Source organism: Brucella sp. BE17, assembly GCF_039545455.1.
In the GTDB taxonomy this organism is placed as follows: Bacteria; Pseudomonadota; Alphaproteobacteria; order Rhizobiales; family Rhizobiaceae; genus Brucella.
The window spans coordinates 1,144,616-1,601,285 of sequence record NZ_CP154467.1 but is presented as its reverse complement, the minus strand read 5'-3'; the positions used below and the strand labels follow the sequence as shown (position 1 = coordinate 1,601,285).

The window sequence follows — 456,670 nt, the reverse complement described above, 5'->3', positions numbered from 1 at the left end:
CCCAAATGAGGATTTAGGCTTATATAGGCCCTAATTCGAAGGTGAAAAGACACCGTTAAGATTGTGGGTTGTCCCGGCCTTAAAGTTGGGAATTTCACCTAAACGTTGAGAGCAAGATATTTGCATGTCTGGCTTTCACGAAAAAAGGCAGGCTGCTGAATGACTATTGCGACCGCTCACGAAGGAACGCCAACACCGATCGCCAAAGTGCGCGATACGCGCATTGATGTGTTTCGTGCTTTGGCTTTGTTGACGATTTTCGTCAATCATGTGCCCGGTACCATCTACGAGCATTTCACGCACAAGAACCTTGGATTTTCAGATTCCGCGGAAGCCTTCGTTCTGATCTCCGGCATGGCGATCGCACTTGCCTATAGCAACAAGTTTGCACCGGGCAACCAGCTCGTGCTTTCCATGAAGATGTGGCGGCGTGCCGGTGTGCTTTACACGGCACACCTGATGACGACGCTTGCGACAATCGCCATTTTTGCGGCTGCAGCCATCTTTCTTAAGCACTCCGAGCTGCTCACGCAGATCAATATCGGTCCGCTCGTCAAACAGCCGGTCGAAGCGCTGTTCGGTCTTGTCACTCTGGGACATCAGCTCGGTTATAACAACATCCTGTCGATGTATGCTGTGACGCTGATCCTTACACCCATGCTGCTTGTTCTGGCGCGTATCAGCCTGCCATTGATGCTGGGTGTTTCAGGCACCGTGTGGTTCTTGTCCGGTCTTTATCATGTTGCCCCAATCAATTATCCGACTGAAGGCGTGTGGTTCCTGAACCCGTTGTCGTGGCAGTTTCTGTTTGCCATCGGTATTGCAGGCGTCATCCATGTCCGTCGTGGTGGTGAACTGCCCAAGCATCCCCTGCTGATTGCACTCGCTGTGGTTTATCTGGTGCTGTCGCTTGCCTGGGTACGCCTGCCATTATGGCATATCGATGCCTCAATGGGCCTGCCGATGATCCTGACCGGCTTCGACAAGACGTTTTTGTCGGCTCCGCGTCTGCTTCATGTTCTTGCAATGGCTTATCTGATTGCCATCGTGCCGACATTATCCAACTTGGCCCGCACGGCACCTGAAAACCCGCTGGCCATCTTAGGCAAGCATTCCTTGCCAGTGTTTATCGCGGGCACACTTCTGGCGATGGTTGCGCAGGTCATGAAGCTCATCAACCCCGGCGGTCTGCCCTATGATACGCTGCTGATATCCACTGGCATCGTCATGCAGTTTGCCCTTGCCTATTACCTTGAATGGTTGCCGACGATTGGCTGGGGCAAGAAGCCGGTCGCCAAGCCAGCGGTTCCGGCGAGCGAACCTGTCAAACTGCCTGTAGGCACTGGTCTGCGAGCGATTGCTCAAAATGCTTAGAAAAGCCGCCTTCGGGCGGCTTTTTTTGCAGTGCAACTATTTTTAAGAGCAAGAATCAGAAGCAAATTAACCATTTATTAATGTTAAGAATGTTAAACCTTTTGGCATCCAGTTCGGCTGGATTCTTACCGAGTGGTTTTACCGCTCTGTTTGACGCCTCCCTGTTAAACTCCTGAGAGCCGCCTTTGCGGCTCTTTTTTTGTGATTTTTTGGAGTTTTCTCGGCAATATGGAACCGTCCGCTGTCCAGCTCGTTCTGGGATAAGCGGTGCAGGTCGTTAACCCAATATTAAACATGATCTTGCGCAGCGGTGCATGAAAGTGCAGTTTCCCGTGGACGCATCAGGCTCGGCTATTCCGTCTGGGGCACTTGCGTGATCGTATTGCGTTTCGACAGATCTTCCCGGTTTCGGGTTAGCAGAATGATCGCCAAATTTTTGGCGACGCAGGGTGTAAGAACAGTGGTTAGCGAACAGCGTCAGATGCCGGATAATATGATCAGTCTCGTCGATCACAGGCTTTTTTCCGACAGCTTCAAGCCGGTCTATGTTAGAGGCATGGATATGGTGGAGGAAGCCGCGTGCTATCTCGACGGCGAGGGACGTGAGCAGGCCCGCAATCTTTCACCGGTTGCGGCCGCACTTTATGCGCAAGAGTCGATGCGTTTGACAACGCGACTGATGCAGATCGCATCCTGGCTGCTGCTCCAGCGCGCCGCCCGCAATGGAGAAATGCCTACCCACAAGATCGCAGCCGAGAAAGCCAAGGTTCGCCTGGACATGCCGTCGGCAGGCGATAGCGTGCCCGGCTGGAATGAACTGCCTCAGGCCTTTATCCAGCTTGTTGAACGCTCGATGGAGTTGCAGGCGCAGATAAGCCGCATGGAAATGAATTCGTCTGATCGGATCGCTCCCATGCAGGATGCCGCGAACGGCAATCCGGTTTCCGACCAGATCGTCTTGCTTAAAACAGCTTTTGGCGCCTCCTGACAAGCCATTCTAATTCTTTGAATTTTCCAGAACAGGAGGCTATGTTTCTCTTTTGTTCACATTTGTGCTGTCAAGTAATCCTGTCTGAGGATAGGGTTTACGGATGAAAGAAACGATTCGCATCATTGGTATCGATCCCGGCCTGCGCCGTACCGGCTGGGGGGTGGTCGAGTCGCTTGGCAATTCGCTGCATTTCGTGGCGTCGGGAACTGTGACGTCGAATGCCGAAATGGATTTGGCCTCACGACTTTGCCAGTTGCATGAAGGCCTTTCCAAAATTCTGCACGATCACATGCCGCATGAAGCAGCGGTCGAGCATACATTCGTCAACAAGGATGCGACTGCGACGCTCAAGCTTGGGCAGGCGCGCGGTATTGCGTTGCTTGCGCCCGCGCAGGCAGGGCTGCCCGTTGCCGAATATGCACCCAATGCGGTCAAGAAGGCGGTCATCGGGGTGGGGCATGGCGAAAAGCAGCAAATCCATATGATGGTGAAGGTTTTGATGCCGCGCGCAACCTTTGATACGAGCGATGCCGCTGACGCGCTGGCTATTGCCATTTGTCATGCGCATCATCGGCAAAGCATTGTCAGTGAGCGCCGCATACAGGCATTATTAGCGGGGTAGTCTCCAATGATCGGCAAGCTAAAGGGTGTGATCGACGAAATCGCCGATGATCATGCCATTATCGATGTGCACGGCGTCGGTTATGTCGCTTTTTGCTCGGCGCGCACACTCGGTAATCTCGGCGGCATAGGTGAAGCAGCCGTTTTGTTCATCGAGACATATGTGCGTGAAGATATGATCCGCCTTTATGGTTTTGCCACCCAGCTTGAGCGCGAATGGTTCCGCCTGTTGCAAAATGTGCAGGGCGTGGGCGCCAAGGTGGCACTCGCGGTGCTTGGCACCTTGTCCCCGCCGGAACTTGCCAATGCGATCGCGCTGCGTGATCTGGCTATGGTTTCGCGTGCGCCTGGCGTCGGTAAAAAAGTGGCCGAGCGCATCGTCACCGAACTTAAGAACAAGGCCCCGGCCTTTGCGGGTGAAGCGAGCGGAACAATAGGCCTCAAGCAGGAGCTTGGCGCCGGCGCTGCTTCCGCACCTGTGGCGGATGCGGTGTCAGCCCTTGCCAATCTTGGGTATTCGCGCGATCAGGCTGCAAATGCTGTGGCTGCTGCTCTCAGGGAAGCGGGTGACGATGCCGATTCGGCAAAGCTTATTCGTCTCGGTCTCAAGGAACTGTCGCGGTAATGAGCTTGTATGAATGTGATGTTCATGCGAGGAGAAAAGCATGAGCGACCGCAACCCTCTCATTGATGCCGATAAGCGCGCTGACGAAGACACAACGCTGCGTCCGCAGACACTCGACGATTTTGTCGGACAGGCGGCGGCGCGCGCCAATCTGAAAGTCTTCATAGAAGCTGCCAAGGTGCGTGGCGAAGCGCTCGACCATGTGCTTTTCGTCGGCCCTCCCGGATTGGGTAAGACGACGCTGGCGCAGATCATGGCCAAGGAGCTCGGCGTCAATTTCCGCTCGACTTCGGGGCCGGTTATTGCCAAGGCAGGCGATCTCGCAGCTCTTCTGACCAATCTTGAAGACCGGGATGTGCTGTTTATCGATGAAATTCATCGCCTGAGCCCGGCTGTCGAAGAAATCCTCTACCCGGCTATGGAGGATTTTCAGCTTGATCTGATCATTGGAGAAGGACCGGCGGCACGTTCGGTCAAGATCGACCTCGCCAAATTCACGCTTGTCGCAGCGACAACCCGGCTGGGTCTTTTGACCACGCCTTTGCGTGACCGTTTTGGTATTCCTGTGCGTCTCAATTTCTATACGGTCGAGGAGCTTGAATATATCGTGCGCCGCGGCGCGCGCATCATGCAAATGGGTATTTCGGCCGATGGTGCGCTGGAGGTGGCGCGGCGCTCACGCGGCACGCCGCGTATTGCGGGCCGTCTGTTGCGCCGCGTGCGCGATTTCGCGCTGGTGGCGGGGGCCGATATCATCGACCGCAAAATCGCCGATGAAGCTCTGTCTCGATTGGAAGTGGATAATCGCGGGCTTGATCAGCTTGACCGGCGTTATCTCAATATGATCACGCGCAATTTCGGCGGCGGGCCGGTGGGAATTGAAACCATTGCCGCAGGTCTTTCCGAGCCGCGGGACGCTATCGAGGATATTATCGAACCCTATCTCATCCAGCAGGGCTTTTTACAGCGCACACCGCGCGGGCGTGTGCTCACAGCCGTTGCCTGGCAGCATTTGGGATTGCCAGCACCTGCTGAAATCATGCAGCAATCGCAATATGGCCTGTTTACGGGAGAAGATTGACGATGGCGTATCCACAGATCGCGGGTGAAATGAAAGACGGGGTGCACCGTCTTTTTGCGCGCATCTATTACGCGGACACGGACTTTTCCGGCTTTGTCTATCATGGGCGGTATCTCGAATTCTATGAGCGGGGCAGGACCGATTTTCTACGACTTCAGGACGTTCACCATATCGAGCTTGCCGAGGGCGCGCTGGGTGAGGAAATGGTCTGGGTCGTCCGCCGCATGGAGATCGATTATAAATCGCCGGCAAAAATGGACGACCTGATCCTGATCGAAACGAAGGTCAGCGAGATCCGCGGTGCGCGGGTCATCATGGCGCAGGAAATCACCTGCGACGAGCGCTTGCTGTCGCAAGCCCGCGTTGAGGCGGTGATGATCACCAAGGATGGTCATCCACGTCGCATACCTGACGAATGGCGTGCTGCCTTTACCAGAGGCACTTGAATAGACAAGCCTCATATTAAACTGGGTGTTTGTGTTTGTCTGCACGGTTGCTAACGTATCTTTAACCATAATATTCTAATGATCACGCTGACGGAATCGGTTGAAAGGCCGGATTTAAGCGCAGCGCCTTCCTTTCACCAAAATTAACCGTAACAAGCAGCGGGGATTTTTAAAATGAAATCCGGCAGCGGCGGTTGCGGTGTGAAGACTTGACCGCCTGTCGGGTGGGCGATGGCTTCATGAGAAAAGCTGTGCAAGTTTGAAACGTCTGTTCTCAAGACGTGGAATAACGGATTTGCGACGCCGCCCGGTCCTGAAGCCGGGCGTTTGGATTCGAGGACGGTATATCGATGGAAAATGTTGCGTTAGCGGCTCCTGCTGCCGATGTCACGCTCTGGGGCCTGTTCATGCAGGCTGGCTGGGTCGTCAAGCTGGTCATGATAGGTCTTCTGGTGGCGTCTGTCTGGACCTGGGCTATCGTTGTCGACAAGGTGATTGCTTACGGGCGCGCTCGCCGCGCCATTGATCGCTTCGAGCAGGCGTTCTGGTCGGGGCAATCGCTGGAAGAACTCTACCGTAATCTGAATGAGCGTCGCACGACCGGCATGGCCTCGATCTTTATGGCCGCCATGCGCGAATGGAAAAAATCCTTTGAAAAAGGAGCGCGCTCGCCAATCGGGCTTCAGATGCGTATCGACAAGGCCATGGATGTGGCACTGGCGCGTGAAGGCGGCAAGCTTGAATCGCGGCTTGGCTTTCTGGCCACGATCGGTTCGGCGGCTCCCTTTATCGGTCTGTTCGGTACGGTTGTCGGCATCATGACCTCGTTTCAGGCGATTGCGGCTTCGAAAAACACCAATCTTGCCGTCGTGGCGCCGGGTATTGCCGAAGCGCTGCTCGCAACGGCCATCGGTCTTTTGGCCGCTATTCCAGCCGTTATTGCCTATAACAAGCTCTCGGCGGACGCGGGCAAGATCAATGGTCGGCTTGAAGGTTTTGCGGATGAGTTTTCCGCCATACTGTCGCGCCAAATTGATGAGAAGCTGACGCCGCGTAACTAAGCTTCATGCAGCAATTACACGGATTGAGTTTTCGGGAATCTTGAAATGGGTATGTCGGTCGGAAATCAGGGAATGCGTTCAGGGGGTCGCCGCAGGCGTGGCCGCAAAAACGCGCTCATGAGCGAAATCAACGTGACGCCATTCGTCGACGTCATGCTGGTCCTGCTCATCATCTTTATGGTTTCGGCACCGTTGCTGACGGTTGGGGTTCCGATTGATCTGCCCGATACGCAGGCCAAGGCCATGAATGCCGACACGCAGCCGATTACTGTTTCGGTCAATGGCGAAGGCAAGATTTATTTGCAGGAAACCGAAATTCCGATTGATGAGGTGGTGCCGAAATTACAGGCCATCGCCAAGACGGGTTATGAAGAGCGCATTTTCGTGCGCGGTGACAGGGCTGCCGATTACGGCACTGTCATGAAGGTCATGGCCCGCATTTCCGCCGCCGGTTTTAAAAATATCGGCCTTGTGACCCTTCAGGAGCAGGATAGCTGACGCCATCATGAAGGCTGGCCTGACATCTTCTGTAGCCCTCCATACCGTGGTTATCGCGCTAGGGCTGTTTTCGTTCTCCTCGCCGAAGGCTTTCGACGTGCAGGATTCGGAGTCGTTTCCGGTCGATATCGTGCCCATTGAATCGATCACGCAGGTCCAGCAGGGCGACAAAAAGGCACCGATGAAAGAAAAACCGGCACCGGTGCCGACAAATCGACCGCAGAATGTGCCAGATGCGCAAGAATTTGGAGATCAGGATATCGACAGCAAGGCGCCCAATACCCCTGATCAAAAGGCCAAGCCCGTGGAGGCTGCGGAAGAGCCTAAGGCGCAGCCGGAGCCGGTGAAAACACCAGAACCCACGCCTGAGCCCAAGCCGCAGGAAAAACCACAGGACAAGCCAACGCCTGTTCCGGCGACCGAAGTGCAGACCAAACCGGAAGAAAAGCAGGACGTGAAGCCTGATCCCGTAGCTGAAGCCATTGAAAAACAGGCTGAAGCACCGGATCAGGATATGCCAAAGTTGCCGGACAATGTTCCTGCACCCCAGGCAAAGCCCAAGCCGCCACAGGCCCAGACCGCCAAGACGCCGGATCGCAAGCCAACTGATGAGAAAAAACCGAACAAGACTGCCTCGCAGACATCACAATCGAAGAATGATGCGATTGCTGACGAGGTGAAAGATCTGCTCAATCGGCAAAAGCCTTCGGGCGGTGGCGCGAAGCGCTCCACCGATCAGGCGTCCCTTGGCGGCAAGAAGAATACCGGCGGAAACAAACTCAGCCAGAGCGAGATGGATGCCTTGCGTGGCGCGATTGAAAAATGCTGGATCAAGCCAGCCGGTGTGGAGGATATGCCGGGGTTGACGGTTACGATAAAGATGAAGCTCAATCAGGATGGCAGCATTCAAGGTGATCCGCAGGTTACGGCTGGCGGTGGTGGTTCGGGCGTTCCCCGCGCGGTCGCGGAAAGTGCAAGGCGTGCGGTCTTGAAATGCGCACCTTATAATCTGCCCGTCGACAAATATGATTCATGGTCGGAAGTGATTGCCAATTTCGACCCCAGTCAAACCTACTGAAGTCAAACCTACTGACTGTTTCCCGGTCATCAACGAACAATGCCAGGACAAAAGAGGTCCCAAGAGATATGAGAATCGGCATCATGAAAACAAAGTTCTGGACAGTCCTTTCGGCTTTCGCCTGTATGATCGCCGCAAGCCTCGTCGCCACCCTGCCAGCACGCGCTGTGGTGGAGATCAACATCAACAAGGGTGTGGTTGAGCCTCTGCCGATTGCGATTACCGATTTCCTTTCGGCGGATCAGCTTGGGGCCAATATCACCTCGGTAATTGCCGCCGATCTTGAGCGCTCGGGTCTTTTCGCACCGATCAACAAAAGCGCGTTCATTGAAAAGATTTCCAATCCCGATGCGTCGCCGCGTTTCGAGGACTGGAAGGTCATCAATGCGCAGGCGCTGGTCACAGGCCGCATCACCAAGCAGCCGGATGGCAGGCTCAAGGCGGAATTCCGTTTGTGGGATACCTTTGCCGGTCAGCAGCTCATCGGCCAGCAGTTTTTTACCACGCCCGATAACTGGCGGCGTGTCGCCCACATCATTGCCGACGCTATCTATGAGCGTTTGACCGGCGAAAAAGGCTATTTCGATACCCGTATCGTTTTTGTCGATGAATCCGGTCCCGCCCAGAAGCGCGTCAAGCGTCTCGCTATCATGGATCAGGACGGTGCCAATATCCGCTACATTTCCGATGGCCGCAGCATGTCCTTGACGCCGCGCTTTTCGCCGAACCGGCAGGAAGTGACCTATATGTCGTTTGAAGGCGGATCGCCGAAAGTCTATTTGCTGCAGCTCGAAACCGGGCAGCGCGAACTGGTCGGTAATTTCCCGGGCATGACGATTGCGCCGCGCTTTTCGCCTGATGGGCAGAAGGTTGTGATGAGCCTGCTTCAGGATGACGGCAGCGCCAATATCTACACGATGGATCTGCGCAATCGCACGACGACACGCCTCACCAGCAGTCAGGCCATCGATACCGGCGCATCCTATTCGCCGGATGGCTCGCAAATTGTATTCACATCGGATCGCGGCGGACGTCCGCAGCTTTACGTCATGGGTGCTGATGGTTCCAGTCCACGTCGTATTTCGTCGGGTGACGGCAGCTATTCCACGCCGGTCTGGTCGCCACGCGGCGATCTGATCGCTTTCACCAAACAGTCGCAGGGTCAGTTCTCGATTGGTGTCATGAAAACCGATGGTACCGGAGAACGTCTGCTGACTTCCGGCTTCCATAATGAAGGTCCGACATGGTCACCGAACGGGCGCGTTCTGATGTTCTTCCGCAAGGCGGCAGGTGCTGGTGGTCCGAGACTTGTAACAATCGATCTCACGGGTCGTAACGAACGCCAGATACAGACACCGAATTTCGCATCTGATCCGGCTTGGTCGCCCCTTCTCGAATAGGTTTCAGGCTTATAACAAGAGTTGAAGGCGCGGAGCTCTGACTTCGCGCCTTTTTTGACAATTTGTCACAAATAAAGCGGAAAAGCCGTGATTCTGCCGCATTTTGCCAGCAAGGGCTACAGCCAGAATTGCTGTCGGAAGACGTCTGGCGATAATTGGTGGCAAGCCAATATTAACCATACTTCTTGAGCCGACATTAACCTCGATATGATTATTGGGGGTTAGCAGGAACATTCAATCTTAAGGAGCCTCGGCCCATGCGCCGCATCCAGTCGCTTGCACGTAGCCCGATCGCTATTGCCCTTTTCATGTCGCTCGCCGTTGCCGGTTGCGCATCGAAGAAAAACCTTCCCAACAATGCCGGTGATCTGGGCCTTAGTGGTGCAGCAACGCCTGGCTCGTCGCAGGATTTCACAGTCAACGTTGGAGATCGCATTTTCTTTGATCTTGATTCGTCTCTGATCCGTGCCGACGCTCAGCAGACGCTGTCCAAGCAGGCGCAGTGGCTGCAACGCTATCCGCAATATTCGATTACTGTCGAAGGCCATGCGGATGAACGCGGTACGCGTGAATACAACCTGGCTCTTGGCCAGCGCCGCGCTGCCGCAACCCGTGACTTCCTCGCATCGCGCGGTGTGCCCACCAACCGTATGCGGACGATTTCTTACGGGAACGAACGTCCGATTGCGGTTTGCGATGCAGATTCATGCTGGTCGCAGAATCGCCGCGCTATCACCGTTCTCAACGGTGCGGGCAGCTGATCGCGTTTTCGCATTGACGAAAACGCAACAGCAATTTCGGAAAAACGGCCTTTGGGCCGTTTTTTTGTTTTTACACAGCGCAGATGCCGGTTTTGACAAACTTTGGCCGAACTCGGCGGTCTCATAGAAAAAAACGCCTCGCTTGTTTCAAGACGCAGGAGTAGTTGCGGAGGAAGCGAAAGCTGGAACGTTTTTACAGCTAAAACCGCTTCGCACTTTTGCTGGAAATGCTCTAAGAGGGATCAGGCGGCGCAGCATGAGTTGTTCAATAAGCGTTCATGCGCGACGTGGATCATCCTGTTTATTAAAAAGCCAACGGGGCAGATAGGGAATGAGGAAACCAATGAGGAAAGTGACACTGGCGATTGCCATGCTGCCGCTTTTGACGGTTGCTCCGGCTATGGCGGCATCCGTTTCTTCCCAGCAAGGGGGCGTTCAACTGGCTCAGGCAGGCGATGCTTCCATGAACCAGTTTACGCAACAGGTCTGCAATCTTGCACACCAGAACGCGCAATCCTATTCGCGGATATTGCAGCTGCGAGATCGGCTCATTAAAATTGAGCGCGATAACGAAGCGCGATTTCTAGTTTTAGAGAAAGACATCGGCGGCGCGTCGAGCCGGGTCAATGTGGGATCAACGGCAATCCTTGATGACGTCATGCAGGGCGGCGGCGGCGGTGGGCAGAATGGTGCTTATCAGAGCCCCGGTATGATGCAGGAACTGGTTCGCAATCTGACCGGCAAGGTTGAGGATGTGGATGCCCAGATTGCCTTCACCAATGACCAGTTGCAGAAGACCCAGGAAGACAACGAATTCCGCTTTGAGGAGCTGGAGAAGAAAAAAGGTGTGACCTCGCAGGGCCCAAGCGGCGCAGGACAGTTCGCGTCGGCTGCAGAACCAGCGGGTGCAAATCTTTGTGCACAGGGCATGGCGAACCCGGCTGATGTGGTCGCAACACTTGGTATGCGCGTGGAGGCGATGAATTTCCAGATCCTCGAACTGCAGGATCAAATGCAGAAACTGCAGGAAAACTATGAACGACGCTTTGAGGCACTTGAAACGGGAAAGCGCGCTGATGCAGGCGCGCGTCCCATTGAAGAAGCGGGCGGGAGCGATCAGGCTCTCGCCAGTTCCGGCGCCCCACAGGGCGCCGATTCCGTTGCTATTGGTTCTGGGACTGCTGCGCAGGGTGAATCCGCAGGTGGTGAACCACCGCACACGCTCGGCTCTATCCGCTTTGATACCAATGGCAATGTAATCGGCGAAACTATGAATTCTGCACCCGGTTCCAACGCGTCCAGCGGGCAGACAGGGGTGGGACAGAGAACAGGGCAGGACAATACATCCGTTGCTTCGCTGCCAACTGTCGATAATCCGAAAACACTCTACGAAGCCTCTTATCAGTATTTGATGTCAGGGGATTACAAGGCCGCAGAATCCGGCTTTCGCCAGCACGTAAAGCAATATCCGGCAGATCCGCAAACGGCGGAAGCCCGTTTCTGGCTCGGCGAATCGCTTTACGGGCAGGGGCGTTACTCCGAAGCGGCTACCGTTTTCATCGACACTCAACGCGATTATCCCGATTCGCGTCGCGCAGCAGAGAACATGTTCAAGCTGGGCATGACGCTGGAAAAAATGGACAATCATGATGTCGCCTGCGCGACTTTCCAGCAGATTCCGCAGCGCTATCCCAAAGCGGCTCCTGCCATACTCAAACGCGTTTCAGAAGAACGTGCTCGTGTGAAGTGCTGATTGCGGGGTAAATTCGTGGGGCTTTCCCCGATAGATATTTTCCAGCCATTCGAAATGGAAGGCGCGAAAGCGATTATTGCTGCGGTATCCGGCGGCAGTGATTCGCTGGCGATGCTGTTCTTGTTGAAGGACTATCTGGCAAGTCTGGAACATCCGCCTTCGCTTATAGCTGTGACGGTGGACCATCGCCTGCGCGAGGAATCAACGCGCGAGGCGGAAAATGTGGGTGTCCTGTGCGATAAGCATGGCATCGCTCACCGGATCGTCACCTGGAACGATCCCAAGCCCTCAAAGGGACTCTTGGCTGGCGCGCGCAATGCACGATATCGCCTGCTGATGGAGGCAGCACGCGAGGCTGGCGCACAAATCATTGTCACCGGCCATACGCAGGACGATCAGATTGAGACATTCTTGATGCGCAAGGAGCGCAGTCACCACGCTGAAGCAAGAGGGCTTGCCGCGATGGCCGCACGCTCCTGGCTCGAAGGCATGCGACTTGAGGACTCGGCCGAACTGATCCGGCCACTGCTGAGCGTGTCGCGGCAGGCTTTGCGTGAGGTGTTGCAGAAAAAGGCCATTTCGTGGATTGACGACCCAAGCAACAGCAACACCGATTATGAGCGTCCGCGTGTGCGACTGGGTGGCGCTGCTAAAGCGGATGGACAGATTGTTCTTGCGCAGATCGCACTGGCGCGCGCCGCACGCAAACGGGATAATGCCGCGCTGGTCGCGGCTCTGGCTGACCCGAACAGCCTTCGCATAGATGATTGCGGGGCTATGGAAATCGATCCCGCGATCTATGCGGCTTTACCGGAGACGGTTCAGGCGCTTTTTTCGGGCGTGGTCACATCCGTTGCAGGTGGACGGCGTTTTCTGCCAGGGCACGCCGAGCGTTTGCGGATTGCCCGCCTTCTCGCAGGCGAGGGGAAGACGGAAAAATTAACGATGCTTGGTGCGTTGATTGCGCAGGGCAAAGCTGATCTTCCACACCGGTTTGGCAGAGAAAGGCGAAATCTCCCGGTCAATCCGCTTAACGCGGATAAAACTTGCATATGGGATGGACGCTTCCGCTTACGAAATACTGGAAAGATATCTTATGAGGTTGCCGCGCCCGGTCGCCAGGTGATTGCAGACTTTCTTTCCGCGCATGGCGGTGAGGCGTTAGGCTCCCGGCAGCGCGAAGCGCTTCTTGTTCTGCCCGCGCTTTTTAAAAATGATAAACTGGCTGCTTTGCCATTTTGGCCGCTAAGCGGTATTCCCGAAGGTGTGACAATAGAACGGCACTTTGCGCTCTTCGATCATGTTTTACCGGGGTATGATTTCGCACTTGCTGCGGCAGTCGAGGAACGTATTGGACGTGAATGCGGCCCGATTGTCTGATTTTTGTAAACCAAGCAGCAAGAATCGCCAATGTGGTGCGTTCCGTGCCTTGGCAACGCCCTTCTTCGCTCTTATGTTAGGTCGAAATATCGTTCCGTCTCTTTGGAACGACAGTCGTATCGATTGGACCCGTTATGAATCCGAACTATCGCAACTTCGCCCTATGGGCGATCATTGCCCTGCTCCTGATCGCGCTGTTCAACCTGTTCCAGAGTCCGGGGCAGCGCGCTAATTCCCGCGAAGTCTCCTATTCGCAGTTTATTGACGACGTATCGAACGGTCGCGTGAAATCGGTGACGATCACCGGGGAGCGGATCAGCGGCACCTATGCCGATAACGGATCGACGTTCCAGACCTATTCACCCGGCGATACCGGCCTCGTGTCGCGGCTTGAAGAGAAAAAGATCGCCATCACCGCACGCCCTGAAAGCGACGGTTCGAGTTCGCTGATCGGCATTCTACTTTCATGGCTGCCGATGATCCTGATTCTGGGTGTGTGGATTTTCTTCATGCGTCAGATGCAGGGTGGTTCGCGTGGTGCCATGGGCTTTGGCAAGTCCAAGGCCAAGCTTTTGACCGAAGCGCATGGCCGTGTGACGTTTCAGGATGTTGCGGGCGTAGAGGAAGCCAAGCAAGATTTGGAAGAAATCGTCGAATTCCTGCGCGATCCGCAGAAATTCCAGCGTCTGGGTGGCAAGATTCCGCGTGGCGTTCTGCTCGTAGGCCCTCCCGGAACCGGTAAGACGCTTCTTGCGCGTTCAGTCGCGGGCGAAGCCAATGTGCCTTTCTTCACTATTTCCGGCTCGGATTTCGTGGAAATGTTCGTCGGTGTCGGCGCCAGTCGTGTGCGCGACATGTTTGAACAGGCCAAGAAGAACGCGCCTTGCATCATCTTCATTGATGAAATCGATGCCGTGGGTCGTCATCGTGGTGCCGGTCTTGGCGGTGGCAATGACGAGCGCGAACAGACACTCAACCAGCTGCTGGTCGAGATGGATGGGTTCGAGGCCAATGAATCGATCATTCTGATCGCAGCCACCAACCGTCCTGACGTTCTCGATCCTGCGCTCTTGCGTCCAGGCCGTTTCGACCGTCAGGTTGTGGTGCCGAATCCGGATATCGTTGGTCGCGAACAGATCCTCAAAGTGCATGTGCGCAATGTGCCACTCGCTCCCAATGTCGACCTCAGGGTTGTCGCACGCGGCACACCGGGGTTCTCCGGTGCCGATCTTGCCAATCTCGTCAATGAGGCGGCCCTTATGGCAGCACGTCGCAACAAGCGCATCGTTACCATGCAGGAGTTCGAAGACGCCAAGGACAAGATTATGATGGGTGCGGAACGCCGCTCCGCCATGACGCAGGAAGAAAAGGCCAATACGGCCTATCACGAAGCAGGTCACGCGATTGTTGCGATCAATGTGCCGAAATCTGATCCTGTCCATAAGGCGACGATCATTCCGCGTGGTCGTGCGCTCGGCATGGTGATGCAGCTTCCAGAGGGCGATCGTTATTCCGCCTCTTACACCTGGATGGTTTCGCGCCTTGCGATCATGATGGGCGGTCGTGTTGCGGAGGAGCTGAAATTTGGCAAGGAGAACATAACCTCCGGTGCATCCTCTGATATTCAGCAGGCGACCAAGCTTGCGCGTTCCATGGTTACGCAGTGGGGCTTTTCCGACAAGCTCGGTCGCGTCGCCTATGGTGATAATCAGGAAGAGGTTTTCCTTGGCCATTCCGTTTCTCGTACGCAGAATGTGTCGGAAGAAACCGCACAGATCATCGATGCCGAAGTGCGTCGCCTGATCGACGAGGCTTACGCCGAAGCAACCCGCGTCCTGACCGAGAAGAAGGATGACTGGATTGCGTTGGCAGAGGGCCTTCTGGAATATGAAACGTTGAGCGGCGACGAAATCAAGGAGCTGATTGCAGGCAATAAGCCTTCCCGCGATCAGGGCAATGATACGCCTTCACGTGGTTCAGGTGTTCCCAAAGCCGGTAAGCCGCGCAAGCGCAAGACTGGTGATCAGGGTGGTGAGCCCGGTATGGAGCCCAATCCGCAGCCGCAATAAGTGGATGTGCGGAACTGAAATTGGAGAAGCCGGGTATCATGCCCGGCTTTTTCTTGTGCAAGAGTGTAAGGTTTGCGCACGCAAAGCTTGATTAACGATTTCAGCGCATCATGAAAATCGAAGTGGTTTCCCATGTCCCGGCCTAAAAGTTGAAATTGCAAGGGACATGCGTTTTAGGATATGAGAGCGCAAACTGATAAGATACGCGTTCTTCAGGTTAGAGAATAATAAACTATACCGGGTGTTTTCAGTAAAAGTTTTGTACCTGGTAATGCAGAGAATGAAACAGATGGAGCGGTTCCGTTAATTGAAGATCGGAAAAACCGCTCTGGTGCATGCATTGGCACTCAATCACTATCTGCGATTGTTGCGCCGGGATTTCATGTGCGGCATATATTAGACGGCGCGGAAATTACGGCATGGCTCAACGTAAGGCTAAGAATATGACACGGAAATATTTTGGAACCGACGGTATTCGCGGGCAGGCGAACAGTTTTCCCATGACGCCAGATATTGCCATGAAGGTCGGTATGGCCGTCGGTCATATTTTCCGTAATTCAGGCCAGACCTCGCGTGTGGTGATTGGCAAGGATACACGCCGTTCGGGCTATATGCTTGAAAACGCACTTGTCGCGGGTTTTACAGCTGCTGGTATGGACGTTTTTTTGCTAGGACCCATTCCGACGCCCGCTGTCGCGATGCTTTGCCGCTCCTTGCGCGCCGATATCGGCGTGATGATTTCGGCGTCACATAATCCGTTCTACGATAATGGCATCAAATTGTTTGGTCCTGATGGTTTCAAGCTCTCCGATGCGCTTGAACAGGAAATCGAACGGCGGATCGAAGGCGATCTGTCGTCGCTGCTGGCAAGCCATGGTGCAATCGGCAAGGCCAAGCGCGTTGACGGTGATATTTATCGCTATATCGAATTCGCCAAGCGCACACTGCCACGAAATATATCACTGGCGGGCCTCAGGATCGTGATCGACTGTGCAAATGGGGCGGGCTACAAGGTGGCGCCCGCAGCCCTTTGGGAATTGGGTGCGGAAGTTATCACCATTAACGACGAGCCGAACGGTATCAATATCAATGAGGATTGCGGCTCAACCCATCCGATTGGCCTCATGAAAAAGGTGCATGAAGTGCGCGCCGATGTCGGTATCGCACTGGACGGCGATGCGGACCGTGTGCTGCTGGTCGATGAAACGGGAACCGTGATTGATGGCGACCAGTTGATGGCGGTGATTGCCGAATCCTGGGCAAAGTCGGATCGTCTGACGGGTGGTGGTATCGTTGCAACCATCATGTCCAATCTTGGCCTTGAACGTTTTCTGGCTGATCATCACCTGACACTTGCCCGCACCAAAGTCGGCGACCGCTATGTTGTCGAGCACATGCGTGAGCATGGTTTCAATGTCGGCGGTGAACAATCCGGCCATATCGTGCTGTCGGATTTTGCCACGACAGGCGACGGATTGATCTCTGCCTTGCAGATTTTGGCCGTCGTGCAGGAAATTGGAAAGCCGCTGAGTGAAGTCTGTCGGCGTTTCGAGCCGGTGCCGCAGCTTTTGAAAAACGTTCGTACCAGTGGCGGTAAGCCGCTTGAAAACAAGAACGTCAAGAGCGCCATCGACGAGGCGCAGGAGCGTCTGGGTAAGCAAGGACGGCTGGTCATTCGCCCTTCGGGGACTGAACCGCTCATCCGCGTCATGGCCGAGGGCGATGATCGGGCACTGGTGGAGAAGGTCGTTAACGATATCGTGGATGTGATCTCGTCGATACGCACCGCTGCCTGATCGGGTGGTCAGAGATAGAATAAAAAACAGCGCGGTTTTCCCCGCGCTGTTTTCGTTTGTAGATACGATATGCTTCATTCCATGGGTTAAAAAACATGGTTAATTTATATTTAACTTCTTCAACATAGGCTCGCCCGAAAGCCGACGAAATTGCGCTACGGAACGGGACGAGTAATGAACGGAATTATGAAAATTGCCTTTGCCGGTGTCGTGGCATCGATTGTTGCCATGTCGCAGCAGGCACTCGCTTCTGATCTACTCGACGAGGCTTCGGTGCCCGAGGTCGTGATGGCGCCCAAGGCAATCAGCGGATGGTACCTGCGCGGTGACCTTGGCTATGATATTTCGACGAAAGGCGGGATCAAAGCGGTTGATACTGCCGATAATCGCGTTGCGCGCAGCTTCGATCTGGACAAGGGTCTGGCTCCGTCGATCGGTGTCGGTTATCACTTCAACGATTATCTGCGTGCAGACGTAACGGCGGGCTATTCGCGTCAGGATGTTAATGGTTTCCCGGCCAAGCTGCGCAGTTGGGACGTTATGGCCAACGCTTATGTCGATATCGGCAATCTGGCCGGCGTTACGCCGTATCTTGGTGCCGGGTTGGGTGTCGCCAATGTCCGCTACTCAATTGACAGCAGCTATGGCGACATCAAGTCGGATGACGATTACCGTTTCGCATGGGCGTTGATGGCGGGCATTGCAGTCGATCTGACTGAAAATGTCAAACTTGACCTTGGCTATCGTTATGGCGTCATTAATGGCGGTAATGTTGCCAGCGGCGGTGGCGTAACGCTGAGCGACAAAGACATCAAATCGCACCAGTTGCGCGCCGGTCTGCGCGTCGCCACCTGGTAGGTTTCGTTCTTTTTTGCACCGCCATGTCGTTCGGTCGTGTTTAAGAAATAAATACGCAAAGTCATCTTGTGAAAATTTTGCTTTTCGATATCTTCATCAGCGGGCCACGCCTCCCCAACGAGGCGCGTGCTATCTGTGAGGATAGGAAACAAAATGACGACGATTGCCAAGCCGGCCACGCGCCCGGCTACCCCTAATTTTTCATCTGGTCCCTGTGCAAAACGCCCCGGCTGGTCGCTTGATGCGCTTGCCGATACTCCGCTTGGCCGCTCGCATCGTGCGAAAATCGGCAAGACCAAGCTGAAAGAAGCCATCGACCTTACTCGCGAAATTCTCGGCGTTCCTGCCGATTACCGCATCGGCATCGTGCCTGCATCCGATACGGGCGCGGTCGAGATGGCGCTGTGGTCACTGCTCGGCGCACGCGGTGTTGATATGGTCGCGTGGGAAAGCTTTGGCTCGGGCTGGGTCACAGATGTGATAAAACAGCTCAAGCTCGATGATGTTCGCCAGTTTGAAGCGCCCTATGGAGAGTTGGTTGATTTCTCCAAAGTTGATTTCGACCGTGATGTCGTCTTCACATGGAATGGCACGACATCGGGCGTGCGTGTTCCCAATGCGGATTTCATTCCGGCAACGCGTGAAGGCCTGACGATTTGCGACGCAACATCGGCGGCTTTTGCGCAGCGCCTTGATTTTGCCAAGCTCGATGTTGTCACCTTCTCTTGGCAAAAAGTGCTGGGCGGTGAAGGCGCCCATGGAATTCTGATCCTCAGCCCACGTGCGGTCGAGCGTCTGGAAAGCTACAAGCCAGCATGGCCGCTGCCCAAAATTTTCCGCATGACGAAGGGCGGCAAGCTGATCGAAGGTATTTTTGTCGGTGAAACCATCAACACGCCTTCGATGCTCTGTGTCGAAGATTATCTCGACGCGCTGAGCTGGGCGCGTTCGGTTGGCGGTCTGGATGGTCTGGTAGGCCGCGCGGATACAAATTTTGCCGTTCTCGACGCCTTTATCCAGAAGACGCCATGGATTGCCAATCTGGCGCAAAGGCCTGAAACGCGCTCCAATACATCCGTGTGTCTCACAATCGTCGACCCTGAAGTGACAGCACTCTCTGCCGATCAACAGGCGGCTTTTGCCAAAGCAATCGTTACAGTGCTCGATAAGGAAGGCGTTGCCTATGACATCGGCGCTTATCGCGATGCACCGTCTGGCTTGCGTATTTGGGCAGGCGCTACGGTCGAGGCTTCTGACCTTGAAGCGCTGACCCATTGGCTTGAATGGGCATTTCAGACTGAGAAGGCAGCGCTCAAAGCTGCTGCCTGAATTCATTTTATGAATGAACCATGCGTGTGTTGGGACGCGCGTGGTTTATGATTTCCCCTTTGTTTTGCAGCATTTTCAGCAAGCGGTACACATGACCGATATGCTGGAATTGCCAGGCACTGAACAGATTGAAGGAGGCCTTGATGGCACCTCGTGTTCTCGTATCCGACAAGCTTTCACCCACTGCCGTCCAGATTTTCAAGGATCGCGGCGTTGATGTCGATTATCTGCCGGATCTCGGCAAGGACAAGGAAAAGCTTCTCGAAGTGATTGGCCAGTATGACGGTCTGGCGATCCGTTCGGCCACAAAAGTTACCGAAAAACTGATTGCCAGCGCCAAAAATCTGAAAGTTGTCGGACGTGCCGGGATCGGCGTCGATAATGTTGATATTCCGGCCGCATCGCGCCGCGGTATCATTGTCATGAATACGCCCTTCGGCAATTCGATCACCACGGCAGAGCATGCCATCGCATTGATGTTTGCGGTTGCACGCCAACTTCCTGAAGCTGACACGTCTACGCGCGCCGGAAAGTGGGAAAAGAACCGCTTCATGGGCGTTGAAATCACCGGAAAGACGCTCGGGATCATTGGCTGCGGTAATATCGGTGCCGTGGTGGCGACGCGGGCGATTGGCCTTAAAATGAATGTGGTGGCGTTCGATCCCTTCCTTTCAGAAGCTCGCGCCCAGGAACTTGGCGTGGAAAAGGTCGAACTGGATGATCTTCTGGCACGCGCCGATTTCATCACGCTTCATACGCCGCTGACCGACAAGACGCGCAATATCATCAATGCGGAAAACCTCGCCAAGACCAAACCGGGCGTTCGAATTGTCAATTGCGCACGCGGCGGCCTGATCGTCGAGAAAGATCTGGTGGAAGCGCTTAAGTCCGGTCATGTGGCCGGTGCCGGTATCGATGTTTACGAAACCGAGCCAGCGACCGAAAACGAGCTTTTCTTGCTGCCCAATGTCGTTTGCACGCCGCATCTGGGCGCTTCGACCTCTGAAGCACAGGAAAATGTAGCACTTCAGGTTGCCGAGCAGATGTCGGATTACCTGATCAAGGGGGCCGTTTCCAATGCCATCAACATGCCGTCGATTACGGCGGAAGAGGCACCGCGTTTGCGACCTTTCGTCAAGCTCGCCGAAGTTCTGGGTGCTTTTGTCGGTCAGGTGACGGACGAGCCTATCCAGGAAGTGGAGGTGCTTTTTGACGGGGCGACTGCCACGATGAACACACGCGCACTTTTGAGTGCAGCCCTTGCTGGACTTATTCGACCGCAGGTGGCGGATGTCAACATGGTGTCGGCTCCCATCATGGTCAAGGAACGCGGCATCATCGTCTCTGAAGTCAAGCGTGATAAATCGGGCATTTTCGACGGTTATATCAAGCTAACGGTCAAAACCCCGTTGCGTGAGCGTTCCATAGCCGGAACCTGTTTCTCTGATGGCAAGCCGCGCTTCATCCAGATCAAGGGTATCAATCTTGACGCCGAAGTCGGCCCGCATATGCTTTATGTGACCAATGTCGATATTCCGGGCATGATCGGTTTGCTGGGCACGATCTGCGGCAAGCATAATGTCAACATCGCGAATTTCTCTCTGGGACGTGACCGTGCGGGTGGGGATGCGATTGCCATGCTTTATGTGGATGAGCGAATTCCACAAGCAGCTCTTGACGAATTGATTGCTCAGGACGCAATCAATGCGGCAACACCCCTAGAGTTTCCTGTCGGAGAAGCGTGAGACATGACATCGGAGATAGTACAGGCTGAATGGCGGCCCATGCACGCAAGTGATATAGCGGGTGTGTTGGCCGTGGCTGGGCTTGTACATCCCGATTTTTTTGAAGAAGAGGCGGTCTTTCTTGACCGCCTCAGCCTTTATCCGGCGGGTTGTTTCGTCTATACCAGCAAGGATGACATTCTCGGCTATGCTATCAGCCATCCGTGGAAACTAGATACCTTGCCAGCGCTCAACAGTGTTCTGGGAAAATTTCCGGAAGGCTGCAACACCTATTACATCCATGATATTGCGCTGTTGCCTGTGGCCCGTTCTGGCGGCGTTGCAACGCGTGTCCTTACGCTTATGGCAGAACAGGCGGAGGCTGACGGTTTTCTCACCATGGCATTGGTTGCGGTCAATAATTCAGGTGGCTTCTGGGAGAAGAAGGGCTTTGTCATCCGCGATCTGCCGGAGCTTGAGACGAAGCTGAAAAGCTATTCGGACGACGCCCGTTACATGGTTCGGACGGGATAGCCGTTTCATCTGATTAAAAATCACTGTTTTTTTGCACGAAAGAGTCGCGCATAAGCGATTCACTCGGTATAGAGACGAGGGATCAGCACCCCGTTGACCGAACGGCGCGCTCGCGATCCTTGGACTGTTAACACGGCTTGGAACGTCTCCTGTTGAAGCAGGCGCGTTTTAATTCTTTCGTTTTTACGCCGACCGAGGAGTTTTCTTAAATGGCTAATGTGGTTGTCGTCGGGTCGCAATGGGGCGACGAGGGCAAGGGTAAGATTGTGGACTGGCTGTCCGAGCGTGCCGATGTCATCGTGCGCTATCAGGGCGGTCACAATGCCGGTCATACGCTTGTCATTGATGGCGTCAGCTACAAGCTTTCGCTGCTGCCTTCGGGTCTTGTGCGCGGCAAGCTCAGCGTGATCGGCAATGGTGTGGTGGTCGACCCGCATCATTTCGTGGCCGAAGTTGAAAAGCTGCGCGGGCAGGGGATCGAAATTTCCCCCGATATTCTGCGTATTGCGGAAAACGCGCCGCTGATTCTGTCTGTCCATCGCGAGCTTGATGCCATGCGCGAAGGCTCGACATCGGGCCTGAAAATCGGCACGACCAAGCGCGGCATTGGCCCCGCTTATGAAGACAAGGTTGGTCGTCGCGCCATCCGTGTCATCGATCTGGCGGAACCCGAAACATTAAAGCCCAAGATCGAACGCCTGCTGACGCATCACAATCTGCTGCGCCGCGGCATGGGCCTTGAAGAAATCGCGGTCGATACCATTCTGACCGAACTGACATCGGTCGCTGACCAGATACTCCCTTATATCGATCAGGTCTGGCGTGTGCTCGATGAGCGCCGCAAGGCCGGTGACCGTATCCTTTTTGAAGGTGCGCAAGGTGCGCTTCTCGACAACGACCACGGCACTTATCCTTTCGTGACCTCCTCCAATACGGTGGCTGGTCAAGCGGCTGCCGGTTCAGGTCTCGGACCTACGGCAATCGGCTATGTGCTTGGCATCACCAAAGCCTATACGACGCGTGTGGGCGAGGGACCGTTCCCGACTGAACTTGACGATGAAATCGGCGTATTTCTTGGCACAAAGGGACATGAATTCGGCGTGGTGACAGGCCGCAAGCGTCGTTGCGGCTGGTTCGATGCGGTGATCGTGCGTCAGACAGTCCGTACATCGGGGATCAACGGCATCGCGCTGACCAAGCTTGACGTGCTCGACGGTCTGGAAGAAATCAAGATTTGTGTCGCTTACGAACTCGATGGCAAGCGCATTGACTATCTGCCATCTTCCATGGGCGCACAGGCACGCGTAAAGCCGATCTATGAAACATTGCCAGGCTGGTCGGAAACGACGGCTGGGGCGCGTTCCTGGAACGATTTGCCTGCGCAAGCGGTCAAGTATGTCCGCCATATCGAAGAACTGATCGGCGCACCGGTGGCCATGCTGTCAACCAGCCCTGAGCGCGAGGATACCATTCTCGTCACCGATCCATTCCACGACTGATCGTTCTGTGATGCATGAACACCCGGTTCGCCAGATGGTGGATCGGGTGTTTTTTATTGATAGCCTGACAGTTCATTTTGAAAGACTTTGCCTAATCTCTGTGTTCGCCTTTGATTTTCCTTGATTATTGTGATTATTGAGACATGTATTCCATCTGATACTCGCGGAAAACTGGGTAAGACGGCATGGCGGATTTTGTAGCGGTACTGAAAAAGACGATTGACGCGCAGGCGGACAAGTCGCCCGAGTTGCGTCAGCGCGTCTATGCCAAGGCGCGCGCCACGATCGAGCAGAAGCTCGTTACGGCGAATGCTTCACAGGCAGTGGCAGTCCGCCAGCGCGACCTTCTCGAAGATGCTATTGAGCAAGTGGAGGCGTTTTATGCGCCGCTCGCTCCAGTCGTAGAGGAGCCTCCTGAAGACGCGCTTGAGGATTTTCTTCGAGATACAAGCGCACACGCCGATGATCGGTCTTGGCAAGATGTCAATGAGCGTGCCAGACTTTCGGATGAATCCAACCATGAGCGCTATGATCCTGCGCTCGATGAGGAGGATGATTCATCCATAGGTTCCGAACGCGGGGATGATAGCAAGTTCGACCGCGCAAAGGAAAAAGCCGAAGCCCGGCGTAGCGAGTATATCGAGCGCGCTACAACGAAGGAAAAAGGTTCCTATAAGGGACTGATTGCTGGCGTTGTGGCGCTTCTGGTCCTGGCTGGCATTGGCTTTGGCATATGGGCGAACAAGGAAAAGCTGCAGGAAATGGCTTCAAGCCTTGGCCGCAGCGATGCGCCCTCTACCTCTGGCGACACACCCGCCAATACGGACAAGGACAATAGCGCAACGCAGCCTGCGGAAAACGCGGAAAACAATGCGCCCGGCGACGATACGCAGACGCCCGCACCACAGCCTGATGACGAGCAGAAACTGACACAACGTCTTATGCCGGACGGCAGCGAGGTTGATGATGGTCCTGCCGGAGAAGCTCAATCGCTCGGCGAAGGCAAGTCGACAGCGGCTTCCACATCGGCGGGTTCTGCCGCTCCGGCAGCACCTGGCAACCAGAGCGCGGATCAGCAACCGGTGGCACAGGGCCAGCAGGCGTTGCTTTATGAAGAGCGTGGCGGAACCGAACAGGGTTCGGTTGAACGCGGCACTGTTGAATGGTCGGTCATTCAGGAAAGCCCTGGTGACGGCCAGCCGGACGAACCTGCAGTGCGTGGGAGCATCACTCTGCCAACCAGTAAGTTGCAGCTCAAAATGACGGTGCGCAAGAATACCGATCAGTCCATTCCAGCCAGCCATCTCATTGAAATGGTCTTTATCCCGCCAGAAGATTTTTCGGGCGGTGTAATAGACAATGTTCAGCGTATTACATTCAAGGATACGGAGCAGGCGACGGGCAATCCATTGATTGCAGTGCCCTCGAAGATTGCGGATAATTTCTTTATTATCTGGCTCAACGATGCCCGTACCGCGCAGGATACCAACCTGTCGCTCATGCGCCGTCTGCAATGGATTGATATTCCAGTTTCCTACCGCAATGGACGCCGGGCGCTCATCAGTCTTGAAAAAGGTGCGCCGGGCGAAAAAGCATTCACTGATGTACTCGGGGCAAATTGATCTGACCATCCGATGAGAATTGAAAAGGCCGCTTCAAGCGGCCTTTTGCTTGCATTGATGCTGCTTGCAAAAATTATTCTCTTCTTGGAAAGACTTTGATTGCTGCTGCGCAATCTTCTGCTGATAGTCGAGATCAGGGCGTAATCGCGAAGTGAGAACGGTGGTAGCGCTGCTTAAAATAACGGCGACCGTGAGCTCATCCATGAGACTAACCTTGAGGTTGCGTAAACATATCCCATTGCCTAGGGATTTTTTCTAAAGTTATTTTGTAGGTTTTCGGTGAGAAAGCAGTGCGTATTTCTTGTCAATTCATGTAGCCGGCAAAGGCGCTCTCGCACCAATATGATTAAAAAGTACCGTTTAACGCAATCGGTTCTTATAGCCGATGAGAAAGACATTGATTTTCATAACTAACCGCTATTTATCAATTCAAGGCGGGAAAAGGAGAGGTTTTTCTATGAAAGTCAGTCTGCTTATTTCTCTAAGTTGCGCTCTGGTCTTTGCTTTTCAAGCCAATGCGGCTGATCACCAGGTGAAGATGCTCAATAAGGGAGAGAAGGGCGCTATGGTCTTCGAACCGGATTTCATAAAGGCGGAAGTCGGTGACACGGTGACTTTTGTGCCGACCGACAAGGGCCATGATGCTCAGAGCATCAAAGGAATGCTTCCGGAGGGTGTTGAACCATTCAAGGGCAAGATCAACCAGGAGGTGACAGTTACCGTGGATAAGGAAGGTGTTTACGGCGTCAAATGCGCACCGCACTACGGTATGGGGATGGTGGCATTGATTGTTGCAGGACAGCCTGCGAACCTTGAAACGGCAAAGGCTGTCAAGCACCCCGGCAAGGCCAAAAAAGTGTTCGAAGAACTCTATAGCCAGGCTGAAGCGCAATAGCGGAAAGGAGGAGGACATGGTTGATAAACTGAATGTGGACGCATTGCCAGATGTTGCTTTCGATAAGGATAGTAAGCTAACTCGCCGCAAGGTTCTGATCGGATCGGCGGGGCTCGCAGCGGCATCCGCCACTTTCGCGGCCACGCCGGCTTTGGCACAACACGACCATTCTGCCGCGACGGCTAAGGGGATGACCTCCCCGTCAGGAAGTCTTAGCAACCGCGTTTATGCGGTGGTGGATGGCGTAACCGATATTGCACGCAAGCCGACCGATATTCCGCCGCCGATCACCCGGCGTCAGCCTGAAACCGTAACTGTTGAACTTGAAACCATTGAATTGGAAGCACGGCTCGATGGTCGCACGACGTATCGTTACTGGACTTTCAATGGCACTGTGCCTGGCCCTTTCGTCCGTGTTCGTGTCGGCGATACCGTAAAGGTTTCGCTGAAGAACGATGAAAGCAGCACCATGATGCATAATGTGGATTTTCATGCTGTGACCGGTCCTGGTGGTGGTGCAGAAGCCACGACGGCTGCGCCCGGTGAAACCAAACGCTTCACGTTCAAGGCTATGAATCCCGGTCTCTATGTCTATCATTGCGCGGTACCGCCGGTCGCCATGCACATTTCGAGTGGCATGTATGGGATGATCCTCGTAGAGCCTGAAGACGGATTACCCGAGGTCGACCATGAATTCTATGTCATGCAGGGAGAAATCTATACCGAGGAGGAATTCGGATCCTCGGGCCTTCTGACCGAAAGTTATGAAAAGCTGCTGAATGAACGCCCTGAGTATTTCGTACTCAACGGTCATGTCGGCGCGTTGACCGATCACTATCCGATGAAAGCAAAAGTCGGTGAGACGGTCCGTATCTATTTCGGCGTAGGTGGTCCGAACTTCCAGTCGTCTTTCCATGTCATCGGCGAAATCTTTGACAGGGTCTATCAATTTGGATCATTGACCTCGCCACCGCTCACTGATGTGCAGACCGTAACTGTACCAGCTGGCGGCGCGACGGCGGTTGAATTCAAAGTCGAAGTGCCTGGAAAATATGTGCTGGTCGATCACGCTCTATCGAGAGTGGAACGGGGGCTTGCTGGGTTTCTGATTGTTGAAGGCGACGAAAACCCGGATATCTTCAAAGTGGATGAAGAATGAAGCTTTAAATTATGCAGAAAGGCGCGTAGAATCGCGCCTTTCACAACAGTTTTGCTTTATGCATGTATGTCTGAAACAACGTTCAATGCTTTTTGCTGCTTGAACGCAGCCGCCTTGACGGCCTCCTGTACTTTTTCAAAAGCACGCACTTCGATCTGGCGCACACGTTCACGACTGATGCCGAATTCGCCGGACAGGTCTTCCAGTGTCATCGGGTCTTCTGCGAGGCGACGCGCTTTGAAGATACGGCGCTCGCGGTCGTTGAGCGTATCCATCGCCTGTTCCAGCATGGAACGGCGGTTCTCCAGCTCATCCTGCTCAATAAGCGTCTGCTCCTGAGACGAACTGTCATCGACCAGCCAATCCTGCCATTCTCCTGATTCGCCTTCGCTGGCGCGCAGGGGCGCATTGAGCGAGGCATCACCCGACAGCCGGCGGTTCATGGAAACCACTTCGTCCTCGCTCACATTGAGCTTGGTGGCAATCTGCTTGACTTGATCAGGGTTGAGATCGCCATCGTCCAGCGCCTGAATTTTGCTCTTCATTTTGCGCAGATTGAAGAACAGGCGCTTCTGATTGGCGGTTGTGCCCATCTTCACAAGGCTCCACGAACGCAGGACATATTCCTGGATCGAAGCCTTGATCCACCACATGGCATAGGTGGCAAGGCGGAAACCACGTTCTGGTTCAAACCGCTTGACGGCTTGCATCAAGCCGACATTGCCTTCGGAAATAACCTCGCCGATCGGCAAGCCATAGCCACGATATCCCATCGCGATCTTGGCGACCAGACGCAAGTGGCTTGTCACCAGCCGATGGGCGGCTTTCGGATCGGTATGTTCATGATAACGCTTGGCCAGCATATATTCTTCCTGCGGCTCAAGCATCGGAAAACGGCGGATTTCTTCCAGATAACGGGTGAGACCCCCGTCTCCGGATGTAATGCTGGGAAGTTTCATCTGGGCCATAGAGCACCCTCCTTGATTAATTTCAGGCTCCCATCTGGCGAACCTGTCGCGTTGGCTGCCTCCTGCACATCCTCACGCGAGTACACTTATATAAGCATCATTTTGGCGAAAACACGGTTAAACAACCTGTGAAACAATCTGTCACTACAATGTGAACGATCTGTTTTGTCATAAGTCACAGAAACGTCTTTGCCGCTTTACTGAGAAGCCGGATGACTATCGCTTATACAGGCGTTTTATTGGAGTTGGAAAACCTGCCAGCTTACACATCATATAGAGTGGCTGCGAAAACTTTCCACAAGGTGGTTCATATCCGCGGGAAGCGGTGATTGGAAGCGCATCAATTCTCCCGTTGCCGGATGCGTGAACGCTAAAAGCCTCGCATGCAGTGCCTGTCTGGGGAAATTCTGTACTGCCTCTTTCAACGGTTCCGGCAATTTGTTGGCCTTGGTCTTGTAAGAACCGCCATAATCCATGTCGCCGACAAGCGGATGGCCGAGATGCGCCATATGGACGCGAATTTGATGGGTGCGGCCTGTTTCAAGACGGCATTCCACCAGTGAAGCAATTGCTGTCGCATCTGCGCGCGCGCCGTATTTCTCCAGCGTTGTATAATGGGTCACAGCATGGCGCGCATCCTCGCGTTCTTCACGAACGACTGCCTGTTTGGTGCGGTCGCGATGCGAACGGCCAAGGTGCGCGTCAATCGTTCCCTGCGGGCGCTCCGTCATACCCCAGACGAGTGCGAGATAGGTGCGTTCCAGTTCGCCCGTGCGGCCATGATCGGCAAACTGATCGCTCAGGTGCCTGTGCGATCGGTCGTTCTTGGCAACGACGAGTACGCCACTTGTGTCCTTGTCGAGCCGGTGAACGATGCCCGGGCGGCGTACACCGCCAATGCCGGACAAGCTATCGCCACAATGATATATGAGGGCATTGACCAGCGTTCCCGTCCAGTTACCGTTTCCGGGGTGAACGACAAGCCCCGACGGTTTGTCGATAACAATGAGATCATCGTCCTCATAGAGGATGTTGAGCGCGATGTTTTCGCCTTGCGGTTCGGCTTGCTCAGGCTCGGGCAGCACGATGGTGATTTTCATGCCTTCGCGCAGCTTCTGCCTGGTTTCGCGGGCGGGTATGCCGTCGACGGTCACATGGCCTTCGGCAATCAGGGATTGGATACGACTGCGGGAGAGTTCCGGCCCCAATGCTGCGGCTAACCACTGGTCTAGTCTTTTACCAGCAGCGTCGGGGGCGGCGATTAGCTCTTTCAATTGTCTCTTCCCTTCGTTATCACCCAAGCGCGGGCGCATGAACCGGAGTTATTCGATGCAGGATCCACATTATCCACGATATCAGAATCAAGACGATTCGACGTATCAGGATTATCAGCAGGGCTATTATCAAGACCAGCCGTCCGAGCCACCGCTCGATCCTGCAATGGAACGTGTGCGACGCAAGATGATCCGGCTTCTGGCAGTTTCCATCGGCGTGATGCTGATTGGTCTTATGGCGGTGCTTGTCGCCGTTGTCTACAAGATCAATCGCGCTCCAGATGAGACACCAGTGGAAGAAGCGCGTACAGACATTCCGGGGCAAACTGCTGCACAGCCCGTGAAGCCGGAGCCGCCAAAACTTATCGAGTCGCAACTTAATCTTTTGCCGGGAACACGGCTTTTGTCGCAAAGCATTTCCGGAGACCACCTTTCCCTGGAAACCTTGTTGCCCGATGGCGGCACTGAACTCGTCATTTACGATTACCGGGAATCGCGCATCATCGGACGCATCAAGATGGGCAGTGTCGAATAATTGCGGCTATTTTTTTGGCTTGGTTCAGGCCGTTTGTTTGCGAGAGAGGATTGCGCTTTATGACAAAGGCGCCTATATGAGCGCTCTCGCAACGCGTTTGCGCCCATCGTCTAGCGGTTAGGACGGCGCCCTCTCACGGCGCAAACAGGGGTTCGATTCCCCTTGGGCGTACCATTGTCCTACCCATTTTCATGTATGCTGGCGAAGACACTTTGATGAGTAGTTTCCAAGTGCTGTTTCGATTCCATCGACACAGCTTTGACGATGGCGTAACTGACGGGGTAAGCGCCAGAATTTCGAAGAGTGTTGGGGAGATCGAGGTGGTTCTAGTTGCAAATATTTGCAACTGGCGTCAGGAAGATGCATAATCTGTTTATGTCTACAATGCAGAAAAAGCCCGATTATGAGCAGGAGTTGCGTCAGGCAGGGGTCCGCATCACGCGGCCGCGCCGGATCATTCTTAATATACTGACTGAAACGGAAGACCATCCCGATGCGTTAGAGATTTTCCGGCGTGCAGTTCAAATCGATGGTAGTATTTCTCTCTCCACAGTCTACCGCACCATGAAGCTGCTGGAAGAGCTCGGGGCCATTCATCGGCATGCCTTTGCCGGAGGCCCGTCGCGCTTTGAGCAGGCAAGCGGGGCACATCACGACCATATTATCGATATGGAGTCAGGGGATGTGGTGGAGTTTCGGTCCGATAAGATTGAAAAACTTCAGGAAGAAATTGCACGTTCGCTGGGTTACGAAATCATTCATCATCGCCTTGAGCTTTATTGCAGGAAAATAACATCCTGACAAAGCTCTGCGGTCGGTGTTCGCAAACCCGCTTACAGATCAAACTGTTCGGCCGGGATCGTGAGCGAATAGACAGCACCGCTGCTATCAAGTTGATATTCCGCATCGCCGCTCACCGCAGCCGGAACAATGCGCTGCAAAACAGCACTGCCAAAGCGCGGGTCATGTTCTGGAATTTCGGATGAAATCGGATTTGTTTCTTCCCAGCGGAACAACAGCCATTCCGTATTGTCCTCGCGCTGCTCGACCGTGGTGGAAATTTTAACATGGCCGCGCGGCGTGGAAAGTCCGCCAAACGACGTGGCATTAACGACAAGTTCGTGTAGTGCCAGCCCTATATGCAGGGCTGCGCCAGGAAACAGATAGGGATTATCGCCTTCCACACTGATACGTCTGTCGTTGAGGCCAATATATTTTTCGAGCTGCGAATGAACGAGTTCGCGAAACAGTGCACCGCGCCAGTTGGAATCGGTCACCAGATCCTGAGAATAGGACAAAGACTGGATACGACCGCGAAACTTGGGCAGGAAATCATCAATCGTATCGGTGAAACGCGCTGTCTGTGCAGCGATGCTCTGCACTATTGCCAGCAGATTCTTTGAGCGGTGGCTAACTTCACGTAACAGCGTTTTCAACACCTGTTCGCGGCGCTTTAATTCGCTGATTTCGAGAATGGTTGTTACCAGACCAAGCACATTGTCATTGGCATCCCTATCGCAGTCGATATGGAGATCAAGCCAGCGGACTTTTTTGCCGTCGCTGATCGGTAATTCCATATTCTGTGCGTTTTGGGTCGTCAGAGCCTCAACCTTGATAGCTTTAAGTTTTGCCAGCAAAGGTGAAGCGATGAAATCATCATCGATCCCGTCCGCTTTCCACTGGTCCTGCCAGTAAGACGGAATATTCTCACCCCAAGCGTAAACCATATCGGGCTTTTGGTAGAGCACACAGACATTGCTGTTGCGCACGGCTCGAAGCAGCGCTCTTAGACGGGCCGCGTCTGGCTTTGCTTCTCGCGATGACTGGTTCGATGCGCTCATGTCGGTCTCGATAATTAAGATTGCAAAGCTGTAGAACGGATTGAGCTCTGACTTTCATATGAAAACAACCGTCGCGCTCCTGACGCGCGACGGTCTTTTTTAATGACTTCGAATTCAGTGCGAAGTCGTAAATCCTTTAAGCCTTGCGAATTGCAGAAGCGATAAGCGATACGACCAGAAGGGCCAGAAAAACGAAGAACAGAATTTGGGCAATTCCGGCTGAGGCTCCGGCAATGCCGCCAAAACCCAAAGCACCTGCTACCAAAGCAACGACCAGAAATACCAGCGCATAATAAAGCATGTTCGATCTCCTCTTTTATATATGCAAAATAAACGCCCTTGACCGGCATTCGGTTCCTGCTGAAACATGAAAAGAGAAGATTTACAGTCTGCATTCTATTAGCGACTCACGAAAAACAGCGCCTTTCCGGAATTATACTTTCCAAAAAGACGCCAAAGTTTCATAAATTTGGTTACGCTGCAATCTGCGATGTTTCCTCGAAGAACAATGCCTGACTTATGAGCGCTTTAACCATGTCTGGATTGAAGGGCTTGGTAACGAGGAATGTCGGTTCCGGTCTCTCGCCGGTAAGAAGGCGCTCGGGAAAAGCCGTAATGAAGATGACCGGGATCGTATCCTGCTGCAAAATTTCATTAACGGCATCGATCCCAGAGCTTCCCTGGGCAAGCTGGATATCAGCCAGAACCATGCGCGGCTTTTCTTTCTTATAGAGTTCCAGCGCCTCATCCTTGGTGCGCGCGATACCGACGACCTCGTGGCCGAGGCTCTCCACCATCTGTTCAATATCCATGGCGATAAGCGGCTCGTCTTCGATGATCATCAGACGCGTTGCAACCTGACGCGAAATTTCCGTCGATGCGGAGGCAAGAAGGCGATTGAGCTCAGGTTCGTCGAGGTCAAGAATTTCCGCGGTTTCCTTTTCGCTGAAGCCTTCTACGGCCACGAGCAGAAAGGCCTGCCGGGGCAGGGGAGAAATATGAGAGAGATTGCGGGTTGCGCGCTGCTCCCAGGCAATCTCCGATGTCTGTTCAGGAATCTGAATAGACGCGGTCTTATGCAATTCACAAAACAGACGATAAAGGCCAATGCGATCCGACGAGCTTGCCGGGAAAATACTGACATCTGCGATGAGAGCTTCGAGTACCGCTGCCACATAAGCATCGCCGGATCCCTGAGAGCCTGTGAGGACACGAGAAAAGCGACGAAGATAGGGAAGATGGGGCGCGATACGCGTGGATAACGTCATGATAGCAACTCCTCAATTGCCGCTTTGTTTTATTCCAACTCTTAATGATGCGTTATATACGTTTCATGAGGATGTCGGACACACAGAAAACTGCGTTTTGGCGCGGCATTATGCTTATCAACGGGCGTCGGTGAAAAAAGTTCCATTCTGTAGGATATTTTTGGAACTTTTTTGAACGTGGTGCATTTGGCTCCACAGACACGGTAACAACAAGGACAAGGCTTCCAGCCTAGAACAATCCAGTATGACCCATAAAAACAACCTTCATATGAATGGCGCCGGACCATCCCGGCGGATTCAGAAGGATATTTTAGGACCCAATTGCGAAGTCGGTTTCAAGCTCAGAGCCTTGTACACGTCGATACAAGATGAAACTGTGCCGGACCGCTTTCTGGACCTTCTCGAAAAGCTTGATCAGGCTGAACAGGAGAGTATGCGTGGACAAAGTACCCGCTCCGTCGGCTGACGGTAATGCGCAGTTCAAGCGCGAGCTTTTGGCTGCGTTGCCTAGTTTGCGTGCGTTCGCCGTGTCGCTGAGTGGTCAGCATGACAAGGCCGACGATCTCGTGCAGGACGCTATCATGAAAGCCTGGGCTAAGCAGGAGTCCTTCGAGATGGGCACCAATATGAAGGCTTGGCTTTTCACCATCCTGCGTAACGAATTCTACTCACAGATGCGCAAGCGTGGACGCGAGGTTCAAGACACGGATGGTATTTTCAGCGACCAGCTTGCCGTGCATCCATCGCAATACGGCGCACTCGACCTTCAGGATTTTCGTGCGGCACTTGAACAGCTTCCAGACGATCAGCGCGAAGCGATCATTTTGATCGGGGCATCAGGTTTTGCTTACGAAGAGGCCGCTGAAATTTGCGGTTGTGCGGTTGGTACGATCAAAAGCCGCGTGAGTCGCGCACGGACACGTTTGCAAGAAATTTTGAAGATCGAAGGCGAAAGCGATTACGGACCAGATGCTGACTCGTCGCGCGTGACTTTGAGAAGCTTCGCATGATGATGCTGCTTTGTCCGCTACCGTACACAACGCGGCCGGCATCTCTTTTGAGCAAATATTTTAGCTTTCGTTAAAGTTTTCTGCTTTAGTGGACCAATCTTGTGTTCAGTTGTGCGCTTTGCGCGTGCAGCTGAACGCGACTTTCGAGAATCCACTGGAAACGCAAGCTTACTAGTGGTTTTATAGGCTTTGGCATCTGCTCTGGGCGAACCCGCTATGGGGGAGCAAATGTTGATTAAAACCATTGGTGACTTGTGCCGCTGATATCCCCTGTCGGCGGAAGTCAGTTTATGGGGCGCATATTGCCTTCAGCCTTGTCGCAGAAATTTTTCCAGTCCTCATTGAGACCGATTGCCGTTATTGCGTCGCTCGGACTGGTCTTGTTATCGGCGTTGATGACGATGTTTCTTTCATCGAGCGTCAACCATCAGATCGTCGACATCTCCCGCAATTATGCATTGCGCCAGCAGGTCGACAAGGTTGCGCGGCTCGCCAGCAATATAGAAATGAGCAGGCGCGGTTATCTTCTGACCCTGGATGAAGCACAGCTCGAACTGTATCGTAATTCCGTTCTTGCCGCAGACCAGATGCTCACCGAATTCGAATCCCTTGTGGGGTCCAGTCCCTTGCAGGACGCGCGCGTGAAACAGATACGCGCGCTGATCGAGGGGCAACAGGAGGAAGTGCGCGAGACGACAGAGGTGGTTTCTCGCGGAAATGTCGATGCGGCATTGGCGAAAGTGCGAGACGGTAATGCCGGTCGCCTGATGGATCGCCTTTCGCAAACGGTTGCGCAATTTATCGAGGTTGAAGAGCAGCATCTTGCTCAACGGAATGCGCGCATCAATCGTATGCGTTACTGGATGGTTGCGGCTTCGATCGTTGCCTTGGCATCTGCTGCCATGCTGGCGTTCTTGTTGTTCACGCGGGTTCAGCGTTATGTGAGAATGATGATCGAGGGGCAAACGGCGCTTCGCTCGGAAAATGAAATCCTGGAGTTGCGTGTTCAGGAGCGAACCGCAGAACTGGAAGAAGAACGACGCATCGCCGAGCACGAGCGCCATCGGGTGGAACTTCTTTTGCAGGACACTAATCATCGGATCGGCAATTCGCTTGCGACAGTCTCATCGTTGCTGGGCTTGCAGATGCGACAGGCCAGCAGCGAAGATGCTCGTGCAGCCCTTTCGGCGGCACGAGACAGGGTTCAGACTGTTTCAACGGCCCATCGGCGTTTGCGGCTCGGCGAGGATATGGAGACCGCGCATGTTGATGAGTTTCTGACTTCGGTGATTGATGATATCCTCGAGGCCGTTGGCAATGATCGAAAATTCGAGATCGTTACGGATTTTGCCTCTCTGGATCTCAAAGCGCGCGATGTCACGACAATCGGCATTATCGTCGGCGAGCTCGTCACCAATGCCATCAAACATGCCTTCAAGGGCCGCGCGCAAGGGCATATTTTTGTTCGTCTGCAGAATGGCCCCGATGACGTACCAGTCCTGGTCGTAGAAGATGACGGCATTGGCTGGGGCGGGAAAGATGATGCCAAGGCGTCCCAGAAAAATGGCCTTGGCATGCTTGTTGTCAAGCAGCTTTGCATGCAATTTGGCGAAGAACCGATTTACACGCATGCCGGAAGCGGTTCTGGCACATGTGTTACAGTTCGACTTGCATCGCTGGTCGAGGATACAGATGGCGCTTCTCGCTCGAGCGAGGAAAAGGCCGAAGAGTAGTTCATTTAAAAACGATAAGATATTTTTCTAACTATGCCCCGGAAAATTTCCGGGGCATATATTTAAGTCTACCAAAGAACGCTCGTAAAAGTCAGAGTGATCACAGTTTGCGTGAGCGTTTCTTTTTGCCCAAGAGAGAGACCAGTGCGATACCTGCCAGTGGCAGGGCTGCAGCAAGGATGGGACGCTTGAGGATGGACGGAACCGTGGCGACCGCCGCAGTCGCCATGAGCGCCGATTTATCGGCTTCGATGCGTTGCTTGCGTTTTCTTTCTTCCGCAGCGTCCTGAATTTTCAAAACGGCCAGAATGATCAAAGCCATGATCAAGGCAACGGCTGCAAGAATAAGAGCCGCGAGCGGACCGTCATAAGTCCGCTCCAGCGCCAGAAAGGCCGCCACACAGAGGAAAGTCGCGGCTATCAGGCCGAAAACGGCTATTACGGCTCCAAATATAACGGTTCTCTTAGTGCGGTGAGCAGCGAATTTCACTTGCTCACCAGCAACAGCCGACAATAAAGGGATGAGAGCTTTTAGCATGACACGCCTCAGCGGCGTGTGAGGAGAGCGAGAAGATAGCCGATGCCCAAAGCCGTTGCGAGAGAAGCGACGGGTCGCTCACGAACTTTTTCCACGAGCTGAGCTTCCAGATCTTGCGCTTTTCCACACAGCTCATCGACGATGTCACCGCCTTGCTGATAAGCGCTTTGATAGGTTTGGGTGGCACTGCGCTTTGCATCGCGCACGGTCTGTGAACCGAGATCACCAAGAGTTGCGGCAATGGCTGCGATATCTTCTCGCAACTGCTCGACCTGCGCCTGCAGATCCTGAGGCGTTGAATCGGTGAGGGTTTCTTCGATCTTTTTTTCCAGATTGCCTGTCTTGGTGGATGCTCGCGCCATATCGGGTCTCCTGTCACGTAACGGATGATCGTGCTGTTAACGCGTTATAAGCCTAATGGTTGCACGCAACTGCTAATCCGGCAACTGCTAGCGCTGTTTCATCCTTCATATGGTAAATGAGACTGGTCCCAATAAAGGGCAGAATCTGTGCCCTCAAGCAAAAACCAGATAGATCAGCACACAAATAGCCAGAAATGCCAGTCCTAGATAAGTGACCCTGAAAGAGGAGGGGGCTGAAGGCAGCGGGTCGTCATTGCCTGCCATAGCCGTTCTGGCGGCATGTTCCAGCGCTTGAATTTCTTTGAGCGTCATGTGCTGGTTCCTCCACAGAAACTCGCCCGCCCTGAGCCGATAATCTGATGAAGGTATGAGGTCCGATTTGCCATTATTTTGCAACAGCTATTTATGCCGGGTTGATTGGAGCTTTCGGTTTTGAACCCAGAAAAATGCAATCCTGATCAAACATGACTTGCGTAATCATATTATTGGGAGTTAAGAAGGGCCCGAAAAGCGAGCTCGGCAGCTGCGCAATGGGTTGTCGCGGACGCCCGAGTTGAACAATCAAAAGGCGATCAAAATGACTGGTTTTTGTCGGAAAGGCTCCATGGCTGCGGCGATGAGCGTAGTATTGCTGAGCTTTGGGCTGGGTTTCGCCCCGGCAATGGCCCAGAATGCGGCTCCAGAGCCGGCGCAGCCTTCCACGCAAGCGCCTGTTGCGCAACGGCCAGCCGAGCAGACGCCGACGGGTCAGGCCCCGGCCACCCAGCCTGCTCCGTCGCCGGTTCCCGCCCAGACGGGTGGTGAAGCCGAGCAATCGCCGGTGCTACAGCAGCAGAGCCCCGCAGTGCCGGTTCAGGCCGTCGGTGAGGAAAGAGATGCGACCTTACCACAGGACCTTTCTCCGTGGGGCATGTTCATGGCCGCAGATTGGGTGGTGAAGACTGTAATGATCGGTCTGGCCCTTGCGTCACTTGCGACATGGACCGTGTGGATTGCCAAATCGCTCGAACTTTCCGGTGCGCGCCGTCGTGCGCGCAAGGCTCTCAAAATCATCGGTCACTCCGCCACGCTCTCGGATGCGGTCAGTGCACTGGATGGGGTCAAGGGTCCGGGTGCCATTATGGTGCGGGCTGCCGAAGATGAAGTGCGTCTTTCCAGTCCTGCGGTTGCGCGTTCGGGCGGTGAAGGCGTCAAGGAGCGTGTCTCCTCGCGTCTCACGCGCATTGAAGCCAAGGCAGGTCGCAACTTGTCCAGAGGTACGGGGGTTCTGGCGACGATCGGTTCCGTTGCTCCCTTCGTCGGTCTTTTCGGTACCGTGTGGGGCATCATGAACTCGTTCATCAATATCAGTGAGGCGCAGACGACCAACCTTGCTGTGGTCGCGCCTGGTATTGCGGAAGCCCTGCTTGCGACCGCGATTGGTCTTGTTGCCGCTATCCCCGCCGTCGTAATCTATAATGCTTTTGCACGCGGGATTACCGGTTACCGCTCGTTGTTGGCTGATGCTTCCGCAGGTGTCGAGCGGCTGGTCAGCCGCGATCTGGATTTCAGTAAAGCGGGCGTGCACGAAAGCGCGCTGCATGCAGCGGAGTAGGAGCCATGGCTGGTAAGGTTCGTGAAGGCGGCGGTGACGATCTCGAACTCAATCACGAGATCAACGTAACGCCCTTTATCGATGTGATGCTTGTGTTGCTGATCATCTTCATGGTTGCAGCACCCTTGGCGACCGTCGATGTGAAGGTCGATCTGCCTGCCTCGACAGCTGCACCTCAGCCGCGTCCTGACAAACCGCTTTATGTGACGCTGAAAAGCGATCTCAGTCTCAATGTCGGCAATGACATGGTCGTGCGCGAAAATCTTGGCAGCTTCCTTGATGGGGCATCGGAAAAAAACAAGGAAGCCCGCATTTTTCTGCGCGCCGACAAGAATGTCGGCTATGGCGAGCTTATGCGCGTCATGAACTTGTTGCGTGAGGCTGGATATCTGAAGATCGCGTTGGTAGGGTTGGAAACAGTTGGTGCAGACACGCCGCCCGGAGCAGCTGATCGGCCTGGGCCCACGCCTGCTGGAGCCGGTCAATGATACAATTGCCGCCCGATCACCCGCCTATCAAGGTTGCTTCTCCTGATGCGCCCCAGTCTTCCTTCTGGCGGGATACAGGCCGCTGGCTTTGCGCTGGTATTCTCGTTCTGTCGGCTCATGCTGCGGGCGCCTATGTTATTCACGTAACGCAGGATCAGGACCAACCGGACGGCGGTGAAGTTGCGGCGATGGTTGTCGAGCTTGCGCCGGAGCCAACGGCTCCTCTAGAAGAGCAGGCATCCGAGAGCGCTCAGCCTGAAACCGCTGAAGTACCGGAAGAAGAAATTGAGCCCGAACCTGAGCCGACACCGCCTGAGCCGGAAGAGGTGACGCCGCCCGAACCCGAAGAGCCGGAAGAGATTGTCCCTGACGTTGTTGAAACTGAAAAGGCTGAAGTTGCGGTACCCAAGCCGGTAGAAAAGCCTGAACCTAAACCGGAGCCGAAGCCCAAGCCGAAGAAGGTGGAAAAGCCCAAGCCGAAAAAGGCCGAGAAGGCGCGAGAGACCCGGCAGGCAAGTGCACCGCGCATTGATGCCAACGACGGGGCCAAAGCTGCCGCTAATCGGCGTGGCCAGAACAATTCGGCATCAGCGGGTGTGAGTTCAGCCAAATGGAGTTCGAAACTGCAATCGCATATGGCGCGCAGTGTCCGCTATTTGAAGCGCAGGAAACGTGATGCCAAAGGACGGGTGCTTGTCAACTTTGTCGTCGACCCTTCAGGAAATGTGCTCTCTGCTCGGGTCGCCAGCTCGTCCGGTGATGCCACCGTCGATCAGTTGGCGGTAGAAGCGGCACGCCGTGCTTCGCCGGTGCCCGCACCGCCGCCTGCTATTGCTAAAGCACGAATGGCAGTCACCTTGCCTCTTTCGTTTGAATGAATGCTGCTAAGAAAGCCGGCTTTTTCTTGGTCTTTCAAGGCAAAAAATATTGCGCTTTTATTCCGAGGATAGGGCCACGGCTGGCAGAAGGCGTGAAGCCTTTCGTGCTGGCAGGAAGCCGAAGACAAGCCCCGTGGCGAAGGCACAGGCAAATGCCAGCAATACCGGGCCGACACTGTAACCGATGGCAAGCCCGGCCCAACCGGCGAGTGCTGCGGCGCCAAGTCCCAGTGCCACGCCAAATGCGCCACCGATCGCCGATACTGTGACGGCTTCTGTAATGAACTGCAGAAGAATGTCACGTCGTCGAGCGCCTGTCGCCATCCGTACGCCAATTTCGCGCGTGCGTTCGGTAACGCTTACAAGCATGATGTTCATCACGCCAATCCCACCGACAAGAAGCGATATGGCTGCAACCGAGCCTAGAAAAACGGTGAGCGTATTCCCCATGGCAGTGGCATCCTCGCGGATAGATGACATGTTCGTAATCATCGTATCGTTCTGTCTGTGGCGCTGATCGAGAAGCTTCTGGATTTGTTCCTGAGTCGTGTTGATAAGATCAGAGTCCTTCACTTGAACCGTAATGGTTCGGACGTATTTCTGTCCGAACAGGCGCAGATTACCCGTCGAAAGCGGCACAATTACCACATCGTCCTGATCTGATCCGCCAAAACCTGCTCCCTTGGCCTCTAGTGTCCCGATGATCTGGAACGGGATTTTATGAATGAGAATATGTTGTCCAACCGGATTGGAGCCATCGGGAAAAAGCGTCTTCACCACCGTGGCCCCAAGAACTGCAACGGGCGCATAGGCGGACATGTCGCTTTGGGTTATGAAATCGCCGGAAGCAAGTTTCCATGACTTGGCTTGCGAAAAAGCGGGCACTGTTCCGTTGGCCTGGGACTGGTAATCGATATTGCCGCGGCGCAACGTAACCGTTCCGGTGACTTCTGGCACTGCGGATTTGATATTGGGAAGTTCCAGAATGGCGTCAGCATCTTCGGGTACCAGGGTTGCAATACTTCCCGTTCCCCGGAAGCCCGCCATTGCGGGACGCACGAGAATGAGATCGGTGCCCATGGCGTTGATACGGTCGAGAATGGAATTCTGGGCACCGGTTCCGATCGCAAGCATCGTCACCACGGAGCTGACGCCGATAATGATGCCAAGCAGGGTCAGCACGGTGCGGAAAATATTGGCCTTTAATGCCCGCATGGCCATTTTTACCGCTTCCGATACATCGGTTATACTGGCTGCATGCGTGTCGTCCTGCTGCAAGCGGCGGGGCGCTTCCATGTCGGGGACGGCGCGCTTGACCGTGTCGGATAAAATCTGCCCGTCCCTGATCTCGATCAGACGGTCGGCGCGTTCGGCCACTTCGCGTGCATGCGTGATCAGGATGATGGTGTGACCTTGCTGATGCATGGAACGCAACAGCTCCATCACGTCTTCGCCGCTCTGGCTGTCAAGCGCGCCGGTGGGCTCGTCAGCAAGGATGATGCGGCCACCATTCATAAGAGCGCGCGCAATGGAAACACGCTGCTGCTGACCGCCCGATAGTTGATTGGGGCGATGGTCGAGACGGTCGCCAAGCTTGAGCGATTTCAATAGTTCGGCGGCACGCTGATGGCGCTCAGAGGACGATAGACCGGCATAAATGGCCGGAACTTCAACATTTTCCTGCGCGGTCGAGGTCGCAATCAGATTGTAGCTCTGGAATACAAAGCCAAAAGTGCGCCTGCGTAAACCTGCCAGCGCATCGGCGTCGAGCGTCGATACATCTTCACCGTCGATAAGGTAATGACCACCGCTCGGGCTGTCGAGGCAACCCAGAATGTTCATCAGCGTCGACTTGCCCGAACCCGAGGCCCCCATGATGGCCACGAATTCTCCGGCCTCAATATCGAGTGTAATGCCGTGGAGAACCTCTACGGCAAGATCGCCGTTGTGGTAGGTCTTGCGGATGTCTTCAAGCCTGATCAGCGGCGTATGGTGCGTGGTTGTGGTCATCAGAAAAACGGCCCGCCACGTCGTCCACGGGCATTGGCGCCTGTTGCCGTATCCGATGCACTGGTCACGATGACCTTGTCGCCTTCCTGCAATCCCTTTTTGATTTCCGCCTGAACGCGGCTACGCACGCCTATTTCGACCGAACGCTCGCTCACGACGCCATTGTCGTTGACCACCCGCACGACGGTTTCGGTCTTGTCGGATTGCGCACTGCGTTCGTGTTTTTCGCTCAAGGCGGATACGGGCACAAGCAGAACATTTTTTGCGGAATCGATGACGAAATAGACCTGCGCACTCATGTTGAGCATTAATTCGCGGGTCGGGTTAGGCACATCGAAAAGTGCGTAATAAAGCACGACGTTATTTTCGGTCTCAGGCGTCGGTTTGATCTGGCGGAGAGTGCCTGTAAAGCGTTTGTCTGGTTGTCCAAGCAGGGTGAAATAGACCGACATGTCGGGCTTCAGCCTCGAAATATCGGCTTCGGAAACCTGTGCCTCCACGGTCATGGTAGTAAGATCGGCAACGGTCACGATGGTTGGAGCGCTTTGAACGGCATTGAGCGTTTCGCCTTCCTTGGCGCTCTGGTCGACGACCGTTCCGTCCATGGGGCTGTAAATCTTCGTGTAACCAAGATCCACCATGTCACTGGAAAGCTGGGCTTCTTGTTGGCGTATCTGCGCACCGAGCGCCTTCACATCTGCTTCGGCGATGGCAAGGTCGGCATCGGCCTGATCGACCGTTGCCTGTGACACGCCACGGGTGGCGAGCAGCGACTTCTGGCGTTTAGCATTGAGTTTTTTCAATGTCAGTTGAGCATCCTTGCTGAGAAGCTGCGCTTTCAGATTATCGAGCTGCGCGTTGGCGATTTCGATTTTTTTCTCAAAGGGCGATGCATCGATTTCAGCTAGCTGCTGCCCCTGCTTGACCTGATCACCGACTTCGACCTTGACGCTTTTCAACTGGCCCGAAACCTGCGCGCCGACATTGATGCTGCGAAGCGCGCTGAGCGTGCCCACTGCTGTGATGGCGTTTTCGATATCACCACGCGTGACCGGTTCCGCAAGATAGTTGCTTTTTTCGGTTCCCGCGGTCCGCACATCGTAAAAATACCAGACAGAGCTACCAGCAATTACGAGAATAAGAATCCAAAGCCACCACCGGCGAGATTTACCGGAATGCTTTCGCAAAGGCGCTGCCTGCTGACCCTTTTCGGTCGAATTCAATGTTTTAAGCAACGGACAACCTCTGCAATTCGAAAAGTTTCAAGACGCGCTATTACTAGGCTGACTGACGAAAATCACCATTAGCAAATCGGTACAAGCAAGAAATCGTTTCTACCAAACCCGCACAGCGATAAAGCGCATTTGTGGTATGTAAATGTCTACAACGAGGATTTCATCTTAAATATTTGTCATGAAATGAAGAAACTGCCTGCAGTTCCGCAATAGAGACGCAAGATTTTGGGAGGTTTATTTGATTGTTTCTTGAAATCTGAAAAAAGCCGGTGTGAACCGGCTTTTTATTTTAGAGCGCTATTTTCGGTCACGCTGTTCCGGTCGAGCCAAACCCACCGGCTCCGCGTTCCGTATCTGTAATCGTCGTGCGCTCTTCGATTAAGGCTTGCACGACGGGCGCAAAAACAGCCTGTGCAATCCGCATGCCGCGCTCTATGCGGAAATCGTCTTCTCCAAGATTGATGAGCAGGATTTTCACCTCCCCACGATAATCGGAATCGATCGTTCCGGGTGTATTGAGGCAGGTGATGCCGCTTTTGAAGGCGAGGCCGGAGCGCGGGCGTATCTGGACCTCATAGCCTTGCGGAATTTCAAAGATGAGACCGGTCGGCACCAGTGTGCGCCGACCCGGCAGGAGCACGATCTGCCGGTCTTCGGCTACTGCCGCGCGCAAATCCATACCTGCTGAGCCGGATGTTTCATAAGCAGGTAATTCAAGGCCGTTAGCATGTTCCAGACGAATAATGCCAAGCGCGGGAGCAGATACTGCTGTCATGAGAGGGCCTTTCCTGTTGGGAATTTCATTGGCAACGCTCATACGCGAAAACGCTTCAAAGGTGTACCGCCTATTTGCCGATTTGCAAACGATAGTCGGTTCATATGATGCTTATACGCTTAAATGTCTCCATATAGCGGAATGGCTGTCGTCTCCTTGATTTCCTCCATGACAAAAGAAGCTGATACATCGGAAAGCGGAACGCTGGCTATTAGCCGCTGATAGAGACGGTCATAGGCTTTGACGTCGCTGACGCGCGCTTTCAGCACATAGTCGAGATCTCCGGTCATGCGGTAGACGCCGATGATTTCAGGAAAACGGTGCATGGCGTTGCGAAATACCGTGAGCCAGTCGGGATCATGGCTGGATGTTCGCACCAGAATGAACACGGAAAGACCGCAACCCGCCATCTCAGCATCCACCAGTGCGACACGTGCCTTGATGACGCCATCGTCTTCCATCCGCTTGACCCGTCGCCAGCAGGCGTTACGCGACAGGGTGACACGCTCGGAAAGAGAATCGACGGAAAGCGTACCGTCTTTTTGCAGTTCGACAAGAATTTTACGGTCTATATCGTCAATAATGTTGGTCATATAGGGATATTTGTCCCAATTAAATACAATATTCAAGAATAATTTGAGATTTCATTTGTTCTGGTTTTGCTAACATGGAGGCATGGTGGGCCTATAGCAGCGAACTGAATAAATTTTCAAATGTGATGGGAGAATATTTTATGACCAAAAATATCAGCCGACTTTTTACAGAGCATCCGGCTTCGGTGGATGAGACCTATTTCGAGCACATGCTTTTCGCCGGTCGGTTCTCGTTGAAGCTATTCCTTGCGGCTTTTGCCGCTTTGATTCATGCTATCCTGCCGTTTCTATTCGAAAAAACGGCGAGCGGCATGGTGCGCGAGCTTTATGAGCGCACGCATAACCGGGGTCGGTGAGAAGAGGGTGCTAGGTATTCAATCCCGGCATCTGGTGGATCATATTCTGCCTGATACGCTGCGGGACCGTTTGCGCAATGGTCCCGCCATGCGCGAAAAGATGCCGTCTTTTCGAATGATCGCGTGAAAAAATGCCATTATGATGTGCCCTGCGATCAGTGCAGCAAGCAGCCACGACAATGTGCTATGCAGCGCGTTGGCGGGAGCAATCAGCCATACGCGCTCTTCACCGGTCGCTGGGATCAACGGCAGACCCCAGGGATTCCAGCCTTTGCCATTGCCATATGCCCGTAACAGGGCAAGTGTCGGGATCGCGAACATCAAAAGATAGAGAGCTATATGGCCAGCACGTGCGGCCAAGCCTATTGTTCCGTTTTCGTGAGGCGGGCGTTTGGTTCGGTTGATCCATGCCCACACGGCACGCAGGATGACGAGCAGGAATACCAGAAGTCCAACAGTGCCATGATAAGGTCCGAAGCTGGTGACGGTCTTTACCCATTCCGCCGGGCCAAAACCCTTCCACAATAAGATCGAGAAAAACTGCCAGATCAGCAAATAGGCCATGCCCCAATGCATTGCTCGGCTGATAAGTCCATAGCGCTGGGGTGTATCCAGCCAGTACGCGTCATCATGCTTTGCGTATCGAGCAGTCTTTTTGTGCATCTGGTCCTTGGCCATAAGATCCCAACGTATTTGCGCAACCAGCACTCAATTATCGCGTCATCACCAGCCAGTGATACCGAACGCGATATCTAATTTTTATAACTAGAAAGGATTTTTAATAAAACTGGAGCGGGCGAAGGGATTCGAACCCTCGACCCCAACCTTGGCAAGGTTGTGCTCTACCCCTGAGCTACACCCGCTCGCGCCAGTCTTTCCGGAGACAAATCATCTCTGTCAGGCAGGCGGTATATGAACCAACGCGTTGTAGATTGCAACAGAGAAACTGCGCTCGGACATAAGATTTTTTATCCCTGTGGATGAGGGTAAGTCTCGGTCGACTATTCAACGTTTGAGCCGCGACGCGCTGATCAGGGAAGCGAGCAAGGCAAAGCCTGAAGCGATAAGCAGCATGGAGGGTATCCCTGCTACCCCCCATTTTGCCATCAAGAGAGCGACAAAAGCCGCACCAAGCGATTGCCCCAGCAGCCGCGCAGTGCCGAGCATACCACTTCCAGCCCCGCTGCGGGAGCGAGGAGTGGACGCCATGATCAAGCGATTGTTGGGGGGCTGAAACAGCCCGAAACCAATGCCGCAGATGGCCATGCGCCAGCTAATATCGGCAATCGTCGGCTGGGGAGGCAGCATACCCATCAATGCCAGGCCGGTCGCAAAGGTTATGAGTCCCAAGAGCCCAAGAATCGCTGGTGAGTGTTTATCGGATAACTTGCCGGAAAGCGGCGCCACCAGTGCCAGCGCAATGGGCCAGGGCATCATGAGAAAGCCGACCTCGATGGGCTTGAAACCGAATACGGTTTGAAACAGAAACGGCAGGGAGATGAATGCCATCATTTGTGCCAGAAACGACATGATCGAGGTGCACAATGACAGCGTGAACACCGGAATGCGCAGCAGATCGAGCGGCAGCAGCGGTTCGGGCATGCGCAAGGATCGGCGGGTAAGCCAGATTCCAGCCCCAAGACATAAAACGGCTTGAAGCAAGACAATGCCATAGCCTTCATCGCTGCCAGCGCTGTCGATTGTCGTCACCAGAAGCCCGATCATGAGAGCGCTCAATATCGCGCTGACGATATCGAATTTGCGTTGAGAACGATCATTTTCCGGTAGGCTCACGATACCCATGGCAACCGCGGCAACGCCTAAGGGAATGTTGATCGCAAACAGCCACGGCCAGGTGAACCATGACAAGATAACACCGGCAAGTGTTGGTCCGATCGTTGAGGACAGGGCGACGACAAGGGCGTTAACACCGATTGCCGTGCCGAATTTTGCTTGAGGAACTATATAGCGTAAAAGTGCTGTATTGACACTCATAAGCCCAGCCGCTCCGAACCCCTGTACGATGCGGGCAAGGGTGAGTACTTCCAGTGAGCGTGCAAACACGCAGGCGATCGAAGCGACGGTGAACAGGGAAACACCCAAAAGATACACGCGGCGATAGCCGTAAATCTCACCAAGAACCGCAAGTGGCAGCAGGCTGATCACGATTGCGAGCTGATACCCATTCACGATCCAGATGGAGGCGGCGGGACCTGCGGAAAAATGAGCGGCGATTGTCGGCAAGGCGACACTGGCGATTGTCCCGTCCACAACCGCCAATGTCAAACCCACCATCAGGGTCGCCCAAGCCCAGTAAATACGCGGCTTCGGCAATCCATCGAGCGCTGCGGATGGACCTTTTTGAATAGCAATTTCGTGCTTCATTTCACCAACCGGTAATGACATAAGGTGCAGAACGGACCGGATGCTCTGTATAGGAAACGTTGTCACGAACCTTGCCCCGAATGTAAAGGTCTCAAAACCTTGGAACCTATAATTATTCCCTGTCAGCTGTTAAAAGCGTGCGAAGCAACTGAAACGGTGGCGGTTACATTAGAGTATACAGGAGTGAGGGGAGCTATGGGCCATCTGCTGAACGCGACGCTTGTGACAGCGATCATGCTGGCATCCATCAATGGTGTCTTTGCAAAAGATACGCTGATCGTCGGCGAAGTGCTGGAACCGCCGGGGCTGGACCCGACCGCCAATGCTGCCGCCGGCATACGGCAGGTGACCTATGCCAATCTCTATGAAGGCCTGGTGCGGATTGCCGAGGATGGAACGGTAAAACCGCTGCTGGCTGAAAGCTGGACCGTATCCGATGACAAGCTGACTTACCGGTTCAAACTGCAGGAAGGCGTCCAGTTCCACGATGGTACGCCCTTTGATTGCGCGGTTGTGAAATTTTCCTATGAGCGTGCTGTGGCCTCCGATTCCACCAATGCGCAAAAAGGCCTGTTTGAACCGATTGCCACTACGCAATGTCCCGATGCGACAACGGCTGTTATCACGCTGAAACGACCGGCTTCAAACTTCCTGTTTAATATGGGCTGGGGCGACGCGGTGATGATTGCGCCACAATCGGCAGCAACCAACAAGACCAAACCGATCGGCACGGGGCCGTTTCGTTTCAAGCGTTGGGTGCAGGGAGACCGGGTCGAGCTGGAGCGCAATCCCGATTATTGGGGTGAACCTGCAAAACTCTCCGCTGTCACGTTTCGTTTTGTAAGCGATCCAACAGCTGCGGCAGCAGCGATGCTTGCCGGTGACATTGATGCCTTCCCCATGTTTCAGGCGCCTGAACTCATCAATCGTTTCAGGAATGACGATAAATTGCATGTCGAAGTGGGCGATAGCGCAGGCAAGGTCTTGCTGGCGCTCAACAATGCCAAAGCGCCCTTTAATAATATCAAGGTACGGCAGGCTCTTGCCCACGCCATCGACACAAAGGCGCTGATTGACGGCACTTATTCGGGCGTTGGCACGCCCATCGGCTCGCATTATGCACCGGTCGATCCAGGCTTTATCGATCTTGCGCAAACCTATCCCTATGATCCTGCCAAGGCAAAAAAGCTTTTGCAGGAAGCAGGGGTTGCATCTGGAACCCGCATCACCGTCACATTGCCACCGCCGGTTTATGCGCGGCGCGGTGGCGAGATCATTGCGGCCATGTTGGCGGAAGTGGGTATTCAGGTCAATCTGGTGCCGATTGAATTCGCGCAATGGCTCGATCAGGTATTCAAACGTTCCGATTATGACGCCACGATCATCGCGCATACCGAGGCACGCGACCTCGATATCTATGCGCGGGACAGCTATTACTTCAATTATGACAACGCCGACTATAAGGCGCTCTACAAGGCCTATGCAGAAGCAGGGAGCGACGAAGAGCAATTGCAGCTTGTCAAAAAACTGCAGGAGAAGCTCGCTGCAGACACGCCTAATATTTTTCTTTATGCGCTACCGAAAATCGGCGTCTGGAATAAAAAAGTCAAAGGTCTGTGGAAGAACATGCCGATCCCGGCGGATGACCTGACACAAGCCTATTGGGAGTAGGTCGCCTTGCTGGCTTACATATCCGCTCGCCTGATCTCGCTTCTACTGACCACACTCGCGGCATCCCTCATCGTCTTTTTACTGATGCAGCTTTTGCCAGGAGATCCGGCAGCGGTTATGCTCGGCATGAATGCCGAGCCTGAAACACTTGCCGCCCTCCATCGGCAGCTTGGCCTTGATCAACCTTTGTGGTGGCGCTATCTCGAATGGATCGGCGGTTTCCTCAAAGGTGATTTCGGCACGAGCTATACTTATTCCGTGCCGATCAGCGACTTGCTTGGTCCCCGTATCATGGTCACGCTGCCGCTCGCACTTTTGTCCATGTTGCTTTCGATCGCAGTCGCCATTCCGCTTGGTGTCTATGCAGCTTCAAGGCGCGGCAGAGTGGGTGATCTGCTTTCCATGGGCGTGGCGCAGGTCGGGGTCGCTATCCCCAATTTCTGGCTCGGACTGCTGCTCATCCTGCTGTTCGCATTGCAACTTGGCTGGTTTCCGGCTTCGGGTTTCGCAGGCTGGGAGGGTGGATTCTGGAACGGTCTACGCTCTCTGGTTTTGCCCGCCTTGGCGCTCGCCTTGCCGCTTGCCGCCATTCTTGCCCGCGTTACGCGTTCCTCCGTCATCGAGACACTCGGTGAGGATTTCGTGCGAACTGCGCGGGCCAAGGGGCTGACCCGCAAGGCGGCACTGTGGCGTCATGCCGTCCCCAATGCGCTGATCCCGGTCGTCACCATCATCGGGTTGCAATTCTCGTTTCTTCTGGCCGGAACCATCATCATCGAGAATGTCTTTAATCTGCCGGGCACCGGGCGTCTGGTGTTTCAGGCCATCGCGCAGCGTGATCTTATGACTGTGCAATCGCTGGTAACGCTGCTGGCCGCTTGCGTGATCGCGGTCAATTTCATCATCGATCTCATCTATGGTTTTCTCGACCCGCGTCTTTCGGCAAAGGCGGCGCGATGAACCGCAATCTCACCCTTGGCACATGCATTACGGCACTATTGACCGTTATGGCGCTGGTTTCTCTCGTCTGGACGCCGTGGTCGCCGACCGCAATGAATTTTGCCGACAAGTTGCAGGGACCGGGCCTAGGCCATCTTTTTGGCACCGACAGTTTTGGTCGCGATGTTTTTTCCATGATCATGGTCGGCGCACGCAATACGCTTGCGGTATCGGTGATTGCCGTTCTGGTCGGTGCCGGGATCGGTATTCCGCTGGGTGCGATTGCGGCGGCACGTGGCGGTTATGTGGATGGGTTTGTCATGCGCATGACAGATCTGGCCTTTGCCTTTCCGGCCCTTTTGACCGCCGTCATCATCACGGCGATTTTCGGCCCCGGTGCGATCAATGCGATGATTGCCATTGGTATTTTCAACATTCCGGTCTTCGCGCGTGTCACGCGTGGCGCAGCCCTTGGCATATGGCAGCGTGATTATGTGCTGGCGGCACGCTGTGCCGGGCGCAGCGACGCTGCCATAACGGTGTCGCATGTCCTGCCCAATATCAATCACGTGCTGATTGTGCAGATGACGATCCAGTTTGCACTGGCAATTGTTGCCGAAGCGGGGCTCTCCTATGTCGGACTGGGAACACAGCCGCCCGCTCCAAGCTGGGGCAAGATGCTCAACGATGCCCAGACCTTTATTTACGATGCGCCGTGGCTTGCGCTCTTCCCCGGTCTTGCCATCACCTTTGCCGTTTTGGGCCTCAACATGCTGGGCGATGGTTTGCGCGACATTCTCGACCCGCGATTGCGGAGGCAAGGATGAGCGCACCTCTTCTTGAATTGGCAGATCTGTCGGTAGCACTTCATTCCGCGGCTCGCTCCGTCGATATCCTGTCGGGCATCACGCTGACGCTTGATCGCGGCGAGCGTCTCGGCATCGTGGGTCCGTCCGGCAGCGGCAAATCCATGGCGGCACTGGCCGTGATGGGGCTGTTGCCTGAAACAATGCGCGCAAGCGGAAATCTTTGCTTTGAGGGCGAAAACCTCATCACCCTGCCGGAGACCAAGCTTTGTACCTTACGTGGACGGCGCATGGCGATGATCTTTCAGGAGCCGATGACGGCGCTTAATCCGGTCAAAAGCATCGGTGCCCAGATTACAGAAGGACGCCGTCTGCATCTTGGCGAAAGCCGTGCCAATGCCGAGCGCGAGGCGCGACGTCTGCTGGACCGTGTCGGGCTGCCCGCGCCGCGCTTTGATCTTGATCTTTATCCGCATCAACTGTCCGGCGGGCAGCGCCAGCGCGTGATGATTGCCATGGCCATTGCCTGTGCGCCCGATCTGTTGATTGCCGACGAACCGACTACAGCGCTTGATGTGACGGTGCAGGCACAAATTCTGACGCTTCTCGATGAATTGATCGAGGAGACGGGCATGGCGCTGATGCTGATCAGCCATGATCTTGGTGTTGTGTCGCGCATGACGGAGCGTGTCGCCGTCATGGAGCAAGGACGTATCGTCAAGGCGGGTGAAACAAAGACCGTCATGCGCGAACTGGCGCAGCCTCAAACACATGACTTGCCGCCGTCAGAACATTTTGCAACCAAGCCCATTTTGCAAGTAAAAAACCTTGTGCGCGATTATCCATTGCCGCGCACATCGCTGTTTGCCCGACAGCAGAAAGTCAGGGCATTGCATGGCATCAATCTGGAGATCGCCCAAGGCGAGAGTGTTGGCATTGTGGGCGAAAGCGGTTCTGGCAAATCGACGCTGGCGCGTGCCATCATGGGGCTTGAAAAGCCGCAAGCGGGACAGGTTCTGATTGCCGGACAGGACATTTATACCTTGAGCCGTGAAGGATTGCGCACGGCCCGTAAAGGCTTTCAGGCGATCTTTCAGGACCCTTACGGTTCGCTCGATCCGCGTCACAAGGTCGGTCGTATCCTTGCTGAGCCGGTCGTCTCATTAGAACCGCAAACAAGCGCTTTGGAACGCGGTGCCCGGATTTACGAGGTGCTTGAAGCGGTGGGGTTGCCAAAAGAAGCCGCGCAAAAATACCCGCATGAGTTTTCCGGCGGGCAACGCCAGCGCATTGCAATTGCGCGTGCGCTCATCACCCGTCCCGCACTGATTATTGCCGATGAACCCGTCTCGGCGCTTGATGCATCCATTCAGGCGCAGGTTCTCGAACTGATGCTGGAACTGCGCAAGAAATTCGGCCTCAGCTATCTTTTCATCAGCCATGATCTTGGCGTCGTGCACACTGTCACCGACCGTGTAGCCGTCCTATATCAAGGCCTTATTGTCGAGGAAGGGCCGACGGCACAGGTTTTCGACCATCCGCAACATGCCTATACAAAGGCATTAATAAATGCGGTACTGAAGCCCGTTTAGGTGCGCGGACGAACGGGAGCACGTTCCTTGTAGCGTTCCATGGCGGTCAGTTTCTGGATCAGCGGTTCCGCATCGCGCCAGCCGTAAATCTCGGTGCGAAGATATTCAAGCTCGGCCTCAAGTTCGTCTTCACCTACTTCGGTCCACCATGATTTGGGGCGTCCGTCATTACCGTCCGACCAGCGATAGCCGCGGGCTTTGAGATGATCTTTCATCTCGAACGGGCTGTTTTCGGCATAGATGCGCAGGCGCGATTTCTGGCTGGCTTTCAGCAATTCGGCAAAAGGCGTTGTCTTACCCGATTGTTCTTTCAAAACCGCCAGCAAGGCTTGGCAATCATCTTCGGCGCGATGGCCATTATGGAAATAGCCGCTCTGCCCGATCAGATAGCCAAGTTTGGCACCTTCAAAACCACGCGCGGTCCAGTCCACTTCCTTGACTGAGCAAGCCCATGGCTTGTTGGCAAAGACGGGTGAAAAACGCTCCAGAAAAGGCCTGTCGAAGCCGGCATTATGCGCAATGATGATATCGGCTTCACCGATCAGCCTTTCCAGTTCTTCTCTTGGGATCGTTTGTCCCTTTACCATGTCATCGGTAATGCCGGTGATGCGGGTGATTTCTGCGGGAATGGGTTTTGATGGTTGCTGTAAAGCGCCAAAGGTCGCACAAACATCGCCAATGCTGCCGTCATCGGCATAGCAAAAGACAACAGCGCCAATTTCGATAATTTCTTCCTGCGAGGGATTAAGCCCGGTGGTTTCCGTGTCGATCACTATGCCAAGACGCGGAAAGGCCACTCGGTCGGGATCAGCAACAGTTGGCGGCGGATCAAGACGCTGCAAGATACGATAACATCCGCTATCTTTAAGGCGCCTGACCATCTCCGCTTCATCGGGAACGACCACTCTGCCTTGTTCGGAGCGTGGTTTCTGGCGCGGGCGATGCACGCTTGCTCGTCCTTCCCTCTCCTCGGCGGGAGGGGCAAAAAGGTCGAACTGCTGGCGCATCAAACTTCTCCAGATGGGGGCTGTACCAAGACAGGATGACATTTAGCCTGTTTGAGACCAAGCGTTCATTCGCATTAGTAACAGGTAATGCAGTGAAACAGGATCAGTGCAATTTTGCACCGGGTCTTGGTTTGTAAGGATTTGGTTACCATAATTCGTCATTCTGATGTCAAGGTTTTGAGCCTCTTCCTTGCTATCGGCTTTTGCAGAAGAAACAGAACCGCGTTCCAGTACGGTTGGTATCATGGCGTTTGCAACAGATATGTATGATTATGCGGCTCCACGCAGCAAGAGCATCGGGCTTCCATTTGGATGGCAAGGTTTTGCGCGGTTTTTAGCTTTGCTTCTGGCGGCAATCCTTACGGCGAGCTGGATCATGGCAGCGCTCGGAACACTGGAAGCGATCATTCCGGCCTATGCGCCTATTGTCCCGGTTATGCGTCGCCTGCCGCTAGCGCTAGGTCAACAGAAACACGCGCCGTCACAATCGATACGGCAGAGTTTTATCAATGCATATACGGCGCAATCCGCCTATTCCAATCTCGACTGGCGCCGCAGGTTCGCGGCAGAGGACAGGCCGATTATCACAGATATTGGCCCTCAATCGGTGATCGAAGTCACGCCAATCGCTGATATTTTGGGTGAAAAACTGGCTGCACTCAAAGCGACGGCTCTGGCTTACGTAACCATTCTACAAGATGCTGAACCAGTCCGTCTTGCATCAGCCGAACATTCAGTGCCGCTTCCGGAATTGGCGCCCGAACGGGAAACGAAAGCTACCGTCGCCGATTTCTCCCGTGACGAAGAATTTTTGCCTGAAGACGTTCCGCTGCCCGCAAGAAAGCCTGTTATCGCCGTCCCGCGCAAACAGGCTCCGTCCAGATTTGCCTATGCGCCGCAAACGGCTGAAACGGATAGCCCCGGTCGCCGCCTGTTTGGAACTTCCCATGCGCATGCGTATGGGAATCGTGTGGCTGTTTACGATATTGCCGCAGCAACCGTTTATATGCCGAACGGTGAACGGCTGGAAGCGCATTCCGGGCTTGGCGCCATGCGCGACAACCCGAATTATACGAAGCAGAAAAACCGTGGACCGACACCGCCCCATACCTATAATCTGCGCATGCGTGAGGCGCTCTTTCATGGCGTGGAGGCTATTCGCCTGACACCGATCGACGGCAACAACCGCTATAATCGTGATGGGTTGCTAGCGCACACTTATATGCTGCGACGGCGTGGCGATTCCAACGGCTGCGTAGTGTTTCGCGATTATGCCCGCTTCCTGCGTGCCTTCAAACGCGGTGACGTGAAGCAGCTTGTCGTGGTGCCGCACATGCCTGCGCAAAACTCTGCGCGCATTGCATCGCTTTTCTAAATATTCTGAGCGAACATCAAATGGCGGAGAGAGCGGGATTCGAACCCGCGATACGGTTCCCCGTATACACACTTTCCAGGCGTGCGCCTTCAACCACTCGGCCACCTCTCCGTTTTATATTTTGCAGGGAGACCGCATCCGGCGGTGATTTCTATCTGCAAACGAGATACCATTTTCTAACAGGCGCTGGTTGGTCGCCAATCAATGGTCGCGGCGCGCAATATAGCCAGAATACACTCCGGATCAACCGATATTTGCAAGTTTTTCAATCAAATATCTTTCTTGAGTTTCTTTTGGATGAAAGTCTGGCCAATTGTTTGTTTTTAAACACTTTTAATGCGGAACTTTTTCTTTTTGCGATTTTGAAGGGCACGCTCGTCTTGTGATATGATGTCAATCTGCCGGTACCGGCAGGCGAGTAGAGCGGAATAGGCAAGAATGGCTAGGAGAAGCGAGGCTTGAGCAGAGAATCATGATCCAAATTATTTTGCGGGTTTGCGCGATTATTTTTCTGATGCTGTCTGTCGTGTTTGCCGTACTCGACGGTGCACGTTCGATCGGTGCGGCGCAGCCCGTCAGTCGGTCTCTGCTGTTCATCTGGTCGAACTATAATCCTGAATCCGTTGCCGATGCACAAACGTTGACAGCGCACTATATAGGAGAGGGTGCTTGGGAAAAGATCCTCGTCCCGGTGCTGGCGCAGCCCGGCTGGTTCGTTTTCGGGGTGCTTGCATTATTGTTCTATATAGCGGGATATCGGCGTAAGCGGCCTCTGGGACGCTTTACCGCCTGACAATCCAGCCTCAGGAGTTATCGCCCATGCCTTTTTTCGACACCTATCGCAAAAAGATCGAAATGCCGACGGCTGACGATGCATTACCGGGACGTGCGAAGCCTGTTGCGATCCCGGCTGGCCATTTCGTCACCGGTCACCCACTCGAAGGTCCATGGCCGGATGGCTTTAAAACAATCCTGTTCGGTATGGGGTGTTTCTGGGGTGCTGAACGGATGTTTTGGGAGATGCCTGGCGTCTATGTAACCGCGGTCGGTTATGCTGGCGGTATAACACCCAACCCGACCTATGAAGAAACGTGCACGGGGTTGACGGGGCACGCCGAAGTCGTGCTCGTGGTTTATGATCCCAAGCGGGTCGATCTCAATGAATTGCTGATGCTTTTCTGGGAAGAACACGATCCCACTCAGGGTATGCGTCAGGGCAACGATATCGGTACGACCTATCGTTCGGTCATTTATACTTTTAACGATGCAGATCGTGGCGTGGTCGAAAAAAGTCATGAAGTCTACGCCAAGGCCCTAGCTGCAAAGGGGCTTGGACCGATCACCACCGAAATTGCCGATGCGCCGGAGTTTTATTACGCCGAGGATTATCATCAGCAATATCTTGCAAAAAACCCGAACGGTTATTGCGGATTGCGGGGCACAGGAGTGAGTTGCCCCATGCCGCGTGCGCAATGAGTAATCTGAATCATTTTAAGCGATTGAGGGCCATGATCGCGCGCTTAGCGCGCGTTTCATTGTTTTATCGTGCGATCTGCTTTCTTAGGATCAGCATTCCGGCATTCTCATCGTTGAGTTCCTCAAAATCATGCCAGCCGACTTGTCGGTAAAGATCCGGTTTTTCGGTGTAGAGATAGGCTTCCTTGTAGCCCAAGGCTGCGGCCGCGGCCTCGATTTCGCCAACCAGCTTTTTGGCAATGCCTTTGCCGCGATGCGCGGGGCTGACGAAGACGCTTGCTATCCATGGTGTCAGATGAGGATGGGTTTCCAGATCATTGTCAATGAGCAGTGCAAGTCCGGCTGCTTCCCCGTTCCAGAGCGCTATGCGTGCAGCTTGCCGATCAGCGGATTGAATGAGTTTTTCAAAAGCCAGCAGGACTGTATCCCGGTCCATGCCGCTCGATGCACCCCATTCGCCATGGTTCCAGTTAGCACAGATCGGGATGAGATCAGGCCGGGTGGCCAGATCAATAATTTTGAGCATCGGATCACCAGTGAGGTGGCTTGGTGACAGGCACGTCCGGTGCGGCCTGTTCTTCAAGAAGCAAAAATTGGTCAGTGAGGGCGTTCAGCTTCTTGGAAAGCTGGTCGATTGTTTTCCATTGCTGCGCGAGCACGGAAGACAATTCATCGATGGTTTTTTCCTGTTCGACGATCCGGATTTCAAGCTCGGTAAGACGTTCTTCCTTGTTCATGGTGTCAGGTCCGTTCGTGCGAGGGTTGGAACAGAAAAAGGCGGCTGTTACTTCGTGCCGTACATACGGTCGCCCGCATCCCCAAGGCCCGGTACGATATAGCCTTTCTCGTCGAGACGATCATCGATTGAAGCGGTAAATATATCGACATCGGGATGGGCCTTCGTGAAGCGCTCTACGCCTTCAGGTGAAGCCAGCAGGCAGAGGAAACGGATATTGGTTGCGCCGCGCTCTTTTAGCTTGTCGATTGCCGCAATGGCCGAATTAGCGGTAGCCAACATCGGGTCGACCACGATGATGAGGCGATTGACGATGTCTTCGGGCGCTTTGAAATAATATTCGATGGGCTGAAGCGTGTCATGATCACGATAAAGGCCGATATGGGCAACGCGAGCCGCGGGCACCAGATCGAGCATGCCTTCCAGCAGACCGTTGCCTGCACGCAGGATGGAGGCGAAAACAAGTTTCTTGCCTTCGAGAATGGGGGCTTCCATTTCTACCAGCGGCGTTTGGATGGTGGTTGTGGTGAGTTCGAGATCACGTGTTACTTCATAGCAGAGCAGCAGCGATATTTCCTTCAATAGCCGGCGAAAGCTGCCGGTCGAGGTTTCGCGCTTGCGCATAATTGTGAGCTTGTGCTGGACAAGGGGATGGCTGACGACTGTAACGCCCATGATCTTTCCACTTTTCTTTTTATCGCTTTAGCCTTGGCGGCAGAGTGCGCCCCCCGAAAACGGATAAGGAAACGCATCGGAAAAAGCGTGGCAGGCGCACGCGTATTTTTATGTTTCTTCGATCATTTTTATGCCAAACGCAAGCCGGTGCATCACGGCACGCCGTCATAAATGCGTCGATATACACAAAAGGGGTAGTGGTAACAGCTTTGTGCCATTATCGTCTTCGTCAATATAGAGTGTGCCAATTAGAGAGCAGGCTTGTATCATAGGGTACAAGCTTTATATGGATGACTGAAATCATCGTCGTAAAAATTAAAAGCAGGATGAGCTATGAGCCAGCAAAAAGGCAATGCGGACCGGGTGGGCGCAGAAGGCGGCATGGAGCACTCATTCGGCTTTCGAGCGGTGAACGAGACTGAAAAGCAAAACCTGGTCAATGATGTTTTCCATAAGGTCGCCAAGCGTTACGACGTGATGAACGATCTGATGTCGGCGGGCATGCACCGCGTCTGGAAAGATGCGATGATTGCCTGGCTTGCGCCCTCCAAACGGGCGGGCTGGACATCGCTTGATGTTGCGGGCGGCACGGGCGATATTGCGTTTCGCATCGTCGAAGCCTCCGGGCAGCAGGCGCATGTGACGGTTCTCGATATTAATGGCTCGATGCTTGGTGTGGGACGCGAGAGAGCCGTCAAGAAGGGCCTCCTCGATAATCTCGAATTTGTCGAGGCTAATGCCGAAAGTCTGCCATTCGAGGATAACAGCTTCGACGCCTATACGATTGCTTTCGGTATCCGCAACGTGCCGCATATCGACAAGGCTCTATCTGAAGCCTGGCGAGTTTTGAAACCCGGCGGGCGCTTTTTGTGCCTCGAGTTCTCCGAGGTCGAACTGCCGATCCTCGACAAGGTTTATGATCAATGGTCGTTTCATGCCATTCCGCGCATCGGCAAGATGATTACGGGGGATGCCGATTCCTACAGTTATCTGGTCGAATCCATTCGCAAATTTCCTAAACAGCAGGATTTTGCCAGAATGATCGAGACGGCGGGATTTGATCGCGTAAGCTATCGTAATTTTACGGGCGGTATTGCAGCACTTCATTCGGGTTGGAAGCTTTGAGCATAGCTATGTTGATTGTGAGTGAAAGCGCGCCTGAATGAGCAATATTTTTGCCACGTTCCGGCTGATGCGGGCCGGATGGATTTTGACCCGCGAAGGCGTGATAAGCGCGCTTCCGGCTGAGGGGCTTTCCGGTCCTGCTGAGCTGGGCCATAAAATGGCTGGCCTTTTGGCGCGTCCGCGTGCAAAGCATATGCAGCGTTCGGAGCGTATGTCGCGGGCGATGAACAAGCTTGGTCCGTCTTATGTCAAGCTCGGCCAGTTTCTGGCAACCCGTCCCGATATCGTCGGTCGTGATGTTGCCGCCGATCTGGAACTCCTGCAGGACCGTCTTGATTTTTTCCCGCAGGCTGATGCCGTGCAGACGGTCGAGGGGTCGCTTGGTCGGACAATCGATGATCTGTTCGCACATTTCGGCACACCCATTGCCGCCGCCTCGATGGCGCAAGTGCATCCGGCTGACGTGATCAAGGATGGCGTACCACGCAAAGTGGCGGTCAAGGTAATCCGGCCCGGTGTGCGTCAGCGTTTTGCGCGTGATCTGGAAAGTTTTTATATGGTCGCGCGGATGCAGGAGCATTATGTGCCTTTTGCACGCAGGCTACGTCCGGTCGAGATGGTTGATACTCTCGCGCAGAGCACGCGTATTGAAATGGACTTGCGGCTTGAAGCCGCCGCCTTGTCGGAAATCGCCGAGAACATCAAGGATGATACGGGCTTCCGCGTTCCAACGGTTGACTGGGAGCGGACGGGTCGCGATGTGCTTACGCTTGAGTGGATTGACGGCGTCAAGATGTCGGATATTGCGGGGCTTGCGGCTGCCGGTTTCGATCTGAAGAAACTAGCCGAAACGCTGATCCAGTCTTTCCTGCGCCATACATTGCGCGATGGTTTTTTCCATGCCGATATGCATCCGGGTAATCTCTTCGTCGATCATCAGGGTATGATCGTTGCGGTTGATTTCGGTATTACCGGTCGGCTCAACAAGCAGCAGCGGCGGTTTCTGGCTGAAATCCTCTATGGCTTCATCACACGCGATTACAGGCGGGTGGCAGAGGTACATTTCGAGGCGGGTTATGTGCCGCATACCCATGATGTGGCAAGTTTTGCGCAGGCAATCCGCGCCATTGGCGAACCCATTCACGGCCAGCCTGCCGAAACCATCTCCATGGCCAAGCTTCTGACGTTGCTTTTCGAGGTGACGGAGCTTTTCGATATGCAGACGCGTCCGGAACTCTTGATGCTTCAGAAAACCATGGTGGTGGTTGAAGGGGTTTCACGAACGCTCGATCCGCATTTCAATATGTGGAAAGCGGCGGAACCCGTGGTTGGTGACTGGATCGCCAAAAATCTCGGTCCGCAGGGCATGCTGCTCGATGCGAAAGACAGCGCCTATGCGCTGTTGCATTTTACCCGCAAGACGCCGGAACTGGTGGCGCGGGTGGATCGCGCTTCTGCGGCGCTCGACGAAATGGCTGATAAGGGGTTGCGTTTCGATGCGGCGACTGCCGAAGCAATTGGGCGTGCGGAAGCGCGGCATTCGCGTTGGGGTCGCATTGCGCAGATTGTGATTGCAATTTCGCTCGCGGCAATAGCGATAAAGCTTTATATCGAGCTTTGAATTTACTCGATTTTCAACAAAAGAGTGACAATTCACGTTAAAGGTGATTTCAATGATTGCACTTTAAATATTAGGTGCAATCAAATGGCCAGTCTTACCATCCGCAATCTCGATGATGCCGCGAAAGAACGGCTGCGTATTCGCGCCGCGCAAAACGGGCGCTCCATGGAAGAAGAGGCGCGGCTTCTTCTGGCTGGTCTGGACCATACACCGAAGCGGGTTGCAGTTACTACAGCGTCGGCGGGGACGCTAAACGGTAAGCGCATTCTCTTGATCATCGGCGGCGGGATTGCCGCCTACAAGGTGCCCGATCTTATTCGCCGCTTGCGCGAGCGTGGCGCACATGTGCTCCCGGTTATGACGGCTGCGGCACAGCAGTTTGTGACGCCGCTGACAATTGGGGCTGTTTCGGCAAGTCATGTTTATACCGATCTTTTCTCGCGCGAGGACGAGCAGGATGTTGGGCATATCAGGCTTGCCCGCGATGCTGATCTCATCGTCGTCGCGCCCGCTACCGCCGATCTGATGGCCAAGATGGCGCATGGTCTGGCCGGTGATCTTGCAAGTGCTGTGTTGCTCGCCCGCAAGGTGCCCGTACTGCTTGTGCCTGCCATGAACCCGGCAATGTGGGACAATCCGGCCACCAGACGCAATCGCCTGACGCTTGAAAGAGATGCCGTGCTCTTTACTGGACCGGAGAAGGGGGAAATGGCCGAAAGTGGTGAGGCAGGCACGGGGCGCATGAGTGAACCGCTAACAATTGTTGCAGCAATCGAAAACCTGCTTGCACCGCAGGCTCGTCCGCTTTCAGGTAAGACCATCGTTATGACATCGGGGCCGACCCATGAGCCAATCGATCCGGTGCGCTACATTGCCAATCGGTCGTCGGGCAAGCAGGGGCATGCCATTGCAAACGCCCTTGCTCGGCTGGGTGCCACGGTACATCTTGTATCAGGGCCGGTTGCAATTCCTGATCCTGAAGGCGTTAACGTCATCCACGTCGAGACGGCGCGAGACATGCAGGCGGCGGTGGAAAAGCATCTTCCGGCTGATGCGGCGGTTATGGTCGCAGCCGTTGCCGACTGGCGCACGTCCAATGCGGCAGATCACAAGATCAAGAAAAAGCCAGGCGAGGATGCGCCCACACTTTCCATGGTCGAGAACCCGGATATTCTCGCAGGCGTCGGCCACAGTGACAAGCGTCCCCGTCTCGTGGTGGGCTTTGCCGCCGAAACGCAGGATCTGCTGGCAAATGCTGCGCGCAAGCTTGAGAAGAAAGGCGCCGACTGGATTGTCGCCAATGATGTATCGGGCGACGTCATGGGTGGCGACAAAAACCGGGTACGCATTCTCAGCCACTCTGGAACCGAAGAATGGCCTGAAATGAACAAGGCAGATGTTGCACAAAGGCTGGCGGAGAAAATCGCCGCAAGCTTGCTGGGAGGTCAGGCTTTGTCGCGAACCTGATAGTCCTTGATCGCGGCAAAGCGGATATCCGGCCAGCGCTCGGCCTCATAGTTCAATGAGAAACCGTTCTGGGCCAGAAACACCGGGTCATTGTCGAGATCATGGGCGATGTCGGCGCGATGAGAGGCCATGAAGCGGTCGAGTTCGACCGGATCGTCGGCTGAAATCCAGCGACATACGGAAAAGCGCGACAATTCAAAGCCGACAGGGAGAGAATATTCGATTTTGAGACGCTCGGTCAGAACGTCGATCTGAAGTGCTCCGACCACGCCGACAATGGACGGTGAGCCATCATCGGGCACAAAAAGCTGCACCACGCCTTCTTCCGCCATCTGTTGCAGCGCCTCGCGCAGCTTCTTGGCTTTCATGGCGTCGTCCAGACGCACACGGCGCAGGATTTCAGGCGCAAAATTTGGCACACCACGGAACAGGATCTCCTCGCCCTCGGTTAGCGTGTCGCCTATGCGCAGCGTGCCATGGTTGGGGATGCCGACCACGTCACCAGCAAAGGCTTCATCGGCGATCTGGCGCGAGCGGGCAAAGAAGAATTGCGGTGCCGACAAGCTCATCGGCTTTCCCGTGCGCACCAACTTGGCTTTCATGCCGCGCGATAATTTTCCTGAACAGACGCGCAGAAAGGCGATACGGTCGCGATGGTTCGGGTCCATATTGGCCTGAATCTTGAAAACGAAGCCTGTCATCTTGTCTTCGTCCGGGGTCACCATGCGAATATCGGCCTGCTGTTCGCGTGGTGCTGGGCCAAAATCGCAGAACGCCTCGATCAGGTCTCGCACACCGAAATTCTTGAGCGCCGAGCCGAAATAAACTGGCGTCATATGACCTTCGCGAAAGGCCTCCAGATCAAAAGTACGGCAGACGCCCTGTGCGAGCTCCGTGCTTTCAAGCCATGCCGAGCGTTCGTTTTCGGGCAGGAGTTTTGCAGCCTCTTCAGGTCCACTGACCTTGGTCGGTTGCTCTTCCGCATCCTTCTGGCGCATAGAGCTGTTATGCAGATCAAAGGTGCCGGCAAAGCTTTTGCCAGAACCGATGGGCCATGTGATGGGGGCCGTATCGAGCGCCAGTTTTTCCTCAATCTCGTCGAGAATTTCCAGCGGGTCGCGTGCTTCGCGGTCCATCTTGTTGATGAAGGTAACAATAGGAATGTCGCGCATGCGGCAGACTTCAAAGAGCTTCAGCGTACGCGGCTCGATACCCTTGGCAGCGTCGATGACCATAACGGCGCTGTCGACTGCCGTCAGCGTGCGGTAGGTATCGTCGGCAAAATCTTCGTGGCCCGGTGTGTCGAGCAGATTGAAGATGCAGTCCTTGTATTCAAACGTCATCACCGAGGTGACGACGGAAATGCCGCGATCACGCTCGATGTTCATCCAGTCCGAGCGGGTCTGGATGCGGTCCTTTTTAGCTTTCACTTCGCCGGCCAGCTGAATGGCACCGCCGAATAGCAGCAGCTTTTCGGTCAAGGTCGTCTTACCGGCGTCCGGGTGCGCGATGATCGCGAAGGTTCGGCGCTTGGAAACGGGATTGTCAGCGGGCATGAAGAAACTCGTATTGGCGAAGGGACAGGTGGCACGGTTGCGTGCACCGAGATTTGCGCACGATCTAGCAGCACTTGGCCAAAAGGTCGAGTTTAAATGCAAACGCGGCACGTGATGCGCCGCTTCGCTTTTTTAAAATTGATTAGCGGCCCTTGATACCAAGGCCGACAGCTATAAACGCCCAGCCCTGGAAAATCAGGTCGACGGCGAGGAAGATTCCAAGAATGAACAGGCTGTTGACCGGCCATTGTGCGGCAATCAGCAAACCTGCAAGGACGGTAATCACACCTGTGGCAACGATCCAGCCCCAGCCTGAGGCGGGTTTCGATTTGAAGCCGAGCCAGATGCGAAATGCGCCGGAGCCAAGCAGGGCTGCGGCCAGAAGGAAGGTGAGGACGCCCGCCGTAAGAATAGGGTTGACGAAGGCAACGATGCCCGCTGCCGTATAAAGCAGGCCACTCAACAGCCAGAAGAAAAAGCTGCCCCAGCTTTTTACGCCAAAAGAGTGGATGATCTCGATGACGCCAGCAATCAGCATCATGATGCCGACATAATAAACCGAAACTACGGTGGCAAGAACAAGATTGCCGAAAGCGATTCCACCGAGAATGAGAAGGGCTACACCGAGCGCAACGAACCATCCCCATTTCCTGGAGAGTTCAGCCGGTATGACAGAATTTTCAAGAGCTTTGTTCACGGTTGCCATGTGAGTGTTCCTCAGATGTTCCAAATCTTGGTACACTATAAGCCATAACACGCATTTGACCAGAGCTTGAGCGCGCGGGCAATGCACGCATTATTTGACTTGCAATACGCTTCTTCGTGATCCCATATCTTGGCGTCACGCTGTTTTTATTTTTAGTGGATTGCGTTTGAGATTTGAACCCCACATGCCACGACAAACCGTTCAAATGTCAAATCAAAAAAAACCGCCGGAAGCATAAGTTTGCCGGTGATTTGAATGATCTCACGGCTACAACGCTTTTAGTCGCCTAGCCGCATTGTTGGAAAAGTGTCGATGTTCGATCTGGTATCCCATTATTGGCCGCATATTCTGGCCGCCCTGTCGATCGTTCTGGGTGCGCTGGCGGCTATTCATGCGACGATGACGAAGGATGAAGTCAGAACGGCGCTCGGCTGGGTTGGTGTGATCGTTCTGTCGCCGATCATCGGGGCCGTGGTCTATGCCATTGCTGGCGTCAACCGCATCCGCCGCTCATCGCTTAGCGAGCAGCGCGCCATGGGTCATATCGCGCTCTATCACCTGTCGCATTTCGATACGACCAATGATCTCGTACGCGCTGCCTTCGGGCGGCAGTTTGGCGCGATGAAGATTTTAGGCGATGCCGTCAGCTTGTATGATTTCACCAGCGGTAATCGCATCGAAATGCTGGAGAGCGGAGACGAAGCCTATGCGGCGATGCTGGATGCCATCGGCAAGGCTGAACGGAGCATTCTGCTCGAAACCTATATTTTCGACCGCGACGTAATCGGCGAGAAGTTTGCGGAAGCGCTGGGTGAGGCGGTGAAACGCGGCGTAGAGGTGCGTGTTCTGGTCGATGCCGTTGGTGCGCGTTATTCCTATCCGAGCATTGTCAGCCTGCTCAGGGAAAAAGGCGTGATCGTTGATGTCTTCAACGGCAACATCATCATAGGTCTCAAGCTTCCCTATGCCAATCTGCGCACGCACCGCAAGATACTCGTGGTTGATGGTCGCCATGGCTTTACGGGTGGCATGAATATTCGCGGTGGTTTTGTCCGGGAGATTGCTGGTGATGCGGTCGCCTTCGACACACATTTCATGTTGGAGGGCCCGGCTATCGCCGATCTTTTTCATCTCGCCTCCGAGGATTGGCGCTTTGCGACCGGTGAATTGCTGGGAGGGGAGGCCTGGAGCATCGCGCCGCCGGAAAACCCGCCCGGCACCGGCACGCTGGTGCGCGTCATCGGATCGGGGCCGGACAAGAATATCGAGACCAACCAGCGTATGATGATGGGGGCATTTTCGATTGCCGAGCAGCATATCCTGATCATGACGCCTTATCTTTTGCCCGACCGCGAACTGATCAGCGCGCTGGTGACAGCTGCGCGCCGTGGCGTGTCGGTGGATATCGTCGTGCCGGGCGTCAATAATCTCAAGCTTGTGGATCGCGCAATGCGCGCGCAGTTCGATCAGCTCTTGAAGGACGGCTGCCGTATCTGGCGGGCGGGCGGTGCCTTCAATCATTCCAAGCTCATGACCATCGACGGCGCCTGGTCTTATGTTGGCTCATCCAATATCGACCCGCGTTCGCTCAGGCTGAATTTCGAGGTCGATCTGGAAATCCTCGACCGCGACGTGGCGCGGCAGGTGGAAGAGCGGATTGGCAAGGTGATCGAAGGTAGCCGCGAGGTCAACCTCGCGCGCCTGAAGAAGCGCTCCTTTCTGGTGCGCCTCATCGACCGCATCATCTGGCTCGGCTCGCCCTATCTCTGAAGCCGAAATTTAGGATCCGGTCTTGCTCTCAGCCTCCTGCATATGCAGGCTTTCGAGAAGGTCCGTTGCAGATTTCAGATCCAGGTGCGCTTTAAGCGGCAGATGGTCGGAAGCTACGCGCGCCAGTGGTGTATTATGCACCTCGACTGCGGTAACCAAATTGTTTGGCGCGCCCAAAACCCGATCCAGCGCGAAGACCGGAAAGCGTGAGGGAAAGCTCGGCACTGCAGTCGCAACGTGATCGAATGTTGGCTTGAGAGCTGCGAGTGAAGACCGTTTGCCGATGCGCCATTCGTTGAGATCGCCGATCAGCAATGTTGGCAGGGTGTCTGCTTCCTGCAAGGCGGAAAGAATTGTTTCGGCCTGTTGCTCGCGCGAGCGCTTCAATAAGCCGAGATGGGCGGCGATAATACGCAGGGGTCCGGCGGGAAATTGCAAGTCTGCCACCAGTGCACCGCGCGGCTCGACGCCGGGCAGTTTGAGTTGCCGGACCGAGCGCACCATTCCTTCGCGAAACAGCAACACATTGCCGTGCCAGCCATGGCCCTTGGGCGTGGTTGCGGTAATCGGGACGGGGAGGAGGCCGTGACGGCGTTCCAGAAGGCCGAGGTCGAGAAGACCGGTGCGCTCGCCAAAGCGTTTGTCGGCCTCCTGAAGAGCCACGACATCGGCGTCTAGTTCGCTGATTACGTCGGCGATGCGCTGCGGGTCGAACTGCTTGTCGATGCCGACGCATTTATGGACATTATAGGAAGCGATCACAATATCGCCGCCCGAAGTATCGGTATCGAGCGGCCTGAACCCCGGTCTGTTGCGGATCGCTGTCAGAATCGATCGCGAAAGCCGGTTGGGTTCCTTTTTCTTGAGCACTCTGGTCATCCCGTTGCATCATCGTTCATACAGATTACAGGCATCCGCTGCGAACGGAAACCGCAGAATATCCCAAATCTACATCGCAATTATTATAGAGAAAGGTCGGTGTATAACCTGGGAAATATTCCTTGATTGATAAAACGTCTCACGCGGTTTCGAGGTTCCACCCAAATATTGTTTGTCGTGACGCAGTTCATCGTGCTCAGCGTGAAAGGTGCGGCCAAATAAGGCGCTCTAACCGCCGCGCTGTTCGAACCCGTCGGCATTGCCTTCGTCCACCTTGGCTCGCAGATAGCGCTTCAGCCGGGTTATTTCGCTGTCCGTCCAGCCCGCAGGTTCGGTGATCTTTTGCCAGGCTTCCAGATAATGCTCCGGTGCGTAGACATGGCCATAGCCCATGGGGGCTGTGTCGGCCAGCGCCATGTCGATGGTGAGTTGCAGCCCCGTCACGATGGGATACCAGCGCAGTTCCCCAGCGACGTCCGGTCCACGCGGGGCTTTCATCCAGTCGGGTTCACGGTAGAAAATACTGCTGTCGAAGAAGGTAATCGCATCACTGGCATATTGAAGATAGATGGTACGCATGGTGCCCCAATGCGTCCCATTTCCCGGTGCTTCGCCGTTCTGGTTCATGAAGCGAACGAAGGACCCGTCGCGCACCACCGGCAGCCATTGTGGTGAGCTTGGCTTGCGGCTTGCGCTCAGCGAGCGCCATAACGGGCTTGGAAAAGGTGGACCGCTCCACAAGGCGCCGTTGAGCGGCGCATCCAGTATCTCGAAAAGCGATACGGAATTCTGTGAATTGAATGCGCCGAGGCTCAAGCCGTGTAAATAGATTTTCGGCCTTTTTTCGGCGGGTAGCTCCTTCCAGCGCTCATAGACGGTTTCAAACAGGGCACGTGCTGAATCCGCGCCATATTCGGGCTGAAACAGTAGCGACAACGGACTGTTGAGATAGGAATACTGCATGGCGATGCTGGCGACATCCCCGTCATGGAGGAATTCGAGCCCGGTCATGGCGGAGGGGTCGACCCATCCGGTGCCGGTCGGCACGATGATGACCAGAACTGCGCGCTCGAAACCTCTCTGTCGTTCCAGTTCCGCTAGCGCGTGTTTTGCTCTTTCTCTGGGATCGTCGCTGACATTGAGCCCGACATAAACGCGGACAGGATCGATTGCATTCCGGCTTGTGAAGGCGGAAATCTCACCTCTTTCTGGCGCGGAGGCAATGAACTCGCGGCCAGCCCGGCCCAGATCCTGCCAGTCGATGAGCGATGCGGTGCTGCCGGTTTTTTCCGGTGCCGATGGTTTCATACGGTCAGCTTCAATCAGTGCATCATAGCGCTTGAAAGAGGCATCAAGCGATTGAAACGCCGTTTTGACAAGCAATCCGTTGGCGATATTCCAGACGATGAAGAGCGTTATCAATGCGCCAAAAACGGTGGCGACCCGCCGTGGTACGAGGATATGCAACTTCGATGACAGATATCGGGCCAGGCTGAGCAACAGGCGGGCGAGGATCAGCAGCGCCAAGAAAAGTGCTGTCGCTATGGCGGTCAGGGTGACCGGATAAGCGGAGGCGACCGGCGGCATCTGCATGGCAGCACGCACGGCATTTTGCCAGTCGGCGGAAGATGCAAGAGCTGCAATGGCGATTGCAAGACAGATGCCGCCTGTTACGGTTTTCAGGGCAATTTTTTGGCGGTGTGGCAATGTCGGCAGTTCAAGATAGCGCCATAATGCAGTGCACAGAACGCCAATACCGTAGCCGATAGCAAAGAGCAGTCCGCAGAGTAGACCTTGTACCAGCGGCGTTCTTGGAATGAGGCTCGGTGTAAGCGCCATGGCGAAGAACAAGGTGCCAAATGCCAGTCCTGTGGCGCAGAATGACGCCTTGCGGTTAAGAAAAGCGATAGCAGGACTGTACATGATATCTGCTCCAGCGAGGGATTTGGGTAACCTCGGATATAATGCAGCACGAATGGAGTAAAGACCGCCTATAAAGTCACTCTCAGGCCGGTTGCCAGAGGGTATCGCGGTTTTCCTGCCATCCCTGCTTGTGCAGCAAGGGCATGTCGCCTTCAAATTCCGGCCAGCCGATACAAAGATAAAGGCTGAAACGCCAGCTTGTCGGTACGTTGAATAATTCTTTCATGGCATCGGGGTCGAGAATGGAAACCATGCCGACGCCAAGTCCGAATATTCTCGCCGCAAGGTTGAGATTCTGCACTGCCATGGCTGTACTGTGTTCGAGCGTGGCGGCCATCGACTGGCGCCCGAGCCCATGACCTTCGAGCGGCTCCATCTCGGTGAAGATCGCAAGCTGCAAAGGCGCTTTTGCAATGCCTTCGAGCTTCAAGGAGCGATATTGTTCGGCGCGCGCCTCCTGATAGATCGCGGCGGCTTCAAGATTGGCGTTGCGGAAAATATCATGCACGGCGTGGCGCTTTTCTGTGCTTTCAGCACAAAATACCCGCCATGGCCTCGCATTTCCGACCGAGGGGGCATAATCCATCGCTTTTCGCAAAGCACGGACCATGTCTTCTGGGACCGCCTTATCCCGGAAGTGACGCACGTCGCGCCGCCAGCGTAGTAATTCGAAAAATGTTTCACGTTCAGCGGAGGAAAAATGCATCATAAGACCGGTGGTAATCAAATTGCGAGGACAGTTTTTAAAGCGGATTGCTTTAAACTTTTCGTTTTTCGCATGACCTTCTCCCTTTGAAACGGGCTTTAGCGACTGGGCAGCGGCGGAAAGATAGCGGATCCAGATCTGTCGCGTTCAATAGGAATTCTACGCATCTCAAGCACTTTGTGCTTGTTGATGTCATATTTTATCCCAATTGCCACATTGCCTTTCAGACACCGCTTGCCATCGCGAACCTCCACAGTGCATGCCAGTAAATAGGTGCGTATCATATCGACCCGTTGAGGGTCGAGCTGCGTATCCCAGAGTATTGCCGATGTTTCAAGCATTGGCTTATCTGCCTGCTTTTGTAAAAAGCCGGTGGCTTCATTTTTGATTGTTTCCATAATCTTTTGTTCAAATTTATGGAAAGGCTCGAACCGTAAAGCGCCGTTCTCAACATTCTCGCCATCCAGCCTGAAGACCATGGAATAGGCTGGCCTGTTTTGCAAAAAACCAGGTACCGAATTCTCAAACGTCAAGGGAATTGGTTTTGTAGGTTTCTGTTGGGTGTCATTGCTCGCTATGATGATCCTGATATTGGAGCGTTCGTTCCACCACTGTGTTTTATAATTATCCGTACGGAATTGCGCGACACATTGGTTCAGCTTGTCGAAAACCCTATTCTGGTTTTCGTTGTTTAGCGGCTCCTGTACAATGGGAACGAGATGTGCCTTTCCACCGAACCAATTGACGGCCAGAACTGGAATGCCGCAGGCTGTAAAAGTCCTATCAAGCGCCTTGAGTTCGGCGCCGAGGTCTATACCGCTCACATAGGCCATCCGCAGCCGTTTCTCGCATGGCGCGTCTAGCCTGCAATCGGCGGGGTTACGATCCATCGCCAGCCGGATTCGGGTGACAGGGTCGCCCTTGACTGAAAATATCACATCGTAATGGGCTTTCTGCAGATACGTGGCATAGAGCTCGAGCTGACCGGGATAAATCGCCTCAGCCAGTTCCACGGCCGCCTTTTCCGCTTCCGCGCGTCCATTGCCACAGCCGGCCAGAAGCAGCAAACCCAGCAGCAAGAGCACGCTATAAAAGAGACGCGGGATCATTGCAGCTCTTTCAGATGGACGTTGCCTCACGGAGACCAAACAGCTTCAATCATTTGGAGCGCCAGGAAAGATTGCAAATTCCAGCAGAGGATGAGGCTGTCAATTTGATCTGATCGTTGCCATCGGACCAATCCGTAATTTCGATCGTCCCCCCGACGGCCGTCGTTTTGCCCGCTCCATGTGTTGATACCACATGCTGTTTTAAATCCTTGCAATCAGACGCAGCTACGGGATTGATGAGAGCAAATGCCAGTCGTTTTTGTTTATCGAACAGAAGTGAAACGGAAGTCTCGATACCACCCAGACCATAATTCGCTTTGACCAGTGGCGCATAGTCTGCGCCATGATCCGTATAAATCTCGTTGGCACGTGGCTTATAAGGTTTTGCATTGGGCACGACAGACAAGACCTCTTTCGGGGACATGCCCCATCGTGTCTTTTCCCATGCGGCATGGGCATTAGTTGCCCCGCAAATCGCAACAAGCGAAGCCAACGCGGCAATCATTTTTGCTCTCATTTCGGCACCGTGTCCTCTTGTCAAATCAATAGGTCCTGATCCTTAAAAAGCTTCTGGCTAAATGCCTGCAAGTTGCTTGTACTTTCGTTCAAAGGCATCCATCGCATCGATATTGCTGTTGATTTCGTCGACCGTTCTACCCATTGCAACGCTCGCATTTTTAGGATTGCACTCTTGCGCAGTTGAAAGTTTGCGCTTTTCGGCTTCCGCAAGAATTTCGCCGCTTTCTTCTTTTGTAAAATAATCGGGAATTGCCAGGGCTACTTCCGTATTCACCCGATAGCGTCCTGCGTGGCAGTGATCAGCGTATCCCATATGGAATTGCGTTAGACGGATCAGGTCGACCTTTTTTGACCAAACCGCATTTTTATAGCCTTCTGCAGTCTGGGTTGTAACAAAGACCTTTCCATCCATATTCACGCCGGGACCGGCATACTTCAATACAGGAAGATTTCGGTCGGGATTGATCCATTCCCAAGGATCTATGCGCACCAAATCGAATGCGGCTGCGATCTGGACCACGCCTAATATTCCCGCAGCTGCCCCCAGCCCCATGCGCATTGTGTTGTCAGAACTGGATGATCTCAGAACGGAAATTGCCATTCCGATTGCAATCACACCCAAAATAACGCCGAGAATATTAAAACGGCTGTCTGTGGTGAGTGCGCCGTTGATTTGAACTGTTTTCTGCGAGCCTAGGAAAACAAAAAACGGAATGATGGCGAGAATGATAGCGAGGATAGGCTTTTTCAGATGGCGCATACGGTTTTCTTTGCAAGGATAATGATCGTGCGGTCAGTGAAGCTGGCTGTGGAGCAGTGAGATGAGATAAGGGCAAATCACTATTCATGCGCGCGATGCTGTATGTAGAAACGGGAGATTAATTTACGGGCAGATACCCTGTCTCTGCAGTCGTTTACGGTAAGCCATGCCCTCTTTGCGTGCATAAGCAACGGCAGCTTCTCTTCCTTCCCTCTTCATGATGCGCGTGGCTCTGGCCTCTATGCGCTGGCGCTCAGAACGCGGCATGGAATCGGCTGAGCATCTGGGCTGAGCTGCTTGCTGGCGCTTGTGAGTTTTTCTTTTAGGTCCCATCCTTTTCCTGTTTTGATGGTCCTGCAAACGGTTCCAGCGCTGGGAGTCTAGATGGCGATCAAGGGTATTTGTGTCGTAAGCCCAAACATTCGTAGCGGGCATTAACAAGGTTAAGACCGTCAATACAGTTACGCTCAAATTCGTAAATCTCATTGTCGAATTCCTCCAATAGCAGAATACGAAGTGTTGGCCTTCGTAAAACCTAGGTACATCATCCGTATAGTCTTATGATCAGGCCAGTCGAGGTTTATGAAATTTGGACGCCTCCCGTTGCGCCAAGCTTGGTCAAATTTTTTAATTCCCCAAAAAAAGCTTTATTGAGCACTGTCTATACTGTGCACGGCAGCGTCTCGTGTGTCGGACTGAGCGGCAATTGCGGTCAGTTCTTTAGAGAAAGCAAATCCCGCGCCTCTCTTGACAAAAACTCTCCATCCTTCCGTTTCTCCAAGGCGAAATTGAATGAGAAGCAGTTGAGGCGACCCCGTATCGCGTTGATACGTGAAGGCGTCTGTAATCACTCCTGCGACGTCGGCTTCCTTTCTGGAAATTTCCAACTGTCGCTGAATGTTTCCCTCGATGAGATAAATCGCTGTTGTGTCCTCCGTGTTAATGACACCGAGGTGAAGGTCTCCGAAATCGTAGCGGGCGAGTACCGGCTGTGCATCAGGTTCAGCCGTTCGTGGAACTGGTGAGGGTCGTACCCCCATACGTGATTCAGAGTGAGCGGTGTGCTGATCGGCAAGCGGCTCAGATTTTTGGCGCGCGACACTCGTTGATGATTGTTCCATGGAAGGAGCAGGAGGGACGGCTGGATCGCGTAATGCCGGCAAGGCAACGATCAGCGCAACAGCCACCGCACAAACACCCGCAGTTGCCGGAATGATGCGATTGGTATGATGGGCAAACCACAGCCCGATTTTTCGCCATGGGTTTGAATGTGATGACGCTTTCTCGCGCAATCTGTGCTCGGAAAATGCCTCCACGCTTTGGCGCACGTCGTCTTCCATCTTCCGAGTATCCGGCGTCGGATCAGGAATTCTGGACAGTCTCTGGAAGGGATTCTGTTCCGTGCGGATCATAGCAGTTCTTTCAGCAGTTTACGCGCCTTATGGATATGCCAAGAAACGGTCACCTCTTTGCATTGCATGATTTTTGCCGCTTCTGCGTGGCTCAATTCTTCCGCATAGACCAGAAGTATGGCGTCTCGTTGTTTTTCCGGCAATTCACGTACTTTTCGCCATATATCATTTAACTGTAACAAATCCTCCTGATCCGGCTCCATGATATCAGGTGATATGATCGCCGCTCTTGTAACAAGCCTTTGGCGACGTTGGTGGCTGCGTTGAAAATCGCGAACCGCATTCAATGTGACACGGTAGAGCCAGCTTGAAAAACTCGCCCGGCCATCAAAACTCTCGATTATTGTCGCCAGCCGCATACAGATAGATTGCGTCACATCTTCGGCATCGCTTTTATTCCCGAGCCAGCGAAACGCCGTCTTGAGAATAAAAGGGTAATAGGAACGCACCAATTGCTCGAACGCTGCGACATCACCTGTCTTGGCTTGCTTCACGAGCGCGTCATTCTCCCGTCGCTGTGCAACAGCGCCGCTTGCCACCGAGTTATTACTGCTTGGAGCATCTATATTATGAATGCTCACTCCCCTTCCGTGAACGATGACCACGCAACCAATAGCGCGAACAATTGGTATATAATATCAATTGCCTCGTCCAGAGTGCTATTTAAGCGTCCACTTGCCCGGCGGTCTTGAATGTCGAGCGTTCAAAAGTGAATATCATTTCTTGTCGAGCCAATACGCTGTGCCACGGATGATGAGGGTATCGGGTAACGCCTCGTCTGCGCTGTCAGGAACCGCGAGAAAGTGCCTTTCGATTTCACCATCGCGTTCAAGCATCAAGGCAAAATCCTCAAAACGGTAATTCGCTTTAACATTCTTGTCGTTACTACCGTTGACGATAATGTAACTCGTCGCAACATTGCCAGCCACGAAACCGCTACGATGATAGGTGAGCCTTCCGTCGTCAGAAAAGACATAACTGCGATCCTGTCTGTGTCCGCCCATGCCCACCTGGAGATAATAATAACGAGCTTTCAGGTTCTGCATGGACATGGGACGCAGTTTTTGTGGCTTTTTGAGCTGAAACGTCGACCCCTTAGCCTCGCCGCCGGTGTGAGTAAGCGTGATCGCGCCATCGGTTTCTTCCCATGTGAACCAGCGCTCAGGCTCGCGCTCTTTTGAACGGTTTACGGCAAGATCGGTAAAGGGGAAGCTCCATTCGTGATGATAGGCACTGCCATCGGAAAGAAGAATATAGATCGCCTCCTGACGATCGATATAGCCGTTGCCGAAGCCGTCCAGGCGATTGTCGAAGCTGGCTTCGTACAGGACACGGTCGACAGAATTCAGATTAATACCCTGGTTCGGCCCGGCATAAGCTTCACTCTCCTCCATAGGGCGGGGCATCAACCCGGCAACGTCATTTTCGTCCAGAAAAGGTCGACCCGTTTCCTCAATCGTGAACACACTGCATTTGCGCAGCGTCAGTTTTCCGCCTTTGCGCGTGTCGTGAATGGACCTTGGCGTACCGAGTACTACGCGCTCTTGGCCGACGGCCTGTACCATTTTTGCCTTATGCTCGTCGCTGACGAATGTATCGCACTCCACCTTGAAAGATGATTGCTGATCATCGCGCCATTCACGCAACTCATCATCCTTCGTGACCCGACCATACAAAAGCTGCATTCCATCCGCGATAAGCCAATCGCGTGCATGACTTTCGCGTGCACTGCTGAGCTCACGATAACGCCTCGCACCTTCCTTGCTGCCGATCTCAGCCATTTTTGCTTCCAGTCGCGCAGATAACGCTGCAATGCGAAGGATGCTGATCTCATCCGCTGACTTCTGTTTCGGTACAATTTCCGGTGCGTCAGCAATATCAATGCCAAGTTTCGATGCACTAACGATAAGTCGGCGCACTGGCCTCTCGACCGAAAACTGGCTGTCCTCTTTGAACACTTTCATGAGATCGTCGCATTGCTGGGGGCTTTTCGCGATTTCCTTTGCGATAACACCCGCCAGTTTGTCCCTCTCGCGGCTGATCTGCACAGCGATGTCGGGAATACGCGCCTGAATTCCTTTCATAAGCCGGTCATAGTTCGATTTGGAATTGGCATAAGACCAACCGGCGAGAACATCGCGACGCTCTGATTTGCTCGAGGGATATTTCATATCGCACTGTTCGGCATAAAGCTGCGCGGCGTTGAATGCGCCGACAACTTTACCGAGGTCGGCGTTAAAATCAGTCAGCTGATCGGCTTGAGCTGGAAAAGCAATAAACAGCATAAGTCCAAAAGCAAAAGAGCGCCATTTCATGGACAGTTACCCAGAATTTTGTCGATACGCAGGGTTTGACCGTTGAACCATCCCGCCACGGCCAGACATCCATGCTCCGACCAGACATCGCGCAACCGTTTGGCGTCTGTCTCAGATGCAACAAGTGCGGGCAAATCGCTACCGCTCCATAGCAGCCTCCGGGGTTCGCGCGCGGTGTCATCAAGATCGACGATGCCGCGCCAGGGGCAGGGCTGTTTCATGCAATGAATATTTGTTTTCCCAACAGCAAGGTGCATCGCACCAGGGTCGCTTTTATCCGCGGCAAACACCGGTCCATGAAACAGCAAGCATAGGGTGACAGATAGGATGCGAGTAGGGCGCAGCATGTTCAAGGCTCCCTCAACGATTTTCCAGACCATTTTCTGTTCTCTGGCGACGGATCTCTTCACGATTGGAATCCACATGCGTGCGCAGTTTAACGAGACCCGCACGGACCTCTTTAATGGTTGTGGCGTGTGTGCGTTTATCGACAAGGGTGTTGGGATTGCTTTCGTCCCAGTCCAGAGCCCAATCGATTGCAGCGATCCATTCATCGGGGTCGCCAGCGACATATTCATTGACCGGGCGGCCGACCTGTTCTGTCAGGGCGCCGAACAGGGGCATTTCACTGTTGCCAGCGCTTTGCTTTGTTGCCGTGATGAAAACGCGATAACGAAGCTGTCCCGCATACATCCAGTTGGCTGCTTCCTGCCCTTTGCCTTCGGCAAGCAGTCTTGCGGCCAGAACGTAAAGTGCGGCCGGGTGGATTTCCGGTGCGCGCGTGACGATCTGCTGATTGCTGAGTTTGTTCAAGTCAGACGTTTGAGCCCCGCCGGATTGAGAAAAATACAGGCCGATGATAATCGACGAAGCCAGCGTCAAACGTTTCATGAAACTTAACCTCCCGAATGATCTATCAATGAGACGGTCGACAGGCGACGATCCTTGGCAAGAGACAAAAAAGATGAATGTCCCTTCAAATGATGATGACCAAGGTATCGTAACCGCGAGGCGTCGAATGAATATTCATTGTGGGAAGTCTATCATGCGAAGTCTTGCCTGCCAGTTTTTTATCTGCGTTTTTGGCACATATGTCCTGCTCACTGGTTATGCTGCCGCGCAAACCGGTTCGGAGGGAACTGACATCATGTTCAAGCGCATATTTACGGGATTTCGCAAGCAGGCTCACGGCGCTGAAAAAGCTGAACCTTCGCTTACCAAATTACAGACAGACATTGTCCGCGCCATCGTTGCTGATCGGACAGATCTTCATGATTTTGATTGGGAGGATCGCGACTGGATTTACATCGCGGTCAATCACGAATTGCTCGTGGACTCGGGGGCACGATCGAGCACGCAGACGGCCATATTGGCACAAAAACCGGGTGGGTTGCTAGAAGACCTCAGCTTTCGCCTGAGCATGGCGACAAAGCAAAAATTCCGTGCCTTACAGGAAGCAATGCAGAACAAAGATAAGGAGCCCTGGACGATTGTCGATATCACGATCGAGCGTGATGGACGATATGATTTTGTCTTCGCTTATGATCCTCCCCCCCGGATCAATGGCGACCTTCTCTACAGTCCCCTTACAGGCCTGCTGGAACGCTTCAAAGCGGAAAGAGGAGTTAAATGAGGCTTTGATGCCTCTGGTATCGAATATCAGTGCCGGGGGGGGGAGACCAAAACCCTGTTTTTGCTTATGTCATAGGGCAGCATTCCCGCCGGGATTTCAATCTGTGTCAAATTGGAGCGCAGACATGGAATGGATACGCTGTACGTCCGTTACAGCATTGACCTTGGCGATCGACACCAAGATATATTCCATAATTTTTGCCAAGGAATGCCAATCCGGCTCACGTCTTACGGGTATCGCTTTCAAGGAAAGGACCGGAAGATGAAACGTCAACTGTCTCGTAAAATCGTGGTTGGTACACTTGTCATACTGCCGCTCGGATTAGGTTTTCTTGGCTATACAGCGCTGACGCGGGCCCCCATTTTCATTGAGAGCCAACGAACAAACAAAAACGCGCTGCTTCCGTCTGAGCCGACTGTTGACGCCGCAGCAACCTCAGTGCTGCCTCCGGCACCAACCGGGACCGCGAGAATAAGCGACGGATCGTTTCGTGAGCGCAGTTCATTTCAGTCTCCGGCAGGTGACAAGTTCGCACATTTCGATGCCAACGGTATTTACCGTGTCGCGGAGAACCCGGTTTCCACATTTTCGATCGATGTCGATACCGCATCCTATTCCTATGTCCGCCAGGCTTTGATGATGGGCGAGACCCCCGCACCGGAAGCCGTGCGCGTGGAAGAATTAATCAATTATTTCGATTACGATTACGGCGTACCACCTGAAGGCGGCGCTCCGTTCTCGTCCAATGTCACAGTCACGCCGTCACCGTGGAATCTGAATAACCGTCTTGTCCATATTGGCATCAAGAGCCAGCGGATGGAAATGGCAAACGTAGCACCGGCCAATCTGGTATTTCTCATCGATACGTCAGGATCCATGAATGCGCCGAACAAACTGCCGCTTTTAAAGCGTGCCTTTGGCCTGCTCATTAACGAAATGCGACCGCAAGACAAGATCTCCATCGTTACCTATGCAGGTTCGGCGGGTGTTGCGCTTGAACCTACCTCAGCCGCTGAAAAAGCAAAGATCCTTGCGGCTCTCGATGCCTTGACGCCTGGTGGATCAACGGCAGGCGCAGAAGGCATAATGACAGCATACCGATTGGCGGAACAGGCTTTCATAAAGGGCGGAACAAATCGCATCCTCCTGGCAACCGACGGCGATTTTAACGTAGGAATATCGGAACCGGGCGGATTAGAACGTCTTGTCGAGGGAAAACGCCGTGCCGGTGTTTTCCTGTCGATCCTTGGATTTGGTCGAGGCAATTACAATGACGCGGGAATGCAGGCGCTGGCTCAGGCAGGTAATGGAAACGCAGCTTATATCGATTCCTTTTCCGAGGCACGAAAGGTGTTGGTAGAGGAGATTGGCTCCACGCTGCTGACCATCGCCAAGGATGTCAAGGTACAGGTCGAATTCAACCCGCAAGCCGTGTCGGAATACCGGCTGATCGGCTATGAAACGCGTTTGCTGGATCGGGAGGATTTTAACAACGACGCGGTAGATGCCGGGGATATCGGTGCAGGCCACAGCGTCACAGCGCTCTATGAAATCACGCCCAAAGGTGCACCCGGAGGTATGGATCCGCTTCGATATGAACAGCCGTCTCCTTCTGCTTCCGCGCGCAACGACAAGGAGCTTGGTTTCGTCAAAATCCGTTACAAAGCACCTGATGGAGATGTCAGTTCACTGATTGAGACGCCGATAGAGGCCGCGGCTCAACTTCCTTCTCTTGAGGCAGCTTCAGAGGATACCCGCTTTGCCGTCGCTGTCGCCGCCTTTGGGCAGAAATTGCGCAAGTCTACTTATCTGGAGAAAATGGACTGGCGGGCTATCAAAACATTGGCCCAATCAGCACGCGGAGAGGATTTGAGCGGACGTCGCGCTGAACTCCTTCAACTCATTAACACGGCTAGCCAAATTGGAGGCTAGAGACGGCTATGTGCTGTTAACCAGACTGAAAGCATACATTCGCGCGGCGGCAAGAGATTGGAGGCCCCGTCGCGCTGATATTCAGGCGAAGGTGCAGTCCGAGCGATATTACGGCATGTCTCCCAAAACGCGGCCTCTGAAGTGACTAAAATTAAATCTGGAAATAATGCGAGGGGGCTCGTACCCCCAAAGGGGAGGGCCAATACCTCTAAATTGCCGTTGCGAGGCGTTTTAACCCTGTCTCAGCCCTTTTGGAAGTCCTCTGATCGTCTGTGTTTTCTGGTGTTCTCAACGCGAAAAACACGCTTTGCGTGAGAGACAGTTGCTTGTAAAAGCTCGGAGGATGATTTTAACCAGCAATTATACTGTTTGAGTTTTTGTTCAGAGCTGGTTTTAAGCGGCGGGAGAGATTGGATCGAGAAGGGCTTTTGGTAGGTTCAAATTGAGCTGATAAGAATAGGGATAGAGAGCCGGGGCGTGTTCTGGTGTATTTGCGCGAATGAACATACTTATACCAGAGGAGGTTGGGTGCTCACATTCAAGCGAATAGGCATACCCGGCGCAATATCGTCTTCGGCTAAAGCGTGAACCTTACCAGGTATCAGACCGTTTGCGATGCCTTCGTAGCATTTCCAGCTCTGACCGAAAGAGCTTTTCGCCTTGGCTTTGGCAGAAGTCCCTCGCGCTGAGCCTTCTTTTTAGCTTCCTTGCGCGCTCGACTAATCGCCGCTTCTTTTTCACGATTGCGTTTTTCCGACGGCTTCTCGTAAGCACGACGTGCTTTCATCTCACGGAAGACGCCTTCCCGCTGCAATTTCTTCTTTAGGACGCGAAGCGCCTGATCAACATTGTTATCTCGGACAAGTACCTGCAATTGATCTCCTCCTGGTTCAGTTAGCGACTTGATCGCGCGCAATCCTGGCCGCCTTCAAGCGTTCGGTCTTGGCGTCAATCGCTGTTTTCTCTTGGATTAGAATGGCTTTCGCTGTCTTGTCCGTGGCAGCTTTTTTGGCTTCCATGCGTGACAGGTTTGGTTTGAAAAGCGTATCTTTGGTGAGTATCAAATTCATAATGAACTCTCCTTTTTAGTATTTAAGAGGGTCTTCGTGTCCGCCTGCGGATTTTAGATAAGCCACCTGCTGACCGTATCAGTACATTTGATAGCTTGGACCACTCGCTTGAGAGCATTATCGAAACGCCATGAGCATCGGGAACATCGGGCTGCTTCACCTCCAAGGCGTCTTTCTGTCGTATAATGCTGATGATATGCGAAGAATGATCTCTAGGGGTTGTCATATGAGCCTCTATGTTGTTACCGCTCCCTATATTGAGCGTTTTAATTAAAAAAGGTCGGGCATACCCGACCTTTCAACCGTCTCAACAATCAGTGCCAGTACATCCGTGGTCAAAGATCAGAGACAATTCCATTAAGCAGCTTGCAGATTGCAGGCCGACATCTTGCCAGACTTCATGTCACGCTCAAGATCGTAACCAATCTTCTGACCTTCAACGATTTCACGCATTCCAGCACGTTCGACGGCAGAAATGTGGACGAAAGCGTCAGCGCCGCCATTGTCCGGCTGGATGAAGCCGAAGCCCTTGGTGGAATTAAACCATTTAACTATGCCTGTGGTCATAACAAACCCTTTCATAGCAATAAAGATAACCGAATGCGAAAGCATACGGATGTGTAAAACGATTTTTTAAAGGGAGTGTTCGTTCAGCGTACGGTGCCAAATGTACAATAAGCAAAGCTCAGCAAGAAAATATCGATAGGTAATATTTATATAATTATACCGTCCTTGTCAAGGATTATGTGAAATAATATTATTTAAGGCAATAAATCCATATTATAACAGTATCATTTCTTCAGTTTTATAAATAAATTTCAGTAGGGTGCCGCATGAGCCTGCTCAGCCGTGAATTTATGGCGCGCCAAACGGCGAAGTGGCTGACGGGAAGGGAGACACGGATGAGTGCCCACCGGCTATCACCCCTGACATGAAATTCTTTAAAACCACTCGAGATTGATGCTCAAGGGAACCCGATAGCGGCTTCATGCGTGAAGTTACGTAACCCGCTTGTGACATCATAAGCTGCAAAACTTGATTGTTGTCATGAAAGTCGACGGTATGAACATTGGAAGACATAAAAGGTCTCCTTTTAATTTAAGGGAATGCGCAAATTAACTTGAGCCACAGGCACCGGTCTTGATTTCGGCCGACAATCAATGACAAGTTGCTAAGGAAGCAATGGCACACAAACCAACGACTAAACTTAATTGAAGGTGCTGGTATTCTATCGCTCTGTTAAATGAGCTTATCCGTTATGCTTAGAAGCAAGCGTATTTTCTGCTTCAGCCAGACGATTAAGATGCTCTTCGAAGCTGAGATTGCTCTTGGGTAGCGACGAGTCAAGCAAGTGTCGAAGCGTGGTGCCAAGTGGATAGAGTGTCGTGTTATCATTTCCGTGCACTGGTTTATTAAGTGCTTGTTTGACGGAATGAGAAATTATTTTCTTATATGGCACAACGACTCCCTTCAGATGCTCCACCGATAAACGCCAGGTTTCGTTGATTGTTCCATATTATAGACGTTTTAAGCCGCTCACCTTGGCAAGGCTAAGTTGATCTCAGACATTACCAGGCCGCCATATTCCGGATCGAGGCGCAAAGCGTAGCGTCTCATCGTATCAGTTTGATGCCATTGCGTCAGAACTTGGCCGCATCTTCCCGAACCGAGAGCCGGAGTTGCGCTTTTCGAAAACAGCCTTCAGCTTTTCCGATTGTGCTGCCCGTTTCATCGTAGGCAAGCCTTCAGAATTTTGCGGTTGGCAACAGATGTCTTTGACGCCGATCATGGAACAGGAGTGACGACCCTGAAATTCGATTTTCCCCGGTCTTCCAATTAATGCATGATGATCGCGGTTGTTCCTGACACCGCAGTCAGCGTTGCGGTTGGTGCGTTATCTCGCCCAAGGAAATAAACTTGGACAAATGCGATAAATAGTTGTTTTCTATCTCGCAATTCCATGTGGGCAGCCAACGCCATTCTGCTCCAGTTCCTCCAGACAAGTACATTTGCTGCAGATTGACTTGGAGAAAACTTGGAATAACCGATGGGATACGGCAGTGGAGGGAAAATGCCGGAACATTTATTTGTGCGGTTTGGTGGTGAAGGACAGGACGCAACTGATAAAAATGCGATGCTGCAGCGTATCCGTGCATATGACTGGATGCAATCTCCGCTCGGGCCAATTGAAAGTTGGCCTGATGAGCTGAAATCGGCCGTTCGGTTAATCCTTCTTTCGAGCTCAGCGATGGCAGTCTTGGCGGGTCGAGAGGGGATTGTTATCCAGAATGATGCCGTCGTCGGTATGCTGGGTGAGCGCTTCAGTTTGGCGCTTGGTCAACCTGTCGCGAACGTTTTGCCTGTAGCAGGCGATTTCTTTCGTAATGCGATTGCTGAATGCTATGAGGGCAAAGGCGTAAGCTTCCGTGACCAGCCCGTCAAATTAAAGCGCAACGGTCTTCTGGATACTGCATGGTTCAGTATCGGGCTTACCCCCATCGCCAATATCGCCGGCGACATATATGGCGTGCTGGTGGTTGCAAGCGACACCACAGAACGCATGCGCGCTCACAACGCGATTGAGCGCTCACATCAGCGCATGGAACTCGCACTGGATGCGGGGGGAATTGTGGCGACCTGGAAGCTGGATGGACGTAACGCCCGCCTAAAGAACCTGCAGAGCGTATTTCAAGGAATGTCAGGATTTTCTCAAGCGAATGAAGAGCGCTTTAACAGCACAAATAATCTTGCCGCGTCGGTTCATCCAGAAGATCATAATCGTTTACTCAGTGATCTTAATCATGCAATCGGGACAGGGACAGAATATCGGTGTCGCTACCGCGCAGTGACACCTGATGGGGGGATGCGTTGGCTTGTCATTTCGGGTCGTCCGGTCAGAAATGAACAGGGGCGGATAATCCAATATGCAGGTATTGTTTCTGATATTACCGAGCAGGTGGAAACGGCTACGGCCCTCGAGCAAAGCAATTTGCGGTTCGATATTCTTGCAGAGTCTATCCCTCAGATAATCTGGAGCACAGATGCGTCAGGTAAGCATGATTATTTCAACAAGAGGTGGAGCGAATTTACGAACCTGAAGCCGGAAGATATTGATCTGACCATGTGGCATGAACTTGTTCATCCCGATGATCGGGCTCGGGTTGCTGAAGCTTGGCAAGAGTGTCTGGCGACTGGGAAGAACTACGATATTGATTATCGTTTCCGCTATAAAGACGGCTCTTATCGCTGGCTCTGGGTTGTGGCACTTCCCCTGAAAGACCGGGAGGGGAAAATTGTTCGTTGGTATGGCACATCGTCGGATATCGACGAGCCCAAGCAATTGGAAGAACAGCGAGAACTGGTGTCCCATGAACTTGATCATCGGATCAAGAACCTGTTTGCACTTGTTAACGGGCTCGTCAGCCTGTCGGCTCGGGACCTCCCTGAACATATGCCGCTTGCGGACACGATACGCAGCCGTCTTGATGCCTTGCACCGTGCTCACGGATTGATCCGCAGCAACTCTGAAAGAAAAACAATTGCGCTTAAGGACCTCCTTAGGCAACTGCTCGCGCCTTATCATAATGACGAGAACGGGCCCATAACGATCACTGGAGAAGACTTCGAGCTAGATGCAGGCTCTACCACATCCATTGCACTGATATTCCATGAACTCATAACCAATGCGGCGAAATACGGAGCCCTGTCACGATCCGATGGAGGTTTGTTCGTCAACTTGGAAAAAGATGAGGAGCATCAGATCATCGAATGGGTGGAGAAGGTCAATCAACAGGTGATCGCTGCGAGTGAAGAGGGGTTCGGTTCTCGCCTGCTCAAGACGATCATTAAAAGCCAGTTGCGGGGCCGAATAGCGCAGGATTTTTTACCTGACGGATTGGCGATACGCCTCGAAATTCCCCACTCCGTTCTGCTGTCTTCGGACCGCTAAATCGCTTGCTAAAGCGCGATCATCGTTTTGATGTCGTCCTGCCACCCTTCTGCATGGGTATTGTCAATCACACGCACGACTTTGTCCGATGAAGCTTGCTCGCAATCGCGCGGGCAATGGATATATAGTGCCGTGGAAGATTGGCGTCGTATTTCTTACACGTGATATACAGGAATGAGATAAATGGTCGTCGATGTCAGGTTGCCTGAAAAAAAGCTTGTCACGCTGGCTGTCGATTTTTTGTCATCAAGGGGATTGAACGAACCACAGGTCCATTCCTTGGTTGGAATACTGATAGATACTCAGCGCGATGGTAGCCGGTCTCACGGGTTGCAGCGGTTACCGGGAACACTTGATACGATGGCGCATCCGCAGTTCAACAAGAATGCCGATCCCCGTCCCGAAAGCATCTCGCCAGCCTTTGTGCGCATTGACGCTCAGTTCGGTTTTTCGTGCCTGGCCGCTGAAAGAGGCATTGTGGCATTGATCGAGAAAGCCCGGCATCTCGGTATAGCTTTGCTTGCTGTCAATAACGGTTTCCACTCGACCGCGCTGTGGCCACTTGTTGAACGTATAGCGCAAGCCGGACTTGTAGGCCTTTCGATGAATCCCACCCATTCGTGGGTCGCGCCGGCGGGCGGAACGAAAGGATTGTTGGGGACCAATCCAATCGCGTTCGCATGGCCCCGACATGACAAAAATCCTTATGTATTTGACTTTGCAACGACGGAGGCCGCTCGGGCGGATATTGCGATGTATCGCTCTGCCGGCAAGGAAATACCGGACAGTTGGGGCGTGAATAGCAACGGTCAACCCACAACCGATCCGGCAGAGGTGTTGGCCGGAGCAATGCTTCCGTTCGGTGGATACAAAGGCTCGGCAATCGCGACCATGATTGAACTGCTCGCCGGTCCCATGATTGGGGATAGAACGAGCCAAATGTCTAAGGAGTTTGACCAGGGGGCTGATGCCGCTCCTTGCCATGGGGAACTGTTTTTGGCTTTCTCGCCGGAGATTTTAGGCGGAGCAAACGGTGATGCGCAGGCAGAAAAACTATTTGCTGGCTTTGCCGCTCAATCAGCGCGCGTTCCAGGTGAGAGACGCTATAAAATCCGGGAGCAAAGTGCGCGCGACGGCATAGCTGTTTCGAAAGAACTATTAGAACGTATTCAGGGTTTAATGGCCTAGGATTGCTATTGTAGTAAGGCTTTTAGCTGAGGTGGATGCGTTGCGGCAAGCAACCGACCATTATCCATGCCCTTAATTTAGGCTGCGCCAACCTCTCCAAGCCAAACAGAATAGTGTCCGGGATATTTGAAGAAAACGGGTCTCGTTCCACTACTGTCTTAGAGTCATTTGCGAGCAAAGCCGCGCCATTAAGCCGCCAAGTCAAAAATCAGCAAGGACTTCAGCGACGACCGTCAACTTGGTTATCATCTGTATCATCGTACTTTTTCTCGTAGGCCATGATGATGATGGCGGATGCAGTGGCCGCGCCTCCAAAAAGCGTCGCAAGAGGCGCGAGGATTAAAAAAACTGGCAAAACCGGATTGGCAGCACGTGCAATTCTGGTGCCAAGATCACCTATATCGCATGATATCAATGCAGTGCCGATAGCGGTACCAATAATCATCCCGCCGAGCGCATGAAGAGCGATATATCGCAGCATCGTCCAATGATCGGTTCTTGCTTCGATTGGCGTTAGTCGTGGCCTGCGACCACCAGTGCCGGATTTTACCGTCATGGACGGACGGTGCTTGTTCGCTGCTTTCGTGGACTGTAAAAAGCGGCGATCTCTATCGTAGACAATACTGGTGGGTCCGGTCGAGTTCTGCCTAGTCACTGCCTAACTCCAATTACAATTCATTCACACAACGGCACAGCGCTAGGCTTGGTTCCGAAAGTCGAATCTCAGGCTGATCGTGATCAGAAAGGAATATCAGACATTTCTCGACAGATTGAACACCAATGAAACCTTTTGGGTCCCGGCGAGTTGATATGCAGCGATATCCATCGCGCGGAAAAATATACGATAGCTGTTCCAACGGAGGGTTTTCCAGCATGAACTCAATTATTTACTTGGTCGGACTTGTCGTAATCGTCCTCTTTATCCTCTCTTTTCTGGGATTGCGCTAATGGTTGAGCAAGATATTGTACAAAGCACCCCCGACCGTGGCTATGTTGACTGGGCAGCCATTTTTGCTGGTGCAACCGTGGCAGCAGGCGTGGCTATTGTCTTGACGACCTTTGCTGGTGGCCTAGGCCTCAACTCGGTCTCTATCGATGAGGGCGGTGAAATCAGTGTCGTGTGGATGGTCGTTACGGCGCTGTTCGTGATCATATCGATGGTCGCTTCTTATATGTTGGGCGGTTACATTACCGGTCGCATGCGCCGCCCTGCAGGAACTGCCACAAGAGACGAAACCACTGTGCGTGATGGTTTGAACGGTCTGGTGGTTTGGGGTTTGGGTACGCTTGCTTCTGGGCTTATGGCCGCGAGCTTGCTTTCGGGTGGCGCGAAAGCAGTCGGTAATGCAGCTCAGACCGCCGTCGAAGCTACTGGCACTGTTATTGGTGCGACCGCGCAGGGTGCAGGGCAGCTCGCAGGTGGGGTGATATCTGGCGCGGGTTCGGCTGTAGGAGGCGTCGCACAAGGTGCCGGTCAGGCAGCAGCTCCTTCCGTTGAGCAGATGCTGCCTGAGGGTCTGAAAAACAATCCTTTGGACTATTTTACGGACACCCTGTTTAGAGCTGATAATCAAACGCCGAATGCATCTGATGTTGCTTCTTCTCAGCGCCAGGTTACAGGCATCTTAGCCAACCTTTTGCGCACGGGAGAAATTTCTGACTCAGACCGAACCTGGATCAGCAACGAGGTTTCGGTTCGCACCGGCTTAAGCCCTGAAGAGGCACGGACGCGTACCGATGAGGCGGTCCAACGTGTTCAGGCAACGCGAGAAGAGGCTCAAAAGAAAGTCGACGAAGCGGAGAAAGCGATCGCAGACCTGAAGACACAGGCGGAGAATACGGCAAAAGAAGCCAAGGAAAAAGCTGCTGACATTGCGGAAAAAACACGTATTGCCGGAATTCTGACGGCATTTCTGCTTGCAGCTTCGGCTCTTGTTGCTGCAGTCGCCGCCTATATCGGTGCCGTTCATGGTGGACGCCACCGTGATGAAGGGCGTATCTGGGGTGGTTTGGCCTATCGAAAGTAAGACCCCCATCAGTCAAGAATGAAGAAGCCCGGCGAGAACCGGGCTTCTTTTGTCTTTAATAAGCAAAATATTGCTTAGCTGTATGGTGAATTGCATATTGCACGCTGACCGACACGGGGGACATAAGTGTTATCCGAAGCGCGGTAAGTTCGATATCGGGATGAACACCATTGATAGTGGCGGTTATCCATACCGCGGGCTGCCGGTCCTTGATTGCTCATCGCGCCACCAATCACAGCACCAGCTCCAAATGCTGCCAATGGATACCACCATCCGTCTGAATGGCGCTTGTAGCCCCGACGATGATTCCTATAACCGCGATGGCCATTGTGCCAGCCATCATGACGTGAGCGTTTATAGTGGCCGCGCCGATTATCGAAGTTTTTTCTTCTATGCTGTACCTGCTGGACTTGCGTCATATCGGTCATCGCCGAAACTGATTGGTTGCCGGGCATGGCAGCAACGGGTGATATCGAGACCGAAGCTATTGCAAAGCTAACAGCTGCTACCCAAGATCGTTTAAAAGACATCGGTTCCTCCTGGTGTCATTCCGTAAAGTGAAATTCTAAATGGCACGAAGCTGCTATGCAGCCTCGTGCTGTCGTTAGTAACCTCGCGTGAGGCTAAGTTGAGGGACGTGCCGGACAGGTAGGGCGCTCGTCTGCCGTTTCGTTGGCCGCAAGAAGAAACCGGAAAAATTCCTGCGTTCACCATCCCTGTCATGTCCGGTTGACACGACGCGCCACCTCATAGCCTTAACCCTGAACAAGGAAGTTTTGTTCCTTGCTTACTCACACATCAGTGCCGGTCAGAAAGTACTTTTTTCGCAGTGAGATTACCTAAACCGGAGAAGCACCCATACTTGGCCGGCTTCGCAATGTATCGAACGAAACGAACTCGGTGGGCATATGCCGCTTTTCTTTGACCGATATCGGCTTGATTGGAACATAAGCAAAAGCGTGTCGTTAATGATTGGAACAGGAGAAAATCTATGACCGACACAGACCCGCAAAAAGCCTGGAAGATTGCAGAAGCAAACCGCGTTTGCTTTTATGGATGGAATGGAAATCAAGTCCCGATGTCCCCCATCGTGCGAAAGGATGAAGGGGTTATCTATTTTCTGGCCGACGCAAGCAGCGATAAGGTCACCGATCTGAGCAGTCCCGCAGAGGTGCAGCTGACATTTTCCGACCAACCCGCAAATGACTATCTGCTGGTTGTGGGCAACGCACAGATATCGAACGACAGAGCGAAAATTAAAGAACTCTGGACGCCATTCGCTAAAGCCTGGTGGGATTCAGAAACTGATCCCAACATCCGTCTGATCGTCGTTTCACCCGCGCATGCCGAATTCTGGGATGGACCTGGAAAGATAACCGCCACAGCGAAAATGCTTTTTGCTGCCGTGACCGGTAATCGTCCAGATATGGGCGAAAATCGGGAAACCGGAATGTAATGTGCCTTATATGGATACGGACATATTAATGCGCGCCATGACGCGCATTAATATTAGCGATGTCCATGCCACATAAGATGGCAGGCCGTAGAAAATGCGGACATAACGCACACGGCAAGGCAACTGTCAGAGAATAATTTCGATAACCGGAACATTTGCGCGGCCGAAACCATTGCACCTTCCAAGCCATTTAAAAGGACAAGATTCATGCCAGAACTGGTTTCGAAATATTCTTTGAATAGAGCCGCAGGCTTCCTCCTGAACGGCGATCCAGAAGAGCCACAGGAGCGTCCCGATATCGAGCCCGAAAAGCCGCCGGAAGAGCCTACTAATATTCCGGTTCCGGAGAAAGAACCATTCAGTCCGGACGAACCCGAGCAACTTCCGCCACTACCGATCCCGGAACATCCATCGCCCGGGCCCTCCGATCCTGATCGGCCTGCGATGTAACGCCGATCCTATGTTGGGCTAGGATAACTGCTTGAGCGGTTTTTCGGCAGGCCTTCCCATTTCGGCTTCTGGCCGGTCGGCCCCAGGCTTTGGGGTGTTCTTGGTCATCCCGCAGCTTCCTGTCTCCAAACTCGCCGAACTTTGCGAGGAGCAGATGGTTTGTATACTTGTGAAAGCTTTTAGCCTGCCGCCGGTTCCATATAGAGATCAAAAGACAGGAGAAATGCAATGAAATCCAAGCTTCTCAGCGAAACCGACGCGCAGCGCACCTATGTCGTTGTGCTGGATCCCGGCGAGGAAGTGGCTTCGACCCTGACAGGCTTTGTGCGTGCGCAACAACTCACTGCCGCCTCCGTCAGTGCCATCGGTGCCTTCCGTCGGGCAACGCTCGGGTTCTTCGATCTGGAAAGTCAAGAATACGAGCATATTCCGGTCGAGGAACAGAGCGAGGTTTTAAGCCTGCTTGGTGATTGCGCACTTGATGAAAAGGGTATTCCGGGCCTGCATCTTCATGCGGTTCTGGGCTTGCGCAATGGTGAGACGCGAGGCGGGCATCTGATTGAAGCGACCGTAACCCCGACGCTTGAAGTCATTATTCGAGAGAATGTAAATACCATGCGGCGGACACTTCGGCCTGAATTCGGCATCGCCTTGATCGATCCTGGCCAATAATTGGCCGTAAACGGGTTGATACCGCGCGAACATATCGCTTGAGCCGGAGTTTTCCTGATACGCGAAATTTCAACAATTCATGTCAGCGATGATACGGAGCAGCGCTCAATGGCACCACGCGCAAACTGGAAAGGCCCGTTGAAAATCGGTCAGATTCTGTGCCCTATTCCCCTTTATATGGCCGCCTCTACATTAGAACGTGTTTCTTCATCTTCTCAATCGCAAGACCGGAAACGCTCTTAGCCATGAACCAGTCGATAGCAAGGCGCGTCCGTCCGTGCCGCGTGAAGAACAGGCGAATGAAAGCCTATGAACTCTCATCGGGGAAGTGTGAGCTTTGACCACGAGGAAATTGCCGCTGCCATTTCCATCCCGCTTGTTTGGGACGAACTGTCACCGGCCACCGACTCCACACGTTTCGCTATCCTCAAAACGCCAATACGCGCTTGAAAGAGATCCACGGCGGTGAGCCGACGCTCTATTCCCATTTTCAGACGGTATCAGAGAATGGGCTTACCGCCCGTGACGGCAATCGTGGCACCCGAAGTATAACTCGAAATCGGGTCGGCAAGCATCACATAGGCGGAGGCAAGTTCGGCAGGCTGGCCGGGTCTATTCATCGGGGTCTGTGTGCCGAAACTTTCCACCGCATCCTCCGGAAGCGTGGAAGGTATCAGCGGCGTCCAAATCGGTCCCGGCGCCACTGAATTGGCACGGATGCCCTTTTCGGCGAGCATTTGCGCAAGCCCGGCAGTGAAATTCTGGATAGCGCCCTTGGTGGTCGCATAGGCCAGAAGGCTCGGATTAGGCATGTCTGAGTTGATCGACGCCGTATTGATAATGGAGGCACCAGGTTTGAGGTGCGGAAGCGCCGCCTTGGTAAGATAGAACATGGCGTGGATATTAACGCGGAAGGTGAGATCCCACTCTTCGTCTGAAATGTCTTCCAGCTCGGCGAAACTCGCCTGATGCGCGGCATTGTTAACCAGAATATCAATGCCGCCCAGTTCGCTCACCGCACGTTCAGCTATCTCGCGACAAGTGGCTGGGTGTTGTATGTCGCACTTCATGAGCACGGCCTTGCGTCCTTCAGCCTCAATAAGTGCCTTGGTCTCTATCGCGTCGCTATCTTCTTCGAGATAAACGATGAGGATATCCGCCCCTTCGCGCGCATAGGCGATGGCGACCGCGCGACCGATGCCACTATCGCCGCCAGTAATGATGGCCTTTCGCCCTTCAAGCCTGCCCGAGCCCTTATAGGTTTGTTCGCCATGATCAGGCCGTGGGTCCATTTTTTCCGTCAGTCCTGGCCTGGGCTGATGGGGCGTGTCGAAAGGTGGGGTGGGAAAGGTCTTGTCCATCTTCGTCTCCTCTTTCGTTAGATTGGGGTGTTCGCTTTGATGAAGACCTAACCCGGAACGTTGCCGGATGTTCCAGCTTTGCACTCGAAGCTCTGCATTTTTATTGCTTGATGTGGTCGGGCAGGGAAAAGCGCTTCAGCGAGTAGCAAAACATCGCTGCGCTTGGATTTCAGAATAAATCCGGCAAAATTCTACGTGTCACCCTTCGGGTACTCGGCAGGGGATCTAAGATGAAGAGCGGTGGAGAGGAACTCGTTGTCGATTAAAGCTGCCGTTTACTTCGCCCGCGAGATACGGCTGCGAAGCGTTGACGGCGGACTGTGGATAGATAAGCGCCATTGCTAGCAACGCTTTCTGCAAAAACGGTCAGAAAGCACGTCATACCAACAACCGTGACAACAAAAAAGCCCGCTTGCGCGGGCTTTTTGGGGTGCTTCTGGACCTTGGTAGTGGTCTGAAGACTTGTAAATGGTGCAGAAGAGGACTATTCATTGTCTGCTAAATAATTGTTTAAAAAGCATTATTATGTTTTGATTTTTCCATTGTACCAACAAATATACCAACATTTTGAAATGTGCCAGATATTTGCCTGAAATAAAATTGAACGTCCGCTTTATGTAAAGCTGCGGCATTATGTACAAGATGTTATAAACAATATCGGCGAAGTGCGTCTGGAGGGCGTTGCACCTTGAACGTAAAGCTTGCCACATACTGATTATAACGGTGTAGCGAGATGGTTCCACTCAATTCGCGACGTGTGTCGGCTCTGCGCAATTTCCGCCAAGCAAACCAGTGTGGCGTTTTCTGAAAGCAGCCCTTCGCCTTCTGAGGCAGAATGTCCAACTCGGGGCGGGTAGCCGACAGTCCGCTTCTGGGTCGACGAATTGTAATAGTAGCCATTTCAGGTGGGGCGTAACACTTCGACAGCAACGCGCCTGCATTCCAGACTTACAAGCCGATCACGTACCTAACAACACAACAAAAGACTGAGGTCAGGAGACTATGGCGGCGACAGGCGTAGGTACGGGAACGGAGTGCACCTTTGCATTGTGGTGCTCAATCACCTCGGCAATCGCATCTAGCAGTGGTTCAAACCCGCCGAAATTGACGGTTGCTTTGTTCGCGGCGACTACCTTTGTCGCGAAGACCTTCTTGCCATAGAATTTGCTGCCGTCCTTGTCGGCATTGGTATCGTTGAATTGTTTGCCATCGTAAATTGTCTTGAGAAGCGCCTCGTCGAAAAGCCTCTCAATAGGGGTCTCATCCATACCTTTCTTTGGAATGGGCACCACATAAAGATTTAATCCAAGGTGATACCAAGACTGAGAGCCCATTGCCTTCTTGCTCTTGCTTTCAACTGCTTTGAAGAGATCCTTAGATCCCACATCAGAGTCTGCGATGATGATGAGCGGCTGTTTCCCGCCGCTTTTGAATTTTCTGACACGGCCGGCGTACGTGTTTACAAGTTTCAACAACTCGCCGGTACCTCCACTCAATTGCTGCAGCGCCGCTGAGGTTTTGGTGTACTTGAAAAGTTTAACCTTCAGGTTTCCGGTAGGGTTTGTGAGGGTCGGGTATTTTGGTGCGAGAGCTTGGAGTGCAGACTTGATATAGATATTGTCTGTCACTCCCTCGCATAAAAGTACCGGGCGCTCATTTCCATAGAGGTCTACGTAGTCCGCAAACTTCTCGAAAAGCTTTGAGCTGGCCCACAGCTTGCCACCCTTCGGTTTTTCTTCGACATCTTCTGATGACGGTTTGCCAGCAGGACCTCTTCCACGGACCTGATAGATGTACGCGAGGCGGCCACGAAGCTTATTACGTGCCAAAGGCTGTTTCACGCCGTTGGCCATTATGAAGCATTCTCCATCCATAAACAGATGGTGGCACATGGCCGCAACGGTGGCGTAATAGTCGGAAGGGATATTCACTTTTTGGTTGACAATAACACCCGTTACTTCTTGCCGTGAGTAGTCGAATTGCATGCGGGTTTTGACACTGTTCAGTTCGAAACCAGCTCGTTTGATTGCCTTTACAAGTTTCGCACCAGCTTCCCATGAGTTGACACTTCCGGCCTTGCGCAACCCTATGGCCGCCGGGAAAGTTTTCTCGGAGGTCGAGAAGGTTATATCGTCGGCATACCGGGTATAGGTGCAATTATAACGGTGGGCGAGTTCGTTGAGCCGGATGTCCAGAACGTTGGCAATGAGGTTGGAGATGACTGGTGAACACGGACTCCCTTGAGGCAACTGGTTGTCATGGCAGGCAGCCTGCGCAAGGAGGGTGGCCATGTAAGGCTTTAGCTCGAAATCCTTGTGTTTGATGAAGAAGCCCCGTACGCGGCCGAAGTTTATTGTCGGAAAAAAATCCTTTAAATCCACGTTGAAGACGAATCTTCTCCCACGGTGGTTTTCCCCATTTGTCATAATGGAGAGCTTCTTCTTAAAGCCATGCGCGAGTATGCAATCCCGTTGCTTCGTCCGGCTCTTTTCGAGAATTTGCTCGATTTCGAGCAAGTCCGTTGCAAGACGTGTCTGAATAGCCTTGAGCGCCGGATGCGGCGCTTTGATCGTGCGAACGCCTCCATTCCGTTTAGGCACAGTAAATTCAGTGTACTTTGGAGGCTGGGGAGCTTTATCAAGCTTATATAGCGCGTATGAGATGTGAGATGGTTTCAACTCAAGAAGCTTCGCAAGGTCGGTAATATCTTCCGCCTTCTTATACTTCTCCAGCTTTTCGGAAAGGACTGTCATAGTGTGGCTTGCGGATACTCCTACGCGATTTAGCGTATTGTTGACGATATCATCATATTCTTGCCGGCTCTCTGTAGGTAGCGTTGAGGCCGTATTGCTTTCACCTGTGAAGAACCCCCACAGTAAAATCTATCCGCAAGCCGCCCTTCAGTAGACAGAATAGCAAGGATAACACAAGCGGTTTCAGCACTGATCTACGGTAAGTTTCTCTCTATCGGCTATAGGGCGCGGCGCGTCACGAAGATGTCAGCGGTACCGAATCCTTTGGAAAAAGTAGATTCGCACGGTCAAAGGGTCGTCGTATTCTTCGAAAGACTTCAGCAGGGCGGATGGCAGCCATTGCTTTCTGGACCTCGGTCCAGGTCTTCCTCGCGAATTAAAGAACGACAGTTTTCGGGCGTCGCGTGGAACTAGCCGAATGACCGAAACGGGAAGGCGTATGCCGAAAGCGGTCTGACGTAACTGTGATCTGACATAGCTACATGAAGCTCAGGCTAGGGCGGCTCACGTAGCGAAGCACTAGCATCAGGCCGAGGTATCATTCAGGAAAGAAGCGAATGCCTGGGAGTTCTGTAGACACCCCAGACGCTTGTTGTTACGCTGATGACTTATCCGACGCTCACCCAGTTTGAAAGCGGACCTAATGCCTATCCCGCCAGAAAATGAGTTACTCGACTTGTTGCGGAATCAAACAATCTCAGCGCTGACGATTGACACCAATATTTTCGACGAGAAAGGCCTCCAGCTTAGCGCCGCCCCGCTTGCAACTGTCGCGATCCTCAACAGCAGGCCGTTCGATTTCCTACTGTCTGGAACCGTGGCCAAAGAGATTCTTGGCCATCTGGAGAAAAGAGCCGAAGATGCCCTCCGTACTGCTCGCAAGGCGATCGGAGAGGCTCTCTTTGCATTTGAAACGGCCCAGCCCACCAGAGATCAGTTGCTGGATCAAATCACTGGGACGCAGACCGCTAATGCAGCAGCTCAGGCGCGGTTGGCGCAATACGTTCAGGACACCGGATGTGAAATTCTTTCGGATGAGGACCTAGTCACGACCAAGGAAATATTTGACGGCTACTTCAGTGGGCAAGCGCCGTTTGGTACGGGCAAGAAGAAAGACGAATTCCCCGACGCTTTGGCGCTTCATGCTTTGGAGGCGACTGCCAGTGTACGCGAAACATCATTCTTGGTCGTGTCCAAAGACGGTGACTGGCGAAAATTCTGTGAACAATCGCAGCGCCTCTATCTCGTTCCGGAAATCGAAACAGCGCTGGCGCTCCTCAATGATCCACCGCTCGTAGTCAGGCAGTCGATTTTGGGCTGGCTTGCAGCAGATAGCGATGGTCGTGCTGAAATCCGGAACGAACTAGAAGGCGTGGTCACCAATCTTGATGTCGATGTGAACGGATATGCAACGTCAGGTGAAATGGAGGCCATTCCCTATGGCCCTGAGTTACGAAATGTCGAGTGGGCAGACAATGCCGATGTCGACATCATCGAGACCAGCGAGCCCGATGGGCAAGGTGTTGTAACCGCTGTCCTGAGTCTGCCTCTCCAGATCGACTTGCGCATTCATGTCGATCTGAATTTCTCTGTTTGGGACAGCATCGATCGGGAATCAATCAGCATGGGCGGACGAACGGTCGAAGTGGACGAAACGCATGATATTCGCGCTACGGTCACGGTCAGGTTGCACGATCTGGGAGGCGAGGATCAGGAGATCGAATTCGAGTCATGTGAAATCGACCTGAACAACATCGACCTTGAACTTGGCGATGTCGAAGTGTTTGAGCCCGAGGACTACTATGATGATCACGACGTGCGATAGAGCGGACGGGCTGGAAAAGGCCCCAATTTGCCGTCTAGCGGGACGGAACGAAGGACGGCTTCGCGTCTACTGTGGCCGTTGAGCCCTTAACTTGAATCTCCTGAAAGCGGACAATTACTACTGACTAGGGCAGTTCGCGGTTGGTGCCTCTAGCATAGAGGTGGCTCCGGAAACATGTTTCGGCGATTTCCCTACTCGAAAACAGTAAACCCTGCAACGGCCTCCCCATCGGCGGGGTCGTATACCACTGCCACCGCATGCCTCGCACGGGTGAGACCGACATAGAGTTTTGCGCGGGTTTCGGCCTTCAACTGCGATTGGCCATTCTTCAGCCAGTCCATCATTTCTTTGGTGGGATAAATAATGACGCGGTCGAAACCTAGGCCCTTTGACCGTCCAAACGTTAGCACCGGCAGATCGGGAGATGCGATCTTAACGTTCGAGCTCCATCGGAGCTGCACAGGTCGCCTTGTCTCGAGATAACGGGGCAAATCCTTTCGCCGGACGATGAAAAGACCTGCATCAACAGGGGTTGGTTGCCTACAGTCGGGGCATTTGCAAGCGGTCATAGCAGCTAATTTTGGATAGAGCTTCGACGACACTTCGCAGATAGCGGTGCTATTTCGGTGAGATGTCATGAGGCTGGTAACATCAATATCGCAGGTTACCCTTCGGGGAAGCTCCGCCCGAATGAAGTCGGCAATGCCGCCATCCCTGTACTTCTTAAGGCGAGCCTCCAGATGAGTCACATAGGTGACTTGACGGGGATCACCCACCATGACGACGTCGGCGCGGCTTTGGAAGAGCGCTACCAAAATGTCGAGGTCGTGGCCTGCCAGATCTTGCACCTCATCTACGAAAATAAAGGGATAGATACGGGAAAGCCGCTCGATGACAGCACCGTCAGATGCCTCGTTACACCTTATCATCAGCCTCGACAATTTGTCTGAATACACGCGATTTCGACCGTCGAAGTAGCAGCGTCTGAAATCTTCCTCACCCCAATACATGGGACGGCCTTGCCGGTCGCGCCCGCGAAAACCGGATCTCTGCGAAACCAGAAGCATGCCAGCGACATCCCAATCGAACAGCTTGCCTTGAAAGGGCTTGATGCCGTGCTCGATCAGCAGACTGAACCAGGTCTGGATACGCACGTTACGCGGAACGGAGCCATTGATTTCGAAAAATTTGCGCCGGATCTCTTCTTCGTTCGATTCCGTGTAGGTGGTGATGAGGACTCGTTTTTGTTCAACCGCAAGCGCCTGCCTGACGAGGTAGGTGGTCTTCCCCGAGCCTGCGGCGGCAATGACGAGCTTATTCGGTCCCATCATTAGGCGATCGCATCCAGAATATATTTCGGATAATTGATTTTCGCCTTCGCCGAGAAAATGGCCAGCGCGCACTCGGTCTTGTTGTTCTTCATATAACGATGAAGGTTATCGAGATCATGCTTGGTACCGAACAGCCTGTTGAAAGTCTCAACACTATTGGATTTGACCAGCTTCGGCTCAAGGGTGTTATAGTTGAAAGGCTTGCCGCCGAGATCCAAGTCGCCCTTATCCACCACAGGGTCATAACAGATTGTGATATGATCGACGTCCTTGTATTTGGCGTACTTCCTTTCAAGCGCAACAGTATCCCCGTCGTTGTCGGTTACGACCACAACGGGGATTTTCAGCGCCCTCGCCAGTTCGAGAAAACGCAGGAACGAAAGGCCGACCGAGATGACGTCAATCTCGTCATCGATCGGCAATTTTCCCCCGTAGGTATCCATGTAGGCCCGTTGGACAACCAACTCGTCCGCATCGCCCTCTACAAGGATCGACTTCTGCGACAACACGAGACGCAGCGTGTCATAGCCAGGCAGCTTATGGAAAAAGTCGCTCGCGTCCAGATCTTTGATCCGTGTGACCTTCGCTTCCCGTAACAGGATCAGATGGTCCAGTCCAAGTTTGTTCGCGACGAAGCTGCTATGCGTGGTGATGATGACCTGCTTGCCGCTATTGTCGGTACTGATATCGCTGATGAGCTGGTTGAGCTTCGAGTGCGAGAGGTGGTTTTCCGGTTCTTCGATCAGCAAAACGGTGGCTTCGCTATTCTTTTTGCTGCTCAGCGCGAGCCGCGTTTTGATGATGCACTGCTCACCCTTGCCTATATAGTGGAAGGGCACATCCTCAATATAAGTCATGAGGCTGTTTTCCCAGGCGTTATGAGACGACATATCGACCGAGATGCTGACCTTTTTTCGGCTGATCTTCGCCGCCTCCGCTAATCTTTCATTAATTGCGCTCACATTGCCGTCGGCCTTGAAAGCGTCTTTCAGCTTGCGGTGGGCTTGGGATATCGCAACTCGTTCCTTGTCGTCCAAAAACTCTCTGACGATGCGGGAGATGTACATATCCGACCCGCTCTGCACACGCATGCTAGTTGAATCTATGAAGGCCGACTTGACAGGGATGGTGCGTGCCATTGCCGGTTGGCGGGAGAATTCCGACCATTGTACCTGATAGAATTCCAAGGGTATCGAGTTGATCTCTTTGCCCTTCAGCAACTCGGTATAGGCGCCGTCGTATTTCTTATCGAACTCGATTGAGAAAAGGAGGCCACGCGCCTTGTCGTTCTTCTCGGAGTTGCAGTTTCCACGAAGTTCTTCCAGTGCATCGCCATCACCGTCAAGAAATAGCTCAATCTGTATCTCCGGCGGTTGTAGTGGGGCTTTCGTGGTGAGGCTCTCCAGATACGCCCGCTCGATATTCCTGTTAAAGAGATAGGGAGATAGTTCATTGCGAAGATATTTCCCATTCAGCATGCCCGTCAGGCATAGATGGATCGCTTCGAGCAGTGTGGATTTTCCGGCCTCATTGTTGCCAACGATGATATTGACACCCTGATTGAAATCAACCTCGAACCAACCTTCAAAGCATTTGAAATTCTTGATTTTGACCTTTTCGATATACATCGCTCACCCCACTTCCGCGAGGTAACCATAGCTTGTTCCAAAAAAATCGGCGAGCCAAAATGAGCGATTATTGTGCATTGATTGCGACCGGTCTAATGCCAGTACCTGTCGGTACTCTTATATTCCATGCGATCAGCATCGCCGGCCTTGGGCCGAAATCGGAGCGCGGCACCAGATTTTTTGATGTCTGCTTTTGCCTATCGATAACCGGACATCGGACTGTCTGCCTGCGCCCCCCCTAAGTAGACAAACTCGAATATGAACGCAGAGGGCTGGTCGGTCGTGGCGCAAAGCAGATATTCTAACAAACGGTGCGTCTTGGATAAATCATGAGGGACGACCATTCATATAGCAATTCAAATTGGAGCGAGTCGTTTAAGCGGACTTTTTAACTATTCGCTGCGACTGCACATCATAATAACACTCATGCAGCATTCCATTTTGAATGAGTTTGGCTGCTTGGCTCACATGTTCTGGCAACACGTAAAACCATTCGCGTGGACGGATTTTTTTGCCGAATCGGTCTGTAACAAATAAATCAGCAGGCCTCGCAGCTTCGAAAAAGCGATGTAGCAACTCCTCGACTTTAGAACGCGCAAGGTTTTTAAGTTCATAAGTTGCAACGAGCTCAACCGGTGCCATCAGGAATGTCGGATCATTGCGTGCATCGGCTAGGCGTCTTTTGACATCCTGCGATGTGACCCCGATTTTGTATAAAATGTTGCTGACTTCAGCTATTGCCGGATCTTTCGAAAGGCTCCTTGCAACGTAGATTGTGCCAGAAATGTCAGGGCTGTCTGATTGCCACTTTTTATCGAGCGGCCCAAGGCCTTCGCGTTGGATGACACGGGCAGTCTTGTCCTCATTTAGCGATTTGCGGAATGAAGACATCAGCGGATCGCTTTCTGTACCATTAGAGAATATTATCCGCAGACGATGATCGCGTGATCCACCTCGCGATGTCATTTCTGTCTTTTCAGCAATATAGGCGAGCAACCCATTGCGAATGAAAAAATCGCCCTCAAAGGGTTCGATGATTGCTCGGTCTTCCACAATAGTGGCAACGCGCTTTCCGCTGTCGAGGGCTTCCTGTATCTCTTCAAAACGATCTGCAAAACTGGCAAAATCCCGGCATGGGCGATTTTCGGCTCGGTGGTCAGGCACATTGCGCATAGCCGCAGGGGTTATATTGCGGATTGAGAGATGATCTGCATCCACGTCAATGCCATCCTCACCGAAAATATCATCAAGTGAAGCCGGAATTTCATCGGCTGCTACGTCATCGCGCCAGCTAAGAGTTCGTTCCGTTTTTCTTAGATTGAAACTTTGCAGCAAGCCATGCGTATCGGCTGCATGCATCGCCTCTGTCGGATTGGCTGAAATCTTTTCCCAGATCGTGCCAAGTCGCATTTCATAATGATCATCTGCATTGCCATCAGGAAGACGGCGATGGCTTTCGAAGAAAGCGTTGGTTTGATGGACGATTGCGACGTTGCGCTCATCATCTGTGGATTGACCAGCGCGTGCTTTAGAGCGGACATCGAGTAGACCGAATTCATCAGGCTCATTAAAAATGTCATCAAGACTAGGGCGTGGTGACATGGTTTAGTTCACCATTTGGGCGCGTAAAGCTTCAGCTTTTTTGGCTTTTAACCAGGCAAGCGCTTCAGCCATTCTCTTTTCGAGAGCATCAGCAGAATGTACGTTTGGTTCACGGCCCTCAATCGCCCGAAAACGCTTTATCCGTGGCCATAAGGTGCGCGCTTCGTCGTCAGTCATCTGAATGCGCTGGGCAACCATTGCAGACTGGATGTGCTGCAAGATTGACGCATCGAGCGCCTTAGAAGCAATCTCGAAGCGTTCTTTGAATGTGTTGACACTGTCGATCAAATCAATGTCAAGTTCCTGCACATTGATAAATTTCTTCACCAGCCTCAAGAGCGTGTTCGGCGATGCGTCGTTGTCGTCATTATCACGACCAGCGCTATCATAATCGACCGATGTTTCTGCAAAGCCCTGTTCGGCTTCCCGGCGTGTCAGCGTTAAAATATTCATGCGCGCTGCAAGATCTTGGCGAATGGCTTCGGTCTCATCTGCATTCAGGTCGGGATAGCTGTGTTCGATGATTTCGGTCAGCACCATTTGGTTGGCGACTTCGGGCGCAACATCCGGTGCAACTGTGCGTCGATCCATCGCCTGACAGGCTTTGGCAACCAGCTCATGCATGTCTTTTTCACAAATATCGCGTGCGCGATCTGTAGGTGGCTCCATCAAGCCCTTGATGCCGATGGTAACTGTGCCCTGACCATCAACGCTGATCGGATCGCGTATGTCACCATCTTCGCGACGATAGAATTTGAAATTCGGAGCCAATACTTGCTCCATTAAGAGAGCGCCTGATATGGCCTTGAGCATATCGTTGACGGCATCTGCAACAAGGCCGGTTTCAACGCCGGGTTCTGCAACCAGATTGGTGAAGCGCGCAGTTAGTTTGCCCGGCGCATCGCGTGTGGCGCGCCCGATAATCTGGATAATCTCGGTCAGCGATGCACGATAGCCAATGGTCAGGGCATGCTCACACCAGACCCAGTCAAAGCCCTCTTTGGCCATGCCCAGCGCAATGATTACATCCACCTTTTCACGGTCGGCTTTATCGTCACGTTTGCCGTCTTTTGCTTTTATTTCACGCGATAGTGCGGCTTTGACGATATCGCGCTCTGGCCCGTCATCGACCAGATCGGCGATTTTCAGGACGCGCCCGTCTGTTGTTTCAACCAGATCAAAGCCCGTCTCCGGTTCACGGCCAATATGTTTGCCGATCAGATCGAGAATGCGCCCCACCTCGCCATACTTATCATCAAAAGCTTCAGCTGATCCGCGATGCGGAATATGAATAATGGTTTTGAGATCAGTATCGAGCACTTCAGGCAAACCATTGATATAGTTTCCTTTATAGAAACTATAATTAATGCCGAGCGATTTTAGGAACTCATAGCCGTCCAACTGTTCATAATAGGAATAGGTGACGGTGGTGAACTTGTCTTCATCCTCTGGACGCAACACCGGAACCGCATCGCCACGAAAGTAAGAGCCAGTCATGGCCATGACATGCGCTTGCTCGCGCGTGATCAAACGGCGCAGAATTTCACCAAGACGGTTATTGTCAGCGGCAGAAACATGATGGAATTCATCAATAGCGATGAAAACATTGTCGAAGGCTTCAATACCTTGTTCTTTGTCAATGGCATCAAAACCAAAGCGGAAGGTCGCATGGGTGCAGATCAGCACTTTCGCATCGGATGCCAAAAAGTCTTGAAATGCCTTTACCTTCTGGCTGGTGCTGCCGTCTTCCGTGCCACTCAGACACAGGTTCCAGCGCGGCTCGACTTCCCAGTCGGCATCGAAGCCGTAAGACGTAAGATCGGTTGAGCGAAACGAGCTGCCAATAGAGGTTTCCGGTACGCAGACAATCGTCTTTGCCAGTCCCTGATGGTTCATCTTATCAAGTGCGACAAACATCAAGGCGCGACTTTTGCCAGCGGCGGGTGGCGCTTTCAAAAGCAGAAACTGCGCGCCGCGCGCCGCGTAGGCGCGTTCCTGCATCGGTCTCTGTCCCAGCGCATTGGTTGTTTTCGATGCACCCGTGCGGCCATAGGCCATGCTTACAACTTCAACCATGATTTACGCCCCCCTTGGTCTTTTTCTCTACTCGAGCTGAATAGAGCTTGAACAGCTTTTCCAGCCGCTCGGTATCGCTGCGGAATGGCCGCCCAATATACATGGTCTCCAGCAGCTCATCATTGGTCTTGTGAACGGCACGCAGATCGTCTGGCATTTTGTCGGGATCATAAAGATCGGCAATGGTTTTGGGATGATGCTGATAGCGGGTTCTTAATATCTGCCGCGCTGAGGCTGTAAGTTGCTCAAGCTGTTCTGCGGAAAATTTGGGCACTGGAAATGTGTTCCAGCCTAAAGTGTTGGAATAGCGGAAATCGGATTTCAGTTTTCCGCAAACGGTTGCGATCCATACCAGATGCAGGCGCGAAGCAATCAGTGCAATACACCAATCCGGCGCGTCATAGAGGACTTGGTTTAGGTTTGATGAAATCACATCAGCTTCGACGCGAACAACCGGCAGATAGGGCCGGCGTTCAGAAGTAACGCTTGGAACAAGAATGGCGTGGTTTCTTGGAGCCATGTGTTCCCTAAATTGATGAGGACGTTCGGCTAGTTCAACGCCCCCCGGGTCTTTCATGGCCAGTCGCGCAATACGTGTGGCTTTAATACGTTGATTAACAGCAGGTAACGAACGAGCCAATTCTAACTCTTCGTCGCTGATCCAAATGCAATAGCGTTCAATACCTCTTACGACTTCCTGTGATCCCATGAAACGGCGAATGAACCGCTCTGCTGTCGGGTTCTCTAATAAAATACGGTTTCTTTGCTCGGTATTAAGAATGAGTTCTCCGCCATCAACCGGTTTATTCCCATAATTCATATGGGGTAACCCAAAATAGTTTCTACTCGATTTTTCGACGTAAATTGTGGGGCCTTCGAGGAGGTATGGATTGATGTTAACTACTTTAGTTGAGAGTTCTTCATCGAACAGCATTTTTGTGGCAGCGGAACGGTTACGCAACCCAATGATTGAACAAATTACGGCAGCATTTGCTGAAGCATTGTTGCGCCATTTGAAATTGCGATGAGCAAAGCCAATTTCAAGATCAGTTTTGAGAATATGGGGCCAAAGTGCGGGGACAGACTGCCCCTGGCAAATGGAATTAGTTGATACCAAAGCAGCTTTAGCATTGCGCCCGCGAATATAGCGAGACGCCTTAAAAAACCACGCAGATACAAAATCAAATGCGGCAAAGTTTTTAATATGCTTGGCGAAAACAGAAGCTAGATTGGCCTTTTGCTCTTTCGATTGAAAGGTCGAACCCAAAAACGGAGGATTACCAGCGATATAGACCTCTTCACCGTCTTGTGGTGGTGGGCAAACTTGATCCCAATCTCGGCGTAGTGCGTTATCCTGCACAATATTACCGCCGTCACGAAGAGGCAGTAGAGCGGGCATACGGCCAAATACATCTCTAAACCGCGCATTAGCCTGATATTCTGCAATGAACAGAGCCAACTTTGCGGTTTCAGCGGCAAAATCAGTTATTTCAATGCCATAGAAATTTGAGAGTGGGACCGACGACCACAATTCATTCTGCTTGTTGCCAGTGATCTTTTCAATTTTTTGCAGGATGTGTATCTCTCGCTCACGCAACTCGCGGTATGCAACAACAAGAAAGTTTCCTGAACCACAGGCAGGGTCAAACACTTTTATATGCGCCAGCCGCTGCAATAAGGCACGAAGGGCAGGCAACTTGTCATTGGCCTTTTCAATCGCATCATCCAGATCGTCTAGAAACAACGGACCCAGTACCTTCATGATGTTTGGCACCGAGGTATAATGCATGCCCAACTCGGATCGCGCAGAAGGATCGGCGATTGACTGGATCATCGAGCCGAAAATATCTGGATTGATGAGTTTCCAATCCAGATCGCACGCATCGCGCAGGTAGCGGAATGAGAGCGGATCAAAATGTGGTGCATCAATGTGCCCAGCAAAGAGTCCACCGTTCACATACTCAAAATCGGCTACCCAGCCAGGCAATTCCTTGCGCTGGTCTTTTGGTAGGTTCATCGCGGAGAACGCGCTAATTATTGTCGAATGCGCGTGTTCGCCCTTATTGCCACTGTAGGAAAACACAGCGTGGGAAAACTGGTTTTCGCTGAATATGCCAACATCTTCGGAAAACAGGCAGAAGATCAGCCGCGTCATGAATAGGTTCATATCATGGCGGCGCTCATCTGCTGCCCATTCCGGGTTAGCACGCGTTAATGTGTCGTAGAGCTTGGCAAGTTTTCCTGCCGCTTTGACATCAACTGGATTTTCTTCGGCAGGCTTATAGCGATCCTTGCCCGCAGCTGGCAGAAAGAAACCAAAATGAAGCCCCAGCTCGGAAAATGGGCAATGCAGTGTGTCACCGCTTTTGGGGTGCCCTGCGGCAATGGTTTCGCCATCGGTCGCAATTAAAATAGCTGGCTTTGCGGATACGGTCTTTTTGCTGTCGCGTAAGGCATCCAGCGCTTCGCTGACCTTGCCTTGGTCAGCCGGGGCAAAATGGAATTTGCGATTGAGAAGAACACCACCCGGCAAATCCGATTTATTGGTCGTTGTCCGCAGCTTTGAGATCGTTGCTTTGGCATTGTCCGTCGCTTCAGCAAAAGCAAAGCCGAACTCTGCTGGATTAAATGGCGCACTGGCAATTTGATCGAGCGCATCGGCAATTTCGGTGGGATTCATCATAGTAAGTCGCATGCCCCGTGTTTCACCAATTTATGGCTGAACCGTTTGCGACAATCAACTATTGAGCAAGTTATTGTTTAAAGCTGATATTAAATTATAAGAGCAGAAACAAAGGGTTTGGATAGTTGCGGGAGAGCGAAATTGCGGAAATTCATTATCGAAGCTGACGGATTCCCGGATTTGCCAGGAATGATGCTGGTTGTTGTTGAAGCGCTTAAGTCGCTCGGAGGCTCTGCGTCCATTCAAGAACTTGATGAGCAGGTTGTTGAGTTAGAAGCAATTTCCGAAGATGAGCAGTCTTTGATGATGCCAAATGGCCAGTATCGAAGGTTGAATTATTATCTCGCATGGGCGCGCACGTATCTCAAACGCGGCAAAGCGTTGGAGAATTCATCGCGTGGAGTCTGGGCGCTGACCGAACTGGGTGAAAAAATCACCACGCTTGTGCAAACCCAGCAAATTCATAAGCAGGTCAACGCTGAAGAGCGGGAACGTGCGCGACTGAAACGACTGGCCGATAAGGACAAGAATGGCGCGGTGTTGGCGGCACCCGCTACCATGGATATCAGCACAGATATTGATGAAATTGTCGATGCGGATTGGCGCGCGGAATTATTGAATGCACTATTGAAGATCGAACCGGAGGCTTTTGAACGGCTGTCGCAAAGATTATTGCGTGAGGCTGGTTTCGTCAAAGTTGAGGTGAGAGGTAAAACCGGCGATGGCGGCATAGATGGAGTCGGCGTTCTTCGCGTGAACCTTGTTTCCTTTCAAGTCTATTTTCAGTGCAAGCGCTGGAAAGGCAGTGTCGGTGCGAAAGATATCCGCGATTTTCGCGGTGCATTGCAGGGTAGGGCTGACAAGGGGCTATTTATCACGACTGGTAATTTCACCTTTCAGGCGTCAGATGAAGCAACACGTGATGGTGCCATTGCCATTGACCTGATTGATGGTGAGCGTCTCTGCGATTTGCTCAAACAATATGAGCTAGGCGTAAAAACGGAGACAGTAGAGAAAGTCATCGTTTCGGCAGACTGGTTTAAAGGACTGTAATAGCTTTATGCCGTAATAATGTTAGTCCTTTCGGGAGATGTACTTAACAGCATTTCCTGATTTTCCTTGAGAATTGCCATTTCAAGATCAGTCAGCGGAAATTCTTCGATAAACCGACGATCTTCATAAGCATCTTTCAAATCAATATCATCAGGAAAGCGGCCAGCTTTAATTATTTCTTCCCACTCGCGATCAACGACGTAATAGAACTTATCATCCTCTGCACCACCATTAGCGAAAAACAAATAGCCTCGTGCGAAATTCTCGTGAAAGGCAATGTCATGAACAAGTTTTTGCAGGGAGCTGATTAAAGCAGAGCGGCTTATCTTTATTGAAATTATGGAAAGCAGATTTCGCGCATTTGAATCAAATTCACAATGAAGCTTCAATGTTTCATCTGCATCATATGTCCATAAGCAATTTTTATGATCTGATACATAAACAGCCGGATAGCCGCCTGCAATTAATGAGGTAACGAAATCGGAAAGCTTTTGCAGGTCGTCGTTGAAATCATCAATGATAGTTTCAAATATGGCGTCTTGATCGTGGACCTCAATCGCAATTGAACCTGTGGTAATTTGTTTAAGCTTGAACATTTTTTAGCTCATAGTGAGAGACCAGCATTTTTTGGGGCATTTTCAGATATTAATATCATCGTATCGATCGGTCGAGATGTACGCAATTATCAACAATTCTAAAATGACCGGGCGGTGTCAGCCGGTTTTTAGGGCCAGTTTTGCCAACATAGCTTCGATCTTATCCAGCCTGTCCTCTCGATTTTCTATTGTTGGAACACTCTGAGGATTTAATCCAAGGATGATTTCGGACTGCCGGCCGCTGGCAACAGTGCCGTAGCTGGTAAATGTCGTGAGTACGCCTTCGTGTCCCAAGTTCTGGCTCCATGCTTTGAATTCTTCGGGCGTCCGACAGACGCGCTCGCCCAGCTGGGCAAGTGTGTTTCTTATACTGTGCGGATTGGCATATGGAAGTTTGGCAGCTTCAAATGCGACTTTGAATATTCTGCGTATAGGAGCAGCAGAATGCCAATGGTTGCGCGTTAGACCTGATGGCGCGAAGAGGCCATTTGAGTTCGTTGTCACCTCAGTTGAGGGAAAAATGGGATCGTCCGGACCAAAATGGTAATTGGTTTGCAGGTGCTTAATCCATTCGCGTACAACCGTGTTAACAGCATCGCCGACAGGAAAGAAATAGCTGGTGAAAGTTTTCCGATTTTTTGTGGCGACTTCACGGGCATCTTGGAACACTGAACTGTCAGTTAAATTCACGTGCTTTAATTTCATTGAAGCGATGGCGCTATCTCGTGCTCCCGTTTGCAACGTGAAAGCGATAAGAGCTCTGTCTCGAAGCTCTACATCGGTGGTTGTCGGCATCATGCCAATGACGTGCAAAACCTGCTCTATGGTGGGGGTACGTTTTTCTCGACGAGCAGTTGCAATGCGGCTGTCATTGGCGGATGGGTTGAAATACTCAGCATCAGAATATTTCAGTTTTGCGCGGTAGCCATGCTGACCAGCGAGCCAAATGAAGAACGTCCGTAATGCCATCAGTCGCGAATGGATGGTTGACTTCGATAATGGCAGTTTGGATGTGGCGTTAATTTTATCATTCAGATGCTGTTTGAAGGCTTTCGCACGCTCAATGTGAAACAAAACAAAATCACGGTAATTGGTAAATCGTTCAAACTCAGCGATAGCAGCAGCGGCTTTGTCGACGCTGCTTGATTGCATGCGTTTTGACTCCTCTAGATAGAGAAAATAATCGCGCTTTACGCGCTCGTTTTTCGGATTGGTTTTCTTCATAATTTGAGCCCTTACGAACCGGAAGTTTCAACAGGGGAAATGTTTATGGATTAGGCCTAAATGGCCTTGGGGAAATTGATCGTGATTTTTCCCGCGATTTCATCGATTTGAGCCAATGAAATATTTTTGTAAGTAGTTGTCTTACAGGTAGGGCATTGGGCTTTCAGCTGACCGCTGAGAGAAGTCATAGGCAGATATTCCGCAACAAACTGACTTGCAGGCTGTGGTTTCTTGCACTTGAAACAGTAGAGCTCGATAAGTTCACATGGCCGCTGGGGGATACGTTTGTTTTTGAGGAATTCGACCAGATGCTTTCCTTGTATGAGGAAAGGGCGCTGGTCGTTCAACACAGGCAAGCCTTTGACGATCCAATTACGGATCGTCTTTTTGGACACGTGCAACTTTCGGCTAATTTCGCCGTAGGTATAGTTGCGATGCATGCGGAGGCTGCGGTGATTGTAACGGCGAGACATTAGCGGACTCCCTTTTGAATGAGAGCGTGAATGTCTTCTGCACGCCAGACCGTTATTTTGGGGCCGAGTTTTAAGGGCTTAGGGAAGCGCCCATCTTTTACGCCTGCCCACCAAGTAGACTTGCTGACAGGGATTAGGCCGCGTGGTGCGATAATTTGGTTCAATCGGACAAAGCCGGTAGTCGGGAAACTCTGGATCTCGTTCATCGTTTGGCCTCGTAGGGTGAAGGATGAACGAGACCTAATTTGTGCAGAATATTTATTGTCCGAATTCAGAAAGAAAATTCCGATTTCGGAAAAAATAGGACCTAACTATTTGATTTAATTTCATCTACGATTTCTGCCGCTTTTGATAAGTGGCTTTTTATCGTAGCGACATCCATGCTTAAACCTACTCGTTCAAGCTCCGTCAGGATCATGGAGGGAGATGACGAGTTGCGCTTATCAGGATCGAATTTATATCGTGATACGGCGATAGCGTAGAGAATTTTATATAATGATGTGTCTGCGCGTGCAGTGGCGGCCTTATGTTGGTTGCCGGACGTCTGGGCTTGAAGTTTATCCGCAATCTCCGCGCTAATCGGTTTGCTTTCCGCCGATGAATAGGGAGCAGCGGTTTTTATTAATGTGGATATTTCTGCCGACAATAAGATGTTTTTTGTTTTCGCCCATGCGGCGAAACGATCCGGTGGCATTTTTGGCATTATTTGGCGAGCTTGCTGTGCTCGGCGACAAATCTCAGTTCGTTGCGTTATATTTTGGTAAGTAGCTCCTGGAATTCGGTGGCGAAATTTCCGCAAGTTTTCCGGTGTTGCTTTTGTTGGACAAAGATCAAACGAAAGGGCAATAAACTCATTGATGGTCCAATGTTCTAAGTTGCACCAAAATGCTATGTCATCGCTGGCAAGTTTCCATTGTTCGAGTATGGCTTGAGGTTGGTCAACCTCTCTGAAAAAATTGGGAAAGCCGAGGCCATCGTATGCGTCGCTGTCGCGATCACGGTCGCCTTGCTCATAATGATTTTTAGCGGCAGCGTGGGTCTTATGAAGCTCAACTTCAGACAGGTTTAGCAGCGCAAGCCGCCTATTCGCCCTGTCCCTCTTGTCTGCCGCTCCTAGAAAAGCACCGAGTCCGGGGCCTAGGCTGGCACGGGCTGGGAATTCCCAGTTTAAGATGTCTTGAATCATTTTGTCTCGGTAGTTGTCGTCAAATAAGCTCAAAATGATGTAACTCCCTGTTTGGAGGATAAAGCAAAACCTTGAATTTTTTCGCTCCACCATTCCATCATCTTGATCCGTTCTTCCCAGTAGAGGGAGCGGTGGTAAGCTCGGCGCACTTCGTCAGCACCAACATGTGCAAGTTCTGCTTCAATGGCATCCGCAGACCAGAGATTACTTTCATTGAGCAAGCTTGATGCGCTGGCTCGGAAGCCATGGGACGTTGCCTCATCAGCTGTAAAGCCCATGCGTCGTAATGCGCTGTTCAGCGTATTTTCGCTCATTGGGCGATGCCGGGAATGAACGCCTGGAAAGGCAAGATCTGTGTAACCGGAATATTGTTTAAGCTCGGACAATAATTCTCTGACTAGCGGGCTCAGGTATTTTTTGTGTTCGCGACGCATTTTCATCCGCGATGCGGGGATTGTCCAAACATTCTTATCAAGATCGAATTCTTTCCAGCATGCTTGTCGTAGTTCGCCTGGGCGCGGAAACATCAGCGCCATCAATTTAAGGGCAATACGCGTCTCTGGGTTTCCTTCATATTCCCATATGGATCGTATTAGGCCGGTGAATTTATCTTTCTCAGTGATTGCGGCTCTATGCGTGACAGTGGGAGCAATCAGAGCGCCGCGCAGTCCAAATGTAGGGTCATTGTCCGCGCGTGCAGTAGCGATGGCATAGCGGAAGACTTGACTGATGGTGGATCGAAGTCGGCGGGCGGTTTCGTAATTACCTTTCGCCTCAACCTTCTTGAGTGCTAGCAGAATTTCGGGCGCTTTAATTTCATGGATTGGTTTTTGACCAAAGTCGGCCTTAGCCATATCCAGAAGCCATTTCTTCTTGGTGAGCGTGACTGCAGCTTTACCTTCACATTCCAATTTTTCTACGAATTCATCGGCGACATGGGTGAAGGTGATTGCAGACTGAATGAGGCGCTGCAACTTATCTGATTTGAGTTTCTCGCCAGGGTCGATTTGTTGTGTCAGCAATTCGCGGGCTTCATCACGTTTGGTGCGTGCATCGCGCAAACTCACCAAAGGGTATGATCCGAGCGATAACGTCTTTTGTTTCCCCTGGAATCGGTAGGCGTATCGCCAGAGTTTTGAACCGTTAGGCTGTACCAACAAAAACAGGCCATTGGCGTCGCTGTATTTTCTTGCGCTAACACCTTGTTTTAAAGCCTTAATTGCCGTGTCGGTCAGCGCCATTGTTGGTATCACTTTTCCAGAATTTGTTGGTATTGGGCTCGATACCAACAAATGTACCAACAAATTTCTCGGATGCAATCGGACGACGTCAGACTGTAAGATACAAAAAAGCCCGCTTACGCGGGCTTTTTGGGATGCTTCTGGACCTTGGTAGTGGTCTGAAGACTTGGAAATGGTGCCCAGAAGAGGACTCGAACCTCCACGCCCTTGCGAGCGCCAGCACCTGAAGCTGGTGCGTCTACCAATTCCGCCATCTGGGCGACGAGGACCCATCTAAGGGGTCGGCCTGTCTGTGTCAATCGTGATTTGGAAATTCAGCCAGCTTTTTTTCAGACTATGCCATTTGCCGTTCTGAAACGGTGAAGGGCGCATCACTGCGCCCATTCAACATCGCTCAAGCTTCCAGAATTTCCTTGGATTCGACGCTTGAATCGGCATTGATCTTGTAGATGATCGGAACGCCGGTATTGAGTTCCTGCTTGAGTATCTGTTCGGGTGTCAGTCCGTCGAGTGCCATGATGAGCGCACGAAGCGAATTGCCATGGGCGGCGACCAGAACCGTTTCACCGCGCAGCACATGTGGCTGGATTGTGTGCAGATAATAGGGCCAGACGCGCGCGCCCGTATCTTTCAGGCTTTCGCCGCCCGGGGGCGGGACGTCGTAGGAGCGACGCCAGATGTGCACCTGTTCCTCGCCCCATTTGGCGCGAGCATCGTCCTTGTTGAGACCGGAAAGATCACCGTAATCGCGCTCGTTCAAAGCCTGATCGCGAATGGTTTCAAGATCGGATTGGCCAAGCTCATCCAGAATATGCTGGCAGGTCGTCTGCGCACGTGACAATACGGAAGTATAGGCAATATCGAATTTGAGACCCGCAGCCTTGAGGCGCTGGCCTGCGGCCTTGGCTTCCGCGTGCCCCTGTTCGGTCAGGCCCGGATCACGCCAGCCGGTGAACAGGTTTTTCAGGTTCCATTCGCTTTGACCGTGACGGACCAGGACGAGGGTGCGGGACATAGGCGATGCTCCATTATGAGGGTTGGAAACGGGATATTGAAATTATTCGGTCAGACCCAGCACATCGCGCATGGAGTAAAGGCCGGGCTTTTTGCCGTATGCCCAAAGGGCGGCCTTCACGGCCCCACGTGCGAAAACCGTGCGGTCTTCGGCATGATGCGAGAGAACGACACGTTCGCCGGGGCCAGCCAGTATGACAGAGTGATCGCCGATGACAGAGCCGCCGCGCAAAGTGGCAAAACCGATTGTTCCTGCTTCGCGCGCCCCGGTATAGCCGTCACGCACGCGCACGCTTTTTTCAGCAAGGTTTATGGCACGGCCTTCGGCTGCCGCCTCGCCCAAAAGAAGGGCGGTACCTGATGGCGCGTCGACCTTGTGCCTGTGATGCATTTCGAGCACCTCGATGTCGAAATCCTGCGGGTCGAGTGCTGCAGCCGCCTTTTCGATCAGCACTGAAAGAAGATTAACGCCAAGGCTCATATTGCCTGACTTGACGATTGTCGCATGGCGGGCTGCGGCAAGGATTTTTTCATCATCTTGCGTGGAACAGCCCGTAGTGCCGATGACATGAACGATGCGGGCCTGCGCAGCATAACCTGCAAAGGCAACGCTTGCGGCTGGAGTGGTAAAATCGAGAATGCCTTCGGCTTTTGCAAAAACCGGCAGAGGATCGTCGGTAATGGACACGCCAAGCGTGCCAAGACCTGCGATCTCGCCTGCATCCCTGCCCAAAAACGGAGAACCGGCGCGTTCGATGGCACCGACAAGTTTTGCGCCATCCATTTCTATAACACAACGGATGAGGGTCTGGCCCATGCGCCCGCCGGCACCCACCACGACAAGACCCATGTCGCTGTGGCTATTATGCGTTTCAGCGCTCATTGGCGTCTCCTGCGGCTATTCTTTCGTTGATATTTGCGTCATCGCCGCTTTGCAGGCGATAAAAGCGGGCATAGACACCATTTGGAATGTCGATCAGCGTATCGTGGCGACCTTCTTCCACTACGCGGCCGGCTTCCATGACTACGATACGATCGGCATTGACGATGGTCGAAAGACGATGCGCAATAACGATGGTCGTGCGGCCCTTCATAATGGTTTCAAGCGCCTGCTGCACCCGCTTTTCCGATTCATTGTCGAGCGCGGATGTCGCTTCGTCGAGGAGCAGAACCGGTGCGTTGCGCACGATGGCGCGCGCAATGGAAATGCGCTGGCGCTGGCCACCCGAAAGTGTGGCACCGTTTTCGCCGACCGGGGTGTCGTAGCCCTGTGGCTGTTGCAGGATAAAATCATGCGCATTGGCAAGCCTGGTTGCGCTGATGACTTCCTCATCACTCGCATCGGGGCGACCATAGCGGATGTTATCTGCAATGGTGCCTTCAAACAGGTAAGGCTGCTGGGAGACATAGGCCACCGAATGACGCAGCGACGCCTTGGTGACTTTTGAAATATCCTGCCCGTCATAGAGGATGGTGCCCTGGTCCAGATCGTAAAAACGCTGGATCAGGCCGATCAGCGTTGATTTTCCGGCACCCGATGCGCCAATGATTGCGGTCGTCTCACCCGCTTTGGCAACAAAGGACACATCATGCAGGACAGGCGATAATTCGCTATAGGAAAAATGTAATCCTTCGAAGCGGATTTCGCCTTTGTCGGGCTTCAAGGCCGGGGCATCAGGAGCGTCACCTTGGTGCGGTACGATATCCAGCACTTCATAGATCATGCGCGCATTGACCAAGGCCCTTTCAAGCCCGACCTGAAGGCGGGCAAGGCGGCGAGCCGGATCATAGGCAAGCAAAAGTGCAGTGATGAAGGCGAATGTCGCGCCGGGTGGCTGTTGTTCGAGAATGGCGCGATAGCCACTATAGGCAAGCACGCCCGAGACGGCAAACCCGGCGAGGATTTCCGAAATCGGTGTGGTGCGTTCGGAGACTTTGGCGATCTTGTTGCTGCGGCCCTCCGACTGGTCGATCAGATTGCCAATCTTGGCGCGCAACTGCTCTTCCATCGTAAAAGCCTTGACGATGGTGATGCCCTGCACGGCTTCCTGCATGGCACCCAGAAGGTGCGAGTTGAGATGCACGAGATCGCGTGTCACCGAGCGAATGCGACGCGAAATATAGGCGACCGCCAGTATGAGCGGCGGGCCGATCAGGAAGATCGCGGTCGAAAGCAGCGGGTCCATATAGAACATCATCGCGACAAGGCCGACGAGCGAGATAAAGTCGCGGGCAATCGACGAGATTGTCATGTTGAGCAGATCGCGAATGCCGGAAACGTTCTGGTTGATCTGCGCTGCCAAGTGGCCGGAACGATTGTCGTTATAGAAATCGAGGCCCAGCTTCATGAGATGATCGAATATACGCTTTTGATAACGTGCGACCAGATTATTGCCGATCTTGGCCAGTTCCACCGCCTGCACATAGCCGGAAAGCCCGCGCAGGATAAACACAGCCAGAATCGACCCGCATATGATCCAGATCAGTCCGAGCTGCTGCTCGTAGAAAATCTTGTCGATCATCGGCTTCATCATATAAGCGAGCGCACCATTGGAGCCACCAACGATGAGTGAAGCGACGATGGCGATAAAATAGTTCTTTTTATATTCGCCGATGTTTTCCGATAGCATGCGGCGGATGACGCGCGTTGCCTCGCCGCCATCAATCTTCTTGTTTTTTTTCCTGAAGAAACTCACGTGCTAAAGCGCTTTTTTGTCTGTTGGCCCGCCGGTTAGCGCGGGGCGATCATTGAAATATGCGTTTCTATAGCGCTATCCGACAAGCTTGACCATCCTCAAGACTTTTGAGGATGCTTATCGCCCGCTGCGCCAGCGTCTGCCTTCGGTTGCGACTTCAAAGCGTTGGGGTGTGCGGGCAAATGCCGAAAGACCGCTAAGGGCTGCAAGCGGATAGGTGATCACATGAACCGGAATATCACGCATGATGACATTGTGCGGGGCCTTGTCCTCGAATGCGGCACGAAATACGCCGGATTTGAGCGCAGGCAAAATACGTTGCGGGATGCCACCTGAAAGATAGACCCCGCCATGCGCCATGAACACCAGCGCCATGTCACCGGCGAGGCGGCCGAGATAGGTGGCAAACAGTTCCAGCGTTTCGCGCGCCTGCGCATTGCTGCCGTCAAGACCGGCGGCCGTGATATCAGGCGGCGTTTGCAATGTGGGTGTAACGTTGTCGGCGGTGCAGATTGCCACGTAAAGATTGTGCAAACCACGGCCGCTCAGGATCTGCTCGCCTGCGACACGGCCTTCCATCGTCTCGATATGTGGGAAAATCTCGCAATCGCGTTGAGAGCGCGGACCAATATCCACATGACCGCCTTCGCCGGGAACCGGAACCCATGCCCTGCTTGTATAAACAAGGCCTGCAACGCCAAGGCCGGTACCCGGTCCAAGAACGACACGGGTTGCGTTTGGAGCATCTGCTTTGCCGCCGATCTGCTCCATATGCTCGCCATCAAGGGCGACGACTGCAAGCGCCTGTGCCTCGAAATCGTTGAGCACGGTAACGTCTTCGAAACCAAGCTCTTCAATCATATTCTTGGGGCGCACGATCCAGTCGCAATTGGTCAGGTCGATCTCGTCGCTCTCAACCGGGCCTGCAACCGCCAGAATGACCGAGCGCGGCTTGATCGGGCTATTGCTGAGAATAGCACTTTGAATTGCTTCATCGATCGTGGCGTAATCGGCCGTCTGCAGCACAGCAAATTCGTGCGGTTCCGCATTGGCATCCGCAAGGACAAGAAAACGGGCATTGGTGCCGCCGATATCGCCGACGAGAACTGGAAACTGGAAATCATGTCCGGCATCGATGGTCGTTTGCATTCTTCTTCCACGTCATTGATAAAGCCCGAGACATTTATCACAGGCGGATTATGAAACTTAATGATTAATCGAGAGCTTTTATCAGCTTTTCCGCAGTGGCGCGGTTGAGCGCCATGGGTATGTCATAAACGCTGCCAAGCCTCGTCAGCGCTTTGACATCGACATCGTGCGGCAGGGGCGACATCGGATCGATGAAGAAAATCAATGTCTCGACTGTGCCTTCCGCAATCATGGCACCGATCTGCTGATCACCGCCCAAGGGGCCGCTTTTGACGCGGTGGATATTAAGCGAGGGACAAGCTTCCTGAATAAGACCGCCGGTGGTGCCCGTAGCAACGATGTCATAGCGTGACAGGGCCTTTTCGTGCGCACGGGCAAAAGCTACCATATCGTCTTTTTTCTGGTCATGGGCGATCAAAGCAATGCGCAGGCGTTCCGTCATGAAGTTGATAACCTTGTTATTTTCTGTCTTTGCAGTGGCCATAGAATTAAATCGTTATAAGTTCTGAGCCAAGACACAGTTTTATCGCAAGACGCTTTTTCATTGCCCGCCATAGGTGACTTCGGCGAGTGAATTGGGGGCAGGGGCGTTGAGCACCGTGCTGCATGCCTTGGGCAAATCGGACACCATGACCGGACGTGGTTTTTTTGGCGGTTCCGTGAACGGTTTGGCTGGTTTCCATGGCTCATCCGTAAACCACCAGGCAAGCGACTTGTCGCAGCCGTCGCCCGCTGCGACCTTTGGTTGCGGCTTACAGTTGGGCGATCCCGGCAAGCAGGAAAGCCGCACATGGAAATGATAGTGATGCCCCCAATAAGGGCGCACCTTGCCAAGCCAGCCGCGGTTCCCTTTGACCGTGTCGCAAAGTTCTTTCTTGATGCCGGGATGCACGAAGATGCGCTCGACCTCCGGGTAGCTTGCAGCGTTTTTCAGCAAAGCCGTGCGACTGGGCGTCCATTTGTTTGGATCGACGAAAAGAGTATCTTTCTTCAACATCGAGACAGCAGATACACTTTCACGTTCCGCATCGCTAAAGCGTTTCTTCGGCATCGGCGTCAACCATATATCGGCATCGAGACCGACCTGATGCGAGGCATGTCCCGTCAGCATAGGCCCACCGCGCGGTTGCGAAATGTCGCCGACCAGCAGGCCCGGCCAGCCGTCTTTCGCGGCGTCTTGTGACAGCTTTTCCAAAAGGCCGATCAGGCGCGGATGGCCCCAGCGGCGGTTGCGCGAAAGCCGCATCACCTGCCAGTTTGGACCGTCGACAGGCATGGCGACAGCGCCGGTAAGGCAACCCTTGGAATAAAACCCGATAGCCTGCGGTGGCGTTACGGAGGGCAGTTTTTTGCCTCCGAAAGCTTGTTTGGCGGGGACATCCTGTGCAAGGGCTTCAGGCGCGATCATCGCGCCCAGGCAGGCCGCAAGAATAAGGCGCGGCCAGAATCGTAATTTCGATACAGGTGCCATCGGCAATTCCTCGAAACAGGTACGCCCGAATCATTCGGGCAGAATGCCGGAATTATGCTTTGCAATCCGTCATACGGCAATCATCGCCAATTCTCATTGCGCCACATGGCGGAAAAAGCCGTGCGATAATCGGGATAAATGAACTCGTAGCCGAGCGCTTGAATACGGTTGTTGGAAACCCGCTTATTCTCCCCATAAAAAGACCGCGCCATGGGGTTCATGTCAGCGTCGTCAAACGGGATTTCCGGCGGTGGCGTCACACCCATGATGTTGGCTGCGAAACTGACCACATCCTGCGGGGGAGCGGGTTCGTCATCGGTGATGTTGAAGATACCGCCAGTGGTTGTTCCTGCGAGAAGGCGCAAAGTGCGCGCAATATCTTCGACATGAATGCGGTTGAAAACCTGATCGGGCTTGATAATGCGGCGTGCCGTGCCGCGTTCCAGATTGATGAAAGCGTTGCGGCCTGGCCCATAAATGCCCGAAAGTCTGAGGATAGCCAACGGTGTGCCATGCGTCTCGCACAAAAGCGTCCACGCCTGCTCGGCTGCCAGACGTTCAAGGCTGCGGCGTGACGTAGGCTTGCAATGGGCTGTTTCATCGACCCATTCGCCGTTGTGATCGCCATAAACACCGACAGTTGAAAGATAACCAATCCAGCGAATGGTGTTGTCCGGACGCTGCAAGGCCTTTTCAACCAGCGCAAGGGAAGGGTCGCCCTTCTCGCCGGGGGAAATCGAGATCACAACATGGGTGGATTTGATGAGTTGGTCGAGAAGATCGGGCGAAGAGGCTTCCTCATTGAAAAACAGCGGGGATATGCCGGCTTGTTCGAGTGCTGGAAAATTCTGCTCGTTGCGTGTGGTGCCCGCAATATCTTGGGCTTCTCCCACCATCAGACGTGCAAAAGCTTTTGCCGAATATCCGGCCCCGAACAGAAATATGCGCATATCAGCTTGTCTCCATGCTCCACTCGGAGAGCACCGTAGCATCCTCTTCCGTCAAGGCCAGTCGTTTTTGCAGCCGCATGACTGCCATTGGGTCGGCCAGTTGCCTGAGCGCCCAGATTGCGGTTCCCCGTACTACAGGTGCCGCATCTTCCAGCAAGTTTTCGATGATGGGCAGAAGCGTTTTATCGTTGGAATTGCCCGCAGCGATCAGCACATTACGGATGAAACGATCGCGCCCTATCCGCTTGACAGGGGAGCCGGAAAATAACGCGCGAAAGGCGGGATCATCAAGTGTGAGCAGATCGGCAAGATGTGGCGCTTTGAGATCCTCACGGGCTTTCAACTTCAATTCGCTGGCCACTTGCGCGAACTTGTTCCATGGGCACACGGAAAGGCAATCGTCGCAACCATAGATGCGGTTGCCCATCGATTTGCGGAATTCAGGCGGGATCGGGCCTTTGTTCTCAATGGTGAGATAGGAAATGCAGCGTGCGGCATCAATCCGGTAAGGTGCTGGAAAAGCTTTGGTCGGGCAGGCATCTAGACAGGCGCGGCAGGACCCGCAATGATCACGATCAGGCTGGTCAGGCGGAATTTCCGCCGTGGTGAATATTGAACCCAGAAACAGCCACGCACCCAGTTCCCGGCTCACCAGATTGGTGTGCTTTCCTTGCCAGCCAAGGCCAGCGGCTTCAGCCAGCGGCTTTTCCATTACTGGGGCGGTATCGACGAAAACCTTGACATCCTGTCCGGCACGCGCAGCAAAACGGCTTGCCATATGTTTAAGCTTACCCTTGATGATGTCGTGATAATCGCGGTTTTGCGCATAGACAGATATGGCGGCGCGGTCTTTCTGCTCAAGGACTGCCAGCGGATTGACGTCCGGTCCATAATTCATCGCCAGCATCATGATGGAGCGTACTTCTGGCCATAACACGCTGGGATTGGCGCGACGCTCTTCCGTCTCCTCCATCCAGAGCATATCGGCGTGATGGCCCTCGGCGATGTATTGGCGTAGCCTTTTCGGCGCTTGCGGTATGGCGTCGGGCGTGGTGAAGGCGACCGCATCGAAACCCACAGCTTTTGCCTCCTCGATCAGGAAGCGCTTGAGCCGGAGTTCTTTGGGTTCAGAAGTCGAGATCGCCATAATGGGCCACCGGGGACAGTCCCCGTACACGGTCGTTGAGGAGCGGACGGAAAGCAGGACGCGATTTCATGCGCGCATACCAGTCACGCGCGGCTTTTATTTCAGCCCAGTCGATTTCACCCAGATAATCGAGCACTGAAATGGCTGCGGCTGCAGCCATATCGGCATAACTTGGATGAGCGCCCCCCAGCCAGTCACGGCTCGCTGCCAGCCAGTCAATATATTTCATATGCTGGCGGATATTGGTGCGGGCGGCGCGGATGGCGGTGGAATCGGGCGAACTGCCGCCCATTTCGGCCGCCATTTGCAGCTTGAAGACGCGTTCGCGTGCAAGATGCCGCGTAACCTCGTTTTCGAGCTTGATCAGGAACCAGTCGACCAGACGGCGCACTTCGGCGCGTTCCATCGGGCTTTCGGGCAACAGACGACGACTGCGCTTCAACGCGCCACGTGTCTCGTCGAGATATTCGGCAATCACCGTTGCACCGACCACCGGCAGGTCGCGTTCAGCCAACAGAACCGGCAGGGTCGCTGCCGGATTGAGGGTCAAAAACTCCTTACGCCGCGCCCATGGCCGTTCTTCGATCAATTCCGCCTCCACGGCATATTCGCCGAGGATAAGCCGCACATAGCGTGAGCCTGTGGACATGGGATGATGAAAAAGCGTTAGCATGATTGACGCGCTACTCTTGACTGCAAACTGTTATTGATGAACCAAAATGCCTGTTGCTGGTATTTGCACCTGCGGCAGGCTATCTCTGTTATCTGGTCCTGTTTTCTGGCGATTCGCGCCATCTCAACGGAATATTTAGTTTATAGGGACTATGCCTGCACGAGACAAGCAATCGCTGGGCAATCGCTGGACGGGGCGGTTTTTCACGTTCTCATGCTTAATGTTTCGTCAACACATGCCGTCGCCACACCGCACATCTTTCAAGGCTCTGACTTTATGGAAATTTATAATCTTCTGGAAGCCGCTTTTCTGGGTCTCATCGAAGGTTTGACGGAGTTCATCCCCGTTTCCTCAACGGGCCATCTGCTGTTGATCGGTCACTTTTTGGGGTTTGATTCGACCGGTAAGACCTTTGAAGTCCTCATTCAGCTTGGCGCAATTCTGGCTATCCTCACCGTCTATTCGGCGAAATTGCTAAAAATCCTCAGTGATTTTCCGCGTGATGCGCACACGCGGCGCTTCGTTTTCGGTATCCTGGTCGCATTTCTGCCTGCCGCTGTCATCGGCGCTCTGGCGCATGGCTTTATCAAGAGCGTGCTGTTCGAAACCCCGATGCTGGTCTGCATCATGCTGATCCTCGGCGGTTTCATTCTGTTGTGGGTCGATCAGCTCGATCTGAAACCGCGTTATCGCGACGTGATGGACTACCCGTTGCCCATGTGTCTTGCCATCGGCTTCGTACAGTGCCTTGCCATGATACCGGGTGTCTCGCGTTCGGGTTCCACCATCGTCGGCGCACTTTTGATGGGGGCGGACAAGCGCTCTGCGGCGGAATTCTCGTTTTTCCTCGCCATGCCGACCATGGCGGGCGCCTTCACCTACGACCTTTATAAAAGCCGCAACATCCTGTCGCTTAATGATGGCGCATTGATCGCGGTTGGTTTTGTCATGGCGTTTATTTCGGGCGTTTTCGTGGTGCGTTATCTCCTGGATTACGTGTCGCGCCACGGTTTCAAGCTGTTTGCATGGTGGCGGCTGATCGTCGGTGCCGTCGGCCTTGCAGCGTTACTGGTCTGGGGGTGAGAAGCGGTCCGCGTATCGAACAAAAAGTCAACGATTTGGCTTTTTGAGCGACGAACGCCCGGAGCGAAAGCGGAGGGCATGGGAGAGTAGCGCCAAATAGCAAAGGGGCCTTTCGGCCCCTTTCATTTCAATTATGCAAATCCGGTTTTGGTATATTGTCCGGCGACACGATAGCGCCAGAGATAAGCAGGCAGAACAGCGTCCACCCCTTCCGGCGTAATGCCTATGCCCTGTAATGTGCGGCCTTCCTTGACGGCCGCGGCAGACACCACATTATCGTCTTTCAAGAGCTTAACCTGGTCGGTGGTGATAAGAGGGTTCGGCAAAAGGCCAAGGACAGAAGCCTGCAAGCGCCCCACCCACCATGGCATGGAGATGATCAGGCGCTTGCGTCCGATCACGCGCAGCATATCCTGCATCCAGTTTTTGAACGGCTGCACATCGGGGCCGCCAAGTTCATAGGTTGCGCCTTTTGCAAGCGTGCCGTCAACGGCGCGGGCAACGGCCTCTGCAACATCGCCGACATAGACCGGCTGCAATTTCGTCTCGCCGCCGCCAATTACCGGCAGGAACGGAGACAGCCGGGCCAGATTGGCGAAGCGATTGAAGAAGCGGTCTTCATGGCCGAAAATGATTGACGGACGCAGAATTACAGAATCCGGCAGCACGGAACGAACCGCATTTTCCCCCTCGGCCTTCGTACGGGCATAGGCGGAAGGCGAGTTCGCATCGGCTGCGAGCGACGACAAATGTGTGAGCGGCACGCCTGCCGCTTTGGCGGCTTCGGCCACGTTTTTCGCGCCCAGAACCTGCACGGTGTTGAAACGCTGACGACCGCTTTCAGACAGAATGCCGACGAGATTGACCACATGGTCAGAACCCTTGACGACACGCTCAATAGAGCCGCGATGGCGGATATTGGCCTGCACCATCTGGATCTGTCCGACATTGCCCAGTGGCGCCATATAATAGGCAACTTCCGGCTTGCGCACAGCAACGCGCACGCGATAGCCGCGCTTGGTGAGGCTGGCTACGACCGCGCGTCCGACAAAGCCGGAGCCGCCGAAAACGGTGACCAGTTTTGGCTTGTTATGGACTTCGTTCGGTTCGGTCTTCATCCTTGTCTCCTGCATGGAAGTGGGAAACGCAGCCGCTTTTGTTTCGCATGCGACGTGTCCTTATTGAGCGGTGATTTATCGCCTTTTTTCGACAAGGCAAAGGGGACTTGTTGTCACGACTGCGACAAAGGCCGCTTTTCCCATATTAAATGTGCAATAGCGCTTTGAGTTTTTGCAGCTTACTGTTAAATCGCGCGCATGAGCACACCATTAGATCACATTCGCAATTTTTCGATTGTCGCCCATATCGATCATGGCAAATCGACGCTGGCTGACCGCCTCATTCAATTGACCGGCGGGGTGGACACGCGCGAGCTAAAGGATCAGATGCTCGACTCGATGGATATCGAGCGCGAGCGCGGCATCACCATCAAGGCCCAGACCGTACGCCTCAACTACAAGGCGCAAAACGGCGAGGACTATGTGCTGAACCTGATCGACACGCCCGGCCACGTCGATTTCGCCTATGAAGTCTCGCGTTCGCTGGCTGCCTGCGAGGGCTCGCTTCTGGTCGTGGATGCCTCACAGGGCGTGGAAGCGCAGACGCTCGCCAATGTCTATCAGGCGATAGACAATAATCATGAAATCGTGGTGGTCTTGAACAAGATCGACCTTCCTGCCGCTGAACCCGAGCGTGTGAAAGGTCAGATCGAGGAAGTGATCGGCATCGATGCGTCCGATGCGGTGGAAATTTCCGCCAAGACGGGGTTGGGCATCGAGGGTGTGCTGGAAGCCATCGTTAACAAGCTGCCAGCGCCAAAAGAAGGCGACCGCTCGGCACCACTGAAAGCCATGCTGGTCGATAGCTGGTATGATAGCTATCTCGGTGTGATCGTTCTGGTACGCATTATCGATGGTGTCCTGAAAAAGGGCCAGACCATTCGCATGATGGGGACTGGCGCGAGATATCCGGTTGAGCGCACGGGTGTGTTTACGCCCAAAATGGTACAGGTGGATGAGCTGGGTCCGGGCGAGCTTGGTTTCATCACCGCGTCCATCAAGGAAGTGGCTGATACGCGCGTTGGTGATACAATCACCGAAGACCGTCGCCCGACGCAAAATATGCTGCCTGGCTTCAAGCCCGCGCAGCCAGTGGTGTTCTGTGGTCTGTTCCCGGTTGATGCTGCGGATTTTGAAGATTTGCGCGGTGCCATGGGCAAGCTGCGGCTCAACGACGCCTCGTTCTCGTTTGAAATGGAAACCTCGGCCGCACTCGGTTTTGGTTTCCGTTGTGGTTTTCTGGGGCTGTTGCATCTTGAAATCATTCAGGAGCGGCTGGAACGCGAGTTCAATCTCGATCTCATCACGACTGCTCCTTCGGTCGTCTATCATCTCAATATGCTGGATGGCACAAAGAAGGAGCTGCACAACCCTGCCGATATGCCGGATGTGGTCAAGATTACGGCAATCGAGGAGCCTTGGATCAAGGCGACCATCATGACGCCGGATGATTATCTGGGCGCGATCATGAAGCTCTGTCAGGAGCGGCGCGGCATTCAGGTGGATCTGACTTATGTCGGTCCGCGAGCCATGATCACTTATGAACTGCCGCTCAATGAAGTGGTGTTTGATTTTTATGACCGTCTGAAATCGATCTCCAAGGGCTATGCCTCGTTCGACTATAATCTATCGGAATATCGTGAGGGCGATCTGGTCAAGATGTCGATCCTCGTCAATGACGAGCCGGTCGATGCGCTTTCCATGCTGGTGCACCGCACGGCTGCGGAAAAGCGCGGTCGCGTGCTGTGCGAAAAGCTGAAAGAGCTGATCCCGCAGCATATGTTCAAGATTCCTATCCAGGCAGCCATCGGCGGTCGCATCGTGGCGCGTGAAACGATCTCGGCACTGCGCAAGGACGTGACGGCAAAATGTTATGGCGGCGACGTATCGCGCAAGCGCAAGCTTCTGGAAAAGCAGAAGGAAGGCAAAAAGCGCATGCGCCAGTTCGGCAAGGTCGAAATCCCGCAGGAGGCCTTTATTCAGGCGCTCAAGATGGGCGATGATTGAGTCTCTTATCCCTTTATTGGTCCTTCCCCGCTTCTCTTGAAAAGCGGGGGAGGTGTTTTTAAAGGCAGGTTTAATAAGCTTCTTGTCTACGATAAATGCAGGCGTGCAGGCAGTCGCGCAAGCTGACACATCTCCATCGAATAGGGCGAAAGCCACCGCATTTGCGGTAAATATCGCAGAAGATGAGCCAAGATTTGTTGCCAGCCTGAAACGTTCTAAAATAGGGTGAAAATGTCTTTCAAGGATACCCGATGATAGAATATCCCCGCATTTCCATCACCTACTGCACGCAATGCAACTGGATGCTGCGCGCCGCGTGGATGGCGCAGGAACTGTTGCAGACATTCGGGCAGGATGTGGCCGAAGTGGCCTTGCGCCCCGGGACCGGTGGGATTTTTGAAATCCGTGTGCATATTGCTGATGATAGCGAGGAGCTTATCTGGGAGCGCAAGCGCGATGGCGGTTTCCCGGAAGCCAAGATTTTGAAACAGCGTGTGCGCGATCTCGTCTGGCCGGAACGCGATCTGGGCCATTCGGAGAATAAGCCCAAATCTGAATAGAGCATTGGCCCAAAAATCGGCTATGATTTTTGGGCCGATGCTTAGATAAAAAAGCTTAAAGCGCTGTGCATTCGAAAGGACGTACGGCGTTTTAAGCGATCAATCCTCGTCCACCACACGTAGGTGCAATTGACTGGCGGGGTTTTCCGCTTGTTTGCTCTGAGGCGCGTCCGTATCGGGGGCCGGCCCAAACTCCAGCGCTTCGATCTTTGCGCCGCGCCTGGTTACCTTGTTTGATGACACCAGAATATCGTCGATATCCTTGTTAGCCTGCACAAAATGCGTTTGCAGCTTGCGCACACGTTCATCGAGGCGGCCTACATCTTCCATCAAGCGGATGACTTCGCCCTGAATGACATGTGCCTGTTCGCGCATACGAGCATCCTTCAAGATTGCCTGAATGACCTGAATGGACAACATCAGAAGCGATGGTGAGACGATGACGATCCTTGCGCGGTGCGCACGTTGGATCAGTGCTTCGAAATGCTCATGAATATCGGCAAAAATAGACTCGGACGGAACAAACAAAAAAGCTGTGTCCTGCGTTTCGCCGGGTATCAGATATTTGTCGGAGACATCCTTGATATGCACCTCCATGTCACGGCGGAATTGTGTGACGGCGGGTTTTTTGGCTTCCGGGTGCTCGGCTTCGCGCATGGCGTTCCATGCCTCGAGTGGAAATTTTGCGTCGATCACCAGAGACGGCGCTTTGTTGGGCATGCGCACAAGGCAATCGGGCCGGGTGCTGTTTGAGAGCGTCGCCTGAAATTCATAGGCCCCTTGCGGCAGGCCATCGGCGATGATGGCTTCCATGCGCGACTGGCCGAACGCGCCGCGTGTCTGCTTGTTGGCGAGGATTGCCTGTAACTGCACGACCTGGCCTGCAAGCGACTGGATATTGTTCTGCGCCGTGTCGATGACGGCGAGACGCTCCTGCAGCTTGGCAAGATTTTCATGGGTCGAGCGGGTCTGCTCTGTCATGGTCTGGCCGATGCGATGCGTCATGCCATCCAGCCGTTCGCGGATCGACTGATTGAGCTCAGCCTGCCGCGAGCCGAACACTTCGGCCATGGTCTGCATGCGGCCCTGCATTTCGGCCTGTGCTTTCAAAATCTCGGCCATGCGGTGTTCGGCGTCCTGTGCCCGGTCTTCGGCCTGCGCTTCTGCAACGGCGCGCAATCGTGCCGAACGTGCAGCAGCGATCAGAAATAGCGCGAGGCAGAGCACAACCACAACAATGCCTGTGAGAAGAATGTTCCCCAGAGAAATCGATGTGGCGCCAAGCTGCAAAAGTGGTTCGTTGAGAAGATTCTGATTTTCCATAGTCCAAGCTTAGCTGATTCGTATCGTCATGGTGAGATCAAAACAAGAACATAATATAAACTGCAATTGACGACTCTTTTACAAGCGATTACGTGAAGCCTATGTCTTTAAAACCGCTTGTCTATCTTCCTGATCCTTTGCTGCGCGAGGTTTCCAAACCGGTCGAGCAGTTTGATGCGCATTTGCGAAAATTTGCAAAGGATATGCTGGAGACCATGTATGAGGCCCCCGGTATCGGTCTTGCAGCGATACAGGTTGCCGAACCCATTCGTCTTCTGACGATCGACCTTGCCAAGGAAGACCAGGAAAAATCTCCTTTCATTTTCGTCAATCCGGTGATCGTGAGTTCTTCGGACGAGCTCAGCCTTTATGAAGAGGGCTGTCTGTCGATCCCCGATTATTATGCGGAAGTGGAACGGCCAGCCCGGATCAAGGTCGAGTATTTCGATGTAGAGGGCAAGCCGCAGACAATGGAAGCGGACGGGCTGATGGCAACGTGTCTGCAACATGAGGTCGATCACCTCAACGGCGTTCTCTTCATCGACCATATTTCCAAATTGAAACGCGATATGGTCATCAAGAAATTCAAGAAGCTTGCCAAGGAACGTGGCGGCACACGGCAGGTGCTTTGATGTCTTTGCGTATTGTCTTCATGGGTACACCGGATTTTTCGGTGCCAATCCTGACCGCCATCATCGGGCAGGGCTATGATGTCGTGGCTGTCTACACGCAGCCGCCACGTCCCGCAGGACGCCGCGGGCTGGAACTGACCAAATCGCCCGTGCACGAAAAGGCAGAGGAATTCGGCATCCCGGTTTTTACGCCCAAGAGCCTCAAGGGTGCGGAAGAACAAGATGTTTTTGCAAGCCTCGAAGCTGATGTGGCGATTGTCGTTGCCTACGGGCTGTTATTGCCCACAGCCATTTTAGAGACGCCGAGGCTTGGTTGCTATAATGGCCATGCTTCGCTGCTGCCGCGCTGGCGTGGTGCCGCGCCCATTCAGCGTGCCATTATGGCGGGCGATGATGAGAGCGGCATCATGATCATGAAAATGGATGAGGGACTCGATACCGGGCCTGTCGCCATGGCGGAGAAGGTTGCGATTACACCGGATATGACGGCGGGCGAATTGCATGATCGGCTCAGCATGATCGGTGCCGATCTGATGGTGCGTGCACTGGGTGCCCTTGAACGCGAAAGTTTGGCGTTGCAACCACAGTCGGAAGATGGCGTGCTCTATGCCGCCAAGATCGACAAGGCTGAAGCCCGCATCGACTGGTCAAAACCTGCAAAGGACGTGCATAACACCATTCGCGGCCTCTCCCCATTTCCGGGTGCCTGGTGCGAGATGGAAATCAACGGCACGGTCGAGCGGGTGAAATTACTACGCTCCACACTTGCTGAAGGGCAAGGCGCACCCGGTCAAGTTCTTGACGACAAGCTGACCATTGCCGGTGGCGATGGTGCCGTGCGGCTCGTTATGTTACAACGTTCAGGCGGCAAGCCCTTGGCTGCACAGGAATTTCTGCGCGGTGCGCAAAATTTGAAGGTTCTCTAGGCGGTGCCGCGTTACAGGCTGACGGTTGAATATGACGGCACGCCCTATGCGGGCTGGCAGCGTCAGGAAAACGGCCATACTGTGCAAGGCGCCATCGAGCAGGCGTTCAAGAAATTCTGCGGCGAGGATTTGGCACTGGGCGCTGCCGGTCGCACCGATGCGGGCGTGCATGCGCTTGCACAGGTCGTGCATGTCGATCTAGACAAAGACTGGGCGGCAAGCAAGATACGCGATGCGCTCAATGCGCATCTCATCATGGCGCAGGAACGCGTCAGCATTCTGAATGTGGAAAAGACCACGGACGGTTTTGACGCGCGGTTTTGCGCCACGGCCCGGCATTATCTTTATCGCATCCATAACCGCCGTTCGCCGCTGACCATCGATTATCAGCGTGCATGGTGGGTACAGAAGCGGCTTGATCACGCGGCAATGCACGAGGCCGCACAGCTCCTGCTCGGCGAACATGATTTCACGACCTTTCGCGCCACGCAATGTCAGGCCAAAAGCCCGATCAAAACGCTCGACCGGCTCGATATCACGCGCCATGGCGACTTTATCGAAATGCGCGTTTCAGCCCGTTCTTTCCTGCATAATCAGGTGCGCTCCTTTGCTGGCAGCCTGATGGAAGTGGGCATCGGACGCTGGAGCGCGGATGATCTGCAAAAAGCCCTTGAAGCGCGTGACCGCAAGGCCTGCGGTCAGGTAGCACCGCCTTACGGGCTTTATCTGGTCAGTGTGGATTACGCGTTTCCGTATAATAATTAATAGGAACGCGCCTCAAAGCCGATGCCGAGCATTTGTTGCAGCATGACTGTGATGAAGAGAGAGCCGAAGAAGACACAGGCAAAGAACGGCGCAACATAAAAATGCGGCCGTTGCAGCACCACATTGGTCAAGCGATAGCTCAGTACAATCGAAACGCCGAACATGATAAAAGCAAACAGCGTGGCGAGATCGAAGCGCCCCGGAAAGAAAAGCTGCAATAGCGTTATCGGTGCGAACGCCCATGCAATCAATGCGCTACCCCAGTTTGTGGCAATCACATAGGCAGCATAGCGTTTGGCAATGCCGATGCGCTGGGACAACAGTCCGATGACAATGAGCGGGACGATCCATGCCAGGATATCGACAAAGGCTGCGCGGGTAACGAACGCAAAGCGGATACCCGCACCGTCACGACCGGCGGTCATGTCCGCAGAATAAGCGACCCAGTTGGCAAAAAGCGGCGGCAGAGCCACGAGAACGGCATAAAAGGAAGCCCAGAAATCATCGGCGGAAATATCAAGATAATCAAGGCCGTTCTTCTGGCCGAGCATCATCTTCCAGACGCCGTGAAAATATCGAAAAATATCATCCAGGTTCGGCATGGTGGCCCTTACCCAAAGAAGTCCGCGATAAAGCGTTCGTAAATCTGCGTCAGTTCTTCGAGATCATCAAGTGCGACACGTTCATCGACCATATGCATGGTTTGCCCGACAAGACCGAACTCCACCACCGGGCAATAATCCTTAATGAAGCGTGCATCTGACGTGCCGCCCGAAGTCGAACGTTCGGGGTGTTTGCCTGTGACAGCTTTGATGGATGTGCTCAATGTGCCGATCAGTTTTTCGTTGCTGGTGAGAAAAACGTGGCTTGGATTTTCCCGCCATGTCAATTCATAGGCAATGGGCTTTTCACGACCGGGACGCAGGCGATTGTCGTGGCAGGCTTTGTCTAACCGCGCCCGGATTTCAGTTTCAAGGCTTTGCGCGGACCATGTGTCATTGAACCGGATGTTAAATGAGGCACTCGCCTTGTTCGGAATGACATTGGTCGCCTTATTGCCGACATCGATTGTGGTGACTTCCAGATTGGTCGCCTGAAAATCGGCTGTGCCCTCGTCAAGGATCGGATGAAGCAGGCTTCCGATGAGGGTGGTGATGCCACGCACCGGATTGTCGGCCAGATGCGGATAGGCAGCATGGCCCTGAACGCCATAAACGGTAATGGTGCCTGAAAGCGAACCGCGGCGACCGATCTTGATTGCGTCGCCAAGCTTGTCGGGATTGGTGGGTTCACCTAGAATAGACGCGTCCCAGCTTTCACCACGCGACTTTGCCCATTCAAGCAGCTTGGATGTGCCGTTGATAGCCGGACCTTCCTCATCGCCGGTGATCAGAAACGAGATATTGCCGTTCAAAGCCTCATGTTTCTCGACATAGCGCGCGACAGCGGCTACGAAACAGGCAATACCGCCCTTCATGTCGACCGCACCGCGGCCATACATGACACCATCTTCAATGGCTGCCGAAAAAGGCGGGTGTTTCCAGTCCGCTTCGTTGCCGGGGGGAACGACATCGGTATGGCCTGCAAACATCAGATGGGGGCCATTGCCGGATTTGCGCGCATAGAGATTTTCAATGTCCGGTGTGTCCGTGTCACGAAATACCGGACGCTCAACCGCAAAGCCCATAGGCCTCAGCATAGCTTCCAGGGCGTTCAACGCGCCGCCTTCAACAGGCGTTACGGAAGGACAGCGAATGAGTGTCGCGAGATTTTCGGCAGGATTAACAGGCAAACGCATGATGTGGGGCTTCTGACGGTGAGAATCGCTTTTGACCAAGATTAGATCGGCGCGCGTCAGGATGAAACCCGAAACCGTCCAGCAATTGTACGTGCGCCGAAAATGCCTTGACCAGAGGGGTGTTGTCATCGTTAGATAAAAAATAAGTGATAGCGAGATCCGGAAAACGGGCCGTTCAGAGGGAAAGTTCAAGAAATGGGAAAATCTGCATGCGTTCTGTCACCATAGCGTTAGTAGGACTGGTCGCGGCGTTGGGTGCAGCGACTGCTCCCGTGCGCGCTGCACAGTGGAGTGAGGCAGGCAGCCCAACAAGCATTCCTTATGGACATAAGGACTACTGCGCGAGAAACCCGCGTGATTGCCGTCCACATGCTGTAGTACCACCGTTCAAGCTTACGCCGCAGCGTCTTGCGTTGCTGCAAAGCGTCAACAGCGCCGTCAATGCCCGCATCAAGGCGGTTTCTGATCAGGAGAATTACGGCAAGCGGGACTACTGGACCATTCCAGCAAACGGAAAAGGCGATTGTGAGGATTATGTGCTGATGAAACGGGCCAAGCTAATGGCACGTGGTATTGCGCCCTCGCAGCTTCTCATAACTATGGTGCAGGCTCGTGAAGCCCATGTGGTGCTGAGCGTGCGTACTGACCATGGCGACTATATTCTTGACAATATGCGCACTGAGGTGTTGCCAGTAGAACAAACATCCTATCGCTACATCAAGATGCAATCGCCTGCTCATTCTGGTCAATGGGTTTCTATTGCCGGGCGTTCGATGGCAGTTGCAAAGCGGTGATGGATTTCAACTGCACATTATGAACCGCCTTACAACGAGCATCGTTTGGGCTGCCATGGCGCGCATCAGCTAAAAAAACCGTCATTGTTCACTTTTATTATACAGTAATCTCGCACAGACTGTTCGTCGATCTTGAACAAACGATGCTATGTAACGCCCGCGTGAACGCTTAAAATCAAATTAAATAATTGATTTAATTATATAAAATAATTCATTTCATTTGTTTTCAAAAAAATGGCGAGCACAAAAGCGTGAATTACAAAACATTTTCGTGACTGGAACTTTTACCCGGTGTCTCCCATTTGAGGTGTATCGGAACGACGAATTTATGAAACGCCGCTCCTGCATCACTTCAGCATTCTCCCAGCGATGATGGTCATCGCGATGCCGGAAATGCCTTTAAAGGAGATAGGAAATGAAAAAGATTGTTTTTGCTGCTGCCGCTCTTGCCATGACTGCCGGTGCTGCGTTTGCTGAAAACCCTCATGTGGGTGAACCGGCCGACCTTTATGCGAATGACCGTACCCCTGTGGCTTCGCAGAAGGTAGATTATACAGCCCCTGCTTCGATTGGCTCGACCTATCATGACGGTTCGGCAAATCGCTTTGGCGACGCCAATCAGGGTTAATTGGTTCCCTATAAATCTCACGAAGCACTGAAATGTCCGGATGGTTCCTCCCAGCCATCCAGCATGAATATAGAAGGAATATGAAAATGAAAAAGTTTGTTCTTGCCGCTTTTGCCGTCGCTCTGAGTGCCGGTGCAGCCTATGCTGAAAATCCTTATGTCGGCCAGCCTGAATCCCAGGTTGTTCAGGACAAGGCGTTCAACACGCCGGGAACCGGCCCCATCGCTGGCACGCAAAGCAATGTCGACTATCGTGCAACTGCCACGATCCAGTCTGGTTCGGCTTATCAGGATGGTTCGGCCAATCGCTTCGGCGATGCCTCACCGTCCAGCCATCGCAACTAAGCGGACGGCTTTGTTAAGATCAAAAGGCGAAGCATTCTGTGCTTCGCCTTTTGTTTGTTGTTTTAGCTTTAATCGGATCAATCACGCAGCAATTCATTGATCGAGGTTTTCGAACGGGTCTTTTCGTCCACGCGCTTGACGATCACCGCGCAATAAAGGCTTGGTCCCTGTTCACCGTTAGGAAAAGGCTTGCCCGGCATGGTACCTGCGACCACCACCGAATAGGGCGGCACTTCGCCATAGAAGACATCACCCGTTGCGCGGTCGACAATTTTGGTCGATTTGCCGATGAAAACACCCATGCCAAGCACCGCGCCTTCGCGCACGATGCAGCCTTCGACGACTTCGGAGCGCGCACCGATAAAGCAATTGTCCTCAATGATGGTGGGGCCTGCCTGCATTGGCTCCAGAACACCACCAATGCCGACGCCGCCAGACAGGTGCACATTTTTGCCGATCTGCGCGCAGGAACCGACTGTTGCCCAGGTATCGACCATGGTGCCTTCATCAACATAGGCGCCAAGATTGACAAAGGAGGGCATCAGGATAGCGTTGGGCGCAATATAGGCTGAGTGGCGCACGACAGCATTGGGTACAGCACGAAATCCTGCTTTCTCGAATTCGTTGGCCGTCCAGCCTTCAAATTTGGAAGGCACCTTGTCCCACCAGGAGGATTGCCCCGGTCCGCCCTTGATGACTTCCATCGGGTTGAGCCGGAAGGAGAGTAAAACAGCCTTTTTCAGCCATTGATTAACATGCCAGTTGCCGTCTTCTTTTTTTTCTGCGACACGGGCCTCACCACGGTCGAGCAAAATGAGCGACTGTTCAACGGCGTCGCGGATTTCTCCGCGCGTTGCCGTATTAACGCCATCGCGTTCGTCAAAAGCCTTGTCTATGGTGCTTTCAAGGGCGGCGAGGTCTGGCTTTTTCATGTGGCAATCTCCATGAGAGGGAAGTGGATGGTTGATATGGATCATCCATCTGTCATGAAAGTGATTAAGCGAAGGCATCATAAGGGTCAATCTTGAACATGGCTTCATCATGGCTTGAATATGTTTGAGACAGATTAAGGTTTTCGTCCGAGAATGGGCGGGTTAATTCATTGCAAGGAGCAGGACAGAGCATGAACCCGATGGAGAAGTCTGGCTGGACACCGTTTCCTCATTCAGAGGAAGCCATCAAACAGGCCAAAACCGTACCGCAGACACCGCAGACCGAAGCTCCTGCCTATCGCCTCGCCTTTACGGACGATGATTTTCTGACACGCCGCGACTTACGCGCCGTGCGGTTGCAGCTCGAACTTTTAAAGCCGGAAATGATTCTGGCCGACCGTGGTATCAAGTCGACGGTTGTCATGTTTGGTGGTGCGCGTATCCCGGAGCCGGGCGGCGAAGCCTGGGCGGCCAAGAACGAGGTGCAGAAAAAGAACCTCGAAGCCAATGCGCATTATTATGAGGAAGCACGCAAATTCGCGCGGCTATGCTCAGAATATTCGGCGACCACCTATTATCGCGAATTCATCGTGGTGACGGGCGGTGGGCCGGGGGTTATGGAAGCAGGCAACCGCGGTGCCGCCGATGTTGGCGCGCCGACGATCGGGCTGAACATTGTGCTGCCGCACGAGCAGGCACCGAACCCCTATGTCACGCCTGATCTGTGCTTCAATTTCCATTATTTCGCGATCCGCAAGATGCACTTCCTCATGCGCGCCAAAGCGCTTTGCGTCTTTCCTGGCGGGTTCGGCACTATGGACGAGTTGTTTGAGGCAATGACGCTGATCCAGACCAACCGGATGGAGCGTATGCCTCTTATCCTGTTTGGCAAAGAGTTCTGGACCAAGGCGATCAATATCGAGTTTCTTGCCGAGCAGGGAACCATATCGCCTGCCGATATTGAAATGCTGAACTTTGTCGAGACCGCTGAAGAGGCATGGGAGCAGATCAAGGATTTTTATAAGCTCTAGAGCGTAATCCGACCTTCGTTAAACGAGGATCGATAAAATTATGCTTAAAATAGAGGTACTTGAGACGCGCCGATTTGATGGAATCAAATCGGCGCTATAAGCGGATCAAAACTATAAGGGAGATAACTCTACCTTCGGTTCAGCTCCTGAAACTGGAGAGTTTTTGCCCATAACACGCGTCAAAACTCATTTATCACAGAGGCTGCCCCGTTCCCCATAGAGGGAAAAGTGGCTTTGCGCCTTAATGTCAATACACGATTACCACGTCAGTCGCGGATATGATGTGACTATGCTTTAGGGGGCAAATATTTTTATTGTCAAATTTAATAAAAAATTTATAATAATTATTAGGGGCAGTAATGGGGAATATTAGGATTTTCTTACAATATAAAATAAAGTAGATTCTGGATTTATCTCCTGAATTAAACTTAGACGCTTGTTTCGAAGGCCAAAAAGGCTTTCCGAGCGCGTGTGCGTACAAATAATCAATGCAATGATGACATCTGCAAACTGGTGCGGTGGCGATTTGAACAAAGCCGCTGCACAGTTTTTGCCGCTTATTTTTACATTCTAACAACCACGTCAAAACAGGAGCAGAAATCAGTCCGGAACTGATCTTCCCGATTGGAGCGCTTGCCGAAAATTGGGAGCCGGTTTTGATATAGAGACATGCTTAAAAACAAAAACTTAAAGCGGGTTTGCTGAATACTGTAAATGACGCGCGCTTTAGACGTTTTACTTTTGGCTTGTAAATATCCGAAAGGGGAGAGATCCAGATGATAATCAGGGCGGGGGCCTTGTTGTTACTAACGAATTTAGCACTGCCGTGTCAGTCTTTCGCGCAAGGGGTCGAGCACTTCAGTTCAACAATAATTTTGGGTGATTTCGATCAGTATGGAGGGATGCTGAGCGACACTGGCCATGGGACTGTGGCCATTGGCAACTCAAGGCTGATGGGTGGAAGCATTTACGCAACATCGCGCAAGGTGGATGCTGGAACATCGGCGGTCCTTGCGGGGCCGCAGGGTGGCCGTTCGTTCGCCAAGGCTGTTTCGGCAGACGGCACCTTTATTGTCGGCGAAGCGCAGGTCGGCAATACGTTTCATGCCACGGCCTGGAATACGGAAACTTTGGAGCCGCTTGATCTTGGCACATTGGGTGGTGGCAGTTCAGTAGCGCTGGCACTAACCCATGACGGCTCGGTTATCGTTGGAGAGGCAAGCCTGTCAAACGGCTTCAGTCACGCGGTATCTTGGACAAAAGGTTCCACGACGCCGCTTGATCTTGGCACACTCGGCGGTGCCAGCTCTTCGGCGCAGGCACTGTCAGCCAATGGAAAGGTGATCGTTGGTAAAGCCGATCTTGCTTCCGGTTATTATCATGCCGCGTCATGGGCCAACGGTTCGACAACAGCAACTGACCTTGGAACATTGGGCGGCAGCGTTTCTGAAACCCGCGCAATATCGGCGGACGGGCGTGTCATCGTGGGGCAGGCGCAGACGGGCGCAGGAGATATGCACGCGGCGTCCTGGATTGGCGGTGCGGTGATAGCGACCGATTTGGGGACTTTGGGTGGCAGCGTTTCTGAAACCCGTGCGATATCGGCAAATGGGCGTGTCATCGTGGGGCAGGCGCAGACGGGCGCAGGAGATATGCACGCGGCGTCCTGGGTTGACGGTGCGGTGATAGCGAATGATCTGGGCACCTTGGGTGGCACCTATTCGGATGCGATCACGGTGTCTGCAGACGGGTCGGTTATTGCGGGCACGGCTTATACGGCGGTCGGGGATTCTCATGCAGCTGCTTGGCGAAGTGGCACAACGTTACCGACTGATCTTGGCACACTTGGCGGCGTCTACTCGGATGTTGCTTCAATATCCGCGGATGGATCGATTATCGTGGGCTCCGCACAGAAGAGTGACGGTAGCAGTCACGCGGTCTTCTGGGCGGGCGAGGCAACCGCGCCGACCGAACTGGGTAGTCTTGGGGGATTAACATCTTCTGTTTCTGCTATATCGGCGGACGGGGCGGTCGTGGTTGGAACCATAACAACGCCTTCAAACGAAACCCATGCGACGATATGGAAGTTGCTGGCGTCTGCCCCTCCGCCGTCATCCCCACCCCTTTCTCCGCCGGATGTAACACCACCTCCACCGGATGCGACGATTCCGCAACCTCAACCTGAGCCTCAACCTCAACCAACCGCGCCTGATGCGCCTTTGCAGCCGCTGCCCTCATCCCCGTCGTCGCAGCAGCCTGATGCGGGTTCTGTTCCGCGCCCGGTGGGTATCGACCTCAACAACACCGCCGAGACCTTGGCAAGCCTTGCCAATGATACATTTTCGGTCATCGAATCCCAACGCAGAGGACTGGATCGCCTGCAAAGATCATGTGATGTCGCGAAGGCTGGCGAGAGCTGTTATTCCGTGTCAGTCGATGTCGGGCGAGCGGGCGATACCACGGACGCGCTTGGCTGGATTGCTGCCGCGCATGCCTTTACTGATAATTTTCTGGCAGGCGTTACCGTGGCCCATTCCGTCTCGCGTGATCTTCCCGGCGATTTTGATCGCAACAACACCAATATCGGCGGCGGTATCCATGCTCGATGGCAGGGCAAGACCGCAACAGGAAACTGGTATCTGCGCGGCGCCATTGCCGCAAACCGTTATGATGTAACGCGTAAACGCCGGATTCTCGGCTACACAGAAGCTGGAACAGGAGAAAGTACGATTACCGGCTGGGGCGCGTCGCTGGAACTGGGGCAATCTTTCGACTTCGCAAATCAGGCGACACTTAGCTATTACGGTGGTCTGCGCTATAGCGATCTCAAAATGGATGGCTATACGGAGACCGGGGTGCATTTTCCATTCAGCTACTCGAATGTGACATCCGAACGCACAACCGCTTATCTTGGTGCTAATTACGCCGTGCCGTTAACAGAACGTGTGCGATGGGCCGTTAATGCGGAAATCGAGCAGGACATTAGCTATACGGACCCTGCTGTTGTCGCTGCTGCCGATTACATTGGAGCGTTGCGCTTTGAATCGGATGCGGCCCATACACGCGGCAGTGCTTCAACGACGCTTTCCTATCGGTTCAGCGATGGGGTCAGTATCGGCATCACGCCTTATCTTACGCGTACGCTAAACCGGGACACGGCTTATGGTGCAGTGATTGATGTGTCGGGGAAATTCTAAAGTATCTCCAGCAACAGTATGAAGCGTCTACGCAGGGAAATCAGTCCAGTGGACTGATTTCTGTTCCTGCTTCGATGCGTGAGGATAATACGATAAAACGAATAGATAAGGCGTTTCAGGCGTTCCCGTTAAACCTGATCCGCTCTAAGTGGAGACCTATTCCTTAGACGTTGCCTCGGCTCTTGTTTCTTCTTCCGCATCGTAAGGGCGGGGGCGGTGCACCAGCGTCACCAGCACGACCGAGATGATCATCAGAAGATACCATGAGCCGAGCTTGCTCATCGAAACCAGTTCCCAGCCATTGCGCTGGTTGGGATAAAGCCATGCCCTCGACCATGTGCCGATATTCTCGGCAATCCAGATGAAGAGCGATGTCAGCAGAAAAGCGATCAGCAGCGGCATCTTGTGGCGAAAGCGAAACACCCGGTAATGCATGGACGTGCGCCAGTAGAGCGCAAAAGTGAGCGCGAACAGTGCCCAGCGAAGATCCCAGACGAAATGATGCGCGAAGAAATTGATATAAATCGCGGTGGCCAGAAATACTGTCGTCCACAATGGCGGATAATGATTGAGCCTGATATCAAAAATACGGTTGATGCGCGCCATATAGGAACCCACAGCCGCATACATGAAGCCCGAAAACAGCGGTACGCCGCCAATGCGAAAGAAGCTTTCCTCCGGATAGACCCATGATCCGGCATGTGTTTTGAATATTTCCATGGCCGTGCCGACCACATGGAAGACGATAATGACCTTGGCCTCGCTCCAGGCTTCCAGTTTGAAGACGAGCATTGCAAGCTGGATGACGAGTGCTGACAGAAAGAGAAAATCATAGCGTGCGATGATGCCTGCACCACCATCCGGCCACACCCAGCGGGTAGCAATGATCAAGGCCAGCATGGCTCCGCCGAACAGGCAGGCCCAAGCCTGTTTGAGACCAAAAACCAGAAACTCGATCAGACTGTCGGCGATACGTCCTCGCGGAAGACGGGCTAGTATGCGGTGGGCTACCGCATCGATACGCCGCTCAAGCCCGGTGAAATGCCGATTCGTCTGCAAGGATGGTTTCCAGAAACTGTGTCAGATTATCGGTCACAAAATCGACCTGATCGGTAAATTTCGGATCGCTTTCCCATATTTCTGAAAATGTTGGCTCAAAATTGTTCGGGACCACCAGAACGGTTTTCATGCCGAGAGCTTTAGGCACCACGAGATTGCGCGCCAGATCCTCGAACATGACGGCGTTTTGCGCATTGATCCCGAAAGCATCCAGAAAACGATCATATGTCAGGCGCTCGGGCTTTGGCAGGAGACCGGCTGCGACGATATCGAAAATATCGTCGAAATCATCCAGAATTCCAAGCTGGCGTGCAGCGCGTTCCGCGTGCCCACGGTCGCCATTGGTGAAGATGAAGCGACGTCCCGGCAATGCCTTGATGGCTTCTGCCAATGCCGGATCAGGTTTCAACCATGAATAATCGATGTCATGGACTTTTTGCAGGAAATCATCCGGGTCGATATTGTGACATTCCATAAGACCTTTCAACGTGGTGCCATAATCGAGATAGAACTTTTTCTGGATGCGGCGCGCTTCCTCACGCGGCAATTGCAGCAGGTTTTCGACATAGGCGGTCATGCGCACATCGATCTGCGAAAACAGATTGACAGCATGCGGATAAAGCGTGTTGTCGAGATCGAACACCCAGTCCGTCACATGTGAGAAATGGGCCGAAAAATGGTCTTTGCAGGCAAGATTTGTCATGGTTTGCTTATGGCATGACGAACTGTCGTGAGGAAATGGAATTTTGCTTTGGCGCGCAATGGACTTGAGGTCAGGCACGTGATAGCGGCGGCATATGGAACTCTGGATACCCATCACCATCGCCGCCGCCTTCATGCAGAACCTGCGTTCGGCGCTGCAAAAGCATCTGCAATCATCGCTCGGCACGCGTGGCGCAAGTTTTGTACGTTTTGGCTACGGGTTTCCGCTGGCGATCCTTTATGTGCTGGTGCTTAACCAGTTCGTGGGCCTGCCGTTTCCGTCGCTGAATACCATATTCGCTTTCTGGGCGGTGATCGGCGGGCTGGCACAGATTTTTGCGACCATGCTTTTGGTCTATCTGTTTTCATTGCGCAATTTTGCCGTCGGTACCGCCTATTCGAAGACCGAGCCGGTGCAGGCGGCGATTTTCGGTTTCGTGCTCTTGGGCGAGCGCATCACCTTTGGCGCAGTGATTGCGATCATCGTGGGCGTTCTGGGCGTTATGCTGATTTCAGTTGCACGCACCACGCTTTCATGGCGCAACATTTTCGTGTCTTTGACGGGGAAGACCGCGCTGATTGGCATTGCATCTGGCGCAGTCTTTGGTGTGTCGGCGGTTGCCTATCGCAGCGCGTCCCTGTCTCTTGATGGATATGGGGCTCTTGATGGATCAGGCCCGATCATGAATGCTGCGGTCACACTCGCGTGTGTTACCACGTTCCAGACCATTTTCATGCTCGTGTGGATGGCATGGAAAGATGCGGGCGAAATCGTTCAGGTGCTCAAAAGCTGACGCACCTCGGCGCTGGTCGGCATTTCTGGCGTTCTGGGGTCTGCCTGCTGGTTCACTGCCATGAGCCTGCAACAGGTTGCCTATGTGCGTGCACTTGGCCAGATCGAACTGGTCTTCACCTTCATGGCATCGTGGTTTTTGTTCCACGAGCGGGTCAACCGGACAGAGGTGGCCGGTTGCCTGCTGATCGTCTGCGGAATTTTTGGCCTGCTGTTTTTGTAAAACGGCTCATGGCACGATGAGCGTGCTTTTTTGCTTTATGGCACGATGAGCGTGCCGGCACCATGTTCGGTGAAAAGCTCCAGCAGAACCGAATGCGGAGTCTTGCCATTGAGGATGACCACGCCTTCCACGCCACGTCGGATGGCGTCGATGCAGGTTTCCACCTTCGGGATCATGCCGCCGGAAATCGTGCCGTCTTTGATCAGCGCTTGTGCATCGGTAACCGACAATTCCTTGATGAGGTTCTTGTCCTTGTCCAGAACACCCGGCACATCGGTCAGGAACAGAAGGCGGGTCGCCGCAAGCGCGCCTGCGATAGCGCCAGCAAAAGTATCGGCATTGATATTATAGGTATGGCCGTCACGGCCCGGTGCGACGGGCGCGATCACCGGGATCATTTCTGAGCGTGAGAGAAGATCGAGAAGCGTGCGGTCGACTTCCGCCGGTTCGCCCACAAAGCCCAGATCAAGCACTTTTTCGATGTTGGAATCGGGATCGACCACCGTCTTGTGTGCCTTTTGCGCAAAGACCATGTTGCCGTCCTTGCCGCACAGGCCGATGGCCCATTCGCCTTCGGCATTGATGAGGGCGACGATCTCCTTGTTGATGGAACCGGCCAGCACCATTTCCACCACTTCGACGGTCTTTTCGTCGGTGACGCGCAATCCGCCCTCGAAGCGTGATTCGATGCCAAGCTTTGTCAGCATGGCCTGTATCTGCGGTCCGCCACCATGCACGACGATCGGATTGATGCCGGACTGTTTTAAAAGCGCGATATCGCGGGCGAAAGCCTTGCCCAGTTCCGGGTTACCCATGGCGTGACCGCCATATTTGACAACGACGTGCTTGTTTTCATAGCGCTGCATATAGGGCAGGGCCGCAGAAAGAAGTTGCGCTTGCATTTCGGGATTTTCCAAGGTCGTCATCGCGGGCTCCGGGCTTGCGACAGGGGCGTATTGGAATGGCTTTGTAGGCAAAATGATCGGCGCTGTAAAAGGTTTTCTGTTTTAAAACTATGCTGCCACTCATTGCCAAAGCTATGTCGTCAGAGGAAGCGTCAGCCTTCTTTCACCACCAGAGCAATTGCTGCACGCAAATCGTCAAGGCCAAGACCTTTTTCCGATGAGGTGGCGATAATGCCGGGAAAACAGGCGGCACGGCGCATGGTGAGCTTGTGCGTCTCTGCCATAAGAGGGGCGATGCCTGCGGCTTTGATCTTGTCGATCTTGGTCAGCACGATCTGGTAGGAGACGGCGGCCTTGTCGAGCAGATCCAGCACTTCGGCGTCATTTTTCTTAATGCCGTGGCGTGAATCGATCAGCACATAAACGCGGCGCAGCGTCGTGCGCCCGCGCAAATAATCGAACACCAGCCGTGTCCAGGCATCGACGTGCGCCTTGGGTGCCTCGGCAAAGCCATAGCCGGGCATGTCGACCAGCGCCAAAGGGGGAAGGTCGTCTTTTTCGCCGGAATAGCCATCGGGAACAAAATAATTAAGTTCCTGTGTGCGGCCCGGTGTGTTGGAGGTGCGAGCCAGCCCTTTTTTGTTGACCAGCGCATTGATGAGCGAAGATTTTCCGACATTGGAGCGTCCGGCAAAGGCGATTTCCACCGGGCCTTCGGGGGGCAGGAACTGCATCGACGGCACGCCGCGGATAAAAATCCACGATTTCTTAAACAATGCGCGACCTTCCGCAACGAGAGCCGCCTGTGCTGCCCGCGTTGCATCCGCTGCTGCCTGTGCGGCATCGATCGCCGCCTGTTTCTTGTTCTGATCGCTCATTGCTCGTTCCGGTCACTATGTTGAAAGACACGCATCAATGGTATGGGCGCACTTGTCAACATGAGGCTATAAAAAACCCCGCCTGAGCGGGGTTTTGGTTGTTATTTCTGTTTCTCGGTTTCTTTTGGCTTTCGCTTGAGGAGATCGCGAAGATTGTCCCAGAGCTCGATCTTCACGCCCTGACGCTTCATGATGATGCCTTGCTGGGTGATCGAAAGCAGGTTGTTCCATGCCCAGTAGATCACCAGACCAGCCGGGAACGACGCCAGCATGAAGGTGAAGATGATCGGCATCCAAGTGAAGATCGCAGCCTGCGTTGGATCGGGTGGTGTCGGGTTCATACGCATCTGCAGGAACATGGTAATGCCCATCAATAGCGGCCAAACGCCGATCATCAGGAAGGCCGGAACGCCGAAGGGCAGAAGGCCGAACAGGTTGAAGATCGAGGTCGGATCGGGGGCTGCCAGATCCTGAATCCAGCCGAAGAACGGCGCATGGCGCATTTCGATGGTGACGTAAAGCACCTTGTAGAGCGCGAAGAATACCGGAATCTGCACCAGCACCGGCCAGCAACCCGCTAGGGGATTGATCTTTTCCTCCTTGTAGAGCTGCATCATGGCTTGTTGCTGCTTTACTTTGTCATCCGCGTGTTTCTCACGGATTTCCATCATTTTCGGCTGCACCAGCTTCATGCGCGCCATCGACTTGTAGGACTTGTTGGCGAGCGGGAAGAACAGCCCCTTGAGAAGGACGGTAACGACCAGAATGGCCACGCCGAAATTACCGGCGAATTTGTAAATCCAGTCGATGAGATAGAACATCGGCTTGGTGATGAAGTAGAACCAGCCCCAGTCGATCAGAAGGTCGAACTGCTTGATGCCAAGCCTGTTCTGATAATCCTGAATCTGCGTGACGACCTTGGCACCGGCAAAGACGTGGTTCTTGAGCGTCTGCGACTGGCCGGGTTCGATGGTCATCGGAGCGCCGAGGAAGTCGGATTGATAACGCGGACGGTCATTGGTGAAGTGCGAGAAACGCGCCGTGAACTTTTCGTCTTGTGGCGGCACAAGCGTTGCAGCCCAGTACTTGTCTGTGATGCCGAGCCAACCGCCATTCACGTCTTTGAACGAAATATCCTTGTCGTCTTCGACCTTGGAATATTTGATTTCCTGCAGGCCATCCTGTCCCATGACGCCGATCAGGCCCTCATGCAGCACGTAAGTTGCGCTGGCGTGTTCTGGTTGGTTAAAGCGGGTCACGCGGCCATAAGAGGCGAGCGAGATCGCGGTGCCTGCATTGTTGGTGATGGTGTCATCGACCGAGAACATATAAGCGTCATCAACCGAGATCACGCGCTGGAAAGTGATGTTCTTGTCGTTGGTATAGGTGAGCGTCACCGGCGTGGATGGTGTAAGCTTGTCGTTGCCTTCAACACTCCACACGGTGGTTGGACCGGGTACGACACCGGTGGTATCGTTGCCGGTAAAGCCAAGCTCAACGAAATAGCCCTGCTTGAGCGCGGAAGGCGCCAGCAGTTCGATATTGGGCGACTTGTCGTCGACAGTCTCGTGGTAATTCTTGAGGAACAGATCATCAAGACGCGCGCCGGTCAGGTTGATCGAGCCGCGCAGAGACGGCGTGTCGATATCGATGCGCTGCGTCTGGGCAACCGCTGCCTCGCGGGAAAGGGTGCCGCCTGCAACGCCGTCACTTTGGCCCGGAATATTTCCCGAAACTGCGGGCGACTGTGGAGTATCGCTGCTCTGACCGCCTTGTGCTGCCTGATTTTGCTGGGCTAGGCGCTGCTGTTCTTCAATGCGCGCCTGTTCCTGCTGGGCTTGCGTTTTCGGCCCCAGATAGAAGACTTGCCACAGCGTCAATATAAGAATGGACAGGGCAATGGTGATGAAGAAGTTACGATTTTTTTCCATTGACGGGTCCTGATTCCGGTCTTTTTGTTCCGCGGCTTCTTTCGTCTTTCCGATCGTCTTTCGCCGCAATGCGGCGGGAGAGTTCTTCGGTCAGTCGCGAGAAGGGCGCTGTGAGAGCTTTTTCGCGCGCAACAATCACATAGTCGGTTGAAGGCGCCATGTCATGCCCTGCGTGACAACGAACCGCTTCTCTCAGCCTGCGGCGGATGCGGTTGCGTATCACGGCATTGCCGTTTTTCTTGGTGACGGTAAAGCCAGCGCGGGGTTTGTCGCCAATTTTGGCAATTGCCGATTCTTCTTGCGTCCGCTCCCGGACTTCGAGAAGAAACAGCGGGCCACGCCGCTTTTCGCCGTTCCTGACAGTCAAAAACTCCGCTCTCTTGCGAAGGCGGAGTATTTGTTTATGCGATTTCATTTCATCATCACCGCGCTGCTGCGCGGGACAATCAAGCGGAAAGCCGCTTGCGACCGCGTGCACGGCGAGCGGCTAAGACCTTGCGGCCGCCGGTGGTTGCCATGCGCGAACGGAAACCGTGACGACGCTTGCGGACGAGCTTGGATGGTTGATAAGTGCGCTTCATTTTTTTTTAATACCGCGGTGTGCGGCCCTTCTTGGTTCTGTTTTTCTTTCAAGCATGATTTTAACCGAAAACCGGTTCCCACTTTTCGGGATCATGCTCTATTGAACAGGAGCTGGTTCTTCCGCACGAGCAGACAGCACAAAACTATCCGCAAAGCTGTGCGGCGAACGTGACGCGGCTTATAGGGCGAGGGGAAAAAAGAGTCAATGCTCTGGATCTTGTATCATTGACTTGTCCAAGTTAGGCAAAACGGCATTGCCAAAACGCCTGGTGGCTTTCATAACAGGCCGCATCTTTCCAAGTGGCAAATCGTCAAGCTGCATAATCCAGAGGAGTTCCCCATGAGCATTCGTCGTATCGGCACCGGCCCGCGTATGAGCCAGGCTGTCATTCACGGCAACACCGTTTATCTCGCCGGACAGGTCGGCAAGCCCGGCGACAGCGTGACCGAGCAGACCAAGGCTGTTCTGGTCGAGGTGGACCGCTGGCTTGCGGAAGCGGGTTCAGACAAGTCAAAAGTTCTTCAGGCAATCATCTGGCTGGCCGACATGAAGGACTTTGGCGAGATGAATGCTGTCTGGGACGCATGGGTCGACCCGACAAACACACCAGCGCGTGCGACCGGCGAGGCAGCGCTTGCAACGCCTGAGCACAAGGTCGAGATCATCATCACCGCTGCGATCTGATCGGTATCTGCCTGTAAAAGCCCGTATAGAGCGATCTATGCGGGCTTTTTTTATTATTCACGAATGCGCTGCGAATAACCTTCACGTCCGCCAGCTTGCGCCTTGGCGTCGATGGAAGCGCGCTTTTCCACTTCTTCCAAGGTTCCGTTTTGCTCGATCCATTGATGGTCGTAGAGGTAGCCCGGCAGATAGCCGGACAAAAGAATACGGTGGTCGAACGGCAAGCCGGGATCGAGAATGCGCGCCATATTAAAGATAATGGTCGTGCAATTTGTGGTCAGCGTGTTGTAAAATTTCGGTTTTGCGGCAAGCTCGTTACCGATCTCCACATAGGAGAGAAACATTTCTCTGGCCCCTGCCAAAGAGACATCAATGCGATAGCGATAAACGTCTTCCTTGCGGACATTGGTGCGCAAATAAATGATGTCTTCTTCTTCGGCGGCGATCATCGCCAGTTCGAACTCGCGGAAAAATCCGCCAATGGACGAGAAGACTTCATGATGCTCGCGGCGAATTTCACCGGAAAAGACCACATGGTGACCATCTTCAAAACCGAATGAGACCAGCGTGTGGGCGATCGCCGGGCCTGACCAGTAGGAAAGATAGACATCGACTGATGTGATCTTGCTCAGATCGTAGGTTTTCTCGTTCCAGATTTCGGTCGCTTCGTCCGTAGTGCGCCATTTAAAATCACGGACATTGGAAAGCGTTACGATATCACCGTTGATTGTGCCGGTTACGGTACGTGACACATCGGGCGCCCAGATGCGGCCCAGCGAAGGGCGGATCGTCGACCACCAGCCAAGAATGACCAGCGCGAGCAGGCAGAAGAACAGCCGTTTGCGCCAGCAATGGAAGCGGCGTTCGCCTGCAATCACCCAGAGCGCCACAAGCACCAGAAGTGTAATGAAGGATTTGCGCATGGCATCGCCAAAGGGCAACTGATACCATATGGCGAAGCTGGCCCAGATGGTGAAGATCAGAACGAATAATATAAAGACAAGTTTGCCTGTGATACGAACGGGTTTTGATTGAAAAAAAGAAGATAGGAACATTTCGTATTCGCCCGTACCGCTTGCTAAAATTGAAATGAATGCGAAAGCGTAACGATACTGACATGATTTGCCTGCTCATGTCATCGGCTATTGGTAAAAACGATAAAGTCATCCTGATATATTAGAAATAATAAAAACTGCGCTGCGTATAAGGGCGTTAATTCGCCTCGCTTCTGGTCGATAATGCAGCTGATGGTCGGGTGCTGCGCAAAATGCTGCGTGCCAACCGCCAAAGGAGCAGAAGCGCAACGATTGCGGCATAGATAAGCGGTTCGGCAGGCCAACTTTTGACCGACATGATAAAGTGGATCGCTCCGCCCGCCGCCGCTACATAGATGAGCTTGTGTAAGGTGATCCAGCGTCGACCAAGTTTACGGATCGACCAATTGTTGGAGGTGATTGCGAGCGGCAGCAAAAGCATCAGGCTCGCCATGCCGATGGTGATAAACGGTCTGCGGGTGATGTCGGTTATAATGGTTGCAATATCAAGTGCTTGATCGAGCACCATATAGGTCGCAAAATGCAGAAACGCGTAATAGAAGGCAAGAAGGCCCAAAGCGCGGCGATAGCGCAAAAGACCGATGCCGGTGAGATTGCGAATGGGAGTTATCAATAGCGTCAGAATAAGAAGACGAAGGGCCCAGAGGCCGAGCGTATGCTCGAATGTCTTGACCGGATCGGCACCGAGGCCACCTGTCGCGCCAAGATAAAAGGTCCAAATGGCCGGAACAAGCCCTACTGCATAAAGCAGCCAGACTTTCCACGCGCCGCGCCGGCGAGATTTTCCTGCGCGCGCTTTTACCATCAATAATTCGCCCTCAGATCCATTCCGCTATAAAGGGATGCGACCTCTTCTCCATAGCCGTTGAAGGGCAGGGTGGGGCGGCGAGCAGAACTGAAAAAGCTGCTTTCGCCGATTCGCCTCTCACTGGCCTGACTCCAGCGGGGATGGTCGACCTCAGGATTGACGTTGGCATAGAATCCATATTCGTTTGCGGCCTGAAGGTTCCACGATGTCGGCGGTTGTTTTTCGACAAAGCTGATGCGGGTAATGGCCTTGATGCCCTTGAAACCATATTTCCATGGTACGACAAGCCGGATCGGTGCGCCATTGGCATTGGGCAGCGTTTCGCCATAAAGCCCGACCGCGAGAATGGTCAACGGGTGGCGGGCTTCATCGAGCCTGAGCCCTTCGACATAGGGCCAGTCCAGTGCCTGAAAAAGACCGGTCTGGCCGGGCATTTCTTCCGGGCGCTTGAGGCCGGTAAAGGAGACATATTTGGCCGACCCCAGTGGCTCGACCTTATCCAACAGGGTTGCAAGCGAAAATCCGATCCATGGAATAACCATCGACCATGCCTCGACGCAGCGCATGCGATAGATGCGCTCTTCAAGCGGCATTTGCGTGATCAGATCGTTGAAATCGAAAGTTTTCGGCTCTTTGACCAGACCATCAATGGTGAGCGTCCACGGCAAGGGCGTGTAATGGCCCGAATTGGAAGAGGGATCGCTTTTGTCCGTGCCGAATTCATAGAAATTATTATAGCTGGTAACCGCATCCTTTGGCGTAAGCTCTTCATCCACCCTGTAAGCGGAGGATGCAGCTTTCAAGGGAGCAGCCACAGCGGAAGAGGCTGCCAAGCCCGCCGCAAACGTCGCGGCTCCGGCCAAGAATTCGCGTCGGCGCAGATAGGTGGTCTTGGGCGTTACCCCATCAGAAGTCAGATAAGCTGATGACAGTTGGCTGAGTTTGAAACTGCGCATGATTTGACCCCCTTGGTGGATTAAGGACCAATTTTGACCCTTGATCACGACGAAAACGTGGATTTGCTGCCGTTTGATGCATTGCTCACGCTTAATTGATGCAGATACGATGTGTAACGTAATTGTAACACGGTGTAATTTTTTGTGTATCCTGCCATATTCTCGCTCAATCTGTCCTGTTAAGAGACCTGCATTCACCGAGCGGGCAGCTGGCTACAGGCTGCCGTCAAACCTTCGTTAACGTCTCATTGTCTAAGTTGGGAACATGGTAAAGAAAATGCTTATTGCCGCTTTTGCGGCTGCATTCGCGCTTTCGGTATGTCCGGCATCGGCGGGGAGCCAACCTGTTGCTGTCAAGATTCAGGCGCGGGCGTTGGATGGCATTGCGGCTTCCATGAAGGAAGAGGGAGCTCCGCGGCGGGGGGAAGGTATAATCATGCGCGAGAAGAAGACCGAAAAGACCATTACGCCGGAACAGAATTTTTCACGCAGCCGGCAGTTCATTCATCGATTCTACACACCGGAAAATGTCTCCGATGAATTGGTTATCCTGCTGCACGGCTCGGGCGGTAATGAAACCAGTCTGGTTCCTATGGCCAGCAAAGTATGGCCGCGCGCGACTTTGCTTGGTATCCGCGGTCGTGTGCTGCAGGACGGTGGCACCCGTTGGTACAAACGGATTACTGCGGTCAAGTTCGATCAGAAAGATGTCAAGCTTGAGGCCAGCGCTTTTGTGACCTTCCTCACACGTCTCGCCGACCAGAACGATCTAGATCTGACAAAAGCGACTTTCGTCGGCTATTCCAACGGTGCCAATCTTCTGGGTGCAACTATGATACTGCATCCCGATCTGGTTAAACGTGCCGTTTTGATGCGCTCGATGCCTGTTCTCGATGATGCGCCGACTGCCAATCTCGGCAAGGCAAAAGTGCTGACGGTTTCGGGCGAAAATGACAAGCTTTATTCGCCCTTTGCGCCTGCGCTCTCGTCGCTTCTTCGTAACAGCGGTGCACAGGTTGAGGCCCGCATGATCCAGGCCGATCACATTCTCGGTGACACGGATGTCGCCACACTTAAGGAGTGGGTAGCGGCAACGGGTGCGAAAACGCCGCCGGATGTTACGATGAAACGTCCTTGAGACCGGTAAAAATTTCTGAAAAAACTTGCCGCTTTCAGTTTCTGATGTCCACGACGCCGCAATCGCCGACTTCAGAACCAAAAGCAAGACGGTGTCCCTGATCGTCCCACCCCATGCTGGCAATAGCACCCTTGCCGGGGCGACGCAGCAGGACTTCCTTACTGTCGGCAAAACGAACCAGTAGAATCATGCCATCATTATAGCCGATGGCCACGATATCCTCGACCGGGTGACAGGCGACCGCTGTCACCATACTGTCGCCGCGTAGCCCCAGTTCCAGCGGCGCCTTGCCCATCGGGCCGTCCTTGCCGGCAAAAGGCCAGACGATAGCTGCTGGCGCACCCGATGTTGCGAGCCACTTGGCCTTGGCACTCCATGACCAATCTTTTACTTTCGCCGGATAGCCGGTCATGCGCATATGGCGTGCGTCTTCCAGACGCCAGCCATGCAAGGCGTTTTCCTGCATCGAGGTGACGAGAAAGCGCCCGTCCGGGGAGAAGGCGATGCCGATATGCGCGCCCTTCCATTCAAGTTCTGCGGGCTTTGCCGCAGTGCCCGTCCAGATCAGGGTTGCACCATTATAGCGGGCAATGGCGAGGCGCTGGCCTTTCGGCGCAAAGGCAATGCCTTCGACGCTGCGCTCCTGCGCGAATTCCTGTTGCCTGCCATCGGATGTCAACACCCAGGCCGAACGCCCAGAGGCAAAGCCGATGGTGCCGCCGGGACCGCTTGCAACCGCCGTCATCCATTTGCGCGGAATTTTCGCAAGCTCGGTGACTGTTCCAGCCGCATCGATGCGGCAGACTCGCCCATCCTCACCCCCGGTGATGAGCGTCTTGCCGTCTAAGGCGAGGCAGGCGCTCAGCAGACCGTCATGCGCCGACGAACTCTGATGGCCGTCATCGAGACGATGGATCGTGCCATCGGCGAGGGCGAAAAATGGCGTGTCGCCGATGAAGCGCACATAGAGACAATGACCATCAAGGTCGAATGGAGCAACTGTAGGCATTGGTATCCGGTATTATTTCGTTCAGGCTTGGCAATTTTCGAAACCGGCTTTCAGCGCAGTCGCGTCAAGTTCTCGTCCGATGAAGACAAGACGGCTTTCATGTTTCTCGTCGTCCTTCCAGGCACGTTGGTGATCACCTTCGATGATCATGTGTACGCCCTGCACCACGTAGCGATCCGGGTCATCTTTGAACGCGATTATGCCCTTGAGGCGCAAGATGTTGGGTCCCTGCGTCTGGGTGATATTCTGAATCCACGGGAAGAATTTTGCCGCGTCTATTTCGCCAGCTCGAAGCGAGACCGATTTGACCGTCACATCGTGGATCGGCGAGGCATGATCGTGGTGATGGTGCTCGTGGTCGCAATCGGGACCGCACTCATGGTCATGATGGTGATGATCGTGCCCGTGATGATCATGAGCATGGTGGTCATGATCATGATCGCAATCCGGTCCGCAGACATGGTCTGGATGATCGTGATCCAGGAAATGCGGATCATTGTCGAGAACGCGCTTCAAGTCAAAGGCACCGCGGTCCAGCACTTTGTCCAGCGGGATTGCCGCACGTTCGGTGCGATGGATGATGGCATGCGGATTGATGGCGCGCACGGTCGCTTCCACGCCAGCCAGTTCCTCGGGCGTCACAAGGTCGGTTTTGTTGAGAAGAACAACATCGGCAAAGGCGATCTGATCTTCCGCTTCGCGGCTGTCTTTGAGGCGCAGCGGCAGGTGCTTGGCATCGACAAGGGCGACAACGGCGTCAAGGCCGGTCTTGGCGCGCACATCGTCATCCATGAAGAAGGTCTGTGCGACCGGAACGGGATCAGCAAGGCCGGTGGTTTCTACGACGATCGCATCGAAACGACCCGGACGGCGCATCAGTCCTTCCACCACGCGGATGAGATCGCCGCGCACGGTGCAGCAGATGCAGCCATTGTTCATTTCGTAGATTTCTTCGTCTGATTCGACGATCAGATCGTTGTCGATGCCGATCTCGCCGAATTCATTGACGATGACCGCATAACGCTTGCCATGGTTTTCGGTCAGGATTCGGTTGAGGAGTGTGGTCTTCCCCGAGCCCAGATATCCGGTCAGAACGGTAACAGGAATGCGGCCGGCTTCAGTGGTCGCTGTTGCCTCAGCTTGGCTCATTGCGGGTGCCTCTTGCAGTTGTGGTCCCTGATTGATTAGAGCATGTCTCCCAAAAATGGGAACCGGTTTTTGGGATAAAGACATGCGTAAAAACGAAAACTTAAAACGTGTTTCCTGAATACCATTGAATGCAACACGCTTTAACGGGTGAAACGGGACCTCGGACAGGACAATTCATATAAGGGAACGCGCCAGCGAATGCTACATGCAATGCTATAATATTACATGCTGCTGGATCACATTCACGCCATTGCCTTTGCATCCATACCGCTCAATCTTGCAAGATCAAAGCGATCGACGTCATGCAGAAGATCGATGAAGCCGGAAACCGCATGCCCTATAAGCTTTTCGCCCGCTTGCGCGGTGGCGCGTGCGGCGTTACCCGCAACACCTTCCGGGTTCAGATCATGCATCTTCCAGCCGAATGCATGAGGGCCATAGGCGCGCAGATACTTGAACTCATGGCAGAATTGCGATTGCGCGTTGGAGAAATCGCACGCCTTCGTCATATCCACAAGATCGGGCCGCAATGCCAGCATGGCTGACGTTTCTATGAAGCCACCATGGATGTCGAGGGCTTTTTCCTCCGGCGAAATCAGCCCCTCCGGCAGGCCGAAACGCGTCCAGCTCGTCGCCACCACAAGCATATTGAGCCGGGCGCGCAATTCCGTTGCCACAATGGTCATGAGCGGTGAATTGCCGCCATGGGCATTGAGCATCACCAGTTTGCGGATGCCGCCGGCATGCAGGTTTTCTCCGATACCGATCCATTGATTGACGGCTTCGGAAAATGCGAGTGTCTGTGTTCCTTCGCTGTCCATGTGCTCAATGGAATAGCCAACGGGTTGAGCGGGCATAAAATTGACATTCAGTTCGCTTTGGAAGCCATCATGCCCGCTGGAAAGCGCGTCCCTGACGCGTTCTGCAATGCCTTCGGCGATGATCGTATCGGTCTCGAACGGCAGATGGGGACCGTGCTGTTCATGTGCGCCGAGTGGAAGGACGACAATCATATCTCGGTTGCGCTCACGCAGGTTGGTCATGGTTTCCTCGCTGTTTTTCATTTGTGAAAGAGCCTAGCGCCGGTTCCGCGGCGAGGCAACCCGATGCAAATTGGGTCTGGACCGGATGACGGCATGACTTTTGTCATCTTGTTGTTTCATAAGTCGGACAACATTTTACATTACAAACAATGCTGAAAGTGTCGATGGAACGACCAAATGAAGTCGCAACAAGGGGCGATGGGCGATGAACAAGGATAATAAGGTGGCTGTGCTTTACCGACTGCAATCCGTGGCGCGGCTAACGAGAACAGTGCTGGCGACACGGCTTCTGCAACAGGGGCTTTACGCCGGGCAGGATGCGGTCATGCTGCAGCTGGCGGCCGATGATGGCCTTTCCCCCGGTGTTCTGGCGCAGCGCCTCGGCGTGCGTCCACCGACCATCACCAAGACCATTGCCCGTTTGCAGGGACAGGGTTTTGTCACCAAACGCGCATCGGAAACCGATCAGCGTCAGTCGCATGTCTATCTCACCCAGCTCGGTCTGGAGACGATCAGGGCCATCGAGAAATCCATTCGCAAGACGGAAAAGGATATGCTCAAGGGTCTCGACAAGAAGGAACGCAAGGCGTTGCTGAAGATGCTGGGGCGTGTGGAAGGTAATCTTGCGCTGCGTGGCCTGTCGCGACTGGTCGATGATGCGACCATTGATACAGACGACGATGAGGTTGAATAGCGCATCGCGGTGCCAGCTTGCCAAAAATACTTTCAATTCAATAATTGCAATGGCATAACCCTTCGAGTGATGGGGATGACGCGCTGTTCGATTTTGACGCGTCTTCCATCTATAGATCGTTTGGGGAGGCGTTTTGGCCCAGAAAATCAAGCTATCGACCATCGCCGACGCGCTCGGCGTTTCGACGGCAACCGTCTCGCTTGCGTTGCGTGACAGCCCGCTTGTGGCCGACCAGACGCGCGACAAGATCAAGGAACACGCCCGGGCAATCGGTTATATCTATAATCGCCGGGCCGCCAGTCTGCGCACGTCGCGATCAGGTATTATCGGGGTTGTCGTTCACGACATCATGAATCCGTTCTTCGCGGAAATCCTGAAATCGATCGAATCAGAGCTTGACCGCTCGCGCCAGACATTCCTTCTTTCCAACCATTATGATCAGCTTGAAAAGCAGCGAACCTTCATGGACACGCTCCTGCAGCTTGGTGCGGACGGGGTGATCATGTCGCCAGCCATCGGGACGCCGCCGGAGGATATCAAGCTTGCCGAGGACAACGGGCTGCCGGTCGTTTTCATTGCGCGCAGTGTTGAAGGCGTTCATGCGCCGGTTTTCCGTGGCGATGATGCTTACGGTATCGGGCTTGCCACCAATCATCTGATATCGCTGGGGCACACGCGTATTGCCATGATCGGTGGCACCGACCAAACATCGACCGGACGCGACCGTTATCACGGTTATGTCCAGGCGATGGAAAAGGCCGGGCTCGATGTGCGCGCCGACTGGCGCATTGCCGGGCCGCGTACCAAACACGCAGGGTTTGAGGTTGCGCCACAGTTTCTGGCCTTGAAAGACAAGCCGACAGCGGCAGTATGCTGGAACGATCTGACAGCCATTGGTCTGATGAACGGTATTGCCCGCGCCGGACTGGTGCCGGGCGAGGATATTTCGGTGACCGGCTACGACGATCTGGAGGAGGCGGCGATCGCGACACCGGCACTGACCACGGTCTGGAACGGTCAGCGCGAAGTGGGGCGGCGCGCGGCACGTGCGCTTCTCGATCAGTTGAATGGCATCGACGTGGCTTCCAAGCAGGAGTTGATCAAGCCGGAACTGCACATAAGGCAATCGACATCAAAACCCAAACACGCCTGATGAATTCGGTGATGATTGCGTCTTGCGCACGTCGCCATTTGTAGAACATGCCGGAGGATGATGATCATGACCAAGCGCAATGCGACCGTTCTGGTGGTCGGTAATTTCGACGATTACGCCGTCGAGCGATTGTCGCGGGAGTTTTTGGTCGAGAGGATCGCGCGCGGCGATGCCGCACTTTTGGATGCGGTCTGGGCTGGAAATGTTCGCGGTATTGCCAGTATGTCGACCATCAATGCCGGATTTATTGATGCCTTGCCTAATCTGGAAGTTATCGGCAATTTCGGTGTCGGCTATGACGTTGTCGATGCCAGCCACGCCGCCAGCCACAATGTCATGGTTACCAACACGCCTGATGTGTTGACGGATGAGGTAGCCGACACTGCTATCGGCCTGCTGATTGATACGGTGCGTGAACTGACAAAGTCTGAAGCGTATCTGCGCGCCGGGCGCTGGGAGAAGGAGGGTCGTTATCCGCTCTCCAGATTGTCGCTGCGCGGGCGCAGCGTCGGGATTTTCGGTCTGGGTCGCATTGGCAAGGCCGTTGCCCACCGCGTCGAGGCGTTCGGTCTGCCGGTGGCCTATTACAATCGACGCAAGGCCGATGGCGTTGCTTATGATTATTATCCAAGTCTTCTGGACCTTGCCAAGGCGGTCGACACGCTCATTCTGGTGGCACCTGGCGGGGCGGAAACGGCGCGTGCCGTCAATGCAAAAGTGCTGGAGGCGCTTGGCCCTGACGGTGTGCTGATCAATGTCGGGCGCGGGACGCTGGTCGATGATGAGGCGCTGATCGCCGCCCTGAATAACGGTACTATTGCGGCAGCTGGTCTTGATGTCTTCACCAATGAGCCGTCGGTGCTACAGGGTCTTTTGGATGCGCCCAATACGGTGTTGCTACCGCATATCGCCTCCGCATCGCACAAAACCCGTCAGGCCATGGCGGATCTGGTGATCGACAACCTCATTTCATGGTTCGATACAGGAAAGGCCATCACGCCGGTGCCTGAGACGGTACATGTAAAGCGATAGGTTCAGCTCTTCCGCTCTGCCTTGTGTTTGCGTACGGCTTTGCCAAATGCTTCGAAGATTTTACGCGAGGGGGCATCGGTTGCAGCCCAATATTCCGGGTGCCACTGAACGCCGACGACAAACCCTTTTGCATCGGTGACGGAGACCGCTTCGACCGTACCGTCTTTTGCGACAGCTTCCACGGCAAGACGCGGCGCGAGCCGGTCGATTGCCTGACGGTGAACGGAATTCACTTCTACGCTTTCTTGCTTGAGGATTTGTCCCAGGCAGGAAGTGGGCTTGATTGTCACCGGATGCTGGATGGCGAAGCGTTCGTGCTGTTTGTCTGATTGCGGGGCACGGTGATCCATTCGTCCCTCCAGCGCCTGGATCTCGGTGGCAAGTGTACCGCCGAGCGCAACGTTGAGTTCCTGAATGCCCCGACAGATGGCCAGCAGCGGCACGCCCTTCTCGATAGCCGCGCGAATCAATGGCAGTGATGTGGCGTCACGGGCATCGTCATAGGGTTCGAATGCCGGATTTGGCTCCACGCCGTAAAGGGCTGGATTGACGTTCGATTTCGCACCGGTGACCAAAACGCCGTCCACAGCGTCGAGAATGGCATCGAAATCGATCCTGTTACCGAAGCTGGGCACGAGAAGCGGTGTCACGTCGGCAACGTCGATGGCGGCTTCCAGATATTGATCTGGTGCTGCGTGCCAGGTGTAGTTTTCAAATCGTTGTACGTCGGTGGGCACGGCAATGAGGGGAAGAGGCTTCGGCATTGTTTCATATCTACCGGTTGGTGCTGGTCATTATCGATCCTTATCGCTGTGTTGTAGAAGGCGCAATCGGCAATGATTATCGTGTTTTTGCTTTTGTGCGGGTTCAAATCATAAAAGGGAAGCTCTACTAAGACACATATGCAGGAACGCTACGGGAATGCCACCGGAACGCCATTGAGGGGATTTATGGCTGACAATGAGATTTTTTCCGTCCGTGACAAGGTTATAGCGGTAACCGGCGGTTCGTCGGGGCTCGGCCTGCGCATGGTTCATGTTCTGGCCGGTCATGGCGCACGGGTCGTATCGATTTCGCGCACGCAGGCAGGCGAAAGCCTGTGTCCGTCGGGCGGCGAGGTGTTGGAAATCATGGCGGATGTTACCCGCCCGGACGAGATCGTCACAGCATTTGATGAAGCGGAAAGCCGCTTTGGCCCTGTTTCCATGCTGTTCAACAATGCTGGCGTCGCGCATATGGCGCGCGCCATAGATACCACGCGCGACATGCTTGACCATATGTTCGAGGTGAACGTAGCTGGTGCCTTTTTCGTGGCACAGGAAGCAGCGCGCCGCATGATCGCAAACGGCAAGGGCGGTGCTGTTGTCAATACGACCAGTATTCTGGGCGAGCGTCCGCAGAAGGGGGCCGCCGTCTATGCCATGACCAAAGCCTGCATTGCCCAGATGACGAAGGCACTGGCGCTGGAATGGGCGCAGCATGATATCCGCGTCAATGCCATCGCGCCGGGCTGGTTTCCGACGCGAATCAACGAGGAACAGTTGAGCGGCCCGGCAGCAGGTTATTTCAAGGGCCGCAATCCTCTGCGCCGTCTGGGTGAACCCAACGACCTGGACGGTGTCGTTCTGATGCTGGCGTCAGATGCGAGCCGTTATATGACTGGTACAATCGTAACGGTTGATGGCGGCCATAGCCTTTAAAGCTTTTGCTCCTAAACATTTAAATCTGGCACGGGCGACGAATTCATCGTAATAAGAAATTATGCCGCTACGTGCGGGGAGAGGAATGCCGCGACAAAAGATTTCCCGAAAAATTGGGTTTTGTCGTGCATGTATTGAAGATTGGAGATGTTTTCGCTTAACATGGCAATGTTGGTGGAAACCGAGGGTGGAAGACAATGGCAGAACATCATACGACGGCGCAGGCTGAGCTTGGTGCACCGATGGATTATTCCGAGCATGAGAAAACCTATGCAGGGTTCACGGTGCTGGTCAAATGGGGCACGGTGTCACTTGTTGCGCTCATGACTGCCATGGCTTTCGGCTTTTTCGTTGGTGGTTTTTTCTCCGCAGCCATTGTGTTCGTTCTCGTTTGTGTCGCTGCCTGGTTCATTCTTTAGGGTGCCGTGCGTTCTTTTGGACGCACAAAGGTCGCTCTAAGCTGTTGAATCTATGCATTGTGTTTCCAAAAATCTGATTTTTGGATCTATGCGGTAGAGCAATCGTAGCTCACGTCGAGATAGACTGAACCGGAAATAATCCGCGTGATGTGATCGAATGCCTTGGTATGGTTTGACCGTACTGAGGGTTTGTGCGTGCCTGTATCGCAGTTTTCAAGGGCATCTTTGCTGAGGCCCAAATGCAATTATGCCAAATGCCAAGTATGCCAAACGAAAAGATGAAAGGGAAACCAGATTGGCCCAGACGCTATTCATCCCGAAAGAGAGTGATCCAAGCGAAACCCGCGTTGCGGCGTCGCCGGAGACGGTGAAGAAATTTGCAGCACTCGGTTTCGATATCGTGGTCGAGAAGGATGCGGGTGAAAAATCGCGGATTCCCGATGCCGAATTTGTCGCTGCAGGTGCACGTATCGGCACGCTGGCGGATGCGGGATCGGCAGACATCGTGCTCAAGGTACGCCGTCCGGGCAACGCGGAAATAAAAACCTATAAATCAGGTTCTGCCCTTTTTGCCATGCTCGATCCTTACGGCCATGAGGACGCGGTGGCGTCTCTGGCGAAGGCGGGAATATCAGCTTTCACGATGGAATTCATGCCGCGCATCACGCGCGCGCAGGTGATGGACGTCTTGTCATCGCAGGCCAATCTCGCCGGTTATCAGGCTGTGATTGACGCGGCGCAAGTCTATGACCGCGCCATGCCGATGATGATGACCGCAGCAGGCACCGTTCCTGCTGCGCGTGTTTTCGTGATGGGCGCAGGCGTTGCTGGACTTCAGGCGATTGCTACTGCGCGGCGGCTCGGTGCGGTGGTGACGGCGACCGACGTGCGCCCGGCGGCCAAGGAACAGGTCGCCTCGCTTGGCGCCAAGTTCATCGCGGTCGAGGACGAGGAATTCAAGGCGGCGGAAACCTCAGGCGGTTATGCCAAGGAAATGTCGCAGGATTATCAGGCGAAGCAGGCGGCGCTGGTTGCCGACCATATCGCCAAGCAGGACATCGTGATCACGACCGCACTCATTCCGGGACGCCCGGCACCGCGTCTCATCTCAAAGGACATGGTTGCGTCGATGCGACCGGGTTCAGTGGTGGTCGATCTCGCCGTCGAACGCGGCGGCAATGTCGAAGGTGCTGTTGCCGGTCAGGTTGCCGATGTGAACGGGGTGCGGATCGTCGGCTATCTCAACGTGCCGGGTCGGATCGCTGCGACCGCTTCACAGCTTTATGCGCGCAATCTTTACGCTTTCCTCGAAACGCTCACCGACAAGGATGCGAAAGCGCTTAGAATTGACCCTGAAGAGGAACTGGTAAAGGCAACTTTGCTTACTCATCAGGGTGCAATCATTCATCCAGCCTTTGTCAGCGTGTCGTCAGCGTCTGATGCTAATGGTGCAAAACCGGCCAAGCCGACAATAAAGCCAAAAGCGGCAGCTCCGAAAGCAGCGAAACCAAAAGCCGTTCGCAAAAAGCCTACGGCGACGGCAAAAGCGCCCAAAATTTCCCCGAAATCTCCTGTTGATGGAGGAGAGGCATAATGGCTGAAACAAATTTCGAAAAAGCTCTGGACAGTCTCGATAGGGCTGCTGAGGCCGTGCGCCAGGCGGCTGAGAATTCAAGCGGTCTTGGTGATGCTGCCGCTGCCGCCGTTCATACGGCGAGCGGCGGTGTGATCGATCCGTTTATCTTTCGCTTTGCTATTTTCATTCTGGCGATTTTCGTGGGCTATTATGTGGTGTGGTCAGTGACGCCGGCGCTGCACACGCCGCTTATGGCCGTCACCAATGCCATTTCCTCGGTGATTGTGGTCGGAGCACTTCTGGCCGTTGGCCTTTCGCTTTCCGGCTGGGCAACGGGGTTCGGTTTCATCGCGCTCATTCTGGCAAGTGTGAATATTTTCGGTGGCTTTCTGGTCACCCAGCGCATGCTCGCCATGTACAGAAAGAAGGACGGACGATGACTGTTCTTGCAAGATTTTTCGTTCTCGTCCTGCTATTGGCCGCGCCGGTCAGCGCAGCGCAAGCCCGCGATGTGACGGCTGAGGAGAAGCAGAAGCTCGAAGCCACCATCGCCTCCTTTGACAAGGCAATGCGTAATGAGGATTACGAAAGCATCACAGACACGATCCCGCCGCGTGTGCTGGAGTTCATTGCCAAGCAGGCCAATGTTGATGTCGATACGCTGCGCGGCGTTGTTATCCAGCAGACGAAGGCGGCGCTTGGGTCGGTAAAGCTGGAAGATTTCGGCATGGATACTGCCGCGACCAAATTTGAAACCCTTTCGAACGGCGAACCCTTTGCGCTCATTCCGACCAAAACGGTCATGAACAGCGAGGAAACCGGCAAGATAGTCGCCAAAGCGGATACGCTTGCCGTCCTGGATGGTGGCAACTGGTATATGGTGCGGGTCAGCGAGGTTCAGCAGCTTGCGATCCTGCGCAAGGCCTATCCCGAATTTGCTTCCGTTGAATTTTCGAACAGCACGATGGAGGCTGTAGAATAGTATGTCCGTCAATTTAGCAGCCTTTCTCTATCTCGTCTCCGGCGTCCTTTTCATTCTGGCGCTGCGCGGACTCTCTCATCCGACCACCAGCCGTCAGGGCAATACTTACGGTATGATCGGTATGGCGATTTCCATCGTCACCACGTTGTTGCTGGCGCGCCCGAGCTTCGGCGGACTGGTGCTGATCCTGATCGGTATCGGCATTGGCGGTGGTATTGGTGCTGTCATCGCGCGACGCATCGCCATGACGGCGATGCCGCAGCTCGTCGCCGCCTTCCACTCTTTGATCGGTCTGGCCGCCGTTCTGGTGGCGGCTGCCGCAATCTATTCGCCGCATTCCTTCGGGATTGGCGAGATCGGGCAGATTCACGCCCAGGCGCTCATAGAAATGTCGCTTGGCGTCGCTATCGGCTCGATCACCTTTACCGGCTCGATCATCGCCTTCCTGAAGCTTGATGGCCGCATGTCGGGCAAGCCGATCATGTTGCCTTCGCGCCATATCATCAATGCCGGGCTGGCGGCGGCAATCGTCCTTCTCGTCGTCGTTCTGGTCAATACCGAAAGCCATTTCGTCTTCTGGCTGATCGTGGCCCTATCGCTCATTCTCGGCGTCTTGATCATTGTGCCGATCGGTGGTGCGGATATGCCGGTCGTTGTCTCAATGCTCAATTCCTATTCGGGCTGGGCTGCGGCGGGCATCGGTTTCACGTTGGGCAATCTGGCATTAATCATTACCGGCGCACTGGTTGGCTCGTCGGGCGCCATCCTTTCTTACATCATGTGCAAGGGGATGAACCGGTCGTTCATTTCAGTCATTCTTGGCGGGTTTGGCGGCGACACATCGGCCGTCAGCAGTGGCGAAGTCGAACAACGTCCGGTCAAGCAGGGCTCTGCCGACGATGCCGCCTTCATTATGAAGAACGCGTCAAAGGTTATCATTGTGCCGGGCTATGGCATGGCGGTTGCACAGGCGCAGCATGCACTGCGTGAAATGGCCGACAAGCTGAAAGCTGAAGGCGTGGAAATAAAATATGCGATCCATCCCGTCGCGGGTCGTATGCCGGGCCATATGAACGTGCTTCTGGCCGAGGCCAATGTGCCTTATGATGAGGTGTTCGAGCTTGAAGACATCAATTCGGAATTCGCGACAGCCGATGTGGCATTTGTGATTGGTGCCAATGACGTAACCAATCCGGCGGCAAAGACCGACCCGAAATCGCCGATCTTTGGCATGCCGATTCTCGATGTCGATAAGGCTGGAACGGTTTTGTTCATCAAGCGTGGCATGGGGTCGGGCTATGCAGGCGTGGAGAACGAATTGTTCTTCCGCGACAACACCATGATGCTTTTCGCTGACGCCAAGAAGATGGTGGAGAATATCGTCAAGGCTCTCGATCACTAGAGCGATCAAGGTTTAGACGGAAACGTCTGAACCGCTCTATCGATTTGTTTTATCGCATTATCCTACGCAAAACCGCTTCGCACTTTTGCTGGGAATGCACTAATAAAAGGCCGGCTTCACGCCGGCCTTTTATTTTCTTAAATGATCTGGAATCAGCCGTAGACCATCTTGTCTTGCAGGGCGCGCAGTTCGGCGATTTTTGAACCGGACGGCGGGGCCGCATTGGCATAGGTGATGAGCTCACCCTTTTTGATCGGTGCCTTGACGGTGCCATTCTGCAGTAGCCCGCAAGGAATTGCATCGGCTGCACGGGCTTCCGGTGTCGTCATGATCCATGAGCGGTAGCAATACTGCCCAATGGCGTCGAGCTGTTCGCCGGGTTGCATGTCTTTCTTGGCAACCGCACAGACTTCAGCGACCGGCTTTGGCAAAGGCACCATATCTGTCTTGCCATGGAGCACCACGCGGGCAACCGTCAGCGGTACTTCGAGCGATGTGAGGTGATAGGGGCGGTGGAAGGTAAAATAGGGACCTTTGCCGATTTTAAGATCTTCCAGACGCTCGTTGAGGCGGGGATGATCCATTTTTGCCACGACGAAGACGCCGGGTGATACACCCTTGCCGATGGAATAATCCACCACACCGCTTTTATTGAGCACGCCGCCGTCTGCTTGGGGAATAAGTGTGCTGCTCAACTGGTCGATGGAAGCGCGTGGACCATGCATGCCTGCGATATCCGGCACAAGGCCAGTGGCGTTGGCGATGGCTGCCATTTCCACCATGGTCTTTGAGCCGTCGATGAATTCCACCAAGAGCCGCACATTCATGTTCCGGCGGTCGGCTTCTTGCGCGTAGTCATCTGGAACGGCATCAAAATTGAGTGGATTGTTCTTGCCCTTGCCGGCTGAAACGATTTCATAGCCAAGCGTCGAGACGAATTCGATCAGTTCCATGCATGATGATGGCTCATCACCGGCGCCGAGTGAATAGACGACGCCCTGTTTGTCTGCCTGTGCTTTCAGATAAGGGCCGATGGTCACATCGGCTTCGACATTCATCATGACGAGATGCTTGCCGTTTTCGATGGCCTTGATGCCGGTTGCAGCGCCCACCTCGGGTATGCCGGTCGCATCGATGATCACATCGATCAGTGGATTGGAGAGAATAAGATCATTATCGCCCGTGACCGCGATCTTGCCGGATTCGATTGCCGCCGTCATGGCGCCCTCGTTTTCGGCTTCCTTCGCATTATCGTCCTGGCCATAGGCAGTGCGCACAGCTTTGAACGTGTTTTGAACGCGCCGCGCGGAGAGTGCGCCGACTTCGATGCCGGGCATGCGGGCGACTTGCGTGACGATGTCTGTGCCCATCTCTCCGGCACCGATCAGTCCGATGCGGATCGGTTTGCCGGTTTGCGCGCGCTCGTGTAAATCACGTGCCAGTCCGACCAATGCCACATTTGTCGCCATAAAATTCTCCGCAAAATTCGTTCACCGTCATTCGGCGGTAATCTGTCACGCTTGTGTTGAATTGGATGCGTAATAGACGAACAGTCTCTATATGAACCTAGACGGGTGCGCACCCGAAAACTGCGCGACATATATGCATTCCACCGGAGCCTTCATGACGAACATATCCCCTTTCGATCTGGTTATCTTTGACTGCGACGGCGTGCTCGTCGATAGCGAGCCGCTTTCCTGTCAGGCCTTCGAGCAGGTTTATACCAATCACGGTATGACGCTGCCGGAGGGGACCGTGGCCAAGGGCATCGGCATGAAGATTGCCGATATCGTGAAAATGATCGAAGATATGACCGGTCACCGGCTGCCCGATGGGGCCGAAGCCGACTTCTGGCCGATCACGCGGGATCTGTTTGCGCAGGGCTTGCAACCAACGCTGGGGATTGCAGATTTTCTCGAGCAATTGCCGTTGAAGCGCTGCGTGGGTTCATCCTCGCATCCAGACCGCATTGCCTTTAGTCTGAAAAAGACCGGTATCGACCATTATTTCGGTGAGGCTGTCTATTCGTCTTCCATGGTGAAGCGCGGCAAGCCTGCACCAGACCTGTTTTTGTTTGCTGCGGAAAAAATGGGTGTCGATCCGGCGCGTTGCTTGGTGATCGAAGATTCGCCCTTTGGCGTTGAAGGTGCTGTGGCAGCCGGTATGACGGCTTTTGGTTATATCGGCGGCGGACATACCTATCCAGGCCACTCCGAGCGTCTTGCCGACAAAGGAGCGAGCCGTGTTGCTGCACATTGGCGTGAAATCGCGCAAGGGATAGGACTTGCCGATGCGGCCTGAACGGTTAAAGAGAGTATGGAGAGAACAGCAACAGGGAAAAGCCGACGCATGAAAGATCCCATTACGCTCGACCAGTTGCGCGCTGCAATAGGTACAGAGATCGGATGTTCGCAGTGGCGCGAAGTCACGCAGGCGATGATCAACCAGTTCGCCGATGCGACGGATGATCACCAGTTTATCCATGTCGATCCAGAGCGGGCGGCGACTGAAACGCCGTTTGGTGGCACCATCGCACATGGCTTCCTGACGCTTTCTCTGCTTTCGACGCTGGCTTATGACGCCTTGCCGATGCTTGAGGGGGCTACGATGGGAATCAATTACGGATTCGACAAGGTACGCTTTCTATCGCCGGTCAAGACCGGTGCGCGGGTGCGCGGGCGTTTCAAATTGGCCAATGCCGATATCCGCCCCTCGGGCCGTGTGGTCAATTATTACGATGTGACTCTGGAGATTGAAAACGCGCTCAAGCCCGCCTTGACGGCGACCTGGCTGACCATTGCGGTCATTGAACCGCCGGAAGAATGAGGAACCACCGGAAGAATGAGCTATTTCACATCGAATAGCCGTGAATCTTCTATCTTGCGGTGGACAGGTGGTGCTGTTTCTGGTAATAGCCAGCACCAATTTGCAGCGTTTGAGTTGCGAAGCTTGGGAGCCTTAGGGCGTTGCTTGGCCGGTTTGACCGGCTGATAGCGTTTAAAGACCCCCGAATGGCCTCAGGCTTATCCGAAATTCTAACCGATACGGGAATACACGTGCAGGTACTCGTCCGCGATAATAATGTTGATCAGGCTCTCCGCGCTCTCAAGAAAAAGATGCAGCGTGAAGGTATCTTCCGCGAAATGAAGATGCGTGGCCATTATGAAAAGCCATCTGAAAAGCGCGCCCGCGAAAAGGCAGAAGCCGTTCGTCGCGCCCGCAAGCTGGCTCGCAAGCGCGCACAGCGTGAAGGTCTTGTTGCCGGCGGCCGTAGCGCGCCCGCTCGCTGATCGACTTAAACGAATAAGGCGTCGTCCTGATGATGTCTTTGCTTTCCGGTGCGGCTTCTGGCCTGCGCCGGATTTTGCATTTGTGGAATTGATTATTAATAGTTGGCACAGGCGAAAAACCAAAAACTTAAAGCGTGTCTTCTGAATACGATAAAATGCAACACGCTTTAGAATAGCCATCTTTTATGCGGCCTGTTCTATGATACTGTTCTTTTGCCGCCTTCTGCCCGTTATCATTCGGCAATTCAGAAGTGTAGTGCATGATTGAAAAGAAACGGAGCAACTGCGCTGCCGTTTCGATGGACTAAAAGGAACGCTGCCGTTGTCAACACGCTTTGAGGTGATTCAACCCCCTGAAACGATTGCTTCAGGATATGACACAGTGAGTGGAGTACGTATCGCGCGTCATGGTCTGATCATAGCGGGTTCGCTTCTGGCATTGAGCCTGGCTGGTTGTCAGAGTTCCAACATGTCGGCTTTAAGCTCAGTTGATCGGGCGCAGGGTTCCACTGAAAATATCAGTTCGCTCAGCAGCGTCATCCAGAGCAACCCTCGTGACCCGGAAGGTTATAACGTTCGCGGTTCCGCTTATGGCCGTGCCGGACGCAACAAGGAAGCGATTCGCGACTTCGACCAGGCGATCGCACTCAAGCCGGATTTCTATCAGGCTTATGCCAATCGCGCGCTTGTTTATCGTGCCCTTGGCGACAGCACCAGAGCGGCGCAGGATTATAGCAAGGCGATCCAGATCAATCCGCAATATGACGGTGCCTATATCGGTCGTGGCAATGTGTACAGACAGGCCGGGCGTCTCGATCAGGCGTTGAGTGATTTCAATCAGGCTATTGCGTTGCAGACCACGGATGGTCGTGCCTATCATAATCGCGGCCTGATCTATCAAGCCAAGGGGCAGCACAAGCAGGCTATCGAGGATTTTTCGAGGGCCATTTCGCTGAACTCGTCGGCACCTGAACCCTATAATGGCCGTGGCATTTCCTATGTGGCGCTCAACGACTATGACAATGCTTTCGACGATTTCAATACGGCCATCACGCTCAATCAGAATCTGGCGGAAAGCTGGGCTAATCAGGCGCTTGTCTATGAGCATCGTGGCGACAAAGCGAAGGCGTCGACATCCTATGCGCGTGCCGTGCAGCTGGATCCAAAATACCAGCCTGCCAGGGACGGTCTGGCGCGTGTGCGCGGCTAAGTGAAAGATTATAACCGCTTTTTTTATGTGGCAATAACGTCTCCTGTTTTAGTAAAAGCGGCTATTGCATTTAAATGCAGTGGCCGCTTTTCTTTATCACGATGCGATATATATTTATTATATGTCTGTGTTTGATCACATCGCTTTCAAAGTCAGCAATATCGGGCGCAGCCGTTCATTCTATGAAAGCTGCATGCCTAAACTTGGATTGAGTTTGATTGCCCGCTCTAGCAGTGGTTTCTTCATCAATGGCGGAAAAAGGGCGCCCGTGCCGTTTATGTTTGTTTCGCAGTCGGCACATGGCAATGCTTCAGCTGACATGAAACCGGGTAATCATTTGCATCTGATGTTTGCTGCGACAAGTCGCGAGGCTGTTCAAGACTTCTTTGAGGCGGCTATGAAGGCAGGCGGCACGGATAGTAGCAGGCCCGGCTATCAAGGGGCCGAAGAGATGGGCTATTATGCTGCCCTTGTCCATGATCCCGATGGCAACACGCTGGAAGCGGGTTTTCGTGAGAGAAAGCGTTAATTTACGGTCTTATCTTAGCTTTCAGGCGCGTAGATTGCGCTTGTCGAGATGGCTGACCAGGCGATCGCCGATCCACTGGATGCCGCAGACCATGATAATGAGAACCACGACCACCGCAAACATGATCTGTGTTTCAAAACGCTGATAGCCATAACGGATGGCGAGGTCGCCCAAGCCTCCGCCACCGATGGCTCCGGCCATTGCAGAAGCGCCGATAAGCGTGATGATGGTGACCGTGAATCCCGCAATGATGCCCGGAAGCGCTTCGGGTACCAGCACGTCGCGTATGATGGTCCAGCGGCTTGCGCCCATTGAACGGGCGGCTTCGACCAGCCCATGGTCGACTTCACGCAGAGAGACCTCGGCAATACGCGCATAATAGGGAATGGCGGCAATTGAGAGCGGCACGATAGAAGCCCATGTACCAATCGAGGTACCGACGATAAAGCGCGTGACCGGAATGAGCGCCACCAGAAGGATGATGAACGGCACGGAGCGAAAGCCGTTGATGATCGCGCCCAGAATGGAATTGACGGTCAGGTTCTGCGCCAGCCCTCCGCGCTCGGTCATGATCATGATGAGCGCGAGCGGCAGACCGACGACAAGCGATATCAGGCTTGAAAAGCCGGTCATGATCATGGTTTCCCAAAATGACTTCCAGAGAAGATTGAGCATGGCATCAGACATAGCCGAGCACCTCCATGGCATCCGTATGGGTATTGAGATAGCCAATGGCGGCTTCAAGCTTCGTTTGGTCTGTTGCGGGCAGGCCTATGAAAAGTGTGCCGACCGGCTCACCCTGAATGGTGTCCATGCCACCATGGATGAGCTGCGGTGCGACGCCGGTGGCGGTTGTGACGTCGCTGAAGAATGCGCCTTTTGCCGCCGCACCCGACAATTTTACCTTGAGAATGGCAAGCTCACCGTCGTTCTCTTTGAGGCGCTCGCGCCAGACGAGCGGCAGTTCCGGTGTCAGCACCTGCAACATGCTCTGCGTGACAGGGGATTGTGGATTGGCAAAGACTTTCCAGACCGGGCCTTCTTCTGCAATCGCACCGCGATCAAGCACGATAACCCGATCGGCGATGCGGCGGATCACGTCCATTTCATGCGTGATGAGTAGAATGGTGAGGCCAAGCTTGGTGTTGATGTCCTTGAGCAGTTCCAGAATAGACTGCGTTGTTTCGGGGTCGAGCGCCGAGGTCGCTTCGTCCGAGAGCAGAACAGCGGGTTCGGCGGCGAGCGCGCGCGCTATGCCCACGCGCTGCTTCTGCCCGCCCGAAAGCTGTGCCGGATAATGGTTTGCTTTATCGGAAAGACCGACAAGATCGAGAAGTTCTGCGATACGTTTTGCGCGTTCGAGCTTCGATTTGCCCGCGATCTTAAGCGGCAAACCAATATTTCCAGCAACGGTTTTTGCAGAAAGCAGGTTGAAGTGCTGGAAAACCATGCCGATGCGGCGGCGAACGGGGCGCAACTCCGTTTCAGTGAGCCCCGTGATCTCATGGCCTTCAATGCGGATCATACCCGAATCGGGCTTTTCAAGGCCGTTGACGCAGCGGATCAGTGTGGATTTTCCAGCGCCACTGCGGCCAATAATGCCAAGAATTTCTCCGCGCGCCACAGAAAGCGATACACCGCTGATCGCTGCCGTTTCGCCAAACATGCGCTGCACGTCCTGCATTTCGACGAGGGGCGCGGATGCGGCGGATGACGGTTCAGTGCTCACGGTTGTTTCTTCTGTGTGTTGATATGCCGGTTTGAACAGCGGCTACCGGTTTCAATACGGTTTCAGGAAAAGATTAAGGCGGCCAAGGCAAGCGCCAAACCGTTGGCGATGCTTTTGGGCAATTTTTGTCGGCACGTCAATAAAAGTCGCGCCGGAAAGTGGTTCCCGGCGCGGTCTTTCATTCGTTTCGATTGTTTATTTCCAGGCCGGAATGCCCGTACCCTTATAGGCGCGGTCGAGTTCGGCCTTCACAGCATCGTTCTGGAAAGAAGCGACAAGCTTCTTCACCCAATCCGCATCCGCATCTTCCGTGCGCACGGCGATGAAGTTGTTGTAGGGATTGTTTTCGTTCGATTCCCAGCCGATGGCTTCTTCCTTTTTAAGGCCCGCTTTGGCAGCCCAGTCATTATTGACGATTGCCGCATCAAGATCGTCAATGGAACGGCCAACGACACCGGCGTCGAGTTCCTTGATTTCGATCTTCTTGGGGTTCTCGGCAATATCGATAGGCGTTGCCAGAATGCCTGCATCGGGCTTAAGCTTGATCAGCCCCTTTTCCTCCAGCACGCGCAGCGCACGGCCTTCGTTGGATGGATCATTGGGAATGCCGACAACAGCCCCTTCCTTCAATTCATCAAGGCTTTTATGCTTGCGTGAATAAATGCCGATCGGCCAGACGGCAGTGTAACCGGCGACGCTGATTTTGTAGCCGTGCTGCTTGATCTGCTCATCGAGAAACGGCTTGTGCTGGAAAGCGTTGGCGTCGATTTCCTTGCGCTCAAGCGCCTCATTGGGCTGGTTATAATCGTTGAAGGTGACGCGCTCGATAATGAGGCCCTGCTTCTTGGCTTCCTCGGCAACGATTTTCCAGACGTCTTCGTCCTCACCGCCCATGATGCCGACCTTGAGGGTTTTGTCTTCTGCGTGGCTCGGTGCGGGCGCAAAACTGATGGTGAGCGCTGCGGCGGTGAAGACGAGAGCTTTTAAGCCAGCGCGGCGGGTCAGCGTGTAACGGGAAAGGACTGACGACATGTTTGTTTTCCTTGTTCAATGATATGGAAAGCCGGTCCCGGATGTGATCCCCGTTGCAATCAACGAGATGATCTTTCTCCCCAGCCCTCCTTAAAGCCGATCATTCCTGTTTGTCAGAGAATAAACAAGGAAAATTATTTCACAAAACCGCGCATAAACACATCTTAAATTGCGTTCGCGTAAACAAGAGCGAATTGTCATTTCCACATTGTGTGCCAATCCAAGCTGCCTGAAGAGGTTTTACATATTGTAGATAAGCCCCTTCTGCGAACTGGTGCTTATTGCTTCTTTTTTGCCAGTCCTTGCTCACGCATCTCGCTCAACGACATTTTAGGAGACAGTGCTTCGGGATCAATGCGAATTTCAATCAGCGCAGGCTTGCCCGAATGTTCGCACCGCTCAAAGGCGGGTGCGAAATCACCGGTGTTTTCGACGGTTTCGCCGTGCAACCCATAGGCGCGCGCGAGGCTTGCAAAGTCTGGGTTGGCAAGGTCGGTTCCCGATACGCGACCGGGATAATTGCGCTCCTGATGCATGCGGATGGTGCCGTACATACCGTTATTGATGACGATAAAGATGGCGTTGGCGCCATATTGTGCGGCGGTCGCTAGTTCCTGTCCGTTCATGAGAAAACAGCCGTCACCGGCAAAAGCCACTACCGTGCGTTTGGGATCGGTGAGTTTTGCCGCAACGGCTGCGGGCACGCCGTACCCCATCGAACCGTTGGTCGGTGCCAATTGACTGCGATAGGTGCGATACTGATAGAAGCGGTGCGGCCATGCCGAGTAATTGCCTGCACCATTGGTGATGATGGCGTCACTTGGCAAATGTTCGCGCAGCCATGCCATGATCTCTCCCATCTGGACAGGCCCAGGAATCGTCGGCGTTTCTATATTGGCGCGATAATCGGCATTGACGCTTGCAGCCCATGCTTTTGCGCGGGGATCTGAAAGAGCTGGCAGGGTTGCGCTTGCGCGCGCAAAGGCGGGCATGCTGGCATTGATCGGAAGGTCGGCATGATAGACGCGGCCCAGTTCTTCCGCGCCGGGATGAATATGGATGAGCTTTTGTTTTGGTACCGGAATATCTATGAGTTCATAGCCCTGTGTGGTCATTTCGCCCAGACGAGCACCGACCACCACCAGAAGATCGGCATCGCGCACGCGCTGTGCCAGTTTTGGGCTGATTGAGGTGCCCATTTCACCGGCATAAAGCGGATGCGTATTGTCGAACATGTCCTGACAGCGGATCGAGGTCGCGACCGGCAGATGCATGTTTTCTGCGAATGTCTGTAAATTTGCGACCGCTTCGCTGTTCCAGCCGCCACCGCCGACAATCATCAGCGGGCGTTCGGCTTTCTCGATGCGGTTTGCCATATCCTGTAATTGCTCTGCACCGGGATGCATCTCGACAAGCTTATAGGCGGGGGCATCGTCAACCGTTGCATATGCGCTCAGCATGTCTTCGGGCAGCGCCACCACGACCGGGCCGGGGCGTCCATTGACGGCGCGATGAAAGGCTTGGGAAACAAGTTCGGGAATACGTGCCGCATCATCAATCTGTACAACCCATTTGGCCATCTGGCCGAACATTCGACGGTAATCAATTTCCTGAAAAGCCTCGCGCTCGACCTGATCGCTCGCCACCTGCCCGATGAACAACAGCATGGGTGTCGAATCCTGAAAGGCGGTATGCACACCGATGGATGCATTGGTCGCGCCCGGTCCACGCGTGACGAAGCAGATGCCGGGTTTTCCGGTCATCTTGCCATAAGCTTCGGCCATATAGGCGGCACCGCCCTCCTGACGGCAGACGATCAGGTCGATTTCATCGTGAACATCGTAAAAGGCGTCGAGCGCTGCCAGATAACTTTCGCCCGGAACACAGAAAACGCGTTTCACGCCGTGAATGCGTAATGCATCCACCAAAACCTGACCACCGTGGCGCGAATTGGATTGGCTTGTCATCGGGCCGGATTCTCCCATGTTAGTATGATTAGCATGTTGATATCGTGACTATATGCATATGAGCACGGAGCACACATAATGACCAAATCAGATGATCTTATGTTGCAAAGGTATGGCGGGAGGGGCCAATGACTAGGGTGGATAAAGGTAAAATATATGTCGGGATCGGCGGCTGGGCCTATGAGCCGTGGGATGAAAGCTTTTATCCAGAAAAACTCGCCAAAAAGCGTCAGCTCGAATATGCATCAGGCAAGCTCACCTCCATTGAGGTCAATTCAACCTATTATGGTCCGCAGAAACCGCAGACTTTCGCACGATGGCGTGATGAAACGCCTGACGGCTTTGTGTTTTCGCTCAAAGCGCCGCGCTTTTCCACCAATCGCCGCGTGTTGGCAGAAGCAGGTGCCAGCATCGAAAAGTTTCTGACTGGCGGGGTGACAGAACTCAAGGAAAAGCTCGGCGTCATCAACTGGCAGTTCATGGCAACCAAGAAATTTGATCCAGTTGATTTCGAGGCATTTTTGAAATTGCTGCCCAAATCCGTCGATGGCATTGATCTGCGTCATGCTGTCGAAGTGCGCCATGACAGTTTCAATTCAACGAATTTCATCGCCTTGCTGCGAAAATATGGTGTGGCGGTGGTGATCGCCGGTGACAGTGATTTTCCGCAATTTGCCGATATGACTGCGCCTTTCGCCTATCTGCGTATCATGGGTACGACGCAGCGCGAATCGAAAGGCTATAATGATGAACGGCTTGATCAGTGGGCAAAGCGTGCTCATGCGATTGCCGTCGGTCACGTACCCGATAGCATGAAAAGTTTGACGCCGCCCATTCCCGATAACGTCGCACGCGACGTCTTTCTCTATATCATCAGCGGTTACAAGGCGCATAATCCGCAAGCCGCGATGACCCTGATCGACCGGATTGCGTAGAGTGAAACTCCTGCCTCAGATTGCTTCGCGGATGCGTTCGACGCCAACCTGGATGACGCTTTCCATAGCCGCACGCGCTTTTTGCGGATTACGCGATGCAATAGCATGGGCAATGCGCAAATGATTGGCGGCACATTCTGCAATGCCTTCCCGTGATGCGGCAGGCGATGACAGTTTGAACGAAATCGCCAGGGCAGCTTCGATCAGACCGCTGACGGAGCGCATGAACGGGTTGCCCGACATGCGAGCGATTGCGAGATGGAATTCCAGATCGACATTGGCAATCGATTCGGGCGTGTGATCCGGATTATCGAATTTTTCTGCCAGTGCATAAAGTTCGACAAATTCATCGCTGCTGGCGCGCTCTGCAGCCGCTGCGGCTGCTGCAGGTTCCAGCGCCATACGCATCTCAGCCAGATGATCGACGAAATCCTCGTCAAAGCCTGCTTCAAAACGCCATGTCAGGACATCGGGGTCAAAGAAATTCCAGCTTTCATGACCCAGAACCCGGGTGCCAACCTTGGCCTTGGGTTCAATCAGCCGCTTGGCGGCCAGTGTCTTCATTGCTTCACGCAAAACCGTGCGCGAAACCCCGAAGCGCAGCGACAATTCATTATCGCCGGGAAGGATCGAATCTTCCGCAATCGTTCCTGCGACAATCCCGCGCCCCAGATCACCCACGACAATGGCGTGGCTGTTATGCCGCTTGCGCCCGGTTATCGCTGTCTCCAGTAGTCCCAATTCAGGCCTCCCTCATGCGTTGCCGAGCTATTCTCAAATCGGAAAACCACACAAGTCCCCGCTGTAGCGCAATGAACAGGAAGAGCAATATGCCGATTGCAATTTTTGTCCACCATGAAGACAGGGTTCCGTCAAAAACAATATAGGTTTGTATCAGCCCCTGGATCAAAATACCGACGAAAGTTCCGGCCACAAGCCCGGCGCCACCGGTCAAAAGCGTGCCGCCGATGACGACCGAGGCAATGGCGTCGAGTTCAACGCCCACCGTTGCCAGTGAATAGCCCGACGAGGTGTAGAGCGTATAGACGATGCCCGCGAGGCCCGAAAGAAGCCCCGACATCGTGTAAATACCGATGGTGGTGCGCGCGATTGGAACCCCCATCAGTTCTGCTGATTGCGCATTGCCGCCCAGCGCATAGATGTTGGCCCCAAAACGCGTGCGATGCGCGATGATGCCGCCAATGATGAAGATCGCCAGCATCAGCATGGCGATGAAAGTCAGCCGCCCGCCGCCGGGCAGGCGGAAATACAATCCCTGCAATGTGTTGAAGAAAGGATGGGAGATCGGCACGGATTGCGTCGAAATCAGGAAGGCGGCGCCACGCGCCAGAAACATGCCCGCAAGCGTTGCTACAAAAGGCGGGATACCAAGATAATGGATCATCATGCCCATCCATGCCCCAAAAAGGGCGGCAATCACCAGAATGAGCGCGAAGGCGATGAGCGGATGCAGGCCGAGCTGGCCGACGGTTACGGCGACGAAAACGCTGGTGAAGGCAATCACCGAGCCGACCGAGAGATCAATGCCGCCCGACAGGATCACGAATGTCATACCCACCGCCGCGATGCCGAGAAAAGCGTTGTCGGTCAAAAGATTGCCAATCACCCGCGTCGAGAGCATGTTTGGAAACTGGATGACGCAGAGCGCGTAGGCGAGCAGAAAAATTGCCACCGTGGTGAGAAACGGCAAATTGCGAAGCACTCTCATGATCGTGCTCCCGTCTGTTTTTTGCGCTCGAAGCGCAGGAAGGTGATGAGGTGTACCAGAGCTGGCGACTGGAAGGTCAAAACGATGATGATAATGCCTGCCTTGATGATCAGGTTGAATTCCGGCGGAAAGCCAGCCATCAGAATGCCGGTATTGATCGACTGGATGATGAGCGCTCCCAGCAAGGAAGCCATGATCGAGAAGCGTCCGCCATTCAGCGATGTGCCGCCAATGACGACCGCGAGAATAGCGTCGAGTTCAAGCCACAGACCGGCATTATTGGCATCGGCACCCCGGATGTCGGCAGTGGCGATCAGTCCTGCAAGTGCTGCTCCCAGTCCTGACACGGCATAGACGCTGAACAAAAGAAACCGCGCCTTGACACCTGCCAGCATTGCCGCTCGGCGGTTGATGCCGGTAGCCTCGATCAGAAAACCGAGCGCTGTGGAACGCACGATCAGTCCCACGGCAAGCCCTGCAAAAATCCAGATCAGTACAGGGAGAGGCATGCCTAAGAATGATCCGGAACCCAGCGCTGCAAAGGAATCATTGTTGAAGGTGAGGATCACGCCTTCGGTGATCAACTGCGCAATACCGCGTCCGGCCACCATCAGGATAAGCGTTGCGATGATCGGTTGAATGTCGAAGACGGCAACGAGAAAGCCGTTCCACAACCCGCATAAAAGCCCCGTGCCGAGGGCCACGGGAATGATAATAGCGAGCGGATAGCCTGCGACGATGAGCGAGGCTGCCGTCGCACCGCTGATCGCCATGACCGCGCCGACCGAAAGGTCGATGCCGCGTGTGGCGATGACCAATGTCATGCCGATGGCGAGGATTGCAACGGGTGCCGCACGCACGAGAATATCGATCAGACTGCCGTAGAGGCGCCCATTCTGGAACGATATATTCAAAAAGCCTGGCGAGATGATGGTGTTTGCTGCCAGAATGAGCGCTAGCGCTGCGAGTTGCGGGCTTAGCCTTTTCAGTTTTCTACCAATAGATGTCATCATGCAGCGGCCTCATTTGCGGGGCCGGTTTCGGCAATTGCGCGCACGATATTGTCGGCGGTGATTTGTGTGCCGTTAAGTTCCGCGATGTGGCGGCGATCGGAAAGCACCACCACACGATTGGCAACGGCGGCCAGTTCCTCGAATTCCGAGGAGATGATGACCAGCGACATGCCTTGCGCGCAGAGTTCCCCGATGAGTTTGAGGATTTCTGCATGGGCGCCGATATCGATGCCGCGCGTCGGCTCATCGAGAATGAGCAGGCGCGGATCGGTGGCAAGCCAGCGCGCCAGAATGGCCTTCTGCTGATTGCCGCCCGACAGAAGCTTGATGGGTTTGTCGGGATCGGGCGGACGGATGTCGAGTGTCTTGATATAACGTTCTGCCAATGTGGCCTTTTCGCGTGCGGACAAGGGTTTCGACCAGCCGCGCTTGGCCTGGACTGCGAGCGCAATATTTTCGGCGACCGAAAAATCGCCGATGATGCCATCGCTCTTGCGCTCTTCGGGGCAGAAGGCAAAGCGCTCGGCAATGGCGGTTACGGGTGAGGAAAGCTTTATCGCCTTACCGTCCACGGTGAGGCTGCCGGCGTCGGCATCATCCACACCGAACATCAAAAGTGCGGTTTCGGTGCGGCCTGAACCGAGTAAGCCCGCAACGCCGATGGCTTCGCCTGGTTTGATGGCAAGATCAAAGGGCGCAACGCTACCCTTTTTGCCAAAGCCTGAAAAATGGATAGGGGCGGTTGAATTGTCGCTGACCTCTTCGGTCAGTTGCCGACTGACCGTTTCCTGCAATTGATGCCCAAGCATCATAGAAATGAGATCGGTGCGCGGCAGGTCCGAAAGATGACGGCTGCCGACAAGCTTTCCATTGCGCAACACGGTTACGCAATCAGCAATCGCGTAAACCTGTTCGAGAAAATGCGTGATAATGATGATGCCAAGCCCTTGCGCTTTTAGTTGCTGCAAAATGCCAAACAGCATCTTGACTTCGCGCGCATCCAGACTTGCGGTTGGCTCGTCGAGCACCAGTACCTTGCCGGAAAGATCGACCGCACGTGCAATGGCAATGATTTGGCGGATGGCGACGGAATAGGCCGACAAGGGTGCGCCGACATCGATATCGAGACCATAACGCGCCAGCAGGACGGTTGCGTCTTTTTCCATGCTGGAGCGGTCGATAAGACCGAACCGACGTGGCTGTCGTCCGAGATAGAGGTTTTCGGCAACGCTCAGGTTTTCAAGCAGATTGACTTCCTGATAAACCGTGCCGATGCCAAGCGCCTGCGCTTCGGCGACCGATGAGGGCGCAATTGGCTGGCCGTTGAGCACAATGGAACCGTCAAAGCCATGATAGGCACCGGTCAATATCTTGATGAGTGTTGATTTTCCCGCGCCGTTCTCGCCGAGAAGCGCGTGAATTTGTCCGCGAGAAAGCGCGAAATCGACGTGATCGAGTGCTGTCACGCCTAAAAAGGATTTGGTAATCGAGCGGGCTTCAAGAAGTGACGCAGGCTCGATCGGTCGAACGCCTGTTTCCGGGCGTGCCATGGCAGTCTCCGGTTCAATAGTGTCAGTATGACTTGCTGGGATCATCCGGGCTGCACTATGCAGCTCGGATGAAAGAAGATCAGTAACCCCAGATCAGTAACCCCCAGATCAGTAACCGAGGCCTTTTTTGGCTTCGTACACGGCCTTGGGATCGTCAGCTTGCGTATAAAGCTTGGATTCCGTCTGGATCCACTTCGGTGGAACGGTTTCCTTGTCCTTGAACGCCTCAATGGCGTCGAATGCCGGTCCGGCCATATTCGGCGTCAGTTCCACCGTAGCGTTGGCCTCGCCATCCGCCATGGCCTGAAAAATATCCGGCACCGCATCGATGGACACGATTTTGATGTCGGTTCCGGGCTTGAGGCCCGCTTCCTTGATGGCCTGAATGGCACCAACGGCCATATCGTCATTATGCGCATAGACTGCGCAGATTTCCTTGCCGCCGCCTTCGGCCTTGATGAAGCTTTCCATGACTTCCTTACCCTTGGTGCGGGTGAAGTCCCCGGTCTGCGAGCGGGTGATCTTGATGTTGTCGTGGTCCTTGATCGCGTCCTCAAAGCCCTTTTTGCGATTAATCGCTGGCGACGAGCCGGTTGTACCCTGCAATTCGACCACGTTGCAGGCTTTATCGCCCACATCCTTGATCAGCCAGTCGCCTGCAACCTTGCCTTCATGGACCTGATCCGAAGTGACGGCGGTCAGATAAAGCTCTTCCGACGCATCGATCTGACGATCAAGCAGCACAACCGGAATTTCTGCTTCCTGAGCTTCTTTCAAAACCGCATCCCAGCCGGTTGCGACCACGGGTGCGATCAGAATGGCATCGACGCCCTGCGCGATGAAGCCGCGTACGGCCTTGATCTGGTTTTCCTGCTTTTGCTGCCCATCGGCAAATTTCAGCGTATGACCGCGTTTTTCGGCTTCCTGCCGGGTGATACTGGTTTCAGCGGCGCGCCAGCCCGATTCAGAGCCGACCTGCGAAAAGCCAACCGTCAGCGAAGCGGCGGATGCGCTGGAAATCAGGGTAAGCGTGAGAGCGGCCGTCAGGGCCGTCAGACGGTATTTCATGATGTTTCCTCCCAAAAAGGCCCTCCCGGCCTTCACGTTTATGAAGCATATAATATTACTTTATGGCAAGCATATTTCGTCTTCATCCCAAAATTCAAGGGTGCGACAAACGTGCATTTTTTCGAATTGTATAGAAGTATCAAATATTTAATATGGGCGCTACGGTCGTTTTCGACGGGTCGTAGTGAATGGGCTGTTCGCCTTGCTTGACAAAATGATGCTTGGCAAAATAGTCATATTAATGAAAATAGGCAGCCGAGAACAAACGTGTGTTTTCGCGCGGCTATAAGAATGCTCCGCATGGATTTTGCGGAAAATGGGAGGCTCAATGCTACGTCTGATCCAATTCCGCGATGTCAGCGGAGAAATGCTTGTGGCTGCCTGCGATGATGAGGGCGCGGCACACATCGTCAAGGGTGTAACGACGACCTACGAGTTGGCATGGGCAGCCATTTCGGCAAGAATCAGTCTTGCCGAGCAGGTCGAGCGCACGGGCTTGGGCGAAGCCGTCGATATCGATGCAGCCCTTGCGGAGGGTCGCGTCGGTTTGCCGATCACGCATACAGATCCCGCACATCTGATCGTTGCAGGCACCGGCCTCACGCATCTGGGTTCGGCCGATGGGCGCGATAAGATGCATAAGGCGGCTCAGGCTGCTGAAAAGCCGACCGATTCCATGCGCATGTTTTTGATGGGCGTTGAGGGCGGGAAGCCGAAACCCGGCGAGAGCGGTGTGCAGCCAGAATGGTTTTATAAGGGTGACGGCTCGGCGCTGGTCGCATCGGGCGGCGAACTCGTTTCACCCTCCTTTGCAGAGGATGGCGGCGAGGAGCCGGAACTGGCCGGTATTTATCTGATCGGCCCGGATGGCACGCCGTACCGGCTCGGCTTTTGTCTCGCCAACGAGTTTTCCGATCATGTGACGGAAAAGCAGAATTATCTCTGGCTCGCCCATTCCAAGCTGCGACAGGCCTCACTTGGCGTCGAACTTTATACCGGCGAATTGCCGGATCATGTCGAAGGCATCTCACGCATCCGTCGTGGTGGCGAAGTGATTTTTGAAAAGCCGTTCCTGTCCGGCGAAGCGAACATGTCGCATACGATTGCCAATCTCGAACATCATCATTTCAAATATGCGTTGTTCCGGCGTCCGGGCGATATTCATGTGCATTTCTTCGGTACAGCTACTCTGTCCTTCTCCGAAAATGTGAAGACTGAAGCGGGTGACCAGTTCGAGATTTCCGCAAAGCCGTTCCGTTACTCGCTGATCAACCGGCTGGCACAAGCGTCTGCGGAAAAAATCGCTGTGAAGGCGCTGTAGAGATGACGGCGCAATCCAACATCGCTCTTGCCATTGTTGGTCTTGGCAAGATCGCGCGTGACCAGCATCTGCCGTCGATTGAAGCCGTAGACGGAATTGAATTGAAAGCCATTGCCAGCCGCAATGCCGGACTGGACGGTCTCCCGTCTTTTCACGATATCGATCAATTGCTTGCAAGCGATGTGGTCATCGATGCTGTGTCGTTGTGCACCCCACCACAGGGGCGGTTTCAGCAGGCCTATGCGGCTTTGCAAGCGCGTAAACATGTCATGCTGGAAAAACCGCCCGGTTCCACCATTTCGGAAGTGCAGGCGCTTGAGCGGCTGGCCAAAAAACAGGGCGTAACACTGTATACAACGTGGCATTCGCGGGAAGCCGCAGCGGTGGAACCGGCGCGGGAATTTTTGAAACAGGCAAGACTAAAGTCCGTTGCGGTTTCGTGGAAAGAGGATGTGCGTCATTGGCATCCGGGCCAGCAATGGATCTGGGAGCCGGGCGGTCTTGGGGTGTTCGATCCGGGAATCAATGCGCTTTCTATCGTCACGCATATCTTGCCGGAGCGGTTTTTTCTCACCAAATCAGACCTTTATTTCCCTGCAAACCGCGCTGCCCCTATCGCTGCCGACCTGGCATTTGAGACGGAAGACGGGGTGCCGGTGTCGTTTGAGCTCGACTGGCGTCAGACTGGCCCTCAGACATGGGATATTCGTGTCGAGACCGATAAGGGAACGGTTCTGCTCAGCCATGGCGGTAGCCGGTTGAGCATTGCGGGAACCGAGACAATGGCGGAGCCGGACCGTGAATATCGTCGTCTATACCAGCACTTCGTCAAACTTGTAGCCGAAGGGCGAAGCGATGTTGATCTGGCGCCACTGACCCATGTGGCGGATGCTTTTCTGCTGGGACAGCGCCATGTAGTCGAAGCGTTTGAAGATTAGGAAATGGAGCCGGTGAATGGCTTGCTACCCAAACAGGACAGTGAAATGAATAAGCCCGTAGCTCCGAAGACGCAAAAATTTCGTTCGCGCGCCTGGTTCGACAATCCCGACAATGTCGATATGACGGCCCTCTATCTTGAGCGCTATATGAATTATGGTCTTAGTCAGGAAGAGCTTCAATCGGGGCGTCCGATCATCGGCATCGCGCAGACTGGCTCCGATCTTTCGCCTTGCAACCGCCACCATCTTGAACTTGCCAACCGTGTGCGTGAAGGTGTGCGCGAAGCAGGCGGCATCGTGATCGAGTTTCCGGTGCACCCCATTCAGGAAACCGGCAAGCGCCCGACCGCCGGACTTGACCGCAACCTTGCCTATCTTGGTCTTGTCGAAGTGCTTTACGGCTATCCGCTTGACGGTGTGGTGTTGACGATCGGTTGCGACAAGACCACGCCCGCATGTCTTATGGCGGCGGCAACCGTCAATATTCCCGCCATAGCGCTCTCGGTCGGGCCGATGCTCAATGGCTGGTTTAGGGGCGAGCGCACGGGATCCGGCACTATCGTCTGGAAGGCGCGCGAGCTGCTTGCCAAGGGTGAGATCGATTACGCGGGCTTTATAAAACTGGTCGCATCGTCCGCACCATCGACCGGTTATTGCAACACGATGGGTACAGCATCAACGATGAATTCCCTGGCCGAAGCACTTGGTATGCAATTGCCGGGTTCTGCGGCCATTCCAGCACCCTATCGCGACCGTCAGGAGACTTCCTATCTCACCGGCAAGCGGATTGTCGAAATGGTCTATGAGGATTTAAAACCCTCCGATATCCTGACGAAGGAAGCCTTTATCAACGCGATCCGGGTCAATTCGGCAATTGGCGGTTCGACCAATGCGCCGATCCATCTGAATGCGCTTGCGCGTCACGTGGGCGTTGAACTGACTGTGGATGACTGGCAGAAATATGGTGAGGAAATCCCGCTTCTGGTCAATCTCCAGCCAGCAGGCGAATATCTTGGCGAAGACTATTATCACGCAGGTGGCGTGCCAGCGGTTGTCAACCAGCTGATGGGGCAGGGGCTTATCCACGAGGATGCCATTACCGTCAACGGCAAGTCGATTGGCGAAAACTGCAAGGGTGCTACCATCGAGGACAGCAATGTCATCAAGACATATGATGAGCCGATGAAGAAACATGCGGGTTTCCGCGTGCTTCGCGGCAATCTTTTCTCGTCTGCGATCATGAAACTGAGCGTCATTTCGGAGGAATTTCGCAACCGGTATCTCTCTGACGAAAAAGACCCAAATGCCTTTGAGGGTAAGGCTGTCGTTTTCGACGGGCCGGAAGATTATCATCACCGCATCGACGATCCGTCGCTGGAAATCGACGAACATACGGTTTTGTTCATGCGTGGCGCGGGTCCTATCGGTTATCCAGGGGCGGCGGAAGTGGTCAATATGCGCGCGCCCGATTATCTTTTGAAAAAGGGCATCAACTCGCTGCCCTGCATCGGTGATGGTCGCCAATCAGGCACGTCTGGTTCGCCCTCGATCCTCAATGCCTCACCTGAGGCGGCTGCTGGCGGTGGGCTGGCGATCCTCAAAACCGGGGACCGCGTGCGCATCGATATCGGGCGGGGTACGGCGGATATCCTGATTTCGGATGAAGAACTCAGCGAGCGCCGCAAGGCACTGGAGGCTTCAGGCGGGTTCAAATATCCCGAGAGCCAGACGCCTTGGCAGGAAATACAGCGTGCAGTCGTGGGCCAGATGGAATCGGGTGCGGTGCTGGAAAATGCGGTCAAATATCAAGATATTGCGCATACGCGCGGCCTGCCGCGGGATAACCACTGATGGCATCTCACGTGCCATTTGCGGCCGTCGCGGACTGGGGTACGACCCGGTTCCGCCTCTGGTTGCTGGATGCGGACGGTCATGTGCTGGGCGAAAGTCGCGGCGATGACGGGCTCATCCATGCAAGGGAAGCCGGTTTCGAGACGGTTCTGGAGCGGCATCTGGCAGTCGTTGGTGCAAAGGACAATTTGCCGGTGGTGATTTGCGGCATGGCAGGATCGCGCACCGGCTGGATCGAAGCGCCCTATATGAACCTGCCAGCGGGATTGGAAGGCATTGTCGGTGCGGCGAGGCCTGTGCCTGCACGTCGTCATGTTATCATGTTACCCGGCGTGGCGCGGACGGATAAAAATGCGCCCGACGTGATGCGCGGCGAGGAAACCAAGCTTCTGGGGCTGGTACATCGCGGCACGCGCGATGCAGTTGTCGTGATGCCCGGAACGCACGCCAAATGGGTGTGGCTTGCCGATGGAAAGCTCCACGATTACCGCTCCTTCATGACCGGCGAATTGTTTGCGCTCTTGAAAGACAAGTCGGTTCTTTCCGGTGCGCTGGAAGGCGCAAGTGCGGTCGACCCGAAAAGTGCTGCTTTTAGCGCTGGCGTCAAAACTTCTCTTGAGGCGCCGGAGCTGATTGCCAATGCGCTGTTTGGCGTGCGGGCTGGCTGGCTGGTGCATGATTTTACACCGGACGATCAGCTCGCGCGTCTCTCTGGTCTGTTGATCGGGCTGGAAGTGGCAGGCGGGCGAAAACTCTTTGGCGCGCCGCAAGAAATGCTGCTCCTGTCCGATGATGTCATGGGTGCGCTCTATGCGAGCGCCCTTGAGATTGCAGGTCTCAAGGTGACACGCATTCAAGCCGACGAACTGGTGCGGGACGGATTGTTCATGGCCGCGAAATATGCCTTCGCGCGAGGTGCATCATGAGCGATCAAATCGCATGGCCAAAACTGCGCTATCCGCTGGTGGCGATCCTGCGCGGTATCCGTCCGCAAGAAGTACGAGCAATTGTTGGCGCGTTGATCGAGACGGGTTTCGAGGCTATCGAAATACCGCTTAATTCGCCTGATCCGTTTGTGTCGATTGAGCAGGCGGTCAAGCTTTCGCCCGATAATGTGCTGATTGGTGCCGGTACGGTTTTGAACGTCAAGGATGTGGAGCGGCTTAATGATGTCGGCGGCAGACTTCTGGTCAGCCCCAATGTCGAACCGGATGTCATAAGCCGCGCGGCCACGCACGGTATGGTGACGATGCCTGGCGTGTTGACGCCGACGGAAGCCTTTACGGCCATCCGTGCGGGTGCATCGGCGCTCAAGTTCTTTCCGGCAAGCGTGCTCGGGGCTGATGGTATCAAGGCAATGAGTGCTGTGCTTCCCAAGGATGTGCCGCTGGGTGCTGTGGGCGGTGTGTCGGAAGCTGGTTTTAAAACCTATCGCGATGCGGGCGTGAGCTGCTTTGGGTTGGGTTCCAGCCTTTACAAGGCAGGATTTAGTGCAGCCGAAGTGCGTGAGCGGGCGAAACGCTCCGTTGACGCGTGGGACAGGATTGCGGGCTAGAGCATCGGCCTAAAAATCGGTTACGCTTTTTGGAAAGCACGATGCGTAGATAAAATACTTAGAGCGCTATGCGCCGAAAACGACGCATAGCGCTCTAAGGTCCGCTTGGAGGAATTCCGCAGGGCCATGACGGCGGGGGCGGAAATATTGGAGAGCGATGGGCGAACAACCCGCGCAATTTGGGAGTGATACAATGGCAGGCATAAAATCATTAACGCTGGCTGTCGCCATGGCGGCCTTCGCCTTTACCGGCCTTGCACAGGCGCAGGAAAAAGGTCTGGTCGGCGTGGCGATGCCGACAAAATCCTCGGCACGTTGGATTGCCGATGGCGACAACATGGTCAAGGTGTTGCAGGAGCGCGGTTACAAGACCGATCTGCAATATGCCGAGGACGATGTGCCCAATCAGTTGGCGCAGATCGAAAACATGGTCACCAAGGGTGCCAAGGTTCTGGTCGTGGCCTCTATCGACGGCACCACGCTTTCTGACGTTCTGGCAAAAGCCAATGAGGAAGGCATCAAGGTCATTGCCTATGACCGCCTGATCCGCGATACGCCGAATGTTTCCTATTATGCGACTTTCGACAATTTTCAGGTCGGCGTGTTGCAGGCGCAGTCGATTGAAACGGCGCTTGATCTGAAAAACAAGGAAGGCCCGTTCAACATCGAACTGTTCGGCGGCTCGCCCGACGATAACAACGCCTATTTCTTCTATAATGGCGCGATGTCGGTGCTCCAGCCCTATATAGACAGCGGCAAGGTGGTCGTCGCCAGCGGCCAGACCGGCATGGACAAGGTCGCAACGCTTCGTTGGGATGGTGCAACCGCGCAGGCGCGCATGGATTCGATCCTCTCCGCCTATTATTCCGACAAGAGGCTCGATGGCGTTCTGTCGCCTTATGACGGCATCTCCATCGGCATTCTCTCTTCGCTGAAGGGCGTTGGCTATGGCAGCGGCGACATGCCAATGCCGGCCGTTTCCGGTCAGGATGCGGAAGTGCCGTCCGTCAAGTCGATCCTGGCTGGCGAACAGACCGCAACCATCTTCAAGGATACCCGTGAACTTGCCAAAGTCACCGTCGACATGGTCGACGCGCTGATGACCGGCAAGGAACCGAAAGTCAACGACACCAAGACCTATGACAATGGCGTCAAGGTGGTGCCGTCTTATCTGTTGAAGCCGGTCATCGTCGACAAGTCGAACTGGAAGGAAGTTCTGGTCGATAGTGGTTACTACAAGGAAAGCGAAATCCAGTAATTTCAGCCAATCCGGGCGTGGGTCGGGCGTATGATGCGTCCTGTGCCCGGATGATTTTCTGCATGCCATTGCCTTTAATTTGGGCCAGAAACTGGCCCCGAACCCGGTCTTCGACCGGGGAAGGTATGGAAATTGACAGCGTTGTCTTTTGAAGTGTTGGCATCGCGGAATTGTCACGGGAGCGAGTGATGAGTTTAGCCAATCCTGTTCCGATTGCGGATCGAGACGGCCTGCCGGAGAACAGCCGGAGGCCCATTCTCGAAATGCGTGGGATCAGCAAATCCTTTGGTGTCGTGAAAGCGCTGAGCGATGTGAATTTCACGGTGATGCCGGGAGAGATTCACGCCTTTGTCGGTGAGAACGGTGCCGGTAAATCGACGCTTATGAAGGTGCTGTCGGGTGTTTACCCCCATGGAAGCTATGAGGGATCGATCTTCTTCGACGGGGAAGAGCGGCAGTTTCGCGACATCAACGATTCTGAGGCGCAGGGCATCGTCATCATCCATCAGGAACTGGCACTTGTGCCTCTGATGTCGATTGCCGAGAACATCTTTCTGGTTAATCCGCCCGGCACCTATGGCGTTATAGACCGTGGCGAAGTCTATCAACGCACGAAGGCACTGCTTGCAAAGGTCGGACTGAACGAATTCCCCGATACGCTGGTAACCGATATCGGTATCGGCAAACAACAGCTCGTCGAGATCGCCAAGGCGCTGTCCAAGCGTGTCCGGCTTCTGATCCTGGACGAGCCGACCGCAAGCCTTAATGAAACCGATAGCGCAGCTCTTCTGGCACTGCTTAAGGAATTCCGTGCGCAGGGGATCACTTCGATCCTTATTTCGCACAAGCTCAATGAAATTCGCGAAGTGGCCGACAAGATAACCGTGCTGCGCGATGGGCGTACAGTTGCGACGCTTGATTGCCATGAGGGCGAAGTCGAAGAAGACGATATCATCCGCAAGATGGTCGACCGCGATCTGGAAAGCCGTTTCCCGAAACGCGACCCAAAGATCGGTGATGTGATTTTTGAGGTCGAGGACTGGTCAGTCTATCATCCACTGCATCCCGAACGCCATGCAGTCAAGAATGTGTCGTTTAAGGCCAGGGCTGGTGAGATCGTCGGCATTGCAGGTCTTATGGGAGCGGGGAGGACCGAGTTCGCCATGAGCCTTTTTGGGCATTCTTGGGGCACCAAAATTACCGGTACTGCGAAAATTAATGACAAGGCGGCGGATATTTCCACGGTTGCGCGCGCCATCGCTTCGGGGCTTGCCTATGTCACGGAGGACCGTAAGAAGCTGGGCCTGGTTCTTGGTGATAATATCTCGCGCAATATTTCGCTGGCGCATCTTCCCGGCATCAGCCCCAAAGGCATTATCGACAATATCCGTGAAATGAAGGTCGCCAATTCCTATCGCGAGCAGATGAGCATCCGCTGCCATAACGTTTATCAGGAAGCGGGTACGCTTTCGGGCGGCAACCAGCAAAAGGTCGTGCTGTCGAAATGGCTTTTTACCGAGCCGGACGTGCTGATCCTCGACGAGCCTACCCGCGGCATCGACGTGGGGGCGAAATACGACATCTATACAATCATCAATTCACTGGCGGAAAGCGGCAAGGGCGTGGTGGTCATTTCCTCGGAAATGCCAGAACTGATAGGCATCTGCGACCGCATCGTCGTCATGCATGAAGGCGCTTTCGTGGGCGAAGTGTCGGGTGAAGAAGCGACACAGGAGAACATCATGCGTGCCATCATGCGCAATAAGGGAAAACAACAATGAGCGACAGCGCCATAAAGAACGAACAATCGTCAACCGGCATGCGGCGTTACCTGAAGAACAATCTGCGTGAATCCGGGATGCTGCTTTCGTTGATCGCCATCGTGGTCTTTTTCCAGATCGTGACGGGCGGAGTGTTGTTACGGCCGCTCAATATCACCAATATCGTTTTGCAGAACAGCTATATCGTCATCATGGCGCTGGGCATGCTGCTGATCATCGTGACGGGCCATATCGATCTTTCGGTCGGCTCTGTCTGCGGTTTTATCGGGGCGCTGGCGGCAGTAATGATCGTGAAACTCGGCATACCCTTTCCGGTTGCAGCCCTGCTCTGCCTGATCGTGGGAGGGGTGATTGGTGGGACGCAAGGATTCTTCGTCGCCTATTGGAAGATTCCGTCCTTCATCGTCACGCTGGCGGGAATGCTGGTGTTCAAGGGGTTGATGCTCGCCGTGTTGGGGGGGCAGTCGGTGGGACCGTTTCCCCCGGTTTTCCAGAAGCTTTCTTCAGGCTTCATTCCCGAACTGATCGGCAACTCCAGTGGCATATATATCTCCTCGCTCATTCTTGGTGTCGCTCTGGCCGGTTTTCTTGTCTGGCAGAGCACGCGCTCGCGGGCTCGTCATATCGCCCATGATATGGAAACCGAGCCGTTTCCCCTGTTCGTAATTAAAAACATTCTGTTTTTTGCCGGTATCGCTTATCTGGCACTGCTGATTTCTTCGCATCGTGGCATGCCAAATGTTCTCATCATCATGGCGGTGCTGATCGCAGCTTATGCTTTTCTCACCAACCGCACCGTCATCGGGCGCCAGATCTATGCTGTGGGCGGCAATCGTCACGCGGCGAAACTGTCGGGCGTGAAGACCGAGCAACTGACCTTTCTGGCTTTCGTCAATATGGGTGTGCTGGCAGCGTTGGCCGGTCTGGTCTTTGCCGCGCGCCTCAACACCGCGACGCCTAAGGCTGGCCTTGGTTTTGAGCTGGATGTGATCGCGGCCTGCTTCATCGGTGGCGCTTCCGCTTATGGCGGTGTCGGGCGTGTGACGGGCGCTGTCATTGGCGCGCTTATCATGGGTGTGATGAACAACGGTATGTCGATGCTCGGGATTGGCATCGATTATCAGCAGGTCATCAAAGGGATCGTTCTTTTGGGGGCCGTCTGTATCGACGTCTATAACCAGAAACGTTAAGGCATGTCTCCCAAAAGTGGGGACCGGTTTTGGGATAAAGAAGTACATAAAAACAAAAAGTTGTACTGAACAGGCTTCGCCTGAGGGGGCAAGGGCGGGGCCCGGGGCCGCGCTGGAAGAAATTCCGGCGCGGCCTTGTCTTTTGATTGATCAGATTGCCGTGCGGCGGGCGTGCTCAAGATAGATGTCACGCAGACGCGGTGCGACCGGCCCGGGCTGGCCGGTACCGATGGTCTTGTCGTCAATAACGGTGACGGGTGTCGCGAAGTTGCCCGCGCTCGTTATGAAGGCCTCCTTTGCACCATAGGCTTCATCAATGGTGAAGGCGCGTTCTTCCAGTTTCAGGTCTGTCTGCGCAATCAGTTGCAACAGTGACTGGCGCGTGCAGCCGGGAAGAATGGCATTGCTGTTGGGGCGGGTGACGACCACGTCATCCTGCGTTACGATATAGGCAGTTGAAGACGCACCCTCGGTTACGAAACCGTCCTCGATCAGCCAGGCATCGTCGTAGCCCGCATTTTTGGCGATTTCCTTGGCAAGCGCCTGCGGCAGCAGGCAGACGGTCTTGATGTCGCGACGTTTCCAGCGCAGATCGGGCAGCGAGAGAATGCGGATCCCGTCATCGACACCCGGTTTTTGTAAAAGGGATGTGACCTGTGTGAACAGGATGATTGAGGGTTTGACTCCTTTTGTCGGGATAAAGTCACGGTCACGTCCGTCGCCGCGTGTGATCTGGAGATAGATGACGCCTTCAACGAGATTGTTGCGGTGGATCAGCTCGCGTTCGATGCCAACAATTTCTTCCGTGCTCATCGGCATGGCGATGCCGATTTCGCCGGTTGAGCGACGCAGACGCGCCATGTGCGGTTCGCTGTCGATGAGCTTGCCATCGAGCACAGCGGTTACTTCATAGATGCCATCACCGAAAAGAAAACCCCGGTCGAAGATGGAAATGCGCGCATCGCGCGCGGCGACATACTCGCCATTAACATAGACGATGCGATTTTCGAGGTCTTCTGCTGAAACGGCCATGGTGGGAACAATCCTGAAATGAGAAAGGCTGCGATGGTAGAGCGCATCCCGAAAAGTGTGAAACGGTTTTCGGACAAGATGCGCGCCAAATCAAATAATTAGAGCACTTCTTATTCTTTCATTGCCGTCGTTTCCAGAAATCTTCTCAAAGCCCACAAAAAAGCCGCCGCAAAAAATGCGGCGGCAAGTGGCAGCCCATAGGGGGCAATCAGGCTGCGCGTTTGAGAGCGTCGCCGATCATCGAGATGATCGTGTCGATCTGTTCCTTTTCAATGATCAGCGGTGGCGAAAGTGCAATCACGTCACCGGTGACACGGATCAGCAGACCCTTCTGGAAACAATCGACGAAAATATCATAGGCGCGGGCACCGGGAGCACCGTCACGCGATGACAGTTCAATAGCTCCGACAAGACCAAGATTGCGAATATCGATGACATTCGGCGCGTCTTTGAGCGAGTGTAATGCTTCCTGCCAATGATCGGCAAGTTCGGCTCCGCGCGTCAAAAGCCCTTCCTCGGCGTAGATTTCGAGCGTTGCAAGCCCAGCGGCGGAAGCAACCGGATGGCCGGAATAGGTATAGCCATGGAACAGTTCGATAGCGTTTTCAGGTCCTGTCATCAGGCCGTCATGCACCTTGCGGCTGGCAAAGACCGCACCCATCGGAATGGCGCCGTTGGTAAGACCTTTGGCCGTCGTGACAAGATCGGGAACGACACCGAAATAATCCGTTGCAAACGGTGTGCCAAGACGGCCAAATCCGGTGATGACTTCATCAAAAATCAGCAGGATGCCGTGCTTGTCGGCGGTGGCGCGGAGCTTTTCGAGATAGCCCTTGGGCGGCAGCACAACGCCAGCAGACCCGGACATGGGCTCAACAATGACAGCGGCAATCTTTTCGGCGCCATGCAGTTGCACAAGGCGTTCGAGATCGTCGGCCAGCTCGATGCCGTGCGCGGGCAAGCCCTTGGAAAAGGCGTTGCGTTCCATGTCGAGGGTGTGGCGCAGGTGATCGGCAGGAATTTGCGGGAAGACGCGTCGGTTATTGATGAGGCCGCCCACGGAAATGCCGCCAAAACCAACGCCGTGATAGCCTTTCTCACGACCCAGAACCATTGTGCGGGTGCCCTGACCGATGGCGCGCTGATAAGCAATGGCAATTTTGAGCGCCGTATCAACTGATTCCGAGCCGGAATTGGTAAAGAATACGCGGTCCAGTTTGTTATCCGCACTACCCGGTGCAACGGCTGCGAGCTTTTCCGCAAAATCAAAAGCAACCTTATGCCCCATCTGGAAGGTGGGTGCGAAATCGAGTGTCGAAATCTGGCGTTCGACGGCCTCGGTGATTTTTTTGCGACCATGACCGGCATTGCAGCACCAGAGGCCCGCTGTGCCGTCCAGCACCTGATTGCCATCGACATCAGTGTAATACATGCCTGACGCGCTGGCGAGCAGGCGTGGAGCCGCCTTGAACTGGCGGTTGGCGGTGAACGGCATCCAGAAATTATCGAGGCCGGGCGCATTGGTCTTGGTGAGCATTAAAAAATCTCCTCTTTTGCTGCAGCAGGCCATGCTTTGCAGAGCACAACAAGTCCTTTTCTTGCTCGAATTAAGTAGTTGAAAATATAGGGATGAGAATTAAATATTATGCTATATCGAACAGTATAAACATAGGGGAATGGCGATGAGTATCGATATTGGTGGAAGGCTGCGATATGTGCGCATGCGCCACAATCTCTCACAGCGCGAGCTTGCCAAAAGGGCAGGCGTTACCAATTCTACCATATCGCTAATCGAAGCCAACCAGACCAATCCGTCGGTGGGTGCGCTCAAGCGTATTCTCGACGGTATTCCCATTGGCATGGCAGAGTTTTTTGCGCTCGAACCGGATGCGCCGCACAAGGTTTTCTATCAGGCTGAGGAACTTATCGAGATCGGCAAAGGGCCGATTTCCTATCGGCAGGTTGGCGATCATCTGTTTGCACGCTCCTTGCAGATATTGAAGGAACGCTATGAGCCGGGAGCGGATACGGGCAAGGTGCTTCTCACCCATGAGGGCGAGGAGGGCGGCATCGTCATTTCCGGGCGCATCGAAGTGACGGTCGGTAGCGACCGGCGCATTCTGGGGCCGGGAGACGCCTATTATTTTTCGTCCAAACTGCCACATCGTTTTCGCTGTGTGGGGCCGACGCCTTGCGAAGTCGTCAGCGCCTGCACGCCGCCGAGTTTTTAATCATAGCGTTCAATGCTGAGGTCGTCGGCGCGGATATCTGGCTTGTTGCCGGAAATGAGATCAGCCAGAAGCTTGCCCGAGCCGCAGCCCATGGTCCAGCCGAGTGTGCCGTGACCGGCATTGATGAACACGTTGTCATAGCGGGTTGCGCCAATGATCGGCGTGGAATCGGGCGTCATCGGGCGCAGCCCCGACCAGAAGGTTGCTGCCTTCAGATCACCGCCGGGAAACAGGTCGCTGACCGAAAGATCAAGTGTGGCGCGACGTGCGGCTGGCAGGTCCTTGGTAAAGCCTGAAACTTCCGCCATGCCGCCGACACGGATGCGGTCGCCCAGTCTGGTGATGGCGATCTTGTAGCTTTCATCCAGAACGGTCGAGACCGGCGCGCGCGTTTCGTCAATGATGGGCGCGGTAATGGAATAACCTTTCACCGGATAGATCGGAGCATTGAGGCCGAGCGACTTGACGAGGGCAGGCGTATAGCTGCCAAGGGCCACGACATAGCGGTCAGCGGTCAGAATTGCTTCGGAGGTTTCGACGCCGGAGACGGTACCGCCAGATAACATCAGAGACTTGATGGTGACGCCAAACCGGAATTTGACGCCAAGCCCCTCCGCGATTTTCGCCAGTGCATTGGTGAATTTGAAGCAGTCGCCGGTTTCATCATGCGGCAGGCGTAGGCCACCGACAAACTTGTCTTTGGCATGCGCAAGAGCAGGCTCGACCCTCACACAATTATCGCGGTCCAGCACCTCGAATGGTACGCCGTCCTGCTTCAAAACTTCGATATCCTTGCCGATGCCATCGAGCTGGTATTGTTCGCGGAAAAGCTGCAAGGTGCCTTGCGTACGCTGGTCGTATTCGATGCCGGTCTCTTCACGAAGTGCTACCAGACAATCACGGCTATATTCGGCCACGCGCACCATACGGCTCTTGTTGAGCTTGTAACGGCTGTCGGTGCAATTGGCGAGCATCTGCAAAAGCCAGCCATATTGTTTTGGATCTGTCGTCAGGCGCAAAACCAGCGGCGCATGTTTCTGCAACAACCATTTCGCCGCCTTGAACGGAACGCCGGGTGCGGCCCAAGGCGAAGCATAACCGGGCGAGACCTGTCCGGCGTTGGCGAAACTGGTTTCCAGTGCCGGGCCTTCCTCGCGGTCGACGACAGTGACCTCATGGCCGAGTTTTGCCAGATAATAGGCCGTTGTGACGCCCACAACTCCGCTGCCCAATACGATGATCTTCATGTTCGCCTCTTTATTAGTGCTTTATTCGGGTTGCGCCTGATCGACATAGATACGGGCATACCGATTGCCGAGCGCTGTCAGGATTTCGTAAGGAATGGTGTCGCAGTCGCGCGCCACATCTTCGAGCCGTTGATGCGGACCGATCAACTCAATGAGACTGCCAAGTTTCAATGTGCCTTCAGGCAGTGCGCTGACATCAAGCGTGATGGAATCCATCGAAACGCGCCCGACGATCGCAAGGCGTGTGTCACCAAAATAGGCCGCCCCCTTGTTGCCAAGGCTGCGGAACCAGCCATCGGCATAGCCGACCGCGATTGTTGCGATACGCATCGGGCCTTGTGCCAGATAAGTGCCGCCATAGCCTATGGCCGCGCCCTTATCGACGTCGCGCACCTGAATAACCCGCGCGGACAGGGTGAAGACTGGCTTTATCGGGGCGGGGCCAACGCCATAAAGTGCTACGCCGGGACGGGCGAGGTCAAAATGATAGGATTTGTCGAGGAAGGCACCGCCGGAATTGGCGAAGGCGACGGGCACTTTCAGAAATCTGGCAAGTGCCACCTTCATCGCCGAAAGTTGCCGGGCATTGGCCGGGTTTTCCGGCTCATCGCCGCTCGCAAGATGGCTGATGATGAAGCGCAGATCGATAGGGTCGAGCAGCGAGAGATCGCCGGTGAGCCGGTCGAGTTCCTTGGCCGACAAGCCCAGCCGTGACATGCCGGTATCGATCTGCAACAAAGCGGGCAGCTTTTTACCCATGGTTTTGGCAAGGCTGGCCCAGTTTTCGACTTGTTCCAGCGAATTGAGCACGGGAACAATGGCTTCGCGAGCCGCTGCGGCTTCGGTTCCCGGCTGCAGGCCGTTGAGGACATAAACTGTTGCGTCGCTCTCAAGGAATGGTTTGAGCGTTATGGCTTCACCCAAATGTGCGACGAAGAAATCGCGGCATCCGGCCTGATAAAATGCTGGCGCAACACGGTGCGCTCCAAGTCCATAGGCATCGGCCTTGACGACAGCGGCGGTTCGGGTTGGCGCAATGCGATTGGCGATCGTCTTATAATTATGGCGCAGAGCGGCAAGATCGATGGTCAGGACACCACCAGCTGCCAGATTGCGTTGGTCTTCAGAAAAATGCATCGACATATCAGCCCTATTTGTCACGCCGGCGCTTCAATTCAGCTATGTTAGTCGAAGACTATTCGAATATCTTTGCTATTTTTCGAATTTTATGTGAATTATCGCATATCCTGCGCATGTTTTAGCTTTTGGTTCGAAGATTATATGGCAACACTCGACAATATAGATCGCAACATCATCCGTTGCCTGCGCCGTGACGGACGCATGACCAACAGCCAGCTTGCAGCAGAAGTAGGTCTTTCGCAATCAGCGTGCCTACGCCGGGTGCAGATATTGGAAGCAGGAGGGGTTATCCGTGGTTATACGGCGATTGTCGGCTCATCCGACGGTGATGAACGGCTGGTTGCCATTGTGCGCATCACGCTTGACCGGCAGACGGAGGAGTATCTCAACCGCTTCGAGGAAGCGGTGCGCCGCCACCCGGAAGTGCGTGAGTGCTATCTCATGACGGGCGATGCAGATTATATTCTGCGTGTGGAGGCAGAGAATGCCGCCGCCTATGAGATTATTCACAAAGAAATCCTGTCGCGCCTGCCGGGTGTCGCTCGCATTCATTCAAGCTTTGCCATCCGTACGGTGCTTTTGTCGAAAGCGCCGTCTTCGCGTTAAAGCGCATTTTCCTCGTTCCAGAGTGGAGATTGTGCTCTTTTCCGCTAAAGACCTAGTAATCTTCTCTGGATGGGATTACTCGCTATATTCCTCCAGACAGATAGCCCATCATTGGATGAAGGCTGCGAGCGAGAAATGAACCCGAAAACCCAAGGCTATCTTTTTACGATTCTCGCAGTGATTATCTTTGCGTCGCAAGATGGCATTTCGAAGTATCTCGGCAGCCATTATTCGCCAATATTCATCACGATGATACGCTATTGGACTTTTGGGCTTTTCGTGATTCTGCTTGCCATGCGTTCGGGAGGCATTGCCAAAACTGCCAGAACCAAACGGCCGTTTCTGCAGGTTTTCCGTGGCGTTGTGCTGGCTGTGGAAATCGTGGTCTTCATTTATGGTTTGAGCCGCTCCGGCTTGGCCATGGCGCAGTCGGTTTTTCAGTGCGCTCCGCTTCTGGTTACAGTTTTATCGGTGGTTTTTCTTGGTGAAAAAGTGGGATGGCGTCGCTGGGCTGCTATCATCGTCGGTTTGTGCGGTGTGATTTTGATTATCAATCCGGCCAATGCGCATTTTGATGCCAATATTCTGTTTTCGCTTGTAGCGACCGGTATGTTTGCCACCTATGCCGTTGCAACACGCGCCGTCAGCAAATATGATGACCCTATAACCAGCTTTTTTTATACCGGCGTGAGTGGTGTAGTCGTTCTGACGGCTGTCGGCATATTTTACATGGTTCCCATCGCGCAGCCTGACTGGTTCTGGATGGCCGCGCTTTGCATTTGCGGTATTGGCAGCCATTATTGCCTGATCCGTGCCTATGACGTTCTTGAGGCGGGGGAAGTGCAACCCCTGACCTATCTCCAGCTCGTTATTGGCGCGTTTATCGCTACCTTCATTTTTCACGAAAATCTGACATGGAACGTCGTGGTGGGCGCCACAATCGTTGTGGCGGCGGGTCTTTTTTCAATGTTCCGGGAGCGGCATCTCGCGCTGCGACGTACCACAAGCGCGACGCTGCCGTAACTTTGATGCTTAAGCGTGCCGACGTCGGCTTTTCTAGAAATCGGCCGAATGTAATATGGAGCCGTCTACCTCTTCGATGTCGCGCTTGCCGCATAATGCCATGGTGATATCAAGCTCCTTGGCTATGATTTCGAGCGCCAGCGTCACGCCTTCCTTACCCATAGCGCCTAAGCCATAGAGGAAAGGGCGCCCGATATAAACGCCCTTAGCGCCGAGTGCGCGCGCCTTCAAAACGTCCTGACCGGAGCGGATGCCGCCATCGACATGCACTTCAATCTGGTCGCCAACCGCATCAACAATCGGCTTGAGCATGGAAATCGACGATGGTGCACCATCGAGCTGGCGACCGCCGTGGTTGGAAACGATAATCGCATCAGCTCCGGTTTTCGCGGCCATTTTCGCGTCCTCGACATCAAGAATACCCTTGAGGATCAGCTTGCCGCCCCATTGCTCCTTGATCCACGCTACATCGTTCCAGTTGAGCTGCGGGTCGAACTGTTCCGCTGTCCATGACGAAAGCGAGGAAAGGTCGGTGACATTCTTGGCGTGACCGGCAATGTTGCGAAAAGTGCGGCGCTGAGTACCCAGCATGCCAAAGCACCAGGCTGGCCGCGTCGCCATCTGCCAGATATGTTTGGGTGTGAATTTTGGCGGTGCGGAAAGCCCGTTGCGGATATCCTTGTGGCGCTGGCCGAGTATTTGCAGATCAAGCGTCAGCACCAGCGCCGAGCAACCAGCGGACTTGGCGCGACCGATCAGGTTTTTGATGAAATCGCGATCCTTCATCACATAAAGCTGGAACCAGAACGGCTTTTTGGTGGCCGAAGCAACGTCCTCGATGGAGCAGATACTCATGGTGGAAAGCGTGAAAGGAACGCCGAAAGCTTCCGCTGCCTGTGCGGCCAGCATTTCACCGTCCGCGTGCTGCATACCGGTCAAGCCGGTGGGTGCAAGCGCCACCGGCATAGAGACGTTTTCACCGATCATGGTGGAGGCAAGTGATCGATTGGTCATGTCGACCAGAATGCGCTGGCGCAGCTTGATCTTGGCAAAATCGCTTTCATTGTTGCGGTAGGTCGATTCCGTCCATGCGCCTGAATCCGCGTAATCGAAAAACATTTTCGGGACGCGGCGGCGTGCAAGCCGTTTCAGGTCGGCAATTTCAACAATATCGGACATGGCTCCCACCCCTTGTGGTAAATTTTGTTTACCAATCGCATGACGGATTGCGCACCTGAAATCAAGCATAAAACGTTGTCACGTGCACTGTGGTAAATGGAAGGGCAATTCTATTTCTCTTATGATAGAGAGATTGTTCCGTATCCCGTTAGGGCCAAGGAGATATGGAAAGGGATATTGATATGCATGAGGAATCCAAAGCCGGCTTCATCGGCAAAAAGTCGCGAGCGGCTGGTGGTTGGGGTGCGCTCAAAAGCTGTGGCAAGCAGTTGCTGGCTAGCGGCGCGCCGTTGTCGGGTGCGAAGACGTTGCTCAAAGCCAACCAGCCGGATGGTTTTGATTGCCCCGGCTGTGCATGGGGCGACCCGGAACATGGCTCATCCTTTGAATTTTGCGAAAATGGTGTCAAGGCAGTCGCATGGGAGGCGACGGACCGGCGCACCACGCCTGCTTTCTTTACGCAACACACGGTTTCGGAACTGCGCGGCTGGACTGATCACGCGCTGGAAAATACCGGGCGGCTCACGCACCCGCTGCGTTATAATGCGGCGAGTGACACATATGAAGCCGTTGACTGGGACGAGGCATTCGCCACGATTGGCAGTATATTGCAGAGTTTTGACACGCCTGATCGCGTTGAATTCTACACATCGGGGCGCGCCTCGAACGAGGCCGCATTTCTCTATCAGCTTTTTGTGCGTGCCTATGGCACCAATAATTTTCCCGACTGCTCGAACATGTGCCACGAGGCAAGCGGCGTTGCGTTGAACCAGTCGATCGGGGTCGGCAAAGGTACAGTGCTTCTGGAGGATTTCGAGAAAGCCGATGCGATTTTCGTGGTCGGCCAAAATCCAGGCACCAACCATCCGCGCATGCTGGCCGATCTGCGCCGCGCTGCCGAACGTGGCGCAAACATTGTGGTGTTCAATCCGGTGCGCGAGCGCGGACTGGAGCGTTTTTCCGACCCGCAGGACAAGCTTGAAATGCTGCGTGGTGGCAGCGAGATGATTGCCAGCGACTATTTCCAGCCACGGCTCGGTGGTGATCTGGCGGCTTTTCGCGGCATGGCCAAGGCTGTTTTTGCTGCTGATGATGCAGCGCTTGTTGAAGGCAGAGCCTCCATTCTGGACCGGGAGTTTCTCGGCGCTCATACGGCAGAACTTGAAGCCTATCGCGCAGCAGTTGATGCCACGCCATGGGCCGAAATCGAGGATCAGTCTGGGCTCACAAAAAGTGAACTTGAACGTGCTGCGCAGATTTACATGCAGGCGGAGCGCGTGATCTGCACCTGGGCGATGGGGATCACACAGCATCGCCATTCGGTCATCACCATCCGTGAAATGACCAGTTTCATGCTGCTGCGTGGTAATATTGGCAGACCGGGTGCGGGGCTTTGTCCGGTGCGCGGCCATTCCAATGTGCAAGGCGACCGCACGGTCGGCATCAACGAAAATGCGCCCGTAGCGTTCCTTGATGCGCTCGAAAAGGAGTTCGGCTTCAACGTGCCGCGCAAGCCGGGGCATAATGTGCTGGCGGCCATCGGCGCGATGCTTGACGGTAGTGCTAAAGCCTTTATCGGGCTTGGTGGCAATTTCGCCCGCGCAACGCCCGACAGTCCGATGATTGCTAAAGCGCTCACCGCGCAGCGTCTGACGGTGCATGTGGCGACCAAGCTCAATCATTCGCATCTGTTGCCGGGGCAGGATTCCTTCATTCTACCGTGCCTCGGACGTACCGAAATCGATCTGAATTCCAAAGGTGTCGCGCAGATCGTCACGGTTGAGGATTCCATGAGCATGGTGCATGGATCGGGCGGAATCAATCCGCCTGCATCAGCGCATCTTCGTTCGGAAGTGGCAATCATTGCAGGCATGGCGCAGGCCACTTTGGGACCGCAGCCGGTTGACTGGCTGCAATTGGCCGATGATTACGATCTTATCCGTGATCACATTGCGCGTGTGCTGCCGGACTTTTATGGTTTTAACAAACGCGTACGTGTGCCGCGCGGCTTTCATCTGCGTAATGCAGCACGTGAACGCGATTGGAATACGCAAACAGGCAAGGCGACATTCTGGGCCGGTGCGTTGCCGCAAGCGGTTGAACATCAGGAGGCGCGGGGTAAGCCTGGATGCTATGTGCTTCAAACCTTCCGCAGCCACGATCAGTACAATACCACCATTTACGGCATGGACGACCGCTATCGCGGTGTCTATGGCGAGCGGCAGGTGGTGTTCATGAACCCCGCTGATATGGTCGATATCGGTGTAGAGGCTGGTGATCGTGCCGATATTGTGGGTGAATTCAACGATGGGGTGGAGCGTGTCGCGCGCGATTTCCGCTTTGTGCCCTATGATATTCCACGCGGCTGCATCGCCGGTTATTATCCTGAAATGAATGTTCTGGTACCTTTGGGCAGTGCTGGCGACGAAAGCTATACCCCGACGTCCAAATCGGTGATTGTGTCCTTTCGCCCGCGTCGCTCCGAAGCTGCCTGATGGATGAGCCTGTCGTTGCCGATTACATGGTGCTGGTGGAGCGAATTGTATCGGCGTCCGAAAATTTATCACCTTTGGGGGCGGGCATTCTGGCCGCTCTGGTACTGGATATTGCCGCCGACAGCCGGACATTTGCGCGGGTTTTCGGCATTGCCCATGCAATTGCCTTGCGCGAGATTTCGCTCTTAAGTGTTGAAGGTGGCTTTATCGCTATCACCCGGCGCGATCTGCGCACCCAGCGTTCGCATTACGAACTTGCCGCCGTCGGGCGGTACTTGCTCGACACCGTGGGAACGAGCAAAACGCCGTCATAAAATCTTCGCTTGCTATAGGTTCTATATAGGTTCTATTATGTGAACTATGAATAGAACCGCTTTGGTTGCATCACTTGAGAAGCGCGGTCTCAGCGATCCGCAGCGCACAGGACCGCTTTACCGCAATCTGGCGCGTATTCTTGCCGAGATGATTGAAGCGGGAGAGCTTGCGCCTGCGGTCGGTTTGCCGCCGGAGCGGGATCTGGCGGAAGATCTCGGGCTGGGACGGATCACCGTGCGCAACGCCTATAAGGAACTTTTGGCGCAGGGTGTGGTGGAAGCACGGCGTGGCAGCGGCACGTTTGTCGCCGGGCGACGGGCGCGTATGAGCCAGTCTCTGTGGCGGCTGACATCGTTTTCGCAGGATATGCGCTCGCGCGGCAAGGAGCCGGGTGCGCGTATCCTGACCAACAGGCTGGATACGCCATCGCCCGATGAAGCTTTCCGGTTGGGTATTGGTGTGGATACGCCGATCGTGCGGCTTGAGCGTCTGCGCCTCGCCGATGACGTGCCGATGGCGTTTGAACGGGCCGTTGTGCCGCGACATTATCTGGAAACGGATACGGTTGCTGAAACTTCGCTTTATGACGCGCTGGCGGGGCGGGGTTACAAGCCGGTGCGCGCCTTGCAACGTTTGACCGCTGTTACGCTTGATCTGGCAACCGCGCGTTTGCTTGGCGTCAGCCGTCATGCGCCCGCCCTTCTGATCGAACGCGTCTCGCATCTCAACGATGACCGCATCGTTGAGTATACCCGTTCGCATTACCGCGCCGACGCCTATGATTTCGTTGCCGAACTCAAGATTGGAGAATGAGATGAATGATGCTTCTTCGCTGATGCTGCAGGAGACGGAACAATCTCCGGGTGTGGTGGCAAAACTTCTGGAGCAGGAAGCCGCGACTTTTGCTGAAATCGCACGCGTGTTTGAAAACAACAAACCAGCGGTTATTACGACCGCTGCGCGCGGTTCGTCCGACCATGCGGCGACCTTCTTCAAATACCTCACCGAGATCTCGCTTGGCATTCCGGTTGCCTCCATCGGCCCTTCGGTTGCTTCGGTCTATGGCGCGCAATTAAAACTGGAGCGCGGATTGCATTTCACCGTGTCGCAGTCGGGCGCAAGCCCCGATATCGTGGCCGTGCAGGCCGCAGCCAAGAAGGGTGGTGCGACGACGGTTGCAGTCGTCAATGTGTTGGACAGCCCTCTGGCGAAAGAGGCCGACATAGTTCTGGCGCTGCATGCGGGCGAAGAAAAAAGCGTTGCTGCAACGAAATCATTCATTGCTTCGGTTGCAGCCCTTTCCGGCGTTGTGGCGGCTGCAAGCGGAGATCAGGATTTGCAAGCGGGACTAAAGCGCCTGCCGGAAGCGCTGGCCGCAACCCGTACAGATGGACGCGAGCCGGTTGAAAATCTGCTTTTTAATGCCCGTTCGCTTTATACCAGTGGGCGCGGCACGGGGCTTGCCATTGCGCTTGAGGCCGCACTCAAAGCCAAGGAAACGGCCAATATTCATGCCGAGGCCTTTTCGCTGGCCGAACTCATGCACGGGCCGATGCGTCTGATCGAGGAAGGGTTTCCGGTCGTCGCCTTTCTGCCACAGGACGAAGCGTTCAAGACCAATATCGAAGCGTTGAAGCGGCTCGATTCCTTTGATGCCAGCATCGTCACGCTTTCCGATGCTCAAACGCCGGGTTTCCGCCTACAATCGGCCAGCACGGGCAGCGCCCATCTTGATCCGCTGGTTTCGCTGATCAATTATTACCGCGTGATCGAGGCGGTGTCGCGCCGTAAGGGGTTTGATCCCGACAAGCCACGCAATCTCAACAAGGTCACGGTGACGATATGAGCAGAAAATCGGCAATTGCGGGCGCACGTATTTTCGACGGCGAACGCTTTCATGACGAAAGTGCGCTCATTTTCAGCGATAGCAAGATCGAAGCCATCGTGCCAGAGACAGAACTGGGCGAGGCGCATCAGGTCGAACGGTTGAATGGTGGCGTTTTGGCCCCGGGCTTCATTGATGCGCAGGTCAATGGCGGCGGCGGACGCATGCTTAATGACGACCCGTCGCCGCAAACCATGTTTTTGATTGCCGAAGGGCATCGCAAATTCGGCACCACCAGCCTTCTGCCGACGCTGATCACCGACACAATGCCGGTGCGCGACCGGGCCATTGAGGCGGCGGTGGAAGCAGTTAAGGCCGACAAGGGCGTGGCGGGTCTGCATCTTGAAGGCCCGCATCTGGCACCAGCGCGAAAAGGAGCGCATCTCGCCGAACTCATGCGTCCGGTCGATGATGCCGATATCGCGCTTTATATCCACACGGCGGAACAGATCGGCACGCTGCTGGTGACATTGGCCGCTGAACAGGTAATGCCGCAACAGGTCCGGCGCTTGAGCGATGCGGGTGTGATCGTCAGCATCGGTCATAGCGATGCCACAGCAGAACAGGCATTTGAACGTTTCGATGCCGGTGCGCGCAGTGTCACGCATCTTTACAATGCCATGAGCCAGATCGGTCATCGTGCGCCGGGGCTGACGGGCGCCGCCCTTGAGCATCCCGATATCTGGTGCGGGATTGTCGCCGATGGTCACCACGTCGACCCTATGGCGTTGCGGCTGGCGCTTCGGGCAAAGCGTGGTGACGCGCATCTTTTCTTTGTCACCGACGCCATGGCGCTGGTAGGGTCTGACAAACTAAGTTTCGAGATCAACGGACGCTCGGTCAAGCGTGTGCCAGGCGGCCTCTGCTCCAAGCTGGTGCTTTCCGATGGCACCATTGCCGGTTCCGACCTCGATATGGCTTCGGCTATTCGCTTTGGCGTGGCAGAGCTCGAACTCACGCTCGCCGAAGCCTTACGTATGGCAAGCCTTTATCCGGCCCGCTATCTGCGCCTTGCTGATCGCGGCCTTTTGCGCCCCGGCATGCGCATGGATGCGGTGCATCTTGATGACGGGCTTTTTGCCAAAGCCACATGGCGGTCTGGTGGAAAACAGGTGGCAGGCTTATGAGCGATATCACGACACGCTATTTCAACGATCTGATCGCCCGGCTTTCCGTTTCGCGTGACAGGCTTGCAGGCGCGATGGAAAAAGCGGCAGACCTTATTACTGCTGCCGCACGCGCTGACCGGCGCGTTTATGTGTTCGGGACCGGCCATTCGCATATGATGGCGGAAGAACTCCATTATCGCGCCGGCGGGCTGGCGATTACCGTGCCGATCCTCTGTGGCGAAATCATGTTGGAAGACGGCGCTGTCGCAAGCTCGCATTTCGAGCGCATAGAAGGTGCAGTGCGCCCGATCCTTGAACGGTATAACATTGGTGAAGGCGATGTACTGATCGTTGTCTCCAATTCCGGGGTCAATGCAGCACCTATCGAGGCTGCACGTCATGCCTGTGAAAAGGGGGCTTCGGTCATAGCCCTCACGTCTGTTGCCTATTCAACTGCGATAGCCAATGGCCGCACCCAGCTTCATTCGCTGGCTGATGTCGTACTCGACAATGATGCGCCCGCAGGAGATGCAGTTCTGGAACTGGAAGGCAGTGCGCTCAAGGTCGGACCTGTTTCCACCGCGCTCGGCGTTACCATATTGAACGCAATTTTCGCGGATGTCGCGGCACGGCTTGTAGGCGCGGGGGATGCTCCAATTTATCTCAGCGCCAATATGCCAGGTTCGTCCGAGGTGAACCGTGACCTTGTCGTGCGCTACCGCGACCGGAACCCGCATCTCTGAAAAATAGCACAATCTTTCTTGCAAAGACGCTTGATAGCGCAATCCGGTCAGTGCATTACGCATTCTGGCATGGCGGATGCCGTATCGTGGATTAGCTTCGCGATGTCATTTTGGCTAGCGCCTTGGAAAGTTGAGGAAGTCCGATGCATAATTTTGTGCTGACCGTCACCTGTAAGTCCACCCGCGGCATCGTCGCCGCTATTTCGGGTTATCTTGCTGGCAAGGGCTGCAATATTATCGATAGCGCCCAGTTCGACGATCTTGATACAGGTCGCTTCTTCATGCGTGTGAGCGTCATTTCCGAGGAAGGCGTTGCGCTCGACATTTTGCGCGACGGTTTCGTGCCGGTCGCAGCCTCCTTCGATATGGATTTCGAGTTTCATGACAATGCGCATCGTACCAAGACGCTACTGATGGTGTCGCGCTTTGGTCATTGCCTCAACGACCTTCTCTACCGCTGGAAGATTGGCGCACTCCCCATCGATATCGTTGGGGTGGTGTCGAACCATTTTGATTATCAGAAGGTTGTGGTCAATCACGATATCCCCTTCCACCATATCGCTGTGACCAAGGCCAACAAACCGGCAGCCGAACAGCAGTTGATGGATGTCGTAAATGAAACCGGCACCGAACTGGTTGTTCTGGCACGTTACATGCAAGTTTTGTCAGACCAGCTTTGCAAGCAGATGTCCGGGCGTATCATCAATATTCACCACTCGTTTCTGCCATCTTTCAAGGGAGCGAACCCTTATAAGCAAGCCTATGAGCGCGGCGTAAAGCTGATTGGAGCGACGGCGCATTATGTGACTGCCGATCTCGATGAAGGCCCGATCATCGAACAGGACGTGGCGCGGGTGACGCACGCGCAAAGTGCCGCCGATTATGTTTCGATCGGTCGCGATGTCGAGGCGCAGGTTCTGGCGCGCGCCGTCCACGCGCATATCCATCACCGCTCGTTCCTCAACGGCAATCGCACAGTCGTCTTTCCAGCAAGTCCTGGGTCGTATGCATCCGAACGCATGGGGTGAGAGATTCCGGTGCTGGCGGCCTGCAAATAGCGTCTTTTTGCGCTTTCGGTGCTCAAAAGCCACGATTTTTGACACGCGATAACCGCAATCGCCGCCGTGTAGACAATTAGAACCCCGCCGAAGCGGGGTTTAAAAGCTCTAATCGATGTCGAAGGAAACGCCCTGTGCGAGCGGCAGCGCCTTTGAATAATTGATCGTGTTGGTGGCGCGGCGCATATAGGCTTTCCACGCATCCGAACCCGATTCACGTCCACCACCGGTTTCTTTTTCTCCGCCGAACGCGCCGCCGATCTCGGCCCCCGACGTTCCGATATTGACATTGGCGATGCCGCAGTCCGACCCTTCGACAGAAAGAAAGCGCTCGGCTTCCTGAAGGTCGAGCGTAAAGATAGATGATGACAGACCTGCACCGACCGCATTGTGGCTCGCGAGAACATCATCGAAATCGGAATACTTCATCACATAAAGGATCGGCGCAAAGGTTTCTTCGAGAACAGGGCCTTGTTGTTTTGGCATTTCGACGATGGCCGGGCGCACATAATAGGCGTTTTCATGACCCGTATCGACGCGTTCGCCGCCCTGAACCGTGCCGCCGTGTGCGGCTGCTGACTGAAGCGCCTTTTGCATTGTGTCAAACGCCGCTTTGTCGATCAGCGGTCCGACGAGAGCGCTTGTTTCAAGCGGGCTGCCGACCGAAACGCTGGCGTAAGCTTTTTGTAGGCGTGGTACCAGCGCGTCATAGACGCTTTCATGCACGAAGAGACGGCGGAGCGTTGTACAGCGCTGGCCAGCCGTGCCCATGGCACCAAATGCAATAGCACGCAGCGCCATGTCGAGATCGGCCGAAGGGCAGACGATACCGGCATTGTTGCCGCCCAGCTCCAAGATCGAACGGGCAAAGCGCTTTGCAAGGCGTGGGGCCACCTCGCGGCCCATGCGGGTAGAGCCAGTTGCCGAGACAAGCGCAACCTTCGGGCTATCCACCAGCACTTCACCGATTTCACGGTTGCCGAGCAGGAGTTGTGACACGGCCTCAGGCGCATCGCCAAAACGTTTCAAGGCACGTTTGAAAATTGCATCGCAGGCAAGGGCGGTAAGCAACGTCTTTTCTGACGGCTTCCACACCACCGCATTGCCGCAGACGATTGCCAGTGTCGCATTCCACGACCACACGGCAACCGGGAAATTGAACGCCGAGATTACGCCGACGACACCGAGCGGATGCCATGTTTCCATCATGCGGTGACCGGGGCGTTCGGTAGCAATGGTCAGCCCATAAAGCTGGCGTGACAGGCCGACCGCAAAATCGCAGATATCGATCATTTCCTGCACTTCGCCCAGACCTTCCGAGGGGATTTTGCCAGCCTCGATGGAGACAAGACGGCCAAGATCCTGCTTGGAAGCGCGCAGTTCTTCGCCGAGCAGACGGATCAGTTCGCCGCGCTTGGGTGCCGGAACAGTGCGCCATACCCGAAATGCTTCGTCGGCTTTGTCGATAATCTGCTCAGCTTCTGGCCGGTTGTGGGTGTTTATCAAGGCTATTTCTTCGCCCGAAACCGGGCTGAAACCGGCAAGATCGCCATCCGTGAAAAGAGAAGCATCAACGCCAAGCCGATCAAGCAGCTCCGCGGTTTCTTTCTTCACATCGAGTTTTTGAGGGGCGGTGTTCATGGCTTCTTCCCGGGATTGAATCGGCTTTGCGAAAACAGGGTGAGGTTATGATGAAAACGTATCATATCACCTCACTTGCAGCTATGGTCGCAACGAAAGCAACTATGTTTATGCGAGACTGGAATGAAGCTCAGCCGAAGATTGATCCCCGATATCGCCACGCTGCAAGCTTTTGAATGTGCGGCGCGTCATGGCAGCTTCACACAGGCAGCCCATGAACTCAGCCTCACCCAGAGTGCCGTCAGCCGCCAGATCAAAGATCTGGAAAGCCAGCTTGGCGTGCTCTTGTTCGAACGCATCCGTCAGCGCATTCTTTTGTCCGATGCGGGGCGAAAATTTCTGCCCGAAGTGCGCCGCCTGCTTCATCAGACCGAAGATACTATGCTGCGTGCCATGGCGTCGGCGAAATCCACATCTTCATTCAGTGTCGCCACACTTCCGACCTTTGGCACGCGCTGGCTGATGCCACGCATTCCCGATTTTGTGGCAAAGCATCCGGGTATCGCGCTCAATGTAGCCTCGCGCTCGGGCGTGTTTGATTTCGAGGAACAGCCTTTTGATCTGGCCATTCATTATGGTCAGCCGGTCTGGGCGCATGCGAGCTGCACCTATCTGTGCAGTGAAGTGGTGGTTCCGGTGGCAAGCCCGGCATTTCTGGAGAACCGTCGCCCATCAGACCCGGAAGCACTTGAGGGCGAAGTGCTTCTGCATCTCGCCACCCGACCCAAAATGTGGGCGCAATGGTTCGAAAGCTGCGGCGTCGAGGGGCAGACGGCCTATCGCGGTCATCGTTTCGATCAGTTTTCCATGGTGATAGAAGCGGCTCTGGCAAGCCTCGGCATAGCGCTGCTGCCGCTTTATCTGATTGAACGGGAACTGCGCAGTGGCGATTTGCGGCTTTTGTTCGAAAAGCCGATGCGCACCGAAAATGATTATTATCTGGTCGTACCCGATGGTAAACTCGAAAACCCGCTGACGCAGGTTTTCTGCCAGTGGATTGCCGGACAGGTCGGCAATACGAACTATTCAAGCCTCGTTCATTCCGAACCGGCATGATTTGTTGCCAAAATATTGCTGTCAAAGACATGGGTGCGTGCATGAAATAGTGCAATGCCGAAATGATCGGTCCCTGTTTTAAAAGTGGTTGCCCATGCTCAACGATCCACGCTCCCACGGCCTTTGGGAAAAGACTGCGCCCGCCGCTCCGACCACCTTCACGCTGAACGGTGAGAAGGTGGTGGATGTGGTCATTGTCGGCGGCGGTTTTACCGGTCTTTCGACAGCACTGCATCTGGCGCAAAAAAGCGTGAAAGCAATCGTGCTCGAAGGGATGGAGATCGGCTATGGCGGATCGGGTCGCAATGTCGGTCTGGTCAATGCAGGCATGTGGGTGATGCCCGACGATCTTGCCGACGTCTTGGGTGAAATATACGGTGACCGCCTGCTCGATGTGCTCGGCAATGCGCCGCAACTGGTTTTTGATCTGATTGAAAAGCACAAGATCGCCTGCGAAGTCGAAAGACAGGGCACGCTGCATTGTGCTGTGGGTGACAAAGGCTTGAAGGAACTCGAAGATCGCCATGCGCAATGGGCGCCGCGTGGGGCCAATGTCAAACTGCTCGATGCGAAGGAAACGCAAGCCAAGGTCGGAACGGGTGCCTATGCCGGATCGCTGCTCGATCTGCGCGCAGGCACCATCCAGCCGCTCGCCTATGTGCGCGGACTGGCGCATGCAGCGCTTGTTGCGGGAGCGGAAATCTTTACATCAAGCCCGGTGATCGGGGCCGAGGAACACAACGGCAAATGGCGGGTCAAGACCGCCAATGGCTCTGTTGTGGCTGACTGGGTCGTGGTTGCGACCAATGCCTATACCAATGTGCCATGGGTTGAAGTGCGTGCGGAGCTCGTGCATCTGCCCTATTTCAACATGGCGACCAGGCCGCTGTCCGATAACTTGCGCAAAAGCATCCTGCCGGAGCGACAGGGTGCATGGGACACCAGGGAAGTGCTGTCCTCATTCCGCTTCGATCAGCAAGGTCGACTGGTGTTCGGCAGCGTTGGTGCTTTGCGCAATACGGGGGCTGCCGTTCATCGGGCATGGGCGAAGAAGGCTCTCAGGCGGCTGTTTCCAGCTTTGGGCGCGGTGGAATTCGAACATGAATGGTATGGTAAGATCGGCATGACCGATGACAGTCTGCCGAAATTTCATCGTCTTGCCCGCAATGTCGTGGGCTTCTCCGGCTATAATGGCCGTGGCATCGCGCCGGGCACCGTTTTTGGCAAATTGCTGGCAGAGCTTGTTTCCGGCCAGATTGCGGAAGATGATCTTCCACTGCCGGTCCGTGATCCCAAAGCGCAGAATTTCCGCCCCCTGCGCGAAGCCTATTACGAGGCAGGCGCACAGATGGCGCATATCGCTGATATGCTGCTCTGATTAAAAAAGCCCGGTATTTCCGGGCTTTTTGTATCTATTTCTTTTTCATGGCTTCGAGTAAAGCCGCACCGAAACCGCCGGTCGAGGGTTGCTCGGTTTTACGCTGTGGTGTGAAATTTTTGACCGGACGCTGGTCGCGCGGCGAGGATGAGCGTGGAGCAGGGGCTTCGCCGCTATCCTTGCGCATGGAAAGGCCGATGCGTTTGCGTGGCACATCAATTTCCGTCACACGCACTTTCACCACATCGCCTGCTTTGACCACTTCATGCGGGTCTTTGACGAAACGATCGGCCAGTTGCGAGACATGAACGAGACCATCCTGATGCACGCCGATATCCACGAAAGCGCCGAAAGCTGCGACATTTGTCACCGTACCTTCCAGCATCATGCCGGGCTTTAAATCCTTGATATCGTCAATGCCATCGGCAAATGTCGCGGTCTTGAATTCCGGGCGCGGATCGCGACCGGGCTTGTCGAGTTCTGCAATAATGTCGCGTACGGTCGGCAGACCAAAGCGTTCATCGACGAAGACACGTGGATCGAGCGCCTTCAAGGCGGCACTATCGCCCATCAGGCTGCGCACATCGCGACCGCAGGCCGCGACAATCTTTTTTGCCACGCCATAGGCTTCCGGGTGCACGGAAGAGGCGTCGAGCGGCTCGGTGCCGCCCGCAATGCGCAAAAAGCCTGCGCATTGCTCGAAGGTGCGGTTGCCAAGACGCGCGACTTTCAAAAGTTGCCTGCGGTTTTTGAACGCGCCCGTTTCATCGCGGTGCGCGACGATGGCTTCTGCAAGCGAGGCACCAAGGCCTGAAACCCGCGCCAAAAGCGAAGCGGAAGCGGTGTTGAGGTCAACGCCAACGGCATTCACCGCATCTTCCACCACAGCATCCAGCATGCGGGCCAGCCGCACCTGATCGACATCGTGCTGATATTGCCCGACACCGATGGATTTCGGTTCGATTTTGACGAGTTCCGCCAAAGGATCCTGAAGGCGCCGCGCGATGGAGACGGCACCGCGCAGCGACACATCGAGTTGCGGAAACTCCGCCGCCGCCGCTTCAGATGCCGAATAGACCGATGCGCCTGCTTCCGAGACGATGACTTTTAGCGGTTTGGGTGCGGGCATGTCGGAAAGCATATCGATGACAAGACGCTCGGTTTCGCGGCTTCCGGTGCCGTTGCCAATGGCGATCAACTCGATCTTGTGTTTGGCGACCAGACTTGCAAGCGCGGCTTGTGTGCCGCGCACATCGTTTTTGGGCGGGAAGGGATAGACGGTCGTCGTGTCGAGAAGCTTGCCGGTGCCGTCGATCACGGCAACCTTCACGCCGGTGCGAATGCCCGGATCAAGCCCCATGGTGGCGCGCGAGCCTGCGGGGGCTGCCAGAAGCAGGTCTTTCAGATTACGGGCAAAGACGTTGATCGCTTCTTCTTCCGCCCGCTCGCGCAATTCGCGCATCAGATCGAGCGAGAGAGACAGCGAGAGTTTCACCCGCCATGCCCAGCCAGCAACCTCCATCAGCCAGCGGTCGCCGGGCAAGGTCGCGCCGATAGCATAGCTGGCTGCAATTTTCCGCTCGACGGGTTTGACGGGTGAGGTGTCGTCGGCATCCGCTTCAATATCGAGCGACAAAAAATCCTCGTTGCGCCCGCGCAGCATGGCCAGCGCACGGTGACCCGCGACTGTCGCCCAGCGCTCGGCATGGTCGAAATAGTCGGAGAATTTTGCGCCAGCTTCTTGCTTTCCATCGACAACGCGTGAGCGCAGCACGGCTTTGTCCTTGAGATGGTTGCGCAGGGTTTTGAGCAATTCGGCATTTTCCGCAAAGCCCTCGGCAATGATGTCGCGGGTGCCGTCGAGTGCAGATTTCACATCCGCCACTTCGTCCGTCACATATTGCGCCGCGATTTCAGATGGCACGAGAGTGCGATCTGAAAGGATTGCTTCAGCGAGAGGACCAAGACCACGCTCGCGGGCGATTTCCGCGCGGGTCCGGCGTTTGGGCTTATAAGGGAGATAAAGATCTTCCAGTTCCGCCTTGGTGCTGACGCCTGCAATTTTGAGTTCAAGTTCTGGGGTAAGCTTGTCCTGTCCGCGGATGGTTTCCAGAATGGAGCTGCGACGTGCTTCGAGTTCGCGCAGATAGCTCAGGCGTTCGGAAAGCAGGCGCAATTGCGTGTCGTCCAGTCCGCCAGTGACTTCCTTGCGGTAGCGCGCAACGAAAGGCACCGTTGCGCCTTCATCGAGCAGGCCAATGGCAGCCGATGCCTGTTCCGGCTTTGCGTTGATTTCCGCCGCAATGATCGCTGCAATGCGTTTTGTGTCGTCCGCCATGTTTTTCCCAGTTCATTGATCGTCCGTTGACCATACATAGTCGGATGCATTTTCAGAGCAATCAAGATGGGAACAATCGTCCACAGGAAAGCTGGTTTTTCTAAGAGTCACGTCTATGTGAATGCGTTGGCCCTTTTTAAATCGGGTGTCAGCGATATTTATATCGAGAAAATACGATATGTTTGAAGGTCCGCGAGGTGCGTGCGATGCAACAGGCTTTGGCCAGTAATCTGGAAGAGATATTTAAGGCACTCGCCAATCCCGTTCGTCTTGAAATTCTGAGCTGGCTCAAGGAGCCGGAAAAGCATTTTTCTACCCAGCACATCTCTTTAGAAATGGGTGTCTGCGCAGGGCAATTCGAGCGGTGTGGTCTCTCTCAATCGACCGTATCAGCGCATTTATCCGTTCTGACCAAGGTGGGGCTGATCGTGCCCGCCCGTGTCGGGCAATGGACTTTTTATAAGCGTGACGAGGAGGCCATAGCGGCCTTTTTGAAGGCGCTGTCTGAACTCTGAACCTTTTCAAACCTGAAGGATAGACTTTTATGGACACACTTTTTGATCCTGTATCAGTCGGCGATATCAAGCTTGCCAGCCGCATTGTCATGGCACCGTTGACACGTAATCGTTCGCCGCGTGCTGTACCGAACGACCTCAATGTCACCTATTACGAGCAGCGCGCCAGTGCAGGGCTGATCATCAGCGAGGCAACCCCCATCAGTCATCAGGGGCAAGGATATGCCGATGTGCCGGGCCTTTATGAGCCGGAACAGCTTGCCGGATGGAAGCGCGTGACCGATGCTGTGCACAAGGCGGGTGGGCATATGTTCGCACAAATGTGGCATGTGGGGCGTATCTCGCATAATAGTCTCCAGCCCAATGGGGGCAAACCGGTTGCGCCCTCGGCGATTACGGCGAAATCCAAGACCTATCTGGTCAAACCTGACGGTACCGGCGAATTTGTACCGACATCCGAGCCGCGGGCGCTGGAAAAGAGTGAATTGCCGGAGATCATTGCCACCTATGCCAAAGCGGCCAAGGATGCGGTAGAGGTTGCAGGTTTTGACGGCGTGGAAATTCATGCCGCCAATGGATATCTGATCGACCAGTTTCTCCGTTCGGGCTGTAATCACCGCAGCGACGAATATGGCGGTTCGATCGAAAATCGCGTCCGTTTTTTGGGTGAGGTCGTTGAAGCTGTGACCAAGGCTGTTGATGGCAGCAAGGTTGGCATTCGCCTGTCGCCGGTAACGCCGGCAAATGATGCATCTGATTCCGATCCACAGCCTCTGTTTGATTATGTCGTTGAAAAGCTGGCCGCCTATGGATTGGCCTATATTCACATCATCGAAGGGGCCACGGGTGGCGCACGCGACTTCCAGCAGGGTGCGGCACCTTTCGATTATGCGCGGTTGAAGCAGGTTTATCGCGATGCGGGCGGCAAAGCTCAATGGATGGTCAATAACGGCTATGATCGTGCGTTGGCGGAAGATGCAGTCGCAAGCGGACGTGCCGATCTTGTAGCATTCGGCAAGCCGTTTATTTCCAATCCTGATCTGGTACTTCGTCTCAAGGAGAATGCCCCGCTCAACGAGCTTGACCAGGATAATCTTTATGGTGGTGGTGCGAAAGGATATACGGATTATCCGACGCTTGCCTGAAGACAATACATCCTAACCAATGAAAGCCGGGGTCTTCCCGGCTTTTTGACGGCTCAGAGCCGGGCTTTGGTCGAGCGTGGTGTGGCAAGCAAAAGATTGGTTTCGCTGGCCTTGATGCCGGGTACAAGGCGAATGCGCCGCAACACGGCGTCCAGATCGGCAAGCGTTGCCGCGCCCAGTTCGACTATCAGGTCAAAGCGGCCATTGGTCGTATGAACGGCCGATATTTCGGAAAATCCGCCCAGCGATTTGACCACACGGTCGGCGACATGGCCTTCGATTTCAATCATCATGATGCCGCGAACCGGCAGGTCTACGGCGTCAGAGCGTAAAATCACCGTATAGCCGAGAATATCGCCCGAGCGCTCGAGACGCTCCATGCGCGCACGCACGGTTGCCCGTGATACACCCATATCCAGCGCAATATCGGATATGCTGCGGCGACCGTTGTGGCGCAGGAGCGTAATCAGTTTTTCGTCTAGCTCGTCCATGCGTCCTCCAATTTGAGAGCCAAATCTGGCAATTTGATAAAGCACTACGATATATTTGCCAATCCGTATGGTTCACATCGCCAAGCACAAATGTTCAATCTTGGGAGAAGGGTTCAAAAGGAGATGCCTTTGATGCACTGCAAGATTTTGGGATTGCCGGTTCAGGAAGGAACAGGTCGTCTTGGCTGCAATATGGGGCCGGACGGCTATCGCGCTGCCGGTATAGCGGATGCCATTCGTGAGCTGGGCCATAGCTATAGCGACCTCGGCAATCTGTCGCCTGCGCCAAAGCGGCCCTCCAGTCACCCCAATGCGACAATCAAGGCGCTTCCTGATGCGGTTGCCTGGATCGAGGCCATTAGCGAAGCCGCCTATCGCGAAAGCGCGGATGGGTTTCCGATCTTTCTCGGCGGCGATCATTTGCTGGCTGCAGGCACCGTTCCGGGCATTGCGCGCCGGGCTGCTGAAAAAGGCCGTAAGCAATTTGTTCTCTGGCTTGATGCGCATACGGATTTTCACACCTTGGAAACGACCGATAGCGGCAATCTGCATGGCACACCTGTCGCCTATTATACCGGCCAGAAAGGTTTTGAAGGCTATTTTCCACCGCTTGCTGCTGCTATTGACCCGCAAAATGTGTGCATGATGGGCATTCGCAGTGTCGATCCAGCCGAGCGTCTGGCGATCCAGAAAACCAAGGTTTCGGTTTTCGATATGCGCCTGATCGATGAGCATGGCGTTGCCGCACTTTTGCGGCGTTTTCTGGATCGCGTGAAAAGCGAGAATGGTCTTCTGCACGTCAGCCTTGACGTCGATTTTCTGGATCCATCGGTCGCTCCTGCCGTTGGCACAACGGTGCCGGGTGGCGCGACTTTCCGCGAAGCGCATCTGATTATGGAAATGCTGCACGATAGCCAACTTGTGACAAGCCTCGATCTTGTGGAACTCAACCCGTTTCTTGATGAGCGCGGGCGCACCGCGACGGTCATGGTGGACCTGATGGCGAGCCTGCTTGGCCGCAGCGTCATGGATCGCCCGACACGCAGCTATTAGGAGCCAATATGACCCAGCCTAACCTGAATATCGTGCCTTTCGTCAGTGTCGATCACATGATGAAACTGGTCCTTTCGGTCGGCGTCGAGACGTTCCTCAAGGAACTTGCCGCCTATGTGGAAGAAGACTTCCATCGTTGGGAGAGTTTCGACAAGACGCCGCGCGTGGCCTCGCATTCTGATGAGGGCGTCATTGAATTGATGCCCACCAGCGACGGCACGCTCTACGGCTTCAAATATGTCAACGGCCATCCCAAAAATACCCGTGAAGGGCTTCAGACCGTAACCGCATTTGGCGTGCTTTCGGATGTCGGCAGCGGTTATCCGATGCTTTTGACCGAGATGACAATTTTGACCGCCCTGCGTACGGCTGCAACATCGGCAGTCGCTGCAAAGCATCTGGCCCCCAAGGGTGCACGCACCATGGCCATTATCGGCAATGGCGCACAAAGCGAATTTCAGGCGCTGGCCTTCAAGGCGTTGCTGGGCGTCGATAAATTGCGTCTTTACGATATCGATCCGCAGGCGACAGCAAAATGCATCCGCAATCTTGCGGATGCAGGCTTGGACATCGTGGCTTGCAAGAGCGTCGAAGAGGCCGTTGAAGGGGCTGATATCATCACGACTGTCACCGCGGACAAGGCAAATGCCACGATTCTGACCGATAATATGGTCGGTGCCGGTGTGCATATCAACGCGGTCGGTGGCGATTGCCCCGGCAAAACCGAATTGCACGGTGATATTCTGCGTCGCTCGGATATTTTTGTCGAGTATCCGCCGCAAACGCGCATTGAGGGCGAAATCCAGCAATTGCCGGAAGACTATCCGGTTAATGAGCTTTGGGAAGTCATTACCGGAAAGATGGAAGGCCGCAAGGATCCGCGTCAGATCACCTTGTTCGACTCAGTTGGTTTTGCAACGGAAGATTTTTCGGCACTGCGCTATGTCCGTGACAAGCTAAAGGATACGGGATTTTACCAACAGCTTGATCTGCTGGCCGATCCCGATGAACCGCGTGATCTTTATGGCATGCTGCTGCGCCATGAACAGCAGCTAGAGGCAGAGAATACCAAGCCCGCAGCTTGACTGTTTTAGGAGAGTGGCCGTCGTGAGTGGCGTGGGGAGGAAATTTCTCCATTGTGCGTTGCGATGGCCATTTCAAAACTGTCGGCTATCCGCCTTGCGCGATCGATAAAGATGATCGCCGCCTCCGGCGGGAAAATTTCCCGTGCCGTTTGCTCGAACAGTTCGAGCCAGCGATCAAAATGCTGACCTTGCAGATTAAGTCGCAAATGTGGGGGCAGGGGGCGACCGGCATAGCCGCCGGTTTTCAGGATAATCGATGACCAGAATTGCGCGATCTGCGCAATATGGTGCTCCCAATCATGAACGGCTTCGGCAAAGATCGGGCCGAGCAGAGCATCTTCTCGCGCTCGCGCATAAAATGTGCGAACCAAAGCTTCAATAGATGCAATGTCTATTGAAGGATGCGGCTGGTTGATCAGCAGGGTCAAATCAGACTCCTGAAAAATATGGAGTTTTGGTAGCGGAGGAGGGATTCGAACCCCCGACACAAGGATTATGATTCCTCTGCTCTAACCTACTGAGCTACTCCGCCACGCAACGCCTGACCAGAACGATTTTAATGGATCGTCTCCGAGACATTAAAACCTCGTTCCCATAAGGAATGGCGGCGGTATATGTGGGGAATGAAACCCTGTCAAGCGTTCTTCGCGTCGGTTTCGCCTTGTTTTCCATCATTTGCACCGATAAGAAACTGCACACAAGCAAAGGCATAGTTTCATGGCACCTCGTATTGCGGTTTTGGGTTGTGGCTATTGGGGCGGCAATCATATACGTACTTTAAAAAGTCTCGGCGTCCTCAAGGCTGTTTCTGACGCCAAAGCGGAAAACGCCGAGCGGTTCGCGTCGGAATTCGGCGTTCCCAATGTGCCGATCAATGAACTGTTCCAGCGCCCGGATATTGACGGTATCGTTCTTGCCCTGCCGCCGCAGTTTCATGCACACTATGCAACAGAAGCGGTTAAGAACGGCAAAGACGTTCTTGTCGAAAAGCCGATCGCGCTTGACGTCGCATCCGCTAAGGCGGAAGTGGAAGCAGCGCGTGCTCATGAGCGCGTATTCATGGTCGGCCATATTCTGCGCTTTCACCCGGCATTTGAGAAATTGCTCGATATGGTCAAGAGCGGTGAACTGGGCGACATTCGTTATGTGCATTCGCATCGTGTCGGGCTTGGCAAATTTCATACCGAAAACGATGCGCTCTGGGATCTGGCGCCTCATGATCTGTCGATGATTCTTGCTATCACGGGTGAAGAACCGAGCGCCATTCGCGGCGAGGGTGCGGCTTTCCTCGATCATTTGAGCGATTTTGCGCATGTGCATCTGGAGTTCCCGAGTGGGATCCGCGGACATTTGTTTGCATCGCGACTAAATTCTTATCGTGAGCGGCGCTTGAGTGTCGTCGGTTCCAAAGGCATGGCCGTTTTCGATGATGGCGAACCATGGGATCGCAAGCTTGCGCTTTACAGTCATGAAGTCTGGCGTGAAGATGATCAATGGGCCTTCAAGTCGGTTGAGCCAGCCTATATCCCGGTCGAGGAGGGTATGCCGCTCACCCGCGAATTGCAGCATTTCCTGCATTGCATCGAGACGCGCGAAACACCGCGCACCGATGGAAAGGAAGCGATCAGCGTGCTGCGCATCCTGACTGAGGGAACCGTACGTCACCCGCAGAAAGCGACTCGATAGGCCACTTTCGTCAAGCGGTATTACAGACCTCGCAAAACTTTGAACGCTCCAGCCATGGCGGGGCGCGGGCCGAGCGAATAGATAGTTATCGGGCATTCGCCGTTGTTGCGCGCAGGCCCGGTTTTGATGGAGCCGAAAATGCAGTTTATTGATCTTGGGGCGCAGCGTGCGCGTATCGAAGACCGTCTCAACGCCGCCATTACCAAGGTTGTTGCAGAAGGGCGATATATTCTGGGTCCTGAAGTTACCGAGTTTGAAAATAAACTTGGTGAATATCTGGGCGTTGAGCATGTGATTGCCTGTGCCAATGGTACGGATGCACTGCAAATGCCTTTGATGGCACGTGGCATCGGCCCCGGTGACGCGGTCTTTGTGCCGTCCTTCACATTCGCTGCGACCGCGGAAGTGGTGGCGCTGGTTGGGGCGGAGCCGGTTTTCGTCGATGTCGATCCTGACAGCTACAACATTAATGTCGAACAACTTGAGGCTGCTGTTGCCGCGATCCGCAAGGAAGGGCGACTCGAACCGAAAGCCATCATTGCGGTTGATCTTTTTGGGCTTGCTGCCGACTATAATCGCATCAGCGCACTCGCTGACCGTGAGGGCTTGTTCATCATCGAGGATGCGGCACAGTCCGTTGGCGGCAAGCGCGATAATGTCATGTGCGGCGCTTTCGGCCATGTAGGCTCGACAAGCTTTTATCCGGCAAAGCCGCTTGGCTGCTATGGCGACGGCGGTGCGATGTTCACCAATGATGCAGAGCTTGCCGAAACCTTGCGCTCGGTGCTGTTCCACGGCAAGGGTGAGACGCAATATGACAATGTGCGTATTGGCATCAATTCGCGTCTCGATACCATTCAGGCAGCGGTTCTTCTGGAAAAACTGGCAATTCTCGAAGACGAGATGGAAGCGCGTGACCGTATCGCAAAGCGCTATAATGAAGAGCTGAAAGATGTGGTCAAAGTTCAGGCCTTGCCGGCTGGCAATCGTTCGGCTTGGGCGCAATATTCGCTTGAAAGCGAAAACCGCGATGGGCTGAAGGCGCATCTTCAGGCAGAAGGCATTCCATCGGTAATTTATTATGTGAAGCCTTTGCATTTGCAAACGGCTTACAAGCATTATCCGATAGCACCGGGCGGGTTGCCGGTTTCCGAAAGCCTGCCAGAGCGCATTCTCAGCCTGCCCATGCATCCTTATCTATCGGAAGAAGATCAGGACAAGGTCATTGCTGCAATCCGTGGCTTCCACGGCAAAAAAGCTTGATTGCGGAATCACTTATTGGAGAAAGCCCGGATTTTCCGGGCTTTTTTTATTTGCCCTGTTTGTTGAGGCGGTGCGCAATAAAGCGTGCGATTGTTGGTCCTGCCAGTAGAACAACAAAGAAACGGCTTGTTTGCATGGCGATGATGAAGGGCAGGTCGACATTGCTGGACGCTGCGATAATGGCGACCGTATCAGCACCGCCGGGGCTGGTTGCGAGATAGGCGGTCAAGGGATCAAGGCCGAGCGTAAAGCTCAGCACCATGCCAAACAGGCCGCATACGGCGATCATCAGCAGGATCGATAGCAGGACCGCAGGAAATGCCTTGGCCGCATAAGCGAGAATTGCACGCGAAAACCCAAGACCGATGCGCCAGCCAATGAGGGCGTAGCTTGCAGCAAGCAGCCATGGCGGTAGGTCGATCGTCATCACGCCCGTATCCTGCAACAGGACGCCGAGCGCCAGCGGTACGAGCATGGCGCCGGTCGGAATACGTGATATTTGCCCAATAATGGCACCGCCCATAATCAGAAGCAGGGTTGCTGCAAGGCTTGGTGGATTGATGGGCGGAAACCAGATCATCGCGACATTTTCAAGAGTGCTGGTTTCCATATTGAAGCGCACGACGAGCGAAGCGACAGACACCACCAGAACCACACGCAGATATTGCATGAAAGCGACGAGGCGCGCATCTGCGCCAAATGATTCCGCCATCAGCGTCATGGCGGACGCGGCACCGGCGGAGGTGCCCCATACAGCTGTCGTCCCTGGTATGATGCGAAAATAAGCCAGCAAATAGCCGATGAGAGTGCTCACCAGCAATACATAGATCATCGAGATCAGTATGACGGGAAGATGCTGACCCATATTGATGAAGAATTCGACCGTGATTGCGCGCGCGATCAGGCAGCCTATGACAGCTTGCGCGCCAAGCGAAAGCCAGTTGTGAACACGAATTGTGGCTTCACCGGTTGCAAGAAGAATGCCGCCGACCATCGCGCCGACGAGCAGGGCACCTGGAAGGCTGAGAATTTCTCCGGTGAAAATTAACACAGCCGATAGAATGAACAGCACGCCCCATTGGATCGAACGGGGGAGTTTGCCAAAGTTCAATCCGCTGATATCGGAACCAGGCTTGGAAGGGGGAGGTAATTGCATCGTGTTTCATCACTATCCCAGGACGGACACGATGCAAACCACGTTTATTGCGAGGCAATAATAATATGATGCCAGTTTTCCACCTGATGAAAGCAGGTATTTCGGAACAAAATATGCCGCCTCAATGAGAGGTGGCATCTGAATTGTTAGTTAGCTATCATGATGGATTGCTTATCCGATCATGGCACGGCGCGGGTTGGCGGGCCGTTCAATAAGTTCGCGAGGTGCCTTGCCATTATCGCGCTCTTCCAGCGCCTCAGCTTTGGAAAGATCGTTTTCCGCGATTACAAGTTGGGCTTCGGCGGCTTCCTTCTGGGACATCAGATCGCGAATCGATCCAAACAGATTGTCGCGCCGCTGGCGTGCTGCCTTGGCGAAGGTCGGATAAGCGAAATGATCGATATCGGTGATGCCTGCTTTCTTTTCTTCTGACAGGATTTGAGCATCGAGTTCCCCGGCCATGCGCTCAAATTCGCCGATCATCAGGTCAAGCTGGCCCAATTGACGGCGTTTTTCCTTCACTTGGAACAGTTTCAGCCTGACGAGGCTTTCACGTGGTTTCATACGCAATACTCCTTGAACACCAGCCAGCTTCCGTGTTGGGGCGTTCCCCCCGACTTTTATTAACAGGTGTAAACAGGAAGGAAACCCCACTGTGACACCGCGAAACTTAAACGAATTCAGTTACTTAACGGGTCTGTATTCGTATTTGTCGTCAAAAATGAGCCTTTCAAGCGAAACAAAAAGTTAAGGATTCGCTTGCTTGGTAACCATTCCTTTACCGACGAGGTTAATCATACGCGTTAGGACTTAAGGCTCGGTAAATCTGTTGTGGTTTTTGGGCAACAGTCAAAAGCTAGAGTCGGTTGAATCACTTAGAGAAGGTTCTTAAAGTAGAATATGAGATTATTGCAGGCTGGAATCCTTATATGATTCATATTGCTATAAGAATTTTCTAAACAGGTCATAAATATGCTTGCCAAGGCGAAACATATTTTGTTAACCATTTGCTGGCACCTTCATAACAAGGCAACGATTGTTCCGTGTGCTGCCGTGAGGGATCATTTGTCAGCAGCGGAAAGGGGATAAAGATGCGCGTCCTGTTGATTGAAGATGACAGTGCTATCGCACAGAGCATCGAGCTGATGCTCAAGTCCGAGAGTTTCAATGTCTATACGACCGATCTGGGCGAAGAAGGCATCGACCTCGGCAAACTTTATGATTACGACATTATTTTGCTGGACCTGAATCTGCCGGATATGTCTGGTTACGAGGTTCTGCGTACGCTGCGACTTTCCAAGGTGAAAACGCCGATCCTCATCCTGTCCGGCATGGCCGGTATTGAGGACAAGGTTCGTGGCCTTGGCTTCGGTGCGGATGACTATATGACCAAGCCCTTTCACAAGGATGAGCTGGTTGCCCGCATTCACGCGATCGTACGTCGCTCCAAGGGTCATGCCCAGTCGGTCATTACGACTGGCGATCTGGTGGTCAATCTTGATGCCAAGACCGTGGAAGTGGCGGGCCAGCGTGTCCATCTGACCGGCAAGGAATATCAGATGCTGGAGCTGCTGTCGTTGCGCAAAGGCACGACACTGACCAAGGAAATGTTCCTCAACCATCTCTACGGCGGTATGGACGAACCGGAACTGAAAATTATCGACGTCTTCATCTGTAAGCTGCGAAAGAAGCTCGATGCCGCTTCCGGTAGCCAGAGCTATATTGAAACTGTCTGGGGCCGTGGCTATGTGCTTCGCGAACCCGACGGTGCGGAATTGCGCGAAAGCGCCTGATTGTTTTCATTCGATAAGCGAATGGTAAAAAGCTCCGCCTTCGCGGAGCTTTTTGCGTATCAGGCTTAAGTTGAAGAGCATGAGCGTGGCTCATGCACTTTCGTCATTCTGCCCGATCATTCTGCGGAGAAGACGATATCTTCTGCCGTTGCACGAATTGAAATGGTCATACCGGCGTCTTGCGCCAGCAGCAGTGTATAATAAGGTTGTACAGAATGTGCATCGATCGGTTCTTCTGGCATTGCGCCTGAGTGCAATTCAAGAAACTTGGGGGGGACGCGCAGCATACGACCCTGAACGGTGATGACGAAGCGCGGTTCCGTGTCGCCGCCTTCAAGGCGCACGGCCAGAGAACCGCCGCGCGGAATAGCGGCATTGCCGATCAAGAGCAGGTTCAGCAGAAGTTTGACCTTGTTCTTGGGCAGGAACACACGGGTGCCTTCCCAGGAAAACTCCGGCTTTTCGTTCTTGAAATATTCGGTGGCGACATGTTGTGCATCGCCCGTGTCGATCTGAACGCCTGCGGAACCGGCAGCACCAAAAGCGATGCGGGCAAATTGCAACCTTGCGGATGCGTTGCGCGCGCTCGACTTGATGAGATCCATTGCATCTTCATCCGCTCCGCCTTCTTCAAGCAGTTCAAGGCCATTATTGATCGCACCAACAGGCGAAATAATGTCATGGCAGATCCTGCTGCACAGAAGCGCACCAAGGTCGAGTGCGGAAAGGGTGACGGGCAAAGGCATAACGGTTTCTCCAGAACGCGGGTGGAACTACATGTCCCAAGCTCTGGCCCGACATGCGTGTCCCGATCGGTTGATAAACGGCTCCAGCAACCGGGCGGTTTCAGGAACTGTGTGAAGGCGAGCGAATCGCCCGGAATATTGATTTTACTGGATACACGCCGTTATCGGGGGCCGCAACAAAGCCCGCTTTCTTGAATGGTACAGTAGCGGGATTGACGTGTCTTTATGCGGTCAATTTCCGATCTTAAGGATTTGGACAATAAATTCGCGTTTAATGGAAAACGATTCGTCGAAAGCGCCCGAAAGAGGTGACGTAAGGCTTTTTACCGGGGCCGTCGGGCAGAGAAACGGGTAGCCGGAAGGAAATTAAATGGCCATACCATCCCTGTCGCAAACCAGTTTCCGCAATGCAGCAGTCCTTGTTGCTTTTTTTCTCGCTTTAATTGGGTCTCTCATGGCTATGCCGTCGGTGGCCAAGGCGCAGAACACCTATACTGCGGAAGAAATTGTTCAGTCTGGACATAGCTTCTTCGGCTCGGCTTCCGGTGGGCTCGCCAGTGCCGTTGAAAAAGCTTTTCAGAGTTTTGGCCTGCCGAACGGCTATATTCTGGGCGAAGAAGGTTCCGGCGCTTTTTTCGGTGGCCTGACTTATGGCGAAGGCACGCTCTATACCAAGAACGCGGGCGATCATAAGACGTTCTGGCAAGGCCCATCGCTTGGCTGGGATTTTGGCGGCCAAGGTTCGCGCGTCATGATGCTCGTCTATAATCTTGACGATATTCAACATCTCTATGGACGATATGCAGGTGTTGCCGGTTCAGCCTATGTGATCGCGGGTGTCGGCTTCAATGTGCTGAAGCGACAAAATATCGTGCTGGTACCGATCCGTACTGGCGTTGGGGCCCGGCTTGGTGTCAATATCGGTTACCTGAAGCTTTCCGAAGCGCCGACCTGGAATCCTTTCTAGTGAATTGCTTTAATGCCGGTAGGCATTGCCCAACGCGTGTGGAACCGTGATCCAGTCTGCTCTTTTTTTCATTCTCGGCGTTCTCGTCACGGTTTTCGTGCTGGTACTGCTCGGCCCTTCGGTTTGGCGGCGCGCCTCTTTTCTGGCGCGGCGTCAGGTTCAGGCGGAGCTCCCGGTCACGCTTGCTGAAATCCGGGCCGACAAGGATGGTTTGAGGGCAGAATATGCCGTAACCATCAGCAGATTAGAGCAATTACTCAAACTCGAGCGCCGCAAGGTGGCCGAGCAGGCCGTTGAGATTGCCCGTCAGCAGGATGCTTTCAAACACCTGTCATCTATTGAAGAACAGTCGGACACTTCCCGCAAGGAGGAGGCGCAGCCCGTTGCAGCGCTGGCGGTACAAGAGGTCGGAAAAGGCATGGCTGAAATCCCTCAAACCGAACCGGAAGCCGGCCCTGATTCTTATAGTGCGGTGGAGGGACTCGCGGATATATTACGCAGCGAGATCAGTCGTGGCGAGGCGGAAAATGTCCGATCAACCAATATGAAACGACCGGTTCCGAGCGATATGCACAAAATGCTCGAGCAACTCATTGGCGAACTATCACAGGCGCAAACGAGACTGGAGAGCGGAACGCAGTCTGACCGAGCCGTGGTCAGGCAAAATGCCGGGTTGCGCGAGAAAATGACTAATCTCGCTGCATATATGGTCGTTGCTACCGCCGAAAAGGAAGGCGAGGGATCACCGATCCGCGCCCTTTTAGAGGCTGCGGATAAAAGCGCGACAGCTGGCGAAGTTTCGAAAAGTCTGGCTGAGCGGATCAACGATTTGCGCAGGGACTAAGCGCTCTAAAGCGTGTCGCATTTTATCATATCAACAAGGCACGCTTTAAGTTTCTGTTTTTACGCATGTCTTTATCCCAGAACCGGTTTCCACTTCTGGAAGACATGCTCTAGTGCGACGAATCTGAGATTCGTATCACTTAAGGCTTTGAATGAGTTTCAGATTCAAATCCCCCACACTAGTGCCGCAAAATTTACCGAGCATCACGCGTTGCTGATCACATCCGACCAGTCGGGATGTTGTGTAAGCTGGGCTTGCAAAAAGCTGCATCGCGGAATGATTTTCCAGCCGTTTCTGCGTGCATCAAGAACAGCACTCTTGGCGAGAGCTTGTGCAGCTCCTTTGCCGCGAATGGCCTCGGGCACCAGTGTATGATCGATGGAAATGAGTGCAGGTCCGAGTCGGGTATAGGTCATTTCGGCTTCGGATCCCTCCAGCGCAGCCACGTAGCGGCCACCATCGGAACTGTCTTCCTTGCGAATATCGATATTTCCGCTCATGCCGATCTCCCGTTTGTTCACAGCACTATCTTTGAACATAGGCAGTGATTGTGCAAACGAAAACCGGCCCCTGAGGGCCGGTTGTCATGTTTAAAACACGCGCCCTGAATGAGGCGTGTGAAAATACGGCACGTCAATGCCGGTATTGCTGAATTCTGGTGGTTCTGAGACCGGCGAGACCATGCTCATCGATCGAAGATTGCCAACCAAGAAATTCTTCCACCGTCAACGTGTAACGTTGGCAAGCCTCCTCAAGACTAAGAAGTCCGCCGCGAACGGCAGCAACAACTTCAGCCTTGCGGCGGATAACCCAACGCCTTGTCGTGGCGGGCGGAAGGTCCGCGATGGTCAGCGGACTGCCATCAGGACCAATTACATATTTTATACGCGGTCTTACCAGATCGGTCATTGTACTCTCTACACAACACTCAAGGACCTAATCGAGCCCGAGATTAACCGCACAGCTTTAAAAAATAGCTAAGCCTCTGGTAACACTCTGGTAACACTTGAAAAAAATTTGGATTTTAGCGCTAAAACGGTCATTTTTTTATTCTGACGTCGCGATATCACGGCGAAGTGTGTGCAGGCTGACGCAAACGTCACAATGTTTATTTTGCAACACCTTGGCAAATTGCCGCAGTTTGGCCTATATAAGCCGTAGAAATCGGAATTTTTGAAAAGCAGGGCATGGCCCGGAAGCTGGAAACTATCATGAGCCTGAACAGCCTCGATCTGCCGGGAAAGCCGGAAGAAACGCGTGTTGTCGTCGCCATGTCAGGTGGCGTCGATTCTTCGGTCGTGGCGGCAATTCTCAAACGGGAAGGCTACGACGTTGTTGGCGTAACGCTACAGCTCTATGATCATGGCGCTGCGGTTCATCGTGCCGGCTCGTGTTGTGCGGGGCAGGACATTGAAGATGCCCGCCGCGTTTCGGAAAGTCTTGGCATTCCGCATTACGTCCTTGATTATGAAGCGCGTTTCCGTGAAGCCGTGATTGATCCTTTTGCGAATTCCTATGTCAGCGGTGAAACGCCGATCCCCTGTGTTTCCTGCAACCAGACTGTCAAGTTTGCCGATCTCCTCCAGACAGCGCGTGATCTGGGCGCGGATGCGCTTGCGACCGGGCATTATATCCGTAGCCGCGCCAATGGTGCGCATCGCGCATTGTATCGACCTGTTGATGCCGATCGTGATCAGAGCTATTTCCTGTTTGCTACCACCCAGGTGCAGATCGACTATCTGCGTTTCCCGTTGGGGCATCTGCCTAAGCCTCAAGTGCGTGAGATCGCCGAGGAAATGGGACTGACTGTCGCCAAGAAGCAGGACAGTCAGGATATCTGCTTTGTGCCACAAGGGAAATATTCAGACATCATCTCCCGGTTAAAGCCTGAAGCGAGCAATCCGGGCGATATCGTTCACATTGACGGGCGCAAGCTTGGTCGTCACGAAGGCATCGTCCGTTATACAGTCGGCCAGCGCCGCGGCATCGGTGTCGCCACTGGCGAGGCGCTTTATGTCGTGCATCTCGATGCAGCGCATGGTCGCGTTATCGTCGGTCCGCGCGAAGCTCTAGAAACACACAAGGTGTTTCTGCGCGATATGAATTGGCTCGGAGATGGCGCTGTAAGTGATTTGCCGACGGGTGGAATGGAGGTTTTTGCCAAGGTTCGTTCCACGCGTCCGCCCCGGCCTGCAGTTTTGCATCATGTCGATGGACAGACATGGGTCGAGCTTATCGATGGTGAAAGCGGTATCGCGCCCGGGCAGGCTTGTGTCCTTTATTCCGACGAAAGCAATACGGCCCGAGTCTTCGGCGGAGGGTTTATTGCCCGCTCGGAGCGTGAGCCGCAGGCGGAAGAAATGCTTCGCCGCCTCGTCGATGGCAATGCCAAGGCCTCGGCCGCGTAAGGTTATTTCGTTTGGTGCGTCCTTTCATCCGCAAAGGGCGCACAATCTTTGATTGTACACATCATGGTTTGCAGCAATCGTCTCCGTTTTTGCGCCGATTCTTTAGAGAAACCGGCTGAAACGCGACAGCGCAATGCCAGAAGCGGTTGCAACATTCAGGCTGTCAAAATCACGTGACATCGGAATGCGCGCAGTGTCCAGGCTGTTGAGAAGGCGCTGCGGCAGGCCTTCACCTTCCGTGCCGAGCAGGATGGCTTGTCGTTCATGCTCTCCAGCCTGATAGATGTTTTTTTGAGATGACGGGCTTAGCGCGAGAATGTTGAAGTTTTCCCTGCTGACAGCCGTCAGGATGTCGTCGATCATGGCTCCGTGAAAATAGGGCACTTTCAGCGTCGCACCAACCGAAACGCGAATGGATTTTCGGTAAAGTGGGTCGCAGCAACTCGTATCCATCAGTACGCAATTGGCTTCAAAGGCAGCAGCATTGCGGAAAATGGACCCTATATTGTCGTGGTTGGATATGCCGCACAGCACAACGATGAGCGATTTTTCCGGCAGTCCGGCAAGCAGTTCATCGACTGAAGGCTGCGGTTTGCGGCGCCCCACCGCCAGAACGCCACGATGAACATGAAAGCCAGCAACCGCGTCCATGACGATCTGCGGCACGCAATAGATCGGCACATCCACGGGAGTTCTCTCTATCTGGGGCGATAGTCCTTCAAGCCGGTTTTCCAGCACCAGCAGCGATTCGGCTTCGAACCGTGCTGAAGATGATAGCAAGACATTGATGACAACCTTGCCCTCGGCGATGAAACGCTGCTGGCGCCCGATCAGATCCTTTTCGCGAATATCACGATAGGGAAGGAGGCGGGTGTCCTGAGGATCTGTGATCCTTTCGATGCGGGCGTGTCCGTGATGGGATTGCGGCATGATGGGCCAATAACCTTGCGCTTCTTTAATGCGTTTCGAGTGCAATAGCAGCACTGAAACTGTTTCCAATTCGGTCCGCATCTCACAATGGAATAAGTACGGATAAGCTTTCGCTGGAAAGGATTTAAAACATCGCGCCAAGATTATGAAGGGCTGCTGGCAAAGTCAGCAGTTGGGCGCAGCGGGCGCTCCATGACGCGGTGCTGCAGCGTGCATATAGAAGTTTGAAAGCGTGGACAGCATCAGTTCGACCTCCGCAGAGGAAGCCATATAGTAGATGGTTTGGGCATCGCGGCGCGTCGAGACCAGATTGAGTGCCCTTAGTTTTGCAAGATGTTGAGAAAGAGCCGATTGGCTGAGATCGATAGCTTTTGCAAGCGTTCCAACCGACATTTCATTATGAAGAAGTTTGCATAAAATCATAATTCTCTTATTATTAGCAAGTGCTGAAAGAAAATCAGCTGCATGATCTGCGTTTTCTATTAGTTCATGAAAATTATGTTCTTTGTTCATTGCTAATATACCCCGTATAAGCCGATTCTTTAGTGAATATCACTTGTCTACCTCCCGGATAAGGCAATATAAACGTAAATCTTAGCAATTCTTTTGAAAAGGGCCTTCTTAATTAAAGAAGGGGTAAATTAGCCCCATTTGTCCCAAAAGAATGGGCCATTTGTTCCATCATCTATGAGCCGCTTGTTTTCTTTCGCTGTGGCGTGGTTTTTTTCTGGCAACTGGATGGTTGGGACGCGCGAATAGTCTAACATTGCCTTGTTCTGAAACATCAGTCGTCGACCTGTGCCCGAAGCGTAGATAAGTGACGTCTATGCCGCGCTCGTTATCCTCCGGGTGATCGTCAACACCCCGAACTGATGGTAGCGTGTCAAATGGCGTGGGTTGGAATGAGTTGGATTAGAGCGCTTCCATCATCAACTCATAATGGCCTTTATCCCACTCATTGAAATCGCATCACAATCACAATTGAGATATCAAAAATAGCACCTGAAGGTCGTGTGAATAATATTATAATTTGAGGGCTCTTAGCGCAATATTCCAAAATATAGCCAATAATCAGAATATTAATCTAATTTTTTTGGGTAAAATCGGTTGAGAATATGACGTAATTCTAACAATTGCGCTTGCAATGTGACGACGCAAGCGTTTCGATAGGTCAGGCTGCGGGCAATGGGGTGCACGCGGCATGCTTTTTTCTGGAGGCGGAAAATAATGAAAATGTATAAAACACTTCTGGCTGCGACAGCGCTGGTTGTTTTGATGGGCGGGGCCGCTTCGGCTAAGACCTTTGTCTATTGCTCGCCGGCATCACCTGAGGGCTTCGATCCCGCAGCCTATACGGGCGGCGACACGTTCGATGCTTCGGCGCATCCGGTCTATAACCGTCTTGCAGAATTTGAAAACGGAACGACCAAGGTCGTGCCGGGACTCGCTGAAAGCTGGGACGTGTCGGAAGATGGTCTGGAATATACGTTCAATCTGCGCAAGGGCGTCAAGTTTCATTCAAGTAATCAGTTTACGCCGACCCGTGATTTCAATGCCGATGACGTGATCTTTTCCTTCGACCGTATGAGCAACAAGGAAAATCCCTGGCATCAATATACCGCCGGTATCACATACGAATATTTTGACAGCATGGAAATGGGTGAACTGATCAAGGAAATCGTCCGCGTTGACGATTATACGGTCAAGTTTGTGCTCAGCCGTCCTGAAGCACCGTTCCTCGCCAATGTTTCGATGCCATTCGCCTCGATTATTTCTAAGGAATATACCGACAAGCTGGCAGACGATGGTAAGAAGGATGATCTCAACCAGTTTCCTGTTGGCACTGGCCCCTTCCAGTTCGTTGCTTATCAGAAGGACGCTGTCGTTCGCTTCAAGGCCAACGACGATTATTGGGATACGCGTCCGAAGATCGATGATCTTGTTTTCGCCATTACAACCGACGCTGCGGTGCGTGCCGAAAAGGTCAAGGCTGGCGAATGCCATCTGATGTCCTATCCGGCTCCAGCTGATATCAAGGATCTTCAGGCCAATTCCAATCTGAAGGTTGACGAGCAGGCTGGCCTGAATGTCGCTTATTTTGCTTATAATACGCTGAAGGCACCGTTCGATAAGCCGGAAGTGCGCAAGGCGCTCAATCAGGCCATCAACAAGCAGGCCATCATCGATGCCGTGTTCCAGGGGCAGGGTCAGGTTGCAAAGAACCCCATCCCACCGACAATGTGGGGCTATAACGACACGATCGAGGACGATAAATACGATCCGGAAGCTGCCAAGAAGGCTCTGGAAGCGGCCGATGTCAAAGGTCTCAAGATGAAGCTCTGGGCGATGCCGGTGAGCCGTCCATATATGCCCAATGCACGCCGTACGGCGGAACTCATGCAGTCGGACCTTGCCAAGGTTGGTGTGAGCGCCGAGATCGTATCGATGGAATGGGGCGAATACCTCAAGAAGTCGGGCGAAAAAGACCGTGACGGTGCTGTCCTTCTGGGCTGGACCGGTGACAATGGCGACCCGGACAATTTCCTTGGAACATTGCTTGGTTGTGCAGGCGTGGGCAATAACAACCGCGCGCAATGGTGCTACAAGCCGTTTGAAGACCTGATCCAGAAGGCCAAGGTCTCGACCAGCCAGGAAGAGCGTACCAAGCTTTATGAAGAAGCTCAGGTTATCTTCAAGGAGCAGGCTCCGTGGAACACCATCGCACATTCGACTGTTTTTGTGCCGATGTCTGCCAAAGTGACGGGCTTCAAGCAGAGCCCGCTTGGCGATTATCGGTTTGAAGAAGTCGATATCGCTGAGTAAAATCTGGTAACACGAGCGGCCGGGTGCGGAGTGCTTCTCCGCACCCGGTCGGAGTTTTTGTATGTTTCGTTTCATATTAAACAAAATTCTCTATCTGGTTCCGACCTTCATCGGCATCACGATCGTGGCTTTCTCCTTCGTTCGTGTGCTGCCGGGCGATCCGGTTCTGTTGATGGCGGGTGAGCGAGGCGTGAGCCCCGAGCGGCATGCGCAACTGATGGCGCAGCTCGGTTTTGACCGGCCCATCTGGCAGCAATATCTCGATTATGTCTGGAACCTGCTGCATGGCGATTTCGGACAATCGTTGGTGACGAAAAAATCCGTTTTGACGGAGTTTTTCATACTGTTCCCGGCGACTGTCGAGCTTTCCGTATGCGCTATCATCGTGGCTGTGATGCTTGGCATCCCGGCTGGTGTCATTGCAGCGGTCAAGCGCGGATCATGGTTTGATCAAGGGTTGATGGGCATCTCGCTGGTTGGATACTCAATGCCGATCTTCTGGTGGGCATTGCTGCTGATCATTCTGTTTTCCGGTATCCTGCAATGGACCCCGGTTTCAGGACGCATCTCGCTGCTCTACTATTTCCCGTCAGTCACCGGCTTCATGCTGATCGACAGTCTCTTGTCGGATCAGAAAGGTGCGTTCCTGTCGGCGGTTTCACATCTCATCCTGCCAACCATCGTGCTTGCAACCATTCCGCTTGCGGTGATTGCGCGTCAGACGCGCTCGGCTATGCTCGAGGTGCTGGGCGAGGATTATGTGCGCACGGCGCGCGCTAAAGGTCTGCCGATCCGACGCATTATCGGCATCCATGCGCTGCGCAATGCGATGATCCCCGTCATTACCACGATCGGCTTGCAGGTTGGCGTGATGATGGCGGGTGCCATTCTGACCGAAACCATTTTCTCTTGGCCTGGCATCGGCAAGTGGATGCTCGATTCCATCTTCCGCCGTGATTATCCGGTCGTCCAGAGCGGGTTGTTGCTGATTGCCTTCATCATCATGATTGTCAATCTGGTGGTCGATCTGCTCTACGGCCTCATCAATCCCCGTATCCGGCATAAGTGAGGGTATCATGACACACTCAGCTATTGAGCCGGAAACCGTAAACGACATCGGACGGATTCGGGCTTTGAAAGATTTCTGGTTCTATTTCAGCGTCAATCGTGGCGCGGTGATCGGACTGGTCGTTTTTCTGACCATTGTCCTGGTTGCCATTCTGGCACCAGTCCTTGCTCCCTATGGACCAAGCCAACAGTTTCCGGAGTTTCTCCGCAATCCGCCGTTCTGGCAGGAGAATGGAACAACGCAGTTTCTGCTCGGCACGGATGAAGTGGGCCGCGATATCCTGTCCCGACTGCTCTATGGTGCCCAATATTCGCTGCTAGTCGGCTTCGTCATCGTCATCATCTCGATGTGTCTTGGCATTACCATTGGCCTTCTCTGCGGTTATTTCGGTGGCGGTATCGATACGGTTTTCATGCGTATCATGGACGTCATTCTGGCGTTTCCATCGCTGTTGCTCGCGCTGGTCCTGGTCGCCATTTTAGGCCCCGGCCTCATCAATGCCGTGCTGGCGATCACGCTGGTTCTGCTGCCGCATTTTTCTCGCCTGACCCGTGCCGCCGTGATGGCGGAAAAGGAACGCGAATATGTGACAGCGGCCAAGCTCGCCGGTGCAAGCCGTCTGCGTCTGATGTTCAAGACCATTCTGCCCAATTGTCTGGCGCCTTTGGTCGTGCAGGCAACCATGTCCTTTTCCAATGCCATTCTCGACGTTGCAGCTCTTGGCTTTCTCGGTATGGGTGCACAGCCGCCAACACCTGAATGGGGAACGATGCTGGCGTCCGCACGTGAGTTCATCACCAGCGCCTGGTGGATCGTGACATTCCCCGGTCTTGCCATCCTGATCACCGTTCTCGCGATCAATCTGATCGGCGACGGTCTGCGCGACGCGCTCGACCCGAAACTGAAGAGGAGCTGATGCATGGCTCTGCTTGAAATCAAAAACCTGACAGTTTCTTTCGATACATCGACCGGTCCCTTCAAGGCTGTCGATGGCATTGATATCGCTGTCGACAAGGGTGAAGTGCTCGCAATTGTGGGCGAATCCGGATCCGGAAAATCGGTGGGCATGTTGGCCGTCATGGGCCTTCTGCCCAAAACGGCAACCGTGACTGCCGATAAGATGGATTTTAACGGCAAGGACTTGCGGACCATGTCCGACAAGGAGCGCCGCCAGATCATCGGTCGCGATATTTCGATGATTTTTCAGGAGCCGGTTGCAAGCCTCAATCCATGTTTCACGGTCGGCTACCAGCTCGAGGAAGTGCTCAACAGGCATATGGGCCTGAAAGGATCGAGAAGCCAGGCACGAGCGATCGAGCTGCTGGAGCTTGTCGGCATTCGCGATGCGTCTGAGCGCCTCAAAAGCTTTCCGCATCAAATGTCGGGCGGTCAGTGTCAGCGCGTGATGATCGCAATCGCCATTGCGTGTAATCCGAAGTTGCTCATCGCCGATGAGCCGACGACCGCGCTTGACGTGACGATCCAGAAACAGATCCTCGACCTTCTCATGCGGCTTCAGGTCGAACATGGCATGGGCCTGATCATGATCACCCATGATATGGGCGTGGTCGCGGAAACGGCGGATCGGGTGATCGTGCAGTACAAGGGCCACAAGATGGAAGATGCCGACGTATTGTCGCTGTTTTCCGCGCCAAAACATCCCTATACGCGGGCGCTGCTTTCGTCGCTGCCGGAAAACGCGACCGGCGACCGCCTGCCCACGGTTTCCGATTTTGTCCTTGAAGAAAATGCTGCGGGAGAAGCGTGATGAGCGAGATCGTTCTCGAAGCGCGTGATATCAAGCGCGATTATCATGTCGGCGGCGGCCTGTTCGGCAAGAACAAGGTAGTTCATGCGGTCAAGGGCGTCAGCTTCAAGGTCGAAAAGGGCAAGACGCTGGCGATCGTTGGTGAATCGGGTTGCGGCAAGTCAACGCTTGCCCGCATTCTGACCATGATCGACCCTCAGACATCGGGCGAGTTGCTGATCGGCGGGCAGGATGTGAACATCGAGCGCGACGGTTTGAGCGCTGAAATGCGCCAGATGGTGCAGATCGTGTTCCAGAACCCTTACGGCTCGCTCAACCCGCGCCAGAAGATCGGTGATGTTCTGGCTGAGCCGCTTCTGCTCAACACCAATATGTCGGCCAAGGATCGTCGCGACAAGGCGATGCAGATGCTGCTGAAGGTCGGGCTTGGCCGCGAGCATTTCAACCGCTACCCGCATATGTTTTCGGGCGGTCAGCGTCAGCGTATCGCGATTGCGCGCGCGCTGATGCTCAACCCGAAACTGCTGATTCTGGATGAACCGGTTTCGGCGCTCGATCTGTCGGTACAGGCACAGGTGCTCAACCTTCTGGCGGATTTGCAGGAAGAGTTCGGCCTGACATATGTCTTCATCAGCCACGATCTTTCGGTGGTCCGTTACATCGCTGACGAAGTGATGGTGATGTATTTCGGCGAAGTCGTCGAATATGGTTCACGTGAGGATGTGTTCAGCAATCCGCAGCATGACTACACGAAGAAACTGTTCGCAGCCACCCCACGTGCCGATGTCGATGCCATTCGCGCGCGTGTCGAAGCGCGTGCTGCAGCCCGCCAAGCCGCTCACGCTTGAGAGCCTGAAATCCGTAAAAAAGCCGCGTAGCGATACGCGGCTTTTTCGTTTGAACGATTAAAACCTATTGAGCGCGCTGCTGGTGCCAGGCAAGGGCGCGGACAATATCGTCCGAGGCGATCTTGCCGATAATCTTGCCGTTTTCGACAATACCGACATCGCCATTCGTATCGGCGATTGATGCCATCAGATCACGAACCGGCGTTTGTGGATGCGCGGTGGCCGCAAAGGGACGGGGCGCTGCCGCTCGGTCTAATGCCGTCATGATATCGCCGGCGCGCAACACGCCAAGCGGGTTCATGTGCGCCACGAAATCCGCGACATACTGATCGGCGGGTTGCAGCAGGATTTCCTGCGGCGTGCCGCATTGCACGATACGTCCGCCCTCCATGATGGCGATACGATTGCCGATCTTCATGGCCTCATCGAGGTCATGGCTGACAAAGACGATGGTCTTTTTAAGCCGTGACTGGAAGGCCAGCAATTCGTCCTGCAAGCGGGTACGGATCAGTGGATCAAGCGCGGAAAAGGGCTCGTCCATTAAAAGCATGGGAGCGCCGGTCGCAAAGGCGCGTGCTAGCCCGACACGCTGCTGCATGCCACCGGAAAGCTCGCTGACCTTGTGTGTGGCCCAATCCTGCAATCCGACCAGTTCAAGCTGCTCACGAGCTTTGGCAAGGCGTTTTTCTCTGGACATGCCGGAAATTTCAAGCCCGAAAGCCACATTCTCCTCGACGCTGCGCCATGGCAAAAGCCCGAACTGCTGAAAAACCATTGAGACGAGTTCGGTACGCAAACTCCGCAACGTATTGCGATCCGCCGTGCCGACATCGATTGCCCGATCACCGTCGCGCACGAGAACGCGCCCGCGCGAGATCGGATTGAGCCGGTTGATGGCGCGCAGCAATGTTGATTTGCCGGAGCCGGATAGGCCCATCAGGACGAGGATTTCGCCTTCTTCGATGTTGAGCGTGCAATTATGCACGCCGAGCACGAGATCGGTTTCCGCCTGAATTTCCGAACGTGTTGCGCCGCGATCAGCCATAGCCAGGGCTTCATCGGTATTTTTGCCAAAAATGATGCAGACGTCTTCGAGTGCGATATTAGCCATTCGCCTCTCCTATTTCTCGCGGCTGGCGCGGAAGATGCGGTCGAGCACGATGGCGACGACGACGATGACCAGGCCCGCCTCAAAGCCCAGCGCGGTATTGACCGAGTTGAGCGCACGCACAACCGGAACACCAAGACCGTCCGCACCGACAAGGGCTGCAATCACCACCATGGAGAGCGACAGCATGATGGTTTGCGTCAATCCTGCCAGTATTTGGGGCATGGCATAGGGCAATTCGATTTTCCACAAAAGCTGTGTGCGCGAGGCGCCGAAAGCTTCACCCGCTTCAATCAGTGAGGACGGCGTGGATGATATGCCAAGATGGGTGAGGCGAACCGGAGCGGGTAGCACGAAAATCGCTGTGGCGAGCAGGCCGGGAACCATACCGATGCCAAAGAACACAATTGCCGGGATCAGATAGACAAAGGTTGGCAAGGTTTGCATGAGATCAAGAACGGGGCGCATAGCGGCGTAAAGGGCCGGGCGGTGCGCGGCAGCAATGCCGAGCGGTACACCTATGATCATGCATAGTGCACAAGATGAGAGCACGAGCGTCAACGTTTCAAGCGTGCGATCCCAATAGCCTTGGTTGAGGATGAAAAGAAAGCCGATGATCGTCAGGATGACGACCGAAATACGCCGCTGGATGAACCATGCAATAAGAGCAAAAATGGCAATCAGTAGCAGGGGATGTGGTAGCTTGAGAACGAAAAGCAGAGCGTCGATCATGCTTTGCATGACTGCGGCCAGCGTATCGAAAAAGCCGCCCATATTGTTTGTGAGCCAGTCCACCACTGTTTTGGCGGTCGGCCCCACCGGTATCTTGTAATCCGTCAGCCAGTTCAACGATCAAGTCTCCTGCTGCGTTAATTGAATGAGGTGTGAAGGGCCGCATAGTTTGCGGCCCGGATGTTTTAAAGACCAAGAGCGGTCTTGATGGCAGGAAGACCTTCCTTGCCGTCAACCGTGGTCACGCCTGCAAGCCATGTGTCGAGAATGGTCGGATTGGCCTTGAGCCAGTCATTCGCAGCCTTCGCGGGGTCTTCGCCATTGTCGAGAATCTTGCCCATGATCTCGTTTTCAAGATCAAGGTTGAATTCCAGATTGGTCAGGAACTTGCCGACATTCGGGCATTCCTGTGCATAGCCCGCCCGTACATTGGTCTCTACCTTGGCGCCGCCGAGGTCGGGGCCGAAGTAATCATCGCCACCGGTCAGATAGGCGATCTCAAAATTCTTGTTCATGGGATGCGGCTCCCATGCGAGAAACACAATAGGTTCTTTGCTGCGGACGCTTTTACCGACCTGTGCAAGCATGCCTTGTTCGGACGATTCTGCCAGATCGAATGATTTGAGGCCGAAGGCATCTTTTTCGATCATGTCCAGGATGAGGCGGTTGCCGTCATTACCAGGCTCGATGCCGTAAATCTTGCCGCCAAGCTTGTCCTTGAAGGTGTTGATATCCTTGAAATCCTTCAGGCCCTCTTCATAAGCATATTTTGGTACGGCAAGCGTATATTTCGCACCTGTCAGGTTGGTGCGCAGCGTCTCGACGGTTTTGTTTTCCAGATAAGGCTTGAGATCGGCAGACATAGACGGATTCCAGTAGCCTAGGAATACATCGATGTCTTTTTTGCTAAGCGACGCATAGGTTACAGGCACGGAAAGAATCTTGATGTCGGTCTTGTAACCAAGCCCCTTTAACACCTCGGTTGCAACGGCTGTTGTGGAGGTGATGTCTGTCCAGCCAACATCGGAGAAGCGGACGGTGGAGCAGCTTTGCGGTTCAGCCGCATAGGCGATGCCGCCGGTCATAGGCCCGGTCGCAAACATCGCCGTCCCCGTGGCGAATGCTGCAAAAGTGAGCACATAGGTCGATACGGATTTCATTCTTCTCTCCATTTACCGGGCCGCCCATTTGCTGGGCACTTTGGCGAATTGATTATTTTACCGGTTCCAGCTGATAGCAAACACCAAAGATTTCGCCGATCAAGTACTATAGCGGCAAAAATATTCTCGATTGCGACGTATAGTGAATTTGCCACAGTTTCGGGAGGGAAATCGTTTTGCACTATTCCTGAAACTGCTCTCGTTGTTCGCGTGCCGGGACTGGCTATTTGAAATGGGCTATGTAAGCGGGCAGGGAGCACCCGACAGGCCAATGAGATGGCGCATGTTACGGATTGGCCCCGGGGTTTCAACCCTTCAAGCCAAAAAATATCAGATAAAATCAGTTGCATGCTGCTTCGAGGTTGTCGAAAAGACAAGCGCACTCTATGTGTGAGGGAGAAGTTTTCTGGCGCTGACGTTATAGGATTACGGCCTGTTTCAGACCTGATCTGCAGCACATGAAATGTTAGTCAAAGCCCTGCAATTACGGGCAGACGGAAGGATAACCGACGGTGTGGAATGCAGTGCGAGCCTTTTTTTCCTTCCTTGTTCGCGTTATTGCAGGATTGGGTCGGCTGATCGCTGTTCCGCTCGGTGCTTTATGGCGGCTCTATCTCAAGTTCGGATTGTTGTGGAAAGCCGTGATTGGCGTGGCCCTGGTCATGCTTGCCGGCCTTTATATCTATTTTATCTGGCAGACTCAGGTGTGGACCAATTTCGACCCCGATTATCCCGCCAAATACAGCTATCAAAGCGCAACGACGCCCGGCGAAGAGGTGACACCAGCAAGTGCGCCGGTTGAGAATAATGCCCAAAGCGGTCAGACGGAAGCGCCCTCGACGGGACAGAGCGTGCAAGCGGCGCAGGTCTCTTCTTCCAGGCAAAAATGCTCGCCTTCCGCTATTGCCGAAGTTGCAGCCGATCTCACTGATTTCAACGTCAATCAGAATGCATGGATTTCGTCCATGCTGCTTTATAAAACGGGCTTTTTTGGACTTGACTGGGATCGCACCCCGTTTCTCGACAACAAGGCCTCGTTCCAGCGCGGTGTTCATGCAGCTGTCCGCCGCACGGCGATTGAACTGGTCGATAATATCGGGCGCTTGCGTGGCACCTCGCAGATTGATGCCGATCTGCAAAAGGCGCGTGGCAATCTGCAATTTGCGGAGGATGCCTGGTATTTCGGCTTAAGCCCGTTCGGTCCGAAGACACCGACACCGAGCTATTATCGTTCCGCCATCAAGGATATGCGTGCTTTCAACACTCGTCTTGAAAACTGTCAGGCGACATTTGATGCGCGCGCCGACAATTTGATCCAGCTTGTCGACCGGATCGCAAGCGATCTTGGATCGACTTCGGCAATCCTGAAAGATCGTGCCGAGAATTATCATGCGGGTTGGTTCGACACCCGCGCCGATGACCGTTTCTGGTTCGCCTATGGCCAGCTTTATGCGTATTATGGCCTGTTGCGCGCAGCACACTCTGATTTTCGCGGTGTGCTGGCGGAAAAACATCTCGACGGTGTCTGGGACGAGATGGAAAAGCAGATGCGTACCGCGCTCAATATGCGGCCTTTCATCGTCTCCAATGGCAATCCCGATGCATGGTTTATGCCCTCGCATCTGACCACGATGGGGTTCTATATCCTCCGGGTCCGTTCCAATCTCGTTGACGTCAAACAGGTTCTGGAGCGCTGAGCGGGAATGGAATTGCCGCCCATCCTTCGTCAGGCGGTCGATGCGGCGCTTGAGAGCGTCGCATTGGTAGACTTGCAGCGCGCATCCGATCTTCTCTCGCGCCGCTATCGTGCGGAAACCCGTGACGGTCGGCTGCATATTTCCGACGAACTGGCGGCTAAAGCATATCTCGCTGCGCGCCTGCCCGCGACTTACGCAGCGGTGCGTTCCAGTTTTGAGAGTGCGGCAGAAATCTGTGACAGCTTTGCGCCGCAAACCATGCTTGATGTCGGAGCCGGACCGGGAACGGCACTATGGGCTGCAAAGCAGTGCTGGCCGATGCTCGAGAGCGCAACGATGATCGAAGCAAGCCCAGCGATCCGGGCGGTTGGTCACAGTCTTGCGCAGAAAAGCGGCTTTGCCAAGCTCGATTGGCGTGCAGGCGATGTGGTGAAGGAAAGGCCAGACTTTCCAGAAGCCGATCTCGTCACCATTGCTTATGTGCTTGATGAACTGGCACCGGATGAGCGGACTTTTCTCTTGAAGAGGCTTTGGGCTTCGGCGCGCCAGATGTTGGTGGTTGTGGAGCCAGGGACCCCGGCTGGCTGGCGGCGTATTCTGGATGCGCGTGCAGAGTTGATTGCGGAGGGAGCCTTTATCGCTGCGCCTTGTGTGCATCAATCTGCCTGTGCGCTTTCCGCGCCCGACTGGTGTCATTTTTCGCGCCGTGTCGCACGTTCACGCATTCATCGCATGACCAAGGATGCGGAAGTGCCGTGGGAGGATGAAAAATTCATCTATCTCGCAGCTGTACGACAATCCGTTGTTGACACTAAGGCCCGGGTGATCGCGCCGGTGCGGACGGGTAGCGGCAAGGTCTCGATAAAACTCTGCCATAATGATGGCACGGCAGATGAGCGACTGGTAACAAAACGCGACGGCGACTTCTTCCGCTGGGCACGTCGTGCCGATTGGGGGGATGCTTTATGAAGGTTGGAGAACAGTTCGTGTGTTTGAGCGGGTGATGAGAAAGACCATCGCCGCAGCAGCAAAGCACAATGCTCCGGCCAGAATGAGCGCTGGGGTATAGCTGTCATAGTCGGTCCTGACCAACCCGGCAAAGCCGGCAGCGGCAGCAGCACCAACTTGATGGCCGGTGAAAACCCAGCCGAAGATGATACCGGCTTTTTCCGGCCCAAAGCGCTCGGCGGCGAGTTTGACAGTTGGTGGTACGGTTGCAACCCAGTCCAACCCATAAAAAGCCGCGAAAAGCGCCAGTTCATAGAGCGTGAAGTCTGTGAAGGTGAGATAAATGAGCGATAGGCCACGCAAGGCGTAAAACCAAAACAGAAGCCATCGATTGTCGAAACGATCGGTCAGCCAGCCCGAACCAATGGTGCCGATCAGATCGAAGGCACCGATCACGGCGAGAATGCCGGCGGCGCCGACCGGTGCGATGCCGAAATCCCCGCAAAGCGCGATCCAGTGGGTCTGGATGAGCCCGTTGGTCGAAAATCCGCAAACAAAAAATGTCAGGAACAACACCCAGAACGTCGCGGTGGAAGAAGCTTCCCGCAGAACGGTCAATGGTGAGGCTAGCATGGCGCCAAAACTCATTTTTGGCTGGGGTGCGGGAAGCGGCGCGACACGTCCGAAAGGTTTGAGGCCTATATCCGATGGATTATCCCGCATCAGCATGAGAACGAGTAGAAGGGCTGCGACCAGAAAACAGATCACCACGACAAGCGAAGCACGCCAGCCGATCGACTGACTGACGCTGGCCAGAATAGGCATGAAGACGAGCTGTCCCGTCGCGTTGCTGGCAGTCATCAGGCCGACGACAAGCCCGCGGCGCTTTTCGAACCAGCGTGCGGCGACGGTCGCGCCAAGAACCAGCGCCGTCATGCCGGTACCGATGCCGATGATGACGCCCCAGAGCGCCACCATATGCCATTGCTCTGTCATGAAGATTGAACCGATCAGACCGGATGAAATCAGAATGAGTGCGGCGGTTACGACGCGGCGCAGCCCAAACTGGTTCATGAAGGCGGCCGCAAATGGTCCCATCAGGCCGAACAGGACGAGGCGAAGCGCCATGGCGAAAGAGATGTTGGCGTTGGTCCAGCCGAATTCACGCTGCAGCGGATCGATCAATATGCCAGCCGATCCCATTGCGGCCGCGGTCGCCAGCATGGTGAGGAAGGTAATGGCTGCGACCACCCATCCATAATGGATGTCTCTCCGGGCGAGAAAACCTGCAAGGCGGGCAGAAATCATCGAAGGCGCTTTCAGTTAGACCATTTTCGATGGCCTTGGTGATTATAGGACTATTGGTTCCATAAGGAACCGAACCTTTTCGGTCATTGTTCGTAGTCAATCTGCGGTTTCAAGGGCGTGCAGCAGATTTTGCAACTGGAGGACACCGTCATCGCCAAGCTTTATTTCGATCGCTTCCTGCGCTTTGTCCCAGAGTGGTGCGCCGCGTAGTAGAAGATCGTGCCCGGTAGCGGTCAGTTGCACCTTGTTGACGCGATGGTCTGTGGTTTGCACGGGTTCGATCAGTTCCATACGTTGCAGGACTTTTGCATTGCGCCCGATGGTCGAACGGTCAAGGTCAGCATCGTGGGCGAGTTCGGTCAATGACAGCGCACCTTTGCGCTCCAGTCGGCGCAACAGGCTGAACTGGGCGACATTGATCCCAAGAGGAGCCAGCGCCCCGTCGTATACGGCCGAGGTTTTGCGTGTGGCTTGCCTTAGAAGTGTGCAGAAACATGTATGGGGCATAATGCGGGTATATACACGTAAATCGACTTTGGCAAGTTTCTTGAGGAAAATCCCATATGTGAGGGAGCGTGATTGGGGAAGACGGATTAAAGCAGCACTCAAACGGCGATATGCGCGGTTTCCTTGACTTCTTCCATGACGGCATAGGTGTGGGATTCGCGCACACCCGGCAGCGATAGCAAAGCTTCGGAGAGAAAGCGGCGATAATGATCCATATCGGAAACTCGTGCCTTCACCAGATAATCAAAGCCACCGGCTACCATATGGCACTCCAGTATATCGGGATTACCGCGGGTGAAGGTAGAAAAAGTCTCGAAAACTTCCGGTGTGGTGCGGTCGAGCTTGATTTCGATGAAAACCAGCATTGCCCTGTCGAGCATTCTGGGAGAAAGCTGCGCAGAATAACCTAGAATGTAACCTTCCCGTGTCAGGCGCTTCACGCGTTCGGCCGTGGCCGTCTGGGATAAGTTGATGCGATCGGCAAGCTCGGTGTTTGACAGGCGCCCGTTTTCCTGAAGCGCGCGCAAAATGCTCTTGTCCATTGCATCAAGGTCTTTCATTCTGCGGCTCCCATACTCAAATGGCTGCCTGATGATGGCAGCTCTGTTTTCATCAACGCTTTCTTGTTCATTGAAATGAATCGGAATTATCGCCCCGGTGCAAGACGAATCTTACATAAAAGGCAGACAATTTTACAAAGCTTATACAACTGCGAATGATGACAGGATGATATTCGCGCTACAATTACAGGTTGCCAAAGTGACTCAACCTATGGTAGTTTTCGGCATATTGAAAATTATATTGCACGTATGAATTTTGCCGTCAGGGGTGTGGAGCCTCGTTCATATCAGGCAAGGCTCCCCGCTTCCCTTGTCTGTTCTGTCCTCATTAAGGGCAGGGAGAAGTCCGGGCCGCTGCAAACTGTCCGGACTTTTCTTTTTTTGGAGGCCTAGCAGGGTTTTCTTCGGTTGTATGCCGTTAGAATTGGCAGGTAACAGGACGGTTTTTGCGGAAAATGCCGCAGGTTCATTTTCCGGTTGCAAGCGGTCTCATGCAAGGCTAACACTAGCAGCATGAACATTTCGCGCATTGTCAATAACGGCTGGTGGTGGGTTCGCTAAAAGCGGCCACGCAGGCGTTTGTGCATTTGCGTTCAGGAGACAGGGCCGCTGGGATTATCCGGGCGGCCTTTTTGTTTGGCTGACGGAATGGGTCCTTCGGGAAGTTTGAAAATGTTCGGAAACGAAAAGCCAATTGGGATCAGCCAAGCATGAATGCGAAAATAGCGGATAACGAGATAGTCCAGCACGAGACCGCGGGCGGTGTCGTCGTTGAGCGCACGCGGCATCTGACCGAATATAAGGGAGCGATTGAAACCTATATCGATGCGCTCAACTCAAGACGCGGTGCGGTGTTTTCGTCCAATTATGAATATCCGGGCCGCTATACGCGTTGGGACACGGCAATCATTGATCCGCCGGTCGTCATTTCCTCACGCGCCCGCACCATGCGCATCGAAGCGCTGAATGCGCGCGGCATCATCCTGCTGCGCCCCGTTCTGGAAACGGTTCGTAAGCTTGCCGAAGTGAGCATCGACACGTCCGAAGAAAGCCGGATTGAATTGACGATTGCCGAGCCAAGCGGGACCTTTACCGAGGAAGAACGCTCGCGTGTGCCTTCGGTCTTCACGGTATTGCGCGCCATTGTCGGGCTTTTCTTCTCGGAAGAAGACGACAATCTCGGTCTTTACGGTGCTTTCGGTTATGATCTGGCATTTCAGTTCGACCGGATTGACTATAAATTGAAGCGCCCGGCCGACCAGCGCGATCTGGTGCTTTTCATTCCAGACGAGATTTTCGTGGCCGATCATTATTCGGCGCGCGCATGGGTGGATCGCTATGAATTTGCCTGCGGTGGTTCATCCACACATGGTCTGGCCCGAGAAACGCCCGCGCAGGCTTTTAACCCATCCGAACGCGACCTGCCGCGTGGTGACCATAATCCAGGTGAATATGCCAAGCTGGTCGAGCGCGCCAAAGACAGTTTTAAGCGCGGCGATCTGTTCGAGGTCGTGCCGGGTCAGACATTTTATGAACGTTGCCATACAGCACCGTCAGAAATTTTTCGTCGGCTCAAAACCATCAACCCCTCGCCCTATTCCTTTTTCATCAATCTCGGCGACAACGAATATCTGGTTGGCGCGTCGCCGGAAATGTTCGTGCGTGTCAATGGGCGGCGCATCGAGACGTGTCCGATTTCCGGCACCATCAAACGGGGTGACGATGCTATCTCGGATTCAGAACAGATCTTGAAACTGCTCAACTCCAAGAAGGACGAATCCGAACTCACCATGTGCTCGGACGTCGACCGCAACGACAAGAGCCGCGTCTGCGAGCCGGGGTCGGTGCGCGTCATTGGTCGTCGCCAGATTGAGATGTATTCGCGTCTCATTCATACCGTTGATCATATCGAGGGACGGTTGCGCGATGGCATGGACGCTTTTGACGGCTTTTTAAGCCATGCATGGGCGGTGACCGTAACCGGTGCGCCAAAACTCTGGGCGATGCGCTTTCTCGAAGAAAACGAACGCAGCCCGCGTGCATGGTATGGCGGCGCCATTGGCATGATGCATTTCAATGGCGACATGAACACCGGCCTCACATTGCGCACCATTCGTATCAAGGACGGGGTTGCGGAAATCCGGGCTGGTGCAACGCTACTGTTTGATTCCAATCCGCAGGAAGAAGAGGCCGAAACGGAGTTGAAGGCTTCGGCCATGATTGCTGCCGTGCGTGAAGCACAAAAAAGCAATCAGGTTGCGGAAGAGCGTACCGCTTCCAAAGTGGGCGAGGGGATTTCGATCCTGCTGGTCGATCACGAGGATTCGTTTGTGCACACGCTCGCCAATTATTTCCGCCAGACCGGAGCCACGGTTTCAACCGTGCGCACACCGGTGGCCGAGGAAATATTTGATCGCGTCAATCCCGATCTGGTGGTATTGTCACCCGGGCCGGGTACGCCACAGGATTTCGATTGCAAGGCGACAATCGACAAAGCACGCAAGCGCAAGCTGCCGATTTTCGGCGTCTGTCTCGGGCTTCAGGCCTTGGCGGAAGCCTATGGCGGTACGTTACGGCAGTTGCATGTTCCCATGCATGGAAAGCCGTCTCGCATCCGTATCTCCAAACAGGGGCGCATTTTCTCCGGCCTTCCAAAAGAAGTAACGGTCGGGCGCTATCATTCGATCTTTGCCGACCCGGAACGCTTGCCCGACGATTTTCTGGTGACGTCAGAAACCGAAGACGGTGTCATCATGGCTTTTGAGCACAAGCACGAGCCTGTGGCAGCGGTGCAGTTTCACCCTGAATCCATCATGTCGCTGGGGCAGAATGCCGGTATGCGCATGATCGAAAATGTGGTGGCGCATCTGGCAAACAAGCGGCGCTGATGATCAGGGAAAAGAGCGGATATTCTCCGCTCTTTTTCATTATCAGACCCATGTTTCGTCGCCGGTAAAACTCATTGTGATCCAGCGTTGCGGCCCCGCTCCGCCGATTTGCTCACTGATATCGGCGCGGATCGCATCCAGCGTGGCAATGGATGCGATCGGAAAATCTTCCGGCAGCACGATATGTAGCTCGATGAATTTGGCGCGACCGACCTTGACCACGTAGCTGGCGTAATCCTTGAAGCCATATTTCTCCTGCATGCGGTCCATGATTTCGCGCACGCGCAGATCCATACGTTCGGGCGTCATCAGCAGGATTTCGCGCACAGCCTTGCGCACAGTGCTGAGCGGCATGAAGATCATGACGGCTGAAAGGACAAGCAGGATCACCGGATCGACATAGGGCATGTAAGGCTCAAAACCTGTGCCTTGCATCAGCCAGGCGCAGGCAAACGCCATCAGCAAGGCAAGACTGATGAGGGCAGTTACCAGCCAGTTGAGGGCGTCGATCTTGATGAATTCTGAGCGGATGCGGCGGTTGATGCGCCGTTCATAGATCATCATGGCGAAGCAGACGATACAGAGCAGAAAGACGTAGATTGCCGCCCAGTCGAAGGCGATCTCATGTCCGCCTTGCAGAATGGTCGAGATCGATCCGATGAAGGCATAAAAGCACAGAATGATGAGCGTGCCGCCGTTCAGAAACAGAATGATTGGTTCCATGTGCCAGAAACCGCGCTGAAAACGTGGCGTGGTTTCATTGCTGACAAGCTTTGTGACCTGAAGGGCAACGACCGTCATGGCGGCATCGATGGAAGAGAATATTCCGTCAAAGATGATCGAGCCGGAGCCGATAAAGAGGCCGAAAACAATACTGAAAGCGCCGATTAAGACGGTCACCCATATAGAGCGCCGCAGGACGATTTGTTCAAATGGCGCATAGCGCTGCATTTATAACCACCTCATTGCGAACTGTAATTTTATCCTCCCGTGCGGGTTGATCGAGGTCGCGATCATGTCACCGCGTACTGTAACAGGCAAATCGCAATGATATCCTTACATTTTTTCGAGAGCTGGTTTCGCAACGCATTTGCAACTGTAATGCCTTGCATTTGCAGGAGAAATTAATCCGGTAACTGTGTAAAAACAGGGGTGCGAAACGATTATTATCCGGGCTATAGAAAGGCCAATGACCTGAAAAGGCATAGTCCCTGTGCCGGCAGAGCATGAATATCACAGCGATGCGTGTTTTGAGCTGATCCGCTTTAAAGATCAGAGGAAGCAATCAAAGGTTCGCCATGGATGCGAGTTTAAAAGTTCGGCGGCTTGCCGCATGGTCGATCCCTGTTGCGCTGGGCGTAATGGGGCTAAAATACGTAGCCTATATGCTGACAGGCTCCGTGGCACTCTATTCGGATGCACTGGAATCTATCGTCAATGTGATTGCTGCGATCGGTGCATGGTGGGCGATCAGCGTCAGCTATCTTCCTGCTGATGGCAATCATCCTTTCGGCCATCACAAGGCCGAATATATTTCCGCCGTTGTCGAAGGTGTGCTGATCAGTGTGGCGGCGCTGCTGATCTTCCGCGAAGCGTGGTTCGCGCTGGAAACACCACGAATAATGGACGAACCATGGCTAGGCCTTGGGATCAATACGGCCGCTGCGGCTATTAACTGTCTCTGGGCCTTGCTTCTGATTCGCACCGGACGTCAGGCCCGTTCACCGGCACTGGAAGCTGACGGCCAGCACATCATGACCGATGTCTTTACTTCTGCAGGCGTTCTGGTCGGCCTTGTCGGTTCGGTTGTGACCGGCTGGGCGATCCTCGACCCTCTGCTGGCGCTTCTGGTTGCCGTCAATATCCTGTGGCAGGGCTGGAAGGTGATTAACACGTCTGTGCAGGGCCTGATGGATAAGGGCGTGGAACCGGCAGAGGAAATGCGCATCCGTGACATTATTTCAGCCAATGCGGGCGGCGCCATCGAGGTTCACGATCTCAAAACCCGCATTGCCGGTCGCGTGACGTTCATCGAGTTTCATCTTGTTGTTGCAGCCGATATGAGCGTAGGTGCCGCGCACATCATCTGCGACCGGATTGAGGAGGCCGTCAAAGCGCAGATAGACAGTGCACGGGTGGTTATTCATGTCGAGCCGGAAGATGAAGCCAAACTGCCGCCCGGTACAAGTTCTGTTCCTTTTGCCTGAGTACAAATAGCGGCTTGCACGGGACAAACCGTGCGTGTAAAAGCGTATGCATGATTATGAAGAACGCCACCTCTCTGGAACACAATGCTGCCGCCCAAGGCGCGCGCATTGATGTCTGCGTTCTAAACTCGCTTCTTACCCTCGGCCTTAGCGGCGACCGCCGGGCTCGTTGAAAGGAGCGTTCGGCGGTCGATCTTCGGTCCCGCCGCTTGTGCTCCTTTCCCAAAAATCTTATCGATGATTGAAAGACCGTGCTCAAAGGCTCAATGCCGTTTGAAGCCGGGAGGAAACGAGAAATGAATCAGACTGTCATGACACCGCAAACAATTTCCAGTTCGGCAACGGCACGCAAAGGTATGCCGGACGCCGCTTCCAAATACGCGCCTTTCCCCGTTGCTCAGCTGACTGACCGCACATGGCCGTCCAAGCGTATCGAGAAAGCCCCGATCTGGTGTTCTGTTGATCTGCGCGATGGCAATCAGGCGCTGATCGACCCCATGGGGCATGATCGCAAGGAGCGTATGTTCCGCTTGTTGGTCGATATGGGCTTCCCGGAAATCGAGATTGGTTTTCCGTCCGCCTCGCAGACTGATTTCGATTTCTGCCGCTGGGCGATTGAGCAGGGCAATGTGCCCGATGATGTCGATTTGCAGGTGCTGGTTCAATGCCGCCCGGAACTCATCACCCGCACATTCGAGGCGCTGGAAGGTGCAAAAACGCCGATCATTCATTTTTATAATTCCACCAGTGAATTGCAGCGTCGTGTGGTGTTTGCCAAGGATGTGCCGGGTATCAAGCAGATTGCGACCGATGCCGCCAAGATGATCATGGACATGGCAGCAAAGGCACCGGGGAGTGGCTACCGCTTTCAGTATTCTCCAGAAAGCTTTACCGGTACCGAGCTGGAAGTGGCACTGGAAATTTGCAATGCCGTCACTGAAATCGTGAAGCCCACTGCCGACAACAAGCTGATCGTCAATCTGCCATCGACAGTGGAGATGAACACGCCCAACATCTATGCCGACCAGATCGAATGGATGTGCCGAAACCTCGACAATCGCGAAAACTTGATCATCTCGCTGCACCCGCATAACGACCGGGGCACCGGTATTGCCGCGACCGAATTAGGCCTGATGGCTGGTGCGGATCGTGTCGAGGGCACGCTGTTCGGCAATGGTGAGCGCACCGGCAATGTCGATGTGGTGACGTTGGCGCTCAACATGTATACGCAGGGCGTCAACCCGGAACTCGATTGCACCGACATCAATCGCATGAAGGATGTCTATGAATATTCCAACCAGTTGAAAATTGCCGAGCGGCACCCTTATGTCGGCGAACTGGTCTATACGGCCTTTTCGGGTTCGCATCAGGATGCGATCAACAAGGGCATGAAAGCACGCAGCCACGCCAATTCGCCGGTGTGGGAAGTGCCATATCTGCCGATCGACCCGCAGGATGTGGGCCGCTCCTATGAGGCAATCATCCGCATCAATTCGCAGTCGGGCAAGGGTGGCATCGCCTATATTCTGCAAGCCGATTACGGTTTGAACCTGCCGCGCAATCTGCAGGTGGAATTCCGCGAGATCATCCAGCAGATCACCGATGAGGAAGGCAAGGAACTGCCCTCGAAGCGCATCTACGATGCTTTTCAGGAACTTTATGTCGTCCAGCCGGAGGCGCGGATCAAATTCGTCGACCACCACACGATGCCCGATCCCGAGCAGAAGGGACGGCGTATCCTGACCGCCGAGATCGTGGATAACGGCACGACCAGAAGCATCGAGGGCAGGGGAACAGGCCCGATTGACGGTTTTGTCGACGCGCTGTCCAAATATCTCGGCGTGAAAATGTCGGTGGTTGATTATTCCGAACATTCGCTCAATCAGGGGTCGGACGCTTCGGCGATTTCCTATGTCGAAATGGCGCATCCCGACGGTAAGCTGTTTGGCGTGGGCATCAATGAGAATATCGTCAGCGCATCATTGGAGGCAATCGTCTCCGCCGCCAATCGGGTGATTGCTGCTTAATAGCTTGGATCTCTGATAAGGCGGCATTTTTGCCGCCTTATTCATAAAGCTGCTGCTCTGAAAGCTTCAGGATGCGCTCGCTTTGATCTGCGATGCCACGCTGTTCCCAAACACATGACCAGCCGTCCTCACGTTTCTCGATGTTGAATATGTTATATCGTGCGGGTGGTTTGTGCCCGCCATAATTCTGACTGGCGGAGGGGACGCAAATCACGGGTACAGGGCCGTTTGATCCCGGTATTTCATAGCGTGTTGCCAGATGCGTATGACCATGAAGGATCAGTTCCGCACCGTGTTTGGCAATGACTTTCTGAAAACGACCAATACCATAAAGGCGCTTATGGGCGGGTGTGGCCCCCCTGATCGGCGGATGATGGATCATCACGACACGAAATAATCCTTGCGCGCCCGCTTCATCAAGCGTTTTGCCCAGTCGTTTGGCTTGAGCGGACAGAAAATCGCCGCTCGCCATGAACGGGGCCGTGGCACGGGCCGAGGAGACGCCGATCATCGCAACAGGCCCACGCGCACGCATATAGGGAAATTGTGGGCGCTTGCCTTTGTTGTCGATACCATCGCCGCGCATCCATGGTTCCCATTTACGGCAGGAGCGGTCGAGCGCACCGGGAACATAAGCGTCGTGATTGCCGGGGACGACCGACACTGTATCGGGTGCACCCAATCGTGTCAGCCATTCACAGGCAACATCGATTTCGAGATTAAGCGCCAGATTGACCAGATCGCCGGTCACGGCAATATGGTCTGGTGAATGCGCCAGCATATCGGATACGAGCCTGTCGAGGACAGTTCCTGTCATGGAACCTTTGCGCGTGCGCAACCAGTTGATGTAACCGGTGATGCGTTTGGATGCGAGTTCACGATAGCGCACACGCGGCAGGGGTGAAAGGTGGATGTCTGAAATATGCGTGAGGCGAAACATAGAATTCATTTACTGCATTCTCAGTGAAATCGAAACCGGCTGTTGCGACTTTCTGTTGATGCGCGTACCAATTCCTTTACAGTCGCAAAGCGCGTCTCTGGAGTGGCGGCATGCGCCTTAGGCATTTTATCTTTCATACCTATTTTCTGTTGCGGCGCCCCATGACCCTTGGGGTGCGCGCGATCGTGTTTGATGAAGAGAAGAATCTGGTGTTTCTGGTCCGCCATACCTATGTGCCGGGCTGGCAATTGCCGGGCGGTGGTGTCGAGCGTGGAGAAACCTTTGGACAGGCGCTGGAAAAGGAACTGCGTGAGGAAGCCAATATCGTTTTAAAAAGCTCGCCGCAGCTTTTTGCACTTTATAAAAATGCGCATGCCTCGCCACGTGACCATGTTGCGCTTTATATCTGTCGGCATTTCGAGCAGACGGCACCGCGATTGCCGGATATGGAAATTGCCGAATGCGGTTTCTTCTCCCTTGATGCTCTTCCCGAAGGTACGACACCCTCAACAAAACGACGTTTGCAGGAGGCTCTGCAAAATCAGGAACCACTGCCTTTATGGTAAGAAAAAGGGCGCTTTCGCGCCCGATGTCTTTATCAGAAGCGGTAGGTGATACCCGTACCGATCAGCCATGGATTGAGCTTGGCTTTGCCGGTCATCTCCTGACCACCAACTGTTACATCGAATTTTGGTTCGAGGAACAGTTTCTTGACGTCGAAGTTCACACCCCAATGTTCATCGATCATATAGTCGAAACCGACCTGAAGCGCACCGCCAAAGGTGTTCTTGACTTTCAGGCGGTCAGCGCTGCCGGCATCCTGATTATAGAAGATGGTATAATTGACGCCAGCGCCGATATAAGGCTTGAAAGCGCCGAAATTGGTGAAGTGGTATTGCAACGTCAATGTGGGAGGCAGAATCCATGTCTTGCCAACCTTGCCAAGGCTTGAAATCGAGCCTGAACCGTTAATGTTGGCATAGGTTGTGCCGAGGATCAGTTCTGCGGCCAAATTGTCGGTGAAGTAATAGGTGATATCGAGTTCCGGTGTAATCGACTTGGAATAGTCAAGATCGGAACCCGAAACTCCATTCACATGGCCGGAGTTTTCCGCAATCACGCCGAGCGCACGAACGCGAATCTGCCAGGGTGACAGCGTTTGAGGCACGGCCTCGATTTGTGATGCGGGCTGCACAACAACGGCATCGGCTGCAAAAGCTGCGGGTGCTGCAAAACTTAGCGCGGTTGCAGCCATTAATCCCTTGGCGAAGCGGTTCATTTTCTCTCTCCTTCAGTCTTGGCCCGCATGATTTGGGGGTCGTGATGAAGGCAATCTGAACCGCGTCGCGCTGCGTCCCATTGATCTAAATCAAAGAGCCGCAGCAGAATGGGGCATCCGCTAATATTCGCAAGCGTACTGTTGCATAAAAAGCGCAGTTTTTATCAGGCGTCAGATCAGCGCAAAACGATCACGGTCGTGTGGTGCTGCATAATCAATTTGCGGCCCTTTGGGCACAATGCCGGTTGGGTTTATGGTTTTGTGACTTTGATAATAATGCCCCTTGATATGCTCCACATTAACCGTATCGGCTACTCCGGGTACCTGATAAAGTTCGAGCACGTAATTCCACAGGTTCGGATAATCGGCGAGGGGACGCTTGTTGCACTTGAAATGACCGACATAAACCGGATCGAAGCGCACAAGGGTGGTGAAAAGCCGCCAGTCGGCTTCCGTGATCTGGCTGCCGGTCAGGTAATGCTGGTGGGATAGCTTTTCTTCCAGCGCATCAAGAGCTTCGAATAATTGCGTAAAAGCTTCGTCGTAAGCCTCCTGCGTGGTCGCAAAGCCTGCCCGGTAAACGCCATTGTTGATATTGGGATAGATGAAATCGTTGAGCGCATCGATCTCGTTGCGCAGTTCTTCAGGGTAAAAATCGACCGATGCATCACTATGCGCATCAAAGGCGCTGTTGAACATGCGGATGATGTCGGCTGATTCGTTGGAAACGATGGTTTCGCGCTGCTTGTCCCATAGAACCGGAACCGTCACGCGGCCGGAATATTGCGGGTCTGCACGCGTATAAATTTCATAAAGCCGTTTGGCCCCATAGAGTGGGTCGCCGGTGCTGCCGCTGGTGCCATAGAGAGTCCAGCCTTCCTCTGCCATCAGGTAATCGACAACGGAGACGGATATGATGGGTTCAAGTTTTTTTAATGCGCGGAAAATCAGCGTGCGATGCGCCCAGGGGCAGGCATAGGACACATAGAGATGATAACGGTCCGGCTCAGCTTTAAACCCGTCTTCTCCTGTTGGTCCAGCTTGGCCGTCAGCCGTTATCCAATTGCGAAATTGCGATTTCGAGCGCTCGAAGCGGCCTTTCGTGCTCTTGGTATCGTACCAGACATCCTGCCATTTGCCATCGACCAAAAGTCCCATGTTGCTATCTCCTTTTATGTGAACATAGAGCACAACGGAGAATTCGACAGCCATCGAAGGACTGAACACTGCGTCACTCTATCAAATCGGCAACTCGCTTGTGCCAATTTGAAAGAAATACATTTACGACTTACCGATTTGGTGGTATGGAGCCTCCGAAACGCGCCGGAAAATCTCTGGCCCAGAGGAGGCTTTGATCATGGGAATGTCTTTCATCCTTCGACGATGAAAAAATAACTGCGCAAAAGGCGCGGTTCTATCCCATGCAATCATCCCGAGTGTCTCTATATTGCGATCCAGTCCTATGCAGCAGCTTGAACTGACCTACGCGCAGGAAAATCCCGCGCATGATATTGAAATCGAAGCTATCAATGCGCAGGCCTTTGGACCCGGGCGTTTCGCCCGTGCCGCGCATTTCATCCGCGAAGGCGGGCCGCACGAGCAGAATCTTTCCTTTGTTGCGCTCATGGGCGGCGTTGTCGTGGCGTCGGTGCGTTTGACTCCGGTGGTAATCGGAACCACGCCCGCGCTTTTGCTTGGGCCGCTTGCCGTGCGCACGGAATGGAAAAACCGCGGTATCGGCAAGACGCTGATGCGTATGGCGCTCAATGCCGCCACAAAGGCGGGCCATGGGCTGGTGGTACTGGTGGGAGATGAGCCTTATTACGCGCCGTTCGGTTTTCGCATGGTGACGCCTGGTTCCATGGTCATGCCGGCACCCGTTGATCCACGCCGTATGCTGGCCTGTGAACTGGTGCCGGGCGCACTCAATGGAGTCAGCGGCATGATGCGTCATGCCAATAAGGTCTAATTAGCGTCCTTCACGATACCACATGCCGCCAAAAATCATGAGCAGAGCCGCAAGCGCCAAGAGGCCTGAAAAGAGCGGCAAGCGGTGCACGCTTTTAAGCGCGGTGTCAGTTGTCTCTCGCAAACCGATCCAGCTATTGCCGTGAGCCACGCGGCCTGCACTGACCGCAGTGATGGTCGGAGTGCTGACAGAGCTTTCCGTACTTTCATGCAATCGACGCGCGGACCCGCCGCTTGCCTGCGCCAGAGGCGCTAGCCGATCCGTCGTTGAAATGCTGTCGGTAAATTCTGGTGCATCAACCGGGCCAACATGGGCGAGCGCTTCCTTATCGCCATTTTGAACACGGAAAATTCCGATCTCGTCGGTTGTAAGTGCACCTTCAAAAAGCCCCGGCTTTCCTTGCGCCAGGTCGACAGAGAGCGTCTCGCCTGAAGGCGTGGTCACGGTGGCTTGCCCCGGATTGTCACCCATGGTCTGGCGGCGGATGGACAAAGTGCGTCCGCTTCCGCTGGCCGTCAGCGCTTCTTCTTCCAGTTCCGGTTCCTGCATTAGCCAGTGCGCGATGCGGCGATAAAGCGAGGCATAAGGACCGCCGCCTTCAAAACCACGCGCCCAGAGCCAGCCCTGGTCGGACAGGAACATGCCGACCCTGCCTTTGCCTGCGCGGCGTAAAACCAGAAGCGGCTTGTTGTCCGCGCCACTCATCACCGTTTCGCCTTGCGGCGGGCTAACATCAATGGTGCGGAACCAGCGGCTCCAGTGTGGCGGCTCCTGCTCGCTACCATCAAGGCCGCGCGTCACCGGATGGCGCTTACCAAGTGTGGTGAGGCGTGGATAAAACGCCTTTTCCGTCACTTCGCCGGTCGGCATGGCAGGGAGAGCGCTATAAAGCGGTGTGCGAGCAATCGACATTTCGCTCGCATATTCGGGTCCAGCTGCGATCAGCAATGCGCCGCCATTTTCCACATATTGCGCGATGTAATCGTAATAGAGCAGCGGCAGCACATCGCGATGCTGATAGCGGTCGAGAATGATAAGATCGAATTCGTTGACCTTATCGACAAAGAGTTCGCGTGTCGGGAAGGCAATCAGCGAAAGTTCATTGATCGGCGTGCCATCCTGCTTTTCGGGTGGGCGCAGAATGGTGAAGTGGACCAGATCGACCGATGCATCGGATTTGAGCAGATTGCGCCATGTTCGTTCGCCATTATGCGGCTCGCCCGAGACGAGCAGCACACGCAGATTTTCACGAATGCCGTCAATGGTTGCAACGGCGCGGTTATTGTTATCCGTCACCTCGCCGGGAAGGGTCGGCGTGGTAATCTCGACAATATTGACGCCGGCACGCGGCAGTTCGATGGTGACAGATGTTTCCTGCCCGATGCGGGCTTGCTCGGTGCTGACGACCGTGCCGTTGACACGTATTTCAACCGCAGCGGTGCTGCCGAGGCTCTTGCCTTCATCAATGACGGTGAAGGACATTTCCAGCGGCTTGCCGCTGATGCCATAGCGCGGCGCCTTGTTGAAACGTATGCGGCGGTCGAATTCATCTGGCTTACCTGTGACAAGTGCGTGCAACGGCGCATCAAAACCAAGCGCGTTTTTTGTGGCGGGAATGTCATGCACCTGCCCATCGGTGATCATGATAGCCCCGGCCACCCGGCTCGGAGGCACATCGACAAGCGCGCGCGCCAGCGGCGCAAACAGCTGTGTCGCATATCCATCGTTGTTTTCGTCCGGTTTGGCCGCTTCAACCAGCCGTGTTTCGAATTGCGGCATGCTGGCGAGTTGGTCTTGAACGGCTTTGAGTGCCGCATCGGTATCCGCTCGCCGCTCGCCTAATTCCTGGCTTTGGCTGCGATCCACCACCAGGGCGACCACGCTTTTCAAAGGCTCGCGTTCTTCGCTGATGACAACCGGGTTAAACAATGCCAGCGCAAGGGCTGAGGCGGCCAGAAGACGGATCAGACCGCCACGCATGCTCAAGACAAGCGTCGCCAGCACCAGCAGCGCCAACGGCACCAGAATTGCAACCAACCATGGGAGCGGGAGAAACGGCTCGAATGCGATATTCATGTCCGCCTCCTCAATTACCTAATCTTTCAAGCAGGGCCGGAACATGGACCTGATCGGATTTATAATTGCCGGTGAGCATATAGATGACGATATTGACGCCGCCACGCATGGCATAGATGCGCTGCATCGGATCGTTTGGCACGGTGGGAAGAAGCGGATTGCCCTGATCATCCACGGCCCAAGCGCCTGCCAGATCGTTTGCGGTGATCATGATTGGCGTCACGCCATCGCCGGTGCGTACTGGGCGATCCTGCTGTGCCGTGTTGGGAGTAGTTGCCTCCACCCAGAGCGGACTGCCCTGATAGCGGCCCGGAAATTCCGGCATGATGAAGAAGGATTTGGTAAGGACATGATCGTCCGGAACCGGCTCCAGTGGCGGCACGTTCATATCATCAAGTATCGCGCGCAGCCGCTGGTTGGCCGGTGATGTGGCAGGGTCAAGACTTGCGCCGGACTGCAACTGATCGCGGGTATCAAAAAGCACGGTGCCGCCCTGCTGCATATAGGCGTCGACCTTGGCGATGGCTTCAGGACTTGGCATCGTGCCGTCCGGGGCGATCGGCCAGTAAATAAGCGGATAAAAGGACAACTCGTCCTTGGCCGGATCGACCCCGATCACATCGCCGGGCTCAAGCGCGGTCTTGTCGGTCAGTGCAAAATTGAGCCCTCTCAGCCCCGCCTTGCTGATGTTGTCGATCTCGGCATTGCCGGTGATGACATAGGCGAGATGCGTTTGCGAGACAGCATTGATGATGGCCTCATCGCCCGGCTTGCTGTCATCATGCACCTGCTCCTGTGCTGCCGCATGGTCGATGCCATGGGGCATGATGCCGAATGCGGCTCCCGTCAGAACAAGCAGAGCAAGACTGGCCGCTTTGGTGCGGGTTCTGATCCGGCGACGCAAAGCCCCGCGCAGCCACAGCATCAAAAGCGTGTCGAGCGCCAGCAGAATGGCGGCGCTGGCAAAAAACGGACCGGCGAGCGGGATCGATTGATCTTCGGTGTAGGAGGTCGTGGTTACACCAACAGAAAATGCGGGCTGCTGGATCGGCTCCAGCTTGGTATTACTGTCTTCAATGATGTTGAGAGCCTTCAAGCCGTCTTCATTGCCGTAAAAACCAGGCGGCGTGTTGATGCTGACGGTGGGCTGTTTTCCACGTTCCACGATCAGTGGTCTGGCTTCCGGGGTTGGCGGTATAAGCGTACCGGACGCCGACAAAAGCTGGAACGGGGGCAGGGAGACCGTCTCCTGATCATTCTGGGCATCGCTGCGCTGCGAAAGCGATACGATACGGCGCAACATTTCCACGAAGGAGCCTGAAATCGGCAGCGTAGACCATGATGCATCGGGTGAAATATGAAACAGAACCAGATTGCCGTGCCCGCGCTGTTCACCTGTCACAAGGGGCGTGCCATCCGCAAGCACTGCAAAAGTCTTGTCGTTGAGATCGAAAGACGGTTCAGCCAGCACCTGCCGCGTGACGTTCACATCTTCTGGTACGGCCAGTCCGGCAAGCGGGCTATTGAGTGGAAACGCGCGCAGCTGTTGTGGTTCCGACCATGACAGCGAGCCGCCAAGTGCGCGTTCGCCCTTGCGAAGCTGAACCGGCAGCAGCGTATCATTGTCACTGGCTCCGGCAAGCCGGGGGCCTGCAAAACGCACCAGCGTGCCGCCGTCCTCGATCCATTTGGCGATCTTTTCGCTGACCGGTTGCGGCAGGGTCCCGATATCCGCCATGATGAGCATGGAAGGTTTGGCATTGAGCAGTTCCGGCACCGATTGCAGCAGATCAGCGGAGCGCGGTTCGATCAGATTGGCATAGGGCGAGAGCGCCCGCGAAATATAATGCAGCGGCGTAAGCAGCGGCTGCGCCAGATCGCCATCGCCACTGGAAATCAGCCCGATGGTGCGGCGCTCGGAGCCTGCATCGATCAGACGCGCGGCCCCTGCCTGTGCCGCGCTATCGACGCGGATCAGTCTGAAATCATTGCGCAATTCGACCGGAAGATTGAAACGCGCCAAGCCTTCGGCACTGCCGAGTGCAAAGCTGAGGGGAGCCTCGGCAATACGGCGTCCCTTGTCGTCATAGGCTGCTGCGCTCAGCGTACGCGGGGTGCTTGTGCCCTCGGGACGAATGGCATGGACTTCCAGATTGTCGGCCTTGTTGGCGATGCTGGTGAGTGCAAAAACGCGGCTTAAATCCGCTCCATACCAAAGCACGGAGGCAAGGCGACCGCTTTTGTCGAGTTCGGCAAAATTCTCCGTATCCCCGGGGGCAGCAAGCCCGTCATTCATCAAAGCGAGGCGGATTTTTTCATCCTGCGGGGCGCTTTTGACCAGCCGTTCAAGTGCTGCCTTGCGATCAACGGGGAGCGGGCGCGGCTGCATCGCCTGCAAACGCTCGGTGGCGCGAATAGCGTCATAAGGGCCGATCTCGGCATTGGCGGCTTCCGCTGTACCGACGATATAGATCGGTGCATCGGAAGTATTTGCGTCATCGATGAGCTTTTGAGCGGCCGCAACCCGTTGCGGCCAGTCCTCGGCTGCGGCCCAGCCATTATCGATGACGATGGCCAAAGAGCCATCACCGGAAATGGGGGCAGGGCGCGGATTCCAGATGGGCGATGCCAACGCGAGAATGACGAGGGCCGCGATCATCAGGCGCAGCAGCGTCATCCACCATGGGCTTTTGGACGGCACTTCCTCGCGCTTGAAAATTTCGGCCAGAATACGAAAGGGCGGGAAGCTTTCCTGCTGCGGGCGCGGGGGCGTCATGCGCAACAGCCACCAGATGACCGGAAGTGCTGCAAGGCCGGCAAGAAGCAATGGCGAGCCGAAAGCAAGCGGCAGGAAATTCATGTGGCCGCGCCTCTCTGTCTGGCAACATTGCCGGATGCGCTTAATGCATCATGCAGGCGCGAGAGCAGCTGTGTGGCCGGGCGGTCGGTGCGGTGCACATGATAGCTCCAGCCCAGTCGCTTGCAGAAATCAGAAAGCGTGTCACGGCGTGCGCTATAAAGGCGGCGATAATCCTCGGCATAGGTTTCAGCGCGTCCTGCCACAAGCGTTGCGCCTGTTTCAGGATCGCGAAATTCGGTTCGTCCCGCATAGGGAAAGGTTTCTTCCGCCGGATCGGCCACTTCCACCAGATGCGCCCGCACACCGCGTTGCGCAAGACGATCGAGAAACTGATTCAATTCATCGAATGGATGCAGAAAATCGGATATCAGCACGATATCGGAAAAGCGGCGGACGGGGTCGGTTTGCGGCAATGGTTGATGGTTGGACGCTTCATGCATCAGGGCGCTGGCAAGCCGTTCCGCGCCATTGCGGGCGGAAAAAGGTTGCAGCAAGGCCGGAAAGGCAATGCGTTCGCCCGAGCGTGACAGAAGTTCGGCCAGTGCGAGCAAGATGACCAGAGAACGCTCTTCCTTGGAGACGGACGCAAGTTCGGAACGATAAAGCATGGAAGGTGAAAAATCTGACCAGAGCCACACGGTATGCGCCGATTCCCATTCGCGATCCCGCACATAGGTATGGTCGTCACGCGCTGATCTGCGCCAGTCGATTTGCGCCAGCGATTCACCATCGACATAGGGCCGGAACTGCCAGAAATTTTCGCCCGGACCGCGCCTGCGGCGCCCATGCCAGCCATTCATGACGGTGTTGACGACACGCCGTGCCTCGACCAATAGATCGGGAATGGCGGCAGCGCGTGCACGCGCACGGGCAAGCACATCCTTGCGATCTGCGGTTGAAACCTGCGTGCCGATTGCCATCAGAGAACTGCCTTGACCAGATTGGCAATGACACCGCGCACATGCATGCCATCGGCGCGGGCGGCAAAATTGAGCGCCATGCGATGCTGGAGCACCGGTTCGGCCAACGCCTTCACATCATCCACGGATGGTGCGAGGCGACCGTCATAAAGCGCACGCGCACGCGCACAAAGCATCAATGCCTGACTGGCACGTGGTCCTGGCCCCCAGGCAATATGTTTTTTGGCGTGCTCGTTATCGGCATCGGGACGTGCCGCGCGAACGAGTTTCAGGATCGCTTCGACCACATTTTCAGGCACCGGCATGCGGCGCACAAGCGCCTGCATCTGCCGGAGCCTGTCTGCATCAAGGATCGCATAGGGCTTGGCTTCAGACGCGCCTGTGGTTTCAAGCAGGATGCGCCTTTCGGCGTCCAGTTCCGGGTATAAAATATCGATCTGCATCAAAAAACGGTCGAGCTGCGCTTCGGGCAATGGGTAAGTGCCTTCCTGCTCCAGCGGGTTTTGCGTGGCGAGAACATGGAAGGGGGCCGGCAGATCATAGCGCTGGCCTGCAACCGTGACGTGATATTCCTGCATGGCCTGCAAAAGCGCCGATTGCGTACGTGGGCTTGCGCGGTTGATCTCGTCGGCCATCAAAAGCTGCGCGAAGATAGGTCCTTTGAGATAACGGAACGAGCGGCGGCCATCGCCATCCTGTTCCATGACTTCCGAGCCGATAATGTCGGAGGGCATGAGATCGGGCGTGAACTGGATGCGCTGTCCGGAAAGACCGAGCACGATGCCAAGCGTTTCGACAAGTTTTGTCTTGGCAAGGCCGGGAACGCCAACCAGCAGCGCGTGACCACCCGCCAGAACCGCGACCAGCGTGCGCTCGATCACGCTTTCCTGCCCGAAAATGACAGTTCCGACACTTTCCCTGATCCGTGCTATATCAGCGAGTGCCTTTTCGGCCTCGGCGACGATCTGCTCCGCGTTTTGTGTCTCGGGCGTGACGATGACGCTCATGGGAACCTCGCAATCAAGTGGTGCCTGGGTAAGTGCTTTGACAAACGCTCTGGCGGAACTGCCTTATAAATCGCATATATACTGACAAGCCGTGAAAGGTTGACTATTTCATGACTTTACGTCGTTTCATCAGGAATAACCGAGTCGGATGATAAAAAGCACCCCCGATGGCAAATTGAAGCCGCAAACTTCGCGATATAGCGTCGAGGATGCGCGCGGACTGGAAGCGCTGATTGCGCGGGCGCAGGAAGACGCGCAGGCCAATCCATCGGCAACGATCCGCAAAATTCCGCCGGTCGAAAACTGGAACCCGGAATTTTGTGGCGATCTCGACATGGAAATCAAGGCCGATGGCACATGGTTTTACATGGGTACGCCCATTGGCCGCAAACAACTGGTACGGCTTTTTTCCACCGTTCTGCGCAAGGATGAAGACGGTAAAACCTATCTGGTGACACCGGTCGAGAAGATCGGCATCCGGGTCGAGGATGCGCCCTTTATTGCCGTCGAAATGCAGGTTTCAGGCGAGGGGGCTGAGCAAAAACTCACCTTTCGTACCAATGTCGGTGATGTGGTCGAAGCGGATGCTGAGCACCGCTTGCGCTTCGTCGTTGAGCAGTCGAGCGGCGGCTTGAAACCATATGTGAATGTGCGCGGGCGGCTGGAGGCCTTGCTTGCACGATCCGTCATGTACGATCTCGTGGCGCTTGGCGAAGAAATCGAGATGGACGGCACAATGGTGTTTGCCGTGCGCTCGCATGGTGAAGTCTTTGCGATCATGCCGGTTGAGGCGCTGGAGGCAGCCCTGAAATGATGGAAAGAATGCCATTTCAGGCGGCGTTTTCTGCCAGCGATTTTGCAAGCCGCGTGCGCCGCAGGCCGCCTGTCGATCATGGCATTACTGGCGATCATGTGCTCAATCCCGAGTTCACACAGGCCATGGTGAGTGCAAAAATGCGCGACGCGGCGGTGTTGGTGCCGGTGGTCGATCATGGGAACGAAGCGACGGTGTTGCTGACGCGCCGCGCCGATAGTTTACGCAAGCATTCCGGCCAGATCGCCTTTCCGGGCGGTGCGATCGATCCGCAGGATGGCACGGCTGAAAAGGCGGCATTGCGCGAAGCCAATGAGGAAATCGGGCTGATTGAAAAACAGGCCGAAATCGTTGGCCACATGCCGCGCTATCTGACCGGAAGCGGTTTTTCGATCACACCGGTGCTGGCGGTGGTCAATACGCCGCTCGATCTTCGCCTCAACCCTGACGAAGTTGCGGATATATTCGAGGTGCCGCTTTCTTTTCTCATGAACCCGGCCAATCATCGGCGCGAAAGCAGGCTGTTCAACGGCAAGGAACGGTTTTATTACGCCATGCCCTATCAGGAGCGATTCATCTGGGGGATAACCGCAGGGATCATTCGCGGACTTTATGAAAGGCTCTATGTTTGAGCGAGACAATCAATATTGCAGACCGTGCCGACTGGCTGAAAGGGCGCCCGCTACAGGCGCTGTTTGACACTCTCAACCGCGAAGGCGGTGAGGTGCGTGTGGTCGGGGGAGCTGTGCGCAACACGCTGCTTGGCACGCCCGTTGACGACATCGATGTGGCGACCACACATGTGCCGCAGGAAACGGTGCGACTGTCTCAAGAAGCGGGTTTTAAAACAGTGCCGACCGGCATCGAGCATGGCACGGTGACGGTGGTGGTGAAGGGAACGCCCTTTGAAGTGACGACGCTGCGCCATGATATCGAAACCGATGGGCGCCATGCCAAAGTGGCTTTCGGCACTGATTGGGAAGCGGATGCGCAGCGGCGTGATTTCACCATTAACGCGCTTTATGCCAAAGCGGACGGAACCGTCATCGACACCGTCGGTGGCATGGCAGATATCGAGACGCGAACCTTGCGCTTTATTGGCGACGCGGAGCAGCGTATTCGCGAGGATTATCTGCGTATCTTGCGGTTTTTCCGCTTTTTTGCCTGGTACGGTTCAGGGCGCCCCGAGGCCCAGGGGCTGCGCGCCAGTGCGAGATTGAAGGATGGCCTCGCCCAGCTTTCGAGTGAACGGGTGTGGGCTGAGCTGAAAAAGCTGCTCTCTGCCCCCGATCCTTCGCGCGCGCTGTTGTGGATGCGGCAGGCGGGCGTTCTGACGACAATTTTGCCGGAAAGCGAAAAATGGGGCATCGATGCCATTCACGGCTTGGTGCGTACAGAAAGCGATCTCGGCTGGCAGACGGATGCATTGTTGCGGCTTCAAAGCATCGTGCCGCCTGATGCCGTTCGTCTGGAATCCATGGGCAAGCGGCTTAAAATGTCGAATGCCGAGCGGGCGCGATTAGAGGCGTGGGGAAGGGCAGATGCAATTCTGCCTGAGCTTTCGGAACAGGCGCTCAAGAAAATCATCTATCGCGGCAGCAAGCAGGCCGTTATTGATCGTATTCGTCTGGCTTATGCTGGCGCTCGTCAGGACGCGCCCGGCAGCGACAATGCGATGATTCGTGCTGGCGGGTTTGCACGATTGCTTGAAACTGCAGAAAACTATGATGCGCCAGTTTTTCCTGTCACAGGTGGTGATTTGCTGGAGCTGGGAATGGAAAAAGGCGCGGTTCTGGGTGAGGAATTGCGGCGGCTTGAAACTTTCTGGATCGACTCCGGTTTTAGCCTTGACCGTGCCGCACTTCTGCTAAAACTTGATCACCATAAAATGAAGAGCTGAAGGCTTGCCTGAAAATTTCAGCCGTATTTTCATCCATTGATGGCTGGGGTTTGCCTGTGCCGATTTAAGAGAGCCTGATAATGTCTAATACTGATACGTCCCGAGAAGACCAGACGGTCGCCGTACCGCAGCAAGAGTTGGGTCCGCAACAAAAATTCGGCACCGAAGGCCTTGCGGCCATGGATCGTCCGAGCAAGATCACCCGTTTTTTCATGGGGATTGTCTCGTGGGCGGAGAGCCTCAATCTGAAATATGCCAAGCTGGGCAATCCACCGGTTTATGACAATGCGACTTTTCCCTGGTCCGCTGAGATAGAGAAGGAATGGCCGGCGATCCGCAAGGAACTCGATACCATTCTTTTGCGTCAGAGCGAGCTTCCATCTTTTCAAGATATTTCGACTGATGTGAAGACGATCTCGACAGACAATCGCTGGAAGACCTTTTTCCTGCTCGGATTTGGTGTGAAGTCGGAACAGAATATCAAAGCCTGCCCGGAGACATGGCGCATCGTCAACAAGATACCGGGTCTGACCACGGCGATGTTCTCGATTTTCGAGCCGGGCAAGCACCTGCCGCCGCATCGCGGCCCCTATAATGGTGTGCTGCGCCTGCATCTGGGGCTGATCGTGCCGGAACCCAACGACAAGTTGGCCATACGCGTCGACAAGGAAGTCTGCCATTGGCATGAGGGCAAGGTGCTAATTTTCGACGATGCCTATGAGCATGAGGCATGGAACCATTCGGATGAGACACGCGTGGTCCTGTTTGTCGATTTCGTAAAGCCGCTGAAATTCCCGGCGCGTTTCGTCAACTGGTGCCTGATGAACCTTGCCATCTTCACGCCCTTTATCAAGGAGGGGCTGGATAACCACAATGAGTGGGAAAAGAAGTTCTATGCGGAAGCCGAAAAGCTCCGCAATCAGCCAAAGCCATAAAGTGGCCGGAGCATAAAAAGGCGGGGATATTCCCCGCCTCGTCACTTAAAGCATGTCGCATGTCTCCCAAAACCGCACCGCTTTTGAGAGACATGCTCTATGGCCATTTCACCACAGGCGGCATGGACGAGAGAATGGAGTTTACATTGCCGCCGGTCTTGAGGCCGAAAATCGTACCGCGATCATAGAGCAGATTGAATTCGACATAGCGGCCACGGCGCACAAGCTGTTCGTGGCGGTCGGCGTCGGTCCAATCCTTGTTGAAGTTCTGGCGTACCAGATGCGGATAGACCACGGAAAATCCGCGTCCGACATCCCTTGTGAAGGCGAAGTCGGTATCCCAGCCGCCTTTTTCCTCCGACGAATGCAGCCAGTCGTAGAATATGCCGCCCGTTCCGCGCGGCTCGTCACGATGGGGCAGGAAAAAATACTCGTCGCACCAGTCCTTGAGACGCTGATAATCGACAATATCTTTATGCTTCTCGCAAATGAAGTTGAAAGCCTTATGGAAAGCCAGTGTGTCCGGGTCTTCTTGCGTACGCCGGTTGTCTAGCACCGGCGTGAGGTCGGCACCACCGCCGAACCATTGCCGCGTTGTCACGACCATGCGCGTGTTCATATGAACGGCCGGTACGTTGGGGTTCTGGGGATGGGCGATCAGGGATATCCCGCTGGCCCAATAGCGTGGATCTTCTTCTGCCCCGGGTATTTGTCCGCGAAATTCGGGTGAGAACTCGCCATGGACAGTCGAGACATGAACGCCGACTTTCTCAAAAACGCGGCCATTGAGGATCGACATAACGCCTCCGCCGCCATTTCCCTCGTCCTTCTGCCAGGGCGTACGCACGAAACGCCCCGGTTCGCGATCGCCAAGGGGGCCTTGCAATTCGTCTTCAAGTTGTTCGAAGGAGCCGCAAATCCGATCGCGCAATTCTTCGAACCAGTGTTGGGCTTGCTGCTTTTTGTCCTCGATATCGTGCGGGATAATCGCGGGAATGTCGTCGCGTTGCATTTTCGTTTCCTCTCGGCGCGATTTACCGGATGGCCGTGCACGAAATGTGCCGTCAGGGCAGATCGTTTAAATCACCATCGCTAGCTTAAAAAGTGACTATGGACGCAAAGTATGAAGAACTTATTCAGTTGCATGCACGAATGCCGCGCACAAGAAAAGACTCGTCTTTATGCGTGCATTTGCCTATCTTTACCGGCTGAAAGGCCGGAATATTCACGCTTTCGGCTTGCCGGGAGGCCCGCATGGCAGCAGCACCGCCCCGTCCACCGCTTGATGGCCTGCGCAAGCAGCTTGAGAAGAGCCGTGCGAAAAACGGGCGAATGCCACGTGACGGTTTTATCCGCGAGACTTTTACACTCCCACGTCAGGCGGCGCGCGAAAAGGCCCGGGAATGGTTTAATACCTTCCCAAAATCCGCTTACTGGACCGAGATCGAAAGCTGGTGCGAGCGCCCCGACGATGTGATCGAGTTTACGATGCGACGTCTGCCGAGCGCTGATTGAAACTTCGCGTCTGCCGCATGGCTTCGCCGATTGTCATCGCAACGGTGACTGCCAGATTGAGCGAGCGTGCGCCGTGCATCATAGGTATCAGCAAGCGCGCATCGGCGCTGTCATGAACCGCATCGGGTACACCGGCGGATTCGCGTCCGAACAAAAGAATGTCGTTTGCCTGAAATTGATGATCAGTATAGGCCACGCCGCCCTTTGTGGAAAGCAGCACGATCCGGCGCCCGCTTTGCGCACGCCAGTTCTCAAATTCCTTCCAGTCCGAATGGCGCACCAGCGCTGCCTGTTCGGTATAATCCATACCTGCACGTTTCAGCGCACGGTCAGAAATATCAAAACCGGCAGGCTCAATCAGATCGACAGTAAAGCCCAAGCATGCAGCCATGCGCAAGATTGTTCCCGTATTGCCGGGAATATCGGGCTGGTAAAGGGCGACGCGCAAATCCATATGGTGCGGGTAGCGCGAAACAGCTGTGATCGCAAGGGTGACTGCTGCAATCGATCACAAAAATATTCCTGTTATGTTCTGGTTTTATCTTCACAAGGCGTGAAGGTCTGTCTAAAAGGGGCGCCATGTTTAGATGGTTTGAAGAACGCTTAGCACCCTATCCAGAAGAGCCCCCGCGTGAACCACCGCGCGGGCTGGTGGCCTTCTGCCTTTATTACACCCGTGGCGCATGGCCGTGGATCATCGGCATGGCGATTTTCACCACCCTGATCGCCATCATCGAAGTTTCGCTTTTCGCTTTCATGGGCAATATCGTCGACTGGCTTTCCAGCCAGTCGCGTGAGACGTTTTTGAGCAATGAGGGCTGGCGTCTGGCGCTGATCGCGGGTGTGGTACTGGTGATTTTACCGGGGGTGGTGCTGGCCCATTCGCTGATCATTCATCAGACCTTGCTCGGCAATTATCCGATGCGGGTGCGCTGGCTGATGCACCGCTATCTCATCCGCCAGTCGATGGCGTTTTTTCAGGACGAATTCGCGGGCCGTATTTCGACCAAGCTGATGCAGACCGCGCTCGCTGTGCGCGAAACGGTGATGAAAGTTCTCGACGTTCTCAATTACGTCATCGTTTATTTTGCTGGTACGCTGTTCATCGCTGCGTCCGCTGATCTGCGCCTGATGATCCCCTTTGCCGTCTGGCTGGTGGTTTATATCATCCTGTTGCGCGTTTTCATTCCGCGGCTTCGGCTGGTCTCTAGCGATCAGGCCGACGCGCGTTCTACCATGACGGGCCGTATTGTCGACAGCTACACGAATATCGCAACGGTCAAGCTTTTTTCGCATTCAAGCCGGGAAGAGAGCTATGTCCGCGAAAGTCTGGATATTTTTCTGGGCACCGTGCACAGCCAAATGCGGCTCATCACAAAATTTCATTTCACGCTCTATTTTTCCAATTGCTTGTTGTTGTTTGCAGTTGGTGCGCTTGGCATTGAGCTGTGGATCAATGAGGCGGTTTCCATCGGTGCGGTCGCGGTTGCAATCGGTCTGGTGTTGCGTTTGAACGGCATGTCGCAATGGATCATGTGGGAAATGTCGGCGCTGTTTGAAAATATCGGTACCGTTGAAGACGGTATCACCACGATTTCCCGCGCCCATCAGGTGGTAGATCAGCCCAACGCACCAGCATTGCATGTCGCAAAAGGTGAGCTCGATTTCGACCGGGTCGGCTTCCACTATAGCAAGGGCAAGGGTGTTCTGGAAAATCTTACGCTCAAAATTCCGGCTGGCCAGAAAGTGGGACTGGTCGGACGGTCGGGCGCAGGCAAGTCCACATTGGTAAATTTGCTTCTGCGCTTTTATGATCTTGAACAGGGTCGGGTTCTGATTGATGGACAGGATATTGCCAAGGTCCAGCAAGATTCGCTGCGTGCCAATATCGGCATGGTGACGCAGGACACGTCGCTTCTGCATCGAACCGTGCGTGAAAACATAATGTATGGCAGGCCCGATGCGAGCGAAGACATGCTGGCGCGTGCGATCAAACTTGCGCAGGCGGATCAGTTCATTCCGCAACTAACCGACCTCAAAGGGCGGGCAGGGCTTGAGGCGCATGTGGGCGAGCGTGGCGTCAAGCTTTCGGGTGGTCAACGCCAGCGTATCGCTATCGCGCGGGTGATGCTGAAGGATGCACCGATCCTTATTCTGGACGAGGCAACATCCGCACTCGATTCGGAAGTGGAAGCTGCCATTCAGGACAGTCTCAACACGCTGATGGAAGGCAAAACGGTGATTGCTATTGCGCATCGTCTTTCCACCATTGCGGCTCTTGATCGTCTTATCGTGATGGATCAGGGCCGTATCGTTGAGGATGGCACGCATGAGGAACTGGTGGCGCAGGGCGGCATTTATGCCGGACTTTGGGCGCGACAATCCGGCGGCTTCTTAGGCTTTGACGACCTCTCCGAGGATCCGATTGTAAAGTAGCATGTGGTGGATAGCGCCCCTATCGCTATAAGAACCGCATATTGACGGCCCGTTTTTAGCGGGCCGTCTTTTTGTTGGGTAATTGCTGGAATAGACAGCCAAATCAGCCTGCGACATGGTGCCGTCATAGGAACTTGATGTCTGGACAAGCGATTTTTACACGCCTAAATCGGATAGTGGAACAGAGGGAATTTCGTCCTGCAGCACTTGCGGGAGCGCTTTCGCGTAAGTGCAAATGCGGACGAGGGGAGAATTCAATTGAACATGCAGTTTACAAGGGAGCTGGCACGTGAGCGCACACGACACGGCTGAGCCGACACGGCGTGATTTTCTGTATATTGCGACGGGAATGGCAGGTGTGGTTGGTGTAGGCGGTCTGGCATGGCCGTTTATCGACCAGATGCGGCCCGACGCTTCGACATTGGCGGCAGCTTCCATTGAAGTTGACGTTTCTTCTCTCACGGAAGGTGCATCGCTGACCGTGAAATGGCGCGGTAAGCCGGTCTTCATTCGAAACCGCACGGCCAAGGAAGTGGACGATTCCAAGGCGACCGCGATGGGTGACCTGAAGGACACCAACGCCCGTAACGCCAATCTTGCAACGGACGCAGAAGCAACTGACCTTGCCCGCTCGGCAGGTGAGGGCAAGGAAAACTGGATCGTCATGATCGGCGTCTGCACCCATCTGGGTTGCGTGCCGCTGGGTGAAGCTGGTTCGTTCGGTGGCTGGTTCTGTCCTTGCCATGGCTCGACCTATGACACGTCCGGTCGTATCCGCAGCGGTCCGGCACCGGAAAACATGCACATTCCGCAATTTGCATTCACTTCCGATACGGTCATCAGGATCGGCTGAAACAGGTCTCGGGGAGAGATAATATGAGTGGTGGACACTCCACATATACGCCGACGACCGGCATCGAAAAATGGGTGGACTCGCGGCTTCCCTTGCCGCGCCTGGTCTACGATTCTTTCGTTGCCTATCCGACGCCGCGTAACCTCAATTACATGTACACCTTTGGCGGTATTTTGAGCTTCATGCTCATTTCGCAGCTTCTGACCGGTATCGTTCTGGCCATGCATTATGCCGCCGATACGGGCCTCGCGTTCCATTCGGTCGAAAAGATCATGCGCGACGTCAATTCCGGCTGGCTCCTGCGCTACATGCATGCCAATGGTGCTTCGTTCTTCTTCATCGCCGTTTATCTTCATATCGCACGCGGTCTTTACTACGGTTCCTACAAGGCACCGCGCGAGTTGCTGTGGATTTTAGGCGTTGTAATTTTCCTTCTCATGATGGCGACTGCCTTCATGGGCTATGTTCTGCCCTGGGGGCAGATGTCGTTTTGGGGAGCCACCGTTATCACCGGCTTCTTCACGGCCTTTCCGGTGATCGGGGAGCCGATCCAGCAGCTTCTGCTCGGTGGGTTCGCGGTCGATAATCCAACGCTCAACCGCTTCTTCTCGCTGCATTACCTGCTGCCGTTCATGATTGTCGGCGTTGTGATCCTGCATGTGTGGGCGCTGCACGTCACCGGCCAGACCAATCCGACCGGTATTGAAGTCAAGTCGGAAACCGACACACTGTCCTTTACGCCCTATGCAACCATCAAGGATGCGTTCGGTGCACTGGTCTTCTTCGTGTTCTTCGCCTATTTCGTCTTCTATATGCCGAACTACCTTGGTCACGCCGATAACTATATCCCGGCTGACTCGCTGAAGACGCCTTCGCACATCGTGCCCGAATGGTACTTCCTGCCCTTCTACGCCATGCTGCGAGCCATCACCTTCAATATCGGCCCGATCGATTCCAAGCTTGGCGGCGTTCTGACCATGTTCGGTTCCATCGCCATTCTTTTTGTCGTGCCATGGCTCGATACATCGAAGGTTCGCTCTGCTGTTTACCGTCCGTGGTTCAAGCTGTTCTTCTGGCTGTTCGTGGTCAATGCCATCTTCCTCGGCTGGCTTGGATCGCGTCCGGCAGAAGGCTCCTATGTCTTCATGGCGCAGATCGGAACGCTTTATTATTTCGCCTTCTTCCTGATCATCATGCCGGTTATCGGTCTGATCGAGAAGCCGAAGCGTCTGCCGAACTCGATCACCGAAGCAGTTCTGGAAAAGAGCCATGGCAAGTCCGAGATTACCCCTGTGGAAATCAAGGCCTGACAGCGAGAGATGAAGGACGTAACAATGAAAAACATCCTCAAGAGTTTCGCTGCCCTTGGACTTGTTCCGTTGGTAGCACTTGGGATTGCCATGGGTGGTGCCTCGGCTGAGGAAGGCGGAAATGCTGCTGAACCGGAGCATTTTCCGATCCATCATCCAAAGCAGGAAAGCTGGACTTTTTCCGGGCCTTTCGGCACCTATGACAAGGGCCAGCTTCAGCGCGGTTTGAAGGTTTACAAGGAAGTCTGTTCGGCTTGCCATTCCATGGAACTGGTCGCCTTCCGCTCGCTGGAAGAGCTGGGCTATTCGCCCGATCAGGTCAAAGCTTTTGCAGCCGAATATGAAGTGCAGGACGGGCCCAATGCGGATGGCGAAATGTTCACCCGCAACGCCATTCCGACGGATTATTTCCCGTCACCATATCCAAATGAAGCGGCAGCCGCTGCCTCCAATAATGGTGCGGCTCCGCCGGACTTTTCTCTGATTGCCAAGGCGCGTGCGGTTGAACGTGGCTTCCCGACCTTTATCTTCGACATTTTCACGCAATATGCCGAAGCAGGACCCGATTATATCCACGCGCTTCTGACCGGCTATAACGAACAGCCGCCAGCAGGCATGCATATTCCTGAAGGCACGCATTACAACCCGTATTTCATTGCGGGCAAGTCGCTGGCCATGGCACCACCGTTGAGTGACGAGGCAGTGTCCTATGAAGACGGCTCGCCTGAAACGGTCGATCAATATGCACGTGATGTTTCGGCGTTTCTTATGTGGGCTGCAGAGCCGCATCTTGAACAGCGCAAGCAGACCGGTTTTCGCGTTATCATCTTCCTCGTTCTGTTCGCTGGCCTTACCTATATTGCCAAGCGTTCGATCTGGTCGGGTGTGAAGCACTAAACTGCTTTGAGACACACATTCGAGAGAAGGCGCCTTGGGCGCCTTTTCTTTTGCCTGTGGGCCGCCTGTTTCCTTGGCCAAAAAGCTTGGCGTGAACGCGATATCATGCTTGAAAGACCCAACGCCTCAAAACATAAGGCATCGAATAGTTTTCCAGTAGAAAGGGACGTTCATGGACTCCGGGTTAAAAGCCAGTCTAAAGGATGCCATTCGCACCATTCCGGATTATCCGAAACCCGGAGTAGAGTTTCGTGATGTCACGACACTTATGGGCGACGCACAGGCTTTCCGCCGCTCGGTGGACGAACTGGTCTATCCCTATGCCGGCAACAAGGTCGACAAGGTTGCAGGCATCGAAGCACGCGGCTTTATTCTGGGCGGTGCAATAGCGCACCAGCTCTCGGCTGGATTTGTGCCGATCCGTAAAAAAGGCAAACTGCCGCGCGATACGGTTCGCATCGCCTATAGTCTTGAATATGGCATTGATGAAATGGAAATGCATCGTGATGCCATAGAGAAGGGCGAACGCGTCATTCTGGTCGATGACCTGATTGCCACGGGCGGGACCGCGGAGGCTGCCGCAAAACTGCTTTTGCAGATGGGCGCGGAAATCGTTGCGGCCTGTTTTGTGATCGATCTGCCGGATCTTGGGGGACGCAAAAAGCTCGAAGCGCTGGGTGTACCGGTGCGCACGCTTGTCGAATTTGAGGGTGATTGAGTGAAAGCCCGGATTTGAAGCCGGGTCTAATTCACGAAAGCAGTTTCACCATTGCGGAATTGTCGAAGGAGAGCACCTTTTCTGCATGCTGGTTAAAAGCGGATGTGCTCATGGAAAGCATCGACCATCCCGGTCGTGATGTAAGCGGGCGCACGGCATGGACGGTGCGTTTATAGGTAATCGTATCACCGGCAAAAACGGGCTTCAGCCATTTAAGATTTTCAAACCCCGGCGAGGGGCCGAAAGTGGGTGGTATTTCGCCGCGTTCGATCGCGTCTTTCGTCGCTGCCACAATAGAAGCGACATTCAATTTCATGAAGATGGCTGTCGTATGCCAGCCCGAGGCGCAGAGACCTCCGAAAACGCTGTTTTTGGCTGCTTCACTATCCATATGAAACGGTTGCGGATCGAATTTTGATGCGAAACGAATGATTTCCTCAGCGCTGAACGTGTAGCTGCCAATGATGTGCTCTTCGCCAAGATGCTCTTCAAGGAAACTCATGCTACATCCCCTTGCGCTTCAGGGTTGCGCAAGGCAACCATCGCGGTGTGTTGGGTTTCACAGACGACTTCACCGCGCTGATTGACGATTTCATTATATACGGTCAGGAAGCCGACACGTGGCATGGATTTCGACCGCCGTCGCGAAAGAACGGTTGAAACGCCGCTTAGCGTGTCGCCTGCCAGAACCGGACGTTTCCAGCGATTGAAATCGATACCGGGACTGCCCTGCGAGGTTGAGTCTTTGAGATAAGCCTCCCAGATCATGCGCATGAAAAGCGACATTGTATGCCAGCCGGAAGCCGCCAAACCACCCAGAACGCTTGCCTTTCCTGCATCTTCATCGAGGTGGAAGGGCTGTGGATCAAATTCGCTTGCGAATTCGATGATCTCTTCCTTGCTGACCATGCGAGGGCCGAAGGGCAGTTTCAGCCCCGGCGTAAAGTCTTCATAGGCTAACTTCGGTGTCTGATCAGTCAATCCTGTCTCCTCCCGAATATGAAAAAGGCCGCTCCATGGAACGGCCTTATGGTATCAGGTGTTGAAGCGGAAGTGCAGCACATCGCCGTCATGGACGATATATTCCTTGCCTTCGTCGCGTGACTTTCCAGCTTCTTTTGCGCCGGTCTCGCCATTATACTTGACGTAATCCTCATAGGAAATCGTCGCGGCGCGAATGAAACCGCGCTCGAAATCGGTGTGAATGACACCGGCGGCGGCTGGCGCCTTGGTGCCGCGCTTGATGGTCCAGGCACGGGTTTCCTTGGGGCCTGCGGTGAAATAGGTGATAAGATCCAGAAGCTTGTAGCCAGCACGGATCAGACGGTCGAGGCCCGGTTCTTCAAGGTTCATGCTGTCGAGATATTCCTTGGCTTCATCATCGGGAAGCTGGGCAACTTCCGCTTCAATGGCCGCGGAGATGATGACTGTTTGCGCGCCCTGCTCCTCAGCCATTTTATCGACAGTGGCGCTATACGCATTGCCTTTGGCAGCATCGCTTTCGGCGACGTTGCAGACATAGAGCACAGGCTTTGATGTCAAAAGGTTGAGGCCGTTGAGGATCGCGAGATCATCCGGCGCAATGTCTTTGAGCATCAGGCGGACAGGTTGGCCATTCTGGAGAAGCGCTAGCGCCTTTTCCATGATCGGAAGCACGCTGAGCGCTTCCTTGTCCTTGCCGGTCGCACGCTTTCTGATCTGTACGATGCGGCGTTCGATGCTTTCAAGATCGGACAGCATCAATTCGGTTTCGACAGTCTCAGCATCCGAAACGGGATCGATCCGGCCTTCGACATGGGTGATGTCATCATCCTCGAAGCAGCGAAGAACATGCACGATGGCGTCAACTTCGCGGATATTGGCAAGAAACTGATTGCCCAGCCCTTCACCTTTGGAGGCGCCGCGCACGAGGCCTGCAATGTCGACGAAGTTGATGCGGGTCGGGATGATCTCCTTGGAACCGGCAATGCGTGCCACCTCGCTCTGGCGCGGATCGGGCACGGCCACTTCGCCGGTATTCGGCTCGATGGTGCAGAACGGATAATTCGCGGCCTGTGCGGCGGCTGTTTTGGTCAGCGCGTTGAAAAGCGTTGATTTGCCGACGTTCGGCAGACCGACGATGCCGCATTTGAAACCCATGATATTCGTCCTTTATCGCTTCACGCGGTAAATTGAGCGCACGGCGCCGTTATGAAGCGCCTTGGCGGATTGCAGATCCAGCCAGTGGCGTGATGATTTTTTGAAAGCCGGTTTGCCGCTTCCCAGTATGACCGGAATAGTTCCTATATCGATGATGTCAAGCAGGCCAGCATCAAGAAATTGCCGCGCCAGATCGCCACCGCCCATAAGCCATATGCGGCCATGCGCTCCCATGGCTTTCAACTTCCCGAGCAGTTCATCGGGTGTACCAGCCATCCTGGCGGTGTTTGCTGGCAGATTGTCAAATTTTTGATGCGTGGCTACAACGACTGGCAGTGATCCATAAGGCCATTCCGCAACAGAACGAACCACATCAAAGGTATCGCGTCCCATGACGATGCCGGTGATGCCAGCCATGAACTCATCAAAGCCGAAGCCGTCATCTGGCGGAAACTGTTCCAACCAGTCAAAGCTGCCATCATCATTGGCGATGAAGCCATCAAGGCTCATGGCAAACATATAAACGACATCGCTCATAGTTTAGTCTTTCTTGCCAAGCAGCTTTTTGAGCATTTCCGCCATAGGGCCGCTTTCAGGAATACCCGGCTTCTTCTGGTTCTGCCGTGCCTGCCTGATATGACTTTGCGCCTTGGTTGGGGCTTTTTGCAATTGCGACGTGTCGGCCTTGAAACCATTGGGACGCTTGTTGCCATCGCCCATAGCCAAAGCCACACGGTTCATAAAACCGTTCTCGTCAGTTTTAGCAAGCATTCCGACATTATCGGCAACGGCACCGAGAAGCGCATCCAGCCATTCATTGTCGGCCTTGGCGAAATCACCGAGCACGTAATTATGCACCAGTTCCTTGGCACCCGGATGCCCGATGCCAAGTCGCATGCGGCGGTAATCTTTGCCGTCGGGAAAAGCCTGCATATGCGCGTCAATGGATTTGATGCCGTTATGTCCGCCCGAACCGCCACCGGTCTTCAGGCGCAGCTTGCCCGGATGCAAATCCAGTTCATCATAGATCACGACGAGATCGGCGGAGCTAAGTTTGTAAAAGCGCATAGCTTTGCCGATGGCCTCACCGGAAAGGTTCATGAAAGTGTGCGGTTTGATCAGCAGCACTTTCTCGCCGTCAATCACACCATCGGCAATCTCGGCCTGAAACTTCTTCTGCCAGTTTGAAAAGCGATGGCGGCGGAATATTTCATCCGCCGCCATGAAACCGATATTATGTCGGTTATGCGCATATTGGGAGCCCGGATTGCCAAGTCCTGCGATGAGCAGCATGGTTCACAAACCCCTTGATGCGAAGAATGATTATTCTTCGGTCTTGGCTTCTTCTTCGCCAGCTTCGCCTTCTTCCGACTTCAATGCAGCCGGTGCAGCGATGGTGGCGATGGTGAAGTCGCGATCCTGAATGACGGTCGATGCACCCTTCGGCAGCTTGGTCGCCGAAATATGGATCGAGTCACCGACTTCAAGGCCGGTCAGGTCGAATTCAAGACCATCCGGGATAGCATTGGCAGGAACGATCAGTTCGACTTCGTGACGAACGATGTTCAAAACGCCGCCCTTCTTGATGCCGGGAGCTGCTTCTTCGTTCTTGAAGTGAACAGGAACATTCACGGTGACGACCGACTTCGCTGATACGCGCAGGAAGTCGACGTGCTGCGGGAAGTCACGGACCGGATCGAGCTGGTAATCCTTGGGGAGAACCTGAATTTTCTTGCCGTCTACTTCGACCGTGGCAACTGTGGTTTTGAAACCGCCGCCATGGATCTTGTAGAAGATTTCCTTATAGGAAACCGCAATAGGGAGTGGCTCCTGCTTGTCGCCATAGATGACTGCAGGAATCTGGCCGTTGCGACGCAGTTCGCGGGAGGACCCCTTACCAACCCGGGTACGCAGATCGGCCTTGAGCACGTAAGAATCGCTCATGGCATTTCCTTTCGATGTTACTGGAGAACCGTTTTGAAAACGGCATGAAACAGCCCCAAAGCCTTTCACAAAGGTGAAAAGCTGGACCGCTTCATTCCACGTTGCCTCCAAGGGTGTCTACGTGGATGGCGGTGCTATAGAGGAAAGCGCTTTATGGTGCAAGCTTTTCAGCCGTATTTTACAGCTTCTGTGGGCTTTGCCTTTGGTGGCTGGCAATGACGCTTGCGAAAATGTTAAGCCTCTGCCTCGAATGCTCATAGTCGAGTCATTATTGCAATCAAAGATCACGAGGAAGCGAAATGCAGGTCGGTATCGACATGGGGTCTGGTGCTGGAAGCGGGGCTGCCTCGGCAGCAGCGCTTGGCGGTGGCAAGCAGGCAATGCTCGATCTCGAAGAACTTTTGGCCACCCGTCTTCTCGTGCAGGGCAATTCGGGTTCCGGCAAGTCGCATCTTCTGCGCCGCCTGCTCGAACAAAGCGCGCAATGGGTGCAGCAATGCATCATCGACCCGGAAGGCGACTTCGTCACATTGGCCGATCTTTACGGTCATGTCGTCGTGGATGCGGCCCGCACAGAAGCCGAACTCACCCGCATTGCCGCGCGTATCCGCCAGCATCGCGTGTCGGTGGTGCTTAATCTCGAAGGCCTGGACGTCGAGCAGCAGATGCGCTCTGCCGCGGCCTTTCTGGGCGGCCTTTTCGATGCCGAGCGCGACTACTGGTATCCGATGCTTGTGGTGGTGGATGAAGCACAGCTTTTCGCGCCTGCCGCAGCCGGCGAGGTCTCGGACGAAGCGCGTAAACTCTCGCTTGGTGCCATGACAAACCTGATGTGTCGCGGGCGCAAGCGCGGCCTTGCAGGCGTCATTGCCACGCAGCGTCTCGCCAAGCTTGCGAAGAATGTTGCTGCGGAAGCCTCCAATTTTTTGATGGGAAGAACCTTTCTCGATATCGATATGGCGCGTGCAGCCGATCTTCTGGGCATGGAGCGCCGTCAGGCTGAAATGTTCCGCGATCTGCAACGCGGTCATTTCGTGGCATTGGGACCTGCTTTGTCACGCCGCCCGCTGCCGATCAAGATCGGGGCGGTGGAGACTTCGGCGCGTTCGTCGTCGCCAAAACTCATGCCGCTGCCTGATGCGCCTGAAGACGCGCGCGAGCTGATTTTCACACCCGCACCTGAAGAAATCCGCACTGTCGTGCGTCGCAGCCCGCCACCGCCGCCACCACCATCGACAGCGGAAATTCTGGCGCAGGTGGCAAAACCCAAGCCGGAAAGCGAGCCTGCCGAAGAACCATTGTTCCCCGGTATTGCCGAAGCGGAGCGTGAAGAGCTGCTGGAAAAGGTCATGCGCGAGATCGTCGATGACCCAGAAGCCTCGTTTCGTTCCGTCGCAGTGCTTTATCAGGATTTTCTGGTACGCTGCCGTATTCATCGCGTTCCGGGTGAGCCATTGGCGCTGCCTGCTTTCCGACGCAGGCTGGCGGTTGCGAAGGCAAGCATTGAAAGCAATGTCGCCACCAGCGAAACGTGGCAGCAGGCACTCACACTTTCAGAAAGTCTGACCGACGACGTGCAAGGTGTGTTCCTGATCGTGGCACAGGCTGCCGTAACCGGTGCCCTGTGCCCATCGGACGCTGTATTGGCGCGCGCCTATGGTACGCATTCCATTAGTCGTGCGCGGCGTTTGCTGACCTATTTCGAGGAGCGCGGACTTCTGGTCGTGCGCAATGATTTCAAGGGAATGCGCATCGTCAACTTCCCCGATCTTGGCTGTGAAACGGCGCCTGGTGATCCGAATGCCCCGGATGTGCAGGCGGAAGGACAGGCCGCTGCCGAATGAAAAAAGGCCGCGTGATGCGGCCCTTTTCAATTCAATCGGTCTTTTTTATCAATCGAACAGGCTTGATACGGATTCTTCGGCTGCAGTGCGGGCGATTGCTTCGCCGATCAGGCTTGCAATCGGTAGAACACGGATATTCGATGCATCGTTGATCGCGGCCGTTGGCTGGATGGAGTCGGTAATCACCAGTTCCTTCAGCGTGGAGGACGCGATACGCGCAACTGCTCCGCCCGAAAGAACGCCATGCGTGATATAGGCTGTGACGCTTTTTGCGCCCTTGGCCAAAAGTGCTTCTGCCGCATTACAGAGTGTACCACCTGAATCGACGATATCGTCAAATAGCAGGCAATCCTTACCGGATACATCACCGATGACATTCATAACCTCCGACTCGCCCGGGCGTTCGCGCCGCTTGTCGACGATTGCCAGTTGCGCGTCGATGCGTTTTGCAAGCGAGCGGGCGCGGACGACGCCGCCAACATCCGGCGAGACCACCATATAGTTGCCCGTCGCATAATTGGCCTTAACATCGCGGGCGATAACCGGAACCGCATAAAGATTGTCGGTCGGGATATCGAAGAAGCCTTGGATCTGTCCGGCATGAAGGTCAAGCGTCAAGACACGGTTGGCACCGGCTTCCGTGATGAGGTTTGCGACCAGCTTTGCAGAAATCGGTGTGCGTGGACCGGGCTTGCGGTCCTGTCGGGCGTAGCCAAAATAGGGCAGAACGGCGGTGATACGCCGTGCCGAGGAGCGGCGGAACGCATCGATCATGATGAGAAGTTCCATCAGGTGATCGTTTGCCGGATAGGAGGTCGATTGAAGAACGAAGACATCTTCGCCGCGCACGTTTTCCTGAATCTCGACGAAAATTTCCTGATCTGCAAAGCGGCGGACGGTCGCCTTGCCCAGCGGAATATTGAGATATTGAGCAACGGATTCGGCAAGAGCCTGATTAGAATTGCCTGCGAAAAGTTTCATTCTTTTTGCCTCTGACGCCGATGCGATAGGTTTGCGGTTTCAATCTGTCGCAAAAAGTCCTGAAACCGGACGATATCCTTCTTTCCGGGCATGAGCCGCAACGAAGCAGGCCCGGCAATGTCCTAAAAACTTTAAAGCTGCGTCGTTTCCGGCTCTCGCTTAAATGCCGCTGCTTACAAGGTTTTCTCGAATGCGCGGCCTATTGCAAAGAGTCACCCTCATTGCAAGGGCTCGATGGTCACAATTGCTCAAAAAGGCTGCTTTTTTCCATTGATGCTTGCACTGAAAGTTCGATTTAGCAAGCGATTTCAGTTCCTTGCCTCTATCCAACTTATTTATGCGCGATTTGCCGCAAGCCAGCTCGAATATTCCTGCATTGTGCGGTCAGCGATTGCCTGCATGGCGGCGGGCTGCACCACGCTCCATGAGTCTTCGCTGGCACCTTGTACTTTTTCCTGCCCCTGAATGCGGTGCAGGCGGTTTCCGGATGCGTCAAGCACGTCCCAGACATAAAGAACTGTCGTTTGATTGTCTTCGGAAAGCGCTGAGAAATAGCCCTTCATCACATAAGCGGCGCTTGGATCATTACTGCCTGCAAGCTTTATGCCTTTGGCGCGGGCATCGTCGCTCATACGATGGGTGAGTGGCGTGACCACGCTGACGGGCGCACCGACGATCGGTGCAATGTGGAGGTTGCCTGGTTTCAGTGTCGCGGTGCGGGCAGGCGTGGCTGTTGTTGTCGCGGTTCCTACCGTTTGCGCAGAGGGCTGCACTGAGCTGCTGGCCGTGTTCTCCCCAATGTTTTGGCCAGAGGTTTGATCAGAGGTTTGATCAGTATTTTCCGCTGTGTTCTTTGCCGTCTGCTGGCTATTCTGCACGTTTAATGCGGATTCCGTGCTGTTGCAGCCCGTCAGAAAACCGGCAAGCAATATGATTGTTACGTAACGGCTCGTGCGCATGGCAGCTTATGCTCCTGAAAATACAGGCGAATCTCGCAAAGGCGGATTTATCGCCGATCGCAAGCCATTTGACAATGATATCAAGTTACGAGCAAATCAAGAGAGTGACGCGACAAAGGCTGGGCAGCGCCATTGGTTGTGAGGTAAGTCCGCCCCAGCGTCATCGCCGTGCCGCTGTCGGAATCCATGATAATCATGTGCGCGAACAGCGTCATATCAGGTTGGATGGTTTCCGTGTTGCCGGAATAAAACATCTGCGGGTCCATCCATGAGGGCGTGAAGCGCGCACCGACCGAATAGCCGCAGGCATTGAGCCGGTGACGTGTCAGCTCGTGGGCTTCGAGCGTGCGCGCGTGGGCATCAAAAACATCGCCGAAGGTAGAGGCCGGGGTCATGGCTGCTTCGACCGCTTCAAGGGCTTCGCGTGCCGCATCGTAAAGTTTGCGGTGCTGTTGCGATGGTTCGCGGATGAGGATCGTGCGCATCATTGGCGCGTGGTAATGGCGAAACACGCCGGACCATTCGAGTGTAAGCTGGTCACTTGCAGCAAGCGTGCGCCGACCTGCCTTGTAACGGCAAAGCAGCGCATCTTCGCCTGAACCGATGATATATTCGTTTGCCGGATAGTCGCCGTCGCCTGCAAAATTAGCGCTCATCATCGCCGCTAATATGTCGGCCTCGCTTGCACCGGCGCGTGTTGCTTTAAGTGCCGCGTCAAGTACGTCGTCGCTGAGTTCCGCCGCGCGTTTCGCAAAGGCTATCTCGGCAGGGCTTTTCAGAAGACGCAGGCGGTCAACCATTCCGGAAGCGTCGAAGAGTTTGGCAAAGCTTTGCAGCTGTTCGTCGAGCTTGCGTGCATTTGCACCGGTAAGCCCATGCGTTTGATATTCTATACCGATGCGGCAGCCGAGCAGGTCGAGGTCCGTCAGGATATTGCGTAGGTCAACCGCCGGATTGGCATTGTCACGGTCAGTCCACACGACGATGTTTTCAATATTGGATGTATGGCGTGCCTGCCTGAGATCAGCAGAGCGCGTCATCAGCACCATCGAGCCGTCGGCTTTTACGACGAGACACTGGAAGAAGCAGAAGCCGAATGTGTCATAGCCGGTGAGCCAATACATGCTCTCCTGTGCAAACAGGAGAAGGGCGTCGAGTTTTTCCTCTTCCATTTTCAGGATGAGGCGGTCACGGCGGGCGGCAAATTCTTCCGGCTCAAAATGAAGGGCCATGCGGTTCTCCTCAATCTGCAATGATGGCAATCGCGGCGATCTGGCGCCCGTAATCGGGTTCCTTACGGTGGGTGGTTCGCCGGTAGGAATAGAATTCGTCTTCATTGGCATAGGTGCACTGGCGTAAGCAATCCGCCTCGACACCCGCAGATGTCAAACGATCCGTGATAAAGGTCCACAGATCGAAGAGATGGTGGCCTTCCTTGCCCGAAGTGCGAAAATATTTCGTATAGGATGAGTCTTTAGCCGTGAATTCGGCGCGAAATTCTGATCCGACTTCATAATTATCCGGGCCGATAGTGGGGCCGAGGACAGCGACTATATTTTCCCGTCGCGCTCCAAGGCCAATCATCGCTTCGATGGTGTTTTCCAGAACACCGGTTAGCGCACCGCGCCAGCCCGCATGGGCTGCACCGATGACACCCGCCGCATGATCGGCAAACAACACCGGCCCGCAATCCGCCGATAACGCACCGATCGCAATGCCCGGCACGCTCGTTACCATGGCATCGGCTTTTGGGCGTTCGCCCGTGATCGGCCCGGTCACATGCACGACATCGGGCGAGTGAACCTGATGTACGGTCATGAGATGGTCAGGCGCTACACCGAGGAAATCCGCAACGCGGCGTCGGTTTTCCGTTACCTTTTCTGGCGCATCATTTGAGCCCGCACCAACATTCAGCCCGGCATAAATGCCTTCCGAGACGCCGCCTCTGCGCGTGAAAAAGCCATGCGCTATGCGCGCCCCGTTATGCCCGGCTTGACCATCCAGCAAGCGAGAGAGAAGTGGGTGGGGTTGATCTCTTAAACTCTCGTTCATCGGGTCAATATGCGCTTTCTATCAAACGGCGGGATGGTGCGGGACGGTTTGTTGCTTGTCAATCGGGCTTTTTCCGCTCATGTCGCATCGAAAGGTATGAGCTGTGTGGCTGGATCGGCTGCGACAAGTACCTTGAACAGCGTTCCCATCTGGTCGGGTGCGGCAAGCCGCTCGACATCGTTGCGTATTTTCTCCTGAAAAGCGCTGTCGCGCCCTGAACCCAGACGTCCCGCACGATCAATCAGTCCCATGGCAAGCAGAAATTCCCCTTGCGTCATCGTGCGGGTTTTGCAGCCATGCCCGCGTGCTGTTCTCTCCAGCACGTCAAAATCGACATGGCTTGTCAGGTCGGCTATGCCGGGATGCGCGAAGACGTCGTCATAGTCATGTTTGATCATGGCTTGTAACGTATCACCGAAGCCAGAACGCAAATGGCCGTAATCGATGGCAAGGGCTGCGCCACGCTGCTCAATGATATGGCGTGCGACTTCCTGCATCAGCGCCGTTCGGGCGGGGGCGGCTTCGAAGATCGTGCCTTCAGGCGCCTGCGCGTAGTTTTCGGGCAGGAGCGCTGGATCGATACCGGCAGCGCCGCTGACGAATTGAAATTCGCCGCCTTTATCGAGGCCGATCATACGCTCGACGAAGCGCTCGCCGGATTTCACGAACTGGCGAAAGGGGATGGCGTCGAACAGTTCATTGGCAACGAGGATCAGCGGTCCGTCGGGAATGTCTGTGAAGCGCTCGAACCATCCGATACTCGCACTGCTTTGAGAAAGTTTTTGCTTTTGCAGATCGGCAAGGCGCGGACTCGTCTCAACCATCGCGATGCTTGCAGAGGCGACGAGCTGCGGGGCAAGTTTTGCCATGGTGCGCAGCATGTCGTTCATCAATGTGCCGCGACCGGGGCCGATTTCGCAGATCACCGCATTTGTAGGGCGCCCAAGCGCGTCCCATATGCCGATAGCCCATATGCCGATCAGTTCACCGAACATCTGGCTGACTTCGGGTGCCGTGATGAAGTCGCCTTCACGCCCAAAGGGGTCGCGCGTTATGTAATAACCTGCCTCGGGATCTCCGAGGCAGGTGGCCATATAGTCGGCGACACTGATCGGCCCTGTGGCGGCGATCAGCCGTTTGAGCCGGTCTTTGAGCGGCGTATCAGGCATTTCGGCTGGCGGATCGGTTGGCGCGCCACACGGCCCACAGACCAAGCAGCACCATAGGCAGCGAGAGCAACATACCCATCGTCAGCCAGCCGCCGAAAAGATAACCGAGCTGAGCGTCCGGCTGGCGGAAGAATTCGACAACGATGCGGCTGAGGCCATAACCTGTGACGAAGACACCGGCGATGAAGCCCGGCTTTTTCAGTTTTTTTCTACCCCAGATGAAGGCGAAAAGCACGAAGAACAGCACAAGCCCTTCAAGAAGAGCTTCGTAAATCTGGCTTGGATGGCGCGGCAGCGGGCCGCCATTTGGAAAATAAACCGCCCAGGGCGCATCGCTGACCCGGCCCCACAATTCCGAATTGATGAAGTTTGTGATGCGCACAAGGCCGAGACCGACAGGAACGCCTGCTGCAATCGTATCGAACATGCTCCACACACCGATCTGACGCGAACGGGCGAAAAGCATCATGGCAAGCGTGACGCCGATGATGCCGCCATGGAACGACATGCCGCCATCCCATATGGCGGGTATTTCCAGGGGGTTTGCGAAGTAATAAGAAGAATTGTAGAAAACCGTGTAGCCGATGCGTCCGCCCAGAATCACGCCGAGCGCTGCCCAGATGACGAAATCATCGAGTGCTTCGGGTTCCATGGGTGGTTCGTTGTTTGCCCAAAGACGGTGATTGCGCACGAGCTTCTTGGCATACCACCAGGCAAACAGGATGCCCACGACATAGCCAAGTCCGTACCAATGCACTGCCAGCGGACCAACCGAGAAAATAACCGGATCAATATTTGGAAAAGCGAGGGCCGAAGCGGGCAGCAACGTCTCTATCATAAAATCACTCCATTTTGGCACGGAACATGCTGGAGGAAGCGGCAGCGGTCAAGCGCTTCTGCATTGCCGATTTTGTCGCTTATCTGATCACTATGCACAGGCGTGCTTGCATCAGAGGCGGGACGGCCCTATTTCAAATTCAGGAATTATGATGTGTTCCTAGCGAAAACAAGGAAAATTGCCATGACCAGCGGACAGAACCGGGTTCTTGATGAACTCGCCAAGCTTGTGACCGATGCTGCGGGTGCTGCGCAAGGCGTGCGCCGTGAAGTGGAAACTGCGTTGCGTTCGCAGGGCGAACGCGTTCTCAATACGCTTGATGTCGTTCAGCGCGAAGACTTCGAAGTCGTGCGTGAAATGGCGATCAAGGCACGGGCAGAAAACAGTGCGCTTTTGGCACGAATCGAAGCGCTGGAAGCACGTCTTGCCAAATTTGAGGCTGCTTCCGAGGCCAAACCGTCAAAAACTTCGTCTGCTTCGACAAAATCCAAAGATATTTCCTGATTATTTATCAACAGGCCTCAGGCGGTAAAAACCCTTGTCTTAGAATCGCTTAAGACAAGGGTTGCTGCGGGCTTCTTGCAAGTTTCCACATGCTTTCATGTCTCTTTTTTGAAAAGGGGCTGGTGTTCAGATTCAGCATCAATAGACTGAAAACACTACATGATTCGAAACCATCACGGCGGAGGGTCATGGAAGGGGCGGCAAGGGGCAGTAAAGTTAGTTTTCGCGTAATTCAGGCTGCTTTCCAGTATCAGTTGCGTATGTGCGTGTGCCATTGAGGCGCTTGCATGCCTTGGGGTGTGCGGGTTTCTCGACCGATCAATTCGTGCCTGTTTTGCGCTTTTAGCATGTAATCAGGTGCAGGCGGGCCTTATGCGCGCCGGGAATTCGGAAGCTTTCTTTGCGGAGGCTTCCCAGAACAGGACATGGACATGAGCCTTCTTGAGCTTGAATTCGCACGCGAAGCGCATCCTGTGGATGTGATCGAACAGGTGGCGCATTCAAACGACTGGTCATTCGAGCGGACAGGCGATGATGAAATCGCGATCTCGGTTGCAGGCAACTGGAGCGACTATCATATCTCGTTTTCGTGGATGGAAGATTTCGAGGCGCTGCATCTTGCCTGCGCCTTCGATATCAAAGTGGCAGAGCCGCGTGTAAACGAGGTCATGCGTCTGCTTTCGCTGATCAATGAAAAGCTTTTGATGGGGCATTTCGATCTCTGGCAGCAGGAAGGGGCGATCATGTATCGCCAGTCACTGCTGTTGGCAGGGGGTGTCGAGCCGACCAGCCGTCAGGTGGAAGTTCTGCTATCGGCCGCGCTGGAGGCTTGCGAGACCTATTTTCAAGCCTTCCAGTTCGTCGTCTGGTCCGGCGTCAGCGCACGCGAGGCGCTTGAAAGCGTGGTGTTCGAGACGGTCGGACGCGCCTGACGAGGCTTGAAGGGGTTGGCAATGAGCACGACAATCACATGGGATGATTTCGAGAAGGTCGATATCCGCGCTGGAACCATCGTGGAAGCGGTGCCGTTCCCTGAGGCGCGCAAGCCCGCCTTCAAGCTAAAGATCGATTTCGGCGAGACGATTGGTATCAAGAAATCCTCAGCGCAGATCACCAAGCATTATGATCCAGCCGAACTGGTCGGAAAACAAGTGCTTGCCGTTGTAAATTTTCCGCCGCGCCAGATCGGTCCGTTTATGTCAGAGGTTCTGACGCTCGGTCTGCCGGATGACACCGGTGATGTCGTACTGGCGGCCATCGACAAGAGCGTACCCAATGGCGGTAAACTTTTCTGATTTGCGTTGATCATTGTCCTTATGCAATTTTGCGAGGCGTGAAACAGCGAACGGATATCCGATGCAGGCATCGATTGTTGTGGCAGTTGGCGGAGCGATTGGAAGCCTGTTGCGGTACTGGTGCACGCTCTGGCTTATGCCCATCAGCCGCGATATGCCGTGGAGCACCATCTTCATTAATATAGTTGGTTCATTCGCCATCGGTTTTTTCGCCATGCTGACCTTGCCGACAAGCCGCTTCGCGCTGCCTGAAATCTGGCGACTGGCCTTTATGGTTGGAATTTGCGGCGGCTTCACCACATTTTCCGCGTTCAGCCTGCAAACATTCGAGCTGCTGCGGCTCGGCATGCCGGGGCGTGCCTTTCTCAATATCGGTGTGTCCGTCTTCGCCTGTCTCGCCGCCACGGCATTCGGCTATATGGCTGCGCAATATCTCAATAAGCTTTAAAACCCTATCATGCGGGAATGCGGATGATGGCGCGTAACCCTCCAGTGGGGGCGTCTTCGAGCATGATGTCACCGCCATGGCTGCGGGCGATATCGCGTGCAATTGCCAGGCCAAGTCCGCCGGTGCCACCCGAATCCTGTGTGCGCGCTTCATCCAGACGCACGAAGGGTTTGAACACATCCTCGCGCCGTTCTTCTGGAATACCCGGTCCGTCATCATCCACGACAACGTTTAGCCAGCCGTCGGAATGCGCGATGGCCAGTTCAACGTTCTGTGCATGGCGGAAGGCATTGGAAACCAGATTGCTCACAAGTCGCGAGAATGCGTTGGGGCGAACATGAACCTGGCTGTTGCCCACAATCGTATATTTGAAGCCACGTTCACGCAGCCGCGCTTCATTTTCAAGCTTTTCACACAGCGGATGGACATCGTAATCGCCCGGTTCTTCGGATCCCTCGCCACGCGCAAAGGCGAGATAGCCCTCGAGCATGGTCTGCATGTCGGCAATGTCCTGATTGAGCGGTTCGGTATCGATAGCGTTTCCGGTCAGCGCCAGTTGCAGTTTGAAACGGGTCAGGATGGTGCGCAGATCATGGCTGACACCCGATAGCATGGCGGTGCGCTGTTCGATCTGGCGTTCGATGCGTGATCGCATCTGGATGAAGGCAATACCGGCCTTGCGCACTTCTTGCGCACCGCGTGGTTGAAAACCTTCCGGCATGGGTCGCCCTTTGCCGAAACTTTCGGCGGCTTCCGACAGCTGCTGGATCGGCTTGATCTGGTTGCGCAGGAAGGCAACGGCGATGATCAGCAGGACCAGAGCCGTACCCACCATCCATGTCAGGAAAATACCGGTGTTGGAGGCATAGGCCTGACTGCGCCGTGCAAAGACGCGCAGAACCTTGTCTTCGAGTTTGATGCGTATTTCAATGAGGTCCGAATCGCCAACCGTGTCGACCCAGAACGGCCTGTTGATCTGTCGGGTGATTTCCTCGCTCAAAAAATAGTCGAGAATGGCGAAGAACGGCTTAGGACCCGGAGGAGGGAGGGGGTCGGGTGGGAGAATCGAGATATTGAGCGCAAGGCGCTGCTGTGACATGCGGATCAGATTATCGTAGCCGGGTTCCTGCGGATAGGTTTCCAGAATATCGATGATTGCAGAGATATCGCGCACCACAGCAGTTGAAAGCCGTTCCGTCACCATCTGCCAGTGCCGTTCCATGAAGACATAGGCGATCACCGACTGAAGCAGCACCATTGGGGCAATAATAATGATCAGTGATCGCGCATAAAGCCCTTTCGGCATGATGCGCGCTAAGTGACGAGAGAGCTTTTTCCAGAGCGTCATCGTGTCAGAACGTCCCAACGAGCCTGCGGTTGCTCAGCATCTTGAAAAGGCGGGTATTGTAAGGCCGTATCAAGCCTGCCAACCTATTCGATGCTGAGTTTGTAGCCGATGCCGCGCACTGTCTGTAGCCAGACCGGATTGGCGGGGTCCTGCTCGATCTTGCGGCGCAGCCGGTTGATCTGGACGTCGATCGTGCGTTCGCCGACATCGCCGTCCTGCCCGGTCAATTCATGACGCGGAATTGTATCACCGGCGCGTTCGGCAAAGATCGCCATGATGTCCTGTTCACGGTCGGTAAGCTTTATGGTTTCAGTGCCCTTTTTCAGCTCGCGGCGCGGGATAAAGAATGTGTAGGGGCCGAATACGATCTGTTCGATCTTCGGCTGCGCCAGTGGCGCACCCCGGCGCAGGATATTGTTGATGCGCAAGGTGAGTTCACGCGGATCGAACGGTTTGGGAAGGTAATCGTCAGCACCTGCCGCCAGACCATCGACGCGGCTGTCGGTTTCCGACAAAGCGGTCAGCATCAGGATTGGTACGTTCTTTTGTTCGCGTAGCGAACGGGTGAGCGATACGCCGGTTTCGCCGGGCATCATGACGTCGAGAACCAGGAGGTCGAAATCAATGCCTTCGAGCTTGCGCCGTGCTTCGGCAGCACTTGCCGCCATGGTGACCCGAAAGCCGCTATTGGTCAGATATTGCGAAAGCAGGCTTCGGATTCGGTTATCATCATCGACAACGAGCAGGTGCGGCGCGTCATCCGAGGGTGTCTGTTCTTCTTCTCCAGCCATGGCGTCCTTCGATCCTATCAAATTCATATGTCTTCTTAGGCACTATTGAGCGGATGTTTGTTTGGGTTGTCCCAATCCTTGATTGCATCAGATGCATATTATCGGGCGAAAGCGAGCGCGTCCATTCGCCTGATCATGTGTTCTGCCTTATCCGAGCAATTAGTGATACGCAGCGTAATACTTTAAGTTTTACAGACAATCCCGACCCGAAAACGCATCGATCTGCATACGACGCTCAGGATTGACCATATTGTAAAGAAAACGTTCTATGACGATGCGTTCCTGGTCGCTGTAGCCCTCCAATGCCCGGGCGATCCGTCGTGACTGCGGCAGGGCCAGCGCCAGAGTAAGCTCGCGCCCGCTTCTGGTCGGATAAAGTTTGCGATGCCGCCGGTCATGCAGACCGGTCGCCTGCACCACGTGCCCTGTGTCGATCAGTTGCTTGAGAACGCGCGACAGGCTCTGTTTCGTGATGCGCAAAACATCAAGAAGTTCTGCCACGGTCATGCCCGGCTTGCGGTTGATAAAGTAAAGAACGCGGTGATGCGCGCGACCAAAGCCGATTTTCTCCAAAATGAGATCGGGGTCAGCGGTGAAATCGCGATAGGAAAAGAACAGGAGTTCGATAATGTCGAGATCAGTGGCCTCGTCATCCGTCAGTGGGTTGCTGACATAGTTCATATCGTTGGTCAAATTCACATCGGGGCTCCGTTCTGGCAATGTAAATATGTCAGTATTATTGACATAATTCAATTGCCCGGATAATTTTCATTCAGCATGGCCGTACATTGCAGAAGAATGTTTGCGCCAGCATTGTTTTGAGGAGAGATAATTACGCCTTTAAAATCCGTTTGGAGGGCGGGTTCCATTGGCCGATCTCGCCTAGAGGCTGGGGAGGACTATTTTCTGTTCATTCCGGCTCCGGTTTCAGCTTGCGCTACCATTCGCTCTGATCTCTAGGCATTTTGCGCTGAAAGGCCAGTCATGATGCAGAAAAAGCTGCAATCTTCCCGGTAATATCGATTTAGCCGCACAGAATTAAGCCGTAAGAGGCTTGATTTTTATGAAATCACTTCGAGGAGCAAAAACAATGGCGGAGATTTCTTTTGATCAACGCGATGGGTTTATCTGGCTGGATGGGGAGTTTGTGGATTGGAAGGATGCGAAGATTCACGTCCTCACTCACGCGCTTCATTATGCAAGCGCGGTATTTGAGGGGGAGCGCGCCTATGGCGGGGAGATCTTCAAGCTGAACGAACACAGCGAACGCCTGCATCAATCGGCACACATTCTGGGCTTCGAAATTCCCTATAGCGTCGAGGCTATCAATACGGCCTGTCGCGAACTTCTCGAAAAGCAGGGTTTCGAGGACGCGTATGTACGTCCGATTGCCTGGCGTGGCTCTCAATCGCTCGGCGTGGCCGCACAGCAAAATCGCATCCATCTGGCGATAGCGATCTGGCAATGGCCCAGCTATTTTTCACCGCAGGAAAAGATGCGCGGCATTCGTCTCGACATTGCTGAATATTGCCGGCCTGATCCACGCACTGCGCCATCGCGATCCAAGGCAGCCGGGTTATATATGATCTGCACCATTTCCAAACACGCCGCAGAGGCCAAGGGTTATGCCGACGCGTTGATGCTCGACTGGCGCGGCCAGGTGGCCGAGGCGACCGGTGCCAATGTTTTCTTCGTCAAGGATGGTGTACTGCACACGCCGGCACCGGACTGCTTCCTCGATGGTATTACGCGCCGCACTGTCATTGATCTCGCTCAGCGGCGCGGCATCAAGGTGATCGAGCGTGCGATTATGCCGGAAGAATTGGCCGACTTCTCGGAATGCTTTCTTTGTGGGACGGCGGCGGAAGTTACGCCTGTTTCGCAGATCGCAGACTATTTGTTCAAGCCTGCGGATATTACCAGCACCTTGCTTAATGACTATATGCAGGAAGTCCAGCCCAGGAAAAGGGCGGCTGAATAAATCATTCTTAACAGAAAAAAGGCGGCTTTCAGGCCGCTTTTTAGTTATTCTAATGCTTATTGTTTGACAAAGAAAAGTTTTGGATCATCATTTACATGTCGGAATCAGGTTGATTGGGTATTGAAGCGTATTGGGGTCTTGTTGCATATGGATCCGCTTTAATCGAAAGCAATCATACTGATGAAATTGTATTTTGTTTTTAGAATAATCTTAAACAGAGACGGGTGACAAACATGGAAACTCTACTGCCTATCATTCTTCAGCTTGTGGCCGGTGTAATTGGCGGTAATGTTGCAGGTGCCGCCAAAAATGTCAGTCTTGGTCCGGCAGGTAACTCCGTAGCGGGAGGTATCGGTGGTGTGATCCTTGGACAACTTCTGCCGTTACTCAGCAGTGGCGGGCTTGACGGATTGTTGAACGGAACCGCCGGTGATCTGGCAGGGGGCGGTATTGGCGGTATCGTTCTCACCGTTATTGCTGGCCTGATCAAGAACTCTATGGCTAACAAGGCGTGAGAGGGTGCCATTGAAAAAGGCATGGTCTTTTTCAAGCTGCGTTTTCATATCGGAGTGTCGTGAGAGGGGTGAACGGGTGGCTTTGTGCCACCCGTTTTATTTATACTGTCGATGCAAGGCTGAAATCGGGACTGGTTTGCCAGTCTCTTGCAAATGTATCAGAACGCCCTTTATGAGTGGATTACATTTGCCACGCCTGAATAATCTGCCTGATTAATTTGATGGAGCTTTCGCATGGGCCAACTAGAGGCCATTATCGTTCCCGTTACGCCGTTCCAGCAAAATTGCACTGTGCTATTCGACGGCGAGACCCGCAAAGGCGTGGTTGTTGACCCTGGCGGTGACGTTGCGCAAATTCTTGCAGCGATCAAATCGCAGGATGTCCAGATCGAGGCGATCTGGATCACTCACGGACATATTGATCATGCCGGCGGTGCGCTCGATCTGAAAGAGGCGCTCGGTGTCGAGATTATTGGCCCGCATAAGGATGACAAGTTTCTGCTCGATACGCTGGAAGAGACCGGTCAGAAATATGGAATTGGCGCAGGTGTACGCAATGTAACGCCCGACCGCTGGCTTGAGGAGGGTGACAGGGTTACGTTAGGAGAGCATGTTTTTGAAGTGCTGCATTGCCCCGGCCATGCGCCGGGCCATGTCGTGTTCTTTGACGCGGAAGCACGCTTTGCCATTGTTGGTGATGTACTGTTCAACGGCTCGGTCGGCCGCACCGATTTGCCTGGCGGGGATCATACTGCACTCATGCGTTCCATCGAAGAGAAGCTGCTGCCGCTCGGCGATGATATCGGCTTCATCTGTGGGCATGGCCCCGGTAGCCGTCTTGGTGATGAACGCCGTAGCAATCCATTCCTTACGAAGTAAAAAAGCCGCCCTGATGGGCGACTTTTGATTTTATTTCACGCGCTGATCAATTTGCATTGCAGAAATGATCGCGACCATCGTAACCGCGGTAGGTTCCGGTGCTCGGATTAAATGAGCGGTAGCGGTCGGAGCAGTAATCGTACCATGCACGGCTCCAGGGCTCAAAGCTTGCGCGATAAGCCACGCCGCGCGCCGGTGCTGGCGGATAATAGGCTGGTGGCGGTGGCGGCGGTGCATAGACCGGCGCAGGCTGGACATAAGTCGGCTGCTGCGGTTGGCTCAGTACGCTGCCGATCAGCGCTCCAGCTGCAAGGCCGATGGCACCCGCTGCAAGTGCGTCGGCCCCTCTGTCGCGACGATGGTGGCGATAGGGCCGATCCCATCCGCCGCGGTTCCATCCATGACGGCCCCAGGAATCCGCCGAAGCGGATGCTATAGGAGCAGCAACGGCTGCCATGGCTGCTACGGCCAGAATAGCCGTCTTCGCAAATCGATTCATGGTTCGCTCCTTTTGAAGCTCAACTGCGATACTCGTGCTGCGTGTTGCCGAGGCGAACGCAACGACTATGAAGAAAGAATTAACTCTTTCGACATGAATGGAGGCTGAATAATGATCGAGGCGCAGTTTCGGTGGGAGCGGGCGGTAAAATATATGCAGCCAAACGTAACAATCGCGAGGAGTGATAAAAGCCTAACGCATTCTATCGATCGTGTTGGATACTAAAAGATATCAAAAGCCATAAAAAAACCCCGGTGCGAACCGGGGCCGTAAAAGTCAAATATTGAACATCAATCGGTGACGGTGATGTTCACAGCCTTGGGACCCTTGCCGCGACGATCAGGTTCCGTCTCGTAAGAGACCTTCTGATTGTCTGCGAGACCCGTAAGACCTGAAGCTTGTACGGCTGAGATATGAACGAAGATGTCCGCCCCGCCATCATCAGGCTTAATGAAACCAAAGCCCTTTTCATTATTGAAGAATTTGACCAGTCCGGTCTGTGCCATTGGATCCGTTCCTTTTCCTTGGCGCCATCGCTTTTTGGAAACGATGGAATTATAGCTTCTGTCAAGCGCACCACACACCCGACAGAGGGTTATGCAGGCAGTTCTCGACATTGGGAAGGAACCGATCATTGCCTAGAATTTTCCCCCAGGCCCGGAGCTTATAGCGGCCCCGGCGCGCCGTTCTTTCAGTCTTCCATTTGTTCGCTAAGTGCCCGAACACGTGAAGACTGATCTAAGAACCGATATTTGGCAAGCAGATTCTTTCGCTTGTCTGTCTTTGGTTCTTTTAGAACCGTAACGTTGATCAATCTTTCTGAATATTTCTATAATCTACGCTGATTCAAGGTCAAACGGGCTGGGCTATCCTTTATATGTAGCTGTTTTACAAGTAATAGGAGCCATTCAGCGAAGCTTCCGCCAGCAGCGTATACGTGCTTTGGGTAGTCACCCCATAACCGGCTCTCACTTATGGGAGATATACTCTAACGATTGCGTGACACGATGCAGGCACCACCCGCTGCCCGAAGTCTGCCGCAGATTTTGTTGGCCTCCGCTGAACTGTCGGCCCCGATCCGTACCGCATAAATCCCGCGTCGCCCGATAGGGCTGCGCACACGGCTGATAACAGGCTCGTGCCCGCTTAAGACTGCGGAAAACTGCTTGCGCAGGCGGCTCCATTGGCTGGCTGCAACATTGCGCCTGAAATTGCCCGCGACCTGTATGCCCCAGGGTTTCGGTTTTATATGCGACATCGGTGTGGTAGCAAAACGGATGATCGGTAGACGCCGGCAGGCTTGCGCAAATTCAAGTTTTGGGTCGAGCGGGCGATTGACCAGTTCGGTTCCGGCAGCGAAATCGTCAGCGGGGACACCGGTAATGTCGAGCACATACCCTTCCGTTTCCAGTGGCAGAAAACCGCCGGAGCGCATCCAGCCCGATACGCGTCCCGATCCCGCATTATAGGCTGCTGCCGCAAGGCCCCAATTGCCGAAGTTGCGCTTGAGGTCGGCAAGGAAACGCGCTGAAGCTGGAATGGCCTGCTCAACGTCAAAGGGATCGACAAGGCCGCGTTCTTTGGCCGTATAGGGCATGAACTGCGCGATACCCTCGGCCCCCACCGGGCTCACCGCTTTATGGTCGAACCGGCTTTCCTTCCAGATCAGCCGCGCGAAGAAGTCCTTCGGGATGCCATAAGCTTCCGCGTTTTTTTCGATGAGCTGACATATCCGGTCTGTGGTGGGGCCAGCCTCGCGTTCCAAGGCTTCGGACGATGGTGCAGATGCCTGTGTGTTGGTTTGTGCAAAGGACAGCATATCCCTGTCGAAAAACAGGAGAACGTGTGAAAACGCTAATATCAGAAGTGACTTGAGGAAATATTTCATATGAGGCCCCGGTCATTTGCGGCGACAAGGTAAAGCAAGATGACGACTTGTCGACTGGAATTTTCCAAGGCTCGACCTATGGCGACGGCGCACTGGCACAACAGCTTTGTGGTCCGTGTTTTGGTGTTTCTTAGGAGGACTCATTCCTTGCGGATCCATCTGGGCTGTTGCGAGATGTATAGCCTTCCGGAACAGGATCGGGCCTGCAGAACCGTCCCATATTCACATCGCCCCATATTTTGAGTGAGAGTAATATGGGTTCAAGGCTGCGTCCGAGTGGCGATATGCTGTATTCTACCTTCGGTGGGACCTGCGCATAGACCTTGCGCGTGATCAGTCCATCTTCCTCAAGCTCGCGCAACTGGTTGGTCAGCACACGCGGGCTGACGCTTTCGATCTGGCGGCGTATTTCGCTGAAGCGCATTGTGCCATCAAGCAAGTGAAACAGAACGATGCATTTCCATTTGCCTTCGATGAGGCTTATGGCCGCTTCAACGGAACAGCCCGGCTTAGAATAGAACCGTGAATGGCGAGGTTTCACCATAAAAGTATCCTTTTGTAACTAAGTGCGTAAAGCAGTACTATATGCGGATTTTGTGCATATTTACATATTCTTTTCATACCGTATCCTTCGTCCATAAGTAAATGGAGCAATGAAATGAAAGCAGTAGCCTACCAGGTTCCCGGCGCTATCGTGCGCGAGGAAGCCCTTGTCGATGTGACGCTCGACGATCCGAAACCCTCCGGTCGTGATATTCTGGTGCGGGTTGAGGCGGTTTCGGTAAACCCGGTTGATTACAAAATCAGGGGTGGCGTTGCGCCGGAAAAGGAGCCGTGGAAAGTGCTTGGCTGGGATGCCGTCGGTACGGTCGCGGCCACGGGCGAAGCGGTGACGAAATTCAGGCCCGGCGATCGGGTCTGGTATGCGGGTTCGATCATACGTCCCGGCACCAACAGCGAGCTCCATCTGGTTGATGAGCGCATCGCAAGCCTCGCGCCCACAGCTCTTTCCAATGCGCAAGCTGCGGCTTTACCGCTTACTGCGATTACCGCATGGGAAGCATTGTTCGACCGGCTTGATGTACGCAAAACGGTGCCGGGCGCGTCCCATTCCATTCTTATCATCGGTGGGGCTGGCGGTGTCGGCTCCATCGCGATCCAGCTGCTGCGCGCGTTGACAGACTTGACGGTGATTGCCACGGCTTCGCGACCGGAAACGCAAGACTGGGTGACAGAACTTGGTGCACATCATGTCATCGACCATAGCAAACCACTGGCAGCGCAGATCGAGGCTTTGGGGATTGGCGCACCTGCCTTCGTCTTTTCGACCACGCAGACCCTTGGTCATCTGGAAGAGGTTGTAAAACTGATCGCACCACAAGGCCGGTTTAGCCTGATCGATGATCCAGAGGTGCTCGATGTGATGCCGTTCAAGCGCAAATCGGTGTCAGTCCATTGGGAGCTGATGTTCACACGCGCCATCTTCGAGACGCAAGACATGGACGAACAAGGCAAGCTTCTCAATCGGGTCGCGCAACTGGCTGAAGAGGGCAAGATCAAATCGACACTGACCGAAATCCTGTCACCAATTAACGCCGCCAATTTGAAAAAGGCGCATGGCGTGCTTGAAAGTGGTAAAGCGAAAGGCAAGATCGTGTTGGAAGGTTGGTAAGCCTTCCAGCGCAATTACCGGCCTGGTCGGCCGGTCTTTCCAGGGCGGCGTTTCTTGCGCGCCGTTTCCGCAGGGTCTTCATAAGAGCCGATGCCAGCCCGTTCGCGCTTGATGGCTGCATCATCGGCGCCTGCTGGTTTTTCCGTTCGCTTGACGGTCATCTCATCGAGCGTGTTCTTACGGAACAGCGGTTTGGCCATATCCGTACCCGGTCCCATAGCGTCCAGTGATGGCTTGCTGAACAGTGATTTTTTGGGCTCTGCATCCACTGTGCGGTGCGCCTTGCGCCCGGCATTGTGCCGTCCCTTGGTGCGCCCGGTGACGGGGCTTTCCTGCTCGACCTCATAGGCAAGCGGATCGTCGGCAATCGCCAGTTCCATCTCGCGCAAGCGTTTGATCTCGTCGCGCATCCGAGCCGCTTTCTCGAAGTCGAGATCGGCGGCGGCATCACGCATCTGCTTTTCCAGATGTTCGAGATGGGCGGCAAGATTATTGCCCATCATAGCACCTTGTTCCGCAAAGCCGGAAATATCGGCGCGGACGTGATCCTGTTCATAGACTGAATTGAGAATGTCCGAGATATTCTTTTTCACGGAGGCAGGCGTGATGCCATGCTCCAGATTATAGGCTTCCTGCTTTTCGCGGCGACGGGCAGTTTCGTCCATCGCGCGCTGCATCGAGCCGGTGATGTTGTCGGCATAGAGAATGACCTTGCCATCGACATTACGCGCCGCACGCCCAATGGTCTGTACCAGCGAGGTTTCGGAACGCAAAAAGCCTTCCTTGTCGGCGTCGAGAATGGCGACAAAGGCGCATTCTGGGATGTCCAGGCCCTCGCGCAGCAGGTTGATGCCGACCAGAACGTCAAAGGCGCCCAGCCGCAAGTCGCGGATGATCTCGATGCGTTCCAGCGTATCGATATCCGAATGCATGTAGCGTACGCGAACACCCTGTTCGTGCAGATATTCAGTCAGGTCTTCGGCCATACGCTTGGTCAAAACGGTGCAGAGCGTGCGATAGCCTTTGCGTGCTGTTTCGCGGATTTCGCCAAGCACATCATCGACCTGTGATTTTGCCGGGCGAATTTCGACCGGCGGATCGATCAATCCGGTCGGACGAATGACCTGCTCTGCAAAGACGCCGCCCGCCTCGTCCATTTCCCATTTTCCGGGGGTAGCCGAAACGGCAACGGTCTGCGGACGCATGGCGTCCCACTCCTCAAAGCGCAGCGGACGGTTATCCATGCATGAGGGCAGGCGGAAGCCATATTCGGCAAGCGTCGCCTTGCGCCGGAAGTCGCCGCGATACATGCCCCCGATCTGTGGAATGGTCACGTGACTTTCATCAATGAAAACCAACGCATTGTCGGGAATATATTCAAAAAGTGTCGGTGGTGGCTCGCCCGGCTGACGCCCGGTCAGATAGCGCGAATAATTCTCGATGCCGTTGCAGACGCCGGTCGCTTCCAGCATCTCCAGATCGAAATTTGTACGCTGTTCAAGCCGCTGGGCTTCGAGGAGGCGGCCCGTACCGTTCAATTCGGCAAGGCGCTGCTGCAATTCGATCTGGATCGACTTGATCGCCTGATTGAGCGTCGGGCGCGGCGTCACATAGTGCGAATTGGCGTAAATCTTGACCGATTGCAAGTCGCCGGTTTTTTGTCCGGTCAGCGGGTCGAATTCGGTGATGGTTTCGATCTCGTCGCCAAACAGCGAGATCCGCCATGCCTGATCTTCAAGGTGGGCGGGGAAGATTTCGATCGTATCACCGCGCACCCGGAATGAGCCGCGCACGAAGTTGATATCCTGCCGCTTATATTGCTGCGCCACCAGATCGGCAAGAAGCTGGCGCTGGTCGAGCCGGTCGCCGATCTTCATCTCGAATGTCATGGCGGTATAGGTTTCAACCGAACCGATACCATAGATGCATGATACTGAGGCGACGATGATGACATCATCGCGTTCGAGAAGCGCGCGCGTGGCCGAGTGGCGCATGCGGTCGATCTGCTCGTTTACGGTCGATTCCTTTTCGATATAAGTGTCCGACCGCGCCACATAGGCTTCCGGCTGATAATAATCATAATAGGAAACGAAATATTCGACTGCATTGTCGGGAAAGAAATTCTTGAACTCGCCATAAAGCTGCGCGGCGAGCGTTTTGTTTGGTGCCAGAATGAGTGCCGGACGTTGGGTCGCCTCGATGACCTTGGCCATGGTGAAAGTCTTGCCGGAGCCGGTGACGCCAAGCAGCACCTGGGTGCGCTCATCATCGTTGAGCCCCTCGGTCAGATCAAGGATGGCGGTTGGCTGGTCACCGGCTGGCTCGAAATCCGAAACCATGCGGATGGCTACGCCACCTTGCGATTTTTCCGGGCGAGCGGGGCGATGCGGCGTCCAGAGCTTGCCGTTCTTGAACAGCGGATTGCCCGACTCGATCAGGTCCGACAGAGCCTTGACGGTGGCCGTCGCTCCTGTCGGGTTGAGTGCCTGCGCGTCTTCGAGGCTGATATCGAGACCGGATACCGGGTTGAGGCCCGCTGCGGCGCGCTCTTTTGCCGATGCGGCGCCGCCCATCGAGGTTCCGCGTGCACTGCGCGAAGCTTCCTTGCTGCGGGCAGGTGTTTTCTTAGGCGTTTTTACACGCGGTTTGGCAGCTTCTTCACCAATATCCTTGGCCCAATCGGAGATCGAGCCAGAGAGTGGAACGCCAGTAAAATCGGACTGCGGTGCTTCGTGAAAGCCGTCAGCACGATCATCTGATTCTTGAATATATTTATCTTTGGAGGAAGCCATGGTTGCAATATGGGATTTTGGCGCATAAATGAAAAGGGTGCGCGGACTTTATTCAGTGCACCCTTAACAAATGCAATCATCCATCCTGACAGTATGATGTCAGGATGTTTTGGTTATGCGGTCAACGACGCATCATACCCCAATTGCTGGGACCGTCGAAATTTGGATGATAACCAGGATGGCCGCTCCAACCCGGACGGTCAGTCCAATGTGGGCGCGGAGGTCCCCAGTAGCCTGGCCCGCGCCAGTACGGACCTGGACGATACGGTCCCGGACCCCAATCGTCACGCCAGCGATCACGTCTCCATCTGTCATCGTCGCGGTCGGATTGAATTGCTGCTCCGATGACCAGACCGGCAATCAGAGGGATGCCAATTGCAGCAGCGTCGGTGCCAAAATCGCCGCTCCCACCGGAGGGGCCGCCGGTTTGTACGGCTATATATTGCGAAGCGGTCCAGCCTTCCAGTCCGCGATAATTGACCCGGCACCAGCCATAGCCAGTGGTGCAACCTGCTACATTGATTACGACACCGTTCGGGATACGCCCAAGGCTCGGATATTGTGTGCCTGGACCGGAGCGCAGATTGACAGTCGTGGTCGCAATCGCATTATTGGCCTGGGCGCCTGTTGAAAACAATATTGCTAATATAACAATGGAAGACTTGAAGGCTGCTTTCATTATAAACCTCTAATGCGTTATTTAAATAGTTCCTAGCACAGTTCTACCTGTATTACTTGCAATTATTTGTTAAGGATGTCTTGGGGTTCTCAGGGGGAGTATGTTTCGTTTCTGATGCAAGGGCGCTAACAAAACGTTGCGGGTTCTGCGTCGCGCTTTTCCCTGATATGGGCTTTCAGCACGATCAGTTACGACTCTCCATTTATGCCAAAGGAAATATTGATGAACGAAAACAGCAAACCGACCGGCATATTGACCGTTCGCACGCAGGCCATGCCGAAGGATGCCAATGCCGCGGGGGATATTTTCGGCGGCTGGGTCATGTCACAGATGGACTCGGCCAGTGGTATCCGTGCTGCCGAGCGGGCAAAGGGGCGTGTTGTGACGGCTGCTGTGCGGGAAATGTCATTCGCAAAGCCGGTCAAGATCGGCGACGCACTTTGCGTCTATACCGAAATTACCCGTGTGGGGCGCACGTCTATTACGCTGCATGTCGAAGCATGGGCGCAGCGTTACCTTTCGGAGGAGATGGACCTCGTAACGCACGGCGAATTTATCATGGTTGCGCTCGATCCGTCAGGAAAGCCAAAGCCGGTTCCTTCCGAATAATTGCCGAAAATTACGGCAGCATCTTCATTGCATTCTGCTCTGTTTCCTCAGCCAGGCCGATAACACGCGGCTCGGATGGCGGAGGAGATGGAGCGGGAGCAATGGTTGATTGTGGCAAGGCTACTGCGGGGCGTGCGGGCGCTTGCTGGCGAAGGGTCGCGGGGCTTGTGCAGGCTGAAGCGAACACAAAGAGGGCGGTTGCACCTGCCCATTGCAGTTCCTGCACTTTTAACAATGCTTTGAAGGCCATAAATTGCCTTTGTTCCGGTACTGGAGGCCATGATTCTGCACTAATATGCGGATTGTTTTATAGAGTAAAAATTGTGTGAAATTAAGAACAAGAATGGCGCGCTGCTGTTCGCTTCGTGTTATTTTCGGGGGATCCGATCATTCCCGTTGCGTGCGGGCTGCGAGTTTTTATTCCATGTCATTCTTGTTGTCGCCGTCCGTTCTTCCCATTTTGCTCCTTATTGGGTCAAATATATTCATGACCTTTGCCTGGTATGGGCATCTCAAGTTTACGAATACGCCGATCGTCACGGTAATTTTTATAAGTTGGTCGATTGCGCTTGCCGAATATTGCATGGCGGTTCCCGCCAACCGCATCGGACATGAGGTCTATTCCGCAGCGCAACTCAAGACGATACAGGAAGTCATCACACTGGTGATTTTCGCCCTGTTTTCACTGTTTTACCTCAAAGAGGCGCTTACCTGGCATCATTTGCTTGGTTTTTCCCTTATCGCAGGTGGTGCAGCCCTGATCTTTAAGGCCTGATCTAACGCTTGAATACGCATCGCCTGTCAGGGACTTTTCCGGAGAATTAACAGGGCTGTATTTTTCCGAGTGAAATCACTGGCGGAAATGCTATAGTTTCATGAATTCATTTGAACGGTTCCGAGGCAGGTGTTTCGGTGGCCGTTTTCTTTTTGTGTTTCGGCGGTATTTTTATCGCCGAAGGGTGCTCCGTGACATGTGGTTTTCGGGGTGCTGCGGGCATCAAACGACCGGCGTAGGAAGGTCCTGAAAGGACGCATGCCGGCGAAGGAAAGGACTGGGTATGGAAAAATTCCCTATGACACCGGGCGGGTTTGAACAGCTCAAGGAAGAGCTTCGCCAGCGCCAGCAATCCGAGCGGCCAAGGATCATCGAGGCCATTGCCGAAGCGCGTGCCCATGGCGATCTGTCGGAGAATGCTGAATATCATGCCGCAAAAGAAGCCCAGAGCCTGAACGAAGGTCGTATCAACGAGCTGGAAGAACTTGTTGGCCGCGCCGAAGTGATCGATGTCAGCAAGCTCAGCGGTGACAAAATCAAGTTTGGTGCCACGGTAACACTCATCGATGAGGATACCGAGGAAGAAAAGGTCTACCAGATCGTCGGCGATCAGGAAGCCGATGTGAAAAAAGGCCGTATTTCGATTTCATCGCCAATAGCGCGTGCGCTGATCGGTAAGGGCGAAGGCGATACAATTGAAGTGAACGCGCCGGGTGGTTCACGCTCCTATGAGATACTTGGCCTGAAATACGTCTAATCGCATGGCCGATCCCATATATGTTCCGGTTGAGGACGTCGAAGTCGTCGCGCCCAATTTCAAGCAGCGCTTGTCTGGCGTGACATCGACGATTGTTCAGCTTATCCCGCTACAGCGGGCGAAGGGGCTGAACATTGCGGTTATGGGGCCGGGATTGCCGGATACTCTGCCGCATCTAGGGTGGAGCGCTCTGTTGTCATTCTGGAAGCGTCCGCAAACAAGGCGCTTTCGCATCTGGCATGCGCGCCGCAACATCGAAATGCTTGCCGGAGTTTTTATGCGCGATGTTTTGCGCATGAAATTGCGGCTGATTTTCACGTCAGCCGCCCAACGCCACCACAAGCCTTTCACCAAATGGCTTATCCGTCGTATGAACGCAATCATTGCGACCAGTGCCCGTTCCGGCAGCTTTCTGGAGGTGCCGCATGAGGTTATCATGCATGGCGTCGATCTTGAACGTTTTCATCCGCCTTTAAATCAGGATGATAATTTTGCCGCGTCTGGTTTTGCGGGGCGCTATGCCATTGGCTGCTTCGGTCGGGTGCGCCATTCCAAGGGAACTGATCTTTTTGTTGATGCAATGATCGCGTTGTTGCCGAAATACCCCGACTGGACAGCCATTATCACCGGACGGACGACGGCAGAGCATCAGGCTTTCGAGAACGATCTCAAGGCAAAGATCGCCGTGGCGGGATTGCAGGATCGCATTATTATTCTGGGCGAGGTGCCGGATATTCGTGTCTGGTATCGTCGCTTGACGCTGTATGTAGCGCCTTCGCGCAATGAAGGTTTTGGCCTGACACCACTTGAGGCCATGGCGTCAAGAACTGCAGTGGTTGCCAGCGATGCCGGTGCCTATGCGGAAATGGTCGTTGAAGGAACCGGCAGTTTTGCATCCGCTGGTGATGGCAACGCGTTACGCCTGGCAATCGAGCCATATCTGGCTGACCCGCCTATGACTGAGCGACAGGGCGAAAATGCATTGGCGCATGTTTGCGCCAACTTCCCGCTCGATAAGGAAGCCAGCGCAATCAGTCATGTTTATGAGCGCGTGTTCTCTCAAGGCTGAACCGAAACGGAAGGCTCAGAGAATCATCAACGGTTCGTCCTTGACCGGTCGAATTGTCAGCGCGGTGCGCACAGAATCCACATTGGGCGCTGCGGTGAGTTCTTCGATCACAAAAGTCTGGAATGTGTTGAGGTCACGCGCGACGCAATGCAGCAGAAAATCGGATTCGCCCGAAACCATCCATGCGCGGCGTACCAGTGGCCATTGCTTGGTCTTTTCTGCAAAAGCCTTCAAATCCGCATCGGCCTGACGGTGCAGTCCGACAGAGCAGAACGCCACAAGATCCTGCCCAAGTGCGCCACCGTTCAGGATCGCGCGATAGCCACGGATGATACCGCTCTCTTCAAGCTTTCGGACCCGCCGAAGGCAGGGCGGGGCGGAAATTCCAACCCGTTCGGCCAGCTCGACATTGGTGATGCGCCCGTTATTCTGGAGTTCCCGCAGGATTTTCCAATCGATTTCGTCAAGATCGGCCTTGATCGGCATGCGTAACTCCGCGCGCAAGGAAATTTCATCTCAGAGTAATTATAGAACATTCGCCGCCTACAGGGCGCAATCTAATAAATGCTCATAACAAATCAAACGACCAAATGTAAACCGCCTAAAATGCTCTCAGCGTACCCAGAAAGCGCGTGTGAACAGGATAAAAACCGTTACCAGTTCAAGTCGCCCTGCCAGCATGAGGAAGGAAAGCACCCAGAGTGCTGGATCGTGGATGGTTGAAAAATTACCGATCGGGCCGATGGTTTCACCAAATCCGGGGCCGACATTGGAGAGAGCCGTCAAGGCACCGGTAAATGCAGAGACGAAATCAAGACCGAGCGACGCCAGCAGCACGGCGCCGATGACCAGCGACGCGCAATAAAGAAACAGATAAAGCAGAACATTCTGAGCGATTTCGCCGGAAACTTCGGACATGCCGTAACGCACCTTGATGACGGCATGCGGCACGATGAGCCGGGCGAGATTGGCACGCGTGAGGTTCCAGAGAATGATGAGACGGTTCATCTTGATGCCGCCCGACGTCGAGCCGGCACAGCTTCCCATGAAGGAGGCAAGAAAGAAAAGACCAAGCGCCGGCGGTCCCCAAAGTGAATAATCCTCGGTGACATAGCCGGTCGTGGTGATAACCGAGATAAAGTGGAAGGACGCTGAAATCAGTGCTTCGCCGAACGGTATATTCTGGGTCAGCCGTAGCGAAACGGCGAGGATGAAACTGAACCCGACCACTATGGTAAAGAAGAGTTTCACCTGCGGGTCGACGAGCGAAACCAGCCGTCCGGGCATGAAAGCCTTTATGTAGAGGACGAAGGGCAGCGCCGAAAGCAACATGAATGTGGCTGAGATGACAAGCAGCATGCGGTTTCCCGCATAATAGCCAAGCGAACTGTCATGCGTGGAAAAGCCCGCAGTCGCAACCGTGGTCAGGCCGTGGTTGATCGCATCGAATATACTCATGCCGGCTGCAAAATAGCTGACCATACAGGCGGCGGTCAGGCTCAGATAGGCAAGGATGATGCCGAGCGCGATCTGGTTCATGCGCGGCAGGATTTTCTCAGACTTGTCGGAGTTTTCCATATGGAAAAGTGCCAGCCCGCCAGCGCGCAGTGATGGCAGCAGAAGGAGGGCCAGCGCGATGAAGCCGACGCCTCCGATCCAGCACAGGATAGAACGCCATAACAGAATGCCACGCTGCATGTCATCAAGTCCGGTCAGTGCCGTGGCTCCGGTCGAGGTGACGCCAGACATGGCTTCGAAGAAAGCGGACGCATAGCTGATGGGCAGATGCGAGAAATAAAGAGGTATGGACCCAAGAAAAGCCGCTGTCAGCCAGACGCAGACGGTCAGCAGAAATCCGAGCCGTGGTGTAAAGCGCGGTGTGTTGTCTTTGGTGGCAAAAAAGATGAGAGCGGAGAGTGCACCGCTTGCCGCAGCCGAGCGCACAAAAATGAGCCAGTCGTCGCTGCCGTCGCGCAGATCAATTGCCGCAGGCAGAAGCATGGCGACCGCCATAATGAGGCCGAAACGCGCACAGATATTGGCGACTGTCTTGTAGATAGTGGTCGTCTCCGGCGATTGGCTTCTTGACGTTATTTCCTGTCTGTTTAGCGTGAGATTGCAAGGCTCGCAATGTGTGAGGCAATTTCCGCCTGCATAACGGCCTACAAGCTGTGGCTAAAGCGCAGCAATCGCCCGCGCGAGCTTGCAAAGAAGCGGGCACGCACCTACCTTGACCACACTATCAGGCAATTAGGCTGGCCGGACGCATAGCGATCCCGGGTAGCTGAAAGCCCGAGAATTTAAATCGTTTCAGGTCCAAAGAGGAACCGCATGTCTCAACGTCACGCACCAGTCATCGTCATCGGCTCCGGTCCTGCCGGTTACACTGCCGCGATTTATGCTGCCCGTGCGATGTTGAAACCGATTATCATCGCCGGCCTTCAGCAGGGCGGGCAATTGATGATCACCACGGATGTGGAAAATTATCCCGGCTATGCGGAAGCCGTGCAGGGACCGTGGATGATGGAGCAGATGGCTAAGCAGGCCGAAAATGTTGGTACCGAAATCGTCCATGATATCATCACGGAAGTGGAAACGACGGTGCGTCCTTTCCGTTTGATCGCTGATTCGGGCACAGTTTACACTTGCGATGCGCTGATTATTGCCACCGGTGCGCAGGCCAAGTGGTTGGGACTTGAGAGCGAACAGACCTTTATGGGTGGCGGTGTGTCAGCCTGTGCCACTTGCGACGGTTTTTTCTATCGCGGCAAGGATGTGGTTGTTGTCGGTGGTGGTAACACGGCCGTCGAAGAAGCACTTTACCTCTCGCATATCGCAAAAAGTGTCACTGTTGTGCATCGTCGTGACGGGTTTAGGGCTGAAAAAATCATGCAGGATCGTTTGCTTGGTCGGGCCAATGTGAGTGTAGTCTGGAACAGTGTAATTGATGAAATTCTGGGTACCGAAGCCAAGCCGCCGATGGGAGCGACGGTGAATGGGGTCAGGCTCAAGAATGTCGTCACTGGCGAGACCCGTGACCTTGAAACCCATGGCGTCTTTATAGCCATCGGACATGCGCCTGCCGTGTCGCTGTTTGAAGGTAAGCTCAAGCAGAAGCCGAACGGCTATCTGTGGACCGCACCCGATTCCACGGCTACGGATGTGCCGGGCATTTATGCGGCTGGCGATGTCACCGACGATATTTACCGGCAGGCAGTCACCGCTGCCGGCATGGGCTGTATGGCAGCGCTTGAAGCAGAGCGCTGGCTGGCCGCACAGGAACCGCTGCACGAAGCCGCGGAGTAAAGAGGGGAAGTCGTGGTCGTACCGCTCGACTGGGATAAACTGCGTATTTTTCATGCCGCCGCTGAAGCGGGGTCATTCACCCATGCCGCACAGACATTGCATTTGTCGCAGTCTGCTATCTCGCGTCAGGTTGGTGCGCTGGAACAGGATGTCGGTGTGCCGCTGTTCCATCGTCATGCGCGTGGGCTGATCCTGACCGAGCACGGCGAAACGCTTTATCGCACCGCGCATGACGTGTTGATGAAGCTCGAAAATGTCCGCTCGAAACTTGCCGAAAGCAAGGAAAAGCCGACTGGACGGCTGCGCGTGACGACGACCGTTGGGCTTGGCTCGGGCTGGCTGGTCGAACGTATTCAAGAATTCGTCGAGCTTTATCCCGATATCCAGCTTCAGCTCATTCTGGATAATGAAGAGCTGGACCTGACGATGCGACACGCGGATTGCGCCATCCGTCTGCGCCAACCGCAGCAGCCCGATCTCATTCAGCGGCGTCTTTTTACTGTGCATATGCATCTCTATGCATCCGCTGGCTATGTGTCGAAATATGGCAAGCTGGATACTCTCGATGAGATCGACCAGCATCGCGTCATCACCTTTGGTGAATCCGCTCCAGCTTATTTGACGGGGCTTAACTGGCTGGAAATAGCAGGTCGAACTGACGGCAGCGAACGCATCCCAGTCTTACAGGTCAACAATCTGCTTTCCATCCGCAGGGCTGTACAGCGCGGTGTCGGTATTGCTGTCTTACCGGATTACATGGCCGACAAGGAATCCGGTCTGGTGCAACTTGTGCCAGAATTGCAGGAAATTCCGTCGTTTGATACGTTTTTCTGCTATCCGGAAGCATTGAAGAATTCTGCCAAGCTGCACGCTTTTCGAGACTTCCTGTTTTCCAAGGCTCGCAACTGGGCTTATTAGTTTAGGCTTAGCTTGCATCATTCCAAAGGCCGCACGATTATCCTTCGTGTGGCCTTTTTCAGGCCAGTCGATGCAGATTATTTTGCAAATAGAATAAAGTATAAAACGATGATTTCGGGAATCATCTGAATAACTCTGCTTTTTTTTCAGGCAATGGTTTTGCAAGTGCGACTGTTTATTGTGCGCCAGATAGCTAGCGCTTATGCGTAAACCCTTATGGATTTTCATTTAAGAGACTGTTTTTACTGCTCTTTTTAAAAAACCAGAGCTATGCACTCTACGCATAGCTGCATTGCACTAAGGATGCATTGCCAAAATGATGGGCAAATGGCATATAAAGGTCATCTTAGCGCTGCGTTTCCTCCTCCCATTTGCGCAGGCTGAGTGTTCCCCTCTGGAGGTTTGCCTCAAAGGCACCTTCAAAACTCAAAGCCAGACGCTTGTCTGGCTTTTTTTTTGGCTTTTGCCAAGCGCAGTTTTCTTTTTCACGATAGATAAGAAAAAGGGGCCATTCGGCCCCTTCTGAAATGATTAATCTGGGAGATTAACGCAGGCTTGCGCAGAAGCGCTGGATACGGGTGCAGGCTTCTTCAAGAAGTGCATCCGACGTCGCATAGGAAATACGGAAGTTCGGTCCAAGACCGAAAGCCGATCCATGCACGACGGCGACACCTTCGGCTTCCAGAAGTTCGGTTACGAAATCCTCGTCCGTTTCGATGACTTTGCCAGCTTCCGTTTTTTTGCCGATCAGTCCGGCACAGGACGGATAGACATAGAAGGCACCTTCCGGTGTCGGGCACTGAATCCCGGTGGCCTGATTGAGCATCGAGACGACCAGATCGCGACGGGCCTGGAAGATTTTCTTGTTTTCAGGAATGAAATCCTGTGTGCCGTTGAGCGCTTCGACAGCCGCCCATTGGGCAATAGAGCACGCGCCTGACGTCTGCTGACCCTGCACCATGTCCATGGCCTTGATGAGGGCGAGTGGTCCTGCGGCATAGCCGATACGCCAACCGGTCATGGCATAGGCTTTGGATACACCGTTCATGGTAAGCGTGCGCTCATAAAGCGAAGGTTCAACCTGAGCAGGTGTTGTGAAGACGAAATCGCCATAGACGAGATGCTCATACATGTCGTCGGTCAAAATCCAGACCTGTGGGTGACGAAGGAGAACATCGGTCAACGCTTTCAGTTCTGCTTCCGTGTAAGCGGCACCGGTCGGGTTGGATGGCGAATTGAAGATGAGCCACTTGGTCTTGGGCGTGATCGCCTTTTCAAGATCGGCAGCGGTCAGCTTGAAATTATCTGCGATCTTGGTGTTGACGAAAACCGGTGTACCGCCATTGATCGCTACCATTTCAGGATAGCTGACCCAATAAGGGGCAGGGACAATGACCTCATCGCCAGGGTTGAGCGTCGCCATGAAGGCATTGAACAGGATCTGCTTGCCACCGGTTCCGACGATAACCTGCTCCGGCTTGTAATCGAGGTTGTTTTCGCGCTTGAACTTGGCGACGATGGCCTGACGCAGTTCCGGGATGCCAGCAACGGGCGTGTACTTTGTCTCGCCACGATTGATCGCGTCGATGGCCGCTTGCTTGATGTTGTCGGGGGTATCGAAATCGGGTTCGCCTGCGCCCAGACCGATCACGTCCTTGCCTTTGGCTTTCAGTTCACGTGCTTTCTGGCTGACCGCGATGGTTGCAGAGGGCTTCACACGGGAAAGAGCGTCGGCGAGAAATGCCATGATAGATCTCCATAGATGGCAGGATCAGATAACCGGCACCGGGCCTGGGCCGGTCTTGCGCCACTGCTATGTCGCATTGGCGCTCGAATCGCAACCAAAGCTTTGCAAATCAGCAAGAAAATTCCCTGTTTGGTGTAATATGTTGCCGAAAGAGACCGATTCATTATTAGAAGTGTCATCAGACTTCATTGAAGCGGCAGGATAAACCAATGCTCACACTCTATTCACAAGCCGATTCCGGCAACTGCTACAAGCCCCGTCTGCTGCTCGCGAAACTGGGGCGGTCTTTCCGTCATGAGAGTGTTTCAGCGCTTGATGGCTCGACGCAAACACCGGATTATCTGTCCAGGAACCCCAATGGCAAGGTGCCGTTGCTTGAACTCGACGATGGACGCTTTCTCGCGGAATCGAATGCTATTCTGCTTTATCTTGCCGAAGGAACCCGGTTTCTGCCGCAAGATGGCTATGCGCGAGCGCTGGTCTATCAATGGTTGTTCTTTGAGCAATATAGCCACGAGCCCTATATTGCCGTGCGCCGTGCGCTCATTGTTTACCCTGAGCGCGTCCGCGATGCGACACCGGAACGACTGGCGGCGACGCTTGCAGGGGGCGAGAAGGCTCTCAACGTTATGGAAGCGCAATTGAAGAAAACGCCATTTCTGGCGGGTGAGGCCTGTAGCGTGGCCGATATTGCGCTTTATGCCTATACCCATGAGGCGCATCGCGCGGGCTTTGACATGGATCGCTATCCGGCGCTCAAAGCATGGCTTTTGCGCGTGGAAATGGATGAAGGCCATGTCGCGATGGACTGGCTGCCCTAAACAGAAAAGGCGGGCTAAAAGCCCGCCTTTTCTCTGCCGGTGAGGCAAAAATTATACTGCGACGAGATTGTCGGCAGAGGAGCGGCCCGAACGACGGTCCTCAACGATTTCGTACGAAACCTTCTGGCCTTCATCGAGCGTGGCAAGGCCAGCGCGCTGAACAGCTGAGATATGGACGAAGATGTCCGTGTTGCCCTGATCAGGCTGAATGAAGCCGAAGCCCTTGGTCGTGTTAAACCACTTAACTGTTCCCGTAGCCATGGGAAATTCCTTTTAACTTAGTAACTTATAGTCCGTATGCTTCGCACACGTCCCTGTGAATCGAATTTATGGACAGGAGATCGTCAGGAAGCACGGATTGAGGGCCGTACGGGTCTCAAAGTCACTCGACCGAAAAATCGATCTTGTGATTATATGCGACAATTTTGACCAGCACAAGACGAAGTGATGGGCATTGCCTCTTCAAATCTAGGTCGCCAGTTTCGAGGCACGACAGCCAATGCTATGCGTATGGCCGGTGCTTGGATAGAGGTCGGCTCATGATAAAGCCGCACACCGCGGAGGCGAAAAAGCGAAGTTCTTTTCATGGCTCGAAGCACCTTGTGGGCCGAAGAAACGCAGAAGGCATGCGTTCGGCGGGGCGTCATGTGCAGGGATGAGCTCGGGTTTTCTCCCGGCAGATAGCGTTGGAAGACGATGCGAATGCCATGCCGCTGGATTTATACGCACTGCGCGACAAACAAAAAACCGCCGGGGTGACCCGGCGGCTCTCTGGAAAAATATTACTTGAGAATTCAAGGTTTTGAGGTTGAGGGGGTGGGGTTATTACAGTCATCCGCCTGGGGATTGAGAGCCTGGGCTACGCCCTGAAGCAATCCCGCGACCCCGCTGATTTTCTGTCCGGCAGAGGTGCAGAATTTGTTGATTTCCCGTTGCGGGTTTTCAAGCGTGTTGCGCACATCGGAACGCAGTAGTCTCTTTGCCTCCGGTCCTTGCGGCTGCTGAACGGAACGAATGAACTGCTCAGACTTTTTGCCAGCCTTTTTCAGTTCATCTTGCCAGCCCGCCATGGAAGCGGTTGATGTTACGATAAGAAAAGGAAGCGTAACAATAGATGCTGCAATTAATTTAAACATTATTCACCTCATTCAAGTTGCGGTTGAAAATACATGTTAAAAAATTGCCTGTGTATCCCAATTAATTAAAGAAAAAAGGGCCCTAAAAAGAAGCCCTTTATTTATCGACTGCTACCGAATTGATCCGATGCTGTAGTATCCAACCAATTGCTCTTACACCATTTAGATCAAATTGATGGGTCCATGACCTAAAGGTCAGGAGCGGAAATAATCCTGAAGCGGACGCACTTCCAGTGATCCGGCTTTAAGAGCTGCAATCGCCTCTGACGCTGCTTCCGCGCCGGCCATAGTGGTGTAATAAGGCAGCTTTTGCATCAGCGTGGCACGACGTATCGATTTTGAATCGGATACGGCGCTGGCGCTGTCGGTGGTGTTGAAGACAAGATGGATCTGGCGGTTGCGAATAGCGTCCTCGACATGCGGACGGCCTTCGATGACCTTGTTGACCTTGGTTGCTTCGACGCCATTTTCCACGAGGAATTGCTGTGTGCCGCCGGTCGCCATGACCTTGAAGCCAAGGTCGGAAAGCCTGCGAACTGCGCCGAGAATGCGCTGCTTGTCTTCGTCTCTTACGGACACAAAGACGGTTCCTTCGCGCGGCAGTTCAACGCCCGCGCCCAGCTGCGCCTTGGCGAATGCCAGCGCATAATCATAGTCGAGACCCATGACTTCGCCGGTCGAACGCATTTCTGGTCCAAGCAATGTGTCGACGCCGGGGAAGCGTGCAAAGGGGAACACCGCTTCCTTCACCGCGATATGCGGACGCGAAGGCAGTGTCGGCTTGCCGCCATAGGCATCAAATGCTGCATCAAGGCTTTCGCCAGCCATGATGCGGGCTGCGACCTTGGCAATTGGTGTGCCGACCGTCTTGGCAACGAAAGGCACCGTGCGCGAAGCCCGCGGATTGACTTCGAGAATGAAGATTTCGCCATCCTTGATGGCGAACTGCACGTTCATCAGGCCACCGACATTAAGCGCCTTGGCTAGAGCTGCCGTCTGGCGTTTGAGCTCAGTGACGATTTCAGGCGAAAGCGAATGCACGGGCAGCGAGCAGGCGCTATCGCCCGAGTGAATGCCAGCCTCCTCGATATGTTCCATGATGCCCGCAACAAAGCTGTCCTTGCCATCGCAGAGGCAATCGACATCCACTTCAATGGCCTGCGTCAGATAGGTGTCGAACAGAAGCGGGTTTTTGCCGAGCAACGTATTGATCTGGCCGGTCTTGTCGTTGGGGTATTTTGCCTTGATGTCTTCGGGTACGAGTTCCGGCACCGTATCGAGCAGATAGCTTTGCAGGTTGCGTTCATCGCGGATGATCTGCATGGCGCGGCCACCCAGAACATAAGACGGGCGCACCACGAGCGGGAAGCCGAGATCCGCTGCAATAAGCCGTGCCTGCTCGACCGAATAGGCAATGCCATTTTTCGGCTGATTGAGATCGAGCTTGATCAGAAGCTTCTGGAAACGGTCGCGGTCTTCAGCTAGGTCAATGGCATCCGGAGAGGTGCCGAGGATTGGAATGCCAGCCTTTTCCAGCGCATTGGCGAGTTTAAGCGGCGTTTGGCCGCCAAACTGCACGATCACGCCGTGCAGCGTTCCCTTTTGCCTTTCGACACGCAGAATTTCCATCACGTCTTCCGCCGTCAACGGCTCGAAATAAAGACGGTCGGAGGTGTCGTAATCGGTGGAAACCGTTTCCGGATTGCAGTTGATCATGATCGCCTCATAATCAGCGTCACCCAGCGCAAAGGCCGCATGACAGCAGCAATAGTCGAACTCGATGCCTTGACCGATGCGGTTGGGACCACCGCCGAGGATTACAACTTTCTTGCGATCCGAGACCTGCGCTTCGGACCGTGTTTCGCCGACAAAAGGCGTCTCATAGGTCGAGTACATATAAGCGGTGGGCGACGCAAATTCCGCTGCACAGGTGTCGATGCGTTTAAAGACCGGATGCACATCAAGATCGGCGCGCAGTTTTGCGACATCTTCGGCATCTTGGCCTGTGATGCTCGCAAGACGCGCATCGGAAAAGCCCATGGCTTTCAACATGCGCAGGTTTTCCGTGTCCTTGGGCAGGCCGTGTTCGCGAATACGGTCTTCCATCTTCACAATGGCTTCAATCTGCTCCAAAAACCATGGATCGATTTTCGACGCATCATGCACCTGTTCGGTCGTAAGCCCAAGGCGCATGGCTTGTGCTACCATGCGCAAACGATCCGGCGTCGGCGTGCCTATGGCCGCACGGATGGCATTCTTCTCGTCGCCTTCCTCGATATTTGGAATGGCGATTTCATCCAGTCCGGTGAGGCCCGTTTCAAGGCCACGCAGCGCTTTTTGCAGGCTTTCCTGAAAGGTACGGCCAATGGCCATGACTTCGCCAACCGACTTCATGGCAGTGGTGAGGATGGGCGAGGAGCCGGGGAATTTTTCAAACGCGAAACGTGGGATTTTTGTGACGACATAGTCGATCGAAGGCTCGAACGAGGCAGGGGTTGCACCGCCGGTGATGTCGTTGTCGAGTTCATCGAGCGTATAGCCGACGGCAAGCTTGGCTGCGACCTTGGCAATCGGAAAGCCGGTCGCCTTGGAGGCCAGTGCCGAAGAACGCGACACGCGCGGGTTCATTTCAATTACGATCATGCGGCCATTGGCCGGATTGATCGCAAACTGCACGTTGGAGCCGCCGGTTTCGACGCCGATCTCGCGAAGCACCGCAAGCGAGGCATTGCGCATGATCTGGTATTCTTTGTCGGTGAGCGTCAGTGCCGGTGCCACGGTGATGCTGTCGCCGGTATGCACGCCCATAGGATCGAGATTTTCAATCGAGCAGATAATGATACAATTGTCCGCCTTGTCGCGGACCACTTCCATTTCATATTCCTTCCAGCCGAGCACCGATTCCTCGATTAGCACTTCGGTGGTGGGTGAGGCGTCAAGACCACGTTCGATGATCTCGAAAAATTCCTGACGGTTATAGGCAATGCCGCCGCCGGTGCCGCCCAGCGTGAAAGAGGGGCGGATGATGGCGGGAAGGCCGACGACATCCATCGCCTGCGCGGCCTTTGCCAGTGCATGGCTCATATAACGCTGCTTGCGTTCCACTTCGCCGAGCTGCCATTCGGTTTCGAGCTTGTCGAGCGTCTTGTCGAGCTCGTCACCGGCAAACTGCGCCCTGATTTCAACGCGCCGCGCTTCGTGACGCTTGCGGTCTTCTTCCTTGATTTCAGTGGCATTGGCGAGCATCGAGGTCGGTGTATCGAGGCCGATCTTTTCCATCGCTTCGCGAAACAGCGCGCGATCTTCGGCCTTATCGATGGCCTCGGCGTTCGCGCCGATCATTTCGACATTATAGCGTTCAAGAACACCCATGCGACGCAGCGAAAGGGCCGTGTTGAGTGCAGTCTGCCCACCCATGGTTGGCAGGAGCGCGTCCGGGCGCTCCTTGGCGATGATTTTGGCAACGACCTCGGGCGTGATGGGTTCGATATAGGTCGCATCCGCCAAATCCGGGTCGGTCATGATCGTCGCCGGATTGGAGTTGACGAGGATGATGCGATAGCCTTCCTCTTTCAGAGCCTTACAGGCCTGTGTGCCGGAATAGTCGAATTCGCAGGCCTGACCGATAACAATGGGGCCCGCGCCGATGATCAGGATCGATTTGATATCTGTACGTTTCGGCATGAGGCTTATCCTTGTTCTTAGCCTGCCAGAAAAGCCCGCACGGTTTACCGGCGGGTTGGCAGAAAGATATTCTTTGGGCTAAGCGGGCCTTATAGGCAATGATCGTGCGAAGCGGAACCCCACAAATGGCTTTATTTCAAAGAAAATGCGCTCATTCACGAAAAACTTTTAATCAGGGCTCATCAAGCACAGATATTTGTACAGCGCATATTACGAGATCGTTGCCGTTTGTGATTTTGACTGGCATTTACTTTTGATATTGCGATGCCAAGCTTATTGCGACAATGATCTGTCATAGACTATGACTGATGCCGCAGAAATACGCTGCGGCTTTGGGTGAGGGAGTTCTCAGATGCGCTGGCAAGGCCGTAGACAGAGTGACAATGTGGAAGATCTGCGCGGGCAGCAGGGCGGAAATGCAGGCGGCGGATACCGTCGTGGCGGTGGCGGACTGGGCGGCCCGATTTTGCAGCTTGCAAGCGGAAGAGGCATTTCCGGGATTGTAATTCTGGGCGTCGTCTGCCTCGGGCTTTGGGCGGTCGGCATTAATCCGATTCCTCTTCTTCTGGGCAGCGGAGGAACGGGACCTGGTGTTCAAACCCAGCAAAGCGGTGGTCGCAGCGTGGCCAGCGGCGGACAGATATCCAATGATGAAGTGACGCAATTTGCCCGTGTTATTCTGGCTGAAACCGAAGAAACATGGAGCGGCATATTCCAGTCGCGCGGCCAGACCTATACGCCGCCGACGATGGTTCTTTTTTCCAATGGTGTGCGCTCGGCCTGCGGCAAGGCTTCTTCGGCAGCAGGTCCATTTTACTGCCCCGGTGATCGCAAGCTCTATATTGACCTGACATTCTTCAATGAACTGGCGACCAAGTTTGGTGCATCGGGCGATTTCGCCAATGCCTATGTGATTGCGCATGAAGTCGGCCATCATGTGCAGAACCTGCTCGGCATTTTGCCGAAATTCAACCAGATGCGTCAGCAGATGAGCGAAGTACAGGCCAACCAGATGTCGGTGCGCGTCGAACTTCAGGCCGATTGTTTTGCCGGTGTCTGGGGCTATTTCACCAACCAGAAAGGTATTCTGGAGGCGGGCGATCTTGAATCGGCGATCAATGCCGCGCATCAGATCGGTGACGATACTTTGCAGCGCCGTTCGCAGGGCTATGTCGTGCCCGACAGCTTTAACCATGGAACATCAGCGCAGCGCGCAAAATGGTTCCAGCGCGGGTTTGACAGCGGCAAGCTCGAATCCTGCGATACGTTTAGCGGTGACGTTTGATCGTTATTGCAATGGAAGAATTGAAAAAGGCCGGATTTTCATCCGGCCTTTTTTCTTATCCTTGCACGCGGATCATGCCGCCTGATCACGCTCGGGAAGAGCCGCTTCGCCCTTCTTCTCACGGATCAGGTTGATGAAACGGCGGAAGAGGTAATGCGAGTCCTGCGGACCGGGGGATGCTTCCGGATGGTGCTGTACCGAGAAGACCGGCTTGCCGATAACGCGCAACCCGCAATTGGTGCCGTCAAAGAGCGAAACGTGGGTTTCCTCGACATTTTCCGGCAGGCTATCGGAATCGACCGCAAAGCCGTGGTTCATCGAGACGATCTCAACCTTGCCGGTGGTATAATCCTTGACGGGATGGTTCGCACCGTGATGGCCCTGATGCATCTTTTCGGTTCTGGCACCGAGTGCCAGCGCCAGCATCTGGTGGCCCAGACAAATGCCAAAAACCGGCAGCCCACTATCGAGCAGTTTGCGGATGGCGGGAACGGCATATTCCCCCGTTGCCGCCGGATCGCCGGGACCGTTGGACAGAAACACCCCGTCGGGATTATGTGCAAGCACGTCGTCAGCCGTAGCACTCGCAGGCAGGACTGTGACCTTGGCGCCGAGACCGGTCAGTAGGCGCAGAATATTCCGTTTGACGCCGAAGTCGAGGGCGACGACGTGATGTGCGGCTTCTTCCTGCTCGTGATAGCCTTCACCGTTTACCCAGGGCATTTCTTTCCAGACCTGGCTTTGTCCGACGCTTACACCCTTGGCAAGATCAAGATCGATCAGTCCGCTCCAGCTGGCGGCGCGTACTTTCAGAGCATCGAGATCGAAATTGCCGTCAGGATCATGAGCGATAACGGCATTCTGTGCGCCACGTTCGCGGATCAGCGCGGTCAATGCGCGCGTATCGATGTCGGCAAGCGCTATGACGCCACGGTTTTTGAGCCATGTATCGAGGTCTTCGTTTGCGCGATAATTGGACGGCGTCGTGATATCCGCTTTGAAGATCGCCCCCACCGCTCCATGGCGGTTGGCAGGGTTGAGGTCTTCGATATCTTCGCCATTGGCGCCGACATTGCCGATATGGGGAAATGTGAAGGTGACGATCTGCCCCGCATAGGAGGGGTCTGTCAGAATTTCCTCATAGCCGGTCAACGCGGTGTTGAAGACGACTTCCGCCTCGATCGCGCCGGTAGCACCAAGGCCTTTGCCTTCAATGACCGTGCCGTCAGCCAGCACGAGAACTGCCGTGCGCTTTTCCGTAGACCAGGGTGCAGTTTTATGGGGCGTTTCGGTCATGTAAGCACTCCTGTATATGTCGCGTCCCAATGCCCGGCGAGGGGCGGACGTGATCGGTTTTCAGTCACGCAGTCTGTATCAGAGACTATAGTCCCTCTCGGTAGCCAGAAAGTCGCTTGCTTGAAAAGAGTGCTTTCAAAGCATATATGCGCCAAAAAACAGCGGGGTTTATAACCTCCGCCGCGAGCATTTGCCGATGTCCTGCTAAGCCTCGATCCTTAGAGAAAGTTTTGAGCCGGGTCAATCGTTCGAACAGATGGATTTTGGAAATAAGCGCGATCACTTGCGTTTTCTTCCTGCCGGTCTGCCTGTGCGAATGAACGGGTGACCTTTGCAAGGCATGCAATTGCTTTATCGTTGCGGTTCTGCATAGAACTGGACACCACATCATACCGTCAGGAGAGACGTCATGCTTCGCCAGGAGATTTCCCAGGCACTTACTGTTGCAGTCAAGGCTCAAGACAAGCGCCGCACTTCGACGCTGCGTTTGATCCTCGCTGCTGTCAAGGATCGCGATATTGCCAATCGCGGGGCTGGCAAGGATCCGGTGGGCGATGAGGAGCTTCTCGCCATTCTTGGTAAGATGGTCAAGCAGCGTGAAGAATCGGCACGCATCTATGAAGAAGGCAGTCGCATCGAACTGGCCGAGGCGGAGCGTGAGGAAATCACGATTATTGCCGAATTTTTGCCACAGCAGATGACCGAGGAAGAAATAAAGAAGGCCTGCGAAGAGGTTATTGCCGAAATCGGTGCGGAAGGCCTGCGCGACATGGGTAAATGCATGGCCGTTCTGAAAGAACGTTACACCGGCCAAATGGATTTCACCAAGGCGAGTGCGCTTGTGAAGACGTTGCTGCAATAAACGAGCAAACCATCGATATTTAGCGCAACGCCCTCACTTTTGTGGGGGCTTTGCGTTTGCGCATAAGCATTAAACATTGCTTGCATAGAGCGCATTTTCTCCGCCATATTGTTTTGTGGGAACTCTATTCTGGTCCTTGTGGGCCTTTTGCCGTACCGGAGAGACATATTCATGAAGAAGCTGATCAATTGTGCGGCAATCGCTTTGCTGGCGCTGACGACGGTCGCTTGTACATCAGCAAACGACGTGAGGGGGCCCAATGCTGCCTATAATCGTGGTGGCAAGGCGGCTGTAGCCAAGTCTTCATTGTGGAATGCCAAGGCCCATTGTACGGCAACAGGCAAGCGCGGCTACGCCTACCGCCAGTCCACACCCGCCGATGCTGCTTCCAAGGCTATTGCCATGTGCATTCGCAATGGCGGTATTCCTGCCTGCTGCCGTGTCGAGGAACTGACCCCGGTCAGGCGCGGTTGAAACTTTAATTGGTTGCGATAGCGGCAAGCCCCTATCGCCAGATATTCTTCAGCTTTGCTTGATCGTTCTCAGACGGGTTTTTTTGAGCAGTCCTTGTTCTTCCAGCACCGGATAGACAATGGATGCCAAAAGCGAATTGATCTGTTTGAGATCGCTGATGGTATCGAGATGAATGGTGCTTGTTTCGATACTGCGGGCAGAGCCTTCGCGCAATCGCGAGAAATGATGCATGCTGGTCTGCTTTTCCAGCTCGCGCAGGCGGTCCTTTTCCTGCACCAGTTGCCGCGCTGTGCGTTCGTCGCGTGAGACGACGACGTTGAACGCCATATGCGCATTGGTCAGCACCATGGCGTGGAAGTGACTGAGTTCTTTCCAACCCTCTTCGGTGAATTCGAGTTTGTGATCCATTTTCTTCTGCACATGCGCCAGCATGTTGCGCACGATAATGTCGCCGACCTGTTCGAGTTTCACGCAGGCACCGAGCAGTTCCTGCATACGCAACGATTCAAAATCGTCGAGATCGCGTGTGGCAAGCCGCGTCAGGTAGAGTTTTATCTCGCCATGTTTGCGATCGACGCGATCATCAAGGGCTGCAAGTTCATGAATGCTGGCCTGATCGGGCTTGTCATAAAGGTCGATAATGCGCCGCAGCATGACTTCGATCGTATCGCAAACGCCGACAACTTCGCGGGTGGCATTGGCCAGTGCCTGCTGTGGATGGTCGAGAACGCTTGCATCAAGGGCGCTGTATTCTTCTGTCGCAAGCGCCTGAGGGGCAGTCTCTTTCTGGCCATTCATCGAAACCAGCGCTTCTGTCGCCTTGAGAACCAGTCCGGATAGCGGAATGCCTGCCAGCATGACGATCACATTGAACAGAATATGCGCGTTGACGACTTGCGAGACAGGGTCAGCGCCAAGAAAGGCAATCGGCGGCTTTATGGTCTCATAGAGTATCAGCATCACCAGTGAACCCGCACCGCGCATGAGCAGATTTCCCAGCGGAACGATACGGGTTGGCGATGGCGCATTACGGGTGAGGATGGGGGCTATGACCGAAGAACCAAGATTGACCCCCAGTACCATAACCACGGCCAGTTCAGGCGTAATCAAACCGCGCGAGGCGAAGGTCGTCAACAGAATGACCGCTGCAACGCTTGAATGAAACAGCCATGTCATCAGTGCCGCCAGCAGATAGGTGGTGACGGGGTCACTTGCGAGATACTCCACGATCACCGGCAAGAGCTGGCTTTGACGCAAGGGCTCTGTGGCCTGTCCGGTCATCTCCAGCGATAGGATAAGCAGGCCGACACCGACCAGAATTCGCCCGTTCTGTCGCCAGTCTCGGCGTTCTGTGGTCAGGAAGATACTGGTGCCCGCCACAAGGCAAAGCGGCACCAGAAGTGTCAGATCGTAGCTCAAAATCTTGACGACAAGTGCCGAGCCAAGTTCGCCGCCCCGAACCGCCATCAGTCCGGCAATGCCGCTGACGAAGCCGGAACCGACGAACGAACCGACGAGGAGGGTGACTGCCGTCGAGCTTTGCAGCGCTATGGCAAGGACAAGGCCAAAGGCGATCGAAAGCAGCGGATTGTGCATCTGGTTGCGCAGGCGTCTGCGCAAACGCTCACCATAAGCGCGCTCTACGCCGGTGCGCACCATGCGTGTCGCCCAGAGCAGCAAGGCAACCGCTCCGGCCAGATGCAGGAGGACCAACGAACCATTCACGTCAAAATACCTTCAAACTAGCAGTGCATTAAACAAACTAAGCGAAGCACCTTAAAAAAGAAATTATTTTCCGGCTAATAAAATACGCCGCAAAAGAGGGATTGTTCCGATATAAATGCAACTCTTTCTGGCTTAATGATGACCGGCGTAGCACGCTGTGATTAACGGGGAGGGACATCCAAGTGCGATGGACGCGGCAGCTTGCGCGGCTTATATAGTAAGACTGTTTGCACATGACGGGGATAGTGCATGGCAAGCGCCGATAGGGTTGCTTGTGCTGTGCCGGTCCCAAAACCCTATCTGCCAAAACCTGACTTGGAAGTAAAAAACCGCAATGCGTTTCCCACCCTCCTTTCTCGATGAGATACGCGATCGTGTTCCGATCTCGACGCTGATCGGAGCACGGGTTTCGTTCGACCGCAAGAAGAGCAATCCGCCCAAGAGCGATTTCTGGGCCTGCTGCCCGTTTCATGGCGAGAAGACGCCGAGCTTTCATTGTGAGGACCGCAAGGGTCGATATCACTGTTTCGGTTGTGGGGTCACAGGCGATCATTTCCGGTTTTTGACCGAACTCGAAGGTTTGAGCTTTCCTGAAGCTGTGGAACGCGTCGCCGATATGGCCGGTGTTCCCATGCCTGCACGCGATCCGGAAATGGAAAAGCGCGAGGCGCAGCGTGCAACCCTTTATGATGTCATGGAGATGGCAGCGCAGTTTTTTGAGGCCCAGCTTCAGGGTGCCGTGGGTGCCAAGGCGCGGGCTTATTTGCGTGATCGCGGCCTTTCTTCGACAACGCAACAGGCCTTTCGTCTGGGCTATGCGCCGGAATCGCGCAATGCGCTGAAAGAGTTTCTCGCATCCAAAGGCGCATCCCGCGAGCAGATCGAGGCTTGTGGTCTTGTCGTGCATGGCGAAGGCATTGCCGTCTCCTATGATCGTTTTCGTGATCGTGTGATGTTCCCGATTGAGGACCTTCGCGGGCGCATCATCGCTTTTGGCGGACGCGCGCTGTCGGCGGAGGCGCCTGCCAAATATCTCAATTCGCCCGAAACCGAACTTTTTCACAAGGGGCGCATTCTCTATAACGCCCTGCGGGCGCGAAAAGCCTGTCAGCCGCAAAATGGCGCGCCCGCCAAGCCGATTGTCGCCGTTGAAGGCTATATGGACGTGATCGCGCTTTCGCAGGTGGGTATTCATCATGCGGTCGCACCGCTTGGCACGGCCTTGACCGAGGAACAACTCGAACTTCTCTGGCGTATCAGTCCTGAGCCGGTGCTTTGCTTTGACGGCGATGGCGCGGGTCTGCGTGCTGCGCACCGGGCTGCCGATCTTGGTCTGCCTGCGCTGCAACCGGGAAAATCCTTGCGCTTTGCGTTGTTGCCGGAAGGGCAGGACCCGGATGATCTGGTCAAGGAGGAAGGGCCGTCGGCCTTCAATGCCGTTTTGCGTGATGCAAGGCCGCTGGTCGATCTGATCTGGACGCGTGAGACCGCGAGCGGTGTGTTCGACACGCCGGAGCGGCGCGCGGAACTTGAAGCCCGATTGCGTGAAATAACGTCGCGTATAGGCAATGAGGATATTCGCCGCCACTACCAGCAGGATATGCGCGAGCGCACGCAATCCTTTTTCGGGCAAAACCGCCAGGGCGGGCCTCGCAATTCGTCTTTCAATCGCCGCAACGAAAATGGTCGCGGCGGCGGGCGCGGCGGACCTCAAGCCGGAGGTGGACGGCTGGCGATTTCCGACAGTCTCGCCCGTTCCACGCTGGTCAAGCGCGGTCGAGCCGGCGTGGGCGCGCATGCTCCGCTGCGGGAGACGGCGATTGTGCTCACATTGCTTAATCATCCACGTCTGATCGAGGAAGATTTCGAGACGGTAGCAGCGCTTGATCTGGAACATGAGGCGCTCAAAAAACTGCATCTCTCCATGCTCGACGTACTGGCATATGATAATATCGAGGATGGCATTGCCATGCGCCGGGCGCTGGCGGGTCTCGGCCATGGCGAATTGATCGAGGTGCTGGAGCGCATCGTCAAAGGGGCACGGCTGTGGACGGCAACGGAACTTGCGGCGCAAGACGATGCACGGGAAGCCTTGCGTCAAGCCATCCACTTGCATCAGCGCGCGCGCACCCTACATAAGGAACTGCGCGCTGTGGAAGCAGCCCTTGATACGGACGAGACGGGGGAACTCTATGCGCGTCTTAATGATATTCAGAACCAGATCTTGAAAGCGGAAGCCACCGAGGCGCTGATTGACGGCTTTGGTCTTTCATCCGGGCGACCACCCGGCGGGTTCTGAACCGGCCAAACGAATCACCGTGTGAAACGCGGCGCTGGTTTGGGTTTCAAGACCTGCAATCGCCTTGCAGGCCTGCTGCGACAACAAATGATTCGCTTTTTGGGGCCGAATCAGGTGAATCGCTCTTGATGTGCGGCTCAAATGACAGAATCACGACAGTTCAAAGGATAGGCCGGATGAGAATGATCTCTTGCCCCAATGCATATAAGGGCATGAAATAAGAGCGGAATTCGTGGCAATGTCCCTAAATTGCGCCGGAGATGATCACCGGAATATGGTCGCGATCATTAGACCATCATAGAGCCTGATACCGATGGCAGGGTTAATTCGCCATTAACGGGAAATCGGCTAGTTGCAGAATCAACTGACGGCTTGCAGCCTCGCAAAACCGTTCGAGTACTCTATATATCTTAAAAGCGACCGGGGTCGCCTGGAGAAGAACATATGGCAACGAAGGTTAAGGAAAACGAAGAAGCTGAAGTCGAGCGCGAAGGTGCGACCGACGGACCGCTTCTCGACCTTTCTGACGATGCTGTCAAGAAGATGATCAAGGTTGCGAAGAAGCGCGGCTACGTCACCATGGACGAGTTGAATGCCGTACTTCCTTCCGAGCAAGTGACATCCGAACAGATCGAAGACACCATGTCGATGCTTTCCGATATGGGCATTAATGTGGTCGAGGACGACGAGCAGGACAACGACCGCGAAGAGAGCGAGGAAGAGGCCGAGGAAAGCGGCGGCGATCTGGTTGAAGCGACCGGAACGGCTGTTGCCGCAACCACGACCAAGAAAGAGCCTACCGACCGCACTGACGATCCTGTGCGCATGTATTTGCGCGAAATGGGTTCTGTTGAGCTTTTGTCGCGCGAGGGCGAAATCGCCATCGCAAAGCGCATCGAAGCGGGTCGCGAAACGATGATTGCCGGGCTTTGCGAAAGCCCGCTGACCTTTCAGGCCATTATCATCTGGCGTGAGCAGTTGAATGAATCCAACATTCTGCTGCGCGAGATCATCGACCTTGAAACCACTTATGCCGGACCTGAGGCCAAGCAGGCGCCGGCTATCGAGCGGGTGGAAGAAGAAAAGCCGCGCGATGACAAGACTCAGCGGCGCTCGCGTGACGACGATGACATTACCAATGTCGGCGGCGAGACGCAGGTCGAGGACGACGAAGACGACGAGGACGAAGCCAATCTGTCGCTGGCTGCGATGGAGGCCGAGCTGCGCCCGCAGGTCATGGAAACGCTCGATCTGATAGCCGATACCTACAAGAAGCTGCGCAAGCTTCAGGACCAGCAGGTCGAGGGGCGTCTGGCTGCAACGGGTGAACTTTCCTCCAGTCAGGAGCGTCGCTATAAGGAACTGAAAGACCAGCTCATCACGGCTGTAAAGTCACTTTCGCTCAACCAGAACCGCATTGAGCAGCTTGTCGAGCAGCTTTATGACATCAACAAGCGTCTGGTGCAGAACGAAGGTAAGCTTTTGCGTCTGGCCGAATCCTTTGGTGTTCGTCGCGAAGAATTCCTCAAAGAGTATCAGGGTCATGAACTCGATCCCAACTGGGTCGAGCGTGTCGCTACACTGACCGCACGCGGCTGGAAGGAATTCGCTGCCAAGGAAGAACGCGGCATTGGGCGGCTGCGCAGTGAAATTCAGAATCTCGCCACGGAAACTGCCATCTCGATCGGTGAATTCCGCCGTATCGTCACGCAGGTGCAGAAGGGCGAACGCGAAGCCAGCATTGCCAAGAAGGAAATGGTGGAAGCAAACCTTCGTCTGGTGATTTCCATTGCCAAGAAATATACCAATCGCGGCTTGCAATTCCTCGATCTTATTCAGGAAGGCAATATCGGCCTGATGAAGGCGGTGGACAAGTTTGAATACCGCCGTGGTTACAAGTTCTCGACCTATGCGACGTGGTGGATCCGGCAGGCGATCACGCGTTCGATTGCTGATCAGGCGCGCACAATCCGTATTCCTGTGCATATGATCGAAACGATCAACAAGATCGTTCGTACCTCGCGCCAGATGCTGCATGAAATCGGTCGTGAGCCGACGCCGGAAGAACTGGCAGAAAAACTTGCCATGCCGCTTGAAAAAGTGCGCAAGGTCTTGAAAATCGCCAAGGAACCGATTTCGCTTGAAACGCCGGTCGGCGATGAAGAAGATTCACATCTGGGTGATTTCATTGAGGACAAGAATGCGCTTCTGCCAATCGATGCTGCCATTCAGGCCAACCTGCGTGATACCACGACCCGTGTTCTAGCTTCCCTGACCCCGCGTGAAGAACGTGTGTTGCGTATGCGCTTTGGCATTGGCATGAACACGGATCATACGCTGGAAGAAGTCGGCCAGCAGTTCTCGGTGACGCGTGAACGTATTCGCCAGATCGAAGCAAAAGCGCTGCGCAAGCTCAAGCATCCGAGCCGCTCGCGTAAACTGCGTTCGTTCTTGGATTCGTAAAGGCCTTGATTCATAAAGGAAAGCCGTCATGTCTTTTTTGAAGCGTCTTTTCGGTGGTGGCAGTGCTGCTGCTGAAACGCCGTCAGAGCCGAAAGAAGCCGGGCGTCTGGAGCACAAGGACTTCTTGATAATCGCCACGCCCTATAGTGAAGGCGGCCAGTATCAGGTTTGCGGTTTGATCTCCAAGACGATCAATGGTGAGATGAAAGAGCATCGTTTTGTTCGGGCCGACCGTTGTCCGGGCATTGAGGATGCTGCAAGTATTTCTCTCAACAAAGGGCGCCAGATCGTGGACGAGCAGGGCGACAGTCTTTTCGCCTGATCGTTCAGGCATTGTTGCAAACGCCGCGCATCTCCTATGCGCGGCGTTTCTTTATTTTTAAAGGGGGCGGCGATTTGCCTTAGCCCCTGCCGTTTGAATTGGACTATATGCAGGCGCATGAGCACGAAACCTTTCTGGCGTACGAAAACTCTGGAGCAGCTTAACCGTCGCGAGTGGGAAAGCTTGTGTGATGGATGCGGGCAGTGCTGCCTGCATAAATTGCTCGATGACGATACCGAGGAAATCTACTGGACAAGTGTCGCCTGTACGCTGCTTGATCCGGATACGGGTCATTGCTGCGATTACCCCAACCGTAAAAAGACGGTACCGGATTGCGTTTTCCTTACGCCTGAAATTGTCGATGAAGTGGCGTGGCTGCCTGCAACCTGTGCCTATCGGCTTGTTGCGGAAGGCTCTGACCTCTATTGGTGGCATCCGCTCGTGTCCGGCAGTTCGGAAACAGTGCACGAGGCGGGTGTTTCCGTGCGCGGGAAAGTCACGGCATTCGATCACGAGATGAAAAACGACGCTGATTATATCAACCACATGGCCCCGCCCGAATAGGTCTTGACGCTAAAGAGCGGAGGGTGAGCCGATTGAGGGCGCGTACTCTAAGCATCTTTTCCAAATCAATTCACAGAACCAAAAAAGGCGGCACATGCCGCCCTTTTTTATTTTAATCTTTGCTGAATTAGTGGCTCGGGGCTTCCTCGCCGTCATCCTGCCATTTTGGGTTGAGCTTGTTATAGCGTATCGACGACATGAAGGAGAGACCGATCAGCATTGCACCGATCAGTCCGGTAATGACTTCGGGAATGTGAACCAGCGTCTGGACATACATGATCACCGCCAAAACGAGAATGGCATAAAAAGCCCCGTGTTCGAGATAACGATACTGGCCGAGCGTCTTGCGTTCGACGAGCATGATGGTGAGCGAACGCACGTAGAAAGCGCCGATGCCAAGACCGATTGCGATAATGAAAAGGTTGGTTGTCAAGGCAAATGCACCGATCACGCCATCGAAAGAGAAGCTCGCATCGAGCACTTCCAGATAGATGAACGCACCAAGCCCGCCACGACGAACCATATCCATCTGTCCCTGTGTGGCATCCAGCACTTCGCCCAGTCCTTCGACGGCGAGGAAGGTCAGAAGGCCGAAAAGCGCTGCGACGAGGAATGTATGGGAATGGTCTGCATCAAGCTGATAGGAGAAGAACAGAATCAGCGCGATTGCTACACCAATTTCCACGCCTTGGATCGACGCGAATTTCGACATCCGGCTTTCAATCGCCTTGATCCAGTGGACATCTTTTTCGACATCGAAGAAGTATTTCATGCCGACCATCAGCAGGAAGGTGCCGCCGTAGGCAGCGATGCCGGTATGGGATTCAGCAATCACCCGCGCATATTCGTCAGGCTGCCAGATCGCGAGCTTGAGGGCGGAAATCGGGTCGGTCCACATAGCAACCGCGACAATCGCCAACGGGAAGACAATACGCATGCCGAAAACGGCGATGATGATGCCCCACGTCAGGAAGCGGTGCTGCCATTCCGGCGTCATATCACGCAGAATGCGGGCATTCACGATAGCGTTGTCAAAGGAAAGCGAGATTTCCAGAACGCTCAATACAGCACAGATAATGAAAACCGACACCATTCCCCCGAAGGTGCCTGTCATCTCATATCCGAGCCATACAGCGGCGGCGAGACCCAGGACTGTAAAAATCAGGGGCCAGATAAAATAACGCAGGGTGGCCATTGTAAACCATTGGATTATGTTGACTGGGACTGTTCCCCTCGGAATGCAGTCACCGCAACGCATTATTTGTTTTACGCATCTGAACACAAGCCGTTCGAAACTTATGCGATACGCCCCGAATGAAGCCTCTTGCCGGTCCGTACAGCGCCACCCATACGTCTATCCCCCAAGGCCTTGGGGCTATGTAAGAAGCGGGGCATGCGCAAACAAGAGAAAGAAAGGCAGAATTTTGTCCTAATCTCATAATTAAGACATTTATTTGCCACGAACTGTCACGCGGGAATGATTATTTCTGTATAGAATTGAGCGGGAAAGTATCTCAGCACTTTGAAAACACAACGGGGGCATTTGTGCTATGCAGATTGCAGAAGAGCTTCAACGCCGGATAGAAAAGAGCATGGCTGATGGTGGCTTCACGCCGGACGAGATGCTGTTGCGCCGCGCCCATCGCATGTCTCGCGGATTGCAGCATAGCGATGAGGCAAGTGCGGACGATCTCTTGAAAAGTGCCGGCTTTTCGTTCAATGCCACAACCTTGAGCAAGGTTTTGAGCAGAAAACCGTGGCTTCTTTCAGAAATCATTCTGAGCTGTGCTGAGCAGAAGCATCACGACGAAGCCGGCCACCAGTGAAGTTTTTCCTTGCAGATGTTGGGGTGTGAGGGGGCTTATCGACAACCATCCACGCGTTGCAGGGAGGCGGAAAGCCCCATGAGCGAAAACGTATAACGTGTTTTCGTCCCGCGCGCCGAAACAGCCTTCACATTGAGGGTCTTACCTGAGCGCATCGCACGCACAAGACGTGCTTCGTCAGCCACCTTTTCCGCCCATGCGCGATTGCCTTCACTAAAGAAGGAAAAATTTGCGCCATCCACCATTACATCGACAACGCCGTTAGACTTGAGCGGATATCCCATGACCAGTTGCGGGCTATAACCTTCAGCGGACTTTGAAATGATAACGAAATTATCCCCATGGCGAACGCTCGATGGTTGCGATTTGCTCGGGACCGTCAAGGTGTAGCATTTGTTACCGGGAAGATCGGTATTCTGATAGACGCCCCAGTCCCTGAATTCTCCGAGATAGTTTGTCTTTGCGTTTGCCACGAGAGAACTCGCCACCAGCCCTGCCAGCCCAAGCACTATGGCGGTTGCATTTTTTCTCATCGCTCTGAACCTCCAAATTATGAAATCACACAACGTAAAAATTCATTACATTACGTTATTATTCTCTTAACAAAATCTAAAATGTGCAAAAGAGAGACAATCCGCCTTGGTGCATTCCACAATTATATCCGTCATATCCATTGAGGTTTGGTGTTGTCATATTTCTAAAAACTTTAGATAAATGATCGGGAAAGCGCACAGCAGAGCCAGTAAAAAACACACGAGCCGCGAGTGCCATCGCTTGGCGACGTAAAAGCCGAGAGCGAGGAATATAAAGGTCAGGATCAGCGCGCCGGGCCAGCCTATTATTCCCACAGCCAGATAAAGTTCAAACAACGTAAAATCAAAACGCATGGTCAGTGCTCGTTATGCAATCGTCCGGTCAATTGGCCGTCTTGCTGTTGCTTCCTGCAGACACGACACCCATAGCGGGAACATCTTCCAGTTTTTCACCCATACGGTTCCAGGCGTCGAGGCCGGCAATTTTATAGGCTTCGGCAAGGGTTGGATAGTTGAACGTATTCTCGACGAAATATTCGACCGTTCCCTTGAGGTTCAACACGGCCTGACCAATGTGCACCAGTTCGGTTGCTCCTTCGCCAATAACATGCACCCCAAGCAAACGACGCGTTTTCAGCGAGAAGATAAGCTTTAACAGCCCGGACTCCAGCCCCATGATATGACCGCGCGATGTTTCGCGAAAGCGGGCAACGCCGCATTCATAGGCAATGCCGCGCTCCATAACTTCTTCTTCGGTAAGACCACAGGTGGATATCTCCGGTACAGCATAAATACCGTAGGGAAAGTATTTCTGCGGCTCCTTGGTTATCGCGCCGACTGCAACACGTGCTGCAATGCGGCCCTGTTCCATCGATGTAGAGGCAAGGCTTGGAAAGCCGACCACGTCGCCTGCGGCAAAAATCCCCGGCACCGCTGTCTCAAACGTTTCCGGGTTGACTTTGAGCCGCCCGCGGCTGTCGGCCTCAAGTCCGGCAGCTGCCAGATTGAGCGTATCGGTCGCCCCCATGCGACCGGCAGCAAAAAGCACCATGTCGGTGACAATTCTGCGCCCCGTATCGACGGTGACCACAATCTTGTCACCGGCAATATGTTCAACCTTTTCCACCTTCTGCCCCAGCAGAAGCTTCATGTTGCGATCGCGAACCTGATAGGTAAAATCCTCGACGATTTCCTTATCGATAAAATCGAGAATGGTTGTCTTTGGATCGATGACCACCACCGCCGTATCGAGTGCCGAAAAGATTGTCGCATATTCAATTCCGATGACCCCGGCACCGATCACTACCATGGAACGCGGCAGGTCGGTGACTTCGAGAAGTTCATCGCTATCCAGAACAGACTTGCCGTCGAAGGGGATATAATCGGGCCGGTATGGCTTGGTGCCCACTGCAAGCAGGATGGACTTGCCCGTGACCTGCATGGTCTCGCCTTCATCCTTGATCACTTGCAGCGTATTTGCGGAGATGAAGCTGGCCTTGCCACGTATGGTGCTGACGCGATTGCGCGCGAACTGGTGTTCCAGAACCTCAACTTCGTGATTGAGGGTGATAAGAAGACGGCGGCGCAGGTCGTCGGCATGAATTTCCTGCTTTACGCGATAGGCCTGACCGTAAAACCCGCGCTCCCGCCATCCACTCAGGTTCAGCGCTGTCTCGCGAAGCGTTTTGGATGGAATGGTGCCGGTATGCACCGATACGCCGCCAACACGCTTGCCTTGCTCAATGACGAGAACCTTCTTATCGAGTTTGGCTGCCTGTATGGCAGCGCGGCGACCGGCTGGCCCACTGCCAACCACAATAAGGTCGTACTCGTACATTGAAGGCTCCATAAATATGACGATTACAGGCATATGCCAGAATGGAACCGTTTTAGCCGGATAGTTTAAAATTTCAATTACAGGTTAATTCTACGCAATTGAAACAGCTCTGAACAAATGACCCACGAATTGACCGCGCATAAAAAAGCCAGATACAAAAGGCTCAATCAGATCGAAGTAGCTGATTTGATTAGATTAAATGAACAATGGTGGGGATGGTGGGCCCGGAGGGACTCGAACCCCCAACCAAGCGGTTATGAGCCGCCGGCTCTAACCAATTGAGCTACAGGCCCCACGCAATCACTGCCCTATCCTAAGAATCGCCCGGAGACAAGCTGGCAAATCATATGTTCGCCCTAATGCGCACATATTCGACTGAAAAGCATGCGGTTTGCACCGCGACCACCACAGTTCGGTTAGCTTTGGTTGTACTGGGAAGGTAAATCAATTCTTATACCGATTTAACATATGAGAAGAAACACAAAGCAAAGAATACGCTCCTCGCTCGCCGCACCGGTACAAAACACTGCCCACGTTCTCTAAAGGAGATACCATGAACTACCGCGCTAATTCTCTTCTCACAGCCTCTTTTTCCGCAATCATGCTGACGAGCGCATTGGCTCTGCCCGCTAGCGCCCAGGAGAACCAGATGACGAAGCAGCCTGCGCGTATCGCCGTTACAGGCGAAGGCGAGATGACCGCCTCACCGGATATGGCCATTCTCAATCTGACCGTTTTGCGTGAGGCGAAAACCGCACGCGAGGCAATGTCGGCCAATAACGAAGCTATGGCCAAGGTTCTGGAAGCGATGAAGAAAGCTGGCGTCGAAGACCGCGATCTTCAGACAAGTGGTATCAACATCCAGCCGCGCTATATCTATCCCGATGATAAGAACGGCCTGAAGGAGCCGACCATTTCCAGCTATGCTGTTTCCAACAGCCTGACAGTGCGCGTACGCGACCTTGCCAAGGTCGGCGACGTACTTGATGAATCCATCACTCTGGGCGTCAATCAGGGTGGCGATCTCTCCTTCGTCAATGACGATCCAGCAGAAGCATTGAACGAAGCGCGCAAACGCGCCGTCGCCGATGCGCTCGCAAAGGCAAAGACCCTCGCAGATGCTGCCGGTGTCGAAGTCGGTCGCGTTGTTGAAATCAGCGAACAAAGCCGCCAGTCGATGCCGCGGCCCATGATGCAGCAGTTCAAAGTTGCCTCAGCGGCAGCACGCGAAGATTCCGTTCCGGTCGCAGCGGGCGAAAACACGTATAATATTTCGGTCAATGTCACGTTCGAAATCAAGGAATAGCCGGACATGAGATAGTAAACCGCCGGTCTGATATCATCAGATCGGCGGTTTAATATGCTTAGTTTTGGAAAAGGATGGAGTTGTAAGAACAGTTTCGGGTGTTTTGTCAAATGGGCCTCTGCGTCGCTTATGCCGCCGCCATTATTGATATCGGCGCGATGAAGTAGGCCTGCTGGTAGATTGCCTCAATACCCATCTTTTTCATCAATGAAACAACGTGTAGCTCATCGAAACAGCATTAGAAATCAGTCCATTGGACTGATTTCCCTGCGGAGGTTGTTCCCACTTTTGGGAGTCATGTTTTAGAAATCGATCTCGACCCTGCCTCGAGGGCGACTGCAACAGGCGAGAATATAGCCTTCGGCAATCTCCTCGTCGCGAATACCGCCATTGTGGTTCATTTCCGTCTCACCGCTCAGGCATTTGACCTTGCAGGTGCCACAGATACCGAATTCGCAGGCGCTGGGTATTTTCAATCCGCCATTGCGTGCCGCAAGAAGGATCGTGTCGCTTTCGGTGCATTCCACTTCGATATCGGAAAGACTGAAGACGACATTGGCCGTTGCTGCGGCAGGAGCGGCAGACGGTAGCGCTTCAATGATGGTTTCGAGTCCTTCCATGGGCGAAATATCGCTTGCGGGCTGGAAACTCTCCTGATGATAATTTGCCATGTTGAAACCGGACTGCTCAAGCAGTCCACGCACGCCATTCATGAAAGGTTCTGGTCCGCAACAAAAAACCTCACGGTGCATGAAGTCGTGAGCCAGAAGTTCAAGGCGTGCGCGGTCGATGCGTCCGTGCAGACCCGGCCAGACATGGCGTGCTGATGATTCTTCAACGATAAAGGCAAGCCGCATGGCTTCCATGCGCCCGGCGAGCAGTTCGAGCTCTTTACGAAAAATGATGTCATCGGGCGAACGCGCGCAGTTGACAAAGGCGACATCGGTGGAAGGCGCGCAATCGAACAACCAGCGCGTCATAGAAACCATCGGCGTAATGCCGGAACCTGCCGAGATGAAAAGATATTTTTCGCTTGGATGATCGGCTAGCGAAAAACTGCCATTGGGTCCATAGGCCTTGATCTGCATGGGGGGGCGCAGATTATCGAGCATCCAGCGTGTGCCGATACTGTTTTTCTGCGCCTTGACCGTGACCGATATGTGGTATGGTCGCGATGGTGTGGAGGAAAGCGTGTAGGTGCGAAGCAGAGCGCCCGTATTGTCTTCACTTGTGACCGGAAGTTCCAGCGTGATGAACTGACCCGGCGTATAGCGAAACCAGTTGCCTTCCAAAGTCTTGAAAGAGAAGGTCATCACATCTGGCGCTTCTTCGATGGCCGAGATGCATTCGAGCATCTGCAGCCTGTCGTTCCACGGCAGCATCTCGTCCAGATATTTCAGAGGCTGCATGGCCTACTCGCTTCTTCAACTGAATTTCAATCACGCCACGCGGCTAAGTTTTGCTTGGCTTGAAAGGCGCGGTGTAACAGTATTCTGATACCACTCAAGGAACTGCATCACGCCGCCTTCATGCTCGACGGAATAGGGGCCGGGCTGGTAGACTGGCGAACGAATGCCGATGGCATTTTCTTCGACGATCCGGCGATCCTGATCGTTGGTCTGGACCCAGACATGGCTGAGTTCTTCCAGATCGTAATCCACACCTTCCACCGCATCCTTGTTGACCAGCCATTTGGTGGTCACCATGGTTTCCTCAGGCCCGATCGGCAGCACACGGAAGGAAATCGCGTGATCGGCCATCAGGTGGTTCCATGTCGATGGATAGTTGAAGAGCAGCATGGCCCCGATATTGGTTTGGCCCGCCACTTTTGCATCAAGCGACTTTTTGACGGCGGGCTTGCCCGATATCGTGTAGCTGACAGCATCCCGCAAAAGCGGAATACGGGTTATGCGGTAGCGTCCTTCTTCATCGATGTGAAATTTTGCCGGCAGACCGATCTGGGCACAGTTTTTCCACAACGTGTTGATTTCTGGGTCTTCCATGACCCCTTGTACGCCGGTGGCTGACGGCGCTTCGGGATAGGTACGGCAAAGCTCGGGGTGGTTGGCCGCGCAATGATAGCATTCGCGGTTGTTTTCCCAGACGAGTTTCCAGTTGGCTTTTTCGATGATCGACATCTCGAACGCAACCTTGGCGTCCTTGATGTTATGGGGTTCGAGATAGGGTCCGACGGTGGCGCAAAAGGTCTTGAAGTCGGGTGCCGTTTCGGCGAGGCAGATATAGATATAGCCCGCTACGCTTTCGCAATGCACCTGCTTGAGCCCATATTCTGCGGGTTTGAAATCTGGCCCCACCTGTCGTGCAAACAGCAGGCGTCCGTCGAGTTCATAGGTCCACTGATGATAGGGGCAGACGAGCTTTGCAGTTGTGCCTTTTTCTGCGGAGCAAATACGGGAGCCGCGATGGCGGCATGAATTGTGGAAGGCGCGAATGGCACCTTGCGCGTCGCGCAGGATGATGACCGGATAGGCGCCGATCTGAATGGTCATGTAAGAGCCCGTCTTGGGCAACTCGCAATCATGACCGACAAACAGCCAGTCACGATAAAAGATAGTTTCCAGATCGAGTTTATAGAAGTCGGGATCGGTATAGAATTTCTGCTCCAGGCTAAGATTGGGGTCGCGCCCACTTAGCAGTCCCAGCATTTCGTTGCGAGCGTCCATAGCTTCCACTCTGTCCTAAAATGGTCCGGCGCTGTTCTGTTGGCGACTTTTAGCCGAACCGATGGTCCCAATACCCTCCGGAAACCTGCTTTTACCGCTGCATCAATAGCTTGTCTGTTTCACAGACTGGCTTCCGTTGTCATGATTCAATCACCGAACTGTTCTAAACGCGCATTGGGATGCGACATGGATTTTGTGTAAAGACGACACGTTCAATGCGCTCAAACACGACCGCGTGAGGCTATAAATGCGTTGCCGGTCATTTCCGGGATTGCCAAGGGGCGGAAAAGACAGTTACCACTCCAGCCGAACCGATACAGTTTCATTTCTTGGGAGGCAAAGGCCATGAAACGCTCTGAAATCAACGAGATCATCCGCGAAAGCGATGCCTTCATCCGGTCGTTCGGCTACGTTATGCCGCCCTTCGCCTATTGGACGCCTGAAGAGCTGAAAGAACGCGTTGCCTCTGATACGGCGGCTATTCTTCAAGGGCGTCTGGGCTGGGACATCACCGATTATGGGCAGGGTAAGTTTGTCGATCTCGGCCTGTTTCTCTTCACGGTGCGCAATGGCAATGCTGAAGATCTAAAGCGTGGCACAGGCATGCTTTATGCCGAAAAGATCATGATTTCGCGCGAAAACCAGATTTCTCCTATGCACCGACATGTAGTGAAGGCGGAAGATATCATCAATCGTGGCGGCGGTACGCTGGTGCTCGAATTGTTTAACTCGGCTCCCGATGGCAGTGTGGATGAAACAAGCGATGTAACGGTTGCAACCGATGGCCGTTTGCGCACCCAGAAGGCAGGCGCGCATCTTGCATTGAAACCGGGTGAAAGCGTCACGCTTCTGCCTGGCAACTGGCATGCTTTCTGGGGCGAGGGCGGCGATGTGCTGATCGGCGAAGTCTCCACCGTCAATGACGATATGACCGATAATATTTTCCGCGAACCCATCGGGCGTTTTTCCGATATAGAGGAAAACGAAAAGCCGCTGCATCTGCTGGTGTCTGATTACGATAAATGGCTCTGAGCATAAAAAAGGACTGACCCCATGAAACTGGCGATGATCGGAACGGGCTATGTAGGGCTGGTTTCGGGCGTGTGTTTTGCCGAATTCGGCTTTCACGTCACCTGTGTCGACAAGAACCCGTCGATCATCGAAAGGTTAAAGGCCGGTAAGGTCACGATTTTCGAGCCCGGGCTGGATGAACTTCTGGGCCGCAATATTCGGGATGACCGGCTCGAATTCAGCACCGATCTTAAGTCAAGCGTTGCGGATGCCGATGTGATCTTCATCGCGGTCGGAACACCTTCGCGGCGTGGCGACGGCGAGGCCGATCTGCAATATATCGAAGCCGCCGCGGATGAAATCGCAGCGGTCATGAAGCCAGGTGCGGTCGTTGTCATAAAATCGACTGTGGTTGTGGGCACCAATGCGCGCATTCGTGACCGGATTGCAAAAGCCCGTCCCGATGTACCGTTCTCTATGGTATCGAACCCGGAATTCTTGCGTGAAGGCTCGGCAATTGAGGATTTCATGCGGCCTGACCGCGTGGTCGTCGGCGTCGATGACGAGGCTGGAAAAGCTGCGATGCAGCGGCTTTATCGTCCGCTTTATCTGCGCGAGACGCCTATGGTGGTGACAACGCTCGAAAATGCAGAAATCATCAAATATGCCGCCAATGCCTTTCTGGCAATGAAGGTGACCTTCATCAACCAGGTGGCGGACCTCTGCGAAAAGACGGGCGGGAATGTGCAGGAAGTGGCGCGCGCCATCGGTATGGACAATCGCATAGGTTCAAAATTTCTCCATGCCGGACCGGGTTTTGGAGGCTCATGTTTTCCAAAGGATACACGCGCCTTTGCTGCAACCGGCAAACGTTATGATGCGTCGCAGTCGCTGATCGAGGAAGTGATTGCGGTTAACGAAGCGCGCAAGCAGGCCATGGCTGAGCGCATTGTCGAGGCGGCGAGAGAGAGCGGCACCCAGACGGTCGCGGTTCTCGGCATCGCCTTCAAGCCCAACACCGATGATATTCGCGAATCACCTGCGCTCGATATTGTAACGGCAATCCGGAAGGCCGGGCTTTCAGTTCGAGCCCATGATCCAGAGGCAATGGAAGCCGCAAAGGCAATATTGCCGGATGTGGTGTGGTGCGGTTCGGCTTATGAGGCTGCGGAAGGCGCGGGTGTCGTCGCACTGCTCACTGAATGGAACGCCTATCGCGCGCTTAATCTCAAGCGGATTGCCGAGGTCATGAGTGGCGATGTGCTCATCGATCTGCGCAATGTCTATAAGGCAGACGATATTGCCGGGACGGGCCTTGATTATCGGTCGGTGGGACGCACGCTTAAAATCTAAAGCGGCGGGTTTATTCGCCCGCTTTTAGGCTTTTTCTCTCATTGGCGATCAGCCAGAGATTGCGGATATAGACGAAAAGGCCAAGGCCTTGGCCTGCGATAAACACAGGGTCCTTGCGCTGGATGGCGTAAAGCAGCAGCAATGCGCCGCCAAACAACGAGAAAAACCAGAAGGCAACCGGCATCACGCTCTTTTTGGCTTTTTCCGATGCCAGCCATTGCACGACAAAGCGCATGGTAAAGCAGGCTTGCGCAACGAAACCGAGCACGATCCAGCCATCCCATTGCGCGACGAAAACCTCGTGCAGCCATTGCGACAAGCTGTTTAAAATATCAGCCATGGGTGATCTCCGTCACCTGTAGAACCACCTTGCGGCGTTTGCGCAGCCACCAGACGCCGTAAAGATCAAGAATGCCGCGCAGGCCGCGGTCGAGAATGCCGTAATTTGATTTGCCGTGGCGGCGTTCGCGATCCACAACATCAACATGCACGACATCGAACCCTTCACGCAAGGCGAGTGCCGGCAGATAGCGATGCCAGCCGTCGAAAAACGGTAGTTGCTGGAACAGCTCGGTGTGGAGCGCTTTTAGCCCGCAGCCGGAATCGCGCGTCTTGTCCTTGAGGATCGCGCCGCGCAGATTATTGGCGAAACGCGAAGAGAACTGCTTCAATTTTGTGTCGGTGCGTTTCAGGCGCTGGCCTGCGGCAATGCCAAAAGCGGGGCCCGCTTTCACAAGCGCATCGACGAGCACAGGCAAATAGGCGGGATCATTTTGGCCATCGCCATCCATGGTCACGACGATGTTGCCGCGGGCTGCAAAAACACCGGAACGCACCGCTGCACTCTGGCCCGACGAACGATCGTGGCGCAAATGGCGCAAAGGTTTGCCCGCCTGAATGCGTATGCTCAGAACATCGCTGGTCGCATCTGTCGAGCCGTCATCGACGACGATGACTTCATAGGCGCGGCCGTGCATGGCTGCGTCGACTTCATCGAGAAGAAAAGCAAGATTGTCCGCTTCGTTGCGGCAGGGAATGACGACGGAAATTGACGGTGTGTCCAAGCGAAGCGTTCCTTCATTCCTTACGCAGTCTGCCGGGGTAAGGCGCGCTCCATAACATTGAATGCGCGCAAAAGCCAAGGCGGATCAAGCAATCGTGACGTGCTGTCTGAATTTGCGCCATTATTTAGCGTGAGAAAGCGGCTGACGGAAGGTTTTTGCGGAGCCAATCCAGAAAAATCTGCACCGACTGGTCATGATTGCATTCATTTAGGCTTTCATGGCGCGTTTCCGACTGAATGACGCAGTCCACATCCGTAAATCCCATGTGCTGCATGCGCGCTGCGAGCCTCTGAACCGCCTTGCCATTATTGGTGGCGGGGTCCGCACCGCCACCCAGAAAATGAAAGGGCATGTTTTTGGGTATGTTTGCAAAATTGTCTCGGACCAGACCGCGCTGCATCATGCGGAAAATATCGATCCACATTGAGACACTGGCATCGAAACCGCACAAGGGATCGGCGATATAGGCATCCACTTCTTGCGTGTCACGCGAAAGCCAGTCAAAATCGGTGCGTTTGTCGGCGATTGCATTTCCCCATGCGCGGAAGGTCAGTTTTGGCAGCATGGCGCTCGGCACATCCGAGCCTTTGAGCATGCGTTCCATATAAAGAAGAGCAAGCGCAGTCCTGTTCTCAAGCTGGCTTGAGACGTTGGTGTTCCACATCGCGGTCGCATCAACCGTTGCGGCATGATCGAGAATATAATTGAGTGCAATCAATCCGCCCATCGAATGACCGAACAAAATGATCGGCAATCCGGGGTGGGACTGATGAATATATGTATTCAGCGCCAGGACGTCATTGATGGCAGCCCTGTGGCCATCCCTCAACGCAAACATGCCTTTTGGTGTGTTGGCATCGATATTGACACCATGACCACGGTGATCATGGGCGTAAACATGATAGCCTGCATATGACAGCGCTGCGGCAAAGCGTTGATAACGCGCCGAATGCTCCGCAAGGCCGTGGCATATCTGCACAATGCCTTGTGCCTGGTTGGCCAACAGGCAGCGGAAAGGCAATTGTGAACTGTGGGCAAGTGCGAGGCGATGGATGGTTTCAAAGGGCATTTCAGCATCAGATTTTATGACGCTCAAATAGTCAATCCTTTGGTTTTTCGCGTCGCTAAAAGAGGCACCGCCAGTTTTTATGCGTTAATTTTAAGCAATGGCATTTTACGCGAAAATTCTGCTTGAAAAGCGGCAAAACCTGCGCAAGTCTACGTTCATCAGGGGCATACGCAGTTTATTTCGGGGGCGAACAGGGGGCGTTAAAAGGATTTCACGCCATTACTTGCAGGCCGTTCGATGAAAGGGAGGAAACTTTCACGAACGGTGGCCAGAGGGGAAACCGGGTGACGGAAATATCCGCGCCCGGTTTCACAATTCTGAACCGTCCCGATTTGTTTGCGTCTCATCACTATTTAGCCTACATACGCGTCAGCAATTTCCTTGGCTTTCGGCACGTTTTGTCGTTTGCCGCTTTTTAACTTGTGGAGATGACGCGCTTCATGGCTCGCCAGTTCATTTATCATATGTCCGGCCTCAACAAGGCCTATGGAAACAAGAAGATTCTGGAGAATATTCACCTCTCCTTCTATCCTGATGCCAAGATCGGTATTCTCGGCCCCAACGGTGCCGGTAAGTCGACCATTCTCAAGATCATGGCCGGTCTCGACAAGGAATATACCGGCGAGGCATGGCTGGCAGACGGTGCGACCTGCGGATATCTACCGCAGGAGCCGGAACTCGATCCGACCAAAGACGTGCTTGGCAATGCCATGGAAGGTGTGGCTGCAAAGCAGGCCATCGTCGATCGTTACAACGAATTGATGATGAATTATTCCGACGAAACGGCGGATGAAGGCGCAAGGCTTCAGGACATAATCGACAGCCAGAACCTGTGGGATCTGGAAAGCCAGGTCGAAATGGCTATGGAAGCATTGCGTTGCCCGCCCGGCGATGCGGATGTGACCACGCTTTCCGGTGGTGAAAAACGTCGCGTGGCGCTGTGTAAGCTGCTGCTTTCAAAACCCGATCTGCTGCTGCTTGATGAACCGACCAACCATCTCGATGCCGAAACGACCGCCTGGCTTGAAAAGTTTCTGCGCGAATATCCGGGTTCGGTTCTCATCATCACCCACGATCGCTACTTCCTCGACAATGTGACGGGTTGGATTCTCGAACTCGACCGTGGCCGTGGCATGCCTTACGAGGGCAATTATTCCGCCTATCTTGAATCCAAAGCCAAGCGCATGCATCAGGAAGGCCGCGAGGAAGCCTCGCGTCAGAAAGCTCTCGAGCGCGAACGTGAGTGGATTTCGGCAAGTCCCAAGGCGCGTCAGGCAAAATCCAAGGCGCGTATCAAGGCCTATGACGAACTGGTCAGAAGTGCTGAAGAACGTCGTCCCGGTGATGCGCAAATCGTCATTCCGGTGGGTGAGCGTCTCGGTCAGGTAGTGATCGAGGTCGAGGGCGTATCCAAGGGCTATGGTGAGCGCTTGCTGATTGATGATCTGAGCTTCAAACTGCCTGCTGGTGGTATTGTCGGTGTGATCGGCCCCAACGGTGCCGGTAAATCGACATTGTTCAAGATGCTGACTGGCCAAGAGCAGCCCGACAACGGGTCGGTGCGCATCGGTGATACGGTGCAGATGTCCTATGTCGATCAGAGCCGCGACGCACTTGATGCCAACAAGACGGTCTGGGAAGAAATTTCCGGCGGTAACGACATCATTAAGCTCGGCAAGCACGAGATGAATTCCCGTGCCTATTGCGGCGCCTTCAATTTTAAGGGCGGCGATCAGCAACAGAAGGTTGGTAATCTGTCCGGTGGTCAGCGCAATCGCGTGCATCTGGCCAAGATGCTCAAATCCGGCGGTAATGTGCTGCTGCTCGATGAGCCGACCAACGATCTCGACACGGAAACGCTTGGAGCGCTTGAAGACGCGCTCGAAAATTTTGCCGGTTGCGCCGTTATCATCAGCCACGATCGCATGTTCCTCGATCGTCTGGCCACGCATATGCTCGCTTTCGAGGGCGACAGCCATGTCGAATGGTTCGAGGGCAATTTTGAGGATTACGAGGCTGACAAGGTTCGGCGTCTTGGTCCTGAAAGCGTCAACCCCAAGCGGGTGACGTATAAGCCTCTGACACGATAATGAAATTCAAGGCCGGTATGAAAATACCGGCCTTATTATTTGGAGTCAGGGTTATGGAGAATGCGCGTGAAGGACTGGTCCGCAGAACAATATTTGAAATTTGAAGATGAGCGCAGTCGACCGGCGCGGGATCTCCTTGCACAGATAGGATTGGAGTCCCCACGCAGGGTTGTCGATATCGGGTGCGGGCCGGGAAATTCCACAGAACTTCTGGTAAAATGCTGGCCGGACGCAAAAATTTCCGGCTTTGATCCTTCTCCCGATATGATCGCAAAGGCCAAGCAACGCTTGCCGAATGTTGATTTTTTTATTGGTAATCTCGAACAGTTCGAGCCGGATGACGAAACCGATGTTTTGTTTTCAAACGCGGTCTTTCAGTGGCTGCCGGATCACATCGCCGAACTGAAACGACTCTTTGTGGGACTTTCACCCGGCGCGATTCTTGCCGTGCAGCTGCCCGACAATATGGGTGAACCGACCCATGTCGCTATGCGCGAGGTCGCAAATACCGCGCCGTTTGCAGAAAAAATCGGCGGGAAAGGCCGAAAGCCGTTGCCACCGGTTGCGAGCTATTACGATGCCTTTGCAGGCGATGCAGCACGCATCGACATCTGGCACACGATCTATAATCACCCGCTTGAAGGCATCGACGCTATCGTGGAGTGGGTGAAAGGGACCGGACTGCGCCCGTTTCTCGATCCGCTGACCGAAGAAGAGCAGGCGGCTTACCTTTCTGCTTATAAGAGCCATATCAAAGAGCATTATCCGCTCACGCAAGACGGCAAGGTATTGTTGCGCTTCCCGCGTCTTTTTATCGTCGTGCAAAAGAAGTAGCTGCTTCAGCCTTCTGTTGATTTATCGTCATCCATCGTCAAAAGCCGCGTGGCGCGCCACGCGGTCAGTTTCGTGTTAATCGCATCCAAAACGAAAAAGCGCGCCGAATCTCTGTCATAGCCTTCATCGCGCAAGGCGTCATAATCGGTATGGGTGTGGCGCACATGAGCAACCGTCGCAAGCCATATGGCGGTCGATGGTGGCAAGCTCTTCATATGCGGACTGAGTGCCGCCGCACGGATCGGTTCGGAATCTGAATAAGGGACTGCCGGTAGCAGTAGGGTCAGCGATTTGGCTATCGCCTTCTGGCGCGATGTGCTGGCACGCATTCCATCTCCTTAATGCTTCCAAGGGATAAAGCGAATCTCCCTGCATTCAAGTTTGCACGAAAAAGGCTTGCATAGAAACTCCCGTTCACATAAACATATCTTTATATGTTTAGAGGTGGCCTCATGACTGAATTGCGATTGCAGCTCGATTCCATGGTGGATGTTTTGAAGGCAGTGGCTGAGCCCAGCCGCCTGCGTATTCTTGCGCTTTTAGCGCGGGGTGATTTGACCGTATCCGACCTCACCACCATTCTGGGGCAATCGCAGCCGCGTGTATCGCGTCATCTCAAGCTTTTGGGCGAAGCCGACCTTATCGACCGTTATCAGGAAGGTGCGTGGGCTTATTTTCGTCTCGCGGATAATGCAGTCAGTCTTGATCTGACGCGCGGCCTTTTGGGGCGGCTTGATCGCTCGGACACGCTCATCGAGCGCGATCTGGAGCGACTGTCACATGTCAAAACCAGTCGGCAGGAGAAGGCCGCGGCCTATTTCAGTGCCAATGCCGGGAGTTGGGATCAGATCCGCAAACTGCATGTTGCGGAAAATGCTGTCGAAAACGCGCTGTTGAAGATTGTTGGCGGAAAACCTTTTCAGTCCATGCTTGATATTGGTACCGGCACGGGGCGGCTGCTTGAGCTTTTCGCGCCACTTTATACGCGCGGGCTTGGCATCGATATCAACCGCGACATGCTGGCCGTAGCGCGCGCCAATCTCGATCTGGCAAACATCGATAACGCTCAGGTGCGTCAGGGCGATGTCTATGCACTTCCCGTTGAGCGCGAGAATTTCGATCTGGTGACTATCCATCAGGTGCTGCATTTCCTGGATGATCCGCAAGCCGCAATCCGTGAAGGCGCGCGGGCGTTGCGTCCGAATGGACGGTTGCTGATCGTCGATTTCGCACCGCATAGGCTGGAATTCCTGCGCGAGGAACACGCGCATTTGCGGCTAGGCTTCAGCGATGAGCAGATGCTCGGCTGGATGAAAGATGCGGGACTTGAGCCCGAAAATACACTCGAATTGGGACCGAAGGCGGCAAATGGCGATGAAGGTCTGACCGTCAAGCTGTGGCTTGCGCGTGATCCGCGTCTGTTGATTGCCGATCCGGCCCAAAATATGACAAGCATGACGGAGACAGTGTGATGGGTATTTATGGTCTTTCCCGCCGATCGGACATCGGCCAGACCACCCGGGTATCGTTTGAATTTTTCCCGCCCAAATCGGAAGAAATGGAACAGCGTCTTTGGGAAACCGTGACGCGGCTTGCGCCGCTTGAACCCGAGTTCGTTTCGGTTACTTATGGCGCGGGTGGTTCGACTCGTGAACGCACAGTGCGCACTGTAGCTCGTATTATCAATGAAACAGATATAAAGCCCGCAGCCCATCTTACCTGCGTGGATGCAACGCGCGAAGAGGTCGATAGCGTCGCGCGTGAATTTGCGGCCCTGGGCGTCAATCGGTTCGTGGCATTGCGCGGCGATCCGGCAGCGGGTATCGGCGCTACATATGTTCCGACGCCGGGCGGATATCAGAATGGTGCAGAACTGGTTGGCGGTTTGCGCAATGTAGCCGATTTCGATATTTCTGTTTCTGCTTATCCGGAAAAACATCCCGAAAGCCCGGACTTTGCCACTGATATCGATATGTTAAAGCGCAAAGTCGAAAATGGCGCTACCCGCGCGATTACCCAGTTCTTCTTCGATAATGATCTTTTTGAGCGATATGTGGAGCGCGTGCGTCGAGCCGGCATTTACATCCCCATCGTACCAGGCATTCTGCCAATCCATAATTTCAAGCAGGTGAAGAATTTCTGCGCCCGCTCAGCCACGCATATTCCAGCCTGGCTCGCGGAGCGTTTTGATGGTCTGGACAAGGATCCGCAGACCCACCAACTGGTGGCAGCGGCCATTGCTGCGGAACAGGTCATGGATTTGATCGAACGCGGTGTGCAGGATTTCCATTTCTACACCATGAACAGGGCTGATCTGCCTTTTGCCATCTGCCATATGATTGGCATCCGGCCCAAGGTTGATACGGTTCTGCAAACAGCCTGAATAAAAAAAAGCCCGGCATCCTCAGCCGGGCTTTTTTGTCCCCTGCGATAGTGGTTTGTCCTCGAAAACCGCTATCGCCGTAATAGGTTGCTACGTCAAATCAAGGAATGACGCCTGCTATCAACGCTGCAACAAATGCAAATGCCACACAGATCATGAGGACATTCAAAGAACGTGTCAGTCCCATCGGTCTGTCTCCTTCATATGCGCCCGGACGACACCGGACGCGCGCTGGTAGAGGGGAGAATCTAAGCGCAAAACCCGCTAAACAAAAGAACATTTCTTGCTGCAATTTGGTGTGATCATGAAAAAAACCTTCTGTTTACTACCTAAGTAGCTGAAAAATATGGTTTTAAATTTTGTTCACATTTCATGAAAAAGCCACAGAGCGGCCCGTTTTAACGGATCAAAGCCAGATAGGCCGAGACGCTGAGCACGGAAATGATCGTCGAATAGAGGATGACGTTGGACGTAATTGCCGCCTCGCGCCGATAGTGTTCGGCAAGCATAAACGGTCCGGTTCCGGTTGGCAGTGCTGCCATAAGCGCCGCACTTTCGGCAAGGAGTGGCGGCAGATGAAAGACATAGACAGCCAGTAACCAAGTCGCCAGCGGATGCAGGAACAGTTTGATTGCGACGAGAAAGCCGATTGTCTTCACACTTTCGCGTTCGATTCTGCGTGACTGGGCAAGAAACAGACCAAGCGCCACCAGAGCACAGGGTGAGGCGGTACCACCCAGCATTTTAAGAAATGTTTCGGCGGGTGCGGGAATGGCTATACCGAGAAACGAGACAAATGCACCAAGTGCCGGGGCGAGAAGCAGCGGATTGCGCATGAGCGAGCGCGTCACCGTCCATGCGAGATGAAACGGATTACTGCGGGTTTGCAGATCGATCTCGATCAGCACGATTGTAAAAGCAAAGACGATGCAGATGGTAATGATGATGGCAATGGTCGTTATCGCAAGAATACCGGGACCAAAGGCAATCAGCGCCAACGGAATGCCCATATAGCCGCCGTTGGGATAAGCGGCGTTCAATCCGTCAAGCGCCACATCGGCCAACGGCTTGCGGCCTCGCATCCTTATGATGAAAGGCAGTGCGAACACAAAGAAGCTGCTGAGCAAGAACGTGGTGATATAGCCCGGCTGCCAGAGATCGCTGCCATCCGTGTTGGCCATGACATCGAACAAAAGCGCAGGCAGTGCCAGATAGACCACGAAGCGATTGAGTTCAGTAATAGCATGCGAACCCAGTATTTTCAGCTTGAACGCGCCCCAGCCCGAGAAAATCAGGGCAAAGACAGGCAAGACGACAATCAGGGTTGAAAACATGGCTGGCATTCACGGTCAGTTTTAGAGCACATCCCGAAAAATGTGCAACGGTTTTCGGGATGCGCGTCAAATCAAATAATTAGAGCGCGGATCTGATAAAATCAGATTGAAATGCGCTCTAAGGAAAAGGCGCGGGTAGAATGCCGCGCCTTCCGGAATATTCAGAGCTTGTCGAGCAGTTCCTTCGTCGGCCAGGAATCGGCGGGCATACCGAGGCGCATTTGCTCGGCGCGAACCGCATCTCTGGTCAGAAGACCAAAAACACCATCGATCTTCGGTCCCATATCATAGCCGCGCGCCTGAAGCTTGGTCTGAAGTCCTTTCAATTCGTCCTGCGTGAGACCGGGCACAGGATTGCCGGGGTCAAAGGCAGGTGCACCAGCAAGCCGTGTCGCGAAATAGGCGGCCGTCGTGGCGTAGACGATAGACCGGTTCCATTCGACGAAGATGTCGAAGTTCGGATAGGACAGGAAGGCCGGTCCCTTGCGGCCCAGCGGCAGCAACAGCGAAGCATCGCCATCATCGGGGCCAAGTGGGCCGTTCAAGCCGGTCACGCCTTGTTCCGCCCACCACGAATGCGGCTTGCGGTTGGTGCGGATTGCTTCTTCCCAGGGTAAATCCTTGGTCAGGCGGACTTCTTCCATCCATGGCTGACCACGTTTCCAGCCCAGTTCCGAAATCATGCGGCCTGCGGTCATCATAGCGTCGGGAATGCTGTTTTTCAGATCGACCTTACCATCGCCGTCACCATCAACGCCGCGCTCGAGATAATCCTTTGGTAGAAGCTGCATCATTCCGATTTCGCCTGCCCATGCCCCCGTGGTCGAGGCATCGACCACGCCCTGATCGAACAGTTTGAGAAGTGCGATCAGCTGTGGGCGGAAAAGTTCTGGTCGGCGGCAATCATAAGACAGTGTGAGAAGAGCGTTGAGCGTATCGAAATCGCCCTGAATGGCACCATAATCGGTTTCCAGCCCCCAAAAGGCGGCCAGAACGGGACCGGGTACGCCATAGGTTTCTTCAACCTTATTGAAGACGTCGGCATATTTCACCAGATTCTCACGGCCCTTTTTCAGACGCGCCTCGGAAATCAGGCGTTTGGAGAACTCGGTGAAAGTGAGATTGAACACGGTCTGCTTGCGGTCGCGATCAAGAACGCGCTGCTCAAGCGTTGCCTTGTGCAGCTCGCTGATGCCTTTGTCGCTGACACCGGCCTCGCGCGCCTCGTTGGTGAGGTTTTCCAGCCATGGGCTAAGATCGGTCTCGCATTCGGGTTTGGGCGCGATGGCACCCTTGTCGGTCGAAGTTGCAGGGGAGGGGGTATGCGCGCCAGACAGGCTCGTTGAAGCGAGCAGGGCGGCGGTTATGATGGAAGCAAGGAACTTCATCGCAGACTCACACTGGTTTTCACAGGAGCATATCTCCTAGCGTTGCTAAGCTATTGCCTGAGCCCGCCACGGAAATGAAGCGAAACTTGGTGCGATCGGATAAACTTTGCCGGGTTAACGCGCTTTGTTGCTTTCCAGCCACTTTTTCCATGTGGAGTTGCTGCCCGCAAACACGTTGATATCGGCGTCACCCTTGATACCAGGGATTTTGCCCGTGCCGGTATATTGCCAGAAAGTCCAGGGGTGCGGTCCGTATTTTTCGTCCGGATGGCCTGCAACCGAGCGCAGCCAGAACGGATATTCTGACAATTGTCGCAGATCATTGTCGTCGAAAAAGTCGACGGTGGTGTAAATGATTGGGCGCTTGCCATAGTGCTTTTCGAGCGCATTAAGGAAAACACGCATTTCCTTACGCACGATTGCCCCATCCGGTCGCAGCTTGCAAGTGGGCGAATGGGCGTTCCATTCCATGTCGAGAACCGGTGGCAGCGCGCCCGGATCGCGAGGAACGTTGCGGATATACCAGCGCGCCTGCTCGATTGCTGGACGGCAGAAATAATAGAAATGATAACCGCTGCGCGGAATGCCGGCCTGACGCGCGCCGTTCCAATGTTCAGTGAAGCGCTCGTCGAAACGGTCGCCGCCTTCGGTCGCCTTGATGAAGACGAAGGAAATGCCGCTGGCGCGTACCGCCGCCCAATCAATACTGGTCTGATATTTGGAAACATCCGTCCCGTGGATTGGATAGTGCCACGGTGTCTTGCCAGCCCAATCATGCGGAGCCCGATCACCGAAACGCGGTGCCTTGACTGCCCCGGAGGGTGGCGCGATCCGAGCGATTGTGCCGCCTTTTTTCACATCGGCGAAATCGTAATCCACCGTGGTACAGGCGGATAGGAGAAAAAGACCAAGGGTCAGGGCAAAGCTTCTGGCCAGAAGGTTCATATTCGGTTCCGGTTTCGCGAATCAGGTCTTTAACGGTTACGCGATCCGAGCCTTGCCGTCACCAGTCTTGGGAGAAATTCATTGATCCTGATGTTGAGGGCGCACCAATAACAGCAATCCAAGCAAAACCGCGATAGAGAATGCGCTGTTCGACCCCCAATCCCTCTTCGGCTGCAATTGCTTCACACGCATCAAAAAGATTGGCGCGTGGGGTGACATGAAACCAGTCGAGCCATGTGAGCAGGCTATGCCTGAACCAGCGCGGCAAATGGCTTTGATTGCCGAAATCGACGATATGCAGTTGGCCGCACGGTGAAAGATGGCGCATGCTTTCGCGGATGACGGTTTGCCATTGCGGGATCATTGAGGCGGCGTAGGAGATGAAAATACGGTCAAAGCCACTTTTTCCGAACAGCGTTCCGGGATCAAATTGTGCTGCATCGGCGCGTTCCAGCTTGGTGCGCCCGATAATCCCGGCACGCTTCGCGGCATTCTGGGCTGTATCAAGCATTTCCGCTGAAATATCGATACCGTAGAGTTTTGCGTTCGGGTAGATTTTCCCGACTTTGATGAGGTTGCGGCCTGTGCCGCAGCCGATCTCAAGCACACTTCCATCTTCGGGGACATTGAGTTCGCCAATCATCTGGTCTCGCCCCAGAAGATAATATTTGCGCGTAGCATCATAGAAATGACGCTGGTATCGATAAATCCGGTCCATCAGGCTGGCATGATCGCCGTTTTGCATGCGAGGGCCGGGCAAGCTTTCACGCCTCCTTGAGAGTATAAAGATGAAAACCGCCATAGATCGAAGAGCGGTCGCGCTCATGCAGCGCGCGCGATTCCTCTTGCCGGTATTCCCATCGGTCGAGAACTTCCGGTGCGAGGCGACCGGGAAGCAGGCTCGGTTCGGCAGCCGTGCGGAAAATGACACGTGCGCCGGGTGCTGCGGTCCGGGTGATCTCGCTCCAGACAGCGTTGAGCTGATGATCGTTCATCCAGTCCTGTGCGTCGAGCAGAATGTAACGATCCACTGAAGCTGCGGGCTTTGCCGCTAGAAAATCCGTATAATTGGCATTCTCGACCGTCATGCGCTCGGCACGCGCACGCACCGTTTCAAAATTGGCGCGTGAAAGATAGGGCGGCAGCGGTCCGGTCTCTTCGTCACCGCTATAGCCGCGTCCGAAGGCCTGCCATGCGAAATAGTTTTCAGTGAGCGGAAAACCGCAGGCGAGTTTTTCAAGACGCGCGCGCAGGACATCCGCCATGCTGCCATTACCGGCGGTTGCCAGCGCATCGTATTGCTGTGGCGGAATGCCAAGGCCGAACAGCGAGGATTTTCGTGCAGTAGCCCAGCGCACCATGCGTTTTTCGAACAGAGGTGCAAGTGCTGTATCAAAGAAGGTACGCTGCTCTTCCATGCTGCGCGATTTCAGCAGATCGCGCGGGTCTATGCCGTAAAGGCGCGCCACGCGATGCCCAATGCCGATAAAAACACCGAGCAATCCGTGCCGGTAAAGATCGCGCCAGAAAATAGAAATGCGCTGACGCCCGTTCCATTTGCGCTTCTCCCAGTAGGCACGGCTTTGTGCATCGAGATGCGGACGGATGAAGCGTTTATAGGCAGTCAGGTTGGCCTTGTCGTCGGCCTTGCCATAGAACCGATAAAAAGCGGAATAATCCGGCAGTTGCGTGAGGGCGGCCAGTTTCAGCCTGTTGAAGGCGACGTGGGCCTGATTGAGATCGACAGCCTCGACGCGGGCCGGGTCGGCGGTCAGATAGGACAGCGCGTTGCAACCACCCGATGCTATCGTGACGATGCGATGGCCCGGTTGGATGGCGAGGGCGGCCATATCAACCTCGGGGTCTTCCCAAATCTGCGGATAGACGAGCCCTTTGAAAAGCCAGGCGAACAGTCTTTCGGAGATTCCTGCCCGCGACATTGCATGATTTTGTGTGACAGCGCGTTTGAGAATTGCACCGTCTGAGGCATGGTCTGTCATAATTTCCCCCTCTACAGAACTTGATCGCCATCTTGATTGGATCAGGCCGGACCATGATTTGCGCAAGTTAAACATTGTGCCATGACAGGGGCGTGACGAATTAATTACGGCTTTCTGACAGCGGTATGCCCGGTTAAGTTACTGCAATACTGGCGCTTTATTACGGCCGTTAAGACTATTTGAGGAAACATTTTCACCGTCGTGCCGTTTTCACCTGAGATGGTGGGGATAGGCAGGATGTTTTTGCCTGTCTCAACCATAGACATGGGAAACCGGTTGAAGCCGGGTTTTCATGAAGAGCAGAGGGGTGTTCGCACAATATTGCGTATGCTCAACGGGCATTCCCCCCGAACTGGCCCGTACTAGGAAGGAGAGCCAATATGAAGAAGATTTTGATCACATCGCTTGCTGCCGCATCGCTGATGGGGCTTGCTGCCTGCAACGACAACAGCAACAACGCTGGCAATGCACCAGCGCCATCCGCGCCAAGTGAAACGACGCCATCTACCCCGGCACCGGCACCAGAGCCAGCTCCTGCACCGGCTAATCCGGATTCTGCACCGGCTAATCCTGGGGCCGCGCCTTCCAACTAACGCGATTGTGTGCAGACGTCTGTTAGAAGAAACATTGATGGCGGCTCGGTTTTCCGGGTCGCCATTTGCCCTCGAAGGAGTGGTTGAAGTGAAGGGTACGGTAAAATTTCAAAGGAAAGACGGACATCTGGCGTTTTCCGAGTTTAAACATGGCGTTTCTTGGGCTATTGCTTTGGTCATGAACCGTAATTTTCTGTTTTCCGTATCTGCCATTGTGCTTGTTATACTTGCTGCTTGCGGCAAGAATGACGACGAGACATCCACAGCCCAGCCCCCTCAGGAGAACGGGGCCTTGCAACCGGGTGCGTCGGTGCCGGATGGAGCAGTGGAAAAAGGTCCTGACCTCGTGCGCAATCTGCGCGATAATTCCGGTGTTTTAACGCCAGAGGAAAAGGCCGCTGCAATCGAGCGCGCGCGTCAGAATGCGCAGTCTGCCGCCCGTTCGGTGGGGCAGGACGCGCAGCAAATTGAGGCTGCGGGAGAAGCTGCGGCCATTGCCGCGCAACGCTCTTTCGAAAGCCGACAGCAATAGATATTTAAAGCCGCTTCTGAATGGAGCGCATGCCCGAAAAGTTTAAAACGGGCTTTTAAAAATAGTATTCTAAAACAAATGCTTAATAAGAGAATTTTCTTTAATTGGATCGGTATCCTGCAGCGCACTTAATCAAACAAATGTTTTTTACCGTATAAGCGCCTGTAAGCGGTTTTCAGTGCCTTTGGAATTCGATAGAAAAGCCTCATGTCAATTTGGGTCCGCATTGGTGAGTTTGTAGCGTCTGTGGCGGCGAACGCCATTTCAGGCGTTATTGAGGCCGTGCGCACCGTTTTTGAAGGTGACGCAGACACCCGCAGGCGCGTTGCCTTTTCCATTGCCATGATTGCGCTTTCAGCCAAAATGGCCAAGGCCGATGGCGTCGTGACGCAGGCCGAAATTCGTGCCTTTCAGGATATTTTCGCCGTTCCGAAAGAAGAGTCGGCGCATGTCGCCCGCCTTTACGATCTTGCCAAAAAGGACGTGGCCGGGTTTGAAACCTATGCTCGTCAGCTTGCAGGATTGTGCCAGGCAGATCAGCCCGACTGCCATCTTCTCGAAGATATTCTCGACGGGCTGTTCCATATCGCCAAGGCGGATGGATATGTCCATGAGAAGGAAATGGCCTTTCTCAACGCGGTGGCGGGGATTTTCGGCTTTGACGAGCAAGCTTTTGAGCGCATTGCCGTGCGCCATGTCGAAGGCGGAGACAATGATCCTTATGCCATCCTCGGTCTCGAGCGCGGTGTGAACTTCGATGAGGCGCGCAGGCGCTATCGCTCTCTCGTCAAGAAGCATCATCCCGACAGGCTTGTTGCCGAAGGCCTGCCATTGGAATTTATCGCTATTGCCAATGCGCGTCTTGCCGCCATAAACGCGGCCTGGGCAAGCATATCGAAACGGCTGGAGGCTGCGGCATGACTGAGACGAATGGAAATACTGTTTCGGTTTCAGCCGGTCTGCTTCTGGGTACAGCTGATTTCCCCGCAGCCGCGCTTGATCCCTCACCGAATTTCGGGCCGCGCCGCGATGGCAAGACACCCGTCTATTTGATTCTGCATTATACAGGCCTTGCGACCGTGCAAGAGGCGATCGATATCTTGAAGTGCCCGCAACGCGAAGTGTCCGCGCATTACCTCGTTCACGAAGATGGGCAGATTGTGCAGATGGTTTCCGAGAAGGCGCGCGCATGGCATGCTGGGCAAAGCGTCTGGAAAGGCGAAACAGATATCAATTCCGCTTCCGTTGGGATTGAAATCGTCAATCCGGGTGATCTGGAAAACTATCCGCCGTTCAAGGAAGCCCAGATCGACGCTGTTATTGCCTTATGTCGCGATATTTGTGCGCGTCACAACATCCGGCCTGAAAATGTGCTTGCGCATTCCGACATAGCCCCAGCGCGCAAAACGGATCCGGGCCATAACTTCCCGTGGCAAAAACTGCATCAGGCGGGGTTAGGGCATTATATCGAGGCAGCCCCCATTCAGGGTGGGCGCTTTTTGTCGCGTGGGGAGCAGGGACAACCTGTCGAGGCGCTGCAATCGATGCTGGCACTTTATGGCTATGGAATTGAGATCAGCGGCGTGTTCGACGAGAGCACGGAAACAGTCGTGAAAGCCTTCCAGCGTCATTTTCGTCCACAAAATGTAGATGGCGTGGCTGATTTTTCTACTATAGATACCCTCTACAGGCTTATTTTTTCATTGCAGAATGTTACCGCCTGAGCGGCCTGATGATCGTTGGGTATGCGGACGGGCTTTATTAGAATTTATCTAAAATTTTCAAAAAATTAAGCCTGCTGGCGGGTGGGCTGGTGATGAGTCATGACTGGTTTGCCGCTTTGATACGAGCAAGGGTTTTGTTTCAACCTGTAATGTGATTTTACTTTTATAATCAATCTTCGGCTGCATTTGGCCTTCAAATCCTCTGCCAATCCTTGGGACCTAGCGGGCATCAAGCGTAGACGGCTCAAGGGACAGACAAGAACGGGCGGCCTTCCCCAAGACGGGCGCGTCCTGATAAAAAAATTCAAGACGGTAGGGTTATGAAAGTAAAATTTGTTGTGTTGAGCGCCCTCGTTGGCGCCATGGTTTCGTTTGGTCTCAATCCTGCACTGAGTGCATCGGCCACCGAGCCAACCAATCTTGCAGCGCTTTTCAAGGCACGCCAGCAAAATAAGGCACCTGAAACTGAAAAGCAAAAAACATCGGTCAAGAAAGCATCGGTTATTACCAAGCGCGCAGCGCCAACGCGCCAGGGGAAAAAATCTTCCGGACAGAAGGCTCCGACTTCAAAGCAGGCGAAATCGGGCAACAGCTACTCTGCCATCATCAATAAATATGCGGCGGCCTACGGTGTACCGTCATCGCTGGCCCATGCGGTGGTGCGTCATGAAAGCAATTTTCAGCCCAACGTGCGTGGTCGTGCAGGCGAAATCGGCCTGATGCAGATCAAGCTCTCGACCGCACGTGGTCTTGGTTATACCGGCTCGGCCAAGGGGCTTTATAATCCTTCGACAAACATCCAGTTCGGTATGAAATATCTCGCCAAGGCAAACCAGCTTGGCGGCGGCAGCACCTGCGGCACTATCCTCAAATACAATGCCGGTCATGGTGCCAAGCGCATGAACCCGACTTCTGCAAAATATTGCAGTTCGGTTAAAGCCTATATGCGCTCGTTTTAAACCTTCTGTCGGCGGTCGCGTTGTGTTTCAGGCCGTTTGATGTGAACGAAAAGCCGACAGCGGGTTTGCTGTCGGCTTTTTTGTTGCTTTTCGGACAAAAAACGAATCTATACGCCCTGTCAGTCGGTCGGGCAGCCGCGCCTGTCATATGCCGAAAGGCGGCAGGTGAGGAAAGTCCGGGCTCCATGGAGAAACGGTGCCGGGTAACGCCCGGCGGGGGCGACCCCAGGGAAAGTGCCACAGAAAGCAAACCGCCCCGTCTTCCGTACCGCCCTTGAAGGGGCGGCAGGGATGACGGGGTAAGGGTGAAAGGGTGGGGTAAGAGCCCACCGCGTGCGCAGCAATGCGGACGGCACGGTAAACCCCACCGGGAGCAAAACCGAATAGGGACGGCGCGCTGGTTCGCAAGAGCCGGCAATCATTTTCCGGATCAGCCGTCCGGGTGGGTTGCAAGAGGCGGGTGGCGACATCCGTCCCAGATGAATGGCTGCCGCGTCGGACGCAAGTCCGGCCATACAGAACCCGGCTTACAGACCGGCTGACATTTTTATTTTTCGATTCTGCATGATCAGATCGGCACGCCGATGAAAAAGTCGTAGATGAGTTTTAAATTCAAAACGACGATAATGACGGCGGTAATTGCGGCGAGAACCGTGATCCAGCGTGGCGCGACCAACGATCCCATCTTCTTTTTTTCAGCCGTGAAGATGACGAGGGGAATGACTGCGAAGGGCAGTTGCAGGCTTAAAACCACCTGCGAGAGGATCAGCAGTTCGGTCGTGCCTTGCGAGCCGTAAAGAATGGTGACGACTGCCGCAGGAACGATTGCGATGACGCGCGTGATGGCGCGGCGCAGCCAAGGCTTGAGCCTTATATTGATAAAGCCTTCCATGACGATCTGTCCGGCCATGGTGGCGGTAATCGTCGAATTCAGACCGCAGCATAAAAGGGCTATGGCAAAAAGCGTGGGCGCAAGGGCCGATCCGAGCAGCGGATTGAGCAGCGCATGCGCCTTGTCGAGGTCTTCAACGCCAACATTGCCTGTGGTGTGAAAACTTGCTGCGGCCAGAATGAGGATCGAGGCGTTGACTAAAAGCGCAAAGGTCAGCGCGATGGTGGAATCAAGGGTCGCATAGCGGATGGCCTCGCGCTTTTCGGGTGTCGTATGCCCATAGTCACGGGTCTGTACGATGCCTGAATGCAGATAAAGATTGTGCGGCATCACGGTCGCGCCGATGATGCCAAGTGCGATATAAAGCATATCCGGGTTGCGGATGATATCGACGGTCGGGGCGAATCCGCGAATGACATCGCCCCAATGCGGCTCAGCCATCAAAATCTGGATCAGGAAGCAAAGCGCAATGACGCCGAGAAGCGTGATGATCAGCGCTTCGACGCGCCTGAACCCCTTGTTTTGCAGATAAAGCACCAAGAGCACGTCGGCTGCAGTGATGATGACGCCCAGTTCCAGTGGAATGCCAAAAAGAAGATTGAGGCCGATGGCTGTGCCGATGACTTCGGCAAGGTCTGTTGCGCAAATGGCAAGTTCCGCCAGAATCCACAGTGGCCAGGCGAGCACAGGGTGGTAGGCATCGCGGCAAGCCTGCGCCAGATCGCGGCCGGTGGCGATTGCCAAACGCGCGCAAAGCGCCTGCAACAGAACAGCCATGACATTGGAGATCAGCACAACGGATAACAGCGTGTAGCCGAAGCGAGAACCGCCCGCCAGTGACGTGGCCCAGTTGCCGGGGTCCATATAGCCAACTGCAACCAGATAGCCCGGACCGAAAAATGCCATCGCACGCCGGAAACGCGAACCCGTCCGGCTAACCGTTATGGAACGATGCACGTCGGACATGGAGGCTTCGCCCCTGTCACGCCGCCAGCCTTCAAAAGTTGTCTCTGGCTCGGCCGAGGACTCTGATCCACGCGGTGACATACAAATTCTTTCACTTAATGCTCTTGCAAACTATTAGCATTTGATACGCCTGCTTGAAAGCAGCGTCAATCGCTTTCCAAACGACGTTAAGAGGGATTGCGGGAACAGGTCTGCTGCAAAGGTGGTCATGTCCATCCACTGATTTTTCTACCTTCATCGGCAAAGGCTAACGCTTCATTAAGCTTAATATCCGATAACGGATGGATGAAACCGTGCTGGGAATCCGTGTTTGCGGCAAATGGTCGGAATCCACACGTCACATAGAAGATAACGGGCGCAGTCGCTCGGGAAAGGATCGCAATGATGGAGAGCCCCGGCGGAGAAACATCTCAAGCCGAAGGGGCTGAAATCCGTCATATCCCGGTGCTGATGGCTGAGGTGATTGATGCGCTCAAGCCTCTGGCGGGTATGGTCATTGTTGATGGAACGTTCGGTGCGGGCGGTTATACGCGGCATATTCTGGACTATGGTGCTGAAGTAATCGCGATTGATCGCGATCCGACGGCGATTGTTGCAGGCCGGGCGATAGAACAGCAGTTTCCGGGGCGGCTTACGCTGGTGGAGGGCCGGTTTTCGGCACTTGATGAAGCAATTGCAAGTGTAAAGGGAGAGGGCCAGAAGGTGGACGGCATTGTGCTTGATATCGGTGTTTCCTCGATGCAAATCGATGAAGCCGAGCGCGGCTTTTCCTTCCAGAAGGACGGTCCGCTCGATATGCGCATGTCCGCACAAGGCCCAAGTGCTGCCGATGTTGTCAACCGCTTCAAAATGGGTGATCTGGCGCGCATCTTCAATTTTTTAGGCGAGGAACGGCAGGCTGGGCGTATTGCGCGTATGATCGAAAAGCGCCGTGAGGCACAGCCTTTCATGCGCACGCTTGATCTTGCCAATGCCATTGAAGCGCTGGTTGGGCGTCACCCCAAGGATCGTATCCATCCGGCAACGCGGGTTTTTCAGGCCCTGCGCGTCTATGTAAATGATGAACTGGGGGAACTTGCGCGTGCGCTTCTTGCGGCCGAACGGGTGCTCAAACCTGGCGGACGATTGGTCGTCGTCACATTCCATTCGCTGGAAGACCGCATGGTCAAACGCTTCTTTGCCGATCGTGCTGGTGGGCAGTCAGGGTCGCGGCATTTGCCGCAAACCCATATCCGCCATGCAAGCTTTACGCCTGCGGTCAAGGGAGCGGTGGGACCGGGTGCCGAAGAAGAGACCCGCAATCCGCGTGCGCGTTCAGCAAAACTGCGTGCGGGATTGCGAACGGAAAATCCGCCCCTTGAAGATGATTTGACGCTGTTCGGTTTGCCAAAGCTGCCCGATACGCATGAACTGACCCGGAGTTGAACGAGTGCTGCGTACTTTCGATCTCATCATGATTGCGGCGATGCTGATGGCGGCGACTGTCACCTACACCATCAAATATGATGCTGAAAAGCAGATCGCCGTTATCTCGAAGCTGAAGCGCCAGATCAATTCTGAGCGCGATACGATTACGCTGTTGCGCGCTGACTGGGCGCTCATGACCCAGCCGGGTCGTTTGCAGAGCCTTGCAGGCGTTTATGCAGACCAACTCAAGCTGCAACCTATTGTGGCCGAGCAGCTTATTCGCGGTGCGCAGGAAATTCCGCAACGCCAGCCCGACGATATTGAAAAGCTGATCAGCGGCAGCGATGAATTGCTTGCCAGTGGCGTTCTAGGAGAGGATGCGATCACCACAGGTAGCGTTAAGAAGAATGGGGCGAGGCACTGACGATGCGCTGGATATTCGGACGCTCCATTAAAGGAAAACAGGTTGCTGCGGGAGAGCCGGGCGACAAAATCGCTTTTGTGGGTCTGCGCAAGAAAAACGGTAACCGCGCGCGCAATCGCCTGTGGATGGCGATTGTCTGCTTTGTCGGCATTTACGGTGTGATCGGTGGCAAGCTCGTCTATTTCGGCTGGATTGGCGGCGAGGACGAAGAGACATCAGGGCCTGCAGTGCAGCAGCTTGCTTCGCGCCCTGATATTCTTGATCGTAATGGCGAAATCCTTGCGACCGACATCAATACCGCGTCACTTTATGCCGAACCGCGCAAAATTGTAGATCCCGACGAAACCATTGAAATGCTTTCGACCGTGCTGCCTGATCTGGATTGGGAGGCAACCTACAGGCGTCTTAAAAGCGGTGCGGGATTTGTCTGGATCAAGCGAGGCCTTACACCGCGCCAGCAGAGCCAGATCATGGCGCTGGGTGTGCCGGGCATTGGTTTCCGGACCGAAAAGCGCCGCTTCTATCCTGGCGGCCCGACCGCATCGCATATTCTCGGTCTCGTCAATGTCGATAATCAGGGCATTGCGGGCATGGAGAAGTATATCGATTCGCTAGGCTTGACTGATCTGCGGTCCGTTGGGCTTGCCACGGGGCAATCACTTCAACCGGTGCGCCTGGCAATCGATATTCGCGTGCAGCACATTATGCGCGATGTACTTGTGAAGGCGATGGAGCGTTACCGCGCGATCGCTGCTGGCGCTGTTGTGCTGAATGTGAAAACCGGCGAAGTCGTAGCCATGGCTTCGGTGCCTGACTTTGACCCGAACAATCCGGTGCATGCGCTCGACAAGGACCGTCTGAACCGGATGACGGCAGGCACCTATGAAATGGGCTCGACCATCAAAACCTTCACGACCGCCATGGCACTCGATTCGGGCAAGTTCGGTCTGCAATCGAAATTCGACGCTTCGCGCCCGCTGGTGTTCGGTCGACAGACCATTCGTGACTTTCACGGCAAGGGCCGTGTACTGACATTGGCGGAAGTCTTTATCTATTCCTCCAATATCGGTTCGGGTCGCGAGGCTGATGCTGTCGGTATCGAAGGCCACCGCGCTTTCCTCAAAAAGATGGGTCTTCTGGACCGCATGCACACAGAACTGCCGGAAGTGGCACGTCCCGTTGAGCCACGTGTCTGGAAAAAGGTGCATTCCATGACCATTTCGTTCGGCCATGGCATGATGACGACGCCGTTGCAGACGGCGGTCGGTGCGGCAGCACTGATGAATGGCGGCAAGCTCATCGATCCGACATTCCTTGCCCGCACTCAAGCCGAAGCCGCGCAAGTGGCAAAGCAGGTCGTTCACCCCCAGGTTTCAGCGGATATGCGCTATCTTTATCGCTTGAACGCGACCGTGCAGGGGGGCTCGGGCAGGCGCGCAACCGTTCCCGGCTACCGCGTCGGTGGCAAGACTGGAACGGCGGAAAAGGTTGTAAACGGCCGCTATTCCAAGGATGTACGCTTCAATGCCTTTCTGGCTTCTTTTCCGATTGACGATCCGACATATGTGGTGCTGACCATCATCGATGAACCCAAGCCCGAAGAAGGCAAGTTCAGCGCTACTGCTGGTCTCAACGCTGCCCCCATGGTTTCGGAAATCATCAGCCGCTCGGCGTCATTCCTTGGTGTGAGGCCTGATTTTGAACTCGATGCCATGCCAGCAACTGTGGCAAATCTTGCAAAAACGCCCGATTTTAAACAGGAATCATCGCCAGCAATGGTTTCCAACGAATACGACTGATTCGTGTCAGGGAGCATAAGTCTTATCGGAGCGACACGAGGATCGATAAGACTATGCTTAGAATAAAATGGGTTAGAGCGCGGATCTGCTTCAATTAGATTGAAATGCGCTCAGGTAAGCCTGGATACGCAACGGAATTTGGATTTGATTGCCATGAAACTGAAGGAAATCGCTCTTTTCAAGGAACTGGCCTCCGGCAATGACGGCGAGGTGGAAATCACCGGCGTGACTTCGGATTCCCGCAAGGTCGAGCGCGGTTTTCTTTTTGCGGCACTCAAAGGCGTCAAAGCCGATGGTGCGTCTTTTGCAACTGATGCGATCAAGCGCGGCGCGAGTGCCGTCATTGCTGCCAAGGACGCGATCATTGCCGATGCAGGCGTTCCCGTTTTGTATGTGGAAGACCCTCGCCATGCGCTGGCCACGCTCGCAGCTCAGTTCTATGGACAGCAGCCTGAAATCATGGTGGCCGTGACAGGCACCAGCGGCAAGACTTCGGTCGCCTCCTTCACGCGCCAGATCTGGGCCTATGCGGGTTTTCCCGCTGCCAATATCGGCACGACGGGTGTGTTTTCACCGACCCGCAGCGATTATAATTCGCTGACTACGCCTGATCCGGTCGAGCTGCATCGCCTTCTCGCCGAGCTTGGCCGTGAGGGTGTCACGCATGCCGCCATGGAAGCCTCCTCGCACGGGCTCGACCAGCGCCGCCTTGATGGCGTGAAACTGACTGCGGGCGCTTTCACCAATCTGGGCCGCGATCACATGGATTACCATGCGACGATCGAGGAATACCTTGGTGCAAAAATGCGCCTTTTCGATACACTTTTGCCCAAGGGTGCGCCCGCGATCATTTTTGCCGACGACCAGTTTTCGCCGCAGGCGATTGCAGCAGCTCGTGCCGCTGGCTGCGATGTGAAGACTGTGGGTCGCAAAGGCGAGTTCATTACCGTCAAGCGCATCGAGCATGGGCGTTTTCGCCAGCACGTCGAAGTGCGCATCGGTGACGAGATTTTTGAAATCGAATTGCCGTTGGCCGGTGATTTTCAGGTTGCCAATGCGCTTGTTTCGGCAGGGCTTGCCATGGTGACAGGCGTGCCTGCGGCAGCAGCCATGCGCGCGCTTGAACGCCTTAAGGGCGCACCGGGGCGGCTTGATCTGGTCGGCGCCACGGAAGAGGGTGCGCCCGCCTACGTCGATTATGCGCATAAGCCAGAAGCGCTTGAAAATGTTCTCACATCCGTGCGTCCGTTTACCACGGGCCGGGTAATCGTGGTGTTCGGCTGCGGCGGAGATCGAGACAAGGGCAAGCGTTCGATCATGGGTGAAATTGCAGCCCGTCTTGCCGATGTCGCTATCGTCACCGATGACAATCCGCGTTCGGAAGTGCCCGCACAGATCCGGTCTGAAATCATGGCGGCAGCCCCAGGCGCTACCGAAATCGGTGATCGCCGGGAAGCCATCTTTACCGCCGTTTCCATGATGATGCCGGGCGATACGCTGGTGGTTGCGGGCAAGGGCCATGAGGAAGGCCAGATCGTTGGTGATCTCACATTGCCATTCTCTGATCATGCCGAGGTCGCAGCTGCCCTTGCGGCGCGTCTTGAGGAGCATAAGGCATGAGCGACCGGAAAATGAGCACCTGGCTCTGGACTTGTGATGATATGGTGGAAGCGATGGAGGGAAGGCCGGTTGGCACGTTCCCCGTTGGCATTACCGGCATTTCCATCGACAGCCGTACGCTCAAACCCGGCGAAGCGTTTTTCGCGATCAAGGGTGATCAGTTCGATGGCCATGATTTTGCAACGTCGGCAATGGCGGCAGGGGCAGGGCTTCTGGTGGTGGCTGAACATCGCCTGCCTGCTTTCGGTAATGTCAAAGTGCCGATGATCGTCGTCGATGATGTGCTCGAAGCACTCACGAAACTGGGCGTAGCCTCGCGTGCGCGCTCAAAGGCGCAGATCATTGCGGTGACGGGTTCGGTCGGCAAGACGACGACCAAGGAAGCGTTGCGCCATGTGCTTTCTGAGGAAGGCAAGGTGCATGCCTCGGTGGCCTCGTTCAACAATCACTGGGGTGTGCCGCTGACGCTTGCACGGATGCCACATGACACCGATTACGGCATTTTCGAAATCGGTATGAACCATGCCGATGAAATCAGGCCGCTGGTGAAGATGGTGCGCCCGCATATTGCGATGATCACGCTGGTTGCACCTGCGCATCTCGGACATTTCGCTAATCTCGAGGAAATTGCCAGCGCCAAGGCAGAAATTTTTGAGGGCATCGTTCCGGGCGGTTACGCGTTGCTCAACCGCGATGATAAGCGTTTCAAGCAACTTGAAGAATTGGCCACACAAGCCGGTGTGGAACATATCGTAACATTTGGCGAGAATGCGCGTTCCAATTATCGACTGCGTGACGTCAAGCTTCATGCCGCCTGTTCCTGCATGACGGTGAAGATCGGCAATGACGAAGCGCTGGTCAAGGTAGGTATGCCGGGCCGCCATATCGTGCAGAACATGCTTGCCGTGTTGGGTGCCGCCGACCTTGCCGGGGCTGATGTCGCCAAGGTGACGCTTGCTATGGCAACACTTTCTGCGGAAGGGGGTCGCGGCGCGCGGCATGTGCTTCAGCATTCCGATGGCGGCACATTCACGCTGATCGATGAGAGCTATAACGCCAATCCGACCTCAATGCGGGCCTCGCTTGCGCTGTTGCAGACAACGCCACCGGAAAATGCGCCCAGAGGACAAAAGGGCCGCCGCATTGCGGTTTTGGGCGATATGCTGGAACTGGGTCGCCAGTCCGGCAAGCTGCATGCCGATCTGGCGCGACCGATTGTGGACGCGGACGTGAATGCACTTTTCATCGCGGGACATGAAATGTCAGTGCTCAAAAATGCCTTGCCGGTTGAAATTCACACCGAATACAGGCAGAGCACCGAAGAATTATTGCCGCTTGTCGTCAAGGCAGTCCGTCCGGGTGATGTCATCATGGTGAAATCATCGCAAGGAGTCGGGTTTGCCAAAATTGTCAAGGCGCTGACCGCCAAATTCCCGCCGGTTGTTGCGGCGGAATAGCGGTTTTCGAGGGGTCTTTCTCATATGTTAATGATGCTTACCGCTTTTGCCGAACACATGACACCGTTGAATGTGTTTCGTTACATCACATTCCGAACCGGCGGAGCGATGATCACCTCGGCTTTGATCGTGTTCCTGTTTGGACCTGCGATCATCAATTCGTTGCGCACGCGGCAGGGCAAGGGCCAGCCGATCCGCGCCGATGGACCGCAGACCCATTTCAAGAAGGCTGGCACCCCCACAATGGGTGGGCTGATGATCATGACCGGCATTCTGGTGTCGTGTTTTTTCTGGGCCAATCTCGCAAGCGTCTATGTCTGGGTCGTGCTTATGGTGACGGTGGGTTTCGGTGCAATCGGCTTTTATGACGATTACCTTAAAGTCACCAAACAGTCTGATAAGGGCTTTTCAGGCAAGGCGCGACTTGGAATCGAGTTTCTGATTGCTGCCATTGCCGCCTTTATCATCATGCGGGCAGGGCAGGAGCCGTTCTCTTCATCGCTGACTTTCCCCTTTGTCAAACAGTTCGTGTTCAATCTCGGCTGGTTCTTCATTCCGTTCGCGGCATTCGTCATGGTCGGCGCGGGCAATGCGGTCAACCTGACTGATGGGCTTGACGGTCTGGCCATCGTGCCGGTGATGGTTGCGGCCGCCTCCTTCGGCTTCATCGCCTATCTTTCCGGTAATGCGATCTTTGCTGATTATCTGCAAATCCACTTTGTTCCGGGCACGGGCGAACTTGCCGTGGTCTTGGGCGCTGTGATCGGCGCTGGCCTTGGCTTCCTCTGGTTCAATGCGCCGCCCGCCGCGATTTTCATGGGCGATACCGGATCGCTGGCGCTGGGCGGTATGCTTGGCACTGTGGCTGTTGCTACAAAGCACGAAATCGTTCTGGCCATCATTGGCGGACTGTTCGTGGTTGAGGCGATGTCGGTCATCATTCAGGTCGCATCCTTCAAGATGACGGGCAAGCGCGTCTTCCTGATGGCACCGATCCATCATCACTTTGAAAAGAAGGGCTGGACGGAAAGTCAGGTGGTGATCCGCTTCTGGATCGTCGCGATTATTCTCGCCATGATCGGCCTTTCGACATTGAAGCTCAGGTAACAGGCCACAGAAATGATCCCGATCACCGCTCTTGAACACAAGACTGTCGCGCTCTTCGGATTGGGTGGGTCGGGTATTGCCACGGCAAAAGCTATTGTCGCGGGCGGCGCAAGGATTATCGCCTGGGATGACAATCCCGACAGTGTTGCGCGTGCGCAGAGCGCTGGTATTGCCACTGGCGATCTCAAAAAGGCCGACTGGTCGCAGTTCGATGCCTTCGTGTTGTCGCCTGGCGTGCCTTTGACGCACCCGAAGCCCCACTGGAGCGTCGATCTTGCAAGGGCGGCAGATGTTGAAATCATCGGCGATGTGGAATTGTTCGTGCGGGAGCGCAACAAGGTTGCGCCCGATTGTCCGTTTGTGGCCATTACCGGCACCAATGGTAAATCCACCACCACGGCGCTGATTGCCCATATCATCAAGGCGTCAGGTCGCGATATGCAGCTTGGCGGCAATATCGGAACCGCCATACTGACACTCGATCCGCCCGCACGGAATCGTTTTTATGTGATCGAATGCTCGTCTTATCAGGTCGATCTGGCACCATCGCTCAATCCGACGGCAGGTATTCTTTTAAACCTGACGCCCGATCACCTCGACCGGCATGGTTCGATGGAAAACTATGCTGCGATCAAGGAGCGGCTGGTTGCGAAAAGCGGGACGGCTATTGTCGGCGTGGACGATCTTTATTGCATGGCGATTGCCGAAAAACTGGCGGCGCAGGGCGTGAATGTCGAGCGGATTTCCAAAGAAAAGCACCTTGAAAACGGTTATTTTGCCGAAGGTTCAAACCTGTTCCATGCTGAGGATGGTGCGGTTTCGGAGCTGGCAACGCTTGAAGGGATCGGTTCGCTGCGCGGTGCGCACAATGCGCAGAATGCGCTTGCCGCAATCGTTTCCTGTCTCGCGGTGGGCTTGAGCCTCGAAGAAATCCGTGCGGGGCTGAAAAGTTTTCCCGGTCTTGCGCATCGTATGGAGCAGGTGGGAAAACGCGGCAAGGTGCTGTTCGTCAATGATTCCAAGGCAACCAATGCCGAAGCTACGGCACCGGCTCTGTCGTCTTTTGCCAAAAATATTTACTGGATTGCCGGAGGGGTTCCGAAATCCGGCGGGATCGCTTCGCTTGCGGGCTTTTTCCCGCGCATTGCCAAAGCTTATCTCATCGGTGAAGCGGCGGCACAATTTGCGGCAGCCCTCGGTGATGGGGTCGCGTTCGAGATTTCTGACACGCTGGCAATTGCCGTTGAACATGCCGCGCGCGATGCGGGCAATGATGCGGCAAGCGAGCCGGTGGTTCTGCTGTCTCCTGCCTGCGCAAGCTTCGATCAGTTCCAGAATTTTGAAAAGCGTGGGGATGCGTTTCGCACCGCCGTGTTGTCGCTGCCCGGCGTCGTCTCAATTGGAGGGGAAAGCTAATGGTAAGTCGTGTTGACCGTGGTGCCGTTGCCAACTGGTGGTGGACAATCGACCGTTTCTTTCTGGCTGCATGTCTTGCCCTGATGGGGCTTGGCATTCTGCTCTCCTTTGCCGCAAGTCCTGCCGTGGCGCAGCGTATCGGGCTTGATGGCTTTCATTTCGTGGAGCGGCAGATTTTCTTCATGGTGCCGGCAATCGCCGTCATGATCGGCGTTTCGTTCCTGTCACAGCGACAGGTGCGGCGCTTCGCATTGATTTTGCTTGGCATTTCGCTTGTTCTTATGGTCGCAGCGCTGTTTTTTGGTATCGAGGTCAAGGGTGCGCGGCGCTGGGTTTCGATCTTGGGCATTTCCATTCAGCCGTCCGAATTCATGAAGCCTGCTTTCGTGGTCGTCTGCGCATGGCTTTTTTCCGAGCGTGAGCGCGGCGGCGAAATGCCGGGCTATTTCCTCGCCATGTTGCTGTTTTGCGTGACGGTTGGGCTTCTTGTGCTCCAGCCTGATCTTGGGCAGACCATGCTTACCACCGGTACATGGGGTGCAATGTTCTTTCTTGCGGGGCTACCGCTGTTCTGGATATTGATGCTAGGCGGACTTGCGGTATTTGGTGCCTTTGGTGCCTATTTGATGTTCGATCACGTGGCAGGCCGTATCAACCGCTTCATGACGGGCGAGGGCGACACGTTTCAGGTCGATGCTGGACGCGAGGCGATCCTGCGTGGCGGCTGGTTCGGGCAGGGGCCGGGCGAAGGCACGGTTAAACGTATCATTCCCGACAGCCATACCGACTTTATCTTTTCAGTGGCAGCGGAAGAATATGGCATTATCCTTTGCCTTCTCATCATGCTGCTGTTTGCTTTCATCGTGGTACGTGGGCTTTCGATTGCATTGCGCGAGCGCGACGCCTTCACGCGACTTGCGGTGTCGGGCATTGTGATCCTGTTCGGGTTCCAGTCGATTATCAATATGGCAGTGAACCTCCACCTGATGCCCGCCAAAGGCATGACCTTGCCGTTCATTTCCTATGGCGGTTCGTCGCTGGTGGCGATTGCCATTACCATGGGCATGCTTTTGGCTCTGACGCGCCGCAGGCCCGAAGCACGCATGTCGCAGACGCTTGGTATCGGCGAACGCTTTCCGGCTTTGTGAGGCAGATATGAGTAAAGAGACCATCGTTCTGGCCGCAGGCGGCACTGGCGGGCATCTATTCCCGGCGGAGGCTCTTGCCCACGAGTTGAAGGCACGTGGATATGATGTGCATCTGGCGACGGATGCACGTGCGCAACGCTTTGCCGGCGCCTTTGATCAAGCCCACGTCCATGTGATCCGTTCGGCAACGGTTACGGGTAAAAACCCTATTGCCCTTCTCAAAACGTTTCGGGCGCTATGGCAGGGAAATCTCGATTCGAGAAAACTTTTTCGCCGCTTGAAGCCCAAACTCGTCGTAGGGTTCGGCGGTTATCCGACGCTGCCGCCGCTTTATGCGGCAAGCCGTATGAATATTCCCACCATGGTACATGAGCAAAACGCCGTTATGGGCCGCGCCAACAAGGGATTGGCTGCTCGCGTGAAAGCCATTGCAGGCGGCTTCCTGCCTGAAACGAATAGTGCTTTTTCATCAAAAATCGTCACGACCGGCAACCCGGTGCGTCCGCCGGTCCTGAGCGCTGCCGAGACGGCCTACAGGCCCGCAAAAGCCGATGAGCGCTTTCATCTGCTGATTTTTGGCGGCAGTCAGGGCGCACAGTTCTTTTCGCATTCCTTGCCCGCCGCAATAGCGCTTTTGCCTGAAAAAGAACGCGCACGGTTGTTGATCACGCAGCAGGCACGCAGGGAAGATGAGGCATCCGTGCGTGAAGCCTATGCCAAACTTGGTGTTCCTGCAGATGTTGCTCCGTTCTTCAATGATATGCCCGCACGTATTGCTGAGGCGCATTTTGTCATTTCGCGTTCAGGCGCATCGACGGTTTCGGAAATCACGGTGATCGGGCGTCCGGCCATTCTGGTGCCGTTTCCGCATGCGCTCGACCACGATCAGGCGGCCAATGCGCTAGCACTTAAAGCTGCTGGCGGCGGCGAAGTGGTGCGGCAGTCGGAACTTTCGCCAGAGCGTCTTGCAGCACTTATCCAATCGGCCATGAACGAGCCGGAACGGCTAGAAGCGCAGGCGCAGGCTGCCAAAAGCGTGGGCAAACCGAATGCGGCACAGTTGCTTGCCGATCTCGCAGAGGCTATTGCAGCAGGCAAATCAGTTCAGGAATTCAAGAGAGGAAACCGGCCATGAAAATGCCGCTGAACATCGGGCTCGTCCATTTCGTGGGCATTGGCGGCATCGGCATGAGCGGCATTGCGGAAGTGCTGCACAATCTTGGCTATAAGGTGCAAGGGTCGGATCAGTCGGACAGCGCCAATGTGCAACGCCTGCGTGAGAAGGGCATCGAGGTTTTCGTCGGACATAAGGCAGAGAACCTCGGCGAGGCGGAAGTGCTTGTCGTCTCGACGGCCATCAAGAAAAACAATCCTGAACTGGTCGCAGCACGTGAAAAACTTCTACCCATCGTGCGCCGTGCCGAGATGCTGGCCGAGTTGATGCGTTTCCGCCGTGCGGTCGCTATTGGCGGCACCCATGGCAAGACGACGACGACCTCCATGGTCGCAGCCCTTCTTGATGCAGGTCATCTTGATCCGACCGTGATCAATGGCGGTATCATCAATGCCTATGGCACCAATGCCCGCATGGGCGATGGCGACTGGATGGTGGTGGAAGCCGATGAGAGCGACGGCACGTTTTTGAAGCTTCCTGCCGATATTGCGGTCATCACCAATATCGACCCTGAGCATCTCGATCATTACGGCAGTTTCGACAATGTGCGCGGTGCTTTCCGGCAATTCGTCGAAAATGTACCATTTTATGGTTTCGGCGTCATGTGCCTCGATCACCCGGAAGTGCAGGCGCTGGTTAGCCGTATCGAGGATCGCCGTATCATAACGTATGGGCAGAACCCGCAGGCCGATGTGCGCTTTGTCAATCAGCGCATGGAAGGGGCTACCAATCTGTTCGATGTGCTGATCCGTTCGCGCAAGGACGAGACGATTGAGATTAAGGATCTGCGACTGCCTATGCCGGGCTTGCACAACGTCTCCAATGCGACGGCTGCGATTGCCGTCGCGCATGAGCTGGGCATGTCCGCTGACGATATTCGCAGAGGCCTTGGTTCGTTTGGCGGCGTGAAGCGGCGCTTTACCCACACAGGCTCGTGGAACAATGTGGAGATTTTTGACGATTACGGTCACCATCCCGTTGAAATTCGCGCCGTGCTCAAAGCGGGGCGTGAAGCGACCAAGGGCCGTGTAATCGCCATTGCCCAGCCGCACCGTTATTCGCGTTTACACGACCTGTTTGACGAGTTTGCCGCCTGCTTTAACGATGCTGACACGATCATCGTCACGCCGGTCTATACGGCAGGCGAGGAACCGATCGAGGGCGTGAATTCGGAAGAACTGGTTTCCCGTATAAAGACTGCCGGACATCGCGATGCACGCTATGTGAGTGCGCCGGAACAGATTGCGCCGCTGGTTGCATCCATTGCCGAACCCGGTGATTTTGTCATCTGCCTTGGTGCTGGGAATATTACGCAATGGGCCTATGCCTTGCCAAATGAACTGGCTGAACAGGGTAAGAAGTAATGGCCGAGATGCAAAGCGGCGAAGCGCTTCTCAAGAAGCTTGAAGGCAGGCTGTCTGGCCTGCGTGGCAAGCTGATGCCCGATACGGGCATGGACAAGATCACATGGTTTCGGACCGGCGGTCCGGCACAGGTTTTGTTCCAGCCTGCTGATGAAGAAGACCTTTCGATGTTCCTCAAAGCTGTACCGGAGGACATTCCTATCCTCGTGGTTGGCATTGGCTCCAATCTTCTGGTGCGCGACGGCGGTATTCCAGGGTTTGTGGTGCGCTTGTCGGCCAAAGGCTTTGGCGAGGTGGCGCGTGTGTCAGATACGCAATTGCGTGCTGGCACCGCAACGCCCGACAAGCGTCTGGCTGCAGCAGCCCTTGATGCGGGCCTTGCGGGCTTTCATTTCTATCATGGCATTCCTGGTGGTCTTGGCGGCGCTTTGCGTATGAATGCAGGCGCCAATGGCGTTGAAACGCGCGAGCGTGTGGTTGAGGTGCGCGCGCTCGATCGCATGGGCGATATCCATGTCCTTTCCAATGCCGAGATGGGCTATGCCTATCGTCATTCATCGGTCGCACCTGATCTGATTTTTACATCCGCCCTTTTTGAAGGCGTGCCCGGTGAACCAGAGGACATCAAAGAGGCGATGGACGCGGTGCAGCACCATCGTGAAACCGTGCAACCGGTGCGCGAGAAGACTGGCGGATCGACTTTCAAGAACCCGGAAGGCACCTCCGCCTGGAAAGAAATCGACAAGGCCGGTTGCCGCGGTTTGCGCGTTGGTGGTGCGCAGATGTCGGAAATGCACTGCAACTTCATGATCAATACGGGTGACGCAACCGGCCTCGATCTGGAGACGTTGGGTGAAACGGTCCGGTTGAGAGTTTTCGAGAATTCAGGGATTCGGCTCAATTGGGAGATAAAACGTCTCGGTTTGTTCCGCGAGGGCGAGCATGTCGAAGCGTTTCTTGGAAAAATCTGATAAATTTTTGCCCGGAATTTCGGCTTGAAATTCCGGGCTTTTTCGTCTTTGCAGACGATTTGTAAGATCCCCCTTAAATGATAGGGCTGGACACGGAATCAATCCTCTGATTCTTTAGGGTTAACCACACAGTGATTTGATTCGGCTGGGTTTTCTGGCTAGCGGGTGTCTGCGGCTTCAATGTCGTGATCTCGAAGTTTGCAAGGCCCCGACTGAAAGCGGTTGCAAATTTCAAGGTTGGCGTCATCGGTTCGCCGGGCTGGTTGGACTCTGTCCTTGTTTTACTCTGCGCGAAATGTGCAGAGGGTCTTGTTTCATTGCGCGAGGGATGCGCAGAGGGGATTTTTGAAATGACGGGAAAGCACGTCGCCGTTTTGATGGGTGGGTTCTCCTCGGAGCGTCCCGTCAGCCTGTCGTCGGGTGCGGCCTGTGCTTCGACCCTGGAAGAGCTTGGCTATCGTGTTTCGCACATCGATGTTGATCGCAATGTCGCAAGTGTGCTTGCTGATTTGAAGCCTGATGTTGCCTTTAATGCGCTGCACGGTCCATTCGGTGAGGATGGTGCCATTCAGGGCATTCTCGAATATCTCCAAATCCCCTACACCCATTCCGGTGTTCTGGCGTCAGCCCTTGCCATGGATAAGGATCGTGCCAAGAAAGTGGCGGCAGCATCCGGTGTGACGGTGGCGCAATCGCGCATTATGGACCGTTTTGCGATTGGTTCCGCGCACCCGATGGAGCCTCCTTACGTGGTGAAGCCCGTGCGCGAGGGCTCAAGCTTCGGTGTGGTCATCGTCAAGGAAGATCAGGCGCATCCGCCGCAGATTATCGGTTCTGCGGAGTGGAATTACGGCGCTGAAGTCATGGTGGAGCGCTATATCGCCGGACGCGAATTGACCTGCGCGGTGATTGGTGATCGGGCCATGGATGTGTGTGAGATCATTCCGGTGGGGCATCAGTTCTACGATTTTGATTCAAAATATGTTGCAGGCGCATCAACTCACGTGTGTCCGGCAAAAATTTTACCAAATATTTACCAAAAAATACAAACAATGGCCCTTATGGCGCATCAGGCAATTGGGTGTCGGGGCGTAAGCCGTTCTGACTTCCGTTTCGATGATCGTTTTTCAGAGGAAGGTGAGGTCGTTTGGCTGGAAGTCAATACGCAGCCCGGCATGACGCCAACCTCTTTGGTGCCTGATATCGCCAATGCGGCGGGTATCTCTTTCGGTGAATTGTTGCGTTGGATTGTGGAGGATGCGTCTTGTTTGCGTTGAACGGCAAGTCTGGTGGATATAAGCGCTCGGGCGCGATGCGGGATGCATCGGGCACGATGAATGCTGCTTTTGTTCTGCCACGCTTCCTGCGCAAGCCGTTTCGCTTCGTTGTGCGCCTGTTTGAGGGTGGCGTCACCATCCCGCGCCATGTGGGCACTATCGGCATGTTGAGCTTTTTCAGCGCGACAGGTCTTTACGGTATGGTTGCCGGTGGTCATTCGCAGGACGTGGTAAAGACTATGGCCTCGACCTTTGGCTTTGCCATCGAGGATGTCCGTGTTGTTGGTAACCATGAAACATCCGATATTGATATTCTGGGGCAGCTTGGCCTTGATGGCGAAACCTCGCTCGTGGGGCTGAGTGCTGAAACGGCGCGTGAATCGATTGCGCATTTGCCGTGGGTTGAGAATGTTGAAGTGCGCAAGGTTTATCCGCGCACCTTGCAGGTTTCGATGCAGGAGCGTCAGGCTTTCGCTATCTGGCAAAATGGCAAGGAATTGGCGCTGATCGATGCCGATGGTGACGCAATCGTTCCTTTCCGTGCTGGTCGTTACGATGCTCTTCCGCTGGTTGTGGGGCATGGCGCTGAAAAGCGCGTCAAAGGATTTGTCGAGGAAATCTCAAATTATCCTGCGGTGGCGGGCAAGGTGCGTGCCTATATTCGCGTCGCCGACCGCCGCTGGGATTTGCTTCTGGATAATGGCGTGCGCATCATGCTGCCGGAGAACGAGCCTCTCAAGGCGCTGGCCCAGGTCGAGAAGCTGGAGCAAAAGCAGCATCTTCTTTCCCGTGATATTCTGGCGGTGGACCTCAGGCTGGAGGACCGGGTAACGGTTCAATTGTCTGGAAGCGGAATGGAGCAGCGCCAAAAGTTTTTGGTGGAGCGTAAAAAAGAGCTGGCCCGGATGGGAAAACGCGTATGAGTATTCTGGGCGGAAGTGGATCATCTCAAGGCGGAACGGCAGGGCGCAAGGTGCGCCTGTTGACGGTTCTGGACGTTGGCTCGAGCAAGGTTTCCTGCGTGATTGCGCGGTTGCGTCCGCATGAGGGTGGCGCACTGCTTCCCGGTCGCACGCATCGCATGGAAGTGCTGGGAATTGGTCATCAGCGTTCGCGTGGTGTCAAATCGGGCGTCATCATCGATCTCGATGCAGCCGAGCAGTCAATCCGTCTTGCAGTCGATGCAGCGGAGCGCATGGCCGGCCTCACGGTCGACAGCCTGATCGTCAATATTTCGGCTGGTCGTCTGCGCAGCGAAACCTTTACCGCGAGCGTGAACCTTGGTGGCCATGAGGTCGAGCAGACCGATATTCGCCGGGTTCTGGGTGCAGGTGCCAAGCAGGCGCTGGCCGCTGAACGCCATCTCGTTCATTCGCTGCCCATTGGCTACACGCTGGATGGTGAGCGTGGCATTCGTGACCCGCAGGGCATGCTCGGCGACAGCCTTGGCGTTGATATGCATGTGCTGACCGCAGATAGCGCGCCGTTGCGTAATCTCGAACTCTGCATCAATCGCTGTCATCTTTCGGTGGAAGCAATCGTTGCCACCCCTTATGCAAGCGGCCTTGCGGCACTCGTCGGTGATGAAGCCGAAATGGGTGCTGCCTGTATCGATATGGGCGGCGGTACGACGACGATTTCCGTATTCTCCGAAGGTAAGTTCATTCATGCTGATGCGGTGGCCATTGGCGGCAATCACGTTACCATGGATGTGGCGCGTGGTTTCTCCACACGGATGGAAGACGCCGAACGCATGAAGGTCATGTACGGCTCGGCGCTGCCAAGTGCTGCCGACGACCGCGATCTGATTTCAGTGTCGCCGATTGGCGATGATGAGCGTGACGTGCCCAATCAATATCCGCGTTCGGTGCTGACGCGGATCATCCGGGCGCGCGTGGAAGAAACGCTTGAACTGGTACGCGACAGGCTCAACCAGTCAGGGCTTGGACATATTGTCGGTAAGCGTGTGGTGCTCACGGGTGGCGCAAGCCAGCTTCCAGGCATGCCGGAAGCGGCCAGACGCATATTGGCAAGAAATGTACGAATTGGGCGGCCGCTCGGTATAGCGGGCCTGCCTGAGGCGGCTAAGGGAGCAGCTTTTGCCGCAACGGTCGGACTTCTGATTTATCCGCAGGTTGCGGGCATTGAAGAGCGGTCGGTGAGAGCAGCTTCCTCCGGTCTGATGACCGGAACAGGAGGGCGTATTCAACGCGTTGGCCAATGGCTGAGAGAGAGTTTTTGAGTAATCGACCATTGCGTGAGTTTTGAAGTTTTCGGGGCGTGACCATCTGGGTAACAACCAATCTGCACCGCGGCGGCGAAGCGGTGACGAGGCTTAAGAGGAATAAGGACCAATGACTATCAATCTGCAAAAGCCGGATATCACCGAGCTCAAGCCCCGGATCACCGTATTTGGTGTTGGCGGCGGTGGCGGCAATGCCGTCAACAATATGATCAATGCCGGTTTGCGCGGCGTGGATTTTGTCGTGGCAAACACCGACGCGCAGGCTTTGACCATGTCGAAGTCTGATCGCATCATTCAGCTTGGCGCTGCTGTCACCGAGGGTCTCGGTGCTGGATCGCAGCCGGAAGTCGGTCGTGCGGCTGCTGAAGAATGCATCGACGAAATCGTTGATCACCTCAACGGCACCCACATGTGCTTCGTCACCGCCGGTATGGGCGGCGGTACCGGCACAGGTGCTGCTCCCGTGGTTGCACGTGCTGCGCGTGAACGCGGTATCCTCACCGTCGGCGTTGTCACCAAGCCTTTCCATTTTGAAGGCGGTCGCCGCATGAAGACGGCGGATATGGGCATCGAGGATCTCCAGAAGAACGTCGATACGCTTATTGTCATTCCGAACCAGAACCTGTTCCGCATCGCCAACGACAAGACCACCTTTGCTGACGCTTTCGCAATGGCCGATCAGGTGCTCTATTCGGGCGTTGCCTGCATCACCGACCTGATGGTCAAGGAAGGCCTCATCAATCTCGACTTCGCCGACGTTCGTTCGGTGATGCGCGAAATGGGCAAGGCTATGATGGGTACGGGCGAAGCTTCGGGTGAAGGCCGTGCAATGGCCGCGGCAGAAGCTGCAATCGCCAATCCGCTGCTCGATGAAACCTCGATGCGCGGTGCCAAGGGCCTGTTGATCTCGATCACCGGTGGTCGCGACATGACCCTGTTCGAAGTTGACGAAGCTGCGACCCGCATCCGTGAAGAAGTCGATCCGGAAGCCAATATCATTCTTGGCGCGACGTTCGATGAAGGTCTTGAAGGTGTTATCCGTGTATCGGTCGTTGCCACCGGCATCGACAAGCTGCAAGGAGACGCGGCGCCTGCGCCGCTGGAATTTCGCCAGCCGGTAAAGCCCGCCACGCAGAATAAGCCGATGGCACCGCATGGTGCATTGCGTCCACCGCATATGGAGCAGCCGCGTCAGGCAGCCCCTGTCGTCCACGCGGCTCCAGTCTCTGAAGCTGAAGCCCCGGCCGCGCCGGTGGCGTCTGCTCAGCCGGATTTCCGTCCGCAGAGCCGCATTTTCCAGGCACCTGCTCCAGAAGCTTTCGAGCAGGCACCGGTTGCCCGTGCACCTATGCAGCACGCCCAGCCTGCCCAGCCGCAGCCGTATCAGCAGCCGCCGATGCAGGCAGAACCCGCCCGCGATCCGCGTCCGGCACCACGTATGCCTGCCGTTTCGGACTTCCCTCCGGTGGCACAGGCTGAGATTGCCGCTCGTCGTGCTCCACAGCCACCTGTTCAGGAAGAACGTGGACCGAAAGGTCTGCTTAATCGCCTGATGGGCGGTCTGGCGCGGCGTGAAGAAGAACAGCCGGCAGCGCGTCTCGAGCCTGCACAGCATCGCGAACCTTCCATGCGTCCGGCAGAGCGTCGCGCCCCGCAGCAGGAAGGCTCGATCTATGCACCGCGTCGCGGACAGCTTGACGATCAGGGTCGTCCTCAGCCTCGCGCAGCGGCATCGGAAGAAGAACAGCTCGAAATCCCGGCCTTCCTGCGCCGCCAGTCGAACTGATTTTCTTCATACTGAATAGGAAAAGCCCGCCTGTTTCAGGCGGGCTTTTTGTTAATAGAATGAAAGAAAGCGTGATTTTGTCTGTTGCTGGCCGCTCTCTATTTAAGGCGGCAGGAAATAAGATTATTGCACGAACGGGATGAGCGGTGAGCACATATCAGAAAACCATTGGCCATCCGATAACCCTTTCCGGTGTTGGCGTTCACGGCGGTCGACCGGCATCGGTGACTTTCTTACCCGCTGACGCGGATAGCGGGATTATCTTCCAGCGCTCTGACCTCAAAGGAAAGGCGGATGCAATTCGCGCCCATGTCTCGCAAATTGGTGCGACGGATCTCTGCACGTCGTTGGGGCCAAAAGACGCTAAGATCGATACGGTCGAACATCTGATGGCGGCGATTTCATCCCTCGGCATTGATAATTTGATTGTCGAAGTCGATGGTCCGGAAATGCCGATCATGGACGGGACATCGGCCCGCTTTTTGCAGGCTTTCGACGAGGCCGGTCTGGTGAGCCACTCGGCAAAACGCCGTTTCATGCGTGTTTTGAAGCCGGTTCGGGTTGAAGCGGGCACCTCGTGGGGCGAATTTATCCCTTATGCGGGGACTCGCTTCGAGGTTGAGATCGATTTTGATATTCCACTCATCGGGCGGCAGAAATTTGCAGCCGATATGGATTCTGCGACGTTTCGCAACGAATTGTCGAGTGCACGCACCTTCGGCTTCATGAAGGATGTCGAGCGGCTTTGGGCCGCGGGTCTGGCACTGGGATCATCGCTCGAAAATTCCTTGGTGATCGGTGACGATAATGCGGTCGTAAACCCCGGCGGACTACGTTTCCCGGATGAGTTCGTGCGTCACAAGGCGCTGGACGCGGTGGGGGACGTGGCGCTCGCGGGGCTGCCTTTTATCGGCTGTTTCCGATCCTATCGCGGTGGTCATAGGCTGAATTCGGAAACTGTTAAGGCGCTTCTGGCCGACGAGACGGCATTCGAGATCGTTGAAGCATTCTAAAGTACGCCTTTATCGTCTTAATAAATTAGCGCGTAACGTATTACGGCCATAATTGAGCCGTGTTCCCCGGTTCACCATCGCAGTTGAGTCGATTACCGTTCAGGAATATCGATTGGACCTGTTTTTTGGGTCAAGTATTGCAAGGAAGCCGCCCGTTGGCATTTTCCGGCTACAATCTGTCGATTGAATAGCTGGACGATTGCGCTCTCTTATGGTTTATGGACGGCCAAAACAGGCGTGGTAATGGTTCTTTCATTGCTCAAGCCATACGATTTGAATGGATGAAGTCGCTCAGCGATGTTAAAAGCGCGAACTGCTTCAAACGGATAAGATGCTGCCAGAAGGCTGGAGACCGCATGACGAGTTTCAAATTTACGGGTATGACGAAAACCGCGCTGTTAACGAGCGCTCTTGCCGTTCTTATCCCGCTCGCCGGTTGTGCCAGTAAGAACGACGATATCGACCTGACCAAATATGTCGATACGATCGAGCCGGCCGACAAGCTCTATAATGAAGGCCTTGCCAATCTTGATGCGGGTCGCCTTGCAGAGGCTGCAAAAAAGTTCGCTGCCGTTGACCGCCAGCATCCCTATACGGAATGGGCGCGCAAGTCGCTTGTGATGGCCGCCTTCACCAATTACCGTCAGGGCAAGTACGAAGAAGCGATCAGCATGGCCAAGCGTTATAATACGCTTTATCCGACCTCGCCTGAATCTGCCTATGCTTATTACATCATTGGCCTTTCCTATTTCCGACAGATCCCGGACGTAACGCGTGATCAGGCGGCAAGCCGCCGCGCTATCGCCGCTATGCAGGAAGTCGTCGATCGTTTCCCCGGTTCTGAATATACCGAGGATGCCAAGGCAAAAATCCGATTTGCCCGCGATCAGCTTGCCGGCAAGGAAATGCAGGTCGGACGCTACTATCTCGAGCGCAAGGAATATCTGGCCGCTATCAAGCGCTTCCGTGGCGTCGTCGAGGATTATTCTAACACCCGTCAGGTTGAGGAAGCGCTGGCGCGTCTGGTCGAAGCCTATTATGCGCTTGGCCTGACTGCAGAAGCGCAGATGGCTGCGTCTGTCCTTGGCAAGAATTTCCCGGATAGCCAATGGTACAAGGATTCCTACAAGCTGCTGCAAAGCGGTGGTCTTGAGCCGCGCGAGAATGGCGGTTCGTGGTTGTCCAAGGCCTCTTCGCTTATCACCGGCGGCAGCTCGTAAGCTGATCTCAATATGCTGTCGCACCTATCGATCCGCGATATCGTTCTGATTGAAAGGCTCGATATCGAGTTCAGGACCGGTTTGTCTGTGCTGACCGGCGAGACAGGGGCGGGCAAGTCGATCCTGCTTGATTCGCTGTCATTGGCGCTTGGCGCTCGTGGTGACGCTTCGCTGGTGCGGCATGGCGCGGATCAGGGACAGGTGACAGCGGTTTTTGATGTGCCGAGCGGTCATCCAGCCCGGCATTTCCTGAGTGAAAACGGTTTTGACGATGATGGCGACGTTATTCTGCGTCGTCTCCAGATGGGCGATGGGCGCACCCGCGTGTTCATCAACGATCAGGCAGCAAGTGTCGCGCTTCTGCGCGAACTTGGCAAAAGGCTGGTGGAAATCCACGGTCAGCATGATGATCGCGCGCTGATCGATACTAATCTGCACAGAACCCTTCTTGATGCTTTCGGTGGTCTTGATGGCGAGGCGACTTTGGTGCGTGAGCACCACAAGGCTTGGCGCGACGCAGAAACGGCCCTTTCGCGTCACCGCGCAAAGGTGGAAGCGGCGGAGCGCGAAGGCGATTATCTGCGGTCGTCCGTTGAGGAACTGACCAAGCTCGATCCGCAGCCCGGTGAAGAAGAAGACTTGGCCGAACGCCGAGCGCTTATGATGAAGTCGGAAAAGATTGCCGGTGATGTGAACGAGGCCGGAGAACTCTTGTCGGGGCAGGGATCACCTGTGCCAACATTGGCAAGCCTTGTTCGCCGACTGGAGCGCAAAATTCCCGAAGCGCCGCATCTCCTGGAGCCTGTCTGCAAAGCGATTGATGAGGCGTTGAACAGTCTTGCTTTGGCGCAGGATGGCATCGACCATGCCATGCGTGAGATTGATTTCGATCCGCGTGTTCTTGAACAGGTCGAAGAGCGGCTGTTTGCGCTGCGAGCAGCAGCGCGCAAATATTCGGTTTCCGTTGAAGGTCTGCCTGCACTGCGCGACAAAATGGATGCTGATCTGGCTGATCTTGATGCGGGTGCGGAAAAGCTTGCCCAACTTGAAAAACAGGCCAGTGACACAGGCCTTGCTTATGACAAGGTGGCAGCACGTTTGTCCGACCAGCGCAAGGACACGGCGGCGCATCTTAAATCTGCTGTCATGGCCGAGCTTCCAGCGTTGAAACTCGAAAGGGCTGAGTTCATCGTGGAAATCACCACAGACCCGCAAGCCCGTGCTGCGGAAGGCATTGATACCGTCGAATATTGGGTGCGCACCAATCCCGGCACCCGCGCAGGGCCGATGATGAAGGTGGCCTCGGGCGGCGAACTTTCGCGATTCCTCTTAGCGCTGAAAGTTGCGCTTGCCGATCGTGGTTCCGCGCCCACCCTTGTGTTTGATGAAATCGACACGGGCGTGGGCGGTGCCGTGGCGGATGCCATCGGGCAACGGCTGGCACGGTTGTCAGCGCGTGTGCAGGTGCTTTCCGTCACCCATGCGCCGCAGGTGGCAGCCCGCGCCTCCACCCATTTCCTGATTGCCAAATCGGCGACTGGCGAGGATCGCATGGCGACCTCGATCCGCGCCATCGATGTGGACGAGCGGCAGGAAGAAATCGCCCGCATGCTGGCCGGTGCCAGTATCACCGAGGAAGCACGCAAGGCGGCAGAGCGTTTGCTTGCGGAAAACAGCGCTCTGCTTCTTTAAATTTTTGTTTTCACGCATGTCTTTATCCCAAAACCGGTTCCCACTTTTGGGAGACATGCTTAAACAGCTTCTGGCAATAGCTTTGTTTGTAATGGCGGCAAGCCATAGGCTTGGCTGAATTTCTTGGCTATGGTCGCAGACGATTCAATGATCAGGTTTTATCCCGTAATGTCCGAAATCGAAGTCGAGAAACTGACCGAACTGGAAGCGAGTGCCGAGTTGGAGCGGCTGGCGCACGAAATCGCGCATCATGACGCGCTTTATCACACCAATGACCGGCCAGAAATTTCCGATGCCGACTATGATGCGCTGAAAAGGCGCAATGAAGCTATCGAGGCGCGGTTTCCACAATTGCTGCGTAACGACAGCCCTTCGCAGCGGGTGGGGGCTGCTCCTGCTGCCGGGTTTTCGACGCTTACCCATAGCCGCCCGATGCTCTCGCTCGACAATGCTTTTTCAGACGAGGATGTGCGCGATTTTGTCGGCGGCGTTTATCGTTTTCTTGGACAATTGCCTGACAACTCCATCGCCTTTACCGCAGAACCCAAGATCGACGGTCTCTCCATGTCGGTCCGGTATGAGAACGGCGTTTTGGTCAGTGCCGCAACGCGGGGCGATGGCACAACGGGCGAAAACGTCACCGCCAATATTCGTACCATTGCCGAAATCCCCAATCACCTTCCGGCCGGTGCGCCGGACGTGGTGGAAGTGCGCGGCGAAGTCTATATGGCCAAAAGCGACTTTCTGGCCCTCAATGCACAGATGGCGGCTGAAGGCAAACAGACCTATGTCAATCCGCGCAATACGGCGGCAGGGTCGCTGCGTCAGCTCGATGCGAAAGTCACGGCTACGCGCAAGCTCCGGTTTTTTGCCTATGCGTGGGGTGAAATGTCAAAGATGCCCGCCGATACGCAAGCAGGCATGGTTGAGAAATTTCGTGAATGGGGTTTTCCGGTCAATCCATTGATCAAGTGTGTTCAGAGCGTCGAAGCACTGATTGCGCATTATCGCACTATCGGTCTTGAGCGCCCCAATCTCGATTATGACATCGACGGCGTGGTCTATAAGGTAGACCGGCTTGATCTACAGACGCGCCTCGGATTTCGCTCGCGCAGTCCGCGCTGGGCCATTGCGCATAAATTTCCCGCCGAACAGGCAATTACCATTTTGCGCGGTATCGATATCCAGATCGGTCGAACAGGTGCCTTGACGCCTGTGGCGCGGCTTGAACCGATCACGGTCGGCGGCGTCGTTGTCACCAATGCGACACTGCATAATGAAGATTATATCCGAGGTCGGGGATTGAAGGGTGAGCCGATCCGCGAAGGGCGCGACATCCGCATCGGCGATACGGTGATCGTGCAGCGGGCGGGTGATGTCATTCCGCAGATTGTCGATGTGGTGCTGGAAAAGCGCCCGGTCGATACAGAAGCCTATGAATTCCCGCATCTTTGCCCCGCCTGCGGTAGTCATGCCGTGCGCGAGGAAGGCGAAGCCGTGCGCCGCTGCACGGGCGGTCTGATCTGTCCCGCGCAAGCCGTGGAGCGTATCCGGCATTTCGTGTCGCGCAATGCATTTGATATCGAGGGTCTTGGTGAAAAGCAGGTTGAATTCTTCTTTCATGCCGACGATCCCTCACTTTCTATCCGCTCGCCCGCTGATATTTTCACGCTGAAAAAGCGGCAGGCTGCATCGCCATTTAAGAAACTCGAAAACATCGACGGTTTCGGCGCAACATCGGTCAAGAAGCTCTACGATGCCATCGATGCACGCCGCGAGATCGCACTGAGCCGCTTTCTGTTTGCGCTCGGCATCCGTCATGTCGGCGAGGTCAATGCCAGGCGTTTTGCCCGCGCTTATGTTTCCTATGCGGCTTTTGAAGAGGCAGCAAAGGCGGCGCACCCGCCGCAAAAAGCGGACCGCGCTGATAAAGGCAACGAGGCCTGGCAGGATATGCTTGGCGTTGAAGGAATCGGCGCGATTGTCGCGGAAGCGGTCGTGGATTTTTATGGCGAGCCGCATAATCGCGAGGTGCTGGACGCTCTTCTCGCCGAGGTAACGCCGCTCGATGAGGCCGCACGGGTTGCGACCGGCTCGCCGGTCGAAGGCAAGACGGTGGTGTTTACGGGAAGTTTAGAGCGCATGTCACGCGATGAAGCCAAGGCCATGGCCGAGGGGTTTGGCGCCAAGACCGCAGGCTCGGTTTCCAAGAAAACCGATCTGGTGGTGGCGGGGCCGGGTGCCGGGTCCAAGCTCAACAAAGCGACAGAACTCGGCATCGAAGTCATCAGCGAAGATGACTGGTTTTCGCTGGTTGGAGAAGGATGATGGCTCCGTTCAAGGGATTTGGCGACAAGGCAATCCCGTTTCTCAAGGCGCTCGATTTTCACCAGAATCGCGAATGGTATCTGGAGAATAAGGACCTGTTTGAGGACCATCTGAAAAATCCGCTTGGGCATCTCGTGGAAGAACTGACCGCGCGTTTTGCAACAGTGGGCCTGCCGTTTCGCGGTGATCCGGTCAAATCGCAGTTCCGCATCAAGCGCGATACACGGTTTTCCAAGGACAAGGCGCCTTATAACCGGCACTTGTCGGCATTGCTGTCGGCTTCCGGCACCAAATGGGATGAGAGCGGCTGTTTTTATGTCTGCATCGGCTTGCCCGGTGTGCGCGATTGTTACGCCTGCGTGGCGTGGTGGGGCCCAAGACCGGAACTGTTGCGGGCTCTGCGCAAGGCTATCGTGGATGAGCCGGAGCGGTTTCGCGCCATGGTCAAAAAGCTCGCGAAAAATGGCTTGCAGATCAGCGATCATGACCGGTTGAAGCGAAACCCCCGCGGATTTGAAACCGTAAGTGAGCCTGACCTGGTGCAAGCTATTCGCAACCGGCATTTTGCGGTGCGCATCGAGATTGATCCCGATAGCATCACCTGTGCCGATCTTGCAGACCGGCTGGTTGATTTTGCCGAACGCGCCCGCCCGTTGATTGAATGGGTGAAGAAGATTGAAATCAGAGTGCCGCCTACAGCATCGGCCCAAAAGTCGAACCCGATTTTTGGAAAGAACGATGCGTAGATTCAATAAGTTAGAGCGTCATTTGTGCGTCCGAAAGGACGCACGGCGCTCTAGAAACGACGCGATTTGAGTATGGGACAGAGCGTGGAGCAGGGTTTCAAGGTGGTCAAAGCCTCGGCGCGGGGTGAATTTTGGGCGGGTTTCAAACGCGGCGTCCCCCTCGTTATGGCGAGTGCGCCCTTTGGCCTTTTATTCGGGGCGGTTGCTCTGGATAACGGCTTTAATATTGGTGAAGCCGTTCTGATGAGCGCCACGCTTTATGCGGGAGCCAGCCAGATGGTCGGGCTTGATCTTTTTGGTCAATCGATTGCGCCGTGGATGATCGTGCTATCGATTTTTGCGGTTAATTTCCGCCATGTTCTTTATTCGGCAACGGTCGGCCGTCGCATTGGTCATTTTACATTTCTGCAAAAAGCCATTGCATTTTTTTTGCTGGTCGATCCGCAATATGCGGAAGTCGAAATCCGCAGCGAGGCAGGCAAGAAAATCAGTTTCGCCTGGTATATGGGACTGGGGCTGACAATTTATACCTGCTGGCTGCTGGAAACGCTGCTAGGCGCGCTTTTCGGCAATCTCATCAGTGACCCTTACGCGCTGGGGCTGGATTTTCTGCTGCCGATCTATTTTCTGGGTATGGTGATGAGCTTTCGCCATCGCGAACACTGGTGGCCGGTGGTGGTTGCCAGTGCGATTGCAGCCATTGCCGCCTATCGCTTTGTCGGCTCACCATGGCATGTGACGCTGGGTGCGATGGTCGGTGTTATTCTCGCAGCCATTCTGGCCAAGCCGCAACAGGAAGAAGTGTAAGGCCATGTCCACAACGCTCTGGATCATCGCTGCGGGCGCGGTTTTAACCTATCTCACACGCATTGGCGGTCATCTTGTGCTGTCTCGTTTTGACCGGTTGCATTTTCGGGTCGAGGCGGCATTGAATGCGGTCCCTGCCGCCGTGCTGACAGCCATCGTTGCTGCGCCTGCCTCGGATCATGGCTGGCGGGAGCTGATTGTCCTTATCTTCTGCGTGTTGCTATCCCTGCGCGTCGGCTTGATGACAATGTTTTTTGCAGGCGCAGCGTTGTTGATCGCGCTGCGCCATTTTTTTCCAGCTTGATTAAAGCGGTGCGGTGGCTGCTTCCAGCCATTGCCATTCATCGCGCTTCAGATGGCCGGACAGTTTTTCCCGCACGCTTTGATGATAGGCGTTAAGCCAATCCCGCTCCTCCTGCGTGAGCAGGCTCGTGTCGATCAGGCGGCGATCAATGGGGCAGAAGGTCAGAGTCTCAAAACCGAGCATCGGTAGATCACCACCGGCTGGCACTTCAGCTTCTTTCACAATGATCAGGTTTTCAATTCGGATGCCAAACGCGCCGGGTTTGTAATAGCCGGGTTCGTTGGAAAGGATCATGCCGGGCAGCAGTTCCTGCACGCCGCGTCTGGAGAGGTTCTGCGGTCCTTCATGCACCGAGAGATAAGAGCCGACACCGTGACCGGTGCCATGCGCATAGTCGAAACCATTTTTCCACAATGCGATGCGGGCCAGCGCGTCGATGTCCTGCCCGCGTGTGCCTTTGGGAAAACGCGCCGTCGTGATGGCGATCATGCCTTTGAGCACAAGTGTGAAAGCCCGAACGGTTTCAGGCGCAATCGTGCCGATAGCGATAGTACGGGTGATGTCCGTTGTGCCATCGCGATACTGCGCGCCGGAATCAACCAGATAAAGTTCACCATCCTCAAGCTTGCGATTGGTGTCGGTGTTGACGCGGTAATGGATGATCGCCCCATCGGGCCCAGCACCGGAAATCGTGTCGAAGGAAAGGTCCTCGAGCGGCATCTGGAATTCCTGCCCGATTTTTGTGCGGCATTCTTCCAGTCTCTGTGCGGCTGAAATCTCGTCGATTGTGCCGGGTGCCTGCGCATCGAGCCATGACAGGAAATGAACCATCGCCACGCCATCACGTTTGTGGGCAGCGCGGGAACCATCCAGTTCTGCGTTGTTCTTGATAGCACGGGGCAGACGGGCAGGGTCCTTGCCTGCGATCACACTGCCGCCAGCGGAATCCACAGCAAGTCGTAGTTTTTCTGCGGCAAGAAGAGGATCGAGCAAAATGGTTTCGCCTTTTGCCGCACGTGCGCTGAGGCTGCCTTCAAGATCGGCGGGGGGGACAAGTTTTGCCAGTTGGGTGAGATAGGCGCGGGGTTCGATTGCAAGCTTACGCTCATCGATGAAAAGCTCTGGCTCACCCGTTGCCGGTATAATCGCAAAGCTTAAGGGAAGCGGCGTGTTGGAGACGTCCTTGCCACGAATATTAAAAACCCATGCAACCGATGACGGATCGGTCAGTACAGTCGCGTCTGCGCCGCTTTCCGCCACCTTCGCCTGCATTTCGCGGATCTTGTCCATGGCTTCATGGCCGGAAAAGCGTGCGGGCTGAATGGTGACAGGCGCAAGCGGCGCTTCCGGCTGGTCGTCCCAAATGGCATCGATAAGGTTGGTTGCAATCGGGACCAGCTTGCCGCCCTGCTTTTCTAGCGCGTCATGCAGCGACTGCGCTTCGGAAATGGTGTGCAGCCATGGATCAAAGCCGATGGTCAGACCTTTGCCGTTTTCGCTTAGCCATTGTGCGGGCGGATTGGTGACGAGGCTTGCATAGGAAAAGACTTTTGCATCCGTCTGTGTGCGAACCTGCAATTCATAGCGACCATCAACGAAAATGAAGGCGCGGTCCTTGAGGATGAGCGCGCTACCCGCCGAGCCTGTAAAGCCTGTCAACCAGCCCAGGCGCTGGGCGCGCGGTGGCACATATTCGCCTTGATGCTCATCAGCACGCGGCACCAGAAAACCGTCGAGGCGAAGCTCGGCCATTTTTTCGCGCAATTTCGCCACGCGCGGTGCGCCATTGGCGGGGTCAGTTGAAACGTCAAAAGTCTGAAAAGCCATGATGGTCACTCACAACGGATGGGATCAATTAGAGTATTATTTCAGATGGATTGTTACCCAGCCTTCGCGATGCAGCGTTTTTTGATGGGTCAGCCCTTGCGCCTGATAGGCAGCACACACCGCATCATGCTGACTGTCGAGAATGCCGGAAAGAATGATCGAGCCGCCAGTCGCCAGATGCGTTTTAAGCGATGGTGCCAGTTCCATCAGCGGGTTGGCGAGGATATTGGCGACAATGAGATCGAAAGGTGTATAGGAGCGAAAGACCGGATGATCGAAACCTTCCGCTGTAGCCGTAACGATATGCTCGGAAACACCGTTGATGAGCGTATTTTCAGCCGCAACCGTGACAGCAATCGGATCGATATCTGTGGCAAGAACCGGAATGGGTGCAAGCTTGGCGATGGCAATGGCGAGAACCGCGCTTCCGGTGCCAAGATCAAGCGCATTGGTCGGGTGTTCACGCTCGACCACTTCCTCGATCATTTCCAGACAGCCGGACGTGGTGCCATGATGGCCGGTGCCGAAAGCCTGACCTGCATCGATTTCGATGGCAATATCACCGGGTTCGATCTTGTCGCGATCATGGGAACCGAAAACGAAAAAGCGCCCGGCGCGCACTGGCTTCAGGCCTTCCAGAGAATGCGTCACCCAGTCGATGTCGGGAAGTTCTTCACTCTCGAATTTTCCAGCACCTGCAAGGGCGTCAATGCGGGTTGCAACCTCCTCCAATCCGTGCTCGATATAGACGGATACCTCAAAAATCTGGCGGTCCTCATCGATTTCCGTAATCGCGACGGGAAAGCCGTCTTCCTCAAAAGCCTGTTCGAGAATGCCATAAATGCGTTCGGCTTCCGCCTTGTCGCTTGAGAAGAAAAACCGTGATTGTACCATGAGGGTAAAAGCGCTCCAATTATCGAGAGCGCATCCCGAAAAGTGTGAAACGTTTTCGGAAAAGATGCGCGTCAAATCAAACAATGAGAGCGCCGATCTTATAAAGTCAGATCGAACCGCGCTCCAGAGCTTCTATTTACCCTCTGTCGCCCGTCGCGTCTATCTGGGCGGACGGTTTGCAAGCTAAAAACTATTGCGGCTTCTGCACCGAGGCAACAGAAGCACCTTTGGCCAGATTCTTGAGCTTTTGTAGTGCTGTATCGGAATTTTCCTGATAGGCGATTGTGCTACGGAAATGACCGCCCTTGTCGAGCAGGAAGACCGAGGCCGTATGATCCATGGTGTAATCACCGTCTTCGCTCGGCACTTTCTTGGCATAGACGTGATAGGATTTGACCATGGAAGCAATATTGCCCGGCGTGCCGGTTATACCAATGATACGCTTGGATACATTGCCGACATAGGTATTCATGACCTCCTGCGTGTCGCGTTCGGGATCTACCGTGACGAAATAGGCCTTGATATTCTCACCGTCCGGGCCAAGCTGATCGAGCCATCCGTCCAACTCATAAAGGGTGGTCGGGCAAACGTCCGGGCAGTGCGTGAAGCCGAAGAAGATGGCTGTTGGCGTGGCACGCAGTTCTTTTTCGGTGAATTTCTGCCCATCCATCGTCACGAGATCAAGCGGTCCGCCAAAGGGCTCTTTGGCTGCTTCCTTGTCACGGATCATGTTGAAGCCCGCAGCGCCAACGATCACGACGATGAAAGCTATGATGAAAATTGGCAGAAATTTTTTCATGTCCACACTACCATAATTTGTCTTATGCCTTATCGCACAGGATAGGGTTCAATTGCATTGTTATCGGCTGGGGCAAGTCAGCGCACAGGATGCCGTTTTGGTCCCTTCTAACACAATACGGAAATTTCAGAAAGTTTTGAAATGAGTGAGAATGAAGATCTGCGTTTCCAGAATAGCGAACCACGCATTCATTCAACCGCACAGCTCAAATCCGTCAAGCTTGGACGCTATGCCGAGATCGGCGAGCGTGTCATTCTGCGCGAGGTGACGGTGGGCGATTTCAGCTATTTTGAGCGTAACGGCGAAGGCATCTATACCGAGATTGGAAAATTCTGCTCGATTGCCGCCAATGTACGCATCAACGCGCTTGAACATCCCATGGAACGGCTCACGACGCATAAGATCAGCTATCGTCCAAACGAATATTTCCGCTATCTGGGGCTGGATGCTGATTTTCGCAGCCGTCGGCAGCAAAGAAAGGTGATCGTCGGCCATGATGTCTGGGTTGGTCACGGCGCGGTGATTACGCCCGGCGTCACCATTGGCCATGGTGCGGTGATTGGTGCCAATGCGGTTGTAACAAAGGATGTCGCACCTTACAGCATTATGGGTGGCGTTCCGGCACATATCATCCGCAAGCGCTTTGACGACCTCACCATTGAGCGGCTGTTGGCGCTCCGTTGGTGGGACTGGCCTGTGGAAAAGCTCTATGAGGTGATTCCGGATATTCAGACGCTTGCAATTGATGCTTTTCTGGAAAAGTGGGAAGGCTGAAACACGCTCTTGCAAAGCCATTTGCATACTCCCATTTCTCATTGCACGAACAGGAGAGTGACTATGGCCGGATTGAGAAAAATTGCGCCGTTTGTGTTGGCGCCTATGCTTGCCATTACAGCTTCAATGCCCGGCTTTGCAGAAGAAGTGGGCAAGGTGGGCGTTGACTGGGTTGGCAATGATATCGTGATCGATGCGGTCGCCGATCCAAAAATCAAGGGTGTCACCTGCCATCTTGCATCTTTTTCGCGCAGCATGATCGACCGATTGCAGAAGGGGAAATGGTTTGAAGATCCGTCCAATGCCTCTATTTCCTGCGAACAGACCGGCCCTATCACCATCGGTGATATCAAACTGGGCCGGAAGGGCGAGCGGGTGTTTTCTGACCGCACAAGCCTGATCTGGAAAAAGCTGGTGATCACGCGCATTTATGATCAAAAAAACAATACGCTGCTTTATCTGGCACATGCTGCACAGGTCCAGGACGGCTCCGCCAAGACCTCGCTTTCAACGGTCCCGCTCTATAAGGGCGATGTCACGTGGGAAAAGGGCAAGCCAGAATAGGCTTGCCGGGTTCACACCGGTTTCACAAAACCATCCAATACCCGTTTTTGACCGGCCCTGTCGAAATCGATTGTGAGCTTGTTGCCATCTATAACCGTCACAGTGCCGTTTCCGAATTTCATATGGAACACACGGTCACCAATCTTGAAGACAGACGGCGTGTCAGCCACCGATTTCGCCACCAGCTCACCGTCGATGGTGCGTCCCTTCACCGAGCCGCGTCCGGCCCCGAAGCCAGAATCGGTTTCGCCATAGCCGATACGCTCGACGTTGGCACCTGAGCGCGAACCCCAATTGTTGCGCGTGGCGTCCGAGCGGTTTTGCTGCGCGCGCTGCCAGCCTGGTGTCGAATAGGTGTTCTGGAACGGGTCGGCGCGGTCAAAGCGCGATTGGCCATAACCGCTATTGCCGTAGCCGCCGTAATTGCCTTCCAGTTCCGCCACCTCGACATGGGTGACAGGCAGTTCTTCAAGAAAGCGCGACGGAATGGTCGATTGCCACATGCCATGAATGCGTCGGTTGGAGACGAACCAGATATGCAGGTTTTTCTTGGCGCGGGTGACGCCGACATAGGCAAGGCGGCGCTCTTCCTCAAGGCCGGAGCGTCCACCTTCATCGAGCGCGCGCTGGTGCGGAAACAGCCCTTCTTCCCAGCCGGGCAGGAAGACGGTTTCAAATTCCAGCCCCTTGGCTGAATGCAGCGTCATGATGTTGACGGCATCCATATCCTCATTTTTCTCGGCATCCATGACCAGCGCCACATGCTCAAGGAAGCCGCGCAGGCTCTCATAGTCCTCCATGGAACGGATGAGTTCCTTGAGATTTTCGAGCCGTCCCGGCGCTTCCGCGCTTTTGTCGTTTTGCCACATGGCCGTGTAACCGGATTCATCCAGAATCGTTTCGGCCAGTTCCGTATGCGATGTGCTGTCGAGAAGCGACTGCCAGCGGCGAAAATTATCGACCACGCCGCGTAGTGCGGAGCGCGGTTTGGGTTTGAGTTCCTCGGTTTCGACCAGATCGCAGGCGGCCGCAAACATCGAAAGATCCCGCGCGCGGGCATAGTCGTGCACCTGCCGGATTGCCGCTTCGCCAAGGCCGCGCTTAGGCGTGTTTATGATGCGCTCCAGCGCCAGATCGTCGGCAGGCTGGGCGACCACGCGCAGGTAAGCCATGGCGTCGCGGATTTCGAGGCGCTCATAAAAGCGTGGGCCACCAATGACGCGGTAATTGAGGCCAAGCGTTACAAAACGGTCTTCAAACTCACGCATCTGGAACGAGGCGCGCACAAGGATAGCCATATTGTTGAGGAGATGACCTTGTCGCTGCGCTTGCTCGATTGTCTCGCCCACCGCACGCGCTTCCTCCTCCGAATCCCAGGCTGCATGCACTTTGACACGCGGATCATCGGGATTGGGTGCTTCGGTAAACAGCGTCTTGCCCAGACGTCCCTCATTATGTGCAATCAGGTGTGCCGCTGTTCCCAGAATATGCGCGGTGGAACGGTAATTGCGCTCCAGCTTGATGACGACTGCGCCCGGAAAATCCTTGTCGAAGCGCAGGATATTATCCACTTCCGCGCCGCGCCAGCCATAGATCGACTGATCATCATCGCCAACACAGCACAGGTTGACCTGTGCTGATTTATTTGCGCTCACGCCGAGTGCGCTTTGCTCACCGGCTCCGCGGGGGCCTCGCAACGGCTCGGACGCCCTATCGGGCTGTAGGGGTGTGTGTCCGGCTTGTGTTGCAGGGGCTGTGGCCTTGACTTGAGGCCTTTGCGCAAGCAGGCGCAGCCAGAGATATTGCGCAGTGTTGGTGTCCTGATACTCGTCCACCAGAATATAGCGGAATTTTGCGTGATACTCGCGCAGGATATCCGGGTGATTACGGAAAATACGGATCGGATGCAGCAACAGGTCGCCGAAATCACAGGCGTTCAGCGTGCGCAGGCGCTCCTGATAGGCTTGATAGAGTTCGCGTCCCTTGCCATTGCCAAAAGACCGCGCATCGCCTTCCGGTATATCGGACGGCGAAAACCCCTTGTTCTTCCAGCCATCAATCATATTTGCGAACGTGCGGGCAGGCCAGCGTTTGTCATCCAGACCCTCAGCCTGAATAAGCTGCTTGATCAGCCGGATCACATCGTCGGTATCGAGAATCGTGAAATCAGAAGTGAGATTGACCAGCTCCGCATGACGGCGCAAAAGCTTCACGCCGATGGAGTGAAACGTGCCTAGCCATGGCATGCCTTCAACAGCACCACCAACCAGATGGCCTATGCGCTCCTTCATCTCGCGCGACGCTTTGTTGGTGAAGGTCACGGCGAGAATCTGGCTCGGATAGGCAAGCCCCGTGGACAGAATATGCGCGATGCGCGTGGTGAGAACGCGGGTCTTGCCCGTACCCGCACCCGCCAGTACCAGAACCGGGCCTTCGGTGGTCAGCACGGCCTGTTTCTGTTCGGGGTTGAGGCCTTTGAGATAATCAGGTTCGCCATGTTGCTGGTTGCGTGCGGCCATTGCGCGTGCAGCAATAGAGCCGGAAGCGGGCGCACGGCCTGCCGGTGTTTCGTCGCCGAAAAACGGCATATCATCAGGGAAATCAGACATTGGACCGAATGTAATGATTCGTAGCCGAAAAACCAGCGAAAGCGACTAATTATTCGGTTTGTGTTTCCAGTTGGGTAACGCGGCGGTCGGTAAAGTTCAGGCGATTGGCTGCAAGACTGTCGACCACCTCCTTTAATTCCGGCTCGCGTTGCAACAATTCATCGAGTTCTGTCATCTGGTTCATGGCAATCAGCCGCAGCACATCGTCGCGAATGGTGCCATCGGCCCGGCGCGGCAAAAGCGTGACTGGTTGGATCAGTTCGAGTTTCTGGGCCTTGAGACGATCACGCAGGCTTTTTTCATCGGCGTCTTTCGTTTCCACGAAAGCATAAAGCCCTACGCCCTTGGCAGGAAGGGAATAAAGAGCCAGCGCCACATCGCTTACGCGTGGATCGGATTTGAGGGCTGCCATTATGGCTGGACCTTCATTGTCGATACGGTCACCTGTCCCTTCGCCATCCGACCAGCTGAAGATACCACGGGTAATGAAATTATAGACCTTCTTACCGGTGGCAAGCCAGATACGTGACGGCAGCGAGCGGCGCGCCAGAATTCGCTTTTCGGTCGGTGTCATCAGATGCTTTGCAAAGGAACGCTTCTGTTTGATGAGGTGACGGAAATCTTCATAGGCCAGCAGGCGATAAAGCGCCCCGCGACGCCGATGCGTGCTTGCAAGCTGGAAATCGATGACGGCGGCTTCGCCTTCCGGCGTCATCAGCCAGTTCTGCGGCTTGGCAAGATCATTATGCGTGACGCCAAGGCGACGCATGTCGCGAAGGATACGGTGTGCCGTGCGATACCATTCGCGATTGGACGGGCGCGCCAGATGCAAGGGCGTACCTTCCGTCCAAGAGCGATAAAGCCCGTCGCGGTCGGTATAAAGAAGCTGCGGTACGCCTTCAATGCCGCGGACCGTCTCAAGGCCGCGAATTTCGCGTCGCGCCAGAATCCACGCCAGCGGCCTTGACCACCAGGGTGCAGCACTTACCACGCGGCGAATGATGCGCGTGTCGGGATCGCTCGCGAAATAGCCGGCGCGTGTTTCGGAAAAAACGTCACGCTTGAAAACGGCGGTTTCCACGAACTCCGGCACTTTTATACCGCTGGGCGGCACGTCGATAGGGGTGGGCTTGTGAACCATAAAGTCCCACTACCCATTTGCACACCATCAATCAAGACTTAGCTTCATCGGGCATGTTGCAATCTTGTAAATGAGGGGGCAAAAGAGAAATAGTATTTTTGAGGGAACTGGGTCAGTGATACAAAGCGACGACATCAAACAGATACTGCGCCAGGAACAGGCACTGGTTTTTCCCTCTTTTGATGAAAACGACGCTTTTTCGCTTGGGCAGAGAATTCGCGATATAGCTGTCAGCGAGAAACTCTCCATCGCCATTGATATCTCACTTTGGGATCGCAGGCTGTTCTTCTCGTCTACTGAGGGGGCGACTTCTGACAATGCGGAATGGCTGCGCCGCAAACTCAATGTCGTGCGCCGCTTTCACGCCTCGACCTATCGCCTTGTTCTGGAACAAAAACGCGATGATCGCATGTTCGCGCCGCATAAGGCGCTGGATGTGAATGACTATGCGCTGGCGGGTGGCGGGTTTCCAATCCGTATTGCAGGCGTAGGCGTCATCGGTGCGGCCATCGTTTCAGGCCTGCCGCAACGTGATGATCATAATCTGGTGGTCGGTGCCATTGCAGCCCATCTGGGACAGGATGCGAGCACGCTGGCCCTCGCTGACGTCTAGCATTGGAAGTCGGTTAAGAATTGAAATCCGGAGAATACGCATGTCGCTTGAAAATGCGGTTTGGTTTGAGCGCAATGAAGAAGGAATTGCCGCCGTTGTTGGCATTCTAAAACAGCGTTTCGGCGAGCGCGCCCAGACGGGGCAGGCCATTCGTGAGCAGCACGGCCACACCACAACCTATCTTCCCACACAGGCACCGGATATCGTCATCTTCGTGGACACCACGCAGGATGTGCAGGATGTGGTGCGCGTCTGCGCCGAGCATCGCGTGCCGGTCATAGCTTTTGGTGCCGGTTCCTCGCTCGAAGGCCAGGTTAATGCGCCGGCAGGGGGTGTTTCGCTCGATCTTACACGCATGAACCGTATTCTAGCCGTTCATGCCGAAGACCTCGACTGCGTTATCGAGCCGGGTGTTACACGGCGCGAACTCAACGAGTATCTGCGCGATACCGGGCTGTTTTTTCCCATTGATCCGGGTGCAAATGCCTCCCTTGGCGGCATGGCTGCCACACGCGCCTCCGGCACCAATGCGGTGCGCTATGGCACTATGCGCGAAAACGTACTAGCGCTCAAAGCCGTCATGCCGGACGGTCGGTTGATTGAAACGTCAAAACGCGTGAAGAAAACCGCAGCGGGCTATGATCTGACCCGGCTTCTTATCGGGGCCGAAGGAACACTTGGCATCATTACCGAACTGACGCTCAAACTTCAGGGCATTCCACAGGCAGTTTCCGGCGGCATCTGCCCGTTTCCCGATGTGGAGTCGGCCTGCCGGACGGTAATCGAAACCATCCAGATGGGTGTCCCGGTCGCGCGTATAGAATTGGTCAACACGTTGCAGATGGAAGCGCTTATTCGCTATTCGAAGCTTCCCTATAAAGCGCAGCCTTACCTGTTCGTTGAATTTCACGGAACAGACAGCGGCGTCGCCGAGCAGGCTGAAATATTTGGTGAGATTGCCGCTGCCAATGGCAGCGGTGAATTTCTCTGGACGAAGGACGTGGAGGAGCGCGAACGTCTTTGGCGCGCGCGTCACGACGCCTATTTTGCCTCGCTGCTTCTGCGTCCTGGTTGCAAGGGTGTTTCAACCGATGTCTGTGTGCCGATTTCGCGGCTTGCCGACTGTATCACTGCAACCGAAAAGGACATTGCCGAAAGTGGCATTATCGCGCCCATTGTCGGCCATGTCGGTGACGGAAATTTTCATCTGCTTTTGCTTCTTGATACCGAGGATGCGGACGAGATGGAACGGGCCGAGGAATTCATGGACCGGCTTGTGAAACGCGCCTTGGAGATGTCGGGCACCTGCACGGGCGAGCATGGTATCGGACAGGGCAAGATGAAATATCTGACGCTCGAACTAGGTGATGCCGTGGATTATATGCAGATGGTCAAAAAGGCGCTCGACCCGGACAATATCATGAACCCCGGTAAAATTCTGGTTTCGTGATGTTGTTCCCAGCGTAGATGGGCTTGCACTGAAAACGGTTTCGCACTTTTGGCGAACATGCTCTATGTTGCCACGATGAAAGCGGCGTGATTCACGCACGTTTCGTACATTGGTCTTGCCCGGCACATCGATCTTACTGGAGCTTTTTTTTGAGCCGCATCTTTGTCATCATCGGCGGGTTTCTCGTCTTACTGTTGACTGCCGCGCTGGTGGTGCCGCCTTTCGTGGATTGGGGCGGCTACCGTGCCGATTTTGAGCGCGAGGCGAGCCGCGTTCTCGGGCGTCCTGTCAAAGTCGCGGGCGATGTCAGTGCGCGGCTTTTGCCGTTTCCATCCGTCACTTTCGCAGATGTACGTGTCGGCGCGGATGAGGCTCAGCCGGTTATGACTGTCGACACATTCTCGATGGACGCAGAGCTTATGCCATTTCTGCGGGGGCAGCTGCTGATTTTCGATATGCGGGTCGAACGGCCACGCGCAACGATCGCGCTGGGACAAGATGGCAAAGTCGACTGGGCCATTCGCCCCACCACGCCACTCGATCCCGCGCAGATCAAGGTCGAGCGCCTATCGGTCGAGGATGGTGCCATAACGCTTCATGATCAGGCAAAGGGCCGGACAATTGAATTGACCGCATTCAATGCCGTCATGTCGGCCAACAGCCTTGCCGGACCATGGAAGGCAGATTCGGATTTCAAGCTTGAGGGACGCGCTTTCAAGGCCAATCTTACGAGCGGCGAGGCAAAGCCGGATGGGTCACTCAGGCTTCGTCTACGCTTGTCACCGCAAGCCATCCCTGGAACGCTGGAGACAGATGGCGATGTGGTTTTGAATGATGGAAGGTTGAGTTATTCCGGGGATTTCTCGCTACGCTCCGCCGATATGGTGGCGCAGGTCGGAAAAGGACCAAAAGAGCCTACAGAAAAGCCGTTTTTCAGCGATCTTCGGGTGAATGGAAAATTTAACGCTGATGCCGATCGTTTTGACGCGAGCGAGTTTCGCATGGAGCAGGGGCCGGTTGATAATCCCTATGTCGTGAACGGTAAGGCGTTGCTCGATTATGGTTTGGTGCCGCATTTTGAAGTCAGCGCCGATGGCCAGCAGATTTTCTGGGGACGTGCTGAAGTGCCCGAAGATGAGAAAGCCAAAGCTGTTCCTTTGGCCGATCGTTTTGACACGTTGCATCGCATTCTCGAACAATTGCCGGTTCCGGCCATGCCCGGACGTATCGATCTGCGTCTGCCGGCAGTCATTGCAGGCGGCACGACTATCCGTTCGGTGACAATCAATGCCGAGCCGGACGCTGGCGACTGGAACATTCTCCAGTTCTCGGCCGATCTGCCGGGACGCACGAAGGTCGAGGCCAAGGGCAAGCTTTCGGTCGGTGATGAGTTCGGCTTTACTGGCGATATGCTCGTCGCCTCGCGCCAGCCTTCCGGTCTTGCTGGTTGGCTCAATGAAAGGGTTGACGACTCGATCCGCACGCTTGATCGCGCCGGTTTTTCCGGCAAGGTGAATTTGCGCAGGGGCATACAGCGCATCGACGATCTGGAGATCGGTCTTGGCGGTACAACGCTCAAGGGCTCGCTGTCACGTGAGACGAGAAGCGGGGCAGAGCCTGTCGTGGATATCAGTCTTTCCGGGCAAGCCGTCCAGAGCGAGGCTTTGCAGGCGACGTTCACCCTCTTCTCAGGTGGTGAGGGGCTGGCGCTTCTTAATACACAAGCGCTCAATCTTTCATTCAAGGCGGGGCCAGTCGATTATCAGGATATCCAAGCCCGCAATGTCGATCTGGCGGTGCGATTGCATGACGGGCGGTTTGATTTCGACCGCCTGATGATCAGCGACGTGGCGGGAGCGACCCTGACTGCAACAGGAACTTATGAACCTTTCGCCAATATGCCGTCGGGGTCGCTCGATGCAACCATTCTCTCCGAAGACCTCAGCCGTTTCGTTTCGCTGATGGCTAATCGTTATCCCCAACTACCGTTGTTTCGAGTGCTTTCGGTACGGGCGGCGGACTTCCCGGGGCTTTTCGAAGACAGCGAGATTAACGTCATCGCCAATGCGACCGCTCCAAACCGACAGCTGCCACACGAGGCGATCGCAAAAAACAATGCAGCGCGGGAGAAAACCGCACGCCCTTCCGAAAACAGGTCGAAAATGCCTGCGGGAAATGGCGAGCTTTCCTTCAGTGTCACCGGGAAGACAGGTGCCATGACGCTGGAACTATCGGGAACCGCCAGTGGCGGTGAGGTGGATACTGATCCGTTGCAGATGCAGCTCAATGGCAGCGCGACTTCATCTGAAGGTGAGGCTGTGCTCGCTCTGATCGGCTTTCGGGCACTGCCGCTTGGACTTGCCGGGGAACTCACCGCCGATCTGACCATGCAGGGCGCGCCAAGTGCCGGTATGCGCACGCTTTTAAAGCTGACGGCGCCCGATGGCACCGCTTCTGCGGATGGTGTGATCTCGCTGGTCGGCGAGGATATTGCGGCCAGTGGAAAGGCTACGGTCAACGCCGCTGATCTGCAGCCTTTCATCGCGACAGTGGGTTATGCGCTGCCGGGCTACGGTGCCGGTCTTCCCGTCGATCTTTCCAGCGACTTCCAGTTTGCAAAGGGCATTCTCCGGTTTCCCAACCTCGCTGGTAAACTTGGCGGGGAAGATATTTCGGCGCGGCTAGAGGCGAACCTTGCCGACAGCGGTCTGCCTCTGTTGAAGGGCGAGGCCAAGATTGCGTTGCTGGAAGCGGGCAGTATTGCCGCTATAATGCTCGGCGATGAAGCTCTTGAAGCCGCAAGGCCAAGCGCCAAATCAATCTGGCCGCAAATCCCTTTTTCTGCCCGACCTTCACTGCCCCTGCTCCTCGACATGAAACTCAATGCGTCGCAAATGCATATGGGCGGTTTCGGAGAGGTCAGCGAATTCTCAACACGGCTTCAAAAGACGATGGACGGTGTAAGCCTGAACGAAATCACCGGACACTGGGAAGGCGGATACCTCACCGGCAACCTGTCCTTGCGCAACAGTGACAAGAACGCGCTTCTGACCACTGATATGAAATGGAGTGGTGCCAGCCTTGCCGATTTTTATCGGCTGGAGAATGGCAGTACGCCGCTTGGTGGTACCGTAAAAGCATCGCTTGCCCTCAATGGTAGTGGTGAGAACGCGAGCGATCTGGTCGGTTCTCTTGCCGGTGCGGGGACGTTTGACGTCGAGGATTTTACGGTCGACGGTCTTGATGCGGGAGCGCTGCCTGAGATGTTGGCGACTTCAGATGCAATCAGCGAAGAGCCGGCCAGTGCAGATAAAATGGATGCTGCTCGTTTTGCAGCGGTCACCGAAAAGGCGGTGGGGCAGGGACGCTTCGCGCCGGGCAATGCGCGTTTTGATTTTACAATCGCTGGCGGTATCGCGCGCCTGCCTATGGTGGAACTGAGTGAGGGCAATACTCGCCTTCAAACCACCCTACAAGTCGATCTGACAACGCTCGGTCTTGGCGGCGGCGGTGCCTTTATCTTGCAAAACGAGGCTGCTGCGCAGGCCGGATTTTCTCCGGAAGTGACTTTTACGCTTGATGGTACTTATGATGCGCCGAACGTCCATATAGACCGCCAGCCGCTGGCGCAGTTCTTGGCCCAACGTGTCTTGAAACGTGAGCAGGAGCGCGTCGAAACCATGCAGGCGAGCCTGATGGAAAAACAGCGGCTGCGCCGGGAGCTTGGACTTTTTGAAGCAGGAGCTGCCGAGCGCAGGCGTGTTGTAGCGGAAGCGGAAGCGCGGAGGCTAAGGAACGAGCAGCAAAAAGCACAGAGGCCTGCTTCGGGCGAGGTTGGAGAACCCTTGTCGCCAAGCGGCCAGTCGGTCGAAGATTTCATCAAGAGCCTGCGACCTGATCAATAATTACTGACGGCTTAGATTGCGTCAGTGGCTATCGGGTATTTGCGATTTCAGCCATTCTAGAGCGTGAAGACGCAACGCCGAGGAAAGATTGGTTCCGCGTTCGCGCTGGCTGTCGACCTCTGCGACAACAGCCGCAATCGGTAGGCTGCGCTCTTTGGCTATCTGTGCAATGATTTCAAAGAACGCATCTTCAAGCGTATAGCTTGTGGCGTGGCCGTGTATACTAACCGAATGCTTGCGCAAGGCAGCCTTTGCCTGGTCAGTCTTCAAGAGGCTGCCTGTCATGAGGTTTCGCCTTTATCGTCGTCACGTTCAAGCCGGTTCTGGTCCAGAAAACGTCGAGCCTTCAGAGCCGCTTCATTCGTAGCGTCTTTTTCCGCCTTGGTTCGCCCAAAATCAATACGGTTTTGTTCCGCCTGCTTTTCCTTGGCGTCACGAGCCTTTTTCTTTTTGAACTGTCGCAGGTTGACGATTTCACTCATCGGATCAATCTTCCAGAGCAAAGGTTGGCTCTATCCCGCACCACCAACATCGCTGCTACGGCACCGCTTATCTGAGAGCAGCCTGAGCTATCAAGCGGCGCATAGAAATCCCGCCCCAACATGGTTGCAGTCCGATTGTGTGCAGGCCAAAAACAGGACAGCGTTATTTTTTACGAAAAGCGTCTAGCGAGACCACGTCAGCAGAAGGCTTTTCTTCGCCGTCGGCGGCATCCTTGCCGGTATCTTCAGCTTTTGCGGCGGAAGATTTGCGGGATTTCGTCTTCGGCTTTTCGGGTTTTGCCGCCGGATCGTCATCCACCGGAATCATTTCGACCGGTGCGATAGTGCCGTCTTCATCATTGTCGCTCTCAGGCTGCGCCACCGCGACATCGAATTCCAGCTCGAAATTGACTGAAGGGTCGTAGAAGCCACGAATAGCCGAGAAAGGAATGATCAGCTTTTCCGGGATATCGCCAAATGAGAGCCCGATCTCGAACAAATGGTCAGTAACGTTCATGTCCCAGTACTGGTGCTGCAACACGATGGTCATCTGTTCGGGATATTTCTCCTTCAGTCGCGACGAAATGCGCACACCGGGCGCTTCGGTCAGGAAGGTGATGAAAAAATGATGATTGCCCGGAAGGCCAGCCTTGGCCGCTTCCGCAAGAACCTTGCGGATGACGCCCCTCAGGGCTTCCTGGGCGAGAATATCGTAACGGATAAGGTCCTGTACCATAATTCGCTTATCCCACGGATTCGCGGGTGGATGTCAAGTTAGTTCTTGCAGGAAATGACGATATATATTGTTTCAGCCTGCCTATGAAAGCTCTCAATGGTCTTTTGGAGAGTTTCCGGCGAAGGCAAGCAGGAAAGTGCGCACACCATTGACAGCACTACGTTCGATGATGGTCTCATCGATGCTGTGTCCTGCCAGTGTGTGAAAATGTGTATCGGCGCTGATCAGGGCAAGAAAATGCCGCGCAGCGATATCAGGATCGTCAATCCGCAGATTTCCTGCCAGAGCAAGTCGTGACAGACAGGCGGCGATCGCCGGGACGGCCTGCGCCGGCCCCTTCTTGCTGCAAAGCTGCATGGTGAAGGAGTTGTCGATCTCGTCCGACTGTATCAGGTTGCGCAGAAATGCGGCGGACGGATCATAGATACAGTTTCGGCTCATCCGGATCGCGAATGCAACGAGGGACTGATCCAGATTATCACCCGACTGCGGAAAAGTGGAAATAACCGCGAAAAGGCTAGCGTTCATGCGCTCTAACGCATCCTCTACGACCGCCGATAGCAGCATTTCCTTGTCACGGTAGTGATTGTAGATGGTCTGGCGCGAAACGCCAGCCTCGCTCGCAATCACATCGATGCTGGCGCCCTGAAGCCCGTCACGCGCGAAGACACGTGCCGCAGAGCACAGGATGAAGTCGCGCTTCATACATTGCCCAGGCTTCGCAGCAGCGACCGGACCCTTTGCGGACGGCCCCTGTTTGCCGGAAGAAGGTGGTATCTCGATGATGTCAGCAGGTTTCATAGATCTAACATAAGATGTCTTGACGTTTTGGACAATGGTGTCTAATTTGACATGAGTGTCAAATTTATTTTGGCATATCGTATAGACAGTATCCCACTGCGGTCAATCGTGATGCCTCGCTTGTGAAGGCATAAAATTTAAAACTCGATTATTTGGCAAAAGATACTGAATATACAATGCCTTATTAGTGCTGCTTCTGGATTTTGAGCCTGACGGATCCATCCTCCCTGGAAATGTCAGTGCTCAGTATTTGTGGCAGTGGCCTCACGAAACATTGATGAAAGCGCGTCCTCCCATGACTCCCGGCCTCGTGCGCAATGCTGTTGTTCTTGGTCTTCTTTCTGCCGTCGGTCCCTTTGCAATCGACATGTATCTGCCTGCCTTGCCGACAATTGCCGCTGATCTGCGCGCCGAAACCGGTGCCGTTCAGATGAGCCTGCTGGCATTTTTCGTCGCTCTGGCGATTGCGCAGCTTTTCTACGGTCCCTTGTCCGACATGTTCGGACGTAAAACCCCGCTCTATGTCGGACTGGTGCTTTTTGGTGCGGGCAGCATAGGTTCGGCACTCGCCACCAACATTGATATGCTTGTGCTGTTTCGCTTTGTTCAGGGGCTGGGTGCGGCTGCCGGCATGGTCATTCCGCGCGCTGTTGTGCGTGATCTTCATCGTGGCGTCGAAGCCGCGCGGCTCATGTCGCTTCTAATGCTCGTATTTTCCGTATCGCCGATTCTCGCCCCTCTGACCGGTTCTGTTATCATCGGCTTTTTTGGCTGGCGCGGTGTCTTCTGGGCAGTTCTGATTGCGGCAGTGGCTGCAATCGTGCTTCTGACTGCTTTTCAAAAGGAAACGCGCACACGCGAGGCGCGCCTTGAAAGCAATCTCGCAAGTGCTTTGCGCAGCTATCGGCTACTGTTGAAGGACCGTTACTATCTTGGTCTGGTCTTCATCGGTGGTTTCGGCATTTCATCCTTCTTCGTCTATCTGGCGAATTCGTCCTTCGTGCTGATTGATCATTATGGCCTTACACCCAATCAATATGCGCTGGCCTTTTCTGCCAATGCGGTGTCGTTCTTCGGCGTGTCGCAGCTGAACGGATGGCTTGGAGCGCGCTTCGGGCTACGCCGCGTGATGCGCATCGCGGTGTCGGGATTTGCCGCGGCGATGCTCGCCATGTATGTGGCTGTGCTGATGGGCCATCATTCTCTGTGGCTGATCGCTGCTTTTCTGTTTGTCGGCTATGGGTTTCTTGGCCTCGTTATCCCGACGACGGCAGTTCTGGCTCTGGAGAACTACGGCAGCATTGCGGGCACCGCTTCAGCGCTCATGGGAACATTGCATTTCATCATAGGCGGAGCGGCGATTGCGCTTACCAGCGCATATTTTGATGGAACCGTTGTTCCTATGGCGGCGGGTATCGCAGGATGCGCCGTGAGCGCATTCGTGCTGACACAAATCATTCTGCCGCGCAAAGCGGATGAGTTCGATGTAGCTCCAGCTTGAAAGAAAGTGGAGGCTTCTGTTGCCAGGTGCCTCCGAACCCCGCCTTGAGGGGCTAACCCCAAGGACTTTAGAGTGGGTTTCCCGCACCGCCATTAGGCAGCGAGAGCATAACCCTGAGCTTTGTTGTCATTTGCAACTACTCAATTGACCCGATAACGGTGGTATCATGCCGAGTAAAAGAGCGATCTTTACACCCTTGTCGATCCTATTTCGCCCCCACCACAGCGCAAGCCCAACTCTTTAGCCTGCGTTCTGGTGGAGGCGCCGGGTACCGCCCCCGGGTCCAATAGGTTTATTACACCGTCCATTTATCACCATAGCTGGCTTGCACCAGCAAGGCTTATATAGGCAAGGTGGATGCGGATTGGAAGAGGGAATGCAGGAATTGGCAGTATTGCCGGCTTTCTTTATTGATGGTCTGCATGGTCATTTTCCGTTGACAGCCTGCTTTCTGTGGTCAATCCTCGCACCATATCTCGGGATTTGTCGATAGCTTAAGGTTGTTCGCTTGTCCCATGACCTGAAACGGGATGATCTGTCCCAATGCAAGGAGAATGAAGAGATGAGTGACTATATCGCGGACGTTCGTCGTTACGATGCTGCAGCCGACGAAGCGGTTGTGGGGAAAATTGTCAGCCATTTGGGTATTGCATTGCGCAATCGCGATTCTTCGCTCGTTTCGGTGACCGACCCAGAAGAATTGAAGCGCGTGCGTGATAGCTGGGTCGCCAAGAAGCTTGGCGTTGCCGATGAAGCCAAGGCGGAAGAAGTGGTCAATCACGTCGCTGAAGTCATGAAGGGCGATCGCAACAAGAGCCGCGTCACCTACTATTATCTGGTGGCCAAGCAGCTCGGCAAACTCGGAGACCTTTGATCGGCTCCTTTTGATTGTGGCCGCTTTGATTGTGGAATTTGAACCCGGTGCACCCTGCGCCGGGTTTTGTCGTTATAGTAAGGTCTCACGAATCGGTCTTGGAAACTCCTATGCGCACCTATTTCGATCTTCTCCAGCATGTGCTTGATAACGGCGTTGATCGTGGCGATCGCACAGGAACGGGGACGCGTTCGGTATTCGGCTATCAGATGCGTTTCAATCTGGAGGAGGGCTTTCCTGTCCTGACCACCAAGAAGCTGCATCTGCGCTCCATTATTCATGAGCTGTTGTGGTTTCTCAAAGGCGATACCAACATTGCCTATCTGAAAGACAATGGCGTTACGATCTGGGATGAATGGGCTGACGAGAATGGCGATCTCGGTCCCGTTTACGGCTATCAGTGGCGGTCGTGGCCAGCGCCCGACGGGCGGCATATCGACCAGATTGCCAATCTTTTGAAAATGCTGCGAGACAATCCGCAATCGCGTCGCCTGATCGTATCAGCGTGGAACCCGGCACTGGTTGATGAAATGGCACTGCCGCCCTGTCATTGCCTGTTCCAGTTCTATGTTGCCGAAGGCAAATTGTCGTGCCAGCTTTATCAGCGTTCAGCGGATATTTTTCTCGGTGTGCCGTTCAATATCGCCTCTTATGCCCTGCTGACGATGATGATTGCACAAGTCGTGGGACTAAAGCGGGGCGATTTCGTCCATACGCTGGGTGACGCACATTTATATTCCAATCATTTTGAGCAGGCGCGGGAGCAATTGACCCGCAGCCCAAAGAAACTGCCCACCCTGCATATCAATCCCGATGTCAAAGACCTGTTTCAATTCCGATTTGAGGATTTTGAATTGCAGAACTATGAAGCTGATCCAACGATCAGGGCCCCAATTGCGGTATGATTAATATGCATGAGCCGTTGCTTTCCATCATTGTTGCTGCGGCCGAAAACGGCGTTATCGGTCGTGATGGCGATATGCCGTGGAAGCTCTCGACGGATTTAAAGCGTTTCAAAGCGCTGACCCTTGGCAAACCGGTTATCATGGGGCGCAAGACGTGGGACTCGATTGGCCGAGCTTTGCCGGGACGCCCTAATATCGTGATCACGCGCGACGAGAATTTTGCTGCAGAAGGCGCGCAGATCGTGCGCTCCGTGGAACAGGCGATATCGCTTGGCCGCAAACTTGCTGGCGAAATGAATGTCAGTGACGTCTGCATCATAGGTGGTGGCAATATTTATGCGCAGGCGTTGCCATTCGTGGACTATGTGCATCTGACGCGTGTGCTCGCTTCTATTGAAGGGGACACATATTTCCCGAAAATCGATTCGTCGGCATGGCAGCTTTCAACTGCTGAGGATGTGCCTTCCGGTGAGAAGGACAGCCACCCAACACGCTATATGGTATACAAAAGGCGTGTTTCGTAAAGCATAGCGGTATAAATTTGCCGTCTTGCGTTGAAACCAGCCCTCGCGATGCCTATAAAACGGAAACATTAGTTGATGACGGGAGGCATTGCACCTCGCGTCACGCGGACGAGAGGTGAGGATGCCCTGGAGTAATCAGAATGGCGGCGGCGGCCCATGGGGCGGTGGCGGCGATAATAATAACAATAATAATGGTGGTCCATGGGGACAGGGTCCGAAAGGACCAAAGGGTGGTGGCCAGAACACGCCCCCTGATCTCGAAGATATTCTGCGTAAAGGCCAAGACCGTCTGAAGAAGGTGTTTCCGGGTGGCGGTGGCGGCGGCACTGGTAGCAGCCGAGCGATCGTTTTCCTCGTCGGTGCGGCTTTGCTCGGTTTTTGGGTATTCCAGTCTGTCTATACCGTGCAGCCTGATGAGATTGCCGTCGAACTTCGCTTCGGCAAGCCCAAAGATACGGTTTCTGGCGAAGGTCTGCATTTCCATTGGTGGCCAGTCGAGACCTACGAAAAGGCCCAGATCGTTGAAAAGCAGATCAATATTGGCGGACAGGGTTCGAGCACGGCCACGCAAGGCTTGATGCTGACGGGCGATCAGAACATCGTCAATGTCCAGTTCTCCGTTCTTTACCGCGTTGCTGATGCGCGTGCCTATCTGTTCAATGTCGATAGTCCCGACAATATGGTGCAGCAGGTTTCCGAGAGCGCGATGCGTGAGATTGTTGGTCGCCGTCCGGCGCAGGATATTTTCCGCGACAATCGTGAAGATATTTCTCAGAGTGTTCAGCGTATTGTTCAGTCGACGCTCGACAATTACAAGACCGGTATCCAGATCAATTCGGTTTCCATCGAAGATGCCGCGCCGCCGCAGGAAGTGGCCGATGCCTTTGAAGAAGTCCAGCGTGCAGAGCAGGACGAGGACCGTTTCAAGGACGAGGCCAACAAATACGCCAATCAGGAACTAGGAAAGGCGCGCGGTCAGGCTTCGCAGATCCGCGAAGATGCGGCAGCTTACAAGAACCGTGTCGTGCAGGACGCGCAAGGTGAGGCGCAGCGTTTCAGTTCGGTTCAGGCCGAATATGAAAAAGCACCGGAAGTTACCCGTAACCGCCTGTTCCTTGAAACGATGGAAGGCGTTCTGAAGAGCACCAAGAAAATCATCGTCGAACAAGGCAAGGGCGTTGTGCCTTATCTGCCGTTGAATGAACTTATGCGGCAGCAGCCGCGGACAGGTGCTGCAGGCGGCACCGTTCCAGCATCGACGACAACTCCAACATCTGCGACCGGAGGTAACCAGTAATGGCTCAGAACAGACTTCCGATCATTGGCGGTATCGTCGCTTTTATTATTTTTCTGGTCTATTCGTCCGTTTATATCGTCAATGAGCGCGAACAGGCGATTGTCGTCCGCTTTGGCCAGATCGTGGATGTGCGCACGCAACCGGGCATCTATTTCAAACTTCCCTTCAGCATGTTCGATGCCGATACGGTGCAGATTGTCGATAATCGTTTGTTGCGCTTTGATCTCGAAGATATTCGTGTTCAGGTGTCGGGCGGCAAGTTCTACGATGTGGATGCGTTCCTGACTTATCGTATTTCGAATGCCCGCGTTTTCCGCCAGAGCGTTGAGGGTGCCAGCAGAACACTTGCTGAACAGCGTTTGCAAACCCGGCTGAACGCCTCGCTGCGTAGTGTTTACGGCAAGCGTCAGTTCGAGGCGGCTCTTTCCGAAGAGCGTGGCGATATGATGCGCGAAGTGCGTGACCAGATGCGCAACTATGCGAGTTCGCTGGGGCTGGAAATCGTTGATGTGCGTATTCGCCGTACGGACTTGACGGCGGATGTGTCCAAGCAGACCTATGAGCGCATGAAGGAAGAGCGATTGGCGGAAGCCGAGCGCCTGCGTGCAGGTGGCCGCGCGGAAGCACAGCGTATTCGTGCTGTTGCCGATCGCCAGGTTGTCGAATTGCTGGCGCAAGCGCGCAAGGAGTCTGAAATCCTGCGTGGTGAAGGCGAAGCTGAGCGCAGTGATATCTTTGCGCAATCGGCATCGAAAGATCCGGGCTTCTTTGCCTTCTATCGTTCGATGGCTGCCTATCGGCAAGCATTGCAGACGCCTGAGACCACGATGGTTCTGTCGCCGGATTCGGAGTTCTTCAAGTTCTTCCGTGATGCGGGTGGCCGATTGGCGACCCCTGAACAGTAAAGTCGGGACAGGCGATTTATGGCCGATTTTCTAGCCGCCGTGGGGCTCCTCTTCGTCTTCGAAGGGCTGCTCTATGGCGGCTTTCCTGCTTTGGCGAGAAAACTTGCGAAAGAAGCCAGTGAGACGCCCGAAAACGCTCTGCGTGTAGCGGGTATTGCAGCGCTTGCTATCGGTGTCGCTATTGTCTGGTTTGTCCGGGGGTAATGCGTTTATCCGCTCTATTCGGTTTAAAAATGCTCTATTTCTTTTGGCCGGACTAGGCGAGGCCGCAAACAGGCCTTATTTTGCGACGATCTAATCAGACGAGCGTGGCGGATCTGAAATTCGTATCACTTTGGAGCAACACTTTGATCGAAATTCAGATTCAAACCCACCACACCCGCCTGTTCACCATGCAGGCCTAATTTGATCGCGGACACAGGAACGGAGCGGAGCTTTATGGCAAGTGCACCCAAGGCGGGATTTGCTCGCACTCTATTGGCAACCGTGGCTTTGGGGGCATTGGTCGTAACCGGAGCCATGCCAGCCGTTGCGCAACAGGCCGTAATGACGCGGGGGCCTGCTTCTGTAGCGGATATAGCCGAAGGCCTGCTTGATTCGGTGGTCAATATCTCCACATCTCAGACTGTGAAGAATGAAGGTGGCGAGGGGGATGATGGCCCTGTCCCCATGCCGAATGTGCCGGAAGGTTCTCCGTTTCAAGACTACTTCAAGGATTTCTTTGATAATAAGGGTGGCAGAAAAGGCGATGATTCGCGCAAAGTGCAATCGCTTGGGTCGGGTTTTGTGATCGATGCCGCCAAAGGCTTTATCGTTACCAACAATCACGTCATCGCCGATGCTGACGAGATTGAGGTCAATTTCACAGATGGCTCCAAGCTGAAAGCCGAACTGGTCGGCAAGGACACCAAGACCGATCTTGCCGTGCTCAAGGTTGATCCCTCCAAGCGCAAGCTTACCGCTGTGCAATTTGGCAATTCGGAAAAAGCGCGCATCGGTGACTGGGTTCTGGCAATTGGCAATCCGTTCGGTCTTGGCGGTACGGTGACAACGGGCATTATTTCTGCGCGTAAGCGCGATATTCAATCTGGCCCCTATGATGATTTCATCCAGACCGATGCCGCCATCAATCGCGGCAATTCCGGTGGTCCGCTTTTCGATATGGAAGGCAAGGTGATTGGCGTCAATACGGCCATTATTTCCCCTTCCGGCGGCTCGATCGGGATCGGGTTTGCCATTCCCTCCGAAATGGCCGTCGGCGTGATCGATCAGCTCAAGGAGTTTGGCGAGGTCAAGCGCGGCTGGCTCGGTATCCGTATTCAGCCCGTGACGCAGGATATCGCCGACAGCTTAGGCCTGAAAGCCGCCAAGGGCGCGCTGATTGGTGGGCTGATTGAAAATTCAGGCGTCGATAACAAGGCGCTGAAAGCGGGTGATGTCATCATCCGTTTTGAGGGCAAGGCGGTCGATACGGCGCGTGATTTGCCGCGTCTGGTCGCCGAAAGCCCGGTCGGCAAGGAAGTCAAGATCGTAGTCGTGCGTGATGGTGCCGAGCAGACGCTCAAGGTCAAGCTCGGGCGTCTGGTTGAAGACGATAGGAGCATGGAGACTGCAACCGAGGATCAGGCTCCGCCGCCTGATGCAGAAGAGGGTGAAGACGAAGGACAGGAACTGCCCGATGGTGTGCTGCCCGAAACACCTCAAAAAAAGACGGACAAAAATAAAGCAGATGAGGACAGCGCTAAAAGCGAGGCCGCTCTTTCGGTCCTCGGCATGAAACTGGCGGAACTCGATGACGAGGTTCGTGGTGAATTTGGCATTGCCGAAGACGTTCAGGGTGTTGCCATTCTTTATGTCGCACCCGGATCAGCAGCGGGTGAAAAGCGGGTTGAAACCGGCGATGTTATTGTCGATGTCGGGCAGGTGAATGTGAAGACGCCGCAAGATGTGAAGAAACGCATCGATGCATTGCGTCGTGAGAATCGCAAGAACGCGCTTTTGATGCTGGCTTCGCGTTCAGGTGAATTGCGCTTTGTGACTGTACGGATCGACTGATATTGGAAACCGTTGATGTTGTGGTGATCGGCGCGGGCGCTGCCGGAATGATGTGCGCGATTGAAGCAGCCAGGCGCGGACGTTCGGTGCTCCTTGTTGATCATGCTAAAACAGCCGGCGACAAAATCCGTATTTCCGGTGGAGGGCGCTGCAATTTCACCAATCTGCATGCCGGCCCTAAAAACTACCTGTCGCAAAATCCGCACTTTTGCATCTCGGCGCTCAAGCGCTATACGCAGCGCGACTTTATCGCGATGATCGAGCGCCATCGCATTGCCTATCATGAGAAGACGCTGGGGCAGCTTTTCTGCGATGGCTCTGCCACGCAGATCATCGACATGCTGCTGGGTGAAATGCGTCGCCATCGTGCGCGGCTGCAACTTGCCTGTTCGGTGAGTAAGATTGAAAAAAACGCTGATGGTTTTGATGTTCAACTGACGGATGGTTCATTTCGTTGCCGTTCGTTGGTTGTGGCCTGTGGTGGAAAATCCATTCCCAAAATGGGGGCGACTGGTTTCGGCTATGAGATTGCTGCGCAATTCGGTTTGCGGCTTGTCGAAACGCGGCCCGCATTGGTGCCGCTCACCTTTGAGCCGGTAACACTTGAGCGTCTCAAGCCGCTGGCGGGGATTGCACTTGATGCCTCGGTGTCTTGCGGTAAAACCAGTTTTGACGAGGCCATGCTGTTTACGCATCGCGGTATCAGCGGGCCCTCCATTCTGCAAATTTCGTCCTTCTGGAAAGAAGGTGATGAAATTCGCATTGATATGCTACCCGGAACCGATCTTTTTGAAGCTTTGCGAAAAGAGCGCTCGACAAACGGAAAACAGGCCTTGCAGACCGTGCTAGGCTTTCACCTGCCCAAAAAACTGGCGCAGACACTGGCCGAGGAAAACGGCACCGGCACTCATCTCGCCGATATGTCGGACAAGGTTTTGCGACGGGTTGAGGCTGCGGTGCGTGACTGGCGTATAAAGCCGGCCGGTTCGGAAGGGTACCGGACGGCGGAAGTGACCTTGGGTGGTGTCGATACGCGTGACCTTGATCAGCGCACCATGGAAGCCAAGTCCGTTCCCGGGCTTTATTTCATTGGCGAAGTGGTCGATGTCACCGGCTGGCTGGGCGGCTATAATTTCCAGTGGGCATGGTCATCAGGCTGGTGCGCCGGTCAGGTTGCGTAAGCCGATTATTTCCAGAGAACCGATCTGAATGAACCAGATCGGTTCTTTTGTTTTTTGAATTAACGCGCATTTTATCCGAAAACCGTTTCACACATTCTCAGAATGCACTCTATTCTACGAAATCAGCTTTTCGATACCCTTGAATATAGAGAAGTGCTGTCAGGTCGCCATGATCGATTCTGACTTTTGCCTGTGCTGCCACAGCGGGTTTTGCGTGTAACGCCACGCCCGTTCCTGCAAGCTGTATCATGCCCAGATCGTTGGCACCGTCACCCACTGCTATGGCGTCTTCGGGTGTAAGCCCCAGTCGGTCGGCGATGGCTTCAAGTCGCTCGACCTTGGCCTCCCGGCCGAGAATCGGTTCTGCGACTGTGCCGGAAAGGTTTGCCCCGTCATTGAGAAGCTGGTTTGCGCGATTTTCGTTAAAACCGACCATTTCTGCAATCCGCTGGGTGAAGGCGGTAAAACCGCCCGAGACGAGAGCTGTATAAGCGCCATGCTTGCGCATCGTGCGCACCAGTTCCGGTCCGCCCGGCATTAATGTGATGCGCGTCGCAATCACCTTGTCGATCACAGCAACCGGCAGGCCTTTCAAGAGCGCGACGCGTTCGCGCAGGGCTGGCTCAAATTCTATTTCACCATTCATGGCGCGCACGGTGATCTCTGCGACACGCTCGCGCAGCCCCGCTTCCTCGGCAAGCTCGTCGATACATTCCTGTTCGATCATGGTCGAATCCATATCGGCGATCAGGATTTTCTTGCGGCGGCTGTCCTGTTCCTGCACAACGATATCGATTGGCTCGCCGTTGAGCGCATGACGCAGCAAGGCGTGTGCCTCGTCCGCTTTAATGCCGTGGGTAAGCGGGATATCGCAGGCAATACCGTCAGCAAGCCAGTAAAGTCCTGTTGCATTCGTGGCCGCCGAGGCTTTAATCCCAAGCGCGGGTACGAGACTGGCTTTGGCCGGATTGGCAATCAGGGTGGCAACGAGAGAGGCGGATGCGGACATGAGGGACTATTTCCTGCGATGACAAGGGACGCGATCAACAACGCAATCCTGATAGCCGGACCGACGGCCAGCGGCAAGTCGGCTCTTGCACTTGCGTTTGCGCGGCAAACCGGCGGGTTCATCGTCAATGCCGATTCCATGCAGGTCTATGACGTGCTCGACTGTCTCACGGCACGTCCGGGAGCTTACGACCTGAAGGAAGCCGAACACTATCTCTATGGCCATATCTCGCCAAGGCTCAGCTATTCTACCGGCAAGTGGTTTGAGGATGTTGCCTCTCTTTTAATGCGCCCAGAGCTTACAGGACGAACGCCGGTTTTTGTCGGCGGTACCGGGCTTTATTTTCGCGCTCTGCTTGGCGGGTTGTCGCAAATGCCGCAAGTGCCGCAGGATGTGCGCGATCAATGGCGCGAGCGCATGCGCGACGAGGGGCCGGAAAGCCTCCATCGCATCTTGTCGGAGCGCGACCCGCAAATCGCTGCCACACTGCAACCGACCGATAGCCAGCGCATTGTGCGCGCCCTTGAAGTGCTTGAAGGCACCGGAAAGTCTTTGCTTGAATGGCATGGTGCCAAGGGTGAGGCCTTGGTGGATGCTGCCTCTGCCCGCAAGATCGTCCTTCTGCCGGAGCGTGACGTGTTGTCAGCGCGCATCGCGCAGCGCTTTGCTTCGATGTGGGACGAAGGTGCACTCAATGAGGTAAAGGCACTTCTGGCTCTGCGGCTTGATCCTGCCTTGCCCGCCATGAAGGCAATCGGTGTGCGGGAAATATCAGCATTTTTTGAAGGCGCAATGAGCGCGCAGGAAGCAATCGATCGTTCAGTGATTGCCACGCGGCAATATGCCAAACGCCAGTCGACATGGTTTCGCAACCAGCTTGATGATAGTTGGAAATTTGTGAGCGGTGCCGAACAAGCCTTGAAATAAAGTTAGTATTCAGCGGCCCATATATTAAGCAAATATTGCCACTCACATATTTATGCGTTGACGGCACCATTTTGGGCGACTACTGTCCGCGCATGAACAAATTTAGCATTCTTGTGGTACGAACGCGCATGGGCAGGGTGGTGTAACCATCCGGCGAAAGCTCCCATGCGCGAAAGACAGGCTCCCTCGGGGGCCTTTTTTATTATCAAAATTAGCCATTTTTGGTTTAAACCGACACTGAAATGCAGCCGAGACGGGAAGAGACTGATGAGCGCAGATAAACAGGACGCGGAGAAAATCGCCAGCCAGACGCAGGACGCAAGCCATCCGCGTGAGATGACGGGTGCGGAAATGGTGATCCAGGCTCTAATCGATCAGGGTGTGGAAAGCATTTTCGGCTACCCAGGCGGTGCCGTGTTGCCGATCTATGACGAACTGTTCCAGCAGGAAAAGGTCCAGCATATTCTGGTGCGTCACGAGCAGGGTGCCGGCCATGCAGCTGAAGGTTATGCACGTTCGACCGGCAAGGTTGGCGTGATGCTCGTCACCTCCGGTCCCGGTGCTACCAATGCCGTCACCCCGCTTCAGGATGCGTTGATGGATTCCATTCCACTGGTTTGCATTTCCGGTCAGGTTCCAACCTCGCTGATCGGTTCGGACGGCTTTCAGGAAGCCGATACGGTCGGCATCACGCGCCCCTGCACCAAGCATAACTGGCTGGTGAAAGACGTAAACGATCTCGCCCGCATTCTGCATGAAGCCTTTCATATCGCTTCCACCGGGCGCCCCGGTCCGGTTCTGGTCGATATTCCAAAGGATATCCAGTTTGCCACCGGCATCTATACGCCGCCGGAAACCAGTCCGCGCACCAGTTATCGCCCGATTGTCAGCGGTGACGCGCAGGCCGTAACCGAGGCGGTTCGGCTGCTGGTGAATGCCAAAAAGCCGGTCATCTATTCAGGTGGTGGTGTCATCAATTCGGGTCCCGCAGCCTCCCGTCTGCTGCGTGAACTTGTAGAATTGGGCAATTTCCCCATCACCTCGACCCTGATGGGGCTTGGCGCTTATCCGGCCTCAGGTAAGAACTGGCTGGGAATGCTTGGCATGCACGGCACCTATGAGGCCAATATGACGATGCATGACTGCGATGTCATGCTGTGCCTCGGCGCGCGTTTTGATGACCGCATCACCGGGCGTCTGAATGCATTTTCACCCTATTCAAAGAAAATCCACATCGATATCGATCCGTCCTCGATCAACAAGAACGTCCGCGTGGATGTACCGATCGTCGGTGATGTCGAGCATGTTCTTGAAGACATCATCCGTCAGTTCCGCGCCTCTGAAAAGAAGCCGGAGAAAAAGGCCATGAGCGCATGGTGGGAGCAGATCGATCGCTGGAGGGCACGTAATTCGCTGGCCTACACGCCCAACAAGGACGTGATCATGCCGCAATATGCGATCCAGCGGCTTTACGAACTGACAAAAGACCGCAAGACCTACATCACTACGGAAGTGGGTCAGCACCAGATGTGGGCGGCGCAGTTTTTTGGTTTTGAGGAGCCCAATCGCTGGCTGACTTCGGGTGGGCTCGGCACCATGGGTTATGGTCTGCCGGCAGCGCTTGGCGTGCAGATCGCGCACCCGGAGGCGCTGGTGATCGACATTGCGGGCGATGCATCTATCCAGATGTGCATTCAGGAAATGTCTGCGGCTATCCAGCATAATGCGCCGATCAAGATTTTCATCCTGAACAATCAATATATGGGCATGGTGCGCCAATGGCAGCAATTGCTGCACGGCAACCGTCTGTCGCATTCCTACACCGAAGCCATGCCCGATTTCGTCAAGCTGGCCGAAGCCTATGGTGCGCACGGTATCCGCTGTGACAAGCCGGGTAAACTCGATGCGGCCATTCAGGAAATGATCGATATCGACAAGCCGGTGATTTTTGATTGCCGTGTTGCCAATCTCGCCAATTGTTTCCCGATGATCCCGTCAGGCAAGGCGCATAATGAAATGCTGCTGCCTGATGAAGCCACCGATGAAGCTGTTGCCAATGCCATCGACGCCCAAGGCCGTGCGCTAGTCTGAGTGGAAGGAACCCAATTATGAACGCACAAAATCTCGCTTCCGGCTCGGCCTATTTTATCGCAGCCGAGACGCAAACACCGGAAACCCACACGCTTGCCGTTCTCGTCGATAATGAACCGGGCGTCCTTGCCCGGGTGATCGGTCTTTTTTCCGGTCGCGGCTATAATATCGAAAGCCTCACGGTTTCCGAAACCGAGCATGAGCAGCACCTGTCGCGCATCACCATCGTCACGCGCGGAACGCCGCATGTGCTCGACCAGATCCGCCATCAGCTGGAGCGCATCGTGCCGGTGCATCGCGTTGTGGACTTAAGCCACCGCGCGGCGGAACTTGGCCATGACCGCCCCATCGAACGTGAGTTGGCGCTGGTGAAAGTGGCGGGTTCCGGCGAGGCCCGCGCTGAGACGCTGCGTCTGGCGGATGCCTTCAAGGCCAAGGTGGTGGATGCCACGACCGAGCATTTCGTGCTCGAAATCACTGGAAAACCGGCAAAGATCGATCAGTTTATCGCGATCATGAAGCCGCTCGGGCTGGTTGAAATCTGCCGCACTGGTGTTTCGGCAATGAACCGCGGTCCGCAGGGCATGTAACGTCTTTCTATTGTTACGTAAAAGGGGAGGGTCTCTGTGGCGCTCCCTTTTTTATTAGTCATTTCAACATTGCATCGTCCGTGGTGTGGTATGGGCCAAAGCCACATTGTACGCCGACGGATGCAAAGTTGATCACACCGATTGCAACGCCATATTACAAACTTATACTCTACGGCGGGCAGATTTCCGGATGTCCGGTCAGGGATATCATCATCGGACTTGCGTCTTATGCGCGAATCCTGTCTGAAACAGTCATGCAGTTTTCACCGGAACAGGATCAGGCGCTCAAAGCAGTCGGGCAATGGCTGAAAGAGGGTCGCAGCCCACTTTTCAGGCTGTTCGGCTATGCCGGAACCGGCAAGACGACGCTTGCGCGCTATTTTGCAGAGCATGTTGATGGCGATGTGCAGTTTGCGGCCTTCACCGGCAAGGCGGCGCAGGTCTTGCGCTCCAAAGGTGCCAGCAATGCGCGCACATTGCATTCGCTGATTTATCGCCCGCGTGGCGAGGAAGCCATTGAGGACGAGACGACAGGCAAAACATCCATCGCCCCGACTTTCGCGCTCAACCGGCAAAGCCCGGTCGCAAAGGCTGCGATGATTGTCGTGGATGAATGCTCTATGGTCGATGAGGCGCTGGGCCGTGATCTGATGAGCTTTGGTACGCCAATTCTCGTTCTGGGCGATCCGGGACAGTTGCCGCCGATTTCCGGCGGTGGTTTCTTTACCGAACATGAGCCGGACTATCTCTTGACCGAAATTCATCGGCAGGCGCAGGATAATCCCATCATCCGCATGGCGCTTGATGTGCGCGAGGGCCGCGAACTTAGCTATGGTGATTACGGGCTTGCCAAGGTGATTGGCAAGAGCGAAGTTGACCGCGATATGGTGCTGGCTGCCGATCAGGTTCTGGTCGGCACCAACCGCACAAGGCGGCGCTATAATCAGCGGCTTCGCGAGTTGAAAGGCTTTACAGCCGACTATCCGCAGGCTGGCGACAAGCTTGTCTGCCTGCGCAACGATCCAGCTAAGGGTCTGCTCAACGGATCGCTGTGGAAGGTAATGACTTCATCCAAGGAAACGGTGAAGCCCGGTATCAATCTGCTGGTGTCGCCCGAAGATGATGATCGTGGCGTTTCCAAGATCAAACTTCTCAAAGCGCAGTTTGAAGACCCGGATAGCGAAATTCCGTGGCAGACCAAGAAACGCTATGACGATTTCGATTATGGCTATGCGCTGACCGTTCATAAGGCGCAGGGCTCGCAATGGGACGATGTTGTGCTGTTCGATGAAAGCTTTGCGTTCCGCGATACGCGGGAGCGCTGGCTTTATACGGCGATCACCCGTGCGGCCGAGCGTCTGACGGTGGTAAAATAGTCATTCCTCTACTGGCTCGGCATTCAGCCACTCCCATGCCTTTGCTTCGTCTTCTTGTTCGAAACAGCGTATTTCTATGGACAGAAATGGCTGCATCAGGGTGATGCTGGCCTGTATCCACAGTGGTCCGCCAACAATGGCATAGCGGCGCAGGTGCTTGAGTGACTTGGCGCGCATGGATAAGGTGCTTTCGGAGAAAGCTGCCCCCCAATCCATCCCCTCATAGCCGGTCAGGCGGATCAGAAGGTCGATCTCCTCATGCTGTTCATAGGCGCCGTCCAAAAGTCCATAGAGATTTTCCAGTGATGAATCGTCCATATGGCCTTCTATGTCGAAGGCGAAGACATCGCTTCGGTTCGTGGGAATGCGGCGGATAACCGGTATGTCTTCATTGCGCATGATCGTCTCCTGCAATCTTTGTCCGGGGTGCAAAATGATAAGGCACCTCTTTCGGCAGAAAACGCGTGAGCGCGGGCAAAGGTTGCTGAAACTTTATTCGATTTTCAAGTTGTGCGCGATAGTTTCATGCCCGAATTAGCGCGAAGAAGAGTTTGGGGATGAAGTGTAGCCTGCGACGTGAAAACGCTCACATTTTTCACTAATGCGGAGTATAAGCGCAATATCGGACGTTGGAGAATGCCTGCATGACTGCAAAATTATCTGTAAATCTCAATGCAGTGGCTATGCTGCGTAACAGGCGAGATTTGCCTTGGCCAAGCGTGACGGGCATCGGGCGCGTGGCGCTTGAGGCGGGTGCGGCAGGGCTGACGGTGCATCCGCGGCCTGATCAGCGCCATATTCGTTTTTCCGATCTTGGTGCTTTGCGCGCCTTGATCGATGATGAATTTCCGCATGCTGAATTCAATATGGAAGGCTTTCCCAGCGACGCCTTTCTCGATCTGGTCGAAAAACATGAGCCTGAACAGGTGACGCTGGTCCCCGATGATCCGATGCAGTCGACATCCGATCATGGCTGGGATTTTGTTCTCAAAGCCGATTATCTGGCGCCCATCGTCAAAAGGCTGAAGGCGCGTGGCATGCGCGTGTCACTCTTTGCTGATCCCGATCCTCTGGGCTATGAAATCGCAAAGGGCGTCGGTGCCGACCGGGTGGAACTCTATACAGGTCCCTATGGCGCAACCTACGACGACCCTGCTGCTAGCGCACGCGAACTGGAGAGGCTTGGAAAAGCAGCAGATGCAGCGCGCGCTCTTGGTCTTACGCTCAATGCCGGCCACGACCTGACGGTGAAGAATATTCCCGCTCTTGCAAAGCGCGTACCGGACTTGCAAGAAGTGTCTATCGGGCATGGATTGACTGCGGACGCCCTTGTCCATGGCATGCCCGCTACTGTAAAACGCTTTATGACCGCTTTGGCGGGCGAGGCCAATTAGGTCTCCCAGAGCGCCGTGCGTCCTTTCGGAAGCACAAAGGTCGCTCTGATTTATTGAATCTACGCATCGCGCTTTCCAAAAATCGATTCCGATTTTTGGAAAGCGCGATGCTGTAGCAATGCACAGGGTGCATGGATTTTACATGAGCCCTGTTTAATACGCATTTGTATTTTTGTTTATTAACCTATTAACGTCCGCAGCCGTTTTATCGAGAAACGGACTTTTGATTATGAGATTATTTGAACAGGACTGAACCCGGACAAAAGGAAAAACCGCTCTTATTCGCAACCTTCAGACACGATTTGAGCGGGCTCTTTAACGGAATTGATATCCAGCAAGAATGACTTCAACCAACCGCGAGGTGCCTGCAATTGAGCAGCGAACTGAATGGCGAGGGCGAACAAACGCGATCCCAGACGCAATCTATCGGGCAGGCAATTGCTCCCGATGTGGGAAACGGCGTTTTGTCAGACGAAAGCGATATTCCAAAAGACAGCATGAAAACGCTGGTTCTGGGTGCTTTGGGCGTCGTCTACGGCGATATCGGCACCAGTCCGATTTATGCCTTCCGTGAGGCGCTTCATGCGGCAACGGCCGATGGCGTCCTGTCGCGTTCCGATATTCTGGGCGTGGTGTCGCTCATTGTCTGGGCGCTGACACTGGTGGTGACGGTCAAATATGTGTTGTTCGTGCTGCGCGCCGACAATAACGGCGAGGGCGGCATTTTATCGCTGATGGCGCTGGTGCGCAGTGCACTCAAGGGAAGACCGAACCTCATTTTAGGCGTGGGTATCTGCGGGGCGGCGCTGTTTTTCGGTGATGCCGTCATCACCCCGGCGATTTCGGTTCTCTCTGCCATGGAGGGGCTGGAAATTGTCGCTCCCGACCTGACGCCCTTCGTCGTGCCGGTGACGGTAGTCATTCTGGTGACGCTGTTTTCAGTGCAGCGCTTCGGCACCGGCAAGGTTGCCATTGTTTTCGGGCCTATCATGGCGCTGTGGTTTCTGGCGCTTGGTGCCTCCGGCCTCTGGCATATTTTCGACGATCCTAGCGTTTTCGCCGCCCTCAATCCCTATTATGCGGTGCGTTTTCTTATAATAAGTCCGGGCGTTGCCTTCATTACGGTGGGAGCCGTTTTCCTTGCCATGACTGGTGCCGAGGCGCTTTATGCCGATCTTGGCCATTTTGGACGCAGGCCTATCGTGCGCGCATGGCTGTGGATCGTTTTCCCCTGCCTTGTACTCAATTATTTCGGGCAGGCGGCATTCATTCTTGCCCATGGTGAGGCCGCAGCGCTGCCTTTTTTCCAGATGATACCGAAAATTGCGTTGTGGCCGATGGTCTTGCTCGCGACTGCGGCAACCGTGATCGCCAGTCAGGCGGTTATCAGCGGTGCTTTTTCTGTGGCGCGTCAGGCGGTGCAGCTGAATATTCTACCGCGCCTTGAAATCCAGCATACATCGGAGAAGCTGCACGGGCAGATCTATATTCCGCGCGTCAATCTGCTGCTCGGCCTCGCCGTCGTCATCCTTGTGTTGGGCTTTGGGAAATCGAGCAATCTGGCCGCAGCTTACGGCATAGCGGTCACGGGAAACATGTTGGTAACGACTGTGCTTCTTTACATCGTCATGACGCATATCTGGAAGTGGCCGGTGATGCGTGCGCTCCCGCTCATGCTGGCCTTCCTTATCATCGATATCCTGTTTTTCAGCGCCAATATCATCAAAGTGCATGACGGCGGCTGGGCTTCCATCGGTATAGCGGCCATCCTCGTCGTAATCATGTGGACATGGGTGCGCGGTACGCGCCATCTCTTCATGAAAACGCGCAAGGCGGAAGTGCCTCTTGATCTTGTCGTGGAGCAGATGGGCAAACGGCCACCCACCATTGTATCGGGTACGGCGGTGTTCCTGACGGGGGACTTGAAAAGTGCGCCGACCGCGTTGATGCACAGTCTCAAGCACTACAAGGTGCTGCACGAGAACAACGTCATCCTCACCGTGGTCACGGCATCGCGGCCATGGGTGTCGAGTGAAGACCGTGCCCGCGTATCGCAATTCAACGAGCGCTTCATGCAGGTCACGCTGACTTTCGGCTATATGCAGCAGCCCAATATTCCGCGTGCGCTGGCCTTGTGTCGCAAGCTTGGCTGGAAGCTTGATATCATGACGACATCCTTCTTCCTCTCGCGTCGCTCGCTCAAGGCTTCCGCACGCTCGGGTATGCCTTTATGGCAGGACAAGCTGTTTATTCTTCTGGCGCGCACGGCCTCAGATGCAACCGAATATTTCCAGATACCGACCGGACGCGTCGTGGAGATCGGAACACAGGTCAATCTTTGAGATCGCACCTTGCAGGTAAAAACGAAACAGACGGCTCCGGCTCACTCCTTGAGTGTGCTCTGGGGGCTGTCTGTTTTTTGCGTCGATAGAGCAAAATCCGAAAAATCCTTCTTGACCGCTCATTTGCATCGCTCTATGAATTAGAACCGTACCGTACGGTACAAGGATGAGGAGGCAAGCCCTTGAGCGATAGAAGCGAGGAATTTCAGGCTGAAGACCGTCAGTCGCTTTCGCCGCGTCAGAACGAGGTTCTGAAGCAGGCGCTGCGGCTTCTGGTCGAGGGCGGAGATCGCGCTTTGACGACGGCAAGCATCGCACGCGCCGCAAACTGCTCCAAGGAAAGCCTCTATAAATGGTTCGGCGACCGCGATGGTTTGCTGACGGCGATGGTGCGCTGGCAGGCGTCGAAAGTGCGCGTTGTTCCGGTGGCGCGTGAAAAGCTTGATGCAGAATCGCTTTTCTCAAGCCTCGAACATTTTGCCCGCGACTGGCTTCTGGTGCTTTCAAGCCCGACGTCGATTGCTCTCAACCGTCTGGCGGTGAGCCATGCCGCATCAGCTAAGTCTGCGCTGGGCGAGATCGTTCTCGCCAATGGGCCGGTCGCCATGGCCAGACGTCTGAAGCCGATCCTTGAAATGGGACAGGAAGCGAAGCTTCTGGCTTTCGACGATATCGATGAAGCATTTCGTGCATTTTTCGGACTGGTGGTTCGGGACATGCAGATCCGGTTGCTGCTCGGCGACCGGCTGGAACTGACTGATGCGGAGGTCATCCGGGACGCCCGGCGGGCCACAAAGCAGTTTTTCGCTCTTTATGGGGCTTAATCTTCTGCGAGGAAGACGCAGGATAATTTGACTGAAGGGAATAGGAAATGCGTGTTTATTACGATCGGGACGCCGATGTTAACCTGATCAAGTCCAAGAACGTGGTCATTGTGGGCTATGGTAGCCAGGGCCGCGCCCATGCGCTGAACCTGAAAGATTCGGGTGCTGCCAATGTGCGCATCGCGCTTCGTGAAGGCTCGGCAACGGTCAAGAAGGCCGAAGCTGACGGCTTTCAGGTGATGAATGTTGCCGATGCCTCCAAATGGGCTGATCTTCTTATGATGGCAACGCCTGACGAGCTGCAGGCCGACATCTACAAGGATCACATTCACGACAATCTGCGTGATGGCGCTGCGATTGCTTTTGCCCATGGCCTCAATGTTCATTTTGGCCTCATTGAGCCGAAGAAGAGCGTTGACGTCGTCATGATCGCTCCGAAAGGCCCCGGTCATACGGTGCGCGGCGAATACCAGAAGGGTGGCGGCGTGCCGTGCCTGATCGCTATCGATCAGGATGCTTCCGGAAATGCTCATGATCTGGCTCTGTCCTACGCTTCAGGCGTTGGCGGCGGTCGCTCGGGCGTCATCGAAACCACTTTTAAGGAAGAATGCGAAACCGATCTGTTTGGTGAGCAGGTCGTTCTTTGCGGTGGTTTGGTGGAACTCATCCGCGCTGGCTTTGAAACGCTGGTCGAAGGCGGTTATGCACCCGAAATGGCGTATTTCGAATGCCTTCACGAAGTAAAGCTGATCGTTGATCTGATCTACGAAGGCGGCATCGCCAACATGAACTACTCGATCTCCAATACGGCCGAGTGGGGCGAATATGTCACTGGTCCGCGCATCATCACCGAAGAGACCAAGGCAGAGATGAAGCGCGTTCTCAAAGACATCCAGACCGGTAAGTTCACGTCTGATTGGATGCAGGAATGGAAGGGTGGCGCTGCGCGCTTCAAGGCCATCCGCCGAAACAATGACAGCCATCAGATTGAAGAAGTCGGTGAAAAATTGCGCGGTATGATGCCGTGGATTTCCGCCAATAAGCTGGTAGATAAGGCCCGCAACTAAAAAAATCCGAGATATTCCGGTTCTGGCCGTCTGCAAATGGCGTTTTGTTCGGCTTCTGGTGCTCGCGTACTAATGTACGCTGCGCTCCGGTCCTCGCAAAACACCATTTTCGCCGGTCCAGAACCAGAATCTCATCGGATTTTACGGTGCTTTTCGATCAAAGAAAAAGGGCGTTTGTTTCGCCCTCTTCATCCCCGATGGTCTAGGATTGCAGACAGGCATCGCTACGACTCTGTTAAATTCCTAATCCGAATATCTTTATTCCATCAAAGCATGGCATGAGCTGTTCCAGTCTGGCTGGAATTGCGCTATCGCTTCTCTTTATCCGGCGAAGTTTAGGTTGAATTTAAGGAGATTTCCCGTGTTGGACTGGGAAAATGTTTTTGCAACGCGCTCCAAACGTATGCGCGCATCAGAAATCCGTGAACTTCTAAAACTTCTGGAGCGGCCGGATATTATCTCTTTTGCCGGTGGTATTCCCGATCCGGCACTGTTCCCCAACGAAGCCTTTCAGGCAGCCTATCAGGCGTCGCTGACCGGCAGCGAAGCCAATGCGGCTCTGCAATATTCGGTCTCCGAAGGCTACAAACCGCTCCGAACATGGCTAGTTGGCGAACTGGCCAAGATCGGCATTCCCTGCACCGAAGATAATGTCTTCATCACATCGGGTTCGCAGCAGGCGCTCGACTATCTGGGTCGGCTGTTTTTGTCGCCAAACGACACCGCTCTGGTGACGGCACCGACATATCTGGGTGCGCTTCAGGCGTTCAATGCTTATGAGCCGACCTATGATGCGCTGGCGCTCCAGGGCAATCGCACGCCAGCTTCCTATGCTCATGCGGCACAGAATGCAGGCGGCAAGGCGAAGTTCCTTTATCTGTCGGCGGATTTCGCCAATCCAACCGGCGAAACGGTGGATCGCGCCACACGCGAGAAGTTGCTCGGTCAGGCAGACGAGCTCGAGGCTGCCATTATCGAAGATGCGGCTTACCAGTATCTACGTTATGACGGCGAAGCCATTCCGCCGATCCTGGCACTCGACATTGCCCGTAATGGCGGTGACATCGAAAAGACCCGCACCATCTATTGCGGATCCTTCTCCAAGACGCTCGCTCCGGGCTTGCGTGTGGGTTATGTGGTCGCCTCGCAGACGGTTATCCGCAAGCTCGTACTCATGAAACAGGCGGCGGATCTACATTCCTCGACGATCAACCAGATTGCAATTCATCACGTCGCGACCCGCAGCTTTGACGCGCAGGTTGCCAAGATCGCCAAGGTCTACAAGCAACGTCGTGACAGCATGCTGCAAGCCTTGCAAAAATACATGCCGAAGGGCACTGAGTGGACCAGACCGGAAGGCGGCATGTTCATATGGGTGACGCTACCGGAAGGCATGGACGGGGCAGAGCTGCTTGCGGCTTCCATCGAAAGCGAAAAGGTGGCCTTCGTGCCGGGCAAGGCTTTCTTTGCTGATGGTAGTGGTGCCAATACTTTGCGGCTGAGCTATTCCTGTGCCAATGACGCGATGATTGATGAAGGCATCAAGCGCCTTGGCCGGTTGATCGAGACACAGCGCAAATCAGCTGCCGCCTGATCAGCGCTGAAACGGCGAATTGCAGCTTGTACGCGGCCCGGCGAGAGGCTGATAGCTGTCGTCGGAGCTGCGGTAACTGCGATAACGGTTCGAGCACCATTGCATATGATTGATGCTTGGACCGAAGCGCCTGGGCTGGGGTCGTGTCGACGGGCGAACCTCCAGCGGTTCTCCGTTCCTGTATTTGAGAACACCGTTGCCGTTAATATAGGTGTCGCTGCTGCGGCAGGTGGTTGAGCCATAGCATCCGCGTGAAGCAGGCCCAGGTCGGTTAATGCCGGAATTGAGGCTGGGGACGGGAGAGCCAGCAGGCCGGAGAGACGGTAGATAAGGTGTCTTGCGCAACTCAACAGCCATGACGGGCACGGCGAAAAAGCCGGTCATGAGACTTGTGACAATTGCTGCGCAAAGTGTTGACTTGAACATTTCACCCGCTTTCAGATACCTGATCCGTGTATGTGACCTTGATACTATCAATCAAGTATAGTGTGAATATGGGTATTGAATGTCCGAAAAACAAAGTCGGTAACGATGCAACTGGTGAAGGAAAATACCGTCCACGTCCTTGACGCCGCTGATGTGCGGGTGGTGCCGGGACCGCTTGCCTATACGCAACAAAACAAGGCGTTGATTGCCGCCAATTGGCAACGGGAATATGCCGCAAAACCGGCTTTGTTTGACGGAGAGGTGTTTCTCGCACCAAATGCAGACTTGCAAAACGGTGTGTTGCAGGCTTCTTTCCAGCGCACGAGTTTCGCCACGCTCATGTATTGGCGGCAAGACCCTGAGACAGTACGGCCATGGCATATTTTTGCCATAGGCGTGATCGTTTCGCGGGAGGGCCATCTAATCGCGGCGCGAATGAGCAATCAGAGCGCTGTGGGCGGACGTATCTATTTTCCTGCCGGTTCGATCGATGATAATGACGTCATCGAAACCTATGCTGATTTTGAAGGCAATATGCGGCGTGAGGTGTTGGAGGAAACCGGACTCGACATACGTAAGGCGCGGGCAGAACCCCAATTCAATCTGGTTACCGCCAATCGCAGCATTGCGCTTTTCCGCCGTCATCGTTTTGATCTTTCCACAAAACAGATTGTAGCTGAAATCGAAAAGTTTATGGCCGCGCAGTCAGAACCGGAACTTGCAGAGATTATTCCCGTTACAGCTCACGGTGAAATGGGGGATGCCACACCGTCTTACGTTCGCGCCTTTGCCGATTGGCATTTTGGATATGTGAACAAGCCCTGCTGACCGATGGGTGACAGAGCCGGTAAAATCGTTATGCTCGGTGCTGCGGGGGCATGCTGTTTGGTATGAAGCATCATCAGGCGAGAGGAGGATGAAGCATGAGCGACACGGAATTTTCCGGCCGTTTCTATGAAGTTTTCGATATTTTCGCCGACAAGGCTCTTGCTGGAAATCCGCTGGCCGTTCTTCATGATTGTGAGGGGCTGAGTGATGCGCGCATGCAGGCGATAGCGCGGGAATTCAATCTTTCAGAAACAGTTTTTATTCTGCCGCCTGAAAATCCTGCTCATGAGGCGGCTGTGCGCATTTTCACGCCCGATTACGAACTGCCATTCGCAGGCCATCCAACGGTGGGAGCCGCTGTCTCACTGGCGCGGCGTCAGGATGTGGGCGAGGAGGCAGACCGGCTCATTACGCTGGAAGAAAAAGTCGGAATTGTGCGGTGTGGGGTCATTTTGGACGAAGGCAGCGCCTTTGCGGAATTCGATCTGCCGCGCTTGCCGGAAAAGCTAGATGTACGGGTGGAAAAGGAAGAAGCAGCGGCGGCCGTCGGACTTGGAACCCACGAAATCGGTTTTGAAAACCATGTTCCCGCCGTGTGGAGTGCCGGAACGCCTTATCTTCTGGTGCCAGTGCATAATTTGATCGCTGCGGCCAAAGTGGCAATTGATCCGGTTTATGTAGCGGAAAGCCTGCCGCATGTCGGTGATCGTCCTTTGCCGATCTACGTCTATTGCCGTGATACTATTCTGTTCGACAGCAATTTTCATGCGCGTATGTTTGTGACAGGTTCCAATATCTATGAAGATCCGGCGACGGGTTCGGCGGTCGCGGCTTTTGCAGGCTTGATCCAACAGAACGACAAGCCGTTGGACGGCAGTTCGCAATGGTGGATCGAACAGGGTATGGAAATGGGGCGCCCGTCGCGTATTCGCCTTGAAATCGATGTGGAAAAGCAGAAACTCGTCAGCGCGCGCATCGGCGGCACGGCAATCAAGATCGCCGAAGGTCGGCTCTTCGTTTGATTGATTACAGTCAAGGTTAAATTGTCCGGGTTTTTGTAGACTGGGAATGTTCAGGAGGCGTGCCATGATCATCAAGGAAATGTCGGACTACGATATCAGAAACATGATCCAGCAGACGCATGTCGGGCGTCTCGCCTATGTTCTGGATAATGCTCCGGTTATTGTTCCGATGGGGTTTCGCTTTAGCGGCGGTTCACTTTATTCCTTCACAACCGAAGGTCAGAAAATCGATGCGATGCGCCGTAATGATGCGGTGTGCATCCTGTTTGACGACATCGCATCGCGCACCCAGTGGAGTACGGTTGTCGTGCGCGGGCGTTATCGTGAGCTCGGACTGGAGGAAGAAAAGGCTGCAATCGCGAAGCTGATGTCGAAGGATGCAACATGGTGGGAGCCGGCCTATACCAAGACGGTCACCAGAGAAGGGTCAGAGCGCCCGCTTGAGCCGGTATTCTTCCGGGTGGACATCGAGAGCACGACGGGGCATCAGACGGGCTGAGCATATTTATGCAATTATCCCTAGCGTGGCTAAACTGAAATTCGTCTCACTTTGGAGCAAGGCTTTGATCGATTTTTGGATTCAAAGCCACACTAGCTTATGGAATATGAATGCCTGTTGTTTGCGATGCCTTTCATGCAAGCTGGATCGCCACGGTCCTCAATCTGGACTGGCCGTCGAAAGCGTCGGCCAATATTGCGGATGACGCAAAGCGCGTTGAGCGGCAGAAGCGCGAACTGGTGCGCCTTTTCGACGAGGCAAAAGAACACGGCATCAATGCCGTCATCTTTCAGGTGTCTCCGGCAGCCGATGCATTCTATGTTTCTTCCTATCTGCCATGGTCATCGTATCTCACCGGCAGGCTTGGCAAATATCCCGGTTTCGATCCACTGCAGTTTGCAATCGATGAGGCGCACAAGCGCGGCATCGAACTGCATGCCTGGCTCAATCCCTATCGGATATCGATGGACATCAAGCCATCGACCCGCAAGGCGCTGAAGAATGCAGCTGGCGATTCACCGCCGAGTATCTATCAGACCAGACCTGAATGGGCGGGTGTTTCGGCAGATCGCTATGTGCTCGATCCAGGTATCCCCGCTGTTCGCAAATGGGTGAGCGACATTACCGCCGAGGTAGTACAGAAATACAATGTCGACGGCATTCAGTTCGACGATTATTTCTACTATGAAACCGCCGGGTCACCGCTTGACGACAAGGCGACTTATCGCCGTTTCGGGACGTCGTTTTCTACGCGTTACGACTGGCGACGTCACAACACCTACATGCTGGTGCGCGAGGTTTCCGAACGCATCAAGTCGATCCGCCCGAATGTGCGCTTTGGCATCAGTCCGGGTGGCGTGTGGCGCAACCGTGCGGACGATCCGACCGGTTCGGCAACGCGCGCTGGCAAGACCAACTATGACGGTGATTTTGCTGACACACGGCGCTGGGTCAAAGAGGAACTGATCGACTATATCGCACCGCAGGTCTATTGGTCGTTCGCTCGCGACGATGTTCCTTATGATACAATCGTCCAATGGTGGGCCGACACGGTGCGCGACACGAAGACCGATCTCTATATCGGCATGGCTCTTTACAGGGCTGGCACCGTGACGTCCTCCGAACCGGACTGGCAAACAGGCGAGGGCGTCAGCGAGCTAAAGCGCCAGTTGGAGTTCAATGAAAAGCTACCCGGAGTGAAGGGCAGTATCCTGTTCCGTCAGGGTTTTCTTTCCGATCCAAAGCTTAAGAGTGTTTCAGATTTTTTTAAGAAAAGCTGGGGTCGGTGTAGGCCACCCCAATAAACCTGCGTTGAAAACATGTTCGGAAGAAATTCAATTTCTTTTCGTGATTTTTATCCGGTGTTTGATTGAAATCAAAGAACGTCCCGCTCCACATTGCTAGTAATGTGATTGTCGGCGGCGTCCACCAGCGCTGTCGTCCCGGGATGCCTTGGCCCTAATCGGTATCCCGGCTCCATTTATCTGTCGAGCGCACAAGCGCGATCTTTTAGTGGCGCCGTTTTTCGACAGCCAGCGGGTGCTGTCGGCGCTACCCCTCTGTTTCACCAAACCGGCACCCGCGACACTTTATTTCCCTGATGTTGATAGATTGCTTATCCCCGACACCCTTGCTATCGCTTGAGGCAGGAAACGGTTCTGCCATGATGGTGGATGAAAAGGGAACACGGTGATGCCGATCCGGCAATTCCGCGACTGCCCCCGCAACTGTAACCGGAGAGCAATCTTTCATGGTCGCGCAAGCGACAGACCACTGAGTGCTGTATGTCGCACTCGGGAAGGTGGAAGAGAGGCTAGGACCCGGGAGTCAGGAGACCTGCCGTATCCGGTCACCTATGCTTGGATACGGGGTGTGTCCGGGCGCGGCTTTCCGTAGCGGTGACATTGAAAAATGTTGCCGCCGGATGAGGACCGCTTTTGCCGTCATTTCCTTATCCTGCGGTTGTTATGCAGGGAATGCAAGATGCATAGTTTTCGCTCTACTCTCGTTGTGGCACCGCTCTTGGGCTTTGCGGTTCCTGGGTTTTTCATGTCGCTTGAAAGCCACGCCCAATCCCTGCCAGACACTGAGGATGTGGTTTCGCTCGATACGATTGTGGTGACGCCCTTGCGCCGCGCCACGTCGCTGCAACGCTCCACATCGTCGGTGACGGTCATTAATCGTGAGGCGATTAAACATTCAGCAGCTCCCGACCTGCAAACTCTGCTCAATAGCTATAGCGGCGTTTCGATCACGACCAATGGCGGACGGGGATCAAGCTCCAATCTTTATGTGCGCGGCCTGTCATCCAAGCAGGTTGTAATACTGGTCAATGGCGTGCGCTCGGCATCCGCTACTTCTGGTGCTACCGCGCTTTCAAATATTCCACTCACGTCCATCGACCGTATCGAGATCGCAAAGGGTGCCCATTCCGCGCAATACGGCGCTGATGCTATGGGGGGCGTTATCAACATCATCACCAATGAGGGCGGCGCTTGCGGCGAGCGACCATGGTGCGGTAGTCTGACAACGGGCGTTACGCATCCATGGGGTGGCTATGCATCCGGCTCGATACAGGGGCGCAGCGAAAGCGGGATCGATTATGCTTTGGGTGCTGCCGTAACCGGCACGCAGGGTTATGATTTTACCACGCCGGAAAAATCAGGCCATGAGGACGACCGCGACGGTTTTGTACAGGGGTCGTTCAATTTTGCGCTTGGGAGGGATTTCGACTGGGGCCGTATCTATACGGATGGACTTTTTAGCCGTGGCCGCAACCAGTATGATGGAGCCTATCCCTATTCCAATGAGGGCGATAGCACGGCTTTCAATGGCAAGCTCGGCGCGCGTTTCGATCATAGTGAGGACTGGTCTTCGACACTGGAATTGAGCACTGGCATCGACAAGAGCCGCGATTTTCGCAAAGGCGTTCCGGGTTCCGACCGTTTCGAGACGAAACGTTATGGCGTCTTTGCCTCGACCGAAAAACGGTTTGAGACAGGTAAGGTTTTGCACAACCTGACCGGCGGTATCGAAGCCTATCGCGAAGATGTCAATTCAACCACATCCTACGCCGTGACGAGCCGCGACCTTGCAGCCGTGTTCGCTCAATATTCGCTGGAATATGAAGCGCTGCGTTTTGATGGCGGTGTGCGTTACGATCACAACGAACAGTTCGGCGATGTGACCACCTATAATCTGGGCGCAAGCTATGAACTCGTCCCCGATCTCGTGCTGCGCTCGTCATTCGGTACAGGCTTTCGAGCGCCGACCTTCAACGAGCTATATTATCCGCCAACCCCCGGTTATCCGCCTGCCTCAAACCCTGATCTGCAGCCGGAAAAGTCACGGTCCTACGAAATAGGCCTCAACTGGAAGGCAACGGAAAAGACCAGTCTTGATCTGGCCTTTTATCAGACATGGCTTGACAATGCGATCATTGCCAGCGCGCCTAGCTTCACACCGTTCAACGTGTCAAAGGCGCGAATAACAGGTTTCGAGGCAAGCCTTTCGCATCGCTTCAGTAACCGCTGGGGCGTGAAAGGCTCCATCGATCTCAAGCGGGCCATTGATGAGGAAACCGATCATGACCTTCCTTATCGCGAACGGGTGAAGGCTACGGCAGAAGTCAATTTCCTGGCCCTCGAAAAACTCGATCTGACGGCGCGGCTGCTTTACGGCGGTTCGCGCTATAGCAACGCCGCCAATACCACCAAGCTCGGACAATATATGACGGCGGATATTGTAGCGCTCTATGCCCTTGATGATCGTTCGCAACTCAAATTATCGGTAGAGAATATTTTCGACAAGCAATATCAGACGGTAAAGGACTATGTTGCACCGGGACGCACTTTTAATATCGGGCTAACCCGGAAATTCTGATTGCGAGTATGCACACATGAAAAAACGAACAGGGACTGTCCGGAGCAGGCTTGGGCTTGCGCTCTGTTGCGTCCTGTTCACGCCCTTGGCAGCCAAGGCGCAAGCGGTGCCAAAACGCGTTGTATCGATCAATGTCTGTACCGACCAACTGGCGATGCTGCTTGCGGGTGAAGGGCAGTTGCAATCGGTCTCCTATCTTTCGCGCGATGCCATGCTCTCGGTGATGAGCGAGAAGGCGGAACGTCTGCCGATGAACCATGCGCAGGCGGAGGAAATCTTCCTGATGAAACCGGACCTGGTGCTTGCCGGGACTTTTTCGTCGCGTGCAACGGTTGGCCTGTTGCGCAGGCTTGGCATGCGTGTTGAGGAATTTGCGCCTGCACGCTCCTTTGACGATGTTTTCGCGCATTTGGAGCGCATGGGTGCATTGTTAGGACGACAAGCGCAAGCCGATGAAGCGGTAAGAGCGATGAAGGGGCGGCTGGCTGCAATCCCTAAACCGCAGCACAAGCGCAGCATCGCGCTTTATTATGCCAATAGTTATACGGCGGGGCGCGGCACGCTGATTGACGATGCGGTGCGGATCGCTGGGCTGGATAATCTTGCTGAGAGAGCAGGCGTCAAAGGGGCCGCGTTCATCCCGCTGGAAATACTGGTGATGGAAAAACCGGATATTCTGGTGCGAAGCGAGCGGGATCGTGCGCCATCTCTTGCCAAGCAGAATTTCGAACATCCGGCTTTGCGTGCGCTGGAAGCAAAGGCAAAACCCATTACGCTCCCCGATAATCTCACCGTTTGCGGTGGGCCATTCAGTGTGGATGCAGTGGCAAGGCTTGCGGAGGCGGCGCGTGACTGAAACGGAGCGTTTTTATCTTCTGTTGGCGGCGCTTACGGCTCTGGTCGTGGTACTCTTCGCGCTCTCAATACTGATTGGCCCGGCAGCGCTCAGCCCGGGGGCCAGTATCCGTGCGCTGCTCGGGGGGGAGGGCGATGCAATCGTTCTGGTCATGCGTGAAATCCGCCTGCCGCGCGCACTTCTAGCGGTGATGATTGGTGCGTCGCTCGGTCTTTCAGGTGCAGCACTTCAAGGTTATCTGCGCAATCCATTGGCTGAACCGGGGTTGCTTGGCGTCAGCGCTTCTGCTTCCTTTGGCGCGGTGATTGCCATTTATAGTGGACTTTCAGTGCTGTTTCCGCTGGCGTTGCCGTTGTTGGCCCTCTTGGGTGCCTTTGTCTCGGTCTTTCTCGTCAAGCTGCTTGCAGGCCGCGATGCCGGGACCTTGGCCGTTATTCTGGCAGGGGTTGCCGTCACCAGCCTTGCAGGCGCACTGACAGCACTTGCGCTTAACCTATCGCCCAATCCCTTTGCTGCTATGGAGATCGTGTTCTGGATGCTGGGTTCGCTTGCGGACCGCTCGATGACGCATGTGATGTTGGCTGCCCCCTTCATCCTGATCGGCTGGGCCATGCTGCTTGCTCTGGGCCGTTCGCTCGATAGTCTCACGCTTGGATCGGATGCCGCGGCCAGTATGGGTGTTAATCTCACGCAGGTGCAGCTTTTTGCGATCCTTGGGACCGCTGCTTGCGTTGGCGCGTCGACGGCGGTGGCGGGTGCCATCGGCTTTGTCGGGCTTGTGGTTCCACATCTCTTGCGCCCGCTGGTGGGTGCAAAACCCTCACGGCTTCTGCTTGCAAGCGCTCTGGGTGGCGCGGCACTGCTGCTTGCGGCAGATGTTGCCGGGCGGGTTCTGATGCCGGGGCGTGAATTGAAGCTGGGCGTGTTGACCGCGATCATTGGCGCGCCTTTCTTCCTGTGGCTGGTTTTCAAATATCGAAGGCGGCTTCTATGAGTGTGCTTTCGGTCAAAAACCTCAGCGTTTCGCTGGCACGCAAGCCTGTGCTGCACGACGTGCATTTCGAAGCGAAACCGGGGGAGCTAATCGGCCTGATCGGACCGAACGGTGCGGGCAAGACGACTCTTTTGCGCGCATTGTTGGGGCTGTTGCCTGCAAAGGGTGATATGACGCTTGATGGCTCTGACTTACGACGGATGAAAGCATCTGAACGAGCACGCGCGCTTGCCTATCTGCCGCAAGAGCGTGACGTAGCATGGCCAGTTTCGGTGCAGATGCTGGTTTCACTGGGACGCTCGGCGTTAAAGCCGGTTTTTACAGGCCTCGACAAAGAAGATGAAACGTTGATTGAGGCCGCCATGCAGCGCACGGATATTTCGCATTTTCGCGACCGACCGGTGAGCGAGCTTTCCGGCGGTGAGCGGGCACGGGTGTTGATTGCCCGCGTTCTGGCGCAGGATACGGCGTTTGTTCTGGCTGACGAGCCGGTTGCAGGGCTTGATCCGGCGCATCAGCTTGGCCTGATGAAGAGTTTCACCTGCTTGGCCACGGAGGGAAAAACTGTAATTGCATCGCTGCATGACCTTGGGCTTGCTGCGCAGTATTGTACGCGGTTGATCGTGCTGGATAAGGGCCATGTCGTTGCGGATGGCGAGCCGGAAGCTGTACTGACGCCCGCATTGCTTGAACTTGTCTATGGCATTCATGCGCATATCATCCGGCTAGATGGCGATCTTGTCGTGCAGCCGAAACAACGCATTGAATCCTGATAAAACTGGACAATAAATTGTGTTCCTGCTTGCAAGCGCAAATCGGGCTGGCTAGAGCTTTTGTGCCTGTGTTTCAGGCAATGTGATCAAGCCGTTGTTTGAGCCGTGTTCGTGCAATACTGCGACTTTCCGTCTGCGTGCGCGACGCCCTAACCCGATTGCTTGAGCACTATGTGTAATTGCGCTGAAAGGAAGAATATCGTGGAGCAGGCAAAGAATGCCCCTCGTAAGGGCGGTCGCAAGGCGCTTTGGGCAGCGGTGGCAGTCATCGCGATAGCGGCTGCCGGGGCCATCGGGTACAAACTCACACTGGAAAAGACCATTGCATCACAGCTTGATAAGCGCGGTGGCAAGGCAGATTCTATTTCGGCTGATTTTCTGGGCCGCATTCATCTCACCAATGTGGCGCTGCCGTTGAAGGATGGGTCCGATGTTCGCATCGCGTCCGTCGAGGGACGTCCGAAATTCCTGTTCCTGACGGGCATGCTCGACGCATCAGGTGTTGAAACCGGCTTTGCCAATTACCGGATCGCCATTCCAAACCTCAAGATCGACGGCGCCGATTTCGATATTTCAAAACTGCGCGAAACTTTTGGCAATAGCCACCTGACACTGGCCGAACGTGTCAGCCGTTTTTCGGCAAAAACTGTTGCCGCTCCGGAAATCAACGTGGTTCAGACGCTGGCTGGCAAGGAACAGAAGGTCGTCTATAAGGATGTGCAGCTCAATGACATCAAGCAAGGCCATGTCGCGCGGTATTCAGCCGGTAGTGCTTCGTTTGATCTAGACGTCAACACGCTCGATGCTGAAGGGAAATCTGTCAACGAACAAATGACCGGCACAGTCGGGCAGACGGAAGCGAAAGGCATTGATGGCGTCTTTTTGGCTCGCCTCTATACGGAAAAAGCCGGACCCGACGATAAGGAACCAAGGCCGGTTTACGGCCCGCTTTCAGCAAAGAATATCGTTGTCAAAAGCAATCAGGCTAATGTCAGCTACGACGAAATTCGTAGTCAGGGCTTTAGCATGCGTATGCCCGAAGAACCGTTTTCAGAGCTGGTGGAAAAGATTGCTGCGGTTGAGAACCCGGATGATCTGACGCCTGCCGAGCAGCGTGAGTTTTTTCTGCGCCTGATTGCCCTTATTGATACGATCGGCAAGGGTGATGTCGAAATCAATGGCATCAAGATCGATCCAACGGAGACCGACAAGCAGACGGGTGAAATCGCCAAGGTGACGATTGCCTTCGATAATAAGAGCATGGATGCATCTGTCAAAGGCATCTCGATCACCAAGGATGCGGATTATCTGAAAGCAGATGAAGCATCGATGCGGGGCTTTTCCTGGGCTACCACTGCCGACGCTTTGAAAAAGCTGAGCGCGCTGAGTGAGGATGAAGCCGAAAATTTCCCCTTTACAACGCTTATGCCCGAATTCGGTACCCTGCGCGTGGCGGGTATTGACGCTGATTTGCCCAACAAGCAGCTTGCGGATGCGGATGATAATGAGCAGGCAGCTGAGCAAGATAAGAGTGTTGTTCCAGAGCGGGTCCAATTTTCGCTGAAAAATTATGAAGTCGCTTTGAAAAAGCCGAAAAACGGGATCCCGACAGATATCCGTGTCAGCTATGAAGACATGTCGTTCCCGGTGCCACCTTCCAGCCAGCATGAGCTCTATGAGAAGCTGCACAAGCTCGGTTACGACAAGGTTACGCTGTCCTCTAATGTCGCTGTTACCTGGAATGAGGAAAAACAGGATCTCGTCATTGAGGATATTTCAGTTAGTGGTCAGGATATGGGACGCTTTGCCTTCTCCGGCCTACTTGGTGGTTTTACTGATCAGATGTTCTCTGGTGACAAGGTGATGACGCAGGTGGCAGCGCTTGGCATCAGGCCACGTGAAGCCAAGCTCAGGATTGAGGAAAAGGGACTGATTGGCAAGGCACTCAAGCTTTATGCAGAAGAAAACGACATGAGCGAGGAAGACGCACGCAGTGCTCTGGTAATGGGTGCAACTGTCTTTATCCAGCAAGTTGCAGCCGATCAGCCCAAGCTGGAGCAGGTTGCAACTGCCTTCTCAGCCTTCTTGGCCAAGCCGAACATTTTTGAACTGACGGTCAAATCGAAAGCCGAAAAGGGGCTTGGTATGCTGGAGATGGTGAGCGCCTCCCAAAATCCGCTTCTGCTGCTCGACAAGGTGGATATCGAAGCAAAGGCGGAATAATTACCAGCTTGATGGTAATATCACTCTCAAAAAGAGGTGTGACCCGCACCTGAAATGTGAAAGCCCGGGCGAGGGACCCGGGCTTTCGTTTGCGCTGCTCCTGAGGCTCTATCGGAGCGGTTACGGTCTATGGAAAACCACCGCTCCAAAATGCTCCAGCCGGCCCCGTGCCACCAGCTGGATAACATTCGTTATTGGGCTTTGGAAACGCCACCCTTATGCTCACCACCTTTTTGATGGCTCGCACGGTGATGATGCTTATGCCCAAAACCTTTGCCGCCGCGATACTTGTGTGCGGCGCGCATTTCTGTGCGGTCAATCTTGCCGTCTTCGTTGCGGTCAAGTGCTGCGAATTCCTTTTTACGCTGGTTTTCCACCTCGGCCAGCGTCACCTTGCCGTCGCCATTGATGTCAAGGCGGCGTTCCAAACGGTCGGCAGCACGCTGAACAATGCGCTTTTGCACCAGCGCTTCGATCTCGGCACGCGACAGCACGCCATCGCCATCAGTGTCAGCGGCTTTCAATTCATCCATACGCGAGAATTTTTCCAGATCGATGGGGCCGCGCTTACCTTTGAGGTCCTTATCCTGAACTGTTGCGGCCGGGGCTTCCTGCCCTTCGCTCTTGGCAGCTGAATTATCCTGCGCCATAGCCGATGCGCTAAGTAAAGATGTTGCGAGTGCAGCAATAATTGCGGTTTTATAGTTCATGATAACTTGGCTCCATTACTCTTTACAGGGATGCCGTCAGATGGCATGTGAGTAACTTCGTTCTTTTTAGATGAACCGGAAGTGAATATGCCAGTTAATTATCTGTAATGTTCTGGTCGAAAGCAAAAAACGTATCGAACTATGACTGGGGAAAGAATGCTTTGATCTGACCTCATGTGGTGTTTCAGCTTCCTTTTTTTTGCGAGGTGGCTATAGAAATCTCCAGAATAGGAACCCGCGCCACAGGAGAGATCATGCGCCATTTTTCAACAATGATTGCCGGTTTGATAGGTTTGATGCTTTTAAGCATCGTCCTTGGCTCATGGTACACCGTGGACGAGGGAGAGCGCGGTGTTATCCTGCGTTATGGTGCTGTTGCCGGTGTCGCGCAGCCCGGTCTCGGTTTCAAGATTCCGTTCATAGATTCGGTGGTTCGCGTATCGGTGCAATCGAAAGCTGCGATCTATAACGGCATGGAGGCCTATAGCCGTGACCAGCAACCAGCGACGATGAACCTGTCGGTCAATTACCGCATTCCACCGGACCGTGTTGAAGATGTCTACGCCAATTATGGTGGTGAAGACGGTCTCTTGTCGCGTCTGGTCGAGCGGCGGGTGTTCGAAGAAAGCAAGACCGTGTTTGGCAGGTTTGCGGCCGTCACCGCCATTCAGGAACGTGGACGTCTCAACCAGGAAATCGCTGACGCAATCCAAAAAAGCGTCAGCGGGCCGGTGATTATCGATAGCGTACAGATTGAAAACATCGATTTTTCCGATGCCTATGAGGCCAGTATCGAACAGCGCATGCTGGCGGAGGTGGAAGTCCAGCGTCTGAGGCAAAATGCGGAACGCGAAAAGGTTCAGGCCGAAATTACCGTGACGCAGGCACAGGCGCAAGCTCAGGCAGATGCCGTTCGTGTTCAGGCTCAAGCCGAATCGGAGGCCATCCGCGTGAAAGGCGAAGCCGAAGCGTTAGCCATCAAGGCGCGCGGTGACGCTCTGAAGGATAATCCCGGACTGGTCTCGCTGACGCAGGCTGAAAGATGGAATGGCCAATTGCCCACCACCATGTTGCCGAACGGCGCCATACCCATGCTGAGCTTGACCAGTCAGGAAAACTCGAACTGACAGGTTTCTACGGGCGGGGTAACTCCCGCCCATTTTTAAGGAAGAAGCCTATCTGTCAGGACGCCGCGATCGCGCCGCAATGTGGGCGCTGATTACGGGGTGGAAGTAAGAAAAATTGTTGTAGTCTAATTGTAAACTGGAAGTTCTCTGTTCAGCGGAATTAAAGCGTATCTTATTGAAAAGATTGGTGGGTGATGTAGGGATCGAACCTACGACCCGCTGATTAAGAGTCAGCTGCTCTACCAACTGAGCTAATCACCCACTCGCTTTGCCGAGGCAGCGGCCCCGGTGAAGTGAGCGGTTCTATAACGGCCTCTTTTCTTGCTGTCTAGCCTTGAAACGAATTATTTCCGAAAAATATGAAATTCAGGCAAGAAAAACCGCAATCCCGTACTGCGCGAGTGACAATCGCTGGGCTTGGCAGGCTCGGTAGTACGTGTGAAACGACACTTTTGGATATTATTTACGCCACGCGGTTCGTGATTCCAGATTGGAATCGGCGTTTTTTAATGACGGCGCGTTGTAAGTGGTGCCGGGTGATGCCATATGCGACGCGCGGCTGGGTCCAGGCGCGCCTGCACCAATTTTGGATACGGAAAATAGCCGCAAAACCGGCACTTTCTCAGAGGTCTTAAATATCGCAGCCATGTCATCAATTTTTGATGCTTATCTGGGAAGTTAGGCATATAAAGGCCGCGATTGGCGGATAGTAGATGCAGCCGGTCGGAGAGAGATTGATCACGCAAGGCGTTTCGTGCATCGGATAAACCTGGCGGAACACACAGAGGCGGTTTGGGCGGCTTCCAAATCCGGTTTGCGGCATTTGAGGATGGCATGGAAAGCATTATCAGCGATATTGGGCAGTTCCTTTCCGATCATCGGGCGTGGGCTGGTCCTATTGTCGGACTAATCGCTTTTGGGGAATCGCTCGCGATTGTTGGCATGTTCATTCCAGCAACGCCGATCATGATCGCTATTGGCGGTCTCGTCGGAGCCGGAATCGTAGAGCCGCTGCCCGTTATTATCGGTGCCATCATCGGTGCGGTGATTGGCGATATCATTTCCTATTTTCTCGGCTGGTGGCTTGGCCGCAACATCATGCATAAATGGCCGCTGAACAAACACCGTAGCGGTGTAGCGCGTGCGCGTCTTCTTTTCCGCCGTTATGGTTTTCTCGCCGTCTTCCTTGGTCGTTTTTTTGGGCCTGTCCGCTGTACAGTGCCAATGGTTGCGGGCATGATGTCGATGGACCAGACGCGCTTCCAGAGTGCGAACGTGCTTTCTGCGCTGGTCTGGGCTCCGGTGATGTTCCTGCCGGGCTGGCTTGCAGGGCGCGGCGCGGGCTGGTTCTCGCGCATGGACAGTGACCATATGTTCTGGTTCGCCATCGGCATTACCGTTCTTACGATCATTGTTACGGTGATCGGCATCAGGTTTTTCAAGGCCCGCCCGCGTCGCCAGCGCAAATCACGGGTTCAGGTAACGCCTGCAGAATAGATTTAAACTATTGCCTGCCAGCAATCTGTTTGCATAATGGAACCGCCTGTTGCAAAATACTGTTGCCAGAAGGTTACTGGCAGCTATACAAGCAGCGTCTATTGCTTATGATCATTGGCGTTGGAATGAGAGCCGAAAGCTCAACAACGCCCCGAAAAAGGTTCATCGCGCTTTATGCCCGACGACAGTTCTGACGATTCGTCATCACGAAGTTCCGGCTCCCTTATGGGAGCTCGAATCATATCTGGCCTTGGGCCAACTTTTACCGCTTGTTCTTCAATAAGGCGCGCATGCACGAGTGATTTCGGCTGCGGCTGGTTTTCTGTTTTCTTTTTTTCCGAGCTTTAAAGGAGCCGAAATATCATGGACTGGTCCATGGACTGGATTGCCGACCCCAATGCCTGGATAGGTTTGGTGACATTGGTAGTACTGGAGATCGTACTTGGCATCGACAATCTCGTCTTTATCGCCATCCTGGCTGATAAGTTGCCGCCGAATCAGCGCAACCGCGCGCGCCTTGTCGGGCTTTCGCTGGCACTTTTGATGCGTCTTGCGCTGCTTGCGTCCATTTCCTGGATTGTCACGCTGCGCGAACCGCTCATTTCCTTTATGGGGCTGTCCTTCTCCGGGCGTGACATCATCATGCTCATCGGTGGTCTTTTCCTGCTTGCCAAGGGCACGATGGAGCTGCACGAGCGCCTTGAAGGCGCACATGACACAAAAACCTCACGCGTCGTGCACGCGGTTTTCTGGCAGGTGATTGTTCAGATCGTCGTGCTCGATGCCGTATTCTCGCTCGACAGCGTAATCACTGCGGTTGGTATGGTGCAGCATCTGCCAGTCATGATGATCGCCGTCGTGATCGCAATCGGCGTCATGATGCTTGCTTCCAGACCGCTGATGGATTTTGTGAACAAACATCCGACAGTGGTAATCCTCTGTCTGGGTTTCCTGATGATGATTGGCTTCAGCTTGATTGTCGAAGGCTTTGGCTTCCATATTCCAAAGGGTTATCTCTATGCAGCCATCGGCTTTTCGGTGCTTATCGAGGCGGCAAACCAGATGTCGCGCCGCAACCGTGAAAAGCTGGTGACCACCAACGACCTGCGCGAGCGCACGGCGGGTGCCGTTTTGCGCCTGCTTGGCGGTAGTCGCGGCGAGAACCCGCTCTCCGATACGGTCGACGTGATTGCCCAGCAGACGGCGGCAAACGATGTCTTCCTGCCGGAAGAAAAGGAAATGATCCGCGGTGTTCTGGATCTCGCTGACCGTCCGGTGCGTTCCATTATGTCTCCGCGCAATGAAGTGGAATGGCTTGATCTCGATGAAGAAGAGGCAGACCTTCACGAGGCAATTCGCAAGCTGTCGCATTCACGTGTCGTGGTCGCCCGCGATCAGGTCGATGAGTTCGTCGGCGTGGCTTCGGTGCGCGAACTTCTGCTCGACATGACGGATAAGAAGGTCATTGACTGGGACACGGTCGTCAAACAACCACTTGTCGTGCATGAAAATGCCAATGTGCTGCGAGTAATGGAGCAATTGCGCGTTTCTCAGGTGCAACTCGCCGTGGTGGTTGATGAGCACGGCTCATTTGAGGGGGTCGTCACGCCGACCGATGTGCTGGAAGCAATTGCCGGTGAATTTCCTGATGAGGACGAGGAGGCATCTGTCGCCCAGTCTGACGGGAAGGGCGGCTATATTGTTGATGGTTTCACCGATATTCGCCGTCTCAGCGGCATTCTGGAGCGTGATCTGGTCGATGACAGCGATCGTTATACGACGCTGGCCGGCTACGTGCTTTGGCATCTCGGACATCTGCCGCTGGGTGGGGAAAGCTTCGTTTCCGACGGCTTCGCGTTCAGGATCGAATCCATGAAAGGGCGGCATGTCGACAAGGTCGGTATAATGCCGGTTCAGGACTATGAAGTCTAACGGACATGATTTTGCGGGCGAAGCGTTGCCGCTCGCAAAATATTTCACACTGTTAACCTCGATAAAAAAAGTAGGTTATTGACATTATCGCCCAAGCCTTCAAAATTAACGCATCGTTCATTGTTGTGGCGAGAGTGGATTAGATTAAGCAAAAACGCCTTAATCGCTCTCGTTGTGTTTTACGCATTTTCCGATGCAGGGCTGCTTCGCACTTTTGCTGGAAATGTTTGACAGCACGGCAATTATGGATGCCATGAATGGATGGAGGCTTGGCTTAATGCAGAAATTGCAGTTGCTTTTGAGGAAATGGCAGGGCGTTGCGCTGCGTATTCCGGCGATGCTGGCGCAGCCCTGGCGTGATATGCGGCTTAATGCCGAGGAAGTTGCAGCGCGGCGACGCAGCCGTCTGGAGCACAGCGAGCAGAACTTTCTTTGGTGTTGGCAGCATCGCGGTTTTTGGTAGGAATATCTGTCACAAATTTGAGGCCGGTGATGAACTCACCGGCCTTTGTTTATTTCAACGAATCGCGAGATTTGGGAATAATTTTCTGGATAGTGCAGAAAGCTTAGTTCCTGATTTTAAGTTGCTCTAAAAAAGTAGTTTATATATTTAAATCAATGATTTAAGTTGATTTTGTGAGTTGTTCCGTTAGATTTTCGTTCCAATATCAACTGTAAATCTATGCGCTTGGCGACAGCAAAGTTGCGGGGAAGGCGAATATGCGGAAAATTATTCTCTATGCGGCAGTGGCCATCGGCTTGGGGGCGGCACCCGCCAAGGCTGAAGGCCCGACCGAAATTCTCAATGTTTCCTACGATATTGCGCGCGAACTTTATGAGCAGGTAAACAAGGCCTTTATTGCGGACTGGAAAGAAAAGACAGGTGATGATCTCACCGTCAACCAGTCGCATGCAGGTTCCTCCAAACAGGCACGCTCCATTCTTGAAGGGCTTGAAGCGGATGTCGTGACTTTTAATCAGGTCACAGATGTTCAGGTTCTGCATGACAGGGGCAATCTGATCCCTGAGGACTGGCAAGCGCGTTTGCCCAACAATTCCTCGCCCTATTATTCGCTGCCGGCTTTCCTCGTGCGTGCTGGTAATCCCAAGGACATCAAGAACTGGGATGATCTCGCCCGCGATGATGTGAAGGTTATTTTCCCCAATCCCAAAACGTCTGGTAATGCGCGATATACCTATTTGGCGGCAACTGCATATGCGCGAGAAGCCTTCAACGGCGATGACGCGAAGGTACGTGAATTTATCGGTAAGATTTTCAAGAATGTGCCGGTTTTTGACACAGGTGGGCGAGGTGCCACAACGACATTTGCCGAGCGGGGCATCGGCGATGTGTTGATCACTTTTGAGGCAGAAACACGCGGTACGCAAAAACAGCTAGGTGCCGACAAATATGATGTCGTGGTGCCGGAAGTGAGCTTGCTTGCGGAGTTTCCGGTGACGGTGGTGGACAAGGTCGTCGACAAGCGCGGCTCGCGCAAAATCGCTGAAAGCTATCTTAACTATCTCTACACACCCGAGGGACAAGAAATTCTGGCACAGAACTTTAATCGCGTGCACGACAAAACCGTCATCGAAAAGCACAAGGATATTTATCCCGATGTGCGGCTTGTGACTGTCGAAGATACGTTCGGCGGATGGGACAAGGTGCAAAAAGAGCATTTTGCCGAAGGCGGTGTGCTTGATCAGCTCTTTACGGGCAAGTAAACAGAAGAGACAGGCGAACAGGTTTGTATCGCCATCTCTCTTTCGGATTTTCCCAGTGCCAGCTCTTAGCCTGAAAAATAAATCGGTGTTGCCGGGGTTCGGTCTGACCCTCGGTTGCACTTTGCTGTATCTGAGCGTGATTGTCGCTTTGCCGCTGCTTGCGATGATTTTGAAAACGGCAAGCCTCGGTTTTGGTGATTTCTGGTCGATCGTCACTTCCGACCGGGCGCTCGCCACCTATCGCATTACGTTGAGTGCTGCGGCTTTCGCGACCCTGCTTAACGGACTGTTCGGTCTGTTGCTCGCATGGGTGTTGACGCGCTATGAATTCCCTGGCAAGCGGCTGATTGATGCGGCTGTCGATCTGCCCTTTGCGCTTCCTACAGCGATTGCTGGTCTGGCGCTGGTGACATTGTTTGCGCCCAATGGCTGGATCGGGCAGTTTATCGAGCCACTGGGAATCAAGGTCGCTTATGCGCCGCTGGGCATTGCTATTGCGATGTTTTTCACCAGCATTCCCTTTGTTATCCGCAGTGTGCAGCCAGTGCTGGAAGATATGAGCGCCGATGTGGAAGAAGCCGCCCGCAGTCTCGGTGCAAGCTCATGGCAGATTTTCGCGCATATCATCTGGCCCACTATCTTTCCCGCCTTTCTCGCCGGTGCATCGCTGTCCTTTGCCCGCAGCCTTGGCGAATTTGGCTCCATTGTCTTCATTTCCGGCAATCTACCGTTCGAGACGGAAGTGACATCACTTCTCGTCTTCATCCGACTTGACGAATATGACTATCCGGCAGCGGCAGCGCTCGCCTTCGTTATGCTGGTAGCGGCTTTTCTGATGCTTTTTGTGACCAATCTCATTCAGGCAAGGCAGCTTCGATATGCCGACCGCTAAAGCATGTCTCCCAAAAGTGGGAACCGGTTTTGGGGAAAGACATGCGTGAAAAAAAACACAATGCGCGTAATGCGCCGGGTGGCGTCCGCAGCCTGCTGATCGGTTTGGCGGCGGTTTTGTCCGTGCTTTGTCTCGGTGTGCCGCTGGCCTTTATCTTCTCCTATGCGTTCAGCAAGGGTGTGGGCGTTTTCTTTAGCGAAATCCTGAAACCCGACACGCTGCACGCGATCTGGCTTACGGTGCTGACCGCGATTGTGGTCGTGCCGATCAATATGGCGTTCGGGGCCTGCGTCGCGTGGCTTGTGACAAAATTCCGTTTTCCGGGCCGCAGGCTTCTGATCACATTCGTGGAAATTCCTTTTTCCGTCTCACCCATTGTGGCGGGTGTGACCTATCTCTTTCTTTACGGCTCGCAAGGTCTGCTGGGTCCGCTTCTGGAAAGCTATGATATCAAGATCATGTTTACGGTTCCGGCGATCTTTCTGGTCAGTCTGTTTGTGACCTCGCCTTTTGTGGCGCGTGAACTGATCCCGCTGATGGAAGTACAGGGCAGTGATGAGGAAGAGGCTGCGTTGACGCTTGGGGCCAATGGTTGGCAAACCTTCTTTTATGTCACGCTACCCAATATAAAATGGGCGCTGCTTTATGGTGCTGTTCTTTGCAATGCGCGCGTAATGGGAGAGTTCGGCGCCACATCGGTGGTTGCAGGCGCCATTCGCGGCAAGACCAACACATTGCCATTGCAGGTCGAGCTTTTGTTCAATGATTATAATGTCGCTGGTGCCTTTGCTGCTGCCTCGACGCTGGCATTGATTGCACTTTTGACTCTGGTTTTGAAGTTTTTGCTGGAACGTAAGTCGCACGCATAAAACCGCCCGTGTTTGCACACGAGCGGTTTACAATCACGCTGCTTGGGCCAAATTTATGCTGCTTGAGAAAGCGTTTGGGGCAGGGGCTCGCGTTTTAGCGATGAGGCGAGGATCACGCCTTCCGGCCAACGGCTGAAACCGCTTGCCACATTGATGTGACCGGCGTGTCCCAGATCGACAAAGCCGGAGCCCCAGACATGTGAGAGCGCTTCCGCTTTTGCAAAGCGCATATAGTCGTCATTGCGGCTGGCCACGACGATAGACGGAAAGCCCAACTCGTGACGGGGAAGCGGTGCGAAGCTTGCAAAGCGGCTGTCGCGTGCTGCCATGGTTTCGGTATCCGCAGGGGCAACGAGGAGCGCACCCGCTACGTGGGACGCAGCCGGGCGGCTTGCAAGATGCGCGACCAGCACACAACCGAGGCTGTGAGCGACCAGAACCGCGCCGGGATTTTCGGCAAGTTTGGCTTCGAGTGCGTGCATCCAGTCGGAAAGTACCGGATATTCCCAGTCGTCCTGTTCGACCAGTAATGCTGACGGATCGTCATGCAACCATTGGCGCTGCCAGTGGCCTGCTTCCGATCCCTTGTAGCCGGGGATGAGTAGTGTCGCAGGCATGTGTTGGTTCCTCTCGGAAATTAAGCCTTGGGAGGGCAATTCAATTCCAAGGACATCTTTTCAAGATGGTCCGTGAAATCTATTCCAAGATAGGCGGTTAAATCGGTATTCTTAAGGAATAAAAATTCATAATGAGGTTTTCATCAGGAAATTTAAACCTGCGGCGGGCGCTGCATCACTCTTTTCGTTTTTCATTCCACCGCAGCAGGAACTGCGATTTTTCGAAAACCAGCACCACCACCAGCGATATGGCGAAGGGAATAAGCAGGTACAGCAGGCGGAAAACAATCAGCGCTGCCAGCACGTCGGCTTGATTCATATCCGGCAGGCCGGTCAGGAAAACCAGTTCGAGCACACCAAGTCCGCCCGGCGCATGCGAGATGAGCGCTGCCGAAAAAGACACCAGAAAAATGCCGAGCACGATCATAAATCCGGGGTTGCCCGCTTCCGGGAGCGCAAAATAAATGATGCCCGCAGCACCGATCAGTTCTACAGGCGCGACGATCAACTGCTGGATAACAACGGTAAGGCGCGGATATTCAAGGCGGAACTTGCCGATCTGGAGCGGTCGCAACTGCAGCCAGCTACCGAAAATGTAAAGGAGCACTGCCGAAAGCATGATCAGCGCGATGATGATCGCAACTGTTGGCGTAAGCTCTTCATTGAAGCGCATCAGGATGGTCGGTTCCAGAAGCAGGACCGCGCTGGAGGTGATGATAACGCCGAGAATGAATGTAAACGAGCAAAAGGCAATCAGCACCGCGATTTCACTGCCGGGCATGCCCTGCGAGGAATAGGCGCGATAGCGAACCACCGCACCTGATACGACCGATGCACCGATATTGTGCGACAGGGCATAAGTAGTGAAAGAGCACAGCGCTATGAACAGCCAGGAAATCTTGCGCCGAAGGTGCACGAGCGCAATGCGATCATAACCGGCCAGCGAACTGTAAGCTACGAGAGCGGCGGCACTCGACAGAACCCAGTGATGCGCACGAATGGCATAAAGACTGTCCAGCACGTCATCGAGCGATATGCTGCGCAATTCACGATAAAGAAGCCAGACCGAAACGCCAACTGCGCAGATACCGATAATTGGCCAGATATAGTCTTTCGCTTTCATTAGCCCGCCGCTGCCCCCTGTGTTGTCATGTCATCGTGCCCCTTGTCATTTGTTTTGTCTTCACTTTGTGCTTCGCCCAGAAGCGGAGGTTCCGGCTCGACTTCTATCGTGCCGTGCTGTTCTGCGCCGATTGCCTTTGCCATGGCGCTGGCAATTTCCTCTTCACCGAGAATGACAGATGTCGCGCCAAGTTCAGAGAGGTATTGCGCCTCGGCCTGAGAGCCTGCCTGTGCAACGATATGAATGGTCGGGTTGGCAGCATGCGCCAGTGCCGTCGCACGTCCGGCCTCGAAAGTGTTGGAAATGGTGATCACCATGTTTTTTGCCAGCGCCGGATTGGCTGCGTTCAATATTTCGGTATCTGAAGCATTGCCTGCAATGGCTTCAATGCCTTTTTCGCGCAAGGTGGTGCAGACTTTCGTTGAATCATCGATAACAAGGAAGGGCTTGCGCAGTGCCTGCAACTCCTCAACCAACCTTTTGCCGATCGGGCTGTAGCCCAGAATGATGGTATGGCTGCTCAATAATGTGGTTGGCAGCGGCTCCGGTTCGGATACATCGATATCGGTTATAGTATTGCTGTCGACATTGCTTTCAGCTTTTCCGAATTTCTCGATCCATGGCCGGATGTGCTCGGCGGCGATAAATATGAGCGGATTGAGGAAAATCGACAAAATGGCGCCAGCCAGAATGAGATCGCGACCGGCGGGCGGCAACAGATTGAGGCTGACACCAAGGCCAGCCAGAATAAACGAGAATTCGCCGATCTGCGCCAGACTGGCCGAGATGGTCAATGCCGTGCTGACCGGACGGCGAAAGGCGCGCACGATGAAGAAGGCGGCTGCCGATTTACCGATCAGGATGATGGCAAGCGTTGCCAGCAGAGGCAGCGGATCTTTCAACAGGCTCATCGGGTCAAACAACATGCCGACCGATATGAAGAACAGGACCGCGAAAGCATCGCGCAGCGGAAGCGACTCTTCGGCTGCGCGATGGCTGAGTTCCGATTCGCTCATCACCATCCCGGCAAAGAACGCCCCAAGCGCAAAGGAAACGCCAAAAAGATGCGCTGCGCCAAAGGCAACCCCCAGCGCAATCGCCAGAACACCAAGACGAAACAATTCGCGCGAGCCGGTCAGGACCACAACATTCAGCAGCCATGGAATGAATTTTCGGCCCACAACCAGCATCAGCGTGACAAACAGCGCCACCTTGGCGATTGTCAGCAATATGATGCCGCCGATGCCAAGTCCGAGCCATGCCGCTATTGGATCGCTTGCAGCTACCGCATCGGCGCGCCCGGTAACACTTGCCACGGCAGGAAGCAGAACCAGCGCCATGACCATGGCAAGATCTTCGACGATCAGCCAGCCGACGGCTATACGCCCGCGCTCGGTGTCAATCAGGCGGCGCTCCTGCATGGCACGCAGCAGCACGACGGTACTCGCCGTGGAAAGAGCAAGGCCGAAGACAAGTCCTGCTTCAATGTCCCAGCCCAGAAGAAGCCCAAGCCCTGTGCCAAGGGCTGCGGCTGTCGCAATCTGCGCCAGTGCGCCGGGTACGGCGATAGCTTTGACGGAGAGCAGGTCTTTTAAGGAAAAATGCAGGCCGACGCCGAACATCAGAAGAATGACGCCGATTTCGGCAAGCTGAAGAATGAGTTCCTGATCGGCGACGAAGCCGGGTGTGTGCGGGCCAGCAATGACGCCTGCAAGAAGATAGCCGACCAGCGGCGAAATTTTCAGACGGGTGGCGATTGCGCCAAAAATGAAAGCAAGACATAGCCCAATGACAATTGTCGCAATCAAAGGCGTGTCATGGGGCATGGGCTGGCGTCCCGTCTGTCAGTCTGTCGTTGTTGTCGATTGGGGCCGGGCAAGAAGAAATCCTTGCCCGGCGATGGGATCATTTCGGTGCAGCTGTATTGCCTTCGAGAAGCGCTGCATGAGCCTCCTGACGATGCTGCCACCAGTTGCCGAGCAGCAGAAGAATTGGTGCTGCGATAAAGATGGACGAGGTCGTCGCAATGAAAATACCGAACAGCATCGGCACGGCGAAATTATGAACCGCGCTACCGCCCCAGATCGCCATGGGAAGCATACACATGAAAGTCGTCACCGAGGTGTAGATACAGCGTATGAGCACCTGATTGATACTCATATCGATGATTTCACGCAGCGGTTTGGATTTATAAAGACGCATGTTTTCACGCATGCGATCATAAACCACGACCTTGTCGTTCACCGAATAACCAATGGCCGTCAAGAGTGCGGCGATGGCTGTCAGGTTGAAGTCGAGCTGCAACAGTGCAAAGAAGCCGACCATTTTGGTGGTGTCCAGAATGAGCGTTATGATCGCGCCTATTGCGAAGAACCACTCAAACCGCCACCAAAGATAGATGAGCATGCCGAGCGCTGAAAGCAAGACCGCTATGAAGCCGGAACGCGCCAGCTCACCCGAAACTTTCGGACCGACGACTTCTGTGCGTTCGATCTTAACACCCGGATCAAGCTGCGTGATCGCTTCGCGCACCTTGTTGATGGCAACCGTTTGCGCTTCCTCGCCGCCGTCCTGACGCTGGACGCGGATCAGCACATTGTTGGGACCGCCGGCAGATTGGAGTGCCACTTCACCAAGTTGCAGATCCCCAAGCGTCTGGCGCAATTGCGCGAGATCCGCAGGTTGGGAGGTGGTGATTTCAGCTTGAATACCGCCCTTGAAGTCGATGCCGTAATTCAGCCCCGGCTTGAAGAACAGGAAGATGGAAGCGATCGACAGCACAATGGACACGCCAATACCGAAAAAACGCGCATTCATGAAGCTGATATTGGTCTTGTCTGGCGCGAATTTGAGGAATGGTTCAATGTGCAGGAACTTGAGCTTGCGTTTGCGCACATACCAGGCCATCGCCATGCGAACCAGCGTCACATCCGTGAACATGGAAATCGCAATGCCGAGCATCATGGCAACAGCGAAGCCACGAACGGGACCTGTGCCGAACATGAACAACAGCATTGTCGAGATCAGCGATGTAACGTTTGCGTCAACGATGGTGGCAAATGCAGCATGAAAGCCCTTGTCAAGCGCTGCCATAGCGCCAAGGCCTTTTCGTGTTTCTTCGCGGATACGTTCATTGATCAGAATATTCGCGTCAACGGCGATGCCGATCCCCAGAATAATACCTGCGATGCCCGGCAATGTCAGCGTGGCGCCGATGAGGCTTAATGCTGCAAATGTCAGAACGGTGTGGAGCAGAAGCGCCACATTGGCGATTGTTCCCCAGACACCGTAAAGAAGCTGGATAAATACGGCCACAAGCACAAAGCCGATGATGCCCGTGACGAGCCCCATCTTGATGGCGTCGCCGCCCAGATCAGGGCCGACCGTACGTTCTTCGATTACAGTCAGAGGTGCGGGAAGGGCACCGGCGCGCAGCAGCGCCGAGAGAACGACAGTATCTTCCACGGAGAAGTTACCGGAAATCTGTCCCGAGCCACCTGTGATCGGTTCATTGATGCGTGGTGCGGTCAGTACCTTGCCGTCGAGAACGATGGCGAAGGGACGCCCGACATTCTTGGTGGTGATGTCGGCAAACTGGCGTGCTCCAAGGCTGTCGAAACGGAATGATACGATCGGCTGATTGCTGCGCTGATCGAAACCGGCGCGCGCATCGGTCAGACGTTCGCCCGAAAGTGCGACCTGATCTTCAATCGGATAACGCACACCCGGCTCTTTTGAATCCGCCATGATAGAGACACCGGGTGGCGGCGGTGCATTCGGGTCGGCATCGGCCACCATATGGAAGCTCATCTTCGCGGTCGAGCCGAGAAGCTGACGAAGCTGGGCTGGGTCCTGAAGGCCGGGAAGCTGAACCACGATACGATCTGAACCAACACGCTGGATAGATGGTTCTGCGACCCCCACCTGATCGACGCGCTGGCGGATGATTTCAAGGCTCTGCTGCAGCGCTGCGTCGAGGCGGTAATTAAACCCCGCTTCGGTCAGTGTCATGCGCACCTGATTGCCGTTGGATGTGACGTCGATATCGTTGATTGCTGCACCAAAGCCGCTGGTGTTGACCTGCGAGATCAGCGTGCGCAACGCTGTCTGCGCTTTGTTACGCTGGTCGTCATCTGGGACTGTCACGAGGATGGAATCGCCAACCGCACGGATGGACTGCGGCTGAATGCGCTCGGCGCGCAGCTTGCTGCGTGCGTCATCGAGAAGGGCGCGCAGGCGGTCTTTTTTAAGACCGGCTGAGTCCACTTCCAGCACAAGGTAGGAGCCGCCACGCAGATCAAGGCCGAGCGTCACCTGACGCTTTGGAAACCATGATGGCATCGCATCGAGTTGTTGCTGGGTGAAAAAGTTGGGCAGGGCGATGATGACGCCGATCACGACGATCACGCTGTAAAGCACCGCGACCCATTTAGAAGTCCGCATGGATTGATGTTCCAGTTCTGCACGCCAGCCAAATCAGACTGAAAACCACGGTTAAAGTGGGATTGGATGGCGTAATGTTCGTGACATGTACGGGAGGAGAAGAACTCTCCGGGGGAAAGCTTATGCGCTTACGGGCGGAGCACGGGCAGAGCGGAAAGAGCGTTGCTCTGTCTTGATGAGTTGCAAACGTGACTGCATTTGCGCAGGCTTGCCAATAAGCAAAATATAAGAGCCGCTAGTCGTTGCAAGGCCGACATTACCGCCGATCAGATGGGAGGCCTTGGCCTTGGCGACAATCGCTTCAATGAGAATGGCCCGCATCGGTTGCGGTGTGAGCGTCGATTGCTGGCGAACCGGTGTTCCGGGAGAAGTTTCGGCTTGTCTGTTGCCAAGAACCTTGCTGTGAGTGCGGGACATATCAGCGTCGGGGAAGGAAAATTCGACAGCAAATAAAACTGCCATAAAGGACAGAACACAGGCGGTCATCAGCATGAACCCATGCTGTTTCCATTGTCCTGTGCGGTAAATGCCCTTCATAAAACTGTCCAGACTTTCCTCAAACTTATTGCCGGATATGCTGTTGCGCCTCACTTTTCCACGAATCCTCATTAACGATTTGTGCGGTTACGAACAAGGAAATACTGGTAACCGTACGTCAATTCAGTCAATGGAAAAGCTTTTCGGCTGACGTGAAATCTCACTCAAGCCATATTGCTTCCGTTTTACCGCGCTTTATGTTGAAACCGTGTTCCTGTTTATGGCAGTTCAGAATTGGCTTATTTATCCGCGTTACGCATTCTCGCCTTTTCGTTTTTAATCGGTGTGTTTTCGATTGGCGGTCCGCTTGTGGCCGCCTCGCAGGACATGCCTCAAAGCCTTGCGCAGCAGGCAGCGCCTCAAAGCCAGCCGCAAGCCGCAACTGACAGTGATCAGTCGCACGAGTCCGCTTCAAGCGTGCTGCGCCAGCAAGGCCCGGTCGTCGAAGAGCTGAAAAAGCAGACCAGAAAAATTGGTGATCAACTTGGTAAGCCGCAGGGCAGTGACGAAGCGCTTGCCAATCTTAAGCTGCAATTGGGCGCACTTTCCAAAAAGCTGCTCGATACAGGTGTTGCCTTTCGGCCCCGGCTTAACGAGATCAACACGCGTCTGGAACAGCTTGGCCCAGCACCCGGAGGCGACCAGCCAACTGAGCCTGCAATTGTCGCCCAAGAGCGCAAGCGGCTTGTGGCGGAAAAGGCAGAGATTAACGCAATCATCGGCGAGACGGAAGAGACGTCGCTGACCGTCAATCGCATGTCGGCAGAGATCAGCGATATCAGGCGTGATCTTTTCGCCAAAACACTCTCGCAGCGTATCGATCTCAACGCAGCCCTTGGATCAGAAGTGGTATCGGCTGCCAATGATCAGGTCGTTTCGCTGGGGCGCATCGTTCGATCCTGGTGGCGTTTTGTCGTTACCTTCAAACTCAAGTCGTTTCTTGCCGCTGCATTCTTTGCCTCTGTCGCGGCACTGGTGATACAGATTGGGGCGCGGCGTATTCTAGGCACGCTCTATGATCGCGACCCGACAAATGAAGCGCCATCCTATCTTAGCCGTCTTCTTGTCGCCTTCTGGTCCACGGTGATCCCATCGGCCGCTGTCGGTGCTTTCCTGGCCACGACTTATTTTTTCCTGAGTTATTTCAATGTTCTGAGAACGGACATTGGAGCGATACTCGTATCGCTCTTCATGGTGCTCGGCATTGTTTTTTTCATTCATCGTCTCAGTTTTGCCTGCATCAGCCCGGACATGCCGCAGTGGCGGCTTCTGCCCGTTGCACCCAGACCAGGGCGCATTCTTGCATGGCTGATTACGGCAACTGCGCTGACCAGCGGACTTGATTCTTTTACGAGTACGATCAACCGGATTCTGTCCTCGCCGCTGCCCATGACGATGGCTAAGAGCCTGCTTGCCGCCGTCATGGTAGGAATTCTCATTCTGGCTATTGCTTTCCTAAAACCTATCGAACGCGAGCTGGATGGCACAGTGCGTCCATGGCCGCGCGCCTTCAAGATATTTCTGGTGCTTCTGGGCCTTCTGCCGATCCTGACGGCCTGCTTTGGCTATATCGGTCTGGCGCGGTTTATTTCGCAACAGATCGTCGTAACCGGTGCGTTTCTCGTCACGATGTATCTCGGTTTCCTGACGGGGCGCGCGATTACCGAAGAAAAGGCTTTCGCGTCAAGCAAGCTCGGCAAGGTCATGCGGGACCGGTTTCATTTTGATGATGCGACCCTCGATCAGCTTGGTCTTGCAGCTGGTATTTTGATTACGGTTGTTGTGGCGCTGGTCGGTATTCCGCTGGTCCTGATGCAGTTCGGCTTTCAGTGGGCGGAGCTGAAAAGCCTGTTCTACAATCTGATGACCGGCATCCAGCTTGGTGAGATTTCAATCTCGCTGATGGGGCTTTTGACCGGCGTTCTGTTATTCGTGCTCGGTTATCTCCTGACGCGCTGGTTCCAGAACTGGATCGACAACTCTGTCATGGCGCGCGGGCGGGTTGATTCGGGTGTGCGCAATTCAATCCGAACGGTAATCGGTTATGTTGGTCTTTGCCTTGCGGCGCTGGTTGGTATTTCGGCGGCGGGCTTCAATCTCGCCAATCTGGCGCTGATTGCCGGTGGTTTGTCGCTCGGTATTGGTTTTGGTTTGCAGAATATTGTCCAGAACTTTGTCTCGGGACTTATTCTTCTGGCGGAACGCCCATTCAAGGCCGGTGACTGGGTGGAAGCGGGTCCTGTCAGCGGTATTGTCAAGAAGATTAGCGTGCGCGCCACGGAAGTGGAAACCTTTGCGAAACAGTCGATCATTGTGCCTAATTCCACCTTGATAAATGGCAATGTTGGCAACTGGACGCATCGCAACAAGCTGGGTCGCATCGACATCAATATTCGCGCCGCCCATACAAACGAGCCGCGCCGCGTGCACGACCTGCTCTACGCAATCGTGCGCGGACATCCGTCCATTCTCAAGAATCCTGAACCGTTCGTGGCTTTCCAAAGCATGGACGACTCAAGCCTGGTCTTTGATATCTATGCCCATGTGGCGGATATTACCTCGACTGGGGGCATCAAAAACGAGTTGCGTTTTCAGATTGTCGAGCGTTTCCATGGCGAAGGGCTGCATTTTGCTTCATCTTCAACCGATCTGGTGTTGAGCGTGCCTGAAATCGAAAAACTGTCTGAAATCGTGCAGAAGGACAAGAAGCCGCCGCTTCGTGAAAAACCGAAAGTGGCAAGCGATGATAAGGGTAAGCCCACAACTTGATGAACACGTCATTCAGTTGTCGTTCAGTATTGTTTCTCTATAAGAACAGTAAGAAAATATGGTGTCATCGGGAGCGACGGAAACGTCGAAAGGCTATGAATAAAGCGCGGGTCACTTATAAGAGCCAGATTGTACTAGCTGCGGTCGCTATTTTTGGCCTCCCGGTGGCTGGTGCCTATGCTGCAGACGTGACCAATCAGGACAGTGTCGCGCAGACGATCGTGGTCACGGAAGGCGCCTCCAAGCGTGAGATGATCGTAGCACCCAATGAAACCGTGGATTTCTGCTCTTCGGGTTGTTTCGTCACCTTTCCCAATGGCGACCGACAGGCATTGACCGGCGAGGAGACAATTACGATCAGCGGTGGTAAGGCCTCGATTAAATAAGCATCTGTAAATGGCCGGGCAATTGCCCGGCTTTAAACTTTCATTTTACGCATGTCTCCCAAAACCGGTTCCCACTTTTGGGAGACATGCGGTATCAACTGCGCGGTTTGAGATTTTCGGGGTCATAGAGCGGCTTGTATCCGATGGCCACGACTTCAACCGGATAGGTTTCGCCGAAATATTCGACGCTAAGCTCTCGCCCTTCCTGACAATAACTCCATGGCAGATAAGCCAGCGCAATATTTTTTCCGACCGTTGGACCGTAGGCGACGGATGAGGTGTAGGAACGCCGACCGAGTTCATCGACCAGTGTTTCGCCGGTTTCGGGATCGATGACCGGCATGATTCCGACCGGATATCGGGCGGTTCCGTTTTGATCGAGATTATCGGTCATGATCAGCGTGCAGAGCATGGCGGGCTGATGGGCGCGCGCTTTGTATTCAAGGTGTTTTGCCTTGCCGCAAAAATCGGCTTCCTTGACTTTTGGCCGCGCCAGATCGGCTTCGAGCAGGTTATATTCGGTGCGCAGATCGGCATTTTGCAGCCGCAGGCTTTTTTCCATGCGGCGCGTATTGGCATAGGTTTCAACACCTACCGCGATAACCCCTGTCGAGCGCAATGCATCCCATACGGCAAGCCCGTCTTCATAGCGCATATGCAATTCCCAGCCCTGCTCACCGACATAGGAAATGCGGAAAGCTGTCACGTCCTTGCCTGCGATCCTGAGCGGCCTGATGGCGGCAAAGGGAAAATTTTCGAGGCTTAGATCAGCGGGATTTTCGACGATTTTCTGAAGGTTCTCCCGGGCATTGGGTCCCCATATGCCAACAGTGACATATTGTTCTGTGACATCTGTGATGGTGACATCAAAACCCTTATCTTCGGCCACGCGGCGCATGTAATGAAAATCACGCGGTCCCGCATCGGCTCCATTGATCATGCGGATGTGGTTTTCCAAACGGATAATGGTGAAATCGGCGCGCACCATGCCTTCGTCGTCAAGAAAATGCGTATAGATGCCCTTGCCGATATTGGCGTCACCGCCGATTTTTGCAGCACAGAGCCACTCCATCAGTGCGACATGATCAGGGCCTTGGATGTCGTAAAGTGCAAAGTGCGAGAGATTGATGATGCCGCAATTTTCCGTCAGTTCCAGATGCTCTGCATTGGAGACGCGCCAGAAATGGCGGTTGTCCCATTCGTGTTCGCGCACCGGCACGCGATCGCCATATTTTTCAAGCAGGTGCTCATTGGCGGCATAGCCATGCGCGCGCTCCCAGCCACCCAGTTCCATGAAATAGCCGCCCAGTTCCTTTTCGCGCTCATAAAACGGCGAGCGGCGGATATTGCGCCCCTTGGAGAAGGGCTCGCGCGGATGCACAGCCGGATTATAAACCTTCAACGCCGATTCTGTGCAGCGATCCCAGATATATTGCTCATCAAGCTGATACGGATAAAATCGCGAATAATCGACTGCATTGTGATCGATGGATGTGCGACCGTCAGTCATCCAGTCGGCAATGAGCTTGCCCATGCCGGGGCCGTCTTTGACCCATATCGCCACCGCGTACCACAGACCGCGCACCTTCTGACTTTCGCCCATCGAAGGACCGCCATCGGTCGTGACTTGCAGGAGGCCATTGAAGGAATGGCTTTCATTATAGCCGAGTTCTCCGAGGATCGGCGTCAGTTCAATGGCGCGCTCCAGTGGCTCAAGCACCTCTTCCATGTCGAGATCGCGCTGAGAAGGCGAAAGGCGTGCCTCGTGCTTTTCCAAAAGATCACGTGGATGGCATAGGCGCGGATTGGTTTCCTCGTAATAGCCCCATTCGATCTGGCCACCTTCAGCAGTCTTCGGGTCGCCGGTATCGCGCATATAGGCCGAATTGCCCTGATCGCGCATCAGCGGCCAGCCGATTTCCTTACCCGTTCCGGCAAATTCGTCATAAGGGCCGAAGAAGGTGAGCGGATGATCGATTGGCATGACGGGAAGATCTTCGCCAACCATTTCGGCAATAAGACGTCCCCATAGGCCGGCGCAGACGATAACGTGATCGGCTTCAATCGTGCCACGATGGGTCACAACGCCTTTGATGCGTCCATTTTTGACAATCAGTGATTGCGCGGGTGTGTTGGCAAAGCTTGTGAGCTTGCCTGCAGCTTCCGCCTGATCGACCAGCTTTCCGGCGACCGTCTGCGAGCGGGGAATGACAAGTCCTGCATCGGGATCCCACAGCCCGCCCTGAACCATGCTCTCTTCAATAAGCGGGAACTTTTGCTTGATCTCAGATGGTTCGATCAGGTGTGCACGAGTGCCGAATGCCCTTCCGGATGTGACCTTGCGCCGGATTTCATCCATACGCGCATCGTCGCCGACACGCGCCACTTCAATGCCGCCAACACGAGCATAGTGGCCCATCTTCTCAAAAAAATCGATGGAATAGAGCGTGGTCCAGCAGGTCAGGAAATCGTGGCTCGTCGCATAGCAGAAATCGGAGGCGTGTGCCGTCGAGCCGATATCGGTCGGAATGCCCGATTTGTCGATGCCGACGATATCGTCCCAGCCGCGCTCAATCAGGTGATGGGCGATGGAAGCCCCGACGATGCCGCCGAGCCCGACGATGATTACTTTCGCTTTTTTGGGAAACTCTGCCATTTGATATAACCCCGATATTCGTTGGTAAAACCATAGTCGCAGCCGGGGTGATGGATTGGCCTTTATACGACATATTCGCGGCGTTGGGCGACGACTTGCAATCGAGATGGAATAATAAAGAGGCGTTGTGAAACCGATTCCGCAACGCCTCATACATCATTGAAAATGTTTTGTTTTATGTGGTCGGTTCAGGCCGCGATCAGCATTTTGCGCTCTGCGCGTTCCTGTTGCGGTGAGCGCCCGTAAAGCTCGCGGTAGCATTTGGAAAAATGCGAAGCGGATACAAAACCGCAGGCAACAGCCACCTCTACCACCGGCATGGAGGATTGCAACAGAAGGTGCCGCGCCCGGTCAAGCCGCACTTCCAGATAATAGCGCGCCGGCGAGCGTCCCATTTCCTGCCGGAACAGCCGCTCTACCTGACGGCGCGACAGGCCGATCGTATGGGCGACATTTATCAGCGCCTGCGGCTCGGATAGGTTGGCTTCCATCATTTCGATGATCGTCAAAACCTTGGAATTCTGGCTGCCGAGGCGCGCGCGCAGCGGCAGGCGCTGCCGGTCCTGCGGATTGCGCACGCGGTCAGTCAACGCCTGTTCACAGATCTTGTTGACCAGATCTGCGTCGAAATCATCACCGATCAGTTTGAGCATCATGTCGAGCGAGGCGGTTCCGCCAGCGCAGGTGTAGATATTGCCGTCGATCTCGAAAAGATCGGCATAAACGTCCGCCTTGGGGAAAGCTTCGGCAAAGCCCGGCAGGTTTTCCCAGTGAATGGCGCAGCGCTTGCCGGAAAGAAGACCGGCAGCCGCCAGAATATGGGAGCCGGTGCATAAACCTCCCACGGCCACGCCGCGGTTATATTCCTCGCGCAACCAGGCAAAGACCGATTTGTTGCGAAATGCCTCGACATGCATGCCGGAGCAGACGAAGACCATCGAAGGGCGCTGTTCACGTTGCAGGAAACGCCGCTCGTCTTCAAGTGAGGCATCGACTGCACAGGATACACCGTTGGAGGCTGTCACGGGATTGCCATCAACCGAGGTTAGCCGCCAGCGATAGGCCTCATAGCCAAGCATGCGATTGGCTATGCGCAGTGGTTCTATCGCCGTTGCAAAGGCAATCAGCGAAAAATTCGGAACGAGAAAAAATACGATTGATCTTTTTACCAATGAAGCCTGTTGCATTGCCTGATCGTTCCCATATTTCTGAAACATCATCGCGGTTCCCGACGTGATGATGCTCGCGTGTCCGTCAATACTATTCCGGTTTTCCCGGTTTTAGCGGCCATTTTCTGGCCTTCTATCCTGTCTGTTTTGTCCGTAATTGCACTAGGGGAGGGCAATCCAGAAAATGGGACGCAAACAGGATAGTGCGCTTTATTGAGACACAGAAAGTTGGGGTTGCACAGTGCGGCTAAATGCCTGCCGCCAAAGTGTAATTGTGTGGCGTGAAATTGCTAGAAGGTCCGATTTTTATCACACCGATCCGCAAAGTAATGTCGATTTCGGACTAGCGAATTCGCAAGCTCAGGAATTAGAGAGTTGTGTGTCCATACAGATGTACAAAGGCCCAGTCTTAACTATTTAATCTACGCATTAGCTTTCCAAAAATCGATGCCGATTTTTGCGCCGATGCTCTAGGTTTCAGCGTTTGAGTTATCTTTGTCTTTTCGCGAACCGATCATTGATGTTTGGCCAGCCAATATCCTGCTGAATGTTCTCAGGCAGGGAATTGAGAATGCGTCGGCTGCGATACAAGCTCTGTTGGCTAACATAGGCGCGATAAAGCCTTATTGTTGTTCCATAAAGCGCGCGGAAGCGAGCGATGATAGGGCGTGCAACGGATACGTTTCCCGCTGATATTGTATCTATGCGCTGAAATGCCATGTCAGTCTCCCATTAGGCTTTTATCAAGGTGATGTCCGGTTTTTCGAACCAAGGTTGAACGTAAGGGAAGGGTGCGGCACACTTGACGTTCAATCAAACGAAATATAAAAAGGTTAAAGATCAGAAATATTGAACTAAGCCTCGGAGCAATCATGACCGCGCCCGTTCAACACCCTCTCCCTCTGCTCGATATTGATGTGCTGCGCACTTTCGTGGCGATCGCGGATACCGGCAGTTTTTCGTCTGCTGCCAATGCCGTGTTCCGCACGCCTTCAGCTGTTTCCATGCAGATTAAGAAACTCGAAGAGCAGATTGGCGTCAGCGTGTTCGAACGTGATGCGCGGTCCGTTACACTGACGAGCGATGGAGAAGTTCTTCTGGGGTTTGCGCGCCGTCTGCTGGCGCTCAACCGCGAGGCGGTCTCCAAATTCGTGGCACCCACCGTGACTGGCGTGGTGAGGCTCGGTTCGCCGGATGATATTGGCGAATGCGTCCTGCCCCTCGTTCTCAAGCGTTTCGCTGAAACGCATCCAGGCGTCACGGTTGACGTCGTGATCGACCAGAGCGTCAACCTGCGCAAGCGCTTTGCTGAAGGGAGGCTTGATCTGACACTGGTCAATCTCTCCTACGCCATGCCGGGGAAGTCGGATATAGAGATATTGCTCGATGAGGAACTCGTCTGGGCTGGCGCGAAATGCGGAAATGCCTATCGGCTCGATCCGTTGCCACTTTCCATCTGGGAAGAGGGCTGCGCCTGGCGCGGTAATGCGTTGCAGGCACTCGACAATGCCGGTCGCCCCTATCGCATCGCCTATATGAGTTCTCATTCTACCGGCCAGCGTGCGGCGATCATGGCGGATTTGGCCATCGCGCCCTTTGGTAAGACGCTGCTGGGCGATGGCATTGTCGCGCTCGGGCCGGAACATGGTCTGCCGCCGCTGAAGAACTATCAGCTTGGTATGATCATAAAACCCGATGGAGGCGCGCATATTCAGGCCGTCGCCAAAAATCTGCGTCAGGTTTTTGAAACCTACCGCCGCAGTGGCCGTTTTGAAACTATTCGGGCCTGTTGATTGGTAGTGCGACTTTTTTCAAAAGAAATTCATGTATTGTCAATGCATTTACTTGCCAGCGTAAAACCATGCGCTAGATTTACAATGTGACAGTCGGGTGAACCGGCTTCACCGCCAGTCTGGGGAAACCTCGGATAAGTGAAGATACTGCTGGCGTGGTCTATGTAATGCGTTGCCCGCATAGGCGGGTGCCTTCCACATCCTATCGGAGAGACTGCCATGAAATTGTCCCGAATTGTCCCGGTTGCTATCATTCTTTGTGCATTCACTCTGGCTTCTTGTGCCAATACCGTCCGTGGCGTCGGGCGAGACGTCAAGGGAACGGCCAATGCCGTTGAAGAGAGCGTTCAGTAAATCTTTTCTTTCAAAAGGCTCGGATCATATCCGGGCCTTTTTTTAAATATTGCATTCGCTTGAAGTGCCGACCCGATTGAAACCGATCGGTATATCCTGCCCTTTTATTTCGAGAAAAATATATCGCCCTCATTCCACTCCAGTCGGATTATGCTTTAATTCACAAAGAAATAGCTAACCGCTATGTGCCTGTCTGGCCATGTCCGATAGGCTATGTCTGCTGTTTTAATGCCATTTGCCGGTACGCCTATATGCGTACGCTCTAGAAGCGCGGCGATCTCTTCATTCGGCGTCTGCTCGCCAAACCACATGACCAGCACCGGCAGTGTGACATGGTCTGCAGCGTCGGGCGTTTCTGAATGAACGACACGAATCGATGGATCGAACAGGCGGAAATTGCCGGGAATTTGCGGCTTGTCGGTCAGGATTGTCCGGAAGGAACCCTGCGCTTCGATTTCCGTATAAAGCTGGCGATAATCGAGCTGACCATAAGGCGGCGCACTGGATCCATAGACGAGATAATAGCTAAGAACCGGTGGTACGAGAAGCGCGGTCACTGCGCCGACGACCGCAAAATCGATCAAGGCACGTTCACCTGTCCTATAACGCGCCAACCCACAGGCAAGGGCGGCAGGGGCAAGAAACAATACCGGTTGCAGCCAGCGATCTTTGACGTCATTGGCACCGCTTATGATCACTCCGAGACAGACCATTGCCAGACCGATGATCATCAGTCGGCGCATGAAGGTTTCGCCGGTCGTAAAGGCCGTGACTGGAACGGTGCTCTTGCGCAAATGGATGAGCGCAATGACCGCGGTCACAACAAGGACCAGGATCGAGAAAAGGAAGGCGGCCTGAATAAACCCTCCGACGCCATTGAGGCGGTCGAAAAGCAGGTTTCCGGTCGCTCCCATCTGAAGCTTGCCAGAGCGGGCGATGACGCTTGAACTGTGATCGAGCATCCACAACGCTGTTGGTGTTGTGCAAAGCGCGAAGGCAATGACGGTTACGCCCGACAGTTTTGAGAGCAGTACCGCCCGGTATTGTGCAACCGATAGACCAGTCACCACGATCATGATCAGGAAGAAGGATGCGTTCAGCTTGCCGAGCAGCGCTGCGGCCATTGCCACGCCAAGGGCTGCGGCGGAAACGGTTCCGCGTTTGCGCATATGCCAGGCGAAAGCCAGAAAGGTCCATCCGCAACCGGCCGTTCCTGCGACCGAATGGGTGAGTGCGCGCTGGGATTCCCAGCCGATCTGTGGAATGAGGAACAGACCCAGCATACCCGCAGAGGCAACGGCTCTTGAAAATCCCAGCAGCCGCATGCCGCCATAGACGCTCAGGAAAAGGCTTGCCAGCATGCCGAACTTGACGATCTGAAGCGTCAGCATGGAGGTGCCGAGCACGGATGCCGCAAAATTGCTTATCCATGTATAGAGCGGAGGTTGCGAGCCGCCATAGCCCCAGTCGAGATAACCAATATTTGCCAATTGTTCCGCATCATCAAGCCCCGCGCCATTGGACACGAAAGTGACCAGAAGCGTCTGAAAGATAAAATAGGCGAGAACGAAAAGGACTGCCCAAGGCAGACCGAAATATTGCTTGTCAGCGGCGTCGCGGCTGGGTTCGATAGCAGTCAAGCGTGATTGTCCCGGGCAATGGAAGAAATAAAAATACATGTGGCACTACTTTTCATAAGCGCACTGAACTTTCAATTGAACTTGCAGCAATTCACGCAAATAAACTGGGATTCCTGTAAACTTATGGTGACGGTTAAAACCGCGCGGCCTTTCGGTGCACGGTTTTACCAGATTACGCATGGTGTTCCTGCCGAAAGATACGCGGGCAGGAGATACATAAGCTCCGGTACGCAGTACCAGATCCGGAGCAACGAGAAGGTGTAAAGCCGTCTCGTGCTTCTTTCTAGCCCAACATCGTTACCGTAGAGTTAGCGAAGGATTAAGCAAATCTAAACAAGCGGGATTTTTTGACGATTACTGCAATTATTTGTTTTTTGATTTTGCCCTCAGATGGTCTCTGATGCCAGAGAAGTCTTCTTCGCCATGGCCTTGTGCTTGGAACAGCGAATATATTTCTTCCGCATGGGCGCCGAGGGGTGTTCGTGTCTCCGTACTTCTGGCTGCCTCCTGCGAAAGCCGGAGGTCTTTCAACATCAGCGCTGCTGCAAAGCCTGGTTTGTAGTCACGATTAGCGGGAGACGATGGAACAGGCCCAGGCACGGGGCAATATGTCGTCAGCGACCAGCATTGGCCTGATGAGGTGGACGCCACGTCGAACAGCGCCTGATGCGACAAGCCAAGCTTTTCGGCCAGCACGAAAGCCTCGCTCACGCCGATCATCGATATACCCAAGATCATATTGTTGCAGATTTTTGCCGCTTGTCCCGCACCGTCAGCACCGCAATGCACGATCTTTCCGGCCATGGGCCTGAGAAGCGGTTCGGCGCGCGCGAAGGCTTTTTCGCTGCCGCCCGCCATGAAAGTCAGTGTGCCCGCCACAGCCCCGCCTGTTCCACCCGATACGGGCGCATCAATGGATAGATGCCCTTGGCTTTTAGCCAGTTCATGCGCCTCACGAGCCGATGCGACGTCTATGGTGGAGCAATCGATAAAAAGCGTATCTTTTCGGGCTTTGGGTACAGTGTCTTCGTAAACCGACAGAACATGCTTGCCCGCAGGCAGCATGGTGATAATTGCTTCGACATCGGCGACTGCATCCGCAGCACTATCGGCGATTTCCAGCCCGTTGGCTCTGGCTTCCTCCAGATGTTGCGGTAAGAGATCGAAGCCGCGCACAATATGACCACTCTTCACCAGATTGGCGGCCATCGGACCACCCATATTGCCGAGGCCAATGAATGCAAGTGTCGCCATGACACAGTCCTTCCTTTTGC

Annotated in this window: 423 protein-coding genes, 7 tRNA genes, 2 other RNA genes, 2 pseudogenes and 1 riboswitch; of the genes and pseudogenes, 238 read left to right on the top strand and 196 right to left on the bottom strand. The window is 54.4% G+C overall.

Annotated features, from left to right (window positions below):
• The first annotated feature begins 159 nt into the window (after positions 1 to 159).
• The 21 genes from AAIB41_RS07775 to AAIB41_RS07675 all read left to right on the top strand — a co-directional run bounded on the left by AAIB41_RS07775 (position 160) and on the right by AAIB41_RS07675 (position 24,500).
• Positions 160 to 1,374 (top strand): OpgC family protein, encoded by a 1,215-nt coding sequence (locus tag AAIB41_RS07775; RefSeq protein ID WP_343312741.1) that lies wholly within the window; start codon positions 160 to 162, stop codon positions 1,372 to 1,374.
• A 481-nt stretch (positions 1,375 to 1,855) separates the two neighbouring features.
• Positions 1,856 to 2,362 (top strand): DUF1465 family protein, encoded by a 507-nt coding sequence (locus tag AAIB41_RS07770; RefSeq protein ID WP_343314705.1) that lies wholly within the window; start codon positions 1,856 to 1,858, stop codon positions 2,360 to 2,362.
• Positions 2,363 to 2,465: 103 nt separating this feature from the next.
• On the top strand, positions 2,466 to 2,987 hold the full coding sequence (gene ruvC / locus AAIB41_RS07765) for a crossover junction endodeoxyribonuclease RuvC (RefSeq protein WP_343312739.1): 522 nt from the start codon (positions 2,466 to 2,468) through the stop codon (positions 2,985 to 2,987).
• Positions 2,988 to 2,993: 6 nt separating this feature from the next.
• Positions 2,994 to 3,611: a Holliday junction branch migration protein RuvA gene (gene ruvA, locus AAIB41_RS07760; protein WP_343312738.1), complete on the top strand. Its 618-nt coding sequence runs from the start codon at positions 2,994 to 2,996 to the stop codon at positions 3,609 to 3,611.
• Between the two features lie 40 nt (positions 3,612 to 3,651).
• A complete protein-coding gene (ruvB, locus tag AAIB41_RS07755) occupies positions 3,652 to 4,692 on the top strand; it encodes a Holliday junction branch migration DNA helicase RuvB (RefSeq protein WP_343312737.1) in 1,041 nt (346 codons plus the stop codon).
• A gap of 2 nt (positions 4,693 to 4,694) precedes the next feature.
• Positions 4,695 to 5,138 (top strand): YbgC/FadM family acyl-CoA thioesterase, encoded by a 444-nt coding sequence (locus AAIB41_RS07750; protein WP_343312736.1) that lies wholly within the window; start codon positions 4,695 to 4,697, stop codon positions 5,136 to 5,138.
• A gap of 350 nt (positions 5,139 to 5,488) precedes the next feature.
• Positions 5,489 to 6,199: a protein TolQ gene (tolQ, locus tag AAIB41_RS07745; RefSeq protein ID WP_343312735.1), complete on the top strand. Its 711-nt coding sequence runs from the start codon at positions 5,489 to 5,491 to the stop codon at positions 6,197 to 6,199.
• A gap of 45 nt (positions 6,200 to 6,244) precedes the next feature.
• Complete coding sequence (gene tolR, locus AAIB41_RS07740; protein ID WP_343312733.1) at positions 6,245 to 6,697, top strand: protein TolR; 453 nt, start codon at positions 6,245 to 6,247, stop codon at positions 6,695 to 6,697.
• Positions 6,698 to 6,704: 7 nt separating this feature from the next.
• On the top strand, positions 6,705 to 7,775 hold the full coding sequence (locus tag AAIB41_RS07735; protein WP_343312732.1) for a cell envelope integrity protein TolA: 1,071 nt from the start codon (positions 6,705 to 6,707) through the stop codon (positions 7,773 to 7,775).
• A 68-nt stretch (positions 7,776 to 7,843) separates the two neighbouring features.
• Positions 7,844 to 9,175 (top strand): Tol-Pal system beta propeller repeat protein TolB, encoded by a 1,332-nt coding sequence (tolB, locus tag AAIB41_RS07730; protein WP_343312731.1) that lies wholly within the window; start codon positions 7,844 to 7,846, stop codon positions 9,173 to 9,175.
• Between the two features lie 257 nt (positions 9,176 to 9,432).
• Positions 9,433 to 9,936, top strand: coding sequence for a peptidoglycan-associated lipoprotein Pal (gene pal / locus AAIB41_RS07725; protein ID WP_343312730.1), 504 nt, complete (start codon positions 9,433 to 9,435; stop codon positions 9,934 to 9,936).
• 331 nt (positions 9,937 to 10,267) lie between these two features.
• Positions 10,268 to 11,689, top strand: a complete 1,422-nt coding sequence (gene ybgF / locus AAIB41_RS07720; RefSeq protein ID WP_343312729.1) for a tol-pal system protein YbgF — start codon at positions 10,268 to 10,270, stop codon at positions 11,687 to 11,689.
• A 15-nt stretch (positions 11,690 to 11,704) separates the two neighbouring features.
• Complete coding sequence (gene tilS / locus AAIB41_RS07715; RefSeq protein WP_343312728.1) at positions 11,705 to 13,069, top strand: tRNA lysidine(34) synthetase TilS; 1,365 nt, start codon at positions 11,705 to 11,707, stop codon at positions 13,067 to 13,069.
• Positions 13,070 to 13,203: 134 nt separating this feature from the next.
• Entirely contained in the window at positions 13,204 to 15,138 is a 1,935-nt protein-coding gene (gene ftsH, locus AAIB41_RS07710) for an ATP-dependent zinc metalloprotease FtsH (RefSeq protein ID WP_343312727.1), read from the top strand.
• Between the two features lie 443 nt (positions 15,139 to 15,581).
• Complete coding sequence (gene glmM, locus AAIB41_RS07705) at positions 15,582 to 16,934, top strand: phosphoglucosamine mutase (RefSeq protein ID WP_343314704.1); 1,353 nt, start codon at positions 15,582 to 15,584, stop codon at positions 16,932 to 16,934.
• A 174-nt stretch (positions 16,935 to 17,108) separates the two neighbouring features.
• The gene (locus tag AAIB41_RS07700) at positions 17,109 to 17,792 is read left to right on the top strand and encodes an outer membrane protein (protein ID WP_343312726.1); all 684 of its coding nucleotides are present in this window, start codon (positions 17,109 to 17,111) and stop codon (positions 17,790 to 17,792) included.
• 153 nt (positions 17,793 to 17,945) lie between these two features.
• Positions 17,946 to 19,121 carry a phosphoserine transaminase gene (locus AAIB41_RS07695; protein WP_343312725.1) on the top strand — a complete coding sequence of 392 codons (1,176 nt, stop codon included), beginning with the start codon at positions 17,946 to 17,948 and terminating at the stop codon, positions 19,119 to 19,121.
• Between the two features lie 143 nt (positions 19,122 to 19,264).
• Positions 19,265 to 20,866, top strand: coding sequence for a phosphoglycerate dehydrogenase (gene serA / locus AAIB41_RS07690; protein WP_343312724.1), 1,602 nt, complete (start codon positions 19,265 to 19,267; stop codon positions 20,864 to 20,866).
• 3 nt (positions 20,867 to 20,869) lie between these two features.
• Entirely contained in the window at positions 20,870 to 21,379 is a 510-nt protein-coding gene (locus AAIB41_RS07685) for a GNAT family N-acetyltransferase (RefSeq protein ID WP_343312723.1), read from the top strand.
• A gap of 209 nt (positions 21,380 to 21,588) precedes the next feature.
• Positions 21,589 to 22,878: an adenylosuccinate synthase gene (locus AAIB41_RS07680; protein ID WP_343312722.1), complete on the top strand. Its 1,290-nt coding sequence runs from the start codon at positions 21,589 to 21,591 to the stop codon at positions 22,876 to 22,878.
• A 185-nt stretch (positions 22,879 to 23,063) separates the two neighbouring features.
• Positions 23,064 to 24,500 carry a transcriptional regulator gene (locus AAIB41_RS07675; protein ID WP_343312721.1) on the top strand — a complete coding sequence of 479 codons (1,437 nt, stop codon included), beginning with the start codon at positions 23,064 to 23,066 and terminating at the stop codon, positions 24,498 to 24,500.
• Between the two features lie 33 nt (positions 24,501 to 24,533).
• Here AAIB41_RS07675 and AAIB41_RS07670 read toward each other — a convergent pair whose 3' ends face one another.
• Positions 24,534 to 24,704, bottom strand: a complete 171-nt coding sequence (locus AAIB41_RS07670; protein WP_343312720.1) for a hypothetical protein — start codon at positions 24,702 to 24,704, stop codon at positions 24,534 to 24,536.
• Positions 24,705 to 24,957: 253 nt separating this feature from the next.
• On the opposite strand from AAIB41_RS07670, the gene AAIB41_RS07665 reads away from it, so the two are divergent.
• The gene (locus tag AAIB41_RS07665) at positions 24,958 to 25,395 is read left to right on the top strand and encodes a pseudoazurin (protein WP_343312719.1); all 438 of its coding nucleotides are present in this window, start codon (positions 24,958 to 24,960) and stop codon (positions 25,393 to 25,395) included.
• A gap of 16 nt (positions 25,396 to 25,411) precedes the next feature.
• Positions 25,412 to 26,554, top strand: a complete 1,143-nt coding sequence (gene nirK, locus AAIB41_RS07660) for a copper-containing nitrite reductase (RefSeq protein ID WP_343312718.1) — start codon at positions 25,412 to 25,414, stop codon at positions 26,552 to 26,554.
• Positions 26,555 to 26,610: 56 nt separating this feature from the next.
• Here nirK and rpoH read toward each other — a convergent pair whose 3' ends face one another.
• On the bottom strand, positions 26,611 to 27,522 hold the full coding sequence (gene rpoH, locus AAIB41_RS07655) for an RNA polymerase sigma factor RpoH (RefSeq protein WP_343312717.1): 912 nt from the start codon (positions 27,520 to 27,522) through the stop codon (positions 26,611 to 26,613).
• 269 nt (positions 27,523 to 27,791) lie between these two features.
• Positions 27,792 to 28,835: an RluA family pseudouridine synthase gene (locus tag AAIB41_RS07650; RefSeq protein WP_343312716.1), complete on the bottom strand. Its 1,044-nt coding sequence runs from the start codon at positions 28,833 to 28,835 to the stop codon at positions 27,792 to 27,794.
• A 16-nt stretch (positions 28,836 to 28,851) separates the two neighbouring features.
• On the opposite strand from AAIB41_RS07650, the gene AAIB41_RS07645 reads away from it, so the two are divergent.
• From AAIB41_RS07645 to AAIB41_RS07635, 3 genes are all read left to right on the top strand, one after another.
• On the top strand, positions 28,852 to 29,331 hold the full coding sequence (locus AAIB41_RS07645; protein ID WP_343312715.1) for a hypothetical protein: 480 nt from the start codon (positions 28,852 to 28,854) through the stop codon (positions 29,329 to 29,331).
• A 99-nt stretch (positions 29,332 to 29,430) separates the two neighbouring features.
• Positions 29,431 to 29,505: transfer RNA gene (locus AAIB41_RS07640), tRNA-Glu, on the top strand.
• A gap of 201 nt (positions 29,506 to 29,706) precedes the next feature.
• The gene (locus AAIB41_RS07635) at positions 29,707 to 30,132 is read left to right on the top strand and encodes a Fur family transcriptional regulator (protein ID WP_343314703.1); all 426 of its coding nucleotides are present in this window, start codon (positions 29,707 to 29,709) and stop codon (positions 30,130 to 30,132) included.
• A 32-nt stretch (positions 30,133 to 30,164) separates the two neighbouring features.
• Here the strand turns inward: AAIB41_RS07635 and AAIB41_RS07630 are convergent, their stop codons facing one another.
• The 3 genes from AAIB41_RS07630 to AAIB41_RS07620 form a co-directional block, all read right to left on the bottom strand.
• Entirely contained in the window at positions 30,165 to 31,172 is a 1,008-nt protein-coding gene (locus tag AAIB41_RS07630; RefSeq protein WP_343312714.1) for a sensor histidine kinase, read from the bottom strand.
• Between the two features lie 136 nt (positions 31,173 to 31,308).
• Positions 31,309 to 31,473, bottom strand: a complete 165-nt coding sequence (locus tag AAIB41_RS07625) for a DUF1328 domain-containing protein (protein WP_007876538.1) — start codon at positions 31,471 to 31,473, stop codon at positions 31,309 to 31,311.
• A gap of 172 nt (positions 31,474 to 31,645) precedes the next feature.
• On the bottom strand, positions 31,646 to 32,440 hold the full coding sequence (locus AAIB41_RS07620) for a response regulator (protein WP_343312713.1): 795 nt from the start codon (positions 32,438 to 32,440) through the stop codon (positions 31,646 to 31,648).
• A gap of 244 nt (positions 32,441 to 32,684) precedes the next feature.
• Here AAIB41_RS07620 and AAIB41_RS07615 point away from each other — a divergent pair, with 244 nt between their 5' ends.
• The 3 genes from AAIB41_RS07615 to AAIB41_RS07605 all read left to right on the top strand — a co-directional run bounded on the left by AAIB41_RS07615 (position 32,685) and on the right by AAIB41_RS07605 (position 35,183).
• Entirely contained in the window at positions 32,685 to 32,906 is a 222-nt protein-coding gene (locus AAIB41_RS07615; protein ID WP_343312712.1) for a NepR family anti-sigma factor, read from the top strand.
• Positions 32,878 to 33,450 carry an RNA polymerase sigma factor gene (locus AAIB41_RS07610; protein ID WP_343312711.1) on the top strand — a complete coding sequence of 191 codons (573 nt, stop codon included), beginning with the start codon at positions 32,878 to 32,880 and terminating at the stop codon, positions 33,448 to 33,450. The genes AAIB41_RS07615 and AAIB41_RS07610 overlap by 29 nt, the downstream gene beginning before the upstream one ends.
• 302 nt (positions 33,451 to 33,752) lie before the next feature.
• A complete protein-coding gene (locus AAIB41_RS07605) occupies positions 33,753 to 35,183 on the top strand; it encodes a CHASE3 domain-containing protein (RefSeq protein ID WP_343314702.1) in 1,431 nt (476 codons plus the stop codon).
• A gap of 100 nt (positions 35,184 to 35,283) precedes the next feature.
• Here AAIB41_RS07605 and AAIB41_RS07600 read toward each other — a convergent pair whose 3' ends face one another.
• The 3 genes from AAIB41_RS07600 to AAIB41_RS07590 form a co-directional block, all read right to left on the bottom strand.
• Positions 35,284 to 35,721 (bottom strand): hypothetical protein, encoded by a 438-nt coding sequence (locus AAIB41_RS07600; protein WP_343312710.1) that lies wholly within the window; start codon positions 35,719 to 35,721, stop codon positions 35,284 to 35,286.
• An 8-nt stretch (positions 35,722 to 35,729) separates the two neighbouring features.
• Positions 35,730 to 36,083, bottom strand: coding sequence for a DNA gyrase subunit B (locus AAIB41_RS07595; protein ID WP_343312709.1), 354 nt, complete (start codon positions 36,081 to 36,083; stop codon positions 35,730 to 35,732).
• A 153-nt stretch (positions 36,084 to 36,236) separates the two neighbouring features.
• A complete protein-coding gene (locus AAIB41_RS07590; RefSeq protein ID WP_343312708.1) occupies positions 36,237 to 36,395 on the bottom strand; it encodes a hypothetical protein in 159 nt (52 codons plus the stop codon).
• Between the two features lie 265 nt (positions 36,396 to 36,660).
• On the opposite strand from AAIB41_RS07590, the gene exbB reads away from it, so the two are divergent.
• From exbB to AAIB41_RS07575, 3 genes are read left to right on the top strand one after another with little or no spacing between them, the layout of a single operon-like run.
• Positions 36,661 to 37,677, top strand: coding sequence for a tonB-system energizer ExbB (exbB, locus tag AAIB41_RS07585; protein ID WP_343312707.1), 1,017 nt, complete (start codon positions 36,661 to 36,663; stop codon positions 37,675 to 37,677).
• Between the two features lie 5 nt (positions 37,678 to 37,682).
• On the top strand, positions 37,683 to 38,165 hold the full coding sequence (exbD, locus tag AAIB41_RS07580) for a TonB system transport protein ExbD (protein ID WP_343312706.1): 483 nt from the start codon (positions 37,683 to 37,685) through the stop codon (positions 38,163 to 38,165).
• Entirely contained in the window at positions 38,162 to 39,043 is an 882-nt protein-coding gene (locus AAIB41_RS07575) for a TonB family protein (RefSeq protein ID WP_343312705.1), read from the top strand. The genes exbD and AAIB41_RS07575 overlap by 4 nt, the downstream gene beginning before the upstream one ends.
• A gap of 57 nt (positions 39,044 to 39,100) precedes the next feature.
• On the opposite strand, the gene AAIB41_RS07570 is transcribed toward AAIB41_RS07575, so the two are convergent.
• The 4 genes from AAIB41_RS07570 to AAIB41_RS07555 form a co-directional block, all read right to left on the bottom strand.
• Complete coding sequence (locus AAIB41_RS07570; RefSeq protein ID WP_343312704.1) at positions 39,101 to 41,053, bottom strand: MacB family efflux pump subunit; 1,953 nt, start codon at positions 41,051 to 41,053, stop codon at positions 39,101 to 39,103.
• Entirely contained in the window at positions 41,053 to 42,288 is a 1,236-nt protein-coding gene (locus AAIB41_RS07565) for an efflux RND transporter periplasmic adaptor subunit (protein WP_343312703.1), read from the bottom strand. The genes AAIB41_RS07570 and AAIB41_RS07565 overlap by 1 nt, the downstream gene beginning before the upstream one ends.
• 307 nt (positions 42,289 to 42,595) lie before the next feature.
• Positions 42,596 to 43,063: a dUTP diphosphatase gene (gene dut, locus AAIB41_RS07560; RefSeq protein ID WP_343312702.1), complete on the bottom strand. Its 468-nt coding sequence runs from the start codon at positions 43,061 to 43,063 to the stop codon at positions 42,596 to 42,598.
• Between the two features lie 119 nt (positions 43,064 to 43,182).
• Positions 43,183 to 43,656 carry an Lrp/AsnC family transcriptional regulator gene (locus AAIB41_RS07555; protein ID WP_343312701.1) on the bottom strand — a complete coding sequence of 158 codons (474 nt, stop codon included), beginning with the start codon at positions 43,654 to 43,656 and terminating at the stop codon, positions 43,183 to 43,185.
• Between the two features lie 140 nt (positions 43,657 to 43,796).
• On the opposite strand from AAIB41_RS07555, the gene AAIB41_RS07550 reads away from it, so the two are divergent.
• Positions 43,797 to 44,012: a DUF6356 family protein gene (locus AAIB41_RS07550; protein WP_343312700.1), complete on the top strand. Its 216-nt coding sequence runs from the start codon at positions 43,797 to 43,799 to the stop codon at positions 44,010 to 44,012.
• A gap of 39 nt (positions 44,013 to 44,051) precedes the next feature.
• Here the strand turns inward: AAIB41_RS07550 and AAIB41_RS07545 are convergent, their stop codons facing one another.
• The 3 genes from AAIB41_RS07545 to AAIB41_RS07535 form a co-directional block, all read right to left on the bottom strand.
• Entirely contained in the window at positions 44,052 to 44,675 is a 624-nt protein-coding gene (locus tag AAIB41_RS07545; protein WP_343312699.1) for a cytochrome b, read from the bottom strand.
• Between the two features lie 125 nt (positions 44,676 to 44,800).
• Positions 44,801 to 44,875, bottom strand: a tRNA-Gly gene (locus AAIB41_RS07540).
• A 142-nt stretch (positions 44,876 to 45,017) separates the two neighbouring features.
• Positions 45,018 to 46,397, bottom strand: a complete 1,380-nt coding sequence (locus AAIB41_RS07535; RefSeq protein WP_343312698.1) for an MFS transporter — start codon at positions 46,395 to 46,397, stop codon at positions 45,018 to 45,020.
• Between the two features lie 195 nt (positions 46,398 to 46,592).
• On the opposite strand from AAIB41_RS07535, the gene AAIB41_RS07530 reads away from it, so the two are divergent.
• The 4 genes from AAIB41_RS07530 to AAIB41_RS07515 are packed head-to-tail and all read left to right on the top strand — an operon-like array spanning position 46,593 to position 51,405.
• Positions 46,593 to 48,068 carry an ABC transporter substrate-binding protein gene (locus AAIB41_RS07530; protein WP_343312697.1) on the top strand — a complete coding sequence of 492 codons (1,476 nt, stop codon included), beginning with the start codon at positions 46,593 to 46,595 and terminating at the stop codon, positions 48,066 to 48,068.
• Between the two features lie 6 nt (positions 48,069 to 48,074).
• Positions 48,075 to 49,028, top strand: a complete 954-nt coding sequence (locus AAIB41_RS07525; RefSeq protein ID WP_343312696.1) for an ABC transporter permease — start codon at positions 48,075 to 48,077, stop codon at positions 49,026 to 49,028.
• On the top strand, positions 49,025 to 49,834 hold the full coding sequence (locus tag AAIB41_RS07520) for an ABC transporter permease (RefSeq protein WP_343312695.1): 810 nt from the start codon (positions 49,025 to 49,027) through the stop codon (positions 49,832 to 49,834). The genes AAIB41_RS07525 and AAIB41_RS07520 overlap by 4 nt, the downstream gene beginning before the upstream one ends.
• The gene (locus tag AAIB41_RS07515; protein ID WP_343312694.1) at positions 49,831 to 51,405 is read left to right on the top strand and encodes a dipeptide ABC transporter ATP-binding protein; all 1,575 of its coding nucleotides are present in this window, start codon (positions 49,831 to 49,833) and stop codon (positions 51,403 to 51,405) included. Before AAIB41_RS07520 ends, AAIB41_RS07515 begins: the two co-directional genes overlap by 4 nt.
• Here AAIB41_RS07515 and AAIB41_RS07510 read toward each other — a convergent pair.
• On the bottom strand, positions 51,402 to 52,412 hold the full coding sequence (locus AAIB41_RS07510) for a 3'-5' exonuclease (RefSeq protein ID WP_343312693.1): 1,011 nt from the start codon (positions 52,410 to 52,412) through the stop codon (positions 51,402 to 51,404). The genes AAIB41_RS07515 and AAIB41_RS07510 overlap by 4 nt on opposite strands.
• Before the next feature lie 244 nt (positions 52,413 to 52,656).
• On the opposite strand from AAIB41_RS07510, the gene AAIB41_RS07505 reads away from it, so the two are divergent.
• Positions 52,657 to 53,787 carry a DUF2778 domain-containing protein gene (locus AAIB41_RS07505; protein ID WP_343312692.1) on the top strand — a complete coding sequence of 377 codons (1,131 nt, stop codon included), beginning with the start codon at positions 52,657 to 52,659 and terminating at the stop codon, positions 53,785 to 53,787.
• A gap of 21 nt (positions 53,788 to 53,808) precedes the next feature.
• Here AAIB41_RS07505 and AAIB41_RS07500 read toward each other — a convergent pair.
• Positions 53,809 to 53,898 (bottom strand) — tRNA-Ser (locus tag AAIB41_RS07500).
• Between the two features lie 361 nt (positions 53,899 to 54,259).
• Between AAIB41_RS07500 and AAIB41_RS07495 the strand changes: the two genes are divergently transcribed.
• A complete protein-coding gene (locus AAIB41_RS07495; RefSeq protein ID WP_343312691.1) occupies positions 54,260 to 54,580 on the top strand; it encodes a hypothetical protein in 321 nt (106 codons plus the stop codon).
• A 26-nt stretch (positions 54,581 to 54,606) separates the two neighbouring features.
• Positions 54,607 to 55,263 carry a peptide-methionine (S)-S-oxide reductase MsrA gene (gene msrA, locus AAIB41_RS07490; protein ID WP_343312690.1) on the top strand — a complete coding sequence of 219 codons (657 nt, stop codon included), beginning with the start codon at positions 54,607 to 54,609 and terminating at the stop codon, positions 55,261 to 55,263.
• Between the two features lie 64 nt (positions 55,264 to 55,327).
• Here msrA and AAIB41_RS07485 read toward each other — a convergent pair whose 3' ends face one another.
• From AAIB41_RS07485 to upp, 3 genes are read right to left on the bottom strand one after another with little or no spacing between them, the layout of a single operon-like run.
• Positions 55,328 to 55,789 (bottom strand): GNAT family N-acetyltransferase, encoded by a 462-nt coding sequence (locus AAIB41_RS07485; protein ID WP_343312689.1) that lies wholly within the window; start codon positions 55,787 to 55,789, stop codon positions 55,328 to 55,330.
• A 4-nt stretch (positions 55,790 to 55,793) separates the two neighbouring features.
• The gene (locus tag AAIB41_RS07480) at positions 55,794 to 56,000 is read right to left on the bottom strand and encodes a SlyX family protein (protein ID WP_343312688.1); all 207 of its coding nucleotides are present in this window, start codon (positions 55,998 to 56,000) and stop codon (positions 55,794 to 55,796) included.
• A 47-nt stretch (positions 56,001 to 56,047) separates the two neighbouring features.
• Positions 56,048 to 56,674, bottom strand: coding sequence for a uracil phosphoribosyltransferase (gene upp / locus AAIB41_RS07475; protein ID WP_343312687.1), 627 nt, complete (start codon positions 56,672 to 56,674; stop codon positions 56,048 to 56,050).
• A gap of 333 nt (positions 56,675 to 57,007) precedes the next feature.
• Between upp and ubiE the strand changes: the two genes are divergently transcribed.
• The 3 genes from ubiE to coaBC all read left to right on the top strand — a co-directional run bounded on the left by ubiE (position 57,008) and on the right by coaBC (position 60,887).
• A complete protein-coding gene (gene ubiE / locus AAIB41_RS07470) occupies positions 57,008 to 57,799 on the top strand; it encodes a bifunctional demethylmenaquinone methyltransferase/2-methoxy-6-polyprenyl-1,4-benzoquinol methylase UbiE (protein ID WP_343312686.1) in 792 nt (263 codons plus the stop codon).
• 37 nt (positions 57,800 to 57,836) lie between these two features.
• Positions 57,837 to 59,420, top strand: a complete 1,584-nt coding sequence (gene ubiB, locus AAIB41_RS07465) for a 2-polyprenylphenol 6-hydroxylase (protein ID WP_343312685.1) — start codon at positions 57,837 to 57,839, stop codon at positions 59,418 to 59,420.
• Between the two features lie 84 nt (positions 59,421 to 59,504).
• A complete protein-coding gene (gene coaBC, locus AAIB41_RS07460) occupies positions 59,505 to 60,887 on the top strand; it encodes a bifunctional phosphopantothenoylcysteine decarboxylase/phosphopantothenate--cysteine ligase CoaBC (RefSeq protein ID WP_343312683.1) in 1,383 nt (460 codons plus the stop codon).
• On the opposite strand, the gene AAIB41_RS07455 is transcribed toward coaBC, so the two are convergent.
• Positions 60,866 to 62,443, bottom strand: a complete 1,578-nt coding sequence (locus tag AAIB41_RS07455; RefSeq protein WP_343312682.1) for a peptide chain release factor 3 — start codon at positions 62,441 to 62,443, stop codon at positions 60,866 to 60,868. The genes coaBC and AAIB41_RS07455 overlap by 22 nt on opposite strands.
• 142 nt (positions 62,444 to 62,585) lie before the next feature.
• Entirely contained in the window at positions 62,586 to 63,149 is a 564-nt protein-coding gene (locus AAIB41_RS07450; protein ID WP_343312680.1) for an HdeD family acid-resistance protein, read from the bottom strand.
• 312 nt (positions 63,150 to 63,461) lie between these two features.
• Here AAIB41_RS07450 and AAIB41_RS07445 point away from each other — a divergent pair, with 312 nt between their 5' ends.
• Positions 63,462 to 64,919 carry a phospholipase D-like domain-containing protein gene (locus tag AAIB41_RS07445; protein ID WP_343312678.1) on the top strand — a complete coding sequence of 486 codons (1,458 nt, stop codon included), beginning with the start codon at positions 63,462 to 63,464 and terminating at the stop codon, positions 64,917 to 64,919.
• 9 nt (positions 64,920 to 64,928) lie between these two features.
• Here the strand turns inward: AAIB41_RS07445 and AAIB41_RS07440 are convergent, their stop codons facing one another.
• The 11 genes from AAIB41_RS07440 to AAIB41_RS07390 form a co-directional block, all read right to left on the bottom strand.
• A complete protein-coding gene (locus AAIB41_RS07440; protein WP_343314701.1) occupies positions 64,929 to 65,789 on the bottom strand; it encodes an endonuclease/exonuclease/phosphatase family protein in 861 nt (286 codons plus the stop codon).
• 237 nt (positions 65,790 to 66,026) lie between these two features.
• Positions 66,027 to 67,721 carry an alpha/beta-hydrolase family protein gene (locus tag AAIB41_RS07435; RefSeq protein ID WP_343312676.1) on the bottom strand — a complete coding sequence of 565 codons (1,695 nt, stop codon included), beginning with the start codon at positions 67,719 to 67,721 and terminating at the stop codon, positions 66,027 to 66,029.
• Between the two features lie 82 nt (positions 67,722 to 67,803).
• Positions 67,804 to 68,427, bottom strand: coding sequence for a 5,6-dimethylbenzimidazole synthase (gene bluB, locus AAIB41_RS07430; protein ID WP_343312675.1), 624 nt, complete (start codon positions 68,425 to 68,427; stop codon positions 67,804 to 67,806).
• A gap of 98 nt (positions 68,428 to 68,525) precedes the next feature.
• A complete protein-coding gene (locus tag AAIB41_RS07425; RefSeq protein ID WP_343312674.1) occupies positions 68,526 to 69,440 on the bottom strand; it encodes a hypothetical protein in 915 nt (304 codons plus the stop codon).
• Positions 69,441 to 69,585: 145 nt separating this feature from the next.
• Entirely contained in the window at positions 69,586 to 70,053 is a 468-nt protein-coding gene (locus tag AAIB41_RS07420) for a hypothetical protein (protein ID WP_343312673.1), read from the bottom strand.
• A gap of 57 nt (positions 70,054 to 70,110) precedes the next feature.
• On the bottom strand, positions 70,111 to 70,815 hold the full coding sequence (locus tag AAIB41_RS07415; RefSeq protein ID WP_343312672.1) for a hypothetical protein: 705 nt from the start codon (positions 70,813 to 70,815) through the stop codon (positions 70,111 to 70,113).
• Positions 70,816 to 71,462: 647 nt separating this feature from the next.
• The gene (locus AAIB41_RS07410) at positions 71,463 to 72,155 is read right to left on the bottom strand and encodes a hypothetical protein (RefSeq protein WP_343312671.1); all 693 of its coding nucleotides are present in this window, start codon (positions 72,153 to 72,155) and stop codon (positions 71,463 to 71,465) included.
• A gap of 68 nt (positions 72,156 to 72,223) precedes the next feature.
• Entirely contained in the window at positions 72,224 to 72,808 is a 585-nt protein-coding gene (locus AAIB41_RS07405; RefSeq protein ID WP_343312669.1) for an RNA polymerase sigma factor, read from the bottom strand.
• A 135-nt stretch (positions 72,809 to 72,943) separates the two neighbouring features.
• A complete protein-coding gene (locus tag AAIB41_RS07400; protein ID WP_343312668.1) occupies positions 72,944 to 74,542 on the bottom strand; it encodes a hypothetical protein in 1,599 nt (532 codons plus the stop codon).
• Positions 74,539 to 74,922 (bottom strand): hypothetical protein, encoded by a 384-nt coding sequence (locus tag AAIB41_RS07395; protein ID WP_343312667.1) that lies wholly within the window; start codon positions 74,920 to 74,922, stop codon positions 74,539 to 74,541. The genes AAIB41_RS07400 and AAIB41_RS07395 overlap by 4 nt, the downstream gene beginning before the upstream one ends.
• Positions 74,903 to 75,433, bottom strand: a complete 531-nt coding sequence (locus tag AAIB41_RS07390; protein WP_343312665.1) for a hypothetical protein — start codon at positions 75,431 to 75,433, stop codon at positions 74,903 to 74,905. Before AAIB41_RS07390 ends, AAIB41_RS07395 begins: the two co-directional genes overlap by 20 nt.
• A gap of 154 nt (positions 75,434 to 75,587) precedes the next feature.
• On the opposite strand from AAIB41_RS07390, the gene AAIB41_RS07385 reads away from it, so the two are divergent.
• Together AAIB41_RS07385 and AAIB41_RS07380 are read left to right on the top strand one after the other, a co-directional pair.
• Entirely contained in the window at positions 75,588 to 76,175 is a 588-nt protein-coding gene (locus tag AAIB41_RS07385; RefSeq protein WP_343312664.1) for a hypothetical protein, read from the top strand.
• Positions 76,176 to 76,436: 261 nt separating this feature from the next.
• Positions 76,437 to 78,107 carry a VWA domain-containing protein gene (locus AAIB41_RS07380; protein WP_343312663.1) on the top strand — a complete coding sequence of 557 codons (1,671 nt, stop codon included), beginning with the start codon at positions 76,437 to 76,439 and terminating at the stop codon, positions 78,105 to 78,107.
• Positions 78,108 to 78,708: 601 nt separating this feature from the next.
• Here the strand turns inward: AAIB41_RS07380 and rpsU (AAIB41_RS07375) are convergent.
• From rpsU (AAIB41_RS07375) to AAIB41_RS07365, 3 genes are all read right to left on the bottom strand, one after another.
• Positions 78,709 to 78,981 (bottom strand): 30S ribosomal protein S21, encoded by a 273-nt coding sequence (rpsU, locus tag AAIB41_RS07375; RefSeq protein ID WP_343314700.1) that lies wholly within the window; start codon positions 78,979 to 78,981, stop codon positions 78,709 to 78,711.
• Between the two features lie 16 nt (positions 78,982 to 78,997).
• A complete protein-coding gene (locus AAIB41_RS07370) occupies positions 78,998 to 79,177 on the bottom strand; it encodes a hypothetical protein (RefSeq protein WP_343312661.1) in 180 nt (59 codons plus the stop codon).
• A 357-nt stretch (positions 79,178 to 79,534) separates the two neighbouring features.
• The gene (locus tag AAIB41_RS07365; protein WP_343312660.1) at positions 79,535 to 79,744 is read right to left on the bottom strand and encodes a cold-shock protein; all 210 of its coding nucleotides are present in this window, start codon (positions 79,742 to 79,744) and stop codon (positions 79,535 to 79,537) included.
• A 1,480-nt stretch (positions 79,745 to 81,224) separates the two neighbouring features.
• On the opposite strand from AAIB41_RS07365, the gene AAIB41_RS07360 reads away from it, so the two are divergent.
• Together AAIB41_RS07360 and AAIB41_RS07355 are read left to right on the top strand one after the other, a co-directional pair.
• Positions 81,225 to 83,126 (top strand): PAS domain-containing protein, encoded by a 1,902-nt coding sequence (locus AAIB41_RS07360; protein ID WP_343312658.1) that lies wholly within the window; start codon positions 81,225 to 81,227, stop codon positions 83,124 to 83,126.
• A gap of 183 nt (positions 83,127 to 83,309) precedes the next feature.
• Positions 83,310 to 84,314, top strand: coding sequence for an Ldh family oxidoreductase (locus AAIB41_RS07355; RefSeq protein WP_343312657.1), 1,005 nt, complete (start codon positions 83,310 to 83,312; stop codon positions 84,312 to 84,314).
• A gap of 220 nt (positions 84,315 to 84,534) precedes the next feature.
• Here the strand turns inward: AAIB41_RS07355 and AAIB41_RS07350 are convergent, their stop codons facing one another.
• Positions 84,535 to 84,870, bottom strand: a complete 336-nt coding sequence (locus AAIB41_RS07350; protein WP_343312656.1) for a hypothetical protein — start codon at positions 84,868 to 84,870, stop codon at positions 84,535 to 84,537.
• 391 nt (positions 84,871 to 85,261) lie between these two features.
• On the opposite strand from AAIB41_RS07350, the gene AAIB41_RS07345 reads away from it, so the two are divergent.
• Positions 85,262 to 86,341 (top strand): hypothetical protein, encoded by a 1,080-nt coding sequence (locus AAIB41_RS07345; protein ID WP_343312654.1) that lies wholly within the window; start codon positions 85,262 to 85,264, stop codon positions 86,339 to 86,341.
• Between the two features lie 74 nt (positions 86,342 to 86,415).
• On the opposite strand, the gene AAIB41_RS07340 is transcribed toward AAIB41_RS07345, so the two are convergent.
• Positions 86,416 to 86,796 carry a BA14K family protein gene (locus AAIB41_RS07340; protein ID WP_343314699.1) on the bottom strand — a complete coding sequence of 127 codons (381 nt, stop codon included), beginning with the start codon at positions 86,794 to 86,796 and terminating at the stop codon, positions 86,416 to 86,418.
• A gap of 485 nt (positions 86,797 to 87,281) precedes the next feature.
• On the opposite strand from AAIB41_RS07340, the gene AAIB41_RS07335 reads away from it, so the two are divergent.
• The 3 genes from AAIB41_RS07335 (at position 87,282) to AAIB41_RS07325 (ending at position 88,919) form a co-directional block, all read left to right on the top strand.
• Positions 87,282 to 87,797 (top strand): pyridoxamine 5'-phosphate oxidase family protein, encoded by a 516-nt coding sequence (locus AAIB41_RS07335; protein WP_343312653.1) that lies wholly within the window; start codon positions 87,282 to 87,284, stop codon positions 87,795 to 87,797.
• A gap of 207 nt (positions 87,798 to 88,004) precedes the next feature.
• A complete protein-coding gene (locus AAIB41_RS07330) occupies positions 88,005 to 88,247 on the top strand; it encodes a chitin-binding protein (RefSeq protein ID WP_343312652.1) in 243 nt (80 codons plus the stop codon).
• 228 nt (positions 88,248 to 88,475) lie between these two features.
• Positions 88,476 to 88,919: a PPC domain-containing DNA-binding protein gene (locus AAIB41_RS07325; protein WP_343312651.1), complete on the top strand. Its 444-nt coding sequence runs from the start codon at positions 88,476 to 88,478 to the stop codon at positions 88,917 to 88,919.
• Between the two features lie 500 nt (positions 88,920 to 89,419).
• Here AAIB41_RS07325 and AAIB41_RS07320 read toward each other — a convergent pair whose 3' ends face one another.
• Both AAIB41_RS07320 and AAIB41_RS07315 read right to left on the bottom strand, forming a co-directional pair.
• Entirely contained in the window at positions 89,420 to 90,280 is an 861-nt protein-coding gene (locus tag AAIB41_RS07320) for an SDR family oxidoreductase (protein ID WP_343312650.1), read from the bottom strand.
• Positions 90,281 to 91,272: 992 nt separating this feature from the next.
• Positions 91,273 to 93,033 (bottom strand): retron Ec67 family RNA-directed DNA polymerase/endonuclease, encoded by a 1,761-nt coding sequence (locus AAIB41_RS07315; protein ID WP_343312649.1) that lies wholly within the window; start codon positions 93,031 to 93,033, stop codon positions 91,273 to 91,275.
• Between the two features lie 643 nt (positions 93,034 to 93,676).
• Between AAIB41_RS07315 and AAIB41_RS07310 the strand changes: the two genes are divergently transcribed.
• On the top strand, positions 93,677 to 94,858 hold the full coding sequence (locus AAIB41_RS07310) for a PIN domain-containing protein (protein ID WP_343312648.1): 1,182 nt from the start codon (positions 93,677 to 93,679) through the stop codon (positions 94,856 to 94,858).
• 191 nt (positions 94,859 to 95,049) lie between these two features.
• Here AAIB41_RS07310 and AAIB41_RS07305 read toward each other — a convergent pair whose 3' ends face one another.
• The 5 genes from AAIB41_RS07305 to AAIB41_RS07285 form a co-directional block, all read right to left on the bottom strand.
• Positions 95,050 to 96,189, bottom strand: coding sequence for a UvrD-helicase domain-containing protein (locus AAIB41_RS07305; RefSeq protein WP_343312647.1), 1,140 nt, complete (start codon positions 96,187 to 96,189; stop codon positions 95,050 to 95,052).
• On the bottom strand, positions 96,189 to 97,817 hold the full coding sequence (locus AAIB41_RS07300; RefSeq protein ID WP_343312646.1) for an AAA family ATPase: 1,629 nt from the start codon (positions 97,815 to 97,817) through the stop codon (positions 96,189 to 96,191). The genes AAIB41_RS07305 and AAIB41_RS07300 overlap by 1 nt, the downstream gene beginning before the upstream one ends.
• Before the next feature lie 375 nt (positions 97,818 to 98,192).
• On the bottom strand, positions 98,193 to 99,176 hold the full coding sequence (locus tag AAIB41_RS07295) for a GIY-YIG nuclease family protein (RefSeq protein ID WP_343312645.1): 984 nt from the start codon (positions 99,174 to 99,176) through the stop codon (positions 98,193 to 98,195).
• A gap of 246 nt (positions 99,177 to 99,422) precedes the next feature.
• Positions 99,423 to 101,495: a DEAD/DEAH box helicase gene (locus AAIB41_RS07290; RefSeq protein ID WP_343312643.1), complete on the bottom strand. Its 2,073-nt coding sequence runs from the start codon at positions 101,493 to 101,495 to the stop codon at positions 99,423 to 99,425.
• Complete coding sequence (locus AAIB41_RS07285; RefSeq protein ID WP_343312642.1) at positions 101,488 to 104,178, bottom strand: DNA methyltransferase; 2,691 nt, start codon at positions 104,176 to 104,178, stop codon at positions 101,488 to 101,490. Before AAIB41_RS07285 ends, AAIB41_RS07290 begins: the two co-directional genes overlap by 8 nt.
• Before the next feature lie 141 nt (positions 104,179 to 104,319).
• On the opposite strand from AAIB41_RS07285, the gene AAIB41_RS07280 reads away from it, so the two are divergent.
• A complete protein-coding gene (locus AAIB41_RS07280; protein ID WP_343312641.1) occupies positions 104,320 to 105,231 on the top strand; it encodes a restriction endonuclease in 912 nt (303 codons plus the stop codon).
• A gap of 5 nt (positions 105,232 to 105,236) precedes the next feature.
• Here the strand turns inward: AAIB41_RS07280 and AAIB41_RS07275 are convergent, their stop codons facing one another.
• The 16 genes from AAIB41_RS07275 to AAIB41_RS07200 form a co-directional block, all read right to left on the bottom strand.
• Positions 105,237 to 105,827 carry a hypothetical protein gene (locus tag AAIB41_RS07275; protein ID WP_343312640.1) on the bottom strand — a complete coding sequence of 197 codons (591 nt, stop codon included), beginning with the start codon at positions 105,825 to 105,827 and terminating at the stop codon, positions 105,237 to 105,239.
• A 117-nt stretch (positions 105,828 to 105,944) separates the two neighbouring features.
• Entirely contained in the window at positions 105,945 to 107,051 is a 1,107-nt protein-coding gene (locus AAIB41_RS07270; RefSeq protein ID WP_343312639.1) for a tyrosine-type recombinase/integrase, read from the bottom strand.
• 56 nt (positions 107,052 to 107,107) lie between these two features.
• Positions 107,108 to 107,524: a helix-turn-helix domain-containing protein gene (locus AAIB41_RS07265; RefSeq protein ID WP_343312638.1), complete on the bottom strand. Its 417-nt coding sequence runs from the start codon at positions 107,522 to 107,524 to the stop codon at positions 107,108 to 107,110.
• On the bottom strand, positions 107,524 to 107,730 hold the full coding sequence (locus tag AAIB41_RS07260) for an AlpA family phage regulatory protein (protein WP_250039001.1): 207 nt from the start codon (positions 107,728 to 107,730) through the stop codon (positions 107,524 to 107,526). Before AAIB41_RS07260 ends, AAIB41_RS07265 begins: the two co-directional genes overlap by 1 nt.
• Positions 107,731 to 107,831: 101 nt before the next feature.
• The gene (locus AAIB41_RS07255; RefSeq protein ID WP_343312636.1) at positions 107,832 to 108,710 is read right to left on the bottom strand and encodes a hypothetical protein; all 879 of its coding nucleotides are present in this window, start codon (positions 108,708 to 108,710) and stop codon (positions 107,832 to 107,834) included.
• Between the two features lie 29 nt (positions 108,711 to 108,739).
• The gene (locus AAIB41_RS07250) at positions 108,740 to 109,951 is read right to left on the bottom strand and encodes an integrase arm-type DNA-binding domain-containing protein (RefSeq protein ID WP_343312635.1); all 1,212 of its coding nucleotides are present in this window, start codon (positions 109,949 to 109,951) and stop codon (positions 108,740 to 108,742) included.
• A gap of 173 nt (positions 109,952 to 110,124) precedes the next feature.
• Positions 110,125 to 110,211, bottom strand: a tRNA-Leu gene (locus tag AAIB41_RS07245).
• Between the two features lie 134 nt (positions 110,212 to 110,345).
• Complete coding sequence (locus AAIB41_RS07240; RefSeq protein ID WP_343312634.1) at positions 110,346 to 110,966, bottom strand: 2,3-bisphosphoglycerate-dependent phosphoglycerate mutase; 621 nt, start codon at positions 110,964 to 110,966, stop codon at positions 110,346 to 110,348.
• 42 nt (positions 110,967 to 111,008) lie between these two features.
• Positions 111,009 to 111,848, bottom strand: a complete 840-nt coding sequence (gene dapB, locus AAIB41_RS07235) for a 4-hydroxy-tetrahydrodipicolinate reductase (protein WP_343312633.1) — start codon at positions 111,846 to 111,848, stop codon at positions 111,009 to 111,011.
• Positions 111,838 to 113,661 carry an ABC transporter ATP-binding protein gene (locus AAIB41_RS07230; RefSeq protein ID WP_343312632.1) on the bottom strand — a complete coding sequence of 608 codons (1,824 nt, stop codon included), beginning with the start codon at positions 113,659 to 113,661 and terminating at the stop codon, positions 111,838 to 111,840. The genes dapB and AAIB41_RS07230 overlap by 11 nt, the downstream gene beginning before the upstream one ends.
• A gap of 117 nt (positions 113,662 to 113,778) precedes the next feature.
• Positions 113,779 to 114,810, bottom strand: coding sequence for a glucokinase (locus tag AAIB41_RS07225; RefSeq protein ID WP_343312631.1), 1,032 nt, complete (start codon positions 114,808 to 114,810; stop codon positions 113,779 to 113,781).
• Positions 114,811 to 114,874: 64 nt separating this feature from the next.
• Positions 114,875 to 115,252, bottom strand: a complete 378-nt coding sequence (locus AAIB41_RS07220) for a methylglyoxal synthase (RefSeq protein ID WP_343314698.1) — start codon at positions 115,250 to 115,252, stop codon at positions 114,875 to 114,877.
• Positions 115,253 to 115,351: 99 nt separating this feature from the next.
• Positions 115,352 to 116,281: a penicillin-insensitive murein endopeptidase gene (gene mepA / locus AAIB41_RS07215; protein WP_343312630.1), complete on the bottom strand. Its 930-nt coding sequence runs from the start codon at positions 116,279 to 116,281 to the stop codon at positions 115,352 to 115,354.
• An 80-nt stretch (positions 116,282 to 116,361) separates the two neighbouring features.
• Positions 116,362 to 117,231, bottom strand: a complete 870-nt coding sequence (locus AAIB41_RS07210; protein WP_343312628.1) for an SDR family oxidoreductase — start codon at positions 117,229 to 117,231, stop codon at positions 116,362 to 116,364.
• Between the two features lies 1 nt (position 117,232).
• Positions 117,233 to 118,378 (bottom strand): tRNA epoxyqueuosine(34) reductase QueG, encoded by a 1,146-nt coding sequence (gene queG, locus AAIB41_RS07205; protein ID WP_343312627.1) that lies wholly within the window; start codon positions 118,376 to 118,378, stop codon positions 117,233 to 117,235.
• Positions 118,359 to 119,051 carry a glutathione S-transferase family protein gene (locus AAIB41_RS07200; RefSeq protein ID WP_343312626.1) on the bottom strand — a complete coding sequence of 231 codons (693 nt, stop codon included), beginning with the start codon at positions 119,049 to 119,051 and terminating at the stop codon, positions 118,359 to 118,361. Before AAIB41_RS07200 ends, queG begins: the two co-directional genes overlap by 20 nt.
• A 276-nt stretch (positions 119,052 to 119,327) precedes the next feature.
• Between AAIB41_RS07200 and AAIB41_RS07195 the strand changes: the two genes are divergently transcribed.
• Positions 119,328 to 120,134 carry an undecaprenyl-diphosphate phosphatase gene (locus tag AAIB41_RS07195; protein WP_343312625.1) on the top strand — a complete coding sequence of 269 codons (807 nt, stop codon included), beginning with the start codon at positions 119,328 to 119,330 and terminating at the stop codon, positions 120,132 to 120,134.
• Positions 120,135 to 120,265: 131 nt separating this feature from the next.
• On the opposite strand, the gene AAIB41_RS07190 is transcribed toward AAIB41_RS07195, so the two are convergent.
• A complete protein-coding gene (locus tag AAIB41_RS07190) occupies positions 120,266 to 121,252 on the bottom strand; it encodes a complex I NDUFA9 subunit family protein (protein WP_343312624.1) in 987 nt (328 codons plus the stop codon).
• A gap of 198 nt (positions 121,253 to 121,450) precedes the next feature.
• Between AAIB41_RS07190 and lepA the strand changes: the two genes are divergently transcribed.
• Positions 121,451 to 123,259: a translation elongation factor 4 gene (lepA, locus tag AAIB41_RS07185; RefSeq protein WP_343312623.1), complete on the top strand. Its 1,809-nt coding sequence runs from the start codon at positions 121,451 to 121,453 to the stop codon at positions 123,257 to 123,259.
• Between the two features lie 251 nt (positions 123,260 to 123,510).
• Complete coding sequence (locus tag AAIB41_RS07180; RefSeq protein ID WP_343312622.1) at positions 123,511 to 123,819, top strand: SelT/SelW/SelH family protein; 309 nt, start codon at positions 123,511 to 123,513, stop codon at positions 123,817 to 123,819.
• A 99-nt stretch (positions 123,820 to 123,918) separates the two neighbouring features.
• Here AAIB41_RS07180 and AAIB41_RS07175 read toward each other — a convergent pair whose 3' ends face one another.
• Positions 123,919 to 125,142 (bottom strand): DNA recombination protein RmuC, encoded by a 1,224-nt coding sequence (locus tag AAIB41_RS07175; RefSeq protein ID WP_343312621.1) that lies wholly within the window; start codon positions 125,140 to 125,142, stop codon positions 123,919 to 123,921.
• Between the two features lie 101 nt (positions 125,143 to 125,243).
• Here AAIB41_RS07175 and def point away from each other — a divergent pair, with 101 nt between their 5' ends.
• From def to truA, 3 genes are read left to right on the top strand one after another with little or no spacing between them, the layout of a single operon-like run.
• A complete protein-coding gene (gene def, locus AAIB41_RS07170; protein WP_343312620.1) occupies positions 125,244 to 125,774 on the top strand; it encodes a peptide deformylase in 531 nt (176 codons plus the stop codon).
• Between the two features lie 5 nt (positions 125,775 to 125,779).
• Positions 125,780 to 126,700, top strand: a complete 921-nt coding sequence (gene fmt, locus AAIB41_RS07165; protein ID WP_343314697.1) for a methionyl-tRNA formyltransferase — start codon at positions 125,780 to 125,782, stop codon at positions 126,698 to 126,700.
• A 3-nt stretch (positions 126,701 to 126,703) separates the two neighbouring features.
• Entirely contained in the window at positions 126,704 to 127,465 is a 762-nt protein-coding gene (gene truA, locus AAIB41_RS07160; protein WP_343312619.1) for a tRNA pseudouridine(38-40) synthase TruA, read from the top strand.
• Here the strand turns inward: truA and AAIB41_RS07155 are convergent.
• Positions 127,462 to 128,067: a hypothetical protein gene (locus AAIB41_RS07155; protein WP_343312618.1), complete on the bottom strand. Its 606-nt coding sequence runs from the start codon at positions 128,065 to 128,067 to the stop codon at positions 127,462 to 127,464. The genes truA and AAIB41_RS07155 overlap by 4 nt on opposite strands.
• Positions 128,068 to 128,075: 8 nt before the next feature.
• Complete coding sequence (dapE, locus tag AAIB41_RS07150) at positions 128,076 to 129,263, bottom strand: succinyl-diaminopimelate desuccinylase (protein WP_343312617.1); 1,188 nt, start codon at positions 129,261 to 129,263, stop codon at positions 128,076 to 128,078.
• Positions 129,264 to 129,472: 209 nt separating this feature from the next.
• On the opposite strand from dapE, the gene AAIB41_RS07145 reads away from it, so the two are divergent.
• The 3 genes from AAIB41_RS07145 (at position 129,473) to AAIB41_RS07135 (ending at position 131,029) form a co-directional block, all read left to right on the top strand.
• A complete protein-coding gene (locus AAIB41_RS07145; protein WP_343312615.1) occupies positions 129,473 to 130,057 on the top strand; it encodes a transglutaminase-like cysteine peptidase in 585 nt (194 codons plus the stop codon).
• Positions 130,058 to 130,472: 415 nt separating this feature from the next.
• The gene (locus AAIB41_RS07140) at positions 130,473 to 130,685 is read left to right on the top strand and encodes a hypothetical protein (protein WP_343312614.1); all 213 of its coding nucleotides are present in this window, start codon (positions 130,473 to 130,475) and stop codon (positions 130,683 to 130,685) included.
• An 86-nt stretch (positions 130,686 to 130,771) separates the two neighbouring features.
• Entirely contained in the window at positions 130,772 to 131,029 is a 258-nt protein-coding gene (locus AAIB41_RS07135) for a hypothetical protein (RefSeq protein ID WP_343312613.1), read from the top strand.
• A 77-nt stretch (positions 131,030 to 131,106) separates the two neighbouring features.
• Here the strand turns inward: AAIB41_RS07135 and dapD are convergent, their stop codons facing one another.
• Positions 131,107 to 131,961: a 2,3,4,5-tetrahydropyridine-2,6-dicarboxylate N-succinyltransferase gene (gene dapD, locus AAIB41_RS07130; protein WP_343312612.1), complete on the bottom strand. Its 855-nt coding sequence runs from the start codon at positions 131,959 to 131,961 to the stop codon at positions 131,107 to 131,109.
• A 191-nt stretch (positions 131,962 to 132,152) separates the two neighbouring features.
• Here dapD and AAIB41_RS07125 point away from each other — a divergent pair, with 191 nt between their 5' ends.
• Both AAIB41_RS07125 and AAIB41_RS07120 read left to right on the top strand, forming a co-directional pair.
• Positions 132,153 to 132,992, top strand: a complete 840-nt coding sequence (locus AAIB41_RS07125) for an LOG family protein (protein ID WP_343312611.1) — start codon at positions 132,153 to 132,155, stop codon at positions 132,990 to 132,992.
• A 902-nt stretch (positions 132,993 to 133,894) separates the two neighbouring features.
• Positions 133,895 to 136,189 carry an autotransporter domain-containing protein gene (locus tag AAIB41_RS07120; protein ID WP_343312610.1) on the top strand — a complete coding sequence of 765 codons (2,295 nt, stop codon included), beginning with the start codon at positions 133,895 to 133,897 and terminating at the stop codon, positions 136,187 to 136,189.
• A 156-nt stretch (positions 136,190 to 136,345) separates the two neighbouring features.
• On the opposite strand, the gene AAIB41_RS07115 is transcribed toward AAIB41_RS07120, so the two are convergent.
• Together AAIB41_RS07115 and AAIB41_RS07110 are read right to left on the bottom strand one after the other, a co-directional pair.
• On the bottom strand, positions 136,346 to 137,248 hold the full coding sequence (locus tag AAIB41_RS07115) for a DUF817 domain-containing protein (protein WP_343312609.1): 903 nt from the start codon (positions 137,246 to 137,248) through the stop codon (positions 136,346 to 136,348).
• Complete coding sequence (locus AAIB41_RS07110) at positions 137,217 to 137,951, bottom strand: pyrimidine 5'-nucleotidase (RefSeq protein ID WP_343312608.1); 735 nt, start codon at positions 137,949 to 137,951, stop codon at positions 137,217 to 137,219. The genes AAIB41_RS07115 and AAIB41_RS07110 overlap by 32 nt, the downstream gene beginning before the upstream one ends.
• A gap of 94 nt (positions 137,952 to 138,045) precedes the next feature.
• On the opposite strand from AAIB41_RS07110, the pseudogene AAIB41_RS07105 reads away from it, so the two are divergent.
• Positions 138,046 to 138,966, top strand: a pseudogene (locus AAIB41_RS07105) (DMT family transporter).
• 35 nt (positions 138,967 to 139,001) lie between these two features.
• Here AAIB41_RS07105 and argB read toward each other — a convergent pair.
• From argB to rpmH, 5 genes are all read right to left on the bottom strand, one after another.
• Positions 139,002 to 139,892 carry an acetylglutamate kinase gene (argB, locus tag AAIB41_RS07100; protein ID WP_343312606.1) on the bottom strand — a complete coding sequence of 297 codons (891 nt, stop codon included), beginning with the start codon at positions 139,890 to 139,892 and terminating at the stop codon, positions 139,002 to 139,004.
• 131 nt (positions 139,893 to 140,023) lie between these two features.
• The gene (yihA, locus tag AAIB41_RS07095; protein ID WP_343312605.1) at positions 140,024 to 140,749 is read right to left on the bottom strand and encodes a ribosome biogenesis GTP-binding protein YihA/YsxC; all 726 of its coding nucleotides are present in this window, start codon (positions 140,747 to 140,749) and stop codon (positions 140,024 to 140,026) included.
• Positions 140,750 to 140,850: 101 nt separating this feature from the next.
• Positions 140,851 to 142,680, bottom strand: coding sequence for a membrane protein insertase YidC (yidC, locus tag AAIB41_RS07090; RefSeq protein WP_343312604.1), 1,830 nt, complete (start codon positions 142,678 to 142,680; stop codon positions 140,851 to 140,853).
• The gene (gene rnpA, locus AAIB41_RS07085) at positions 142,664 to 143,095 is read right to left on the bottom strand and encodes a ribonuclease P protein component (RefSeq protein WP_343312603.1); all 432 of its coding nucleotides are present in this window, start codon (positions 143,093 to 143,095) and stop codon (positions 142,664 to 142,666) included. The genes yidC and rnpA overlap by 17 nt, the downstream gene beginning before the upstream one ends.
• Positions 143,096 to 143,126: 31 nt before the next feature.
• On the bottom strand, positions 143,127 to 143,261 hold the full coding sequence (gene rpmH, locus AAIB41_RS07080) for a 50S ribosomal protein L34 (protein WP_293293416.1): 135 nt from the start codon (positions 143,259 to 143,261) through the stop codon (positions 143,127 to 143,129).
• A 341-nt stretch (positions 143,262 to 143,602) separates the two neighbouring features.
• Between rpmH and AAIB41_RS07075 the strand changes: the two genes are divergently transcribed.
• Positions 143,603 to 143,947 (top strand): RidA family protein, encoded by a 345-nt coding sequence (locus AAIB41_RS07075; RefSeq protein WP_343312602.1) that lies wholly within the window; start codon positions 143,603 to 143,605, stop codon positions 143,945 to 143,947.
• Between the two features lie 53 nt (positions 143,948 to 144,000).
• Here the strand turns inward: AAIB41_RS07075 and AAIB41_RS07070 are convergent, their stop codons facing one another.
• From AAIB41_RS07070 to msrP, 3 genes and pseudogenes are all read right to left on the bottom strand, one after another.
• Positions 144,001 to 145,002 carry a DUF4105 domain-containing protein gene (locus AAIB41_RS07070; RefSeq protein ID WP_343312601.1) on the bottom strand — a complete coding sequence of 334 codons (1,002 nt, stop codon included), beginning with the start codon at positions 145,000 to 145,002 and terminating at the stop codon, positions 144,001 to 144,003.
• Between the two features lie 193 nt (positions 145,003 to 145,195).
• Positions 145,196 to 145,807 (bottom strand): annotated as a pseudogene (msrQ, locus tag AAIB41_RS07065) (protein-methionine-sulfoxide reductase heme-binding subunit MsrQ); the annotation flags it as partial.
• The gene (msrP, locus tag AAIB41_RS07060; RefSeq protein ID WP_343312600.1) at positions 145,807 to 146,766 is read right to left on the bottom strand and encodes a protein-methionine-sulfoxide reductase catalytic subunit MsrP; all 960 of its coding nucleotides are present in this window, start codon (positions 146,764 to 146,766) and stop codon (positions 145,807 to 145,809) included. The pseudogene msrQ and the gene msrP, both read right to left, overlap by 1 nt.
• Before the next feature lie 277 nt (positions 146,767 to 147,043).
• Between msrP and AAIB41_RS07055 the strand changes: the two genes are divergently transcribed.
• The gene (locus AAIB41_RS07055; RefSeq protein ID WP_343314696.1) at positions 147,044 to 147,904 is read left to right on the top strand and encodes an alpha/beta hydrolase; all 861 of its coding nucleotides are present in this window, start codon (positions 147,044 to 147,046) and stop codon (positions 147,902 to 147,904) included.
• Between the two features lie 34 nt (positions 147,905 to 147,938).
• Here the strand turns inward: AAIB41_RS07055 and AAIB41_RS07050 are convergent, their stop codons facing one another.
• The 3 genes from AAIB41_RS07050 to AAIB41_RS07040 all read right to left on the bottom strand — a co-directional run bounded on the left by AAIB41_RS07050 (position 147,939) and on the right by AAIB41_RS07040 (position 151,105).
• On the bottom strand, positions 147,939 to 148,913 hold the full coding sequence (locus tag AAIB41_RS07050; RefSeq protein WP_343312599.1) for a WD40 repeat domain-containing protein: 975 nt from the start codon (positions 148,911 to 148,913) through the stop codon (positions 147,939 to 147,941).
• Positions 148,914 to 148,934: 21 nt separating this feature from the next.
• Positions 148,935 to 150,062, bottom strand: coding sequence for a GTP-binding protein (locus tag AAIB41_RS07045; RefSeq protein ID WP_343312598.1), 1,128 nt, complete (start codon positions 150,060 to 150,062; stop codon positions 148,935 to 148,937).
• A 242-nt stretch (positions 150,063 to 150,304) separates the two neighbouring features.
• Positions 150,305 to 151,105 (bottom strand): creatininase family protein, encoded by an 801-nt coding sequence (locus AAIB41_RS07040; protein WP_343314695.1) that lies wholly within the window; start codon positions 151,103 to 151,105, stop codon positions 150,305 to 150,307.
• Between the two features lie 205 nt (positions 151,106 to 151,310).
• On the opposite strand from AAIB41_RS07040, the gene AAIB41_RS07035 reads away from it, so the two are divergent.
• From AAIB41_RS07035 to AAIB41_RS07025, 3 genes are all read left to right on the top strand, one after another.
• A complete protein-coding gene (locus AAIB41_RS07035; RefSeq protein WP_343312597.1) occupies positions 151,311 to 151,799 on the top strand; it encodes a MarR family transcriptional regulator in 489 nt (162 codons plus the stop codon).
• A 133-nt stretch (positions 151,800 to 151,932) separates the two neighbouring features.
• Positions 151,933 to 152,952 (top strand): LacI family DNA-binding transcriptional regulator, encoded by a 1,020-nt coding sequence (locus tag AAIB41_RS07030; RefSeq protein ID WP_343312596.1) that lies wholly within the window; start codon positions 151,933 to 151,935, stop codon positions 152,950 to 152,952.
• Positions 152,953 to 153,018: 66 nt separating this feature from the next.
• The gene (locus AAIB41_RS07025) at positions 153,019 to 153,984 is read left to right on the top strand and encodes a 2-hydroxyacid dehydrogenase (protein WP_343312595.1); all 966 of its coding nucleotides are present in this window, start codon (positions 153,019 to 153,021) and stop codon (positions 153,982 to 153,984) included.
• Positions 153,985 to 153,986: 2 nt separating this feature from the next.
• Here the strand turns inward: AAIB41_RS07025 and AAIB41_RS07020 are convergent, their stop codons facing one another.
• Positions 153,987 to 154,748 carry a gamma-glutamyl-gamma-aminobutyrate hydrolase family protein gene (locus AAIB41_RS07020; protein ID WP_343312594.1) on the bottom strand — a complete coding sequence of 254 codons (762 nt, stop codon included), beginning with the start codon at positions 154,746 to 154,748 and terminating at the stop codon, positions 153,987 to 153,989.
• A 186-nt stretch (positions 154,749 to 154,934) separates the two neighbouring features.
• Here AAIB41_RS07020 and AAIB41_RS07015 point away from each other — a divergent pair, with 186 nt between their 5' ends.
• The 6 genes from AAIB41_RS07015 to AAIB41_RS06990 all read left to right on the top strand — a co-directional run bounded on the left by AAIB41_RS07015 (position 154,935) and on the right by AAIB41_RS06990 (position 160,063).
• The gene (locus AAIB41_RS07015) at positions 154,935 to 155,684 is read left to right on the top strand and encodes an SDR family oxidoreductase (RefSeq protein WP_343312593.1); all 750 of its coding nucleotides are present in this window, start codon (positions 154,935 to 154,937) and stop codon (positions 155,682 to 155,684) included.
• Positions 155,685 to 155,881: 197 nt separating this feature from the next.
• Positions 155,882 to 156,103: an aa3-type cytochrome c oxidase subunit IV gene (locus AAIB41_RS07010; RefSeq protein ID WP_343312592.1), complete on the top strand. Its 222-nt coding sequence runs from the start codon at positions 155,882 to 155,884 to the stop codon at positions 156,101 to 156,103.
• A gap of 295 nt (positions 156,104 to 156,398) precedes the next feature.
• On the top strand, positions 156,399 to 157,697 hold the full coding sequence (locus AAIB41_RS07005; RefSeq protein WP_343312591.1) for a Re/Si-specific NAD(P)(+) transhydrogenase subunit alpha: 1,299 nt from the start codon (positions 156,399 to 156,401) through the stop codon (positions 157,695 to 157,697).
• Positions 157,697 to 158,119, top strand: a complete 423-nt coding sequence (locus AAIB41_RS07000; protein WP_343312590.1) for a proton-translocating transhydrogenase family protein — start codon at positions 157,697 to 157,699, stop codon at positions 158,117 to 158,119. Before AAIB41_RS07005 ends, AAIB41_RS07000 begins: the two co-directional genes overlap by 1 nt.
• Complete coding sequence (locus AAIB41_RS06995; RefSeq protein WP_343312589.1) at positions 158,116 to 158,661, top strand: hypothetical protein; 546 nt, start codon at positions 158,116 to 158,118, stop codon at positions 158,659 to 158,661. Before AAIB41_RS07000 ends, AAIB41_RS06995 begins: the two co-directional genes overlap by 4 nt.
• A gap of 1 nt (position 158,662) precedes the next feature.
• Positions 158,663 to 160,063 (top strand): NAD(P)(+) transhydrogenase (Re/Si-specific) subunit beta, encoded by a 1,401-nt coding sequence (locus tag AAIB41_RS06990; RefSeq protein WP_343312588.1) that lies wholly within the window; start codon positions 158,663 to 158,665, stop codon positions 160,061 to 160,063.
• 152 nt (positions 160,064 to 160,215) lie between these two features.
• Here AAIB41_RS06990 and AAIB41_RS06985 read toward each other — a convergent pair whose 3' ends face one another.
• A complete protein-coding gene (locus tag AAIB41_RS06985; protein ID WP_343312587.1) occupies positions 160,216 to 161,532 on the bottom strand; it encodes a 1-deoxy-D-ribulose 5-phosphate reductoisomerase in 1,317 nt (438 codons plus the stop codon).
• Between the two features lie 154 nt (positions 161,533 to 161,686).
• Here AAIB41_RS06985 and AAIB41_RS06980 point away from each other — a divergent pair, with 154 nt between their 5' ends.
• From AAIB41_RS06980 to AAIB41_RS06960, 5 genes are all read left to right on the top strand, one after another.
• Positions 161,687 to 162,364 carry an HAD family phosphatase gene (locus AAIB41_RS06980; RefSeq protein ID WP_343312586.1) on the top strand — a complete coding sequence of 226 codons (678 nt, stop codon included), beginning with the start codon at positions 161,687 to 161,689 and terminating at the stop codon, positions 162,362 to 162,364.
• A gap of 48 nt (positions 162,365 to 162,412) precedes the next feature.
• Entirely contained in the window at positions 162,413 to 162,889 is a 477-nt protein-coding gene (locus AAIB41_RS06975; RefSeq protein ID WP_343312585.1) for a MaoC family dehydratase, read from the top strand.
• A 230-nt stretch (positions 162,890 to 163,119) separates the two neighbouring features.
• Positions 163,120 to 163,353 (top strand): 30S ribosomal protein S21, encoded by a 234-nt coding sequence (rpsU, locus tag AAIB41_RS06970; protein WP_173193307.1) that lies wholly within the window; start codon positions 163,120 to 163,122, stop codon positions 163,351 to 163,353.
• Positions 163,354 to 163,792: 439 nt separating this feature from the next.
• A complete protein-coding gene (locus AAIB41_RS06965; protein WP_343314694.1) occupies positions 163,793 to 164,563 on the top strand; it encodes a tetratricopeptide repeat protein in 771 nt (256 codons plus the stop codon).
• Between the two features lie 121 nt (positions 164,564 to 164,684).
• The gene (locus tag AAIB41_RS06960; protein ID WP_343314693.1) at positions 164,685 to 165,092 is read left to right on the top strand and encodes a VOC family protein; all 408 of its coding nucleotides are present in this window, start codon (positions 164,685 to 164,687) and stop codon (positions 165,090 to 165,092) included.
• A 21-nt stretch (positions 165,093 to 165,113) separates the two neighbouring features.
• Here AAIB41_RS06960 and AAIB41_RS06955 read toward each other — a convergent pair whose 3' ends face one another.
• From AAIB41_RS06955 to AAIB41_RS06940, 4 genes are all read right to left on the bottom strand, one after another.
• Complete coding sequence (locus AAIB41_RS06955) at positions 165,114 to 165,779, bottom strand: methionine ABC transporter permease (RefSeq protein ID WP_343312583.1); 666 nt, start codon at positions 165,777 to 165,779, stop codon at positions 165,114 to 165,116.
• Positions 165,772 to 166,776, bottom strand: a complete 1,005-nt coding sequence (locus tag AAIB41_RS06950) for a methionine ABC transporter ATP-binding protein (protein ID WP_343314692.1) — start codon at positions 166,774 to 166,776, stop codon at positions 165,772 to 165,774. The genes AAIB41_RS06955 and AAIB41_RS06950 overlap by 8 nt, the downstream gene beginning before the upstream one ends.
• A 240-nt stretch (positions 166,777 to 167,016) precedes the next feature.
• Positions 167,017 to 167,853, bottom strand: a complete 837-nt coding sequence (locus tag AAIB41_RS06945; RefSeq protein WP_343312582.1) for a MetQ/NlpA family ABC transporter substrate-binding protein — start codon at positions 167,851 to 167,853, stop codon at positions 167,017 to 167,019.
• 278 nt (positions 167,854 to 168,131) lie between these two features.
• Complete coding sequence (locus AAIB41_RS06940) at positions 168,132 to 169,820, bottom strand: thiamine pyrophosphate-binding protein (protein ID WP_343312581.1); 1,689 nt, start codon at positions 169,818 to 169,820, stop codon at positions 168,132 to 168,134.
• A gap of 128 nt (positions 169,821 to 169,948) precedes the next feature.
• On the opposite strand from AAIB41_RS06940, the gene AAIB41_RS06935 reads away from it, so the two are divergent.
• Positions 169,949 to 170,755 carry a DUF72 domain-containing protein gene (locus AAIB41_RS06935; protein WP_343312580.1) on the top strand — a complete coding sequence of 269 codons (807 nt, stop codon included), beginning with the start codon at positions 169,949 to 169,951 and terminating at the stop codon, positions 170,753 to 170,755.
• Positions 170,756 to 170,770: 15 nt separating this feature from the next.
• Here AAIB41_RS06935 and AAIB41_RS06930 read toward each other — a convergent pair whose 3' ends face one another.
• From AAIB41_RS06930 to ytfQ, 5 genes are all read right to left on the bottom strand, one after another.
• Entirely contained in the window at positions 170,771 to 171,496 is a 726-nt protein-coding gene (locus AAIB41_RS06930) for a FadR/GntR family transcriptional regulator (RefSeq protein ID WP_343312579.1), read from the bottom strand.
• Between the two features lies 1 nt (position 171,497).
• A complete protein-coding gene (gene yjfF, locus AAIB41_RS06925) occupies positions 171,498 to 172,484 on the bottom strand; it encodes a galactofuranose ABC transporter, permease protein YjfF (protein ID WP_343312578.1) in 987 nt (328 codons plus the stop codon).
• Complete coding sequence (locus AAIB41_RS06920; RefSeq protein ID WP_343312577.1) at positions 172,481 to 173,497, bottom strand: ABC transporter permease; 1,017 nt, start codon at positions 173,495 to 173,497, stop codon at positions 172,481 to 172,483. The genes yjfF and AAIB41_RS06920 overlap by 4 nt, the downstream gene beginning before the upstream one ends.
• Positions 173,494 to 175,047: a sugar ABC transporter ATP-binding protein gene (locus AAIB41_RS06915; protein ID WP_343312576.1), complete on the bottom strand. Its 1,554-nt coding sequence runs from the start codon at positions 175,045 to 175,047 to the stop codon at positions 173,494 to 173,496. Before AAIB41_RS06915 ends, AAIB41_RS06920 begins: the two co-directional genes overlap by 4 nt.
• Positions 175,048 to 175,155: 108 nt before the next feature.
• Complete coding sequence (ytfQ, locus tag AAIB41_RS06910; RefSeq protein ID WP_343312575.1) at positions 175,156 to 176,115, bottom strand: galactofuranose ABC transporter, galactofuranose-binding protein YtfQ; 960 nt, start codon at positions 176,113 to 176,115, stop codon at positions 175,156 to 175,158.
• A 328-nt stretch (positions 176,116 to 176,443) separates the two neighbouring features.
• Between ytfQ and araD1 the strand changes: the two genes are divergently transcribed.
• The 8 genes from araD1 (at position 176,444) to mmsB (AAIB41_RS06870) (ending at position 186,009) form a co-directional block, all read left to right on the top strand.
• Positions 176,444 to 177,436 (top strand): AraD1 family protein, encoded by a 993-nt coding sequence (gene araD1, locus AAIB41_RS06905; protein WP_343312574.1) that lies wholly within the window; start codon positions 176,444 to 176,446, stop codon positions 177,434 to 177,436.
• Between the two features lie 2 nt (positions 177,437 to 177,438).
• Positions 177,439 to 178,374 (top strand): Gfo/Idh/MocA family oxidoreductase, encoded by a 936-nt coding sequence (locus AAIB41_RS06900; protein WP_343312572.1) that lies wholly within the window; start codon positions 177,439 to 177,441, stop codon positions 178,372 to 178,374.
• A 45-nt stretch (positions 178,375 to 178,419) separates the two neighbouring features.
• On the top strand, positions 178,420 to 180,225 hold the full coding sequence (locus AAIB41_RS06895) for an IlvD/Edd family dehydratase (RefSeq protein WP_343312571.1): 1,806 nt from the start codon (positions 178,420 to 178,422) through the stop codon (positions 180,223 to 180,225).
• Complete coding sequence (locus AAIB41_RS06890; protein WP_343312570.1) at positions 180,225 to 181,151, top strand: 2-dehydro-3-deoxygalactonokinase; 927 nt, start codon at positions 180,225 to 180,227, stop codon at positions 181,149 to 181,151. The genes AAIB41_RS06895 and AAIB41_RS06890 overlap by 1 nt, the downstream gene beginning before the upstream one ends.
• Positions 181,148 to 181,780, top strand: coding sequence for a 2-dehydro-3-deoxy-6-phosphogalactonate aldolase (locus AAIB41_RS06885; RefSeq protein WP_343312569.1), 633 nt, complete (start codon positions 181,148 to 181,150; stop codon positions 181,778 to 181,780). The genes AAIB41_RS06890 and AAIB41_RS06885 overlap by 4 nt, the downstream gene beginning before the upstream one ends.
• Positions 181,781 to 181,973: 193 nt before the next feature.
• Entirely contained in the window at positions 181,974 to 183,038 is a 1,065-nt protein-coding gene (gene chvE / locus AAIB41_RS06880) for a multiple monosaccharide ABC transporter substrate-binding protein (protein ID WP_343312567.1), read from the top strand.
• A 188-nt stretch (positions 183,039 to 183,226) separates the two neighbouring features.
• Positions 183,227 to 184,819 (top strand): multiple monosaccharide ABC transporter ATP-binding protein, encoded by a 1,593-nt coding sequence (mmsA, locus tag AAIB41_RS06875; protein WP_343312565.1) that lies wholly within the window; start codon positions 183,227 to 183,229, stop codon positions 184,817 to 184,819.
• A complete protein-coding gene (gene mmsB, locus AAIB41_RS06870; protein WP_343312563.1) occupies positions 184,816 to 186,009 on the top strand; it encodes a multiple monosaccharide ABC transporter permease in 1,194 nt (397 codons plus the stop codon). Before mmsA ends, mmsB (AAIB41_RS06870) begins: the two co-directional genes overlap by 4 nt.
• A gap of 150 nt (positions 186,010 to 186,159) precedes the next feature.
• Here the strand turns inward: mmsB (AAIB41_RS06870) and AAIB41_RS06865 are convergent, their stop codons facing one another.
• Entirely contained in the window at positions 186,160 to 187,041 is an 882-nt protein-coding gene (locus AAIB41_RS06865) for a D-amino-acid transaminase (RefSeq protein WP_343312561.1), read from the bottom strand.
• A gap of 208 nt (positions 187,042 to 187,249) precedes the next feature.
• The gene (locus tag AAIB41_RS06860; protein ID WP_343312559.1) at positions 187,250 to 188,578 is read right to left on the bottom strand and encodes an aspartate aminotransferase family protein; all 1,329 of its coding nucleotides are present in this window, start codon (positions 188,576 to 188,578) and stop codon (positions 187,250 to 187,252) included.
• A gap of 145 nt (positions 188,579 to 188,723) precedes the next feature.
• On the opposite strand from AAIB41_RS06860, the gene AAIB41_RS06855 reads away from it, so the two are divergent.
• Entirely contained in the window at positions 188,724 to 189,272 is a 549-nt protein-coding gene (locus tag AAIB41_RS06855; RefSeq protein WP_343312557.1) for a cupin domain-containing protein, read from the top strand.
• Here AAIB41_RS06855 and AAIB41_RS06850 read toward each other — a convergent pair.
• The gene (locus tag AAIB41_RS06850; RefSeq protein WP_343312556.1) at positions 189,269 to 190,519 is read right to left on the bottom strand and encodes a D-amino acid dehydrogenase; all 1,251 of its coding nucleotides are present in this window, start codon (positions 190,517 to 190,519) and stop codon (positions 189,269 to 189,271) included. The two genes, AAIB41_RS06855 and AAIB41_RS06850, sit on opposite strands and share 4 nt — an antisense overlap.
• Before the next feature lie 21 nt (positions 190,520 to 190,540).
• The gene (gene alr, locus AAIB41_RS06845) at positions 190,541 to 191,662 is read right to left on the bottom strand and encodes an alanine racemase (RefSeq protein ID WP_343314691.1); all 1,122 of its coding nucleotides are present in this window, start codon (positions 191,660 to 191,662) and stop codon (positions 190,541 to 190,543) included.
• Between the two features lie 138 nt (positions 191,663 to 191,800).
• On the opposite strand from alr, the gene AAIB41_RS06840 reads away from it, so the two are divergent.
• Together AAIB41_RS06840 and AAIB41_RS06835 are read left to right on the top strand one after the other, a co-directional pair.
• The gene (locus AAIB41_RS06840; RefSeq protein ID WP_343312555.1) at positions 191,801 to 192,265 is read left to right on the top strand and encodes an Lrp/AsnC family transcriptional regulator; all 465 of its coding nucleotides are present in this window, start codon (positions 191,801 to 191,803) and stop codon (positions 192,263 to 192,265) included.
• 135 nt (positions 192,266 to 192,400) lie between these two features.
• The gene (locus tag AAIB41_RS06835; protein WP_343312553.1) at positions 192,401 to 193,288 is read left to right on the top strand and encodes a DMT family transporter; all 888 of its coding nucleotides are present in this window, start codon (positions 192,401 to 192,403) and stop codon (positions 193,286 to 193,288) included.
• A 33-nt stretch (positions 193,289 to 193,321) separates the two neighbouring features.
• Here AAIB41_RS06835 and AAIB41_RS06830 read toward each other — a convergent pair whose 3' ends face one another.
• A complete protein-coding gene (locus tag AAIB41_RS06830; protein ID WP_343312551.1) occupies positions 193,322 to 194,467 on the bottom strand; it encodes an alpha-hydroxy acid oxidase in 1,146 nt (381 codons plus the stop codon).
• Between the two features lie 182 nt (positions 194,468 to 194,649).
• Here AAIB41_RS06830 and AAIB41_RS06825 point away from each other — a divergent pair, with 182 nt between their 5' ends.
• The 7 genes from AAIB41_RS06825 (at position 194,650) to purU (ending at position 202,042) form a co-directional block, all read left to right on the top strand.
• A complete protein-coding gene (locus AAIB41_RS06825) occupies positions 194,650 to 196,962 on the top strand; it encodes an FdhF/YdeP family oxidoreductase (protein WP_343312550.1) in 2,313 nt (770 codons plus the stop codon).
• Positions 196,959 to 197,276, top strand: a complete 318-nt coding sequence (locus AAIB41_RS06820; protein WP_343314690.1) for a hypothetical protein — start codon at positions 196,959 to 196,961, stop codon at positions 197,274 to 197,276. The genes AAIB41_RS06825 and AAIB41_RS06820 overlap by 4 nt, the downstream gene beginning before the upstream one ends.
• 46 nt (positions 197,277 to 197,322) lie before the next feature.
• Positions 197,323 to 198,090, top strand: coding sequence for a GntR family transcriptional regulator (locus AAIB41_RS06815; RefSeq protein ID WP_343312548.1), 768 nt, complete (start codon positions 197,323 to 197,325; stop codon positions 198,088 to 198,090).
• 1 nt (position 198,091) lies between these two features.
• The gene (locus AAIB41_RS06810) at positions 198,092 to 199,123 is read left to right on the top strand and encodes an SIS domain-containing protein (protein WP_343312546.1); all 1,032 of its coding nucleotides are present in this window, start codon (positions 198,092 to 198,094) and stop codon (positions 199,121 to 199,123) included.
• Positions 199,120 to 200,289 (top strand): N-acetylglucosamine-6-phosphate deacetylase, encoded by a 1,170-nt coding sequence (gene nagA, locus AAIB41_RS06805; RefSeq protein WP_343312544.1) that lies wholly within the window; start codon positions 199,120 to 199,122, stop codon positions 200,287 to 200,289. The genes AAIB41_RS06810 and nagA overlap by 4 nt, the downstream gene beginning before the upstream one ends.
• A complete protein-coding gene (locus AAIB41_RS06800) occupies positions 200,286 to 201,014 on the top strand; it encodes a sugar isomerase domain-containing protein (RefSeq protein ID WP_343312542.1) in 729 nt (242 codons plus the stop codon). The genes nagA and AAIB41_RS06800 overlap by 4 nt, the downstream gene beginning before the upstream one ends.
• A 143-nt stretch (positions 201,015 to 201,157) precedes the next feature.
• Entirely contained in the window at positions 201,158 to 202,042 is an 885-nt protein-coding gene (gene purU, locus AAIB41_RS06795) for a formyltetrahydrofolate deformylase (RefSeq protein ID WP_343312540.1), read from the top strand.
• Between the two features lie 138 nt (positions 202,043 to 202,180).
• Here purU and AAIB41_RS06790 read toward each other — a convergent pair whose 3' ends face one another.
• Positions 202,181 to 203,713, bottom strand: coding sequence for an aldehyde dehydrogenase family protein (locus AAIB41_RS06790; RefSeq protein WP_343312538.1), 1,533 nt, complete (start codon positions 203,711 to 203,713; stop codon positions 202,181 to 202,183).
• A gap of 123 nt (positions 203,714 to 203,836) precedes the next feature.
• Between AAIB41_RS06790 and AAIB41_RS06785 the strand changes: the two genes are divergently transcribed.
• Complete coding sequence (locus AAIB41_RS06785) at positions 203,837 to 204,769, top strand: LysR family transcriptional regulator (protein ID WP_343312536.1); 933 nt, start codon at positions 203,837 to 203,839, stop codon at positions 204,767 to 204,769.
• 94 nt (positions 204,770 to 204,863) lie between these two features.
• Positions 204,864 to 206,147: an FAD-binding oxidoreductase gene (locus tag AAIB41_RS06780; protein WP_343312534.1), complete on the top strand. Its 1,284-nt coding sequence runs from the start codon at positions 204,864 to 204,866 to the stop codon at positions 206,145 to 206,147.
• Between the two features lie 34 nt (positions 206,148 to 206,181).
• Here AAIB41_RS06780 and AAIB41_RS06775 read toward each other — a convergent pair whose 3' ends face one another.
• On the bottom strand, positions 206,182 to 208,485 hold the full coding sequence (locus AAIB41_RS06775) for a Tex family protein (protein WP_343312532.1): 2,304 nt from the start codon (positions 208,483 to 208,485) through the stop codon (positions 206,182 to 206,184).
• Positions 208,486 to 208,691: 206 nt separating this feature from the next.
• Between AAIB41_RS06775 and AAIB41_RS06770 the strand changes: the two genes are divergently transcribed.
• Positions 208,692 to 209,000 carry a metalloregulator ArsR/SmtB family transcription factor gene (locus tag AAIB41_RS06770; RefSeq protein WP_343312530.1) on the top strand — a complete coding sequence of 103 codons (309 nt, stop codon included), beginning with the start codon at positions 208,692 to 208,694 and terminating at the stop codon, positions 208,998 to 209,000.
• A gap of 29 nt (positions 209,001 to 209,029) precedes the next feature.
• Positions 209,030 to 210,145, top strand: coding sequence for an alkene reductase (locus AAIB41_RS06765; protein WP_343312528.1), 1,116 nt, complete (start codon positions 209,030 to 209,032; stop codon positions 210,143 to 210,145).
• Between the two features lie 53 nt (positions 210,146 to 210,198).
• On the opposite strand, the gene AAIB41_RS06760 is transcribed toward AAIB41_RS06765, so the two are convergent.
• Complete coding sequence (locus tag AAIB41_RS06760) at positions 210,199 to 210,636, bottom strand: Lrp/AsnC family transcriptional regulator (RefSeq protein WP_343312526.1); 438 nt, start codon at positions 210,634 to 210,636, stop codon at positions 210,199 to 210,201.
• Positions 210,637 to 210,768: 132 nt separating this feature from the next.
• Between AAIB41_RS06760 and rocF the strand changes: the two genes are divergently transcribed.
• Positions 210,769 to 211,689: an arginase gene (gene rocF, locus AAIB41_RS06755; protein ID WP_343312524.1), complete on the top strand. Its 921-nt coding sequence runs from the start codon at positions 210,769 to 210,771 to the stop codon at positions 211,687 to 211,689.
• A gap of 8 nt (positions 211,690 to 211,697) precedes the next feature.
• Entirely contained in the window at positions 211,698 to 212,774 is a 1,077-nt protein-coding gene (locus AAIB41_RS06750; RefSeq protein ID WP_343312522.1) for an ornithine cyclodeaminase, read from the top strand.
• A 5-nt stretch (positions 212,775 to 212,779) separates the two neighbouring features.
• Here the strand turns inward: AAIB41_RS06750 and AAIB41_RS06745 are convergent, their stop codons facing one another.
• On the bottom strand, positions 212,780 to 213,202 hold the full coding sequence (locus AAIB41_RS06745; protein WP_343312520.1) for a group III truncated hemoglobin: 423 nt from the start codon (positions 213,200 to 213,202) through the stop codon (positions 212,780 to 212,782).
• 27 nt (positions 213,203 to 213,229) lie between these two features.
• Positions 213,230 to 213,306: transfer RNA gene (locus AAIB41_RS06740), tRNA-Met, on the bottom strand.
• Positions 213,307 to 213,491: 185 nt separating this feature from the next.
• Here AAIB41_RS06740 and AAIB41_RS06735 point away from each other — a divergent pair.
• Positions 213,492 to 214,460 (top strand): Gfo/Idh/MocA family oxidoreductase, encoded by a 969-nt coding sequence (locus AAIB41_RS06735; protein ID WP_343312518.1) that lies wholly within the window; start codon positions 213,492 to 213,494, stop codon positions 214,458 to 214,460.
• A 138-nt stretch (positions 214,461 to 214,598) separates the two neighbouring features.
• On the top strand, positions 214,599 to 215,723 hold the full coding sequence (locus tag AAIB41_RS06730) for a DegT/DnrJ/EryC1/StrS aminotransferase family protein (protein ID WP_343312516.1): 1,125 nt from the start codon (positions 214,599 to 214,601) through the stop codon (positions 215,721 to 215,723).
• Between the two features lie 46 nt (positions 215,724 to 215,769).
• On the opposite strand, the gene AAIB41_RS06725 is transcribed toward AAIB41_RS06730, so the two are convergent.
• Positions 215,770 to 216,879: an AbrB family transcriptional regulator gene (locus tag AAIB41_RS06725; RefSeq protein ID WP_343312514.1), complete on the bottom strand. Its 1,110-nt coding sequence runs from the start codon at positions 216,877 to 216,879 to the stop codon at positions 215,770 to 215,772.
• A 171-nt stretch (positions 216,880 to 217,050) separates the two neighbouring features.
• Positions 217,051 to 217,443 carry a flagellar export protein FliJ gene (locus AAIB41_RS06720; protein ID WP_343312512.1) on the bottom strand — a complete coding sequence of 131 codons (393 nt, stop codon included), beginning with the start codon at positions 217,441 to 217,443 and terminating at the stop codon, positions 217,051 to 217,053.
• A 527-nt stretch (positions 217,444 to 217,970) separates the two neighbouring features.
• Between AAIB41_RS06720 and ctrA the strand changes: the two genes are divergently transcribed.
• Positions 217,971 to 218,672 carry a cell cycle two-component system response regulator CtrA gene (gene ctrA, locus AAIB41_RS06715; RefSeq protein ID WP_343312510.1) on the top strand — a complete coding sequence of 234 codons (702 nt, stop codon included), beginning with the start codon at positions 217,971 to 217,973 and terminating at the stop codon, positions 218,670 to 218,672.
• Between the two features lie 116 nt (positions 218,673 to 218,788).
• Here the strand turns inward: ctrA and AAIB41_RS06710 are convergent, their stop codons facing one another.
• Positions 218,789 to 219,418 carry a histidine phosphotransferase family protein gene (locus tag AAIB41_RS06710; RefSeq protein ID WP_343312507.1) on the bottom strand — a complete coding sequence of 210 codons (630 nt, stop codon included), beginning with the start codon at positions 219,416 to 219,418 and terminating at the stop codon, positions 218,789 to 218,791.
• Positions 219,419 to 219,788: 370 nt separating this feature from the next.
• On the opposite strand from AAIB41_RS06710, the gene AAIB41_RS06705 reads away from it, so the two are divergent.
• Both AAIB41_RS06705 and AAIB41_RS06700 read left to right on the top strand, forming a co-directional pair.
• On the top strand, positions 219,789 to 220,385 hold the full coding sequence (locus AAIB41_RS06705; protein ID WP_343312506.1) for an EipA family protein: 597 nt from the start codon (positions 219,789 to 219,791) through the stop codon (positions 220,383 to 220,385).
• A gap of 46 nt (positions 220,386 to 220,431) precedes the next feature.
• A complete protein-coding gene (locus tag AAIB41_RS06700; RefSeq protein ID WP_343312505.1) occupies positions 220,432 to 221,229 on the top strand; it encodes a hypothetical protein in 798 nt (265 codons plus the stop codon).
• Between the two features lie 203 nt (positions 221,230 to 221,432).
• Here AAIB41_RS06700 and AAIB41_RS06695 read toward each other — a convergent pair whose 3' ends face one another.
• The gene (locus AAIB41_RS06695) at positions 221,433 to 221,729 is read right to left on the bottom strand and encodes a GNAT family N-acetyltransferase (RefSeq protein ID WP_343312503.1); all 297 of its coding nucleotides are present in this window, start codon (positions 221,727 to 221,729) and stop codon (positions 221,433 to 221,435) included.
• A 133-nt stretch (positions 221,730 to 221,862) separates the two neighbouring features.
• Complete coding sequence (locus AAIB41_RS06690; RefSeq protein WP_343312501.1) at positions 221,863 to 222,138, bottom strand: DUF1153 domain-containing protein; 276 nt, start codon at positions 222,136 to 222,138, stop codon at positions 221,863 to 221,865.
• Between the two features lie 302 nt (positions 222,139 to 222,440).
• Between AAIB41_RS06690 and mnmA the strand changes: the two genes are divergently transcribed.
• Positions 222,441 to 223,637, top strand: coding sequence for a tRNA 2-thiouridine(34) synthase MnmA (mnmA, locus tag AAIB41_RS06685; protein ID WP_343312499.1), 1,197 nt, complete (start codon positions 222,441 to 222,443; stop codon positions 223,635 to 223,637).
• Between the two features lie 102 nt (positions 223,638 to 223,739).
• Here the strand turns inward: mnmA and AAIB41_RS06680 are convergent, their stop codons facing one another.
• The gene (locus AAIB41_RS06680; RefSeq protein WP_343312497.1) at positions 223,740 to 224,567 is read right to left on the bottom strand and encodes an RNA methyltransferase; all 828 of its coding nucleotides are present in this window, start codon (positions 224,565 to 224,567) and stop codon (positions 223,740 to 223,742) included.
• A gap of 165 nt (positions 224,568 to 224,732) precedes the next feature.
• Positions 224,733 to 225,080: a metalloregulator ArsR/SmtB family transcription factor gene (locus AAIB41_RS06675; protein WP_343312495.1), complete on the bottom strand. Its 348-nt coding sequence runs from the start codon at positions 225,078 to 225,080 to the stop codon at positions 224,733 to 224,735.
• Positions 225,081 to 225,794: 714 nt separating this feature from the next.
• On the opposite strand from AAIB41_RS06675, the gene AAIB41_RS06670 reads away from it, so the two are divergent.
• The 5 genes from AAIB41_RS06670 to AAIB41_RS06650 all read left to right on the top strand — a co-directional run bounded on the left by AAIB41_RS06670 (position 225,795) and on the right by AAIB41_RS06650 (position 231,075).
• Positions 225,795 to 227,390, top strand: coding sequence for an ABC transporter substrate-binding protein (locus tag AAIB41_RS06670; RefSeq protein WP_343312493.1), 1,596 nt, complete (start codon positions 225,795 to 225,797; stop codon positions 227,388 to 227,390).
• A 61-nt stretch (positions 227,391 to 227,451) separates the two neighbouring features.
• On the top strand, positions 227,452 to 228,459 hold the full coding sequence (locus AAIB41_RS06665) for an ABC transporter permease subunit (RefSeq protein WP_343312491.1): 1,008 nt from the start codon (positions 227,452 to 227,454) through the stop codon (positions 228,457 to 228,459).
• 7 nt (positions 228,460 to 228,466) lie between these two features.
• The gene (locus tag AAIB41_RS06660; protein ID WP_343312489.1) at positions 228,467 to 229,375 is read left to right on the top strand and encodes an ABC transporter permease subunit; all 909 of its coding nucleotides are present in this window, start codon (positions 228,467 to 228,469) and stop codon (positions 229,373 to 229,375) included.
• A 3-nt stretch (positions 229,376 to 229,378) separates the two neighbouring features.
• Positions 229,379 to 230,227, top strand: a complete 849-nt coding sequence (locus AAIB41_RS06655; protein ID WP_343312487.1) for an ABC transporter ATP-binding protein — start codon at positions 229,379 to 229,381, stop codon at positions 230,225 to 230,227.
• Positions 230,227 to 231,075: a dipeptide ABC transporter ATP-binding protein gene (locus tag AAIB41_RS06650; RefSeq protein WP_343312485.1), complete on the top strand. Its 849-nt coding sequence runs from the start codon at positions 230,227 to 230,229 to the stop codon at positions 231,073 to 231,075. The genes AAIB41_RS06655 and AAIB41_RS06650 overlap by 1 nt, the downstream gene beginning before the upstream one ends.
• A gap of 64 nt (positions 231,076 to 231,139) precedes the next feature.
• Here AAIB41_RS06650 and choV read toward each other — a convergent pair whose 3' ends face one another.
• The 3 genes from choV to AAIB41_RS06635 all read right to left on the bottom strand — a co-directional run bounded on the left by choV (position 231,140) and on the right by AAIB41_RS06635 (position 234,075).
• Positions 231,140 to 232,186 (bottom strand): choline ABC transporter ATP-binding protein, encoded by a 1,047-nt coding sequence (gene choV, locus AAIB41_RS06645; RefSeq protein WP_343312484.1) that lies wholly within the window; start codon positions 232,184 to 232,186, stop codon positions 231,140 to 231,142.
• A gap of 9 nt (positions 232,187 to 232,195) precedes the next feature.
• Complete coding sequence (gene choW, locus AAIB41_RS06640) at positions 232,196 to 233,032, bottom strand: choline ABC transporter permease subunit (protein WP_343312483.1); 837 nt, start codon at positions 233,030 to 233,032, stop codon at positions 232,196 to 232,198.
• Between the two features lie 68 nt (positions 233,033 to 233,100).
• Positions 233,101 to 234,075, bottom strand: a complete 975-nt coding sequence (locus tag AAIB41_RS06635; RefSeq protein WP_343312482.1) for a choline ABC transporter substrate-binding protein — start codon at positions 234,073 to 234,075, stop codon at positions 233,101 to 233,103.
• Between the two features lie 512 nt (positions 234,076 to 234,587).
• Between AAIB41_RS06635 and AAIB41_RS06630 the strand changes: the two genes are divergently transcribed.
• Positions 234,588 to 235,772, top strand: coding sequence for a DUF2333 family protein (locus AAIB41_RS06630; RefSeq protein WP_343312481.1), 1,185 nt, complete (start codon positions 234,588 to 234,590; stop codon positions 235,770 to 235,772).
• A 6-nt stretch (positions 235,773 to 235,778) separates the two neighbouring features.
• A complete protein-coding gene (locus AAIB41_RS06625) occupies positions 235,779 to 236,741 on the top strand; it encodes a small ribosomal subunit Rsm22 family protein (protein WP_343312480.1) in 963 nt (320 codons plus the stop codon).
• Here the strand turns inward: AAIB41_RS06625 and AAIB41_RS06620 are convergent.
• From AAIB41_RS06620 to AAIB41_RS06610, 3 genes are all read right to left on the bottom strand, one after another.
• Positions 236,736 to 238,028, bottom strand: coding sequence for an MFS transporter (locus AAIB41_RS06620; protein ID WP_343312479.1), 1,293 nt, complete (start codon positions 238,026 to 238,028; stop codon positions 236,736 to 236,738). The genes AAIB41_RS06625 and AAIB41_RS06620 overlap by 6 nt on opposite strands.
• A gap of 96 nt (positions 238,029 to 238,124) precedes the next feature.
• On the bottom strand, positions 238,125 to 238,535 hold the full coding sequence (locus AAIB41_RS06615; protein ID WP_343312478.1) for a MarR family winged helix-turn-helix transcriptional regulator: 411 nt from the start codon (positions 238,533 to 238,535) through the stop codon (positions 238,125 to 238,127).
• 98 nt (positions 238,536 to 238,633) lie between these two features.
• Positions 238,634 to 239,095: an Lrp/AsnC ligand binding domain-containing protein gene (locus AAIB41_RS06610; protein ID WP_343312477.1), complete on the bottom strand. Its 462-nt coding sequence runs from the start codon at positions 239,093 to 239,095 to the stop codon at positions 238,634 to 238,636.
• Positions 239,096 to 239,805: 710 nt separating this feature from the next.
• On the opposite strand from AAIB41_RS06610, the gene AAIB41_RS06605 reads away from it, so the two are divergent.
• On the top strand, positions 239,806 to 241,983 hold the full coding sequence (locus tag AAIB41_RS06605) for an anthranilate synthase component I (RefSeq protein ID WP_343312476.1): 2,178 nt from the start codon (positions 239,806 to 239,808) through the stop codon (positions 241,981 to 241,983).
• 42 nt (positions 241,984 to 242,025) lie between these two features.
• On the opposite strand, the gene AAIB41_RS06600 is transcribed toward AAIB41_RS06605, so the two are convergent.
• Complete coding sequence (locus tag AAIB41_RS06600; protein ID WP_343312475.1) at positions 242,026 to 242,934, bottom strand: cation transporter; 909 nt, start codon at positions 242,932 to 242,934, stop codon at positions 242,026 to 242,028.
• Positions 242,935 to 243,281: 347 nt separating this feature from the next.
• On the opposite strand from AAIB41_RS06600, the gene AAIB41_RS06595 reads away from it, so the two are divergent.
• Positions 243,282 to 244,190, top strand: a complete 909-nt coding sequence (locus AAIB41_RS06595) for a cation diffusion facilitator family transporter (RefSeq protein WP_343312474.1) — start codon at positions 243,282 to 243,284, stop codon at positions 244,188 to 244,190.
• A gap of 296 nt (positions 244,191 to 244,486) precedes the next feature.
• A complete protein-coding gene (gene leuA / locus AAIB41_RS06590; protein ID WP_343312473.1) occupies positions 244,487 to 246,217 on the top strand; it encodes a 2-isopropylmalate synthase in 1,731 nt (576 codons plus the stop codon).
• 37 nt (positions 246,218 to 246,254) lie between these two features.
• Here the strand turns inward: leuA and AAIB41_RS06585 are convergent, their stop codons facing one another.
• On the bottom strand, positions 246,255 to 247,157 hold the full coding sequence (locus tag AAIB41_RS06585; RefSeq protein ID WP_343314689.1) for a metallophosphoesterase: 903 nt from the start codon (positions 247,155 to 247,157) through the stop codon (positions 246,255 to 246,257).
• A 110-nt stretch (positions 247,158 to 247,267) separates the two neighbouring features.
• On the opposite strand from AAIB41_RS06585, the gene AAIB41_RS06580 reads away from it, so the two are divergent.
• On the top strand, positions 247,268 to 247,723 hold the full coding sequence (locus tag AAIB41_RS06580) for an NUDIX domain-containing protein (RefSeq protein ID WP_343312472.1): 456 nt from the start codon (positions 247,268 to 247,270) through the stop codon (positions 247,721 to 247,723).
• A gap of 32 nt (positions 247,724 to 247,755) precedes the next feature.
• Here AAIB41_RS06580 and AAIB41_RS06575 read toward each other — a convergent pair whose 3' ends face one another.
• Together AAIB41_RS06575 and AAIB41_RS06570 are read right to left on the bottom strand one after the other, a co-directional pair.
• Entirely contained in the window at positions 247,756 to 248,436 is a 681-nt protein-coding gene (locus tag AAIB41_RS06575) for an OmpW family protein (protein WP_343312471.1), read from the bottom strand.
• Positions 248,437 to 248,607: 171 nt separating this feature from the next.
• Entirely contained in the window at positions 248,608 to 249,594 is a 987-nt protein-coding gene (locus AAIB41_RS06570; protein ID WP_343312470.1) for a glutathione S-transferase family protein, read from the bottom strand.
• A gap of 304 nt (positions 249,595 to 249,898) precedes the next feature.
• Here AAIB41_RS06570 and AAIB41_RS06565 point away from each other — a divergent pair, with 304 nt between their 5' ends.
• Complete coding sequence (locus AAIB41_RS06565; protein ID WP_343312468.1) at positions 249,899 to 250,405, top strand: N-acetyltransferase; 507 nt, start codon at positions 249,899 to 249,901, stop codon at positions 250,403 to 250,405.
• On the opposite strand, the gene AAIB41_RS06560 is transcribed toward AAIB41_RS06565, so the two are convergent.
• The 4 genes from AAIB41_RS06560 to AAIB41_RS06545 are packed head-to-tail and all read right to left on the bottom strand — an operon-like array spanning position 250,406 to position 257,268.
• Positions 250,406 to 252,481 (bottom strand): hypothetical protein, encoded by a 2,076-nt coding sequence (locus AAIB41_RS06560; protein ID WP_343312467.1) that lies wholly within the window; start codon positions 252,479 to 252,481, stop codon positions 250,406 to 250,408.
• Positions 252,482 to 252,491: 10 nt separating this feature from the next.
• Positions 252,492 to 255,341 carry a DUF4159 domain-containing protein gene (locus AAIB41_RS06555; RefSeq protein ID WP_343312465.1) on the bottom strand — a complete coding sequence of 950 codons (2,850 nt, stop codon included), beginning with the start codon at positions 255,339 to 255,341 and terminating at the stop codon, positions 252,492 to 252,494.
• Positions 255,338 to 256,261, bottom strand: a complete 924-nt coding sequence (locus tag AAIB41_RS06550) for a DUF58 domain-containing protein (protein WP_343312464.1) — start codon at positions 256,259 to 256,261, stop codon at positions 255,338 to 255,340. Before AAIB41_RS06550 ends, AAIB41_RS06555 begins: the two co-directional genes overlap by 4 nt.
• Positions 256,261 to 257,268, bottom strand: coding sequence for a MoxR family ATPase (locus AAIB41_RS06545; protein WP_343312463.1), 1,008 nt, complete (start codon positions 257,266 to 257,268; stop codon positions 256,261 to 256,263). Before AAIB41_RS06545 ends, AAIB41_RS06550 begins: the two co-directional genes overlap by 1 nt.
• Positions 257,269 to 257,416: 148 nt before the next feature.
• Between AAIB41_RS06545 and AAIB41_RS06540 the strand changes: the two genes are divergently transcribed.
• The 4 genes from AAIB41_RS06540 to AAIB41_RS06525 all read left to right on the top strand — a co-directional run bounded on the left by AAIB41_RS06540 (position 257,417) and on the right by AAIB41_RS06525 (position 260,917).
• A complete protein-coding gene (locus AAIB41_RS06540) occupies positions 257,417 to 258,082 on the top strand; it encodes a DUF1285 domain-containing protein (protein WP_343312462.1) in 666 nt (221 codons plus the stop codon).
• Positions 258,083 to 258,090: 8 nt separating this feature from the next.
• Positions 258,091 to 258,714: a CoA pyrophosphatase gene (locus tag AAIB41_RS06535; protein WP_343314688.1), complete on the top strand. Its 624-nt coding sequence runs from the start codon at positions 258,091 to 258,093 to the stop codon at positions 258,712 to 258,714.
• Positions 258,711 to 259,982: a CCA tRNA nucleotidyltransferase gene (locus AAIB41_RS06530; RefSeq protein ID WP_343312461.1), complete on the top strand. Its 1,272-nt coding sequence runs from the start codon at positions 258,711 to 258,713 to the stop codon at positions 259,980 to 259,982. Before AAIB41_RS06535 ends, AAIB41_RS06530 begins: the two co-directional genes overlap by 4 nt.
• Positions 259,983 to 260,062: 80 nt before the next feature.
• Positions 260,063 to 260,917, top strand: a complete 855-nt coding sequence (locus tag AAIB41_RS06525) for an aspartyl/asparaginyl beta-hydroxylase domain-containing protein (protein WP_343312460.1) — start codon at positions 260,063 to 260,065, stop codon at positions 260,915 to 260,917.
• Positions 260,918 to 261,014: 97 nt separating this feature from the next.
• Here AAIB41_RS06525 and hemF read toward each other — a convergent pair whose 3' ends face one another.
• Positions 261,015 to 261,929 (bottom strand): oxygen-dependent coproporphyrinogen oxidase, encoded by a 915-nt coding sequence (hemF, locus tag AAIB41_RS06520; protein WP_343312459.1) that lies wholly within the window; start codon positions 261,927 to 261,929, stop codon positions 261,015 to 261,017.
• Positions 261,930 to 262,171: 242 nt separating this feature from the next.
• On the opposite strand from hemF, the gene AAIB41_RS06515 reads away from it, so the two are divergent.
• Positions 262,172 to 262,432 (top strand): hypothetical protein, encoded by a 261-nt coding sequence (locus AAIB41_RS06515; protein WP_343312458.1) that lies wholly within the window; start codon positions 262,172 to 262,174, stop codon positions 262,430 to 262,432.
• Here the strand turns inward: AAIB41_RS06515 and AAIB41_RS06510 are convergent.
• On the bottom strand, positions 262,401 to 262,886 hold the full coding sequence (locus AAIB41_RS06510) for a tRNA (cytidine(34)-2'-O)-methyltransferase (RefSeq protein ID WP_343312457.1): 486 nt from the start codon (positions 262,884 to 262,886) through the stop codon (positions 262,401 to 262,403). The genes AAIB41_RS06515 and AAIB41_RS06510 overlap by 32 nt on opposite strands.
• A 125-nt stretch (positions 262,887 to 263,011) precedes the next feature.
• Between AAIB41_RS06510 and AAIB41_RS06505 the strand changes: the two genes are divergently transcribed.
• The 5 genes from AAIB41_RS06505 (at position 263,012) to AAIB41_RS06485 (ending at position 268,646) form a co-directional block, all read left to right on the top strand.
• Positions 263,012 to 264,868 carry an ABC transporter ATP-binding protein gene (locus tag AAIB41_RS06505; protein WP_343312456.1) on the top strand — a complete coding sequence of 619 codons (1,857 nt, stop codon included), beginning with the start codon at positions 263,012 to 263,014 and terminating at the stop codon, positions 264,866 to 264,868.
• A gap of 289 nt (positions 264,869 to 265,157) precedes the next feature.
• Positions 265,158 to 265,721, top strand: a complete 564-nt coding sequence (petA, locus tag AAIB41_RS06500) for a ubiquinol-cytochrome c reductase iron-sulfur subunit (RefSeq protein ID WP_343312455.1) — start codon at positions 265,158 to 265,160, stop codon at positions 265,719 to 265,721.
• A 23-nt stretch (positions 265,722 to 265,744) separates the two neighbouring features.
• Complete coding sequence (locus tag AAIB41_RS06495; protein WP_343312454.1) at positions 265,745 to 267,031, top strand: cytochrome b N-terminal domain-containing protein; 1,287 nt, start codon at positions 265,745 to 265,747, stop codon at positions 267,029 to 267,031.
• 24 nt (positions 267,032 to 267,055) lie between these two features.
• Positions 267,056 to 267,928 carry a cytochrome c1 gene (locus tag AAIB41_RS06490; protein ID WP_343312453.1) on the top strand — a complete coding sequence of 291 codons (873 nt, stop codon included), beginning with the start codon at positions 267,056 to 267,058 and terminating at the stop codon, positions 267,926 to 267,928.
• 172 nt (positions 267,929 to 268,100) lie between these two features.
• Complete coding sequence (locus tag AAIB41_RS06485; protein ID WP_343312452.1) at positions 268,101 to 268,646, top strand: adenine phosphoribosyltransferase; 546 nt, start codon at positions 268,101 to 268,103, stop codon at positions 268,644 to 268,646.
• Between the two features lie 31 nt (positions 268,647 to 268,677).
• Here AAIB41_RS06485 and AAIB41_RS06480 read toward each other — a convergent pair whose 3' ends face one another.
• Genes AAIB41_RS06480 through AAIB41_RS06455 form a run of 6 tightly spaced genes read right to left on the bottom strand, consistent with a single transcriptional unit; the run spans position 268,678 to position 272,729 of the window.
• Positions 268,678 to 269,148: a MaoC family dehydratase gene (locus tag AAIB41_RS06480; RefSeq protein WP_343312451.1), complete on the bottom strand. Its 471-nt coding sequence runs from the start codon at positions 269,146 to 269,148 to the stop codon at positions 268,678 to 268,680.
• The gene (locus AAIB41_RS06475; RefSeq protein WP_343312450.1) at positions 269,145 to 269,627 is read right to left on the bottom strand and encodes a MaoC family dehydratase; all 483 of its coding nucleotides are present in this window, start codon (positions 269,625 to 269,627) and stop codon (positions 269,145 to 269,147) included. The genes AAIB41_RS06480 and AAIB41_RS06475 overlap by 4 nt, the downstream gene beginning before the upstream one ends.
• A gap of 54 nt (positions 269,628 to 269,681) precedes the next feature.
• A complete protein-coding gene (gene ychF, locus AAIB41_RS06470; protein WP_343312449.1) occupies positions 269,682 to 270,785 on the bottom strand; it encodes a redox-regulated ATPase YchF in 1,104 nt (367 codons plus the stop codon).
• Between the two features lie 12 nt (positions 270,786 to 270,797).
• Positions 270,798 to 271,322 carry a dihydrofolate reductase family protein gene (locus AAIB41_RS06465; protein WP_343312448.1) on the bottom strand — a complete coding sequence of 175 codons (525 nt, stop codon included), beginning with the start codon at positions 271,320 to 271,322 and terminating at the stop codon, positions 270,798 to 270,800.
• Positions 271,323 to 271,325: 3 nt separating this feature from the next.
• Positions 271,326 to 272,078 (bottom strand): aminoacyl-tRNA hydrolase, encoded by a 753-nt coding sequence (gene pth, locus AAIB41_RS06460; RefSeq protein ID WP_343312447.1) that lies wholly within the window; start codon positions 272,076 to 272,078, stop codon positions 271,326 to 271,328.
• Between the two features lie 30 nt (positions 272,079 to 272,108).
• Positions 272,109 to 272,729 (bottom strand): 50S ribosomal protein L25/general stress protein Ctc, encoded by a 621-nt coding sequence (locus AAIB41_RS06455; protein WP_343312446.1) that lies wholly within the window; start codon positions 272,727 to 272,729, stop codon positions 272,109 to 272,111.
• 299 nt (positions 272,730 to 273,028) lie between these two features.
• Between AAIB41_RS06455 and AAIB41_RS06450 the strand changes: the two genes are divergently transcribed.
• Positions 273,029 to 274,573: an ATP-binding protein gene (locus AAIB41_RS06450; RefSeq protein ID WP_343312445.1), complete on the top strand. Its 1,545-nt coding sequence runs from the start codon at positions 273,029 to 273,031 to the stop codon at positions 274,571 to 274,573.
• Positions 274,574 to 274,621: 48 nt separating this feature from the next.
• On the opposite strand, the gene AAIB41_RS06445 is transcribed toward AAIB41_RS06450, so the two are convergent.
• The 6 genes from AAIB41_RS06445 to lgt all read right to left on the bottom strand — a co-directional run bounded on the left by AAIB41_RS06445 (position 274,622) and on the right by lgt (position 280,572).
• Entirely contained in the window at positions 274,622 to 275,554 is a 933-nt protein-coding gene (locus AAIB41_RS06445; RefSeq protein WP_343312444.1) for a ribose-phosphate pyrophosphokinase, read from the bottom strand.
• 335 nt (positions 275,555 to 275,889) lie between these two features.
• Complete coding sequence (locus AAIB41_RS06440) at positions 275,890 to 276,513, bottom strand: hypothetical protein (RefSeq protein ID WP_343312443.1); 624 nt, start codon at positions 276,511 to 276,513, stop codon at positions 275,890 to 275,892.
• 80 nt (positions 276,514 to 276,593) lie between these two features.
• A complete protein-coding gene (locus AAIB41_RS06435) occupies positions 276,594 to 277,745 on the bottom strand; it encodes a Xaa-Pro peptidase family protein (protein WP_343312442.1) in 1,152 nt (383 codons plus the stop codon).
• Positions 277,746 to 277,755: 10 nt separating this feature from the next.
• Positions 277,756 to 278,565: a peptidoglycan editing factor PgeF gene (gene pgeF, locus AAIB41_RS06430; RefSeq protein WP_343312441.1), complete on the bottom strand. Its 810-nt coding sequence runs from the start codon at positions 278,563 to 278,565 to the stop codon at positions 277,756 to 277,758.
• A 77-nt stretch (positions 278,566 to 278,642) separates the two neighbouring features.
• Positions 278,643 to 279,734 carry a class I SAM-dependent methyltransferase gene (locus AAIB41_RS06425; protein ID WP_343312440.1) on the bottom strand — a complete coding sequence of 364 codons (1,092 nt, stop codon included), beginning with the start codon at positions 279,732 to 279,734 and terminating at the stop codon, positions 278,643 to 278,645.
• Positions 279,727 to 280,572: a prolipoprotein diacylglyceryl transferase gene (gene lgt, locus AAIB41_RS06420; RefSeq protein ID WP_343312439.1), complete on the bottom strand. Its 846-nt coding sequence runs from the start codon at positions 280,570 to 280,572 to the stop codon at positions 279,727 to 279,729. Before lgt ends, AAIB41_RS06425 begins: the two co-directional genes overlap by 8 nt.
• A gap of 183 nt (positions 280,573 to 280,755) precedes the next feature.
• Between lgt and AAIB41_RS06415 the strand changes: the two genes are divergently transcribed.
• The 4 genes from AAIB41_RS06415 (at position 280,756) to crcB (ending at position 282,819) form a co-directional block, all read left to right on the top strand.
• Positions 280,756 to 281,076, top strand: coding sequence for an accessory factor UbiK family protein (locus AAIB41_RS06415; protein WP_343312438.1), 321 nt, complete (start codon positions 280,756 to 280,758; stop codon positions 281,074 to 281,076).
• A gap of 431 nt (positions 281,077 to 281,507) precedes the next feature.
• Positions 281,508 to 282,008: a YbjN domain-containing protein gene (locus AAIB41_RS06410; RefSeq protein WP_343312437.1), complete on the top strand. Its 501-nt coding sequence runs from the start codon at positions 281,508 to 281,510 to the stop codon at positions 282,006 to 282,008.
• Positions 282,009 to 282,023: 15 nt separating this feature from the next.
• Positions 282,024 to 282,371, top strand: coding sequence for a tRNA-binding protein (locus AAIB41_RS06405; RefSeq protein ID WP_343312436.1), 348 nt, complete (start codon positions 282,024 to 282,026; stop codon positions 282,369 to 282,371).
• Positions 282,372 to 282,432: 61 nt separating this feature from the next.
• The gene (crcB, locus tag AAIB41_RS06400; RefSeq protein ID WP_343312435.1) at positions 282,433 to 282,819 is read left to right on the top strand and encodes a fluoride efflux transporter CrcB; all 387 of its coding nucleotides are present in this window, start codon (positions 282,433 to 282,435) and stop codon (positions 282,817 to 282,819) included.
• A 7-nt stretch (positions 282,820 to 282,826) separates the two neighbouring features.
• Here crcB and AAIB41_RS06395 read toward each other — a convergent pair whose 3' ends face one another.
• The 3 genes from AAIB41_RS06395 to AAIB41_RS06385 all read right to left on the bottom strand — a co-directional run bounded on the left by AAIB41_RS06395 (position 282,827) and on the right by AAIB41_RS06385 (position 285,657).
• On the bottom strand, positions 282,827 to 284,167 hold the full coding sequence (locus tag AAIB41_RS06395; RefSeq protein ID WP_343312434.1) for an ATP-binding protein: 1,341 nt from the start codon (positions 284,165 to 284,167) through the stop codon (positions 282,827 to 282,829).
• A gap of 83 nt (positions 284,168 to 284,250) precedes the next feature.
• The gene (locus tag AAIB41_RS06390) at positions 284,251 to 284,958 is read right to left on the bottom strand and encodes a response regulator transcription factor (RefSeq protein ID WP_343312433.1); all 708 of its coding nucleotides are present in this window, start codon (positions 284,956 to 284,958) and stop codon (positions 284,251 to 284,253) included.
• 189 nt (positions 284,959 to 285,147) lie between these two features.
• A complete protein-coding gene (locus AAIB41_RS06385) occupies positions 285,148 to 285,657 on the bottom strand; it encodes a MarR family transcriptional regulator (RefSeq protein WP_343312432.1) in 510 nt (169 codons plus the stop codon).
• A 391-nt stretch (positions 285,658 to 286,048) separates the two neighbouring features.
• Between AAIB41_RS06385 and AAIB41_RS06380 the strand changes: the two genes are divergently transcribed.
• The 3 genes from AAIB41_RS06380 (at position 286,049) to AAIB41_RS06370 (ending at position 288,333) form a co-directional block, all read left to right on the top strand.
• Positions 286,049 to 286,939, top strand: coding sequence for a branched-chain amino acid aminotransferase (locus AAIB41_RS06380; protein ID WP_343312431.1), 891 nt, complete (start codon positions 286,049 to 286,051; stop codon positions 286,937 to 286,939).
• A gap of 233 nt (positions 286,940 to 287,172) precedes the next feature.
• On the top strand, positions 287,173 to 287,454 hold the full coding sequence (locus AAIB41_RS06375; protein ID WP_343312430.1) for a hypothetical protein: 282 nt from the start codon (positions 287,173 to 287,175) through the stop codon (positions 287,452 to 287,454).
• A gap of 234 nt (positions 287,455 to 287,688) precedes the next feature.
• Positions 287,689 to 288,333: an MBL fold metallo-hydrolase gene (locus AAIB41_RS06370; RefSeq protein WP_343312429.1), complete on the top strand. Its 645-nt coding sequence runs from the start codon at positions 287,689 to 287,691 to the stop codon at positions 288,331 to 288,333.
• Between the two features lie 46 nt (positions 288,334 to 288,379).
• Here the strand turns inward: AAIB41_RS06370 and AAIB41_RS06365 are convergent, their stop codons facing one another.
• The 4 genes from AAIB41_RS06365 to AAIB41_RS06350 form a co-directional block, all read right to left on the bottom strand.
• A complete protein-coding gene (locus tag AAIB41_RS06365) occupies positions 288,380 to 288,832 on the bottom strand; it encodes a BA14K family protein (RefSeq protein WP_343312428.1) in 453 nt (150 codons plus the stop codon).
• A 290-nt stretch (positions 288,833 to 289,122) separates the two neighbouring features.
• Positions 289,123 to 289,338, bottom strand: coding sequence for a cold-shock protein (locus tag AAIB41_RS06360; protein ID WP_343312427.1), 216 nt, complete (start codon positions 289,336 to 289,338; stop codon positions 289,123 to 289,125).
• 482 nt (positions 289,339 to 289,820) lie between these two features.
• Positions 289,821 to 290,720 (bottom strand): lytic transglycosylase domain-containing protein, encoded by a 900-nt coding sequence (locus tag AAIB41_RS06355; RefSeq protein WP_343312426.1) that lies wholly within the window; start codon positions 290,718 to 290,720, stop codon positions 289,821 to 289,823.
• A 130-nt stretch (positions 290,721 to 290,850) separates the two neighbouring features.
• Positions 290,851 to 291,264: a helix-turn-helix domain-containing protein gene (locus AAIB41_RS06350; RefSeq protein WP_343312425.1), complete on the bottom strand. Its 414-nt coding sequence runs from the start codon at positions 291,262 to 291,264 to the stop codon at positions 290,851 to 290,853.
• Between the two features lie 114 nt (positions 291,265 to 291,378).
• On the opposite strand from AAIB41_RS06350, the gene AAIB41_RS06345 reads away from it, so the two are divergent.
• Positions 291,379 to 292,392: a zinc-binding alcohol dehydrogenase family protein gene (locus tag AAIB41_RS06345; RefSeq protein WP_343312424.1), complete on the top strand. Its 1,014-nt coding sequence runs from the start codon at positions 291,379 to 291,381 to the stop codon at positions 292,390 to 292,392.
• Positions 292,393 to 292,406: 14 nt separating this feature from the next.
• Here AAIB41_RS06345 and uvrB read toward each other — a convergent pair whose 3' ends face one another.
• On the bottom strand, positions 292,407 to 295,184 hold the full coding sequence (uvrB, locus tag AAIB41_RS06340) for an excinuclease ABC subunit UvrB (protein WP_343312423.1): 2,778 nt from the start codon (positions 295,182 to 295,184) through the stop codon (positions 292,407 to 292,409).
• A 121-nt stretch (positions 295,185 to 295,305) separates the two neighbouring features.
• A complete protein-coding gene (locus tag AAIB41_RS06335; RefSeq protein WP_343312422.1) occupies positions 295,306 to 295,863 on the bottom strand; it encodes an SH3 domain-containing protein in 558 nt (185 codons plus the stop codon).
• A 222-nt stretch (positions 295,864 to 296,085) separates the two neighbouring features.
• Between AAIB41_RS06335 and AAIB41_RS06330 the strand changes: the two genes are divergently transcribed.
• The gene (locus AAIB41_RS06330; RefSeq protein ID WP_343312421.1) at positions 296,086 to 296,472 is read left to right on the top strand and encodes an acyl-CoA thioesterase; all 387 of its coding nucleotides are present in this window, start codon (positions 296,086 to 296,088) and stop codon (positions 296,470 to 296,472) included.
• A 10-nt stretch (positions 296,473 to 296,482) separates the two neighbouring features.
• On the opposite strand, the gene AAIB41_RS06325 is transcribed toward AAIB41_RS06330, so the two are convergent.
• Complete coding sequence (locus AAIB41_RS06325; RefSeq protein WP_343312420.1) at positions 296,483 to 296,722, bottom strand: hypothetical protein; 240 nt, start codon at positions 296,720 to 296,722, stop codon at positions 296,483 to 296,485.
• Positions 296,723 to 296,896: 174 nt separating this feature from the next.
• Between AAIB41_RS06325 and AAIB41_RS06320 the strand changes: the two genes are divergently transcribed.
• The 3 genes from AAIB41_RS06320 to AAIB41_RS06310 all read left to right on the top strand — a co-directional run bounded on the left by AAIB41_RS06320 (position 296,897) and on the right by AAIB41_RS06310 (position 299,073).
• Complete coding sequence (locus AAIB41_RS06320; RefSeq protein WP_343312419.1) at positions 296,897 to 297,247, top strand: DMT family protein; 351 nt, start codon at positions 296,897 to 296,899, stop codon at positions 297,245 to 297,247.
• Between the two features lie 283 nt (positions 297,248 to 297,530).
• Positions 297,531 to 298,004 (top strand): transcription elongation factor GreA, encoded by a 474-nt coding sequence (greA, locus tag AAIB41_RS06315; RefSeq protein WP_343312418.1) that lies wholly within the window; start codon positions 297,531 to 297,533, stop codon positions 298,002 to 298,004.
• Between the two features lie 4 nt (positions 298,005 to 298,008).
• Positions 298,009 to 299,073, top strand: a complete 1,065-nt coding sequence (locus AAIB41_RS06310) for a glycosyltransferase family 4 protein (RefSeq protein WP_343312417.1) — start codon at positions 298,009 to 298,011, stop codon at positions 299,071 to 299,073.
• Between the two features lie 15 nt (positions 299,074 to 299,088).
• On the opposite strand, the gene AAIB41_RS06305 is transcribed toward AAIB41_RS06310, so the two are convergent.
• Positions 299,089 to 299,559 (bottom strand): Lrp/AsnC family transcriptional regulator, encoded by a 471-nt coding sequence (locus AAIB41_RS06305; protein WP_343312415.1) that lies wholly within the window; start codon positions 299,557 to 299,559, stop codon positions 299,089 to 299,091.
• Positions 299,560 to 299,685: 126 nt separating this feature from the next.
• Positions 299,686 to 301,086, bottom strand: a complete 1,401-nt coding sequence (locus AAIB41_RS06300; protein WP_343312414.1) for a TrkH family potassium uptake protein — start codon at positions 301,084 to 301,086, stop codon at positions 299,686 to 299,688.
• 318 nt (positions 301,087 to 301,404) lie between these two features.
• Here AAIB41_RS06300 and trxB point away from each other — a divergent pair, with 318 nt between their 5' ends.
• The 3 genes from trxB to AAIB41_RS06285 all read left to right on the top strand — a co-directional run bounded on the left by trxB (position 301,405) and on the right by AAIB41_RS06285 (position 303,823).
• Positions 301,405 to 302,379, top strand: coding sequence for a thioredoxin-disulfide reductase (gene trxB, locus AAIB41_RS06295; protein ID WP_343312413.1), 975 nt, complete (start codon positions 301,405 to 301,407; stop codon positions 302,377 to 302,379).
• A 12-nt stretch (positions 302,380 to 302,391) separates the two neighbouring features.
• Positions 302,392 to 303,297, top strand: coding sequence for a LysR family transcriptional regulator (locus AAIB41_RS06290; RefSeq protein ID WP_343312411.1), 906 nt, complete (start codon positions 302,392 to 302,394; stop codon positions 303,295 to 303,297).
• Between the two features lie 316 nt (positions 303,298 to 303,613).
• A complete protein-coding gene (locus AAIB41_RS06285) occupies positions 303,614 to 303,823 on the top strand; it encodes a hypothetical protein (RefSeq protein ID WP_343314819.1) in 210 nt (69 codons plus the stop codon).
• An 18-nt stretch (positions 303,824 to 303,841) separates the two neighbouring features.
• Here the strand turns inward: AAIB41_RS06285 and AAIB41_RS06280 are convergent, their stop codons facing one another.
• Positions 303,842 to 305,044 carry a pyridoxal phosphate-dependent aminotransferase gene (locus AAIB41_RS06280; RefSeq protein ID WP_343312410.1) on the bottom strand — a complete coding sequence of 401 codons (1,203 nt, stop codon included), beginning with the start codon at positions 305,042 to 305,044 and terminating at the stop codon, positions 303,842 to 303,844.
• 209 nt (positions 305,045 to 305,253) lie between these two features.
• Here AAIB41_RS06280 and AAIB41_RS06275 point away from each other — a divergent pair, with 209 nt between their 5' ends.
• Positions 305,254 to 305,865 (top strand): glutathione S-transferase family protein, encoded by a 612-nt coding sequence (locus AAIB41_RS06275; RefSeq protein WP_343312409.1) that lies wholly within the window; start codon positions 305,254 to 305,256, stop codon positions 305,863 to 305,865.
• A 51-nt stretch (positions 305,866 to 305,916) separates the two neighbouring features.
• Here AAIB41_RS06275 and AAIB41_RS06270 read toward each other — a convergent pair whose 3' ends face one another.
• From AAIB41_RS06270 to carB, 3 genes are all read right to left on the bottom strand, one after another.
• Entirely contained in the window at positions 305,917 to 306,126 is a 210-nt protein-coding gene (locus AAIB41_RS06270; protein ID WP_343312408.1) for a cold-shock protein, read from the bottom strand.
• Positions 306,127 to 306,659: 533 nt separating this feature from the next.
• A complete protein-coding gene (locus AAIB41_RS06265; protein WP_343312407.1) occupies positions 306,660 to 307,001 on the bottom strand; it encodes a hypothetical protein in 342 nt (113 codons plus the stop codon).
• Between the two features lie 195 nt (positions 307,002 to 307,196).
• Entirely contained in the window at positions 307,197 to 310,685 is a 3,489-nt protein-coding gene (carB, locus tag AAIB41_RS06260) for a carbamoyl-phosphate synthase large subunit (protein ID WP_343312406.1), read from the bottom strand.
• A gap of 352 nt (positions 310,686 to 311,037) precedes the next feature.
• Between carB and AAIB41_RS06255 the strand changes: the two genes are divergently transcribed.
• Complete coding sequence (locus tag AAIB41_RS06255) at positions 311,038 to 311,970, top strand: neutral zinc metallopeptidase (protein WP_343312405.1); 933 nt, start codon at positions 311,038 to 311,040, stop codon at positions 311,968 to 311,970.
• 72 nt (positions 311,971 to 312,042) lie between these two features.
• Here AAIB41_RS06255 and carA read toward each other — a convergent pair whose 3' ends face one another.
• A complete protein-coding gene (gene carA, locus AAIB41_RS06250) occupies positions 312,043 to 313,266 on the bottom strand; it encodes a glutamine-hydrolyzing carbamoyl-phosphate synthase small subunit (protein ID WP_343312404.1) in 1,224 nt (407 codons plus the stop codon).
• A gap of 409 nt (positions 313,267 to 313,675) precedes the next feature.
• Here carA and AAIB41_RS06245 point away from each other — a divergent pair, with 409 nt between their 5' ends.
• Together AAIB41_RS06245 and AAIB41_RS06240 are read left to right on the top strand one after the other, a co-directional pair.
• On the top strand, positions 313,676 to 314,128 hold the full coding sequence (locus AAIB41_RS06245) for a GatB/YqeY domain-containing protein (RefSeq protein ID WP_343312403.1): 453 nt from the start codon (positions 313,676 to 313,678) through the stop codon (positions 314,126 to 314,128).
• Positions 314,129 to 314,299: 171 nt separating this feature from the next.
• Positions 314,300 to 314,602, top strand: a complete 303-nt coding sequence (locus tag AAIB41_RS06240; RefSeq protein WP_343312402.1) for a hypothetical protein — start codon at positions 314,300 to 314,302, stop codon at positions 314,600 to 314,602.
• A 48-nt stretch (positions 314,603 to 314,650) separates the two neighbouring features.
• Here the strand turns inward: AAIB41_RS06240 and AAIB41_RS06235 are convergent, their stop codons facing one another.
• A complete protein-coding gene (locus AAIB41_RS06235) occupies positions 314,651 to 316,327 on the bottom strand; it encodes a Na/Pi cotransporter family protein (RefSeq protein ID WP_343312401.1) in 1,677 nt (558 codons plus the stop codon).
• A 334-nt stretch (positions 316,328 to 316,661) separates the two neighbouring features.
• Here AAIB41_RS06235 and dnaG point away from each other — a divergent pair, with 334 nt between their 5' ends.
• From dnaG to AAIB41_RS06215, 4 genes are all read left to right on the top strand, one after another.
• Positions 316,662 to 318,626 (top strand): DNA primase, encoded by a 1,965-nt coding sequence (gene dnaG / locus AAIB41_RS06230; protein WP_343312400.1) that lies wholly within the window; start codon positions 316,662 to 316,664, stop codon positions 318,624 to 318,626.
• A gap of 444 nt (positions 318,627 to 319,070) precedes the next feature.
• Entirely contained in the window at positions 319,071 to 321,089 is a 2,019-nt protein-coding gene (rpoD, locus tag AAIB41_RS06225) for an RNA polymerase sigma factor RpoD (RefSeq protein WP_343312397.1), read from the top strand.
• A gap of 28 nt (positions 321,090 to 321,117) precedes the next feature.
• Entirely contained in the window at positions 321,118 to 321,411 is a 294-nt protein-coding gene (locus AAIB41_RS06220; protein ID WP_343312395.1) for an HlyU family transcriptional regulator, read from the top strand.
• Positions 321,412 to 321,528: 117 nt separating this feature from the next.
• Complete coding sequence (locus AAIB41_RS06215) at positions 321,529 to 321,975, top strand: YcgN family cysteine cluster protein (RefSeq protein WP_343312393.1); 447 nt, start codon at positions 321,529 to 321,531, stop codon at positions 321,973 to 321,975.
• A gap of 127 nt (positions 321,976 to 322,102) precedes the next feature.
• On the opposite strand, the gene AAIB41_RS06210 is transcribed toward AAIB41_RS06215, so the two are convergent.
• Complete coding sequence (locus tag AAIB41_RS06210) at positions 322,103 to 323,170, bottom strand: DUF475 domain-containing protein (RefSeq protein ID WP_343312392.1); 1,068 nt, start codon at positions 323,168 to 323,170, stop codon at positions 322,103 to 322,105.
• A gap of 355 nt (positions 323,171 to 323,525) precedes the next feature.
• On the opposite strand from AAIB41_RS06210, the gene AAIB41_RS06205 reads away from it, so the two are divergent.
• Positions 323,526 to 323,801, top strand: a complete 276-nt coding sequence (locus AAIB41_RS06205; protein WP_343312389.1) for a hypothetical protein — start codon at positions 323,526 to 323,528, stop codon at positions 323,799 to 323,801.
• A 35-nt stretch (positions 323,802 to 323,836) separates the two neighbouring features.
• On the opposite strand, the gene AAIB41_RS06200 is transcribed toward AAIB41_RS06205, so the two are convergent.
• From AAIB41_RS06200 to AAIB41_RS06185, 4 genes are all read right to left on the bottom strand, one after another.
• Positions 323,837 to 324,334, bottom strand: a complete 498-nt coding sequence (locus AAIB41_RS06200) for an invasion associated locus B family protein (RefSeq protein ID WP_343312388.1) — start codon at positions 324,332 to 324,334, stop codon at positions 323,837 to 323,839.
• Between the two features lie 156 nt (positions 324,335 to 324,490).
• On the bottom strand, positions 324,491 to 324,688 hold the full coding sequence (locus tag AAIB41_RS06195) for a hypothetical protein (RefSeq protein WP_343312386.1): 198 nt from the start codon (positions 324,686 to 324,688) through the stop codon (positions 324,491 to 324,493).
• A 28-nt stretch (positions 324,689 to 324,716) separates the two neighbouring features.
• On the bottom strand, positions 324,717 to 326,171 hold the full coding sequence (gene sthA / locus AAIB41_RS06190; protein ID WP_343312384.1) for a Si-specific NAD(P)(+) transhydrogenase: 1,455 nt from the start codon (positions 326,169 to 326,171) through the stop codon (positions 324,717 to 324,719).
• A gap of 216 nt (positions 326,172 to 326,387) precedes the next feature.
• Positions 326,388 to 326,464: transfer RNA gene (locus AAIB41_RS06185), tRNA-Ile, on the bottom strand.
• Positions 326,465 to 326,724: 260 nt separating this feature from the next.
• On the opposite strand from AAIB41_RS06185, the gene AAIB41_RS06180 reads away from it, so the two are divergent.
• Positions 326,725 to 327,477: an SIMPL domain-containing protein gene (locus tag AAIB41_RS06180; RefSeq protein WP_343312381.1), complete on the top strand. Its 753-nt coding sequence runs from the start codon at positions 326,725 to 326,727 to the stop codon at positions 327,475 to 327,477.
• Between the two features lie 302 nt (positions 327,478 to 327,779).
• On the opposite strand, the gene AAIB41_RS06175 is transcribed toward AAIB41_RS06180, so the two are convergent.
• Positions 327,780 to 328,886 (bottom strand): hybrid-cluster NAD(P)-dependent oxidoreductase, encoded by a 1,107-nt coding sequence (locus tag AAIB41_RS06175; protein WP_343312380.1) that lies wholly within the window; start codon positions 328,884 to 328,886, stop codon positions 327,780 to 327,782.
• 30 nt (positions 328,887 to 328,916) lie between these two features.
• On the bottom strand, positions 328,917 to 330,161 hold the full coding sequence (locus AAIB41_RS06170) for an aromatic ring-hydroxylating dioxygenase subunit alpha (protein WP_343312378.1): 1,245 nt from the start codon (positions 330,159 to 330,161) through the stop codon (positions 328,917 to 328,919).
• Positions 330,162 to 330,506: 345 nt separating this feature from the next.
• On the opposite strand from AAIB41_RS06170, the gene AAIB41_RS06165 reads away from it, so the two are divergent.
• Positions 330,507 to 331,193: a D-lyxose/D-mannose family sugar isomerase gene (locus tag AAIB41_RS06165; RefSeq protein WP_343312376.1), complete on the top strand. Its 687-nt coding sequence runs from the start codon at positions 330,507 to 330,509 to the stop codon at positions 331,191 to 331,193.
• A 21-nt stretch (positions 331,194 to 331,214) separates the two neighbouring features.
• Positions 331,215 to 332,525: a UDP-glucose/GDP-mannose dehydrogenase family protein gene (locus tag AAIB41_RS06160; RefSeq protein WP_343312375.1), complete on the top strand. Its 1,311-nt coding sequence runs from the start codon at positions 331,215 to 331,217 to the stop codon at positions 332,523 to 332,525.
• 10 nt (positions 332,526 to 332,535) lie between these two features.
• On the opposite strand, the gene AAIB41_RS06155 is transcribed toward AAIB41_RS06160, so the two are convergent.
• From AAIB41_RS06155 to AAIB41_RS06145, 3 genes are all read right to left on the bottom strand, one after another.
• On the bottom strand, positions 332,536 to 332,865 hold the full coding sequence (locus AAIB41_RS06155) for a lipid-A-disaccharide synthase N-terminal domain-containing protein (RefSeq protein ID WP_343312373.1): 330 nt from the start codon (positions 332,863 to 332,865) through the stop codon (positions 332,536 to 332,538).
• Positions 332,858 to 333,589 carry a glycosyltransferase family 2 protein gene (locus AAIB41_RS06150; protein ID WP_343312371.1) on the bottom strand — a complete coding sequence of 244 codons (732 nt, stop codon included), beginning with the start codon at positions 333,587 to 333,589 and terminating at the stop codon, positions 332,858 to 332,860. Before AAIB41_RS06150 ends, AAIB41_RS06155 begins: the two co-directional genes overlap by 8 nt.
• Positions 333,590 to 333,713: 124 nt before the next feature.
• On the bottom strand, positions 333,714 to 334,658 hold the full coding sequence (locus AAIB41_RS06145; protein WP_343314687.1) for an alpha/beta hydrolase: 945 nt from the start codon (positions 334,656 to 334,658) through the stop codon (positions 333,714 to 333,716).
• 440 nt (positions 334,659 to 335,098) lie between these two features.
• On the opposite strand from AAIB41_RS06145, the gene ettA reads away from it, so the two are divergent.
• Positions 335,099 to 336,748, top strand: a complete 1,650-nt coding sequence (gene ettA, locus AAIB41_RS06140) for an energy-dependent translational throttle protein EttA (RefSeq protein WP_343312369.1) — start codon at positions 335,099 to 335,101, stop codon at positions 336,746 to 336,748.
• A 66-nt stretch (positions 336,749 to 336,814) separates the two neighbouring features.
• Positions 336,815 to 337,582, top strand: a complete 768-nt coding sequence (gene tam / locus AAIB41_RS06135; RefSeq protein WP_343312367.1) for a trans-aconitate 2-methyltransferase — start codon at positions 336,815 to 336,817, stop codon at positions 337,580 to 337,582.
• Positions 337,583 to 337,587: 5 nt separating this feature from the next.
• Here tam and AAIB41_RS06130 read toward each other — a convergent pair whose 3' ends face one another.
• A complete protein-coding gene (locus AAIB41_RS06130) occupies positions 337,588 to 337,911 on the bottom strand; it encodes a DUF2293 domain-containing protein (protein ID WP_343312366.1) in 324 nt (107 codons plus the stop codon).
• 123 nt (positions 337,912 to 338,034) lie between these two features.
• Here AAIB41_RS06130 and AAIB41_RS06125 point away from each other — a divergent pair, with 123 nt between their 5' ends.
• Both AAIB41_RS06125 and metF read left to right on the top strand, forming a co-directional pair.
• The gene (locus tag AAIB41_RS06125; RefSeq protein WP_343312364.1) at positions 338,035 to 339,054 is read left to right on the top strand and encodes a metalloregulator ArsR/SmtB family transcription factor; all 1,020 of its coding nucleotides are present in this window, start codon (positions 338,035 to 338,037) and stop codon (positions 339,052 to 339,054) included.
• Complete coding sequence (metF, locus tag AAIB41_RS06120) at positions 339,054 to 339,965, top strand: methylenetetrahydrofolate reductase [NAD(P)H] (protein WP_343312362.1); 912 nt, start codon at positions 339,054 to 339,056, stop codon at positions 339,963 to 339,965. The genes AAIB41_RS06125 and metF overlap by 1 nt, the downstream gene beginning before the upstream one ends.
• A 398-nt stretch (positions 339,966 to 340,363) precedes the next feature.
• Here the strand turns inward: metF and AAIB41_RS06115 are convergent, their stop codons facing one another.
• The 5 genes from AAIB41_RS06115 to AAIB41_RS06095 form a co-directional block, all read right to left on the bottom strand.
• Entirely contained in the window at positions 340,364 to 341,299 is a 936-nt protein-coding gene (locus AAIB41_RS06115) for an AEC family transporter (protein ID WP_343312361.1), read from the bottom strand.
• 161 nt (positions 341,300 to 341,460) lie between these two features.
• Positions 341,461 to 342,687: a lytic murein transglycosylase gene (locus AAIB41_RS06110; protein ID WP_343312359.1), complete on the bottom strand. Its 1,227-nt coding sequence runs from the start codon at positions 342,685 to 342,687 to the stop codon at positions 341,461 to 341,463.
• Positions 342,688 to 342,801: 114 nt separating this feature from the next.
• Complete coding sequence (locus AAIB41_RS06105; protein ID WP_343312358.1) at positions 342,802 to 343,632, bottom strand: GH25 family lysozyme; 831 nt, start codon at positions 343,630 to 343,632, stop codon at positions 342,802 to 342,804.
• A gap of 58 nt (positions 343,633 to 343,690) precedes the next feature.
• Positions 343,691 to 344,377, bottom strand: a complete 687-nt coding sequence (locus AAIB41_RS06100; RefSeq protein WP_343314686.1) for a class I SAM-dependent methyltransferase — start codon at positions 344,375 to 344,377, stop codon at positions 343,691 to 343,693.
• A gap of 19 nt (positions 344,378 to 344,396) precedes the next feature.
• Positions 344,397 to 345,632 (bottom strand): DUF3419 family protein, encoded by a 1,236-nt coding sequence (locus AAIB41_RS06095; RefSeq protein ID WP_343312357.1) that lies wholly within the window; start codon positions 345,630 to 345,632, stop codon positions 344,397 to 344,399.
• A 380-nt stretch (positions 345,633 to 346,012) separates the two neighbouring features.
• Here AAIB41_RS06095 and AAIB41_RS06090 point away from each other — a divergent pair, with 380 nt between their 5' ends.
• The 6 genes from AAIB41_RS06090 (at position 346,013) to rnpB (ending at position 349,986) form a co-directional block, all read left to right on the top strand.
• On the top strand, positions 346,013 to 346,225 hold the full coding sequence (locus tag AAIB41_RS06090) for a hypothetical protein (protein WP_343312356.1): 213 nt from the start codon (positions 346,013 to 346,015) through the stop codon (positions 346,223 to 346,225).
• A gap of 37 nt (positions 346,226 to 346,262) precedes the next feature.
• On the top strand, positions 346,263 to 346,757 hold the full coding sequence (locus tag AAIB41_RS06085) for a hypothetical protein (protein ID WP_343312354.1): 495 nt from the start codon (positions 346,263 to 346,265) through the stop codon (positions 346,755 to 346,757).
• Positions 346,758 to 346,964: 207 nt separating this feature from the next.
• Entirely contained in the window at positions 346,965 to 347,678 is a 714-nt protein-coding gene (locus AAIB41_RS06080; protein WP_343312353.1) for a DnaJ family molecular chaperone, read from the top strand.
• The gene (locus AAIB41_RS06075) at positions 347,675 to 348,481 is read left to right on the top strand and encodes an N-acetylmuramoyl-L-alanine amidase (RefSeq protein WP_343312351.1); all 807 of its coding nucleotides are present in this window, start codon (positions 347,675 to 347,677) and stop codon (positions 348,479 to 348,481) included. Before AAIB41_RS06080 ends, AAIB41_RS06075 begins: the two co-directional genes overlap by 4 nt.
• 320 nt (positions 348,482 to 348,801) lie before the next feature.
• Entirely contained in the window at positions 348,802 to 349,440 is a 639-nt protein-coding gene (locus AAIB41_RS06070) for a transglycosylase SLT domain-containing protein (RefSeq protein WP_343312349.1), read from the top strand.
• Positions 349,441 to 349,559: 119 nt separating this feature from the next.
• Positions 349,560 to 349,986: RNase P RNA component class A (gene rnpB / locus AAIB41_RS06065), an RNA gene on the top strand.
• A gap of 22 nt (positions 349,987 to 350,008) precedes the next feature.
• Here rnpB and AAIB41_RS06060 read toward each other — a convergent pair.
• Positions 350,009 to 351,298, bottom strand: coding sequence for an Nramp family divalent metal transporter (locus AAIB41_RS06060; RefSeq protein WP_343314685.1), 1,290 nt, complete (start codon positions 351,296 to 351,298; stop codon positions 350,009 to 350,011).
• A 381-nt stretch (positions 351,299 to 351,679) separates the two neighbouring features.
• Between AAIB41_RS06060 and rsmH the strand changes: the two genes are divergently transcribed.
• The 22 genes from rsmH (at position 351,680) to AAIB41_RS05950 (ending at position 378,603) form a co-directional block, all read left to right on the top strand.
• The gene (gene rsmH, locus AAIB41_RS06055; RefSeq protein WP_343312348.1) at positions 351,680 to 352,723 is read left to right on the top strand and encodes a 16S rRNA (cytosine(1402)-N(4))-methyltransferase RsmH; all 1,044 of its coding nucleotides are present in this window, start codon (positions 351,680 to 351,682) and stop codon (positions 352,721 to 352,723) included.
• A gap of 4 nt (positions 352,724 to 352,727) precedes the next feature.
• Entirely contained in the window at positions 352,728 to 353,129 is a 402-nt protein-coding gene (locus AAIB41_RS06050) for a hypothetical protein (RefSeq protein WP_343312347.1), read from the top strand.
• An 11-nt stretch (positions 353,130 to 353,140) separates the two neighbouring features.
• Positions 353,141 to 354,928 carry a penicillin-binding protein 2 gene (locus tag AAIB41_RS06045; RefSeq protein WP_343314684.1) on the top strand — a complete coding sequence of 596 codons (1,788 nt, stop codon included), beginning with the start codon at positions 353,141 to 353,143 and terminating at the stop codon, positions 354,926 to 354,928.
• A gap of 147 nt (positions 354,929 to 355,075) precedes the next feature.
• Positions 355,076 to 356,548 carry a UDP-N-acetylmuramoyl-L-alanyl-D-glutamate--2,6-diaminopimelate ligase gene (locus AAIB41_RS06040; RefSeq protein WP_343314683.1) on the top strand — a complete coding sequence of 491 codons (1,473 nt, stop codon included), beginning with the start codon at positions 355,076 to 355,078 and terminating at the stop codon, positions 356,546 to 356,548.
• Positions 356,545 to 358,005, top strand: coding sequence for a UDP-N-acetylmuramoylalanyl-D-glutamyl-2,6-diaminopimelate--D-alanyl-D-alanine ligase (locus tag AAIB41_RS06035; RefSeq protein WP_343312346.1), 1,461 nt, complete (start codon positions 356,545 to 356,547; stop codon positions 358,003 to 358,005). The genes AAIB41_RS06040 and AAIB41_RS06035 overlap by 4 nt, the downstream gene beginning before the upstream one ends.
• Positions 358,006 to 358,029: 24 nt before the next feature.
• The gene (mraY, locus tag AAIB41_RS06030; RefSeq protein WP_343312344.1) at positions 358,030 to 359,112 is read left to right on the top strand and encodes a phospho-N-acetylmuramoyl-pentapeptide-transferase; all 1,083 of its coding nucleotides are present in this window, start codon (positions 358,030 to 358,032) and stop codon (positions 359,110 to 359,112) included.
• A 12-nt stretch (positions 359,113 to 359,124) separates the two neighbouring features.
• Positions 359,125 to 360,528 carry a UDP-N-acetylmuramoyl-L-alanine--D-glutamate ligase gene (gene murD / locus AAIB41_RS06025; protein ID WP_343312343.1) on the top strand — a complete coding sequence of 468 codons (1,404 nt, stop codon included), beginning with the start codon at positions 359,125 to 359,127 and terminating at the stop codon, positions 360,526 to 360,528.
• On the top strand, positions 360,528 to 361,676 hold the full coding sequence (gene ftsW, locus AAIB41_RS06020; protein ID WP_343312342.1) for a putative lipid II flippase FtsW: 1,149 nt from the start codon (positions 360,528 to 360,530) through the stop codon (positions 361,674 to 361,676). The genes murD and ftsW overlap by 1 nt, the downstream gene beginning before the upstream one ends.
• 7 nt (positions 361,677 to 361,683) lie before the next feature.
• A complete protein-coding gene (gene murG / locus AAIB41_RS06015) occupies positions 361,684 to 362,811 on the top strand; it encodes an undecaprenyldiphospho-muramoylpentapeptide beta-N-acetylglucosaminyltransferase (protein WP_343312341.1) in 1,128 nt (375 codons plus the stop codon).
• The gene (gene murC / locus AAIB41_RS06010) at positions 362,808 to 364,214 is read left to right on the top strand and encodes a UDP-N-acetylmuramate--L-alanine ligase (protein WP_343312340.1); all 1,407 of its coding nucleotides are present in this window, start codon (positions 362,808 to 362,810) and stop codon (positions 364,212 to 364,214) included. Before murG ends, murC begins: the two co-directional genes overlap by 4 nt.
• Positions 364,215 to 364,222: 8 nt before the next feature.
• Complete coding sequence (gene murB, locus AAIB41_RS06005) at positions 364,223 to 365,185, top strand: UDP-N-acetylmuramate dehydrogenase (protein WP_343314682.1); 963 nt, start codon at positions 364,223 to 364,225, stop codon at positions 365,183 to 365,185.
• 350 nt (positions 365,186 to 365,535) lie between these two features.
• The gene (locus AAIB41_RS06000) at positions 365,536 to 366,462 is read left to right on the top strand and encodes a D-alanine--D-alanine ligase (protein WP_343312339.1); all 927 of its coding nucleotides are present in this window, start codon (positions 365,536 to 365,538) and stop codon (positions 366,460 to 366,462) included.
• The gene (locus AAIB41_RS05995) at positions 366,450 to 367,385 is read left to right on the top strand and encodes a cell division protein FtsQ/DivIB (RefSeq protein ID WP_343312338.1); all 936 of its coding nucleotides are present in this window, start codon (positions 366,450 to 366,452) and stop codon (positions 367,383 to 367,385) included. The genes AAIB41_RS06000 and AAIB41_RS05995 overlap by 13 nt, the downstream gene beginning before the upstream one ends.
• Entirely contained in the window at positions 367,382 to 368,704 is a 1,323-nt protein-coding gene (gene ftsA / locus AAIB41_RS05990) for a cell division protein FtsA (RefSeq protein WP_343312337.1), read from the top strand. The genes AAIB41_RS05995 and ftsA overlap by 4 nt, the downstream gene beginning before the upstream one ends.
• A gap of 112 nt (positions 368,705 to 368,816) precedes the next feature.
• Positions 368,817 to 370,493 (top strand): cell division protein FtsZ, encoded by a 1,677-nt coding sequence (gene ftsZ / locus AAIB41_RS05985; RefSeq protein ID WP_343312336.1) that lies wholly within the window; start codon positions 368,817 to 368,819, stop codon positions 370,491 to 370,493.
• Between the two features lie 146 nt (positions 370,494 to 370,639).
• On the top strand, positions 370,640 to 371,506 hold the full coding sequence (gene lpxC, locus AAIB41_RS05980) for a UDP-3-O-acyl-N-acetylglucosamine deacetylase (RefSeq protein ID WP_343312335.1): 867 nt from the start codon (positions 370,640 to 370,642) through the stop codon (positions 371,504 to 371,506).
• Between the two features lie 356 nt (positions 371,507 to 371,862).
• Positions 371,863 to 372,726: an outer membrane protein assembly factor BamD gene (locus AAIB41_RS05975; protein WP_343312334.1), complete on the top strand. Its 864-nt coding sequence runs from the start codon at positions 371,863 to 371,865 to the stop codon at positions 372,724 to 372,726.
• A gap of 12 nt (positions 372,727 to 372,738) precedes the next feature.
• On the top strand, positions 372,739 to 374,418 hold the full coding sequence (recN, locus tag AAIB41_RS05970) for a DNA repair protein RecN (RefSeq protein WP_343312332.1): 1,680 nt from the start codon (positions 372,739 to 372,741) through the stop codon (positions 374,416 to 374,418).
• A gap of 168 nt (positions 374,419 to 374,586) precedes the next feature.
• A complete protein-coding gene (gene ligA / locus AAIB41_RS05965) occupies positions 374,587 to 376,746 on the top strand; it encodes an NAD-dependent DNA ligase LigA (RefSeq protein WP_343312331.1) in 2,160 nt (719 codons plus the stop codon).
• Positions 376,746 to 377,492, top strand: coding sequence for a TIGR02453 family protein (locus AAIB41_RS05960; protein ID WP_343314681.1), 747 nt, complete (start codon positions 376,746 to 376,748; stop codon positions 377,490 to 377,492). Before ligA ends, AAIB41_RS05960 begins: the two co-directional genes overlap by 1 nt.
• 72 nt (positions 377,493 to 377,564) lie before the next feature.
• Positions 377,565 to 378,299, top strand: a complete 735-nt coding sequence (locus tag AAIB41_RS05955) for an AzlC family ABC transporter permease (RefSeq protein WP_343312330.1) — start codon at positions 377,565 to 377,567, stop codon at positions 378,297 to 378,299.
• A 4-nt stretch (positions 378,300 to 378,303) separates the two neighbouring features.
• On the top strand, positions 378,304 to 378,603 hold the full coding sequence (locus AAIB41_RS05950; protein ID WP_343312329.1) for an AzlD domain-containing protein: 300 nt from the start codon (positions 378,304 to 378,306) through the stop codon (positions 378,601 to 378,603).
• On the opposite strand, the gene AAIB41_RS05945 is transcribed toward AAIB41_RS05950, so the two are convergent.
• The 3 genes from AAIB41_RS05945 to AAIB41_RS05935 all read right to left on the bottom strand — a co-directional run bounded on the left by AAIB41_RS05945 (position 378,604) and on the right by AAIB41_RS05935 (position 382,123).
• Positions 378,604 to 380,430: an aminopeptidase P family protein gene (locus AAIB41_RS05945; RefSeq protein WP_343312328.1), complete on the bottom strand. Its 1,827-nt coding sequence runs from the start codon at positions 380,428 to 380,430 to the stop codon at positions 378,604 to 378,606.
• Positions 380,431 to 380,466: 36 nt separating this feature from the next.
• Positions 380,467 to 381,324 (bottom strand): 50S ribosomal protein L11 methyltransferase, encoded by an 858-nt coding sequence (locus tag AAIB41_RS05940; protein ID WP_343312327.1) that lies wholly within the window; start codon positions 381,322 to 381,324, stop codon positions 380,467 to 380,469.
• A 190-nt stretch (positions 381,325 to 381,514) separates the two neighbouring features.
• Positions 381,515 to 382,123, bottom strand: a complete 609-nt coding sequence (locus tag AAIB41_RS05935; RefSeq protein WP_343312326.1) for an SCO family protein — start codon at positions 382,121 to 382,123, stop codon at positions 381,515 to 381,517.
• Positions 382,124 to 382,264: 141 nt separating this feature from the next.
• On the opposite strand from AAIB41_RS05935, the gene AAIB41_RS05930 reads away from it, so the two are divergent.
• Positions 382,265 to 382,897 carry a DapH/DapD/GlmU-related protein gene (locus AAIB41_RS05930; protein ID WP_343312325.1) on the top strand — a complete coding sequence of 211 codons (633 nt, stop codon included), beginning with the start codon at positions 382,265 to 382,267 and terminating at the stop codon, positions 382,895 to 382,897.
• A gap of 63 nt (positions 382,898 to 382,960) precedes the next feature.
• A complete protein-coding gene (locus AAIB41_RS05925) occupies positions 382,961 to 383,461 on the top strand; it encodes a CreA family protein (RefSeq protein WP_343312324.1) in 501 nt (166 codons plus the stop codon).
• A gap of 11 nt (positions 383,462 to 383,472) precedes the next feature.
• Here the strand turns inward: AAIB41_RS05925 and AAIB41_RS05920 are convergent, their stop codons facing one another.
• Complete coding sequence (locus AAIB41_RS05920; RefSeq protein ID WP_343312323.1) at positions 383,473 to 386,070, bottom strand: UvrD-helicase domain-containing protein; 2,598 nt, start codon at positions 386,068 to 386,070, stop codon at positions 383,473 to 383,475.
• 49 nt (positions 386,071 to 386,119) lie between these two features.
• Positions 386,120 to 387,211 (bottom strand): serine/threonine protein kinase, encoded by a 1,092-nt coding sequence (locus tag AAIB41_RS05915; RefSeq protein ID WP_343312322.1) that lies wholly within the window; start codon positions 387,209 to 387,211, stop codon positions 386,120 to 386,122.
• 115 nt (positions 387,212 to 387,326) lie between these two features.
• On the opposite strand from AAIB41_RS05915, the gene AAIB41_RS05910 reads away from it, so the two are divergent.
• The 3 genes from AAIB41_RS05910 (at position 387,327) to AAIB41_RS05900 (ending at position 393,179) form a co-directional block, all read left to right on the top strand.
• On the top strand, positions 387,327 to 387,824 hold the full coding sequence (locus AAIB41_RS05910; RefSeq protein WP_343312321.1) for a heme-degrading domain-containing protein: 498 nt from the start codon (positions 387,327 to 387,329) through the stop codon (positions 387,822 to 387,824).
• A gap of 40 nt (positions 387,825 to 387,864) precedes the next feature.
• Positions 387,865 to 389,274 carry an FAD-linked oxidase C-terminal domain-containing protein gene (locus tag AAIB41_RS05905; RefSeq protein WP_343312320.1) on the top strand — a complete coding sequence of 470 codons (1,410 nt, stop codon included), beginning with the start codon at positions 387,865 to 387,867 and terminating at the stop codon, positions 389,272 to 389,274.
• A gap of 149 nt (positions 389,275 to 389,423) precedes the next feature.
• Positions 389,424 to 393,179 (top strand): AsmA family protein, encoded by a 3,756-nt coding sequence (locus tag AAIB41_RS05900; protein ID WP_343312318.1) that lies wholly within the window; start codon positions 389,424 to 389,426, stop codon positions 393,177 to 393,179.
• A gap of 21 nt (positions 393,180 to 393,200) precedes the next feature.
• Here AAIB41_RS05900 and AAIB41_RS05895 read toward each other — a convergent pair whose 3' ends face one another.
• From AAIB41_RS05895 to AAIB41_RS05880, 4 genes are all read right to left on the bottom strand, one after another.
• Entirely contained in the window at positions 393,201 to 393,464 is a 264-nt protein-coding gene (locus AAIB41_RS05895) for a ribbon-helix-helix domain-containing protein (protein ID WP_343312317.1), read from the bottom strand.
• On the bottom strand, positions 393,461 to 393,661 hold the full coding sequence (locus AAIB41_RS05890) for a DUF4169 family protein (protein ID WP_343312316.1): 201 nt from the start codon (positions 393,659 to 393,661) through the stop codon (positions 393,461 to 393,463). The genes AAIB41_RS05895 and AAIB41_RS05890 overlap by 4 nt, the downstream gene beginning before the upstream one ends.
• Before the next feature lie 163 nt (positions 393,662 to 393,824).
• Entirely contained in the window at positions 393,825 to 394,397 is a 573-nt protein-coding gene (locus AAIB41_RS05885) for an SspB family protein (protein WP_343312315.1), read from the bottom strand.
• Positions 394,398 to 394,490: 93 nt separating this feature from the next.
• Positions 394,491 to 395,198, bottom strand: coding sequence for a TetR/AcrR family transcriptional regulator (locus AAIB41_RS05880; RefSeq protein WP_343312314.1), 708 nt, complete (start codon positions 395,196 to 395,198; stop codon positions 394,491 to 394,493).
• Between the two features lie 295 nt (positions 395,199 to 395,493).
• On the opposite strand from AAIB41_RS05880, the gene AAIB41_RS05875 reads away from it, so the two are divergent.
• On the top strand, positions 395,494 to 396,699 hold the full coding sequence (locus tag AAIB41_RS05875) for a multidrug effflux MFS transporter (RefSeq protein ID WP_343314680.1): 1,206 nt from the start codon (positions 395,494 to 395,496) through the stop codon (positions 396,697 to 396,699).
• Between the two features lie 5 nt (positions 396,700 to 396,704).
• On the opposite strand, the gene ssrA is transcribed toward AAIB41_RS05875, so the two are convergent.
• Positions 396,705 to 397,073: a transfer-messenger RNA gene (gene ssrA, locus AAIB41_RS05870) on the bottom strand.
• Between the two features lie 188 nt (positions 397,074 to 397,261).
• Between ssrA and AAIB41_RS05865 the strand changes: the two genes are divergently transcribed.
• The 8 genes from AAIB41_RS05865 (at position 397,262) to AAIB41_RS05830 (ending at position 404,440) form a co-directional block, all read left to right on the top strand.
• The gene (locus AAIB41_RS05865) at positions 397,262 to 397,573 is read left to right on the top strand and encodes a DUF2853 family protein (protein WP_343312313.1); all 312 of its coding nucleotides are present in this window, start codon (positions 397,262 to 397,264) and stop codon (positions 397,571 to 397,573) included.
• 110 nt (positions 397,574 to 397,683) lie between these two features.
• Entirely contained in the window at positions 397,684 to 398,478 is a 795-nt protein-coding gene (locus AAIB41_RS05860; protein ID WP_343312312.1) for a thymidylate synthase, read from the top strand.
• 5 nt (positions 398,479 to 398,483) lie between these two features.
• Positions 398,484 to 399,002, top strand: a complete 519-nt coding sequence (locus AAIB41_RS05855) for a dihydrofolate reductase (protein WP_343312310.1) — start codon at positions 398,484 to 398,486, stop codon at positions 399,000 to 399,002.
• A gap of 121 nt (positions 399,003 to 399,123) precedes the next feature.
• Positions 399,124 to 400,299 (top strand): FtsH protease activity modulator HflK, encoded by a 1,176-nt coding sequence (hflK, locus tag AAIB41_RS05850; RefSeq protein WP_343312308.1) that lies wholly within the window; start codon positions 399,124 to 399,126, stop codon positions 400,297 to 400,299.
• Complete coding sequence (locus AAIB41_RS05845; RefSeq protein WP_343312307.1) at positions 400,299 to 401,204, top strand: protease modulator HflC; 906 nt, start codon at positions 400,299 to 400,301, stop codon at positions 401,202 to 401,204. The genes hflK and AAIB41_RS05845 overlap by 1 nt, the downstream gene beginning before the upstream one ends.
• Positions 401,205 to 401,222: 18 nt before the next feature.
• Positions 401,223 to 401,408, top strand: coding sequence for a DUF2065 family protein (locus AAIB41_RS05840; RefSeq protein WP_343312306.1), 186 nt, complete (start codon positions 401,223 to 401,225; stop codon positions 401,406 to 401,408).
• 234 nt (positions 401,409 to 401,642) lie between these two features.
• Positions 401,643 to 403,259 (top strand): Do family serine endopeptidase, encoded by a 1,617-nt coding sequence (locus tag AAIB41_RS05835; RefSeq protein WP_343312305.1) that lies wholly within the window; start codon positions 401,643 to 401,645, stop codon positions 403,257 to 403,259.
• Positions 403,260 to 403,261: 2 nt separating this feature from the next.
• On the top strand, positions 403,262 to 404,440 hold the full coding sequence (locus AAIB41_RS05830; protein WP_343312304.1) for an NAD(P)/FAD-dependent oxidoreductase: 1,179 nt from the start codon (positions 403,262 to 403,264) through the stop codon (positions 404,438 to 404,440).
• Between the two features lie 109 nt (positions 404,441 to 404,549).
• On the opposite strand, the gene serB is transcribed toward AAIB41_RS05830, so the two are convergent.
• Complete coding sequence (gene serB / locus AAIB41_RS05825) at positions 404,550 to 405,449, bottom strand: phosphoserine phosphatase SerB (RefSeq protein ID WP_343312303.1); 900 nt, start codon at positions 405,447 to 405,449, stop codon at positions 404,550 to 404,552.
• Between the two features lie 18 nt (positions 405,450 to 405,467).
• Here serB and miaA point away from each other — a divergent pair, with 18 nt between their 5' ends.
• From miaA to AAIB41_RS05805, 4 genes are all read left to right on the top strand, one after another.
• The gene (gene miaA, locus AAIB41_RS05820) at positions 405,468 to 406,376 is read left to right on the top strand and encodes a tRNA (adenosine(37)-N6)-dimethylallyltransferase MiaA (protein WP_343312301.1); all 909 of its coding nucleotides are present in this window, start codon (positions 405,468 to 405,470) and stop codon (positions 406,374 to 406,376) included.
• A 267-nt stretch (positions 406,377 to 406,643) separates the two neighbouring features.
• Positions 406,644 to 408,467: an acetolactate synthase 3 large subunit gene (locus AAIB41_RS05815; protein WP_343312300.1), complete on the top strand. Its 1,824-nt coding sequence runs from the start codon at positions 406,644 to 406,646 to the stop codon at positions 408,465 to 408,467.
• Between the two features lie 17 nt (positions 408,468 to 408,484).
• Entirely contained in the window at positions 408,485 to 409,057 is a 573-nt protein-coding gene (ilvN, locus tag AAIB41_RS05810; RefSeq protein ID WP_343312299.1) for an acetolactate synthase small subunit, read from the top strand.
• Between the two features lie 254 nt (positions 409,058 to 409,311).
• Entirely contained in the window at positions 409,312 to 410,433 is a 1,122-nt protein-coding gene (locus tag AAIB41_RS05805; RefSeq protein WP_343314679.1) for an ATP-dependent RecD-like DNA helicase, read from the top strand.
• Here the strand turns inward: AAIB41_RS05805 and AAIB41_RS05800 are convergent, their stop codons facing one another.
• Positions 410,434 to 410,832, bottom strand: a complete 399-nt coding sequence (locus AAIB41_RS05800) for an STAS/SEC14 domain-containing protein (protein WP_343312298.1) — start codon at positions 410,830 to 410,832, stop codon at positions 410,434 to 410,436.
• Positions 410,833 to 411,077: 245 nt separating this feature from the next.
• On the opposite strand from AAIB41_RS05800, the gene AAIB41_RS05795 reads away from it, so the two are divergent.
• From AAIB41_RS05795 to AAIB41_RS05775, 5 genes are all read left to right on the top strand, one after another.
• Positions 411,078 to 411,827, top strand: coding sequence for a pyridoxine 5'-phosphate synthase (locus AAIB41_RS05795; RefSeq protein WP_343312297.1), 750 nt, complete (start codon positions 411,078 to 411,080; stop codon positions 411,825 to 411,827).
• A 497-nt stretch (positions 411,828 to 412,324) separates the two neighbouring features.
• Complete coding sequence (locus AAIB41_RS05790; protein ID WP_343314678.1) at positions 412,325 to 414,169, top strand: potassium transporter Kup; 1,845 nt, start codon at positions 412,325 to 412,327, stop codon at positions 414,167 to 414,169.
• Between the two features lie 182 nt (positions 414,170 to 414,351).
• Entirely contained in the window at positions 414,352 to 414,993 is a 642-nt protein-coding gene (locus AAIB41_RS05785) for a TetR/AcrR family transcriptional regulator (protein WP_343312296.1), read from the top strand.
• Positions 414,994 to 415,040: 47 nt separating this feature from the next.
• A complete protein-coding gene (gene ilvC / locus AAIB41_RS05780; protein ID WP_343312294.1) occupies positions 415,041 to 416,060 on the top strand; it encodes a ketol-acid reductoisomerase in 1,020 nt (339 codons plus the stop codon).
• Between the two features lie 361 nt (positions 416,061 to 416,421).
• Complete coding sequence (locus AAIB41_RS05775) at positions 416,422 to 417,654, top strand: PLP-dependent aminotransferase family protein (protein WP_343312293.1); 1,233 nt, start codon at positions 416,422 to 416,424, stop codon at positions 417,652 to 417,654.
• On the opposite strand, the gene AAIB41_RS05770 is transcribed toward AAIB41_RS05775, so the two are convergent.
• Entirely contained in the window at positions 417,655 to 418,038 is a 384-nt protein-coding gene (locus AAIB41_RS05770; RefSeq protein ID WP_343314677.1) for a BA14K family protein, read from the bottom strand.
• Positions 418,039 to 418,185: 147 nt separating this feature from the next.
• Here AAIB41_RS05770 and AAIB41_RS05765 point away from each other — a divergent pair, with 147 nt between their 5' ends.
• The 9 genes from AAIB41_RS05765 (at position 418,186) to AAIB41_RS05725 (ending at position 429,157) form a co-directional block, all read left to right on the top strand.
• Positions 418,186 to 418,908 (top strand): NUDIX hydrolase, encoded by a 723-nt coding sequence (locus AAIB41_RS05765; protein ID WP_343314676.1) that lies wholly within the window; start codon positions 418,186 to 418,188, stop codon positions 418,906 to 418,908.
• Between the two features lie 95 nt (positions 418,909 to 419,003).
• A complete protein-coding gene (locus tag AAIB41_RS05760) occupies positions 419,004 to 419,930 on the top strand; it encodes a PhzF family phenazine biosynthesis protein (protein WP_343312292.1) in 927 nt (308 codons plus the stop codon).
• Between the two features lie 64 nt (positions 419,931 to 419,994).
• Positions 419,995 to 420,429 carry a pyridoxamine 5'-phosphate oxidase family protein gene (locus AAIB41_RS05755; protein WP_343312291.1) on the top strand — a complete coding sequence of 145 codons (435 nt, stop codon included), beginning with the start codon at positions 419,995 to 419,997 and terminating at the stop codon, positions 420,427 to 420,429.
• Between the two features lie 110 nt (positions 420,430 to 420,539).
• Positions 420,540 to 421,733, top strand: a complete 1,194-nt coding sequence (locus AAIB41_RS05750) for a family 10 glycosylhydrolase (protein WP_343312290.1) — start codon at positions 420,540 to 420,542, stop codon at positions 421,731 to 421,733.
• A gap of 332 nt (positions 421,734 to 422,065) precedes the next feature.
• Positions 422,066 to 422,288, top strand: a riboswitch (cobalamin riboswitch).
• A gap of 190 nt (positions 422,289 to 422,478) precedes the next feature.
• Positions 422,479 to 424,311: a TonB-dependent receptor gene (locus AAIB41_RS05745; protein ID WP_343314675.1), complete on the top strand. Its 1,833-nt coding sequence runs from the start codon at positions 422,479 to 422,481 to the stop codon at positions 424,309 to 424,311.
• Positions 424,312 to 424,327: 16 nt separating this feature from the next.
• Entirely contained in the window at positions 424,328 to 425,167 is an 840-nt protein-coding gene (locus AAIB41_RS05740) for an ABC transporter substrate-binding protein (protein ID WP_343312289.1), read from the top strand.
• A complete protein-coding gene (locus tag AAIB41_RS05735; RefSeq protein WP_343312288.1) occupies positions 425,160 to 426,161 on the top strand; it encodes an iron ABC transporter permease in 1,002 nt (333 codons plus the stop codon). The genes AAIB41_RS05740 and AAIB41_RS05735 overlap by 8 nt, the downstream gene beginning before the upstream one ends.
• A complete protein-coding gene (locus tag AAIB41_RS05730) occupies positions 426,158 to 426,934 on the top strand; it encodes an ABC transporter ATP-binding protein (protein WP_343314664.1) in 777 nt (258 codons plus the stop codon). The genes AAIB41_RS05735 and AAIB41_RS05730 overlap by 4 nt, the downstream gene beginning before the upstream one ends.
• A 201-nt stretch (positions 426,935 to 427,135) precedes the next feature.
• Complete coding sequence (locus tag AAIB41_RS05725; RefSeq protein ID WP_343314663.1) at positions 427,136 to 429,157, top strand: hypothetical protein; 2,022 nt, start codon at positions 427,136 to 427,138, stop codon at positions 429,155 to 429,157.
• A gap of 191 nt (positions 429,158 to 429,348) precedes the next feature.
• Here the strand turns inward: AAIB41_RS05725 and AAIB41_RS05720 are convergent, their stop codons facing one another.
• Entirely contained in the window at positions 429,349 to 429,867 is a 519-nt protein-coding gene (locus tag AAIB41_RS05720) for a calcium-binding protein (protein WP_343314662.1), read from the bottom strand.
• A 254-nt stretch (positions 429,868 to 430,121) separates the two neighbouring features.
• On the opposite strand from AAIB41_RS05720, the gene AAIB41_RS05715 reads away from it, so the two are divergent.
• Entirely contained in the window at positions 430,122 to 430,994 is an 873-nt protein-coding gene (locus AAIB41_RS05715) for a prohibitin family protein (RefSeq protein WP_343314661.1), read from the top strand.
• A 185-nt stretch (positions 430,995 to 431,179) separates the two neighbouring features.
• On the opposite strand, the gene AAIB41_RS05710 is transcribed toward AAIB41_RS05715, so the two are convergent.
• Positions 431,180 to 431,255, bottom strand: a tRNA-Lys gene (locus tag AAIB41_RS05710).
• A 573-nt stretch (positions 431,256 to 431,828) separates the two neighbouring features.
• On the opposite strand from AAIB41_RS05710, the gene AAIB41_RS05705 reads away from it, so the two are divergent.
• The 6 genes from AAIB41_RS05705 (at position 431,829) to cysW (ending at position 437,909) form a co-directional block, all read left to right on the top strand.
• Positions 431,829 to 432,491, top strand: coding sequence for a DedA family protein (locus tag AAIB41_RS05705; RefSeq protein ID WP_343314660.1), 663 nt, complete (start codon positions 431,829 to 431,831; stop codon positions 432,489 to 432,491).
• A 363-nt stretch (positions 432,492 to 432,854) separates the two neighbouring features.
• Positions 432,855 to 434,423: a TerC family protein gene (locus AAIB41_RS05700; protein ID WP_343314659.1), complete on the top strand. Its 1,569-nt coding sequence runs from the start codon at positions 432,855 to 432,857 to the stop codon at positions 434,421 to 434,423.
• 277 nt (positions 434,424 to 434,700) lie between these two features.
• Positions 434,701 to 434,886: a hypothetical protein gene (locus AAIB41_RS05695; RefSeq protein WP_343314674.1), complete on the top strand. Its 186-nt coding sequence runs from the start codon at positions 434,701 to 434,703 to the stop codon at positions 434,884 to 434,886.
• Positions 434,887 to 435,143: 257 nt separating this feature from the next.
• Entirely contained in the window at positions 435,144 to 436,148 is a 1,005-nt protein-coding gene (locus tag AAIB41_RS05690; RefSeq protein WP_343314658.1) for a sulfate ABC transporter substrate-binding protein, read from the top strand.
• Positions 436,149 to 436,218: 70 nt separating this feature from the next.
• Positions 436,219 to 437,040, top strand: a complete 822-nt coding sequence (cysT, locus tag AAIB41_RS05685; RefSeq protein ID WP_343314673.1) for a sulfate ABC transporter permease subunit CysT — start codon at positions 436,219 to 436,221, stop codon at positions 437,038 to 437,040.
• A gap of 41 nt (positions 437,041 to 437,081) precedes the next feature.
• Positions 437,082 to 437,909, top strand: a complete 828-nt coding sequence (gene cysW, locus AAIB41_RS05680) for a sulfate ABC transporter permease subunit CysW (protein WP_343314657.1) — start codon at positions 437,082 to 437,084, stop codon at positions 437,907 to 437,909.
• Positions 437,910 to 437,962: 53 nt separating this feature from the next.
• On the opposite strand, the gene AAIB41_RS05675 is transcribed toward cysW, so the two are convergent.
• The 5 genes from AAIB41_RS05675 to AAIB41_RS05655 form a co-directional block, all read right to left on the bottom strand.
• A complete protein-coding gene (locus AAIB41_RS05675; RefSeq protein ID WP_343314656.1) occupies positions 437,963 to 438,526 on the bottom strand; it encodes an alpha/beta hydrolase in 564 nt (187 codons plus the stop codon).
• Positions 438,527 to 438,701: 175 nt separating this feature from the next.
• Complete coding sequence (locus tag AAIB41_RS05670) at positions 438,702 to 439,649, bottom strand: lysylphosphatidylglycerol synthase domain-containing protein (protein WP_343314655.1); 948 nt, start codon at positions 439,647 to 439,649, stop codon at positions 438,702 to 438,704.
• A complete protein-coding gene (gene ybaL, locus AAIB41_RS05665) occupies positions 439,649 to 441,475 on the bottom strand; it encodes a YbaL family putative K(+) efflux transporter (RefSeq protein WP_343314654.1) in 1,827 nt (608 codons plus the stop codon). Before ybaL ends, AAIB41_RS05670 begins: the two co-directional genes overlap by 1 nt.
• A gap of 79 nt (positions 441,476 to 441,554) precedes the next feature.
• On the bottom strand, positions 441,555 to 444,092 hold the full coding sequence (secD, locus tag AAIB41_RS05660) for a protein translocase subunit SecD (RefSeq protein ID WP_343314653.1): 2,538 nt from the start codon (positions 444,090 to 444,092) through the stop codon (positions 441,555 to 441,557).
• A gap of 120 nt (positions 444,093 to 444,212) precedes the next feature.
• Positions 444,213 to 444,629 carry a hypothetical protein gene (locus AAIB41_RS05655; RefSeq protein WP_343314652.1) on the bottom strand — a complete coding sequence of 139 codons (417 nt, stop codon included), beginning with the start codon at positions 444,627 to 444,629 and terminating at the stop codon, positions 444,213 to 444,215.
• Between the two features lie 234 nt (positions 444,630 to 444,863).
• Between AAIB41_RS05655 and AAIB41_RS05650 the strand changes: the two genes are divergently transcribed.
• On the top strand, positions 444,864 to 447,398 hold the full coding sequence (locus AAIB41_RS05650) for a mechanosensitive ion channel family protein (protein ID WP_343314651.1): 2,535 nt from the start codon (positions 444,864 to 444,866) through the stop codon (positions 447,396 to 447,398).
• Positions 447,399 to 447,493: 95 nt separating this feature from the next.
• Positions 447,494 to 447,784 carry a hypothetical protein gene (locus tag AAIB41_RS05645; protein ID WP_343314650.1) on the top strand — a complete coding sequence of 97 codons (291 nt, stop codon included), beginning with the start codon at positions 447,494 to 447,496 and terminating at the stop codon, positions 447,782 to 447,784.
• A 94-nt stretch (positions 447,785 to 447,878) separates the two neighbouring features.
• On the opposite strand, the gene AAIB41_RS05640 is transcribed toward AAIB41_RS05645, so the two are convergent.
• From AAIB41_RS05640 to AAIB41_RS05630, 3 genes are all read right to left on the bottom strand, one after another.
• A complete protein-coding gene (locus tag AAIB41_RS05640; RefSeq protein WP_343314649.1) occupies positions 447,879 to 450,440 on the bottom strand; it encodes an FAD-dependent oxidoreductase in 2,562 nt (853 codons plus the stop codon).
• A 188-nt stretch (positions 450,441 to 450,628) separates the two neighbouring features.
• Entirely contained in the window at positions 450,629 to 451,627 is a 999-nt protein-coding gene (locus tag AAIB41_RS05635; protein WP_343314672.1) for a GlxA family transcriptional regulator, read from the bottom strand.
• A gap of 471 nt (positions 451,628 to 452,098) precedes the next feature.
• A complete protein-coding gene (locus tag AAIB41_RS05630) occupies positions 452,099 to 452,329 on the bottom strand; it encodes a hypothetical protein (RefSeq protein ID WP_343314648.1) in 231 nt (76 codons plus the stop codon).
• Positions 452,330 to 452,481: 152 nt separating this feature from the next.
• Here AAIB41_RS05630 and AAIB41_RS05625 point away from each other — a divergent pair, with 152 nt between their 5' ends.
• Together AAIB41_RS05625 and AAIB41_RS05620 are read left to right on the top strand one after the other, a co-directional pair.
• Positions 452,482 to 453,402, top strand: coding sequence for a LysR family transcriptional regulator (locus tag AAIB41_RS05625; protein WP_343314647.1), 921 nt, complete (start codon positions 452,482 to 452,484; stop codon positions 453,400 to 453,402).
• 219 nt (positions 453,403 to 453,621) lie between these two features.
• Entirely contained in the window at positions 453,622 to 453,756 is a 135-nt protein-coding gene (locus tag AAIB41_RS05620) for an entericidin EcnAB (protein ID WP_343314646.1), read from the top strand.
• A gap of 155 nt (positions 453,757 to 453,911) precedes the next feature.
• Here the strand turns inward: AAIB41_RS05620 and AAIB41_RS05615 are convergent, their stop codons facing one another.
• Positions 453,912 to 455,396 carry a glycosyl transferase gene (locus AAIB41_RS05615; protein WP_343314644.1) on the bottom strand — a complete coding sequence of 495 codons (1,485 nt, stop codon included), beginning with the start codon at positions 455,394 to 455,396 and terminating at the stop codon, positions 453,912 to 453,914.
• A 363-nt stretch (positions 455,397 to 455,759) separates the two neighbouring features.
• The gene (mmsB, locus tag AAIB41_RS05610; RefSeq protein WP_343314643.1) at positions 455,760 to 456,650 is read right to left on the bottom strand and encodes a 3-hydroxyisobutyrate dehydrogenase; all 891 of its coding nucleotides are present in this window, start codon (positions 456,648 to 456,650) and stop codon (positions 455,760 to 455,762) included.
• Positions 456,651 to 456,670 lie beyond the last annotated feature (20 nt).

Excerpts from the sequence above, each read along its gene's own strand:
- AAIB41_RS06000 (WP_343312339.1), top strand. The coding sequence starts at position 365,536 with ATGACGGGAAAGCACGTCGCCGTTTTGATGGGTGGGTTCTCCTCGGAG.
- yidC (WP_343312604.1), bottom strand. The coding sequence starts at position 142,680 with ATGGAAAAAAATCGTAACTTCTTCATCACCATTGCCCTGTCCATTCTT.
- AAIB41_RS05655 (WP_343314652.1), bottom strand. The coding sequence starts at position 444,629 with ATGAAGGGCATTTACCGCACAGGACAATGGAAACAGCATGGGTTCATG.
- AAIB41_RS05925 (WP_343312324.1), top strand. The coding sequence starts at position 382,961 with ATGGCCGGATTGAGAAAAATTGCGCCGTTTGTGTTGGCGCCTATGCTT.
- rpoD (WP_343312397.1), top strand. The coding sequence starts at position 319,071 with ATGGCAACGAAGGTTAAGGAAAACGAAGAAGCTGAAGTCGAGCGCGAA.
- mraY (WP_343312344.1), top strand. The coding sequence starts at position 358,030 with ATGTTAATGATGCTTACCGCTTTTGCCGAACACATGACACCGTTGAAT.
- lepA (WP_343312623.1), top strand. The coding sequence starts at position 121,451 with ATGAGCACACCATTAGATCACATTCGCAATTTTTCGATTGTCGCCCAT.
- ychF (WP_343312449.1), bottom strand. The coding sequence starts at position 270,785 with ATGGGTTTCAAATGCGGCATCGTCGGTCTGCCGAACGTCGGCAAATCA.
- secD (WP_343314653.1), bottom strand. The coding sequence starts at position 444,092 with ATGCGGACTTCTAAATGGGTCGCGGTGCTTTACAGCGTGATCGTCGTG.
- AAIB41_RS07135 (WP_343312613.1), top strand. The coding sequence starts at position 130,772 with ATGAAAAAGTTTGTTCTTGCCGCTTTTGCCGTCGCTCTGAGTGCCGGT.
- AAIB41_RS07075 (WP_343312602.1), top strand. The coding sequence starts at position 143,603 with ATGAGCATTCGTCGTATCGGCACCGGCCCGCGTATGAGCCAGGCTGTC.
- AAIB41_RS07070 (WP_343312601.1), bottom strand. The coding sequence starts at position 145,002 with ATGTTCCTATCTTCTTTTTTTCAATCAAAACCCGTTCGTATCACAGGC.
- AAIB41_RS05700 (WP_343314659.1), top strand. The coding sequence starts at position 432,855 with ATGGACTGGTCCATGGACTGGATTGCCGACCCCAATGCCTGGATAGGT.
- AAIB41_RS07305 (WP_343312647.1), bottom strand. The coding sequence starts at position 96,189 with ATGATGGGACCGAATAAGCTCGTCATTGCCGCCGCAGGCTCGGGGAAG.
- AAIB41_RS07685 (WP_343312723.1), top strand. The coding sequence starts at position 20,870 with ATGACATCGGAGATAGTACAGGCTGAATGGCGGCCCATGCACGCAAGT.
- AAIB41_RS07650 (WP_343312716.1), bottom strand. The coding sequence starts at position 28,835 with ATGCGCCCGCGCTTGGGTGATAACGAAGGGAAGAGACAATTGAAAGAG.
- AAIB41_RS07675 (WP_343312721.1), top strand. The coding sequence starts at position 23,064 with ATGGCGGATTTTGTAGCGGTACTGAAAAAGACGATTGACGCGCAGGCG.
- AAIB41_RS06350 (WP_343312425.1), bottom strand. The coding sequence starts at position 291,264 with ATGGTGAAACCTCGCCATTCACGGTTCTATTCTAAGCCGGGCTGTTCC.
- nagA (WP_343312544.1), top strand. The coding sequence starts at position 199,120 with ATGAGCAGAAAATCGGCAATTGCGGGCGCACGTATTTTCGACGGCGAA.
- AAIB41_RS06105 (WP_343312358.1), bottom strand. The coding sequence starts at position 343,632 with ATGAACCTTCTGGCCAGAAGCTTTGCCCTGACCCTTGGTCTTTTTCTC.
- AAIB41_RS07125 (WP_343312611.1), top strand. The coding sequence starts at position 132,153 with ATGAACCCGATGGAGAAGTCTGGCTGGACACCGTTTCCTCATTCAGAG.
- AAIB41_RS06370 (WP_343312429.1), top strand. The coding sequence starts at position 287,689 with ATGGGCCAACTAGAGGCCATTATCGTTCCCGTTACGCCGTTCCAGCAA.
- AAIB41_RS06060 (WP_343314685.1), bottom strand. The coding sequence starts at position 351,298 with ATGTCCGACGTGCATCGTTCCATAACGGTTAGCCGGACGGGTTCGCGT.
- AAIB41_RS06915 (WP_343312576.1), bottom strand. The coding sequence starts at position 175,047 with ATGGCACGCCCGGAAACAGGCGTTCGACCGATCGAGCCTGCGTCACTT.
- trxB (WP_343312413.1), top strand. The coding sequence starts at position 301,405 with ATGTCTCAACGTCACGCACCAGTCATCGTCATCGGCTCCGGTCCTGCC.
- alr (WP_343314691.1), bottom strand. The coding sequence starts at position 191,662 with ATGTCGATGCATTTTTCTGAAGACCAACGCAATCTGGCAGCTGGTGGT.
- AAIB41_RS07550 (WP_343312700.1), top strand. The coding sequence starts at position 43,797 with ATGACCAAAAATATCAGCCGACTTTTTACAGAGCATCCGGCTTCGGTG.
- AAIB41_RS06810 (WP_343312546.1), top strand. The coding sequence starts at position 198,092 with ATGAATGATGCTTCTTCGCTGATGCTGCAGGAGACGGAACAATCTCCG.
- AAIB41_RS07485 (WP_343312689.1), bottom strand. The coding sequence starts at position 55,789 with ATGCTCAAAATTATTGATCTGGCCACCCGGCCTGATCTCATCCCGATC.
- AAIB41_RS05630 (WP_343314648.1), bottom strand. The coding sequence starts at position 452,329 with ATGGCATTTCAGCGCATAGATACAATATCAGCGGGAAACGTATCCGTT.
- AAIB41_RS07735 (WP_343312732.1), top strand. The coding sequence starts at position 6,705 with ATGAAGGCTGGCCTGACATCTTCTGTAGCCCTCCATACCGTGGTTATC.
- AAIB41_RS07350 (WP_343312656.1), bottom strand. The coding sequence starts at position 84,870 with ATGACGGTAAAATCCGGCACTGGTGGTCGCAGGCCACGACTAACGCCA.
- AAIB41_RS05695 (WP_343314674.1), top strand. The coding sequence starts at position 434,701 with ATGCAGAAATTGCAGTTGCTTTTGAGGAAATGGCAGGGCGTTGCGCTG.
- AAIB41_RS06830 (WP_343312551.1), bottom strand. The coding sequence starts at position 194,467 with ATGTCCGATATTGTTGAAATTGCCGACCTGAAACGGCTTGCACGCCGC.
- mnmA (WP_343312499.1), top strand. The coding sequence starts at position 222,441 with ATGAGCCTGAACAGCCTCGATCTGCCGGGAAAGCCGGAAGAAACGCGT.
- AAIB41_RS05940 (WP_343312327.1), bottom strand. The coding sequence starts at position 381,324 with ATGGTACAATCACGGTTTTTCTTCTCAAGCGACAAGGCGGAAGCCGAA.
- AAIB41_RS06650 (WP_343312485.1), top strand. The coding sequence starts at position 230,227 with ATGAGCGAGATCGTTCTCGAAGCGCGTGATATCAAGCGCGATTATCAT.
- tolQ (WP_343312735.1), top strand. The coding sequence starts at position 5,489 with ATGGAAAATGTTGCGTTAGCGGCTCCTGCTGCCGATGTCACGCTCTGG.
- AAIB41_RS05895 (WP_343312317.1), bottom strand. The coding sequence starts at position 393,464 with ATGACAGGCAGCCTCTTGAAGACTGACCAGGCAAAGGCTGCCTTGCGC.
- AAIB41_RS07590 (WP_343312708.1), bottom strand. The coding sequence starts at position 36,395 with ATGACGCTCAAAGAAATTCAAGCGCTGGAACATGCCGCCAGAACGGCT.
- dut (WP_343312702.1), bottom strand. The coding sequence starts at position 43,063 with ATGACAGCAGTATCTGCTCCCGCGCTTGGCATTATTCGTCTGGAACAT.
- AAIB41_RS06245 (WP_343312403.1), top strand. The coding sequence starts at position 313,676 with ATGCTTCGCCAGGAGATTTCCCAGGCACTTACTGTTGCAGTCAAGGCT.
- AAIB41_RS06100 (WP_343314686.1), bottom strand. The coding sequence starts at position 344,377 with ATGCAAAACGGCGATCATGCCAGCCTGATGGACCGGATTTATCGATAC.
- AAIB41_RS07190 (WP_343312624.1), bottom strand. The coding sequence starts at position 121,252 with ATGAAGACCGAACCGAACGAAGTCCATAACAAGCCAAAACTGGTCACC.
- AAIB41_RS07665 (WP_343312719.1), top strand. The coding sequence starts at position 24,958 with ATGAAAGTCAGTCTGCTTATTTCTCTAAGTTGCGCTCTGGTCTTTGCT.
- AAIB41_RS07530 (WP_343312697.1), top strand. The coding sequence starts at position 46,593 with ATGGGCCATCTGCTGAACGCGACGCTTGTGACAGCGATCATGCTGGCA.
- AAIB41_RS06145 (WP_343314687.1), bottom strand. The coding sequence starts at position 334,658 with ATGCCCTTTGAAACCATCCATCGCCTCGCACTTGCCCACAGTTCACAA.
- AAIB41_RS07435 (WP_343312676.1), bottom strand. The coding sequence starts at position 67,721 with ATGTACAGTCCTGCTATCGCTTTTCTTAACCGCAAGGCGTCATTCTGC.
- AAIB41_RS06600 (WP_343312475.1), bottom strand. The coding sequence starts at position 242,934 with ATGCAGCGCTATGCGCCATTTGAACAAATCGTCCTGCGGCGCTCTATA.
- AAIB41_RS06800 (WP_343312542.1), top strand. The coding sequence starts at position 200,286 with ATGAGCGATATCACGACACGCTATTTCAACGATCTGATCGCCCGGCTT.
- ubiB (WP_343312685.1), top strand. The coding sequence starts at position 57,837 with ATGAGCAATATTTTTGCCACGTTCCGGCTGATGCGGGCCGGATGGATT.
- AAIB41_RS05855 (WP_343312310.1), top strand. The coding sequence starts at position 398,484 with ATGCATGAGCCGTTGCTTTCCATCATTGTTGCTGCGGCCGAAAACGGC.
- AAIB41_RS07040 (WP_343314695.1), bottom strand. The coding sequence starts at position 151,105 with ATGACCAACCTGCGTGAGCGCAACCGAGATATGATTGTCGTCCTTCCA.
- dapE (WP_343312617.1), bottom strand. The coding sequence starts at position 129,263 with ATGCGTTTGCCTGTTAATCCTGCCGAAAATCTCGCGACACTCATTCGC.
- AAIB41_RS05755 (WP_343312291.1), top strand. The coding sequence starts at position 419,995 with ATGATCATCAAGGAAATGTCGGACTACGATATCAGAAACATGATCCAG.
- AAIB41_RS05645 (WP_343314650.1), top strand. The coding sequence starts at position 447,494 with ATGAATAAAGCGCGGGTCACTTATAAGAGCCAGATTGTACTAGCTGCG.
- AAIB41_RS07495 (WP_343312691.1), top strand. The coding sequence starts at position 54,260 with ATGATCCAAATTATTTTGCGGGTTTGCGCGATTATTTTTCTGATGCTG.
- AAIB41_RS05730 (WP_343314664.1), top strand. The coding sequence starts at position 426,158 with ATGAGTGTGCTTTCGGTCAAAAACCTCAGCGTTTCGCTGGCACGCAAG.
- AAIB41_RS06670 (WP_343312493.1), top strand. The coding sequence starts at position 225,795 with ATGAAAATGTATAAAACACTTCTGGCTGCGACAGCGCTGGTTGTTTTG.
- AAIB41_RS07355 (WP_343312657.1), top strand. The coding sequence starts at position 83,310 with ATGGTCGTCGATGTCAGGTTGCCTGAAAAAAAGCTTGTCACGCTGGCT.
- AAIB41_RS07295 (WP_343312645.1), bottom strand. The coding sequence starts at position 99,176 with ATGCATGCAGCCGATACGCATGGCTTGCTGCAAAGTTTCAATCTAAGA.
- ftsA (WP_343312337.1), top strand. The coding sequence starts at position 367,382 with ATGAGTATTCTGGGCGGAAGTGGATCATCTCAAGGCGGAACGGCAGGG.
- nirK (WP_343312718.1), top strand. The coding sequence starts at position 25,412 with ATGGTTGATAAACTGAATGTGGACGCATTGCCAGATGTTGCTTTCGAT.
- AAIB41_RS07270 (WP_343312639.1), bottom strand. The coding sequence starts at position 107,051 with ATGAAGAAAACCAATCCGAAAAACGAGCGCGTAAAGCGCGATTATTTT.
- AAIB41_RS07360 (WP_343312658.1), top strand. The coding sequence starts at position 81,225 with ATGGGATACGGCAGTGGAGGGAAAATGCCGGAACATTTATTTGTGCGG.
- msrP (WP_343312600.1), bottom strand. The coding sequence starts at position 146,766 with ATGCGCAGTTTCAAACTCAGCCAACTGTCATCAGCTTATCTGACTTCT.
- AAIB41_RS05745 (WP_343314675.1), top strand. The coding sequence starts at position 422,479 with ATGTCGCTTGAAAGCCACGCCCAATCCCTGCCAGACACTGAGGATGTG.
- AAIB41_RS06855 (WP_343312557.1), top strand. The coding sequence starts at position 188,724 with ATGAGTATCGATATTGGTGGAAGGCTGCGATATGTGCGCATGCGCCAC.
- purU (WP_343312540.1), top strand. The coding sequence starts at position 201,158 with ATGCATAATTTTGTGCTGACCGTCACCTGTAAGTCCACCCGCGGCATC.
- AAIB41_RS05800 (WP_343312298.1), bottom strand. The coding sequence starts at position 410,832 with ATGCGCAATGAAGACATACCGGTTATCCGCCGCATTCCCACGAACCGA.
- AAIB41_RS07770 (WP_343314705.1), top strand. The coding sequence starts at position 1,856 with ATGCCGGATAATATGATCAGTCTCGTCGATCACAGGCTTTTTTCCGAC.
- AAIB41_RS06785 (WP_343312536.1), top strand. The coding sequence starts at position 203,837 with ATGAAGCTCAGCCGAAGATTGATCCCCGATATCGCCACGCTGCAAGCT.
- AAIB41_RS06215 (WP_343312393.1), top strand. The coding sequence starts at position 321,529 with ATGAGCACGAAACCTTTCTGGCGTACGAAAACTCTGGAGCAGCTTAAC.
- AAIB41_RS07670 (WP_343312720.1), bottom strand. The coding sequence starts at position 24,704 with ATGGATGAGCTCACGGTCGCCGTTATTTTAAGCAGCGCTACCACCGTT.
- dnaG (WP_343312400.1), top strand. The coding sequence starts at position 316,662 with ATGCGTTTCCCACCCTCCTTTCTCGATGAGATACGCGATCGTGTTCCG.
- ettA (WP_343312369.1), top strand. The coding sequence starts at position 335,099 with ATGGCTCGCCAGTTCATTTATCATATGTCCGGCCTCAACAAGGCCTAT.
- AAIB41_RS07395 (WP_343312667.1), bottom strand. The coding sequence starts at position 74,922 with ATGGTCTGGAAAATCGTTGAGGGAGCCTTGAACATGCTGCGCCCTACT.
- mmsB (WP_343314643.1), bottom strand. The coding sequence starts at position 456,650 with ATGGCGACACTTGCATTCATTGGCCTCGGCAATATGGGTGGTCCGATG.
- AAIB41_RS07570 (WP_343312704.1), bottom strand. The coding sequence starts at position 41,053 with ATGACCACAACCACGCACCATACGCCGCTGATCAGGCTTGAAGACATC.
- AAIB41_RS06770 (WP_343312530.1), top strand. The coding sequence starts at position 208,692 with ATGCAACAGGCTTTGGCCAGTAATCTGGAAGAGATATTTAAGGCACTC.
- AAIB41_RS06220 (WP_343312395.1), top strand. The coding sequence starts at position 321,118 with ATGTCTTTTTTGAAGCGTCTTTTCGGTGGTGGCAGTGCTGCTGCTGAA.
- pal (WP_343312730.1), top strand. The coding sequence starts at position 9,433 with ATGCGCCGCATCCAGTCGCTTGCACGTAGCCCGATCGCTATTGCCCTT.
- AAIB41_RS06465 (WP_343312448.1), bottom strand. The coding sequence starts at position 271,322 with ATGAGCGATGTCGTTTATATGTTTGCCATGAGCCTTGATGGCTTCATC.
- AAIB41_RS07385 (WP_343312664.1), top strand. The coding sequence starts at position 75,588 with ATGCGAAGTCTTGCCTGCCAGTTTTTTATCTGCGTTTTTGGCACATAT.
- AAIB41_RS06125 (WP_343312364.1), top strand. The coding sequence starts at position 338,035 with ATGACTGAATTGCGATTGCAGCTCGATTCCATGGTGGATGTTTTGAAG.
- AAIB41_RS07380 (WP_343312663.1), top strand. The coding sequence starts at position 76,437 with ATGAAACGTCAACTGTCTCGTAAAATCGTGGTTGGTACACTTGTCATA.
- AAIB41_RS06665 (WP_343312491.1), top strand. The coding sequence starts at position 227,452 with ATGTTTCGTTTCATATTAAACAAAATTCTCTATCTGGTTCCGACCTTC.
- rnpA (WP_343312603.1), bottom strand. The coding sequence starts at position 143,095 with ATGAAATCGCATAAACAAATACTCCGCCTTCGCAAGAGAGCGGAGTTT.
- AAIB41_RS05625 (WP_343314647.1), top strand. The coding sequence starts at position 452,482 with ATGACCGCGCCCGTTCAACACCCTCTCCCTCTGCTCGATATTGATGTG.
- AAIB41_RS07250 (WP_343312635.1), bottom strand. The coding sequence starts at position 109,951 with ATGGCGCTGACCGACACGGCAATTAAGGCTTTAAAACAAGGTGTTAGC.
- AAIB41_RS06760 (WP_343312526.1), bottom strand. The coding sequence starts at position 210,636 with ATGGACGAGCTAGACGAAAAACTGATTACGCTCCTGCGCCACAACGGT.
- AAIB41_RS05620 (WP_343314646.1), top strand. The coding sequence starts at position 453,622 with ATGAAATTGTCCCGAATTGTCCCGGTTGCTATCATTCTTTGTGCATTC.
- AAIB41_RS05740 (WP_343312289.1), top strand. The coding sequence starts at position 424,328 with ATGAAAAAACGAACAGGGACTGTCCGGAGCAGGCTTGGGCTTGCGCTC.
- AAIB41_RS06335 (WP_343312422.1), bottom strand. The coding sequence starts at position 295,863 with ATGAAAGCAGCCTTCAAGTCTTCCATTGTTATATTAGCAATATTGTTT.
- def (WP_343312620.1), top strand. The coding sequence starts at position 125,244 with ATGTCTTTAAAACCGCTTGTCTATCTTCCTGATCCTTTGCTGCGCGAG.
- AAIB41_RS07445 (WP_343312678.1), top strand. The coding sequence starts at position 63,462 with ATGTTCGATCTGGTATCCCATTATTGGCCGCATATTCTGGCCGCCCTG.
- ilvN (WP_343312299.1), top strand. The coding sequence starts at position 408,485 with ATGAACGCACAAAATCTCGCTTCCGGCTCGGCCTATTTTATCGCAGCC.
- AAIB41_RS05890 (WP_343312316.1), bottom strand. The coding sequence starts at position 393,661 with ATGAGTGAAATCGTCAACCTGCGACAGTTCAAAAAGAAAAAGGCTCGT.
- AAIB41_RS06170 (WP_343312378.1), bottom strand. The coding sequence starts at position 330,161 with ATGGACGCTCGCAACGAAATGCTGGGACTGCTAAGTGGGCGCGACCCC.
- hflK (WP_343312308.1), top strand. The coding sequence starts at position 399,124 with ATGCCCTGGAGTAATCAGAATGGCGGCGGCGGCCCATGGGGCGGTGGC.
- AAIB41_RS06195 (WP_343312386.1), bottom strand. The coding sequence starts at position 324,688 with ATGCGTTTTGATTTTACGTTGTTTGAACTTTATCTGGCTGTGGGAATA.
- AAIB41_RS06080 (WP_343312353.1), top strand. The coding sequence starts at position 346,965 with ATGTCAATTTGGGTCCGCATTGGTGAGTTTGTAGCGTCTGTGGCGGCG.
- uvrB (WP_343312423.1), bottom strand. The coding sequence starts at position 295,184 with ATGGCTTCCTCCAAAGATAAATATATTCAAGAATCAGATGATCGTGCT.
- AAIB41_RS07775 (WP_343312741.1), top strand. The coding sequence starts at position 160 with ATGACTATTGCGACCGCTCACGAAGGAACGCCAACACCGATCGCCAAA.
- AAIB41_RS05935 (WP_343312326.1), bottom strand. The coding sequence starts at position 382,123 with ATGAAAAAATTTCTGCCAATTTTCATCATAGCTTTCATCGTCGTGATC.
- murG (WP_343312341.1), top strand. The coding sequence starts at position 361,684 with ATGAGTAAAGAGACCATCGTTCTGGCCGCAGGCGGCACTGGCGGGCAT.
- AAIB41_RS07120 (WP_343312610.1), top strand. The coding sequence starts at position 133,895 with ATGCTGAGCGACACTGGCCATGGGACTGTGGCCATTGGCAACTCAAGG.
- AAIB41_RS06825 (WP_343312550.1), top strand. The coding sequence starts at position 194,650 with ATGCATGAGGAATCCAAAGCCGGCTTCATCGGCAAAAAGTCGCGAGCG.
- AAIB41_RS05715 (WP_343314661.1), top strand. The coding sequence starts at position 430,122 with ATGCGCCATTTTTCAACAATGATTGCCGGTTTGATAGGTTTGATGCTT.
- AAIB41_RS06090 (WP_343312356.1), top strand. The coding sequence starts at position 346,013 with ATGAAGAAGATTTTGATCACATCGCTTGCTGCCGCATCGCTGATGGGG.
- AAIB41_RS07410 (WP_343312671.1), bottom strand. The coding sequence starts at position 72,155 with ATGGAAGACGACGTGCGCCAAAGCGTGGAGGCATTTTCCGAGCACAGA.
- AAIB41_RS05835 (WP_343312305.1), top strand. The coding sequence starts at position 401,643 with ATGGCAAGTGCACCCAAGGCGGGATTTGCTCGCACTCTATTGGCAACC.
- AAIB41_RS07370 (WP_343312661.1), bottom strand. The coding sequence starts at position 79,177 with ATGAATTTGATACTCACCAAAGATACGCTTTTCAAACCAAACCTGTCA.
- AAIB41_RS06565 (WP_343312468.1), top strand. The coding sequence starts at position 249,899 with ATGCAGCAGCTTGAACTGACCTACGCGCAGGAAAATCCCGCGCATGAT.
- murB (WP_343314682.1), top strand. The coding sequence starts at position 364,223 with ATGCAAAGCGGCGAAGCGCTTCTCAAGAAGCTTGAAGGCAGGCTGTCT.
- AAIB41_RS07180 (WP_343312622.1), top strand. The coding sequence starts at position 123,511 with ATGATAGAATATCCCCGCATTTCCATCACCTACTGCACGCAATGCAAC.
- choV (WP_343312484.1), bottom strand. The coding sequence starts at position 232,186 with ATGGCTAATATCGCACTCGAAGACGTCTGCATCATTTTTGGCAAAAAT.
- rpmH (WP_293293416.1), bottom strand. The coding sequence starts at position 143,261 with ATGAAGCGCACTTATCAACCATCCAAGCTCGTCCGCAAGCGTCGTCAC.
- AAIB41_RS06985 (WP_343312587.1), bottom strand. The coding sequence starts at position 161,532 with ATGGCGACAAATGTGGCATTGGTCGGACTGGCACGTGATTTACACGAG.
- AAIB41_RS06175 (WP_343312380.1), bottom strand. The coding sequence starts at position 328,886 with ATGCAGCCTCTGAAATATCTGGACGAGATGCTGCCGTGGAACGACAGG.
- AAIB41_RS06285 (WP_343314819.1), top strand. The coding sequence starts at position 303,614 with ATGATGGGCAAATGGCATATAAAGGTCATCTTAGCGCTGCGTTTCCTC.
- AAIB41_RS07520 (WP_343312695.1), top strand. The coding sequence starts at position 49,025 with ATGAACCGCAATCTCACCCTTGGCACATGCATTACGGCACTATTGACC.
- AAIB41_RS06780 (WP_343312534.1), top strand. The coding sequence starts at position 204,864 with ATGCTCAACGATCCACGCTCCCACGGCCTTTGGGAAAAGACTGCGCCC.
- AAIB41_RS06735 (WP_343312518.1), top strand. The coding sequence starts at position 213,492 with ATGGCACCTCGTATTGCGGTTTTGGGTTGTGGCTATTGGGGCGGCAAT.
- serA (WP_343312724.1), top strand. The coding sequence starts at position 19,265 with ATGGCACCTCGTGTTCTCGTATCCGACAAGCTTTCACCCACTGCCGTC.
- AAIB41_RS06605 (WP_343312476.1), top strand. The coding sequence starts at position 239,806 with ATGAATGCGAAAATAGCGGATAACGAGATAGTCCAGCACGAGACCGCG.
- AAIB41_RS06990 (WP_343312588.1), top strand. The coding sequence starts at position 158,663 with ATGTCCGTCAATTTAGCAGCCTTTCTCTATCTCGTCTCCGGCGTCCTT.
- AAIB41_RS06710 (WP_343312507.1), bottom strand. The coding sequence starts at position 219,418 with ATGCCTTTGCCCGTCACCCTTTCCGCACTCGACCTTGGTGCGCTTCTG.
- AAIB41_RS07240 (WP_343312634.1), bottom strand. The coding sequence starts at position 110,966 with ATGTCCCGCACCCTCGTCCTGGTCCGTCACGGTCAAAGCGAATGGAAC.
- AAIB41_RS05865 (WP_343312313.1), top strand. The coding sequence starts at position 397,262 with ATGAGTGACTATATCGCGGACGTTCGTCGTTACGATGCTGCAGCCGAC.
- AAIB41_RS06320 (WP_343312419.1), top strand. The coding sequence starts at position 296,897 with ATGTCATTCTTGTTGTCGCCGTCCGTTCTTCCCATTTTGCTCCTTATT.
- AAIB41_RS06560 (WP_343312467.1), bottom strand. The coding sequence starts at position 252,481 with ATGAATATCGCATTCGAGCCGTTTCTCCCGCTCCCATGGTTGGTTGCA.
- AAIB41_RS07290 (WP_343312643.1), bottom strand. The coding sequence starts at position 101,495 with ATGGTTGAAGTTGTAAGCATGGCCTATGGCCGCACGGGTGCATCGAAA.
- pgeF (WP_343312441.1), bottom strand. The coding sequence starts at position 278,565 with ATGAACGAGAGTTTAAGAGATCAACCCCACCCACTTCTCTCTCGCTTG.
- cysW (WP_343314657.1), top strand. The coding sequence starts at position 437,082 with ATGCGTGAAAAAAAACACAATGCGCGTAATGCGCCGGGTGGCGTCCGC.
- AAIB41_RS06890 (WP_343312570.1), top strand. The coding sequence starts at position 180,225 with ATGGCATCTCACGTGCCATTTGCGGCCGTCGCGGACTGGGGTACGACC.
- AAIB41_RS07310 (WP_343312648.1), top strand. The coding sequence starts at position 93,677 with ATGCCTATCCCGCCAGAAAATGAGTTACTCGACTTGTTGCGGAATCAA.
- AAIB41_RS06395 (WP_343312434.1), bottom strand. The coding sequence starts at position 284,167 with ATGACGCTCTGGAAAAAGCTCTCTCGTCACTTAGCGCGCATCATGCCG.
- greA (WP_343312418.1), top strand. The coding sequence starts at position 297,531 with ATGGAAAAATTCCCTATGACACCGGGCGGGTTTGAACAGCTCAAGGAA.
- AAIB41_RS06510 (WP_343312457.1), bottom strand. The coding sequence starts at position 262,886 with ATGGATTTGCGCGTCGCCCTTTACCAGCCCGATATTCCCGGCAATACG.
- AAIB41_RS05635 (WP_343314672.1), bottom strand. The coding sequence starts at position 451,627 with ATGCAACAGGCTTCATTGGTAAAAAGATCAATCGTATTTTTTCTCGTT.
- msrA (WP_343312690.1), top strand. The coding sequence starts at position 54,607 with ATGCCTTTTTTCGACACCTATCGCAAAAAGATCGAAATGCCGACGGCT.
- AAIB41_RS06355 (WP_343312426.1), bottom strand. The coding sequence starts at position 290,720 with ATGAAATATTTCCTCAAGTCACTTCTGATATTAGCGTTTTCACACGTT.
- hemF (WP_343312459.1), bottom strand. The coding sequence starts at position 261,929 with ATGCAACGCGACGACATTCCCGCGATTATCCCGCACGATATCGAGGAC.
- AAIB41_RS06345 (WP_343312424.1), top strand. The coding sequence starts at position 291,379 with ATGAAAGCAGTAGCCTACCAGGTTCCCGGCGCTATCGTGCGCGAGGAA.
- AAIB41_RS06095 (WP_343312357.1), bottom strand. The coding sequence starts at position 345,632 with ATGACAGACCATGCCTCAGACGGTGCAATTCTCAAACGCGCTGTCACA.
- AAIB41_RS07195 (WP_343312625.1), top strand. The coding sequence starts at position 119,328 with ATGGAAATTTATAATCTTCTGGAAGCCGCTTTTCTGGGTCTCATCGAA.
- coaBC (WP_343312683.1), top strand. The coding sequence starts at position 59,505 with ATGGCCAGTCTTACCATCCGCAATCTCGATGATGCCGCGAAAGAACGG.
- dapD (WP_343312612.1), bottom strand. The coding sequence starts at position 131,961 with ATGAAAAAGCCAGACCTCGCCGCCCTTGAAAGCACCATAGACAAGGCT.
- AAIB41_RS06425 (WP_343312440.1), bottom strand. The coding sequence starts at position 279,734 with ATGCCTGATACGCCGCTCAAAGACCGGCTCAAACGGCTGATCGCCGCC.
- AAIB41_RS06270 (WP_343312408.1), bottom strand. The coding sequence starts at position 306,126 with ATGGCTACGGGAACAGTTAAGTGGTTTAACACGACCAAGGGCTTCGGC.
- AAIB41_RS07625 (WP_007876538.1), bottom strand. The coding sequence starts at position 31,473 with ATGCTTTATTATGCGCTGGTATTTCTGGTCGTTGCTTTGGTAGCAGGT.
- AAIB41_RS05795 (WP_343312297.1), top strand. The coding sequence starts at position 411,078 with ATGACTGCAAAATTATCTGTAAATCTCAATGCAGTGGCTATGCTGCGT.
- AAIB41_RS06200 (WP_343312388.1), bottom strand. The coding sequence starts at position 324,334 with ATGAGAAAAAATGCAACCGCCATAGTGCTTGGGCTGGCAGGGCTGGTG.
- AAIB41_RS07155 (WP_343312618.1), bottom strand. The coding sequence starts at position 128,067 with ATGCCGAACCTGGATGATATTTTTCGATATTTTCACGGCGTCTGGAAG.
- AAIB41_RS05815 (WP_343312300.1), top strand. The coding sequence starts at position 406,644 with ATGAGCGCAGATAAACAGGACGCGGAGAAAATCGCCAGCCAGACGCAG.
- AAIB41_RS07345 (WP_343312654.1), top strand. The coding sequence starts at position 85,262 with ATGGTTGAGCAAGATATTGTACAAAGCACCCCCGACCGTGGCTATGTT.
- AAIB41_RS07140 (WP_343312614.1), top strand. The coding sequence starts at position 130,473 with ATGAAAAAGATTGTTTTTGCTGCTGCCGCTCTTGCCATGACTGCCGGT.
- serB (WP_343312303.1), bottom strand. The coding sequence starts at position 405,449 with ATGTCCGCATCCGCCTCTCTCGTTGCCACCCTGATTGCCAATCCGGCC.
- ftsH (WP_343312727.1), top strand. The coding sequence starts at position 13,204 with ATGAATCCGAACTATCGCAACTTCGCCCTATGGGCGATCATTGCCCTG.
- leuA (WP_343312473.1), top strand. The coding sequence starts at position 244,487 with ATGAATCAGACTGTCATGACACCGCAAACAATTTCCAGTTCGGCAACG.
- AAIB41_RS05770 (WP_343314677.1), bottom strand. The coding sequence starts at position 418,038 with ATGACCGGCTTTTTCGCCGTGCCCGTCATGGCTGTTGAGTTGCGCAAG.
- AAIB41_RS07505 (WP_343312692.1), top strand. The coding sequence starts at position 52,657 with ATGGCGTTTGCAACAGATATGTATGATTATGCGGCTCCACGCAGCAAG.
- mepA (WP_343312630.1), bottom strand. The coding sequence starts at position 116,281 with ATGGCACCTGTATCGAAATTACGATTCTGGCCGCGCCTTATTCTTGCG.
- sthA (WP_343312384.1), bottom strand. The coding sequence starts at position 326,171 with ATGTACGAGTACGACCTTATTGTGGTTGGCAGTGGGCCAGCCGGTCGC.
- mmsA (WP_343312565.1), top strand. The coding sequence starts at position 183,227 with ATGAGTTTAGCCAATCCTGTTCCGATTGCGGATCGAGACGGCCTGCCG.
- AAIB41_RS06205 (WP_343312389.1), top strand. The coding sequence starts at position 323,526 with ATGCAGATTGCAGAAGAGCTTCAACGCCGGATAGAAAAGAGCATGGCT.
- AAIB41_RS06375 (WP_343312430.1), top strand. The coding sequence starts at position 287,173 with ATGGAAACTCTACTGCCTATCATTCTTCAGCTTGTGGCCGGTGTAATT.
- AAIB41_RS05690 (WP_343314658.1), top strand. The coding sequence starts at position 435,144 with ATGCGGAAAATTATTCTCTATGCGGCAGTGGCCATCGGCTTGGGGGCG.
- AAIB41_RS05960 (WP_343314681.1), top strand. The coding sequence starts at position 376,746 with ATGGCTCCGTTCAAGGGATTTGGCGACAAGGCAATCCCGTTTCTCAAG.
- AAIB41_RS05720 (WP_343314662.1), bottom strand. The coding sequence starts at position 429,867 with ATGAACTATAAAACCGCAATTATTGCTGCACTCGCAACATCTTTACTT.
- AAIB41_RS07260 (WP_250039001.1), bottom strand. The coding sequence starts at position 107,730 with ATGAACGAGATCCAGAGTTTCCCGACTACCGGCTTTGTCCGATTGAAC.
- AAIB41_RS07000 (WP_343312590.1), top strand. The coding sequence starts at position 157,697 with ATGGCTGAAACAAATTTCGAAAAAGCTCTGGACAGTCTCGATAGGGCT.
- AAIB41_RS05790 (WP_343314678.1), top strand. The coding sequence starts at position 412,325 with ATGAAAACGCTGGTTCTGGGTGCTTTGGGCGTCGTCTACGGCGATATC.
- queG (WP_343312627.1), bottom strand. The coding sequence starts at position 118,378 with ATGGCGATCTCGACTTCTGAACCCAAAGAACTCCGGCTCAAGCGCTTC.
- AAIB41_RS06160 (WP_343312375.1), top strand. The coding sequence starts at position 331,215 with ATGAAACTGGCGATGATCGGAACGGGCTATGTAGGGCTGGTTTCGGGC.
- araD1 (WP_343312574.1), top strand. The coding sequence starts at position 176,444 with ATGCTACGTCTGATCCAATTCCGCGATGTCAGCGGAGAAATGCTTGTG.
- AAIB41_RS06365 (WP_343312428.1), bottom strand. The coding sequence starts at position 288,832 with ATGAATCGATTTGCGAAGACGGCTATTCTGGCCGTAGCAGCCATGGCA.
- AAIB41_RS06540 (WP_343312462.1), top strand. The coding sequence starts at position 257,417 with ATGATAAAAAGCACCCCCGATGGCAAATTGAAGCCGCAAACTTCGCGA.
- AAIB41_RS06975 (WP_343312585.1), top strand. The coding sequence starts at position 162,413 with ATGAAAGATCCCATTACGCTCGACCAGTTGCGCGCTGCAATAGGTACA.
- AAIB41_RS07750 (WP_343312736.1), top strand. The coding sequence starts at position 4,695 with ATGGCGTATCCACAGATCGCGGGTGAAATGAAAGACGGGGTGCACCGT.
- rsmH (WP_343312348.1), top strand. The coding sequence starts at position 351,680 with ATGATGGAGAGCCCCGGCGGAGAAACATCTCAAGCCGAAGGGGCTGAA.
- AAIB41_RS06940 (WP_343312581.1), bottom strand. The coding sequence starts at position 169,820 with ATGACAAGCCAATCCAATTCGCGCCACGGTGGTCAGGTTTTGGTGGAT.
- AAIB41_RS07535 (WP_343312698.1), bottom strand. The coding sequence starts at position 46,397 with ATGAAGCACGAAATTGCTATTCAAAAAGGTCCATCCGCAGCGCTCGAT.
- AAIB41_RS05845 (WP_343312307.1), top strand. The coding sequence starts at position 400,299 with ATGGCTCAGAACAGACTTCCGATCATTGGCGGTATCGTCGCTTTTATT.
- AAIB41_RS07340 (WP_343314699.1), bottom strand. The coding sequence starts at position 86,796 with ATGCCCGGCAACCAATCAGTTTCGGCGATGACCGATATGACGCAAGTC.
- AAIB41_RS07330 (WP_343312652.1), top strand. The coding sequence starts at position 88,005 with ATGCCAGAACTGGTTTCGAAATATTCTTTGAATAGAGCCGCAGGCTTC.
- AAIB41_RS06585 (WP_343314689.1), bottom strand. The coding sequence starts at position 247,157 with ATGTTTCGCCTCACGCATATTTCAGACATCCACCTTTCACCCCTGCCG.
- exbD (WP_343312706.1), top strand. The coding sequence starts at position 37,683 with ATGGCTGGTAAGGTTCGTGAAGGCGGCGGTGACGATCTCGAACTCAAT.
- ctrA (WP_343312510.1), top strand. The coding sequence starts at position 217,971 with ATGCGCGTCCTGTTGATTGAAGATGACAGTGCTATCGCACAGAGCATC.
- AAIB41_RS05920 (WP_343312323.1), bottom strand. The coding sequence starts at position 386,070 with ATGTCTGATTTCCCTGATGATATGCCGTTTTTCGGCGACGAAACACCG.
- AAIB41_RS06440 (WP_343312443.1), bottom strand. The coding sequence starts at position 276,513 with ATGCGCACGAGCCGTTACGTAACAATCATATTGCTTGCCGGTTTTCTG.
- murD (WP_343312343.1), top strand. The coding sequence starts at position 359,125 with ATGATCCCGATCACCGCTCTTGAACACAAGACTGTCGCGCTCTTCGGA.
- AAIB41_RS06390 (WP_343312433.1), bottom strand. The coding sequence starts at position 284,958 with ATGGCTGGAGAAGAAGAACAGACACCCTCGGATGACGCGCCGCACCTG.
- AAIB41_RS06325 (WP_343312420.1), bottom strand. The coding sequence starts at position 296,722 with ATGGCCTTCAAAGCATTGTTAAAAGTGCAGGAACTGCAATGGGCAGGT.
- AAIB41_RS06265 (WP_343312407.1), bottom strand. The coding sequence starts at position 307,001 with ATGTTTAAATTAATTGCAGCATCTATTGTTACGCTTCCTTTTCTTATC.
- AAIB41_RS07285 (WP_343312642.1), bottom strand. The coding sequence starts at position 104,178 with ATGATGAATCCCACCGAAATTGCCGATGCGCTCGATCAAATTGCCAGT.
- AAIB41_RS05880 (WP_343312314.1), bottom strand. The coding sequence starts at position 395,198 with ATGAAACCTGCTGACATCATCGAGATACCACCTTCTTCCGGCAAACAG.
- AAIB41_RS07055 (WP_343314696.1), top strand. The coding sequence starts at position 147,044 with ATGCTTATTGCCGCTTTTGCGGCTGCATTCGCGCTTTCGGTATGTCCG.
- tolR (WP_343312733.1), top strand. The coding sequence starts at position 6,245 with ATGGGTATGTCGGTCGGAAATCAGGGAATGCGTTCAGGGGGTCGCCGC.
- AAIB41_RS07220 (WP_343314698.1), bottom strand. The coding sequence starts at position 115,252 with ATGACGGAACGCCTGCGCATTGCTTTGATCGCCCATGACCAGAAAAAA.
- AAIB41_RS06895 (WP_343312571.1), top strand. The coding sequence starts at position 178,420 with ATGAATAAGCCCGTAGCTCCGAAGACGCAAAAATTTCGTTCGCGCGCC.
- ruvB (WP_343312737.1), top strand. The coding sequence starts at position 3,652 with ATGAGCGACCGCAACCCTCTCATTGATGCCGATAAGCGCGCTGACGAA.
- AAIB41_RS07325 (WP_343312651.1), top strand. The coding sequence starts at position 88,476 with ATGAAATCCAAGCTTCTCAGCGAAACCGACGCGCAGCGCACCTATGTC.
- ytfQ (WP_343312575.1), bottom strand. The coding sequence starts at position 176,115 with ATGAAATACCGTCTGACGGCCCTGACGGCCGCTCTCACGCTTACCCTG.
- AAIB41_RS05840 (WP_343312306.1), top strand. The coding sequence starts at position 401,223 with ATGGCCGATTTTCTAGCCGCCGTGGGGCTCCTCTTCGTCTTCGAAGGG.
- yjfF (WP_343312578.1), bottom strand. The coding sequence starts at position 172,484 with ATGAGAGTGCTTCGCAATTTGCCGTTTCTCACCACGGTGGCAATTTTT.
- AAIB41_RS06705 (WP_343312506.1), top strand. The coding sequence starts at position 219,789 with ATGGCCATACCATCCCTGTCGCAAACCAGTTTCCGCAATGCAGCAGTC.
- AAIB41_RS06575 (WP_343312471.1), bottom strand. The coding sequence starts at position 248,436 with ATGAACCGCTTCGCCAAGGGATTAATGGCTGCAACCGCGCTAAGTTTT.
- carB (WP_343312406.1), bottom strand. The coding sequence starts at position 310,685 with ATGCCGAAACGTACAGATATCAAATCGATCCTGATCATCGGCGCGGGC.
- miaA (WP_343312301.1), top strand. The coding sequence starts at position 405,468 with ATGACAAGGGACGCGATCAACAACGCAATCCTGATAGCCGGACCGACG.
- AAIB41_RS07050 (WP_343312599.1), bottom strand. The coding sequence starts at position 148,913 with ATGCCTACAGTTGCTCCATTCGACCTTGATGGTCATTGTCTCTATGTG.
- ruvA (WP_343312738.1), top strand. The coding sequence starts at position 2,994 with ATGATCGGCAAGCTAAAGGGTGTGATCGACGAAATCGCCGATGATCAT.
- murC (WP_343312340.1), top strand. The coding sequence starts at position 362,808 with ATGAAAATGCCGCTGAACATCGGGCTCGTCCATTTCGTGGGCATTGGC.
- AAIB41_RS06155 (WP_343312373.1), bottom strand. The coding sequence starts at position 332,865 with ATGGCTGATATTTTAAACAGCTTGTCGCAATGGCTGCACGAGGTTTTC.
- AAIB41_RS06070 (WP_343312349.1), top strand. The coding sequence starts at position 348,802 with ATGAAAGTAAAATTTGTTGTGTTGAGCGCCCTCGTTGGCGCCATGGTT.
- AAIB41_RS07575 (WP_343312705.1), top strand. The coding sequence starts at position 38,162 with ATGATACAATTGCCGCCCGATCACCCGCCTATCAAGGTTGCTTCTCCT.
- AAIB41_RS06840 (WP_343312555.1), top strand. The coding sequence starts at position 191,801 with ATGGCAACACTCGACAATATAGATCGCAACATCATCCGTTGCCTGCGC.
- AAIB41_RS06750 (WP_343312522.1), top strand. The coding sequence starts at position 211,698 with ATGACCCAGCCTAACCTGAATATCGTGCCTTTCGTCAGTGTCGATCAC.
- AAIB41_RS07035 (WP_343312597.1), top strand. The coding sequence starts at position 151,311 with ATGAACAAGGATAATAAGGTGGCTGTGCTTTACCGACTGCAATCCGTG.
- AAIB41_RS06765 (WP_343312528.1), top strand. The coding sequence starts at position 209,030 with ATGGACACACTTTTTGATCCTGTATCAGTCGGCGATATCAAGCTTGCC.
- AAIB41_RS05860 (WP_343312312.1), top strand. The coding sequence starts at position 397,684 with ATGCGCACCTATTTCGATCTTCTCCAGCATGTGCTTGATAACGGCGTT.
- AAIB41_RS06300 (WP_343312414.1), bottom strand. The coding sequence starts at position 301,086 with ATGGCGGTCGCCATGCTTCTGCCTGCGGCAATTGATCTGCGCGACGGC.
- AAIB41_RS06615 (WP_343312478.1), bottom strand. The coding sequence starts at position 238,535 with ATGCCCCATACATGTTTCTGCACACTTCTAAGGCAAGCCACACGCAAA.
- AAIB41_RS06935 (WP_343312580.1), top strand. The coding sequence starts at position 169,949 with ATGACTAGGGTGGATAAAGGTAAAATATATGTCGGGATCGGCGGCTGG.
- AAIB41_RS07680 (WP_343312722.1), top strand. The coding sequence starts at position 21,589 with ATGGCTAATGTGGTTGTCGTCGGGTCGCAATGGGGCGACGAGGGCAAG.
- AAIB41_RS05750 (WP_343312290.1), top strand. The coding sequence starts at position 420,540 with ATGCCTGTTGTTTGCGATGCCTTTCATGCAAGCTGGATCGCCACGGTC.
- AAIB41_RS07415 (WP_343312672.1), bottom strand. The coding sequence starts at position 70,815 with ATGCGCCATCTGAAAAAGCCTATCCTCGCTATCATTCTCGCCATCATT.
- AAIB41_RS06725 (WP_343312514.1), bottom strand. The coding sequence starts at position 216,879 with ATGCAATTACCTCCCCCTTCCAAGCCTGGTTCCGATATCAGCGGATTG.
- AAIB41_RS06955 (WP_343312583.1), bottom strand. The coding sequence starts at position 165,779 with ATGTCTGATGCCATGCTCAATCTTCTCTGGAAGTCATTTTGGGAAACC.
- AAIB41_RS07010 (WP_343312592.1), top strand. The coding sequence starts at position 155,882 with ATGGCAGAACATCATACGACGGCGCAGGCTGAGCTTGGTGCACCGATG.
- AAIB41_RS06680 (WP_343312497.1), bottom strand. The coding sequence starts at position 224,567 with ATGCCGCAATCCCATCACGGACACGCCCGCATCGAAAGGATCACAGAT.
- AAIB41_RS05975 (WP_343312334.1), top strand. The coding sequence starts at position 371,863 with ATGACGAGTTTCAAATTTACGGGTATGACGAAAACCGCGCTGTTAACG.
- AAIB41_RS06210 (WP_343312392.1), bottom strand. The coding sequence starts at position 323,170 with ATGGCCACCCTGCGTTATTTTATCTGGCCCCTGATTTTTACAGTCCTG.
- AAIB41_RS06775 (WP_343312532.1), bottom strand. The coding sequence starts at position 208,485 with ATGGCGGACGACACAAAACGCATTGCAGCGATCATTGCGGCGGAAATC.
- upp (WP_343312687.1), bottom strand. The coding sequence starts at position 56,674 with ATGGGCGTTACAGTCGTCAGCCATCCCCTTGTCCAGCACAAGCTCACA.
- AAIB41_RS06360 (WP_343312427.1), bottom strand. The coding sequence starts at position 289,338 with ATGGCACAGACCGGACTGGTCAAATTCTTCAATAATGAAAAGGGCTTT.
- AAIB41_RS06950 (WP_343314692.1), bottom strand. The coding sequence starts at position 166,776 with ATGCAGGACGTGCAGCGCATGTTTGGCGAAACGGCAGCGATCAGCGGT.
- AAIB41_RS06620 (WP_343312479.1), bottom strand. The coding sequence starts at position 238,028 with ATGATTTCTGCCCGCCTTGCAGGTTTTCTCGCCCGGAGAGACATCCAT.
- AAIB41_RS06305 (WP_343312415.1), bottom strand. The coding sequence starts at position 299,559 with ATGCCGATCAAGGCCGATCTTGACGAAATCGATTGGAAAATCCTGCGG.
- AAIB41_RS07020 (WP_343312594.1), bottom strand. The coding sequence starts at position 154,748 with ATGCCGAAGCCTCTTCCCCTCATTGCCGTGCCCACCGACGTACAACGA.
- AAIB41_RS07595 (WP_343312709.1), bottom strand. The coding sequence starts at position 36,083 with ATGGCGCGAGCATCCACCAAGACAGGCAATCTGGAAAAAAAGATCGAA.
- AAIB41_RS05945 (WP_343312328.1), bottom strand. The coding sequence starts at position 380,430 with ATGGCTTTTCAGACTTTTGACGTTTCAACTGACCCCGCCAATGGCGCA.
- AAIB41_RS05905 (WP_343312320.1), top strand. The coding sequence starts at position 387,865 with ATGTCGCTTGAAAATGCGGTTTGGTTTGAGCGCAATGAAGAAGGAATT.
- AAIB41_RS06330 (WP_343312421.1), top strand. The coding sequence starts at position 296,086 with ATGAACGAAAACAGCAAACCGACCGGCATATTGACCGTTCGCACGCAG.
- AAIB41_RS06495 (WP_343312454.1), top strand. The coding sequence starts at position 265,745 with ATGAGTGGTGGACACTCCACATATACGCCGACGACCGGCATCGAAAAA.
- AAIB41_RS06865 (WP_343312561.1), bottom strand. The coding sequence starts at position 187,041 with ATGGCCGTTTCAGCAGAAGACCTCGAAAATCGCATCGTCTATGTTAAT.
- AAIB41_RS05915 (WP_343312322.1), bottom strand. The coding sequence starts at position 387,211 with ATGGTTCACAAGCCCACCCCTATCGACGTGCCGCCCAGCGGTATAAAA.
- AAIB41_RS07645 (WP_343312715.1), top strand. The coding sequence starts at position 28,852 with ATGCAGGATCCACATTATCCACGATATCAGAATCAAGACGATTCGACG.
- AAIB41_RS07390 (WP_343312665.1), bottom strand. The coding sequence starts at position 75,433 with ATGAAACGTTTGACGCTGGCTTCGTCGATTATCATCGGCCTGTATTTT.
- tolB (WP_343312731.1), top strand. The coding sequence starts at position 7,844 with ATGAGAATCGGCATCATGAAAACAAAGTTCTGGACAGTCCTTTCGGCT.
- AAIB41_RS07015 (WP_343312593.1), top strand. The coding sequence starts at position 154,935 with ATGGCTGACAATGAGATTTTTTCCGTCCGTGACAAGGTTATAGCGGTA.
- AAIB41_RS07455 (WP_343312682.1), bottom strand. The coding sequence starts at position 62,443 with ATGCCCGCTGACAATCCCGTTTCCAAGCGCCGAACCTTCGCGATCATC.
- AAIB41_RS05875 (WP_343314680.1), top strand. The coding sequence starts at position 395,494 with ATGACTCCCGGCCTCGTGCGCAATGCTGTTGTTCTTGGTCTTCTTTCT.
- AAIB41_RS06580 (WP_343312472.1), top strand. The coding sequence starts at position 247,268 with ATGCGCCTTAGGCATTTTATCTTTCATACCTATTTTCTGTTGCGGCGC.
- AAIB41_RS07175 (WP_343312621.1), bottom strand. The coding sequence starts at position 125,142 with ATGGAAAATCAGAATCTTCTCAACGAACCACTTTTGCAGCTTGGCGCC.
- AAIB41_RS07615 (WP_343312712.1), top strand. The coding sequence starts at position 32,685 with ATGACCCATAAAAACAACCTTCATATGAATGGCGCCGGACCATCCCGG.
- AAIB41_RS06655 (WP_343312487.1), top strand. The coding sequence starts at position 229,379 with ATGGCTCTGCTTGAAATCAAAAACCTGACAGTTTCTTTCGATACATCG.
- AAIB41_RS06275 (WP_343312409.1), top strand. The coding sequence starts at position 305,254 with ATGCTCACACTCTATTCACAAGCCGATTCCGGCAACTGCTACAAGCCC.
- AAIB41_RS05805 (WP_343314679.1), top strand. The coding sequence starts at position 409,312 with ATGCAGTTTTCACCGGAACAGGATCAGGCGCTCAAAGCAGTCGGGCAA.
- AAIB41_RS07700 (WP_343312726.1), top strand. The coding sequence starts at position 17,109 with ATGAACGGAATTATGAAAATTGCCTTTGCCGGTGTCGTGGCATCGATT.
- AAIB41_RS07275 (WP_343312640.1), bottom strand. The coding sequence starts at position 105,827 with ATGTTCAAGCTTAAACAAATTACCACAGGTTCAATTGCGATTGAGGTC.
- crcB (WP_343312435.1), top strand. The coding sequence starts at position 282,433 with ATGCAGGCATCGATTGTTGTGGCAGTTGGCGGAGCGATTGGAAGCCTG.
- AAIB41_RS06445 (WP_343312444.1), bottom strand. The coding sequence starts at position 275,554 with ATGAAACTTTTCGCAGGCAATTCTAATCAGGCTCTTGCCGAATCCGTT.
- AAIB41_RS07450 (WP_343312680.1), bottom strand. The coding sequence starts at position 63,149 with ATGGCAACCGTGAACAAAGCTCTTGAAAATTCTGTCATACCGGCTGAA.
- AAIB41_RS07695 (WP_343312725.1), top strand. The coding sequence starts at position 17,946 with ATGACGACGATTGCCAAGCCGGCCACGCGCCCGGCTACCCCTAATTTT.
- AAIB41_RS07210 (WP_343312628.1), bottom strand. The coding sequence starts at position 117,231 with ATGCGCATATTTCTGTTCGGGGCCGGATATTCGGCAAAAGCTTTTGCA.
- AAIB41_RS06115 (WP_343312361.1), bottom strand. The coding sequence starts at position 341,299 with ATGTTTTCAACCCTGATTGTCGTCTTGCCTGTCTTTGCCCTGATTTTC.
- AAIB41_RS06695 (WP_343312503.1), bottom strand. The coding sequence starts at position 221,729 with ATGAGCGGAAATATCGATATTCGCAAGGAAGACAGTTCCGATGGTGGC.
- AAIB41_RS06610 (WP_343312477.1), bottom strand. The coding sequence starts at position 239,095 with ATGAAAGACCTTGATGCAATGGACAAGAGCATTTTGCGCGCGCTTCAG.
- AAIB41_RS06450 (WP_343312445.1), top strand. The coding sequence starts at position 273,029 with ATGCAGGTCGGTATCGACATGGGGTCTGGTGCTGGAAGCGGGGCTGCC.
- AAIB41_RS06570 (WP_343312470.1), bottom strand. The coding sequence starts at position 249,594 with ATGGGACTTTTGGTCGATGGCAAATGGCAGGATGTCTGGTACGATACC.
- AAIB41_RS06525 (WP_343312460.1), top strand. The coding sequence starts at position 260,063 with ATGTCTAATACTGATACGTCCCGAGAAGACCAGACGGTCGCCGTACCG.
- AAIB41_RS07510 (WP_343312693.1), bottom strand. The coding sequence starts at position 52,412 with ATGCGCCAGCAGTTCGACCTTTTTGCCCCTCCCGCCGAGGAGAGGGAA.
- AAIB41_RS07265 (WP_343312638.1), bottom strand. The coding sequence starts at position 107,524 with ATGTCTCGCCGTTACAATCACCGCAGCCTCCGCATGCATCGCAACTAT.
- AAIB41_RS07600 (WP_343312710.1), bottom strand. The coding sequence starts at position 35,721 with ATGCTAAAAGCTCTCATCCCTTTATTGTCGGCTGTTGCTGGTGAGCAA.
- AAIB41_RS06110 (WP_343312359.1), bottom strand. The coding sequence starts at position 342,687 with ATGAAGTTCCTTGCTTCCATCATAACCGCCGCCCTGCTCGCTTCAACG.
- AAIB41_RS06835 (WP_343312553.1), top strand. The coding sequence starts at position 192,401 with ATGAACCCGAAAACCCAAGGCTATCTTTTTACGATTCTCGCAGTGATT.
- AAIB41_RS06035 (WP_343312346.1), top strand. The coding sequence starts at position 356,545 with ATGAGCGACCGGAAAATGAGCACCTGGCTCTGGACTTGTGATGATATG.
- AAIB41_RS06960 (WP_343314693.1), top strand. The coding sequence starts at position 164,685 with ATGTCTGTGTTTGATCACATCGCTTTCAAAGTCAGCAATATCGGGCGC.
- AAIB41_RS06490 (WP_343312453.1), top strand. The coding sequence starts at position 267,056 with ATGAAAAACATCCTCAAGAGTTTCGCTGCCCTTGGACTTGTTCCGTTG.
- AAIB41_RS06410 (WP_343312437.1), top strand. The coding sequence starts at position 281,508 with ATGAGCCTTCTTGAGCTTGAATTCGCACGCGAAGCGCATCCTGTGGAT.
- AAIB41_RS06900 (WP_343312572.1), top strand. The coding sequence starts at position 177,439 with ATGACGGCGCAATCCAACATCGCTCTTGCCATTGTTGGTCTTGGCAAG.
- rpoH (WP_343312717.1), bottom strand. The coding sequence starts at position 27,522 with ATGGCCCAGATGAAACTTCCCAGCATTACATCCGGAGACGGGGGTCTC.
- AAIB41_RS06535 (WP_343314688.1), top strand. The coding sequence starts at position 258,091 with ATGCCATTTCAGGCGGCGTTTTCTGCCAGCGATTTTGCAAGCCGCGTG.
- AAIB41_RS06945 (WP_343312582.1), bottom strand. The coding sequence starts at position 167,853 with ATGTCGTCAGTCCTTTCCCGTTACACGCTGACCCGCCGCGCTGGCTTA.
- AAIB41_RS07365 (WP_343312660.1), bottom strand. The coding sequence starts at position 79,744 with ATGACCACAGGCATAGTTAAATGGTTTAATTCCACCAAGGGCTTCGGC.
- AAIB41_RS06485 (WP_343312452.1), top strand. The coding sequence starts at position 268,101 with ATGGACTCCGGGTTAAAAGCCAGTCTAAAGGATGCCATTCGCACCATT.
- AAIB41_RS07225 (WP_343312631.1), bottom strand. The coding sequence starts at position 114,810 with ATGCAAACGACCATCGATGCCGGACATGATTTCCAGTTTCCAGTTCTC.
- ruvC (WP_343312739.1), top strand. The coding sequence starts at position 2,466 with ATGAAAGAAACGATTCGCATCATTGGTATCGATCCCGGCCTGCGCCGT.
- AAIB41_RS07025 (WP_343312595.1), top strand. The coding sequence starts at position 153,019 with ATGACCAAGCGCAATGCGACCGTTCTGGTGGTCGGTAATTTCGACGAT.
- AAIB41_RS07200 (WP_343312626.1), bottom strand. The coding sequence starts at position 119,051 with ATGCTAACGCTTTTTCATCATCCCATGTCCACAGGCTCACGCTATGTG.
- AAIB41_RS06595 (WP_343312474.1), top strand. The coding sequence starts at position 243,282 with ATGGATGCGAGTTTAAAAGTTCGGCGGCTTGCCGCATGGTCGATCCCT.
- AAIB41_RS06550 (WP_343312464.1), bottom strand. The coding sequence starts at position 256,261 with ATGGCAATCGGCACGCAGGTTTCAACCGCAGATCGCAAGGATGTGCTT.
- AAIB41_RS06675 (WP_343312495.1), bottom strand. The coding sequence starts at position 225,080 with ATGAACAAAGAACATAATTTTCATGAACTAATAGAAAACGCAGATCAT.
- AAIB41_RS06980 (WP_343312586.1), top strand. The coding sequence starts at position 161,687 with ATGACGAACATATCCCCTTTCGATCTGGTTATCTTTGACTGCGACGGC.
- AAIB41_RS05670 (WP_343314655.1), bottom strand. The coding sequence starts at position 439,649 with ATGAAAGCGAAAGACTATATCTGGCCAATTATCGGTATCTGCGCAGTT.
- AAIB41_RS06085 (WP_343312354.1), top strand. The coding sequence starts at position 346,263 with ATGGCGGCTCGGTTTTCCGGGTCGCCATTTGCCCTCGAAGGAGTGGTT.
- argB (WP_343312606.1), bottom strand. The coding sequence starts at position 139,892 with ATGACGACCTTGGAAAATCCCGAAATGCAAGCGCAACTTCTTTCTGCG.
- dapB (WP_343312633.1), bottom strand. The coding sequence starts at position 111,848 with ATGAGCGCTGAAACGCATAATAGCCACAGCGACATGGGTCTTGTCGTG.
- carA (WP_343312404.1), bottom strand. The coding sequence starts at position 313,266 with ATGACCGAAACGCCCCATAAAACTGCACCCTGGTCTACGGAAAAGCGC.
- AAIB41_RS06730 (WP_343312516.1), top strand. The coding sequence starts at position 214,599 with ATGCAGTTTATTGATCTTGGGGCGCAGCGTGCGCGTATCGAAGACCGT.
- AAIB41_RS07110 (WP_343312608.1), bottom strand. The coding sequence starts at position 137,951 with ATGACAAATCTTGCCTGCAAAGACCATTTTTCGGCCCATTTCTCACAT.
- AAIB41_RS06790 (WP_343312538.1), bottom strand. The coding sequence starts at position 203,713 with ATGAACACCGCCCCTCAAAAACTCGATGTGAAGAAAGAAACCGCGGAG.
- AAIB41_RS07480 (WP_343312688.1), bottom strand. The coding sequence starts at position 56,000 with ATGAACAAGGAAGAACGTCTTACCGAGCTTGAAATCCGGATCGTCGAA.
- yihA (WP_343312605.1), bottom strand. The coding sequence starts at position 140,749 with ATGAGCGATCAGAACAAGAAACAGGCGGCGATCGATGCCGCACAGGCA.
- AAIB41_RS06240 (WP_343312402.1), top strand. The coding sequence starts at position 314,300 with ATGAAGAAGCTGATCAATTGTGCGGCAATCGCTTTGCTGGCGCTGACG.
- AAIB41_RS06310 (WP_343312417.1), top strand. The coding sequence starts at position 298,009 with ATGGCCGATCCCATATATGTTCCGGTTGAGGACGTCGAAGTCGTCGCG.
- metF (WP_343312362.1), top strand. The coding sequence starts at position 339,054 with ATGGGTATTTATGGTCTTTCCCGCCGATCGGACATCGGCCAGACCACC.
- AAIB41_RS06165 (WP_343312376.1), top strand. The coding sequence starts at position 330,507 with ATGAAACGCTCTGAAATCAACGAGATCATCCGCGAAAGCGATGCCTTC.
- ligA (WP_343312331.1), top strand. The coding sequence starts at position 374,587 with ATGTCCGAAATCGAAGTCGAGAAACTGACCGAACTGGAAGCGAGTGCC.
- AAIB41_RS06885 (WP_343312569.1), top strand. The coding sequence starts at position 181,148 with ATGAGCGATCAAATCGCATGGCCAAAACTGCGCTATCCGCTGGTGGCG.
- AAIB41_RS06455 (WP_343312446.1), bottom strand. The coding sequence starts at position 272,729 with ATGAGCGATTCTTACGTGCTCAAGGCCGATCTGCGTACCCGGGTTGGT.
- AAIB41_RS06920 (WP_343312577.1), bottom strand. The coding sequence starts at position 173,497 with ATGATGACATCTATTGGTAGAAAACTGAAAAGGCTAAGCCCGCAACTC.
- AAIB41_RS06435 (WP_343312442.1), bottom strand. The coding sequence starts at position 277,745 with ATGGCCCTTCATTTTGAGCCGGAAGAATTTGCCGCCCGCCGTGACCGC.
- AAIB41_RS07545 (WP_343312699.1), bottom strand. The coding sequence starts at position 44,675 with ATGCACAAAAAGACTGCTCGATACGCAAAGCATGATGACGCGTACTGG.
- AAIB41_RS07630 (WP_343312714.1), bottom strand. The coding sequence starts at position 31,172 with ATGAGCGCATCGAACCAGTCATCGCGAGAAGCAAAGCCAGACGCGGCC.
- AAIB41_RS05930 (WP_343312325.1), top strand. The coding sequence starts at position 382,265 with ATGAGTGAGAATGAAGATCTGCGTTTCCAGAATAGCGAACCACGCATT.
- AAIB41_RS06625 (WP_343312480.1), top strand. The coding sequence starts at position 235,779 with ATGGAATTGCCGCCCATCCTTCGTCAGGCGGTCGATGCGGCGCTTGAG.
- AAIB41_RS07515 (WP_343312694.1), top strand. The coding sequence starts at position 49,831 with ATGAGCGCACCTCTTCTTGAATTGGCAGATCTGTCGGTAGCACTTCAT.
- AAIB41_RS05955 (WP_343312330.1), top strand. The coding sequence starts at position 377,565 with ATGGGACAGAGCGTGGAGCAGGGTTTCAAGGTGGTCAAAGCCTCGGCG.
- AAIB41_RS07255 (WP_343312636.1), bottom strand. The coding sequence starts at position 108,710 with ATGATTCAAGACATCTTAAACTGGGAATTCCCAGCCCGTGCCAGCCTA.
- AAIB41_RS07400 (WP_343312668.1), bottom strand. The coding sequence starts at position 74,542 with ATGAAATGGCGCTCTTTTGCTTTTGGACTTATGCTGTTTATTGCTTTT.
- rocF (WP_343312524.1), top strand. The coding sequence starts at position 210,769 with ATGCACTGCAAGATTTTGGGATTGCCGGTTCAGGAAGGAACAGGTCGT.
- AAIB41_RS06860 (WP_343312559.1), bottom strand. The coding sequence starts at position 188,578 with ATGCTCACCAAGACCAATGCGCCCGGCCTCGATAATTTCTGGATGCCG.
- AAIB41_RS06555 (WP_343312465.1), bottom strand. The coding sequence starts at position 255,341 with ATGAATTTCCTGCCGCTTGCTTTCGGCTCGCCATTGCTTCTTGCCGGC.
- AAIB41_RS07420 (WP_343312673.1), bottom strand. The coding sequence starts at position 70,053 with ATGAGAGCAAAAATGATTGCCGCGTTGGCTTCGCTTGTTGCGATTTGC.
- chvE (WP_343312567.1), top strand. The coding sequence starts at position 181,974 with ATGGCAGGCATAAAATCATTAACGCTGGCTGTCGCCATGGCGGCCTTC.
- AAIB41_RS05675 (WP_343314656.1), bottom strand. The coding sequence starts at position 438,526 with ATGCCTGCGACACTACTCATCCCCGGCTACAAGGGATCGGAAGCAGGC.
- AAIB41_RS06850 (WP_343312556.1), bottom strand. The coding sequence starts at position 190,519 with ATGAAGATCATCGTATTGGGCAGCGGAGTTGTGGGCGTCACAACGGCC.
- AAIB41_RS05760 (WP_343312292.1), top strand. The coding sequence starts at position 419,004 with ATGAGCGACACGGAATTTTCCGGCCGTTTCTATGAAGTTTTCGATATT.
- AAIB41_RS07300 (WP_343312646.1), bottom strand. The coding sequence starts at position 97,817 with ATGTATATCGAAAAGGTCAAAATCAAGAATTTCAAATGCTTTGAAGGT.
- AAIB41_RS06280 (WP_343312410.1), bottom strand. The coding sequence starts at position 305,044 with ATGGCATTTCTCGCCGACGCTCTTTCCCGTGTGAAGCCCTCTGCAACC.
- AAIB41_RS06690 (WP_343312501.1), bottom strand. The coding sequence starts at position 222,138 with ATGACCGATCTGGTAAGACCGCGTATAAAATATGTAATTGGTCCTGAT.
- mmsB (WP_343312563.1), top strand. The coding sequence starts at position 184,816 with ATGAGCGACAGCGCCATAAAGAACGAACAATCGTCAACCGGCATGCGG.
- AAIB41_RS07315 (WP_343312649.1), bottom strand. The coding sequence starts at position 93,033 with ATGACAGTCCTTTCCGAAAAGCTGGAGAAGTATAAGAAGGCGGAAGAT.
- AAIB41_RS07145 (WP_343312615.1), top strand. The coding sequence starts at position 129,473 with ATGCGTTCTGTCACCATAGCGTTAGTAGGACTGGTCGCGGCGTTGGGT.
- ybaL (WP_343314654.1), bottom strand. The coding sequence starts at position 441,475 with ATGCCCCATGACACGCCTTTGATTGCGACAATTGTCATTGGGCTATGT.
- AAIB41_RS06415 (WP_343312438.1), top strand. The coding sequence starts at position 280,756 with ATGACCAGCGGACAGAACCGGGTTCTTGATGAACTCGCCAAGCTTGTG.
- pth (WP_343312447.1), bottom strand. The coding sequence starts at position 272,078 with ATGCTGCTCATCGCAGGACTTGGCAATCCGGGCTCCCAATATGCGCAT.
- AAIB41_RS06130 (WP_343312366.1), bottom strand. The coding sequence starts at position 337,911 with ATGCGTGCCAGCACATCGCGCCAGAAGGCGATAGCCAAATCGCTGACC.
- AAIB41_RS06505 (WP_343312456.1), top strand. The coding sequence starts at position 263,012 with ATGTTTAGATGGTTTGAAGAACGCTTAGCACCCTATCCAGAAGAGCCC.
- bluB (WP_343312675.1), bottom strand. The coding sequence starts at position 68,427 with ATGCATTTTTCCTCCGCTGAACGTGAAACATTTTTCGAATTACTACGC.
- recN (WP_343312332.1), top strand. The coding sequence starts at position 372,739 with ATGCTGTCGCACCTATCGATCCGCGATATCGTTCTGATTGAAAGGCTC.
- exbB (WP_343312707.1), top strand. The coding sequence starts at position 36,661 with ATGACTGGTTTTTGTCGGAAAGGCTCCATGGCTGCGGCGATGAGCGTA.
- AAIB41_RS05640 (WP_343314649.1), bottom strand. The coding sequence starts at position 450,440 with ATGGCAGAGTTTCCCAAAAAAGCGAAAGTAATCATCGTCGGGCTCGGC.
- AAIB41_RS06180 (WP_343312381.1), top strand. The coding sequence starts at position 326,725 with ATGAACTACCGCGCTAATTCTCTTCTCACAGCCTCTTTTTCCGCAATC.
- AAIB41_RS06515 (WP_343312458.1), top strand. The coding sequence starts at position 262,172 with ATGGCAGCAGCACCGCCCCGTCCACCGCTTGATGGCCTGCGCAAGCAG.
- AAIB41_RS06075 (WP_343312351.1), top strand. The coding sequence starts at position 347,675 with ATGACTGAGACGAATGGAAATACTGTTTCGGTTTCAGCCGGTCTGCTT.
- lgt (WP_343312439.1), bottom strand. The coding sequence starts at position 280,572 with ATGATAGAGACGTTGCTGCCCGCTTCGGCCCTCGCTTTTCCAAATATT.
- AAIB41_RS05705 (WP_343314660.1), top strand. The coding sequence starts at position 431,829 with ATGGAAAGCATTATCAGCGATATTGGGCAGTTCCTTTCCGATCATCGG.
- ilvC (WP_343312294.1), top strand. The coding sequence starts at position 415,041 with ATGCGTGTTTATTACGATCGGGACGCCGATGTTAACCTGATCAAGTCC.
- AAIB41_RS06480 (WP_343312451.1), bottom strand. The coding sequence starts at position 269,148 with ATGAGTTTCCTTGAAGAGCATCTTGGCGAAGAGCACATCATTGGCAGC.
- ubiE (WP_343312686.1), top strand. The coding sequence starts at position 57,008 with ATGAGCCAGCAAAAAGGCAATGCGGACCGGGTGGGCGCAGAAGGCGGC.
- AAIB41_RS07620 (WP_343312713.1), bottom strand. The coding sequence starts at position 32,440 with ATGACGTTATCCACGCGTATCGCGCCCCATCTTCCCTATCTTCGTCGC.
- ybgF (WP_343312729.1), top strand. The coding sequence starts at position 10,268 with ATGAGGAAACCAATGAGGAAAGTGACACTGGCGATTGCCATGCTGCCG.
- AAIB41_RS06995 (WP_343312589.1), top strand. The coding sequence starts at position 158,116 with ATGACTGTTCTTGCAAGATTTTTCGTTCTCGTCCTGCTATTGGCCGCG.
- AAIB41_RS06720 (WP_343312512.1), bottom strand. The coding sequence starts at position 217,443 with ATGAAACCACGTGAAAGCCTCGTCAGGCTGAAACTGTTCCAAGTGAAG.
- AAIB41_RS07555 (WP_343312701.1), bottom strand. The coding sequence starts at position 43,656 with ATGACCAACATTATTGACGATATAGACCGTAAAATTCTTGTCGAACTG.
- AAIB41_RS07045 (WP_343312598.1), bottom strand. The coding sequence starts at position 150,062 with ATGAGCCAAGCTGAGGCAACAGCGACCACTGAAGCCGGCCGCATTCCT.
- AAIB41_RS05765 (WP_343314676.1), top strand. The coding sequence starts at position 418,186 with ATGCAACTGGTGAAGGAAAATACCGTCCACGTCCTTGACGCCGCTGAT.
- AAIB41_RS06255 (WP_343312405.1), top strand. The coding sequence starts at position 311,038 with ATGCGCTGGCAAGGCCGTAGACAGAGTGACAATGTGGAAGATCTGCGC.
- AAIB41_RS06380 (WP_343312431.1), top strand. The coding sequence starts at position 286,049 with ATGGCGGAGATTTCTTTTGATCAACGCGATGGGTTTATCTGGCTGGAT.
- AAIB41_RS07320 (WP_343312650.1), bottom strand. The coding sequence starts at position 90,280 with ATGGACAAGACCTTTCCCACCCCACCTTTCGACACGCCCCATCAGCCC.
- AAIB41_RS07635 (WP_343314703.1), top strand. The coding sequence starts at position 29,707 with ATGTCTACAATGCAGAAAAAGCCCGATTATGAGCAGGAGTTGCGTCAG.
- AAIB41_RS06635 (WP_343312482.1), bottom strand. The coding sequence starts at position 234,075 with ATGAAATCCGTATCGACCTATGTGCTCACTTTTGCAGCATTCGCCACG.
- AAIB41_RS06815 (WP_343312548.1), top strand. The coding sequence starts at position 197,323 with ATGAATAGAACCGCTTTGGTTGCATCACTTGAGAAGCGCGGTCTCAGC.
- AAIB41_RS06545 (WP_343312463.1), bottom strand. The coding sequence starts at position 257,268 with ATGAGCGTCATCGTCACGCCCGAGACACAAAACGCGGAGCAGATCGTC.
- ftsZ (WP_343312336.1), top strand. The coding sequence starts at position 368,817 with ATGACTATCAATCTGCAAAAGCCGGATATCACCGAGCTCAAGCCCCGG.
- glmM (WP_343314704.1), top strand. The coding sequence starts at position 15,582 with ATGACACGGAAATATTTTGGAACCGACGGTATTCGCGGGCAGGCGAAC.
- AAIB41_RS05950 (WP_343312329.1), top strand. The coding sequence starts at position 378,304 with ATGTCCACAACGCTCTGGATCATCGCTGCGGGCGCGGTTTTAACCTAT.
- AAIB41_RS06660 (WP_343312489.1), top strand. The coding sequence starts at position 228,467 with ATGACACACTCAGCTATTGAGCCGGAAACCGTAAACGACATCGGACGG.
- AAIB41_RS05885 (WP_343312315.1), bottom strand. The coding sequence starts at position 394,397 with ATGGTACAGGACCTTATCCGTTACGATATTCTCGCCCAGGAAGCCCTG.
- ftsW (WP_343312342.1), top strand. The coding sequence starts at position 360,528 with ATGGTAAGTCGTGTTGACCGTGGTGCCGTTGCCAACTGGTGGTGGACA.